This window comes from Pseudoalteromonas aurantia 208, from assembly GCF_014858725.1.
Classification (GTDB): Bacteria; Pseudomonadota; Gammaproteobacteria; order Enterobacterales; family Alteromonadaceae; genus Pseudoalteromonas; species Pseudoalteromonas aurantia.
The window spans coordinates 2,191,254-2,589,228 of the sequence record NZ_AQGV01000012.1 but is presented as its reverse complement, the minus strand read 5'-3'; the positions used below and the strand labels follow the sequence as shown (position 1 = coordinate 2,589,228).

Sequence of the window (397,975 nt, the reverse complement as noted above, 5' to 3'; positions counted from 1 at the left end):
GAAGCGCAAAGAGTCGAAGCGCAAAGAGTCGAAGCGCAAAGAGCAGAAGCGCAAAGAGCAGAAGCGCAAAGAGCAGAAGCGCAAAGAGTCGAAGCTGAAAGACTCGAAGCTGAAAGACTCGAAGCTGAAAGAGTCGAAGCCGAAAGAGTCGAAGCTGAAAGAGTCGAAGCCGAAAGAGTCGAAGCTGAAAGAGTCGAAGCTGAAAGAGTCGAAGCTGAAAGAGTCGAAGCGCAAAGAGTCGAAGCTGAAAGAGTCGAAGCCGAAAGAGTCGAAGCTGAAAGAGTTGAAGCGCAAAGAGTCGAAGCGCAAAGAGTCGAAGCGCAAAGAGTCGAAGCGCAAAGAGTCGAAGCGCAAAGAGTCGAAGCGCAAAGAGTCGAAGCGCAAAGAGTCGAAGCGCAAAGAGTCGAAGCGCAAAGAGTCGAAGCGCAAAGAGTCGAAGCGCAAAGAGTCGAAGCGCAAAGAGTCGAAGCGCAAAGAGTCGAAGCGCAAAGAGTCGAAGCGCAAAGAGTCGAAGCGCAAAGAGTCGAAGCGCAAAGAGTCGAAGCGCAAAGAGTCGAAGCGCAAAGAGTCGAAGCGCAAAGAGTCGAAGCGCAAAGAGTCGAAGCGCAAAGAGTCGAAGCGCAAAGAGTCGAAGCGCAAAGAGTCGAAGCGCAAAGAGTCGAAGCGCAAAGAGTCGAAGCGCAAAGAGTCGAAGCGCAAAGAGTCGAAGCGCAAAGAGTCGAAGCGCAAAGAGTCGAAGCGCAAAGAGTCGAAGCGCAAAGAGTCGAAGCGCAAAGAGTCGAAGCGCAAAGAGTCGAAGCGCAAAGAGTCGAAGCGCAAAGAGTCGAAGCGCAAAGAGTCGAAGCGCAAAGAGTCGAAGCGCAAAGAGTCGAAGCGCAAAGAGTTGAAGCTGAAAGAGTTGAAGCTGAAAGAATTGAAGCTGAAAGACTCGAAGCGCAAAGAGCAGAAGCCGAAAGAGTCGAAGCGCAAAGAGTCGAAGCTGAAAGAGTCGAAGCTGAAAGAGTCGAAGCTGAAAGAGTCGAAGCTGAAAGAGTCGAAGCTGAAAGAGTCGAAGCTGAAAAAGCAGCAAATATAGAAAAGCCAAAAAAAGAAGGGTTTTTTGCTCGCTTGAAAAAAGGCCTCTTGAAAACCAAGGTAAATCTTGGATCAGGTATTGCGTCAATATTTAAAGGCAAGAAAATTGATGACGATTTATTTGAAGAGCTAGAGACACAGTTACTAACAGCTGACCTAGGGGTGGATACCACTATGAAGCTGATAGATAGTTTGACTGATGCAGCAGATCGAAAGCAGCTAAAAGATGGTGATGCTTTATATGAGCTGATGAAACAAGAAATGGCGGAAATGTTAAAAGAAGCAGAAAAGCCTCTTGATATCCCTAAAAATAAGAAACCGTTTGTTATATTAATGGTTGGTGTTAATGGTGTTGGTAAAACCACCACCATTGGTAAACTCGCTAAGCAATTTCAACAAGAAGGTAAGTCGGTGATGTTGGCCGCTGGTGATACGTTTAGAGCTGCGGCGGTAGAGCAATTACAAGTGTGGGGAGAGCGCAACGATATCCCTGTTATTGCACAGCACACAGGAGCCGATAGCGCTTCAGTGGTATTTGATGCTTTTCAAGCTGCACAAGCTCGTAATGTCGATGTATTAATAGCCGATACGGCAGGCCGTTTACAGAACAAAGATAACCTCATGCAAGAGCTTGAAAAAATAGCTCGAGTAATGAAAAAGTTAGATCCCGATGCACCACATGAAGTGATGCTAACAATTGACGCAGGAACGGGTCAAAACGCAATTAGTCAGGTTAATTTATTTAACCAAGCCGTCGGATTGACCGGGATTGCACTCACAAAATTAGACGGAACTGCAAAAGGGGGGGTTATTTTTGCAGTTGCAGACAAGTTTCAAGTGCCTATTCGTTACATTGGGGTTGGTGAAGGTATTGATGATTTGCGTACATTTAAAAGTGATGACTTTATTGATGCGCTATTTAGTCAAGAAGATTAAAAGATCTAGTGATCACGGGGAGCTTTTGCTCCCTTGTTTTGCTTTATAAAAACAATATAGAAAGCGAGCGAACCATGATTAAATTTGAGCAAGTCAGTAAAACCTACCCTGGTGGGCATCGCGCATTAGAAAAGGTGACATTTGAGCTAGCTCGCAATGAGCTGGCTTTTTTAACTGGCCACAGTGGAGCTGGCAAAAGTACATTACTCAAGTTGATAAGTGTTATGGAGCGACCTTCTGCAGGACATGTCTATATCAATGGGGTCGACTTAAATGTGATAAATAATCGGCAAATACCTTTTGTAAGGCGAGATATCGGCATCATCTTTCAAAATCATCGCCTGCTTGAGCGCTATAATGTATTTGACAATGTTGCTTTACCTTTGGTTATTGAAGGGATGCACCACAAACATATTGCAAAGCGTGTTCATGCCGCATTAGATAAAGTAGGTTTATTAGAAAAAATAAGGTGCCAGCCAAGTACTCTTTCCGGTGGTGAACAGCAACGAGTTGGTATTGCACGCGCGATTGTTAATTCCCCTCCACTTTTATTGGCTGATGAACCAACCGGAAATCTAGATCCAGAACTGTCTATGGAAATACTCCAGCTATTTGAAGATTTTAACCGTCACGGTACTGCTGTATTAATCGCAACACATGATTTGGGTTTAATTGCGAGAATGAAGTACCGTAGCTTAACGTTAGATCATGGGCGCTTGATGCAAGACCCTTTGGCACAGGAACGGTTATGAGTTTATTGTTCAAAAGTCGAGATAAGCAAAGTAATACACAAAAAAAATCTTGGTTATTAGAGATGTATTTTTTTGTATTAATGATTATTCGCCAAGGCGTGCATAGTTTAGGTGAAATGTGGCGTACGCCAATCGCTTCATTAATGACAATACTCGTTTTGGGTTTAAGTTTGACCTTGCCGGCGACCTTGTATGTGGTTGTAAAAAATGTGCAGCAGGTCAGCAGCGGCTTTAATGATGCTGCTGAAATTTCCTTATTTGTTAAAGAGTCAATGAATGAACAGCAAACGCAAACATTGGTTAAAAGGTTAGCACTATACCCAGAGATTGACAGTGTGAGTTATATCTCCAGCACACAAGCTTTAGAAGAGTTTAAGCGTGTATCTGGTTTTGGCCACGCGTTGGATTATTTAGAGAGTAATCCACTGCCTAACGTCGTGCTCGTAACACCCACTAGTCGCCACAGAAAGCCACAAGCTGCGCAAAAATTGTTGGATAAACTCGAAACAGAACGAGAAATCGAATTTGGCAAACTTGATATTGAGTGGCTTGAGCGACTCAATGCATTGCTGAGTTTGTTGAAAGAAAGTGTTTTTACTGTGGGTCTATTGTTACTGAGTGCAGTTATATTAATTATTGGTAATACTATCAGACTGTCAATTATGGATAAAAAGGAAGAGATCCAAGTATTAAAACTGGTGGGAGCGACGAATACGTTTATTCATACCCCATTTATTTGGACTGGCGTATGGTATGGTGTTATTGGAGGTTTGGTTGCCTTTATTTGTGTTGTACTAATGCTTTGGTGGTTAGAGTCCGCCGTAACGATGGTTGCAGGCGTATATCAAAGTAGCTATGTATTACAAGGGTTAGGAGGGCAAGAGTTACTGGTTTTACTGGGTTTAGCAATTACGTTGGGCTTTAGTGGTTCATTTATTGCCGTTGCTAAATATATTAAAGAAATAGAGCCTGACCGAGTTTAGAGTGCCATTAAAGCATGAATGGATAAAAGGTGGTTAGCGCTGTATTCGTCATTTAAAAGTCATAGTTTTGACTTATAGTGCATGAGAGGGCAAAGTTGCCCTGTTGTGAGTGTCTAGAAAATCTAATAATTTCAATGAGCTATATTTATATTTTTTTTAGGAAATAAAAAGCTTGCTTTTTAAATGAAAAACCTATTATATACACATTAGCACTCTCAAGGAGAGACTGCTAATTTGAACTAAGATACTTATCACCGAGGTGAAAAATGAGTAAAGATTTATACGCAATGGCATTAATGTCTGGACAGCAAAGTGCAAGCATGGAAGGTTACTTACAAACCGTAAGTACAATACCTATGTTAGATGCTGAGCAGGAAAAAGTGTTAGCAACTCGCCTTCAGCAAGAAGGGGATTTAGAAGCTGCAAAACATCTCATTGTGTCTCATTTACGATTCGTAGCGCATATTGCGAAAAGTTACTCGGGGTATGGCCTACCGCAGGCAGATCTCATTCAAGAAGGTAATATTGGCTTGATGAAAGCGGTAAAACGCTTTAACCCAGAAGTCGGGGTGCGTTTAGTCTCTTTTGCTGTGCACTGGATTAAGGCCGAAATACACGAATATGTGTTAAAGAACTGGCGTATTGTGAAAGTTGCAACAACAAAGGCGCAGCGTAAATTATTTTTCAATTTAAGAAAAAATAAAAAACGCCTAGGTTGGTTTAACCAAGATGAAGTGTCAACGGTTGCATCAGAGCTAGGTGTGAGTGAGAAAGAAGTTCGGGAAATGGAATCTCGTATGAGCGGTCAAGATATGGGATTTGATTTAACCAACGATGATAACGATGACGCTCCTGCTTCGAGCTTTTCTCCGGTACAGTATTTAACTGATTCTGCAAGTGATTTGGCGGAAGAAGTTGAGCAAGAACAGTGGAAAGAGCAGTCTCAAAATCGGTTGTTCTCAGCGCTTAAGACACTAGATGAACGCTCGCAAGACATTGTTAGCGCACGTTGGTTAGCGGATGAAAAGGCAACGCTGCAAGAGTTAGCTGAAAAATATAGTGTGTCTGCCGAGCGAGTTAGACAACTAGAAAAGTCTGCAATGAAAAAGCTACAAACCGCGATGAGCTGAGTATCAAGTTTGTAATAAACATAATGTATAAATACAGAAATGCCGCTTCCTAGCGGCATTTTGCTTTTATGTGCTTAGTAAAAATTTGAGCTTACAAGTGTTCGCTATTTTGATTATAATGCGTAGCAATATAAATGAGGAGCGCCTATTTTGTTAGTTTTATTGCGCATCATTGCGATGGCATTATTTATTATTTTAAGTGGTATTTTAGGGTTATTGATGTGTTTGGTGAGACCATTTCATCATAATAATGTTCATGTCATTGCTAGCTGGTTTGGGAAAATGTCATGTGTTATTGGTGTGAAGCTAGAAATAACACGTCATCCAGACAGTGAGCAAATAGGACCTGCTATATATGTTGCGAATCACCAAAATAACTATGATTTGTTTACATTGCCAGCAGCAGTACCGAGAAGTACAGTTAGTATGGGTAAAGAAAGTTTAAAGTGGATCCCATTTTTTGGCCAAATGTATTGGCTATCAGGCAATATTTTAATAAACCGAAGTAACCGTTCAAAGGCTATGGGGACTTTGGGTAAGTCAGCACAGAAGATTAAGCAACAAAGGCTTTCAGTGTGGATGTTTCCAGAAGGCACACGAAGCTATGGTCGTGGTCTACTGCCTTTTAAAACGGGCGCGTTTCATACTGCAATGAATGCAGATGTTCCTATTGTGCCAGTATGTATGAATACCACGCATAATTGTATTAAACTAAATCGCTGGGACAATGGTACAATATATATTGATATGTTAGCGCCGGTTTACCTTGATAAAGAAATCAGTGCTAGAGACCATGCTGGGGCAATTCAGGCATTAATGCAATCTAGAATTACCGAGCTTGATGCGAAAATGAGAGATAAAAATGGAAAATTGGCGCGAAATTAGCGAAGAAATTGTAGAGTCACTATTAGAGGATGGCTCATCAACCGATACTTTATATGAAGTTGAGCATCACTTTGTTTGCGAAGATTTTGATAAATTGGAAGCTGCTGCACTTGCTGCATTTAAGCTCGGCTATGACGTTGAAGAGCCTGCTGAATTAGAGTTAGAAGACGGTGGTAAGATTTGGGGCTTTGATGTTGTTGTGGAAGTTGAATTAGACGCCGATGTGATTATGGAAGATGTTGATAAATTGGCGGCGTTAGCGGTTGAACATAATATCGAATACGATGGTTGGGGAACGTACTTTCAAGAGTGATCAGTTTGAAGGCTAATTAAATACCAAAGAAAAGGAAGCGAGTGCTTCCTTTTTTTGTTTTAAATAGTGGTCACTGATGTTATGGGCTTGATTTTAATTTAGCAACTAAGCTAAGTAAAAATCATTAAATATGGTGTGAATGATAGACTTTTTATAGTAAAAAGTGCTATTAATCACTTTTACTATTCAATAGTGCATTAATCCTAATATGCGGGTAACGCTTCCAATTACAGAGCTTCTACCAGGTATGTTTGTTGACAGTGTCAATAAGCAGCGCAGTGATGCGGGTATTAAAATCAAATCACGTGGTATGGTTAGAGATCAAGCTATTATTGCGAAGCTATTGGCTGAAGGTGTTTTAGAGCTGAATATAGACTTTGCGCAAAGTGATATTGAGATCCCGGCGAAATACCAACCACAGCCGATAGAATCGTCCCCACCAGAGCCTATATCTAAACCACCAGAGCAGACTAAACTGGCTCAACCTTCGACAAAGAAAGTCAGTAAGGCGATAGCACCGCTAACATTAGAAAAAGAGTTTGAACGTGCAAGCCAGCATTTTGAAATGCATAACCGAAAAATTCAATCTTTATATGGTGATGTGACTGCGGGCGGGAAAGTCGACATTAGCTTGATAAGTGATGTAAGCAAAGAAATAGTTCAGTCTGTGTTGCGTAATAGCAATGCCATGGCAATATTAACTCGATTGAAAGATAAAGACGGTTATAACTGGCGTCATATGATCAATTGCACCATTTTAATTAGCGTGTTTGCAAAATACCTCGGGTTAAAAAATAGTGTTATTCAGCAGCTGGCGATGGGAGCGATGTTACATGATGTCGGTCATGCACGTTTACCACAAGGGCTAGTCAGTAAAGGTTCAAAACTTACCGAACTTGAGTATAAAGCGGTTAAAAAGCATGTGGTGCAATCGCTTGGGTTAATTAAAGGTGAAAAAGGGATCACACCGATTATGATGGATGTGATTATTAATCACCATGAACGTGTTGATGGCAGCGGTTATCCAAGAAGGCTTCGCGGAGATAAAGTGAGTAAAGCTGCGCGTATTATGGCCATTATTGACGTGTATGACGCGATGACATCTGATAGGCCTCATCAAATGAGTGAAGAGCCCGTTCATGCGCTTAGGTATCTATTAGCAAGTAAAGAACAGTTTGACGCAGAGCTTGTACAGCGATTCATCAAGTGTATGGGGGTTCACCCCGTCGGGACAATCGTTAAGCTGACAAATGAACGCTTGGCGTTAGTGTTAGAAGGTAATAAACAAGCACCAACCGCACCGAAAGTACGTGTTTTTTATAATACCAAACACATGCATCATATTACGGCAAAAGAATTGGATTTAAGTAATGCAGAACATGAGGTGAAAATTGTTGCGAGTGTGAGGCCTCTAGATTATCAAATTAATTTATCCCGCCTGTTAAAAGAGCATCTGTTGGTTTAGATTTACTGCAATGGCGTAGCTTCTGTTTGCGGGCTGACAATAAAGCGCCTGATAAGCAACTACTCATGAGAAGTAACCACACATAAGTCCCATCTTGCGTGTGAAAAGCAAAGCAGCAACATCCCAATGAAATAAGTGAAAATAATATCGAAGCTAACCAGTAATGATTGATTGGGTTATCACACTCACCAGCATGGTTACATGCACAATAGTTTGCCTTGCAAAAACTAAATACACTGGCGCCTGAAAATAATAGTGCCGCAACTACGAGTATTATCATTGTTATCATTATTTAGTTCTCCATACTGAATCAAGCCTGAGCAAGAGTATACAAAGTTAAGGTGATTCGTCAATACAAATAAGAATTAATATCAATTGTAGGTTTGGTTAGTAAGTCATCCGATCTGTTCCTATATTTCATTATTTGCTGTTAAGTTGTGCAATTGGAAGCTTAATTTCCGTTAGTTTGAAGATTTTTGTTTTGAATTTAGGTAGGGTGTAGCCGATTATTTAGATGTCGGTACATAACCGGGTTTACAGATGGGAATGAAAATGACGGGATTTAAGAAAACTTTATTAGCATCGAGTGTGATGCTGTTATCTGGGCAAACATTTGCTGCAGCGTTTCAGTTGGCGGAGCAAAGTGTATCGGGTCTTGGGCGTGCATATGCAGGTGAAGCTTCGGTGGCTGATGATGCGTCGGTCGTGGCACGTAATCCAGCATTGATGAGTCAGTTTAAAGGGTCAAAAGTGAGTGTGGCTGCAATGTACGTTAAACCTGATGTTAGCTTGTTAGGCACTTCGACTAATAATGGGTTGAGCCCATCTGTGCTTGATAGTGACAGCATTGCGCCAAGCGCGATCGTACCTGCCGCATTTTATACGACAGATCTAGGAAATGATTGGTATGTTGGTGTTGGCTCATACTCCCAGTTTGGGCTTGCGACCGAATTTGCAGCCGATTATGCACCTGGTCAGCTTGCTGGCGAAACCGAGATTGTTACGATTAACACCAAATTAAGCGTCGCTTATCAGCTTAATGATGCTCTGACAGTTGCATTGGGTTTAAACCATGTCTACGCAGATGCAAAAATTTTGCGTACCTTTGGTGCATCACCAACGGCGATACCTACTGCAACAGAGGCAGTTAATTTAGAAGGGGATGATCATGCGTATGGTTGGGATGTGGGTTTTAGTTATCAGTTAGACAAACACAATCGTTTTGGTGTGCATTATAGAAGTGAAACTGATGTGCGTTTTGAAGGAGAGTTTAGCAACCAGTTGCCAGCAGGTGCTCCGTTTTATGGTACGCAAGATCAGGCGCTGCCAGGCTTTGTTGAACTGACTTTACCCGCGATTGCTGAAGTGTCTGGTTCTCATCAAATTGATAAGCAAACGGCCTTACACTACAGTGTTGTATGGACTGGGTGGAGTAGTTTTAAAACCCTAGCGGCGCAAGTTGAGGGACGTGGCACCGTGTTTAGTAAAGATGAAAACTTCTCGAACTCACTGCGTTACGCTGTTGGTGGAGATTATCAATATAGCGAACATTTAAAGTTACGTGCCGGTATAGCTTATGATGAATCCCCTGCCGATCAGCATCATATGTCAATTTCTATTCCGGATACGGATAGAACCTGGTTTTCATTTGGTAGTGAATATCAATTAACAGCCAAGAGTAGTGTTGATATTGGGGTGAGTATACTACGGGGAAAAACACAGAACTTTGTAGAATCAGATAACCTAGGGCAACAGTGGGGTTTTGAATCAAAAGGGCACGCAACGGTCATAGGTGTTCAGTACAATATGCACTTTTAATTAGATTTTTTGTTAAAAAGAAAAGGGCAGTATTCACTGCCCTTTTTTATTGATGTTTATTAAATTGAGCGTGTTAGTCTCAGGTTTTATAAACTTTCAATTTTTGTTTTTTGCTCTAATAGTTTACTTTTAGCATCTGAAAATTCAGCGAGCTTTTCTTTCTCTTTCGCTAATACAGCTTCAGGTGCATTATTTACAAACTTCTCATTCGCCAGTTTCTTTTCCACTTGCGCTAGGCCTTTTTCGGCTTTTTCAAGCTGTTTTGCAATACGTGCAAGTTCCGCTTCAACATCGATAAGGCCAGCCATTGGGATTAATATCTCTAGGTTACCAACAAATGCAGTTGCACACGCAGGGGCATCATCTGTATTTTCAAGTACAGTAAACTCTTCAAGCTTCGCAAGCGCACTTAAGAATGCTTTGTTTTGCTCTAGGCGGCGTAAATCTTCAGCATCTACTTTGGCCAGTAGAACACTTAATGGTTTGTTTGGACTAATGTCCATTTCACCACGAATGTTACGAATAGCCAGAATAAACTGTTTCACCCACTCCAAATCAGACATTGCTTGCGCATCTACTTGGCTTGCGTCAAATTCAGGGAAGCTTTGTAGCATGATGGTATTTGCTTCAATACCGGCCAGTGGTGCAACACGTTTCCAGATAGTTTCTGTAATGTATGGCATGAGTGGGTGCATTAAGCGTAGTAAACCTTCCAAGACGGTGATCAGTGCATGGCGCGTACCACGTTGCTGTGCTTCATTCCCCTTAAATAAAACTGGTTTTGTGAGCTCTAAATACCAATCGCAGAATTGGTTCCACGTAAACTCATAAATGGTATTAGCTGCAAGGTCAAAACGGTAATTATCAAGGTGCTCAGTAAACGTTTGTACTGTATTTTGAAATTGACCCAAAATCCAGCGGTCGGCTAATGAATATTCTTTTTCACCACTACTAAAACCACAGTCTTGTTCTTCAGTGTTCATTAACACGTAGCGACTGGCATTCCATAACTTGTTACAGAAATTACGATAACCTTCTAAACGGTTCATATCCCAATTGATGTCACGGCCAGTCGATGCCATTGCCGCAAGGGTAAAGCGTAACGCATCAGTACCGTGTGGTTCGATACCATCAGCAAAGGTCTTACGGGTTGTTTTCTCAACTTTGGCAGCCACTTTTTCTTGCATTAAGTTGCTAGTACGTTTGGTTACAAGGCTTTCTAAGTCGATGCCATCGATCATATCGAGAGGGTCAAGTACATTCCCTTTAGATTTTGACATTTTATCGCCATTTTCATCGCGAATAAGGCCAGTGACATACACCGTTTTAAATGGGACTTGTGGTTTGCCATCGTCATCTTTAACAAAGTGCATAGTCATCATGATCATGCGGGCGACCCAGAAGAAAATAATATCAAAGCCAGTGACAAGTGTATCTGATGGATGGAATACTTTTAAATCATCCGTATTTTGTGGCCAGCCTTGGGTTGAGAACGTCCATAAGGCAGATGAGAACCACGTATCAAGTACGTCTTCATCTTGAGTTAGAGCGACGTCGTCAGCAATATTATTGTCACGGCGAACTTCTGCTTCATCACGACCAACAAACACATTACCTTCTGCATCGTACCAAGCTGGAATACGGTGTCCCCACCAAAGTTGTCGTGAAATGCACCAATCTTGTACGTCGTTCATCCAAGAGAAATACATATTCTCGTACTGTTTAGGGACAAATTGAATGTCACCATTTTTTACAGCATCTTTTGCCGGTTCAGCAAGGGGGGCTACGCGTACATACCATTGATCTGTAAGCAGAGGTTCAATCACAACCCCTGAACGGTCGCCGTAAGGGACCGTTAGGCTGTGGTCGTCAATTTTTTCAAGTAAGCCAGCTTCTTCAAACTCAGCAATAATCTGTTTACGAGCATCAAAGCGATCAAGACCTTGGAAACGCTCAGGAATTGGTGCATCTAGTTCAAGTTCTTTACCATCAAACGTATAGCCTTCACCTGCGGTTAATACGGCCGCATCTTTATTAAATACGTTGATCATAGGTAGTTGATGACGTTTACCGACTTCATTATCATTGAAATCATGAGCAGGTGTGATTTTTACACAACCAGTGCCTTTTTCCATATCAGCATGTTCGTCAGCAACAATGATAATGCGACGATTTACAATCGGAAGTAAAATTTCTTTTCCGATTAAGTTTTGGTAGCGTTCGTCATCTGGGTTAACTGCAACTCCGGTATCGCCAAGCATTGTTTCAGGACGGGTGGTTGCCACAACAATATAATCTTTCCCATCGTGTGTTTTAACACCATCAGCCAGTGGGTAACGTAAGTTCCACATATGACCTTGCTTGTCTTTGTTTTCAACTTCTAAATCAGAAATTGCAGTATGTAGTTTTGGATCCCAATTTACTAGGCGTTTACCACGGTAAATTAAATCTTCTTTATGCAAGCGAACGAAGACTTCTTTTACGGCTTCAGATAAGCCGTCATCCATCGTAAAACGCTCGCGCTCCCAATCAACTGAGGCGCCGAGACGACGAAGTTGTTTGGTGATTGTGCCACCTGATTGCTCTTTCCATTCCCAGATTTTGTTAATGAATTCGTCGCGCCCTAGGTCATGGCGCGTTTTCCCTTCTTCGGCTGCGAGTTTACGTTCAACAACCATTTGCGTTGCGATACCTGCGTGGTCTGTACCGACTTGCCATAAAGTATTATTGCCTTGCATACGCTTGTAACGCGTTAGGGTATCCATGATAGTGTCTTGGAATGCATGGCCCATATGCAGGCTACCCGTGACATTTGGAGGTGGGATCATAATTGAATATGCGTCACCCTTGCCAGATGGCTTAAAGTAGCCATTATCTTCCCAGTCTTGGTATAAAGACTGCTCTATATCTTGTGGATTATAGGTTTTATCCATTTCACAGAACCTTAATAAAATACTTTAGTTTTCAATTTCTTTGGTAGAAATATTGGCACCAAACTGACGTAAACTTTTAAATCGTTCACGAGCGGCTTGCTTGGCGGTTTGTTCAGCGGGTACAAAATCATACACCGTACTGAAGCGTCTAATAAAATTAGGTAGATGCGTCGCTAAATTGATCAATACCGCTCGTTTTCCTACGGGAGGTGTTTGACCTATTTCGACCGGAGCTCCGCCTTTTGGACCTTCACCTTGTAAATTGTGAGGCACAAAACTGTCGGGCTCAAAACACCACAAATGTTCATCAATAGCATGTGCATCATCAATCGAGTCGACATAAATAAATATGCGCTGCCCGGCACGGTACTGTTTGGCCGCCGTTCGAGCGGCTAGATCAAAATGAGCCGGGCATGTTGCTCCCAGCTCATTATCATGCTTTAACACATAAAACTGTGCATTGATGGTCATGGCGTTGGCTTAATCTTAGGCACTTGGTGATGTTTTTTATCATCAATTAGTGCGTTCAAAATAAAGCCGCATTTTGACACATAAAGCTTGCGCCATCAATCAAGCACAGAGGTTAATCCTGCTGTGCGTCACTCACTTCAATACGGTTTAGCAAGTATTGAGTCAACATTGGGACTGGGCGGCCTGTTGCCCCTTTATTCTTTCCACTTTTCCATGCTGTGCCAGCAATGTCTAAATGCGCCCAATTATACTTTTTAGTAAATTTAGATAAGAAACATGCTGCTGTGATGGTGCCGGCTGCACGACCTCCTAAATTAGTAAAATCAGCAAATGGGCTGTCAAGTTGGTCTTGATAATCATCCCATAATGGCAGTTGCCACGCTCTGTCGCCGCTTTGCTCGCCGGCCTTAAGTAAGTCGTGGGCAAGTGGGTTATGGCTTGATAATAAGCCTGTTGCATGCGCACCTAGGGCGACAATACAGGCACCGGTCAATGTGGCAACGTCGATCACAATTTCAGGCTCAAACTTTTCTACATATGTCAGCGCATCACACAGAACTAAACGCCCTTCGGCATCAGTATTGAGCACTTCAACGGTTTGTCCTGACATGGTGGTGAGTATATCGCCAGGACGATAAGCATTTGAGCTCGGCATGTTTTCACAGCCGGCAAGAATACCGATTACGTTTATCGGAAGTTGCATTTCTACCAGTGAGCGCATTAAACCGATAACGCCTGCGGCACCGCCCATATCGTATTTCATCTCATCCATCGCTTCGCCAGGCTTAAGTGAAATACCGCCTGAATCGAAGGTAAGGCCTTTACCAACAAATACTATTGGAGCTTGTTCTTTATTACCACCAGAGTAGTTGATGACTGACATAACTGATTCATTGACACTACCACGGCCAACAGCCAGATATGAATGCATACCTAACGCTTCCATTTCCTTTTCGCCAAGGAGCTCAACAGAGACATTGTCAAATTCTTCAAGTGCTTTTGCTTGCTCACCCAAATAGCGCGGATTACAGATATTTGGTGGCATGTTCGCGACGTCTTTACATAGTTTTGCACCAGAGGCAATCGCTAAACCATGTTCAATCGCGGTTTCGCCGATGGTGAGTTCTCGTCTAGTTGGCACATTGAATACAATTTTGCGTAACGGGCGACGTAAATCAGTCTTCTTACTTTTTAATTGGTTAAAAGTATATAGGCAGTCCTGTGTTGTCTCAACTGCTTGGCGTACTTTCCAATAGGTATCTCTGCCTTTGACATGTTGTTCAGTCAAAAAGCATACGGCTTCCATTGAGCCTGTGTCATTTAGAGTATTGATGGTTTTAGAGATAATTTGTTTATATTGCTTATCGTCTAATTCTCGCTCTTTTCCACAGCCGACTAATAGGACGCGCTCGCTGAGGACATTGGGTACATGATGTAATAATAATACTTGTCCCGGTTTACCTTCTAAATCACCACGGCGTAGTAAGTTTGAAATGTAGCCATCACTGATTTTATCCAGCTGCTCACCGATTGGAGATAAGCGGCGTGGTTCATATACGCCAACAACAATGCATGCACTGCGCTGCTTTTCGGGGCTACCACTTTTAACGCTAAATTCCATTACGACTCCTGAGTCTATTGTTATGTCTTTTTGAACTTTATATGTCTTCTGCAATCAATACCATAAAAGCAGTATTATCTCTCGTGCGTCGGTATAAAAATTACGTTTGATGACATATAATAAAGTGACTAAAATAACCAGTTTACTCAAAATTTCCTACTATTCCAGTGAAACAAGACGTTTATAGGGGCAGGCATTGCTAATATTTCGTTATTTAACTGCTGAGGTGCTGAAATCGCAAGTTGCGGTGTTCCTCACATTAATGACCATTTTTGTATCTCAAAAGTTTGTGAGAATTTTAGGGGATGCGTCAGAAGGGGGGTTACCCTCGCAAATGGTGGCTGCGTTTTTACTATTAAAATTACCACAATTGGCAGTGTATATTTTACCACTGAGTTTATTTCTTGGCATTATTTTAGCGTATAGCCGAGTGTATGCCGACAGTGAAATGACGGTGCTGCGGGCGTGTGGCGTCAGTGAGTGGTACGTTGTAAGGATTACGCTTATTTCAAGTGTGGTGTTTGCGTTATTTGCAGGTTCTGTGAGTTTATACTTGGCGCCATGGGCCAGTGAAAAAGAATATCAATTAAAAGAGCAAGCGGATGCTGAATCAGGCTTATCAGCATTGAGGGCTGGGCGTTTTCAGCAAACGGGTAATGAAAAAGCGGTTGTCTTTGTTCACAATATTATTGATCAAGGGCGGGAGTTGAATAAAGTTTTCGTTGCTCAAATGCCGGATAAAGACTCGAATCAAGCTGCACGAATAGTGTACGCTCAAAAAGGGCAAGTGATTGAGCAGGAATCTGGTGAACAGCAGTTGTTATTAGATCAAGGCAAACGCTATGAAACTGATGGTCTCAGTCAGGCGTTAAGTAAAACTGAATTTGCCAGTTACCAAGTGCAAATACGTGAACAAGAAATTGAACATCAACGCCGAAAATTGGAAGCGATTCCATCGTTAACATTGTTGGAAATGGGTACGCCAGCAGCATTGGCACAGTTTCAATTACGTTTATCGGTACCCATTTCAATTATATTGTTAACTTTAATGGCTGTGCCATTGAGTGTTGTAAACCCTCGCCAAGGCAAGTTCGCCAAATTAGTACCTGCAATTTGTTTATATTTAGGGTATTTCATACTATTAAATGCAGGTAAATTTCTGGTTGCTGAAGGGAAAATACCGGCTACGGTGGGCCTCTGGTGGATCCACTTAAGTGCACTATTTATAGGCACCTATTTAATTGTGAAAGGGCGTCCAATGGGAGTTTGGATTAGATCACTGTTTGCTAGTAAGGAGCAGACAGCATAATGAAAACTTTAGATTGGTATTTAGGGCGAAGCATATTACAGACTACCAGCTTTGCATTGCTGGTATTTGTTGGTATTAACACTTTAATTAAATATATAGAGCAATTGAGGTCGGTGGGTCGCGGCAGCTACGATATGACAACAGCATTACTGTACACACTATATAGTATGCCGTCAGATATTGTGGTTTTTTTCCCGATGGCTGCATTAATTGGTGGATTGATAGGGTTGGGCGCATTGGCATCGAGTAGTGAACTGGTAGTGATGCAAGCTGCCGGTATGTCACGATTGCAAATTATAGGGTCGGTAATGAAAACGGCTATTGTGTTGGCTTTATGCATGATGGCACTCGGTGAGTGGGGGGTTCCACAAGCAGAAAAGCAGGCCAAGCAGCTTAGAAATAATGCAATATACGGTGGTGAAGTATTTAATGCTCAAAAAGGCGTTTGGGCGAAAGATGGTAATAACTTTATTAGTATTGATAATATAGAGGCTTCTGGTGATCTTAAGAATGTAAGTATTTATCACTTTAATGACTCATTAGCACTGGAAAAAATAACACGCGTAGCACAAGCCTCCAGCGTACCTCAAGGTTGGCAATTTAATGGCATTGAAGAGGTGAGTATGGGGGAGTCTCAGATTCATACCGAGTATAAAGAATCTATGTTGTATACCTCAGAGTTAACATCTGAAAAATTAGACGTGGTATCTGTCGAGCCTGAATCATTATCGTTTAGTGGCTTATGGTCATATTTGTCTTACTTAAAACAAAATGAACAAGATACGAGTAGCTATGATTTAGCGCTTTGGCGCAAAATTATGCAGCCGCTTACTATAGCAGTGATGTTACTTGTGGCGTTATCGTTTATTTTTGGTCCATTACGTTCAGTGAGTATGGGAGCAAGAATTATTATGGGGGTTGTGACAGGGTTAATATTTCATTTGAGTAATGAAATATTTGGTCCAATCGTTATTGTTTATAATGTGCCGGCTATGCTTGGGGCAGCCATGCCTAGTATTATTTTTGTTTTAGTTGCTAGTTACTTATTACAACGAAAGCAGTAAAAAAGGCGCGAGGCGCCTTTTTTACTTAATCTAAGCTATTGTATACTTTTTTATTTTCTTCTTTACTTAAAAATATAACTTCAGTACCGCATAGGAAATCTTGTAATGCGCGCTTTTTCTTAAAGTCAATTAACACAAATAAGTTACCTAATCCTAATAGCGCTGTTAAGCTGCGTAACATTGCTGTTTTCCATGAAAGCAGATCTCCGTCCTGTGTTTGCACCTTTAGTCTCCATGCACGCATACCAATTGTTTGTCCACTTTTGGTCCAGAAGTAACTAAAAAACAATAGACTAACGAGTACGAGTAAGATTGCACGCAGGCTATAAAGTAGTGTTGAGTTTTGAATGAAGGCCGATACGTCTTCATGTTCTCCGAGTTGGAGTATGCCAGCCGAGATGAAGCTCTGTATAATGATTAAATAAACGATGGTCGTTAACATAGCAAATGCGATGACTACAAGGCCATCATACATTAACGACGCTAAACGACGACGAAGACCCGCTTTAGGGAAGTCTGACATGACAATACTCACAGTGTTATAGAGAAATAAAAACTAGTACTATTCTACACAAAGCGTTTACTAATGGCGAAGCCTATTGAAATTTGTAAACTGTTTATTGACTAGGTAAAAACAGGCGTAATAAGCATGTTCTTTCTGAGTGAATATTACACTATTTGTACATTTGTTAGTCTGTTGATATGAAATTGCAAAAAACAGCTTGCCGGGCTGAGTTATATTTGTATAATGCATGGCATAGAGACGAGGGCATACAAACAAAGCCTTAGCTCAAAGTGGTTTTTCTTTATTTTCTCTTGTTTTAGAAGATGAAAGAAAAATTATGCCAGTGTGATGGAATTGGTAGACATGACGGATTCAAAATCCGTTGCCTTCGGGCGTGGCGGTTCAAGTCCGCCCACTGGTACCACTTTTTATAGCCCGCTGATTTATCAGCGGGTTTTTTCTTGCCTGAAATTTGAAGTTTTTCACCAACTTCTAAAATTATCGCTTCTACAGTAATAATCATTATTAATCTAACACATTGACACCATGCGTCTTAATCCTCAAAGGTCAAATGATCTTTAAATTCACTTTTATCATAGTTTAGTATTTACGACACAGTCCCTTTTCTGAGCTAAACTTAGTGCAGTGATAGCAGCTAGGTGAATTGTGTGCAGTTAAGACATTCAGTGTTATTGTTTAAAGGGGCTGCGTTTATAAGTACTTTGGTTGTGTGTATTGTAAGTTGGTTTTTATACACAGAAGTAACGAATGGTATTAAACTTGAGAGAGCTCTTAGCGATTTTGAAGGTTCAATTAATCGCTTAATTGAACATCAAGAACGTTATGTGGTTGAAAGAGAAGTGCATTTGGCACAAGCCATAGCACCTTTATTTTTAAGTTATCAAGATCAATTTAATCACCTATTGACACTCATTCTTGACGAGCCCGAGCATGTGAATCAATTGAGTAAAATTGATGAAAAAATAAAAAAATTTCGCCATGTACTTGGTCTATTTGAACAGTCTCAAACTAAGCTCGGTTACAATGAAACTGAGGGGGTTTATGGGGAGTTTCGATACCATGCACATCGACTGCAATCTATTGCTACCCAAGAGTCGCTTCCTCAGTTGGAAATTTTAATTTTGGAATTAAGGCGTGCTGAGAAAGATTACTTACTGCGATTCAAACCACATTACCTAACGTTACATCAACAACACTTTGAGAGAGCTACAGAGTTGATAGAAGCATCATTTGCGAAACAAGCAGGGTTTTATTTACAGTATTTAGCGAAATATCAACACGGTTTTCTAGAATATGTTTCATTAATACAGCAACAAGGCTTAACCCATAAGCAGGGGCTAAGGGCCAAAATGTATGAAAATATTCAAGCAGTAAAAACCCATAGTAAGATTTTAAACGAAAGCTTATCTAAGATGCGCCATGATAATAAGCTATCTCTCGTTTTTAGTGCGCTTATAGGAATAATTTTAATCAGTATCGGATGTTTGATATTACTGAACTATCTCAATAATCGAGTCTCAAAACATATATTAAAAATCAACAAAGTATTACAACGGGTAACGAAAGATGAGGATTTTTCGCTAAGAGCAGATCTGTTTGGTGATGATGAAATTGCACAAATAGGTCACCAGTTAGATGGTTTGTTTGCCTTCATTGAAACACTACTATCTCGTTTAAGTGCGGCTCAGACTCGACTTATTGAGGAAGCTAAAATAGCAAGTTTGGGTAATATGGTTAGTGGCTTTGCCCATGAACTAAATACTCCATTGGGCATTGCAATTACAAGTCAATCCCACTTAAAGGAGCAAGTTCAAGTGATCAAAGCTGATTTAGAGTCAGGCCTATTACAAAAGCAGGCACTGACAAAGTTGATAACTGAAGCTGAATCGGCTTTATTTCTTCTAGAGAATAATCTATTAAGAACCGCTTCTTTAATCGATGATTTTAAAAAAGTCGCCGTACATCAACAATATGATAATCTCGACGAATTTAATTTGAAGACACTTGTAACAGGGGTGTTTGATTGTTATCAATCGGAGTTATTCCCAGAAGAGTATTCGGTTGAAGTCGAAATACCAGACAATTTGGTTTTGGATAGTTACCCAGCGACGTTTTGTCAAATTTTAAGTTATTGTATTAATAATAGTATTAGCCATGCCAAGGTGCCGAGTAGGCCGCTAACTATCCTTGTTTCAGCAATGGTAGTTAATGATTTTGTTCACGTGTATTTTAAAGATGATGGTAATGGTATTGATAAAGAGTTGATCTCAGTTATTTTTGAGCCATTTATTACCACTAAGCGACATGATGGAGGGACAGGGTTAGGGCTAAGTATTGTGTATAACCTAGTTACCCAAAAGCTAAAAGGAGAGGTGAAAATGCTAAGTCCAGATCACGGCGGCGCATGTTTACATATTATATTAGAAAATACCAAGTATCGTTACACAACGGATGAAGGTATTGCCAGCTGATCGTAAAATGGGTAATCTGGGCATTATTTATTCAGTGGTTAATTGATTGAGCAGGTTAGAAAAAATAGGTGGTTAGTGATCATGCCTATATTTTTGTGTCTACTTCATTTATTTTATGGTTTATTTCTAAGCGCTTCAATTGCGAGCCTGGCTGCTTTTGCGCAAAAAAAACCTTTAATAGGTAAATTCGTTCTTTCAATAAAACTTTCTAGCAAGTTCATTTGTACACTATGACTACACACAACCGCAATAAACAAACATCCATGCTCTAATGACCAGAGATATGAATCTCGAATAACCTTCATAACCTCCAAACAGCCTAGCGTTTCAGGATCAAGTTCTTCAATACGATACCATTGCTCATGTTGTGCGCTATTGACGGTTGTTTTCAGTTGTTCAAATGCTTCAGTTACGCCTTTCATATTAAAAGGGCCTGATACATTTAAGCACAGTATATCGTCTTGCCATGTATATTCTACAAAGCCGTGGATATGCATGATGCTACCTCATTACATTCGAGATTAATTTGATGTAGGGGTAAATAACACGACACCATGATTTGAGTCAAGACCCAGTTTGGTTGTGGCGTAAGACAGAGCGGGTATTTTTGTGTAGCTCTGTCTTAAGAGGTGTTAGTGTATTACTTTCCTTGATTTAAACTGGTTAATTTGTCCCCAATGGGTTTTGAGAAGTTATAACCGTCAAATTTGTCCCAGTTAATAGACCAAGTCATTACGCCGCCAAAGTTCGGGGCATTTTTAGCTGGTACAATGGTAGAGCAATTAATGCCTTTAACTAGGCAGTCTAATGCAGCAATAATGTTACCTATGGGGGCTTGTCCTGAGTTTGCAGATTGAGGACCAGATGGAAGACCAATCGCAACTTGGTCATCACGCAGTGGCGCAAAGCGTGTACCGTTGGCTAATTCAAACCCTTCAAGTAACATTTTAGCATGTGCAACCATCATATTAACGGAGCCTTCTGGTGCACTGCCAGGTTGATATGGATTTGGTAACCCGCCATTGTTGTACAGTTGTACATGAAGTAAATCCAATGTGTCGCGAAGTTCATTTATCAGTGGAATGTAAGCGCCCCATATACCGGTATATGCAACCATACCACCGTGAACATAGGGGTGCTCTGGTGCCATGGTAAGGACCATATCCCCGCCAATGTTTTGCTCAATTTCTTTTAATGCACGAGGTAACCTAGCTTGAATTTGCGTACCGTGCATGAGATTCGAACCACTTTCAAGATCAATGTCTAAGCCGTCAAATCCCCATTCATTGATAATCGCGGTAAGACTTGATACAAAGTTCACTTCATCACTGTCGGTATTTAATGTGATAGTACCTTCTGCACCTCCAAGGCTTAATACAAACACTTTTCCTTGTGCCTGAAGTGCTTGCATATCTTGTTTGAACTTCACAGGGTCAATTGCTGGGCAGTTAGAGTGAATGTCTTTTTCAAATAAGTTGAAATGAACCGTACCGTTTGAGTTACGATCATTGTCGGCAAATGCAATATCAATGATATCCCATGCAGGTGAGATTTGATCGAGTGGCAATGGACAGCCAGCTGGATTAACAAAGTTATGCCAGTAACCAATTAGCTTGTGCGTTTTAGCTATGGGCGTGTCAATCACTTTAACACTAATACCTTCACTAGTTGCTTGGTTTCCTAGATTATCTTGAGCAATGGCCGTAATGGTTTTATTACCTAAACTCGCTGGAGTGTATTGTGTAGAGTACGGAGCTGTGGTGTCAGTAGCGACCAAAACCCCATCTACCGCAAAGCGGACTTGTGTTACTTGTCCTACTAATGCAGATGCATCAGCGGTCAATTGCGTTGAACTACCTAAGGCTAGCTGGCTTCCTGCAACTGGGGAGGTAATTGAGCTGACGATTGGTTTGTCTGTTATGGTAACGACTTGAGAGTTCGTTGTTTGATTGCCTTCATCATCGGTCGCAGTCGCTTTAAGCTGGATGGCTCCCAATTGTTGAGGTACCCAATTAACCTGATATGGTGCTTGCGTTAAACTCGCGAGCAAACCATTACCAGCATAAATATCCACTTGACTGACTTGACCATCAGCATCAGATGCCGCCACTGCGATATCATAATTACGGCCTTTTAATAAGGTGCTGTTTGCCGCTGGTGAATTAAAGGTTATGATCGGTTTAATTGCACAAATACCTTGGTCTGTCCAAGCGTCAGTCCATGCTTGACCAACACCTGGTTCATAAGCCCATAGAGCGTCAGAGCTACACCAAGGCCCAATATCACAGCGATATTTGTTGTTATTGTGTGCTACCACATCGCCTGTACTATAATTGCCACTTGCTTGATAGTTTGGAATGTTTGCACATCCACCTGATCCTGGCTGTGATACCGAAATAGTGGCAATCGCAGATGCCGTGGCATTTTTATTATCTTTAACAATCGCTTTAATTTGTTGATTGCCTACGGTTGCATTCCAAAGTGTTTCATACGGCGCACTGTCATCTGTTGCAAGTAATGTATCATTGACCCAGAAAGTTACATTCGTTACTTGGCCATCGGAGTCGGCTGCGGAAGCTGCAATTTTCACTTGCTCACCTTGCCTATATTGTGCGTTATTGAGCGGTGCAGTTAATTCAATTGTCGGGCTGACATTGGGCATACCATCAGAGACTGTTAATGTTGCAGCTGTGCTGGTGGTATTTGCACCTACATTATCTGTGGCCACTGCGGTTACTTGATACTGTCCTGCTTGTGTCTGCCAGATAACTTGAAATGGCGCTTGTGTATCAATACCAGCTGATAGACCACTTACGAAAAACTCAACCTGTGTGACTGTACCATCAGGATCAGTTGCTTGCGCACTAAAAACAGCGCTGTCATTTATGGGTAAAGTTGAATCATCAGCGGGTGAGAGCAGGGTAACTTCTGGCGCTTGATTACCTCCACATGCCCCTAAATCTTGCCACACTGCATATGGGGTGGAATTGTCTGCTGGAGATTCAGCTTGTGTCCACCACTTGGCTTTATATGCGGTGTTATTTTGAGTGACAAAGTTGTCTGCGACATAGGTATTATTACTCGACCATGGTTCAATACCTTGGCAATCATAAGCAAATGAATAAAAGGGTAAGGAGCATAGCCCTATTACTGCACTATGTAGCACCTTGTTGGTGTTAAATTTCATCTTAATTTTCCTTTACAGTTGTGTTTTTTTTGCTCAAAAGCAAAGTTCAGCATATATGTAAGCTAAATGTTGATCAATTGTATTGTTGTAACCAAACTATCTATTTAGTCTAAAGAGGTTAATAAATATGGCAGAAAATAGGGGAATAGGTAGCGATCTGTTATACTTGATTTTCTTACAACAGCATCAAGATATTCAACAGCCTGTGTAAGTGCAGTCGGCTTAGCAGATGTCACATTTCTTTCATTTGTTAGGGCTTATGCCGCTGTGGTTTTCTTATCTATTTGTTGAAGATAAGCCCCAACACATGAGAGTTTAAATGACGTTTTCAGATTTGGGTTTGTCACCATCAATTGTTCAAAGTATTACAGATAAAGGCTATACAACACCAACAGCGATTCAAGCTAAAGGGATCCCTGCGGTTTTGTCAGGGCAAGATGTAATGGCTGCGGCACAAACAGGTACAGGTAAAACAGCTGCTTTTACGTTACCGCTTATCGAACAATTGTTAAAAGAAGACCGTCCACGTGCTAATCAAGCATTGGCGTTAGTGTTAGCTCCAACACGAGAGTTGGCTTTGCAAATAGCCGAAAACGTGGAAGCATATAGCCAAGGAACACGCTTACGTTCTGCGGTTGTATATGGTGGGGTGAAAATAAACCCTCAGATGATTCAATTGCGTAAAGGCGTGGATATTCTCATCGCTACGCCTGGGAGGTTACTTGATCTCTATAGCCAAAATGCTGTTAAGTTCAATCAATTACGTACATTGGTGCTGGATGAAGCCGATCGTATGCTTGATATGGGCTTTATTCATGATATTAAACGTATTATTAAGGTATTACCGAAAACGCGGCAGAACTTATTATTTTCAGCGACATTTTCAGATCCAATTCGTGAGTTAGCCAAAGGGCTGATTGTATCGCCAATTGAAATATCCGTGACACCAAAAAATGCAGCCTCGAAGACTGTGACTCAGTTTGCATATGCCGTAGATAAGCCCCAGAAAACTAGGCTATTGAGCCACCTAATTAGAACCAATAAATGGCAGCAAGTATTGGTGTTTTGTCGTACTAAGCATGGTGCAAACCGATTAGTCACGCAGTTAGAGCGAGATAAAATAACTGGAGCTGCAATTCATGGTAATAAATCTCAATCAGCACGCGTAAAAGCACTCAATGGGTTTAAAACAGGCGAAGTCAATGTGCTTGTGGCAACAGATATCGTCGCGCGCGGATTAGATATTGCAGAACTGCCTTATGTGGTTAATTATGACTTACCAAATATTTATGAGGATTATGTTCATCGTATAGGGCGTACTGGCCGAGCTGGAAGTGATGGTCAAGCAATTTCATTTGTAACGGCTGATGACGCTGCGGATCTGTATGGCATTGAACGTTTTATTGGCGCTTTGATCCCAAGAGCTGAAGAAGATGGCTTTTTACCGCAACACCCTGTTCCTGAAAAAGCATTGGATACACGCTCAGTGAAACCTAAAAAGGCAAAGAAACCGAAAACCCACAGTGATCAAGTTCAAGGGCAAAGTCCATCAAATAAAGCGAAGCAAGGACAAAGCAAGCATAAACCACGTGGAAATGGAGGAAGCTCAGCAAAGTCACACGTAAAAGCTGCAATTGATAATCCGACCAATGCCAAGCCTAAACGTCGACGTTTTTCGGCGCCCAAACCTAAGACGTCATAACCGCCAGTGAAACGTACTTAATATAGTGTGACGCAGCGATAAAATAAGGTGATTTAACTTGCTTATCATCATTATTCATTGATAGTAATAATAAACTACTTGATAAGGATAATGATGATTTATTATGTTTTGGCCAGCATAGGCCTTGTTCTGTTTATATATTCCATTAGTGTCCGGCAGCTTGCCAAGGCGGAAGTCACCGCCCCCATATTGTTTGTGTCATTTGGTGCATTACTCGCATTATTACTTCCTTATGAAGGCACTTCTACTCTGTTAGACGCCTCGATAGTTTTACCTATCGTTGAAGTTACATTGGCAGTGGTTCTTTTTAGTGACGCTGCAAAGACACGATTGCGTATACTTTATGAGTCCTATCAATTGCCGTTACGATTATTACTGATTGGGCTGCCTTTAACAGTGCTTTTTGGGGCTATATTTGCTTATTGGTTATTACCGATCACTTGGGTTGGAGCCACTTTACTGGCCGTGATCATTGCGCCTACCGATGCTGCTTTGTGTAAAGGATTTTTGATAGAAAAGCGGGTGCCAATAAGGTTAAGGGAAGCGACTAACGTAGAAAGTGGCTTAAATGATGGATTATGTGTACCGCTTTTTTTATTTATGTTGGGAATTTTTGTAAATTATGAGAGTGCCGAATTATCAACGCTATCTTGGTTGTTTTTCAGAGAGTTAAGCATAGCTTGTGTGATCGCAATCACGGTGACGTGGCTTTCAATTTTGCTTATAAAAAAGGCCAAGCATCACCATTTTTTTGCGACGACGACAAGTCCTTTTTTGTTTGTTGGTGTTGCATTACTTGTTTTTTCACTGGCACAAGCATTACATGGTAGTGGCTTTATTGCCGCTTTTGTAAGTGGTTTGCTATTTGACCGCTTTTATGATGACGAGGTGAAAGATCAATTGATTGAAGAGAGTGAGCATTTAGCCGATTTTGCGACATTATTAATATGGACGTTATTTGGTGTTGTATGCACTTCACTGTTGAGCAATGGGGTCAATGTTGATGCGATGGTGTTTGCTGTGTTAGCAATTTCAGTGGTCAGGGTACTTCCAGTAATGCTGAGCTTGCTGCACAGTGATACTACCATACATGAACGGCTCACGTTAGCGTGGTTTGGTCCTAAAGGGTTGGCAACGGTGGTTTTTACCCTAATGTTGTTATCAGTAATGACAGGAGAGGAAGGAGCACTAATTACTGAAGTCGCCATCTACAGTGTTTTACTGAGTATTTTCGTACACGGTATATCTACTCGGCCGGTTTCGTTGAGTTTTAAATGATTGGAGTAACTACTCAAAACGTCATGTAAATGAAATAAAAAAGTCATTATACGTCCCTAAAATGAGCATCGATTTTTAATTGCATAAAACTAATTTGCTCATACGTTACGGGAAGACCATGAAAAAGAAACTAATAACATTAGCAGTCTCTGCTGTTTTACTCACTGCATGCAACGATGATACTAAAACGGTTGAAGTGATCAAAGAAGTAGAAAAAGAGGTTATAAAAGAAGTTGCCCCCACACCAGTAACGTCAGTGAAAAATGTAATTTTAATGATTGGTGACGGCATGGGTGCACAGCAAGTTGGTTTACTGGAAGAGTATGCTCGCCGAGCGCCAAATTCGACTTATAACGCTCGTGGAAATCAAACGGCTTTATCCAAATTAGCAGACGCAGGGCACATGGGGCTTTCATTAAATGCTCCGCATGGGGAAAATGGCATGTTAGTGACAGACTCGGCATGTTCTGCGACACAATTGGCAACGGGTATGGCTGCTGGCTCTGAAATGATCGGTCTTGATGAGCAAGGTAACATTGTAGAAACTATTTTAGAAAAAGCGAAAAAAGCGGGTAAAGCAACAGGCTTGGTCTCAGATACACGTATTACTCATGCTACGCCAGCTGCATTTGCTGCGCACCAACCACATCGTTCTATGGAACCTGAGATTGCTGAACAACTCGTAAATACCGGTATGGTTGATGTCTTATTATCGGGCGGAGCACGAGTCTTTATTCCATCAGATATTAAAACAGATGAAGCAGATCAAAAAGTACTTGCTGATTTGGGGATGCCAGCGAGCGTATACAAAAAGTCGAAACGCAATGATGATAAAAATATTGTATTAGCTGCGAAAGAGCAATATGGGTACGCATTGGCTTTTGACAAAGCACAGTTGCAAAATAGTGATGCAGATAAGTTATTGGGCTTATTTGCAAATTCAGGTATGGATGATGGCATTGCATATAAAGCATGTCAGGCAAATAACAGTTGTACTCAGCCATCATTAAAAGAAATGACCGTTAAAGCATTGGATATTTTATCTAAAGATGAAGATGGATTTTTCTTAATGATTGAAGGTGGGCAAATAGATTGGGCTGGGCATGCAAACGATGCTGGCTGGATGCTTAATGAGCTTTTAAAGTTTGATGAAGCCGTTGAAGCTGTGCATGAGTGGGTCAAAGATCGTAATGACACATTAGTGGTGGTGACCGCAGATCATGAAACGGGGAGCTTTGGATTCAGTTATTCAAACGTCAATAAACCTGAACCGGTTTCCCTCCCAGGAGATGGTATGAATAATCGAGATTACAAGCCTAATTTTAATTTTGGATCTTTAAATATTCTGGATAATTTATACGAACAAAAAGGTACATTCTTCGATGTGATGGGAGCCGTTAATGCCGATACCGATTATAGTAATAGCACAGATGTACAGTGGCAAAAAGCCATAGAAGAATTGACACCATATACAGTCACATTAGAGCAAGCTGATAAAATTGATGAGTCGTATAAAGTAGGGGCTGATGATAAACCACTTCCTTATTTTAATGATTTTTCAGAGTTCTACGTATACGGTGGTGAAGATTTTACAGGTAAAATAGCGCGCGCAGTGGCGAGTCAGCAAAATGTTGTGTGGGGAACTGGTACGCATACAGCAGCACCAGTCCCTGTTTATGCTTTTGGTCCAGAAGGCGTCACTAAGCAGTTTTCTACTTTACAGCATCATGTTGATATTTCTAATAAAATGATGGCTGCGTTAGAACTTAAATAAAATATTAAAATAGTATTTTTTGAACGATTTTCTAGAAAATTAATAATTGTTTAATGTTTTCTGGTTATATTTAAACCTCATTTTATAGGGAGTTTTTATGAGGTTTAAATTTACATTTTTATTCTTGCTTTTATCTAGCCAAATTAATGCTAATAATAACGAATATATAATTGAGGGCGTTGATGAATTAGGTCAAGAAGTAAATCAGAAAATTAAAGTTGAAAATAAAAATGGAAAGATTTTATATCAAGGTGATATATTGGTTTCCGGTGTTAATATTAGAGATGTATTTGATATATCTCCTATGGCTATAGTAAAACCTAGCAATTATAGGTGGCGTAACGGAGATGATTCAATTGCTTATTTTCGATTTAACGGATTAGATTTTCGGCAGAGGCAGGCAGTATATCACGCAATGTCTGTTATTGAACGCTCTTCAGGAGTACGCTTCAAAGAGTCTCAATCAGAAAAGGATATCATCGAAATAGTTAAAAGCGGTGATAGTGAGTGCTATTCGCAAGTAGGTAAAGTAGGTGGGATACAAGAACTTGGGTTGGGTAATGGATGCTTTACAGGTAGTATTATCATCCATGAATTATTACATGCGCTAGGTTTTTGGCATGAGCAATCTCGCTCGGATAGAGACAACCACATTTTGATACATTGGGATAATATTCGAGAAGAAAAAAAGCATAACTTTAATAAACAAGTTGGTGGTAATCTTGGTAACTATGATTATAAGTCTATCATGCATTATTCGAACAATAGCTGGGCGATAGATAAAACCAAACCAACTATAACTGCGATAAGCGATCCCAACCTAATTTTAGGTAGCAATTCTTTAAGTAGTACAGATATTAGTACTTTACAGAATATGTATGGTGTTACGCCGAAGCTACGAGCAAGTTCCGGTCAATGTGGAGGAAACTACGATTTATATTGGAGTATGCCAAAACAAGGGGGTTACCATGAATATTATGCAGAAATTTACTTAGATAATGAATTCTATAGAGATAGTGACTTTAGATTCGGTGAGACATCAATAAAAATCTATTCTAATAGTAGTGTCAAAGTAAGATTATGTGAATCTGTTCAGGGATATTGTGGCACCTTTAGTAATACAGTGTACTTACCAAGAGATACATCAGATGATTGCGATAGAGGGCCAAGAGACTAACGTTCTTTTAGATATTTATTGAGTAACTTAATAAAACTATCTTTGGGCATGGGTTTAGCGTAATAAAACCCTTGCCCAAAATCACAGCCTGCTTGCAGTAACAATTGATGTTGAGTAGCTGTTTCAATCCCCTCTGCAATCACTTTTAAGCCCAATTGATGAGCCATCATTATCATCGCTTCACACAAAGCTAAATCGTCGGCACTGTTGGCAATTCCATCCACAAAGCGTTTGTCAATTTTAATGAAATCGGTATCCATCTGCTTCAAATAGGCGAGCGAGGAATAGCCAGTACCAAAGTCATCCAGCGCTAAAGCGAACCCTTGCTTAGTTAAAGCGGCTAGCCGCTGTTGGGTACGAGGCAGTGCATTCATCATTAGACCCTCGGTGATTTCAATAACGAACTGCTCAGCGGTTAACCCTTTGGCATTGAGTTGTTGATGCCAATTATTGAGGGTACTGTGCTTTGCCGTAAATTGAACCGGCGATACATTGATACTGAGCTGTACCTGATGACCTAATTGATTAAGGGTGCAGAGCGTCTCGCATGCACTATTGAATATAAACTCGCCCATACCGTGTATTAACTGAGTCTCTTCAGCCAAAGGAATAAATAGAGCTGGGCTGACGATTCCTTTATCGGGATGAAGCCAGCGGATCAGGGCTTCAGCTTTAACAATGGATTGGTCCGTCATTTTTACAATTGGTTGGTAATATAAAGCAAACTGCTGTTGAGCTAATGCGACCCGTAAATCTTTCAAAAGCGTCATTCGGTGCTCTGCTTGTTCACGCATTTGTGCATTGAAAAATGCAAATCCGTTTCGACCATGTTGTTTTGCTTCATACATAGCTTGATCAGCAGCTTTGAGTAGTAATTCACTGCTGTCACCATCACTGGGAGCATGTGCAATGCCAATACTTGCGCTAATATGGCACTGCTCATTGTCAATTTGAATACTGGGCTTTAGTTGAGCGAGTACGGCGTTTGCTAATTTAGTTAATGCGGTGGTGTGATTGGTGTTTGTGACCAATACAAATTCATCGCCGCCAATTCGAGAGATCAAACTACAAGAAGGTGTTAATGCTGTTAATCGGTTGGCAACCTCAGTTAATAATTTATCGCCGAAATAATGGCCTAGAGTGTCATTTATGTCTTTAAAGTGGTCCAAATCGAGTAAGAGTATTCCGACTTTTACTGCGGTATTTTCCAGTTGAATTTTTAAGTGTCGTTTTAGTTCTCTGCGGTTCGCAAGCTCGGTGAGTTGGTCAAAATGAGCTTGACGCCAGATTAATTCATCTTTGCGTTTGCGATCAGTAATATCTGTGAAAATAGCAACGCGACGATACGCTTCGTTATATTGATTATAGACGGTATTGATTGTTAACCACTCGGTGTAAAGCTCACCATCTTTACGGCGATTAATTATCTCGCCTTGCCAATATCCTTGCTCACATAATTGTTGCCACATTTGCGTATAAAAGTGTTTGTCATGCTTACCAGAACTTAAAATGCTGGTTGCTTTACCGAGGGCTTCTTCTCTTTTAAACCCTGTTACTTGGCTAAATGCTGGATTAGTGTCAAGAATAAAACCATTTGCATCAGTGATAACCATACACTCGCTGCTGTTATTATAAACAAGCGCAGCCAAGCTAATTGCTTCTTCGTGCTCTTTTCGCTGACTAATATCTCTTATCACTAAAATAGCCTGTTGGTGCTCACTTATGTGATTAATTCTGCACTCATAAATACGCTGTATGTTATCTGTATCTAAATGTGAAAACTCCAGTTGACTGTAAGGTTGCTCTTCTAATAACGCAAGTTGTGCCATGATGCGTTTAAAAACATGCTCGGGAAATATAACGTCAATTGAGGACGCTGATTTTGAAAATGGACCATGAGACATTAAAATTTCTCCGTCCTTATTTACTCGTAAGTAACTGTCTGGTAATGCAGTGAGCAAAGCGATTAATTCAGCATGTTTGTGAGTGAGTGCTTGCTCTGCATTGAGTCTTGTATGCGCCATGTGCTCAAATTGTTGTGTGATCACATAAAACTCAGGACTCGACTGTTTGTTTTCCCATTGAGCGATTTCACCTTTTGTTACTTGTGCTATCGCATCTTGAAGGGCTTTGAAAGGTTGTAGTAACACTCGGTTGAGTTGCCATTTAGCCTGCCAAATTATCAATAAAATAGCCAATATGAAGAGTATGAGTGTGGTTGCAACTTTACTGTTAGCTCGATTTACTGCATCTTCAAATGGCAGTGAAAAGTGGATATATAAGCTCGTTAAGGGTTTACTTTGCTCAAGAGGAAGCTGCAAATATATTCTGCTTTGGTCATTGCTATCTTTTAATACCTGTGCGGTATCCAAAGTGCTAGGCCAGAACTCTTTTAAAGGCCGGCCGAGTTGCGCTGGTTGAAACGGGTAGTGGGCAATAACATTATGTTGCGCATCACTTATCATAACCTCACTGTCAACGGGTAAAGAAAGCTTTGCAAGTGCATGACTCCACTTAGTGAGGGATTGAGCGACTACGATGGTGTGCCGAATATTATTATTTTCATCAATAACAGGTATCGCAAAGTTAACCGTGGCTTTGTTTAGTGATCTATCATGTTGAAATTGCCCGACAGCAAAACGTTTTGTTTTATTCGCATCTTGAAAGTATTTTCGGTCGCTGATATTGATTGGTTTTACGTTACTGACTATGGTGCATAATACATTCCCTTCTGGGGATACTATGCCAATATTTGCAATTCTTGAAGAGAGGGTTTGTGCATATCGTAAAATTGAAGGGCATTGCTCGGATATTGTGGTATTCAATTCTGGATGACGGGCGAGCTGGGAGAGTAGTGCTTTTGTTTCGCTAATGTCATTTTGTTGTACCGCGGCAATATGCTCCGCTAATAATATCGCTTTAAACTCACTTTGCTGTAGTATTTCTGAATGTTCTTCAAGTAATTGGGCTAAAATCACCAAAAGTCCAGGTACACAGATCACGATGAGTAATCGATAAAACCGGTACGGTATTGATAGATTTGAAATAATCATGCCTGTGAGTCATTTAATTGTGGTGTAATATAATACAAAGATTTAAGGAGGATGAGCAAATAAATCCGTATTAAGAATAGGGGAATATAGAATTTAATCTCTCTTTTGTGCTGTAACAGAGATTTGCAACCACACCAAATTTATTATTTTCAAGGTTTTATTATTTTGTAATTTTTTTGTTATCTGAAAACAATTTCTTATGCTTCCCACTTTTTCCCACCGAATTCATACACTTTCAGCAAAGCCGCATTTTTTCTGGGTTTTTAGCGCTTTACCAAAGAGCCTTTTGCTTGACAAAAACAGCTGTCAAGCCCTAAACTAACCTATCGTGGTAAAAAGTGGTTTTTAGTGGATCAAATTGGATCTTAGAGCAAAATAAAGGTCCACGGTAGGGGCAAGATGTTTAAAGGTGCGAGTTCACTGAGTTTGGACGATAAAGGCAGATTTGCGGTACCTACGAAGTATCGGCAAATGCTTATGTCCGAAGAACAGGGTTCACTTATTTGCACTATTGCTATCAATGAGCCTTGTTTGTGGCTGTATCCAATGAGTGAGTGGTATGAAATAGAAGCTCGCTTACAAAAACTTTCCAATATGAATCCTAGAGCGAGACGTTTACAACGTATGCTGCTGGGCCACGCAACTGAATATCAATTAGACAAAAATGGTCGGGTTTTGCTAGCGCCTTCTTTGCGGACGCACGCAGGGTTGAATAAAAAGGTCATGCTGGTAGGGCTATTAAACAAGTTTGAGATTTGGGATGAAGAACGATGGCATCAACAGATGCAACTTGATACTGATATTGAACGCAGTGGAGAGTTTGAGTCTAACTCCGAATTTGATAATTTTTCGCTGTAAGAATAAAAAGGCAAAATTTGAGCATGACAGCACAATTTCAACATGTATCAGTGTTAATGCAAGAAACTCTTGATGCACTCGCAATCGATCCAAATGGTACTTACATAGATGGTACATTCGGTCGAGGCGGACATTCAGGCCAAATATTGGCACGTTTGGGGGAACAAGGGTGCCTGCAAGCAATAGACCAAGATCCACAAGCGATTGCGGCTGCAGAGAAGTTTGCTAACGACCCCCGATTTGCGATTGCTCATACTCGGTTTTCAAATATAAATGATGTGGCTGAAAAAGCTGATTTACTGGGCAAAGTGGATGGAATTTTATTAGATATTGGAGTCTCATCTCCCCAATTAGATGATGCAGATCGAGGGTTTAGTTTTATGAAAGACGGGCCACTTGATATGAGAATGGATCCAACCTCGGGACGAAGCGCAGCACAGTGGTTAGCTGAAGCAGAACTTGAAGACATTACTTTTGTGATAAAAAAGTATGGTGAAGAGAAGTTTGGACGAAGAATTGCCCATAAAATTATTGAAACGCGTGATGAAACTCCAATTTTAACGACAAAGCAATTGGCAGACTTGGTGGATGAGGCGGTGCCGGTTAAAGATAAACATAAACATCCAGCTACGCGCACGTTCCAAGCTATCCGTATTTATATTAATAGTGAATTGGAAGAGATTCAAACGGCATTACAGGCGTCTCTTAATGTGCTCAAACCTGGCGGGAGACTGGTTGTGATTTCATTCCATTCACTAGAAGATCGTATCGTTAAACAATTTATTAAAAAGCAAAGTAAAGGAGAGGCTTTACCTAGAGGGTTACCTTTGACTGATGCTCAATTAAAACAAAATTTAACTTTAAAAGCGCTTGGTAAAGCAATTAAACCCAGTGCAGAAGAAATTAGTGAGAACCCAAGGTCTCGCAGTTCGGTACTAAGGGTGGCGCAAAAGCTGTAATGAGTAAAGTGGTAGATAGGCAGCCAAAACTTTTTTCTGAGATGCTTTTTAGCTTATTTTCGAACAAGCTAACTTTATTGCTGCTGCTATTAACTTTTGTATCGGCATTGGTTGTTGTGCAAGTAACACATTTTGCTAGGCAGCAATTAATAGATCAAGATGTTTTGTTGCAACAACGGGATGAGCTTGACCTACAATGGCGGTACTTGCTGGTTGAAGAAGAGTTTTACTCTCAACATGCTCGCATTGAAGAAATAGCTAAAACCCAGTTAAAAATGAAGCGGCCAACCAGTAAAGATGAACAAGTTGTGGTATTGCAATGATGAAGCCTAAAAATACATCCGTAAATTTGATAACTTGGCGCTTTGCGCTGGTATGTGTTGTTTTGGTTTTGGTGTTTATTACTTTAATGGCAAGAGCGGCTTATTTACAAGTAATAGAACCAGATAAAGCGCGAGCTGAAAATGCCAAACGTACGGTACGTGTTGAAAAACTCACCGTGCAGCGAGGTATGATTTTTGATCGTAATGGCAAAGAGTTAGCAGTCAGTGTACCTGTTGTGAGCGTTTATGCGGATCCATTAGCGTTAGATAAATCGATCGCAAAGAAAGTACTTAGAGCAGCACGTAAAAAAGGCGAAGACCATAAAGCGTTAGCACTTGATGAAGCCACCTTATCATTTAGAAAGCAGCAGTGGTATGAACAAGATTTACGCTGGCGAGAGCTGGCTGATGTACTTCAGATTGCGAATGATAAAGTCGACACACGTTTACGTGACAATACCAGCCGGCGTTTTGTGTACTTAAAACGTCAAGTGACCCCCGCAGTCGCCAATTATATTCGCCAACTTAAATTACCAGGCATTCATTTACTTGATGAATCAAAGCGCTTTTACCCGAGTGGTGAAGTTACAGCCCATATTTTAGGTTTTACCAATATTGATGGCGTTGGGATTGAAGGTGTAGAAAAGCTGTTTGAAAATGCATTAACGGGCGCGGAAGGGCAGCGTACTATTCGTAAAGATGCGCAAGGCCGAGAAGTGCAAGTTTTATCAGAAGAGCAACGCGTAGAGCCTGAAAGTATCGAGTTGAGTATTGATTTGCGAATTCAAGCAATTGCTTATAAAGCACTAAAGAGTGCAGTGCTTAGCTATAAGGCGACTTCAGGTTCTGCCATGGTTGTTGATGTAACAACGGGTGAAGTGCTTGCTATGGTTAATAGCCCAAGTTTTAATCCTAATGATATGCGAGATGCGGCTCCTTATAAGCGCAGAAACCGAGCAATAACCGATTTATTTGAGCCCGGTTCGACCTTAAAGCCATTGGCAATACTTGCGGGGCTCGATTATGGCGCGATAGCAATGGATGATACCGTAAATACATATCCAGGGTGGATGCGTTTAGGTGGCAGTCTTGTAAAAGATACGCGTAACCACGGTGAAATGTCATTAAGAGAGATCTTAAAAGTATCATCTAATATGGGGGTTGCAAAAATTAGTCAAATGTTACCTAAAGAATACTTAGTCGGATTATATCAAAAAGTAGGGTTTGGTCAGGATACGGGCACGTTGATGGTGGGCGAGAGTAGTGGACTGTTTTACCCAAATCGCCGTTGGTCTGATTTTGAAATTGCCACGTTAGCATACGGTTATGCGGTATCTGCAAGTACCGCACAAATTGCGCGTTTATACGCCACATTCGGTGCCGGAGGTGTTTCTCGCCCTTTAACCATATTGAAACAACAAAAGCCACAACAGGGGCAACGGGTATTTAAAGAAGAAGACGTAAAAGCCGTTGTTACAATGATGGAATCAGTATTTGAAAAAGGTGGCACGGCTGCCAATGTGACTGTTGATGGTTATCGAGCCGCGGGGAAAACAGGTACGTCTAAAAAAGCAGTCGCAGGTGGGTATGGTGATGAGTATGTTGGCTACTTCGCTGGTGTAGCGCCAGTAAGCGATCCTCGCTTGGCTGTTGTGGTGATGGTGAATGAGCCAGGAGACGACATTTATTACGGAGGCCAAACTTCAGGCCCTGCATTTGCTGAAATTATGTCGAACTCGCTACGTATTCTCAATGTCGCTCCAGATAAAGAGCGTGTGGCGTATGTGGCGGAGTTAAAAAATGATGCGTAATTTAACGACTGTGCTTAATAGTTTTTGTACTGAGGGGCCTCCAATTATGATTCGTGATTTGCGAATTGATAGCAGGGAGATCGATGCTGGCGATGCATTTATTGCGTTACGAGGCCATGAACAAAATGGTGAAGACTATATTGAAGCAGCACTACACCAGGGAGCGCATTGTGTTCTGGTTGATAGCAGTTGCGAAGTATTAAGGCATGATAAGCGGGTTGTTCGTATCACCGCACTCAAGGATAACATAGCTCAAATAGCCGCTGATTTTTACGATAAGCCCAGTGAACGCGTTAAATTAATTGGTGTAACTGGCACGAATGGAAAGTCTACGACGACCGCGATGATAGCCAGTTTAGCCCAATGCTGCGATGTGAAATCGGCTGTTATTGGTACTTTGGGTTATGGGGACATTGAATGTTTAACTCCACTTGCTAACACAACTCCATCCCATATTGACTTACAGCGGATTCTCGCCAAATTGAGTGAGAATAATAAGTTGGTTGCGATGGAGGTTTCTTCGCATGGATTGGCACAAAATAGGGTTGCTAGTAGCCATTTTGAAGTTGCTGTTTTTACCAATTTGTCTCGTGATCATTTAGATTATCATGGCTCGATGCAGGCGTATGCTGATGCGAAATTGACACTTTTTCAGCAATGCCAACCGAAAATATGTGTGATAAATGCGGATGATGCATTTGCTCAGCAGTGGTTGAAAGAACACGAATTCAAAAACTTAGTGGTGTTTGGAGAAAAGCCTAAATCACATATATTCTCTCATTATGTGTGGTTTGATGATGTTATTTACTCACAATTTGGTATACAAGCCACAATAACGTCCAGTTGGGGTTGTGGCGTTATAAAACTTCCGTTATTTGGGCTATTTAATTTATATAACCTCGTCGCGTCTTTGGCTGCACTGTTGGCTCAAGGTTATGACTTTGAAATGTTGCTTAATGCAGCATCTACATTACAGCCTATACCTGGACGGATGGAAGCGGTGTTTACTGAAGGTAAACCGACATGTGTAGTGGATTATGCCCATACACCAGATGCTTTAGCCTTGGCATTACAAGCGTTACAACAGCATGTACCTGGTAATGTGGTCTGCGTGTTTGGATGTGGTGGAGACAGAGATCGGGGCAAACGCGCTTTAATGGCAAAAGCCGCGGAACAATATGCTAATAAAGTCATTATTACCAGCGACAATCCGCGCAGTGAAAACCCCGAACAAATCATCGCAGATGTTAAGGCTGGGCTCAGTCAACCTCAGTATGCTTATTGCCAGTCAGACCGAGCATTAGCCATACGTTATGCGATAGAGCAATCCGCAAGTAGTAGCGTGGTGTTAATTGCAGGAAAAGGTCACGAAGATTACCAAATTATAGGAAAACAACGTTTTCCGTTTTGTGATAGACAATGGGCTAAAACAATTTTAAAAGGGGAAAGTGCGTGATCAAAGTGGATTTCACTTGGCTTGCTAATGTACTAAATGCCTCTTTCGATGGGGAAAACCGAGCTGTCGGTAATATAAACACAGACACAAGAACTATAACGAATAATGATGTATTTTTGGCGCTAAGAGGCCCTAATTTTGATGGGCACAAATTTGTTCGTCAAGCACAAGAAAAAGGTGCGATTGCAGTCATTGTTGATACATTAACTGAATGTGATATTCCTCAGTTTGTGGTCCAAGATACACGCTTGGCGTTGGGGGAGTTAGGCAAGGCTGTTATGAGTCAGGTTGCCCCAAAAACTATCGCAATTACAGGTAGTGTTGGTAAAACGACGGTAAAGGAAATGTGCGCGGCAGTGTTATCACGACGTGGTAATGTGCTAGCAACAGCGGGCAATTTCAATAATGATATTGGCGTACCGCTAACACTGTTGAGACTTAATGAGGCGCATGAATATGCCGTTATTGAACTCGGTGCAAACCACATTGGTGAAATCGCTTATACCACAGCATTAACGCAGCCCGATGTGGCTGTAGTCTGTAATGTTGCACCAGCACACATTGAAGGGTTTGGCTCCATCGAAGGTGTTGGCCAAGCTAAAGGCGAAATTTATTCGGGATTAAAATCACATGGTGTTGCGATCATTAACTGTGACAGTGAGTTCGCATCGATGTGGCAAGACTCCATTGCGGGTAAAGAACAAGTTCGTTTTTCATTATCGGAACAGCTTGATATTTGGGTTGAAGACGTAGCGCTTGATAATATGGCCCATGCTAGCTTTTTGCTGTGTTCGCCAACTGACAGAGTGTCAGTAACCTTACCATTACCAGGGGAGCATAATGTGATGAATGCAGTTATTTGTGCTGCATTAACTATGCAATTAGGAGCGAGCTTAAGCGATGTTGCTGAAGGTATTTCGCATATGAACGCACCAAAAGGGCGAGTTAACTTAATAAAAGTTCACGAGACATTAACCGTTATTGACGATACATATAATGCTAATGTGCGCTCAGTCAAAGCTGCTATTGATTTATTAACAAAAATGCCGGGGTATCACATTTTTGCTTTGGGAGATATGGGAGAGCTTGGTGAGCAATCCCGTGAATATCACGAAGAAGTAGGGGTGTATGCACAGCAAAAAGGTATAAATGAGTTATTGACTTTAGGGGTGTTAAGTCGTTATGCCAGCGATATTTTTGAAGATAATGGCAAACATTTCTCAACCCGAGAGCATTTATTACAAGCGGTAAAGCATAGTCTTGCTACACGGCAAGAGCATTGCACCGTGGTAGTGAAAGGATCGCGCAGTTCTCGTATGGAATTATTGGTAGCAGAATTAGTCGACAGTGGCCGTAAAACAGGCACTGATGGAGCATCAGTATGTTAGTTTGGTTAGCTGAATATTTAACGCAGTACTACAGTGGTTTTAATGTTTTTTCTTATTTAACTTTACGCGCGATACTAGGGATTTTAACGGCGTTATTTATTTCATTGTATTTTGGCCCTAAGTTAATTCGGGCATTACAACGGATGCAAATAGGGCAAACAGTTCGTGATGATGGACCTGAATCTCACTTATCTAAATCAGGTACTCCTACTATGGGCGGGTTGTTAATATTAGCCGCTATTTTTATTAGTACGTTAATGTGGGGAGATTTAGACAACAAATATGTGTGGGTGACGCTTTTTGTCGTGGGGAGTTTGGGGATTGTTGGCTTTGTAGATGATTATCGTAAGGTGATCCGAAAAGACAGCAAAGGGCTGATAGCTCGATGGAAATACTTTTGGCAATCAGTGATAGCTATTAGTGTGGCAAGTTTTATGTATTTCACCTCAAACTCAGCTGCTGAAACCGTACTGGTCGTGCCATTTTTAAAAGATGTCATGCCTCAATTAGGCTTATTTTATTTAGTGATGAGTTACTTTGTTATTGTGGGAACATCGAACGCGGTTAATTTAACCGACGGTTTAGATGGGTTAGCTATTGTGCCGACAATATTAGTCGCAGCTGCGCTAGCCATCATTGCTTATGTAACTGGTAACGTTAATTTTTCAAATTACCTCCATATTCCTCATATACCATTGGCATCAGAACTTGTTGTAGTGTGTACCGCTATTGTTGGAGCCGGTTTGGGCTTTTTATGGTTTAACACCTATCCTGCACAGGTGTTTATGGGCGATGTTGGTTCATTGGCCTTAGGTGGTGCTCTTGGGATTATAGCCATTTTAGTTCGTCAAGAATTAGTGTTGCTCATCATGGGCGGTGTATTTGTTATGGAGGCATTGTCGGTTATTTTACAAGTCGGCTCATATAAATTACGGGGACAGCGAATTTTTAGAATGGCACCAATTCATCATCATTACGAGCTTAAAGGTTGGCCTGAGCCTCGGGTGATTGTGCGGTTTTGGATTATCTCAATAATTTTAGTTTTAGCTGGCTTAGCAACTTTAAAGATTCGATAGATGCAATATTTAGATGAACTGAAAGACAAAAAAATAACAGTGCTTGGGCTCGGTGTTACTGGCCTGGGCATTGTGCGCTTTCTGTTGTCGCATCAAGTCACACCAAAAGTCGTTGATAGCCGTGCAGTCCCCCCTGGAGCTGATTGGTTAGCAGACAATGCACCTGAATGTGAAGCTGTATTTGGACCACTGGCAGAAGCAGGTTTATCTTATGCGGATATGGTGATAATTAGCCCTGGTATAGCTTTGTATGAAAGCAGTGTCGCGCATGCGATTGCTGCTGGTGTCGAAGTTATTGGTGATATTGAACTATTTGCTCGATTGAATAACACCCCTGTTGTCGCTGTGACTGGTTCAAATGGTAAGTCTACGGTTGTTAGTCTAGCGACTGAGGTATTTAAAGCAGCAGGCTTACACGTTGGCTTAGGTGGTAATATTGGTACGTCGGTTTTGGCTCTATTAGATACGACATATGATGTGGTTGTATTGGAGCTATCTAGCTTTCAACTGGAAACCACTGCTAGTTTAGAGTGTCGTTCGGCCATGATACTCAATGTGACTGAAGATCATATGGATAGGTACCCAAACTTTGCTGGGTATTGTGCGGCTAAACAGCGAATTTATAAGCATGTTGAGCATGTGGTATTTAATGCGGATGATGCTCTTACACTTTCAAATGACCATAAAGGCACCAGCGTTTCAATAGACGGTGGGGACTATAGTATTGCAACGGTTAATGGGGTCGCGCAATTTTCTGCTCACGGTAAAACCCTGTTACCTGTTAGCACATTAAATATGTTAGGTCGACATAATCAATTTAATGCACTTGCTGTATTGGCATTATTGGCACCGTTTAATTTATCAATGAACGCTTTTGCATCTGCTTTTAGTACATTTAAAGGGTTAGAACACCGCTGCCAGCTAGTGACGGAGTATAACGGTGTTCGCTATTTTAATGATTCAAAAGCAACTAATGTGGGCGCAACAGTCGCAGCTCTTGAAAGTTTGCATAATGAGCAAGGAAAGATTTTATTGATCCTAGGTGGAGATGCCAAAGGCGCCGACCTGCAACCTCTTATGGCACCGTTACAGAAGTACTGCAAAGCGATCTTTTGTTTTGGTAAAGATGGTGCGCAGTTTTTGAGGTTACATGAACAGGCGAACCTGGTCAGTGGTTTAGATGAAGCGGTTCATAAAGCGTCATCTATTGCAAGTGATGGCGATAGCATATTGCTGGCGCCAGCGTGTGCCAGTATTGATATGTATCCAAATTATATGGTGCGTGGCGAAGCATTTTGTAAACTCGTGATGGAGCTTGACGTATGAGCAGACTGTCACAACTCAAATTAGCTTTAACACCGCGTCAATCAGATGCTTTGTTTGATGTACCGTTGTTTTATAGCATGTTGTGTCTCATAGGTGTGGGCTTTGTTATGGTAACGAGTGCATCAATGCCAGTAGCAGAGCGGCTTTTCAATAATCCTTACCATATTAGTATTCGACATGGCGTGTTTTTGGGAATGGGACTCTTTCTATTCTGGGCTACAACTAGTGCACCAATGACGTGGTGGAAGCGTTGTAATCCATACTTATTATTACTTGGGTTGGGCTTATTGGTACTCGTCTTATTAGTAGGCCGGGAAGTGAATGGTTCTAAACGCTGGATCCCAGTTGGACCTGTTGGAGTACAAGCTGCTGAATTAGCTAAGCTCTTTTTTTTCAGTTATATAGCAGGTTACTTAGTCCGAAAAAAAGAAGAAGTACAAGAGAACTTAAAAGGGTTTGCAAAGCCAATAGCTGTTTTTGCTGTATATGCTTTTTTAATTTTAATGCAGCCAGACTTAGGTACCGTGGTCGTGATGTTTGTGACGACAGTTGGTTTACTTTTTTTAGCTGGCGCAAAATTATGGCAGTTTTTTGCATTGATATTAACTGGTGTTTTTTTAGTTGTTTTATTGATCATTTTTGAGCCTTATCGTATGGCAAGAGTCGTGGGGTTTTTAGAGCCATGGGATGATCCATTTGGCAAAGGCTACCAACTTGTTCAATCTTTAATGGCGTACGGGCAAGGTGGCTGGTTTGGTCAAGGGTTAGGAAATAGCGTACAAAAGTTACAATATTTACCTGAAGCACATAACGATTTCATTTTTGCAGTGATAGCAGAAGAGTTAGGGTTTATCGGCGTTGTTAGTATTATCCTACTGTTGGGTTGTCTTGTGTTTAGGGCATTATTGATTGGTCAGAAAGCCTTAAAGCATAACAAAGAATATGAAGGCTATTTTGCGCTAGCTATTGGAATTTGGTTTGCATTTCAAACCATGGTTAATATCGGAGCGAGTGCCGGTATTTTGCCAACAAAGGGGTTAACGTTACCATTTGTATCTTATGGAGGCTCTAGCTTACTAGTGATGGTGGTTGCTGCCGGTGTTTTGCAACGAGTGGACTTTGAAACGAAAATGTCGACTAAGCAAGCGACGTCCAGAGGAAATAAACGATGAGTAAACGCTTATTGGTGGTTGCTGGTGGCACAGGAGGTCATATATTCCCTGGTATTGCTGTTGCAAATGAACTCAAATCCCAAGGTTGGGAAGTCTCTTGGATAGGAACGGCGGATCGCATGGAATCTGAGGTAGTACCTAAACATGGAATTGACATTGATTTTATTCGTGTTCAAGGTTTGCGTGGCAATGGAGTTAAACGATTAATTAAAGCCCCATTTTTGGTGATAAAAGCAGTTCTTGATGCACGTAAGGTAATAAAAGCTCGCCGACCAGATGTGGTACTCGCGATGGGAGGATATGTAACGGGCCCTGTTGGTATTGCTGCTAGGTCTTTAGCTGTGCCATTGATAATTCATGAGCAAAATGCAGTTGCAGGGTTAAGTAACCGACTATTAGCAAAAATTGCTGATGTTGTGCTGAGTGCCTTTCCAAGTGCGTTTAAAACAGCGCATAGTAAAGTGGTAGGAAACCCAGTTAGGGCCTCAGTTTCGCAGTTACAACCAAAACAAACGGTGCAACAGATTAACTGTTTAGTTATGGGGGGCTCATTAGGTGCGAAAGTCTTAAACGATACTTTGCCTGATGTTTTTGCGAAGTTACAAACAAAAACTGAGCTGCCTTTATTGGTTAAACATCAAAGCGGGAAAGGTGAAAGTAGTACATTGCAGTATCGTTATGATAATGCGGGTGTTACGGCTGAAGCCGTCGATTTTATTGATGATATAGATAAGGCTTATGAGTGGGCTGACATTGTAATCTGCCGTTCTGGTGCGTTAACGGTGAGTGAGGTTGCTGCCGCGGGCAAGATGGCGCTGTTTATTCCTTACCCGCATGCGGTTGATGACCATCAAACTGCTAATGCAAACTATTTAGTTAAAGGTGAAGCTGCGCTGATTATGCCGCAGTCTCAATTTGAATCTGCAGCGATTATCAAGATGTTGTTACCATTTATTTTACAGCCTCATTTGATTACCGAAGTAGCTAAAAAAGCTAAAAATCTAGCTGAATTAGATGCTACGCGTTCAGTAGCCCAAGAGTGTGTGCAATTAAGTCGTTAGTTTATGAAGTGATAACATGATTAAAGAGTGTGTAGTGAAAGAATCAAGTAAACGCCGAGCTATGAGAAGAATTAACACCATTCATTTTATTGGAATTGGTGGTGCCGGTATGGGTGGAATAGCCGAAGTGCTTGCTTTTGAAGGTTATCGAATTACCGGCTCAGATATTGCTAATAACGCGATGACCGAGCGCTTAATTAAAGCAGGGGCCGAAGTTTTTATTGGCCATCATCAAAGTAATGTCAAGGATGCAGATGTTGTGGTTGTATCAACAGCAATTGATGTAACAAACCCAGAGATCGTGGCGGCTCAAGCGGCACGAATCCCTGTAGTTCGTAGAGCGGAAATGCTTGCTGAATTGATGCGTTTTCGCCATGGTATTGCTGTGGCTGGTACGCACGGAAAAACAACTACGACTAGTTTAATTGCCAGTATTTTTGCGCAAGCTCAGTTAGATCCCACATTTGTTATTGGTGGCTTGTTAAATAGTGCAGGAACTAATGCCAAACTAGGTAATAGTGATGTGCTCATTGCAGAAGCAGATGAAAGTGATGCGTCTTTTTTACATTTACAACCTATGGTATCGGTGATCACGAACGTTGAAGCTGATCATATGGATACATATGGCGGTGATTTTGAGAAGTTAAAAGATACCTATGTTGAGTTTATTCATAATTTGCCCTTTCATGGTTTAGCGGTCGTTTGCATTGATTCTGAGGTCGCTTATGAACTTATTCCGCGATTTGCTCGCCCAACAATTACATACGGTGAGTCTGAAATTGCTGATTACAAAATGGTGAATTTTACTCAAACTGTGAATAGTTGTGAGTTTACAGTAATGACGAAGCAAGGTGAGTGCATTGATGTCGTGCTAAATATGCCCGGCAAGCATAATGCACTAAACGCCACTGCGGCAATAGCTGTGGCAAAAGATCATGATATTGACAACGCGTTTATTTTGAAGGCATTAGCAGATTTTGAAGGTATAGGCCGACGTTTTCAGCATTATGGAGAATATGAGAATGAGCGCGGTAAAGTGATGCTAGTGGACGATTATGGACATCACCCATCGGAAGTTCAGGTTACAATTCAGGCTGCAAGAGCTGGGTGGAGTGATAAACGCTTGATCATGATATATCAGCCGCATAGGTTTTCCCGTACCAGAGATTTATATGAAGACTTTGTACGAGTACTTGCTGACGTTGACCAGCTGATCTTATTGGACGTTTATAGCGCAGGAGAAAGTCCTATTGTCGGCGCTGATAGTAAAAGTTTATGTCGAAGTTTACGTCAAAGGGGCGTAGAGCCTATTCATGTATCGGACCATAATGAACTGGCGGGTGTGCTGTCAGAAACTTTGGCTGATAATGACCTAGTTATTACGCAAGGTGCGGGTAATATTGGACAAATTGTTAAAAAGCTAGCGGCTACAAAGATGTCGATTAACATTTTAAAACAAGGTGATGCATGAAGCAGTTTGGTAAAGTAGCAGTTTTGCTGGGGGGAAGTTCAGCAGAGCGCGAAGTATCATTAATGTCAGGAAAAGCCGTTTTAAACGGATTGTTAGCTGCCGGGGTGGATGCAGTTGCCTTTGATCCAGCACAACGCAATATTTTAGAGCTGAAAGCACTGAAAATAGATAGGGTATTCATTGCACTTCACGGCCGGGGTGGTGAAGATGGTACAATTCAGGGGGCATTGGAGTTTATGTCTTTGCCGTATACTGGCAGTGGTGTGTTAGGTAGTGCGTTAGCGATGGATAAAGTGCGGAGTAAACACTTATTTAAAACAGCTCAGTTAAGTACGGCTGCATATACAGTAGTTAATGCTTCAGAAGGGTTTGATGCAAACGCAATTATAGCTGATTTTGGCAAAGTTATGGTTAAACCAAGTCATGAAGGATCAAGCATAGGAATGGCGCAAGCTAATACAGCACAGGAGCTGACGCAAGCTTTAACAGCCGCATTTGACTATGATGACGAAGTATTAGTCGAGCAATGGATCACTGGTCGGGAGTTTACCGTTGCGATGCTCGGGAATGACGCGTTACCCGTTATTGAAATGAAAACACCGCGTGGTTTCTATGATTACGAAGCTAAATATCAGGTAAATAGCACCGAGTATTATTGTCCTGCGAATATGAGTGATGCTCACAGGGCGCAGCTCCAAATTATGGCGAAGCATGCGTTTAAACTCGTCGGGGCTTCAAGCTGGGGACGAGTGGATGCTATGCAAGATGAAAATGGTCAGTTTTACCTATTGGAGGTCAATACGGTCCCCGGAATGACGGAAAAATCATTGGTTCCTATGGCTGCGAAAGCACAAGGTGTGAGTTTTGAGCAATTAGTTGTTCGCATTTTGGAGCAAACGCTTTAATATGCGTGCGTTTTTCAAAAAAGCTAAATCCTTAAATCAAAGATTGAATTGGTCTTTGCTTTTCGGCTTAGGTTTTTTCATGGTGGTAATTTTCGGTTTAATAAAAAGTATGTACTGGGTTAGTGATTGGTTAGTTGCACATAAAGATGCACAGTTTAGGCAACTTACTGTATTAGGGCAGCCCAATTATAGCAGTGAACATGACATCGTTACCGCGATTAGGCGCGTGGATTTAAGTAGTTACTTTGAGTTAGATATTGAAGCTGTACGGGAGTCCGTGTTGTCTTTGCCTTGGGTGGCAAGTGTGTCTGTTCGTAAGCAATGGCCGGATCAATTGCTGGTTTATGTGGTTGAGCATAAACCAGTGGCAATATGGAACAGTGATTTATTGCTGAATGAAAGTGGTGATGTTTTTCAGGCACCAAATGAAAGCTTAACAAGTATGTTGCCGCAACTATATGGGCCTGAGGGCAGTGAAACGGAAGCATGGCATACTTTTTTACAGTTAAAAGCCATGCTTGAAGTTAACCAATTCCACTTAGTCAGCCTTGCATTATCAGAGCGGTTTGCTTGGCAGCTGTGGTTAGAAAATGGCATTCGTCTAAATTTAGGTCGAGAAGAAAAAGCAAAACGAGTACAGCGCTTTATTGATGTTTACCCGAAAATGCACAAGCCGAATGGGGCTTTAATTGATGCTATTGATTTACGCTATGACACAGGGCTTGCGGTGAGCTGGAAATACCCGCTAATTGAAGAACAACAAAATAAGAGTAAAGCATGACGAAGTCAGCAGAAAGAAACTTAGTGATAGGGCTCGATGTTGGTACCTCTAAAGTAGTCGCAACAGTTGGAGAGATCACGGCAGATAATCAGCTCAGTATTGTGGGAGTGGGCAACCAAGTATCCCATGGTATGGATAAGGGTGGCGTGAATGATTTAAATTTAGTTTCTGAATCTATTCGCCGTGCTATAGATGAAGCCGAATTGATGGCTGATTGCCGAATAAGTTCTGTTTACTTAGGCATATCAGGCAAGCATATTCAATGCCAAAATGAAAGTGGTGTTGTTGCGATTAATAATTCTGAAGTAACAGACGATGATATTGCAAATGTCATTCATATAGCGCGATCAGTTCCAATTTCCGCAGAGCGGAAAATGTTACACTCTCTGCCACAAGAATATAGCATTGATATGCAAGAGGGAATAAAAAACCCTTTGGGTATGAGTGGTGTACGTATGGAAGCAAAAGCACACATTATTACGTGCTCTAATGACATGGCAAAGAATATTGAAAAATGTGTTGAGCGATGTGGCTTAAATGTTGACCAACTGACCTTTAGTGCACTGGCGTCATGTTATTCCGTGCTGACTGAAGATGAAAAAGAGCTCGGTGTGGCGGTTGTTGATATAGGTGGTGGTACGATGGATATCGCTATTTATCTTAATGGAGCTTTACGTCATTCGGCTGTTATCCCTGTTGCCGGTAATCAAGTTACGGGGGATATCGCTAAGATATTTCGAACCCCGATTTCCCATGCTGAATCTTTAAAAGTGCAATATGCATGTGCAAGTAGCCAAATGGCCAGTAGTGAAGAGACCATTGAAGTTCCTAGTGTTGGTGGAAGACCTGCGCGTTTAATGTCGCGACATACACTTTCTGAAGTTGTGGAGCCACGTTTTAGGGAGTTGTTAGAGTTAACACTGGAAGAGATACGTCGTTCGGGTTTTGAAGATCAAATAGCAGCGGGACTAGTTATCACGGGCGGGAGTGGTAAAATGGCGGGTGCGCTCGAAGTTGCTGAAGATATATGTCAAATGCCCGTAAGAGTTGGTAAACCTATTGGAATTACCGGATTAACAGATTATGTTAACGATCCTGCATATGCAACAGCTGTAGGTTTGTTACAATATGGCCGTACTTTGCAATCGATGAATGCACAGAAGTCGAAAGCTGAGTCGGATGGAAATTGGTGGAACCGAGTTACTAAATGGTTTCAAGGCGAGTTTTAAGCTCAAGTCGGAGAGTGAAAGATGTTTGATATAATGGAAGAACACAGCGAAGAAGCTGTTATTAAAGTAATAGGTGTCGGCGGTGGTGGTGGAAACGCCGTTGAGCATATGGTTAAACAGGAAATTGAGGGTGTACGTTTCGTTGCTGCAAATACGGATGCACAGGCATTGCGGAAGTCTTCAGCAGATATAACTGTTCAATTGGGTACGCAAATTACTTCAGGGTTAGGCGCAGGCGCAAACCCTGAAGTTGGTCGTAAGTCAGCTGAAGAAGACATTGAAACTATAAAAACAGCACTTGAAGGTGCTGATATGGTATTCATCGCTGCAGGTATGGGTGGTGGAACAGGTACTGGGGCAGCCCCTGTTGTTGCTCGTGTAGCGAAAGAGTTGGGTATTTTAACGGTTGCTGTAGTGACAAGACCCTTTGATCTTGAAGGTAAAAAGCGTATGGCGGCCGCTGATCAAGGTATTGGTGAGCTGTCAGAAATTGTTGACTCACTGATTACAATTCCAAACAATAAATTACTTAAAGTTTTAGGTAAAGGAACTACACTTTTAGACGCGTTTGCTAAGGCGAATGACGTACTCTATGGTGCAGTTCAAGGTATTGCTGAACTAATAACACGTTCTGGTTTGATCAATGTGGATTTTGCAGATGTAAGAACTGTTATGTCGGCAATGGGCACCGCGATGATGGGAACGGCTTCTGCATCTGGGCCAGATAGAGCACAAGAAGCGGCAGAAGCTGCAATTTCAAGCCCTTTATTAGAAGATGTAGATTTAACGGGTGCAAAAGGTATTTTGGTTAACATTACAGCTGGAATGGATATTACCATCGAAGAGTTCGAAATTGTTGGTAATCATGTAAAAGCATTAGCATCTGAAAACGCGACGGTTGTTGTTGGTGCCGTAATCGACCCTGATATGAGCGATGAATTACGCGTAACAGTGGTTGCTACAGGGCTTGGCGGTGAGCGTCGTCCTCAGTTTGGCATAGTTGATAATGGCTTTAAGAAAGCCGCTGGTGGTGATGTTGCCTCAGCATCAACAAATCAGCAATCCAGTGGAATGTTTGTTCCAAGCTTTACTCAATCAGAGGTTACATCTGAAAACACTGGAAATGTAACGAACTCAACATCGACAGTGAGTACAGCAGCGCAAGAGAGTCAGGCGGTAAGTAAAAGTGTTGAGCAAGACACAGACAAGGGTGATTATTTTGATATCCCTGCGTTTTTACGTAAACAGTCAGATTAAATTTGGTTGATAGTTAAACAATTGGCAGGTGGTCGTATCTGTGATACAATCCGCCGTCTAAGTGTTATTTGAAGTGGGCGAAGTTATGATTAAACAACGTACAATTGCTGAAGTTGTTAAAGCAACAGGTGTAGGACTTCATAAAGGTGAAAAGGTCACAATTACTCTCCGACCTGCGAGCGAGAATACCGGTGTGGTATTTCGTCGTGTAGATCTTGACCCTGTGGTAGATTTTGAGACTACGCCAGAAGCTGTTGGTGATACGCAATTGTGTACTTGTTTAACGAACAAAGATGGAATACGTCTTTCCACCACTGAGCATTTAATTGCAGCTGTTGCGGCACTGGGTATAGATAACCTAGTTGTAGAGCTTGATAGTTCAGAAGTGCCTATTATGGATGGTAGTGCATTACCATTCATTTATTTATTACAAAAGGGCGGTATTAAAGAGCAAAACGTCGCAAAGCGGTTCATTCGAATTAAAGAAAAAGTTCGTGTGGAAGATGGTGATAAGTGGGCTGAGATCACCCCTTACGATGGCTTTCATATTGATTTTGAAATCGCCTTTGATCACCCTGCGATAAATGACAGTCGTCAGCGCATCGGTTTAGATATTACCGCACAGAGTTTTACGGAAGAAATTAGTAGAGCCCGCACATTTGGTTTTATGAAAGATATTGAGTATATGCATGCTAATAACCTAGCGTTAGGCGGTAGTATGGATAATGCAGTGGTACTTGATGAATATAAAGTATTAAACCCGAGTGGTTTGCGCTATTCAGATGAGTTTGTTAAGCATAAGATATTAGACTGTGTGGGTGATATGTTCATGGCAGGGTATAATATTTTAGGTAAAATTACGTGTTATAAGTCAGGTCATGGTTTGAACAACAAACTTTTACGTGAAATTATGGCATCAGAAACTGCATGGGAATGGGCTACTTTCGAAGAACCAGTCAGCATGCCAGCGCCGGGTATGGAAATTACCACGGCTTGAAAATCGAAAAATTCTAAAAAATGACGCATATCGCGTCATTTTTTTTGTGCATGACTTGCTAATTTGAGCAGTTTGGCTTGTAAGCTAGATGGTGCATTGTTGGCTAGTTCGATGAGCTGTAAACCCGTTTGTTCACTCATAGATCTCCTTTTATGCGTTTCATCATTGATTGTTTTGTTTTCTTTTTTCGGGGTAAGTCTTTGCTGCGCTTCGGGGTTAGTTACTATTTTTACTTGCGCGCATTCGAACATTCCAGAAGCTCTAAACTGAGACAGAATATCCATTTTTAAAAAATTAAGCCGGGTGGCTAATGTTGCTGAAGCAGCTTCAATAACTAAAGTCCCGTCTCGGTAATTCCCTATGCGGCATTTCTTAATTAATACGGGGCCCACCGCTTTTTCTAGGCAACTCTGCCACTGTGACATGGCTTGTGATTTCTCTGAATAACTGACCATTTTATTGGACCACTTTCCCATAAGCTCATTAAGTTGTTTTGGGGCAAAACGGTTCTTAGCCATAGTTATTAGCTCATAATGTTCATTTAATCAACGTAAGTATAGCTGCGTCGAAAAAGTAAAAAAAGTTAAATCATCTAAATAGCTTGAATTATGCCTAAATATCACCATATATACAGTTAATCTCGATTATGTTTCAATTTGTTGCTACATTGGGTATTTGTTGCTAACAAAAATAGCAACATTAGTTTACGTGGCTCCGCTTTTTACCAGTAAAACTTCGCTGTTTTGACTTCAATGGTTTGCAGCTTCGCAGAGTCTGGTATGATAGGGGCAATAAATTGAATTAGGCACATTGCAAAAACAATTAAGCATTTGTTGCCCACAGGAAGCAGTGCGACCTCAGTACCCAATGACGAATAAGCATAGGTAAGGTCAGCCATCAATAGAGTGAAAACGGTTTTAACATGATAGCTAATATTTTTACCAAGATTTTTGGTAGTCGCAATGACCGCACTATTAAAAACTTAAGAAAGACGGTCACCTTAATCAATGCCTTAGAAGAGCAGTACGCAGCTCTAACTGATGAGCAACTAAAAGCGAAAACAGCAGAGTTCAGAGAGCGTTTTGAGCAAGGTACAAGCTTAGACGATATCTTACCTGAGGCCTTTGCGACAGTACGTGAAGCCTCAAAACGTGTTTACAACATGCGTCACTTCGATGTGCAGATGGTGGGTGGGATCGTGTTACACCAAGGCCGTATTTCTGAAATGCGCACCGGTGAAGGTAAAACATTAACAGCAACATTACCTGCATACTTAAATGGTTTAACAGGTAAAGGTGTTCACGTTATTACAGTGAATGACTATCTTGCAAAACGGGATGCAGAAACAAACCGTTCGTTATTTGAATTCCTAGGCCTAAGTGTTGGTTGCAACGTTCCGGGTATGATGCCTGAGCAAAAGAAGCAAGCCTATCGTGCTGATATTACTTATGGCACGAATAATGAGTTCGGTTTTGATTACTTACGTGACAATATGGCGTTTACCGTAGAAGAGCGAGTGCAACGTCCACTATATTATGCTGTCGTGGATGAGGTTGATTCAATTTTGATTGATGAAGCTCGTACACCACTTATAATTTCAGGTCCAGCAGAAGATAGTTCTGCGCTATACACTCAGATAAATAAGATCGTGCCATCGCTAATTCTTCAAGATAAAGAAGATGAAGAAGGTGTGGAAGGTGACGGTGATTTCACAATTGATGAAAAGTCAAAACAGGTTCACTTAACTGAACGTGGCCAAGTTAATGTTGAAGAGCTATTGCTTGAGCATAAACTAATTGAAGAAGGTGATTCACTCTACTCGGCAGCAAGTATCACCTTGTTAAGCCATGTTTATGCCGCCCTTCGAGCACATAAACTTTATCAAAAAGATGTTGATTATGTTGTTAAAGATAATGAAGTTATTATTGTTGATGAGCATACTGGTCGTACAATGGAAGGACGTCGTTGGTCTGAAGGGTTACACCAAGCGGTAGAGGCGAAAGAAGGTGTTCGTATTCAAAATGAGAATCAGACATTAGCATCAATTACCTTCCAAAATTACTTCAGAATATATGACAAGCTGGCAGGTATGACTGGTACAGCGGATACTGAAGCATTTGAGTTTCAATCAATTTATGGCTTAGATACTGTTGTTATTCCAACAAATAAACCAATGGTTCGTGATGACCGGGCAGACCTTGTTTATCTAACACAAGAAGAGAAGTTTGAAGCCATTCTTGAAGACATTAAAGACTGTCAGGAGCGTGGGCAGCCTGTTCTTGTTGGTACAGTGTCAATTGAAAGCTCAGAGTATTTATCGCATTTCTTGAGAAAAGAAAAAATAGAACATAATGTTCTTAATGCTAAATTCCATGCTCAAGAAGCCGATATTGTTGCTGATGCTGGTTTGCCTGGTAAAGTCACAATTGCTACAAATATGGCTGGTCGCGGTACAGATATTGTTTTGGGTGGTAATTGGCAAAGTGATTTAGAAAAACTTGACAACCCATCAGAAACACAGATTACAGAATTAAAAGCTCAGTGGAAAGTTACTCATGATGCGGTGTTAGCCGCAGGTGGTTTGCATATTATAGGTACTGAACGTCACGAATCACGTCGTATCGATAATCAACTACGAGGGCGCTCGGGTCGCCAAGGAGACGCGGGTTCTAGCCGTTTCTATTTGTCGATGGATGATGCGTTGATGCGTATTTTCGCCGGTGAGCGAATGACAAATATGATGCGTAAGTTAGGTATGCAACGCGGTGAGGCGATAGAACACCCGTGGGTAAACCGAGCTATTGAAAATGCTCAGCGTAAAGTTGAAGCGCGAAACTTTGATATCCGTAAACAGCTGCTTGAATATGATGATGTTGCTAATGACCAACGCCGAGTTGTTTATGAGCAGCGTAATGAGCTATTGGAAGAAGGCGATATATCGGAAACGATTAATGCGATCCGCAGTGATGTTTTAAACGGCACAATTGATCAATTTATTCCACCACAAAGCTTAGCTGAAATGTGGGATATTAAAGGGCTAGAAGATCGTATAAAGGGCGATTTCTTAATCGAGTTACCCATTGAAAAGTGGTTAGCTGACGATGAAAAGCTGTATGAAGAAAAGCTGCGCGATCGAATTAATGATGAAGTTGAAAATTCATATAAAGATAAAGAGCAAATGGTTGGTCCTGACGTACTGCGCCAATTTGAAAAAGCGATTATGCTACAAAGCCTTGATCAACATTGGAAAGATCACTTGGCAGCAATGGATCACCTCAGACAAGGTATTCACCTGCGAGGCTATGCTCAGAAGAACCCTAAGCAAGAGTATAAGCGTGAGTCATTTGAGTTATTTTCTGAAATGTTGGAAAATTTAAAAATTGATGTGGTGGGTATTCTTAGCAAAGTACAAGTACGTGCTGAGGAAGACGTTGAGAAAGTAGAAGAGCAGCATCGCCGCAGTGAGCAAATGCCAAAAGAATATCAACATGCTGAGGCTGAGCACGTTGGTGGTGATGTACCTGAGGGGGTATCGGTTGCAGCAAGAACTGACGTAAAAGTTGGTAGAAATGAAGCGTGCCCTTGTCAGTCTGGGAAAAAGTTTAAGCAATGTTGTGGCAAACTAAAGTAATAACATTGTAAATTTTGATTTTTTAAAAAGCGGCTTTAGAGTCGCTTTTTTGATCTGGAGAGATGTTGTGAGTAAAAAAGTGATTGAAGTCGCCGTTGGTGTGATTAAAACAGGCTCAAAGATATTTATCAGTAAGCGGCATGAATCTCAGCACCAAGGTGGTTTATGGGAGTTTCCTGGAGGAAAAGTAGAGGTAGGGGAAACGGTTTTTACAGCTTTGAAGCGAGAATTAAAAGAAGAAGTAAATATTGATGTATTAGGCTCTCGTGAGCTACAAATCATAGAGCATGATTATGGGGATAAATGTGTACGATTGATTGTTCATATAGTTGATAAATTTGCAGGAGAAGCTAAAGGCTTAGAAGCGCAGCTATGTCAGTGGGTTGAGATAACCTCATTAAATAATTATGCGTTTCCTGCAGCGAACCAAGCAATTATTGATAAATTACACACTGAAATGTCATAAAGTATGCCATTGTAAATATAGTCATGCTGTACTTCACGTGGCTTTTTTAAGATGATCATAACTGTTGCCACTATGGGAATGGGTAGCTTATTATAAAGCTAAACTCATATTGGAATACATTGATGAAAAATATATCTTTAGCAGCTTTAGGTGTTGCAATCTCCCTTGGTGTAGCTGGTTGTAGTGAGCCTCCCGCTGAAAGTAAGATGCAAGTAGATCCAATTGACTTGAATAAAAACAATAAATTAGAACTAAAGTCAGGTATTGAATTGAATAATATTGATACTTCAGTCCGCGCAGAAGATGACTTTTACTATCACGTCAATGGAAAATGGCTTGAGAAAACAGCAATTCCAGCGGATAAATCGAGTTATGGTTCTTTTACAGCTTTGTATGATGAATCACAAAAAGCTTTGCGTAAAGTATTGGATGATGCACTAAAAAATACCACAATGGCGGTAGGAAGTGATGAATATAAGCTTTCAGCTTTTTATGGGAGCTACATGGATGAAACAGCAAGAGAAGAGTTAGCTTTATCACCCTTGAAGGCATATTTAGAGCCAATAGACTCGCTGACTAGTCGTGCCGACTTACCTCGTGTCATGGCTTCTATGTTATTGAATGGTGGAACAACTCCCTTTGGCTGGTATGTAAATAATGATGCAAAAAACTCAAGTGAGTACGCATTGTATTTGTATCAAAGTGGTTTGGGGTTACCCGACCGAGATTTTTATTTAAAGGATACCGAGAAGTTTGTAAGTATACGCGCTGCATACAAGACATACATTCAGCAAGTTTTTATTCGATTGGGTTACCCTCAGCCTGAACAGGCTGCAGGTAATATTCTGGAGCTTGAAAGTCGTATAGCTGCGGTTCAGTGGTCTAGGGTGGAGAGTAGAGATGCAACTAAAACTTATAATAAATTGTCGATGGCTGATGCAAATAGACTCATTCCATCATTTGATTTAGAAAGCTATTTTGCTTCTGCAAATTTAAACGTGACAGACGTCGTCATAAATCAGCCATCTTACTTAGAAAATCTCGCGAAAGTCGTGGCTGATAGCCCATTAGAAACGTGGCAACACTATCTTACTTTTCACTTCGTAAATAATCATGCTGAGCTTTTGAACAAAGAAATGGTAAATCTTAAATTTAATTTCTTTGGTAAAATGTTACGAGGCGTACAAGAACAAGCACCAACCTGGAAGAAAGCAGTTGACTCTAGCAATGAAGTTTTAGGTGAATTGTTAGGTAAAATTTACGTTGAAACGTACTTTCCTCCAGAAGCTAAAGCACGGATGACCGAGTTAGTAAGTAACCTAATTAAAGGCTTTGATCAGGCCATTGATGACCTTGAATGGATGAGCCCTGAAACAAAAATTGCAGCAAAAGATAAACTAAGTAAGTTTACTCCTAAAATTGGCTACCCAGATAAATGGCGAGACTACTCGCAACTACGGATAAGTCCAGATGATCTATTAGGTAATTATGTTCGCTATACGCAATGGTCTTATAACGATATGGTCAATAAAATAGGAAAGCCAGTGGATCGCTCAGAGTGGTTCATGACACCACAAACAGTGAATGCTTATTATAATCCTGTAAATAATGAGATTGTTTTCCCCGCTGCAATATTGCAACCACCATTTTTTAATCTTGAGGCTGATGATGCGGTGAATTATGGAGCCATTGGCGCTGTAATTGGTCATGAGTTGGGTCATGGTTTCGATGATCAAGGGTCAAAGTATGATGGAGAAGGTAATTTACGTAACTGGTGGAGCGAATCGGACCTTACACAATTCGAGCAACGAGGGAGTAAGTTGGTTGCTCAGTATAACCAGTTTAGTCCTTTTGAAGATGCGCATGTAAATGGTGAACTTACCTTAGGTGAAAATATAGGTGACTTAGGGGGCTTAACGGTATCTTATAAAGCTTACTTACTTTCTTTAGCGGAAAGAAAAGCCCCTATCATTGATGGTTATACTGGCGAGCAGCGCTTTTTCATGGGGTGGGCACAAATTTGGCGTAGACAATATCGAGAGGAAGAGTTACGAAATAGGTTAATGACTGATTCTCACTCACCAAGTCATTATAGAGTAATTGGTGTGCTACCAAATATGCCTGAGTTTTATAAAGCCTTTAAGGTGAAAGAGGGCGATGGTATGTATATACGGTCGGCTGAACGCGTAAAAATTTGGTAAGATTTTAACTTTAATAAAATTTAATAATTATAGCCCACTGTTTTGTGGGTTTTTTTTTATATTTTTTCAAGAAGCCATACATCAGAGTAAATATTGATAGCGCTGTCATTTTTGATTTTATATGATGAGGTTATTGTTAATAGTGACTGAACACTTTACGCTCAAGCTTCTATATAGATAAATAGAGCCACAGGTGTTTACCAAGGAGCAAACCTATGACCTTTAAGCAACATTTGCTAGCAAGTTTACTGATCACGACACCCCTGTTCGCCAATGCAAATCTATCACAATCACAACTGAATGCGTTTACGCAGGACACCAAGCTTGTGTTTGCCGCAGAGGATAACTTTCATAATGGTGCCTCAAGTTTAATAGCCTCAATGACTTTGACAAATAATTCAAATATTGTTTTGGAAAAAGGCAAAGCTGATTGGCAAATCTACATCCACTCGGTACGTAAAATTCATACTAAGTCAGTTAATGGATTTACGATAGAGCATGTAAATGGTGATTTACATCGTTTTGTACCAAATAAAGATTTTGCAGGGCTGGCTATCGGTGAAAGTCTCACCGTTGAATTTGAAGCAGGTGCATGGATAGCAGCATATAGTGACTTTATGCCGCGTGCGTTTATGGTGTCAAAGCAACATACTCCAGCTATTTTTGCAAATACTGACACGGAAGATTTTAAGCAATACATTGCCCCATTTGAGCGGGAGAATCAGCTTAGGCGATATAATGATCCGATAGATAAAACGCAGCTAGCATCTGCTCAATTGCGTTATGAGCGTAATCTTTCTTCTGCGTCTATTTCAAAAGAAGCGGCATTGAAACGGATCATTCCAACACCACTAAAGGTTGATTTCAATCGTGGAACAGCGGTGTTAGATTCATCATGGCAAATACGTTTTGCTGGTCGTTTGACTTCAGAGGTAGCTGTTTTAAAAAGTGATTTAGCCAACTACGGCTTAGATTTACACAGTGCAGCAGATCACATTAAGGCATCAAATGTTCCTACTATCTATTTGAACGTAGATGAGAAGCTCGCAGAGGGAGCAGCTGAAAGTTATCGGTTAGAAATCGATGACGATAAAATTGAAATTATAGGCAGCGATAACGCAGGTGTATTTTATGGTATTCAAAGTTTGCTCGCGTTATTTCCAGCCAGTAGCAAAAATACCATTAAAGTTCCTAATGTTGAGATTGAAGATACCCCAAGGTTTGTATGGCGTGGTATGCATTATGACAATGCACGTAACTATCATGGCAAAGACGCATTATTTAAATTAGTGGAGCAAATGGCGCGTTATAAGCTGAATAAATTCCATTGGCATTTTTCAGATGATGAAGGTTGGCGAGTTGAAATTCCAGGCTTACCAGAGCTAACAGACATTGGGGCTCATCGCTGTTTTGATTTAGAAGAGCAACGTTGCTTATTAACTCAGTTGGGCACGGGGCCTTTTAAATCAGGCTCTGGAAATGGATTTTTATCTCGCAAAGACTTTGTCGAACTCATTAAGTTTGCAGATGCTCGACATATTCAAATTATTCCTGAAATTGAAGGCCCAGGCCACGCTCGCGCAGCGATCAAATCTATGGAAGCGAGGTATAATACGTTCAAAGCCAAAGGGAAGTTAGAGCAAGCTAAAGCGTACTTATTAACAGATCCAAAGGACGAGTCACAGTATATCACGGTGCAAAACTACACAGACAATTCATTTAATGTGTGTTTAGACTCTACGTATGCTTTTATCGAGAAGGTGACTTATGAGCTACAAAGTATGTATCGAGATGCGGGGACTCGATTAACGAATTTACATTTTGGTGGAGATGAAGTCGGTGCAGGTTCATGGACACAGTCTCCCGCTTGTGATGCTTTATTTATGGATGCGAATAACGGGATTGCAGGGCCAGCGGATTTAAAGCCATACTTTACTCAAAAGGTGGCTCATATATTAGCCAAACGCGGTATTTCTCCTGGCGCTTGGGAGGATGGATTAATGTATGACAAAGTAAATCCTTTTAAAAGAGATGAGTTCCCCAATGACATTTTTACTGCAAATGTGTGGGACAATATTTGGGAATGGGGGGTTGCAGATAGAGCATACCGGTTAGCCAATGATGGATATCAAGTGGTATTATCTCATGGTACACACTTGTATTTTGATCATCCATATGAAGCTCATCCAGAAGAGCGAGGTTATTATTGGGCAACACGTTTTATTGATACTAAAAAAGCGTTTAGTTATATGCCTGATGATGTATACGCCAATGCTGATTTTACGCGAACTCGAGAACCGATTGTAAATTTAGAAGCACTCGTTGGACGTGCCATGCCTAAGCTTGAAAAGCCAGAAAATATCTTAGGTATGCAAGGGCAAGTGTGGAGCGAAACCATTCGTACTGAAGAGCAGGTATTAGCGATGATTTTCCCGCGCATTTTATCTGTAGCAGAGCGCGCTTGGCATAAAGCTAAATGGGAAGGGGATGAAATTGCAATTAAACCTTTTTCAAACGATTGGCAAAGCTTTTCCACTGCATTGGCTATAAAGGAACTCCCTAAGTTGGTTGCGTCTGGTGTAAATGTGAATTTACCAGTACCAGGGGCAGTTAAAAAAGGAGCACTTGTTTATGCCAACAGCGCTTTCCCTTATTTAGATATCGAATATAGCTTAGACCGAGGACAAACTTGGCAGCTTTATTCAGATCCGATCAGTCATAATGACGGTCAAGTCGTTCAACTAAGGACGCGTGTAGGAGATAAAAATACGAGCCGTATCACAGAGTTAAAGTAATATTTTTGATATGTTTGCTAAAAAGGGACCGTAAGGTCCTTTTTTAGTAAATTAACTGGTTAAATTCTAGCTAGTCAAAAGTTAAATTTTAACGTAAAGTTAAATGTCAGCGCTGTCATTTTTGAGTGGTAGCCCTAACACTACATCAATACGCTTAAAAATGAGCGTGGATGTCTAATAATTATACAGAAGTTATTCTGAATTTAGTCCTAGATCTGTGCAATCTACAGATCTTTAGTATATTAATTAGCAACAAGAAGAAACTTATGGAAGCGACAGTGGAAATTGAAGATAATGTAAAGCAGAGTATCTGGCTCCCTATGGTGCTCGCTGGGTCGATGTTTTTTATTTTAGGGTGTATTACTTGGCTCAACGGGGCTATTACACCTTTTTTACAACAAATGCTTGAATTAACGCCGTTGCAAGCGTCGTTCATCATATCCTCGTTTTATATTGCCGTGACAGTCGCAGGAATACCTTCGGCTATGCTAATTAAGCGTGTTGGCTATAAGAATGGCATGGCATTAGGGTGTGTCGTGATGGCAGCATCTGCGTTAATGTATATTCCCGCTGCAAAAATGCAGATGATTGAGATATTTTTGTTTGCGCAGCTAATGATAGGTGTTGGTCAAACGATATTACAAACAGCGGTTAACCCGTACGTTGTTAAAATGGGGTCTGAAAAGTCAGCAGCGGTCCGTGTGTGTATTATGGGACTATTGAATAAGTCTGCGGGTGTGATTGTACCAATCATATTTGCAGCAGTCGTCGTCAGTGGTGTTGTAGAGCCTGGGTCACAATTATCACAAGAACAAAAAGATGCGATGGCGAATAGTTTAATTATGCCTTACATTGGGGTAGCTGGCCTTATTTTCTTGTTTGCTGTTTTCGCAAAAATCGCACCATTACCAGATCTGGTTTTTGAAGAGTCAGGTGGTAACGGTAAGGGTGAATTAAAAGAAGCATTGAGCCATCCTCATTTGGTACTTGGTGTTATTGGTATTGCATTGTATGTTGCCGTCGAGGTTATTGCAGCTGATACTATTGGTTCTTATGCATTACAGCTAGGCATAGCGGATTATTCCGTGATGACGTCTTACACTATGGCGTGTATGCTGATTGGCTATGCTATTGGTATTGCGTTGATCCCGCGTTTTATGTCTCAGCAAAACGCATTAGTGATGTCTGGTATTGCTGGTATCATTACAGTTTTAGCGGTTGTAATGGGTAGTAACGACTCATTTACGATATCTAACATTTTACTTGTTCCATTTGGTGGACCTCAATTACCAGATCCGCTATTGTGTATAGCATTACTTGGTTTTGCTAACGCCATGGTATGGCCTGCTATTTGGCCATTGGCATTAAATGGCCTCGGTCGCTTGACTGGCACTGCTTCGGGACTACTTATTATGGGTATTGCGGGCGGTGCGTTGGGGCCCTTACTGATTGGCCTTGGAAATGTAGCTGGCCTTGGTGCTCAAGGGGCGTATAGCTTAATGATACCAAGTTACTTATTTATTTTGTTCTATGCTCTGAAAGGTCACAAGATGACGAGCTGGAAGTAACCGAATTTCTATCTGTAAATAGAAATAATCCCGTGTGTAATGCCACCTTTAAGGTGGCATTTTTTTGTCTGTAATAAAGCTATGAGATTGCGATGTATTGTAAAGTAAGATATTTACTGAAAGGTATATTGAGATTATTGTAATCTATTTTAATTGAATGCAGTAAGCGTCACAGTTGAAATTGCATAAGTGTTGTGTTTTTGTTGCGTGCAGCTGTATCAATATTGTGAATGCATTTATTGTTGATTAGTAGGCATTGCACTTTGCTGTTGTTTATATTTGCTGTATTAAGTGTCACTTAACCTAGCTTATTTAGACCTGCTAGGCATAGCTAAACCTTTATTGCTAATTTGAGTGTAATAGCAGTGCTATAAATACTGGATTACCTCAATAGTAAACTGATTACAGCACCGTTATATCTCAAGGATCTGCAAGTCTCCATATAGGTGTGACAATATACGTATGAGAAATAGATTAGTAGAGAAGTTGGATATAAAATACTTTATTTAGAGAATGTTCTGGTGTTAATAGCAAAGTATCAAAATAAATGATATCTGAGTATTTAGAAATGTATACAATAAGAAAAGATGGGGCGACTGATGGGGCTCGAACCCACGACAACCGGAATCACAATCCAGGGCTCTACCAACTGAGCTACAGCCGCCACAACACACCTCGTTTGGTGTGGCGCGGATAATACATAATAATTCGCGTCTTGCAAAGTAAAAAATGCAATTTTTTCTAAAAAAGGAAAAAAGTAAAAAAGTCATCCCATACAGCAAATATTCATATAACCTATGTAAGATCCGACAAAACTATTATAAGCGCTCACTAGGAGGCTCTATGGAAACCATCATCAATTGGGTAAACGATAACTCAGATATGTTACTGCGTTATGGAATTCAAGTTATTCTGGCAGTTGTGATTCTGTTGTTAGGAATTAAGGTTGCTAAACTCTGTAGTGGATTGACCGAAAAAGCATTCTCAAAGCGAAAAATTGATAAAGCGGTTGGTGGGTTTGTTGCAAATATTATTTATGCACTTGTGTTTGCTGCAACGGTATTGATGGCGCTGTCACAAGTCGGTATTGAAACAACATCGTTCATCGCTATTCTCGGTGCAGCAGGTTTAGCTGTGGGTTTAGCCTTGCAGGGATCATTATCAAACTTTGCATCAGGCGTGTTGATTATTATGCTAAGGCCTTTCAAGTCGGGTGATTTCATTGAAGCAGGCGGTAAGTCAGGTAGCGTTGAGAAGATAGAGATATTTTCTACAGAGTTACGTACGCCTGATAACAAAGTTATTATTATGCCTAATTCGGCTATTATGTCTGGTGCAATCGTCAATTACTCAAGAGAGAAAACCCGCCGTATCGATTTGGTGATTGGTGTAAGTTATGACGCAGATTTAAAGCAAGCGAAGCAAGTATTACAAAATGTATTAGACAAAGAAACACGACTTTTAACAGATCCAGCTTACACCGTTGCCGTATCAGAACTAGCTGACTCAAGTGTTAATTTTGTCGTGAGACCTTGGGTAAACACATCCGATTATTGGCCAACTTACTTTAGTTTGGTAGAAAATATAAAGATTTCTCTTGATGAAGCCGGAATTGGTATTCCATTTCCTCAAATGGATGTCCACCTTCATAAAGACTCTTAACAGAAAGGTTATAAAAGTAATGAAAGTTAAATTGTTATCTATGTGTGTATGTGCTGTTGTGATGTCGAATGCCTATGCTGAGGATATAAAAAATGAACAAGCTTGGGAAGTGACCAGTGAAGTGGGTGCTATCATTACCAGTGGTAATACAGAAACAACGACTCTAAAAGGTAATTTGAAGGCAAAGCATCGGCTAGAAAATTGGCATAATGAATATAAAGTGAGTGGTATTTTCAAAGAAGATGAAATCGAAAATGACGATGGAAATAAAGTAAAAGAGCGTACTAACGAAAAGTATTCTTTATCGATGCAGGGGAATTATAAGCTCGATAGTGATAGCAGCCACTTGTTTGTGTTAGGTTCATATGTATCAGACTCTTTTGGCGCTTACCGCTCAGAATCAGTAATATCAGTTGGTTATGGTTTAAGGTTACTAGAGCGTGATGATATGGAATTGAGTTTTGAAGTGGGTCCAGGTATTAAGCGTTTTGAGTATCAAGATGACAGTACTGAATTAGACAATGGCACTCCATTGGCGGGTACTTCTGAAAACGAATTTATCGGCGTTGCAAAAATGGATTACAGTTGGCAGATTTCTGACAATGCCAAGTTCACACAGCTTTTTTCTGTCGAAACTGGTAGTACAAATACGAAGAGTACTTCAGAGTCTGCGTTGTTAACTAAAATTAACGGTTCTCTACAAATGAAAGTGGCTTACAACATCATAAACAACTCGGAAGTAGATGATGGAAAAGAAAGTACAGATACTGAAACGTCACTGACGTTAGTGTATAGCTTTTAGTTATTACAATTTTCAACAAAAATGGGGCTTTTAGTCCCATTTTTTTTATGTTGAAAATGCGATACAATACGCCGGTTAACTCACGCACTTAATTGATAAGGGTATATTTGTGAAGTTCAGTAAATTGGCTGTCATTGCGGCTTTATTATGTTTATTTTTCAGTGTGTTTATGGAAGGTGCTGTTGCAGCCTCCCCATCAGATCAGCAGATGGAGCAATTCAAAAAGCTTCCGAAAGCTCAACAAGAAGCGCTAGCAAAAAAATATGGGGTTGACTTACGTAGCTTAAAAGGAAATTCAACTACGAGTAATGAACCTGAACTTCCAAAAGAAACAATTCAACCGCGAATACTTGATGAGGGCGATGAGAATGAAGAGAAGTTCAAGCCTAAATTAGAAGAGTTAAAGCCTTTTGGTTACGAGTTGTTTGCGGGTAACCCAACCACATTTATGCCGACAGAGCTGGCAGCTATTCCGGACACATACCTAGTCGGAGTAGGTGATATAATCAAAATTAATTTTTATGGTAAAATGAATCAGGAATATGAACTTAAAATTGACCGTGAAGGGCGTTTATTAATACCTGAATTATCGCCGATAGGCGTTGTTGGGCTGCAATTTCAAGAGCTCAAAGAGTTAGTGAAAGCTAAAGTTTCCAAAGAAATGATTGGTGTGCAAGCATTCATTAGCATGGGTACGTTAAACCCAATGCGTATTATGATTGTTGGTGAAGCATATAAACCAGGAAGCTATACGGTCTCGCCATTAGCTACAGTTACACATGCATTGTTTGTTGCGGGTGGCGTAAATGAAACAGGGTCACTTAGAAGCATTCAAGTTAAACGCGCTGGAAAGTTAGTTACTAAATTTGATTTATATGATTTGCTGCTGTTCGGTGATAGTTCTAATGACGTAGTACTCAAGCCCGGAGATGTTGTATTTATTCCTCCAGCGGCGAAAAGAATCACAGTAAAGGGAGAGGTGAACAGGCAAGCTATTTTTGAGTTGAAAGAGACCGACTCTATCGACAGTGTGGTTGCTATGTCAGGAGGGTTTAAAGCGAGCGCGCAAACTTCAAAAGTGGCTGTTTCGCGTTATAACGGAGATGGAAAGCGCATTACGTTAAATTATGATTTTGCAAATAACACGAACTATAAGCCTCGTAACGGTGATGAAATTAAAGTTAATGCGACGTCAAGCCGATTACAAAACACTATAACACTTATTGGTGCTGTAACTAGCCCCGGTCACTATCAATGGCAACCAAATAAGACTGTTAGGGATGTATTTTCTAGCCCGAGAGAAGATTTACTTTCTCTTGCCGATTACTCCTATTCTTTAGTTGTTAGAGAAGCGAATTTAGAAGGGGACATAGAGGTTATTCAGTTTTCTTTGGAAGATGTTGTTATAAAAAAGAGGCATGATGTCGAGTTACGTAGTAATGACATTATCGTGGTTTTTAGCCGTTATGCCCTGATAGAAGATGAACAGTCATTGCTATCGGATTTAGCCTACAATGAGGAGCAGTTGAAACTGCGAGAAAATATCCGATTGTGGAAGAAATATGAGAAAGACGAGTTCTTGAACTATATTGGCTTACAGGTAGAAGAAGACCTAGAGGAAAAAGAATCAATTAACAGTATTGCTGCACTTTTTGAAGTCGATGATGAAATCAAAGATAATGAGCATGCTGTATTTAGTCGTCATAACTTATTGTCTCCGATTATTGCAAAATTGCAGAAACAATCATCTGCAACTGAACCGGCCAAATTGTTTGCCGTTAACGGCAAAGTGAAATTCCCTGGAGTTTATCCGCTCCCTAAATTAGCTAACTTTGAGAAAGTGATAAATGCTTCAGGTGGTTTATTAGAATCAGCTTATCTTGAAAATGTTGAATTAACCCGTATTGATTTTGAGGGCAGTGATAAAGTTCAACACTTACAATTTAATGCGATAGATGAATTAGAAGCGCCAACACATGAAATTGTCAGTAAAGATACAATTAATATTTTCCCAAAACCACATTGGCAAGAGCGGCTAGAAGTTGAAGTAATTGGAGAAGTTTTATTTCCAGGTACATATACAATTCGAAGAGGGGAAACATTAGAAAGCTTACTTGGTCGCGCTGGGGGGTTTAGTAAATTTGCCCATAAAAGTGGTGCTATATTCACTAGAGAGTCCATAAAATTAAAAGAAGCGTCACAAATACAAAAATTAACTCAAGATTTGAGAAGAGATATAGTGACGAACAGTTTCCAAAAAAGTTCCACAACGAGTGCTAACTTATCATATAGCGACATGGACAAAATCTTAAGAGACCTGTCAAAAGTTGAGGCGTTAGGACGGTTATTAATAGATTTAGATAATGCATCTACACAAACCTTACAATTAGAAGATGGAGATGCGCTATATGTTCCGCCTATGCAAGATTCAGTCAGTGTGATTGGTGAGGTGAATGTTGTTTCTACACATATTTATAATGCGAATAAAGATGTGAAAAGTTATTTAGCCGCAAGTGGTGGGTTAAAACAGAAGGCAGATGAAGACCGTATTTATGTTATTAAAGCGAATGGCTCAGTGGTCATCCCGCATGGTCATAATTCTTGGTTTGCAGTGAACAGTAAAAGTAACTTATTGTCCCCAGGGGATACCATTGTTGTTCCGTTAGATACCCAACATCTTGACAGCCTAACACTATGGAGCACCGCAACTCAGATTATCTACCAACTCGGCTTAGCGGCGGCGTCGCTTAATACATTAAGCAGTAAATAAGGCATTTTTGTGGAAATTAAAGAGTCGGATATTATTAAAAGTCATGAAATTGATTTGTCAGAAATCTTACGAGCGTTATATCAAGGTAAAATAATTATCATCCTTTGCTCGTTAGTTTTTTCCGTTAGTGGTGTTTATTACGCACTGTCTTTACCTAATATATACAAAGCCACTGTGTTGTTGTCTCCCGTTGAAGAAGCTCAAGGTGGGATGTTGAATGGGTTAAAGTCAGATTTAGGGGGCTTGGCATCTATAGCAGGAGTTAATTTAGGTGGGAGTGGTGGAAATAAATCAGCATTGGCGTTGCAAATTTTACAAAGCAGAGGCTTTTTAAATCAATTTGTTGATAAATATGATTTGAAGCCGATATTAATGGCAACGAATGGCTGGGAGCTTTCTGCTAATAAATTAATGTATAACTCTAACGTGTATGATATCAATACAGAGCAATGGATACGTGAAGTTAGTCCACCACGGAAGTCAGTGCCAGGTATTCAGGAAGTTTATGAACATATTTTATCTAAGAATTTGACGGTCGTTGAGGATAAGAAAAAAGATCTTGTGTGGCTTTCCATTACACATTTTTCTCCTGTAGTTGCGAAAGATTTAGTGGACAAATTAGTAATTGAAATTAATGCTCGCATGCAAGAAGATGACATAAAGCAAGCAACGACGAAAATCGACTACTTGAAAAAAACACTTAATGAAACATCAATAGCTGATATGCAGAAAATATTCTATCAATTAATAGAACAGCAAGAGCAGACAAAAATGTTGGCGCTAACACAATCTCAATATGTATTCAGAACGATTGACCCAGCTATACTCCCTGATATAAAAGACGGACCGAAACGAGCATTGATTTGTATTGGTTTTTCTTTATTTGGGTTTTTGTTGTCATTGATGATTGTTTTATTTAGGCATTTTGTTATTTATAAAAAGCCTTAAAACAAAACTGTTATTAAGTGTTATCGGCAATTTTTTTTATGCTGTAAATGCTATATAATGCCGCCGTTAATATTGACTAGTTGATAGGTTTATGTGGATCGTTATGGTTATCTTTTTTGCTTTTGTAGCTTCTTACTGCTCTATTTTTATGATAAAACCTGTGGCAGAGAAAGTAGGCCTGGTGGACACTCCATGTAATAGAAAGCGTCATGTTGGATCTATTCCACTCATCGGGGGGGTTTCGATCTTTCTTGCAGTGTTAGTTTCCATCATTGTATTTTTGCCTATGGAACGCCGTTTAGTTGTTTATCTTGTATGCGCTGCAGCGATCGTCTTGCTAGGAGTAATTGATGATTACCGCCAGTTAGGTGTAAAAGTTCGTTTATGTGTTCAGTCAGTAGTTGCGTTATTGATGATGTGGGGATCAGATACTTATATCAATAATTTAGGTAATGTATTTGGTTTTGGTGGTATTGAACTGGGTGTTTGGGGAATTCCATTCACTGTTGTGGCTGTAATTGCTGCGATAAATGCATTTAATATGATCGATGGTATTGATGGTTTAGCGGGCGCCATGAGTATTATCACATTTGCTGCTATTTTGGTTTTGATGATGGTTAATGGTGGTGAGCTGAGTGTGTTACCACTGATTATTATAGCCACAATAGTACCTTATTTAGCGTTTAACCTAGGTGTGTTGGGTCACAAAAATAGAAAGATATTTATGGGCGATGCTGGGTCAATGTTTATCGGGCTAAGTGTCATTTGGCTACTAATGATAGCAACCCAATCTAGTACAAGTAATGCGTTTAGCCCTGTCACGGCCTTATGGGTAATCTCAATACCTTTGATGGATATGATGGCCATAATTATTCGGCGCATAAAGAAACGACAATCTCCTTTTATGGCCGATAGAGATCATTTACATCATGTTTTTATGCGTATCGGTTTTAGTTCACGAAAGGCACTGGCCAGTATTAGTTTTTTTGCGATAATTTTTGCTGCTATTGGTGTTTTAGGGGAACTAATAGGTGTACCTGAGTATCTGATGTTAATACTATTTGTCGTTGTGTTTATTAGTTATTCGGCATGTATTCAACACGCATGGAAAGTTGCACGGTTTCTTAGGAAATATATTTTTAAAAAGCAGGCTGTTAGGGTTAAAAAGTATGAATAATAAGAAAAGTATCTATGGTGGGCGCCAGTCGGGTTTTACCATGATGGAATTGTTAATTGTTATTGTTATTTTAGGTTTATTAGCATCGCTGGTTGCTCCTAAGTTTTTTGATAAGTTGGGTACCGCTGAGAGAGGAGTTGCAGGAACTCAAATGGTCGCATTTGAGACTGCACTTGATACTTATAGACTAGATGTTGGGAAATACCCAGACACGCTTTCTCAATTACGGCAAGACGATCATGTCCGCTGGGATGGTCCATATTTACCAAAGAATATTCCATTAGATCCATGGGGAAATGAATATAGTTACTCAAAACCAGGTAATGACGGGAACCCATACACATTGCGTTCATTTGGCGCGGATGGAAAAGTAGGTGGTACAGACAGTAATGCAGATATTGTTCACCTATGAATACCATAGAAAGCTTACTTATTGACTCATTTAATATTGCTTCATCTGAACTTAGTAAAGCAAAGGAATACCAAAAGAAGTATGGTGGTAAAGTAGAGCAAATATTGGTTAATATGGGGGCTTTACCTGATGACCAAGTTATTCATTTACAGTCAAAGTACTTAGAGCTACCAATATTAGATATCGAGCAATTTTTAGATTCCGAGCTGGTTGATTGTTCACAAGTTGAGATTAATTTATGGCATGCTAATAGGTGTGTTGTGTTACTCAGCTCAGAAAAAGAATTGACGGTGGCATGTGTTGAACCGTTAAACTCAGACTTTAATCATTGGGTATTTTCCACAGGCAAAACGGTTAATTGCTATTTAGCATCCGATTACGATGTAAAACAGCTATTAGCGAGATATAACCGCGATGAAATCAGTGATACTCACGCTAACTTAACTGGTGATGAAGAAGAGAAACTTAGAGAGTTAGCCTCCGAAGCTCCTACGGTAAATTTACTTAATTCACTTATATCTAAAGCATTGAGACAAGGTGCTTCAGATATGCATTTGGAACCATTTGATAGCTTTTATCGGGTAAGGTACAGAATTGATGGTGTTTTGCATGAAGTCGAAAAGCTTCCAAAGAGTATGCAAATGCCACTTACAACCCGTCTTAAGATTCTTTCCGGTATGGATATTGCCGAAAAGCGCAGACCCCAAGATGGGAAGATCGAACTGAAAATCTCCAATCAGGAAGTTGATATAAGGGTATCGGCATTACCCCTTAATGATGGAGAGTCGATTGTAATGCGTTTTCTTAGAAAAGATAACGTGAAGTATGAGCTGTCTGTATTGGGGTTATCAGCAGATATAGAGCAGCAAATCAGGCAAGATATAAAAACAACTGCAGGAGTTGTTTTATTAACAGGGCCAACGGGATCCGGTAAAACAACGACTTTATACACATTCTTAAATGCGCTTAATAATAATGATGTAAAAATTATAACCCTAGAAGATCCAGTTGAATATCAACTCAGCGGAGTCAATCAAGTTCAAGTGCAAAGTGATATAGGTTTCGACTTTGCTGCGGGTTTGCGTTCAATCGTTAGACAAGATCCTGATGTAATAATGCTTGGTGAGATTCGAGATAAAGAAACAGCTCAAATTGCGTTACAATCAGCTTTAACAGGGCATTTAGTCTTTAGCACAGTACATACCAATGACGCTGCGAGTGCCTATACTCGATTACTTGATTTAGGTGTTGAAGAGTTTCTGCTTAATGCCGCTTTAGTCTCCATTGTGGCACAGAGGTTAGCGCGAAAGATATGCTCAAATTGCAGCGAGCCTGTAGAAAACCAGCCTGAGTTGATACAGCAATATGGACTTGACGAGTTTTGTCAAAAGTTTGAAATTGAGCAGTTGAATTTGAGGCATGGCAAAGGGTGTGAAAAATGTTCACATACAGGCTATAAAGGACGAATGGCTGTGACCGAATATTTAGCTTGTGATAACGAAATAAAAGCATTACCTAAAGATGCGAACTTTATTGGTTTAGCAAAAGCACATAATGCGAGTTTGCAGCGTCGAACGTTAATAGAGGATGGGCTATTTAAAGCAGTGCAAGGGTTAACCACATTGGAAGAAGTTATGAGAGTAGCTGGTTAATGCCAAATTATACTTACAAGGCTTATGATAAAACAGGTGGTAAAGTCGAAGGGATGATCGAAGCGCTGACATCAAATGAAGCGTTGATGCAGCTGGAGCAAGAAGGGCTATTGTCATTTGAGTTAAAAGAAGAAAAGAAGTCAATCGCGCTGTTTAGCTCTAGAAGTGTTTCATTGGCGGATCTAGAATTTTTAACCGCTGAGCTTAGTCTTTTGTTAGAGTCCGGTGTTAAGATTGATAAAGGGCTAGATATAATAAGAAAAACAAAAGCTAAAGCAGCCCTTTCTGATTTACTAAATGATATAAGTAAACAAATTAAAGCTGGGGTCAGTTTGTCTACGGCGTTTAAGTCACATCCGGATGCTTTTGATAATTTATATTGTAATTTAATTGAATTGGGTGAAGCTTCAGGTAACCTGTCAGAAGTTTTTTCTGATCTGGCAAAAGATTTAAAATTTAAAAGAAGCTTACGTAGTAAAATTATAGGCTCATTGACTTACCCTGCTGTTATTTTTTCTGTTTGTCTTCTCAGTATTTTTTTCATATTTAACTTCATTATACCCAAAATGGCTACAATGTTTAATGAAGCAGAAAACTTACCCTGGTATACACAAATGATGCTGTCTATAAGTGAGTGGATGGTTCAATACCAATCCTTTCTGTTTATCGGTGTGGTGCTGTTCATTGTAAGTATCGTCGGGTTATTAAAAAATGAGCGCTTTTCAAATGGGTTAGAGCGCTTATATCTTAAGCTACCTCTGGTTTCGTTTATGGTACTAGCAGTGGAACGTATTCGCTTTAATAGTGGTTTAGCTATGATGTTACGCTCTGGTGTAGCGATTGACTCTGCTTTAAAACTTTCTACCGGAAACATTAAAAACCATGTACTTCGACATCAGTTAGAAGTTGCACAACAAAAAATTAGTCGGGGTAGTTTGTTGAGCCCCGCACTTAAGCAAACCGATCTTTACCCTGATTTCTTTGTGTCACTACTGGAGGTTGGTGAAGAGTCAGGTAATTTGGAGCGAGTGTTTAGTGAAATATCCTCACGCTCAAGGCAAGATTTTGAGGATTGGACGCAAAAAATAACAACGTTAATTGAACCTTTAATGATTTTGTTCATGGGAGGGTTTGTTGGTGGCGTTGTTGTTGTAATGTTGATGAGCATGGTTTCATTAAATGATATTGGCATGTAAGTTAAGATGCAAAAGAGTCTAGGCTACACACTAATAGAAATAATGATCGTAATGACGGTTGTCTCATTATTGATAGGCTTTGTGGGCCCATTTACTATTGATGCAATCGAAAGAACAGAGCGAAAGTCAGAGACGCTTCAGTTTAAAAGCCTCTTAAAGAAAGCTGGGTATGATGCATATATTCGTCAAATTGAATTGATTGTCACACTCACAGGAAGCAGTATCACCGTTGCAAGCCCTAATAATGAGACTCGGCTTTACCAGCATACGTTTGAGCACTTAAACTTTCCTGCGCAATCTCTGTATATTAATTCTAATGGTTTTATTTCCCCTGATAATGTCGATTTACAGTCTGGTGAAAAACAAGTGAAGGTTGAGTTAGGTGAGGCGGTCAATGGGGTTCATGAGGTGAGCAATGAGGAACCTTAAGCCGGTATCTAAAGGCTTTACGCTTATAGAGGTGCTTGTGGCGAGTATGATTTTGTTTGCAACCATTGCCTCAATAAGCTTATTGTACAGTGGCAGCCTGGTAGCTAGCGAAAAATCCAACCGTCATATAGAAATTAGCAATATATTACCCATTGCAATTAAACAGATTCGATATAATGTTAGGTCAAGGACGCAGGGGAATATTACTGATTTATCGGGGAAAAACTACTTCTGGGGCGTAGAAGTAAATTGGCAGGCAGTGAGAGTAAGCTATAAGCCCCCACCACCTCTCTATAGCTTTGATTTGGGAAAACATGAAAAGCAAAATAATAAGTACTTTTTGTGGAATATAACGGCTGTGTTCAAACTTGATAATTATTCTCGAGAATATCAATTTAAAGAAGTCAGTTGGAATGAAAATTAAACCCCAAGGTTTTACTTTAATTGAGCTGCTAATCGCCATTAGTATTTTGTCAGGTATTTTGTTGGTTGGTAACTATAGTTATCAGCTGTTGGCACAAAGGTGGCAAAATGAAATTGGTCAATTTAATAGCAATAGACACTTTGGGCGTCAGTTGACATTATTTGAAAATACGTTGACAGGTATTCAGCCTTTTATTGTGGTTAATGAGGCTCAGGGAAGGAAACCGGGTTTTATATTTGAAGGCAGCGAGACTTCACTATTGAGTATTTCTAAAGTCGGGCTAATGCAACAAAGTTACCCTGAAATATTTAAACTCTCGGTTGAAAAGCAAAGCAATGGGTTATTACAACTAGTATACCAAAGTAAGTCGACAGAGGCATTTTTGCTTAAGTTTACCGAACAGGAAATTAGATTTGACAAAGAGTATGTAATATTTCGGGACTTGAGCGATATCAAGTTTAACTATTTAGGTTGGGATAGCATCTTACAAAAATCGGAAGAAAGACCGCGTGGTAAGTCTGCGAGTTGGCGCAGCTCATACTCGGGAATTGACACACAACAGTTACCTGAAGAGATCGCGGTATTAATGAAAAAAGAAGGTAAGGATCTGTTATTTACAATCGCGTTAGATAAAAATACATTGCGTTACCTAACGCCGTATTTGGATAACTCTCAGTGAAATATCGGGGTATCGCACTGATCCAGGTGCTGGTTTTGTGTGCAATACTCAGTACATTTGCACTTTATGTATCAAAAAGTACTCGTGACCAAGTTGAGATGGCATCGTGGGCTAATGACAAAGCGCAAGCAGAGTTACTATTACATAGTGGATATAGCGAATTGCTCTTTACATTGTTTACCTATGAGCGAGCTCGGCTTAGTGTAAGTGATGGTGGCAATGCTATTACAGCTCAGTGGAATTTCTTTGATCACCCTTTTCAACTGTCTGAAAATATAACAGTGAAAATTCAAGATTTGGCTGGAAAAATTGGACTTCATTATTTAGATTCATCCAGATTAGAGCGGCTATTGCTTGCACAGGGGATTAGTTACCAGCGAGTTAGCTTAATTATAGCGCGCTTGTTAGACTGGCAGGATATTGATAATATCCCTCGTCCTAATGGCTTTGAGGGTAATGGCGTAATAAATGTTAGAAATGGGTATATCACTGACCTGACAGATTTAGAAATGCTCATTGACTTAACGCCTATAGAAAAGGCAGTTTTGTATCGTAATTTGACTATCTATTACAACGGTTCTTTTAACCCGCTAACGGCAAGTAAAGAGTTACTTATTGCAGAGGTTGGCGAGGCAAGTACACAACAATTATTAGAATTACGATTAAGGCGAGATATCTCCCCCTTAGAGTATAGAAAAATTACAGGAACGAAAATTGATATTGACACACACCTTTACCCAAGCACCTCATTAAAAATTGAGTTAACCGCAAACGTAGGGCAATCCACAGTAACTAAGAGTTATATTATTAGTTTAAAGAGGTATGTCAAAGAACGCTTAGAGCCAATAAATACACTTTTTGAAAAAGGTTAAGTAGTGTGATTTCAAGAATTAAACTTTTTATCAAAGAAAAAATTGCATCTCATGTGCATTATTTTAATGGGCGCTTATACAAATTTAAAGTCGATAATGTTGGGAACGTAGTACTTGAACCCGCAGAATCCACTAAAGTAAAACTGCTGATTGTATCGCCTGATTTTGTTTTAAGTGAGTTACAGTCATATCCAATAGTGAATAAAAAAGAACTGAAAGGGCTCCTTGCATTAAAAAAAATGCCGTCTGATCACTACATGATCAATAGCATTACAAAAAAAGGTGCTGAAGTAACGCACTACCGCTTTCAAGCGGGTGTGCCTGAAGCTTGGTTTATGTTGCCAGAGCTTTTGATGTTAGATAAGTTTGTGGATGAAGACAGCATTTTGACTGTTGAACACAAAAAAGACAGCCACTACTTTTACCTGACTAAGCTGGCTAAGCGACTTTATTATGCACCAAAGGTTGGTTTGATCAATTCGGTCGAGCGGTTTCAAGTAGCAATAGGGACTAGTGCTCCTAATGAACGGTCTTTATCATGGAGCAACAAAGCCAACGCAATATTACCATGTGTTAACCTTGAGCTTGTGAAATGGTTGATTTTATTTACCCCAAAACAAAAAGCTTTTAATTTAAAGGCCTTGCTTCAAAACGCCTTACTGCCTATTAGTTTAGTATTGGTGGTGTATATGTCCGTTGTATCAGGGATGTTATTATTTCAAGAACATTCTTTGAAACAACAATTAAGCCAGCAATCTGGCACAATAAAAAATACCTTTGCACTTCAAAGTGAGCTAAATGAGCAAGTAGAGCTTTATGGTTCATTAAAATCATTTGTCGAACAGCGATACTCGATAGATAATTTATGGGAAGTTATGGCGCCATTTTTTGCAACGCTTGATGTTGATAGCATTAATCTCAACGGCAAGAGGTTTACCTTCAGAGCTGAGGCTAAGAGTGCGACACAAACACTTGAAAAGTTTAGTGCGTTGGCATTTGTAAGCGATGCAAAGTTTGATACACCTATCTCTAAGTCTCGCACGGGAGAGAGGTTTACAATCAGCTTTGTGCTTAGAGAAGGAAATAACGAAGAGGTACAAGTGCCATGAATGAATTACAAAAGCACAAATTACCTTTGTTATTTATTGCCTTACTGGTATTAATTAAGTTTGTATTGTTACCTTGGTATAGCTGGCAAGAGAGCTTATATGCAAGCAATACACTACTGGCAAATAAAGTCACAAAGTCAGCTTTATTATTAGATAATGAGTCTCCACTCGAAGAGTCAAGACAGCTTTATAATGACGCTATTAATCGCATCAAAACACATTTCTTCCAAGAGTCTACAAGTGAGAAATTAAAGTTAGAATTACAAAAAAAATTAGAATTGCTATTAAAAGAGCGGACGTTGAGTAGCAATAGTATAGGCTGGCAAAATTCTTATACTTTTCCAAACTCGCAAATAACTAAACATCAGTTGTCTTTACATTTTAGTGGTGATACGCAAAATGCGGTGGCATTCTTTTTAGATTTAGCCCAACTTCCTCAGGTATTGGAGTATGAAGCGTTTAACTTTAATTTAATGCGTCAGCGAGCAGGTGGTCTTGGCCGAGTCAGTGTATCAGTTCGAATTGCATTTTTTGAATTTAAGGAGCGTTCACAGTGATAAATTGGCGTTCACCCGTTGTTGTTTTGAGCGTTTCTGTCATGTCTTTGCTGTGTGTTATCGATGGCGTGTTAAGATTTTCGCATGAAGGCAAACAACAACATTTTAAAATGATTAGTGAGCCTGATCTGAATTACCGAGCTAGCGCTATTAGTGACGCGCACCGTCAGGCGGTTTATGCAAAGTATGATGCATATCTTGAAAGTGAAGCTGTCGAAGAAACTGATACAGTGAAATCGCTAAGTCAAGAAGAGCAAAGCGCGCAATCTGGGGTATTACAAGAGGTTTTTGTCGATGATAAGCGACTTACTTTAAAAGCGGTTATTAATAGGCAGGTTGCATCTCACCAACAAGTTTCCTTGTTAATAAACGTGCTAGATTTAAAAAATAATAATGAGGAAATTTTTAGGTTCAATGAATCGGATAAAATTTTTGGATATATCTGGACTTATATATCTAATACTCAAATTGAAATAAAAAAAGGTGATTCTCAGCAAAAGGTCGTGTTGACCATGTATAAGCCTGCGAATCGTGAAAAAGGTAAATAATTGTGCAGATGAAACTACATAACCGAACATTATTAATGAGTAGTGCGTTGACACTATTTTTAGTGGGATGTTCGAGTACTCAAAAAATTGACAGCAATTTTGAATCACCTTCGTCTTACCTTCGGAATACTTCTGAGCAGGTTGATGTGGTGAACGCTGAGCTTATCGCGACTGAAAGTCCAGAAGAAGAGCACGCTGTAAAGTATAAGTATATACCGCCTTTTAAGTTGAACCAGACGAACCTGAAGACAGCTGAGGATATTTTACACTCATTTGATGCTTCAAATTCTCTGACAATTTCGGCGGACGAATTACCTTTAGCTGACTATTTACATCAAGTTATGGGAGAGCAGCTCAAGGTTAGTTATGTTATTGATGATGACGTTAAACAAAGTAGCAACCCTGTCACGTTAAATTTGCAAGAAAAAATTAGCTCAAGAAAGCTATTTACGCTAACAGAAAAACTGTTATCAGAGCGTAATTACGTTATTCGCTACAATGATGGCATTTACTACATTCATAAAAAAGAAGAAGGACAGTCTAAAAACCTAGTTTATGGTTATGGGAAAAAGCCACAAGATGTGCCACAAACATCTTTAGATGTATACCAAATTGTGCCGTTTGATTATGGTTTGCAAGCTTCTTTGGCCAATACGTTACGTGTTTTAATGGGGATCAGTGCACAAGCGGATGTACCGCGAGGTGTAATGACCATACAAGGAAAAAGGCAAGACATTCTAAGGGCGTTGGACCTCATTGCATTAATGGATAGGCCTTCATTGTACGAAAGAGAGGTTGGTGCGTACAAGAGCTCTTTCATTGATACAAAGTCAGCGGTGAGTAAGCTGAAAGACTTATTGGCTGAAGAAGGGATTGTTATTTCAACAAATGGTTCAGGGCGAGGGCGTTCAACCTTATCTGTTGTCGAAATTGAAAATCAAGGTGTATTAATCTTTTTTGCCACCCAACAAACGACGCTTGATAGGGCTATGTTTTGGTTGAGCCAAATAGATAAACCACTGCAAACAACAGAAATGCAGTACTTTTTATATCAGCCGCAATTTAGCCGAGCGGCAGATTTAGGGGTGAGTTTAGAGGCCTTAATTGGCTCCGATAGTGGTCGTAGTAGCGCGACCAGTATTGCCAATGAGAATACAGCAAACAGTCAACCTAGCGGTGTTGGAACGGTCAGAAGTGCATCATCAGATGGCTTGAAAATGGTCGTTGATGAACGCTCTAATACGATTATTTTTCACACCTCAGGAGAGCGCTATCAGCAAATAGTGCCGTTGATAAAAAAACTCGACGTCTTACCAAAACAAATAATGCTGGAAGTGATCATTGCTGAAGTAACATTGACAGACGAGTTTAAAAAGGGCGTCGAGTTTGCGCTTAATAATGGCAATTACGGACTTGGCACTTCAGGCGCATTTATGGGTGAAGGATTTGGCGGGTTGTCGTATTTGGTCAATGGCGCAGATGGCAATATTCAAGCGAACTTATTTAAGTCGAATAGTTTGGTCAATATACTTTCAAGACCAACCTTGGTGGTTCGTGATGGCGTTGCCGCATCTATCAGTGTCGGTACCGATATTCCGATTGTGGGTAAAACAACGTCAGATCCGTTAGGCACTGATAAGCAAACCACCGAAGTTGAGTATCGAAAAACAGGTGTTGAGCTTGGCGTAACACCAACAGTAAATGCTCAGGGGGTTGTGCTCATGGCGATTAATCAAAAAATATCTAACCAGGTTGAAGTCGGGACCACCAGCGCAATTAACCCAAGTGTATTTGAGCGAACGATTAATACCGAAGTCGTTGCTGAAAGTGGCCAAACCATCATATTGGGAGGATTGATTAGTGATAATCGAACCAAGAAGGAAACTAAGGTGCCAATTTTGGGTGATTTGCCAATTTTAGGACACCTTTTCCGCGCGAACACTGACAGTGGAGATAAAACCGAGCTCGTGGTGTTGGTGACTCCCAGAGTGATCCATAATCAAAGTGAGTGGTCGGGATTAAAGCAACAATTTCAAAAAAGTCTTGAAAACTTAAGTTTTAACGAAAGCGAAAACTAACCGTGTTTTTCACTAAACTTTACTTATATAATCATTGAATTATTTAAGTAATCGAATTAGAATCGATGTGTTTAGTGTTCGCTTGAAAGCTAATCAGCAATCACTAGACAAATCTAGATAAATGGTTGTTTAATGAACGGTTAGGTGCTTGGCAGGGTTGACTTTAGTAGTATGCTCTGCTTAAACTTGACTTGTTTGGTTGTTACTTAGGTGACGGCCTAAGTAAAAAAACAATGAAAAAAGACCGAAATAGAAATCTATTTCAGTTTCATGAAACTTGGAGAATGGAAAACATGTTTAAGAAAACTCTACTAGCGCTAGCTGTAGCGGGTACTTCACTAACTGCAACAGCAGGTATTTTATCTGTTGATGTTAAAGAAGCGGGCGCAACGGCTGCCGGTACAACTATTGGTGCTCTAGCAGCTGTAAATGGTTGTGCGACTGCAGCAACTACTTTAAGTGTGACTGCCGTAACTGGTGCATTCACTCCTAATAATGCTGCAGTAAACGATACAATTACTATCACAGGCGCTGATGGTGCGAATACTACTGCTAGCTCAGTAACATACACTGGTACAGACGCATGTACAGTAGTAATTAAAGATGAACTAGTATCTTCTTCAACAGCTAAGTACTCTGCTGAATCAGCAGCGGCTAAAGGTGTTGTACTTTCAGCAACTCAAATTGCAGGTATCGGTGGTTTCACAGCAGAAGATACAATTACGTTCACTGTAACTGGTGGTACAGTTAATGCTCAATCGAGCTTAGGTGCGACACTTAAAAGCTACGGCCCAGATGGTAATATCGCAACTGATGGTGACCGTTTAGGTACATTTACTCTGTTGGGTGTAGTAGGTAACACAATTTTGTTCACTGTTGATACTGGTTACAATGGTAAAGCAAATGAATTCCTACGTTTAGAGGGTGTTAATGTAACGCCATCTGCTGGTGCAACTGAAATTTCAGTGTCTTCTGAAGTTCAAAATACAGCAAACGTTAAGTATGATGTAACACCTGCTGCTAAACTTGCAAACCTTGCAAAGCAGTACAGCGCAAAAGTACATGTTAAAGGTGACGGTATTGTTGACGTTCAACAGCAACGTTTCCAGTTTGCTGCTAACACATCAGACTCTGCAAACACGTTCCTTGCGACTGATGATTCATTAACGCAAGACACATTTGTTGTTGAAACATCTGAAGATACAACGCTTGGTAACCTAACGCCAAAGTCAGGTACAATCTTAGTTAAAGGTAACTTCTCTTGGTTGTCTGATTACGCAGGTACTGACGGTAAGCTTTCTGCAGCAGAAATTGCATCTGCAATAGACCATAAACCATTTGACAGCATCAACACTGCTGCGCCAATTGGTCAGCATAACGTAGCTGGTGATGATACAACTGATCAAACAAAGTATGCACTTAACACTGCAATGACTGAGTTAACGATTCCACTTAACAGCACTGGTGCAGATACCGACCTTGATAAGTACCACCAGATTTCATTCAAAGTGAAGGGTGCTTCTGCTACTCCAGCTGCAACTGTAGCGCTTGCTGAAACGACTTATACAGCAAGCATCAACCTTATCAATGATAAAACTGCTGATGCAACAACGGCTGATACAGCACTTAACGTTGTAACTGATGCAGCGGTTGCTGAGTGGACTCTAAACGGTTCAGTTGTAAACGTTCCTTACATCCCATTCGGTCCTAACACACAGCCTATCATCCGTCACACAAACAAAGGTGTTCAAACAGGTGATATCTCTGTACGTTATATGGTTGAAGGTAGTGCAGGTAACACTGAAACTAACACTTGGAAGTCTCTAGGTGTGGTTATTGAGAATGCTAAGCCAGGTGTACGTAACCTACTTGACGTTATCACTCAGAAGCTAACTGCTGAACTAGGTAAAGACCAGTTCAAAGTTGCACTTGAAATCACAACTAATGTACCAAAAGAAGACGTAACGGTATTCGCTGCTGCTAAAATCACAGCTGAAGGTCAAGACCGTCTAACTATCGGTGCTTTCTCTAGCAAGTAATTTTTAATTACACAGCTATAAAAAAGCGAGCTTATGCTCGCTTTTTTTATATCAATACGTTTATAGTAATGTCATCGCTAGGCGATGTTTTTTCATGTATATATATTCGCTAAGAATAATGTCATCACTTTGAAGAGGCTTAAAGTGTAACTCTTTATATTGACAAGAAGCTATTTAAAACGAGTGACACAAATCTACAATCAAACCCACAGCTAGCCACAAGTTAACGAGCTATTTTCACGGCGCTTAAAATAGTGAAGAGTATTCCAGAAGAAATTGCGAGAAAGCGATAGCGTTAATTTATTACAAGGTGAGTGAATACGCTCTAATCGCGTTTTAATCTTTAAGCGAGTGTTTACTTATAGATTAGGGCACGCGAAAATAGCATTAAAAGGTTCTCTATTTTTGACATTAAAATACCTGTACTTTTAACAAGAAAAGATACACATTTATCAGCCGTATTCATTACTTACTTTATTTAAATTACTTTTTTTGTTGCGAACGTATTGTTCTGTAGGTTCTTATAAAATTTTTCTTGATCAATCATCAAAGTGATAGTTAAATTCTTTGATATCTTTTTCATAAAATTGTTCCACAAAATGGCGTGTTTCACGGGTGTAATAAGCTTGAAAAGGTTTTGCTGTATCTCGGTTGAATAGCTTGCTGATTAGGCTGCTGTTTTTGGTTTTATTCCGATACGGAAGAGCAATGGATTTACCGAATACTTTCTTTGCTACTATATTAAAGTCGTGTTGGATATTTTCGAATTTCCCAATGAAATCAACTTGGCAGGTGCCAGCGCCGTAAATAAAGTCAACTTGTGGCATAAGATGTCGATGAATACCATTGTGCTGTTTATAATCATCATGCTGGCACTTAGGAAGAAAGTTGAGCACAAACTGATCAAAGCTCATTTTAGGCTGTTTGTAATTATATTCAGAAACTAGCCGACTCCAAGGGTTACGAACGAATGAAAACTTAAAGTATGTATCGTAATCACGTTGAGTTATGTAGTTTAAATTCAAGTATTCATCGCTAGTAAGGTGCGCCAAGCGAGGCGGGCCTTTTTTTGGGTCGGAATTCTTTTTTAAGAGTAAACACTCTCTATCTTCCCAGCTTAGCTGTAATTCTGACAGAAAAGCGCTTTCAATACTTTGCCCTGCGACTTTGGGGATATGGATAAAAAGACATTTATGTTGATGTGAAATCATGTTTAATATTTAAAACTCTTGTTTTTACGTATAAATAACTGAAGGTGTTTTGCAGGGTCATTGCTGAAGCTGTGGTAATTGCAGCCCCCAGTGGCCCATATTGAGTTACAAGCACAGCCCCTATAATAACAGTTAATAGGCCGGAAAGTATCGAAATGTTACGATGAATACGTTCATTTCCACTCATTGCTAAGAGTGTAATTGCGGGCCCTGTTATTAAATTAACCGATTGGCCGATAAGAATAATACAGAGCCATTCATAGCCTTCTCTAAAGTGTTCACCAAACAAGGCAAGAATATGTGAGCCAATACCATAACACAGTATATTCATTACTATTGCGATAATAATGAGTACACGCTGTGATTGTTCAAAGTGCTTTTGTAGCAAGGTATGCTGGTTGTTGTTATTAAAAGCGGCAAATTTTGGGGCTAGCACACTATTGAGTGCAAAGAGAAAAATACTTGGAAGAGCGGCTAATTTAATGACAATAATAAAAACCCCAAGTTGTTGCAAATTTGCATGCAGACTTAGTAACAGACTGCCACTTTGTTGGATCACTAAAAAGACAATCGCAGCAACCCAAAATGATAATGTACTATGGGTAAACTCAGTGTATTTACTTACTGGCAATTGCTTATATTGGCTCGGTAGCTTTCTAGCTATAAAGCACAAACTTAAAAAAGCACTCATGCCTAACGAGATAGTGAGGATGGTAAACGTTTCGTGTATTGAACTCACTTTAAATAGTAATAAATATAAGGTCGCGATAGTGAGGCTTACGAAACCGTTGAAGCTTGCGAATAGAGATGCATGTTTTAGCCCTTTTAGAATACCAGCATTAATGGTAGTGACCGATGTTGCAAAGCAGCACAGTAGGAGGAAGTGACTATAAAGATCAAGAAACACAAGGTTATTAGTTAAATGTGGAAATAGGCCAATCCCATATACGAGCATTTGTATTAGAAATAAAATACCCAATAAGGTAATGATGTAACACACAAGTACAAAGTATCTAATATTATAGAGGTTGCAATTGATCGCACAAAGCTTAACGAAAGCTTGATCTATGCCGAACTTGGATAGTGTGACGATAGCTAAGAGAGTGAGTTGATAAAGTGCCACCATACCAAAGTCAGAGCTTGTGAGCTGTTGAGTAAGTAACCAATTGAAAACAAAGCCTAGCAAAGCGGTGAAAATCTTAATTAATAAAGGTGCACTCGCATTTTTTATCAGTGATTTATAAGACAATTTTTTTATACTCTTTGATAAGCTGTTCAGCAATGGCTTTTTTACCAAACTTTTGAGTGATGAACATGTGCTTTTGATCTGCAGACATAGCATTGTTATTAGGATCGCTAAGCAGAAACATCATCGTTCTCGCTAAGGCTTGTGAGGAGTTTGATTTACAGATAAGCTCCCCGCAATGCTCCAAACTTTCTTCAGGGCCTTGACAAGCGCTAGAGATAACTCGCAAGCCGCAAGAAATAGCTTCATGAACAGCGACTGAAAAAGTTTCGTATTTTGACCAGTTAATATAGCAATGTGACTCTTGCAGTAAGTTTGCTACGCGGGTTCTTGCAACTGAACCAAAAAATTGCACGTGATTAAGGGCCAGTGAGTGTGCTAGATTTTCAAGGGCTGGTTTATCAGGGCCATCACCTACAATAAATAATGCCGTTTCGGGGTGATCTTTTTGTACATCTGCGAAAGCATACAAAATCTTATTGATTTCTTTAATTGGTCGTAATTGAGCGACCGTAATGAACGTATACCTTGATTGAGAGAGTGGCACAGGTCTAAATAAGTGAGTGTCTATGACATTACCAATGACATGTGGTGGTTGGCTGAGAGCAAGCTTGTTATGCATTAAGAGTGAAAGTGACTTGGAGACAGCAAATATCTGCTGTGCATGAATGCTCGCTGCTTCTATTGCTTTAAGTTCCTTGGGCTTTATATTATCCAATAACAAAGCTGACGCATGCTCAGTAACCACATATTTAACATTAAATTGTTGTGCTATTTCGTATGCAGCTAACCCAGCTGCTCCGCCAGGCCCATACATAAAACTGTGCGCATGAATTAAATCTGGTTTACCGTGTTCAGCGACATATTGAGCATAGAGCTTTTTATAATTCCTAATATGTAGACGTAAATTGGTGTCATAACAAAAGGGAATACATAAGTATTTTTTTCTTTTAAGTGTTAAGCAACTGTATTTTTTATTATCGGTCTCAAAATACCTTGAGAAGCGTTTTATTGAAACAGGCTCAGAATATATAATGCCAATTTGACACCCTTGCTCTTGCAGTGCAGTGGCTTGCTCTTTGAAAAACGAACCGAGGGTTTTGTTCTGCGGTGTTTCATACCATGATGGAATAACGAGGATATGCATTTATAGTAAATTAATGGAAGGCCGTTACATGTAATCTGTTATCATACCACCAACCTTTAGAATACGCTTTATAAATTTCATGTTGAAAAAATACCTTTCCCGCATAAAGTTCCATTTACCATTCGCGCACTATCCGTACAAAAAATTCATGATTAAAAATAAATGCTTATTTGTTCATATACCGAAAAATGCGGGAAGCAGCGTACTCAAGTTTTTTGATGATAAGGGCTATCGGTGGCATGCTAAATGGTTTGATTTTTTCGAGTCAAACCCTGTATTCTTTGAATCTTTTCATAAATTTGCAATTGTACGAGAACCTGCACAACGGGTTTTTTCAGCATACAACTATATTATAAATGGCGGTAATCACTCTCCATCAGACTTAGAGCTCAAGGCTTATATTGAAAGTGGTTCCGAGAATTTTGAGCAGTTTGTGGAAAATGTTCTAGATCATGACTTTTTATTATTTCAGACACTGTTTCAGCCTCAGGTCTTTTATATTTATGATCGCCATTATAAATGTAGAGTTGATACTATTTTGTACTATGAGAATTTAGATAGTGAATGGTCGGCTTTTTCGAAATCTCAAAATTGGCATGCTCAACTGCCATGGGAAAATAAGGGGCGCATAACTAAAGTAGTTGATATCTCGGCTAGTGCACAAGCCAAGATAAAAACCTTGTATCAAAAAGATTATGAATTTTTAGGGTATCAATAATGCCAGAAAAACGGAGCGGCTCAATCATATTGTTAAGTAATGCATATTACCCAAATATAGGGGGGATAGAGAACTCACTCTATCACCTAGCTAAGTCTTATCAAAAAGATGGTTATCATGTGGACATTCTTGTTGGTGATATAAATCTAGTTAATGATCGGAGCCTTCCCTCATTTGAAGTCCTAGATGGTATTAATGTACATCGATTTGGAGTAAGGCAGCCATGGTGTCAGTTCCCTGTTTTGCGAAGTTTTGCACGTTACATTGATATGAAGAAGAAGCTTAAATCCTTGATTCATTGTGATACTTTAGGAATAGTTAGTCGTTATCATGATACTACTGTGGTAGCCAAAATTGTTTGTAGACTACCGGTAGTCTATTTAGTGCCTGGTGTTGTACAAGAACAAGATAAGCCAATCAATACATCGATTGATCGGGGATATTTTTCGTATATAAAAAAGCTTGGCCGTTTATATGTACATAGTATGGTTCAACAACTTGCGTTTCGCATAACGAATCATTTAATTGTATTCAGTGAAAATATGAAAAAGCAGGTTGAGCAATGCTTTAATCGAAAAAAACCTTTGATTGAAATTACTAAGCCTGGAGTTGATTGTGACCGTTTTTTTCCGATTGAAGAGCATGCCAAAGTTTGTTTGAAACAAACATTAAATATACCAGAATCGGGCCCAATACTGCTCGGTGTTGGGCGTTTGGTGACTGCGAAAGGGTTTCACCATCTAATCGCGGCATTACCTTATTGTCCACAAGCAACAGCCGTGATTATAGGCGATGGTCCTGAACGTAAAAGTTTAGAGTGTCTTGCTGTTCAGTTAGGGGTATCAGGGCGTGTTATTTTTAAAGGGGCTGTGGCGGAGCCAAATTTATACTATCAAGCTGCAGATGTATTTATGATGACATCATTGTATGAACCGCTGGGGCAAATTATATTAGAGGCGATTGCATCAGGTCTTCCTGTTATCGCTTTTTCAAAAAGTGCAGCGCCACACACAGCGACAGATGAATTGCTTTCGCCTAAAAACGGTGTTTTTGTTGACAGGCTTGATGGGCTTTCACTATCGAAAGCAATAAATAGCGTACTTGATAACCCTACTATTACAGAGCGGTTATCCAAACAAGGACGAACACTTGCGGTAGACTCATTCAATTGGGGGGCATTAGCGAAAATGCTATTAACCAAAATGGATAAAGCTAGAATAAATAGTTAGTACTTGATGTTACCTGTGTTGGCAAATAATGATTACAGGTACTCAATAGCATGATTCTTGGTTTTCTTTACTACCGTAAGTGACTCTGAACTGATCAGATTATAGCTTTGCGAAACAATTTTTATTTTAGATTGTGTTGCTGTTCCCGCTACTTTTAATGGTAGGCACGTGTGTGACTTAGATGAGGGGAGTGTGTTACACACTCTAGATTAGAAGTTGCTAAAGTAGAGTGTGAACCAAATATACTTTTTTGCTTGGCGTATAATAGTTGATCCCTTTCAACCTCAAAGCATTACCAGATGTATTGGTTAATGCTTGTATGGTGTGGTACTACTTCAAGTATCTAGCTTGATGCAGCAGGATTAAAATCGGTGTTTTATATAGATGATGGTGCAAAAGGTTTAATGGTTGTGTCACAACCAGCTTTACTCGAAGCGCTTGGGTTAGGTGCTCAAAAATAAAAGCGCGTTTGAGGGGGTTAAGAAATGCGATTATGTTCGCAGTTGGCCGACAGGCTGTATAGCATATAATAGTGAAATAATTCAGTTAGCAACAAATCATTATCTTGATACAAAACATAGCAGTTTAGCCCGATACGGGCATGGTAAAAGGGTTTTTAAGTATAACCTTGATGAAGTCCCGATAGCAATTTCTGATAATTATGTTGTTAACACTAATTTGGGTTTTTGGGAGGGTGTGTTGTTTTTCTGTAAATTCTTTTTAATCGCCCCAATTGCCGTTTGATTTTTATATCGCAATGCTCAATACGCTCTAATTACAGTGACAAATAATTACAACTGTGGAGCTATTAAACGGGTTTGAAATGCCTTATAATCGGCCTCTTGCAAATATCGTACGGTAAGAATTCTGTACGGAGTTATGTTAAAAATAAGAAGGGTGAGTTCTGTAGTGACTTGTAGAAAGTTGAAATGAAGATATCAGTAGTCATTCCTTTATTTAATAAGGCTAAATTTATATCCCGAGCCTTAGAGTCAATTTCAGCACAAGTAAAGAAGCCGTTGGAAATTATAGTCGTGAACGATGGGTCTACAGATGAAAGTGCCTCTATTGTTCGCAGTTTCTCTAAGTGCGATGTTAGGTTTATAAATCATGATAAAAACCTTGGTGTATCTTGTGCGCGTAATTCAGGGATTAGTGCCGCTTTGGGGGATTTTATCGCATTTCTAGATGCCGATGATTACTGGCAGCCCAACTTCCTCGAAGTAATTGAAGAACTGTATGAACAATACCCGAATGGAAAGGTTTTTTTTACTTCTTATCACTTTTATGATGGAAGAACTTTAACGCCAGCAAAGCATGCGCATTTACCGAGTGTAAAAGGTGAGGTCAAAAATTACTTTTTATCGTGTTGCAACGCTGATCTGCCCATTACAGCTTCTTCTGTTTGTATTGAAGCATCAATATTAAAGACAGTGGGTATGTTCCCTAAAGGGCTAATGCTCGGTGAGGACCAGACTGTTTGGGGGAAACTCGCATGTATTACCAAAATGTACTGCTCGGCTGATAAAGCTGCGGTTTATGACCTAAATGCTTCGAAGCCTTGTTCGTTAGAGCATGTTGAGCTATCACCTCATATTTATTATTTTGATTCACTAGCAAAAGATGACAGTACCCCTGAGCATCTGGTACCTAGTATCAATTATTTATTACATTTGTCGGTTATGAGCTATGTTCGAAAAAATTTGATGAATGGTAACAAAAGAACCGCATTAATTACGTTAAAGAGTAATCGATATCTTATTTGGGACAAATATCGTGTTATTGCTTTTTTACTTTTATTGCTTCCGAAGTCTTTAGTATCACGGTTTTTTCGATATGCACGAACTTTTAGATAAGATTAAACAAAGCCCAAACATTATTTCACAACTTGACGTTTCTCTAAAGGCTAGAAATATAGAGGCTGAGGTGATTACATTCGTAAATCCTTACTCTTACTTACTACTGCGAAACAGAGTTGATCTTGTAGCTGAACTTGATTCTGTTTATACAGATGCGATTTCGTCAGCTAAGTTATTTAGTGTTTTTTTTCGTAAGCCTATATCAAGAATTAGTTTTGATATGAGCTCTTTTGCTCGTGCTTTTTTAGAAAAGGCAAATGAAAACAGATTAAAAGTGTATTTTATTGGTTCTAAATCAGATGAAATAACGAAGACAATGGCTATTTTTAAAAAAAACTATCCAGAGATTGATATTGTGGGGTATGAACATGGCTATTTTGAGTCTGATGAGGCCGTTTTTAACCGTATAATCCAGTGTGAGGCTGAGTATGTGGTTTGTGGTTTAGGGACGCCTAAGCAGGAAGAGTTTGCTGTTAAGTTAAAAAGACAAAAAAGTAAAGTAAAGCAAATTTATACGTGTGGTGGGTTTTTACACCAAACTGCGAATAAGTTGTACTATTATCCTAAATTTATAGATCAATTACATTTGCGTTGGCTTTATCGTGTTTTTGATGACCCGTATGTCTTAAAAAGGCTAGTTATACAATACCCTCAGTTTTTCTGTGTTGTTTTGAAAGATTTATTTACAAAAATGAAGTAGGAGGAAGGTTTTATATGAAAATTCTAGTAACAGGCGGTGCTGGTTTTATTGGCTCGGCAGTAGTGAGAAGAATTATTGAACACTCAGACTATGAAGTAGTTAATGTAGATAAACTTACCTATGCTGGGAATTTAGATTCAATACAGTTAATTGCTGATGATCCTCGTTATATATTTGAGCAAGCTGATATATGTTCTTTGGAAGTAATGAATAGAGTTTTTGCGGAGCATCAGCCTGATGTAATCATGCATTTAGCGGCTGAAAGCCATGTTGATCGCTCTATCGATGGCCCAATGGATTTTATCCAAACTAATATTATTGGTACTTATACATTGCTAGAAGCTGCTCGTTTTTACTACAGCCAATTAGGTGAAGAAAAACAGCGCAATTTTAAATTTCATCATATTTCAACTGATGAAGTGTATGGAGATTTGGATGATACTAGGGCTCTATTTACAGAGGAAACGGCATATGACCCAAGCTCTCCATACTCAGCATCTAAAGCATCGAGTGACCATTTAGTCCGTGCATGGCATAGAACTTACGGGCTTCCAGTTGTAGTTACTAATTGCTCAAATAATTATGGGCCTTTTCACTTCCCTGAAAAACTTATCCCATTAATGATATTAAATGCGCTTGAAGGTAAGCAGCTACCTGTATACGGCGATGGTCAGCAAATTAGGGATTGGCTCTATGTTGAGGACCATGCGTCGGCTTTATTACAAGTCGCGACACAAGGAAAAATCGGCGAAACTTATAATATTGGTGGGCTGAACGAAAAAACGAACTTGGAAGTTGTGACACATATTTGTGAATTGTTGCAGGAACTAGAACCTAGTTTACCAAGTGGTATTTCACATTATAAAGAGCTCATAACTTTTGTTGAAGACCGGCCTGGGCATGATTTACGCTATGCAATTGATGCATCAAAATTGGAAAGAGAATTGGGTTGGGAGCCTACCGAAACATTTGAATCTGGGTTAAAGAAAACCGTGATATGGTTCCTTGAAAACAAGGAGTGGTGGTCTCGAGTTTTGGATGGTTCTTATCAATTAGAAAGGTTAGGGCAAAGTACAAAATGAAAGGTATAATTTTAGCAGGTGGTTCAGGAACAAGGCTATACCCTATAACTCAGGGGGTTTCTAAGCAATTACTTCCAATTTATGATAAACCAATGATATTTTATCCGTTGTCAGTTTTGATGCTCGCGGGAATTAAAGATATATTGGTAATCACTACCCCAGATGACGCAGCGGGTTTTGAGCGAATTCTATCAGATGGCAGCCAATTTGGTATAAACCTTACGTATGCTCAACAACCAACACCTGATGGTCTTGCGCAAGCTTTCATTATAGGTGAGGAGTTCATTGGTGATGACTCTGTATGCTTGGTTTTGGGTGACAACATATTTTATGGACAAGGGTTTACTCCGAAGCTTTTGAAGGCCGCAAGTCAGAGTAAAGGGGCAACAGTATTTGGTTATCAAGTTGGTGACCCTGAACGCTTTGGTGTCGTTGAGTTTGATGAAAGTTTTAAAGCGCTTTCAATTGAAGAAAAGCCACAACACCCAAAATCTAATTATGCAGTTACAGGGCTCTATTTTTATGATAATTCAGTGATTGATATAGCCAAGAATATTAAGCCTTCTAACCGTGGCGAATTAGAAATTACGTGCATTAATAACGAGTATTTGAAGCGTGATCTACTCAGTGTAGAGTTATTAGGACGAGGTTTTGCATGGCTTGATACAGGTACGCATGACAGCCTGTTAGAGGCAAGTCATTTTGTGCAAACACTTGAGCACCGGCAAGGGCTAAAAGTTGCTTGTCTTGAAGAAATAGCTTGGAAGCAGGGATGGTTAAGTGAAGATAAGCTACGACAAAGAGCTGAGCTAATGAAAAAAAATAGTTATGGTAAATATCTTAAAACTTTATTGGAAGTGGGCTGATTATGTTCGAGTTGTTTAACTTTGACCCAAAAGGTGATAGTCGAGGCTCTTTGATTTCACTTGAGGTTGGTAAGGAAATACCATTTGATATCAAGCGTATCTACTATATATATGCGACAAAAGCTGGAGAGTCAAGGGGCTTTCATGCGCACAAAGCGCTTAAGCAGGTCATTTTTACTGTGTCTGGTGCGTGTGACTTAGTCTTAGATAATGGCTCTGTTCGGCAAACTATAAAACTAGATTCTCCGGAAAAAGGTGTGTTAGTTGATGGTGTTGTATGGAGGGAGATGCATAATTTCACAAGCGATTGTGTATTAATGGTCTTGGCAAGTGAAGAGTACGATGAATCCGATTACCTTCGAGATTACGATGAATTTTTGCGCTGGATAAATTAATATGATTCACCCCCTTTCGGATGTAAAAACAGAGCATATTGGAGCCGGTACTACAATTTGGCAGTTTGCTGTTGTGTTCGATGGTGCTCAAATTGGTAGGAATGTCAATATTTGTGCGCATACCTTGGTGGAAAATGATGTGGTTATAGGCGATAACGTAACTATAAAATCTGGCGTGTATTTATGGAATGGGATACGAATTGAAGATGGTGTATTTATTGGCCCAAATGCTACATTTACCAATGATATGATGCCTCGTTCAAAAGAGTATCCAGAAAAATTCATGAATACAACCCTTAAAAAAGGTGCCTCAATAGGTGCCAACGCAACCATTTTACCAGGAGTTACCATTGGCGTTAATGCTATGGTTGGGGCTGGTTCAGTTGTTACTAAGTCAGTTCCTGATAATGCTGTCGTTATAGGTAACCCTGCGCGAGTTACACGTTATTTAAATAATAAATAAGTCAACTTTTCTTCAATAGTGAGTACCCCATGTCAATTCAAGTTCCATTTTTAAATTTACGAGCTATTAATGCTCAATATCAAAAAGAGCTAGAGAAAGCTGCACAACGTGTTATTCAATCTGGGTGGTATTTATGTGGCGCTGAGCTTGAGTCCTTTGAAGCAGAATTTGCAGCGTATTGTCAAACGCAATATTGCGTCGGAGTCGCAAACGGTTTAGATGCATTAACATTAACTTTGCAAGCTTGGCTTGAAATGGGGAAGTTAAGTAAAGGGGATGAGGTTTTAGTACCAGCAAATACCTACATTGCTTCTATTATGGCAATATCTAAAAATGGCTTGATTCCTATTTTGGTAGAACCAAACCCTGAAACGTTTAATATCGATGTCAATATGATGGCTGCTCATCTTACTAAACGGGTGAAAGCGGTAATGGTTGTGCACTTGTATGGTCAGATGAGTGATATGGAAGCTATTTGCGCATTTTCGAAGGAAAACCAACTACTAGTTATCGAGGATGCTGCACAATCTCACGGGGCAACAATAAATGGTAAGAAGGCTGGTAGTTTTGGAGAAGCCGCGGGCTTTAGTTTTTATCCAGGTAAAAATTTAGGTGCGCTAGGCGATGCTGGCGCAATAACCACGGATGATGCTGAGTTGGCTGAAGTATTAAGAGCGTTACGGAATTATGGATCACATGAACGCTATAAAAACCTTTATCTTGGATCGAACTCACGGCTTGATGAAATTCAGGCTGCATTCTTAAAAGTAAAGCTTACTTATCTCGATGATGAAATAGCAAGCCGTAGGTCAATTGCCCAGCGTTATTCAACGAAAATTAATAATCCTTTGGTAGTTTTACCTAAGGTTGAAAATGAAGAGTCTCATGTATGGCACTTGTTTGTAGTTCAATTGGAACACAGAAATGCGCTGCAAAGACATTTACAGGAACATGGCGTACAATGCTTGATCCATTACCCAATAGCCCCACATCATCAAGAAGCGTATTCCGAATTGAAAGGATTGAAATTGCCCGTTTCGGAGGCGTTACATAATACAGTTTTATCTTTGCCAATTGACCCGACGATGTCAGATTCACAGGTCGAACTTGTTGTAAAAGCAGTAAATAGTTTCACTTTATGAAGCTGTTCAGCGTTACCATATTAAGTGGGGTGTTAACTCTACTTAATATGTTGAAAGGGTTTGTAGTTTCTAAATTTGTTGCTTTATATGCAGGGCCTGAGGGGATGGCGTTAGTTGGCCAGCTACAAAGTTTTGTAAATGGCCTAAATGGGGTGATGAGTAATCAATTATCTCAAGGTGTATCTCGCTACACAGCGGAATATAAAGAGAACCCGGTTCAATATTGGCGCGCTACAATCACACTGATTTTTTTTACTTTTATAATAATTGCTCCACTTATTGCATTAAATTCAAAATATATTGCTGAGTTATTATTTGAAAATACAGCTCTTTATTGGGTGATTTTGGCGGTTCTTTTTATGCTACCGTTAAATGTAGCCAATTCATTATTACTTGCGGTGCTTAACGGCAGGGAAGAGCACGCAAAATATATTACCACATTGATGATCTCTACCGTGATTTCATGCCTAATCGCCGTATTGTTAGTTTATCTATATGGTCTATATGGAGGGTTAGTTGCTGTTGCGTTTAATAACGCTATCGCAGGAGTAGTCGTCATATTTAGGGTTTTCAAAGCGCCATGGTTTAGACTAAAAAACTGGGTCGGGTCGAGCAGTAGCGATGATGTGAAAGTTATGTCGAAGTACCTAGGTTTAGGTCTGGTTGGAGCGCTAACAGGCCCTATTTCTCTTATTTTAGTGAGGGATACTCTAGCCTCAAATACTTCTATTAATGCTGTAGGGCAATGGCAATTAGTATGGAATATATCAACAGCATATTTATCTATTTTAATAACTGCAATAGGAGTTTATTACTACCCTAAACTATCAAAGGCTACGAGTAAAAAAGTGCTTAAAAAGGCAACGGTACATGTGTTGGCACTTGTTGTCTCGTTAGCATTAATGGGTGGTAGTGTTATCTATATATTAAGAGAGTTTTTTATTTTATTACTAGCTACAGGTGAGTTTTTAGCCGCTAAAGTGTTATTTAAAGCTCAGATAATCGGCGATATTATTCGTATTATAAGCCATGTGGGTGCTTTATTAATGCTTGCGAAAGGCTACTTTAAAATGAATGCATTTTGTGAAGTATTTGCGAGCTTTGGCTTTGCATTTCTAACTATGTACTTTGTAGAGTTACGAGGCTTTGTTGGTGTCTCAGAAGCGTATGCTGTGACTTATTTTATCTATGCAGTAATTGTATGGGTCGTTTTCTTTAAGCATTTCAAAAAAATGGAGCCGTAATGCGAGGCACAAAAAACGCTGTTGTTTCTGTACTTATGCCTTGCTATAACGCAAGTGGTTTTTTAGAGAAGAGTATTAAATCTGTTATATCTCAAAGTTATGGAAATATTGAGTTACTTTGTGTAGATGATGGCTCTACTGATAACACTCTAGATATATTGAATTCACTCTCTTCTAAACATGAACAAATAAAAGTTTTTACTAAAGAGAATGGTGGTGCGTCGAGTGCCCGTAATTTGGCGCTTAAACATGCAAATGGAGATTATATTTGCATGGTAGATGCTGATGATGCACTAGTAAATGATGCAATTGAGTTATTATTGAAGGCTATTATTCAGGCAGACGCTGACGCTGGGTTATTTGATTTATATTATTGGGATGGTGATTTGAATGAGAATAAATTCAAACAGGTCCCAATAAAGGGCTCTGTAACTGGAGTTGATGCAACTGAATTGTCTTTAGATTGGAGTATTCATGGCGTCGCTATGTATCGAGCAGGCTTATTCTCAGATATTCGATACGATGAATCTAATTTGCATGGTGACGAGCTGACAACCAGAGAGTTGTTTTTACTATGTAAAAAAATCGCCTTTAGTTCAGCGAGGTACTTATACCGCCAACATGATGACTCATCAACAAAATCTTTTTCTATGGCTAGGTTTGGATTATTAGAAAACCAACTAAAGCTGAAGGAATTGCTTAGTAAGCAGGGCGTATATGAGCGAATGAAACCGCGTTTTTGTGCTCAGTTTATGCTTTGTGTTTGGTCTGCCTATATTCTTATGTATGAACATAAATCTCGAATGCAGCCAGAGCAAATTCAACAGGTTGAATGCTTAATACATGACTGCCTAAGCATTATAAAACAAATTTTTTCTAGCAAAGTATTATTTCTCCGCCCGATATATTTACGTTTGTTGACTTCAACAATTTTCTATAAAGGGCTGTTAAGGGCTGCGGCTACTCTTTTTATTTTAACCAAACGTATTATGAAGCGTTAATTGGAAGCTATTTTGAAATTTACGGTTATTATTCCTTTTTACAATCAACAACGGTTTGTGAGCGAGACAATTTCTAGTGTATTAGCTGCTATTCGTGATGAAGACGAGATTATTGCAATTGATGATTGTTCAGCGGATGCTACGTTTAGTATCTTACAAGAGTGCGCCAAAAATGAACCAAGGCTAGCAGTGTATAAAAATGATGTTAATTTACGTCAAGTTAAAACACTGAATCGAGCGGCCTCAATGGCATCGGGAAACATATTGGTTGTTTTAGGAGGTGATGATTTACTCGGTCATGGGTTTGTTGAGCAGTTAATCCCCCATTTTGATGAAGGGATTGACGTAGCTTTTTCACCCGTTTGTTTTTTCCATGATATCAGTGAGATTAATTATTCAGCGAGTTGCAGTCGGAGCAACGATACTTTGAGTTTTTATGATGCTTTATTTGGTTGGGGAAGTAAAGCTGGGGAAAAGTATAGCATTATTGGTTGTGCTATTAGAAAATCAACTTTTTTGGAGTTAGGTGGCTTTTCAGAAAATGTTGTAATTGAAGACCATGATTTCTTTTTAAAAGCAACTAAACACAAAAAATTGCTGCGTTTAATCGGCGGAAGGTATGCGTTTTACCGACAAGTACCGGGGAGTATATCAAGTAATATGCGGCGTATGATAAAGGAAGATTACAGGGTAATTAAAATGCATGCTCATGGTGCGACTAAATATTTAGCAATGAGTAAAAGGTTATTGATATTCCTAGCTGTGTTCATTAAGCGCCAATTGCGTGGAAAAAGAGGTGTATAATGGGAAAAAGTGTGTTGGTTGTCTCATTTATATCAAGTGTTCAAAATGGTGTAGGGCTATTGGCGGAGCAAATGAGAGAAGATGAAGATGTTCACTTTGAATTTTTCTCTAAATCACTCAAAAGTATTGTTGGAGATTTTTTTCGAATAATTCGAAAGGGAGCAAGATGCGACACAATAGTAATAAACTACGTGTTTTTATGTTTATTATTTGCACCCATATTTCGATTGCTGGGTAAAAATGTAGTATTTGTACCCCACGAAGGGGAACCGTTATTTCCAAACAGACTAAAGAGTGAGATTCACATTATTCGGCGTATTATCGCGTCTAAACGTTTAACCTCGGTGTGTGTACATTTAGCAAATAAAACACTTTGTTTATCAAAATTGCAAGCAAAAGCCTTGGGGACCTGCGATAAGGATATAATTCATTTTGGTACTCGCTTTCCTTTAATTTCTTCTAATGAAGATTCTAACTTATTTTTCTTTCCTAACAGGAAGCATGAAGAAATTAAAGGCTATGGTTTAATCAAGTCGTGTCATCACTTAATGATAAACCATGATGAAGGGGAGTTAAGTTATGATAAGATGGTTGAATTTTACACACAAGCGAAGGTCGTATTGATCCCTTCTATGATAGAAACATACTCTTATTGTATGGCCGAAGCAATGTTAGCCAATTGTATTGTAATTGTTACTAAGGATGTTGGCTTAGCATATGATTTAGAAGAGAGAATTGGAGGGGGTGAGCTAGAAAGTTACGGTATCTATATTGTAGATAAACCTGAGGATGTAGCTAAATTAGCCCTTAAGCATTATGAGTTGCTTATAACCCGACCATCTAGAACGAGAGAGCTAGCTTTAGAGCATGGTTTAGATGGAGTGTCAGCAATTAAGAAATTAGAAGCATTTAAAGATGATAAGAAATAACTATTTATTGTTTATTATCATAATGTCTGTAGCGAGTTTTATTTCTTATACGTACTATAACCCGTTACCAACAAATATGTTGTTTGAGCTTATGCTCTTAGTGAGTTTATTACTGCTTGCGAAAAAAATGCACGCGAGTGCTTGGCTAGTTGTTGCTGGTTGCTTTCTGTATATTACATACACATTCGCGATAGCATATTTTCACCTCGTGCATTTACAAGATTATTTACTTGCATATAAATCATTTATATACATGATGATATTAGCGTTTTTTTCAGGGAAGTGTTTATTTACAAAAAAGCAGGTTTTGACGCTTTTTAATGCTTTACTGTGGATTTTTTTATGTAAATATATAATTTGGTTGGTTTTTTCTGAAATAAAGAGACCTGGCGTTTTTGTTGAAAATAATTTTGAAATAATGACTATGTTATTTATTTCTTTGGCAGTTTGGTCACTTGAGAAAAAGCTTACTACTGTTCAATGGGTTTTATTAACACTCATTATTTTTATGTCAGGCTCCCGCTCTGGTGTTGTTTCGTATTTTGCAATGATTGCTTTATTGTCAATTCATTCATTTAACTTTAAAACATTTCTGAAGTTGTTTCCTATTGGCATGGTTGGTATTGGTGTTATCGCTGTACTTGTAAGTCGCTTATCAGGGGGAGATGTGAGCGCAATAGATCGTGTTGTTTTTGCTCAAGGCTTTCTATTTGCTATAGAAGATTGGGGTTGGTTAAATTTCTTGTTTGGCTCTACCCCACTTACTGCGTTACCAGAATCAGTATGTGACAGACTCGTTTTTTATGAGTCGCTCTTTAGTGCAAAAGACCCAAGTGTATGTTATTCAGTAATTTTACATTCGTATATAATGAGGCAAGTGTTTGATCACGGGGTTTTCGGTCTTTTTATTGTTTTTTTTATCATTAACCATTTAATGAAAATTAGTTTAGTGCCTTCAAGAGCAAGAAAGTGCGTGTTAGCTATCTTATTTCTAAATGGTATGTCGGTAAGCTCTATTAATAGTGTTTATGCAGTAGTTGGTTTGGTCGTGATTTTAACGACCTTTTACCCCCATAGGTATGCCTTTGAAAAAACACGTTTGACTTTACAGCGTAAAGCCGTATTAGATAGCCAATAATATTCATGGAAAGGATGGCAGGAAGTGATTAAAATTTCGGTTGCAGGAACGGGATATGTAGGGCTCTCAAATGCACTTTTGCTCGCACAGCATAATAGGGTTGTAGCTTGTGACATTGATGATAGAAAGATACAACTATTAAACGATAAACAGTCTCCGATAATAGATAATGAGATCAGTGCGTTTTTAGCCAGAGATGATATAAGTTTTGAGGCCACGACCAATAAGGCTGCTGCGTATCAAAACAGTGATTTTGTTATTATCTCTACACCAACTGATTACGACCCTGATACAAATTATTTTGATACGTCATCAGTAGAATCGGTACTCATTGATATAAAGAAAGTATCGCCAAATAGCGTAGTTATCATTAAATCAACAGTACCGGTAGGCTATACGGCAAGTTTACAACAACGTTTTCCTGACTTAAAAATTTACTTTTCGCCAGAATTTTTAAGAGAAGGAAGTGCATTGCATGATAATTTGTACCCTTCACGCATCATCGTTGGCGGTAAAACAAAACATGCTGAAAAGTTTGCACAACTTTTACTTCAAGGCGCAAAAAAACAAGATACTCCTATACTACTCACAGAGTCTACCGAAGCTGAAGCAATAAAGCTTTTTTCAAACACGTACTTAGCTATGAGGGTGGCTTACTTTAATGAGTTAGATAGCTATGCGGAAGCCCATAACTTAGATAGTAGGCAAATAATTGAAGGTGTCGGCTTAGATTCTCGGATCGGTAGTCATTACAATAATCCCTCTTTTGGATATGGTGGATATTGCCTTCCTAAAGATACTAAGCAACTTCTCGCTAATTATGAAAATGTACCGAATAATATGATAGGTGCAATCGTTGAAGCAAATACTACAAGAAAAGACTTCATCGCAAATTCTATTTTGTCTAAAGCGCCAAATATCGTTGGTATTTACCGACTAGTTATGAAATCTGGATCTGACAACTTTCGTGCATCAGCTATCCAAGGAATTATGAAGCGTTTGAAAATGAAGGGGATTACAGTCATCGTTTATGAGCCAACCTACAATGAAACACATTTTTTTAATTCAGAAGTTGTGGTCTCTTTAAATGAGCTTAAGGCACGCTGCGATATTATAGTGTCAAATAGGATGGTTGATGAGCTTATTGATGTGCAAGAAAAAGTATATACTCGGGATATATTTGGTAGTGATTGAGTTCATACCCACTGTCATTAGTCTGAAATAAGTCGTTTTATTATGCATCATGATGAAAAAATTCTACCAGTTATAATGGCGGGCGGCTCTGGTAAGCGATTGTGGCCATTATCTAGGGAAAACTATCCGAAGCAGTTTTTGTCGCTCGACAATAGCCAGAATTCAATGCTGCAACAAACTATATGCAGATTAAACGGCATTGCCCATGAACCGCCGCTAATTATATGCAATGAGGAACACCGCTTTATTGCAGCAGAGCAGCTGCGACAGTTGGATAAGACGTTGGGAGGGATTTTTTTAGAGCCTGAGGGACGTAATACAGCACCTGCAATTGCATTAGCCGCATTTCAAGCCATAAAAAATAGTCAGGATCCACTCCTTCTTATACTTGCTGCAGATCATGTTATTGGCGATATTGATGCGTTTCAGCATTCAGTTCAAGCTGGCGCTGAACATGCTGCAGTAGGAAAACTCGTGGTTTTCGGAGTTGATGCCAATACGCCAGAAACGGGATATGGATATATTAAAAGAGGTGTTCAATGTGGTAGTGGTTACATTGTAGAGCAATTTGTTGAAAAGCCGAGCAGAGAAGTCGCAGAGCAATACTTACTGTCTGGGGAATATTGCTGGAATAGTGGCATGTTTTTGTTTCGAGCTAGCCGTTACCTTGACGCTCTTAATGAATATAGACCGGATATCTTCTCAGCATGTAAAAAGGCCACGGAAGTACAAAAGCTAGACTTGGACTTTATCCGCATCGATAAAAACGCTTTTATGGCATGCCCTGATGAATCTATAGATTATGCAATTATGGAGCATACACCAGATGCCGTTATGGTACCAATGAATGCGAAATGGAATGATGTAGGCGGGTTTGAAGCGCTTTGGAAAATATCCGAAAAGGACAATGGTGGCAATGTATTTTCTGGTGATGTCTATCATGTAGACTGCGAAAACTCATTTATTCATACCGATAGTAAGCTTGTTGTGGCTGCCGGTGTTAAAGATCTAATAATTGTATCAACAAAAGACTCGATTCTGGTTACCAATAAATCTTGCGTTCAAGAGATCGGGTCGATTGTGCAAGCATTGAAAAAAAATGCAAGAGAAGAGGTTAAATACCACCGAGAAGTATATCGACCTTGGGGGAAGTATGATTCGATAGATAGTGGGGAATGCTTCCAAGTAAAGAGGATCACAGTAAAACCAGGAGCAAAGTTAAGTGTGCAAATGCACCATCATCGAGCTGAACATTGGGTTATTGTGTCAGGTACAGCAAAGGTTACAATTGATGGTAAAGAGCAATTAGTAACTGAAAACGAGTCAGTGTATATTCCAATTGCTGCAGTACACGCTTTAGAGAACCCAGGGAAAATCGACTTGGAAATAATAGAAGTGCAATCTGGGCGCTATTTAAAGGAAGATGATATTGTACGTTTTGAAGATCGTTATGGTCGAGTTTAATCTAAAGTGTTTACGGTAAATTTGCCATCATGTTATTTAGTGCTGTGGTTATTAAGCAAAGCGGAGTCTCGTTTGGCACAAGCGGTGTAAGAGGCTTAGTTGAAAAACTCACCAAAGATGTATGTGCCGCTTTTACGGTAAATTTTATCAATGTAATGCAAGCGTCTTTTGATTTTGATGAAGTTGCGATTGCAATTGATAACCGGCCAAGTAGCGTCAAAATGGCCCAAGCTTGCGCTGCGTCATTATCACAACTGAATATTAAAGTAATATACTTTGGTGTCGTTCCCACGCCAGCATTAGCATATAGCGCTATGTGTGATCGCATTCCAGCAATAATGGTTACAGGAAGTCATATTCCTTTTGATCGTAACGGCTTGAAGTTTTATCGTCCTGATGGGGAGATCACGAAAGACGATGAAGCCAGCATTTTAAATGCGAGTGTTGAATTCAAATCAGTGATCCTCCAAAATGAATTATTTATAAGTAAAGTTGCAGAAGAGCGCTACATAGAACGATATACTTCATTGTTTGATAAAAATATTTTTAAGGGATTGCGTGTTGGTGTTTATGAGCACTCAAGTGCTGGAAGGGATTTATATGCAAAAATATTCACTCAATTAAACGCTCACGTTATACCTCTAGGAAGAAGTGACGAATTTGTTCCAATTGATACTGAAGCTGTTTCGATTGAAGATAAGCAAAAGGCACAGCTGTGGGTTAATGAGTATCAACTTGATATGTTGTTTTCAACGGATGGTGATGGCGATAGACCTTTAGTTGCGGATGAAAAGGGTCATTGGTTTAGAGGTGATATATTGGGGCTATTATGCGCAAAAGCTCTAGGTATTGAAGTACTCGCAGTTCCTGTTAGTTGTAACAGTGCAATAGAGTTGAGCCAAGCTTTTAAACAAGTTGTTCGTACTAAAATTGGTTCACCATATGTAATAAGTGCATTTGCTTCCCATTGTTATACAAAAATAAAAGAGGGCATTGATGATAACAGTGTTCATGAATTAACGACAGTGCATTCTATTGCTGGTTTTGAAGCCAATGGCGGATTTTTACTCGGCTCTGATATTCGATTTAATGGCGCAAAGCTTAATGCATTGGTAACTCGTGATGCACTATTACCTGCTTTAATTGTTTTTGCTGATGTTGTGGCAAAGAAAGAGGCATTATCATTAAGTTTGAAAGAACTACCAGAGTGCTTCACTGACAGCGATCGTGTTCAGAATATTCCATCTGCTAAAAGTCAATTATTATTAGAAAAAGCAGAACAAACTCCTAGGGCATTGTTAAAACAGTTAGGGGTTAATTCGAAGGGGGGCATAGCGATTAGCAATATTGATGGTATAAAGATGACATTCGATGGGCTGTCCGTGCATCTTAGGTCTTCAGGTAATGCGCCGGAGTTACGGTGTTATGTGGAGAGTAGCTCAAGTGAGCATGCGACTGTTTTATTAAACACAATCATGTACAACTTAAAATTGGTATTGTCGAAGTAATCTTGTCGTTCGATGTGAATACAGTCAAGGTATGAAGGCGTATGTTACTGAATGTCCTTCTACGTTATTTTTAGCAAGAATACCCGTAAAGATTAAGCTGTGTATCATTAGGTTTTTGTAATTAATTTACGTCTTGTTACTTTACAAAGAGAAATTTAAAACTATAATGTGCGTTAAATATTATAGGTCCTTTTGGCAGGCTATGGATTGCTGTGATTCCTCATCTATTTATGACTGTAAATAGAACAGGAATATGCCCATTTAGGCAAGGTTGCTCTAAATTCCATATTTCTTCCATATTGTATTGTTTAAATTTACTGAATAAAGAATGGCCTGTAAGCTAAGGTTTTTTTAATGAGCTGTTAACAAGTAAGTGCGTTGTACTTGCGGTCTTACTGTGCTCGTGTTCTAATTCGGTAGATAACTGTCTTTAAAAAGCTATATGGAATAAAAATGGCTAAATGTTGTATTAAACTACTTTCATCACTCGCACTTATTTCTCTTTCTGGTTGTAATATTATTCCTGGTAGCCACTTTGAAGGGCTAAGTGGTGGGCAAGACTATAATAATGCCCAACAGGAATTAGAACATGTCAACGTTAAAATGATTGACTCCCACCTCATTCGTTCACAAAAAGCAAACTTACAACATAATGCATCTATTGCTCAAAAATCATCTCTGCAAAATGTTGATGTTACTAATTATGAGTATAAGTTAGGGGTTGGTGATGTTCTCAGTGTTGGCGTCTGGGATCACCCTGAGTTGACTATACCCGCAGCAGTGCAAAGAACTGCTGAATTTGATGGCTTCAGAGTGCAAGCTGATGGCAGCCTTAATTTTGCGTATGCGCCAGGCATTAAAGCTGCAGGCAAAACAGTTAGCCAAGTACGTCACGAGTTAATAACGCGTTTGAGTCGTGTAATTGAGGATCCACAAGTTGACGTAAAAGTTGTCGGCTTTAAAAGTCAGCGTACCTATGTAACTGGTGAAGTTAATAAACCAGGCGTATATGCAATTACAGAAACGCCGTTAACACTTATTGATGCGGTAAGTCAGGCTGGTGGTTTAACAGAAAATGCAGATTGGCAACACGTTAGCTTCACACGTGGTGATGTAACCGAAAATATCAAATTGAATGCGTTTTATTCTGCTGGTGATATCTCGCAAAACCGATTATTACAACATGGCGATATTATTCATATATCTCGTAACGATAAGCAAACTGTATTTGTACTAGGTGATGTGAAGCGTGCAGGTACGGTACAAGTTACTCGTTATGGCCTGAACTTAGCGCAAGCACTCAGTGAAACGGGCGGCTTAAATGAAACTACAGCCAATGCCAGAGGCGTGTTTGTATTACGAAAGCGTGACTTTGAGCGTGATGGTGTGTTAGCCGACGTGTATCAGCTAGATGCGAAAAGCATCGCGGCACTCGTAATGGCCGAACAATTTGAGTTGCAGCCCCGTGATATAATATATGTGACCAGTGCGCCACTTGCGCGTTGGAATCGTGTAATCAGTTTATTATTACCATCACTTTCAACGGTGGATGCGTTACAAGATATCGAAAACCAGTAAGGACATAGTATGTTTGATAGTATTTTAGTGGTTTGCGCTGGTAATATATGTCGCAGCCCTACTGCAGAGTATATTTTGAAGCATAAATTACAAGATAAGCTTATTAGAGTTTCTTCGGCAGGGTTAACCGCTCTTGAAGGAAAAGGTGCCGATGCAACAGCGATAGAGCTGGCGTCTTTACAAAGTATTGATATGTCTGAGCATAAAGGTAGACAATTAACTGCGTCTTTGATCGCTGAAAATGGGGTGATTTTAGTGATGGAGCAAAGGCACCTATCAGACTTGTGTAGTCGATACCCCCAAGCGAGAGGTAAAACATTTTTACTTGGTAAATGGTTAAACGATAAAGAAATTCCCGATCCGTATCGTCAGTCGCGAGAAGCGTTTGAACATGTATATGAATTAATTGATAGCGCCTGTGGCGCTTGGCAAAAGTATTTATAAGGAAAAGGTGCGTTTATGAATGCTCAGCCTAATTTTGTTACCAATCAACAAACAAAGCCAGTGAGAGAGCAAGCCACGCAAGATTCGCAAGAAATTGATTTAGTGGCCTTGTTTGGTGCATTGCTTGATAGAAAGCTTTTTATCGTTAGCGTTACTTCATTATTTATGCTGATTGGTGTTGCTTATGCACTTTTAAGTACACCGATTTATCAAGCAACAGCAATGATTCAAGTAGAAGAGAAAGGAGGTTCAGTGCCTGGCTTTGATGATATGTCAGGTATGTTCGAAAGCACCTCTGCAGCTGTAACTGAAATAGAGTTACTCAAATCACGCTCTATTATTGGCGAAGCGGTTGATTCGTTAAAGCTTGATGTTGCAATCAAATATAAATACTTCCCTATTATTGGTGGGAGGATGTTTCGCTCATTTTCACCAAGTGAACCAGGAGAATTAGCTCAGCCAAGCTTTGGCGGAGATAGTTATGCGTGGGGAGGAGAGCAATTAGAGATTTTTAGGTTTGATTTACCAGTTAATGCTGTTGGGCAGCAGTTTATACTTGTCGCAAAAGGAAACAATCATTTAGAGTTGCTTGATAGTAATGGAAAAGTAATTTTGAGTGGTGATGTTGGGGAAGAACTGACTAATGGAATGTTTTCACTTACAGTAAAATCTTTAGTAGCAAGGTCAGGCACTGAGTTTTATATTACTAAAAAAGACCGTTTAAACACGGTATTAGATTTACAGTCAGCAATCGGTGCCAGTGAAAAAGGGAAAGACTCTGGGATCGTAAATTTAAGTCTTCAGAATGAGGATTCAATTTATGCGGAACAGGTGCTTGATAAAGTTGCAAGCGTTTATGTTCGTAGAAATGTTGAAAGAAATAGCGCGGAGGCACAAAAGTCTCTTGAGTTTTTAAATGTACAGCTGCCGGAAGTTAAAAAACAACTTGAAGAAGCTGAACAGCTATTTAATGAATATCAAGTAAAGCGAGAATCAGTTGATATATCATTAGAAACTCAAGCTGTTTTAGAGCAAATTGTAAAGTTAGATACAAAGCTACAAGAGTTAGATTTAAAGCGGCTAGAGTTAGGGCGAAAATTTAAAAAAGAGCACCCGTCGTATAGTGGGGTGATGGAACAGATTAATGTTGTAAAAGCGCAGAAGCGTAAGTTAGCTGGTGAAGTGCAAGTTTTACCAGAAACTCAGCAAGAGTTACTGCGTTTAACTCGCGACGTTGAAGTAAATAATGAGATTTATACGCTGCTTCTAGCAAAAACCCAAGAGCTTGATATAGTGCGTGCAGGTACTGTAGGAAATGTAAGAATAATCGATTATGCTGAAGTAAACCGCTCAAAGCCGGTTAAGCCTCAAAAAGCACTGATTGTTGTTATTGCAACTATATTAGGGGGCATGCTTGCTGTAGCAATTGTGCTAATTCAAAAGGTAATGCATAAAGGCATTGAAGACCCAAGTGAAATAGAAGCTCTAGGATTACCGGTATATGCCAGTGTACCTTACTCAGAATATCAAGTTAAGTTGACAGGCTTTGCAAAAGCCCGCAAAGGAAAGGCTCAAAAAGCGAAGTCAATACTTGCTGTAGATAACCCAGCAGATTTATCAATTGAAGCTCTGCGAAGCCTAAGAACGAGTCTTCATTTTGCCATGATGGAAGCGAAAAACAATATTATTGCGATATCGGGGCCAAGTCCAGGTGTCGGAAAATCATTTATTTCGATAAATTTAGCAACAGTACTAGCGCAAAGTGAAAAAAAGGTATTGATTATAGATGCAGATATGCGTAAAGGGTATTTACAGACTCAATTCGGTATGAATTGGGATAATGGTTTAAGTGATTTTTTATCTGGCCGGTTGCAGTTAGAAGAAGTAGTTAAGCATAGTCAAGTTGCAAACTTGGACGTTATTACTAGAGGGCAGATCCCTCCAAACCCTTCTGAGCTATTAATGCATGAGAACTTTAGCAAACTTGTTGAGAAAGTAAGTAATAAGTACGATTTAGTTATTATAGATACCCCGCCAATTCTTGCTGTAACAGATCCTGCAATTGTAAGTGCTCACGCTGGTAGTACATTGCTGGTTACACGCTTTGGACAAAACCATATAAAAGAACTCGAATTAACACGCAATCGTTTTGAACAAAACGGCATAGACGTTAAAGGAGTTGTATTTAACGGGATTGTTAAAAAATCTAGCAATGCTTATGGTTATTATGGTTATTACAATTATGAATATAAATCAGAAAAATAATATGTTTTGAGAATATTAAAATGCAAGAATTATTGAAAGGGAAGAAGGTTGCAATTATTGGTCTTGGGTATGTTGGTCTACCGTTGGCTGTGGAGTTTGGTAAACAATACCAAACAATTGGTTTTGATATTAATCAGGATCGAGTGTCTGAATTGCTTGATGGGTACGACGCAACATTGGAAGTTAGCGCTGAAGAGTTAACACAAGCCACGAAGCTTGATTATTCGCATAACGTGAGCGATTTAAAAAGTTGTAATGTCTATATTGTGACAGTACCCACACCAATAGATGGTCACAAACAACCAGATTTATCACCGTTGATCAGTGCTAGTGAAATGTTAGGTACTGTCATAGGTCGTGGTGATGTTATTATTTACGAGTCGACTGTATATCCTGGAGCAACTGAAGAAGACTGCATACCGGTTGTAGAAAGGGTGTCAGGTTTGAAGTTCAATCAAGATTTCTTTGCAGGTTACTCACCAGAACGTATTAACCCAGGTGATAAAGAACACAGAGTAACGAATATATTAAAAGTTACGAGTGGTTCAACGCCTGATATTGCTGAATTGGTTGATCAGCTGTATAAATCAATTATCGAAGCAGGCACGCACAAAGCAAGTTCTATTAAAGTGGCAGAAGCAGCTAAAGTCATAGAAAATACACAGCGTGACGTGAATATCGCTTTAATTAATGAACTGTCTATTATCTTTAATTTGTTAGGGATAGACACATTAGAAGTATTAGAAGCGGCTGGTACAAAATGGAATTTCTTACCATTTCGCCCAGGTTTAGTTGGCGGGCATTGTATTGGTGTTGACCCTTATTACTTAACCCATAAAGCGCAAGAAGTTGGTTATCATCCAGAAATGATTTTGGCAGGCCGCCGTTTAAACGATGGAATGGGTCAGCATGTTGTTTCTCAATTAATCAAAAAAATGCTCAAGCAACGTATTCACGTCGAAGGAGCAAATGTTCTTGTAATGGGGTTAACCTTCAAAGAGAACTGTCCAGATTTACGTAATACTCGCGTAATTGACATTGTCGAAGAGCTTAAAGAATACAATATCAATGTAGATGTTATGGACCCTTGGTGTTCGACTGCTGAGGCAGAAAGCCAATACGGGCTGACGCTCAATACACAAGCAAAGCAAGATCATTATGACGCAATAATTTTGGCCGTTGGCCATAATGAATTTAAAGATCTTGGCGTTGATGAAATTAGAAAGTTGGGTAAAAAAGAACATGTATTATACGATTTAAAATATGTTTTACCTAAGCATGCAGTTGATATGCGGCTCTAACATCGCAAAAAATACTTGAGTTAGAAATAGGTTATTACAGCCTACTTTTGAGTAATTCTATTTATTTTATCTAAGAGTTTTATATGTCACGTTACGAAGAAGTCAAATCAGAACTGCAGAGTCACCCTAAAACTTGGCTTATAACCGGTGTTGCAGGGTTTATTGGTTCTAATTTATTAGAAACACTGTTAAAACTAAAGCAAAAGGTGGTCGGCCTAGATAATTTTTCAACGGGTCATCAGCATAATTTGGATGAAGTTAAAAGCTTGGTTTCAGAAGAGTTATGGGAAAACTTTTCATTTATTGAAGGAGATATCAGGGATTATTCAGCATGTACAAATGCTGTTAAAGGGGTTGATTACATTCTCCATCAAGCAGCGCTAGGTTCTGTTCCTCGCTCGATTGCAGATCCGATCACGACGAATGCGGCAAATATTACAGGCTTTTTAAATATGCTTAATGCAGCTAAAGACGAGTCTGTCACTAGCTTTACATATGCAGCTAGCAGTTCTACTTATGGTGACCACCCAGCACTACCTAAAGTGGAAGAGAATATAGGTAACCCGTTATCACCTTACGCGGTTACTAAATATGTAAATGAGCTTTATGCAAGTGTATTTGCCCGCACTTATGGGTTTAAGTCTATAGGACTTCGCTATTTTAATGTTTTTGGTAAACGTCAAGATCCAAACGGGGCATATGCTGCTGTTATTCCAAAATGGACCTCCGCAATGATAAAAGGCGAGGATGTTTTTATCAATGGAGATGGAGAAACAAGTCGAGATTTCTGCTTCATTGACAATGTGGTACAAATGAATATATTAGCAGCAACAGCAAAAAATGAAGCTAAGAATGAAATTTATAACGTTGCCGTCAGTGACAGAACAACACTAAATGACTTATATGAGGCCATCGTTGAGGGGTTATCAAAAAGTGAAGTACAAATAACGGCTAAACCAATATATAGAGAATTTAGAGCCGGTGATGTTAGACATTCTCAAGCCGATATATCCAAGGCTGTATCACTACTCAGTTATGAACATCCGGTTAATCTTAGGGATGGCATTCTATATGCTGTAGATTGGTATATTAATAGTATCGATAATGATTAATATTTTGTTCTTAGTGATTATGAGTTAAATCAAGATGTTTCAGAATATACTCAAAATGGTTTCTGGCAACTTAGTTGCGCAGGTAATCCAGTTTGTGTCACTTTTTTTTCTGGCTAGAATGTACTCCCCAGATGAATTCTCTGTTTTAGCGCTAGTACAATCGCTATCTACGTTTTTTGCTGTTTTTTTTTTACTACAGTTACATCACGTACTACCAATAACAAAGTGTTTTGAGGAAAAAAAAGCTCTTTTTTCTGTTTTAGTTTTTCAAACATTGATTGTGAGCTTTGTTTTTTTTAGTGTGTCATTATTAAGTTCTGGCAACATATTTCTCTTAGGTGTGTTATTGGGAGCCGTATTAGCGCTTTATAATACAAATATATCATTAATGACATCTTCTGGAGAATTTGGTCTTATATCAAAGATATATATAGCTAGAGCTGTTTTGATTTCCACTTTGCAATTTTCATTCTTCTTCTTAAGCTTTTTAGAGAGATTAGCAGTATCGGCAATTATTGCTGAGGTTATAGTCCAATTTCTATTTTTCAGAAATTATAAGCTTCTCAAGTTTGATGTGAAAATATTGAAGCTTAAGCTTATATCAGTTTATAAAACGAGATCCGATTTTTATATATATGGAAGCTTTCAAGAATTAATAGCTATTGCAGCATTTTTTATACCACTTTATTTAATTGAGTTTAGGTTTGGCTCTGAGGCATCTGGAAACTATGGTATGGCAAGTCGGCTTGTATGGGCTCCTGCTATTTTGGTTAGTTCCTCTGTTGCTCAAGTACTTTATGGAAAGCTCGGAGCTTTATCTGAAAAGGATGCGTATAATTATATTAAGAAAATAAAGTTTATACCTGTTTTTTTCCTTTTCATCCCTATTGGTATTGGTTCATTTTTTATGGAACCAATATATAAGCTTATATTGGGTGCTAATTGGGATCTGGCAGTTGAGATGTTCCCTTTAATTATATGTTGGGCGCTAATTTTTATGGTTGGTACGATTTATAGGGTTTGCTATCGAGTATTTTCGATTCAGAAAAAATTAGTGTACTTAGATTTCATATATATGTTGTTAGTTGGAGCCTCTTTTTTTGTTTATATGGAAGCTGGACCGGTAATGTCTCTTTGGTTTGTTGTACTAGCATGTGTGGTTTCAACTTCGATGGTGATTTCTGTTTTATTTTTAACTTTAAATAAGCGGTTTAGCTAATTCTATGAAGCTTTTAAATTTTAGTATCCCCTTTGGAGTATGGTAATGGCTAGAACAAGCTTTATAGTAAGTAAAAGTAGTTTCTATTTTTATGTGACTATGTTTTTCTTTTTACTCTTAGCTATTTTCTATAACTCATATTTAGTGGAGCCTGTACTTAACACATACAGTATCGACAATACAAACTCCCATATTGCTAATATTCATGATCATTTAGAATATAAGAATAGAATGCTACAACTTTCTAATTCAGAATTAAGTATCTATACATATTTTGATAATGTAACAGGTATTGCGTTGTTATATAGTTTTTTTCAAGATGTGTTTTATTGGATTTCTTTCGAAAGTGTAGTGTTGATTGTTAATTTTTTGTTTGTTTTGTTGCTGGGGGTTGAGTATCTCAAGATCATAAATATTTTAGGCTATGATAATAATGTTAAGTATTTATTTTTTTTGAATCTGTTTCTTTTGTATTCAGTTCAGTTGGCAGGTAAAGATGTTATTTATAGTTACTTCTTAATGCTGAACTTTAGATTTCTAGCTCAAGGGAAAATTCTCAAGTTCTATTTGAGTATTTTAATTTGTGCCGTTTTAGTAAGATTTCAAATTGTTCTTTTGGTTTTATTTTTACTGATTATGGAATATAAACGAATATCAGTATTATATCGAATCATTGTTTGTTATCTTTTTTCTTCGTTATTTGGGGTGTTAGCCTTTAAATATGTAATAGGCGAAGGGGCTGATTTGGGGGGGGGGATCTCTACATATGTTGCTTCTTTGAATGATAGGTATTATATAGGAAATTTTTTGCTTAACCCTATTCGATTCTTTCAGTATATAGTTGAACTAGTTAAAGCTCCTATAATGGCATTCCACCCTTACATTGATTATGTAGGCCTGACTTCGATGTTTTTTTTATTATATATATTAGCCAGAGCTCGTCGGTTGACACGATTGATTGATTTAAGCGATAATTTACCATCGCGATATTTATTTTGTATGGTGCTTCTATTGTTGGTTGTTCCTATAATAAATTTGCGATATTTTTTGATTTACACCCCATTTATAATTTTAGCTATAAATTACAGAATTGAGAATCATAATGAAAAAAATAGCTTTGTTAACAGACTATAGGGGACAGTTTTATTCTAGTATCCAAAAAAGCACAGCTGGAATGGATTTAGATAAAATTAAAAACAAGTTCTCTGAATATGGAATGTATATTGAAATTATACCTTTCCAGGATGTTGATTTCTCTCAAGATTGGTCCGAATATTACGTACTATATCAGTCTTCAGAAGACAGAGGGCTACTTTATAAAGGCTATATTTCCGATGTTTTAACAATGCTTGAAAAGTTGGGTGCAACTCTTATACCTAACTTTGAAGCATTTTATTGTCATGAAAACAAAGTTTATCAATCGTTACTTGGTAATAATATTGAACTTGAAGGTGTGAAGATACCTAAGAGTTCAGTGTATGGCACACTGGAATGCTTGGAAAACGATATTGAAAATATTCACTTTCCTATAGTCTTAAAGAGTGCTGAAGGTTGTCAAAGTAAAGGCGTAGCGCTTATTAAATCTCAAAAAGAGCTGCGAAGTACAGCTAAAAAATTGATGTCGACATTTAATTTTAAGGATGTACTTAGATATAAGTTGAAGAGCTTTTTTAAAGATGGCTACATTATGGAGTCATCTCACCGTAGCAAAGTGATTTTGCAGGAGTTTGTACCAGATCTTCCTGGGGATTATAAGGTACTAGTATATAAGAATAAAACATATGCACTAAAGCGTTTAAATCGTAAGAATGATTTTAGGGCAAGTGGTAGCGGGCGTTTTGAATTTAGTACTGATGTACCTGATGAGGTTTTACAAGCAGCAAATAACTTGGTTGAACACTTTAAATGTCCTTATATCTCAGTTGACCTTGCTTTTGATCCTAGAGGGAAAGAGGTCCACTTGATTGAGTTTCAATTTTTAATGTTTGGGACATATACGCTAGAAAAGTCACCTCATTACTTTGTAAAGGAAGATGCTAATTGGAAAGTAATTGAACAAAATTCAGTATTAGAACATGAATTAGTGGATAGTATTGTTGATTATATAAGCAAATATCATGGAGAAGTAGGCAAGTATCATGGAGAAGACTAATGTTCACTTTTTCTCTTTTGAGAATTTTAATGAGCCAGGCGCAGCTGTAAATCGACATATTGCACTTACTAAATATAGTAAGCGAGACAATACGAATAGCTTTCTTTATTCAGTATTACATAGTGCTGATACTAAAGGGAATGAGCAGCCGATTAACGCGGTTTTGCCAAGTAGTAATAAAATTTTAAAAATACTAAAGTCGATACTTTTTGCTATTTGTTCTTTGTTAACTATTCGAAAAAATTTATCCAAGGAAGACAAGAATATTGTTTTTTACCTAGGAACATCTGGTGTTTTTTTTGCGATATTCTATTTAATGGCAAAGATTTGCGGCTTTAAGCTATATCATGAACGAACAGAATTACCTTCACTTATGGTTGGAAAATCTTTCATTAAGAAAGTTGATTTTGGACTGTATCAGCTTTTTGTAAAAAAAGTAGATAGGTTGTTTGTAATTACTCAAGCTTTGAAACAACATTTTATTTCATGTGGAGTGAATGGTCAGAAAGTATCTATTTTGAATATGTTTGTTGATTTTTCTAGGTTTGATAAGCCAAAGAAAAGATCTGCCCCGTTATCGGAGCAGTGCTTTGTCATCACTTTTTGTGGTGATTTGACATCTTCTAAGGATAGCGTAAATATATTACTTGAGGCTGTGTCTGATCAAATATCAAGAGGCAAGAATATTCGCTTGAAACTAATTGGGGATAATAATACAAAATATTTCACAGATATTTTGCAGCCACTTATTCTTAAGCTAGGTATTGATAAGAATGTTGACTTAATTGGTCTCATACCCGCTTCTGATGTCCCAAAGCAGCTTACTGAATCTGATTTGTTAGCATTATCGCGAAATAACTCTGAACAGGCTAAGTATGGCTTTCCCACTAAGTTAGGTGAGTACTTGGCAACTGGAGTGCCGGTTATTGTTACTAAAACAGGTGAGATAGATGCTTTCCTTGTTGATGGTGATTCTGCATATCTTGTACAGCCAGGGTGTGTCTCAGCTCTGGCGCAAAGAATTTCAAGTGTGTTAGATGATTATTCGAAGGCCATTAATGTTGCCAATAATGGCGTCGATGTTGCTTTTAAATATTTTAATGCTGAATTGGTTGTTGAAGAAATATTCTCGGAGTGATTTATTTTGAAGAGCTATATATTGATTGCTGGGGACTTTGTACCTAATGATACTGGCAATTATAATGATACTGATAGCCTATATTGTAAGACTTTAACAGCCGAGATTAATGGCGCAGATCATTTTATTGTAAATTTGGAAGCACCAGTCACTAAAAGTTCAAAGTTAGTACATAAAAGTGGTCCAAACTTAAAGCTTGACAACCTAAGCGTTGGTGATTTGAATTCCTTTGGAATAACAGACGCAAAGCTTGCAAATAACCATATGATGGACTTTGGAATACAAGGGTTAAAAGATACCATAGAGTTCTGTGAGAAAAGTGCTATTCGGCACTGTGGAGCTGGGCTGAATCAAAACAGTGCAAAACGTGCTTTAGAGTTAAAACTTGAAGATAAAAGCGTTGCATTAATTAATATTTGCGAGAATGAGTTCGGAGCAGTTGATGGCGATGTGGGTGGTGTGAGTGGCTATGATCTGCCAAGCTTAATTCGACAGCTTAAACTTGCTAAATCCCAGTTTGACTTTGTTATTATAGCGTTTCATTGTGGTGTAGAGCATTTGGCTATACCAAGGCCTCGTTTAGTTAATGAATGTAGATTGTTGGCGGAATTAGGCGCAGATTTAATTGTTTGCCATCATACACATACGCCTAGTGCCTATGAAGTACATGATGGGTGTCAAATCTTTTATGGAATAGGGAACTTCTATTTCCCCGGTAATAAACATGACTTCAAGTGGAATCGTGGGTTATTGGTGAAGGTATCAATAACTGACGAAGGACGACTTGACGGGGAATTACTTTATACGAAACAAAGTAGTGAAAAGTATTGCGTTGAAATACTCAATACAATAGAGGAAAAAGAGTTGACGGGTTTCCTAGAAAAGCAGAATGAATGTTTGACATCTGTTGATGTTTTGAATGATAAATGGATGAAGTACTGTTCTGAGGTGGAGAATGAGTTTTTAACCCTCGTTTATTTTCCGTTCATTGCTTGGCCTATGAGAATATTGTCTAGATTCTCTTTATTCAAACGAATAGCATTTCCCTTGTTTAGGGTTGCAGTTAGGAAGAACTTAATAACTTGTGAATCGCATTATGAAGTTTTGCAATCTATTCACGCAAATTATTACAAGAAAAGACAAGCGTCAAAAAATGAAAAATAGCAAATATGTAATTGGAGTTGACGCATCGCGAAATCGATCAGGAGGAGCTCGAGCTCATTTGATTGGTGTTCTATCTGATTTAGACTTAGATGAACGAATTGCGGAAATCCACGTATGGACTTATCGAGAGCTTGCTGAAATGCTGCCTAAATATTCTTGGCTTACGATTCATTTGCCTGAAGAGTTGGAGAGGGGGATTTTCACGCAAGTCTTATGGCAAAGGAGATCTTTGCCGAAAGCGTTAAACAAGAATAATGTAGATATATTACTGTCAACGGATGCAGGTACTGTATGTCGATTTTATCCATCTGTTGTAATGAGCAGAGATATGCTGTCATTCGAAGATGGAGAAATGGGGCGTTACTTCCCTTCGAAGTCATGGTTGAGGCTTTTGTTACTGAAGTATATGCAGGTGTGGTCGTTAAAATCTGCGCAAGGCACAATTTTTCTGACACAATATGCGGAAAATGTTATTTCTAATTTTACTGGTAAGTTAACTAAACAAGCAGTGATACCTCATGGTATTAGCGAAATTTTTAGAAAAGCGCCAACAAAAGATATCAATATTGAAAACCCTCGATTTATTTATGTCTCTAATGCCGATAAATATAAGCATCAATGGCACGTAGTTGAAGCATTTTTTAAGTTTCGTGCTTTATCAGGCAAGAATGCCACGCTCACCTTAGTTGGCGCGAACAGTGGCCCATGTGCCCAGCAAGTAAATGAAGCAATTCAAAAGTTTGATGATGGAAGCTCAAGTGTCACGGTTTGTGATTTTTTGCCACACAATGAAATTCCTCTTTTACTCCATGAGCATGATATTTTTATTTTTGCGTCGAGCTGTGAAAATATGCCTAATACTCTTATAGAAGCGATGTCAGCGGGTTTACCAGTCATCTGCTCAGATAGAGGACCTATGCCGGAGGTGCTTACGGAAAATGGTGTGTATTTTGACCCAGAGGTTCCATCTTCAATTGTGGATGCAATGCTTGGTATTTGCTCTAGTGTCAATTTTGCAATCGAAAAAGCAACGGTTTCATATAACGAAGCTGCAAAATTTTCATGGAATAGATGCAGCAAAGAAACGTTCACATATATGTTATTAGTTCTCGAAAAGTTAAAACAATAGGTTTAAAGATGCTTTCTAAAGAATATCAGATTTGCACATGTTGTATTATGGACACTACGGATCCTAACATCACTTTTGACTCTCAAGGTAAATGTAACTATTGCAATAACTTTGACTCTACAATTAAACCTAACTGGGATAGCACTGTAAGTGATAATAGCCAATTGCTACAGTTAGCACAGTTAATTAAGGATGATGGGAAAGGCAAAGAGTTTGATTGTATTATAGGTCTTTCAGGTGGATTAGACAGTTCGTATACGGCATATGTAGCAAAAGAAATAATGGGTTTACGACCATTACTTGTACACGTTGATGCAGGTTGGAACACAGATCAGGCGGTTGGCAATATTGAAAAACTGGTTGATGGTCTAGACGTTGACTTATATACAGAAGTTGTTAATTGGGAAGAGATGCGAAGTCTACAAGTTGCATTTTTAAACTCAGGAATCCCTGACCAAGACCTAGTCCAAGATGCTGCTTTTTTTTCTGGCTTGTATAAGTTTGCGCGTCAGCATAAAGTAAAACATATTCTGACAGGCTCAAACTTTTCTACAGAGTGTTGTCGAGAGCCTGAAGAGTGGGGCGGATACCTTGGAATAGATAAAAGGTTGTTTGGCGATATTTGGAAAAAATTTGGCACTGGAAAACTTAGTTCATTTCCATTGACAGACATTCTTGTATATAAAGTTTTTTATCAAAAAGTATTGGGTATGAAAGTTCATCACCCATTGAACATGACGCCGTTCATGAAAAAGCAAGCAGAGGATGAGTTAGAGCTTAAATTTGGCTGGAAGCGTTTTAAGCATAAACACCATGAGTCCCGTTTTACTCGCTTTTATGAAGACTTTTGGTTACCTAAACGGTTTGGATACGAAAAACGAAGAGCGCACTTCTCAAGTTTAATTATGACTGAACAGATGACGCGTGAGGCGGCATTGACTCGAATTTCTAAACCAGAAATGGATGAACATTTCCACGAGCAAGAATTTGAATATATAGCGCATAAATTAGGCCTTAATGTGAATAGCCTAGATGCTATCTTGAAGCAACCAAAAAAGACCTACCGTGATTATAAGAATAAACGGTGGTTGATAATGCTTGGTGCTAATGCATTGCGATGGCTTGGTTTAGAAAAGAGGTACTTTCGTTGATAAGAGTTGTTGATTATGGCGTTGGGAACATTCAAGCTTTCCTTACTTTGTTTAAGCGGCTGGGGCTGGAAGCTAAGCGGGCAGTATCCCCTTTAGAATTGAGTGATGCAACCCATTTAATTCTTCCGGGAGTTGGTCACTTTGATCATGCTATGCAGAGCTTAAATGAATCAGGTATGCGGGCGGAGTTAGATAGGCTTGTGTGTAATGAAAAAATCCCCGTTATGGGCATTTGCGTTGGAATGCAAATGTTGGCAGATAGCTCTGAAGAAGGTGAGTTAAAAGGACTGGGGTGGATTCCAGGTAAAGTTAAGTCTTTTGCCAATAACCCGGTAACCGCAAAGTTACCTATGCCACATATGGGATGGAATAATTTAACGGTATCGCCAAATACATCCTTATTTTCTAAGGAGAGTGATTTAGAGCCACAATTTTACTTTTTACACTCTTATTATTTTGATGCGTCAGATAAACAGGATGTTGTTGCTGCTGCAAATTATGGAATGGACTTTGATGCGATTGTTTCTCGAGGCCATATTTATGGAGTTCAATGCCACCCAGAAAAAAGTCACCATTGGGGAGCGCAGCTTATTAAAAACTTTGTAGAGTACAATTAAATGCTAAGATCTCGAATTATCCCATGCTTGCTTATTCAAAATAAAGGGTTGGTAAAGACGCGGAACTTTAAAGAGCCAAAATATGTTGGTGATCCGTTGAATGCCGTAAAAATCTTTAATGAGAAAGAAGCTGATGAATTGATGGTTGTAGACATAGATGCATCACGAAATGAAAGAGAACCAGATTTTGATTTGGTTGAAAAGTTTGCAGCAGAATGTCGTATGCCTCTGTGTTATGGCGGGGGCGTAACAAGTGCCGCGCAAGCGTCAAAGTTAATTAGTTTAGGCGTTGAAAAGGTTGCTGTTAGTTCAGCTGCTATTTTGAACCCGACTCTATTAACTGAAATGGCTCAAGCTGTCGGAAAGCAGTCTGTGGTGGCTGTAATCGATATATGTAAGAAAAAAGGTTTTTTTTCTAGTGGGTATGAAGTTTGTATTTATAATGCTAGCCGCACAATTAAGCAAGATCCGATTGAGCTTGCGCGATCTTTACAAGATGCGGGAGCGGGGGAGATAGTATTTAATTTTGTTGACTTAGACGGCACTATGCAAGGCTATGATATTGAATATGCAAAGTCCCTAAAAGAAGTGTTGTGTGTGCCAGTTACTTTTTTGGGAGGAGCTGGTAGTTTAGAGCATATGGGATCACTGATGGAAGAGCTCGGAGTCGTAGGAGCAGCTGCTGGAAGCTTATTTGTATTTAAAGGTAAGTATAGAGCTGTTTTAATTAACTACCCTGAGTTAGAGAAGAAGTTACAGATATGTCAGCAAGCTTCAAAAGCTAGGCAAAATATCTAGTGGGCTAGAAATATGAAGTGACATTGTTACATTGCTCTACACGTGATGGGTTGTTTTGTAATACTATTGCATTTATAGGTTTGTAGAGTACTTAATTCTGTTAGAAAGAGGCTACATTGGTAGCTAATATTTTGTGATGTAATGGCTATTTATGTTAGATTATTTTTAATAGTAATTTTGAAATTAGCTTAGTTATTTTCCCTGGTATTATTCAGGTGTAAATAGATTTTAACTTGTATAACGTATTATAAACTAGAGAGAATAAATTTGTTTGATAATAAAATATTGTTGATAACGGGTGGCACAGGATCTTTTGGAAACGCCGTTCTTAAACGATTTATAAACACAGATATAAAAGAAATTCGAATTTTTTCACGAGATGAGAAAAAACAAGATGATATGAGAAAGGAGTATAATAACCCCAAAATAAAATTTTATATTGGTGATGTAAGGGATTACAATTCAATTCTTGCAGCAACGCGAGGTGTTGATTATATTTATCATGCTGCAGCATTGAAACAAGTACCATCTTGTGAATTTCATCCCATGCAAGCAGTTAACACTAATGTGCTTGGTACAGAAAATGTTTTAGAAGCAGCGATTGTTAATAACGTTTCTAGGGTTGTTTGTTTAAGTACTGATAAAGCAGTATACCCTATTAATGCAATGGGCATTTCAAAGGCGATGATGGAAAAAGTCATGGTTGCTAAAGCGCGTACTGTTGACTCGTCTAAAACAGTTATTTGTGGGACGCGTTATGGTAATGTAATGGCTTCACGTGGTTCTGTAATTCCACTTTTCGTTGACTTAATTCAAAACAATAAGCCGATAACAATTACAGACCCATCTATGACACGTTTTATGATGACGTTAGAAGATGCGGTCGATCTAGTACTTTATGCATTCGAACATGGTAATAGTGGTGATATCTTCGTGCAAAAAGCACCTGCTGCCACCATTGAAGTGCTTGCTAAAGCATTAACTGAATTGTTAGATAAGAAAGCACATCCAATAGATATAATAGGAACGCGTCACGGAGAAAAGTTATTTGAAGCTTTATTGAGCCGCGAAGAAATGGTTGCAGCTGAAGATATGGGGGATTACTACCGAGTCGCACCAGATAATCGTGACTTGAATTATGGTAAGTACGTTGAATCTGGAGATAAGCGAATCTCGGAAGTTGAAGATTATAACTCCCATAACACTGAGCGCTTAGATGTTGAAGGTATGAAGCAATTACTTCTTAAACTTAACTTTATGCGTACACTTGCAATTTGATTTAAGGGATTATTATGAATGTGCTTGTTACAGGTGCTGATGGCTTTGTTGGCAAAAACTTAATCATTAGCCTTAAGCGTAATAGCGATATTGAGATCGTTAGATATACAAGAAATAACACACTAGATGAATTAACGAGTTTTGTGGACTCAGCTGATTTTATTTTTCACTTGGCAGGTGTTAATCGGCCAGAGAGTGATAGTGAATTTAAACAAGGTAATGCTGATTTAACTTTTGAAATTTGCAATCGTGTTAAGGCAACTGGTAGAGATATACCTATCGTACTAAGTTCTTCTATTCAAGCTGAGCGAGATAATGCATATGGACAAAGCAAGCTTCTAGCTGAAACGCATCTGTTAAACTTGCATAATGAAACCGGAAATAAAGTTTACTTGTATCGCTTGCCTAATGTATTTGGTAAATGGTGTAAACCAAATTACAACTCGGTTGTCGCTACTTTCTGCAACAACATTGCCAATAACTTACCAATCCAAATTAATGATGAGAATGCGGAATTAGACTTAGTGCATATTGGCACAGTCGTTACTTCATTCTTGGATGTGCTTTTCTCTCAATACAAAGACAAAATTCATATAGATATCGAACCGATATATAAAGTTACATTGGGCGAGTTAGCTTCAAAAATTTACGATTATAAAAATAGCCGTGAATCTTTGATAACTGAACGAGTTGGCGATGGTTTTGAGCGTGTTTTGTATGCAACTTATATCAGCTATATAAAGCCGGATGATTTTGGCTATGAAGTTAAGCAGCATAAAGACCCCAGAGGGCGTTTTGTCGAGATGTTAAAAACAAAGGATTCAGGTCAGTTTTCTTTCTTTACAGCTCATCCAGGTATTACCCGAGGAGGGCATTACCATCATTGTAAAACTGAGAAGTTTTTAGTAATAAAAGGCAAAGCCCGCTTTGGTTTTAGGCATATAATTACGGACGAAATGTGTGAATTAATCACAACTGGTGACGAAGCTAAAATAGTTGAAACTGTACCTGGATGGTCTCACGACATTACAAATATTGGTGATGATGAACTAATTGTAATGTTATGGGCTAATGAAAATTTTGATCCAGAAACCCCAGATACTGTTGCGTACAAGGTATAATGAAAGTGAAAAAGTTGAAAGTAGTAAGTGTCGTAGGAACTAGACCTGAAATAATTCGTTTGTCGCGGGTATTAGCTAAGTTGGATCACTACTGTGAGCATATTATTGTTCATACGGGCCAGAATTACGATTTTGAATTAAATGAAGTTTTCTTTAATGATTTGGGTATAAGAAAACCTGATTACTTCCTTAATGCGGCAGGTAAAAATGCAGCGGAGACTATCGGTCAGGTAATTATTAAAGTAGATGAAGTGCTTGAAGAAGTAAATCCTGAGGCAATGTTAATTTTAGGTGATACTAATTCCTGTATTTCCGCAATACCAGCTAAACGTAGAAAAATTCCTATTTTTCATATGGAAGCGGGCAACCGTTGCTTTGATCAGCGCGTACCTGAAGAAACAAACCGACGTATAGTGGATCACACTGCGGATATTAATTTAACTTACAGTGCTATAGCGCGAGATTATCTACTCGCTGAAGGCTTACCGGCCGATCGTGTTATTAAAACGGGTAGTCCAATGTTTGAGGTCCTCAATTATTATATTGAGCAAATAGATTCCTCAGATGTATTAACTCGTTTAGGTTTACATAAAGGTGAATTTTTCGTAGTAAGCGCTCATCGTGAAGAGAATGTTGATTCTCCAAAGCAATTAGCAAAACTCGCGGAAACACTTAATACAATTGCTGAGCATTACAATTTACCGGTGATTGTTTCAACTCATCCACGAACTAGAAACCGAATTGAAGCGCAGGGCTTACACTTTCATAAGAATATTCAATTATTAAAACCTTTAGGTTTTCATGATTACAATCATTTACAGAAAAATGCAAAAGTCGTTTTATCTGATAGTGGTACGATTAATGAGGAGTCTTCAATTCTTAACTTTCCGGCACTCAATATGCGTGAAGCACATGAGAGACCTGAGGGAATGGAAGAAGCCTTTGTTATGATGGTAGGTTTAGGTGTTGAAAGAGTAATGCAAGCGCTCGAGGTTTTGAAAGAACAACCAACGGGTGAAGAACGCCTGTTAAGGCCTGTTTATGATTATAGTATGCCTAATGTTTCTGATAAAGTTGTGCGTATAATCCTTTCATATACTGATTACGTAAAGCGCGTTGTTTGGAAAGAGTACTAATGCATTTAGCTTTGGTTATCGATGACTATTTACCTGACAGTACCAGAGTTGGGGCTAAGATGTTTCATGAGTTAGCTGTGGAGTTAACTCATTTGGGCCATAATGTAACGGTTATAACACCTGGTTTTGAACAGAAGCATGCCTTTCGTGAAACTCAATTAGATAAAGTCAAAATTTGGAACTTTAGATCGAGTCCCATTAAAGATATTGGAAAAATACAGCGAGCAATTAATGAAACAGTTTTGTCTCACAGAGCTTGGTCAGCGATAAAACATCGGATAAAGGGAGATACATTTGATGGGGTCGTCTATTACTCGCCAAGTATTTTTTTTGGTGGTTTAGTTTCTAAAATTAAACAGCGTTGTGCTTGTCGCTCATATTTAATTTTAAGAGATTTCTTCCCGCAATGGGCCATAGATTCTGGTTTGATTAATGCGGGTTCAATGATTGAGAGGTACTTTAGGTATTTTGAGAAAAGAAACTATAGTGCAGCCAATGTTATTGGAGTTATGTCCCAGAAAAACTTGGAAGTATTTGGCAAGCAATCTCCATGTTATTCCGGTAAGTCTGAAATCCTGAGAAATTGGGCGTCATTAAAACCATCGGAAGAAGTTTACGACATACGCAAAAAGTTATCTCTTGAAAATCACATAATATTTTTTTACGGTGGCAATATTGGCCACGCCCAAGATATGGCTAATTTAATGCGCTTGGCAAAGGGTATGAATGACTACCAATTAGCACATTTTTTGTTTATAGGCCAAGGTGATGAAGTTGAACTGATAAAACAGTTAGCGGAGCAGTGGCAACTTAGCAATTTCACATTTCTTCCATCAGTTGGGCAAGATGCTTTTAAAAAAATCCTAGCTGAAATAGATATTGGGCTTTTTTCCCTTTCTAAGAAACACACGGCTCATAATTTTCCAGGCAAACTTTTAGGGTATATGGTTGAAGCAAAACCCATTCTTGGAAGTATAAACAAAGGGAACGATTTAAAAGAAGTGATTAACTCTAATTCTGCTGGTTATATTTTAGATAATGGAGAAGATCAGTCTCTGCTAAATAGTGCTATTAAGCTTTATGAGGATCAAGAAGAGCGAATGGAGTTAGGCCTTAATTCGCAAAAATTACTTGAAAATGAGTTTTCGGTAAGCTCAGCAGCGAATCTTATAGTGAAGGGATTAAGATCTTGAAATCATTTACAAGTAGTGATTGTGATACTTTGTTTGCGCAAGCAGAAAGCTCAGAAGTGATGAGAGCTCATAAACTACTGCATGATTCTCACGATGATAAAGTTCAGCGGTTATTAATAGCATTTGTTAAGGGCAGCTATGTCGCCCCTCATTATCATGAATTACCCCATCAATGGGAAATGTTTGTCGTAATGAGAGGGGAGCTGTTAATAAAAACATATAGCTACCTTGATGAGGTAAAAGTTGTATCTGAAACGATTGCTAGAGAGGGGGATATACTAGAGGTTCAACCACGTGAAGCCCATAGCGTTGAATGTATAAGTAACAGAGCTTTACTATTAGAAATAAAGGAAGGACCGTTTCAGGATAAGTATGCAAAAGTTATGCTCTAAACAGTAGAGTACTGGCGCTGTTATTGTAGAGTATCCTCAATGAGAGAGTAAAAAGGCATTTGATTTAAGTACACGTGATATTGTTGTTAATACAGAGTTTAATGATGATATAAGTCTGTATTGCAAGGTTAAATTTACTAATCATTGATTAAACTTAGTTTAGTAATAGTCAATATATGTCTACTTAATGGAAGCTGCACTATTTTAGTGCCTATAAGGAAGGCATAACGCCATTGATTTATGAGGAATTATTGATTGTAAGTCACCTTTTCATTTTATTTATTATGGACTAAAATAGTAGCCTATTCAATCTCGCTTATATTTTTTAATAAGGATGTGTAAATGTTAGTCGAGCTTATCTATGTTTTTTTCTTTTCGTTTACTACTTTGTTTGTAATGAGAAAAGTAGCCAAAAGAATAGGGTTGGTTGATAAACCAAATGAACGAAAACAACACTTAGGAGTAGTACCTTTAGCCGGAGGGATTTCTGTATGTATATCTGTTTCATATTTTCTGTACCAAAAAGCGGGCGGATCGCCTCAATTATACATACTGCTTATTAGTTTAATGTTCCTTACGTTATTGGGGGCACTTGATGATAAGTATGATTTGAGTGTTAAACTTAGATTAGCCTTACAAACATGCGTTGCGGTAGCTATGATGCACTTTACAGATTACCGACTTGTTTCATTGGGCGATCCATTTGGGTTAGGCTCAATTGACTTACCATTGTTAGGGTATGGAATGACAGTTTTTGCTGTGATCGCGGCAATAAATGCGTTTAATATGGTGGATGGAATTGATGGTTTACTTGGTGGATTGTCAATCGTTACGTTTGCGAGTTTAGCTCTACTAGGTGTTATTTTTGGTGATATGCTCACGACTTCCACATGCTTAATTTTTATCTGTGCGATTATCCCTTATGTTTGTATGAACCTTGGCTTACTAGGCAGAAAAAGAAAGGTGTTTATGGGAGATGCAGGTAGCATGATGATTGGTTTTGCTGTTGTGTGGCTGTTACTTTCTGTAAGCCAAGTTACGGCTGAGGTAAGTCAGTCAATTCGGCCTGTTACTGCTCTTTGGCTTATCGCTATTCCTTTGATGGACATGGCTGCGATTATGATTAGAAGAATAAAGCGGGGAGACTCGCCTTTTAAACCCGATCGAGAACATTTGCACCATATTTTTCAAAAGCTAGGGTTCACATCAACACGAACGCTAGTCATTATTGTATTAGTATCGACTTCGTTTGCATTAGTTGGGGTTTTGGGAGAGGTTTTCAATATTCCAGAACCGCTTATGTTTTATAGTTTTGTCGCTTTATTTGGGCTATATCACTTCGCTCTTTCTAATGTGTATTTCTTATGTGGGTTATTCAATAGTATATTTGGTACTAACCTCTCCATAGAAAGCGCTAAGTAATTTTTGAGATAAACGCGAGTGTATTATTGTACATTGTTGTGTGAATTAATTTATCAAATCTCAAGTGATTAGAATGATTTTATTTTAGATTGCTAGTATTAATGTAGATTAAAACCCACTGCTTTTATGAAAAACAGTGGGTTTTTTTATTCATTATTTATGCGTTTTGTACGCTTCTCTTAATCGAGGTAAATGATGCTGAATGTAGCTTTCAGACAAACGACTCTGATTAAATAGCTCGGTTTCAATTGATGTATCATTAAATGGCAGTTGAGCTAACCCAAAAGCCACAGTGTTAGCGTCGTTTCCAACTCTTGTTTGTATACGCTCTCTCCAGTTACTCTTACCTTTAAGAACACCGTATGGGGTTGTATAGTCTTTACGAGGGGTTAAAGGAACTGTTAAGCCTACCCCGACAAAGCGACCAGTGGTATCTAGGTAGTAAATGTCTAAAGAGGTGTCACCAAACCAAAATTTACTGGTGAGTTTATAGCCGCTATCTTTGTTGAAAAATTTACCAACGCTTGCAGATAAGCTGATGTCATATTCAGATAAGTTGTATTGGTAACTGGTATTGTAAACTGTTTTGTCACCATCATAGTCTTGATAGTCAAAATAGCCTAATTGCGCACTAACTTGATGTCGGCCATCTTCGCTCATCCACATACTTTGATGTTTAAAACCTAAATAGTCTGTAAAGTCATAATAGTAGCCAATTTGTGTTTGATTATAGATATTGAACGACAACTGCCAATTTTGTTTATAGGTTAAACTGGTAAGGCCATCTTTATGCCTAAATCGTGTAAAAGGCTTGTTATCTTTGAAATCATCGGAAGTGGCAACACCTTGTGTGCCTGTCGCGACGAAAGAACCGCCTTGCCAAACTGGCACCTCTAGTTGTGCTTTTAAAGCGAGGGAATAATCAAGTACGCCAAGCTCAGTAGCAACGCCTTTAACAATATCAGGGCTTAATGTGAGACGTGGTTTGTAATACGGGCTATTAGTCGAGCCAAAGTTAACCCAAGTTAACCCACCATGTTGTATATTTACACGGTTGGTGATCGCCAAGTTAGGTGCACTACCAGATTGTATAAAATCTCTGTATTCATCTAATTGACCTGATATTTGGATTTGCGGCACTTCAAGTTTTTGTAGCACCAAATTGAAGTCCATACCTGGGTAGTTAAAGTGCGCTTGTAAGCGACCTAATATTAAGCCAATAGCATCCAGTTCATTTTGGTTGAAGACATGGTTTTCAATAATGATGTGTACACTTGATAGGCTATAACCAACATGGATGTTTTCGAACCCATCAGCAAGTAATGCTGCTTTAAAGGCCATGGCTGTTTGTTCTAACTCTGAATCTGTGGCATTGTGTGTCACTACTTTTGATTTTAGTAGTGAGGGCTTACCTTTGCTAACTGTGTTGTCAGCTTGTTGAGAGCGCTGACTTGTGAGTGCAGCGGCATTTACTTTTGGGGTGTTTGAGTCAGAAGTGATGCTCACCATTTGCGGTGCTGGTTTCACAGGTCTATAACTTTTATGCTCAGATTTATTGAGTTGGTATTTAAGGTTTACCCCAAAATAAATGTCGTCTTCACTTTGCTTATGGTCATAATAGTTTGCAGCCAAACTGATGGCTAAATTATTACTTAACCATTTTTTAGGTACGTGCACTTTAACCCCTGAGCTTGCGGCTTCACCATCATGTTCGGCTGTAATACTTAGCCAATCAGTCGCATGCCACTGTACACCTGCAAATGCCCCGTCTAATCGATTTGTTAAATTATCAGTTGAGCCAGCACCCAAAGTTAAATCGAAATCACCTAAACGTTTTGTGGCTACTGCGTAGTAAGCTTTATAGTTGTTTGCCGCGCCGCCAATATCTTGCGCACCAATGGCAAGCGAAAACCACTCATGGGGAACAAACGGTAGCTGATATTTGGCATTGAATGATAAGTCACGAATTTGCTTATTGTCTTTTGCAGTTTCGTGAAAAAGGTTATCGTGAATACTCACACTGGCAATTTTACCACCGACCTCTAGACCCTTAAACACACCCGCGTTAATAGTAAAATTATGCCCATCAACGATATCTTGCCTAAATTCAAGTTGGTTATTATATTGTGTATGTAAACTGCCAAAATCAGCAGTATAGGCATTAGGAATATTAATTAACCCAGTGTAGCCATAAAAAGATTGATTATCTGTTATTGCAGCCATCGCTGGGGAGCTTGCTATAAAGCAAGACCATATCATGGTGTTGGTTTTTTTGCGCATGAGTCAACCGTATTGTTGTGTTATTCCGTGTCGCAACAACTCAAAAAAGAGTTTATATGCGTTAAAATATGATTGTATCGAGGTTAATTAAAAATACCAATGGGTTGCGGCTAAAGATGTGTAAATTAAGAGGTAAAATTAAAAGTATTAGCTGAAATTTATGACTTATGACAAATGTTTATCATATTAGTATTGTAAAGTACGATCTAGCGTCACACATCGCCATTATTCTGTTGGAACTTTGAGCTTCATATGCTACATTTGTAACGCTAAAAGTTAAAACCTGTTGCTTGTATAAGCTTTAGGTATAACTTAATTTGGCGGAAGTTCAGGGAGTGAAAGAAGTCCCTGTTTAACTTTATTAAATTTTAATGTCTAAATTGCCATTAACTGCTGCTATGCATATAGTAGTAGTTGAATTTAATGTATTGTTAACAGCGCACTTAAAAGTAGTTGTTAATTTTGAAAGGAACACAAGGATCAACCATGTTTGCTAATAAAAAATCACTTCTCGCTCTATCTGTTGCTTCTGCACTAACCCTTACTGGTTGTTTTAGTGACGACGATAATAATGTGGTTGTAGAACCACCGGTAACACCTACAGACCCTGTTGTTGTCGCGCCAACAGCGCCTGCTGAATTAGGTCTCGTTGTTAATGCAAATGTTGTTGATGCAGTAACAACGAATGTTGTAAATGCGAAAATTTCATTTTTAGAAAATGGCCTAGAAGCAACTAACATTGTGGATGCTAATGGTAATCAATTGAAAGTTGTGGATGCGGCTAACGGTAATGTTGTATTTACTAAAAAAGCAGACTCTGAAATCACAGAGGTTACACTGAGTGTTACTGCTGACGGCTATATTGGCAAAAGCTTTATTGTTGATTTAACGGCTGCAGAGGGTGTGTCATCTATAGCTGCACAACTGGCATTAACATTGGCGAATGGACCTGGTGTTAAAACTGTCGTTGAAACTGTTGGTGCTGTTGGCGGTTCTACTTCAACTGAAGTAAAAGCTGAATCAACGGGTAAAACAGGTGCTGGAGCAAGTATCCCAGCTGGCACTCAATTATTAGATGCTGCTGGAAATGCAATCTCAGGCGAGCTGTCATTAAATGTAAGTGGGGCTGATAGCTCTTCTAGTGCAGCGGCTGCGATTGTTCCTGCAGGCTTAAATGCTGCGGACGCTGCAAGCACCGCTAAATCTGCGGGTGTAGCAAATATTATTATGGCTGATGCCAACGGGAATAAAGTAAAAAGCTTTGGTGACAGTGAGATTACAGTAACTATGGCAATCCCTGCTGACACTATGCAAAATGGTGCTGCAATTCAAACTGGTGATACGCTTAAGTTGAAGTCTCATAATGAAGACACCGGTGTATGGGCTGATGAAACAAATGTTGTTACCATTGGTGCACTTGATGCTGATTCAAACACCTTCACTGGTACATTCCAAACTAACCACTTAACGTTCTTTACATCAACAGTAGACATTACACCATGTACTTCAGATATCTCTCTAAACGTGTCAGGTGATGCTGTTCCAGCAGGTGGACTATATGTTCAGTTTGCGTCAAGTGATGCATCTGCAAATAGCTTCATAGCTGCGGGTTCAACGGCAACCACATTAATCTCGGCAGAGAAGGCTAAGCGTTTTGGTATATCAGCAGAGGCCAAAGCGTCAGTGTCAATCGTTGATGTTAATGGTACTGAATGGTTTAATTCAAATGGCGAAGTAGATGTGTGTGGTGCTGTTACAGCAACACTTGTAAACCCTGTTGCGCAGCCAGTTAGCGAAAACTTTACTGTGACAGCTACATGTAGTGACGGCACAACAGTAGATATGAGTAATGCTGTTGTGACGTATGGCTTAGCTGGTAAAGCGCAATCTGTAGCAGCAAGTGCTGGTAATGGCACATTTGCATTGGCGAATATGGTTCCAGCCACTACTGCTACGTATACTGTGGCGGTTGATGCTCGTATACCTCTTGACAATGGTACAACTATGGCAACAGGTCCAATCACAGTTACTCCTGATGGAACTGCAGAATCGCTTCCGTTAACAGCTGATTGCGGTGACTTAACAGGTGCTAACTAATTTAATTGGTTAATATCTTAGATAAAAAAGCCGCTTTTTAGCGGCTTTTTTGTGCGTGTTTATTTGTATATGCTTAGTAATATGAGCTTAGTGATACGCACTTATTTATACGTGTTCTTTATATTTATTTGGTTGCATTGCCATATGACAGGGAAAAGGGGGTCCTGTTTTTTGTGGGCATGTAAGCCACAAAAGGTAATATGGTGTCACTGAGAGAGAGGTTTGGAAAGAGGTTGTCTTTTTATGGCATATCAGTGGTGTCGGGCTAAAAATCGCTGCCAATGTACGTTGTTATTAATCACCCGAATAGGGGCGACGACTTGCTTTAAGGTCGCTAATGACGGCGTTGTTAACACCTCATCTTTTAACCCCAATAAATAATAAAAAGCCGATTTATTGGCTCTTTGTAGCGCTGCAATCCGTATCTGTTGTTCAAAGTTGAGTCTTAAGCTGCTGATTGCGGTTTTTTGGCCTTGTTGATCAATGGAAGGCAAGTCACACTTTTGTAAATAGCCTAACCGTTCACCTTCACCAGAAAACCATATTCTGACCTTTTCACTATAACGACCCGACTTACTGGGTAAGTCATACAGTAACCGAGCGTGTTGTTCATCGGTTACATGTTTGATGTAATCTTCAAGGCCAGCTTGCCACAAGGCGGTATGAATGGGAATGAGTCGGTGGCGAATTTTCCCGTGTGTGGTAAAGCTAAAGCAATGTACGCCGTCTTTTTTAATGATATCAGATAGGTTAAGACTGCCAATCTCATCGCTATAAGCACCTGTATAGTAAGCAATTAATGGTAGCCAAAAATGCCAATGTTTAGGTTGTTCGCGTTTTTGTCTTTCATCAGCGTAAATATAACCATTAAAAAGCGTGTGTAGTTCCATAGCTGAAAATGCTCGGCGGCCTAAATGCGACTTCATGTAAACTATTTACCTACTTAATACCTAAGTCGCTAGTTTATATTGTATTTGTACGCTGGAAAAGAGGCTTGGCAAATATGCAGGCAACTTTACATGGCAATTGGCGGCTTAGTTAACTAGCCTTTACTTACATGTACTGATAATAGCAGCCCAACGAAGTTACTTGGCGTAAGTAATACCGAGGTGTGAAGACATGCAGTTTTAAGGGAGATAGTGTATACTGCCGCTCCTAATTTATGCGCTGTTATGATTGGCTTATGGTATGTTTGCCTCGTAATATGATCGCGGTTTAATATCGTTTCTGAATGGGGTTGTCGATGAGCCAAATGAATCAAGTCAAAAGCAATGATCACTTAATAACACAATCAGGTGATTTTAGACGCTTTTCCGTGGCACCTATGTTGGATTGGTTTGATTAGTGCGTTTTTATTGGTCTATACTTTGATTGGGGTTCCTATTGGGGGCTCGTTGAATTTAAGGGTTCCTGCTTAATGCTGTATATAGGGCATTAATTACCTAGAAGGTAACATGTATCTATTATAGTCTATATATTCACAAGTAACGGTATACACCCGTTTACGGACAGGTGTAGATGGTTGTTCATGGTAATTGGTGGTAGTTGGTGGTAATTCGCGTTGATTTTTTAGGCTTAACCGTTTAAAATTGCGCCATAACTTAACAGTTAACTTAACAGTTAACTTAACAATTAACTTAACAATTAACTTAACAATTAATGAAGCTACGTATCAGAAAGCAAATAATGTTTATTGATACCTCTGAAATGCTGCCAATAGGCCATTTTATTAGCGAAGGAAGACGAATGAGTAATACTGATAATAGCCCAACCACTCAAAAGCAGTTTGTGACGTTTGAGTATCTCTTGGGATTTGTATTTCTGGCAACTGTCGGAATTTCTGCATATTCGTGGAATAACCGTGTCAATACGGTAGATAAAAAATTTCAACAAGTGGAAGATAGATTTGAAAAAATAGATTCTAAGTTGGACGCTTTAATTTTATCCGTTAATACAGTTAAGAATACAATGGCAACTAAGGATGATTTAATAAAATTATCTAGTCGAGTTACTGATGCAGAAAAAGAAATTGCTCGTGTGGATTTTCGTTTAGGGCATTTAGAAAAGTCTAATTAGTAAAATTTACGCAGAGTATATAAAAAGCACCTTAAGGTGCTTTTTTTGTTTTTTGAAATCAGAAATTTTGAAGGGTTTAATATTTTATCTCACTTTGTTGTTGTTTTATTGCTTTTAAGTTAACATTGACGTAACAAAATGCTTTAGGTATTTAAACGAAGGGATTATTATGAACGTGCTAGAAAAAAATGAGTTGTTAAAAGTTGTCGGTGGTATTGGTGGTGGTGGTGATGGTGTTGAGCCGCCGAAGGCGAGAGCTAGCTACCCAGCTATTACAGCTAAAAAGATGCCATAGTAAGGATAATTAATGACGACTAATGGAATGCTTGCCTATGCAGGTAGCATAATAATTTACCTTCAGTTTATCGTTTTTTTTACGTTTATTATTTTGAGTTATGAAAATGCAAAGGTGTTGTTGTTTGGCGGAAGTAAGGATATATCGAGCGAACACGATGCATTTATTCATAGCTGTTTTCTATCAGTGCTGACCGTTGTCGTCTTTCATTTTACTACATCATCAATTAGAGAGTTAATTCTTACGATAGATATGAATATGGAAAGGTTGGAACTTAGGCAGTTTTTCTATTTCATGATGTTTGTACTGGAGTTCGCGGCGATATTGTGTTTGTTCTTTTTGCACAGGCTTCGAAAATGCAAATTCTCAATCATAGCGAAAATGGTGGTTTCACTCGCTGTGATTTTATGTATGAATTTTGTCATACAATATTATTATCGCGCGTTAAACGATGTTGAGTCTTATACCCCGATATTTAAAACTGTAACAGTAGCTGTAAATATCTTAACTTTAATTTGTATTGGTCTAGTGCCTTTGGCAAATTTAAAAAAGCTTAGACTAGGAAGTTGAAATGGAAAATAGCTATGTTTTGTTTGTTGCTATGCTGATTATGTTGTGTGTTTGTTTGCTTGTCCTTTTATCTGTGTTTAGTGTCGAGCGCGATGATGTTGAGAGTCATGTTGGTAGTGGCCATGACTTGGCGTTTGGGATTGGAAAGGCGATAGTTGAACTGAGCCCTGCATTAGCATATAGAGAACTGAAAGATGAATTACACCCAAGAGCAGTGGATTACTACGAACGTAGCCAAGGTCATAATGTAACAGTTGTTGATATTCCAGAGAAACCAAAATTAAAAGTTGTTAAATAATAAAAAGGCTGCATATGCAGCCTTTTTGTTACCCTGTTTTGCTCTTTTTGTAAGAGCCATAATGGCCTTCTATAATTGGTTCTAGGTCTTTTAAAAGTAGCTTGCCGCAAGCATCTAAATCTATTTTGTCTGTATTGATTTCTATCCAATCCAAGTAACCAAACATTTGCATTGATTTAACTGTCTCATTGATAAAGGCTTGCTCGTATTCTTCTTTACCAGTGATGTGCTTGAAATGTGCATTGACAGAACTTAGCTCTGCGTCAACGGTAAATTCTTCACCAGTTATTAGCCAATGGCAGTGGGGCTTTAGTTCTTTTTTACTAAATACCTTTTGTATGACATTTAATGTTGGCTCACGGTCCCCTGACTCGTATTTGCGATATGAAGGCACAGGGATGTCCAAAAATTCTGCAAATTCAATTTGTGATTTATCAAAGTGAACGCGGATTTTTTTCAATCGATGTGAAAATTCAGTTGACATATAACCCAATCCGATCAATTATTCATTTATTAACCCAAAGCGATTCAAAGTAACTCATTTGGGTTTTTTTGAATTATTTTAATTTTAACTTCCCACTAGATTAGCATACGAGTGATCTAATTGGGAGTCAGAGTGATTAAAGATGGAGTTTTTAATGAACATTCAATTTGCTTTATTAGCTCGTTTCAATTCGCCAACAGTCCAATTGAGAGAGATATCACAAGAGTTTTTTGGAATAAGTCCAAAAACAGCCCAGCAAAAAGCTAAAACAGCACAGTTGCCAGTTCCTGCATTCAAGTTGATTGAGTCTGAGCGCTCACCAACGTTAGTTAATGTTTCTGATTTAGCCGAGTGGATTGAAAAGCGCTCGAAAGAAGCGCGCACAGAGTGGCAACAGGTAAACGGGTGATTTATGAGTCAATATATCGTTCAAACAAAGGCACCAATAACTGATCCAAAGCACTGGGAAAATCAGCACGCAAAAATCAAAGCGCTGCAAGAAAAGTTCTTTCCAAAGAAACCAAAGCGCCCAGTTCGCGCAAATCAGATCAGTGAATACACCGATCTATCAGCGCTTCAAAGCGCGAGCATTCTGGCAAGAAGGGGCGTGATATGAACCGAGCAGAATTTGTAAACGACACAGCACAAATGAACGCGTTTTATCACAACCGCGACATGCCTAATGATGCCGATTATGCAGAAGCCGAAATTATCACACAGCAACACGAGCAAGCGCGCCGTGACTCGGGTTTGCTTATCAACTGGATGGCGGCACCGGTTAATAATTGTTTTGGAGAGTTGAACGAATGAGAACGTTAGAAGAAATTATTGATAACCGTATCGAAGCGCTAGAGTTTTATTTAGATTCCTGCATCAAAGAGAGTAGAACAATAAGCAGGAAAGAATGGGATTTCATCAGAAATGATATTGTATTTTTTGAAGATATTTGTTGGAGGAAAGCCAAGGAGCTATCGGCTAAACTTTGTGCGGTAAAAGTAGCGGAGAGCGGTAATGGTTAACATATCCGAATCAGAACTTTTAACCGCAATACAAAGCGCCGAATCTGGCGCTTTTTTTCGTGATGAAATTCCGGCAACCAATGCGGAAGAGTCGATCATGTGGCTTGAGCATATCGAGTCTCAATATAAACGCAAACCAACCCGCGAAGCGGCCGCACAAGGTGCGGAAAAAGCTAGGCTTGTCATAAGGCGCAAAAGTCAGACACGCGAAATACTCAAGCCAGAAACATCAAATGCTGAAAGCCTACGGCATGAGAAAGCCACGAAACTAGGTTCTATGTTCACAGGTGCAGCTTTAAAACTATCGCCTGAGAAACGCGCTGAATACCTCGGTATTTCTGAAAATGAATGTGTTGATCTGGAAACGGGCGAAGTACGTCAGAAATTTGTGTCGGAAGTCGACAAAAATCATTTTGTTTCGCCAGTGTACTCGCTTAGTTGTACGCACGATAAGGCTTTGCCATCGAATAAAAAACCAAAAATCGTAAAGGCAAACTACCAAACAACTCGCACGCATTTTCAGTCACGTAACTGGTGTGGTGGTTTTCGTGTTGTATGTACGCAAATGACCCGCCCAAGTGATGCGCCAGAGTCAAACACTGGTGATCGAGTAACAACAGAACTTACAAGTCGAGCGCGTGGCAAAATTATTGAAAGCGGTTTGTACATGGCTGCGGTGAAAGGCGGATTTACTGCATTTACAACTGTAACTTTGGATGAAAAGGCCCGCTGGAGAATGGACAATAACCATTATCGTAAAGTTGCTAAACGCAAGGCGGGTGTGAAGTTAGGTGCAATTTACACTGAAACAGGGGAGTTGTTACATGACGAAGTGATCACCTCTGCTGATTTTACCGCCGTTGTTTTTGAACGCTCAACAATAGGCCAAGAGTTAAGCCCATTTTTAGATAACGTTGGGAAAATGCATAAACGTGGGTGGGTAGCAACGGGCAAGATTTCTTATACGCCAAAAGCTAAAAAGTACCCTTGGGGAAAAATTGAATGTGTAGGTCTTTCTGATCGGCTTTATCCGTGGGGAAAAGTCTCATCAGTTGGCGCAATCGGCCGTGTTCATAGTGATTTAATGCACAACAACGAGCGCATATACCCTTGGGGTGTTGTTGAATGTATTGAACAATGTGAAGCACGTGCAATCACTAACGATGATATGGAAGTGACAAAAATTGAATGTGAGCAAGATAAGAATAAAAAGCCCGTATTTGATTATGTTTGGGTTGCCGAAGCCCCTTCTAAAATTCATGAAACTCGCGAGTACCCTTGGGGAAAAGTTGAGAGTGTCGGGCATCAAAATTATCACGCCCATTTGTTAATTCGCTGGAATGTTGAAGAAGTATTTTTTCACGAATGGGCGGCAAGAATTGAAAAGCACTGGGGCCAAGGTTTTGTTCATATAGAACGTATACGCACAGCTGAAGCAGCCGCAGAGTATTTACTAAAAGCAGTTGGTTACATGACGAAAAGTGATCAGGGCGAAATTCGCGGTAACCGTTACAACATTTCTAAATATGCACGCGCTGAGAAGTGGGAGAACTGCGCAACGCATGAAAGCCAGCATATGTATGGAATTATTCAAGAGCATATCGAAGGTCTAGAAGCAAAACGCAAGCGAAAAGCCAAAGCTGAACAGCATCTAAAAACCACCATTGCATTTAATGAGCGTATAAGCGCTGTGAATAAAAAAAAACCTACACGCAAACGAGAGCAATTGATCGAGAAGTTAAAGCAGCAATTGCACTCTATGACTGAGAACGTAAAAAACCTTGCAGATGAATTACACGGTAACTACGCAATTGGCGGTGTTGCCAAATTTTCCAACGCTGTTGAGTTTAAAAAGTTCTTAGACTTTGCGATTGGTGTTCGGGGCTGGAAGTTGAAAACAGTGTTCAGTAATGAATGTGACCAGCAATACATAAGCGAGCAACGGCGTGATGAAAACAAGGTAAATGACTATTTAGTGAAAGCACAAACGATGGTGAATGATTCGATTGATCAGGTCGCAAACTTTTATAGCAGATATGAACCAGTCGATGAATATTTTTAATTAAAAAGTAAGGGGGTCTCATGCTGATGCAGGAGCGAGTTATACAGATGCAACAGAAAATTGCAGAAGCAAAAGCAACATCAAAGTTGAAAGCCGCGAAGAAAACGCAGCTTGCAGAGAGCGCGCTTGATGATGCCGTTATTTTGCTTTGTGAAATGGCGCGCAGAATTAAACAACTTGAGTTGAAAGCCGAGGTTGATTTAATCGCAGCGCAAAGGGGGTAGTAATGGCGAAATCACCGAACAATGAGCTAGGTGTTATTGAGTGCGAAGGGTGCGGGACGTTCGCTTCAATACGAAGAAGAGCGAACGGAAAGCAGTTACTTTACCTGCATTGTAAAAACTGCGGACTTGACCAACGCAGCGGAGCGAAATTGCAAGCGAAATGGGCGAAAGCAATTTCTACAGAAACGCAGCAATCACAAGCTATACAGAGCGAACCGCAAGAAGTTTTAAATCATAACCCAGCACATGACGAGTGGGCACCAAGAGCAGAGCAAATCAATAGCGAAATAGGAGCGATATTAGATGACACTGACAAACGAATTGCCAGCGGAATTACAGAAGACAGCGATAGTGCAAGCAATGGAGGGTCTGGAGTATGGGGGTGGCTCGGACTCGCAGTCGTTGGAGCAATCGCAATCGCAACAGGGGCACGATTACAGTCATCTTGATAGCTTTACAAAAGTGAGCGATGTGAGTGTTGCGGATGACATTACAGAATCAGAAGAAATGACAAGCGAAGACGTGAGCGCATTGGCTTGCTATGGCGTGTCGTCTGCTGCTGATTTTGTTGAATCAATGATTGAAGCGCCCGTCACTATTGATAATGACACGCGTGAATTAATAGCTGAAAAAGCGGCCCCTGTTGTCGCGAAATATTGCAAGGGCGGGATGCCATCTTGGATGGTGAAATGGAAAGAAGAAATTGAATTAGGGTTGGTGCTCGGTACTGCTGCGCTCTCTGTTTATAAACAAATTAAAGCACATGAGAAAGTAGAGCAAAATCAAAGCGAAAATACCGAGGTGGTAGCGAATGGCAATTAATAAAGATAATGAGCTTAAAGCACGTCATACGTGCTATTTGGCGGGAACGGGGGGCGGAAAAACAGCCGCTGTTAATTTGCTTAAGCTAGTTGGTGATCAGGTCGCGATATTTGATTTGTACGGTGATTATCGTTTCGATGGTCGCAAAAAGTCGCACTTCAACGGCTTGGGGGGTCGTGCCGTTTACCATTACACAAATCGAAAAGGCTTTGCCACTGCATTTGTTGATGCGTGGCGCTCTGGTAAAAAGTTCGTTGTTGCCTATTCGCCAGAGTTCCCCAAGTCACTGCAAGGGGCAAAGTTGAAAGCGGCAAAGCAAGCGGAACTTTATTGGTTCGGTCATCTTATTTGGGAAGCGGCGGACGGCAATAGAGAGTTAAATGTTGTTATCGAAGAGCTGGCAAAGCTTGTTGAGACTGCGGGAAAAGATGATTCAATTATCGGTGAATTGGCAACTGGCGGTAGAAAGTTTGGCTTGGTATTGCATACGGTTTTCCAGCGTTCGCAAGAAGTGCCAAAAACGATTTGGAACAATTCACCACGAAAAGTGCTCGGCGCTCAAGAGTCACAAGCCGATGCAAAGCGAATATCAATAGAATTAGATGCAGATATTGATGATGTGTATTTGATAAGTCAGTTAAACAGCAAGTACGAAGATGAGCGGCTGTATTATCTTGTCAAAAGCAAAGGGGGGATCGGGAATATCGAACCAAAAGTAATACATTTGAAATCTGGAAAAACTGAAAATCTCACATTTGAGCAATTTAGAGCAGCTTAAAAACAGAAAAAAGAGCGAAAATTTCGCTCTTTTCGCTATGTGCATAGCGAAAACCATTTTACTCAATAGCGAAACGTCTGATTAATTACTTAGCGATTTTTAACGCAAAGGTAATTTAATCGCATGAATAAAACAGTAATCACATCAGTTGCAACAACGCTTGTAATTCTCACAGCGCTTAGCAATGTACGCGCTTTACGTTCAATTAAACGCATCATCATTAAGTAAGGGGCTGCATCATGTTTGATATTTCAAAATTAAATAAAGTGACTGGTGTCATTAAAGGTGGTACTGCTTCAATCGCTTTGCCAGTTAATTCAACTTACGAAAAACTACATTTTAAAATTGCAGGTTGCACGCCAGCAGATTTGCAGAATATTCGACTCGACTTAAATGGTGACATGCTGTGTGAGTACGAATCTCTGCAAAATATTGTTGATGAAAATAGCTATTTTGAACGAGACCAAGTGACAGGCCTAATCACATGGCACTTTGCGCGACCAGAGGTGAAAAGCCCAATTAACTCTGATTTATCAGTACAGCGATTTTTTGCGTTAGGCACAGCGGGTTTATCTACGGTGCAAATTAAGTTCGATATCGACAGAAATGCAAAAAACCCAGCCGATGAGAGTGAAGCGCTAGATATTTCTGTGTTTACAGAAAAGGATATTGGGTCGGTGCCAGGTTGGCTTTATAAGCGCCGTTCGTTTCGCTATTCGTTTAGTCAGGGTATCAATGAGGTGTCTGACATACCAAAGCCGATTGGCGCATTTATTTCAATGATTGAGATTAAAAAGGAAGGGGTTAAAAGCTCTGAGTTTTTAGTTGATAACGTGAAGTGGCGCGAGCATATACCGAAAGACTTACATAATCATATTTTGAAGCAGCGAGGGCGCACGCCTATTGATGGCGTGCACGCAATTGATTTAGCGATGTCTGGTGATGTGTTTAGCGCACTTAAAATTACTGAAAATATATTTGATATGCGCTTACGTATTGATTGTGAATCAGCGGGTTCGGCTGAGGTTATCGTGCATTATTTCGCTGATTACGCTTCAACGTCATTTTAAGGGGGTTGTATGTCAGGATATGCAGAAGGTCCACCGACCCAGCAAACGCATGGGTGGCAGTCGTCAGTTGGGGGTTTTCTTGGGGATGCTCTGGCAGCGTGGGGGCAAGTTGAGAAAGTTAAAGCAATTCGTAATTCGGCGGGGGCGCAGCAAGCAGATAAGAAAAACACGGTTGAGCTGGATAACGGCGCGGCGGTTGTTGTTGATGCACCGAAAGCAACCGCTAACGCCACAAGCAATGAAACAATGATTTTTGGTGTGCCACAAAAGACAGTTCTAATGGGCTTTGGTGGGCTACTGGTTCTAGGTGTTGTACTAAAGGTGATGAAATGAGTGGAAAGAATTTGAAGGCGTTTGCTTACGGTGTCGCAATCGCGGCAATGGGTGCCATTGTTGCTGAGGTTGGGCGCGATATGTATCGCAAATTTCGTGCTAATAAAGTGACCGCGGGATGATAGGGGCATTGTTTGGGGGCGCTGGCCCCGCAATGTCAGCAATGCCAAATCTTGGGGGGCTTGGTGGTTTAGGGCCCATTAATGGCTCATCATCAGCAGCAACGGGCGACCAGAAACAAAGTATTGGTTTTAATGCTCAAGGCGTGAGCTTTGGCAGTGATAGTAACAATACGCTGTTAATTGTGGGTGTCGTTGTTGTTGCTGCTTTATTTTTGTTGAAAAAATAGGGGGTTGAATGGGGTTATTTAGCTCTAAGTCGCGAAGTACGAGCAATCAGACGACTAACAACACAAGCACTAATTTCGGCATTCATGGCGATAATAACGGCTATATCACAAACGGCGATGGCAATACGTACAACATAAGTCAAACGGACTTTGGTCTAGTTAGTGCGCTCGAATCGATTGGCGGTAATCTCGCAGATAGCCAAATCGCTGGCTTTGGATTTGCAACCGATGCTGTAACTGGGGCGCAAGACATGGCGCTCGATATGACGACAGGGGCGTTTGATTATGCGTCTGATGTTAATCGAGACAGCTTAGACTTTGGTCGCGATGCACTGGGGGAAGTGTCGGGGATTGCGGGTGATAGCCTTAACTTTGGCCGCGATGCGCTCGACGGTATGTCGAGTTTGACGAATAACAGTCTTGATTTTGGTCGCGATGCGCTCGACGGGATGTCGAGTTTGACAAGTGATAGCTTGGGGTTCGGGCGTGATGCAATGCTTGAGTTTAGCGACTTTGGTCGTGATGCAATGTCAGGCATGTCGGGATTAGCAAGTGACAGTATTGACGCGCAAAGTTCGCTTGCAACAGATGCGATTGCATCAAATTCTGAGCTTGCTGATTCATTAATGACATACACGTCTGATGCAAATAGTCGCTTGACTGACCTAGCAACATATTCAATTGATGCAGCGGACAATTCAAATGCACGTATGTCTGATGTTGCTGTGTATTCAATGAATAACTCTAGTGATTTAGCGCAGTCCCTTGGTGCGCAAGTGATTGACGCAACGCAAGACGCATACGCAGAACTTGGGGACCGTTCGGCGCTTGCAACTAAGCAGGCGTTACAGTTTGCAAATGATATGAGCCGCAGCGATGGACAGCAGCTTGCTATCAGTACTAACAAGACGATGATGTACATCGTATTAGGCATGGTTGGTTTGGGTATAGCTGCAATTGCAGTAACGAGGAATTAATAATGCTTAAAGAGAAGAAGCTTGAACCGCACATTGTCAATGATATCTATGACGTGGGTCGCTATATAAAAGTGCTGAGCTGTGAGCGTCAATTTCGCTTGATAGTATCATCGCAGGGCAAAAAAGTACTTGATACTGATGTGTATGCGGGGTTTGAACTTGCGCCGCACGTGCAGTTTGACAAAGTGCAACTGATATCTGAATTTGGACAAGATGTCACAATGTGGGTGAGTAGCGTTAAGCTTGATTATAATCCATTGTCTCGCAAGCCATCTCGTAGTTCGTCCCATGTAATTGAGCACTTTGGCGCGTCACAACAGTTAACGGGCTTTGACAGTGCGCAAGATTCATTGCGTATTGTCAATTACGACGATGATTTTTATGTGGGTGGCGATGGTGTAACAAGCGATAGCGGGATTTTGTATCGCGCCGGTGATATTTATCATCATACAAGTGCTGCACCTGTTCATGCTTACATCAACAAGCGGCCGACGTACATTGCGAAAACTCAAAGCACAACACTGTCAAATAGCGTCAAGTTTAACGATGTTGACTATGATTTTGCGCATGTAAGCGTTAGTAATTATCAGGTGACGACAGCGCACGCAATATACTTCATTGCGACTGGTATTGACTTCTTCAATGATAAAACAGCGTTTCGCGTATCAAATAAAGTGCAAAATTTAACGTCCAAGTCATCATCAAGCGCACAGCGCTATGCTGTTGATGTGATTGTCACAAACTTTGAACGTGATGAAGTTGCAGTACTGTATCAAAACGGCGTCATTGAGACGTATTCAGCGGGTGTGATGGTTTCTGAAATAACAACGTTCGCTGTAAATCATGTCACAGACAGGCAGCTGCTGGGTTTCGATGGCCGGGACTTTTATATTTATTTGACCTCTGGCGGCATTAACATTTTTAAAATGACAGATACGTCAGCGCCACATTTCACGCTGTCGTATGGTGTTAACAAGTTCTTTTATGATGAAGTCGCAAACAAAATGTTGGGTTTGACGAGTGCGGGTGAAGTTGTTGATTTAACAGATGCGAGCGGCTCTGTCACTGTAAAGAAATACGCATTAGCATTGACTGATACAAGTCCGTTTGTCGGTTCGAACTATCATCGCTTTGTGACGAATGCGCAGTATTTTTGTGTCGTATCTAACACAAGAGCAATGATTTTTAATCGTGAAAAAGCAACATTCAAAACGGTTGAAGGGTACTCGTCATTATTGCTCTCGGGAGAAGAAATCTGGGCTGTAAAAGATGGCTTGCAATATGTTAGCAGTGACGGCGGTGTTTCGTTCGCACTGACTGGTGAAACAATCACTGATGCAATTGCTAATGCAGCGTTTATTAATGGTTCTTTGCTCTTGATGCCATATGCAAAAATTGACGGTGAGACTCGGCCGATTGTACACGCTGCGCAAGTCTCAACGGATATTGCAAAGTCAAAGTTTAGAGTGCTAAGAGAGTCGTATTAATGAAACTCACTTACGCACACTTATTAATTGCTGTCGTAGCACTGGGGGCTATTTTTATGACAACAAAGCAAAAGGCAAAGGGCTTGCGTAACAATAACCCGCTCAATATCGAGCGTGGTGAAAATTGGCAAGGCGCAGTCGGTGATGATGGTCGCTTTGTCATCTTTGAAACTGCAAAGCATGGGTTGCGTGCTGCGGGGCGCATCTTGCGTACTTACTCAAATGAGTACGGTATTAAGTCGATTAATACAATCATTGCAAGATGGGCCCCGCCAAGCGAGAACGACACTGAAAATTACATACAGTTCGTATCGCAAAAAACAGGGATTGAGCCATCAAAACAACTTGCACCCAATGATTACGCGCCAGTCGTCGCGGCAATGATACACATGGAAAATGGGTCGCAGCCATACGACATGCAGCTAATTAAAGAGGGTGTCGAGTGGGGGTTATATGGGTAACTTTATCAGTAAAAATGTGAGTCTGTTTTTGACTGTTGCAGCGCTTGCTTATGCGTACAAGTACATTGATAACAAGTCAAAAGCAATCACAAAGCCGATGGGTGATGCGCTCGCTAAAATCATGATGGCATACAACGGTAATTTCGAGATTAAACGAGAGTGGTCAGGTTTTGTGTTAAAAGCATCAAAACTTAACGATAGGCATGAAGTGATTAACATGCGCTGGTATGAAGCAATGGAAAAGCTGAATGACAACAATCATGTGCTACTCGATGAGATATTTGATAACTACCGACTTAAACCGAAATACATACCGCTGATTGACGGTGAAGTGTCACCAGCCAGCATTGCAACAATTAACAAGAGGTGAGCAAGTGGATATTAGTCAAGATACAGTACTGACGATTATTGCTAACGCTATATTCTTGTATGGCGCTGTCACGACAAATAAAACGGATATTAAGTGGCTTAAGGAGGCGGTCAAAGAGATAAAAGCGCAGATAAAATAACAGTAAATCAAAGCCGCTCTCTAAAGCGGTTTTTTACATCACAAAGAGTTGGTTATAACGTTATTGTCACTGGGAGATAGAGGTTTTACTGGTTGAGAGGTGGTTTTGATATCTTGCCACATTAGAAGCTGTGTTCTAATATTCCCTAAGTAAATGTTGTTTTTTGTGTTGACAATGGTGTAAAGTCCTTCGTAATAACTTCATGTGTTAAAAACACAATAAAAACCGATTTGTTAGCTGTAATAACAGAGTCTCTGGGATGAAATGACTTCAATATCTAAAAACATTACTACAAGTATGACAAAGATTTCAGGGGAGCACCCTTGGTATATGTATGTAGCTATTTCTGCTATTTCTGGGATCGTTGGAATTACAGCAATTATTTTACGATATATGAATAAAAAACATCAGCAGGAGATTGATGAAAGGAAGCATATTCGTCACTTTAAACTAAAGCTGATGGAGAAACGTATAACAGTCACGTCTAAGCGAGCTCGAGAGCACAGCGTTAGTCAGGAGGTGGATGATGGTATTAAATGATTTGATTTTGTATATAGGGTTAGCCTTTTTTATAAGCGCATACATTGTACTAGTCACATTTCTCGCATTGAAAAAAAGAGAGAAAGTGGCTGATGAAATTGATAGGTACTTAGGCTCGAATGAAAACCCAGAAGCTTTTAAACAAGCGGTTTTTATGTCTTTTGATAATACACAGCATAGCTTCTTTTTTGTGCGAGTGTTGTTTTCTCGGATTAAAAGGCTCATTACAGGAAATAGAAAAAGTGTGCACTTTGAAAAAGTTAAAAAAGTGGAAATGACAAGTAGCAAAGAACAAATTAGCGAGTTCTCTAATATGATGTTTAATTGTGTTGTGCTAAGTATTTGTAGGTCTCCACTTTCTTCGTTCTTAGTTATAATAATCATGTTACTTTGGTTCATAGCTAAATCGATTGTTAATGATATAAAGCCAGATGCCATCAAAAGTGGGTTGGTTGAAGTTACAAATGTTTTAAAAGCACATAATTGAATTGGTAAATTACTCTAAGTACTTATCATGCAATTTATGTGGGAATAGTTGCGTATAAACTTGCCACAAAACATTTAAATTACGGTGGCCAGTTACTTGGGCGACCTCTTCAATTGAATAGCCTTTTTCAAACAATCGACTTGCGCCTTCTCTGCGTAAGTCGTGATATCTCAAGTCTTCAATACCTAAGTCATTTCTAACGCGCTGAAATCCAGCGGTCACACTGCGTGGGTTAAATGGAAATATGCGATCATCTACATTCGGTTGCCTGTTCGCAATATCAAATGAGCCGCCAAGCAAAGGCACGATCATGTGGTTGCCTTCTTTCTTCCGTGGATCTTTTCGGTCACGCACTATCACAGTTTTGTGCGCGTCGTTCAAATCAGCCCATGTGATCTTACAAACTTCACCAACACGCATACATGTTAATATCGAAAAATCCAGAATATCTAAATAGGGAATCTGTGCCATACCGCTTTTACGGTTTTCGATACGTGTTTCTAAGCCGTTTCGCAACTTGTCTAGTTCTGATTCAGTGGGGCGGCGTGTTCGTCTCTGACTTTTGCCGACGAGCCCCATCTTTATTAGCACCGGTACTGCATCTTCGAAAATTTTATAATTCGCGTCTATGTTCCACACTGGATAAGCTTCTTTCATGACTGAGCGTAAATAAGCAACATCATGATAAATTGTTGCTGGGCCCGCGCCTGCGTCGCGTCGGTTTGTGCAATGCTCGATTAAATCACTTACTTTTAACTCGTTCGATGTTACTTTTGCTATGTCGCAATCAATCAGCATTTTAATAACATACTGCTTTGTTCTGCCAGTGCGTTCCCATAAATCGTGATTTTCAAAATACATGTTTAGCAGGGTTCCAAGCGTGACCGTGTTTTTAATCTCGGTCACCCTCGACGCTTCTAGTTCACCAACACGTTTTTTACCCCAGCTCTCAGCAAGTTGATTTTTTCTGAAAGTTTTACTTTCATTGTGTATAATCTTGCCTTTCGATTTTTCGCGAACAATGCACTTATAGCGCGGTTCGCCAGCAGAAGTTTTGCGTTTTTCGATGGTGAAAGAAGCCATTTTATAGTCCCGTAAAAAATATTTTTGTCCTACTTATGTAGGGTGACACTAGGGTGACTGTATATCGAAATTCATAGTTATTCAAGTACACTCGGAGCAATTCAGCAGTCATGGTAAATGTAGATAAAACAAGTGCAAACCCTTTAAATACAGGCGATACAGCGTTTAGACGCTTCTCCGTGGCACCTATGCTGGATTGGACTGACAAACATTGCCGCACTTTCCACCGAAAGTTAAGTAAACATGCGGTACTATATACCGAAATGATCACAACGGGTGCGATTTTGTTTGGCAAGGGCGATTACTTGGCATTTGGTGCACATGAAATGCCAGTGGCGCTTCAGCTTGGTGGGTCTGACCCGAAAGCGCTGGCAGAATGCGCCAAGCGTGCAGGTGAATACGGTTACAATGAAATTAATCTAAATGTGGGCTGTCCATCAGACCGAGTTCAAAACGGCCGATTTGGCGCGTGTTTAATGGCTGAACCTCAGCTGGTTGCAGAATGTGTGGCTGCTATGAAAGCAGAGGTAGATATACCGGTAACGGTAAAAACACGTATTGGTATTGATGAGCAAGATTCTTATGCATTTTTAACTGCGCTTATCGATGCATCGAAACAAGCTGGGTGTGATGATTTTATTATTCATGCACGTAAAGCGTGGTTGAAAGGGTTGAGTCCCAAAGAAAATCGAGAGGTGCCACCGCTTGATTATCCACGTGTATATCAGCTGAAACAAGATTTTCCAGAGTTACATATTAGTATAAATGGTGGCGTTAAAACATTGGAAGACTGTCAAAAACACTTGGTGCATCTTGATGGTGTGATGATTGGTCGAGAAGCGTATAGCAACCCGTATATGCTGAGCCAAGTTGATGCACTTTTATATGGCGAACCCGCTTTTACACTAAGTCGGCACGATGTTGTACGAAGTATGTATGATTATTTTGAAGCCCAAATGACGCAAGGGGCTAATTTTTGGCACATTGCGCGTCATATGCTGGGTATTTTTCAAAGTCAGCCTGGAGGCCGCGCGTTTAGGCGTCATTTGTCTGAAAATGGCCATAAACAAGGGGCGGATATCCGCGTGATGGAAAAAGCGCTGGAATGCGTGCCTGAGTAATTACTAGGCTACATTTATTTAATACAGCCATGCACTTCAATTGTGTGGCTTTTTAGTTTAAAACACCATTTTTTAGTCAAAATCATCAATTCTCTCTTCTCATTGTTTTCTTTTTTTAATGTTAACTTACTGATTTTTAGTTTCTTTTTATCTTTGGCATAAAGATTGGAATGTATTGTTTATACATTATGTCAGTATTTTATTTACGCCAATGCAAAGGAGCCGACCATGGCCTTAATTAATCGAATTGAAGATATTATTAAATCAGAAGTGTCTGCGTTTTTAGATAAAGCTGAAGATCCACAGAAAATGACATCTCACATTAAAACCGAGTTACGAGATGCCTTGGCTGAGTGTCGAGCTATGGCAGCGACCATTATTTGTGAACAAAAGGCACTCACACGGCAAATTGAAACAAAACAAAAGCAAGCTGATGATTGGCAGCAAAAAGCCGAGCACGCATTAACTAAAGCACGGGATGATTTAGCAAAAGCAGCGCTAAATCATAAACATACATTGATTGGACAGGTTGATGAACTACAGCCTCAGCAATTAAAGCTAGCTCAAGCGCTTGAACAGTTAAATGCTGATGCAGACCGCTTAATAACTAAAATTAATGCGTTAAGTCATACCGAACAACAGTTGTTGCGACGTGAGCGTGTGGTATCAGCACAAGTACGAGTGAGACAAGTGCTCGCATCAGATAATGTTGACAATGTATTGGCTAGGTTTGAGTATTTAGAGCGTAAAGTTGAGCGGATTGAATCTGAAGTAGAAAGCTATGATGTTGGTCAACAGAGTACACAAGCACAATTTGATGCGTTAGATAAAGAGGAAAAGTTGAGCAGTGAATTGGCGTTATTAAAACAGCAAATAGCGGCACGTACATCTCAGGTTAGCGCTTAATCAAAGCCCGTTTTTTTGCAAGTCAGTACATAGCAATAAAGCAACAACATCAGTTATTTTGGAGTTATTATGTATACACAATCTAAATCGAATTTTAAACAGCAGTGTTTTCGTCATATAAAAAATAAGAAGTTGGGCGGTGTGTGTGCTGGGCTTGCAGAGCGGTTTAATATGCCGCGTTGGCTGACCCGGGTTGTCGTCTTGTTTTTATTCTTAAAGTTTCCGTTATTAACCCTGATTGCCTACGGTGTTGCTTATTATACACTGCCAACAAAGAGCCATTAAGGAGGGCGCCATGAAAACTGTTTTCTTAATTCTGATTGCACTTTTTCTTTATTCAACGATTTCATGGCTAAACGCGCCACTTGCATGGCTGAGTATCTCAAATTTTATGGGTGAACTGAGCTGGGTTGGTATGGAGTTAGCGGGGTTGCTTGTTGGGGTTGTCGCGGTTATCGCTTTGTTTGCGCTGGTAAGTATCGGTGTGGTTGGCCTTGGTTTAGTGTTACTTGTTGGAGGTATACTGGCTTTATTATTTAATTCTGTGGTTATTGCGATCCCGCTATTGATGCTGGTGGGAGTCGGTTGGTTACTAAGTGAGGGGGTGTCGACATGATTTTACACGCTATCATAGGCTAATTAGCACGAAATAGCTGACTTCATGGTATGATTTGAACCGTGGCTGTTTTATTTAAGGAAAGCATATGATTGCTAAGTATATTATGTTGAGTTCGAGTTTATTTTTTACAACGTTCGCTTTTTCTAATCAAAATCATGAGCATGTATCTGCTGGTGCACAAAAGCATCATCACAGTGAGGCGTATGTATCGATTGATGATGCAAAAATACGGGCTTTTCTTCCTGCTGCAAAATCAACTGCAGCCTACTTTACTTTAGAGAATAAGAGAGATACCAAACTGACCTTGGTTAAGGCAACCATTTCAGGCCTTGGTCGCGTAGAGATCCATGAGCATGTGCACCACAATGGTATGATGAAAATGCAGCAAGTAGACAAACTTGTTATCAAAGCAAAAACGCAAGTGAAATTTCAACCTGGAGGTTATCATTTAATGGCTTTTGAGCCAAAATCAGCGTTAACGACAGGTGAAAAACGCAAATTGACATTACACTTTGCAAATGGCGAACAAGTCTTTACACAAATACACGTTGTTTCTTTAAAAGACTCATTCAAAAAAGTTAAAAACGCACACCATCATCATGAGGAGTGATCATGCAGCAACATTTAAATAAAGTAATAGCAGGCTTCATTACCCTGTTGTTCGGTGGCTATATACTTGCTATTTATTGGAGTTCTGAGCCAGCGTTGTTTGATGTTATCGCTGCAGCTGAGCAGCAATCACAGCAAGGAACACAGCAGCGAGTGGTTGGCTATGTGACGGCAAATACATTGGTTGAAGTGAGCACGACGTTGTTAGACAAGCCCGGTGGGTATTTGTCGAATGATGTGCTGCCGCCAAGTGTGTTTATGGATAATATGCCAGCATGGGAGTACGGCGCACTGGAAATGGTACGTGATTTGGCCTTGTCTATGCGCAAAGACTTTAGTCGTTCTCAGTCTCAATCTACAGAGCATTTGGCACTTAAAAAAGCCCAACCTCAGTTCAATATTAGTTCTACAGCGTGGGCTTGGCCGAGCGCTGAAGGCGAATACCGAGTAGGTATTGAGCATTTAGTGGCGTATCGCGATCAGATTGCTGATCCGAATAACCGAGACAGTCAGTTTTATGCCAGAGCCGATAATTTACGAGGGTGGTTAAAAGAGGCTGAAAAGCGTTTAGGGAGCTTAAGTCAGCGATTGAGTGCCAGTGTTGGCCAAGATAGAGTAAATACAGACTTAGCGGGGGACAGCGCAGCTCATCAAGCAACCTATGCACCGAGTAGTACCCAAGTTAAAACGTCTTGGTGGAAAATTGATGATGTATTTTACGAATCGCGTGGCGCGAGTTGGGCGTTGTTACATTTTTTAAAAGCCGTTGAACACGATTTTGCTGATGTATTGGAAAAGAAAAATGCTCGAGTGAGTTTACAGCAGATCATTCGTGAATTGGAGGCGACCCAAGAAACCGTGTGGAGCCCGATGATCTTAAATGGCAGTGGTTTCGGCTTTGTGGCGAATCATTCATTGGTGATGGCAAACTATATTTCGCGCGCGAATGCAGCACTGATAGAGTTAAGTGAGTTGTTGGCTCAGGGATAAGCTAGTTTCGCTGTGTTATTTGTTTTTTTTTAATTGTTTGTGTTAACTTTAATGGTGCGGCTGTTTGATAGCCGTATTATTAATACTTAAATGGAATAGTATTTATATAAGGAATATTACAATGAAATTCCCCCTAAATATAGGCGCGTTATGTGCCGTTTTGGCAGTATTACCCAGCGCAGCGTACACCGTAAAAAATGATAAATCTAGCTACTTTATGTCGCAAGGTAAAGAAGTGCGTTTGAGTATTGTGACTAAAAATTTTGGACGAGATATTAGCCGTATTGCCTTTGGTGTAGAGTGCACCAACGAATGCCATTCTAGCGCGTTTACTTATCAACTCATGGAAGACTACGTACGAGCCACGTTAAATGATGAGCTTTATTCTTATTATTATGTTGAGGATGATGACGCCTGTCACCCACAGTCTGAAAGTTGTATGCCGAAAGAGTTACAGGAGGGAGATCGGGCTTTTTCCCTTAGTTTGATGAAAAAAAACGGTCTAAATGGTAATCAGGCCTCAGATGAAGTGATAAGTACAACCGCTCAAGAGATAATTACGCAATTAAAAGAGCCAAGTAAGCTCCCACCATTTTTTATGATCAGTGAAATGCATAGCCTCTCTAGCGAGCAAGTCATACCGAAGCAAGTATGTCGCTTTAATGGGTTGCATTGTGAACCGAGTTCAATTTGGCAGTTTGTTTATAATGGCAATGATCAGGTAACGGTTAATTATTCTGTCGACAAATCAAGTTTACCCTCAATTGAGGACGAGTATGCTTTACAGGAGTTCTTAGCAGTAATGGGGTACCAATGTATGGCGACTTATAAAGGAAAATTACCTCACCTTAGCGGCCAAAAGGAGTGCTATTACCGGCCTTAAGCCATCGTAATGTTATGTAAAAAGGCGCGTATAGTGCCTTTTTTATGAAGGTTATGAAGTAGTGCCGTATTAAGTAGTAGCGTATTAAGTAGTACCGTGCTTGTGGTTAACTTAAAGGCGTGATATTTGGCTTTAACGCCTTACAATAAACTACAAAAAATACTCTTAATTCTCTCATATCTTCATATTTTTTCTGTATAGTTAGCGTAAGTTTGGAATAATTATGGCACGCTTCAATTCATGGCTGAAATAGCTGATATTGAACTTAGTGAACTCTTAGCGCAAGGATCAAAAATGAAAAAGTACTGTTTAGTCGCTGCTTTGTCTATGGCAAGCTTAGCACCTGTAGCACAAGCGGATACACTGCTTGGTTTATATTTAGGAGCTGAAGGTTGGCAGGCCGATAGCTCGGGCAGTTATCAGGAAAAAGGTAATGCACAAACATTTGATTTTGAAGATGAAACTTTTACAAGTTTTTATGCTGCGTTGGAACATCCGGTTCCACTGGTCCCTAATATAAAGCTCAGGTACACAGAGCTTGAGCTGAATGGCTCGGCAACGCTTACAGAAACCTTTGAGTTTAATGGCAAGAACTATACCGTTGGTACTCAGGCTAATACCATAACTGACTTAAACCATATCGATTACACTTTGTATTATGAATTGTTTGATAATGACTTAGTGTCATTTGACTTTGGTGTTAACTTTAAGCAGTTTGATGGCTCAATTAAATTGACCGGTACAGCCGACGGACAGTCAGTGACTGAAAGTAAAGACTTCTCTGGTGTGGTCCCTTTGGGCTACGCGCGGGCAGAAGTTGGACTACCAATGACTGGGCTGAGCTTATTTGCTGAAGGAAGCATGCTTGCCATTGACGATAGTAAGATCAGAGATTATCAAGTGGGTATTGCGTGGGAGTTTATTGATAATTTAGCGGTAGATGTCGCTGTACGTGCGGGATATCGTTCAATGAAACTTGAACTTGATGATGTTGATGACATTAGTACAGATATTGAATCATCAGGGCCATTCGCTGGTATTCAGCTGCATTTCTAAGCAATCTTATCTTTAAGGTATTGTGAAAAACCCTGAGTGTTCAGGGTTTTTTTATGTCCATTGACACTCAAACTCTTCACTGAATATGTGCTCTAGCTGGTTTTTATATTGCTTATTGATGGGCATGGTGATCAGTTTTTTAAGTTCATCACCAGTTTGTGTTAACTTGTAATAGCTGAGTACAAGTTCGTTGCTTTTGGGGGTTAATATGAGTTTTTTTCCTTGAAAAGACAGCGTAAATGGGGTTTCGGGCTTTAGGTTTGATGATTCTATTTCTTTTCTATAAAGTAAACCAATATCCATTAAAGTCAGAATATTAGGAAAGCTTAACCCCGCTTTACTTAAATTAATCGACTCCTTATTACCTTTTTTCAGCAAGTCAAAAAATGATGGTTTTTTGTAATAGCCAATCAAAATTAAGTAGCTGTCTTCTTTTTCTAAATAGCCGCAAAGTGGCGCACACTTTTGTAGCGCAGTGGCTTCTCTTTGCGTCATCAGTTTCAATGTTTGCAAGCTTTTTATTGAAAAAGTACCAGGCGAGACAGTTTCACCAACGAGAATTTTGGCCCACAGTTTTTGCATGGCTTGGTTCGCAATGTCCTCAGCTAATCCGATAAAGTGTTCTAACCAGTCAGGGTCGGGCCGGCCTCGGCTTGTGACATCGGGGCACAGTGCTAATGCTTGACCCATAATGGTTTCGATATTTAACTGTCTTTGAATTTTACTCAGCTGTTGACGCTTTAACGCGCGTTTCAGCGGACTTTGATTACTTTGCACAACGTAATCAATTTGCGTTTTTCCTTTAGCACTATAACTATCATCAGAGCCACTATGATTGCCCCTAAAAGGTTTTTTAATCATGGTGATCCCAAGTTTTTCTTCGATTAATAATGCCAGACTGGATTTAACTTGTGCATTTTTTACGGTCATGGGTTTGCCTGTAATTTTAACTGTGAGTTTAGGTTGTTTGTAGCTGAGATAATCATTTGTTTTAAAAAGAATTCACAGTAAAGTGCCATATACCCTCCGAGTATGCTCGAATGAATGGTTCCGTTCAAGTACCATTCAATTTTTGTACTAGACCCTGTAGGCGTAATGATGAGTTTTCCGTATCCTGTGTGCTCGTCATTAATGAGCACAGAAAACGCTATTCGGTTTGTGGTTTGCTTTACAATGGTTATTTCTAAATAGCCAATGGTATGTTCAAGTTTTATATGTGCGCCTATACCTGTACTAGGAATAGATATTTTAGGAGACGTTAACCCTGAGTAGGTATGCCAAGCCATGATTTCAGGCCAATTTTTTAGGTCTAACAACAAGTTAACATCTGAAGTGTTTTGAGTTTGAATTGTTCTGCTTTGAGTAACTTGATATTGATGTGGCAGTATTAGTCCAAAGATTATGGCTAATAGCACAACAGATAGCAGTGCTTTCACAGCAGATATGAATAGTTTAATAATTAACTCCTAGCTTTATTTATCAACTTACTTCACGCAAGTGTTTGAACATCGTCTATAATATTTCTTGGGTGTTAATAAATTCTGAACGTGGTAGTAAAAATGTACCACATTTCGTAGTATGGTAAACAAGCGATTAAGCGCAAAGCTTTAACTTTAAAGCGGTAAGTGAGTTGAAGGATAGAGAATGGCGTCTGAGCAAGATGATTTTTTGTTTTTAGATCATGATGAAGATACGCACGAACAGGTGACAACCAGTGACTTTTGGGATGTACTTGTTGTAGATGACGATCCTGAAATTCATTCAGTGACGAAATTGGCTCTCTCTGGAGTTGAATTTTGGGGCCGTGCACTTCGTTTTCATCATGCTTATTCAGGAACTGAGGCTATTGATGCTTTAGTACATAATCCTGAAATATGCATTCTGTTACTTGATGTAGTAATGGAAAGTGATGATGCGGGACTTACCGTAGTTAGACGTGTGCGCGATGAGTTACAAAATCATAATGTTCGTATTATTTTGAGAACGGGACAACCAGGATATGCGCCTGAAGAGCAAGTGATCCGTGAATACGATATTAATGACTATAAAATGAAAACAGAGCTTACTCGCAGCAAACTTGTCACTTCTTTAATGACAGCGATCCGTTCCTATCAACAAATCTGTGAGCTGGAGGCACAAAGCACAGCATTAACTCGTATTCTTGAAGCGTCTCATGCCATTTTAGGGCATAGCGATATGAAAACGTTTGGTTTAGCTGTGGTTATGCAGTTAGCTAAAATATTGGACAGTGAGCCCAATGGTATTGTCAGTGGTAATCATGGAGATGATAAACGCATTGTGGTGCTCGGTGGTACATCGGATTATCAAGCTTTTTTTGGTCAAGGGTTAGAGCAGCTAGACAATGGCAGAGTTATTATGCAGGTTCAGAACTGTTTTGACTTTGCCAAGCATCAACAAACAGAGCACGATATTACGGTGTTGCTGCAAGGAAAAAACCGCCGTGCAGCAGTCTATCTAGAGCTCGATGTTAAACCAAATGCAGCGCAGCTGCAGTTTATGGAAATCTTTCTGGCGAATGTGAGCGTTGGTTTAGATAACATAAAATTATTCAATGAGTTACGAGACGTAGCTTATAAAGATCCTTTAACAAAATTACCAAATCGAAGTAGTTTTTCTCAACAAGTTGAACGTTATTATATCGAAGATAGTACGACACCGTCGGCAGTAACGAGTGAACTGCTTTTTGTTATTATTGATATAGCGCAATTCTCAGATATTAATAATGGTTTAGGGCAAGAAGTCGGTAATCAGTTGCTATTAGCAGTGATGCAGCGGTTACAGCAAGAGTTTATCGATGCGGAGCTTATCGCAAGAATTGGTGCCGATGTTTTTGGTTTGCTACTACCTAAAAGCAGCTTTGATGAGCAACATTTTATTGAAGCGTTAATGATCCCCTATCAAGTTAACGAGCATATTTTAACGATGCATTTTCATGTAGGGATTTGCGAGCAAAGTGATTTCAGTAAACTGGGTATCGATACTTTAAAGCTTGCGTATATTGCGTTGAATCAAGCGAAACAAGGTAAAAAGTTTATCGACTGGTATTCACCAGATTTAGAAGAGAAAATGGCGTGGCGGTTAGGACTCATCCGACAATTGCGACAAGATTTCGAACAAGGCAAACTGGAAGTGTGGTATCAGCCACAATTATCTCTTGATACATTAGCGGTAATAGGGTGCGAAGCTTTGTTACGCTGGCCTTCAGGTAATGGCCGCTATATTTCACCGGCTATCTTTGTACCACTTGCAGAAGATGCCGGGTTAATTGTGGATATTGGTCAGTGGGTTTTAGAGCAAGCCTGTCAACAGCAAAAGCAGCTTGTGAGTGTTGGGCTAGATATCAGTGTTGCAGTGAACGTGTCGGTCCCACAGTTTAAAGTTGCAAATTATGCTCAAGGTGTAAAGAACACATTATTGGCACATCAAGTTGATCCAAAAAAGATAGAGTTAGAGGTTACTGAAAGTGTGGTTATGGACGAAATCGGGGTTGTTATTGACACTTTGCAAGAGCTTCAAGAGTTTGGTGTTGAAGTCGCAATTGACGATTTTGGTACTGGGTTTTCATCATTAAGCTACTTACAGAAGTTGCCTTTGGCACGATTGAAAATTGACCGTGCATTCATTAAAGATATTCCAGACAATGACAGCGGTGCAATTGCAGACCTGGTGGTTTCATTAGGGCGTCACTTAGGGCTAAAAACGATAGCTGAAGGGGTTGAGACGCAAGCTCAAGCAGACTTACTCAAACAATTAGGGTGCGATGAAGTGCAAGGCTTTATGTATGCTAAGCCAATGCCGAGCCACGAACTCATGGACTTTTTGAAAAACTATAAACCTTAACCGTAATAAAGTGACGTATCAAAAGGCGTATGTTGCTTGTTCCTATAGCGCATTTGTTTATCCTGTTCGTTGGAATATTCTATAGTATGAGCATGCAGATAATTAAGTTATAATTCGACTCTTTTTTCCTGCAGGTACCACTATGAGCGCACTCAAAGCAGAACGATCGTTATTTTCTTACCCAAAATATTGGGCTGAGTGTTATGGCGTAGCCCCATTCCTACCGACGACACGTCAAGAAATGGATGAATTAGGTTGGGATAGCTGTGATATCGTACTTGTAACGGGCGATGCTTATGTTGACCACCCTAGTTTTGGTATGGCGGTTATTGGTCGAGTATTAGAGGCTCAAGGGTTTCGGGTGGGTATTATTGCCCAGCCAGATTGGTCAAGCAAAGATGCATTTATGACCTTGGGTCAGCCAAACCTATTTTTTGGGGTAACGGCCGGTAATATGGACTCAATGATCAATCGTTATACCGCTGAAAAGCGTATGCGCCATGATGATGCTTATACACCAGGTAATGTAGGGGGAATGCGTCCCGATAGAGCTGTTGTTGTTTATAGTCAGCGTTGCAGAGAAGCATATAAAGAAGTGCCTTTGATCATTGGCGGTATTGAAGCCAGCCTTCGTCGAATAGCACATTATGATTACTGGCAGGAAAAAGTACGCAGAAGTATTATCTTTGATGCAAAAGCAGATATTCTAATTTATGGCAATGCAGAACGGCCTCTGGTTGAAGTTGCACATCGTATTGCCAAAGGGGATCCGGTAGCCTCCATTCAAAATATTCGTGGTACAGCAGTGATCCGTAAGGAGCCCTTGCCACAATGGAGAGGAAGTGACTCTACCGCGATTGATAAAGTGGGTAAAATAGACCCTATCCCAAATCCTTATGGTGCGGATGATGTGGGATGTAGTAAATCAGAGTTTGCCAAAGCAGGTGTAAATCTAGCAGAAGAAGCAGCAAAACCGATAACAGTTCAGCCACCAAGATTAAAGCCTTGGGAAAAAGTGTATGTAAAATTACCTGCTTTCGAACAAGTTAGTGTTAACAAACCTCTGTATGCACATGCATCTCGCATTTTACACCAAGAAACGAACCCCGGTTGTGCTAGAGCGTTGTTTCAACGCCACGGTAATCGATCTGTATGGGTAAACCCGCCTGCATTCCCTTTAGAAACCGAAGAAATGGATATGGTGTTTGGCCTGCCATATCAACGTATACCACATCCGAGTTATGGAGATGCGAAAATTCCAGCGTATGACATGATAAAAACATCAGTCAATATTATGCGTGGGTGCTTTGGTGGCTGTAGCTTTTGTTCTATCACCGAACATGAAGGGCGTATTATTCAAAGTCGCTCTGAAGAGTCTATTATTGAAGAAATAGAGCAGATCAGAGATAAAGTACCTGGATTTACAGGGGTGATATCTGATCTTGGCGGTCCGACGGCAAATATGTATAAATTGCGCTGTAAAAGTAAGAAAGCAGAAAGTACATGTCGCAGGTTGTCTTGCGTCTACCCTGACATATGTAAGCATATGGATACTGATCACACGCCTACAATTGATTTATATCGAAAAGCCAGAGATGTGGAAGGGATTAAAAAAATCCTCATTGCATCAGGGGTTCGTTATGATTTAGCGATTGAAGACCCAAGATATGTTAAAGAGCTCGTGAGTCATCATGTGGGGGGCTATTTGAAAATTGCGCCAGAGCATACAGAGCAAGGGCCGTTATCTAAGATGATGAAGCCTGGTATGGGAACATATGACAAGTTTAAAGCGTTATTTGACAAGTACTCAAAAGAAGCGGGCAAAAAACAATATTTGATCCCTTATTTTATTTCAGCTCACCCAGGTACCACTGATGAAGATATGGTAAATATGGCGCTGTGGTTAAAAAGTAATGATTTCAAACTTGATCAAGTACAAAATTTTTATCCATCTCCTATGGCAAATGCAACCACGATTTATCACACCGAAATGAATTCATTACGGAATATTAAAAATAATAAGGAATCAGTTGCTGTGCCTAAAGGTGCTCGGCAGCGTCGTTTACATAAAGCGATATTACGTTACCATGATGCATCAGGCTGGCCTATGATCCGTGAAGCACTGCGTAAAATGGGTAAAGCAAACTTAATTGGTAAAGGGCCTAATTGTCTCGTCCCTGAAGAAGGGCGCAATGAAAAAGCAGCCTCTAATAAAAGGGGATCTCGTCCAGCTTTAACAAGGCACAGTGGGTTCAGCCAGTTTAAGAAAGCGAATACCAAGCCAAAAGTGACAAGTAATAGACAAAGAAATAATGCAAGATAATAGGCATTATTTCCATAAAAAACCTCGCTAATGCGAGGTTTTTGATCTTTTGGTAAGTGGTACTTAATTATTCAGTGCTAATTGCAGCTCTCTATGACGCTGTAGCTGAGCCAATCGTGTTTTTGCAGCGGGTTTAAACTTAGCTAACTCATTTTTTGGTAAAGATTGAGATTTTGGTAGTTTTACTGTTTTTGGATTCTTATGTACGCCATTCACCAGAAACTCGTAGTGTAGATGCGCACCAGTAACACGGCCTGTTGCACCAACGGTCCCAATCTTTTGACCTTGCTTAACTTTTTGACCACTACGTACGTGTCGTTTATTTAAATGTAGATATTTGGTGACGTACTTACTGCCATGTTGAATGAATATGTAATTGCCATTGAGGTGATTGCGGCCTGACTTTATGACCTTACCGTCACCAGACGAGACGACAGGGGTACCTGTTCTCGCTGCATAATCAATTCCCCTATGTGCAGAACGTTTTCCTGTGACTGGGTGAAGGCGACGAGGGTTAAAGCTCGAGCTGATATACTTAAAGTTGACAGGGGCGCGTAAAAAAGCTTTTCGCATACTGCGTCCCTGTGCGGTATAAAAGTTATCATCTGTGTGGCGAATTGCGGTATAGCGCTCGCCTTGATTAATGAACTCAGCGGCGATTATTTTTCCATTGCCTATTTCTTCACCATCAACAAAGTGGGACTCGTACACGATGGAGAATTGATCACCTTTACGAATATCATTTGCAAAGTCCACATCCCAGCCGAAAATATCGGCAAAGTTCATTATTTGGCGTTCGCTTAATCCCGCAGCAATACCAGCGGTCCAAAAGCTAGATGATATAGCACCACCCGCTGACTTTTCTACCGTCTCAATTTCCTTGCTTTGTATGGCTGTATCATAACGGCCCTCAGAATTGCGAGTGACGAGCAAAGTATCTGTTTTTGATAATATGTACTTAAGCTGAGCGAGGTTGCCTTCAGGACTGGTTGCAAAGCTTAACACTTCCCCTGGGTGGATTTTTTTAAGTTTTCGTGTTTCAGCATTGGTGTTAACTAAGCTGTGCAGGGTTTTTGCTGAAAAGCCTGCCCGTTTAAATATTGTTGCTAAACTGTCACCCGATTTAACTGCGTGATCTTCAAAATCAAATATAACCTGTGACTCAGCATTTTCTGTCGTCACTGAATTTAATTCAGTTAACTGCTCTGGTGATTCACTGACTTTAATCGGCAATTCATAGCGCTTGCCAATTTCGAGTGCTTTTTTATCATGATCTTTGGATGCGGTTGCTTTTTCTGATGGGATCAGAGCAATAATAGCCATTGCCGATGCAACGCCCAGAATTAGCAGTTTGTGTTTTTTAGGGAGCTTGTGCACCACGTTAACCATAAAGCGCCTTTTCTGATGTCAAGAAATATTATAGATATTATTGCAGGATATACGCAATAAAGCGCTAATACCAGTATTTTGTGCATTTAAACTGATCTCAATATAGGCTAGAATCGACAGATAAACTGAAATTTTTGGAGCGATGAATGGTGGACTTAGATACTGCATTTGCAGAGATAAAGCGCGGTGCAGAGGAAATCCTGATTGAGGACGAATTAAAAGAAAGACTCAAGTCAGGTAAAAAGTTAAAGATCAAGGCAGGTTTTGACCCAACAGCCCCTGATTTGCATTTAGGCCACACTGTTCTAATCAATAAGTTAAAGACCTTTCAGGACTTAGGTCATGAGGTGATTTTCTTAATTGGTGATTTTACAGGGATGATAGGTGATCCAACCGGCAAAAATGTAACACGAAAGCCATTGACTCGTGATGATGTGCTAGCCAATGCAGAAACCTATAAAGAGCAAGTATTTAAAATATTAGATCCTGCAAAAACGACAGTTGCGTTTAACTCTACTTGGATGGAACAATTGGGCAGTGCAGGCATGATTAAGCTTGCAGCTAGCCAAACTGTTGCTCGTATGCTTGAGCGTGATGATTTTAAAAAGCGTTATGCTAATGGTCAATCAATTGCAATCCATGAGTTTCTATACCCTCTAGTACAAGGTTGGGATTCGGTTGCATTGAAAGCTGATGTTGAATTAGGTGGAACAGATCAGCGTTTTAATTTGCTGATGGGCCGAGAGCTGCAAAAATCAGAAGGGCAAAAGCCACAAACGGTACTAATGATGCCGTTATTAGAAGGGACCGATGGCGTTCAAAAAATGTCTAAGTCTTTAGGTAATTATATCGGGATCACCGATGCACCAACGGAAATGTTTGGTAAGGTGATGTCTATTTCAGACGATTTGATGTGGCGTTACTATGAATTATTAAGTGCCTTATCACTTGAAGAAATAGCGAGCTTGAAAGAAGAGGTTACGAATGGTCGTAATCCACGAGACATCAAAATCGAATTTGCAAAGGAAATGATTGCACGTTTTCACAGTGAAGAGGATGCACAAGCAGCGCATCAAGATTTTATTCAGCGCTTTCAAAAAAATGCGCTACCAGATGATATTCCAGAACTGACCATTGAAATTGCAGACGCCACAACGTTTATTACCGCTTTGTTGAAAGAAGCTGGTTTAGTTGCAAGTACTTCTGAAGCCATGCGTATGATTAAACAAGGTGCGGTTAAGCTAAATGGTGAAGAAAAAGTGACGGATACCAAGTTAGTTATTGAAAAAGGCAGTACGGCTATTTATCAGGTCGGCAAACGTAAATTTGCTAAAATAACCGTAAGCTAAATAGCGAGTCCCTTCGTTTAGGGTAAAGTAAAAATGGTCAGCAATGCTGGCCATTTTTGTTTGTGTGTTTTGCAATTCATGTGTCAGCTAAGTATGGATTTGTCAGCCAGAATGATTGCGTTAAGGGTAGTTAACTAGAGTTTGATACACTATCCAAAATAGGGTTAATACTAACGCACTAAATAGGCGAACGCGGTTCAATAAGGTAAGCAACTGTATTAAGTCATCAGGCTCAGGTGGTCTATCACTGCCAATACGCATTTTATTAAACCGTTTGGCTTGGTACATACAAGGACCGCCTAGTTGGGTGTGTAGATTTGCTGCAAAGAAGCATAAAATCCAACCTGAGTTTTGTTGGTAAAAAAAGCGTGCGTAATGCTTTAAGTAATGGCGAACTTTTTTATAATTGAGACTGAGTGAGATCAAGAATACAAACCCACGAATAGGAAACCACTCTATAACTGTAATAATGGTATTTAGTGGCTTCATATAATGTATGTTGGGGGCAAGGTGCGCTCGCCATGCGTGATTACAGAGCAGCAGTAGTTTGTATATGAGAGCCAGCACAGGCCCACCAAGTAAATAGAATATAACCATTACGTAGTAATGTCTGATGGTCCGTAACGCAGTACTATCAATGCAAGCTTTAGCAACTCCCATGCTGGAAAGGTTTGCCACATCCCGTGCAACGATAGTGGCCAAAAGTTGCCTTGCTGTGGCTTTTTGGCCCTGCTTTAATAAAGTTGCAATGCGTTTAGTACGATTTGTTGTTTGAGTGTCAAGACACAAATACAGTGCGACACCTCCTAACCATTGAGGATGAAATGCAAGTACGCTTATACCGACGGATAAAAGTAAAAATACAAGAATTGGAAGACAGCAAGCCAGTGTGCCTGATAAGTATTGATGTGCTTTGTTGTTTGATGGTTGGTAGACGCGTTCAGCAATACCTTTAAAAACCAATTCTAAAAGAGTAAATGGGTGATAGTTATAGTGCATAGGAAACAGATGTGCACATGCTATAGCCATCACAAAAATAAGCAAGCCCTGCTGGGCCTGCAGTAGCTCGAGTATCACGCTAAAGGGTTACGGTTGTTAGTTGCTCAAGCAGTTCGTTAACCAGCTTTGATGAGTTAATAGAAGCAACTTCCAAGTATTCTTCAAAGGACTGTGGCGACTCTTTTCCTGCAATATCAGATAATGAGCGTATCACAACAAAAGGAGTATGCAGGACGTGACAGGCTTGGGCAATGGCTGCTCCTTCCATCTCAACCGCGAGCATAGTAGGGAAATCTGTACGGGCTTGTTCAATGCGTGTCGGTTCACACATAAATGAATCACCAGTACAGATCAAACCAATCATAGTTTGTGTATTGGACAAGGTTGCAACACTTTTTTGAGCTGCTTCAATTAAAGCTGGGTGTGCCGCAAAGCCAGCAGGCATCTGGGGTACTTGACCAATCTCATAACCAAACGCTGTAACATCAACATCGTGGTGACGTACTTCGCTTGATATAACCACATCACCGACATTCAATGAAGGCTCAAAGCCACCTGCTGAGCCGGTGTTAATAATACAGTCCGGTTCGAAATTATCGATGAGTAAAGTTGTTGCAACGGTTGCAGCAACTTTCCCAATGCCCGACTGAACTAGCGTCACGGTATGACCAGAAAGTTCGCCAGTATAAAATGTAAAGCCACCTTTGCTGGTTTGTGTTTTGTTGGCAATAGCATCTCGCAATATGGCTACTTCCGGCTCCATGGCACCAATAATACCTATTTTCATGATTTAGTTCCTAAACAAAGTTATTGAATATTATACCTAAGGTTGGCTTAAATGCGAGTTTGTAGAATATGCCTTTGCACAGCAGAAAATAGCAGGAGGTTACCTGCTATTTTATTCTAAGTGTTAAATTTCTGCTAAATTAGTTGAATGGGCTTTTGCTTGTGAAGGCGACATAACCGCAGGTTTCTCGACTCGAGATCGTGACTTTTTAGGGGGTTGTGGGGTTTTACCTAGTTTAAATAAAATGGCGTTGCGTACTTCACTTGCTTTGTACCCGGCTTTAACTTTCATACGAATATGGGGGATATTGGCAGATTCAAGAGCACCATTGACGAACCAATCTCGTTGCGCTTTGTGCCCACCTTTATTACTGTTGTTAACTAGATCAACGGCAGCGACAATATTCAATGTTTCTTTATCGACAAGTACGTAATCGAGTTGTTTGTTTTTTGCTTTTGTGAGGGCTGATCTGCGAGCTTTTTTTGATAAGCCGGGTTTACATTCAATTAAGTCAATGAGCTTTACCCGGCTCACAATTTTGAATTTATCACCAACAGCGCGCTCTAATAAAGTAAGAAATGATGCTTCAACGGTACTAAAAACAGATTCTTTACGGCTAAACGGATAGGGGTTGCCACCGGCATCACTATATTTTGCCGCAACAATCGACGCAACAACAACCAAAGCTAAAATAGATAATAAAGCGAATTCCATAGAACACTCCACAACAACAATTTGACACTTAATGTCATTAAGCAAATGCTGTGCCGAGTTGTAGAGTGGTTCTAGTTTATTTTCAGATTGGCTACGATTAAGCTTTGTAGCCTTGATCTATGCCTTTGACTGCGTAGGCAACCGCATCGTGCGCATGCAGTGATTCATAATGGTTAATTTTCACAAAAAAATCTTGGTAGTTGGTCTGGTTGAACAGCGCTTTAAGTTTTCTGGCCGCGTCTTCGCAAAACATGAGATTTTGACCGTTTAAACGTGCAAACTCTTGCTCGTCTTCACGCTTTACGGCTGCTTGGACTGGGGTCTTTAGTTCATTTTCAACTTGATTTATGAGGGTCAATATATCGAATTCTTCGCAATCGGATGCTAGTAAAACCTTTATATTGGCGATACTTCTTTGTGAGTGAGGTGTAGCAAGAACCCCTTCAGTGGTACCTAACCATGCATGTACTTGCTTAGTATCAACGGTTTGTTGTTGAAACTTGTCTGCAAAAGCATTTTGAATTAGCTGTCTAGCTAATGCTGCTGAACACGGGCAAGTGGATGAATAAGTAACGTCAACACCGAGTTCAATACGCGCAACACCATCGTTGAGTGTTGCGGTTACTGTCACGGGGTAACTTTTCCAACCTTGCTTTTGACTTAATAATGACTGACGGCGTAACGGTAATTCGAAGTGAATTGAGACTTTAGCCGCATTGCTTAAATCTTGGTGACTTGAGATAAAGCTATCAAGAACTTGTGTGAGCGTTTTAGGTGTAAGACTTTGTTCACACGATAACGTGTCTAAAGCCAAAAACAGCCGTGACATATGAATGCCTTTAGCATCTTCTTTTTGTAAGTTTACAAATGCATCGGCTTTTGCTGTAACATGCGTATCGCTTAGACCTTTACTGGCAAAAAGTAGTGGTAGTTCGATATTGCCCATGCCTACCCAGTCTAGCTTGCCTGTTTGCAAAGCGTCGGCTGAATGTGCGATGTCTGGCATTGTTGTTTGCATGTATACCCTCATTGTCACGACAATTAAAGTCGCGCATATTACACTAAAACTTGACCATTTGCCTATGAATGTAAAAGAAATGGTATCGATAAAGTGTCATTTCGTGCAGTTGGCTATACAGTATAGAAACAAACGATACGAATAACAGGGATAATTAGCTTCTTATTAGTGCTTAGGTATAATGGGCAGGTTAATAGGGTAAGTGGTAACTATGATTGAATCTTCTTTTGGCCCGTGGGGCCGTGTATTGGTAAGCCTTCTCAATAAGTTTGGTGATAAAGCAGCTGGATTGTTTTGCTATGCATTTTTGTTGCTCGTATCCCTTATTTTATCTTGCATGTTCTATTACATTGCATTGGGTGAAATAATCATTGTTGATGTGTTAGCCGTACTATTTTTTGCAGGTGTAACGTCCCCAGTACTGATTTCGATAACCATTTATGCAATGCGGCAGCTGGAAGCATCGAAAATTTATTTAGAATCTGCCACTCAGCAAGAAAAGCTATTAAACCAAACACTCAAAGACAATATTAATCGTTTAAATAATGAAGTTGATGAGAGAAAAATGGCATTGCACGCAAAGCATCGTGCAATCGAAGAGCTGCGTAAAGAAATAGCTGAACGTAAGAAAACGCAGCAAGAGCTTGCACAGCAAAGTATGCTTTTACGCTCAATAGTCGACTCTTCTCCGGATTTGTTTTATTACCGAGACCAACATGGCATATTCGCTGGATGTAATAAGATGTTTGAACTGGTTATTGGCAAAAGTAGTGGAGAATTAATTGGTCAGTCGGTTGAGAGCATTTACCCTCAGGATTACTTACCAGAGGTACTTCGTACTGATACTGAAGTTGCGACAACACAACAACCCATGACCTTAGATGTAGAGTATCCGGTTGATGGTGAAAGTCGTTGGTTCGAAATGCGAAAACTACCTTTTATTAATGATAAAGGGGAATACATCGGATTACTTGCGTTTGGCCGCGATATTACAAGCCGTAAAGAAGCTGAGCAAGCATTGGAAACCGCTTATAAAGACAAGGGTAAATTTATTGCAACCTTAAGCCATGAATTAAGAACCCCACTGAATGGTATTGTTGGTCTTACTCGTATGATGCTGGACTCCGAGCTTACCCAGCAGCAGAAAAGTTGGTGTAATACTATTTTTTCTAGTGCGGAAACACTTGGCAATATTTTTAATGACATCATTGATTTGGATAAAATTGACAGAGAGCAGCTTGATATTGCAACCGACAGTATTAATGTCTCTGATTTTATTAATGACGTGGTCAATTTTACCGGTCTTATAGCGGATCAAAAAGGTTTAGAGTTTTTAATTCATCGCACAGGGATTTTGGACATTTACGCATTGTTAGATCCAACTCGTTTAAGGCAAGTATTATGGAATTTGATTAATAATGCGGTGAAGTTCACTCATCGAGGCAGTGTGACATTAGAGTTTAAAAGAGAGAACCGAGAGTCGGGTCAGTGGTTATCATTTAGTGTTATCGATACTGGAATGGGCATACCTAGTGATCAACAAGCGCGTATCTTTGACATGTATTATAAAGCGCCAGATACAACTGGTGCGAATGCGATTGGATCGGGGATTGGTCTGGCAGTAACAAAAGCGCTGGTTAGCGCTATGAACGGACAAATACATGTTAGCAGTATCGAGGGGCAGGGCAGTCGATTTGATGTTGAAATACCACTGACACTCTGCAGTGCACCTAAGGTGCAAAGCTATGCAGGTAGAAGCCTATATATTTTGCTGGTGGAAGATGTGCCATTAAATGCTGAAATAGCAACTAATTTATTAGAGCAGCGCGGGCATGAAGTGATCTGGGCTGAAACGGGTGAAGATGCTTTATCGCTGGTCGCAACAGAAGATGAACTTGATTTAATTCTACTGGATATGCAACTCCCAGATATTAATGGTGATGTAGTAGCAAGGGAAGTGAGAGCAGATAGTCACTATGATAACTTGCCAATTGTTGCCCTGACCGCAAATGTGCGAAGTGCAGAGCAGGAGTTGCAAGGGATTAGTATTCAAGGCGCATTGGCGAAGCCAATTAATACAACACGTTTAGATAAAATGTTGGCAGAGTTATTTGGAATTGACTCAAATAAAGCGCATACAGGAGGCGACGAACAGTCAGTGATAGTGCTCAATAGTGAAGACTACTGTTTGCTTGATGTAGAAACGATCATCGACTTTGTCTCCTCTATGGGTGTTAAGCCTTTTAAGCGCAGTAGTGATTTATTTGAAACGTTAAACCCTAAATATTGTGAAGAGTTACGCAGTGCATTAAGTGCTGGTGATATTGAAGAGTATAGTTCGGTTGCTCATAAGCTTAAAGGAGCCGCAGGCTCTGTGGGTTTACAGGAAGTGCAGTTACATGCCAAAGTAATGGAACTCGATGCAGATAACGTTGGGGCTGACAAGTTAAGTCAGTGGGTTGTTGAACTCGAAGAGAAAATAAAAGACGGTCAAGCATCGTTAAAAGACGCAATTAGCGTACTCGGTTCTAATAAAGAGAGTTAGTGTTTCTTTAGCAGGTTCGTATGTAGCAATAAGAATAAATAAAGGGGCTAAATAAGCCCCTTTATATAAGTGCAAAACAGCCAGTATAATTAACCGTCAATTTTACCGATAAAACGATAACCTTCACCATGAATAGTGCTGATCAGTTCGCTGGTATTGCTGTCACTTTCAAAGTGCTTACGTATACGACGTATCGTTACATCAACGGTACGGTCATTCGCACGAAGTTCGCGACCTGTCATGTGCTTAATTAATTGCTCACGGCTAAAAATTCTACCCGGTGAATCTAGCATTAAACGAAGTGCTCGATACTCACCTTTAGGCAAGCGCTTTGCTTCTCCCGCAGGAGACGTTAAGCAACGACTATTTTCATCTAATTCCCAACCATTAAACGTGATCACACCATTACTCTCGATGGCTGACTCTTCACCTGCTGAACCAGTTCTAGAGATCAAGTTACGAGCACGAATAGTTAACTCTCGTGGGTTAAATGGTTTTGTGATGTAATCATCAGCACCAATTTCCAGCCCAAGGATGCGATCAACATCGTTATCGCGACCAGTTAGGAAAATTAAGCCGATATTTCTTTTTTGGCGTAGTTCACGCGCTAAGATTAAGCCGTTTTTACCTGGAAGATTGATGTCCATAACAACAAGATTGACGTCGTCATGCGTTGTCAGTTTGTCATGCATGTCATCGCCATCAATGGCTTCAATTACTTTGTAACCTTCTGCTTCAAATAAACTAACGAGGTTCAGGCGAGTTACGTCTTCATCCTCTACAATCAGAATGACTGGCGTTTGCATTATAAATTAACCTTTTCGGAATATATTATTTACATGTTATTCGGTGCTATCTAATAAAACCGAATATTTACGATTATAGGAGTATATCCAATTGTTAACAAGTAAAATCAGTTGGGATGAAACTTAGAAACTGCAAGTAATCTAGATAACACAGTAAAATTATGCTGTGTAACCTGTTGCTTATTTATATACAGTCGGATTTTACTCCCTTCTTGGACCAATGAAGCGACACCACCATCTTCTAGAAACTCTATGTTATCTCCAACCAAAACCATATTTAAAGAGGTTGTATCGGTCCAAGTAGACAGTATATCATTTTCATTCGTTTCATCAATGTATGTGATATCACACTGTTGAGAAAGTTCCATTATATTTGAACTATTTGCTATTTTAATAACTTCGATTGGCCGTTTTCTTATTTTTAGTTTTTTATTTTTAGCTAAAATAGCACCAGGTCCGGTATTTATTTGATAAAAACAAAAGCGAGTCGATATTTTTGTTTGTTGATTAGGGAACTCAATAAATTTAGCCATTTGATATAAAAAAGCAGAACGTACCTCATTTGGGCTTTTTGCACAGGCAGGATATGCAAAAAGTACCAGTATAATAAATATACTTCGCATTACCCTATCTCTACCAAAGGCAATGTAATGATGAATCGAGTGCCGTTGTCATATGCTTCATCTAACGCGATATTACCATTTAAAGCTTGCGTCACTAAGTTATAGACTAAATGCATACCAAGGCCGCTGCCCCCTTCACCTCTTTTCGTGGTGACAAAGGGGTCAAAAATTCGTTTACGAATGGAAACGGGTACTCCACCGCCATTGTCAGTATAAATAATGGAAAGCTGTCCACTAGTCCGTGTAATATTTATATGAATTATGTTGTTTTCGATGCTTTTAAAAGCGTGGAGCAACGAATTAGATATGAGTTGCTCGAAGACCTGTTGTAAAGGGCCTGCTTTACTACTAACGGTTAAGTCTGTGGAGCATTGAACATCTATAACTGGGTTTTTGGTTACAATATCAGCTTTCATTGCTGTCATAATATTGTTCAGTAAGCTGGTTACGTTTACATCAGAGCTGAGCTCTAGATCTTGGCTAACTGCAACGCGTTTAAAGCTAGAGATAAGATCGGCAGCTCGATTTAAGTTTCTATAGATTAAATCAAGGTTTTCTATACCATCACCAATGAATCGCTCGAGCTGCTTGGATGTTAAACTTTTTTGTTCGAACGCTGTTTTTATATCAGATAACTTGTCGCGTAATAGAGTAGAGCCTGTAACACCTAAACCGATAGGGGTATTTACTTCGTGAGCAACGCCCGCAACCATTTGTCCAAGCGAGGCCATTTTCTCGTTTTCAACAATTTGATTCTGGTATTGGTGCATTCTTTCGAGGGTATTGAGAAGTTCTTGATTTGCTTCTCTTAACGCGATAGTTCGCTGATTTACTTTTTCTTCTAGGCTTTGATTGAGTTGTTTTATTTCTTGTTTATCAGCTTTATGGCGCTCTAATTGGTTTTGAGTTCGCGCTAGCATAACGTTTAAATTGGTGGCGAGTGTATTAACTTCTTCTATATTACTTCGCTCTGCACGTGCATTGTAATTATGGTTTTTGGAAACATCTTGTAATAATAGAGACAGTCCCTCTATTGGGGTTGCGATGCGTTTTTGTATCCCTCTAGCAACTAATAACACTAACAATAAAACAAACAAAGTTAACATTATATCAACGAGTATTTTTGTATTAATATACTTATTTAACCTTTCCAACCCTCCTCGAATATAAACATAGCCTTCTATTTTCCCTTCATAAACAACAGGCTTAACAAGTTCAATATAATCTGCTGTTATTCTAGGGACTTTTAAGTCTTCTACACTATTTACTTTTAATGGAACAGGGGGGGTTTTGCTGGCGTTATAACTCGTGAAAAAAACGGGTTTATTGGTAACATCGTCAATGTCATAAATATGAATATTTTTTACTAGTTCAACTTTATTGAAAGATTTTAAGCGCTTTTCTTCTGTTTTTCTATCTTCGAATATCAAGGTGATTTGCGCATTAAAAGCGATGATTTCTGCAATCATATCAAGCTTATTGATAACCAGTTGCTTTTGTTCTTTGACATCAAGGTAGGTAGAGATTGAAATTGATAACGATAAACATAACGCAGTGACTAACATCACAGCGCTGACTAGGACTTTTCTTATACTTGTTTTTGGTGTCTGCTTAGCCATTAAGGACCTTTATTCAGCGTTTGAAAAACTTGATCCAAATGTGTCGATATGAATACATAACGCTTATCAATTGTGCTGTAGGTATTAGCTGTATTTGGAACACATACAACATCAATATTTGATTCAATGATTGTAAACTATTCACAAGTGTAGCAAAGAGAATGGATAAAATAACAATAAAATCCCTGATTATTCGTGTTATTTTATCCAGTAGAGTGAGAAGTCAGCCAGTCTGATTAGTTTTTATTAGCCTCATAGACAGTGAATTTGGTATTTTTTGCTAAGGTAGAAAAAGAACCAAATTGTTGTTCGAGTATAGAGGTGTACTTTAAGAAGTTATTGGCAACAATCTGTATTTTCCCTTTCGACTTTAAAAACCCTCGACTATCGCTTAAAAAGCGGTCGGCAATCCCGTAGTCAGTTGCGATGCCCGTATGAAATGGTGGGTTGCTAATTACTAAGTTGAATTGCCCCGTTACATCCATCAGGCCGTCACTGAGAATCAATTTTGCTGATAGGCCATTTACCTTTAATGTATGCTCGGTAGCATACAATGCAAGTGCATTTACATCTAAACAGTTAAGCGTGAGAGCAGCTTGCTTCATACCCATAAATGTCGCTATCAATCCAGCACCACAACCAAAGTCTAAAATTGCTCCTTTGTATGGCACATCAATATTCTCGAGTAAAAGTTTAGTCCCTACGTCAAGCTTTCCGTGATTGAATACGCCAGGCACGCTGACAGCGGTAAACTCTAATTCACCTACTTGTACTTGAAATTCAGACTGGTATTGTGCGATATCAAATTTAGGCAATAGGTGAAGGTCAGAGAATTCATACAAAACACAATGTTTTGCACTATCTAGTTTACAAAATAGTTCAGCATGCGGTTTGAGTTGCTTTTCTACTGATTTCACGCCACCTTTATTGTGCCCAACGACGAGCAATCGAGTTTTGCTGGTTGCAATCGCCCTAATATTATCGAGCATCATCATCGCTTCAGGTTTTGATTTTGGATAAAAGTAGATGATGAGGTCTAAATCGTCTATCGCAGGTAAACTATGGTCAACCGAACTTAAAACCCCTGAGTACTGCTCAGCAGCTTGATGATCTGCAATGTTATAACTAAATGCGTGAACATCTCCGTTTGGATTTAACTGCTTTAATTGTGATAAAAACCCGTCTCTATTGGCATTTATAACTAAAACCTTGTTTGCGTGCAATTCTTCTTCATTGCGCATTAACAATAAACTAGGGTTTGATAATTGGCTCATAAGATCTCTTAAGTTAGAAAGGGCATATGCCCTTAATTGCAGCGTTTAAACATTAAATCCCAAACACCATGTCCGAGGCGATGGCCGCGTTGCTCAAATTTAGTCAGAGGACGATTGTCTGGGCGGGGCATATAATCAGATGTTTCTGATAGATTGTCATAGCCGGGGGCCGCGTTCATGATTTCAAGCATATGCTCGGCATAGTTTTCCCAGTCAGTCGCCATGTGAAATACCCCACCGATTTTTAATTTACCACGCAGGCTTTCAACAAACTCCAGTTGCACAATACGGCGCTTATGGTGGCGTTTTTTATGCCAAGGGTCTGGGAAAAATAGTTGCATCGTGCTCAAGCTCGCATCTTTAATACAGTCTGCTAGTACTTCTACCGCGTCATGCTCAAATACACGTAAGTTGGTAATTCCAGCTTCGTCGGCTTCCATAAGACATGCCCCTACGCCAGGTTTATGCACTTCAATACCAATAAAGTTTAGATGAGGTGCATTCTTAGCCATCTCAACCAATGATTTACCCATACCAAAGCCAATTTCCAGCACCACATCGTTATCATTGCCAAAGACTTCTGATAAATTTAGTAAACCTTGGCTGTGCTCGAGGCCCATGGTTGGCCAGCATTTTTCAATGGCCGCCGCTTGGCCTTTGGTTAAGCGACCTTCGCGCTTTACAAAGCTGCGTATTCTGCGGATATATTTGCCTTCTTGCTGAGCTTGCTCAAGCCTAGTTTTACTCGAATCGTTCATAGTCATTCTGCACAGTGAAAAGTGGGCGCATATTATCCCTGTTCGGCGCGATAAGTACAATAGCTTGACTGTTTTTAAAAGCCCCTTACACTGGCGGCCAAGTAGAATTAGTAAAGTGCACCGTCAATGCAAGTATCAAATAGTCAGGCTAAATGGTTTGCTGACCAAGTTGTTAGCTGGTATCACCTTCATGGTAGAAAAACATTGCCGTGGCAATTAGAAAAAACGCCCTACAAAGTATGGGTGTCAGAAGTGATGCTGCAACAAACTCAAGTTGTGACTGTTATTCCTTATTTTAATCGCTTTATGGCGCGGTTTCCGAGTATCATTGATTTAGCAGATGCACCAGAAGATGAAGTGCTACATCACTGGACAGGTTTAGGGTATTACGCGAGAGCGAGGAATTTACATAAAACGGCGAAAATTGTACGTGATGACTATCAAGGCCAATTTCCTCACACAATGGAGCAAGTCGTTGCTTTACCAGGTATAGGTCGTTCTACCGCAGGCGCAATTTTATCATTAGCATTGGGGCAACATCATCCTATTTTAGATGGTAATGTAAAGCGGGTTTTAGCGCGGTTTTTTATGGTAGAAGGGTGGTATGGCGTTAAGAATGTAGAAAATGCCTTGTGGGCATTGACGGAAAAAATAACCCCACAAAGTAATGTGACTGAGTTTAATCAAGCTATGATGGATCTCGGGGCGAGTGTGTGTTCTAGAGCTAACTTTGATTGTCAGGCTTGCCCATTAGTGACTGACTGCCTTGCGCACCAACATAACCAAGTAAAAGCTTTTCCTAATTCAAAACCAAAAAAGGATAAACCCAAAAAATCTGCATATCATTTAATTATAAAGGCAGAAAATAAACTGTTGATGGAAAAAAGGCCGAGTTCGGGCATATGGGGTGGGTTATTTGGTTTTTTTGAATTTGAAACATTGGAGCGAGTTGAGCTATTTTCAGCGCAACAGGGCGTTGAGGGGAAGGTTCAATCTTTAGCACCTTTTGTGCACGTCTTTACTCATTTTGAGCTTACTATTAATCCAATAATTCTGCATTTAGATAGCATACCTGACTGTGTACACGAACAGCCATTGCTATGGTATGACTTAAATGATCCAGCCCAAGTTGGTTTAGCGGCACCGACTAAAAAGTTAGTTAAAGTCATAAGCGCAATGAGTTAAACTATAAGTATCTTCCTTAAGTAGGTAATAAGTTATGGCTCGTACTGTATTTTGTCAAAAATTACAAAAAGACGCACCTGGATTAGATTTCCAGTTTTACCCGGGTGAATTAGGTGAAAAAATATTTAATAACATCTCAAAAGAAGTGTGGCAGCAATGGCAGCATAAACAGACTATGTTGATCAATGAAAAACACTTAAATATGATGGACCCAGCACATCGAGAGTTACTTGAAGAGCAGATGGTTGGTTTTTTATTCGAGAATAAAGAAGTGGAAATTGAGGGTTATCGCCCTCCAGAGCAAAAGTAAGTACGGTGATACTCTAAATCGTTTTAAAAAAGCCGCACTGCGGCTTTCTTGTTACGTAGAAGTTGTTTGGGTTAGTGATCTCTTGAGACTGATATTTCGGCTAACCCAATTAATGCTTGCTTATACGGCGAATCAGGCAGAATCTTGAGCATTTGAATGGCTTTATTAGCTTCAATCCTCGCTTTATCCATAGCAAATTCTAGGGCATTCGTTTCTGTTAGAGTGATTAGTATATCATCTAAATATTCTAACCCGTTGCCGTGCTCTATAGCATTACGTATTTGTGTAATTTGTTCAGCTTTTCCATGCTGCATAGCATATATAAGAGGTAGAGTCGGCTTCCCTTCAGCAAGGTCATCACCTAAGTTCTTGCCCATTTGCTCAGCATTTGCACTGTAATCCAATACATCATCAACAAGTTGGAACGCTGTGCCTAAATGCATTCCATAATATTTGAGAGCGTTTTGCACATCGGTTGATTGCTCAAGTACAACTGCAGGGAGTAGCGTTGCAGCTTCAAATAATTTTGCCGTTTTACTATATATAACCTGCATATAGCTTTCTTCTGTGGTGTCTGGGTCATTACAATTCATTAATTGCAACACTTCCCCTTCAGCGATTACATTTGTCGCATCAGCTAAAATTTGCATCACTTGCATATTTTGTAAGCCAACCATCAATTGAAACGACCGAGTGTATATAAAGTCGCCTACCAATACACTGGCTGCATTACCAAATTCCGCGTTTGCGGTTGGTTCACCTCGACGTAATGCTGATTCGTCAACTACGTCATCGTGCAATAATGTAGCAGTGTGAATAAATTCAACGATAGTTGCTAAAGTGACGTGCTTTTCACCTTGATGACCAAGCGCTTTAGCAGCCAGTAATGTCAACATGGGTCTTATTCTTTTTCCACCACTGTTAACAATATACAGACCAAGCTGGTTAACTAATGCAACGTCAGATTGCATTTGTGCGTGTATTAATTCATTGACGTTAAGCATATCGGTTTCGATTAACGCCTGGATAGCCTTAATATCCATCTTACTCCAAGCCAGGTTAAATAGATAAACGAGGCGAGTGTACTACAAAATTCCATTTAGCTCGATATTTTGTCAAAGAACAATAAAAAAAAACCTCTTAGCAGGCCATGCTGTTGAAAATACGTTCAAATACCGTTGTTTTTTTGAGTTATAGAAGGTTGTCGTAAAAGAAGAAAAAAGCGCTTTGGTTTATGGCTTTTTTTGGATAGACTAGCAGAAAATAATGATTCGCTCTCTTAGCCGCTATTTTTTATTCAGTTTATAGAAAAATGGGCTTGCACGTAGGTTCGCATTAGCGTAAACTTCGCGCCCTATTGAAGAATATTAAGTTGCGTCGATTTGAGGGCGCACAAGCGGAGTTAATTATGTACGCGGTTTTCCAAAGTGGTGGTAAACAGCACCGTGTGACTGAAGGTCAAACGATTCGTCTAGAAAAATTAGACGTTGAGACTGGTGCAGCAGTTGAATTTGATTCAGTACTTTTAGTTGCTGATGGTGAGAAAATCGAGATCGGTGCACCGTTCGTAAACGGTGGCAAAGTGACAGCTGAGGTTGTTTCACACGGTCGCGGTGAGAAGATTAAGGTCGTTAAATTTAGACGTCGTAAGCATTCTCGTAAGCAGATGGGCCATCGTCAATGGTTCACTGAAGTTAAAATCACTGGCATTAGCGCTTAATTTAGAGGTACAGAAAGATGGCACATAAGAAGGCAGCTGGTAGTACTCGTAACGGTCGCGATTCAGAAAGTAAACGCTTAGGTGTTAAACGTTTTGGTGGCGAATCAGTTTTAGCGGGTAACATCATCGTACGTCAACGTGGTACTCGTTTCCACGCTGGTTCTAACGCAGGTATCGGTAAAGACCATACAATTTTTGCAAAAGCAGACGGTAAAGTTGTTTTTGAACAAAAAGGTCCATTAAACCGTAAATACGTTAGCATCGTTGCTGAGTAATCGGTAAAGATTAAAAAAAACCCCGCTACGGCGGGGTTTTTTGTTTTTATAGAACCTCCTAACGAAGTGATATGCAGTGGCAAAGTGAAGCAAACTGCAATAATGACTAAAGATTTTGTCTTATTAGTATTATACTTCGGGAATCAGAACCCCCCAGTCAAAAGAGAGTAACCATGAAGTTTGTCGATGAAGTTGAAATTCGCGCAGAAGCGGGCGATGGCGGTAGTGGCATTGTGTCATTTCGTCGTGAGAAATACGTCCCTGATGGCGGCCCTGATGGCGGTGATGGTGGTGATGGTGCAAGTGTATACTTACTAGCAGATGAAAACTGGAATACATTGGTTGATTACCAATTTGAACGTTTTCACCGTGCGGAGCGTGGAACGAATGGACAGTCACGTAATTGTACGGGTAAAAAGGGTGTTGACCTTTACCTGAAAGTACCAGTAGGTACGCGTGTAAGCGATGTTGATACGGAAGAGTCACTTGGTGATTTAACACAGCATGGGCAAAAATTACTTGTTGCAAAAGGGGGCTTTCATGGATTGGGGAATGCGCGCTTTAAGTCAAGTGTAAACCGTGCACCTAGACAGAAGACGTTAGGTACTAAAGGTGAAGTTCGTAACTTAAAATTAGAATTACTACTACTCGCTGATGTTGGTTTGCTTGGCCTACCTAATGCTGGTAAGTCGACATTTATTCGCAGCGTTTCAGCAGCAAAACCTAAAGTGGCAGATTACCCATTTACTACCTTGATCCCAAATTTAGGTGTTGTTCGCCCTGAGGCAAGTAAGTCGTTCGTAATCGCTGACATCCCAGGTCTTATTGAAGGTGCGTCGGATGGTGCAGGCTTAGGTATTCGCTTTTTGAAGCATTTAGAGCGCTGTCGTGTACTTTTACATATTATCGATGTGATGCCTGTTGATGGCACCGATCCAGTAGATAATGCATTCTCAATTATTAATGAGTTACACCAATATAGCCCTAAACTAGCAGAAAAGCCTCGCTGGTTAGTATTGAATAAAATAGATCTATTGCCCGAGGACGAAGCTGAGGCCATTTGTGAACGTATTGCACAAGAGCTTGATGCAGAGCAGGTGTATCAGGTCTCAGCTATTAATAAATTAAATACCCAGCCATTATGCTACGACATTATGACATTGCTAGACAGCATGCCTAAAGACAAGTTTGAGGTAGAGCAAGAGCAAGAAGAGGTCGAGTTTAAGTGGGACACCTATCATCGTAAAGCAGCTCAAGAAGCACAAGACGATGATGACTGGGATGATGATTGGGATGAAGATGACTACGATGTAGAAGTTGTCTACGAACGATAATCTAAGATGGTAATATTAAAAAAGGGCTGTAAGCCCTTTTTTAATACTTAATAAGTATAGGAGTGAATGTGATAATTTCAATGATTGCAGCAATGGCGGATAATCGAGTGATTGGACAAGGTAATAAAATGCCTTGGCACCTACCGGCAGACTTACAACACTTCAAACGAGTTACGTTGAACAAACCAGTCATTATGGGCCGGAAGACTTTTGAGTCTATAGGACGCCCTCTTCCCAATAGACGGAATATAATTATTAGTCGTAATCTAGATTATGATGCGCAAGGAACGGAGGTTGTTACATCTGCTGACGCTGCACTTGCGTTGGTTGAGGGGGAGGCAGAGGTTATGATAATAGGAGGGGGCTTGGTATATGAACAGTTCCTTCCTTTATGTGAACGACTTTATTTGACTTTCATTGACTTAACGGTTGAAGGAGATACCTGCTTTCCTGATTATGAGAAGGTAGGGGAATGGCAGGTGATGGAAACGCAACATAATGAAGCGGATGATAAAAATATATATAGTCATAAATTCGTAACCTTACAGAAAAAATTATGAGTTTGTTGCTAACAATTATATAGATTGCTACAATTATATAAGTATTGGGGTACGAATAAAGTATTATTGAAGGGTCTAAAATGAAATTAACTACCGTGCTAGTGTCAGCTTCTTTATGTGCTGCGTCTTTGTCTTTTAGTCAAAATGCACATGCAGATGCACAGCTTGCAGCATCTTTGTGTGAATATGTTGCCGCTGATGACAAAGGGCGTTTACGTAAAAAGCTAAAAAGCTCACGAGTGAAAATTCGTAATATCTACGATGCGATTCAATGTAATGGTAATAACTTGTTACGCCATGCAATTGCGAGCAATGCTGCAGGTGCAGGTGAATACATAGTTAAAAATTTACCGAAAAGTGCGCTAGTTGATGGTGCTGATATCTCATGGGCTGAAGGTAATGGTCACAGTGGTTCGCCACTTATCGCTGTTATTAAAGCGCGTGCAGGCCTATAAATTATTAAACGCGGATTTTGTGTTTATGTAAGATAGGTTGAAAACCTTGGAAGTATCCAAGGTTTTTTTTGACTAAGGTAGTTCCCTTTTTTAAAACTTAGTCGCTATTAATAATTGCATCCAGATGTTGTACATCATACTACTAGCGGCTACGTGTAAGCTATAAAAGGATTTTGGGTTTACTACTTACTTGTTTTTTTTACTGCTGCTACGATAGAGACCTCAACGAGTAACTCAGGTCTGGCCATTGCAGCTTGCACACATGCTCTAGCTGGTGCGTGCCCTTGAGGTACCCACGAGTCCCATACGGCGTTCATTTCTTTAAAATATGTCATGTCACTAATATACACGGTAGCGCTGAGTAAGTGGTATTTGTCACTATTAGCTTCAGTGAGTAATATATCTACTTTGTCTAACATGGTTTGTGTTTGTTCTGTTATCCCTTTGGTTGCATCACTACATACTTGGCCACATAGATAAATTGTATTGTTATGGATGACAGTCCGACTCATTCTTTGATTGGTTTGTTTGCGCTCAATATTCATTCAAGATCCTAACAGTAATAGTTACTCTAATTATAAACAGGTAACTAGCCGATATGTATCCAAATTATATAGTCTTTTTACGTATATATAATGGATAAGTACTATGACTGAGGCCGAAGTATCCTGTCCTATTTTGATGTACACTGGAGGTGAAAATGTTACACCATTATAAATAGTGAGCTAAACAGGGATTATGATTAAGACTAAAGACGCTACAGAGACTGTATTAATAATTTCACTTATTATCGCAATGTTGTTATGGGGGACAAGTTGGGTTTCTGGGAAAATTATTGCTGATATGGCGCCGACCAAAGTAACAACATTTTACCGCCTGGCGATAGCTACTTTGAGTATGCTACCAATATTGTTTGTTGTGCGCAGGTTTAAATTTGTGACGCTAAAGTTTTCTCGTAACGCTTTGCTGTGGTCGTTACCTGCAGGGGCATTACTTGCTGGATACAATCAATTATTTTTTCTCGGACTCCATAATGGCTTACCTGGTAAGGGTGGCATGCTTGTGACGACGATAAACCCGTTATTTACGTTTTTATTAACGAGTCTTGTATTTCAACAGAAGCTAAAAGTAGTACAAGGTATGGGCCTAACATTTGGGCTAATTGGTGGGTTGTTTATGATTGAAATATGGAGTTTCAACTTAGATCAATTACTTGCATCAGGTAACCTTTACTTTATTCTCGCGGCTTTCACGTGGGCCATTTTAACAATTATTAGTCAAATAGGCGGCCGATACGCCGATTTCCTACTGTTTAGTACGTTTATGTATGGGTTCGCGAGCTTAATCAGTTATGGATTTGCGTATAGCTACTCACCACTGAAGTCGATGGTAATATATTCTTTAGAGTACTGGTTACATATGGCTTTTTTATCAACTGTCGTGGTAAGTGTTGCTACGAGTATTTTTTTCTTGGCGACACAGCAGCTAGGCTCTAGTCGTTCAAGCTCTTTTATTTTTGTCGTACCTACTTCAGCGATGGGGTTGTCTGCGTTGTATTTTGGTGAAACATTGTCTGCACCAGTAGCTTGTGGTGGCGTGTTGGCTATTTCGGCTGTTTATTTACTGAATTTTAATAAAGAAAAAGCGAGCAGTAATTGATTGCTGGCAAGGGGGACGTTGTTTACTTGTGCTTTAAAGGTGCTCCAAACAGTGTTTTTATTATGTTTCGTACATTTTTTTGTTTTTTTAAATTATTAAAAAGTATGCCCCATGGTGTAAAAATAACGTCTAAAAATGACATCGAGTAGTGATGTTCATTAACACCAAATACGAGTACCTCATTAGGGTTATGAGTTTGAAAGGTACCGAATAGTTTATCCCAAATAATAAGTACTCCTGCGTAGTTCTTATCAATACAATGTGGATTCGTTGCATGGTGAATACAATGGTGGTGGGGGGTATTAAAAATGCTCCCAACGTATTTTAATTCAGGCCCTAGTTCGGTATGAATAAAAAATTGAAAAGCTAAGTTCAATGCAACTAAACTGAAAACGAATTGTGGCGGGTAACCAATTAAGATCAATGGTATCCAGAACAGCCACATCCCTGTTAGAGGATAAAATAAGCTTTGCCTTAAAGCGGTTGAAAAATTCATGTGGAGTGAGCTGTGGTGGACAACGTGTGCACTCCACAACCAAGCACATTGATGGCTAGCTCGATGAAACCAATAATAAAGAAAATCTTGTAATACAAAGGCTGGGAGTACCGCTAAAAATGAGACTTCAAATGAAAATAAAGAAAAGTTTAAGTGTAGCCAGATTAATACTGGCATAAGCAATATCATGACAAGCATATCTACTATTTGATGCGACAGAGCCAAAGAAACATTTAAACATAGCTCTTTGAGTGAATATTTATTTTTGAGCTTTAACCGCTCTAGCATAATCGCAGTTATAAACAGTGGACTAAGAAGTATGAGTATGTATTCAACTTTCATTGAGTACGCTCCACAAGCGTTTACCAGCCCGTTTGAAGTCGTAATATAGCACAACTTTTAATAACCACGAGGGTAGCCAGGTATTGCTGGTTCCTGAAATCTTATAGTGCAAAAAATGTTGCGTATTTGAATTGGTGTAATTAATTTCACCGAGGTGCAGCTTAATTGGACCGTTACCTTCTATCTGATAAGTTAGGGACGTATCTGAAAGTTGAATAACACGCTCTGTAAATTGATGTCCTCGCATTGAAACAAGCCGACGCTCTGTCTGTTCTTTGTTGTCGAGAGCTGTAATTTGGGCGCGAAAAATATGACTTAAAAACTGACAATCAGTCAGCTGATAAAAGTTGAATTCACCTTCTTTAGGTAGCTCTATGATTATATCAAGTAAAGTCATTTGCGTTCTTTCTACAATAAAGTCAAAGCTAGCATATTGTATTTAAGGTGGGCATACTTGACTGAAGAAGCCATTAATTTGTCATTAGGCGCCAAAGTGTCAGATGTTAGTCAAGAATATTGTAAAGTCGTTGCGCACTATTTACCTGAACGGTATTGCGATTGTAGGCGCATTCCTATGGCTGCTTATTTACAAGCAATCGATACAGCCGTAAAAATACAAGGTGATAGTTTATGGGGGTTTAATACCGGAAAAGCGATTACGAGTGCAGAGTATGGCTTATTGGGGTATTTGGTAGAAACCAGTGATACCGTCGGATGCGCAATAGATTGGCTACTGCAATTTGACAAAACGGTTGCTAATATTGGTGATATACAATTCACGGTTTGCGATAGCAGTGCAACACTGGTGTGGCGACCTTACTTTCATAACCGTCATGCAGTACTGAGAAACATGACTGCATGGGTTGCAACAGTTAGACGGATATCAGGGCAAGCCTTAACACCGAGTGAAATGCATTTTAGTGATGCGTTTACGCATGAACAGCTGCGTTTGATGGAAGTGTGGTTTAATTGTCCAGTTAAAGATAAGCAAACATCGAATAGAATTGAATTCCCAGTTTCATTGTTAGCTGTGAAATTAATCACCCGTAATGAGGTAATACAAGCTCATTTATTAAAATCGATAAACGAGTTTGCTAGCGGTGGCTGTGCTGGTGAGCATCAATGGTTCTCTCAACTACAACTTGTTTTACATAGTTGTGATTTACATACTCTCACGTTAAGCGTATTAGCCCAACACTTGAACGTGTCGACACGGACTTTACAACGAAAACTAACAGCACAAAAACTGAGTTTTAGCCAACTAAAAGATAAAGAACGGTTACGGCGGTTTGGGCAATTTGGGTATGTTATGCGAAAACAGGAATTAAGTGATTTGTTGGGTTATAAAGAGCAGGCGTCATTAAATCGAGCGGTGCGGCGTTGGTATGGGATGTCGCCAAGTGCATACTTAAATGAGACTAAAAATCAGATATAAAAAACGCGGTGTATGGTACACCGCGTTTTTCAGTAGTATATTTCGGGCTAGATTATAACCCAGCGGCAGCTCGCAGAGCATTTGCTTTGTCAGTTGCTTCCCATGGGAACTCTTCACGACCAAAGTGGCCATATGCCGCTGTTGGTTGATAAATAGGGCGTTCAAGGTCAAGCATCGTTAACAGTCCGTATGGACGCAGATCAAAGTGTTCACGAACAAGTTCAACTAAGCGAGATTCTTCGAGTTTACCGGTGCCGAAAGTTTCAATACTGATAGAGGTTGGTTCAGCAACACCAATGGCATAAGAAACTTGCAGCTCACATTTATCAGCCAAGCCAGCCGCTACAATGTTTTTAGCAACATAACGAGCGGCATAAGCAGCTGAACGGTCAACCTTTGATGGATCTTTACCAGAGAAAGCACCACCACCATGGCGCGCCATACCACCATATGTATCTACGATGATTTTACGGCCAGTTAAACCACAGTCACCCATAGGACCACCGATCACGAAACGGCCAGTAGGATTGATGAAAAACTTAGTTGCTTTAGAAATAAGCTCAGCAGGCAATACTGGTTTGATAATTGTTTCCATTACTGCTTCAACTAAATCAGTTTGCGAAACAGTATCACAATGCTGAGTTGAAAGAACAACAGCGTCAATACCAACGGCTTTGCCATTTTCGTATGCGAATGTCACTTGAGATTTTGCATCAGGGCGTAACCAGCTAAGCTCACCGCTTTTACGTACTTGCGCTTGACGTTGTACAAGGCGGTGAGAATAAGTAATTGGGGCGGGCATGAGTACGTCAGTTTCATTACATGCGTAACCGAACATTAGACCTTGGTCACCTGCACCTTGCTCTTCAGCTCGTGCACGGTCTACACCTTGGTTGATGTCAGGAGACTGTTTACCAATTGTGTTTAAGATGGCACATGAATCAGCGTCAAACCCCATATCTGAGTGAGTATAACCAATATCACGAACGGTCTTACGTGTTAGTTCTTCAATGTCTACCCATGCGCTAGTAGTGACTTCACCACCAACCATGACCATACCGGTTTTGACGTAAGTCTCACACGCCACACGTGCTTTTGGGTCTTGCTCAAGAATTGCATCAAGTACCGCATCGGAAATTTGATCGGCGATTTTATCCGGATGGCCTTCAGACACAGACTCAGAAGTAAATAAATGTTTTGCCATTGTATGTATGCTCACAAATATGCGCTTCACAAACAACAGGGATAGCGCAGGAAATAAAAATGTATACTCACTATTCTAACCAAAACAAGCAGCTCTGCATAGTTTTTTTACGCCTAGACGTCTAAATAGCTTCTCTAAAAAGAATGTGAATATAAAATTCATCTTGTACCTGTTTTTTCTAAGAAATGTCGTTGCAGTCAACCATTGAAATGAGTAAGAATGGGGTACTTAACAATTATACCCGCGAATTTTAAGGTAGGAGAATTCATGCCATCTCGCAAAGAACTAGCAAATGCAATCCGCGCCCTGTCAATGGACGCAGTTCAACAGGCCAAATCTGGTCACCCCGGTGCCCCTATGGGTATGGCGGATATCGCCGAGGTACTTTGGCGCGATTATTTAAAACATAATCCAAACAACCCTGAATGGGCTGATCGTGACCGTTTTGTACTGTCAAATGGTCATGGTTCAATGCTCATTTATTCTTTGCTACATTTAAGTGGTTATGATCTATCAATTGATGATTTAAAGAATTTCCGTCAGATGCATTCGAAAACACCGGGTCACCCAGAGTATGGTTATGCGCCAGGTATTGAAACAACGACGGGGCCATTAGGCCAAGGTATTACTAATGCTGTAGGTATGGCGATTGCCGAGAAGTCATTGGCAGCACAGTTTAACCGTGATGAACACGATATTGTTAACCACTTCACTTACGCATTTTTAGGTGATGGCTGCTTGATGGAAGGTATTTCACATGAAGCTTGTTCACTTGCTGGTACGTTAGGGCTGGGTAAACTTGTCGCTTTTTGGGATGACAATGGCATCTCAATTGATGGGGAAGTGGAAGGCTGGTTCAGTGATGACACTCCAAAACGCTTTGAAGCCTATGGCTGGCATGTTATTGCTGATGTTGATGGGCATGATAGTGATGCCATTAAAGCCGCAATCGACGCCGCGCGAGCTGAAACAGGTAAACCAACATTAATTTGTTGTAAAACGATTATTGGTTACGGCTCACCAAACAAATCAGGCAGCCATGACTGTCACGGTGCTCCACTTGGTGACGAAGAAATCAAAGCGGCACGTGAGTTTCTTGGTTGGCAACATGGTGCATTTGAAGTACCTGATGATGTATATGCAAAATGGGATGCATCTGCGCGCGGTCAGCAAGCCCAGAGCCATTGGCTGATTAAATTTACTGAGTATCAAATTGAATACCCAGAATTAGCGGCGGAATTTGAACGTAGAATGAAAGGTGAGTTGCCGCAAAGTTGGACTGAACAGTCAGAAGCTTATATTGCACAACTTCAAGCGAACCCAGCAAACCCAGCAACTCGTAAAGCATCGCAAAATGCGTTAAATACTTATGGTCCTTTGTTACCAGAGTTTATGGGTGGCTCAGCAGATTTAGCCGGATCAAACTTAACTATTTGGGATGGCTCAAAAGGATTGACTGCTGAGGACGCTTCAGGTAACTACATTTATTATGGCGTACGTGAGTTTGGGATGTCGGCTATTATGAATGGTATCGTGCTTCATAAAGGTTTTATTCCATACGGTGCTACGTTCTTAATGTTTATGGAGTATGCACGCAATGCTGTTCGTATGGCTGCACTCATGAAGCAACCGAGTATTTTTGTTTATACGCATGATTCGATTGGTCTTGGTGAAGATGGACCGACGCATCAACCTGTAGAGCAAATTGCAAGTATGCGTTTGACTCCTAACCTTGTTAACTGGCGTCCGTGTGACCAAGTTGAATCAGCCGTATCTTGGCAACAAGCCGTTGAGCGTAAAGATGGTCCTACGTCATTGATATTTACTCGACAAGGTTTACAACAGCAAAGTAGGGATGAAGCGCAAGTGCAAGCCATTAAGCAAGGCGGCTATGTATTAAGCTGTGATGGTAATCCGGAGCTAATCATTATTGCGACGGGTTCTGAAGTGCAGTTGGCAGTTGATTCAGCTCGTGCGTTACGTTTAACAGGAAAAAAGGTGCGCGTAGTATCTATGCCATCAACGGATGTATTCGATGCCCAGTCAGCTGAATACAAAGAAAGCGTTTTGCCTGCTGCCGTAACACGTCGTGTTGCAGTAGAAGCGGGAATAGCTGACTACTGGTACAAATATGTTGGTTTAAACGGTGTTGTTATTGGCATGACAACATTTGGTGAATCAGCACCTGCTAGTGAACTATTTGAACACTTTGGTTTCACTGTAGACAACATAGTTACCAAAGCTGAATCATTATTCTTAGCTTAAGATGTGACAAGTATTGAGGTAAATTGACACTTACTTCATATTAAAACGCCTGATGAGTTTTCATTGGGCGTTTTGTATTTTACTCCCGTATGTGGCATCGTGGAGTGCCTTAGTTGGAGCTACTATCGTTTGGATCTCCTACCTTAATAAGATACTTTTTTCGTTAGATAGTGCTACTAGCGACTATTGTATCTGTCGCTCATTGAGTGCAGTAGCAAATGAAGCTTATTAATGTATCGATATATAGAGGGGGGACTAAGTAACCTGATTAAAATGAGCGGGCAAACAAACCTCGTTTGACTTTGGAGGAGGTCGGCCAATTCATGCTAAAGGTGATATAGACTCGTCGGCTTTGCGTATTCGATTGAATATTACAGCTACAATTGCAGTGCAGCTTATTCACTCGAGACAGCACAACGTCAGACAAAATACTACTCAGCAGATGCTCGCTGCATTCTATTTAACTCCCCTTTTACAGCATGACACTCTTATATGAATGTTGGACGCAAGCGTGCTTACATATCAGTTGGTGCTGCCATTTACTGCTCCTCGATGATAGCGAGGGAGGTATTTGAGTATTATAAATAAGTGAGAAATGAATCAAGTTATCTAGCATTAAGTTGGCCACTAAAAAAACCTGCAATAGCAGGTTTTTTAGTGTTTTTATCTTTAAAAATAGACGTTTAATACTATGTTTTATCTATATTCATTAAACTTTAAATTGGTCTACTGACAAGCGGAGCTCTTCAGCAAGCTTGGCTACTTCAGTACTTGAAATAGAAGTTTGATTTGCCCCTTCCGCAGTTTGTTCAGCAATCGATACGATAGACTCGAGTCGCTCACTGATTTCCTGTGAAACTTGTTGTTGTTCATTGGCAGCAGTGGAAATCTCTTCGCTCACATCATGCGCTTGAGATACGGCCTGAGTGATACTGTTCAATGCTTCATTTGCCAAATCACTTTTATCCACACATGATTCAGCTTGTTGTTTACCCTTTGACATAGCTGTTACAGCTTCTTCAGCCCCTGCTTGTAAGGACTCAATCATTGATTGTATCTCTTGAGTCGACTCTTGTGTTTTACTTGCAAGAGAGCGGACTTCATCAGCAACAACAGCAAACCCTCGGCGCTGTTCCCCAGCCCTGGCTGCTTCAATGGCCGCATTTAGTGCTAATAAATTGGTTTGTTCCGCAATGCCGCGGATCACATCTAGAATGCCTCCAATTGAAGCACTATCTTGATGCAATTTGTTGATAACTCTGGAAGCTTCGTCAACTTCTTTCGCTAACTGTTCAATAGTATGTTTATTATCGTGAGAAATACCCTTAACACGCTCAGCTTCTTTATCAGCATTTTTGATTTCAAGTAATGCTTGATTAGCACTGTTACTTACGCCGTGAGATGTACTACTCATTTCTGTTGTAGCGGTAGCTGCTTGTTCAACTTGTGCTTGCTGGTTTCGAATTGCTTGACTTGATTCTGTGGTAATCATTGAAGTTTGTTCTGAGGCCGCAGCTAACTGTGTCGAGCGTGACACAATTCCGGTTATTAACTCCCTCAAACTACTAATTAACGCATTACAGCTGCGAGAAAGATCACCAAATTCATCTTTAGCGCTATCATCTAGTCGTTGTGTCATATCGCCGCGGGCAACGATAGTCAGAACACGGTTGACTTCAGCAAGAGGTTTGGTGATCAAGTTAACTGTGACGAAAGCGACAACAATAGCGATAATCGTCGCAATTACCATCCCAACCCATGTCCACAAGTTTGCTGCACTGACATCTTCGCTAACACCTTTTTGTAGATTAAATGCCACTTTACTCGCTTCATTGAGTAATTGATCAAGTTGCTCTAACGCCGCCTTGGTAGCTTGTTCAGCTTCTGCTAATTCACTTCTTGTCATACTGGTGGCATTTATCAAGCGTTTTTTGTTAGCTGAAAGACTATTTGACCCTGAGGCTTCGGCTTTTAACGTACTAAAGTAAGACTCCAAGTCTGAAAATAAGCTGTCATCAATTGCAATAACTGTTGGTTTCATTAGCTCTATGTTTCTTTGCAACTCTTCGAGCAAGTAATCTTGGTCTTTTTTGACAATATCTAGGGTATTTAAATTATCAACGGTGAGCATATCAGCACTATTTGTCACCAAAGCAGAAAAGTTATTTTCCATACTATTGGCTGCTTGATATGCTCGGTTGCTAGATTCTTTTAATCCGTCTAAATCAATAATATCAAGTACTGCTGTTGTTGCATCTTCTGCATTGAGCTCAATATCTTCCAATTGCGATGCGGTAGTTCTCTTTAGCTGTAACTCGAGGGCTTTGTCACGAAGTAGATTGTTAACCGATTTCAGGAAATCAGAGTATGAGTTGCCAACACTTTGAGAGTTGCGCGCTAAGCTTTGGTTACTACTGACAATATCTTGTAGTTGCGCATAAGTTTTATCGAATACAACTTGTCGTTCATTAAACTGTGCCTTAAGCGCATTTAATTCTGCAGGTGTTTGCGCATAAAAGCTACCTTGCGCGACCTTGCTCATTAATGAAAACTCAACTTGCAGCTCTGAACTTTTATTTAGAGCCGGAAGAGATAAGCTATTCACTTGTTGTGTAGAGCTATCTATGTTTGCAATCCTTAGCAAAGAGTTTCCACCTATCATTAGGAGTAGTGAGGTGATAAGAATAAAACCACCCCAAATTCGTTGGCTTACAGTCAAGTTCATACAATTTCCATCAATTTTACTAGCAGGATTGAGTACTTATCGGTTTTATTGCGGATAAGTTAAGTATTTTATAGCAGATGTGACTAAAAAATTCAGTAAAAAGGGGCGAGAATAGATTATTTGCTTAAATATTGTTCGTTAGTTGCAATATTCAGCATACTCATCGGTCCACCCCAGACACATCCAGTATCCAACGCAATCATGTTTTTCATGTTAGTGACGCCTTTAAGCGCTGCCCAGTGACCAAATATAAAGGATGTTTTTGACTTTTTAAAGCGTTTGCAGTCAAACCATGGAACTAATGTTGGGCAATCATTAGTACCACCTTTATTTAGTAAGTCTAGCTCACCTTGAGTAGATAGATATCGCATTCGTGTAAACGTATTCACGATTGCTGTGAATCGAGCGTGCTTAGAGAGCATACTTAATTCGCCTACAGGATGCTTTGCATACATATTTAGGTAGTATTCATTGGCATCTTTTCCGCGATAACATTGCTCCACAAAATGTGCATACTTTAGCGCATCTTGAATTGACCAAGTCGGATGAATGCCGGCATGAGAAATGAATGAGTTATAATTTGGTAGGTGGACGGCAATAGGTTGAGCGCGCAATAAGTCTAAATATTGGGGAAGTTTAGGGCTATCAAAAACCGCTTGTAGTTTATCTTTTGGACTCGGCGAGCGATTTAACGTCGTACAAGCGAGCAAGTGCAGGTCATGATTACCTAATGTAATAGTGATTGCATCACGGTGGTGATATAAAAATTCTAAACAAGCAAGAGAATCAGGACCTCTTGCTACAACATCTCCAACGAGATAAAGGTGATCTTTACTCGGATTAAAAGCCACCATATCCAATAATCGAGAAAGAGGCGCAAAGCACCCTTGTAAATCACCTACTGCGTATAATGCCATAAGATATCAATGTAACGCTGTTAAACAGGTCAGTCTAAACACAGGAATGGGAGCTTCAAATTCAGTCCCAAATTCATTACGCATTAAGTAATGCCCTTGCATTGTTCCTAGAGGCGTATCAAGGACAGCACCACTGGTATATTTATAACTGTCGCCAGGGGCAATAGATGGTTTCTCTCCGATAACGCCTTCACCATCGATTTCAGACTCTTTACCATTAGCATCGGTTATAAGCCAGTGGCGGCTCTCAAGTTTCGCACTGCACAAGCTATGGTTTTTAATGGTAACCGTATAGGCGAATACATACTTATTTTTTTCAGGTTGTGATTGAGCTTCCACATAAAAGGTTTCAACAGAAACCTTTATGGGAGAGCCTAGATTACTGCTTATTGTCATAAATCCAGTTTGCTATATCAATAAATTGAGAAAGGGACAGGTTTTCTGCACGTTTAGTCGCATCAATACCAATTTCAGCCATTTCGTCACTTGTTAACAAGTTTGATAGACTGTTTCTTAATGTTTTTCGACGTTGGTTAAACGCTTCTAAACATACCGTGTTTAGAATTTTTGTACTTTTTGCAGATCTTTGCTCTGGTTTCTTAGGTATTAGACGGATCACCGCAGAGTCAACCTTTGGCGCGGGTTTGAAACACTCTGGTGGTACATCTATAACAGGCATTGCATGACAGTAGTATTGTGTCATAACACTCAATCGGCCAAAAGCTTTAGAGTCAGGGCTTGCAACCATGCGCTTTACAACTTCTTTTTGAAGCATGAAGTGCATGTGCTCCACATGGTCCGCAAATTCAAATAAATGAAAAAGTAAAGGAGTTGAAACGTTGTATGGTAAATTACCAAATATTTTCAGTTTTTCACCATCTTGAATAAGCGAAGAAAAATCAAACTTCATAGCATCGCCTTGGTGGACTGTTAGCTTGTCACTCATAAATGGATGTTTTATGAGACGCTCAGCCAAATCCTTATCAAGTTCAACAACGGTAAGTTTGTCACTTAATTCCACCACAGGCTCAGTAATAGCACCAAGGCCTGGACCAATTTCGACTAAGTTGTCTGTTGGCTTAGGGTCAATGGCAGTTACTATTTTGTCGATGATCATGTCATCGTTTAAAAAGTTTTGGCCAAAACGTTTTCGGGCACGATGCCCTAAATGTACTTTATCAGTCATTAATTCTGTGCTTTTTTATGGGCGAGCTTAATTGCTTCGCGGATAGCTAAATCAAAACTACCTACCTCAATGTTACCTGTAGCGGCTAAATCTAACGCGGTACCATGGTCAACAGAGGTTCTTATAAAGGGTAGTCCAAGGGTAATATTAACCGAATTACCAAATCCTTTATATTTTAACACAGGTAAGCCTTGATCGTGATACATTGCAAGCACAGCGTCGGCATTATCTAAATATTTTGCTTGAAATAAGGTATCAGCAGGCAGTGGTCCTATGAGGTTCATCCCTTGTGTATTTAATTCTTTGAGGGCTGGAGTAATCGTCTCTATTTCCTCTCGCCCTAAATGACCATCTTCACCAGCATGCGGGTTTAAACCACAAACTAAGACTCGTGGATTATTAATACCAAACTTACTTTTGAGATCATCGTGTAAGATATTGATAACTTTAGTCAGTCGTTCTGTCGTAACAGCTCTCGATACATATGCTAGAGGTATGTGGGTGGTGACTAACGCAACTCTAAGGCCCTCAGTTGCCAGCATCATTACCACATCGGAAGTATTGGATTGCAATGCGAAATATTCAGTATGGCCACTAAAAGAAATGCCTGCACGGTTAATAATGCCTTTATGAACAGGTCCTGTAACCACCGCATCAAATGTACCATCCATATTTTTTTCAGATGCAACCTTTAATGTTTCCAGTACATAATTACCATTTTTTTCATCAAGGACACCCGCTTGTACATTACAGCCTTTTTCTACTTGTAAATAATACAAACAGCCTGCTGGTGCAGGCTGTGCCTCGTCATTCGCATCGAATGGCAGCAATGTGATAGGGATGCCTAGCTCAATCGCGCGCTTTTCAATAATAGTACGATCGACGACGGCAATAATTTGCGCGGACCATACTTTTTGAGCTAGTTTAATAACCAGATCGGGTCCAATACCTGCAGGTTCCCCTGGTGTAATTGCAATTCTGAGGCACATATTTATATCCATTTTATTCTGTAGGGAATACATCAATATGTGCTTGTTCCCGAATTTCACGCTGCCACTTAAAGCTTTCTTCTTTGAACTTCCTGTTAAATAGTAGCCCGTGAGCGCGGCTTAGTTTCGCTTGGTCTGTTTTGTCAGCTGTACGTGTATCCAACAATTGAACTATGTGCCAACCAAATGTACTTCTAAATGGTTCACTGATCTCATTTTTATTTAATGAAAGAAGGGTGTTTTTAAATGCGGGTACGTAAGTTGTTGGATCTGTCCAATCATATTCACCACCTTTGAGTGCCGAACCTGGATCTTCTGAATGCTCTTTTGCTAGCTCTGCAAAGTCAGCCTCACCTGCGCGAAGCTTAGTCGCAAAATCAGAAAGCATATCACGGGCTTTTTCTTCACTGAGGATAATCGAAGGCTTAATGAGAATATGACGTGAGCGTACTTCGGTTGTTTCTACAACTTCACGCCCGCGAATATCTTGTACTTTTAGAATGTGGAAACCGGCACCAGAGCGAACGGGCCCAACGATGGCATCTTTTTTCTGGCCTTTAATTGCCTCTGCGAATAACGATGGCATTTCATTAATGCTCATCCAGCCTAATTGTCCGCCTTCAAGCGCTTTTGGACCACTTGAAGAAGCGATTGCAATACGCTTAAACTCTTTACCGTCGTTTAAAAACTCCATTACGTTATCAGCACGTTCACGCGCATCTTGAATCTCTTCTGGGGAAGCTTTATTTGGAATTTTAACAAGAATATGACCAACGTCGTACTCTTCAGGGTTTCCTGTTTGTTGCTCTAGAATTTTTTGTAAATTAGCAACTTCTTGTGTACTAATATAAATGCGTCGGTCGACATTTGCTCGGCGAACTTGACCAATGGTGATTTCTTTTCGAAGCTCCTCTCTGTAAGCTTGGAAGCTTTCTCCACTGGCTTCTACTGAGCGTCTGAGATCAGCTATAGTCACATTTTGATCCTTAGCGATATTTGATATCGTTTGATCCAGTTGAGAGTCTGAGATCTCCATACCCATGCGCTCAGCAAGTTGTAGCATTAAGGATTGGTCGACTAGTCGGTCAATAGCTTGTACTCGAAGCGTTTTATCGGAGGGTAATTCCGTACTCTGCTGCTTAGCTTGCTCTTTAACCCGAGCAATAATTTGATTGACCTCACTTTGTAATATGACACCTTCGTTTACAGTGGCAACAATCTTATCCATCTGAACACGTTGAGCCAGTGTTGTGTGACTTATACTGATACCCAATAGGGTAACTAACAATAACTTTTTAAAATTCATAGTATTCTAATATTTATTAATTATTTAAAAAATAAGGTCGACGGTAGCCGAAGATACCTTGTTGTAATCGCTGACTTACAGCATTATTTGATTTGCCACCCAATCCATTTAATACAAAATTAAACCCAATGCTGGTGTCGAATTGTGCATCATCATGTGTAATCGTTTGGTTTAAATCTGTTTCTATGTGCCTTCCACCCGTTATTTGAATAGCCCAACAGCAACTTTCGTATTGTATACCGGCGAAGACTTCGACACTCCGAGAGGCATTTAAGTCTCGGTGATAGCTTGCTATAAATTGCCAATTATCATTGATTGGTAGGCTGCTAAACAGACCAACTTGATCAATTTCATATCCTGAGACACTATTTGCATAACGATGGTTCAATTGTACTAGCTTATTATTGTCTCCTCGGTAGTCTAGTGTCGTATGAGACTGAATTAGCTTTTTAGAGTCTGCGTCATATTGTATTCCAGCCGAGAAATACCAACGACGATGCCAATGTACCATGGTTTCCGCTGCAAACAATGCATTGTAATTGGTTTCTGAATTATTGGCTTGTTCAGTAGGCTTTACATCGTCACTGAGGTAAATTATTTGGCCGATACTGAAATTGAATCTTTCTGTGTTTTTAGTATCAAAAAGGCGTGTTGTGGCACCTAGAGTAAATTGGTTCGCTTGTGCTATCCTATCAACACCTGAGAATCGTTGTTCACGAAATAAGCCCGCAAAGTCATCTTGCATTTTGGTTGTATCAAAAAGACCTATGCTGTCTTGCTCTCTTTTTGGTGTGTACAAATATTGAATTTGCGGTTCTAAAGTTTGCGTGCCACCTTCGCTAAAAAATAGCGTGTCTCTTTCCAAATTCAGCTGTGCATGCATTCTTAATTTTGGCATAGTTCGAGTAACAGAATCTTCATACGGTGTATTGTGTAAATCACCATGCTGCTCGTATCGTGTATGTAATAAGCTAGATTCAGCTAAGAAAGACCATGCGTACTCTTCAAATGATAGGCTAACTTTTGGTTCTAAGTGCAACCGAGAAGCTTCTGCTATTGTTAGTTCGTCATTCCGAAAATGACTGAACTCACCCAATATAGATAGTTGCAAGTTGTGCCACTGAAAAGGTACTCTGTTTTTCCAAGTTATTTGTGGTAAAGCAGCGTATGACTCTGTGTGGTCGCCTAGTACTTCGAAGCTTTGTAATTTTATATCAGTGATCCAGTCATCGCCGAGGTAGCTGATGATACCAGTACGATAAAGTTGAGTATCGGTTTCGTTGGCGTATTTTGAGCCTAAATCGGTTAGATATGCATCATCACTGACATTGGTAATGTCAATATTTAGGCGCCATTGATCGGTTAAGTAACTCTGTTGCTGCCAATGGACTAAATAACGGCTTTCTAGCTGCGGGTCTGCATCGTCTTTATCTATATACTCAACACCTAAAAGGCCTTGATGTTGTTTGGTTAGGTACCTAAATTCAGAAGTAACTTGGAGCCCTTTGTTTGACATATACCTAGGAGTGAAGGTCGCATCATAATTGGGTGCTATATTCCAATAGTAGGGGGTTGCCATTTCAAACCCGTATCGACCAGAACTGGTCAAAGTCGGAGTTAGTAGGCCAGACTTTCGTCGTTCATCTATGGGAAATGTGAAATAGGGAATATAGATGATAGGTGTATCAAGAATCTTCAAAACTGCGTTGTAAGACTCCCCCCATCCATTGTGCTTAGATAATGTGATAGTACTTGCTTCGATTTGCCAAAAAGGGGCTTCGACTGGGCAAGTGGTAAAAGTTGAATTATATAAGCTAATTTCAGATTCTGATGCATATAGCTTCTCAGCACCACCACGACCAATTTGTTGTGTTAATTGATAGTCAGCGCCGAGTAAGCTGATATCATTATTATTTAAATCTGCGTATAAACCGGTGCTATTAACGAGAGTAAAAGCATCTTGATAGACAAGTGGACCTGTTGCATTGAGCAAACCTCGTTCTTTGTCGATTAAGGCGGAGCTTGCTGATAGACGCATTTTATGGGTGTTGACATCGACGTTACCTGAAAACTCAGCACTAGCTGTGCCTTGCATTTCAACGTCATCTGCCTGAATATCTATGGCATTGGAAGGCAAAGATTTAAGAGGTTGCCAGTTTGTCGGTTGAAAGTACTGACTGCACTGCATCGGTGTCGAGTTTGATATTGCTAACGCTGGTGCGCTACTGAGTGTCAGTGCGACGACCCCCCAAGTTTTACTCATTTATTAACCTTGTTGGCCTAGTATAATTATCTAAGCAAGACATAATAAAGTAAAACTCAGTTAAATACAGTAATTAAGAATGGAATTTTGTGACAAATAATAAAGAAAGACAAACCTATATCGAGCAGTTTCTAGTTGGGTTTTTTAATGGTGAAGCATATCGCTGTGAAGTTGTAACCGCAGATGCGAGTTTTCGTCGCTATTTAAGGGTATATCATGGTAAGAAAAGCTACATTTTGATGGACTCAGAGCCCAATAAAGTGGATAACCAGCCGTTTGTAGATCTTAATGCAAATTTTGCCCTCGCAGGCATAAAAGTACCTCAAATTTTAGCACAAAATATGCCGCATGGCATATTACTGCTAGAAGACTTAGGTGCAGAGCATTTGGCTGATCATATCAGTGGTCCGAGTAGGTTGAAGCACTATATGGCCATTTTAGATATTTTACCATCAATAGCGACAGTCACTAAATCAACGTCTATGAAACCGTATGATGATGGTTTTATAACTCAAGAGTTGGAAATATTTGAAAATTGGTTATTAAATTCTTGGCTTGACTATGAACTCAATGGCACTGTTAAAGAGCGATGGCAAGAAATGAAACTGTCATTGGTAAATAGCATAGTAGAGCAGCCAAAAGCCACTATGCATCGTGATTTTCACAGTCGTAATATTATGCGATATGATCATCAATGGGCTGTGATAGATTACCAAGATGCTGTTCAAGGGCCTATAACATATGATGCTGTATCCTTATTGCGAGATTGTTATTTTAAGTTACCAGCAGATGACTTTTTAATACTTCAGAAATACAGTTATAAAACACTGAAAAAAGCACAGCTATTGGGAGAAATGACATATCTCGAATATCAGTATTATTTTGATTTAACTGGGTTGCAACGGCATTTGAAAGCCGCTGGTATTTTTGCCCGGTTATTATTAAGAGATAATAAAGCGGGCTATTTGGACAATATAGTACCTACATTACAGTATGTTGTAGAAGTAGCTAAGCGATATGACAATTATCAATGGCTTGCAACTTGGTTAGTGAGTGAGATAATACCTTTAATTAACAGTCAGCTGAATAAGTTTAAATGAAAGCAATGATCCTCGCAGCCGGACGTGGCAAACGAATGATGCCATTGACAGAAAGTACGCCAAAACCAATGTTGCAAGTCAATGGGCGACCTTTACTGACTTATCATATCAATAGGTTAAAACTCGCAGGCATTAGTGATATTGTCATTAATTTAGCGTGGTGTGGCGAGGTAATCGAACAGTATTATGGAGATGGAAGTGAGTTTGGGGTCAAGATCACTTATTGCTATGAACCCGCTGGAGGCTTGGAAACAGCTGGTGGCATTATAAATGCGTTGCCTTTGCTAACGGAGAGTGAGGAGGCATTTATTGTTGTGAATGGCGATGTTTTCACTGATTATGATGTGGCTACTTTAACACAATTACAGCTATACGCAGGGGAAGCGCATATTGTGTTGGTAGAAAACCCAGAACATAATCTAGATGGGGATTTCTGTTTGACAAATCAAATAATAAATACTCAAAAGTACACCTTTTCAGGTATTGGTTTATATACGCGTGACTTCTTCTCATCCTTGTCGGTAGGTGTTCTTCCTTTAGGTCCATTGTTGAGACGAAATATTGAGACCGGTCGAGTTTCAACGGAGTTATATTTGGGTCTATGGTCGGATATTGGCACTCCGCAGCGGTTAATGGAAATAAATAAAAATCAGGAGCAAAACAGTGTGGGGTAAATTATTAGGGGTTTGTTTCGGGTTTATGTTTGGTCGTTGGCTAGGCGCTATATTCGGTTTCTGGCTTGGGCATATGTTCGATAAAAGTTTAAAGCAGGACTTTGATAAAGTGGGCGGGTTTCAAGGATTTTTTAAAGGTGATGATTTACACCAGCGTCAAGCATTGTTTTTTTCAAGTTGCTTTGCCGTAATGGGCCATATTGCGAAATCGAATGGGCGAGTGAGCGAAACCCACATTAAAGCTGCAACATTATTTATGGACGAAATGGGACTGCACGGGGAAGATCGTCAAGAAGCCCAAAATGCATTTAGGTATGGCAAAGGTAATGATTTTGAATTAAAAGGCGCGGTTAACGATTTTAAAGAGGTTTTTTCTCGTCGTTACGATTTGCTGCAGCTTTTTTTAGAGATTCAAATTCAAATGGCGTTTTCAGATGGTCATTTAGCGCCTCAGGAAGTGCAATTATTGCAAAAGGTGAGTCAATTACTCGGTATTTCGAATACGCACTTTCGCTTTATTTTGAAACGTTATCAAGCCGAATTTAAGTTTCGAGAACAACGCGCGCAACAAGGCGATTATCAAAGACAAAAAGGCTCTCAAACAGCTCAGCAGTCAGAAAGCATTACTCGAATGCAAGCATTGGCTGTTTTAGGATTAACTGAACAAGCGACAGATAAAGACGTAAAACGCGCTTATCGAAAATTGATGTCGCAACATCATCCAGATAAGCTGGTATCCCAAGGGTTGCCTCAACATATGATGGAAGTCGCTAAAAAGAAAAGTCAAGATATTCAAGCTGCTTACGAGTTTTTAAAGCACCCATCCTAGTGTTAGATAAAACAAGCAGCATAGGTGGTCATAATTGACGAAGAAAACCATCAACTTCTTTTCTCAGCCGTTGATGTTGCCTGGTTTCTGTCGTTAATCCAAAGAGCTGGCGCTGTCGGTAGTCAAATTTACTATTGCGTTTTACCCACCTTATTCTTTCGGGCATGCTGCGAGTGACAGTAGGGTTATCATTGGTATAAAAGATATCAAGTAAAGGAGGGCTGATCACAGATAGGTTTGCAGGTAAATGACGCTGCCTGCTGCTATTTGGTAGCTGTGCACTAATGGCCACAAAAGCGTCGAGTTTTATGTTGGGTAAATCAGCAAGATATTCACTAAACACGCCAGCGCTAGTACCTTGTGCAATGACGACAAGCTGCTCTTTCTCTAACATCGTTAATTGCGAATATAGTGCTTTGAAAATGTCTATGAGTTGTGTTTTATAGTCGTCTAGTGAATTCTCGGGGACTCGCTCAGCCAGAAGTTTAGCGGGTTTTTGCATTTTTTTGTCAGTGTTTTCTTCGTTGGCTGTTTCTGTATTACTGGAATTATTTGTGTCATCTTTTGGTAGTGTATCATTAAATGTAATATCTGGAATTTGTATGGCGTAGGTATCAAACCCGTCATCGGTTAACGCGTGGTGGAGGTAATTGAATCCATTATATGAAAGGGGAGGGTGGCCAATATCAGGAATCAAAATGACAATGCCACGTTTGGTTGATGCCATATATGGAGAATAAATAGCAAAACTATTCCCTTTTGATGTTTCAATTTCAATCAATGCATTTTCGTCGATAAATTTCGTTAAATCTCGCTTTTCTACCTCTTGCTTTGCCTCTGGCATGACAAAGTCTGCTGATGAGGCGCTTCTGCATAGTACTAGTGCACATATTAATAAGAAAAGGTTTATAATTCGCTGAGACATAATACTTCGTAGCTGCTAGGGTTTGATAAGTTATCGGCATAAGTACGTTATTATTTAGCAGAACACACGAAAAAATAATAATGTACATTGTTGTATATCGATTTATTCTGTGTTTCCATAAGCGGTCCTGTTGCAGGGTATATAGGCAAGATAGTCATTATATCTGTATTGTTGAGAGAGTATTTTTATGTTGTCTGGCCGTATGAAGCCTTTAAAAATCAACTACAGGCAAGAGTTATTCATTCTTTTTGTTGTCAATATTCTTTGCTTTTTCATTTTTTCAAGTTATGACACATTAGAGTGGCTTTATCACTTTTCAAGGTCCCATGAAGATTTAGAGTTAGACGAGTTTATTCCCTTATGCTTTTCACTGACAGTAACCTTCGCCTTATTTTCTTATCGGCGTTGGAAAGAAGCACAATTGTTTTATGTCGAGATTGAATACCTGTCATTTCATGATAGCTTGACAGGCTTATTAAATCGCAGAGGGGCGCAGTTAAAAATGGCGCATATGCCACAAATCTACACTGAAGCCGCTGTTGTATTTATCGATTTTGATAATTTTAAACAGATCAATCAATTGTATGGTTATGAAGTGGGGGATGAAATACTAAAGCAAGTTGGTAATGCGTTAATGCGTCATTATAACCACGCAGTACTCGCGCGTTGGGCCGGTGAGGAGTTATTAATTATTGCTCCATGTATTAGCCGTCAAATGCTCCCAAGCTTTGCTGATGAAGTTTATCGATGTATCACTAAAAGCGTTGCTCTTTCGGCCTATTCAGTCTCCGTAAGTATGGGGGTAGTATGGGGAGATGCTCAGTCTGATAGTCAGCATTTACTTACGTTGGTTGATGAAGCGTTACTGCAAGCTAAGCGCCGTGGCGGTGCTCAAGTTAATGTCTTCGATCATTAATGAGTCGCTCACCTAAAAGTTTGACACATAATTACGTATAGCTTCGCTGTTCGTCGTGCCATAATCAGGATAAGATCTAATTATAACAGTATTTTTCTGAGTTACACTTGCATTTCATTTTATACGGAGAGTTCGTCAGTGACAAAACGGTCTGATTCTAAACGAGACTATATTTTTTTATTTTTAAAAGGCGCAGGCATGGGGGCAGCTGATGTTGTGCCAGGAGTGTCGGGTGGGACTGTAGCATTTATTACTGGGATCTATGCTCGATTTTTAAGTGCGATAAAAAGTGTAAATTTCGAAGCCATCGCATTATTGAGACGGCATGGCGTTAAAGCAAGCTGGGACTATATTGATGGTAGTTTCTTGGTAGCTGTTTTTGCTGGTTTAATAACCAGCGCTGTATCTTTGGCTAAAGTGATTACTTACTTGCTATCAAATCACCAATTGCTAGTGTGGTCATTCTTTTTTGGCTTGATTTTGGCCTCTTTTATATTTATAGCTAAGCAAGTTAAACGATGGCAGTTAGGTACTATTGTGAGCTGTATTACAGGGGCTATTATTGCTGTGATTATCACATCACTGGCTCCTACCGAAGCAGAGCCACATTGGTGGCTTTATTTTATTGCTGGCGCTATTGCTATTTGTGCCATGATTTTACCTGGAATTTCAGGTAGCTTTATTTTGTTACTATTGGGAATGTATGGTCACGTATTATCAGCCATTACTCATCAAGAAATATCACTAATCGCGCTATTTATGATGGGCTGTGTTGTTGGTTTAATATTGTTTTCTCGAGTTCTTTCTTGGTTACTCGCATCATACCAAGAGGTAACGTTTGCGTTATTGGCCGGATTCTTACTGGGGTCCTTAAACTTGTTATGGCCATGGAAGATGGTGGTCTCAACGTATATCAGCTCAAGTGGTGTTGAAAAACCCTTAAACCAACAGAATATATCTCCACTTGATTACGCAAATTTGGTGGGGCAGGAGCCGCAGACATGGTTATGTGTTGGTTTGGCTATATTGGGCTTAATACTTATTTTAGGTATCGAGAAATTGACTGCCAAATAATGCATTTTTGAGCCCATCCTAATGGGCTCTGACAAACCCCTACCATTAAACGCAATATTCCTCATGAATTCGATAATAAACCAGTAAATTTAGACTTGTGTACAATTGGCACGATTAAAATCTATGCTATCTTCTGAGCTTTAAAATTTAACATTTTTTCAATATAAAATTTAATAGGTATATAAATGAGGATTTGGGGATTAAAGCTTGGGATGATACTGGCTACCATGTTTGGGGTGTCTAATACCGCGTGGGCTGGTGCAGAGAAACTTGATTTAACTACATCAAATGTAGGGATGCTATGTATAGGCATTTTCATTGCTGCGTACACGTTAGTCATGCTTGAAGAAAAATTACACTTACGTAAGTCGAAGCCCGTATTAGTTGCTGCTGGCCTCATCTGGATTTTAATAGGTGGATTTTATGTTAACCATGGCTCCCCCCATATAACTGAAGAAGCTTTTCGCCATAATTTATTAGAATTTGCAGAGTTGATGCTCTTTTTACTCGTTGCGATGACTTATATCAATGCACTGGAAGAGCGTAAGGTTTTTGATTCTCTCCGAGCGTGGATGATTAGAAAAGGCTTTAGCTATAAAAACTTGTTTTGGATTTCAGGGTTTTTAGCATTTTTTATTTCTCCTATCGCAGACAACTTAACAACAGCGCTATTGATGTGTGCCGTGGTCATGAAGGTGGCGGAAGGGGACAAGCGGTTTATTAATTTAAGCTGTATAAATATAGTGATAGCGGCAAACGCTGGTGGCGCATTCAGCCCGTTTGGAGATATTACAACATTGATGGTTTGGCAAGCGGGTTTAGTTCATTTTAATGAGTTTTTAGTATTGTTTTTCCCATCTCTTGTTAACTATTTGGTACCCGCCGCAATTATGAGTTTTTATGTTGAAGATAAGCAGCCTAGTGCCGTCTACGAAGAAGTCGAGCTAAAGCGAGGGGCATTGCGGATCTTAACGTTGTTTTTACTAACAGTTGCAACCGCGGTTGCATGTCATACCTTTATACATTTGCCGCCTGTATTGGGCATGATGATGGGGCTAGGGTACTTACAATTTTTTGGCTATTTTTTAAGGGTGACTTTGCCTGGTTCTTTAGCTCGTAAAAGAGCTCAGGCAGAGCAAAGCGGAGACAAAGAACGATTAGCAAAATTAGGCAGTGTTGTACCATTTGATGTGTTCAGTAAAGTATCTAGAGCTGAATGGGACACGTTGTTATTCTTTTATGGCATTGTGATGTGTGTTGGAGGTTTAGGGTTCTTAGGTTATTTAAGCCTTATGTCAGAATTACTCTATGGAGGGTGGTCTGCGACATCGGCGAATGTATTTTTAGGGGTCATATCATCTGTTATTGATAATATTCCTGTTATGTTTGCTGTATTGTCGATGCAGCCTGAGATGTCGCATGGGCAATGGCTACTCATTACATTAACCGCAGGTGTTGGCGGGAGCTTACTGTCAATTGGCTCAGCAGCAGGAGTGGCATTAATGGGACAGGCTCGAGGCTACTATACCTTTTTTGGGCATTTAAAATGGGCTCCAGTTATCGCACTCGGTTATATCGCAAGTATTGCAATGCATTTGTGGCTTAATGCAGAACTTTTCTAATACGCAATTGAACATGGGCTTTGAGGGCCCATCTTTGACTTTTTTATACACGCCAATACTTGATAGCAGTAATACGCAGAACTTGCATCGGCTCTATGTGATTGTTGTGTCACAAATAAAGAACAACGTTCATTTTTACATCGCTTCTTTTAAAAATAGTTATGATTTGAAATAAAAAAGTCATTTTTACGGTTAATACTCAAGACACTTATAAAATAAATAGGTTGTTTCAAATGATCTATTTGCCTTCGCATAAGCGTATTTTTGTCGCTAGTTAAGAATAGTGAGTAGGAGAGTATGGAGATTGCCAATTCAAAGATGCAGATACTTCAGGATTATGAGTGCGCTATAAATCATGCGCCAACCGTTCAATTAACAAGTGAGATAGAGGTAACGCCTCAGCACTTCTTAAAGTATCATCATACACTAGACAGTGTGCAGACATTATTGTCTGAGGTAACCTTTGATCCAAGTTATCGTTTAGTCGCGAGTGAAAATAATGGGCAGCTACAAATACAAGTAGCAATGCTCAGCAGCGATAATTATCAAAAAAAGAGTAAAAAGTTACTATTCGGGCGCAGTTGGCCAGTGGAGGTGAACCTTCCTACATCTGAGCTATTACAAACCGCATTCTTGGCTTTATATGTTGCGAGAGAGCATGAGATCAGAGAGCGTTTAACTTTACAGTGTGACGGCGCAACGACCACGCCTTTGAATAACCACCAAGATATGCCTTTAATTACGCAAGCTGCTTACTTGCTGCGCGACACCGCATCCTCTTTAACCGAGGATAAAGTCAAAGAAACTCTAAAAACACTTCACTTTTTAGGGCGGTCTTTCACCCTTGAAAGTTATATGGCAGTGGATGCTGAAAAAGTATTGATAGTGCTATCTTTGTCTGGGAGTGATGATGAATTACCTGAATTTAATGCATGTCAACTATATTTGGTCACATCAAAGCAAGATGCAAATCAGTTTTATTATGACGTAATGGATGGCTTATTAAAAATTTCCAAGAAATATATAACGGAGCACTTTAAATTTAAAGGCGTAGCACGATTCAGTCATTGTCACGATGTGCTTAAACTTGCTAAATTAAATAGGCATGTCAGAGATCCAAAGTTACTGGCTTTGTGTGAACAAACGAGTATTCATGCAGCTCAGCTGAATTATGAAGTTGATTCGACGAGAATGCCGAATGGGTGTGAGCAGCAGATGGAAAATTTTCTAAGGGATAATGGAAATATCGAAATCGCCAATCGACATTTATATACATTTTAAAGAATGAGAAAATGGCCCTCGCAATAGCTGCGAGGGAAACCACGACGTTATCAAAAACTGCTCTAAGATTGAACCATCTTTAATAACGCTTCTTTCTGAGCTGTTGGTAAATTGTCAACTACAATGTCATATGACGTATCAATCATACGACATATTTCAACTTCAGGAACTGAACCATCAAGTATAATGGTATTCCAAAGCCGCTTATTCATATGATAACCCGGTACAATTGACGGATATTGATCTCGAAGTAATAGTGCTTCGTCGGGATCACATTTTAAGTTTAACCACCAAACAGGCTCCCCGCTTTCATTTACCTGCCCTTCTTTCCCTTCCGAGAGTGTTGCAAACATCTTATGTTGTACTTTGTAGACATCGACATCTTGCGCAAACGGCTGGGTAATAAATGTTGCAGGCTTGTCCTGCAAGTATTTATGTACGCTCTTTTGATCCATAGCTCGTGTCCTTGAAGTAACTAATTATTTAAAACTACATGGTTTAATTTTAGCAGCTATTGTGAGAATACTGTAATTCAGTATCAGTAAAAACTATCAGATAGTTTAGACCAAAATATACTAAAGCAAATAAATGTCTTCTATCTAGCTCATTGAATTTAAATTATTTCAATGAAAGGCTAGGCCTTTGTCAGCTAGATTCAATGGCGAATATCATTTATCTACTATTCCTATTACTAAATTTAATCTCGATGCGCCAAAGCTTTCATTACAGGCCACTTAGCACTTTTTAGCCGCTAAAATGGAGAAATACCTCTTCTCCAACCACAACATTATTATCAACTAGATTTGAAAATTCTTACAGAAAAGCAATTACTTTAACATTTTCAATATGTTAAGTTTGAAGCTGCTTCAAATGTGTAATCGTTCCCAATTAATTGAATGGCTATTAAATTAAATAATGCCATATTTTGCAACAATTAAAGTTTTTTTGTACAAAAAAAATACCTAAGGTACACTTCGGACCTCTTTCACTCAGGACGCTAATATGTTGCTTTTTATCATCTCTCTTTTAGGGGCGGGTGCATTGTTTATTGAAACGACTCGTATGGGAATGCCTATAAGGCGGTGGGTGGTTATCGGGGCAATAATAGGTCCATTGGCATGGTGTTTACTACGAGTGCACTATAGAAGAGCTTTTATGCGTTCACAAGATAGTACTATTTGTCAGTGGCTGCCGTGAGCGCTAATTAACAACTTTTAAATTGGGCTGCTCTTTTCTTTGTCGTTGTTTTTGTCCTCGTAAGAATTCGCTGAACTCTTCTGGAGATAAAGGTTTGGAATAGTAGTATCCTTGTATGGTTTGGCAGTTCAGTTCTTCCAATAGCACTAACTGCTCAGCTTGTTCGACGCCTTCTGCGACGACATGAAGGTCTAAGTTATGTGCAATGGTGACTATTGAATCTACCATATTACGGCCTCTATCAGTGTTCATATCGTCGACAAATGCTTTGTCCACTTTTAGGGTATTGAGCGGAAATTGCTTTAAATATGCCAAAGAGGAATAGCCAGTACCAAAATCATCGATGGCGAGGTGAATACCTCTGGCACTTAATGAACGCATAATCGCAATAGCTTCTTGAGGGTCATCCATAACGGTGCCTTCCGTTATCTCAAGTTCAAGGAAATAGGAAGGAAGTTGATTTTTTTGCAAGATGACATCAATACGAGTTGTTAAGTCAGGTAAACTGAATTGTTTTGCGGATAAATTTACAGCAACGCGACCATTGAATAAATCTTGGTCAATCCAGTTTTTGACATCCTTACACGCTTTATCCAAAACCACTTCACCAATTTCTATGATTTGTCCTGTTTCTTCAGCGATAGGTATGAAAACGCCAGGGCTAATAATGCCTTTTTTTGGTGTGATAAAACGTACCAGAGCTTCCATGCCAACCAATTCACCTGTTTTTATATCCATTTTTGGTTGGTAGTAAACTACAAAATGATCTTCTTTTAAGCCATAACGCATTAAGTTTTCAATTTGCAACCGCTTGACTGCCTGCTCATTCATTGAGTCATTGAAAAATAAATAGTGGTTACCTTTTTGTTTCGCATGATACATCGCTGTGTCTGCATTTTTCAGCAATATCTCTGGCGTTGATCCATCTTCTGGAAATAGAACGATACCGACAGAGGAAGTGATCACGAGTTCGTGATTGGCCATTTTAAAGGGCGTAGCAATGGCTGCTAAAAACTGCTTTGCTGTGCGGGTGATTGTATGAATATCATTGGTGCCAGACATTACTAAGGCGAATTCATCCCCACCAAGTCGATAAAATATATCCTGTTGGCGCGCGAGTTTGTTTAAACGCATCGCTAATTTGGCTAATAGACTATCTCCTAGCTGATGCCCTAGGGAATCATTGATTTTTTTGAAGTTGTCTAAATCAAATACCAATAAAGCATGATGTGTACCTTGCTGGGCTAGTTTTTTTAGATTGGTAAAAAATAGATTCCGGTTAGGGAGCCCTGTCGTTCGGTCTCGGTTGGATAAATTATGTAGTTGAGACTCAGCTTTTTTTCGCTCTGTTAGATCAGAAAAAACCACAACATAATTGGTTATTTGGCTATGGCTATTTTTGATTTCATCAATTGTGATTTCAATTGGTAATAAAATGTCTTTATGATTGCGCAGTTTAATTTCTTCTTGCCAGTGCTCAGTATCTTTTAAGCATGTCTTGATTTCACTGATATATCTATTGTCATACCCAGATAATGAGAATGCTCGTCCAAGGTATTGAGCCCTGACACCGCCAAAAAGTTTTAAATAGCTGGGGTTAAGGTCGACCAAGTTAAAATTTCGGTCATAGATAGCAATTGCATCAGTGAGAGATTCAACGCATTTTGCAAAAAGGTTCAGGCGTTCTTCGGTACTTTTTAAGTGACTAATATCACGGACTGTACCTGTCATCCTGAGGGGGTTTAGATTACCATCTTTTTCTATTATTTTCCCTCTGTCAAGTACCCAGTGATAATGGTCTAGGCTGTCTTTTATTCGGTAGCTAGCCTCAAAAAAAGCGGTCTTCTCGGCGAAATGCTGTTTTAATAGCCGGTCGACCACAGTAATATCTTGGGGATGAATACGATTAGCATTGGGTATAAATTCTCCAGCTTCGCTTTTGTGCATCATGTATTTGTCATTAATGCGTATTATTTCACCTGTTGCTATATTCCAATCCCAAAGAGTATCTCCACTGCCTTCGACAGTACTTTTTAAGCGGTGCTCTGACAGTGACAGTGTGGTATGTGCACGCTGTAATTTTTTATTGTACAAATACTGCAAAATGATAACCAAAAGGAAGACAGCAGAAATTCCTACCAGAAGAGGGCTAAAGGCATAGGCTTGTTCATCGAAGTTTAATGCAAAAACCGAGCTACTATACACGGTACTTAACAGCATCATGACTACGGATATTTTTGTTATTGGCTTTATCATAGATGCATAATCAGTCATTACCCTCCTAATCTAATAGAAGCGTGCTGTAGAGTCAAAAATATCGTATCAACTGTCGCGAGTTATTTCATTAAGTTCAATTACACATCAAGCGTATTTTTGGATGTTCAGCAGAGAAAATGCGCAGTACAAAATCTGTAAACGCTTGTTTGGTTAAATTATCAAGCTCAGTTATTAGCTTTTTCTGCATACTAAAGCTGTGATCGTCATTGGTTATCGCAACCCAAAACCGCTGTGCTCTTAATCTTAAGTTTTTATCTTTTTCTGCAACTTGTAGTCGTAATGCCGCTTTTGCATTTAGCCATTGTTCATGACTCATGTCTGCAATATTTGTTGTAAACGCTTGAATAAATTCATCATGGTGTTGAATTAGAGCATTAGATGCGTTGTTAGGTGATTGGATGTAAAATGCAACTCCTGCACGGGTGTTAAATGGTGCATAACCCGATCCCACGAGATAACCCAATTGTAACTCAGTTCGTAATTTGTCAAAGTATTCTTGGTTTATGATCTGATTCATAAGCATTAACGTGACTTTCTCACTTATTTCACTACTTTGAGCTTGAATATATTCAACCATGGCGTGATCGGAATCAGGTTTATTTATTTTTAGTGTTTGCGGTTTTTCAAGTACGTTTAATGGTCTTTTCAAGTCCTCAAGAATTTCACTATTTGAGAATAGCCCTCGAACTTTTTTTTGTAGGGATAAAGCATGCTCTTTTTGCCAGTTGCCATGTAAAAAAGCTTTGATGTAGATAGATTCGAAAAATTGTTGGCGAAAGCGCCTGAACTCGTTAAAGCATGTGCCTTTTAACGCTTTGGCTAACGCGATTGGGTCAGGGTTCCATGGCATAAGTTGAGCACCTAATAAACCAAATAACTCACTTACAGGTTTGTTGTGATTATGGTTTTTCCAATGACGGATCAATTGTTTTTTATATTCAGCAAAGCGAGTAGCGCTAATTGGTTGCTCTAAAATGGCGGTTAACAACTCCAATGCCAATGTACTTTGGTTGCCAGACAATCCAGCTGTGTGTAGAGTCAAACCTCCTTGGTGAGAGCTGATATGGTAATTTAAGCCAGCTAATTCAGCTGGGTAGAATTGCTCAGCCATACTATCCATGAGTAAATCAGCAAATAACCTCGTAAGCGCCATACTCTTTACATTCGCAACTGCAATGGGGGAATCAATTTCAATATAAAAGTGACCTTTTGTAACACGAAAGGTGACATCTTGCTTGAACCAGAATGAGAAGCCAGGTTTGTCTTTTAGTAGCTCAGGTATATTGTTAGCAGGTTGAATATCATAGAGCGTATTCTCAACCTGTAAATATGGATTTACTTTTGGCAACATCATCTCAGGAAGTGCAATGTCAATGTCAGTTAATGCATTTAGCCAGTCAGAAGACAGTATTTCGACACTATAAGGAGTGTTATACCATTTGGCGGTGTTTTTTGCCGTGATATTTGGATGGATCAAAACCATGCGCATATTGTGAGGGACAAGGAAATGACAAAGTTGTTCAAAAATATGATGATTAAAGTCTGTCATAATGTAGTCACCATATAGGTAGTCTTGTGGCTCATAGTGATGCATGTTGACACTGATACTACTCACCCAGTCCAGTAGCCGACTGGGCTCTTGATTGTCAAAAGCAATATCAAGTAGTGTCTTTTTATCATGATATAAAACGGGCAAGTCGTTTAATTGTGATTTAATCAAGGCAATATATTCAAAGGTCATTTCTACGATGTCTTCATAGTAGCCAATGCCTTCATCGGTTAATGCAAAGCTTATATTAAAGTCTTTAAAGTTACTGCCACTGACTCCACCACCAGCTGAAAGTGCGTTGATCCACCCCTGTGCTTTTAAAATTGAATATAAAGAGCCTTCTCCTTCATATCCAATAAGGTGTGCCAAAAAGCTCATACTTTTGTGTTTATAGAGACCTTCAATGCAAGGCATCGCAAAGCTAATAATGAGCTTTTGCATGTGCTTTTTTGGGGTTATTTGTAACAGTAAGCCTAGATCTTGTGTTCGGTATAGTGGTGTAGATATGGTCGGCTTTTTGATACCGTTCCCTACGATAGGACTAAATAAATTAGTAGCCCACTGTTCGAGCTCATCTAAAGGTTGGGGGCCGACTATGACGAGCGTCATCCACTGAGCTTGATAGTTAAGTTCAAAAAAATTGCGAACTTCTTCTGCAATACATACTGCTCTGTTCGCCAATGTATCTTCATTGCCGACGGAAAACTTTGTAAATGGGTGCTTTGGATTCGATGTTTCTTTATGTACTTGATAAATTCTTCGACCATCATCTTTGATTTTCATTTTGAACTCGGCATCTATGGCATTACGTTCATTTTCTGTTTGAGAAGCGTCTAGTAAAGGAGAGATAAAGAATCCACTGAATAATTTGAGCGCTTGGTATAAATGCTGTTGATGACAATCGAAAAAATAACTACTGTGCTCAGTGCCGGTCCAAGCATTACTTTGTCCGCCTGCTTGGCTAATAAATTGTGAAAAGTGGCCTGGCTCAGGATATTCAACGGTTCCAAGAAATAGCATGTGTTCAAGGAAGTGTGCCATGCCTTGGCGGTCGCTTGGATCATCAAAGTGACCTGTATTTACTGTGAGTGCAGCAGCAGCCTTATCACTTGTTGCGTCGTTCGCAAGGAGTACTTTTAGACCATTGTTTAATGTCAGGCTTTCATAGGTACGATTATCATTGCTGCTTATTTTCAAGTTGGCGCCGCCGATGTAAGAGTTAATACAGTTCAAACATAAGTGTTTGAACGCGAATTCATTTCATGTTTATCTAATGTTTGTTTTAATATAGCGAACAAATGAGGTATTTAGCTACTGCGACGGTAGACAAATTTTTATTGACGATACTCAGGAGTGTTATGAAAACAATATTGATAATGCGTCACGGGGAAGCTGTACCAATGCAAGCCATGGATGAACAGCGAGCATTAACTCAAAGAGGGGTAGCACAAGCTCATGAGATGGGCTGGTGGTTAAAAACTCACTATTCGCCTGATGCTCTATTAGTAAGTCCTTATATACGAGCCCAGCAAACTGCTGAATGTGTCTTAACATTAAATCAAGTTGGCTTTAATGAAACCTGCAAAGATGTGATACCAAGTGGAGATGCGGCGTTTGCAATCGATTATTTAGAAACACTGATAAGTTTACACCCGCAGTACAATACTTGGTTAATCGTGGCGCACATGCCAATTGTGAGCTACCTCGTGGATCAGCTTTGCCCTGGAAAAATGCCAATTTTTAACACGGCGGCTGTTGCTGTAATAGATTATGATGAGCAAGCACACAAGGGGTGCTTACTTAAAGTTCAATCACCATTAAAATAATATGCATAAGCGGACAGGTGTCCGCATTGTTATTTATATCTAAATGCTAAGCTGCTCATATTCCCTGATCGTTTATTATCAAAACAGGGAATGCTTCCTCATGAGTAAAATTTCCTTCGAATTCAACATAGCCAAAATTGTTCCTAATACCTAGAAAATATGAATTCACAACCATATTAGCGCGCTTTTTAGTAAGGACATATGTCCTGCTTTTGTGGGTTTTTGTTGCTAAATGTTGTAAACGTCTGAATTCGTGTGGCGATAATTGCAAAAAAAGTTCAATATTATTGATGTAATTTACAGCAAACATATAAATTGCTGCTATAATTGTGCTCGTCGCATTCAGCCTCATAAAACCGCTTTGCACTCTCGGACTTGAGGTCCGCGTTTATCGTTAAAACGCGAAAAATTGAATGCACCACGCCACCGTGATACGGCGCCCATACATACCGTTGAACAATAAGAGTGCATATTTAAAGGTTAAAACCCAACATGAAAGCAATGAAAAGATCTACGTTAGCTACCCTGATTAATGCAACGTTGTTCTCTGCTGTAGCAGGTACTTCATTTTCTACTATCGCAGCGGAAGAAGCTTCACAAGCGAAAGGTAATCAATTAGAAGTCATACAAATCACTGCGCGTAAGCGTGTTGAAAATGCACAAGAAGTGCCTGTATCTGTTTCTGCCTTACAAGGCGATAACTTGGATGCATACAGCTCTGCGGGTATGGATATTCGTTTTATGAATGCAAAGATCCCGAGTTTATCGGTTGAATCTTCATTTGGTCGTACATTCCCACGCTTTTATGTTCGTGGCTTAGGAAATACTGACTTCGATCTGAATGCATCACAGCCTGTGTCTTTGGTTGTGGATGAAGTTGTGCAAGAAAACCCTATTTTAAAAGGTTTCCCTGTTTTTGATATCGAACGTGTAGAGGTATTGAGGGGCCCGCAAGGCACTTTGTTTGGTCGTAATACACCAGCTGGCCTTGTTAAGTTTGATTCAGTGAAGCCAAGTCAAGAATTTGATGCCTATGGTGCTTTGTCTTATGGCAGTAAGGGCTCTACCGATTTTGAAGGCGCATTTGGTACGGGCTTAACAGACCGTATTTCAACTCGCGTATCGGTTTTGTGGCAAGATAAAGAAGATTATATCGATGTTAAAGCGCCTGGGTTTGAAAAAGAAAACTCTTTAGGTGGCTACAGTGAGAAAGCGGCTCGCGTGCAATTCTTGTATGAAGGTGACGATTTTACTGGTTTGCTTAACTATCATGTACGTGACTTAGATGGTCGCCCGATAGCGTTTCGTGCCAACTTAATTGAAAAAGGCTCGAATAACATTAATCCACTTTACGATAATGATGTGGTTTATCATGATGCAGCTTCTCGTTCTACACAAGAAGTTGACACACAAGGTCTTAGTTTAAAGCTTGAGTGGGACTTAAAAGAGCATACAGTAACGTCTATTACAGCATGGGAAAGTGCAGAGATTTATTCTAGAGCAGATGTTGATGGTGGTTACGGTAATGCATTTGCACCGTCAATGGGACCAGGTGTTATTCCATTTTCATCAGAAACTGCAGATGTTATCCCTGATCACGATCAACTTACTCAAGAGTTACGTTTATCAAGTAATTTCTCTGGTGATGTGAACTATCAAGTTGGCGTGTTCTTATTTGACGAAGAGTTGACCATTGAAAGTTATAGCTTTGATACAGGGGCATATGATGCCGCTAACCGCAATTATGGATTACAAAATGGTTATGCAGTGCAAAACCAAGATACGTCTGCGTGGGCCGTGTTTGGTTCTGTAGATTACACGTTTACGGATAAGTTAAAGGTCACAGCAGGCCTTCGTTATTCTGACGATGAAAAAGAATTTTATGCTAAGCGTACTAAAACACCGGTACCATTCACAGGTGCTGCCGATTTTAAAGAAGGTCGTGCAAATCCAAGTGATAGCCACGTAAGCTGGGACTTAAGTGCGGCATATAAGTACAGTGATGACATTAATTTGTTTGCACGTATTGCCAATGGTTTTAGAGCGCCAAGTGTTCAGGGCCGTATTTTATTTGGTGACGAAGTGACAGTGGCTGAGTCTGAAACGATTAACTCGATTGAGGCTGGTATAAAGTCAGATGTATTAGATGGTCAAGGGCGTGTGAACGCCACTGTATTTTACTTCCAAATGAATGATCAGCAGTTAACGGCTGTTGGTGGTGGGGCTAACTTTAACCGCTTAATCAATGCCGATAAAACCACAGGCTATGGCTTCGAGCTTGATACTGAATGGGTGCTAACGGATGAATTAAATGCGACATTTAACTTGAGCTATAATAACACTGAGTTAAATGATAATGATTTAGCTGTAGCGGTTTGTAATCAATGTACAGTGACAGATCCGACTTATATGGTGCAAGGTCCTAATGGTCCTGAGCCTCGTGCAATTCTAGATGGTAATAGTTTACCACATGCACCTGAGTGGATTACGAATGCAACCTTACGTTATTCAAAAGAGTTAGAAGGCGGTGAATTCTTCGTATACGGTGATGTTTCGTATCGTAGTGAAATTAACTTTTTCTTATATGAATCGGTAGAGTTTAAAGGCGATGCTTTGTTTGAAACCGGTGTTCGTGCAGGATATGCATGGGCCGAAGGTGATAATGAGTATGAAGCATCGGTATTCGTTCGTAACTTATTCGATGAGCAAACAGTGATTGGTGGTGTTGATTTTAATAACAATACCGGCATGTTGAATGAAGAGCGTTTTGTGGGTGCTGAGTTTAAAGTGCGCTTTTTTTAAGTTCACTGATGTAATTTAGTACTATATGATTAGTAAAAAAGCCCGCACTTCAGCGGGTTTTTTATTATCCGTAATGAAAAAGTGATACAGAGCTGATAAAGTCACGGATATCGCAATATAGAGAGAAAGAGTATGGCTGGTTTTTGGAATTATCGGGTTATTTTTTGTGATTCAACAAAAGATGAACCTGCGTTATATCAAATTCACGAAGTTGAATATAACGTCAATGGTAAAGTAAGTAATTGGTCAGAAACGGGAGCTGCACCGTTTGGACGCTCATTGGTTGAATTACAAGACGATGCAGAGCGATTAAAATCCGCATTTGATAAGCCTGTGCTTAAAGTTGCGCGTAAAGAGCGAGGCTATGAGCTGGTGGAAGTTGAAACGGGAAACCCGGCAAGTGCAGAACCGCCAGCAGGGCTGGCTCAATAGTGTAAAGTGACGATTATCAAGTGGAGTAAGGAGCATATATGGATATTAAAGTAATATTATTTGATTTTGATGGCACTTTGGTTGATTCGGAGGCGTTGCATTATCATAGCTGGATGAAGGTTCTTGCACCATTTGATATAAATTACAGCGAGTTAGAATTTTGTCGTGAATTTTCAGGAGTCCCTACATTAAATAGTGCGGAAGTTTTGAAGAAAAGGCACTGTTTAGCGCCAAGTAGTACATTTCTTGCTGAGCAAAAAAATCGTCTATTTGTTGAGACGGCTGATGAAATAAAGCCAACATTAATGGCCTATGCTGAAGAGGTACTAAAGTTGGCCAGTAACAAGTTTCAATTGGCTTTGGTGACGGGCAGCACTCGCTCAGAAGCTTTACCCGTACTTGAACATTATGATTTACTAAAGTATTTTAACGCCATTGTTTGCAAAGATGATATTAGTTACCCAAAACCACACCCAGAGCCATATCTGTATGCATTAACCTTAACTGAGCAATTGGCGAAACAGGCAATCGCAATAGAGGATACAAGTACAGGGCTTTCTTCAGCTTATGCAGCGCAGTTACGTACCATAGTCGTGCCAAATAAACATTCTCAAGCGCAGAAATTCGATAAAGCAACCTATGTAGAAAAGGATTTATTCAAAGCCTGGCAGCGTATTGAGCTTTTAACTGCTATATAAAATACACTACACTTCAATTTTATTCTCATAAAGTGCAAGGAGCCTAACATGAGTATTAAAAGGATCTTATGGGTTGTTTTATTTCTATCCTTTTCGAGTTTTTCAGCCAGTGAATTACCCACCTCAGTACAGTTGGCAAAGCGTTACCAAGCTGAACTACCGGTTAGCTTTTACCATATAAGTGAAAAGTATGATGGTGTAAGAGCGATTTGGGATGGGAAACAGCTCAAAACACGTGGTGGTAATATTATTTATGCACCACGATGGTTTACTAATCAACTTCCTGAGCGTTGGCTGGATGGTGAGCTTTGGGCTGGTTACAATAATTTTGCTTATGTAAGCTCACTGGTACGCCGTAGAGTTCCTAATAACGAAAATTGGCGCCAAATTACATACATGGTTTTTGATGCACCAAATATAGAACAGCCATTTAGTCAGCGGTATCAAACGTATAGTGATCTAATAGACAACATTAAACAGCATCATGTAAAAGCAGTGATACAGCATCGATTTGAAATCCACAGTGAATTAGAGCGTTTTTTTAATAAAGTGATTCGTAATGGAGGGGAGGGGGTGATGCTGCATTTGAGCAGTGCTAAGCACAGCCAGGGCCGTAGTGGTAATTTACTAAAGTATAAACCTTATCAAGATGCCGAAGCCAAAGTAATCGCGCATTTGCCAGGTAAGGGCCGCTATAAAGGGAAAACAGGCGCACTGTTGGTCCAAACTGATTCAGGTATTGAGTTTAAAATAGGCTCAGGGTTGAGCGATAATGAAAGAGCACACCCTCCAAAAATAGGCACTATTGTGACCTTTCGTCATCAAGGTTTTACTAAGTATGGTAAACCGCGATTTGCTGTTTTTATAAGGCCAAAAACGACATTTTAATCAGCATATAAGTGTGTTACTCTGCGCGACCTTTTTGTGTTGTGAGATTGTTATGATAGTTGGTTTTGATTACGGTAGTTCAAATTGTGCGATGGGTATAATGGCCAATCATGATGTTAAATTGGTGAACTTAGAATCAAATCGGACATACTTGCCATCGACTTTATATGCACAACACAATGCATTGGTTATTGACTACGTTGCAAAGCAATTGCAACAACGCAGTGTTAGTGAGGCTGAGCAGTATTGTTTAGAGCGCGCAAATACTTTACGTTCGGTGCCTGCTATTCGACGTGATCTAGGTTTAACCCAAGCAGAATCGGGTTTGGCTATTGGCTCTGCAGCGATTACTGAGTATATTGATTTTCCTGAAGAGGGTTATTTTGTTAAGTCGCCGAAATCATTCTTTGGTGCGGTTGGATTAAAAGCACAGCAAATTGCATTTTTCGAAGATATTGCTACCGCGATGATAATGCAAATTAAACACCGTGCGGAGCAACAGTTAGGCTATGTTCTGACGCATACAGTGATAGGTCGGCCTGTTAATTTTCAAGCCATCGGTGGAGAGCAAAGCAACCAACAAGCGACGGCTATTTTGACGACCGCAGCAAAGCGCGCCGGTTTTTGTGAGGTTGACTTTTTGTTTGAACCTTTGGCCGCTGGTATCGATTATGAAACCTCTCTGACTGAAGATAAAAAAGTATTGGTCGTGGATATTGGCGGCGGGACGAGTGATTGTTCATTTGTCCAAATGGGACCAAGCTACCGAGGGAAAAGTATTCGTGATCAGGACTTTTTGTCACACAGTGGAAAACGTATTGGCGGCAATGATTTAGATATAGCACTGTCTTATCATACATTAATGCCATTGTGTGGGCTTGGAAGTACGCTTAGATCAGGCTTACCTATGCCTAACCAACCTTTTTGGCAAGCATGTAAAATTAATGATTTACACTTGCAAACTGACTTCTATAGCAACGTTAATGCGCGCTCTTTAGAAGCGATGCTTCGAGATGTATCGGAGCCGGACAAGCTGGCTCGATTAGTGTCAGTACAACAGCAAAAGCTGGGACATCAAATTGTTAGGCAAGGAGAGCTGGGGAAAATAGCGTTGTCTGAAACGGAACACTTTGAGGCAAACTTAAGTTTTATAGAGCGTGCACTTAGTCAAAAGATATCGGTTAATGAGTTAGCGGAATCGATTGATGATAGTTTATTGCAGATTTGTACGCTTGCAAAACAAGCAATTCGTGATGCAAATACTCAACCTGATGTAATCTACTTAACTGGCGGCAGTGCACAGTCACCTCTTTTGAAAGCGAAGCTTCAACAAGCATTGGGCAATATTCCTATGCTTAATGGTGATAACTTTGGCAGCGTTACAGCGGGCTTAACTAAGTGGGCGGAGCAAATATACCGCTAATCAAGTTTTTGCTCTTGTTATCGTTTGTATTGCTCGTGCAATATAAGCGATAGCACCTTGCAGACTTTTATGAAGCAATTAAAATATGTCTTTGTTTTATTCTTTTTTATTTATGCAATTCGAAATCGTCTCGATTACAGCAATAAATTAATGGCTAACGCGATAAAAATGCCCCCTGATACTCTATCAATCCATAGTGGTGCATTAGGGTGGCGACGAAAGTAGCTCGCAATCTTGTCACCACCATAAATGTAAGCACAGTCAATCGGAAATGCCAAGATGGGGTAGAGCAACCCAAAGATAGCCAATTGTAGTGTTGTGGATGATAATGTAGGGTCAACAAACTGCGGGATGAAGGCAATAAAAAATAGTGCAACTTTGGGGTTGAGCACCTCAGTCATCATTGCTTGCAAGAATACATTCTTTGGCTTTTTAGTACTGACATGGGGCTTCTCGCTGGTGTTATCTGTCTTGAGAAATGAATCTTTAATTGTCATAAAACCTAAATAGCATAGATAGGCTGCACCTAAATATTGCACTGTGGCGTACGCGAAAGGCGATGCTTTTAAAACTGCTGATAGTCCTATCACTGCAAATAATGTATGTATTACTCCACCCATGGCAAAGCCCAAAGCACTTTGCATTCCTGCAGCCCGCCCATTTGTAAATGTTTGCGCCATGAGAAAAGCATTTGATGGGCCGGGGGCGATTGCGATAACGGAACTTGCAACGATAAATGAAATAAGGAAGTCAGGATTTAACATAAGCGTATCTTATTATTGTTATTACATCATAGTATAAATATCTAGAGGCGAAAATGCAGCTGCTAATTAGATAAAGACAAAAGCGGGCATGGTGCCCGCTCATAATTAGGTTGGGTTGGGACTGATCTGAGTGAGTGCAAGTGAAGTTGCGTTGAAACGCCCACATATACATATCTGTCTGACGCAATTAAACAATACAACTATGACAATAATATGAATTATGTACTATTGTGGTGCACTTTTTCTTTTAGTTTGCTCGTTAGGATGAGTAAAAAAGGTGCTGCTATTAATAAGTGCAATGCTAACTGGACTGGAGCATCAAGTAGCAATTGCTGTGAACTAAATGCTAATACGCCCGCCCCACTCATTTGCATAACACCTATCAATGCGGAGGCGGTGCCTGCTTGTTTGGGAAAGCCCGAGAGCGCTTTACCTGCTGCCGCGCCAAGGGTGAATGCAAAACCAATGGAGGCAATATACATTGGGATCATGATTGCACCAGGGTGACGGATGTGCTGCAAGCCTAACATCAGTAAAGCGCCTATAATAAATAAACTCAACCCGGTGAACAGGGCACCTCGACTGTTTCGTTTTATAAAGTGGGGGGCAATAAAGCTGACGACAATACTTATGATGGCATTAATCGTAAACCAGAATGTAAAAGTACTGACCGTGCCATTTAACTCGTTCATTATCCAGCCAGGAGTGGTGGTGACAAACACTAACATTGCCGCCATTCCAATCATTGTAAGTGCTGAGTTAAACATGAATTCAGTACTTTTTAGCATGGGGAAAAAGCGTCTAAAATCAAGGAGGTGACCTTCGTAAATAGTACTTTTTGGTTTGGTTTCTTTAAAGAGCATTAATGTTAATAATAAGCCTAAAACAGCAAAACCACTCAAGAAGATAAAATTACTGCGCCAACCAAATTCCACAGTAAGCCAAGCGCCAAGTAGAGGAGCAAAAGCAGGGATGAAGCAGACAATTCCGTTGAGGTATGTGAGCATCTGTCCAGCACCTTTGTGGCCAAAACTGTCTCTGACTATTGCGAATGCAGCAACGAATGTGGCACATGCTCCTAGTCCTTGCAGTGCTCTAGCAACCATGATGCCTACCCAGTTGGGAGAGAAAACAGCCAAAATTGCGCCTAGCGTAAAAAGCAGTATGCCTGCAGTGGCAATTGGCTTTCTGCCAAATTTATCGGCAAGTGGTCCAGCAATAAGTTGACCGAGCCCAACCGTTAACATGTATATACTAACCGTTTGTTGTATCTGGCTTTCAGCCACATCAAGGCCTTGTTGCATCGCGACAAATGCGGGCAAATAAATATCTATTCCCAACGGACAAAAAATAACAAGTAGAGCAAGGATGAATATTAGAGATTTACTGGTGGACTGTTTCATTACTACATCTTTTGGTTGAGATCCCTGATGGGCGCTATTGTAATCATCATGAAAAAAAAGAACAGGACATAACACCGATCTGAAAAAATATTTTATTCGATTATATTGGTAGTGAATGTTTTATCATCTGGTCTGATGTGTTAGGTTTGATGAATTAATACAACGGGGATCATAAAATGACAACTCCACTTCTCAAAATATATAAAAAAATGAAATGGCTACCTTTTGGTAATTGGTTGTTTAGCAAAGCAGTGTGTAGAAAAGCGCCTTATTTTGGATCAATAAAGCCGACTATAACACAGTTAGAGCCAGGGGTATGTATGGCTACCATCCCTAAACGCAAAGCGGTGTTTAATCATATTGGCACCATTCATGCGATTGCACAGTGTAACCTTGCCGAATTGTGTGCAGGGGTGATGGTGGATGCAACAGTACCGTACAAGACCCATCGTTGGATCCCTAAAGGAATGACGGTGCAGTATCTAAAAAAAGCTGAAACAGATATTAGTGCGGAGGCTAAAATAACACTACCGAGACAGTGGCTGGATAAAGAGGATTTAATTGTACCTGTAGAGGTTTTTGATGCGCATGGAACAAAGGTATTCCATGCGGATATAAATATGTATGTTACCAAGCGCTAGCTATTGTGCATTTGAGTGTTCTGAAATAGGGGTGATGTTGGTCACCTCTGTTTTATGTGCAAGCTTACCTTCAATTAATGCACCAGCCTCTATACTAAGCGTATCGTGAAGCACATCACCATGCACTCTAGCTGACTCTTCTAGCATGACTTGGTCTGCATTTATGCAGCCATCCACAGTTCCCTTTATAAGTACTTGATGTGCTTTTATATTACCTTCAATAACCCCATGCTGGCCAACAATGAGTATATTAACCATAAGATCACCGGTTACCTTACCATCAATTTGGAGTTCCCCCTCGCAGGTAATATTGCCTTCTACATGGGTGTTTGGAGATATTAGAGCTGGAATACCTGAGGCTGTCTCAAGTTGTTTTTTCTTAATTTTACTGAACACGATTAATTACCTTGGCAAGCTTAACAGGGTTGATCTGCTTATTATTTTGCAGTACTTCATAGTGTAGATGAGTACTTGTACTGCGTCCAGTGCTGCCCATAAGTGCAATTGTGTCAGCTTTGTTGACCGGTTGTCCCTTTTTCACTTTGATAGTATGTAAATGACCGAAGCGTGTCGTGATGCCATTTGGGTGCTGTATCTCAATAAATTTACCATAGCCACCATTATTACCCGCTCTCAAAACGACGCCAGCAGCGGGGGCGATAATGGCTGTTTTATGCCAGCCTGCCAAATCAACGCCTTTATGAAATGCTCGCCTGCCAGTCATTGGGTCTTTTCGAAAGCCAAATGGACTTGATATATAGTAGTCATCTTTAGCGACTGGCATTTCAGATGGTAACTGCGTGATGAGTTGCTGTAACTCGCTGAGCAAAACGAGTTTATCGATTGTATCAATATAATGACTTGGGAGTTGCTCAAGTGGTAATTTATGATAAGGACCACCTTGGGCGGCATTATCACGATCATGATAAGCGATACCAGCTTCATCTAATAAGTTATTAATTGTATGTGTTCTTGTGTCGATTGTTTGGTTTAAGGAAGTGATGAAGTGCTCTTGCAACCAGTGTATTTGCGTGCTATTTCTTTGAAACTGAGCTTGTGGTGAGACTTCCGGCTGCGTGGGCTCTTCACTTAGTTTAGGTGGTAACGCTTCAATTAAACTCTGTAGCGCGAGTTGTTTTTCAGTTAACTCATTCAATTTACTTTGCTGTAAATTAAGCTGACTTTCTAATTGCAGCCTCTCTTTTTGCCATTGTTGTTGCTTGGTTTCATTGGATAAATTGAGCGTAGCAATGGTCGTTTTTTGTTCAAAAAAAGCACTGCTTACTATTGCTAGCCATACCGTCATCGCAGTAAGTATGATGACTATCGTGAATTGTAACCAGCTAGACAGCGTAACCATTCCCACTTCGCCGTTTTGGCGAAGCAACAATTGGCGCTTCTGAAATAACAGGTTAAATAGGCGATTGATATAATTTAGCATACACATATAAATTTATAATTAACGCTTCACTTTAACAATTTCTATACAAAAATCCAGTTTAAACATTCAAAAAAAGGCGTGCTTATGCACACCTTTGATTTATATGAATTTTTGGAACTGACTATTTTGCTGGTAGGATTGTGCCTTCAACAGAGCCAAATCCAATGCGATTAAAGCCTTCAGCTTCACACCAGCCACGCATGATCACGGTATCACCATCTTCTAAGAACTTACGCTCTTCACCATTGGTAAGCGTGATACTTTCTTTGCCACCACGAGATAGCTCAAGTAATGAGCCGGCTTCTTCGTGATCTGGACCTGATTGAGTACCTGAGCCAAGCATATCGCCAGGTAAAAAGTTACAACCATTCACTGTGTGATGAGTCACCATTTGTGCAACTGTCCAATAGCTATGCTTGAAACTAGATTCAGATACCTTACTTGGCGTATGGTTATCAGCACGCATCTTTTGTGTTTCAATAGACACATCCATTTGAATATCAAAAGAGCCTGACTCGCGGTTTTGCGTTGACTCTAAATACTCAAGTGGCTGCGGATCATTTTCATCACGTGTCCACTGCGTACGATAAGGTGCCAGTGCTTCAGTCGTTACTATCCAAGGAGAGACCGTTGATGCGAAGTTTTTCGCTAAGAATGGACCAAGCGGTTGATATTCCCAAGCTTGTAAATCACGTGCTGACCAGTCATTAAATAAACAGAAACCAAATACATGGTTCTCGGCATTTTCTATTGCAATATGATCGCCAAGTTCGTTGCCTTTACCAAGGTAAATACCAAGTTCTAGTTCGTAGTCTAAACGCTTACATGGTCCAAAAGATGGCATATCTGCGTCTGGCGCTTTAGTTTGGCCTTTCGGACGTGGGAACGCTTGGCCAGATACACCTATTGATGATGAGCGACCGTGGTAACCGATTGGTACCCATTTGTAGTTAGGTAAAAGCGGATTGTCAGGTCTAAATAAGCTACCAACCGCTGTTGCGTGATAAATTGATGTATAAAAGTCTGTGTAATCTCCAATATGACATGGCATTGAATACTCAACGTCAGATTGTGAAACCAGTGCGGATTCAAGCGCACTTTGATGCTCAGACCCTTCACGTAATGCACGAGAAAGTGCAAGACGAAGTGCAGACCAATATGATTGGCCCATACCCATGAATTCATTTAATGCTGCGGCATTTGCAGCCGTCACAGCCGAGTGAGCTTCGCCTGAGAAAATACCGGCTTCAGCAACAACTGCCAAATCTAACACTTGATCACCAATGGCGACGCCGCCACGAAATTCTTCGTTGCTGTTTGTACGGCGAAATACGGCAAAAGGTAAATTTTGAATTGGGAAATCAGTACCAGCTAAGTTGGCGCTTGCTACCCAGCTCATTAAGCTATTATCGTGCGTTTCGTTAATAAAAGACATTATCTTTCCTGTTTAACTATCATTGAGACTATTTTGCCTCAACTTAAATAGAAAAGCAGCCTACTTAAAGTATAAGTAAGCTGCTTAGACACTTATTTTTATCAGCGGCGTTAAAGTACGCCGCGACGCTCTTGATCTCGTTCAATTGATTCGAATAGAGCTTGGAAATTACCCTCACCAAAACCACCGTCATCAACACGTTGGATCATTTCGATGAAGATTGGGCCAAATAGGTTCTTTGAGAAAATTTGTAGTAAGTAACAGTTCTCACTTTGGCTATCTACAAGAATTTGATGCTCACGAATTTTATCTTTATCTTCTTTTACCCAAGGAACACGGTCAAAAATGGTATCGTAGTATTCAGGGATGATGTCTAATGTTGCAATGGTTGATTGATCAAGTTGGTCAAGTGAACCTACAAGGTCATCGGTTAAGAATGCTAGGTGTTGTACACCTGGACCATTGTACTCATTTAAATACTCATCAATTTGGTTATTATCGTTGCCTTTCCCTTCGTTGATAGGAATAGAGAAAGTACCACAAGGCGATTTAAGTGCATATGAGATCAGTGCCGTCTTTTGACCTTTGATGTCGAAATAACGCACTTCAGTAAAGCCGAATACGTCTTTATAAAAGTTAGCCCATGTTTCCATCGTGCCTTTATAAACATTGTTAGTAAGGTGATCTATACGGATGAATCCTTTATCTTTAACAATGCGCTGTTCTTCTAAATCAACAAAATCGTTGTTGTAGATAGAACCTTTGTCTCCAAATACGTCGATAAAGTAAATCAGGCTGTCACCAATACCGTAAATTGCAGGGTAAGGTAAGTTTTTGTGTGTTGAATCTGTAGCTGGCTTTGCGCCACGCTCAACAGCCACTTCAAATGCTTTTTGTGCGTCTTCTACTCTCCAGCCCATTGAGCATATCGCTGGACCATGACTTTTTGCAAACTCAGCAGAGAAACCTTCACGTTCGTTATTCAATAAAAAGTGAATGTCGTTTTGGTTGTAGTAAGTGATATCTTTATCTTTAAAAGATTTAAGCTTTGAAAAGCCAAAATCAGTAAAGACTTTGTCCATATAATCTGCATCAGGTGTTGCGTATTCTGTAAACTCAATACCAACTAACTTTAGAGGGTTACTTACTTCACTCATTGTCTTACTCCAGCAATTAAGCACATTAGATTGCTTGTTTAGATGTGTTTCTCATTAACTGAATAATTCACCAAAATGAGACAAAGGGAAAGGTTTAGGGTAGATTTCACAAAGTCGTGATTTGTAAATTTACTTGCACAATGAGTCGATAAAGACGCTTGCATGCTGACAGCAATACACGTGGTAATTTTCTAAGCGGATATTCTCCGGTATTAATCGTGGAGGGAATACTTTTTATATGTAATTTTTATATTTTACTTATTGTAATGTAAAGCATTTTTTATTTTTTCTGGATTCTACATTTGAAAAGCAATAAGTGGATATAGGGTGAAGGATGCAGTGTTCTTTGTCTTTAGAGTGTAAACCAGTGTATACAGATGTGGCTTTAGGGGCATGTATGAATGAAAAAAAACCACGCTTTATCGGCGTGGTTTTTTTGTAAAACGAATTAAAACTAAGATTTAACCGCTGAGATTTCTAACTCTTCCGCTAAAATATGCTCTTGAGTGTGTGGCTCATGATGGCCTTCTGCGCCGTGCATCCAATCGACTAAGCGGTCGCTGAGCAAGTACATTGCTGCTGCAGACAATAAAGCCGTTGCGCCAAGGCCTATGAAGATGCCCATCGCGTTGTTCATAGCTTCTTGTCCTTCACCTAAGAATGAGCCAACAAAGCCTGCAATTTTATTTGCGATGGCAGTACATAAGAACCAAATACCCATTAGCAATGATGCTAAACGCAGAGGCGCTAATTTACTCACCATAGATAAACCAATCGGAGACAAGCATAGTTCACCTAAAGTATGGAATAGATAAAACAGTACTAACCACATCATACTGATCTGTAATGAACCTTCACCAGATCCTTCAGTGATTAATGCTAACATCATGGTAAGAAAGCCAAGGGCTAGGAAAACCAATGCAATCGCAAACTTAACAGGGGAGTTTGGTTCTCGCTTATCAAGCTTTAACCAAATCATCGCGACAATAGGTGCAAAGATAATGATGAAAAGTGAGTTTAGAGACTGAAACCAAGAAGCTGGGATTTCAAAGCCCATCAACATACGGTCAGTATAATCGTTGGCAAAAAGGTTCATCAAGCCGCCTGCTTGTTCAAAGCCCATCCAAAAGATGATACTAAATACACTCATTGTAAAAATAACCTTGATGCGGTCTTTCTCAACACTCGTTAATGGTTCTTTCGTGCCTGTTGCCGACTGTGATTGTGATAATTTAGCTGATGGAACAACGCCAATATCACCTAAATACTTTTTACTCAGTATAAGCTGCATAACCACTGAAATAACCATGCCGATACCAGCGGCAATGAAACCTGCTTGCCAGTTTATGACCGCTGCAACATAACCTGCAACAAGTGGCCCTAATGCACCACCTAAGTTGATACCCATATAGAAAATAGTAAATGCGCCATCACGACGTTTGTCGCCGTCATTATATAAATCACCGACCATAGTGGAAATATTTGGCTTGAATAAACCATTACCAATACACAGTAAGGCTAAACCAAGATAAAACACGTTAACTTCCATGCCAATGACTGCGCTGTGAGGAACCCCCATGATAAAATGGCCTAGCGCCATTAAAATACCACCTATGATAATAGCTTTACGCTGGCCTAATACGTTATCAGCTAACCAACCGCCAAACAGTGGGGTTAAATATACGGCCATGGTAAAAGTACCATATAGGCTAAGAGCGTCGGCATTTGACCAGCCAAACCCTCCGTCTTGGGTCATTGCAACAAGATATAAAACTAAAATGGCACGCATGCCATAATAACCAAAGCGTTCCCACATCTCTGTGCCGAACAGCAAGAATAAGCCTTTAGGATGTCCTAAAAACTCTCCTGCTTTAGGTAATGAACTCATATGTACTTCCTAATAAAATCAAATATGTTGTTAGGCCTTATAATAATCGTGACACATAAAAAATTATGTGTTTGAACGGGTGGCCAATGTTTTTGGTGTTTCTGCTAGTTATGACGAAATAACTGACTAACTATGCAAAAAGGGTGCGTTAGTATAACTAGCTGCTGCGTGTTGGGGAAGCCTAGAAGCGGCTTGTACCTTAAAAGAGGCAATAAAAAACCAGTCATTTGACTGGCTTTTTTAATAAAAAATGACCTATATACGATTAATTGCAATAATCGTCCACAAAAGTCAAATCATTAACGTGAGGAGCAGCATCCATTATATAGGTTGCGACAGCCGTTGCAGGGTTAACAGAGTATATTTTTGCATTTTCACCAGCTACTCGCCCTGAAATATACACAGTTCCATTGTCGCCAATGGCCAAACCTGATGCCCAATTGACGCCATGGTCCCCAATTTTGTCTAAACTCATGTCACCGTCATCTAGAGTATATAAAGACTTTCCTGTCAGTACATATAACGTATTATTGTCCGCAGAATAGGCGATATCACCATGCTTAAAATCATCTCCTGCAAATGTTAATTTACCTAAGACAGTTTTTGCGCCAGTTTGTAAATTAAAATCATACATGTATGTTTTACTTGTAGAACGCAATGACTGACCATCAGGCGTTATAGCAGAGCGGTAAATAGGATATGACGTCGCATCTGCGGCCTCAGTTTCAGCGTTACTTGCTAAGTCCAAAGTCCACACTTTAGACGCTTTAGTGTTACTGTCTTGCTGTTCCATGAAATACAGCACGCCATCTTTGCTCGCAATATTGGATGCTGTGTGAGATACCCCTGTTAATTTACTATATGTACCAGTATTTACATCGAAGAAGTAAACATATCCAACTTGCTCAGAACCAAAATCATTAATACCAAATAGGCCCGTTAAGCAGGCTCTATTTGCAATACCAGTTACTGAGACATTGTCAATAAAAGCACCATACGAGTCAGAGGTACCGGTGCCTGTAAACTTCAATTCAGTTGAAGCCCCAGCAGCTGTTACGCTGACAGAGATGTGTTGCCAGCCTCTTGAAGTGCCATTTAGGTTTGCCACTTCAGCACCATCCCAATATACCTTTGCTTGGTTGGTATCGCTGTTATTATCAACGCGAGGAGAATAATAAAAGCTTAAGGTGTAGGTTTGGTTAGCTTGAGTAGAAAGCGTTTGCTTTACACTGTAGTTGGCTGTTGAGTCTAGCTCTATGTATTGATTACCTTCTTGTGGCGTGATGATACCAAGTGTGTTTGTTTGAATTTCAAACTTAGCCCCATCTCTTTGCCAACCGGTCATGTTATCAAGTAGGGTCCATTTTTTAGAAACGACATCCTGTTCAAATGAGCCATTCGTCACTAAATTACTCGCAAAAGCGGTGTTAAGCGAAACAAGAGAAGCTAAGCTCAAAGTTAAAAAAGACAGTTTCATATAGAACTCCTAAAAATAAGAAACAATGGAAGCAGTTAAGCTCAATAGATAAATTTCTAATCTTATTGTCGTACTTTTTAGTGTCGCGGTCAATTAAACGACAAAAATACGCACGATGCTATTATTCCAAGTGATGGGAATAAAGTATTTATAATCCTTTTGGATTACTTTTCTTTTGGCAATGATAACCACCCAGGTTTTTGACTACGGTTTAGTTGTGCTAAAACTGTAATGGCCTTTTCCATTGTTATCCGTTGTTCAGCAATATCAATATAGACCTGTTGTGCGGTTTTTTTTCGTTTCACAGCAGCGCCAGCGTCTAAAAATGACTCGATAACTTGCAGTAGAAACATCGTTAATTTGGAGCGTTTCCTGGTTGAACGATTGGCAGTTATCAATTTACGTGATTTAGTGAGTCTGTCTTTTATATGTGTAATTTCTGCTTGGCTAAACTCATTTTGTGCATGAGCGAGTGCTGCTACATTCACTAAAGCGTTATCTAAATAATCAGTTTCTAAAATACTGAACCTGTCTTGTTGTGCAAATTGTGTGAGGAGTGAGCGAAACTCAGCTTGGCTTACTTGTTCGTTTAGCAGTTTTTGGCACACTTGATACGTCTTTTGATACTTTTGCCATGTGTAAACATAATTTAAGCCAGCACCTTTAATATTTTGCATGCCAACAATCAGTTGGTGCTGATGATCGCATGCGAGGTGACTGATTGTGGTTGTTAGAGCATCAGGGGTAACTTGTGCATCATCAATTAACAGACAGCGTTCCGTAAATATCTCAACTAAAGGTTTTAGCATTAAGGTGCTGAGCGAGTGTGATCCTTTGATTGTATCCAAAATTAACTGTATTTGAGTAAATTGCGTAAAACTTGTTGTGAGCAGTGCAGCTTGCTTGTCATTACCATCGAGACGTTTACTTAAGGCGATGTTTAAGGTGTTAACCTCTTTGATATCATCGACGCTTAAGGGATTGTCTACAAGAGAAACATTAGCTCGTTCTAACCATTCAGCGATGTTGAATGGTATTTTAAATTGCTTTATTAAGTGTTTAAGATCGTCAAAATCTTGATTGCTAATAATTCGTGCAATCCGTGTGTGCAATGCCTGCTCTAAATATGAATAAAAACCATCAACGTTGCTGCCAACCACGACGACAAAATCATAGCTTAAATCTTCAATCACAATTTGCGCGAAGACTTTTGAGCGCGCAACTCTATCATTGCGATTATTGATCAGTGCGATAGTTTGTATATGAGGCAAGTCCCCCATATCAAAAAGACCTAACCTGCGCCAATTTTCCAATGTAGCTAAACGCTCATTTGCCGACATGCTGTTAACAAAGGACTGCTTTATTTTACCAATCGGAGCGGCTTCAAAGTGTTGCAATACGCCAATGTCAGGCACTATACGCTCAGCAGTTTCCTTAAATACAAAGTCTTTTTCAATGCCAATATATTGTGCCATCTTCGCAACTAACGCGATGTTGTCTGGATGCTCATCATATGGGTAGAGAGCACGTATATCAGGTGTAATTTGAAACCCATCTCCCCAATGAACCTGAATTAAGGTTGTGTTATTTATGGTAGCGGCTTCATTGAGGATCGGCATCATGGTTTGTTCTGATGTAAATACTTGCGTATTTTTGCCAATAAAAGCAGACATTTCTCGCGCAACATCTATACCGGTCGGGCCTAGTATATCTTCATGGTCTGGGTAAGCATTGGTGATTGTGGCGAAGTTGTCTTGCATCCATCGGCGCAATATTTTTACGTATCGTGGTGTTAATCCCATACACTCCCATAGAAAGACATCGGCGTTGACTGATTTGGCAAACGAAAGCACATCACTTTGTTCCCAAATACTGGCTTTATCGAATGGTCTAAAAAGTGGTATTTCACATTGTTCGCCAGAGCTTTTGGAATAAATCATCATCGCTTCACAGCCCGTGGTTTTGGTGATCACTCGCAGTGCTAGAGCGCTGAACAGAGCCGCTTTAAGCCGCTCAGTTCCCGACTTCCCCCGAGTGCCCCAGCCGCCAATGCTGACTGGAATATGTTTACGGTTATGCATGATTTTTCGGCTAACATAAATGTGGCGACTCCAAAAATATCCCATAAAGCCAACAACAAAAAAAACCAATTGAGGCAGTGTATTTTGATAAATTGAATATAGGTACTCTTTAAAGCTGAGCCAAATATTAAGTATTGGCGCAGACACAGAGAGTCTTTCGAACAACTTTTTAATACTAGGCTCTACTGGGAAAGTTGCACTTTCAAGTGCCCCATAAGGCTTAAATTGTAAGATAAATCCCATAGAGTTTAATTGTTCTAAAAAACGGCGCTGCTCTAGTTCATTGCCTTTTCTAAGCTTGTCTAACGCTTTGAAGTTAATTGATATACGCCAATAAGCAGCAGTTCTTTTCCACAATGTTGTGGGTTTTGTGATCTCTAGAAATCCATCTGGTGTATAGCTTTTCACTGGGCTTGGCAGGTTATCTTGGCTTAAAATTGAAAGTAGGTAATCAAGTAAAGGCAGATGTGGACGAGTACTTAATTCGGATAAATGATATAGCGGTTCTCCAGGGACATTGGTTTCACTTATTTCTGCGACGGTGCAGCTCGGGACATGAAGTTGAGCATTGGGCTTTTTGGCTAATACATGGCTAAAGCTTTGTCGTTTATCTGTACTTGGGTGAAAAAATTCGTGCCAAATGCGCCATAACCTGCGACCCATTTTATAACCTACTTGAATGGACCAGGCTCCCTTATGTTGCTTACCATTAAACCCATGTTGCTGTTGTGCTCTAAAGCTGAGCGCTCTGCCTAGCGCTTGCTGCTCAGTATTTGCCGATAACTTTATAGTGTGAACTGAGGTTATTTGTGCATCTATATTTGCGACTAACGATTGTTGGTAAAAGCTAGCTAGTTGCTCTCTAGTACGTGAAATACACCGTTTTATAGCAATATCTTGAGTCGTTATTAAAGCGTTATTTAGCTGCTCAATAAATTGAATAAATACAGTATCAGGTTTATCACTATCTAATTGCATATTAAGCATAATACGCGCACTTTGCTCTAACGTAATGCGCTTGATGGCCACACTTTCTTGGCCATCAATCACTTTTTTCCAAATTTCATAAGATAATGCGGCATCACAAAAGCGGGTCGCAGATAGCTGTTTAATAATTGTAAATCGAACAGCGTCACAATTTTCTTCTATAAAGCGGCTTTGTAATATCGCTTTAGCCAATGAGTCAGAGAAGTTAGCAATTTGTTCAATGAGTGATTGACGGACCCTCGGATAAGGGTGATGACTACACTGTTCAATTAAACGTTCATCTTGAGTACTGAGGGTGCTTTGCCGACATAATATTTTTGGAATTGCACTTAATATAAACAGTTGATCATTGTTTTTCGGTTTATGGGGATAGCTATTGACGGATTCGTCTAACAACGCCCACATATGGCTGCGAATAAAGGTAGGTCGTTGGTGAATGAGTATTTCAAGGATATCTATGACAGCAAGATAAGGAGTATCTTGATTTTCTAGTTGCTCAATGAGCTTAGAGGTTAACTCTGAGTCAAGATCAGGGTCAGCATTGCACTCATGAATTAGCGCAACTTGATTAACTAAAGCCCGGATCATACCATGGCGAACATGTGCGTTAGGGCTTGCTTCTAACAGCCTCAAGAAAAAGGGTTGTAAATCTAGTTTTGCCCAAGTGTCCGTTAGTAATGCTTCATTATTTCTTAAGTACCGTTTGGTTATAGCACCTAATTTTGAGATCAGAAATTTAAGGCTTTGTTCAATGTCAGCTACTTGACTTTGATAGCGACCAATAACGGCTCCTTCGTCAAACCAACGTGAAAAAGCGGCTTTGTCGGCTTTTAATTGTTCTGAACTGGCGCCCAGTTCTTCTGCATAATTTAAAATATGTAGCTCTTTTTCAGCATCAAAATCGGCTTTTGCAAACCTTTCAATAAAGTTTTTATAACCCGCTTCAAGCCCTTGTAAATTAACATGTAATTGTTCTATTTTGTGGCGTAAAAATGCAATTGTTTGCAATTGTAGCCAGTCGATTTGTTGTTCAGCCTCTGGCTTGTGTTTGATTAACTCCCAGTTTGCAAGTTCATTAACCAAAGTTTGATATTTATGATGATATAAATTAAGCCAGAACTTCTCTGTATCGGCAAAAAGTAAGTTTTCTAAGTGTTGTTGTATTTTATCAGTGGCCATAAATATCTTGTTCAGCAAAATGAGAGAGCTGGAGTGATTGAAATAAAATTTCATCGTGTGCAAAAGGGGTAAAGCCGGTATTTTGTAAGTTGCCTAAATTAACTTCAAATCCAATTGCATGTTCATTATTAAACCAATCCTGTGTCCAGCTGAGTTTTACCCAACCAGCGGTATTGCTGCTAAAATCATACAATGTTTGCCAGCTTAATTGCGTTAAATATTGCCATGTATCGTTGGGCCTATTTTCATCTGCAAATTTATAAATGCTTTGCAGTTGTGCAGCAAAGATTTGGCCTTGATAATATTGTTGTGTGGTGGCGCTAAAGTAGACATTATCAAAAGAGTGCCAATTTTGGTTCGAGATACCGCCCATTCTAAAGCTGAGCTGGTTGTCTACCCAAGGTTGATATCGATATTCATATTCGGCTTGCCAGCCGGTCATATGATCTTGTCTATAAAACCCGAAAATACTAGGGTTAATTTTTAAGTCATCTAAATAGGTTTGTGTGTCTACACTGGTGTAATAGTAAAAGGGCTGCCACCACCATTGATGCCTATCACTTTTATCGTTTCGCCAACTTTCACCAACTCTAAAGCGTGCGAGTCCAGCATACTGACTTTGAGTGATATTACTACTATCTTGCCAGCGGTTAAATAGAGCAGTTTCGCTGAACCAGTGACTATTATCATCTTGCCAATTATGGACCGCATTCATTACATAGGTATCATAATTATGATTACTGAGTGAATAAGCAATTTCTAACCTATACCAATGCTGCTTATTATTATTGCGTAACCTAATACCAAAATCTAAATTATGATTGGCAGGTAGGGGCTCGTTTGTTTCAAATATACCTGAGCGACCATAACGCATAAACCCTTCCACATGCGTTAAATTACCATCCATTTTAAGCGTATTATGAATAAATTCGTTGGCCGTTGGCTGTTGTATCAATTGCGGCTGTACAATGGCTAATGGTGTGACCGGAGGGGAAACGGCTAGTGTATGTTTATTGGGCTTTAGCTGCCATGTAAATACACGGGCGAGTTGGGCATGGGTACTGGGTAACGTTAATGTTCCAGCAGGGTGAAAGACTACTTTTTCAGTGCGTTGCATCGCGTTAATTGTTTCTATTTTTAAGAGTTGATCTCTATTTAATTTCAGCGTTGTGGGCTGCTTTTGTGTCGCATAGTAAAACAGTTGTTTGGTGTCTAAATCTACGTCCTGCCAATAACCCTCTTTAAAGACTAACACACTGACATTGAGTAGTTGTGATACATAAGGGTTTACCCAGTTGAGCATGACTTGACTGTCTGAATGCTCGGTGTTGTTTAAAGCATACTCTACTGGACTGTTTGGTGTTACGGGCCATAGAACATGATTATCACCCGTTTCAATCAATATGTTGGCATATTGATTGGGTAACAGCTCTGTTGGAGCAAATGTAAATTTTAGTTTGATGGGGAGCGTTTGTAGTTCGCTCATATCTAGATATAAAGTGTGATGAGGACGAAGCAATACGCCATCCAGTTGAATGTTTTTACTAGAATGACGATTTACTTGCTCAGCCAAGCTTCGTTTTAAAATAGCATCTGTATCAATTAATTGGGTTCCCGCATAATTGCTATAATGTTTACTCGTTTGCCAATGCCCAAAATGTTTCACGCGGCTCATTAGGGTGGCAAGCTCTGTTGGTAAGGTTTCAATTGCTAACCGAGTAAACAACAAAATAAATTCATGTTCAAGGAGTGATTGAGATTCAAGCCGCCACAGAGCATTCGTTAAGAGAGTTTGCAACGAAAGGCTTGGGTCATTAATTAAGTCATCAAATGGACGAGAAAACAAAAAGGGCACATTGGCAGTTTTAGGAGGTAAAGTCCCCAAACTTTGCGGATGGAGTGTATTGATGCTCACAGAAGTCGGCATATCACTATGAATATACAACTGCTCACCTGCTTGCAAAGTGACAATACTCTCACTGGCAATAGATAACCTTGTGTTCAATGCCGGAATTTGGGCCGTTGAGGCAATATCTGAAAATATGGGGACAATCGACTGTGTTTTTTGTAAATCAAGATGTAGCCACTGTGTGCCGTTTGAATGCGATTCTTGCCAAGGCGCTCGCGCGCGCAGTTGTAATGTTAAATCTCTTTTTGCGGTTAAGGTTAGCCCTTTACCTTTGGAAATATTAAAGGCGCTATAATGGCTGGTTTCACCGAATATTGTGCTGCTGCCATAATGCGAAATTTGATAATATGGGGGCTCTTGTAAGTGCGCTTTCGACACGCTGCGATAATTACTGACTTGTAACGGTAAGGGATTCAGATGAAGAATATCTTGTTTGTCATGTACTAACCAAAGTGCGTCTAAGTACTTTTGTTGCGACAAAAGCAGCTGCTCAGCGATCGAAGGACATATTTTTAACGCCGTATAAAATACGGCACATAGCCCTTGAAGCTGAAAACTATTTTTGTTCCTCTTATATATTTCAATCAGTTGTGTCGCGGCAAAAAGTTTTAGTTTTTGATCTGATGACAGTAATAAGCCTTCTAAATAACTTTGTGCCAAGCGTTGTTGGTTTAAGCTCTCAAGCGCCTTTATTCTGAGCTGCCATGCATTTTTTTTCACTTCAAAATGTGGATTTGTAACCAAGTGTTTTAAAATTGGTAATGCTTCTAAGGGGTTGCTTTTTAATAGTTGTAGGGCATTACCTAATAGCTGGTGTGAGTGTACGATACTTAATTGCGGATCGAGGTTTGAGACTGTTTCTTGACTGTGATTTGTATAAGGGGTGAGTCCGTTTATGTAAGCGTCTGCGGTGCGTTGAATCTGAGTATTTATATGCGTATTAAGCGCTGGAAGTTTGTCTTTTAATTTGCCTTTTTGGACATATAACAGTTCGTTATTCGGCAAGGTTAGTAAGTCATCAACTTGCAGTGCTAATTCAATGCTATTTTGATGCTGAGTGCTAAATTCGACAGTGCCTACATCTTGGGGCAGCGGTACTGTAAGCTTAATAAAGTGCTGGCTGGCTTTTAATGCGATGGTAAAATTTTTGTGTGGAGCTTTCATGTTTAAGGTCGTATCGATAGGCGTACGAACGAATAGGGTAATGTAGCTGCGCACACGACTGAGGTGTGACCAATCAAAAGCGAGTTTACCTTTTAAGCGATGTACTAGGGCATCACGAGTAAGTGAACTTGTATAAAGGTGGTTTAGGACTTTACGTTGACCTTGAACTATAGATATTTCTTGTGTTTCAGAGTAACCAGGTTCATTGTTTGGTGTAGGGAAAACAAAGCGTTGAGTGCTTATCGTTTTCATTAAATCTTGATAGCGCCTTTTTTCAATAGGATTGGCTTTTGCAAAGTTGAAATACATAAAGTCATCAAATCGTTCATCAAGATAAATATGAGACAGTGTTGTATTTAGATTGTTTACCCAGTAAGGATTAAAATTCGCTTCTTGGTATTGTTGTGCTGCGTTTGAATCACGGATCCCTCGCTGCATTTGCTCCAGCTTAATAAGGGCAGGCCCATGGCTTTTGATTGTTAGATAGCTGTCTTTGGGGAGTGCGATATAGTCTGTATTCGCAGTACTCACTTTTTGTTGAATATATTCACTGGCCTGTGAATTACCTATGTTGAGTATGCTCACCGGTTGTTGATTGACATAAAGACTGATAGTGCCTCTTTTATCTAGGTTATGAAGGGTTTTCCTCACCGTCACCTTGAGCTTTTTTGCATGCGCAAAGTAGGTAGTTATTTGTTCTTTATCCTCCAAGTTGTAGTAAGTTTCATGATCTTGAGCAAGCGTAAGCCGCGTGGTTTTCAGAGGTAATTTCAGACTGCGACGAAATGGAGAGCGATGATGATGATATTGCCCTAACCATATCTCATAGCGCTGACTTTGAGTGGAGGTGTTGGTAAATTTGATAAATTGATTGCCCTGCATTGCCGGTAGCTGACAGCGCTCGTTGCGACAAGTCAGCGAGGAGGCGTTGATTTTACGCATTGCTAATACGCTAGACCCTTGCCAAAGGTCTATAGCATTTAATAATTGAGCTGGTACTTCTAGCCAATTACCCTCAGGTACAAATACAGTTTGGCTATAGTTTTCTGCAAGTCGTAAATATTGAGTTGGCATAGTTAAAGAGTTTGGTTTATTTTCGTCTAACCAAAAAGGCGCATTATACAGCGGTGTCTGTGCCGCATATGCTGGAAAAACCCAAAGGAAAATAAGGAAGCTTAAAGAGTACGGCTTAAACATGAGGTAAACTTTCTTAATAGAGGTTGATCTTGGCGTAAACGTACGCGTGTGACTTTGCTTAATTCAATATGCATGAATGAACGAGGTTTTAACCCGAGTTTATGTACTATATTTTTTGTACCGCCTAACTCTTTAACAGACGTTCCGTATAAATACGCGATAAACCCAATGCTTGTGAAGCAAGTAGTGAGTTGTTGACCAGTCAAGTCGGACGTTTTTCCTTGGCTCACAATGATATCTGCATGTTTTGCTATTTTTGAACGCCTTTTTTTGTTGCTAAAACCATGAATTTGGAAGATACGTGCGCTGGGGTTGTGAGTTTGATATGCAACTAATGCCGCATTATGAATATTGTATGGCCGTTTTGAAAAATCCATTGGATATTTATCGGGACTGTCGACGTAGCGTTGATGAGAATTACTTAGCATAACCTGACAAAGGTGAGTGTAGATATGTTTACCGATCATCAGCGTGCCCGTATCATAAAATTGATGCGGAACAGACACGACACAGCGTTGATTAATCGGGTTAAAATAAACGTGTCCACCGCCCTCTTTCGTGGATGTAGCCAGTAATGCAGATTGCGATTCAACTTGTTGAAATTGCCATGGTGCAATGGCCGTAGGAACTTTAAACCATACAACCATATCGTTGTATAATGGTTGAGAGTAATTACTCAACGCACACTGCGAAAATATTATGCAGATTAGATAGAGCGTCAATTTGCTAATTGGCTTCATATAACCACCATTTTGCTTGTTTTTGTTGTTCTGATGTTTCTTCTAGTACACTAACCCAAACATCTTGATCGGTCTTTATCGTAAATTTCTTTAATAATTCTATATCGTTATTAATCGGTATTGTTATTGAAGGATAGCTGAAAAGTGATGTTTGAGCAGGGTGAAGTAAAAATGCTTTATTCTCATTCGCCTTGACGAGGGCATAACGTTTTTTCGAAATTGTGTACTCGTCGGTGAGCTTTTTAGAAAAATGCCCATGTAAATGGGTATCAACGGATAAAGGTGTGTCTTGCTCATTATCTGAATAGAGTTTGATTACAATCGAATCAGGTCTTTTATCAAAGCTTAACTCAAGTGATTGACCTGCTTTTAATTTAAATAAGCGCTGTTTTGCCCAGCTCCGATTAGAACCTAGATTGGTATAAAAGTGTGAACGCTTCGATTGTATCCTTAGAGGGGCATCATCAGGTAAGTCATTTAGTGCATATTCAGTATAAAACGGGGCACTTGATGATAACTCTACGACACGTGATTTAGCGAGTAATATCGGGTCGTTAGGCACTGTAATTTCTGACAGGTTTTTTAGTGGCCTAAAATTAAAGTCTTTAGGGGGATCAATAGGATCGAAGTACTTTGGTTCGGTTTTAATTAACGCTGTATTTGAGCGAGGTAAGATATCGATTAGATTTCGACCATAATGAAAGGTTTGCTTAACCTCAATTTCAGGGGGAGGCTCAAAGAGTCTAACATTCAACATCTTTTGTTGTTCAGTAAAGGTAAAGTCATTCTGCGCTTGTTGAGAAAACCACGCATCTATTTCTGTAAATTCAGGTAAATCGACTTGGCATAGAGCTTCGCATAATACCGTTTGGTAATGAAAGTGAGCTTGTCTCGCTTGCATTTTTGCACTAATTGTTTCTTTACTACTTATCGATAAAAACGCAGCATTGCTTGGAAGGCGCAGGTAAAACCTTTCTGAATCTGTGGTTACGCTTCTGAGTGTGTCGGGAGTGATGATGCGGTCAAACAGTGCTTGCTGTCCTTGCAATTTGACTTGATGAGTTTCGATAAGTTGTTTCTGAGTGTTAAATAAGGAAACAGATATGAGAGCGCCTTGTGCCCCTCTAAATTGAAAATTTATATCACTATTTGGCGCGACTCGATAGTTGGCAGATAAACTCTCATCAATACCGTAATAATAACTGTGCAATGGTGAGATCGGGGTTGTATCAGCTAAAAACCAACTAGATTGTGCCATTGTTTTGGACTGAATGACGATAAGACCTGGTTGAGTATTAAGTAATTGATAGGTATTAGGGCTTTCTAATTTTTCCAGTGTTAATTTTTTAGGCTTTTCTCGTTGTTTAAGGTCGTACCAGGTTATGTTGATATCTGCGATGTTTCCCTTGATATTTGCAGTAATATCGCCCCCTTCATAAACTCGAAATGAAGCCGATAAGTCTTGAACGGTATAGAAACCGTCAAGATCCAATTGTTGCGCACCAAAATCATATGTCAAAACATGATAAGGGAGAGTTTCATATAAAGTATCGGCTTTGAAATCAATATCAGGTACACCTTGTGGCGCAAGCTTTAGCCAATCAAATGTCACTGCATTATGAATTTCTCGAGTGGTAATCGCATTGGCGCCAATGGTGTGGTAAGCAATTGTACGTTCGCGCCATTCTACCGGGAGCTTTAACCAAGCGCTATTTATGTCATCTGTATCTGTTGGTGTTTTTGCATGTATGCGAACGACCACGCCTTTGAGGCTAGAATCTTCAGGTATTACCCGCAATGCAATCCGACTTGCATTGGTGAGCTGCTCACTATTTATATAAAAAGATTGTCCAGAAGACACTGATAATGCTGCTTTATTCTCAATAATTTGTTTAACTTGTTGTTGGTCGGCGTCCAGAGCCAACTTCGAAGCGTGATGATACACTTTTTGCATCAGCTGGTTATTGTCTTGGTCAAGTAATGTGTATTCTATGGCATAATTAATAGGCTTATCAAACTCGACCTGTTGAGCAAAAATTGCATTCGATAGAATTCGCAAGTTATATGTTCTCGATGGAGAGAAGTTATAAACAAGGGCTTTATCTGAATGTAGCCAATGTACATTCGACCGAGTTTCTTTATCTGAACGTTGCGCCATAGGCTCTGCTGATTGTAGCCAAAAGTAAAAGCGTACCCCAAACCAGAAAACAATGATAAGCAATACTAACCAAAATGTTATTTTCAACAGCCACTTAATATAATACATGCTGGCCCCTTCTTATCGCGGCTTCATATACATGGCGGTCTATTAGCTTGTTTCGGGTTGGTAAGTATAGGGCAATCAAGGTACTCCCGTTTTTAATGGCCAATGCGAGCTCATATTCCGGATCAAGTTTGACAGCTTGTAAAGTACAACGTTTTCCGGCTTTGCAATAGTCAGTGAGTAAAGGTAAGTGTTGAGATATTGCATATTCATCAGTGATGTGGCGCAGCTTTTCAATATTGGCTTTATCTACACTAGCCCAGTCATTTGGTGCGAGCGTCGATAGCATTAAACTGGGTAAGTATGCGACATCTGAAATTGCCAATAATCGTTGCAACAGTGCTTGTTCAGATATAGAAAAGTGTTTTTTAAAATCGGAGGCTAACCATAATGTAGCGAGTTCACTATTTGGGGCAAATAACTGATAACCAGTTTGTGGTGATGTGCCGAGCTCTAAACCCCTTGTTGCAGTTTGACCTTGTACTATTTGATGCTCAACACCTAGTTTTGTTAACGCTAACCGTAAATCCCTTAATACCGTGCTTTGGAATGTGTGCGGGTGCGTAAATTGAAATGCAATTGCACTGGGTCTTATATGTGACGGTGCACTATGACTGCGAATTTGCAAGTTCATGATATTTTTATCGTGATCATGACGCAACACACTTTGATGTACTATGTTAAAAAGTGACTTCACATTTGCAGGGGTCATTACATTAGAAAAAGGGCTTGCGTACGGGTGCGCACCTGCAATAGATAGTACTTTACCTTGAATGTGTGTAAATAATTGTGCTGAAAATTTTAAAGTATTACTTTCGAATAAAGGCCTCGGCACTTGAATATTGAGTGATTTTGCTGGGTTTAGGTTGATAAAGAAAATACCTTGACCCTTTTCATAAAACTGCTGTTTAGGAATGGGGGCTATCATGATGTAACGGCCTTGCTCTGACATCATGAGTGTTAGTTCGTAACCCACCATTTGTGCGATATTGTTAATTTGATTGAGCCTGTTTTGGATATTGGCATTAATCGTTTGATTATTTAAACCATCTACTAAAATGTATAGGGGACGGAGTATCTCAAACTCCCATAGTGCCGCTTCATTATCTGACAATAATGCAAAGTGCTCACTGCCTTTTGCACTAATATGTGGGATGTAATGTTCAATTGAATTTTCTACTGAATCAGTCAAATATGTGATTGGAGCTTGATTAATTTGGCCGTCGGCGAGTGCCACTTTTGACATCAAGGAGGTGTAATTTGCGGTGTCTAAAAAGGTTTCTAAAAACTGACCTGAAAACTCTCCCCCTGGTAGGCTAAATGAGCTTGCTAAACCAAACGAACTATTTTTGCAATTAAGCAGTTCTCTTAATTCTTTTTGGCTAATTGCATTCGGTAGTTGATTATAAGCCCACAGTTGACACTGATGTATAAATGGACTGTTGTTTAAGATACTTTGGCTACGCGTGTTTATTTCTCGTACTTGTAGGATTTGTTCAGCTGACAGTGCATTAATGAACGCAAGGTAGTACTTACTTTGTTGGCTAGATGAACTGGCACTCAAAGATTGTGTTAGTTGCGTGCCAAAGAGTAAAGCGCCGCTATTTAAATGTGATAATAATAACCCTGCGGCATCACTTGCTAAGCGCTCAGATGAGGGGTGTGGTACTGTGATCAGTAGTTCAGAAGTTGGTTGCTTTGTTAATATAAATAAACCACGCAGAGAAAGCTTTCTTGCATCTTGAATATAAATATAGTGTTCGTCTTGGCGTAGCAAAAAATCTAGTTTCATTAACATAGCACGGGCTTCATCAAAGAGTTGCGTATTTTGCCTGTCTCGATTTAACAACCTAACAGCGGACTGAAATTGTTGTAATTGTTGCCCCTGTTGATATTGGCTAATCTCAATCTGATTTTTTTTATCCGTATATAAATAGCTTTTGTACTCACTGATCATATGAGTCAGGCCACTCACGGCTTGATGTGTCTGAAGCTCTTTTATATGTGCTGAGCCAAATATGGATGGTACAAACATGATCACAAAGCCAATCGCGATGGCGATAAAACCGCCAACAACAGAGGTTTGAAATGTGGCTCTGATCACCAATCCAAGCGCATTTTTTTGATAAATTTTTAATGCGAGTAAAGTTGAGAGCATATAACCGAATGCAAAAGTGTCGGTGACTTTTAAACTTGGATAATATTGAACAACGACGTAATTCAATAAGAGCTTATACACAAAACCAATATTAAAGAAAAATAGTAGGAGTCGAGCGCCTTCGAAATTAGCGTGACGTAGTCTAGTAAAGTGCAATAACCCACTGCCAATAATAAGAATTACAGCGGTTTCTGCAAATGATGTGAGTAATTTACTTGGCTGCATTAATTGTAAAGCGAGCAATGCAGGGAGCATGATGCCATTAAACTCCCAGCCGTATTTAATATTTGCACGAGATGCGATAAACGCGGTGATGACCAAGATAATGTACGCTTTCGGCGCCGCTATAATTGATGCTGCAACGGCTTCATACATAATAGCAAGATTAGCAATACTAAAGTTGCTGTAGGGCATTAAGATAAAACGGACAATGACATAGGTGAGTAACAGCTGGATTAGCGTCACTTTTGCACCGTATCTGAACCCTCCATTCCACATGACATTCGCGGTAAGAGCAATAATAACGAGCCCTAAGCTATATAATTGGGCTGCATAATCAAAGGTAATGTCCCATAAAGAGAACAGCGACGCGATAGAGGGCCAGAATAAGGTGTCCATGGTGACCCTTACTAAAATGCTGATCAAAATTATGGCGAAGAACCTATCTCTGCCAAACATTTCAGCAAACCCAAATCGTTCCATCATAGTTTTGGCTGATAATTTCATCACAATGTAAACAATCACCGCCTCAATTAAAATAACAGTGGCAGAGGTGGGACTTACAATAAAGAGTGGAACTAAATACCCAGGGACAACGAGTCCCGTTAAGGGGAATCCAAAGCGTAAATTGAGAAAGCAAACAACCCCAATGCCTACCCAAACCGTAGTAATAACAGATTGACCCAGGCCGCCCCCATTCGGGAATATATTTAATAACCAGTCCATTAATCAGATATCCACTCAGACTGCTTTTGAATTTCTTGCTGTTGGGTCAAAGTGGATAATTGTGATAATAACAAGCTGGGATCATCTAGATGTGCGACGAGATCTGAAATATTTATAAATTCGAACAAGATCCCACCGACCTCAAATGGGTCACCCGCGCTATTTTTCACCTCAGAAGCCCCAATGGTACGCACAGAAAGAATGTAAACTTGATCATCGAAAGTCACTGGCTGGTACAACTCACCTCTATGAAGTGTTAAATAACGTAACTTACCCTTAGCTACATCATGTTCGAGCTGGCCCACCTTAGCGAGTAAATCTAAAGCTGTCATGTCAAAAATTGATAAACTCTGCTGTCGGGCGAGGGTTTCTAATGCTTGGTTGGTTTGGATAACTTGCCCAAATAAATTAAATAAAACGGTTGCAGAGCCAACTTGATTAAACACGTGTTCAAGTGTGGATAGTTTCTGTTCCATTTCATTGATTGAGAGCTTTATTTTTTGGCTTAGAGGTTTTTCTAAATTTAATGTTAATGCCCGTGTGAGCACACTATTATTGGCACTGTCTTGGGCGCTAAAAATACGATAGTGAAATAATAACTCACCTATTTGGTTAGCAAAGCGGTTTACATTTTTTAAAAAAGCCGCTTCATTAAAATGTTCATCGGTGCGAACGGTCATCGCCCAAAACCCTCTGATATCCCCCGCGTACATAAGAGAGACAATATATTGTGTTTCATCGTCGGTGATATTATCAAAAAATGGCCGTGTAATGCTTACCGCACCAAACTGCTTAATGGCGTCAGAATAGGGGGGACGTTCATAGTCTCGCCGCATTTCATGAATATTTGAGAGCTGGCAGTTAACGGCACGAATTTCGTAAAGTCGATGATCTCCTTCTTGGCGAGCAAGAAATATGCTTCTATCTAAGTCGAGTTGTTGCTTAACGAGTTCAATAATTGCATCCCAAGGATTACTTTGTTCAACAAAAGATTTAGGCAGGTAGCGTCCTAACATACGTTGCTGGATATTGTTAATAATGCGTTGTAAGTCGTCTTCCTCTACCCATTTCTTAGCAAAGAACATCCACACTAATGTTAAAACAGTATAGGTAGTGAGTTGTCCCGCGGGAATTAAAGTATGCCAATAAATGAGTATAAAATATGCACTTATAAACCAGAGTAGGCAAAGACCAAAAGCAATTATCAGGTTTATATTGATACTAAACTTTTGATAAAGCACCATTAATACTAAAACAATAATGACTTGCACAGTTAACGACGGCCAACCATCAAATGTAGCCACTAAACTATTTGTATCTATATTGTGTGCAATGTAGGCATATAAATAGGCGGCATCATGAAATGAGTCGACCTTTGGTGCTTTTAATCTCATTCCATAACCGTGAGTTCGTTGTGTTAATACGATTATTTTATTGTTTAATTGAGATTCTAAAATATCGCCAGATAATACGCGATTGCTATCGAATTTTGGTAGGGCGTGTGGTTGTAATGAAAAATTAATCAGTGCGGTATCAGGTAATTGTTTTTTAGGGAAAATGAGGTTCCAAATGTTATCACATGATTCAGTTGGTAAATTCTTAAAAATGATCGTGTAACCAGCCCAACTTTCAATGGGCGATAAGCATTGATTAGTCTGTGCATGAGGGTATAGTACCGTACTAGCGTGTCCGGTCGAGGTGCTGAAAATAAGGTCTGAAAATACAATGACAGCTTTTGGTGACCCAGCATCTATAATGTGGAGTAGCGCATTATGCTGTCTTTGAAGGTCGCCACTTTCAATGACAACGACGTCTGTATTTTGCTCAGATTGCACTACACTGAGTAAGTGATATATAGGCGCATTTATTTTCTCGATCGTACCACTTAACTCTAAGGCAAGCATGCACCCCACCAAGCTTAACATGAGCCAGAATGTTTTTTGGCGCCGAATGATAAAGTACTGCTGCTTTATCGACATATTACTCCTTGCGCAGAGCCGCTAAAAACTGCGAAAAGAAAGTGTTAATGTGAGTGCCTCATCAGTATTGACTCTAAGAAAATCAAGGCCATGCATTTTACTAGTTTGCCATTGAGATTCGTTAAATTGCAAGGGCCTTTGCCATGAAATCAACGCAATTTCATCTAATTGTAGAGTTGCATTACCGTCAGTGGGAGGAGCGTGCGTTAATGCTAAATTAACACCTCTAGCTGGCAGATTTTCAGGACCCATAACTTGACTATCATCAGGGAGTTCAAAATGATGGACGAACGGTGTCCAATCATAACTTGATGCAGTCATAAGAGGGACTCTATTGAATGAAAATTCGAACCCATCTTCCGCTGTCGTTACAGTTAATTCAGCATTAAAGTCGCCTGCATTGTCACCTTTAGCATAGCCAAAAAGTGTAAATTCGTGGTATGCATCGGAAACACTTTCCGATGGGGTGATAGGCATAGTGCGAATTGTTTGTCTAAATGGTAACCGCAAAGGGGTATTGTCGAATTGTGTTCTTGTAAGGCACATACCTTGGCGATGTCTATATACACCTGTTATACAAGGTATTGCATCTTCATCACTGTGTTCCCAGCGAGATACTTCACCAAACTCATCATCGTTATCCCAGTCTTCAAAGTCACCGAATATCATCAAATCTCTGCCGAGTGTGAATTGAGCACTGTTATTTTTGTCAGCAGTAATTTGCGCTAAAAATGCGTTGCTTGGCGCGAAAGCTCTTAAATCTACAATTTGTGTTCCAGCCGCAACGGTGATTGTTTTTGTAGTTGTTATCGGTGGAGTATTCAGGCCTTGAAAAGTGACTAAGGCATAGCCTGATTTAGGAATAACAGTCACGTTATCGTCTGAAAACTCCGCGAGCCGTCGTGATAAATAATCACTCAAAAAGCCATTTACTAACCGAGGTTGGTAGTCTTCAATATAAATTGGATATGCTTTAGCGCGCTGTATTTTGTGTTCAGCAGCATTATCAATGGTTACAGATACAGCCACACCTAACAAAGTCTCCAAGCGGTTTTGGTCGAATATTAAGTTGCCTAAACCTAAAATCGCGGGTGTCGAGTCATAAACAGCGAAGCCTTGGGCAACGTGAGGGTGGTGTGCAATAGCCAAATCAATAGAGCGTCGAGCTGCGAATTCGAAGCGGTTAGTTATGTACTGTGTCGGAGAGAAAGAGTACTCATCGCCACCATGCATTTGTACTATTGCAAAGTCATGATTTGATGCGACATCAGTGAGCGCATTGTTTAACTCTAAATCGTTGGTTAAATCGGCTGCCCCTCCCTTATTTTCTTGTGCGATATAGTTTATAGGATTGGCGTTACCGGTAATTGATGTCGCAGATACCAAGCCTAAATTAATGCCATTCACTCGAGTTGTAAGTGGGCGGTAAGCTTGAGTCGCATTTATGCCCGCACCACTATGGAGAAAACCCGCATCATTCACGTATTTTAACGTATCTATTAGGCCAGGTTCTAAATAGTCGTACACATGATTATTACCCAGTGCAACATAATCAACGCCTATATCTTTTAAACTATTTAATGTATCAGGGAGAGAGAAAAACGAAAATTCTTTGGTGGGGTGGACACTGCTTGGGTTTGATAATACAGGCGACTCTAAGTTTATTGAGCTAAAATCTGCAGTTGCAAACAAAGGTTTGATAAATTTAGTAATGTTTGTGGCACTGGTTGCCGCAGTTTCATTTTGAATGAGTGCTTGTGCAACATTAGGCACATTGTTGGTCATGGTCACTAAACTGGGGTCCATGAACCTGCGGCCGAACATAGTATCACCACCAAATAACAGTGTAGCCTGCTGTGATGTTTGCGCGATTAAATTAATGGTTGTTGATGTGGTTGATAATAAACGCATATTAGAAATATGTGGCGCATACCCAAGTTTATTTACAACAAGGGTATAGTTTCCGAGTTTTATATTTGTAACTTCTGCTAGGCCTACATTGTCGGTATTTAACACCTTACCTGCAAAAGTGACGAGTGCATTAGCAAGAGGTTGCCCTGAGTGATTAAGTACTTTTAGTGACATATTTGCGGTTTTGTCACTTTGTTGGTTTTGTTGTTGTTGTTCTTGTTGCTGCTGTTCTGTTTCTGGTGCATCGTAAGCATCTTCTACAGAGCAACCTAAAAGTAAGAGTGTAGTACACAGCGCAATTAATACATCTCTAATTGAAAACCATACTTTTTTTCTATGCATATAGCCTCGGACCTAAAAATAAAACATTATTAATACATAAATCCATCCTTTAGTATTGTAATTTAATTATTGTCATAACAACAGACTGTTTAAATATTTATTCAGATGAAATGAATGGCTGTGTGGTGATAGCTGTACAATTTGAATGTTAATTAAGAGTATAGACCTTATTGTGCAAAATAGTTTACATTTTTCTAGTCCAGTGACTATTCTTAGAGTATGATCGCGCTAAATTGATAACACCCCTTTTTGAGGAACGAATGCGTCTTGAAATTCATTGTGCAGACCGTATCGGTATTGCTCAGGAAATACTCAATATATTAGTCAATTACCAAGTTGATTTGAAAGGTATTGAAGTGGATTCTGTTAATTGCAGAATGTACGTTAGCTTTCCACCGATTGAATTTGAACAGTTTCAAAAGATTATGCCTGAGATTCGCCTTATTGATGGGGTCGAAGACGTGAGAACGACGGCTTTTTTACCATCGGAACGTGAACATAATGAGTTAAACACTTTGCTCAGTGCATTGCCTGATGGGGTCATTTCAATTGATGCGAAAGGCTGGGTGAGGCATTGTAATGATGCGGCGAGTAAAGATATTAACCTCCCAGATTCAGATATTATTGGTGAAAACATCAATAATTTATTGAAAGGGTTTAATTTTACTCGATGGCTAGAAGGGAAAGAAGTATTAGGTCAAACAACGCGAGTCGAGGTTGGTGGTGAGGATTATATTGCTGATATATTACCGATCGCAGTGCCTCAAGGTCCAGAAGGGGATGTGTTAGCTGGTGCGGTAATTAATATTAAGTCACAAAGCCGATTAGGGCAGCAAGTGAGTGCGTTTAGGCGATACGGACAAGAAAGTTTTGCGACTATCCATAATCATAGTACCGCGATGCGACGGGTTGTACGCGAAGCGCGAAAAATGGCGCAGCTGGAAGCGCCAATATTAATTACGGGTGAAACAGGGACAGGTAAAGAGCTACTGGCAAGAGCATGTCACTATGCGTCAAATCGATCGCTCAAGCCGTTTATAGCACTTTCTTGTGCTTCGTTGCCTGATGATGTTGCTGAGTCTGAGCTATTCGGTTATGCCGGATATGAAGATAATGCTGCTCCGAAACGAGGTGTACTTGAACAAGCTGATGGCGGCACTGTATTTTTGGATGAAGTGGGGGAAATGTCTCGCCAATTACAGACCAAGTTACTACGCTTTTTGCAAGACGGTACATTTAGAAAAGTCGGGGATGAAAACGAAGTTAAAGTCAATGTTAGGATTGTAGCGGCTACACAAAAAGATTTGCCAGCGATGGTACAAGAGGGGAGTTTTCGAGAAGACCTGTATTATCGAATCAATGTACTGACTTTGGAGATCGCGCCGTTACGAGACCGAAAGGCAGATGTTGGCCCGCTAGCAGAGCACTTTATTCAAAAGTACGCGCAGCAGAATGGCCAAGTTGCTCCTTTACTAGACAGTGATTGCCTCGAGTTTCTAGAACAGTACCCTTGGCCTGGAAATATACGCCAATTAGAAAACTCTATCTATCGAGCTGTGTCGTTACTCGATGATAAGCAATTGCGTGTTGAGCATATGCAACTACCGACCTTCACTCATGATTTAGGGTATCTTGAATCAGACTTTGAAGGGTCGTTAGAGCAGGCAGTAAAACGCTTTGAAGCAACGTTATTACGTAAGCTTTATCCCGCATATCCGAGTTCTCGACAACTAGCGAAAAGGTTAGGCCTGAGCCATACGGCGGTTGCGAATAAACTAAGAGAATATGGCATTAACAGAAAAACAGTGAAGGTGTAGGTAACAGCCTACACACTTTCAAATCAGGTGTTATTTAGTCCCCATATTCTTAATAACACCTTCTAGCTTGATATACTTGATGCCATTATCTTCAAAAATTACATCGATACTAATGTTATTTCGCGCAAAAAAGTAGTCAATACCATTGAGTGTAAGTACATAACTGCCTTTAACATCACTGCTAAAGTCTCCTTTACGCAGCGACAATTTGTTTTTACCTAATGTCCAGCTGAATTCATCGATAAAGCCTTTGTAAAATTCTTGGATCCACACATTACTTTCATCTTTGCTGAGTGTAATTGCGATGGAATATGACTCTGGGATTTCAGACATATTGTAACGTTTTGGGCCAATACGAAATTTTTTAATATCGCTTTCCCAACCAAAACCAAAATAAAATCCCTTTGATGCACCGCCAGAAAAGCGCAGTTCACCAGGTCCTTTAAAATCAAAATCTGCATAGCTGAAAGGTGAAAAAGCAAATAACGCAGCTGACAGTAAGATCTTAAATTTACGCATGTTTTCCCCTATGATCAAATCGTTATAACACTGTACTAAGCCTAGTTTAGTGTTTCATTCGGATCAAGTAATACTTGTGAGTGTAAGCGGCTATGATAGAATGAAGTGCCATGCAAACTGGTAAGACCATTTTATGAATCTGTATTTTCGACTATTATTACTTTTCTTAAAAATCAAGAATAATAAATTAACTCAGCCTTTATTAGATCCAGTTGATATTGATTTTAAAGTGATGCCAAGTGATTGTGATATCAATTTACACCTCACCAATTCACGATATCTTGCTTTTATGGATTTAGCCCGAACTTGGATGACAGAGAAAATGGGGCTATTCAGTGAAGTAATGAAACGTCGCTGGTTTCCTATTGTTAATGCTACAGCGATAACTTATATACGAGATATTAAGCCATTTCAAAAGTTTACCGTCACCACAAAACTAGTAAGCTGGGACCATAAATACTTTTATATAGAACAAAAGTTTCATTCGGAGCGAGGGCTACATGCAATTGCATTTGTGCGAGGCGTTTTTCGTCATAAGCATGGTATTGTTCCGATAGAAGAAATGTTAGAGGTAGCGGGCTACAAAGGAGATACACCAGAAATGCCTGTAGAAATTATGCACTGGAAAGCGATGCTAGAGGCGAAGAAAAGCAGCAATTTAGCAAAATAAAAGGCCATTAAACATGGCCTTGATGATTGAGAAAAGTACTGGTTGAAACGATTCTAGAACTTATACTTAATGCCAAGCATGGCGACAACGGGGTCAATCTCAACATCTGACGTGAGCGCTTTTTTACCATCAGCGTACACGGTAGCGTCAGTGTCGATATCCATTTTTGATAGCATTGCGTGGATGCCCCACTTATCATTGAGTTGGTAATTGAAGCCCGCTTGTACGGCAAAACCGAAAGAGTTATCTAAATCGACTTTTACATCATTTGTTCCCAATGTCGCTTTTAATGCGGCTGTTGGCTCTTCATCAAAAAAGACTGTGTAGTTAACGCCAACCCCAATGAATGGTCGAAACTTCGCACCGGCATCTAAAAAGTGGTACTGGGCTAACAAAGTAGGAGGAAGTTGCTTTACTTTCGCGATTTCGGCACCTTGTAATCCACCCGCGCCATTTACCGTATGTGAAAAGGGGGTGGCTGCAATGAGTTCAAATACGATATTGTCTGAATATTGATAGTCAAACGTAATACCCAGTTGTGTATCTGAGTCAGCAACTAAACCAAGCGCTTTGTTTTGGTCAATTGCAGAAGCTGTACTGGTAGGGTTTACATTAATAGCACCTACATTCACGCTTAGTTTAGCTTGAGCAAATGGGGTTGCAACCAAGCATGTTGATAGTAGTACTGCGCTAAATTTTTTCATTTTCATCTCCTGAATCTCTGCAAGGTAATTTGCTTTGTTGGCCCCATGTTATAGCGTTATTTTTTTATAAAATTGTTCTAGATCAAATTTTAAATTGTGTTCTTTCAGAAGTTTCTGAAAGTTTGATTTGGATTAAGTTTTGCAAATAATTAAGCGTCGATGGCCTACATTGATTTTTTGCATTACCTTCGTAAGTGACCTAAAAGCGACATAATTACGCCATTAAAGTGCAATAATTAGGCGCTGTAATAGGTAGGGTCTTTTCGCTATTTTGAGTATTGTCATGGCTCAGCAAACCGTTTTACAAAGCTCGGCACAGGATATGCTTGTTACAAGGTTGCAAACACTGATACAGGCTCCGTCAATTACACCTAATGATGCAGGCACTATTGACTGGCTTGCCAATGAGTTGCAATTGCTTGGGTTTGAAATTGATGCTTTAACATCGCAGCATGGCGTTAAAAACTTGATAGCAAAGCGATGTTTTGGGGCTGGGCCTGTTATGGCTTTTTCAGGGCATGTTGATGTGGTGCCTGCGAAGAGCGTAGGATGGATTGTCGATCCGTTTCAAGGTGAAGTTGTGAATGACAGTGTATATGGACGCGGTGCGGCAGATATGAAAGGTGGAATTGCCGCTATGCTCTGTGCGACAGAGAGGTTATGTCAGCATCATGAACATGCTATTGGTACCTTTTATTGGCTCATAACGTCTGATGAGGAAGGGGAAGCTGAGCATGGTTCAAAATATATTGCGGCGCACTTACAACAACACAATGTTCAATTAAATGGGTGTTTGGTGGGGGAGCCGACTTCGGATAAGCACGTTGGTGATACGATTAAGAATGGGCGCAGGGGTGCATTATCAGCACGAGTGCTAGTGTCGGGGATCGCAGGCCATGTGGCTTACCCTGAAAATACGGTGAATGCAGCACATATTGCAGGTGATATTGTATCTGCATTGGCGAACTTAACATGGTGGAAAGATGCTGCAGGTTCAAAAACCCATTTGCAAGTAACAGGCATATCAGTACCAAATATTATTGATAACCTCGTGCCGAGTGAATGTGAGGTTACATTTAATATTAGATATAGTCATGCTTATGATAGTAAACAGATACAATCGCTCGTGCTATCAGCCCTTAGTAAGTGGAATGCAAATATTTCTGTGAAGTGGGAACGACCATGCGAGCCTTATTACACGGGTAATAAAGGGCAAGGGTGTTTTTTATCAATGGTAGAAAGCGCGGTAGCGAGTGTGACTGCACAGTACCCGGCATTAAGCACTGCTGGTGGAACATCGGATGGGCGGTTTTTTTCCAGCGACTTTACCCAAGTCGTTGAGTGTGGGGTTCGAAATCATACAATTCATCAAACTAATGAGCATGTGCCAATTGCTGATTTGAAACAGGTAGAAAAAATTTACAGAGGAGTGCTCGCACGATTCTTCATTGGCTCAAATAGCGCAATATAAAAAATTGAAGTGGGGCCTTGAAAAAGCATTTGCCGACCATAGATAGGATTATGAAGGTGGCTCATGTAGGACCTTCATATTAATTTAATATTTTTTATATTTTTATTACGTTATTTTTGGTTCTTTAAGAAGAAAAGTAACGTTTATCGCTTATTTAGAGGATAGCATTATGCGTACCGTAGATTTATCTCCACTATACCGTTCATTCATTGGTTTTGATCATTTAGCATCTTTAATGGATGCCGCTGCACGTACCGATAAGCAGCCGAGCTTTCCGCCTTATAATATTGAGGCGCTTGATCAAGATAAATATCAAATTACGATGGCAGTAGCAGGCTTTTCAGAGCAAGAGCTTAATATTGAGTCTGAAAACAATACCTTAAAAGTAGCTGGTGTTAAGGCTGATAAAGTGAGCCAAGCCGAGCGTAAATTTATTCATCAAGGCATTGCCGAGCGTAATTTTGAGCGGAAGTTCCAATTAGGAGATCATGTTAAAGTGATCGCAGCTCAGTTAGATAACGGTTTGCTTGTAATTGATTTAGAAAGAGAGGTTCCTGAAGCGTTAAAACCTCAGAAGATAGCAATCAGAAAAAGTAAATTGATTGAAAGTAATTAGTTACTCGTCAAACGATAACTTGGTCAGGTTGGCCAAGTTTCAACTCACAATATTAAGTAATGTTAAGCCAGCTTTTATACTTTGAGCTGGCATTTTTTTGTGTGGACATTGGCTTAATGATGCATCGCACAGTTCAAAACCCAATAGCTCAACAGTCTACAACTTCTTACACAATGGCGGATACTTCAGCGCTAAATTAACGTAAGATAGCCAAGGAATAGTGGTAAAACACAGGAATTTTTGGGTTATATGCAATTAAAACGCTGGCACGTATGGACTGTACCAAGTTTAATTATACTTTTCAGTTTATTTTGGTATAAAAACTTTTTAGTACGTTATGCTGTAAACGCTTATGGGTTACCTGCATCTTTTTCGGTTACGTGTTTGTCTTGGTCAATGAATAGTTTGAGCGAGTTAAAAGTTGAAAAGTTATGTATAAAAAATGATGAGTATATAGTAACTATATTTAATGCCATCGTCTCTCGAGAGATAGCTCTGATTGGAAAGCTAGATGTTCAACACAAAAAAAGTCAGGATGCAACATCACAAAATGTTACCGCAACCCCACTGCAGATACCACTCATTGCACAGCGGCCAAGAATAAGTATCAACGAGCTCACAGTTGCGACTGAATATTTGTCAAAGCCAATATCTATAGGTCTCTATGAACATCAATTGAATGTGTTTAGGTTAGAGAGCGACCTAAAAGGGGAGGTGGCAATAAATGCAGACGCTGTAACTGTCAGATTGCACCTAGATAGCCCATTGATTTATCGAAATACACCAAAACAAATCAAACATCTAAAAGGACAGATCTCTTTTATTTATACCGGGTTATCTGTACAGGCAACAGCGGATATAAATGTAGAAAGCGCTTTTACACAGGCACAGTGCGAGGTAGGAGCTACTGTATTCGGTCAGCTTTTTCTTGATTTTGATGTTGCTACAGCATCAGCCGATCTTGATCTAAGTAAATTACAGACTGAAGCGGTTGGTACAACGTGCATAGATAGTTTACCAGAAACATATGCGAATTATGTCAAGCCTCTATTAGCGCATCCATGGGACATCTCAATTCCAAAAATAGCAAGAGGGACAACAGATACGATAGCCATTTCAAAAATAACGGCCAATAACAATCTAACGGATGAGGTCGCAATGACTGATATGGAGTTTGATATTAATAAAGCGCAGCTTACTTTTGACTGGCATTGGGTACATAGTTCGAACACGTTAGGTACATTTATACATCGCGCACAAGTCGGAGTAGATGAGCATCAGTTTACTTCACAGAATAATTTGGCGTTTCAAACGTCGGAATTGGATGTTCATGGAGTAAATTTGCATGCTGGAGTAGGCGATATCGAGTTTTCAGTCAATGGAAATATTACAGCTAGTGCCAACTTTGACGTGTCGGGCAAAGGGGTTGTACAGGCCCAGATGCTCAGATATGAAAGTACACAATTTAATGACGTAAGAGCGGCTATTGAATTTGACGCGCATAGGGGAAATGTTACAGAAATAGATGCCAATATTGAACTAAATACTGACTCGGTTAATTATGAACAGTTGGTGTTATTTGATATATCAGCCAAGGCTAATGTGGCACTGGATAAGTTGCAAAATGTGGTATTGCGTTCAGAGTCATCCGTTGGAAAAATACAACACGCGGATCTACAAATAAAAGGGGTCGAACAGCAGCTTTTTGTTAATGCCAAACTTGATACTAGCGAAAGCCACGCAAAATTTCGTTTACAGACAGCCATCGATGCGATAAAAACGCCCTCGATGAAAATTGGGGCCATTGATATTGCGAGCCAAGGAGATTTTAATCGAAGTTTATCTCTAGAGCATATTATAAGCTATGCAGAGCAAGAGTTACTGCTAGAGCATCAGTTAACCCCTCAAGGTCATCCATTCACCCTGACAATAGCACAGCAGCCGGTTGTAAACTTACAGCCTCTACTGACACAAGTTATGCCTCAATTACAGGTAACTCAAGGTACTTTTAATGGTAAAGTCGACGGCGATTTAGCATTGCAAAAGGCTGATTTTCGAGGACAACTAAAAGATGTTTCGGTGCTGTATGATAGTCACTTTATTGATGGTGTTGATACCACTTTTTCGGGAAGCCTGAGTTCAGGAGATATTAAGATTGAAAATTCTAAACTGAACATTGAGCAAATACGAACAGGCGCAGTGTTATCAAATATTACGGCTGATTATTGGGTTGATGGACAGCAAGCAACGATTGCAAAGCTGCGCGCTAACGTCTTTAACGGACAGGTGTATTTACCCCAGTTACACGTTTTTTCTGAACAGCAAACATTAGCGCTGTCGTTGCTTGATCTTGACTTGGGTATGGTTGCTGAAGCAGGCCGAGATGCGGGAATAGCGCTATCTGGTAGAGTTTCGGGCAAGTTACCTATCTTTATTAATGGTAATGCCATTAGCATTGAAAATGGCACACTCTATAATGTAGACACGGGACAATTGGTCGTTGAAGACAATGCATCGGTGAACGCCCTGAAAGCTCAACAACCAAGTTTAACCACCGTCATAGGGTTACTGGATAACTTAACGGTTAATACATTGACCAGCGACGTAAATCTCAACGCAGACGGGTGGTTGACATTAGGGGTAAAGATTGTGGGTGAAAATGAAGAGCAAGCTCAACCTGTTAATTTTAATTATACCCATACGGAGAATATTTTTACCCTGTTTAAAGCGCTACGGTTAAGTGATGAAATAACCCAACGTGTTGAACAGGCCCTCACTAAATAGGAGTAAGTTAAATGAAATGGATGATACCCATATTGAGTATTTTACTGTTGTTGGCATGTACTCATAAAGTGCAAGTTGAAACGAAAGAGCCGATCACGATCAATTTGAATGTCAAAGTTGACCATGAGATACGCGTAAAAGTAGATAAAGAGTTGGACGATTTGTTTAGCGATGACAGCGAATTATTCTAAAGGAGAATGAAATGAAAATAATTAAATTAGCATTGGTAGTTATTGCATTTAGCATGACTTTTTCTGCACTAGCACTCACGCTGACTAACGCCAAGTCGCAAGGCTTAGTCGGGGAAACGGAAAATGGATATTTGGCGTTGGTAACAAGCAACCCACAAGCACAGGCTTTAATTAAGTCAGTTAATGCAAAAAGAAAAAGTAAATATGCACAATTGGCAAAGAAAAACAATTTAAGTTTATCGCAAGTAGAGACTTTAGCTGGCCAGAAAGCAGTTGCAAAAACAGCCTCAGGTCACTTTATTAAAGTAAATGGTCAGTGGATAAAGAAGTAACTTTGTGTGGCGACACAACCAAAAAATATTCCCATACTTTTTTGGTTGTGTACGTTCGTAACCGCCCGTTTAAGTACGATATCAGTTCCTGTTTAAGCTCTTTTTTGTAATACTCTGCTTATGCTTTTCAATTGAAATATGGTGTCATGCAGTACAACATTAATGGCTTATACGTAGATTTAGTGAAGGGAGTTGTGATTGATGGAGTTGAGTGCGCAACGATTCGTAGTAAGACATTACAAGTATTAGTGAAGTTAATTGCAAACCGAGAGCGTATTGTTACCAAGCAGGAGTTGCTAGAGGATATTTGGCATGATGTCATTGTGCAAGAGCAAGTACTGGCGCAATCTATCAAAGAACTTCGAGATTTATTTGGAAGCGACACCATAAAAACCTTCCCTCGCAATGGTTATCAATGGATTGCTGATTTAGAAGTATCCTCGGTAAAGAATAAAAATAATCAAGATAAAAAAAAGATGATATGGGTAAGCGCGATATGTGTCGTTAGTTTGCTGGTATTGACGTTGGTAAATACTCTCTCTTCAAAGAGATTGAGTATTGCATTTTTGCCTGTTGATAATGCGATGCAAGATACAGAGCATAATTGGGTGTCAGTGCAAGGTCTGGAATACTTAAGCCAGCGGTTATCTCAGTCGAGTGAACTTGATGTTATTGACAGCGGCCATATTTTATATGCTTTAGAGCGGTTAGATGTTAATCAACGGCAACGATTCGACGGTGCGAATGTTTATCCTTTGCGTGCTAAATTAGAAGCTGACTTATTGGTGAAAACACGTTTAACGGGGTTCCCTGAAGATTATCAATTACATTACTTTATCTATTCTGAGCATAATGCTGAACGAGGTGTGGTTAACGCTAGAACGGTTAACCGAGGATTTGAACTATTAGTTGAGTTAATCGCAAAGCGCTTTGATTCCTATCAGCCGAGCAACTTTCAACTTAATAAAAATGTGTTTAGTAATGAAGCCTTCGCAAGGGGCGTAGAGTTATATTTACAAAATCAGTTTGAGCAAGCAAGTGCACTATTTGCAAGCGCATTACAAAGCAATCATGAGTTGTTAGCCGCAAGGCGATATCTTGCCGCTAGTTATGCAAATACCGCACGTCAAAGCGAAGCAATCACGCTATTGGAAGAAAATATTGTACTGGCAAGTAAACAGCAAAATAGAGAATTGATCAGGGCTCACTTACTGATCGGTTATTTGAAAATTAACTGGCCGACATCAGACAATCGAACAAATGAATTAAGAGAGGCCTCAGAGCACATTGCTCAAGCAAAGAAATTGGCAGAACAACAGCAAGATAAACTATTTATTGCTTATTCGTATGAAGAACTTGGGAAAATAAAACGCTTACAAGGCCGATATACACAGGCGATTAGATTGCTGACCTTAGCATTGGCTTATCATCGTGAATTTAATAGTAGCTATGGACAAACCGCTGCACTCATTGAGTTAGCTAAGGTAGCTTCTGAACAATTTGACGTTGATGAAAGTGAGCATTATTTAGAGGAAGCACTACTTATTGCGCAGAAAAGTCATGCTCAAGCGAACTTGGTTTGGGTTTATTTAGCCAAAGCAGATATTGCTCGTAGCCAGTTAAATAAAGTAAAGGCATTGCGGTATGCAAATAAGGCCAAAGAAGTCGCGCAGCAAAGTGATAGCCAGCTGCTGATCAGCCGTGTTGAAGCATGGTTTAACCATGCTTCAGTATATAGTGTTAACTAATCAGGTGACTATACGCACTATAGGCTACAGTAGTCTTTTTGCTTAGGAGACCACTCAGGCACACTGTCATATTGTTCAATACGATTGTTTCTAAATGAAGATATTTGCTGTGTTACTTGATGTGTTGATAGTAGGGTGTCTTTTGCAAAGTAGACCCAATCCACGTCTTGGTAGTATTGACGCATAACTGGATTTTGTACCAGTTGCTCTTGGATAAACCACAAATTGAAATTGATAGACATAGGTACCTCAGGAAATACTTCAGGTCCGTGAGTGGCGAATAACCGACCATTTATGAAGTAGCGTAATGTATTATCTGCCACATGTAGCACGAGTGTGTTCCAACCTTGCAGACTGCGTATACTTGCGTCATGCTGGTTTACTTTTGTCCATGGTGTCAGTTGAAATGTTTCCCATGACGTTGCAAATAAAGCATGGTTCCCTTCTCCCCAGCCCCCATTAGCTAAATATTCAAAGTCCATTTCACTGTAGTTTTTATCCATAGGCGCTACGAGTGGACTAATTGCATAAAAGGTCTCTACTATGCCATCTCCATCTGGCCCATATTGTGGTATGTCGTTAAAGTATACTCGGGCAGCATAGGTACCTTCTCGATATTTTCGCTTGTGACAAACCTGAGTTTGACGGGTATTTACGGATGTACCGTCTGTTTTTGAGGTTAGCCTCATTATAAAGTTAGTATGATCCAAAGGGTGTGGATGGAAGGTGACACCTTCTTTCCACCATGTCGCACCTTTAACACCAGGGTGGCCTTTTTCGGTTCTAACCATCCAACCATTTTCTTTCGCTTGGGTAAAATTGGCGTAATTAAAGTCGTCGAACATTACGTGTGAATATGATTGCTCAACACCCAGTACGTGAGAGAGAGGCGCTAAGCATAGAATGCTAATAAACATCATTTTTCTGTGCATGACTGAATACCTTGTGGTCAATATTGTTTTCGGGTTTTCAGTTGTAGTTATGTTTGTTATGGGTTGCGAATTAAATTACATTAAATTTACATTTTTTAGGAATTAAAATTTTTTAAATATATGTATATTAATGTTTTTATTTTAGGTCTTTTTGATTTAGGTGTTATTTACACATAAGGAAAGCGCACACTCAAAAGGAAAACATTTTGATTAGGTAGGTGCATTACCAGAAAAATGACTATTGAAGTGAGTGTGGGGAAGCGCGAGAAGTTGCTCTGATAATGTTGATGGTTGGTATGATGGAACTTAGAAGAAAAATGAGTAAGGTACACCTAAGTAAACCTTACTCATTGGGCTAGTAACTTTAATTGTGGAATAGTGAGTGCTATGCGCTTGGCACCATTTGTACTTCAACTTCTTGACCCGTTTTTAATCGCTCAGCACCTCGAACAGCTACATTATCACCGATGGATAATGAACCTTGGCTGATAGGCGTGATGGCAACAAGCGTGCCTTGCCCTTTGCCAACAGTCACTGGGATTTTATGCGCGGTGTTTTTATCATCAATTTTAACTATGTGTACGCCTTCTTTACGTAAAATAAGGGCATCTCTATTGATTAACCAAGTTGTACTGTTAGTTTTGAGGGGGACTGAAACGTCGACTAGTTGGCCGGCAGCCCACAGTTGTGCTGTGTTTCGTGTGAGCGTTGCGCGAACTTCAAATGACTGTGAACGAGGATCGGTTGTTGGAATTATACTGGTAATGATAGCCGTGCTGGCCTGTGGGTTATCTAAGTTACCTGCTGTAAAAGGCAGTGATTCGCCTTTCTTTATATAGCTAAGGTACTTAACAGGGATGTACATTCTAATTTCTAAATTGGTAATATCTGTTAGTTGAAGTAACTCATCGGCACGATTAATATCTTTTCCAGAACGCATATAGCGGGCACTGATCACGCCAGAAAATGGCGCAACCAATGTCGCTCGATGTAATTTATCTGCAATGACTTTTAATGCAATGTTCGCAAGTGCAATATCTGACTGAGCTAAATCATGTTTATTTTGAACTAAATCAACTTGGCTTGCAGCTGCACTACTAGACTGAGCGAGCTTTTTGAGGCGGCTGAGCTCTTGTTTATGGAATCGCAAGTTGATTTTCGCTCGGGTCAACATTTCTTGCTGCCTAGCTTGTTCAAACTCTAATGGGAGCGTATCTATTCTGGCGAGCACCTCGCCTTTTTGAACAGTTGTTCCTGGTTCAATTACATGTGTAACTAGACCATCAATACCGGCCGTTAATTTAACATCTTGTTTGCCATGCAAAGTGCCATGAAGTGCAAGTTGACTGGTTAATGGCGCCTGTTTAATACTTTCGACTGCGACAGGAACGGCAGCATAAACACCATTGCACATCATTCCTGCGGCTAAGAGGACGAACTTACTAAAACATGTCAGTTTTAACACTACTTTTTGGTACATAACGCGTCCCTTTATTGATTCGCAACGAGATTAACAATTGAAGCTTTGTTTTTAATAATGTGTGTTTCTTTTGGTTTCTTTTGCTGGCCAAGTAATAATAAACTGGGCATTAATATCAAGGTGAATAAGGCACTAATAGCCATTCCACCGACAATAACAGTGGCGAGACCTCGATAAATTTCAGATCCGACACCAGGCACAAGCATCAAAGGCAGCATGCCAAACAAGCTGGTCAATGTACTTAAATAGACCGGTCTGGCTCTGAGTAATATAGCTTGTCGAACTGCGTCTTTACGTACTATGCCTTGCTGTTCTGCAGTACGGGTTTGGTCTACAAGCAAAATGGCGTTGTTGACGACTAACCCAAGCAAGATAATAAAGCCTATCATAGTGAGTAGGTCTAGGGACTGGAAAGTAAATAGGTTCAGTATATATAACGCAAGCACACCACCTGCAATCGCAAGAGGCATCACCAAAAGTACCAATAAGCTGTCTTTTGCAGATTTAAACAATGCAGTCATTAGTAAAAAGAGGATGAATAGTGCCAACATAAAGTTGAGAGTCATCTCTTCGATAGCTGAGTTCATCTTCTGTGCATTGCCAGCCAATATGACACTGGTATTTTTTGGAATATTTGCTCTGACTGTCGGCATAACCTTCTCAGCTAAAATACTTTGGGCTTCTTGCAAACTCATATTTTCTGGAGGAGTAACAACAACCGACACGGTACGCTTACCGTTAACTCTTCGCAGTTGACTCGGGCCGACAGTACGCTCTATAACTGCTAATTCACCTAAAGTTTGTATTCCTGAGGAAGGAGTTACGATTGGTAGTGCTTTCAGTTCCTCGGGGGTTGACCATGGATGAGCTCTCAAAATAACGTTCATACGCTCATTCCCGTTGAAGTATTCATTAATGAATAGTCCCCCCGTAAATGCCTGCACAGCTTGAGCGACATCATTTCGAGTAAGTCCAGCTTGCGTTATTCTACGATCATTGGGGTGTAGCCTAAGCTCAGGCTCTGCCATATCAAGGCTTGGTTGAGGTTGCGCTGTTGCATTTGGAAATGCCTCTTTTACGGTTTCTAAAGTGACTCTTGCACCCGCTATGAGTTCATCCATATTAGGGCCTGTTAAATCTATATTGATAGCTCGGCCATCACCGCCATTGGAGACACTGATCATTGAACCTCGAAATAGAAATACTTGGGTATCAGGCAGATCATGAAATATCTCTTTTTTGGCAACCTCCATTAACTCTTCAACACGTGTGGGGTCATCGGAATAGATGAATCCACCGGCATTGGCTCCAAAAATATAAAAGTTGTAATCTTTTATTTTGGGGAGTTTTTCGCCATCATGGTAAGGCTTAATACGTTGCTTGACCCGCTTTGCTAACTCTTCTTCCATAAAGCCGATATTGCCACCAGGCGGTGTATTCAAAGAATAAAAGAAGCCATCGGTTGGTGCGCGTGGCATAAAATCTGTTTGTGGCAATAAAGTGAAAGTAATGAACATTGAACCACCGAGTAACCCAGCCACCCAAGCAATTTGTTTTGTTTTCGTATTGGTTATTGTTGTAATAAAGGCGGTTAAATTGTGCCAATATTTCTTATATGGATCGGCGGTTGGCGTTTTATCTGGCCAAAAGTGATTCGCAATTGGGATCAGAGTCAATGCGCAGACCAATGATGTAATGACCGCAATTGACAGTGTTAGGGCAAGATCTGAGAAAAGCTGACCTTCGATACCAGCCATAAACATGATGGGTAAAAAAATAGCCACGCTTGTCGCTGTCGAGGCAAATAAGGCACCAGCGACTTGTGTGGCACCAATCAGAGCAGATTTCTTTTGGTGTTTACTGTCACTCGATAGACGTGAGATGTTTTCTTGGACAATAATTGCAGCGTCAAGCACTAACCCGACAGCGAAAGCTAAGCCTGCAAGTGAGATCACATTGAGGCTACGTTCGAAAAGATGAAGGGTGAAGAAGGCAACCATTAACGACACAGGAATAGTTGCAGCGATTATAAGTGTGGTTTTTATACCTCTAAAAAAGAGCCACAATATCCCGCAAGCAAGCAAAACCCCTAACCCTAGATTACTTTTGACCAGCGCTAAGGCGTTACGTATATGTACTGAAGAATCAAAACTAAGCTCAATAGCTAGGCCTGCTTCTTTTAATACTCCGCTGTTCAATTCACTTATTGCTTGGTTGATTTCATCAAGTACAGCCACTGTGTTTGCGTCATTATTTCTTGAAACAGTGATGTAATAAGCTGGTTTTCCATTTCTTAATGTCATTGAACGTCTGTCTGTAACGGTATCTTCAACAGTCGCTATGTCTTTTAGGTAAATTGCTCGGTCATCTGAATAGCCAACGCGCATCTGGCTAAGCGTATCGACATTGTATTTACCTGTAAATCGTACTGTATATTGCCGTCTCCCAACATCGGCGATGCCGCCTGAGGTATCTGTGGATGTTGAAATAGTGCGTCGAATAGAGGCTAAATCAATCCCTAGAGAAGCGGCTTTGTATGGATCAAATGTCACTCGTAGCTCACGAGCGCGTTCACTGGCCATGTTTACATGTGATATGCCTGGAATTCGCGCTAATCTTGGCTCAATAAAATCTTCAATTTGTTTTTGGTATTGCGCCATATCGAGTGTTTCAGAGTCATAATTTAGGGGAACCACGAGTAAACTTGCTGCTGTTGGCCCACCAGAGCCTGGTCCACCACCGCCACCCGCTGTTACAACTGGATCAATCGCATCTAACGGGAGTGGAGGTACCTGATTGAGACTCGTTAGTACGTCTAGCATTGCTTGTTGCATATTGGCATCGACAGCAAAGGTCAGAGTAATTGTGCCATTACCTTGATTGATTTGTGTATTAACTTCTAATGCTCCCGGGGTGTTCTTCACTGCGTTTTCAATTGGCTCTATGATCATGGACTCAATCTCTTCGGGTGCTGCTTGTCGCCAGCCAGAAAAGATAGAGATTTGAGGTTGCACAATCTCAGGAGTGAGTTGTAGAGGGAGTTTAAAAATACTGATAGTACCGAATAGTATAATTAGTACCAGTATCACTAATACACTCGCTGGGTTTTTTAGCGAACTGCGTGTTAAGTTCATAGCCATTTCCATTTCTCGACGACAGGGGAAGTATTAAACAAAACAAGGCGGCTTGCTAGTGTGAAAATAAGCAAGTAGCAGAGAATACGTTATCCATCGTAATTTATAGTTGCTCTAGCCCACATACGTTACGCTTTGTAACAATTTAATCGTCTTATCTGTTGTGCTTTTATTGTAATTAAAGCATTTAAAGTCATGCAGGTAATCAAATGTAATCTAATGATTATAAAATGTTTGGTAACTCGAAATCTAGTGGTCCTCTTTTTAAAATATAAAGAGGAGCAAGAGAAGGTATTTTCTAGTTTAACATTACCTTGTACCCTTAGGCTTAACTGACGTTAAAGTACTAATAAAGGAATAGTTATGTTTATTGCATTAAAGTGGGATCATCAAATTGGCGCACATTTTGTTTCATGGTTAGTTGTTGAGTGTTCATCTGTCACTGAAAAGTTTGGGTTACCTCAAGCTTTGCCGCCTAGGAGAGACGTGGCTTATTTTGTTGATGCCAAAACCGCTGAGCAAGATGCAAAAGCGTTTGCTATTTATAAGAATAGTGCGAAAGGGGAAGGAAAGCAGGATTATCACTATTCAGCTTATTTATCGGCACACCATGGTTACAGTCATTATGAGTGGGATCATTCGTATTTCTCAGGGTTCATTAAGCATGCAGTACTGTATTGGGAGGATGGTACACATATAAAACCTAGCCCTGTAAGAGATGATGTTGCTTATTTTATATGCCCAGATAATTCAGAATTAGACAGCCGATTTTTTGCTCAATATAAAGTAAGGCAGTACTCGATAGAGGAGATGGCGCCCCCTCTTTGAAGTTTAATTTAAGTCTGATTGCGCAAAATCGGGATAGTGTGCGGGTTTAAACTTATTTAAGTTAGTTAGAAAGCGACTATCTTTAATGGGCAGCGTTGCTGAGCCATAGTCAAAACGATTTAATCTTTCCCTAAAGGCTGCATTATTGAGACCATCGCTTTGTATTTCATACCAGCTTACAATAGTGGGTGTAACAAATCGGTTATATTCATTTTCTGCATACTCGGTGCTTTTCGCAAAACGCAATGCATGTGTGAGTATTCCGTCTTTATGATAGACGATTTTTAGGTGACCGTTTTCAAAAGGCAATTCACTTGCTATTTTTGTAACGAGTTTGCCATGTGCACTATAGCTACCATGCGTTACAATAGAGTCATGTGTCCATATAGCCGCATACTCCCAATCATGGCGATGGCCACCACCGAAAAACGGAAAAATTTGGTCTTTTTTGAAGTACAGGGCGTAAAAGTGGCCGCAAAACTTCCCGTTGACAGTTTCATGACAAGCGTATCGATGGAAGGTATTTGACGTGTTAAGAAATGATAGCGCTCGGCAGTTTGTGCCGAGTCCTTGAGAGGTTTTTAGGCCAGTATTTTGAATCCCTTCGTTGCTTATTCCAGAGCTAGGTAAGCAACCGTCAGTGTCAAAATCAAAAACGGGCTCGGTATTATTGATAACATAGTCTTCAGGAAGAGCCTCTGCTAGAGCTACGAAGTCGTTTGCAATTGAGATTGGGCTTATAAGAAAGGCTAAAGGGAATAAAAAAAACATATTCGTTAAGGTATGTGGTTTTAGTAGTGTTGTCATTTTATATACTCGTAAAATGACGATTATAATCTCGCTTTATTACAGCAAGATAAAATCTATATTATTGCCAACCATTACTTTGTTGAAGTATTTTTTAGTTTGTTCTGGTAATCAGCTTTGACCAGTTCAAGTGCAGCAAGTACTTCAGTTTCAGGTAAATCATGTTGCTCTAACAACATAATTAAATCGATGGCAAGTTTTATATGTGAGGGGGCTGATTCTAGTGAGCTGCTCATTCTGGCGTAGCTCTTTTTTTGGCAACTTGGCTCATTGCGACATCGATAGCGATATTGACACGCTTTTCCATTTGAATTCGTTCATGCTGAGGTAAATAAAATGCCATGTCAACATCGTAGCGTATATAACGCGCTGGGAGTTGATTTAGAATTGTACAACAAAAGTCAGCCATCACTTCATCGTTATACTGTGTACTCAGACCTCGTTCAATCAGCAGGTCTAGCATAATTTTTTCATAATAATTATGCACGTCGTCATGTAGTTTCATTATGTTTTCCTACTGTAATTGATATAGATAAGTTTATACTAAAATAAGGTGCTTATCGACCTAGACAATAAAAACCTAGGTAACAAAGTGTAGAGCAGAGATGGGGAACTGATTTGATGAATTTAGCGGTTTTGTTGTTTTTCTGCAAACTGGATTTTTTCTTCGGTCGCTGAAATTGCTTTTCGACATCGCCCAAGCCTGCCGTGCAATGTCAAAATTTCTTGATTCAGTGCGCTTGATTGCGCGCTTGTTGCATTATTTAACTGGACTTTGCGCAATTCAATCATTTCTACAAGTCTGCGTTCGAACTCATGGTTTTGAGAGAGCTCTTGATACAAGTCATGAGAGCTTTGTACAATTTTTTTTACTGCACTACGGTAAACTTTCTTTTTCTTTGGATAGGAGATTTTATTTTCTTTAGCCCATACTGATGTTGATTTTAATACCTTTAATATCGCTTCAATTTGTGTAGTCACTTTACGCAGTGCAAAAGCATAAACGTGCCTTTTTTCTGCGGGGGGAAGGTGTTCAACCACCGATTTTATTTCATTGACATAGTCGATTAGTTGTAGGCTTTTTGTGGTAAATACAGTGCGGTCAAATAAACTCGGCTGCGATTGAATATAGCGATTCTTTGCAAACCATTTGGCATTATCGAATTGCTGAGCTTGTATCGCTAAATGCTCAATTTGGTTATGTAATCTCTGTAATGCTGTGTTCATGATAAATAGGCTTCAACAATGAGCTTAGCTGCAAGGATTATCACTATGGTATTGAAAAGTGGCTTTATCAGTTTGCTGCCAAACTTAATCGCTGAATGCGCGCCTATCCATGCGCCAAGCATAAGAAACATTCCCATAGTGACACCGAGTATAAAGTTGACGTGTCCAAGTGCGACAAATGTAATGAGCGAAATAAAATTAGATACGAAGTTCATTGAACGGGCTAAGCCACAATTGAGCAATAAACTCATTTTATAAAGAAGGCTATTAGAAGCCGTCCAAAAAGTGCCGGCTCCGGGCCCTGCCAAGCCATCGAAAAAGCCTAACGATAAACCTTGGAGCCATTGCTTGATTTTTAACACATTACTTTTTACTGGTAGCGTGTGTGCTTCGGTTGGGCTCAATTTACCAAACAAACTATAGCAGGCAACTATGATGATGATAATGGGTAATAACTTATTTAAAAAGTCAGTACTTAATTTATCAACTAACAAGGTACCAAGTATTGACCCAATGGCAGTTGCAAGCACAGAGGCAGCCCAAAATCGAGGGTTAAATAATTGTTTTTTATAATAGGTTACGCTTGCAGTGATGGAGCCAAAACTGGCTGCTAGTTTATTGGTTCCTAGCGTTAAGTGAGGCGGCAGCCCTGCAGTGAGTAATGCCGGAACGGTCAGCATTCCACCGCCGCCAGCAACAGCATCAATAAACCCAGCGGCAAGGGCAACCAGACATAATAACCCCCATGTCATTGGGTCTAGGGCAAGTTCAAACATGATTAATCAATTTGTCTCTTAAATGGTGGGAGAGTATCTAACATGGCTTTACCATATCGCTTAGAGACTAAACGCCTATCGAGCACTGTGATACGGCCAAAGTCCGATTCTTTTCGAAGCAGTCTACCACAGCTTTGTACTAATTTCTTGGCTGCATCGGGAACCGTAATGGTTAGGAATGGATTCCCGCCATTGCTTTGGACAAATTCGGCTTGAGCCTCCTCAATTGGGGAGGTAGGTACTGCGAATGGGATCTTAGTTATAACTAAATTTTCTAAATATTTACCAGGGAGATCGAGTCCTTCGGATAAACTTTGGGTGCCAAATAAAATGCTGCCTTTGCCGGCATCAATTCTTTGTCGGTGCGTTTTCAACAAACTGTCTCTAGACTGCTCCCCTTGAACAAGGACTTGCCAATTATTAGCCCGTATAAGTTTCACGACATGGTCCATTTGCCAGTACGAAGCAAACAATACAAGGTTGGCTTTTGTGTTGTCGAGGTATGTAGGGAGTATATCAGCCAAGTAGTCACTAAATGCTTTGTCAGTAGGTTCTTTGGTTGTTGCCGGTAAATGAAGGGTTGCCTGTTTGGGATAATCAAACGGAGATGTAGCACGAATATATTTTACGCCAGGCTCGTTACGTAACCCACTTTCTTTCGCGAAGTGATCAAATGTACCAAGTGCACTGAGTGTTGCGGAGCAAAGTATGGCACCGGCACATTCTTGCCAAAGTTTATCTTTTAAGTAGTACCCAACTTCAATAGGGCAATCACACAGTAAGTGGTCATGGTGATGTTTGTATTCTAGCCGTTTAATCCAGCGTGCATGCGGTACACTTTCTCCTTTACTTGCATAACTAAACCAAAGTTTATTTAACTGCTCTAAACGATTTATATAAAGACCGCTCTCAGCGAGTAAAGGGTCAGCTAAGTAAGGTTTAACATCTCCATCACTGACATCTACAGTCAGTGCATCGTGCATTTTAGATAGCGAACGAAGCGCATCTAAAGTGGCATCACTAATATCTTTGGCTTTACTGGTTAATGACTCGGGGACTACGCCATGCTCAAATCGAAAAGTATCATCGTCATTATAGGTAAAGTCAGCATTATCTAAGATATCTCGGACTGAACGTAAATCTTTATTGGCATCATTTGCGGCATCATTGAGTTTAAAATTTTGTCCTATTGCTTTTTGGGACACGATAACATTGGCCATTTTACCACTGAATTTAAGCAGTTTATCTAGCCAGTCAATTGTGCCTTTAATTGTTGCAGCTGCAGAAGAGAAATCTCGGGTAATGTGTGGTAAGTGGTGTGCTTCATCAATAACGTAAAATGACTCAGCAGGTTCAGGTAAGATCTTTCCACCTCCGAGTTCCAAATCGGCAAGCAATAATGCATGATTAACTATTAACACATTCATTTGCGCCATTTTTTGCCGAGCAAGATGAAATGGACACAGATGGTGAGATTTCATCTGTCGCTGGCAGGCGTGTTTATCGCACGCAATCAAGTTCCACACTTTATCCGGTATAGTGTCAGCCCAACTATCTCTATCTCCTTGCCACTGTTTATTTTGATATGCCTTTTGAAGGTCATGTAAACATCGCTGTTCCATGTCCGAAAGTGGGGAAGAGAGCGTCGGCACTATAGACATTTGCACTGTATCTTCACTGAGTGCAGCATTGAGTTTTTGAACACATACATATCGTTGTCGACCTTTTACAAGGTCAAACTTAAACTCGAGGCCCGAGTGTTCTTTGAAAAAAGGTAACTCTTTGTCGATTAATTGTTCTTGCAACGCGACTGTAGCCGTAGAAATGATCAAAGTCTTTTTCTTGGCAAGCGCAAGTGGCAATGCACCTAAGCAATAAGCGAGCGATTTTCCCGTCCCTGTACCAGCTTCAATGACGCAGATTCTTTGCGTTTTATGATATTCACCGGCGAGTGTTTTAGCAACTTCAGCAACTAGGTAGTTTTGACTCGAACGAGGTCGATAACCGTCTAAGTTGTCGGCTATGTGTTTATGGGTTTGCCGAATCGTTTTTTTCAAAGCGTCTGAAAGCATGTTAATCGCCTAAATTCATATATATGTATATAATTACAGTATCGAGAGCTATTTTAGATGGGGAACTGGTTTGACACAAGCGGTCTACCCGGGATTTATATTATCACGCCAACAGGTTAATCATAAAGGTCAACTTAATCTGTGCTTTTGGCTGAAAACTGAACAAGGCGTGTTTAGAGCCATAGTTGAAGCACAAACTCCGGTGTTTTTTATTCGCCAAAGTGAAGTTGAAAAAGTCACACACATTTTACAAGCTCGAAAAATACATACAGATATCCGGGATGTGAAGTTAAAGCATTTTGATGGCGAAGTGGTCTGTGCGTGTTATTTCACGACGGCCAAGAGGCTGTTTGATGCGAAACGCGTGTTAAAAGGCCAGTGTGCGTTATATGAGGATGATATCCGGCATCACGACCGCTATTTAATGGAACGATTTATTAAAGGTGGTGTGTGGGTTACTGGCAATTATGTTCAAAAGCTAGGATATGTGCAAATAAATGACGCTCGGTTAAAAGCGTATCCAGACTACACACCTCAATTGTCAGTGCTGTCGTTGGACATTGAATGTAGCGGTGAAGGAATATTGTTTTCCGTAGGGCTAGCAAGCAGTGAAACTCAGTGCGTTATTATGATCGGAGCGCCTCAAGAGGGTGATGAATACATCATTTGGGTCGCTGATGAGATTGAGCTGCTATACACCTTAATGTCAAAAATAAAAGAGCTAGACCCAGATGTATTCATTGGCTGGAATGTCATTGAGTTTGATTTCGTGGTGCTTGCAGAAAGAGCGCTAGCGCTGGGTATTGATTTGATATTAGGAAGAGATGATGAAGCTATTTATGTGTATCGAGGTAATTATGTTCGAATACTCATCAGCGGAAGAGTGGTCATTGATGGTATTGATACTTTAAAAAATGCAACGTATCACTTTGAAAGCTTCAGCCTCGCTAATGTCTCTAAGCATGTACTTGGAAAAAGTAAGCTATTAGAGCAAGATAATCGGCTAGAAGAGATTATTCGCCAATTCAATGAAGATAAGCTGAGCTTAGCTGCCTATAACCTGCAAGATTGCCAATTAGTACTGGCCATTTTTAGTAAATTGAAGTTGTTAGATTTTGCAATTGCTCGTACGAGATTAACCGGGCTGGAATTAGAACGTATGGGGGGATCTGTTGCGGCATTTACCAATTTGTACTTACCGCTGCTACATCGCAGTGGTTATATCGCGCCAAATTTGGGGGAACACGGACTGAGTTTTGACAGCCCTGGTGGGTATGTTATGGAATCTAACCCTGGCTTATATCGTAATGTTATTGTACTTGATTATAAGAGCTTATACCCATCTATCATTCGCACATTTTTAGTTGACCCGTTAGCACTTATTACTGGGTTAAGAGCGCCTGCTGATGCTATTACAGGTTTTAATGGCGGTGTCTTTTCACGAGTTCATCATCATCTCCCCGAGCTCGTTGCTCGGCTTCTACACGCTCGCCAGGAAGCTAAGTTAACCTCAGACCCCATGTTGTCGCAAGCGATAAAAATAATTATGAATAGTTTATATGGCGTATTGGGCTCGACAGGTTGTCGGTTTTATGACCCGAGACTTTCAAGCTCAATTACTTTGCGAGGACATGAAATTATGATGCAAACAAAGGCTTGGATAGAAGCTGAGGGTTATGAAGTTATTTATGGAGATACAGATTCTACATTTGTCTGCCTTCCAGAAAGTTGGAATGTCAAAAAGTGCAATGATACTGGCTTAATACTGATGAATTTAATTAATGAACGCTGGAGAGAATATTGTGATGTGACGTTGCAGCTTCAGAGTTATTTAGAAATTGAATTTGAGACGCATTATAGTCCGTTTTTCTTACCCACAATACGTGGGGATAAAAAGGGGTCAAAAAAGCGTTACGTGGGACAAGTATTGGATAAAGGACATCACAAATTGGTGTTTAAGGGCATGGAGTCAGTGAGAAGCGATTGGACTAAAATTGCGAGAAACTATCAGGAAGAATTATTCGAGGCGTTATTTAGAGAACAAGATTTGTTTGAAATAACGGAACAATACATAAATAACATCCGTCAGGGTAAAGTGGATGGTTTATTGTTATATTCGAAACGGTTGGGGCGGGAGGTTGAAATGTACACAAAAAATGTCCCTCCACACGTAAAGGCAGCTCGAAATCATATGATGAAAAACCCTTCAATAAAGTATCGAAAAGGCCAGCTGGTGGCCTATACCATTACATTTGATGGACCTCGTGTAGATGCGGTTCGAAGTGAGATTGATTACGAACATTATATAGAAAAGCAGATTTTTCCCATTTTGACGATGTTACCTAACTATGAAAATGTTTTTTTTAAGTTAACGGGGCAGAAGGGTTTTTCTTTTTAATATCATTGGTTTGTTACGTGAAAGTTGATTTATTGTTTGTTTTGGGTAATTGACATTAATTCAATAATTAGTGTTGACGCTTACGTCACTGCTTGTTTAATATTCATGGTGAATGTTGCTTTTGTGCAATTAAATATAGAGGCTTAAGCCCGAAAAATTACAAGCTACTAACAAGTGGTCCTGGGAGATACAAATGTTAAATCAAAAAGTTTCAAAAGCGGTGCGTTTAGCTATCGCATTTGGCGCTGCGTCAACAGCTGCTTTTTCAGCAAATACGTTTGCTGCGGAAGGTGATGAACAAGTTGAACGTATTGAAGTTACCGGTTCAGCAATCAAACGTACAGATTTAGAAGGTGCGTTACCAATTGATGTTATCAGCGCAGCTGATATTGCAAAAACAGGTGTTACAAGTGTACCTGACCTTATCGCAACGTTACCTTCAATGCAGGGTTTCACTACCGCAGGTGAATCTGTAGGTGGTGGTGGTGGTATTCAAACTGCTTCACTAAGAAACATTGGTGCAGAGTATACGCTAGTACTTTTAAATGGCCGTCGTATGCCTTCTGCTGACTCAGGTGGCACTATCAACCTGAATAACATCCCTTTAGCTGCTGTAAAGCGTGTTGAAATTCTAAAAGATGGCGCATCAGCACTATACGGTTCAGATGCAATCGCGGGTGTTGTTAACTTCATTCTTAAAGATGACGTACAAGATACGACAGTAAGTGCGCGTTTTGATAAGCCTAAAGACACATCAAGCTCAAGCATTTCATTAACAACGGGTTTTGGTGATCTAAGCTCAGATGGTTTCAATATCTTGGCGTCAGTAAGCTATGAAGAGCAAGATAACCTTCAATCAATTGACCGTGATTTTGCTAAAACAGGTTTCATCAACTTTGAACATGGTGGCCAGAATTACCTAGCAGCCGCAGGTTCTGTAAATGCAATCCCTGGTAATGCTTATGTAACTTATAACACGCGTGATGCAGATGGTAACTTTGTTTATCAAAAGGATGCTGATACGGGTGAGTTCCTTCTTGATGCAGACGGCAACAAGAAAAACGTTACAGCGACGCATTCTTTCAACCCGTATGCAACTAAAAATGGTGGCACATGTCATGAAACAAGTGCGCCATCTGGTACTGCTTGTCAGTTTGACTACACAAGTACGTTACAAATTCAGCCAGAGACTGAGCGTACTAGCTTCTTCTTAAGTGGTGTTGCAGAAATTAACGACACAACGGAAGCTTACTCTTCATTGTCATACACTGATTTCTCATTGACATCGCGTATTGCACCATACCCTACAGGTACATTTACACTACCGACAGATTCAAGTGTTGTACAAGCAAATGTAATTCCTCACCTTCCAGCTAATGTATTAGCTGACATGACACGTGTTGCAGCGCGCTGGCGTACACTGCCAGGTGGCAACCGTACAGATGAAAGAAATACGAAAACAAGTCATTTTGTTGCAGGTTTACGTGGTGAGATCAACGAATGGTCATACGATGTTGCTGTAACTGCAGGTGATTCTAAGCAAGAAAACACACGTCTTACAGGTTACCCGTTAACTGAACCTTTCATGGCGCTTGTAACTTCAGGTGCAGTTGATATCTTTGATGCGCCAGAGAACCTATCTGATGAACAGCGCAAAATGGTAGCAGATACAATGTTCAGTGGCCTTTGGGAGACAACTGATACATCAATGCTAGCGGTTGAAGGTAAGCTATCAGGTGCAATTGCAGACCTAGATGCAGGTACTGTTTATTTAGGTGTTGGTTTTGATTACCGTCAATCAGAGTACTCTCTAACGAATGGTAAAGGACAAAACGACGAGATCGTATTGTTTGAGTCAGCGGGTACTGAATTTGATTTAGACCGTGATGGTTACGGTGCATTTGCTGAGATTATTGTTCCAGTACTTGAGAACTTAGAAGTAACAGGTTCACTCCGTTACGACAACATTGGTGGTGTAACTGACTCACTACGTACTGGTAACACAAGCGTAAGTGATGACGTAAATGATACGACGTATAAGATCAGTGCATCTTACCGTCCTACAGATGAGTTACTACTTCGTGCATCATACGGTACAGGCTTCAAAGCACCAACAATGCGTCAAATTGGTGCACCTCGTCTAGAGTTTGGTGTAACAGCAACAGCGTATGACTGTAATGCACTTCTAGGTGCAACAAATCACCCACTTAAGCAGTTCTGTAACCCTGAGAAAATTCAGTATGACGTATACCGTGAAGGTAATGCGAACCTTTCTCCAGAAGAGTCAGAGCAATACTCAGTAGGTTTTGTATGGGCTGGTGATTCAGGCACAAGTTTCGGTGTTGATTACTGGAATATTGAAATGACAAACCAAGTTCGTCGTTTAGAACCAAACCAAATCTGGTTTGATTCTGCAACGTACGCAGATAAGTTTGTAACTAAGATTGATAATGGTACCGGTGATACTGTACTTGCCATTATTCGTTCAGCACAAAACGTTGGTAAATCAAATACATCAGGTATTGATTGGCATTTCGACCTAACAAATGAGTTATCATTTGGTACATTGAAAACGTCTATCCAAGGTACTTACCTAATTGAAGATGAGAGCCTAAAAGTTGGTACAACTGATGAGTGGGATACTAGCCTTGGCCAAGTAGGTCCAGATGAGCAAGTTGCTTTCCGTAATATCATTAGTGTTAACAATACTTTGACGCATGGCGACTTTACACACAGCTTGAACATTCGTTCACGCAGCGGGTATAGAGATGCGGCTGTAGGTGTTGCATTCCGAGTTTCAGAAGCAGATGACGTAACAAAAACTGTTGACGGCAACCTTATCCAGAAGCAAGTACCAGTATATACATTGTTTGACTACCGTTTAGGTTATGCTTATGGTGACAATGCAAACTTTACATTTGGTATTAAGAACTTATTTGATAAAGAGCCACCTTTAACATTCAATGGTTCAGCTGGTCACCAAGTAGGTTACGATCCACGTTATGCTGATGCATATGGACGTACTTTCTATGTTCAAGCTGATTACACGTTCTAATCATTCGTTAATTATTTAATTAGCTATTTGTATAAAAGCCTCACGAAAGTGAGGCTTTTTTTATGCCTGTTTACTGAAATTCAATTTTACAACTTATTTTTTTACATGTTTTTTGTCGATAATTTAAATTATTGAAATTTATTTCAAATCCCGAATTTTGCATTTTTAAGTTTTTACTTAACTACTTGTTATCTTTTTTTTATCTGTGTGATTTTATTTAAGTTCCTGTTTTTAATGCCCACGTTCCTTTTTTAATCTGCTTTCTGCTGTTTTTTAATTTACGTTATTATCCCGATATTTGGGATTGTTGGCTTGTGCGTGGTATAACTCAAAGCTAATTAAGTGTTGACCTACGCTTTTTTCAAGGATTAGTATGTCACGCAGTTGTGAAATCGGTACTTTTGAATTGAAATTGAATCGAAATTTTCAACATACAAATAAAAATTATATAGATCAGTAGTTTACATATTTGCTGATCCCAGGGAGAAATAACACATGTTAAACAACAAAGTTTCAAAAGCTGTTCGCTTAGCGTTCGCATTTGGTGCAGCTTCAACAGTTGCCTTTTCAGCAAATACATTTGCTGCAGAAGAAGATAAAGTTGAACGTATAGAAGTAACAGGTTCTAGTATTAAAGGTACAGACCTTGCTGGCGCACTTCCAATTGATGTGATCAGTGCTGAAGATATCAAAAATACTGGTGTAACAAGCGTTCCAGATTTGGTTGCTCAGATTCCTTCAATGCAAGGATTTACAACACCTGTTTCTTCTGTTGGTGGTGGTGGTGCAGGTATTGCAACAGCTTCATTACGTGGTCTTGGTGATCAATATACACTAGTACTTTTAAATGGCCGTCGTCTTGCGCCATCAGGTTCTGGTAGCTCAGTTAACCTTAACAACATCCCGCTAGCAGCGGTTGAGCGTGTTGAAGTACTAACAGATGGTGCTTCTGCACTTTACGGTTCTGATGCAATTGCTGGTGTAATTAACTTCATCCTTAAATCAGAGCAAGATGGCACTACAGTTGCTTTTCGTACTGACCAACCTAAAGATGGTGCAGAGTCGTACAACCTAAGTGTAACAACAGGTTACGGTGATTTTGACAGAGATGGTTTCAGTATTGTTGCATCTTTAAGCCACGATACAACGGATTCATTACGTTCTGCTGACCGTGAGTTTGCTAAAACAGGTTTCTTAGAATTTGAACACAATGGTAACCAATATTACGATATCAATGGTTCTTCAAACTCAATTCCAGGTAATGCTTTCTTAACATTTGAAGATGGTACTACTACAGCATTTACACCATTTGCACGCGCAAACAATGGTTGTGATGTGAATACTGCCTTTGCACCTGGCGATACATTTTGTTCGTTCGACTTTACAAGTCAGTTAGAAATTTTCCCAGAAAATGAACGTACAGCACTAATGCTTCAAACAGATATTGCAGTAACTGATGATATCAAAGCATTTGGTACGTTTAACTACACAGACTTCTCATTGACAAGTCGTGTTGCTCCAATGCCTACTGGTAACATCCGTATTGCTTTAGATAGTGTTTTATTCGAAAGACACATTGTACCTAATCTTACAGCTGAACAGGCTGCTAATGTTACTGAATTCCGTGGCAGATGGCGTGGTCTTCCTGGCGGTAACCGTACAGACGAAAATAACACTAAATCTTTCAACGCCATTGTTGGTTTTGAAGGCGTAATGTTTGACGATATTGATTTCAATACAGCCGTTGTTTACTCGAAATCTGAGCGTTCAGATACACGTTTAAATGGTTACTATAACGAAAAGTTTGCTGACTTTGTTGGCGCTGGTCGTATTGATATCTTCAAGTCATACGAAGATTTCATGCAAGATTCTGACAGCCTAGCTGCGTTAGAAGAAGCTCAGTACCGTGAAAAAGATGATGATACAACAACAGAGTCTTTATCATTTGACTTCCGCGCATCTCAGGCTGTATTTGAACTACCTGCAGGTGATGTATATGCAGGTTACGGTGTTGATTACCGTACAAACACATATAAATCAATCCGTAGTGCTGCGAATGTGTCAGACAGACGTTTTGGTGACGGCGGCGGTGATTTCGATTATGAGTTAGAAAGATCAACTTATGGTGCGTTTGTTGAGTTCCAAATCCCAGCAACTGATGACTTAAGCTTCAATGTTGCTGCTCGTTATGACTCAATTGGTGCAGTATCAGATAAGCTTTCAGGTGCTGGCGATGTTAACACTGAAGAGAATGACACAACTTACAAAGTAAGTTTCCGTTACCAAGCAACTGATGATCTTGTTGTTCGTGGTTCTGTAGGAACAGGTTTCCGTGCTGCGACATTGATTCAGATTGCTGAGCCTCTATCATCATTTGGTGTAACAAGTAATAACTACACCTGTCCATTGCCTAGCTCTGATTCACGTGCAGCATTCTGTCCTCCAGGTTCACTGCAGTATCAACGCTTTAACTTAGGTAGTAGTTCACTATCTCCTGAGACATCTGATCAAAGCTCAATTGGTTTTGTATACTCTCCATCTACAGACTTCTCATTTGAGGTAGATTACTGGTCAGTAGAGATTACAGATCAAGTACAACGTCCAGACCAAGATTATATGTTTGCTAACCCAGGATTGTTTGACGAGCGCTTTATTGTTGCTGCAGACCGTTCAGATGCGACAAACCAATTACTGAGTGTTGTAACTGCGCCAATTAACATTGGTAAAAACAAGACATCAGGTTATGACTGGAAGTTTGTAGTTAACAATGATCTGTCATTCGGTGAGTTAAAGACTATGGTTCAAGGTACTTACATAGACCAGTCTGAATATACTCTTGCAGGTGTATTCCCATACGAGTGGACAAGCAGCTTAGGTCGTTATGGTACTGACCAAGATGTTGTTTTCAGAAACATCATCAATGTAACAAACTCACTAACTCATGGTGACTTTGGCCATACTCTACGCTTCAAGTATAAGTCAGGCTGGAAAGATGCTCCTGCTAACGTAGGTACGGGTACTATTGCTAACCCTGGTATCGAGACATTCTACGATAGCACGGGTACTGAACAAACTCGTTTTGCAACGACGTCAGTTCAGTTTAGAATCCCTTCTCACATGACTGTTGACTATAAAGTTGAGTATAAAGGTGTTGAGAACATGAACATTGCTGTTGGTGTGAACAACTTACTAGACAAAGCTCCACCAATGTCACTGGCAGATCCTGAAGGTCACTTAGTTGGCTATGAAGGTCGTTACTATGATCAGTTCCTTCGTACTTATTATGTAAGTGTAGATTACACATTCTAATAATAAATACGTAAGAAAAAGCCACTCTTTGAGTGGCTTTTTTATTTTATAAACCGCTCTAAACCCCAACCTTTATATTTATAACGTTTTATATTAATAACCTCTCAATTTCGTTATTTATAATGACTCATTTTATTGATTTGCTTTTTGGTGTTTGCTAGTGTGGACGTGAGTGGTAATTAAAAATTACAAAGTGAATTTGCACATATTGATTATAAAAAATAAGGAAATGAAATTATGAGAAACTGTATTCTTCCCTCGCTACTAATCGCTTTGCTAAGTGGTTGTCAAACGAATGACGCACTGGTGGCAAAAAATGATGATGGTTATCGTTGTGAGCAAGTCAAGTCGATAGGCAGTAGTATACCCCAAAAACGCTGCTCAACTAGAGCTGAGAGGGAACTGATAAAAGCTGATTCAAAAGAGTCTTTACGCAACCATCAAAAGGCAGGTGTATTTACTGGAAATACTGATTTTTAAAAAGAACGTTAGCAATGAAAGTTAAGTACTTACTTACCTAACTTGAACTGTCTTACTTGCTTTCTTATAACATATAGAAAATCCGCTCCACGTAGGTAACTCCCAACGTTTAGGTAAGTCTTTCCTTTTCCCAAGCTTATAATGTAATGTTATTCGCTTGGCGTTAAAATGATATTCAACACCCATAACTAAGTCATTCAACTGAACTATAAGTGGGTGTTTTTCAATAAAGGGTGATATTACCCAAGAGTCTATTTCGTGATAGGCTAAGTCTGCTGGTTCAATTAATTCCAAATCTTGCTGTTCATTTACTCCTAGGCTTTCTAGTTTATTGTAAATATATATATCAGGGAGAGGCAAATCTTCAATTATGTTATTGGCTTGGTTATATAGTATATGGTACTTAATGGCATTTTTTATATTTTGTCCGATGGGGGAGAATAAAGTGTCATTTAATATAAGTTCACAACATGCATTAAGCAGAGCGGGTCCTTGCGGTATTAACTTCTTCTCACTAATTTGCACACCAGAATAAGAGTATATTGAATTAACCATGATAATATCATCGATTAACTCTGCATGACTTAAAGTATGTTCCCCTAAATTTAATTTATTGATTAATGTAGTTGAAAAGGGCGCATTGAGTGTGGCGAGAGTCATGGCTTGCTTAGTACCTTTTCCTGCTAATGCGTAAGTATTGAGCACGAGCATAGCGTGACATTGCGCACTGATACGAGAATCTTTTGCTGGTATAACTTCAATAGTACCATTGCCAAATGCACCCCGTCGGTTTTGGCGCTTTATGTAAACTGAGTTCGGTTTAGCGTAAGCGATAGCTTCAACTAAATCACTGTGATTGAAACTTGCTGCATATTTTAGTTCAGGCAAGTCAAATGCACTACGAAGCAACTCGCTAAATTGGATGGCTTCACGCAGTGCATCACACTCAATAATAAGGTCGGTTACTTGGCCTCTTACTACTCCAATCGCCAGTTCTAAGTCACACGCATTTGGGAGCTGCAGATTCAATGATTCAATTAACGTTTGTTGCCTTGGAAGTTGGTAAACCTTAGCAGGAACAGTGAGCAGTGCTGCAATATCAATCATGGCTTGTTTAAGTGAGTTATTTGGCATTGAATTGATAAGGTATGCCAGCTCTATATCGATAGGTAGAGGGTATAACCTCTTACCTAAGTCAGTTGCCTTGCCTTGCAGATCAATAGCACCTATCGAAGTTAATATTGCTACCGATGCCTGTTTTGATTTAAGTGGCAGTGCTTCGATAAACTCTAATGAATCAATACCATGACTAGAACAAGATGCCGCTAATACGAGTTCAGTTAGGTTTTCTCGCAGTATTTCAGGCGGAGTGGATGAAATCAAAGGTGCATACTCCCCGTATAATCGTATACACAGGCCTTGCTGCGTGCGTCCCGCACGTCCTAAACGTTGTTTGGCAGAATCTTTGCTAATTGTATCTAAGGCCAGTACTGTCTTTTCTGCACGAAGATGAGTACGTCGTTCTAGGCCAGAATCAATAACACAGCTTATATTGGGTATGGTCAACGATGTTTCAGCAACATTTGTGGAAAAAATAATCCGTTGCTCGGTTTGCGTTTTTAACGCAAGTTCTTGTTGTTGCTTAGCGCACCCCCCATATAAGCTGACGACGAGCTTATTCAATTTTTTTGCAGCGGCAGCGGCAGCCTGTATTTCGGCTTTACCAGGTAGAAACACTAGAATATCGCCTTGCGTTTGCTTTAATGCATAGCTACATGCATCAACTGTACGTTCGCTAAGTTGGTCTTTTGAGGGCATTTCGTTGCTATTTGAAGTAAAGAAAACTTCTTCTACCGGATACATGATACCGTCACTGTGTAGCAGCTTTGCATCAAGATAGTCGGTTAATTTTTTTGTGTTGAGTGTAGCTGAAGTGATTATCAGGCGATGTTTTTTATGTTGCTTGAGTAAAGCAAGCATCAAATCTATATCCCAACGACGTTCATGGAATTCGTCTAACATAACGACACTAAATTGACTCAGTTTGTCCTCAAAAAACCACCTGAGAGCAACCCCTGGCGTAACAAATACCACGTCTGATTGTTCATTGAAATGTGTTTCAAATCGAATGGCATAGCCTATTTTAGAGCCAAGTGGTTGGCCACTTTTTAGAGCTAAATACTCAGCTAGTGAGGTGCAAGCAATTCTCCTTGGCTCAATGACAAGGACCTTACCGATGTTGCTTGCCCAAATCGGTAGACAAGTTGATTTACCAGATCCAGTTGCTGCACTGACAATCACATCACAGTGTGTAATTGTAGAAAGAAAATCGGTTTTTATCTTATCAATTGGGAGTGTGTGCATCGAGTTCCTGGAGACGTGTCGTCATTTAGAGTGACGCAATTTTATCAAATTCATATTGAAAACACTGCATGTCGTACCAATTTAGTTTTAAAAGGTGAATAAGTAATCAATATGATAATCAATAGTGTGTTATTACTGGCATTGGTGGCGTTTGTTTTGGTTTATTGGCGTTGGGATGAAGTACAAGGCTATGTTTGGAAAAGAAAATATCAACAGCAAAGTTTGTCTGAACAAGATAAAGCAACCTTACTAAAGTATATGTCAATTTATCGCAATATGACCGATAAGGAGCGACATGCTTTGGAGTGTCATATTGTGTGGTTTTTAGGTGAAAAGCGCATCCTTGGTCGCGATGGGCTTAAAATTAATCGCGCAATGGAAGTAATTGTGGCAGCAGATGCATGCTTATTAGTACTTAATAAACCATGGCCATTATATCCCAACGTGAAAGAGGTACTTTTATATCCAAGCAGTTATTATGTGCCACAAACCAGTAAAGATGGCGCAGGGCTAGTAAATTATCATACATCTGTGAGGCAAGGCGAATCTTGGCCTGGAGGTACACTTGTTTTAAGTTGGCATGATGTACTTGAAGGCAATAGATTACCGGGAGATGGACATAATTTGGTTTTCCATGAGTTTGCACATCAGCTCGATCAGCAAACGGGATATACCAATGGCACACCTGAGTTGTCCAAGGGTCAAGATTACAAAGTGTGGGGAAAGGTGTTTCAACGTGCTTATAGTAATTTAAAAAGCCATGTGGCGTATCAGATGCCTCATGTCATACATAGCTATGGTGCCACGAATGAAGCAGAGTTCTTTGCGGTGCTAACCGAAACATTTATCGAAAAGCCCCATGAATTGAGAAGTTATGATCCAGAGCTTTATGGGTTACTGCATCAGTATTATCAATTTAACCCAAGCAACTGGGTTTAGTGAGCGTTAATTTCAGTCATTGATGGCATTTTTCTGGAAATTTACAGGTTATTTTGTTGGTATAGTCACAACAATATAACCAGAGTAAAAAAGTAATGAAGAAGTACTTACTAAGTGCCCTCGCATTGAGTGTATCTATAGCAACAACAGCACAAGAACAAGAAAAATCTGAAAAGTGGCAAGTCGATACACCGCCAGGACAGTTTATTGATGCCAACATATCGGTTGATCAAGGTACTTGGATGAATATCGATGTGAGCCCGGATGGCAAATCCTTGGTATTTGATTTACTTGGCGATATTTATATTATGCCGATGTCTGGGGGCCAAGCTAAACAATTAACCAGTGATATTGGGTGGCAGATGCAACCACGCTTTAGCCCAGATGGACAGTCTATTGCCTTTACCTCAGACCAAGGGGGGGGAGACAATATTTGGGTGATGAATATTGATGGCTCAGAACAAACTGCGGTAACAAATGAAACTTTTCGGTTGTTAAATAGCCCTACTTGGAGTCCTGATGGGGATTTTATTGCAGCTCGTAAACACTTTACAGGGACTCGCTCCTTAGGTGCAGGAGAAGTGTGGCTGTATCACAAAGCTGGTGGCCAAGGTGTGCCGTTAACGACACGTGAAAATGACCAAAAGGATTTGGGGGAGCCTGCGTTTTCACCTGACGGAAGATATGTGTATTTTTCACAAGATGCGACTCCTGGTAAAACGTTTCATTACTCAAAAGATTCAGTTGCTGGTATATATAAAATCAAACGCTTAGATCGAGAAAGTGGAGAGATAGAAGTTATTTTATCCGGTATGGGCGGCGCGATTAGGCCTACGCCATCACCAGATGGAAAACATTTGGCGTATGTTAAACGAGATGACTTTCAATCTAGCTTATATCTCTATAATTTAGAATCAGGGAAAGAAACTAAGCTCTATGGCAATTTAGAGCGAGATATGCAAGAAACTTGGGCTATTCATGGTGTTTACCCGACCATAGCGTGGACTCCTGATAATGAGGGGTTAGTTTTTTGGGCTGGTGGCAAACTTCATGAATTGGATGTAGAGAGTAAAAAGTCTCATGAAATTGCTTTCTCTGTAACCACAACTAAAAAAATTCAAAAAGCATTACGCTTTGCACAGAACATCGATCAAACCGAGTTTGATATTAAAATGCTCCGTAACGTGCAGGTTTCACCCAATGGAGAAACGGCTATTTTCGAAGCGCTAGGACATATTTATAAGCGTGATTTATCTTCAGGGAAAGTGAAACGACTTACTCGTCAAAATGATCATTTTGAACTGTTTCCACAATTCTCTAGAGATGGTAAAAAAATTGTTTATGTGACTTGGGATGACCAAAAGCAAGGTAGTATTCGAGTCGTATCTGCAAGAAATGGCAAAGGGAAAACTATCACGTCACAAAAAGGGAAATACGTCGAGCCAACGTTTAGCCCTGATGGTAAAACAATCGTCTACCGAAAAGTTTCTGGAAGCAGCTTATTGGCCCATGAGTGGTCATTAAAAGCGGGTATTTATCGGGTGTCGAGTAAAGGTGGAGATGCAGAGCTTATTTCAGAAGAAGGTTTTCAACCACAGTTTGGAGCGAATAATAATCGTATTTTCTTAATGAATGAAGCGCCCAAACCACAGTTACTGGCAGTAGACCTTGACTCGAAAAAAGCCAAAGTACTGTATAATTCCAATCATGCGACTGAGTTTAGAGTATCGCCAAATGGGAAGTATTTGGCATTTGCAGAACGGTTCAAAGTGTTTGTTACACCATTTGTAGAAAGTGGTAAGCCAATTACTATTTCACCATCAGATAAACAGTTTCCAGTTGAGCAGCTGTCACAACGTGCCGGTGAAAACATCAGTTGGAGCACCGCGAGTGACACATTATATTGGAGTTTAGGGCCTGAGCTGTACCACGCAAGCTTGGATGGCATGTTTGACATTAATAAAGCTAAAGATGCCGATTTCAAAGTTAAAAGTGGTGTGTCGATAGGATTTAAGCATGACATGGCTGAACCGAGTGGGTTCACTGCATTAGTCGGGGCTACGATTGTTACCATGGAAGGTGATAAAGTGATCCATAATGGCGTAATACTGACAGACGGTAAGCATATCAAAGCCGTGGGGAGCACTGAACAGGTCAAGATCCCTAAAGAAGCAAACATTGTAGATGTATCAGGTCAAACTATTATACCGGGGATTGTTGATGCACACGCCCATACATCACAAGGCAGTAGTGAAATTATCCCAGAGCAAAACTGGCGCAATTTAGCGGGGTTGTCTTTGGGTGTTACAACAATTCATGACCCTTCGAATGATACAACGGAAGTTTTTGCCGCCAGTGAATTACAAAAAGCGGGTAAAATAATTGGGCCTCGGATTTTTTCAACCGGGACGATATTATATGGCGCGAATGTGGCGGGCTATACTTCACATATTGATTCATATGAAGATGCGAAGTTTCATCTAGAACGCTTGCAAAAGGTCGGCGCGTTTTCTGTGAAATCATACAATCAACCGCGTCGCGAGCAACGTCAACAAGTTGTCGAAGCGGGTCGAGAATTAGGTATGATGGTGGTGCCTGAAGGCGGCTCGTTACTGCAACATAACTTAACAATGGTTGTAGATGGCCATACTGGTGTTGAGCATTCAATTCCTGTGGCGAATATTTATGATGATATTGAGCAGTTATGGGCACAAAGTGATGTGGGTTATACGCCGACGTTAGGTGTCGCATATGGGGGTATTTGGGGGGAAAACTACTGGTATGATAAAACGGACGTATGGAATCACCCTAGATTAAGTAAATTCGTACCTAAGAATCAACTGTTGCCACGCTCTATGCGCCGTATGAAGTCACCAGATCATCATTATAATCACTTTAATAATGCACGTGTCGCGAAAGAACTGCAAGATCTTGGCATTTTAGTTAATCTTGGCGCACATGGTCAACGAGAAGGGTTAGCTGCTCATTGGGAGATTTGGATGTTTGCACAAGGTGGAATGTCGTCTTTAGAAGCACTACGAGCAGCCACGCTTGACCCAGCTAAATATGTGGGGTTAGATAAACATATCGGCTCGATAGAAGTCGGAAAACTGGCTGATTTAGTGGTGATCAATGGTGATCCTTTAAACAACATACGAGATACAGACAAAGTGTCTTATACTATGATCAATGGCCGTTTATTCGATGCTGCAACAATGCAAGAAGTTGGGAAAAAGCCCAGAGCGAAGCTATATTTTGAGGAATAATTAAGCCGTTTATTTTGGGCCCTGCATTAATGCGGGGCTTTTTGATGCAACGGTTTTAAGACTATTTGTTGAATTTATACATTCAGTAAACGTTGTGTAACCTTAGATTTAGGTTGGGCAAATATACTGGCTGTGTTTCCATACTCTACAACCTTACCGCGGCTTAGCACCAGTAATTGGTCGCTCATATGTTTCACTAAACTCAAGTGATGTGTAATTAAGATGAAGCTGAGCCCGGACTCTTTTTGCAACTGTAATAACAAATTGACCGTTTGTGCTCTTACTGATGGATCTAATGATGACAAGGCTTCATCTAGTACAACGACTTTTGGGTCTAAAATTAATGCTCGGGCAAGTGCGACACGCTGTAATTGTCCGCCACTGAACATGTGAGGGTAGTATTCATAATGTTCGCTCAGTAGACCAACGCGACTTAAAGTAATTTTGATCTTTTTGTTGCGTTGTAAAGATGTTAAGCCAGTGTTGTATTTCAAGCAATCATCTAACATATCACCGATGGTAATACCGGGGTTCAATGAACGCGTCGGATCCTGAAAGATCATTCTAATATGGCGACACTGGTTTTGTCTTACACCGTCATCTTCAATGGTTTTACCATCGAGTAATATTTGCCCGCAATCAGCATGATCTGCGCCAGCTAATAATTTCGCTAAGGTACTTTTTCCAGAGCCCGTCTCGCCAATGATCGCCAAAGTTTCACCTGGCCCAACCGCAAATGAGATTTCTCTTAAAACCTGAATATGTTTGCGCTTGAAAATACCCGCGCGGCTTCTAAATGACTTACTGAGCGCTTGTACTTTTAAGACTGGTTGCATTTTTGCTTGTCCTTAAAAAGTGGAAAATGGCAAGCGTATGCGTGACCGTGACTTTTATTTTGTAAAGGTGTCACAACACACTGCTTTTGCGCTTGAGGACAACGCGGTCCCAGTCGGCAACCAATAGGCAAATGTTGCAACGGTGGGATTGTGCCTTTGAGTGCATAGAAAGGTTCTTTATGCGCTAATCCTTGGGCATAATCGGGTAGGCTCTTAACCAGAGCTTGTGTGTAAGGGTGCAGTGGTTCATAAAAAACTTTTTGCGTTGGTCCAGCTTCGACCATTTGTCCGCAATACAGCACATGCATGGCATGAGACCAATGGGTGATCTCTTCTAATTCATGAGAGATCATTAATATCGACATATTCTTTAACTGATTCAGGCTTTTTAATAACCGAAATATTTGTGCGCGCGTGGTGCTTTCTAATGCCGTGGTTGGCTCATCAGCAATCAGTAGCTTAGGGTTTCTAGCAATAGCCATGGCTATCATTACTTTTTGGCATACACCTTCTGAAAGCTCGTGGGGGTAGCTGCTAGCGACTTTGACGTGTTCGCGGATCCCGACTTTATGCAGCAGCGCTTTCACTTTTTCTTTGCGCTCTGAATTACGGCTGAAAAATCCTTTTTTAAATGTTTTTTCAGGTAAAGACTCGGCAACTTGTTCAAATATTTTAGCTGTAGGGTCTAAGCTGCGGCTTGGTTCTTGGTAAATCATCGCCATATCTTTGCTGACAATTTTCCGGCGTTTTTCTGCACTTAAGCGCATTAAGTCAACACCCTGCCAATGCATGCGATCTGCGGTGACGGTCCAACGAGAATTGAGTACGCCAACAATCGCTTTGGCAATGAGGCTTTTCCCTGACCCAGACTCGCCCACTAATGCATGTACTTCACCTTCTTTTAGGCTTAAGTTTACTTTATCAACGGCGCGAATAACGCCATCTTCAGTACGAAGCTCGATGGTTAAGTTTCTTATATCCAGTAGTTGCATTAGTCAGCCTTACGCTCTTTTAATACCTGTCTTAATCCATCACCAACTAAGTTTGTGGATAGTACGGCAATGAATAACAGTACACCAGGTAAACCCACAGTCCATGGTGCCAAATAAATTAGGCCTAAATTTTCAGCCAAAATTGCGCCCCATTCAGTGGTTGGAGGCTGAGCGCCTAACTTTAAAAACCCCAAGGCTGCAATATCTAAAATAGCAGTGGATAGTGCCATAGTAAAAATTACGACAATATGTTCGTAAATATTTGGCAGCACGCCACGGACTAATAGTTGCCACCGAGACGCACCGTCAAGTCGAAATGCACTGATGTAATCTTTATTTAATTCATCGACGACGAGGTTTCGGATGGAGTGGACATATTGTGGGAGCAGTGCAAAAATAATTGCCCAAACAGTATTAAGTAAGCCTGGGCCCAAAATAGCGATAATAATTATCGCCAGCAACAGTGATGGAATAGATAATGTAATATCTAATAAATGGTTTAGCACGCTCGAGCGAAATCCGTGGCTTATTCCCGCTAAAGTCCCGAGTAATACTCCAACCAATGTGGTGATGAGGGCTGCGATTATAGACAAACCAAAAGTGAATGTAGCCCCATTCATTAAACGAGATAACACATCTCGGCCTAAATCATCTGTGCCTAAAATAAATCTAACATCCCCTAAGTCATGCCAAGAAGGGGGCAGAAGTAGTGCATCGCTATGTTGTTGATTAATGCCATAAGGCGCGATAAATGGTGCTGTCAGCGCGAGTAAGGTAAGAGCAATAAACACCCATAGAGCGACCAATGCAGGGTGGTTGCTTTTAAATTTTCGCCATAATCTGGACAGCGGTGAACGGTTTGATTCTTCGCTAAAAAGGCTAAACTTTGCCATATGCTTGATTCCGTGACAAAGGGTCAAAAAGAGTATGACTAAATTCAGCGAGCATATTTGCTAAAATAACGAACATAGACACAGCTAAAAGGCCGCCTTGAATAGCTGGATAGTCGCGTTGGTATATACTATCAATCAGCCAACGTCCGATCCCAGGCCAAGAAAAAATGACTTCAGTGACCATAGCTAAGGTGATCAATGTACTAAATTGTAGTCCGATTTGTTTGATAACGGGAAGTAGTGCGTTTCTAAGCGCATGATGTAAAATGAGTTGACGTCGATTGAGCCCTTTTGCACGGGCTGTTTTTATATAGTTTTGTTCTAATACTTGCAACATTGAATCGCGCGTAAAGCGCACGAGTACGGTGGTAGGGTACATTGCTAACACAATGGTGGGCAGCGCGAGGTGCCTTAATGCATCAAAAAAGGCGAGTCCATGATAGGGGAAGCCTTGAATGATAATATCCACCAGGATGAAGTTGCTAACGGGCTGTATTTCATATAATAAGCCGATTCTGCCTGACATGGGAAATAGCCCTAATCCAAGACAAAAAACCATGATCAACAATAACGCAAGCCAGAATATGGGAATGGAAAAGCCCATCAAAGTGAGAGAGTTTATAACGCGGTCAGGCCACCTTCGATGGTATGCTGAAGCGATTATTCCAGCGGGAATACCGAGTAATACTGCGACACATAAAGCGTAGACACACAGCTCTAACGTTGCTGGAAAAAGTCGCGTAACATGCTCAAATACATTTAACCCTGATGACAGTGATATACCCCAATCTCCCGTTGCAATGCGTGCTAAAAATGCCCCATATTGCACCAACAGACTTTCATCAATGCGATACTTTTCGACCAGAGCCTGTGTCTGGGTGTAATTGGTATTTACTTGACCACTAAAGTTAGTCAGTACATCGCCTGGAAACAAATAATTAAGAGAAAAGGTAAAAATTGTCAAAGTGACAACCATAAACAGCAGCAAGCTTAGTCTTCGTAATAGATATTCAATTAACATTATTTACGCCTTACTCGACCAAGTGAAATACCACCAAAGGGTCTAAGAGTAACGCCCGTTATGTCATTGCTAGTGGCTTGAAATCGAACGCCATGTGCAATGGGGATCAATGGAAGTTGTTCTATCAGCATTTGTTGCGCTTTATGGTAGAAAGTTTTGCGTAACTTAATATCAGTTGTGTCTAAAGCTTGTGTTAGGAGTAAATCAAACTCTGGGTGACACCAATTAGCAGGGTTTTTTCCACTAAAAGTAGCGGTGCAACTTAACAGTGGACTAAAGAAGTTATCGGGGTCGGGAGTGTCAGCCGCCCAGCCGAGCAGGACACTGTCATGCTCATGATTGCCAATACGTTCAATAAAGGTATTCCATTCATATTCAACGATCTTTGCCGAAATACTAATATTCTTTAGGTCACTCTGTATTAGCTCGGCCATTTTTCGTGCGTTCGGATTGTAAATTCGTGAGACTGGCATGGCCCACAGCGTCATATCGAAGCCATTTTCATAACCTGCTTCTTTGAGGTACTTTCTTGCCAATGTGGGATTGTACTGGGGCATATTTTCTTGTGCTTTAAAAGCCCATGAAGAGGGCGGCAAGTGGGAACGAGCTAAAATACCGTTACCATAAAAAACTGCTTGCATTATTTTATCGAAATCAACTGAGTGCGCGAGTGCTTTACGCACGAGTAAGTTATCAAACGGAGGTCGCTCAGTATTAAATGCCCAATAGCCAATATTAAGATTGGCCGCTTTATCAACCCGGATGTCTTCTCTGGCATTGAGCACACTTAATTGTGTTGCACTTGGGTGGGCGGTAATATCACACTCTTTGGTCAACATTTTTGCAATGCGGCTGGTACCATTGGTGGTGATATCAAACACAAGTTGTTGCATGGGTACACTGTGTTTCCAATATTTTTCATTACGGTGATAACGCACCAGGTTATCGCGCAAAAAGTTTTTATATTTATATGGACCTGTCCCGATGGGAAAATGGTCGAAAGCGGGTTTATTTTCTTGAGCGATAAGCTGCTGAGCATACTCTTGCGATAAAATAACGGCAAAATCGGTAGCAATATTAGATAGAAAGCTACTTTCCGCGTTAAATAACTCAAATCTTACAGTATGCTCGTCTACTTTGATGACTTGGCGTATTAGTTGATCGGTTCCTACGCTTTGAAAGTAAGGGTATTCAGCGTCTCCGACGAAATGGTACGGGTTATACACATCAAATAGACGGCTAAAAGAAAATACCACGTCATCTGCGGTTAAAGGTCTTGAAGGTTGGAAGTAATCAGTACTATGAAATTCAACGCCTTGGCGTAATTTAAAGGTAATGGCTTTACCTTCATCACTGACTACCCAACTGGTGGCTAATTCAGGTTGAAATTCGGCCGTTTCAGGATCAATACTGATCAGGGTGTCGTACAACTGGCTTGCAATCAGGTCAATAGTCGAGCCTGTTGTTGTGACCTGAGGATTAAAAGACACAGGGTTGGCTTCAGCGCAATAAACTAGGCCCTGAGATTTTTCGTTTGTTAACTGTGGGCTCGCATCAACACAGCCAAGTAAATAGATACATATCGCACCTAGTACTATATTCCGCACGCCTTACGCCTCTTGTTTTTGACCTGACTCTAACAGGTTGTATTTTTTCAAATAACCACGTAGTTGATGATACGTTAATCCGAGCATTTGTGCAGTTTTCTTTTGATTAAATTGACTGTGTTCTAGCGCTTGTTGTAATAATTCAATTTCAAACTCATTCGACAGCTCTTTTAGATCACATGGGAATGCTACATTTTGCTTGGGTGCCATATTTGTAAGGGGAGACGTAGTAGGTTCTTTTATTGCAGCGTGCTCGGCAATAGGCGCACTAATAGTAGGAGCTTTCACACGTTGTGTTGGTCTAAAAGGGCTTTCAAACGGGTTGAGGATAATTTCGTGTACTGGCAGTTGTTCGCTGCCATGCCTATATAGGCTACGTTCAACCGTATTTTTGAGCTCTCGGATATTGCCGGGCCAGTCATAGCTCATTAGCGCATCAGTTGCTTTGCGAGTAAAGCCACTAAATAATGACCAGTTTAAGTCTCTAGCCATATTGATGGCAAACTGCTCGGCCAAGAGCATGATATCTTCTTGGCGTGCGCGTAACGGAGGTAAAGTGATCACGTCAAATGCTAAGCGGTCGAGTAGATCATGCCTAAATTCGCCATTGTCAGCGAGTGAAGGTAAGTCTTCATTGGTTGCACAGACCAAGCGTGTATCGACTTTGACTGTACTTTTGCCGCCGACACGCTCAAATTCGCCGTATTCAATGACACGTAGGAGTTTCTCTTGCACCATTGCGGATGTATTGGCGAGTTCATCAAGAAAAAGAGTGCCACCGTTTGCTCGTTCAAACCGCCCTTCATGACGCTTGCTTGCGCCAGTAAACGCGCCACTTTCGTGGCCGAATAGTTCACTCTCTAATAAATTTTCATTTAACGCTGCGCAATTTAGCTTAACGTAATTTTGCTCCCACCTTTCAGAAAGGAAGTGTAGCCGAGCGGCGATGAGCTCTTTACCTGTGCCTCGCTCACCAATAATTAACACCGGCTTCTCTAGAGGGGCCAGTTGTGACACCTTATCTAACACAGTTAAAAAGCTGTCTGATTGACCGAGTAAATTGTCTTGTTGGCGAAATTGGCTCATATTGGCTAACTCTTAGTTATTTTTGCTAAGTGTTAGTGTATTTGATAATTACTGCGAACTAAAGTTTTTTCTGATATGATTTAATTTATTGATATTTATAAGCTTTTATTTTTAAAAAAGTTGGCAAGTTAATTGATACTAGTAATGTAAGCAACTTAAATTTAGAAACTAAAGAGGTAAAGATTATGGGAATTTTCTCACGTTTTGCAGATATCGTTAACTCTAATATCAATGCTATTTTAGATAAAGCTGAAGACCCTGAAAAAATGGTTCGTCTTATTATCCAAGAAATGGAAGATACGTTGGTTGAAGTGCGTTCAACTTCAGCTAAAACGTTAGCAGAGAAGAAAGAATTAACACGTCGTGTTGGGCAGTTAAATGAAGAAGTTGAACAGTGGCAAAGTAAAGCTGAATTGGCGCTCACTAAGGGTAGAGAAGATTTAGCTCGCTCAGCTTTACTGGAAAAGCAGAAGTCTGCTGATGCGGCTGCAAGTGTTCAAAATGAGTTAGAGCACGTTGAGTCACATATAGAGAAACTGCAACAAGAAGTGGCGACGTTACAAGATAAACTGGCTGATGCTAAAACACGTCAAAAAGCCATTGTACTTCGTCAACGCTCAGCTGAGTCTCGTTTAGAAGTGAAAAAAGCGCTAGATAGTTCGAAAGTAGAAGATGCTTTAAATCGTTTCGAGCGTTACGAGTCTAAAATTGATGGTCTAGAGTCACAAGTTGAGTCGTATGACTTAGGGAAAAAGAACCTGGCTGACGAGATTGCTGATTTGCAAAAAAACGAACAAGTTGATGATGAGTTAGCTGAACTTAAGAAAAAACTTGCTGGTAAATAATTGAAATAAAACGCATCGACTGACCAAGCTGTCGGTGCGAATAACATAGAACAAATAAGTCGCAGGAGTATCGAGTTATGGATCTTGAAGTATTAGTAGCACCAATTATTATTTTTATGCTGGTAGTGGCGCCATTATGGCTTGTACTTCACTATCGCAGTAAGAAACAGGTGAGTCAGGGGTTAAGCGAGCATGAACATCGCCAGTTGCTTGAACTTGCAAGTAAAGCTGAAAAGATGGCTGAGCGTGTGGAAACACTAGAAGCAATCCTTGATCAAGAGGCGCCCGAGTGGAGACGTAAAATATGAGCAACATAAAGCGAGAACTTTATAGAGATCCAAAACGAGGAAAGCTGGCAGGCGTTTGTGCGGGGCTCAGTGATTACTTTAACATGGAGTTATGGTTAGTACGCATCTTGTTCATTACTGCTGTGTTGCTATCCGGTGGCCCATTATTTGTTGTTGTATACATTGCGTGTTGGTTCATTTTAGATAAAAAAAGTGATTATGTGACGACCCCTTCAACACATAAAGATGCAGACCCAATTGCAGTCAAATTTAAAGTTTGGCAAAAAGGAGAGCCACCAAGGCAGGCATTATTTGATCTAAAAGAGCGATTAAATCGTTTAGACGATCGAGTTCAATGCATGGAAACATACGTTACCTCTAGCGAATTTACGGTCAGTCGAGAAATTAATAAGTTATAGTTTATCGCACGTGATGTGGCGTTTAATACGCCACGGCTTACTTTGGTTCTGTAACTACGTTGTTCAGGAGTAACACTTAATTTATGAACACCAGACGCTTCAGTAAAGATACTTTTGAGAAACTTAAAAATAAAGCACAAAAAACCCTGCATAGAAGTTTAGATCAACACATTAAGTTAGCTGTCACTGGATTTAGTGGAAGTGGAAAAACGGCATTTATCACGGCATTGATAAAACATTTAACAACCCAAGCAGACAAGCAAAACCTGCCTTTTTTCGATGTTGCTAGAGAGCAAAGACTGATTGCCGTTAAGGCGATTCCGCAACGTGCGTTAGATATTCCCACATTTGATTATAACTGCGCAGTGAACTCTTTATTGGCAAACCCACCTAGCTGGCCTTCCTCTACTCAGCGTATTAACACATTGACACTTGCATTGAAGTTTGAAACACGTAACGCGCTTAAGCAGCACCTTTCACCTATAAGTACGGTTTATCTTGAGTTAATTGATTACCCTGGAGAATGGTTGGTTGATTTACCGATGTTAAATCAAGATTATCAAACTTGGAGTAAGGAGGTGCTGACATTATTAAAGCAACCTCAATATATTGATTATGCAAAAGAGTTTTTAACGGCTGTGGACACTTTCGATAGTGATGCTGTTGTCGATGAAACGATATTGAAAAAACTGTCTGAGCAATATCAAAGGCTACTTTTAAGTTTGAAACAGCACACAAAGGTTGCACAGTTACAACCAGGAAGAATGCTCATTCCCGGCGATTTGGCGGGCGCGCCGATACTGTTGTTTTTTCCATGTGATGGGGTAATGACAGTGAGTGGTGAGACTCAGTATATGCATTTGGAAGCGCGTTTTAATGCATACAAGCAGCAGGTTATTGGCCCTTTTTATAAGCAGCACTTTTGCCAATTCGATAGGCAAATAGTGTTAGTTGATATATTAAGTGCTTTAGCTGATGGCCCAGATACTTTGCGAGAGCAAGAGCAGGCATTACGGAACATTGTGGATGTTTTTGATTATGGAAAATCAAATATGTTGAAACGACTGTTCTACCCAAAAATTGACAAAGTTTTATTTGCGGCGAATAAGTGTGACCATGTCAGCTATGAGCAGCAACCACAGCTCGCGAAATTGTTGCATAGTATGGTCCATGAGAAAAGTAATGACTTACGCTTTGCGGGGGTAGAAATAGACACAATGGCTGTTTCTGCAGTACAAAGTACGCAGCAAACTCAAGTTGTTGAATCAGGGAAAACCCTTAATTGTATTGTGGGAAAGCCAATTGATGAGCCCCACCAAATTACATTTTTGCCACCTCAACCTCCCACTCACTGTTTGAGCAAAGAGCAGTGGCCTGAGCAGGGTTTTGATTTTCTTTCTTTTGCCCCTTTGCCTGCAAAGTGTGGAAACTTAAGCCATGTTCGTTTAGATCATGTACTGCAATTTTTACTCGGAGATAAGTTACGATGACTGAGCAAAACGAGTTGCGTGCAGGGCGGCGCATTAAAATAGATAAGGTGCAGCAGCCAGAGCAATTGAAGGATGACTCACTGCTCGCGGGTAAGCGTATTGTACAAGCCACATCAGTAGAGATAACACAAGTTGATGAAGCCGAATCAGCGTTAGATCAAACACTCAAGCCTAAATCGTCAGGAATGAGTATTAAGCGATTGCTGTTTATCGGTTTAATGATTTTGATTGTTATTGAAAGTGTTTACAGCATTGTGGACGCAATTCAACGTTCATGGTTTTTAGGCGGTGTGTACATAGTCGTTTTGCTGCTAGCTTTAATCGTTGTGTTGCGCTTTACAATTGGAGAGTATCGCGCACTGCGATTACTCTCGAATCGCACCAGTACACAAAGTGATGCTTTAAGGCTTTTAAACAGCACTCAAATTGGAGAAGCGCAACAATGGTTAGCGCCGCTACTGACTTTACATACACCCGATGAAGTCCTTGAGTTTAAAGCAAGTATTAAGTCACACCATACTGATAAAGAGGTGTTACAGCTTTATCAAAATACATTACTGAAAAGCCAAGATGAACAAGCTAAAGCGTTAATTAATACACATGCGACGACAAGTGCAATGCTGGTAGCGTTAAGTCCAATGGCATTGTTAGATATGTTGGCGGTATTGTGGCGCGGAGTTCATTTAGTTGAAAAGCTGAGTCAGCATTACGGTATTCCGTTAGGTTATAGAAGTCGGATCACTTTGTATAGATTGTTACTTAAGCAAATGGTTTTTGCTGGCGCTGCGGAGCTTGTCTCGGATTTGGCGTCGACAAGTCTTGGAGCTGAGTTATTGACGAAATTGTCGGCTCGCGCAGCACAAGGCTTAAGTGCAGGGGTATTTACAGCTCGGTTAGGGTACAAGGCTATGGAAATATGCCGGCCACTGCCACAACTAGAGCAGAAACCAAGGCTATTAAAGTCGACAATAGAAACAGTATTTACAACGCTGTTAAGTAAGGGAGACAATAAGCCTGCTAGCAAAGAGTGACAACAATTGTATACAAACTGTAGAAGTTAATCTTGCTCAGCTAGCCATCTTACCATCTGGCGTGCTTGTGAATTTTTATTCACTGATTTATTTATTAGGTAAATAAATTCAAGAATAACAACTTAACAGGCAATTTTATGAAGAAGTATCATGACAACACGCAATGTATTCATGGACCAACCCACTTTGACGACCCACATGGTGCATTGACGGCACCTTTGTATCAAACATCAACCTTCAAATTCAAAGATGCAGCACAGGGAGCTGCTCGTTTTGCTGGGGAAGAGGCCGGTTACATTTACACGCGTTTAGGTAACCCAACTACGACAGAGCTAGAGCAAAAAGTAGCAGCACTAGAAGGTATGGAAAGTGCCGCAGCAACGGCGACCGGAATGGGCGCGGTATCGGCATCAGTTTTGAGCTTTTTAGAGCATGGAGATCATCTCATTGCGTCAAATGCGTTATACGGTTGTAGTTTTGCTCTTTTTTCGCATATGTTACCTAAGTTTGGTATTGACGTTACGTTTGTCGACATGACAGATGAAGCGCAGTTACAGGCCGCGATTCAGCCAAATAGTAAGATGTTGTTTGCAGAAACGCCAATTAATCCAAATATGACAGTACTAGATTTAGCGATGATAGGGCAATTTGCTAAGCAGCATAATTTAATCAGCGTTATTGATAATACATTCTTGACCCCATTGTTACAAAAGCCTAAAGACTTCGGTATTGATATTGTCATTCACAGTGCAACAAAATATTTGAATGGGCATGGAGATGTTGTCGCTGGTGTGGTGTGTGGTTCGCAAGAACATATAGAAGTGATTAAGTTGACGGTACTCAAAGATATTGGCGCAACAATCAGTCCACATGACGCATGGCTGATTAACCGTGGTCTGAAAACACTGGCTGTCCGTATGGCACGCCACTGTGAAAGCGCGCAAAAAGTGGCTGAATTTCTTGAGAAGCATAATAAAGTGAGCCAAGTATTTTATCCTGGATTGCCCTCTCATCCTGGGTATAAGTATTTAGGCGAACAAATGAAAGGGGCTGGTGGCGTTATTGCTTTTGAAATAGTAGGTTCTTTAGCGGATGGAGAATCATTTATCAATGCCACAGAGCTTTGCACGTTAGCTGTAAGTTTAGGTGATCCTGAAACATTAATTCAGCACCCAGCATCTATGACGCATTCACCTTACACCCCAGAAGAACGACAAGCAGCGGGTATTTCGGATGGTTTGATCCGTATATCGATTGGCTTGGAGGATGTAGAAGATATTATTGCTGATCTCGAACTCGCTTTTAATGCTTTTTAGTGTAAACATAAATTTACTATAAGTGTTTGTTTGTGGCTTTATATTAAGTGCTGTATTTATTTGTATACGGCTGTGTAATTAATTCATTACAAAATACACATATCTAGCAATGGCGTTATACGCCGTTGCTATTAAACTTTTGCTTACTTTTACATAGTATCGTTGTCACAAGTTAAAGCGCGGTCTTAGATGGCCGTGATAGGTAACAATGAAGGTTTCTATGGCTAAATCGAGCAAATATACCTCTAAGCAACCCGATGAAAATGGTGTGATTGCATGGAGTGACGAAGAGAATAAAATTTGGTCTGAACTAGTAGCACGTCAGCTGCAATGCATCGAAGGCAAAGCCTGTGATGAATACATGGACGGACTAAAAAAAATAAACCTACCACATGATCGTATTCCACAATTGTCAGAACTTAACGAAGTGTTAGGTCAAGAGACTGGCTGGCAAGTTGCGCCAGTACCTGCGCTCATTGATTTTGATGAATTCTTCCGTTTGCTTGCAAATAAGCAGTTTCCAGTTGCAACGTTTATACGTTCACGAGAAGAGTTTGATTATTTACAAGAACCCGATGTGTTCCATGAAATTTTTGGTCATTGTGCAATGTTAACTAACCCCGCATTTGCCGAGTTCACACATAAATATGGTCAGTTGGGTTACGCAGCAGAAAAGAAAGATCGTGGGTATTTAGCGCGGTTATATTGGTTTACCGTTGAGTTTGGGCTAATGCAAACGAAAGATGGCCTACGTATATATGGTGGTGGGGTGCTATCAAGCCCAGGTGAAACACAATATGTTTACTCTGGTACGCCAGAAATTCAACCCCTGGATGTGAGTGATGTGTTACGTACGCCGTATCGCATTGATATAATGCAGCCAATCTATTACACGATTAATTCTATCAATGATCTGTTTGATATTTCACAGATGGATATTATGTCATTGGTTGCCAAGGCAAAAGAGTTAGGCTTATTTGAGCCAAAATTTCCACCGAAACAAAAACTAGCAAGTTGAGGATTTTAAATGTCTGATTTAAGTGCACAAAAATGTGAAGCGTGTCGTGCTGATGCGCCTAGAGTGTCAGATGAAGAGTTAGCAGTATTAATAAAGCAGATCCCTGATTGGGTACCTGAAGTACGTGATGGGATCATGCAGTTAGAGAGAGTTTTTAAGTTTAAAAACTTCAAACTCGCATTAGAATTTACGAATAAGGTTGGCGCAATGGCCGAAGATGAAGGTCATCACCCTGGCTTATTGACTGAGTGGGGCAAAGTGACCGTCACTTGGTGGAGCCATTCTATAAAAGGGTTACACAAAAATGATTTTGTGTGTGCTGCGAAAACAGATGATGTATTTGCCGCATTATAATTTTTGAATAATCCATCTCTTAGGTTATTTTAAAAAGCGCTATGTGAAGTATTCAAATAAAGAAATACTTCATCAAGCGCTTTTTTTTGGCTTATGCCAGACGAGCGGTTGATCAGTCGTCTATTGAGCGTAATAGTGCATTAATCCCGACTTTTTCACGCGTTTGTTGGTCTACTTTCTTAACGATGATTGCTGCATATAAGCTATGGGAACCATCTTTACTCGGTAGAGAGCCTGGAACTACAACGGCGCCTGCTGGTACGCGTCCGTAATGCACTTCGCCTGTTTCACGGTCATAAATGCGGGTACTTTGAGAAATGTATACACCCATTGAAATGACCGCACCTTCTTCAACAATCACACCTTCAACGATTTCTGAACGTGCACCAATGAAACAGTTGTCTTCAATGATCGTTGGATTTGCTTGTAAAGGTTCTAATACCCCGCCGATGCCAACGCCGCCAGATAGATGTACATTTTTACCTATTTGCGCACATGAGCCAACAGTAGCCCATGTATCGACCATAGTGCCTTCATCGATATACGCGCCAATATTGACATATGAAGGCATGAGTACCACATTTTTTCCTACAAAGCTGCCTTGACGAGCTACTGCGTTTGGTACAACACGCATGCCACCTTGGCGAAATTGCTCGGGGGTATAATCGCTGAACTTTAACGGTACTTTGTCGTAGAATTGATTCACACCGTCATTCATAGGTTGGTTGTCACGAATTCTAAATGACAACAATACGGCTTTTTTTAACCACTGGTGAACAACCCACTCACCACTTACTTTTTCAGCAACTCTTGCTGCGCCTGAATCCAATAAGCCCAAAGATTGGATTATTGCGTTGTACACTTCTTCTGAAACTTGGCTTGGTGAGATCCCGTCTCTTTGCTCCCAAGCTTGCTCAATAATGCTCTTTAAATCAGACATAGTTTCCTCTTTACTCTGTTTCTGCATTTAATTTTTTCATCAAGTCACGATGTAATGCTGCTTTGTGCTCTTCTGCAAGAGCTTGATAGTCTGCGTTTGATATTACAAAGAAATCTTCGGCTCGTTCCCCTACCGTTGTAATTCTTGCCGCGTGAATATGTAATGAATTAGCTTGAAAAACCTCAGCTATTTTTGTCAGTAGGCCAGGTATATCTATGGCCTGAATTTCAATGAGATTACGGTTTACTCGGGCGTGGGGGCGTACAATGACTTTTGGTTTAATATTAAAGTCTTTGAATCGATGAGAACGGTTCTTTTTAGTCCGAATTTTTTTCTTTGGATCTTTTAATATTGCTTCTAAGCCACGACGTATAGAGTTCGCACGGCTCACGCTCATAGGGTCACCACTGACTTCTAATATAACAAAATTGTACACGACAGAATTATCTTTGGTCGTCATGACCTGAGCGTGTTGTATTTGTGCTTTCTTAGAGCCAATAACGGTAAGTAATTTTGCAAATAAATTGGCATTGTATGGACTGTAAACAAAAACCTGTGTACCACCATGCATCGCTTTTTCACCTACCACAACACAAGATGCATTTAGATCGTTGGTTTTTAGTAAATGCTCACTGTGCCAAGAGATTTGTTGTTCACTGAAGGCGGTAAAATAGTTTGCTTTAAATCGAGACCAAATAAGGTCTATTTTTTCTTCCTCATATTCTAAATTAATGAGTCTTTGTTTTGCTTGTTTCTTTTTATCTCGAATCTGATCCCGCATATCCATTGGGTTTTCAAGACCTAGCCTTAGAGCGTGCTGAGAGTGTAAATAAAGCTCACGGAGTAAGGTGTTTTTCCAATCATTCCAGAGGTTATCATTGGTTGCGCGAATATCAGCAACTGTTAAGCAATATAAGTAATCGAGCTGGCGCTCATTTTTTACAATTGAAGCAAACTCAGCAATCACATCAGGGTCATTAATATCTTTGCGTTGTGCCGTTACAGACATTAATAGGTGGTTGGCAACTAACCAAGATACTAATCGCGCATCTGAGTTGGTGAAACCGTGCACTTTGCAAAAAGCGAGTGCATCAACAGCGCCAAGTTCAGAGTGGTCTCCACCACGTCCTTTAGCAATGTCATGAAAAATTGCTGCCAAGTAAAGTAATTCAGGCTTGTCCATCCGCGTGATAATTTCGTTGCAAATAGGGAATTCTTTTTTACGGTCTTTTTCAGTGTAAAGGTAGATATTATTGATGAGTTTATGGGTATGTTCATCAACGGTATAGGCATGGAATAAGTCAAACTGCATTTGGCCAAAAATATTACGCCATTGTGGTAAATAGGCTGCAATTAGACCATGCTTATGCATCAAAGTGAATGCTCTTCCCATGCCGTTAGGGTGTTTAATTAAACGTAAGAAAGCATCTCGGCATCCCGCATAGTCTTGTAGGTCACCCAGCAATCTGCGGCGTACTTGACGCATTGTTCTAATGGTACTTGGTTCGATACTTGTGATTTCAGGGTGGTCTGCAATATGTTCAAATAATACAAAGAGTTGTTCCCTACGGAAAAAAACAGAGGGATTTTTTACCCCTATTTTATTTCCGATTCGTTCGAAATTTTCATCAAGGGAGACAGCTGTACGCTCCAATTGATCCGGTAAAATACTCTGTTCAAAATACGACAATAGCATTTGGTTCATTTCACGAACGCGGCTCATGATCCTGAACAACCGCTTCATCATACGCTCAACCGATGCTTTCCCCTCAGAGCCAAAACCAAGAATTTCAGCAGCATGGGGTTGATAATCAAAAAGCAGCCTATTTTCACTTCGACCTGCTGCTAAATGCAGCGCAAAACGAATGTTCCATAAATTTTCTAAGCACTCAAGAAGCTCTTGATATTCTTCGTGTGTTAAATAACCATGATTAATTAACTCTTCAAGAGTTTCGGCGTGAAAGTGTTTTTTAGCAACCCAGAAAATGGTTTGTACATCTCTCAATCCGCCAGGGTTTTCTTTAATATTTGGCTCTAGGTTGTAAGCCGTACCGTGGCACTTTCTGTGTCGAACTTTTTGCTCATCAACTTTTGCGAGAAAGAAATCAGCAGATTGCCAAATAGGGGTCTCCACAATGTGGCTTCTGAGTCTTTCAAATTCAACATGATTACCACAGATCAGACGGCTTTCGAGTAGACTCGTAGTGAAGTGTACATCTTGTTTTTTTTGGTCAAGCACCTGTTCGTGCGTGCGTACACTGTGGCCAATTTCTAGATTTAGATCCCAAAGTAGGGTGACAAACTGTTCAAGTGCAGAGGTCATAGTTGCATTTGGAGTGTCATTAACAAGCAATAAAAAATCAATATCAGAGTAAGGGTGTAATTCCCCTCGACCATAGCCGCCGACGGCAATGAGGGCTAACTCAGGATAACGAGCTAAGCCAGTATCATTGAATAACTTTATCAGCAGTCTATCAATAAATTCTGCGCGAGAGTTGATCAGGTTACGAACTGGTTGTTTCGAAAACTCATTGCTAAGCCACTTATAAAAGTAAGCAGCACAATCTTTTAAGTCACACAGTTGCTCTGCATTATCGAGCAGTGTTTTTACTTTATTAGGCAATGCCACATCAGGCTCCCTGCATCTTATTCTTGGTGGGTGCTAAGGGTTAAATTGATCTGAATAGTCTATTCAAGCTCAATACCATCGCAAAGGTATTGAGCTTAGCTTACTGACTTGAGCACAAAGGGCAACGCTTGATTGCCATTTTTTGCTTTGTTTTTAGCTTCGTGAGCAAAGCACCGACAGAGCTTTACTCAGCGAAGGTTTTACAGCGAAGCATTTATTATTGTGCTGGATGTTCAATAATTTTGTCGATCGTATCATCGTTGCGGTGAGTTAAGATCTCAACACCATTGTCAGTGACAAGTAGTGTGTGTTCCCACTGAGCTGAAAGGCTTCGGTCTTTCGTTACAACCGTCCAATTGTCTTTTAGTACTTTACATTGACGCTTACCCGCATTAACCATAGGCTCAATGGTTAAACACATCCCTGCTTTTAATGTTTCACCAGTGCCCGCTTTACCGTAATGCATGACTTGCGGTTCTTCGTGGAACTCGGCGCCAATACCATGACCGCAATATTCGCGAACGATTGAGTAATTAAAGCCTTCCGCGTATTTTTGAATTGCAGCACCTAGGTCACCCAAACGCACGCCAGGTTTTACCATTTTGATCGCGAGATACAAACTCTCTTGTGTGATTTCAGCAAGGCGTTTACCTTGGATGTTTGGGGTGCCTACATGAAACATTTTCGATGTGTCGCCATGGTAACCATCTTTGATAACGGTAATATCGATATTGACACTGTCACCGTCTTTCAGCGCTTTGTCATTTGGGATACCATGACAAATTACGTGATTAACAGACGTACAAATTGATTTTGGGAAACCATGATAATTAAGTGGAGCAGGAATGCCTTGTTGCTCGTTAATGATGTAATCATGACAAATTGTATTTAGCTCGTCTGTTGTGACCCCAGGCTTCACAAAAGGCTCTATCATTTCTAGTACTTCTGCGGCTAAACGCCCAGCAATACGCATCTTTTCGATCTCATCAGGGGTTTTAATCACTGCACTCATTCAGACTCCAAGTCGGTTATTTTAAGTTTATTTCAACGCACAATTTTTATACTGATTGTTGAGTTCTGTTATTTTATATGGTATAAAGCGCGCCGTCTTTTTACAAATTTATCTTAGAGATGTTTGTATTTAAGGCAACCACAATTTTATTTTAACACACACACATATCGACACATACACTTGGGTGCATGTCTTAGTAAAATACTGAACATGTTGGTGCTATGGGATATGTGGAGGCTTAACCCTAACTAACTTAGAGGAAATTAAAATGGCAAACGTTTCAATGCGCGATATGCTTCAAGCTGGTGTTCACTTCGGTCACCAAGCACGTTACTGGAACCCAAAGATGAAGCCTTTCATCTTCGGCGCTCGTAACCGTGTACATATCATCAACCTTGAAAAAACTGTACCAATGTTCAACGATGCACTTAAGTTCTTACAGAACGCTGCTTCTAACAAAGGTAAAATTCTTTTCGTAGGTACTAAGCGCGCTGCAAGCGAAGCAGTTAAAGAGTCAGCTCTTCAAAGTGAGCAGTTCTACGTAAATCACCGTTGGTTAGGTGGTATGTTGACTAACTGGAAAACAGTTCGTCAATCAATCAAGCGTCTTAAAGACCTTGAAACTCAAAGCCAAGACGGTACTTTCGAGAAGCTAACTAAAAAAGAAGCGTTAATGCTTACTCGTGAAATGGAAAAGCTTGAAAAGAGCCTTGGCGGTATCAAAGATATGGGCGGTCTTCCAGACGCTATCTTCGTTATCGATGCAGATCACGAGCACATTGCAATTCGCGAAGCTAACAACCTAGGTATTCCAGTAGTATCAGTAGTTGATACTAACTCGAACCCAGATGGTGTTGATTTCATCATCCCAGGTAACGACGATGCAATCCGTGCTATCCAGCTTTACACTGGCGCTGTTGCAACTGCTATCACTGAAGGCCGTGAAAGCAATATCGTTGCTCAAGCAGAGAACGACGATTTCGTTGAAGCTGAGTAATTAGCTGTCATCAAGTCTTCATCAATTCGTGATGAAGACTTGATATTCTTGAAGAGCGGTCATCCCGCTTCCCTAAACATATTCAGATCTGAGGATATACTAATGGCTGTAACTGCTGCCCTAGTTAAAGAATTACGCGAGCGTACTGGCGCTGGCATGATGGATTGTAAAAAAGCGCTAACTGAAACTGCTGGTGACATTGAACTAGCAATTGAAAACATGCGTAAGAGCGGTGCTGCAAAGGCTGCTAAGAAAGCAGGTAACATTGCTGCTGAAGGCACAATCCTTATCAAAGAAGGCGCAGGTTTCGCTGCACTTCTAGAAGTTAACTGTCAAACAGACTTCGTTGCTAAAGATGAGAGCTTCCTTGCGTTCGCTAACTCTGTACTAGACGTTGCTGCAACTTCTAAAGTTGCTGTTGCTGAGCTTCAAGCACAGTTTGAAGAAGCACGTGTTGCATTAGTGGCTAAAATCGGTGAAAACATCAACGTTCGTCGCGTTGAGTACATCGACGGTGCAAGCCTTTCTACATACCGTCACGGTGAGCGTATCGGTGTTGTTGTTGCTGGTGAAGCTGATGCGGAAACGCTTAAGCACGTAGCGATGCATGTTGCTGCATCTAAGCCTGAGTACGTAAACCCTGAAGACGTACCTGCAGACGTAGTTGAAAAAGAAAAAGCGGTTCAAATAGACATCGCGATGAACGAAGGCAAGCCTGCTGAAATCGCTGAGAAAATGGTTGTTGGTCGTATGAAGAAGTTCACTGGTGAGATTTCTCTTACTGGTCAAGCGTTCATCATGGAACCTAAAAAATCTGTTGGCGATATCCTTAAAGAAAAAGGCGCAACAGTATCTAACTTCGTACGTTTAGAAGTTGGCGAAGGTATCGAGAAGAAAGAAGAAGATTTCGCTGCTGAAGTTGCTGCTCAAATCGCAGCTGCAAAAGGCGAGTAATCTCTCTTTTCTCAGCAAAAAAAGCAATGAGGCCATAATGGCGGATTTGCTTTTGCTTCAACGCTGAAAATTCTTTAAAATAACCGCGCATTTATGACTTTCATAAGCGCGGTTATTTTTTATCTCACTTTTACAAATGGCCCGGAAACTATGACTATCAATCGAAAACCTGTTTTTAGACGCGTTCTTCTCAAACTAAGCGGTGAAGCTTTAATGGGAGATGAAGGCTTTGGCATTGATCCAAAAGTATTGGATCGTATGGCACAAGAAATAAAAGAATTAGTAGAGCTCGACGTAGAAGTGGGTTTGGTTATCGGGGGCGGTAACTTCTTACGAGGTGGTTCATTAGCCGAAGCGGGTATGAACCGCGTAGTAGGCGACCACATGGGTATGCTTGCAACCGTGATGAACGGTTTGGCTATGCGTGATGCACTGCACCGTGCGTTTGTAAACTGTCGTTTAATGTCGGCAATTCCACTGAACGGCGTATGTGACGCGTACAACTGGGCTGAAGCAATTAGCTTGTTAAAGTCTGGCCGAGTTGTTATTTTCTCAGCGGGTACGGGTAATCCATTTTTCACAACTGATTCAGCTGCATGTCTACGAGGTATTGAAATTGAAGCCGATACTGTGATTAAAGCGACAAAAGTTGATGGCGTATTTAGTGATGACCCAGTTAAGAACCCAGATGCAACCTTGTATCGTCATTTGACGTACAATGAGATCATTGATCAAGAATTAAAGGTGATGGACTTAGCGGCATTTACGCTAGCACGTGACCATAATATGCCTTTAAGCGTATTTAACATGAATAAACCTGGCGCGTTAAAACGTGTCATTATGGGCGAAGAAGAGGGCACTCTTATCTCTTCAGCACCTTCTGAATAATCAAACAAGACTAGGATTGAATTGTGATTAACGATATTAAAAAAGACGCGCAAGAGCGCATGCAAAAAAGTGTGGCAGCCCTAGCTAGCCAACTTTCTAAAATTCGTACAGGCCGTGCACACCCTGCATTGCTAGACGGCATCATGGTTTCATATTACGGTGCAGATACACCACTAAACCAAGTTGCAAACGTCTCAACAGAAGACTCTCGTACATTGACGATTAGTGTATTTGATAAGTCTTTGGCTCAGGCTGTTGAAAAAGCAATTATGTCATCTGATTTGGGCTTAAACCCTATGTCTGCAGGCACGATTATTCGCGTACCATTACCTCCGCTAACTGAAGAGCGCCGTAAAGACTTAATCAAAATAGTACGTGGTGAAGTAGAAGGCGGTCGTGTTGCTATCCGTAATATTCGCCGTGATGCCAATGGCGATATTAAGTCTTTATTAAAAGATAAAGACATTTCTGAAGATGAAGCACGTCAAGCTGAAGATGAAGTTCAGAAGTTGACAGACAAGTTTGTTAAGGAAATGGATACACAATTGAGCGCAAAAGAAGCTGAGTTGATGGAAATCTAAGCAGTTCGAAATTATTAGTTTTGCAACGCTGTCTAGGGTATACTAGGCGGCGTTTTTTTTTATAGAAATCGGGATTTATGAGTTTAAGCGCTGACACAATTTCGCAGCAATCTTTGCCAAAACACGTCGCTATTATTATGGATGGTAACGGACGATGGGCGCAATCTCGCAATCGCCCACGTACATATGGCCATAAAAAGGGCGTTGATGCGGTTCGTACGGCAGTACAGTTTTGTTCGAAACTTAACATTGAGTCTCTCACTTTATTCGCATTTAGTAGCGAGAACTGGCGTCGGCCAGAAGATGAAGTCAGTACACTGATGGAATTATTTCTATTTGTGTTAACTAAAGAAGTAAAAAAGCTTCATAAAAATAATGTTAAATTGAATGTTATTGGTGAAATTTCTCGTTTTCCGAACTCGTTACAAGAACGAGTTGCAGTAGCACATGCGTTAACTGAGAATAATACCGGCCTGCAGCTAAATATTGCTGCAAATTATGGTGGTCGTTGGGATATTACCCAAGCGGCACAAAAACTTGCTATTGAGGCTAGTGAAGGAAAAATTCAGCCAAGTGATATCACGGAAGAAGCAATAACTAACCATCTTTCTATGGCACATCAAAGTGAATTAGACTTATTAATACGAACTGGTGGTGATTGTCGTATTAGTAATTTTTTGCTTTGGCAAGCAGCGTATGCTGAACTTTATTTCACAGATACACTTTGGCCTGACTTTAATGAAGAGGCGTTTGCAGAGGCCATTGCATGTTATGTATCTAGAGAGCGACGCTTTGGCTGCACAGGCGATCAAATAAAAGAATTACTCGCAGTGTCAAAAGTAACAAGTTAAAGGTAATTAATTTGCTTAAACAACGTATTATAACTTCAGTGGTTCTAGCGCCGCTGGCTTTGCTTTTGGTTTTTTATACACCATTAGCTTTATTTAGTTTTATCGCAGCAGCTATCGTACTGCTAGGTGCTTGGGAGTGGTCTGCTTTTATGGGGCTCGGGAGAGTGCGTCAGCGTCTGTCAGTTGTTGCATTGATGGGCATCATCATTTCCATATTGCATACCCATTGGCCGATAGAGTCCTTATGGCAACAGGGTAAGTTAGTTGCCGATGCAAATTATATATTTACCCTGGCTTTTGCCTGGTGGCTGGTCGCAACGTTTTTGGTTTTTAAGTACCCTTCAATGAGCAGAGCGTGGAATGAGGGCATAATTATGCGTGCCATTGCAGGCATATTAACGCTCATTCCGCTTTGGTTAGCGCTTAATGTGATGCGCAGTGCAGAGTATGAACAGTCTCAACAATATGGGTCAACTCTCATAATGGTGGTACTCGGTATTGTATGGAGTGCGGATATCGGTGCATACTTTGCGGGTAAAAACTTCGGTAAGCGCAAATTAATGCCCAAAGTGAGCCCCAATAAAACCATTGAAGGTTTGCTTGGCGGGGTTGTAACTTCTGTGATATTTGTTTTGCTTTTTTGTTATTTTGCAGAAGTTGAATCACACCAATGGCTATTATATTCAGGGCTCACAATCGGTGTCGCGCTATTTTCTGCGATTGGAGATTTGCTCGAGAGCATGTTTAAGCGCGAAGCTGGTTTAAAAGATTCAGGATCTATTTTACCTGGGCATGGTGGCATACTCGACCGAATAGATAGTTTGACTGCGGCAGCGCCCATCTTCGCTTTATGTTACGCTTGGATTGTTACTCTATGAGTATGAAAAACAATGTTGTAATACTGGGAGCGACAGGCTCGATCGGACTTTCTACAATTGATGTTATTGAAAGAAATAAAGATGAGTATACGATTTTTGCATTAGCCGCAGGTACAAATGTGGCTAAAATGACGTCATTGTGTGTTACACACCATCCCCAGTATGCAGTGATGCACTGTGAAAGAGCGGCTAAGCAGCTTAAAGATGCTTTAAAACATACCTCGGTTAAAGTTTTGAGCGGCACTCAAGCTATGTGTGATGTGGCTGCCCATAACAATGTAAATACAGTTATGTCAGCAATTGTTGGTGCAGCTGGGTTGTTACCGACGCTTGCAGCCGTTGAAGCTGGTAAAAAGGTGTTGTTAGCAAATAAAGAGTCGCTAGTGATGTCTGGCCAGTTATTTATGGACAAAGTAGCACGACACGGTGCCACTTTATTGCCTATAGATAGTGAGCACAATGCAATTTATCAATGTTTGCCACAGGCGTTTCAACGCAATACTGATTTAGGTATACACCATCAAGGGATCAGTAAAATTTTGCTAACTGGGTCAGGTGGTCCGTTTTTGACGCGAGACTTAGCCACACTCCCGAGTGTGACAGTGAGTGAAGCTGTTGCACATCCAAACTGGTCTATGGGCCAAAAAATCTCAGTAGATTCAGCAACAATGATGAATAAAGGACTTGAGTTTATTGAAGCCAAGTGGCTTTTTAATTGTACAGCTGAAGATATCGAAGTGGTCATTCATCCGCAAAGTATGATCCATTCTATGGTGCAATATAAAGATGGCTCTGTCATCGCTCAGATGGGCCAACCTGATATGAGAACCCCCATAGCTTACGGTTTGGCTTATCCAGAACGGATTGATGCAGGTGTACAGCCTCTTGATTTTTCTAGCATAGCAAACTTTACCTTCACAAAACCAGATTTTGAGCGCTATCCAAACTTGGCATTGGCAATGGATGCGTGTAAGTCCGGGCAGGCCGCAACGACAACGATTAATGCTGCAAATGAAATTGCTGTCGCTGCGTTTTTGGCTCAGCAGATCGGCTTTTGTGATATCTATAGAGTAAATGCTGAGGTGCTTGCTAAATCGACATTAACCTCATTAAATTCGGTACAGGAAATTATGGCTCAGGATGCTCAAGCTAGGTTACTGGCAAAACAATGTATTAGTGAATTGAGATAATTATGTTTGAATTTTTCTGGAACTTAGGCTCATTTATTTTAGCATTGGGTATTTTAGTAACCGTGCATGAGTATGGTCATTTTTGGGTTGCACGCAAAGCCGGTGTGGAGGTTTTGCGCTTTTCAATTGGCTTTGGAAAACCATTATTCAAATGGCATGACAAGTTAGGTACTGAGTATGTTATTGCTTTGATACCGCTTGGCGGTTACGTCAAAATGCTTGATGCACGAGTTGATACTGTACCTGCTGATAAGCAGCATTTGGCTTTCGATAGTAAGCCTGTTTTATCTAAGATAGCCATCGTTTCAGCAGGCCCCATTGCAAACTTTTTATTCGCTATTTTTGCGCTTGCCGTGATGTATATGATTGGGGTGCAGAATGTAAAACCGGTTGTTGGCGGGGTTGCAGAACATAGTCGGGCAGCAACGGCAAACTTTCTACCTGGCGACCATATTTTGCAGTTGGGTGATAAGGCAGTCTCTTCATGGCAAGAGGTTACTTTTGGCTTAATGAGTCATTTAGGTGAACAAGAAGTACAGGTTAAAGTACAAGACGCAGAGAATAAAATTCAGTTACGAACGATTGCGCTTAATGGCTGGAAGCTTGATAAACAAGACGAAGCTCCACTTCAGTCTATTGGTATTGAGCCTTTTAGACCTGCATTAACATTAACTTTAGGCCATATTCAAACTGGTTCGGCAGCGGATAAAGCAGGTCTTAAAGTGGGTGATACGATTGTATCGATTAATGAAATTGACGTCGTTGATTGGCAGTCCTTAGTTGATAAAATAAAAGTCTCGGCCAAACAACCTTTGCGTTTTTCTATTCGTCGAGCAAGTAATGTGCAATTGCTTACGGTTATTCCTGAAGCGAAACAGATGAGCGATGGACGCTCTATCGGGTACTTAGGAGTTGTGCCTCAGTTAGAAAAGTGGCCTAACGGATATATTGAAACTAGACAGTACGGTCCTTTGGATAGTATGGTGCTGGGCATAAAAAAGACGTATGAGCTTATCAGTCTGAGTTTTGATATGATTGGCAACTTAATCACAGGTCAAGTATCAGTAAAAAACTTAAGCGGGCCTGTCGGAATTGCCGTTGGCGCTGGAAATAGCGTGAGCTATGGCATAGTTGCCTTTTTGAGCTTTTTAGCTTTGATTAGTGTTAATTTAGGTGTTTTTAACTTATTACCTCTACCAGTCTTGGATGGTGGGCACTTAATGTATTACATAATTGAACTAATCCGTAAAAAACCAGTCTCTGAAAAGACACAAGAGTTAGGGTTTAAGGTTGGTGCCTTGTTATTAATCGCTCTAACATGTTTTGCTTTATTAAATGATGTATCGAGACTGTAGCTCGAATTGGTGTATACAACACCCGTCACAGCGTTATGACGCTAATTGTTGTAAAGGATAAAGATAATAAAATGCCTATAAAAAAACATCTCGCAGTTACCAGTTTACTGGGCGCAAGTTTTGCCGCACTTGGGCAAAATACCTTTATCGTAGAAGACTTAAAGGTTGAAGGGCTACAGCGCGTAGCTTTGGGAGCAGCACTTACGCATATTCCAATTAATGTTGGTGATTCTGTAGATGACTACACGATTTCACGTACCATAAAAGCGCTCTATAAGTCGGGTCACTTTGATGACATCGCTGCATTACGTGATGGTAACCAGGTTATTTTCAAAGTTCGTGAAAGACCCACGATTGCTTCAATTGAGTTTGATGGAAACAAAGACATCAAAGACGAGCAGTTAAATGAAAGCCTAGAAGGTCAGGATATTCGAGCGGGTGAGCCTTTAGATAAAACAGTATTAGACAATATTGAAAAAGGGCTTATCGAGTTCTTTCATAGTATTGGTAAATACAATGCGAAACTTGAAGTCAACATTGTTGATTTACCTCGAAACCGTGTGCGATTAATGCTTGAATTTGACGAAGGTGATGCAGCCTCTGTTCGACAAATCAATCTGGTAGGTAATGAGTTATTTTCTGATGAAGAGTTGTTAAAGCTTGCCGATTCTCAACAAGATTTACCTTGGTGGAAATTCATGTCGAATGACCGCTATCAAAAGCAAACGATTGAAGGCGATTTAGAAAAAATCCGTAGCTATTATTTAGACCGAGGGTATTTTCGTTTTAATATTGACTCAACACAAGTATCGGTAAGTCCAGAGCGTGAGTCAGTCTATGTTACGGCTAATTTGACTGAGGGTGAAAAGTATTCAGTTAAAAGTTTTGACTTCATCGGTGATTTATTGGGAAGAGAAGAGCTGATTAAAAGTGTGATCCCATTACGCGCTGGTGAGCTTTATAATGGTTCAATCGTTACCTCATCTGAAGAGTTTATTAAAAGCTATCTAGCACGGTTTGGTTATGCCAATGCTGAAGTTCGTACCATTCCAGAAGTTGATGATGAGAATAAAGAAGTGAAACTCACTTTATCGGTTAATCCCGGTAAACGTGTATATGTTCGCCGTATCATGGTCAATGGTAACCAGGTGACCGCTGATGAAGTGGTACGTCGAGAAATGACGCAACTTGAAGGAGCATGGTTGTCCAATCAAAGTCTTGAACGTTCTAAGTTACAAATACAGCGCTTACCTTATATGGAAAGTGTTGAATTTGAAGTTAAACCAATTACAGGAATTGACGACCAAGTTGACGTAGACTTTGATGTAAAAGAGCAACCTGCAGGTAGTTTTCAGGCCGGTGTTGCATATGGCTCATATGCAGGAATGCAATTTAATGTCGGTGTCAGTGAATCCAACTTTTTAGGTACGGGTAACCAAGTTGCTTTTAATGTGAGTACAGCAAAAGGTTCTGACCGATATAGTGTGTCGTATACAAACCCGTATTTTACCCCAGATGGTGTATCTCAAGGCAGTAGTATTTTCTTTAGTAATTACGATGCGAGTAAATTCAGTTTAGTTGAGTACAAGTCACGTAGTTATGGTTTAGGTACGAGCTTTGGTTTCCCTATTGACGCAGTAAATAGAATTAACTTTGGTGGCCGTTGGATTGAAGAGTCATTATCAGATATTGCTGATTATGAGCAAACACGTATTTTACGTTTGAGTTTCCTTGATCCCGAAAACCCTGAAGCTGATTTTGACTTCACTAAGTACGAGCTGAGTTTAGGTTGGTCTCGAGTGACAGTTAACCGTGGTATGTTCCCTACCGATGGTTCACGTCAAACGTTGAAGTTGACAGCAACAACACCGAATTCAGATCTGAATTATTTTAAATTGAATTATGATTCACGTTTCTATTGGCCAATAAGTAACGATCATCGCTGGGTATTTTCAGCGAGAGCGGCCCTTGGTTACGGTAACGGTTATGGCGAAACGAATGGCTTTGAACAGATTCTACCTTTCCAAGAATTCTTTCGCATAACAGAAATGGAGTTGCGTGGATTTGATAGAAATACAATTTTACCGCAAGCGATTCAACGCATTCCAACATCGATCCCTGGCTCGATATTACCAGATGGTACATCGACGGGCAGTATTGGCGGAAACCCTGAATTTGATAGACTTCAATTTGGTGGCCGTATCGGTGGTAATGCAAAAGCAATTGCAGGCGCGGAATTGATAGTACCAACACCGTTCTTAGATGAAGATAACACCAACTCAGTAAGAACGAGCTTATTTATTGATGCTGCGAATGTTTGGGATACAGAATTTGATGTAGATAGATACCTACATTTGCCAGAAGATCAATATAAAAAATTGTCTGATTATTCAGACCCAACAAGATTTAGGGTTTCAGCGGGTTTATCTATTCAATGGATTTCACCAATGGGGCCAATGTTGATTAGTTTTGCTCATCCGTTAAGAAAAGAAGAAGACGATGAAACGAAAACAATCAGCTTTAATATCAGTAATACATTCTAAGGAGTAAATTTGTGAACAAACTATTTAAAACGACAGCAATGGCTTTAATGGCCACACTAATGATGGGTACGTCTGCGAGTGCATTAGCACATAAAGTAGGTATTGTTGATATGCAACAAGTCTATAAGCAGATCCCACAGATGGCTAAAATAGAGCAGCAGTTACTCACAGAGTTTGCAGAGCGCCGTCAAGAACTTGAGAAAATTCAAGGTGATATTCGTTTTGAAGCCGAAAAGTTTAAGCGTGAAAGTGCCACGATGAGTGACGAGCAAAAGGCAACACTGCGTGACAAGATTCAAGGCATGCAAAAAGTATTGACTGAAAAAGGTCGTCCATTAGAGCAAGAGATTAAAACGCGTCAAAGCGAAGAGCTTGCTAAAGTACAAGACGTTATCATCAAAACGATTCAAAGCGTTGCCAAAAAAGGAAAGTTTGACGAAGTAAGAGTAAAAGATACCACTATCTACTTTAATCCTGATAAAGTAACAGACCTTTCTAGCAAAATTGTTGATGCGGTAAGCAAAAAATAATGACCAAACAGTTTACTTTGGGTCAACTAGCGACGCATTTAGGTGCGTCACTAGTCGGTGATAGTGATTATCAGATTGATAAAATCGCGACATTACAAAAAGCCGGCCCAACAAACATCGCTTTTTTAGCGAATAAGAAATACCGTAACCAACTGGCTGACACAAATGCTGGTGCGGTTATTGTGTCTGAAGATGATGCAGAGTATTTTTCTGGCAATAAGATTGTTGTAAAAAATGCTTATACTGCATACGCTTACTTGGCACAAATGATGGACACTACTCCTGCGTCTGCATCAAATATCCATTCATCAGCCGTTATTCATGGCAGTGTGAATTTAAGCCAAGATGTGAGTATCGGTGCGAATGCAGTGATTGAAGCCGGATCTGTCATAGGCAAGAATGTTCAAATTGGTCCAGGATGTTTTGTCGGCCAAAATACAGTCATTGGTGATAACACTAAATTGTGGGCCAATGTGACGGTTTATCATGATGTTACCATAGGTGATAATTGTTTATTTCAATCTGGCTGTGTAATCGGTAGTGACGGTTTTGGTTACGCGAATGAGGCTGGTAAGTGGATAAAAATTCCTCAAGTCGGCGCTGTGAATATTGGTAATAACGTAGAAGTTGGCGCGAATACCGTTATTGACCGTGGCGCATTAGATGATACGATCATTCATGACAATGTTATTTTGGATAATTTAATTCAAATTGCACACAACGTTGAAATTGGAGAAGGGACAGCTATTGCAGGTGCAACGGTTGTAGCAGGAAGCGTGACAATCGGTAAGCATTGTCAAATCGCGGGCTTGGTTGGGATCAATGGACATATTGATATTTGCGATGGCGCTATCATTACAGGTATGACAATGATTACTAAAGCCATTACTAATTCAGGTGTTTATTCATCTGGAATACCGCACTCAACGAATAAAGAATGGCGTCGAAATATTGCCCATTTTCGTAATTTATCAGAGTTCAAGCAGCGTTTAAAGTCGTTAGAAACACTGACTGAGCACTTAAAAAACATTGATGAATAAAAAGGATGCTACTTTGGCAAACGAATTAAACAGCTTTGATACACAAGAAATTTTAAAGCTATTACCTCATCGTTACCCAATGTTATTGGTTGATAAAGTTATTGACTACAAAGCGGGTGAATATCTACATGCGATCAAAAATGTAACAGTGAACGAGCCTATTTTCACTGGTCATTTTCCTGGACAACCTATTTTCCCCGGTGTGATGATTTTAGAAGCAATGGCACAAGCCACTGGTTTACTCGGGTTTAAAACGGTGGAAAATCGCAGCGAGAGTGAACTATACTTATTTGCAGCGATCGATAATGCACGTTTTAAGCAACCAGTATTACCTGGTGATACCATGCATTTGCATATCGATTTTGTAAAAGAGCGCCGTAACATTTGGAAGTTTCACGGTGAAGCAAAAGTAGACGGCAAAGTAGTATGCAGTGCCGAGCTAATGTGCGCGAGAAGAGAGTTATAATAGTGATCCATCCTACTGCGATTATTGAATCGGGTGCGAAATTAGGCAACAACGTAACCATTGGTCCATATAGTTACGTTGGTCATGATGTCGAACTGGGTGATAATTGTATCATCGAGTCGCATGTTGTTATTAAGGGACCTTCAACCATTGGCTCAGGCAATCATATTTTCCAGTTTGCGTCAGTAGGTGAAGCTTGCCAAGACAAAAAGTATAAGGATGAGCCGACACAGCTCATTATTGGAGACAATAATGTGATCCGTGAGTGTGCGACAATCCATCGGGGTACAATTCAAGATCAAGGTATTACGCGAATTGGTAGCAATAACTTATTTATGGCATATACGCATGTTGCGCATGATGCAGTAATAGGCAGTAATGTTATCTTTGCTAATGGCGCTAGTGTGGCAGGACATGTTCATGTCGGTGACTGGGTTATTCTTGCGGGCAATACTGGGGTTCATCAATTTTGTAAAATTGGCGCCCATGCATTTATCGGTATGTACTCAGGTGTTAACAAAGATGTGCCTCCATTCGTAACCACAACAGGTACGCCGGCAAAACCTGCGGCTATTAATACCGAAGGTATGAAACGTCGGGGTTTTGATAGTGATGAAGTGATGGCGGTGCGTCGTGCATACAAAGCTTTTTACCGCAAAGGTTATACCCTTGAAGAAGCAGTACTGTCACTTGAAGAAGATGCAAAGCAGTTTCCAGCGGTACAACAGATGATCGATTTTCTAGATACATCAGATCGCGGTATTATTCGTTAAATCGGCCGTGATAAAACGTTATTGATGAACGCCATACAGATTAATTTGTATGGCGTTTTTATTTATACAAACTCAGATAATAGACATGATAAATAAAAATAAATTAACCATAGGTATTGTAGCGGGCGAATTGTCGGGCGATATATTGGGCGCAGGCCTTATTCATGCTTTAAAGCAACATTATCCTCATGCAGAGTTTGTGGGTATTGCAGGACCTAAAATGCAGCAAGCGGGCTGTAAAACACTGTTTGATATGGAAGAACTGGCAGTCATGGGATTGGTTGAAGTGTTAGGGCGCCTACCTCGTCTGTTAAAAATACGCAAACAGCTTATTCAGCATTTTATTGATAATCCGCCTGATGTTTATATTGGTATTGATGCACCGGACTTCAATTTACGAGTCGAAAAGCCACTTAAAAAAGCGGGTATAAAAACAGTACAATATGTGAGCCCTTCCGTATGGGCATGGCGCCAAAAGCGCATTTTTACGATAGCAGAAGCAACTAATTTGGTTTTATCATTACTGCCATTTGAAAAGGCATTCTACGACAAACATGATGTACCGTGTACGTTCGTAGGACATACACTTGCTGACGAAATTCCACTTAAAGTGAATGCCAGCGCAGCCAGAGCTAAGTTAGGCCTCGCTGAAGATGACTTAGTGTTAGCACTTCTTCCAGGCAGCAGAGGCTCTGAGGTTGGCTTATTAAGCAGTACGTATTTGGAAACAGCCAAACTACTTAAAGATAAACTGCCAGAGTTAAAAGTAGTGGTACCGCTTGTCAACGCGAAAAGAAAAGCACAATTTGAATCTGTGTTAGCAGAGGTTGCGCCAAACTTACGACCTTTGTTATTAGAAGGGCAATCAAGCGAAGCAATGTCGGCTGCTAATGCTGTGTTATTGGCGTCAGGCACGGCAACACTTGAAGCCATGCTATATAAAAAACCAATGGTAGTAGGGTACAAGTTTAAACCATCAAGTTACTGGATATTTAAGCACTTTTTTACATTTAATATAAAGTACTTCTCTTTGCCAAATTTATTGGCTGATGCACCATTGGTACCAGAGTTTTTACAGCAAGAATGTAATGCTGACGCGTTAGTTGATGCATTGTTACCAATGCTCAGGGGTGAGAGTGAAGCGCTCGTTGCACGCTTCTATGAGATACATGAGAATATTAGGCTAGATGCAAGTAAACAGGCTGCAAAAGCCGTAGCGGAGTTAATAGATGCAAGTTGAACGTCCAGATGTACAATTTATTGCCGGCGTAGATGAAGTTGGTCGAGGCCCCCTGGTTGGCGATGTTGTGACCGCTGCTGTGATCTTAGATCCGAATAAACCTATTGATGGCTTAGCTGACTCAAAGAAGTTATCAGAGAAAAAACGCATTGCATTGGCGGAAGAAATTAAAGAAAAAGCGCTGTGCTATTATGTTGCGCGTGCGTCAGTGGCAGAGATTGATGAGCTTAATATTTTACATGCCACCATGCTTGCGATGAGTCGTGCTGTTGAAGGGTTAGCGATTCAGCCAGATTTTGTTTTTATTGATGGTAACCGTTTACCAAAATTAACAATGGCTGCTCAGAGCGTGGTAAAAGGAGATAGTTTAGTGGCGGAAATCAGCGCTGCATCTATTTTGGCAAAGGTCACCCGCGACAATGAAATGTTGGAGTTAGACGCTGAATTTCCTGAATTTGGCTTTGCTGCACATAAAGGGTATCCAACAAAGGCACATTTTGCAGCGCTTGAAGCGCATGGCATAACACCGCATCATAGAACAACCTTTAAGCCTGTTCAGCGTATTATTGCAGGTAAGGAATAACGATGGCAGTACCTGATTTTGTGCATTTAAGAGTTCATAGTGACTTTTCAATGGTTGATGGTTTGGCAAAAACGAAGCCTATTGTTGCAAGAGCGCAAGAGTTAGAGTTGCCTGCGATTGCGATTACGGACCAAATGAACTTTTGTGGTTTAGTACGGTTTTATGGCACAACGCACGGCGCAGGTATTAAACCCATTGTTGGTGCTGATATTTGGCTTAAGAGCGACCAGTTTCCCGATGAACCGTCACGCTTAGTGGTGTTAGCCAAAGACAATACTGGATACAAAAACCTCACCTTATTAATATCTGAAGCATACCAACGGGGCCACGTATTTCACCGTCCTGTTGTTGATAAGCAATGGTTGGCTGCACATAAAGAAGGATTGATTTTACTCTCCGCAGGTAAAGATGGCGATGTAGGCAAAGCGCTCCTAAAAGGTAACCCACAACTCGTAGATGAAACGGTGCAATTTTATGAAGAACATTTTGCTGATAATTTCTATCTAGAACTCATTCGTACAGGTAGAGCCGATGAAGAAACCTATTTGCATGCGGCTGTGGAGCTTGCAACTACGCGAGGGTTACCTGTTGTAGCGACGAATGAAGTGGTGTTTCTTCATGAAGCTGACTTTGATGCTCATGAGATTCGTGTGGCGATATTTGACGGTTATACACTGGAAGATAAACGCAGGCCTAAACGTTTTTCTAAAGAGCAGTATTTAAAAACAGCAGAGCAAATGCAGGCGTTGTTTAGTGATATTCCTGAGGCATTGCAAAATACCGTTGAAATAGCAAAACGATGTAACGTCACCGTTCAGCTGGGGACTTATTTCCTCCCAGATTATCCAACTGGGGAGCTCAAAATTGACGATTTCTTGGTTAAGGTCTCCCGAGATGGCTTAGAAGAACGGTTACTGTTTTTATTTCCTGATGAACAGGACAGACAATCAAAGCGCGTTGAGTATGATGAACGACTGCAATTAGAGTTAGACGTTATAAACCAGATGGGGTTTCCGGGTTACTTTTTAATTGTAATGGAATTTATTCAATGGAGTAAAGATAACAATATTCCAGTAGGACCTGGACGCGGGTCTGGTGCAGGCTCGCTGGTTGCTTATGCCTTGAAGATCACCGATTTGGACCCACTTGAGTTCGATCTACTTTTTGAACGGTTCTTGAACCCAGAACGTGTATCAATGCCGGATTTCGATGTCGACTTTTGCATGGACCGCCGAGATGAAGTCATTGATCACGTTGCCATGTTGTATGGCCGAGATGCGGTGTCTCAGATCATCACGTTTGGTACTATGGCCGCAAAAGCGGTAATACGTGATGTAGGTAGGGTACTTGGCCATCCGTATGGTTTTGTTGACCGGATATCTAAATTGGTACCTGGTGACCCTGGTATGACCCTTGCGAAAGCATTTGATGTAGAACCCCGCTTACCTGAAGTATATGACAGCGATGAGGAAGTAAAAGATCTCATTGATATGTGCCGAATTTTAGAAGGCTGTACACGAAATGCAGGGAAACACGCCGGTGGTGTGGTTATATCTCCGACGACAATAACCGACTTTGCCGCGTTGTACTGTGATGATGAAGGGAAGTTTCCCGTTACTCAATTTGATAAGAACGATGTAGAAACTGCTGGGTTGGTTAAATTTGATTTCTTAGGCTTGAGAACACTGACGATTTTGCAGTGGGCGCTCGATATGGCCAATGAACGTCTTACCCGAGAAGGCAAAGAGCATGTAGATATTGCTGCTATTCCATTGGATGACCGTAAGAGTTTTGAGCTGCTGTTACGCGCTGAAACAACCGCGGTGTTCCAGTTAGAATCTCGCGGTATGAAAGACTTGGTTCGACGCTTGAAACCTGACTGCTTTGAAGACATGATTGCACTGGTTGCGCTGTTCCGACCCGGTCCACTTCAGTCGGGCATGGTAGATAACTTTATTGACCGAAAGCATGGCCGTGAAGAGCTTTCTTATCCCGACGTACAGTGGCAGCATGAGAGCTTAAAGCCTATTCTCGAGCCGACCTATGGCATTATCTTGTACCAAGAACAAGTAATGCAAATCGCCCAGGTGTTGGCTGGTTACACGCTTGGTGGGGCCGATATGTTACGCCGCGCGATGGGTAAGAAAAAACCAGAAGAAATGGCCAAGCAGCGTTCAACATTTGAAGAAGGCTCAGTCAATAACGGTGTAGATGGTGAGTTGGCGATGAAAATCTTCGACTTGGTTGAGAAGTTTGCAGGTTATGGCTTTAACAAATCTCACTCGGCCGCTTACGCACTTGTGTCTTATCAAACATTGTGGATGAAAACGCATTTTCCTGCTGAGTTCATGGCTGCGGTTATGTCAGCAGACATGGATAACACCGAAAAGATAGTTATTTTGGTTGATGAATGTGAAAACATGAAGTTGACCTTGTTACCACCTGATGTAAATGCTGGTGAATATAAATTTACTGTAAATTTAAAAGGTGAGATCGTCTATGGTATTGGTGCTATTAAAGGCGTTGGTGAAGCGCCAGTAGACACCATCTTGGAGTGTCGAGCACAAGGTGGTGAATTCAAAGATCTATTCGATTTTTGCGCACGTGTCGATTTAAAGCGGTTAAATAAACGTGTACTAGAAAAGCTGATTTATGCCGGTGCATTGGATAAATTAGGGCCAGATGGCACACAAGCAGGAAGAGCAACGTTACTTGCTAGCGTAAAAGATGCCATGAAGTCTGCGGAGCAACACCATAAAGCAGAAGCGATTGGTCAGTCTGACTTATTTGGATTGTTGGCTGTAGAACCGGAAGAAGTTGAGCAAGCCTTTGTACTGGCAAGGCCTCTGACTGACAATGAGTGGTTAGATGGGGAAAAAGAAACGTTAGGGCTTTACTTAACGGGTCATCCTATAAACCAATATCGACGAGAATTGAGGCACTATACATCGGGTAAATTAGTTGATTTGCAGCCAACGAATAGAGATGTGCAGTCAACAGCTGCTGGTTTAGTGATTAATGCGCGTACGTTAATAAATAAAAAAGGGAATCGCTGGGGGTTAATAACTTTAGATGACAAAAGTGCCCGAATTGATGTACGCTTATTCCCTGAACAGTTTGAAACATACCAAGAATTGCTGCAAATTAACCAAATCTTGGTAATATCTGGACAGGTCAGCTTTGATAACTTCTCTGGTGGCATTACAATGACTGCCAGAGATGTCTGTACCATAGCTCAAGCACGTGAAAAACGTATTAGAGCAATTAAAATGACGCTAAATATGGTGCAAATAGACGAAAACTTCTTCGATAAATTGCGAAAAGTGTTAGAACCTTATAAATTTGGTACATGTCCAATAAAAGTTATGTACCAGCGTCCAGATGCGTTAGCAGAGCTAACGCTTGGGACCGAATGGTGTGTGACGCCTACAGATGACCTAATAACTCGGTTGTCGCAAATGGCGGCGCAAGAAATAGAACTAGAATTTTAATTAATAGGTAGTTTAGAGCATGAGTCTCAATTATCTTGACTTTGAGCTTCCAATTGCAGAATTGGAAGCAAAAATTAAAGAATTACAAAATGTTAGCCGTTCAGGTAGTTTAGATCTGAGCTTAGAAGATGAAATTTCTCGACTGAAAGAGAAGAATGTTGAGCAAACAGAAAAAATCTTTTCTGGTTTAGGTGCTTGGCAAGTTTCTCAATTGGCACGTCATCCTCTTCGTCCTTATACTCGAGATTACATTGAACGTATTTTCACTGAATTTGATGAATTTGCTGGCGACAGAACATTCGCGAATGACCCTGCTATTTTAGGCGGTGTTGCACGCTTTGAAGGTCAGCCGGTCATGATCATTGGTCAACAGAAAGGGCGTGATACAGCTGAGAAGATTAAGCGTAACTTTGGTATGCCCAAGCCAGAAGGATACCGTAAAGCCTTACGTTTAATGGAAATGGCTGAGCGCTTTAAAATGCCAATTATTACCTTCATTGACACCCCAGGCGCTTATCCTGGCGTGGGTGCTGAAGAACGTGGTCAAAGTGAAGCAATTGCCCGTAATTTAAAAGTTATGGCTGCATTGAAAGTACCGACTATTTGTACCGTTATTGGTGAGGGTGGTTCTGGTGGCGCTTTAGCAATTGGTGTAGGTGACAGAGTCAATATGTTGCAATACAGCACTTACTCGGTTATTTCTCCAGAAGGGTGTGCTTCAATTCTTTGGAAAAGTGCAGATAAAGCCCCACTAGCTGCAGAAGCTATGGGTGTATCAGCTACGCGCGTTAAAGAATTAGATCTCATCAATAGTATTGTAGATGAGCCTCTAGGTGGTGCGCATCGTGATTATGATGTGATGGCGAAAAACTTGAAAGCGCAGTTAAAACGCGACCTGACAGATCTTCAGGCATTAAGTACAGAAGAAATGTTGGAGCAACGTTATAACAGGCTAATGTCTTTCGGTTATTGCTAAGTAAGATGAATTAGCGTAAAAAGCCGCAATAGCGGCTTTTTTGCGTTCTATATTATGAAATCGAGTTTTTTATTTAAGCAGTTTAATACTGCGCTACATCAGCTAAACCCAACGCGGCAAACATTATGTGTTGCTTTATCGGGTGGCGTTGATTCAGTTGTATTGCTGCATCTATGTGTGGCTTTAAGAGACACAACAAATGTGGACATAGAAGCGGTTTATGTTCACCATGGTTTATCAGTCTATGCTGACGATTGGCTACACTTTTGCGACAGGCTATGCAAACAGTTACAAGTGCCATTTAAGTATGAATATGTTGATGTTGAACATAAAGCTCGGCACAGTGTTGAAGCGCAGGCACGTGATGTACGCTATAAAGCATTGCATAATCAGGCATCTGATGATGCACTTATCGTATTGGGTCAGCATGGCGATGATCAACTTGAAACCTTTCTATTACGATTAAAGCGAGGGTCTGGTTTACTTGGGTTAGGAGCGATGCGAGCGCGTACTCAGCTACCCAATGGACGCGAGTGTATCCGACCTTTACTACATGTAAGTCGTGATGACATAGAAGCATTTGCTGAGCACTATGCACTCTCTCATATTGAGGATGAATCAAATAAGCATGATCACTTTGATAGAAATTTCTTGCGTAACCAAATAATTCCCCAATTAAAAACGCGTTTTTCAGGTTTGTTACCTAGTGCGTTGAGAAGCATTCAACTATTGCAGCAACAGCAGCAACTTATTGATGAAATCACGCAAGATGATTTAGCCCTTAGTATCTGTAATCAAAGAGAGTCGCGATGTGTTGATTTAGCAAAATTAGCGGACCTTTCACCGTTAAGGCAAAAGAACGTCGTTAGAGCGTGGTTAGCACTGCATAATGTGGCAATGCCGTCATTGGTGCAGCTTGAACAGATTCTAGTACAAAGCCTAACGAGTAAAATAGATGCGCAATTAAGTATTGATTTAAAGTTGGGTTCAATCAAACGTTACAGAGGCCTGCTGTACTGGGTCGTCACCCAAGATAAGCCAATTGAAAAAAGCAATGTCGGCCTAGATACTGTGATGTTTGAAACAGGCTATGTTTTATGCGTAAAGCAAGGAAGAGGGATTCGAGCGCCGCGCACTGATGAAGTTGTGTCGATTAGGTTTGGGTGTTTAAACGATAAAATAAAACCGCAATTTAAACCCGGACGAAACACGGTTAAGCATTGGTTGAAAGATGCCAAAGTGCCGACTTGGCAGCGTGCATTGGTGCCACTGATTTATTATAACGATGTGCTGGTACAAGTGGTTGGGTATTATTTTAACCACGATCACGTAACGCAAGAGTGTGGAATTTATTGGGAAGAACGCAGTGATAGATAATCTGAAGATTGGCGCTTCATTGGCTAAGCAATCCCCTTGGGCATTATTGCTCACTGGGCTTATTTTTTTGATGTTATTCCTTAATCAAGCAATGAATATCAACAATGTCATTTATGCTGTATTGCTCGGTCAATTGACCAGTGTGACCCTGTTGGCTTATTGGCATGGTAAAGGGGGTATCTTTTTTATTATGGCCGTATTGGCGCCTTTGGTACTGATCATCGTCACTGAACTTCCGACATTTATAGCGTTAGCATGGGTGATAAATGGCTTCTTTTTTGGTATGGCATTGCTGTTATTTTTCTATCATATGTACGTCAGTAAACTGAATAAATAATAGGTAAGTGAGTGAGAAAAGGCTCAGCTAGGGGGGCTGAGCCTGTGATTATCAAACTGCGCGAGCGCAGTTTCGTCCCGCCGCTTTTGCTTTGTATAAACCTTTATCTGCTCGTGAAAATATTACGTTTTCACAATCATGGCTTGCAGCCAGTGTAAATCCAATACTGGTTGTTACACCAAAATTTGCTAATAGACCACACCGTTGCACGGTTGCCATAATACGCTCTGCGATTAATTTATTAGTAGGAAATTCAGGGTCATCAATTAACACCGCAAATTCATCCCCACCAAATCGATACACGCTGTCAGTTGCTCTAATTGACTGTTTTAGAATATTGGCAAATTCAATGAGTACATCATCACCAGCTTTGTGCCCATGTACATCATTGACTGCTTTAAAGTTATCTAAATCTAATATCATTAAACTAAAACTACGGTGGTGGCGCCGGCTACGCTCTAACTTTTGTGCAAGATTGTCATTAAATTGACTACGGTTGTTAAGCCCTGTTAATGAATCTTTAGTTGCTAGCTGTAAAACTCGGCTGTACATCAGTGCATTGCGAAGAGGATAAAGTAGTGCACTGTGTAAATGACGTAATTTGTTCTGAATACTGCTGCTTAATTGATACTGGCAAAAATAAACGAGTTGCCCTAAGTGCTCACCATTAAGCTCAAGATCAAAAGTATAAGGTGTATATTGATTGTCACTATCTTTCATTTGCGCCACGCCTAAGGAGGAGTGGAACTGTAGGCCAGATAATTTAATAATACGTTTTGCATAGTCGGCAAACAAGGTGAGCTGCTCATCGAGCTGTAATGTTGTTTGTAACTGTTCAACTAAGCGATGAGTAGGCTCTGGCTGACTCGTGAATTGCTCGTTACTGAACGGCAAATAGTCGCCACGCGTGGGCATTCGCTGAGTCAAAATATGGACATTCTCCATTTATAATTCCCCTAAATACAATGATGGGAAATATAAAGCTAAATTCGTGCCATAAATTTAAACTGGCTGAAAAACAGCTGCTTGCTATAGTTAATGAAAGCTTGTTCATTTAATTAGCAACTTTTTGACGCTCAGGAGGCTGTTTGCAGACTATATTTGCCGAAGTGTTTGCGCTATTACTTGCCGCTGTAATTTTAGTGTGGTTGTTTAAACGCGTTGGTTTACCTGCAATCTTAGCCTATTTAGTGACAGGTATTCTTGCTGGCAGCCATGGTATTGGCTGGATGACGATTAGCTATGAAATGCACTTTATAGCTGAACTTGGCATCGTGTTTTTATTATTTAGTCTTGGGTTAGAGTTTTCAGTTCCTAGATTAATGGCAATGCGTCATTTGGTGTTCGGGTTAGGTAGTTTACAGGTTGTATTGACCACGTTATTAGGTACTGCACTATTGTGGTTTTTGCAATTCAATTGGCTTGAAGCATTTGTTATTGCAAGCTTAGTCGCGCTCTCGTCAACGGCAGTTGTTGTAAAGTTATTGAAAGAATCCGGTTCACTTAATTTACGCAGTGGCCAGCTCGCAATTGGTGTGTTGCTGTTTCAAGATATTGCCGTAGTTCCGTTGCTTATTGCTTTTCCTTTAATTGCGCAATCAGACAATCAAGTACTCGTCGGCGCTTTGAGTCTTGCATTGGCCAAAGGCGCACTAGTATGTGTGTTTTTATGGGCTGTAGGTAAGTGGTTACTACCTAAAATATTCAATGAAGTAGCGTTAGTTAGAACTGATGAGCTATTTGTGCTAACCACATTGGTTGTCGCATTGTGTGCGGGTGGATTAACTTACTTGTTTGGTTTATCGATGGCATTAGGCGCTTTTTTAGCTGGAATGATGTTAGGTGAAAGTCAATATCGACATCAATTAGAAGCTGAGATACGACCGTTTCGCGATATCTTGATGGGGTTATTCTTTGTCACCGTCGGTATGCAGCTTGATATACCTTATGTTGTGTCTTCATTTTTATACATTGTACTTGCATTAGGCGCATTGCTATTTTTTAAGCTGTTGATCATTATGGTTTCTGCGCAATTGATGGGAGAGCGTAAAAAAGATGCTATTGCAACCGGTATTTTATTATGGCAAATGGGCGAGTTTGGTTTTGTACTGGTGGCGCTTGCCAGCAAACATCAACTGTTGGATGCCAATATTGCCTCCTTCTTAATTGCTTTAGGGGTGCTTTCAATGGCGTTGACGCCATACTTAATTGAACAAACTGAGCGCATTCTCAGTTGGTTTAAATTAGACAAGGAGCGCTTCTCAGGTGACTTTCATCATGGCTTAGGAGTCGACGCGTTAAATGATCATGTTGTGATCCTTGGCTACGGGCGAGTAGGGCAAACGATCACCCGGTTTTTGAAGCCTGAAGCCATTCCTTATGTGGCAATAGAGCGCAATCCAATACTGGTGCAAGAAGCGCAAACAGCGGGCGAACCCGTATTGTTTGGCCACGCAGGACAAAAAGCCATATTGGAGTCGGCGGGTGTAGATAAAGCACGGTTGTTGATCATTACTTGTGGTGATTTTGAGCAATGTCAAAAGCTCATAGATTCAGTAAAACAAGCCGCACCTGAGGTAAAGATTTTAGTACGCATGAGAGACGACATTCATTTAGAAGCGTTAAAGCAGCTAGGGGTGACTGAAGTGGTACCTGAAGCGCTAGAAGCAAGCTTAATGCTGGTATCGCATGTGTTGTATATGTCGGGTGTGCCGATGCGCCGGATTTTAAAGCGGGTAAGCAAAGAGCGACAAAATAGGTATGAGTACTTGCATGGTTTTTTTGCGGGTGACAGTGCTGACTTATCAGAGCACTCGACCGATAGGCTTGAGTACCTTCATGCTATCGCTTTACCTGAATCGGCCTATGCTGTGAATAAAACCATTAAAGAGTTGGCTTTGGATAAGCAAAGAGTTGTGATCACCGCATTGCGTCGCAATGGTGAAGAGATAGACTCGCCCGTTGAGGAAACAATGTTATTGGTTAACGATATTTTATTGTTAAAAGGCAAACCAAGACGAGTTGAACGGGCAGAGCAATATTTACTCGAGGGCTTGGCATAAGTGCACTTTATTTTTTATCTAAGTGTAAAAATGCTCTGATCTCGTCAAGCTGAGCCATACCATCGTTAAAACCGATTTCCATTAGCTTCTGTGTATAGGCTTTTTCAAATAATAAATAACTGGATAAACTTGATTGAGAATGCCTTTTTATACCAATTCCACGCAATAGTAGTTTTATTGCCATAGGCATATCATCATAGTACTCTGAAGCTAACGTAGTAAAGTTTTCAGACGGGTTGACTAATAGCGTAGACACTTGTTTTAACTCCTTATGTTTATCTCGTGCTGGTAGTAACCCCACGGTACGATTAACCCGTTCAAGCCGTTCTAAATCAGACTGTAATGTGTCGCTGAAAACACTATCAAGTAAATGCCCAGCAACGGTAGACATACCAGGGAAATGCGGCTCGTAGCCCAGAGGTTGATGCGGCTTTGGCTGTTCAACACCAATAATGAATATTTTTTCTGCACCTAAATGAATCGATGGACTTAGTGGTGAAAGCTGGTGGATTGATCCATCGCCGTAATAATGATGCTTTACTCGAACACTGGGAAACAGCATAGGAATAGCACTGGATGCCATGAGCAAATCAAGCGTAATATTATCAGCAACTCCTTCTCGTTTTGAGCGTTGCCATGGTTGAACATTATTTGCTTGATAAAATGCCACTGATTTTCCGGTAGAATAGCTAGATACGGTGATGGACACCGCTTCTAAATAATGTCTATGTAAGTTTCGGTCAATACGAGATAAATCTAATACCTCACTGAGCAGCGTACGTAGCGGGGTGTTATCGAGTAAGCTGGCTGGAGGCAAGTTTAAAAATTCAGCTTTAAAGCTGCGCATGATATTAGAGAATATTCTGCCGTAAACGCCACTAAAATTACTCTTATAAACCATGTGCGTATGAAAGTTCTTCCAAACCCACTCTATTTTACGCACGGCCAAATGCATACATGAAGCATAACAGGCTAAAGCGGCAGAATTGATGGCTCCTGCTGACGTGCCATTGATGATTTGAAAAGGTAATGGCGCTGTGCGAGGCATACTTTGCGCGAGCGCTTTTAGTACGCCGACCTGGTATGCAGCTCGGGCGCCGCCTCCGGTGAGTAACAGAGCAACCTTTGGTTTATCTGAATTGCGTTGCTTTATACTCATAAATCCCCTTTAATAGAATGAACTTTTTGGTACAAACGTCGTCAGTAATGTATGGCTGTACTCTTGCAAGTAAAGTTTGTTACCTTTACTTTATGTTTTTATTTTAAAATATTCAAAGAATATTGTTTTTAAACCAATTAATGGAGCTGCTATGTCAGAACATTCCTCCCCATCAAAGCCTTCTCAAAGCCAAATGTTGCTTGCGGCGATTGCTGCTATGGCCCTTATTGTGGTGGCGGTTTTTGTATTATCGATGAAAAAAGATAATCCGAAGGAAAATAAAAAGTTTGAGCAAGATGTTGTAGTACCCGCAGCACAAGTCCCACAGCTGAATACGGCAGGGTTAAAACCGGAGCAAGCAGAGTCCAGTGCAGAGCAAGCAGTGAATGCGTCAAATAGTGAAAACACGGCATCTCAACAGCAAGCGAATACCACGATTAATACGCAGCCGAGCCTAGTGCAGCCAGAGCCGGTTGCAAAAGTTAACATTGCAGCGCCAGCGCCTTTGAAGCTGGACGATAGCGATAACGCGGTACGCAATCGTATTGCAGAATACATGGCAGAAAAGTCGGTTGAGTTGTTTGTATCAGATGACATGATCAGACGCATGGTGGTATTTGTTGATAATACCGCCAAAGGGACCATAGCGAAAAAGCACATGCCAGTAAATCGCCCAGCAGAGGCATTTATGGCGTTAGAAGACGATATCATAGTGACAGACCCTAATAGTTATGAGCGTTATACCCCATATGCCACCATGTTTGCTAATCTAAGTACTGCACAAATTGTCCGCTTATATCAGCAATTTCAACCCCTTATTGTAGAAGCCTACGAAGAGATTGGTTACGAAGGTGATGAATTTAACGGTGTGCTGGTACAAGCCATTGAAGAGCTATTAGACACCCCAGTGCCTGAAACGACCTTACCCTTGATCAAAAACTCAGTAACTTATCGCTATGCGTATCCTGAATGGGAGCAGTTAAGTGATGTACAAAAGCAGTTTTTACGTATGGGGCCAAATAATATGAAAAAGGTAAAACAACGTTTAGTGACCTTGCAAAAGCAGTTAGCTGAGTAAATTACTACGACCAATTGTTTGATGTTTAAGCAGTTGGTCGTAATTAATGAGTTTTTCCTTGTAACTGATAACAATTCTAGAGATAATTACCCCGCGCCCAACAAGGCCCACTATGGTGGTCTTATTGGTCCTCTCGCAACAATAGCATGTGAACCTGGTCAGGCCCGGAAGGGAGCAGCCACAGCGTGTGACTTGTGTGCCGAGATGTGGCTGGTAAGACTACCACCCAATCTCCTCTTTTTGTTGTTTGAAGTATAAGTCTGCAAATTTGTAGTGTAACCCCGCATAAAAATTGAAATATAACCCTGCAAGATTAATTAAAAGTCTGAGAGTTTTTTTATTTCTATAACTCTTCACACCTACTTTTATTAGACAATCAAATCAATTCTGTGAAGACAACATGCATATCATTGGCTAACTCTAAAAATACTAGGAAGGGATGATCTTTAATAAGGTTTTAAGACCTCTGCTATCAAACTAGTTCATGCTGATGCGTGTGGGCTACCAACCAACCCTGATGCAGCTCGACGACGAAGAGCAGCTTAAGCTTGGCAATGTGATGGTCAATGCCATGCTAAATGCCACAAAAGAGCAAGACAAAAGCAAAGCCATGACAATGCTTTCAACTTACCTTGATATTGAAGCTTACTTAAAAGATGCAGGCCTACTTGAGCAAGGTGTACAAGCGATTTAAAGTAATACAGGCATTAGCATTAGAACATTAGCAAACATGGCAACGATTGAGCGGCAGTCAAAAGAACAAGGCGGCCCATCAACGTAAGTCGTTTCTGCCCCAAAAAGTGTTTAGGCAAATGCCTCAAAAGAGTGATCAACGGTCATTACAAAATTATTTTTCAGCACTGATTTTATGTCCAGTTGCTTTGTGTTTGCCCTATATTCAAAAAAACGAGCCGTTTGGTCGTTTTTATCCTTTTTTTAATTTCTAAAATGATTAAAAGTATATCTTTAGCAACAAGTTAGTTGTTACATTTGAAATGAAACAGTTATTAATAAGGATCTATTTAGTGGGTATATGTCAATTAACAGGAAAAGAAGGAAAATATGTTAAATCTCATATCATTCCTAAGTCTTTAACTAGGCCTAAGAAATCAGGGAATAAGTTCCTTCAACCAGACGTAAAAGCCCCACAGAAACGTTTTATCAAGCGTGCTGATAGTTGGTATGATAAATCAATTGTAATTAGAGAAGGTGAAGATTTTTTATCCGATATTGATTCTCATGCGATAGATGAACTCAGAGCGCAAGGCTTACTTTGGTCAAGTGATAAAGTGAGGATGCAAGCAACTCATTCAAAAAATGAGCTAACCGTTGTGAGCTTTAGTGAACCGAGAAAAATCAGAAAGTACTTTTTAAGTTTGTTATGGCGAGCTGCGGTTTCAACCTTACCTGAACTTGAAGACATAATATTAAACAGAAACCAAAAAGAACAATTAAGACAAATTATTATAGGGGAAAGCGAAGACGATCTGAGTTTATTTCCTACTACTTTAATTCAATTAACAACAGAGGGGCCGGCACATAATTTTGCTCCCATCAAACTAAAAGTACATGATAGAGAAGTCTATCGATTCTATATGAATGGTTTGATTGCGCATATCTATCTCCATAATACAAACATGCCTGTTCTAATGAATCCAGTTCCGTATGACCATCCAATTTTTGTTGGGTCAGAGCGAACTTTAGTTTCTCAAGTTAAAACTGAACATTCTTTTCAGTTAAATAACTTGAAAAGGGGCATTTCTGAGTTAAGAGGTGCCAACTGTGAAGGTTCTGTCCAAGCCTTAGTTAACAAAGTAATCTAGCTATTATCAATAGTGACTTTTAATAAGGAGGTCACTATGAAACAAGAACTAAATCAAAATGCGACTGGGGTGAAACGTCCTCTCAAACTTGAAGAAATTTGGCGTATTCGTACTCGAATTGAAATTCAAAATAACTTAATGCAATTAGCGTTACTTAACTTGGCTATAGACAGTAAACTAAGGTCATGTGATTTATTGTCTTTAAAGGTTCGAGATGTCGCTACCCAAGATCAAGTTTTTGAGAGAGTTCAATGGACGCAGAAGAAAACAGGAATTGAAGTTCAATTTGAAATAACACCAAGAACGCAACAGAGCATTAGTCGTTGGGTTCAAAATGTTGCTTTGCAACCTAGTGATTATTTGTTTCGGAGCGTTCGTCGTGTTAATCAACCAATAAGCTATTCATATTACAGATCTATCATAAGGAGTTGGGCTGAGCAGTTAGGACTTGATTCTGATTTATACGGCACACATTCAATGCGGCGAACTAAAGCAACTCTGGTTTATGCGCGGACTAAAAATATAAGAGCTGTTCAATTGTTACTTGGTCATACCAAAATAGATAACACAATTAGATATCTCGGAATTGAGATTGAAGATGCAATTAAGATATCCAGAGAAACAGATTGTTAATTTATCAAAGGCGGCATTTTTAAGCTGTCTTTGCCCCAAAACGTGTTTAGGCGAATGCCTCAAAAAATAGCGGCCATTAGAAAATTATTTTTAAAACACTGCTCTTATGCCCAGTTGCTTTGTGTTTCTCCTATAGTCAAGAAAACGACTCATTGGGTCGTTTTTATCCTTTCCATAATTTCTACAATGATTAAAAATATATCTTTAGCAACAAGTTAGTTATTGTGATAGAACTGGTACAATGATAAAAATGACCCGTGGCTCGGTAGAAAAACGACCCAATGGGTCGATATTAAATTGTTAGGCGTGTTTAGAAATTCCCACATTAAAAGGAAAACCAGAAATGTCAGAAGTAGTATTAAAAGTTTCACATCACCCTAGTGGTAATAGAACTCTTACAGAGAGCACAGATGGGAGCATTCCAGTCGATTGCCAAGGAGATCTTTTCACAAACAGTGACAACGGTACTTTCTATCGAGCTGTTGCACAAAAAATTGCCAGCTTGCATGCCGACGGGCACTCAGTCACATACCAAGATACAACGGCGTAATTTGGTTGTTATTAACCTTATAAATCAGGTATATCTACCATCGCCTAACAAGTCAAAGCACGCGGACATGGTAAAGCTGTCACCTTTTTTGTTCCAAAAAAGTCGCCAACTTCACCATGCCGGTGTTTGAGGCGTTAGCTATCACAAGGAATCACGGTGAAACTTTTCCACTTTCTTTCTGAAGAATACGCATTGAAAGCATTAAAAGACCAAAGGTTAAAGGTTTCTCGTTTCTCTGATTTCAACGACCCATTTGAACTGACTTCTATGACATTGGATGATAAGTTTAATAGGACTGTGATAAATGAAAACAAGAAAAAAATTGATAACTTATTTCGAGTTCTTTGTTGCAGCGCTAGTTGGAATAGCCCGCTCTTATGGGGGCATTATGGCGATAAACATAAAGGTGTTGCGCTCGAGTTAGAAGTACCTAGCGAAGCGGCTGAAGCTATTCGCTATCGAGAAAGTAGAGAAAATGTAGATTTAGAAAAGTTGTTTTCACAAAAAGATAATGAAGCTAAACGTAAGTTCTTTGAATTATGCACTACTAAGTACATTGAATGGAGCTATGAAGATGAATATCGGGTTCATTTAATGGATGATGAATTCTATCACGATAGCGGTCATGACTTTTTCGACCTTGAGGGGCAGATAGTAATTAAAGGGATTATTATTGGCGCAATGAATAAAACTTTAACTAAATCTGATATTCAACAAGCGTTGCCTTTGGGGCATGAAATTTCAGTAACAACTTCAAGAGTAGCGTTTAAGTCTTTTAATATTGTTAAGAGAAAAGACAAACCTACCTATTTGGTAAAAGGTGAAAGCTAACAAGTTACTCAAAAGGACGCAAAACGCTTGGCTTGCGCTCCTTCGTCGCTAATTTTAGCCAAGCATTTATGCGCCCATTAGTAAGGCGTTATATTTCAAGGATGGTTTGTGCGTAAGTATCTATATTTGACAGAAGTAGAATGGGTTGATGCGTGGGTTAAGGGAGGTTCAATTCCAATTTCTCTTGCAAGCTCATACCTTTCAGAAGACCGAGCCGGAATATTTACTCCTGATGAAAACTTAATCCATGAATCCGCAGTGTCTATTCCTAGCCTAAGACAGCATGGAATTAGTATTGAAGGCTCAAGAAATATAACTATAAAAAACTTTACAAGTAATGGTATTAAACAACCAGATATCATCAATGCAAGTTATTACAAAGACGATGGTCTTATTCTTTCATTTTGCAATAGCTTTAGTGAAGACATAGCTAAAAAAATGGATAAAAAAGCCTGTGTAGAAATCATCAATATTGAAAAACTACGTCAGAATATTGATAGACAACTTGGTTGTAAAGGTATCATGGATTCTTGTAGGTATACCTCAGATCATAACCGTAATCACTTTTTAAAATCTAGCGAAGATTCATGGCAAAATGAGTTTAGAATATTTTGGAAAACGACTAGAGATAAATGGGTTAAAATACCAGCGAACTCAGCTAAGTTGGTTAAAGTGTTCGATTGAAATATAAAAAGAAAATCAACAAGGACACGTAACAGTTGGCTATGTTTCGCTTCGCTGCACAATTTTAGCCAACTATTACTTAGCCTGTTATTTAGGCGTTAACGATCTTTATCAAATTAGTACGAGGAATATAATGGTAATAACTCCAAGAGTCGCATGTGATACATGCGAAACTAAACATTTGCTCAAAGTAACGCTTGGTCGTGAAGATAGCCAAAATCACACATTTCCATGCACTGAGTGCGAAGAGGAAATGCAGTTTGGTTTAGAGAACATGCATTCCGTTACTGATGTTAGATATAAATATGGTAAAAACTGTGTCGAAGCTGATTTTGAGTATGCAGACGCTATACAAGTTCACCTGAATCCAGATTTTGGGGTTGGGAATAAAGTTGTTGAAGCTGGAGATATTTTTAGGGCTACTCTTTCAAATGTGCTGGAGATGGGGCGAATGCGAGAGGAACTGGATAAGCAAGAAAGCAATGGTATCATTGCTCATCGAGCAACTTACGAAAATTACAACAGTGAGATAATGCGTTTTTATCTTAAGGTTTGGTCTTTGCTTAATAAAGGAAAGGTAGAGCTAGCTGACAGCTACATTTTGAAAAATGTGAAAGTGTTTGAAGAACAAACTGGAATGGGTGAAGACTACTATAAAGAAAAGTTTCTTAAGTATGTTATTGGTGCTTATGGCTTAGAAATTTATCAAAACTTGCAATCAGCTCAGGCGCAAGCTGGTGATCTAACAGCCTTAATTGAATTCAGTAAAACTCAATCGGTAAATGTATTTGATATACTGGAAGAATTCATTGATTCTTTTGGTGAATTTTCGCAAGTGTTTACGTATCTCAATAGAGGTATTGAAATTTCAGGACGTGTTAAAGTCTCTTCCACAAACTTTAATCGAACGAAAAAATATTACAGCTCAGCTTATGAAGCTCTAGCGAAGCTTTTATTTATTCCAGCAGGTCTGAATAACTCAATTGTACGAGGTAATCCTCACACGTTTGAACGAATTGATTCTTTAAGTAAGTATGTCAATAACGGAAACGGAGATAAGTTGAGGTGCTTAACAGGAAACGCTGAACTACTAAAATTGTCTGAGTGCTATGATAATCACCTGCGAAATGCTTCATTTCATAACAATATGGTGTATAGCTCCAAAAAATCTAAAATCTCGTATACAAAGAACAATGGTGATTCAGTTAGCTGCGATTACAAAGAATATTTGACTATGTGCATTAAGGTTACAGAAGCGCTTGCTGCATTATACCTGTTCAGTTTAGCTGACTTAAGAGATAGTTAAAAAGCCTTTAAGACTGACTCGCAAACGCGTGCCGAACTCGCTAATGCTCAAACATAGCACACGTTCACTCATAGCTTAAGGCGGCGTTACGAATGACAGTTGTTGGACACAACTGTCCTTCGTCTCTAATACGTTTCTGTCCAAAAACGAGTTTACTGGCCGTCTACTTCTCGCTCTTAACTGCCTGTCAGGTGGAGTCTTAACCAATCTACCAGAAATGTATTTTTGATATGTTATTAGTTACTAAATTTGTGTACTTCCCTGGCTTTGCTAGATACAGATAAGAGTACCTGTATCTAGGTGATGATTCTTGCCAATACTCCGTTACGCCATATTTGTTTATTGTTGTCTGGCGTGCGCTAACCTTTCCAGATAGTGCTTATCAACGTGATAGACAGTGGCTGTTTGAGACGCATTAATTAGCACTCTCTCAGTGGATGAGCCATCTTTGTCGACCTTATAAATATCATAAATTCCAAATACGTTCTGTGATGTAAAAAAGACTTTAGAACCGTCAGGAGACCAGGCAGGGTCACCATCTCTAATTCGGTTTCTAGTAAGCCGTGTTTGGTTGGAGCCATCGACGTTCATCACATAAACCTCTTGGTTACCATCTCGATTTGAAAGGTAAGCGATTTGGGTGCCATCAGGCGAGATCTTTGGGTTGAAGTTATCTGTATCATCATTGGTAAGTTGGATCACGTTACTACCATCGATATTGGCAATGCTTATTTGCGCTGCAGCCGTTTTAGAAAAGCGGCCTTTAGAATGAAAGAGTAGTCGTCCATCGGGCATATACTCAGGAGCGCCTCCCTCTAATCCTTTTATCTGGTGTTGTTCGGTGCCGTCTGAGTTCATCAGCCAAATCCCTTCTTGCATGTCGCCGTTTTTATCAGTGTACTCTCGGCCGAATACAATGGTTTTCCCATCAGAAGAAAAAGCAGGGCCGTAGTCCCAAGCGTTTTTTAAATTGGTTAAACGGCGCATGTTGGTGCCATCGATATCAGCGGTGTGAATAGACCAAGTTTTTCGTTTGTCGTATTTACCATAAAAAGCAATTTGCTTACCTGTAGGCGAAACCGCAGGGTAGCCGCCTGCGTTATTAGGCACATCAATAATTTTTATACGTTTCTTCCCTTGTTCATCGCTCAAATAAATTGATTTATTATCACCTTCTTTGAACCCATAAATAATGGAAAAAGGTTGGGAAGTCACTTTTTCATTCGTTTGACATCCAGTCGTTACGCTAAGAAAGCAGATAGAAAACAGTAGACATTTTATTCCTGAAATTTTTTTAGATGACATAGAGCACCGTCTTTATTTTAATGAAAAATTTAGGGAAATTATAAAGATATTAAAGAGGTAAACATGACGTTTTACTGATTTTTCACTGATTCTTGACGCTATAGTATTTATAGAGGGTATTGAGTAACGGAGCGACTGTAGAATATCTGATCCATGATTTATTGGAGCAAGCATCTAGTTTTCGGGTAATTGAATTGACATCATACTTGAAGAAAGAGCGCCTGCTAAAAGACTCTGCGTTAATAGCATATGATGCTGATATATTTGAGCTAAATAGTACAATGAAGCAAGCGGTTTGACCCGCATTATTTAGCGAATTATACACTTTCTTGTATTCGGCCACTAACCGTCACATCTATTTTAGAAACGTGGAAATAAAAGGTTGAACCAAGTCAAGGCTGGCACTTTAACTCGGTTCAATCTTGTATTAGTTCAAATCACTTAATTACAGTTTTTCACCCATTTCCAAACTGCCCATGTAGACGAGTTATCTGCCGGAGACTGAGCTTGTGTCCACCATTTCGCTTCATAAACGCTGCCATTTTGAGACGCTTGGTCGCCTTTGAGGTAAACACTTGAACTATCCCATACGGCAACATTACAGTTGCTATCCGAAATGACGACTGAACTTGATTTAGTCGATTGTTCACCTTGTGCATCGGTCACTGTGAGTGTGACAGGGTAAGTACCTGCAGCAACGTAGGCATGAGATGGGTTTTGCATTTGGCTGCTATTGCCATCACCAAACGCCCATAAATACTCGATAACGCCTGAGTCATCTGTTGAAGCATCGGTAAAGTTTACTGCTAGACCATTAGTTGAATATGTGAAGTCCGCTACAGGCGCTTGGTTACCAGTTGCGGTGACTGTCACCTCAACTACGGCACTGTCTTGCGCGTTGCCGTTGTCTGTCACAACCAGCGAGACGTTATATGTCCCGGCTTGCTGATAGGTATGTGTGACTAAACCAGCAGTCGTACTTGTTGTACCATCGCCAAAATCCCACGCAGTCGTGACAATATTACCGTCAGAGTCAGATGACATGCTTGAATCAAAGCTGCATGTTAATTGCGAACACTGTGTCGTAATCTGAGCAACTGGCGGGTTATTGCCTGAGTTACCATTATCTCCTACTGGTAACACGCCACCAAAATGGGTGGCTACTTTTGGCCAAATTAACTCAATGCGTGTGCCGCGGTTTAATTTAGTTGTACACTGCGTGCTATTACCATAATGGTGTAGGGCAATAACATCGTTGTTTTTTGCCGACAGTACAGGTGAGCCTGAAGAGCCCCCGATGGTGTCACATTTATAACCCATGTCTGTATCGCTACCACGACCCGCTGTGACGGTTTGGTCAATCTGACACAGCCCATTTGCGTTTAAGTCACTTTCAATTGCCAACTCTTTCGGGTTACCCGCACCATGCTGCGGGATATAGATACGCTCGCCTTGATTTTGTGCATTTGCATCTAGCCCAAAGTGGCCAAACTGTTTAATTTTTTCAAACTCTTGCACAGTAAATAAGGTGTAATCTAGCGCATAATCGGTAGCCAAAAGCTGGTCGCCGTTTACTTTCACTGTGCTATTGGTTGTGCCAGTACCACAGCCTGTGCGCTGGTAATTAAACCACACTTCAACATTTTTGGTATCTGCTGCTCTACTAAAGCAGTGATTGTTGGTAAACATATGGTTATCGGCACCAACACGCCACGCAGTACACAGGCTACGACCACCGATAAGCAAGCGCGCAACTGGGCGGCTACGTTCATATTCAACCGGGTGAGACTCTTCCCAACAGGCAACGTCTTGACGCTCATTAACACCGCAAGTCGAGTTAGGCTGAATATCACCACTTTCAAAAATAGCGGCTCTTTCAGCTAATTCAAAATCAGAGAAGCCGGCATAGAAATCTTGTATTTCAACACCATGACTTTCGCCCCATTGTACTGAGCTAGGTGAAACTAGCGTTACTTTAACTGTGTCTGATGACACCGACATAGATGCTTTGACATCGCTGTCATTGTGATCATAACGATAGCTTTCTGTACCTTCTAAATTACTGACTTCAATGTATGCGCCTTCAGGTAACGACAACTGCGCAAAGTTTATTTTAATAAACTGTGCATCAGGGTGATTAATAATATGCTCTTTAACATCTTGGGTGGTGATCCCAGCGTGCCCCGCATTAAGCGATAGCTGATGAGAAACAATTTTAGCGATGTCTGTTTTTTGCGCTGAAGCGTCTAATACACCAGCAAAAGTAGCTGATGACAAAAGCAATGCACATACTGGAAGTACGGCCTTGCGAACTTTACACGGTATCATAGATATTATCCTTTAATTTTAGTTGTTGTGTTTTTGAACAAAACACAGTGAATGTATGTTAATTAAAGGTTTCATTCAAGTGTTTTAAATGTATCAAAGAAAGTGGGGTAGAATTTTTATTATCAGGAGTAAGTGACTTAGTGCTTTATTTTTGGAAGTTTTATTTAGATCAAGATCACGTTAATGCTACAGCAAGGTATATAGCGTTTTATGAGGTGGTGTATTAGACAGGCAAGAAAACACGCCCTTGTTAACTCCTGACACGAAACAGTCGAAATTCAATTCAATGGCTAATATGAAGCATATTATTACTCTGATCGAAGTCGGGGGTAATTAATATGACAGTAATTACAAAGCAATTTAATACACCTCATTTAATATCTGCTTTTGGAAGTTTCTTAATGATATTTTAAACACCAGAATATTCTGAAGCAGAAGCGTATGGCATGCTATGTTTTTGTGTTACTGAGATACGAGAGAACGCAAAACGACTCGGTAGCAACTATGTTGGTAGTTATGTTAGCGACATGAAGGATGAGCTCTTGTTTGCTTTTGAGCAAGATGAATAGTTTTGGCATTGGCTAAACCCTCTAGCAGTTGTCACTTATGATTTTGATTGGGGGGCAAATGATCGTGATTGAAATGTGGGAAATGACTTATCCAACAGCTTATAATGACATAGACGACAGCGGTGAAACCTGTCAATTATGAAATGTTGAAACTATTGATGAGAAAGAGTGTATGGGGGATTATTTTCAGGTGAAATACCGCCAAATTATACTGAACCAAGCTCAGGTTATTTCCCTCATTTTGAACAGCAGAAAAGTCAGCGTTAATTTCATTAGTCTATGAGTTCCAAATTTTTTCTTTATAAAAACTAAGAAAAGGGTATTTGTTAACATGCTTGGAGTTAACGGTCACAGTATTGATGGTATATGTTCAACTATATAAACTATTCAATATCTATTATTAATTGCCTGATAGTTAAACATACTTTTTATTTTCCTAAGCAGTCATGTATAAGCCATTGCGGTATTAAGTCATTAAGATACGAATGCGATAATTTTATTCATATGTTTATCACTTTTTGACAGACTATAATTGACGCTTCTAAGTTTCATTGATGTAGCGCTTTTGTAGATTACTCTGCGACTGCTTCGTCCATCAGTTCAATCGCAACAATTTCAGAACGGTTCATGGTGAGTTTGTAACGTTCTAGTTGCGTACTGTGATCGGTTGAAAACCGTAGCACAAGGTTAATTTGGTAGCGCCGTTCTACCGACTTTTTAGATACCTTTTGGCCTTCTAAGGTATATAGCTTTCCAGCACCTTTCTTCAGGTAGCGAACAAATGAAGCCATGTTGAAGGTAATACGTTGCTGCACTTCATCGTAACCGGGCAAGAATTCACTGACATGAACCTGATCTTTAGTACAGAAATGCATTAAATGTGCAGCCTGCTTATTTTGCTGCCGGCGTTGTTTAAATAATTTATTAACCTCAGGTGGTAGGTCTTTTTTGCGAATGTGCTCGAGCCAAATGGTTTGTGTGCAGACGATATCGTCACTCACGGAGTTTTTAAATTTATTACGCCATTTGGGGCGACCTCGCTGTATTAAGCGCCATGCCCATTGGGTTAAATCTTCTTTGAATGTTTCTCTGAGTCCATAAATTACACCTAGTAGCGCGATGAGGGCAACGGTAACCTCTTGAAAATTAGAGCGCGCGTTAAGCACAATAAACATCACAAATGCCATGATCACGCCGGTTACGAGTCCTTTTACTAATCGCTTTAAGTTTAACGTTAAGTCAGTGGTTTGTTTATTAAACACCACCCCATATTCAATCAGTCGTTCGAGTAGCTTCATTTTATTGGTGATGCGGTTTGGGTCGTCCAATGTCACTTGTGAGTTGTAGGTTTGTTCAGTTCTGTATTGGCTTTCTTGCTGACAAAAATCAATTAACGTGGCACGTTCTTCGCTAAACTCACTTGATTTAGGGCCTCTGGAGAGTAACTTTAAAAATGTTTGTTCGGTATGCCAGCTGAGGTAGTTGTCAGCATTTTGAAAATATGATTTGAGCTTGTTGTCGGGCGGGGTATAGCGCCTTAAACTTTTCAGTAAGCGGTCTGTTTGTTCAACTAACATAGCCACGGCAGGGAAAAATTCATCAGGCTCTTTAAGCTGTAGTGTGGCTTTCACATCGGCGTCTAGTGCGATTCTGAGCTGGTAGCAAAATAAGTTTAAGTTGAGCCGATAACCGGTTTTTTCTCGCTTGGTTTGGCTGATAAAGCGACTATGAACCAATGGTAAATGTAATTGCTCAGAGTAGTAGGCACTATGAGATTTAATGTTGGCATTGAAGAAGTCGACTTCATTGAGTGTATTTGTATTGATCCCCATATCGGTTGGAATTGAAAAATACAGGTCGAGTTGATTGGTTTCTTTGGGCAGAAGTTGATAGTTGATCTTGAAGGATAAGTTCTCATCTTGACTTAGCTTTGCTCTACTCACTCTTAATTACAGCCTCCTGAGTTAATGTCTTTTTTAGTTTAGCACAAATGCTTGAGTTACATTGGTTTATGTTAAACCATATTGTTTAGCTTGAATCAAATTGACGACTAACACATATAAAATATCGCCTTACTGAGTGACTTTTTATTGCCCAGATGTATTTTTCTCTTGTGTTGTTACTAGGGTGAACTATTTCGAGCACTTTCATTGAGTCATTGTGGCTTCAGCATAGATTACTTGCGCTTTTTTAAATTATCCACTATATCTGTATAGTGTTGTATGAAAATTGTACATCTTAAGCTCGCTACTATTAACTATGGATGGTTATATGTTCACACCTCAGCAAAGTCGAAAGTCAGGGCAAACTTTTGTTAGTGGTTTAATCTTATTGACCATTTTTTGGGTGATTTTGTATGTTGTATCTCACTCTATGTCGGATGAACAGCTTAACTTCACTAAGATCAATTTGAGTGAATCTTACCGTCTCTCTCCACAAGGAGAATTCTTTCTTTATGATACCGTCGCGATTAATTGGGCAATGGGAGAAGCGAATGCATCGCCGATACTAAAACGTTTAAATGAGAGAACGAATCAAATAAGACTTTTGATGGAGAACCTTAGATTAAGCTCAGACCAATTAGCGAAAAGCTTAGGCCAGGAAAGTGACATAACTGCACTTTCAAAAAACAACCCAGTTACAGTTATTGATGATGCACTGGCTCATTCTCTGTGCGACCAAAAAAAGATTAGGTGTGCTGTTTGGGACCAGGCAAAAAGCAGTTTGCAACGTTTATCTGAAGAGCTAGCTTCGATAAAAAGCTTTGAAGAATCTAACAACATTATGAATAAATTATTAATTACGTTGTCTGATTTACAACAAAAAACCTATGCCCAACATTTAGATGCAAATGCACTTAGACTCAGTAATGCCCGTTCATTTTTTTGGTCAAGCCCAGCAGGTAGCTCAATTGAGATTATATTTTTTGCCGTATTTGGTGTACTAGCTAACTTGTTAGTGACTTCTGCTGAGTATTTACGCCACAACAACTTTAGGCCAAGTGAACGCTGGGTTGCTTACACCAAACTAGTTTATGGCCCGATTTTAGCGTGGATATTAGTGACGGCAATTGCTGTTGGCTGGTTTGATTTAGGTGAGTATGAAGTTGGTGTATATAGTCTACCGCTACTTGCCTTTATTCTTGGCTTTTATTCGCGAAAAACCGTTGCGTTATTTGATAAGTTCGGTAAAAAGTTACTCGGAGAAGCGGGTAAATCTATCGAAAAAGGGCCTGCCCACATTGCTGCTAGGCGACGAGCAAGTTTTGAGCAATATTTACATTCATTACATCCTCGAGACTGTTACCAAATAAAGCAAGCTGCTTTTGATATCCATAAGGATATTGTTAAAACCATTGTATTTGAAAAGGAAGCAAATAAATGAAACCTTCACTGCTTGTTTTTATGTTGATTGCGCTTTGTCTAAATGGTTGTATGAATACCTCACAAACAACACAAGAAGTTGCGAGCACCGTTATTGATACAGCCGAAAGTTTGCATATCAGGCATATTCAAACAATTGACGCTTATATTAAGTCATTAGAAGCCGCTAAGAGTGATACTGAACGCTTACTCAATGCAATACAAGGCGATCGAAAAAAGATAGTAAAGCTCAAAAAACAGATCATGTCTATGAGAGCAGAAATCTTAATTGGTAAGGCGTTACAGTCATATCACAACCAAGCACAAGAAGATATATTTAGTAAACTTGACCAACAGATTGAAGCTAACTTCTGGCCAGAAATCGTTGCACAGCACGCTGTATATCGAGATCGGGCCGATGCTTTTGGTGAAGAGATAAAGGCCCATCCTTGCAATAATCGAGATAGCGGTTGTACCAGTATTTCAGCTACTAATTTCAATATGATACAAACGAAATATCGAGATAGCAGTGTTGCTGCTGAATATATTTTGCATCTTGGCTACGAACAAGAGACGCTGATATGGCAAAACGCCATTGAGTCATATCAGAAACAAACAAAAATGATTGAAGCGGAAGTATTTCGGTTTTTAGCAAAGCAACCCAACGAACTTAATATCTCAGTTACGACCTTGGCTAATGAGTTAACGCAGGTCGACAATAAATTTGCTCAGACCATTACGCAGTTAAAACGTGAAAAAGCGCAAATAGAGCAGCACTGGGCCTCAACGAAAGGTGCCATGCAATTGTTACAAAAAGAGATTTCTAAACCGGCTGTGTGGAAGTTGATTTTAAAGGGAGCCTCTACACAAACCAAAGGTATTTTGGCCGGTTATAGTAGCAATATTAACCAAGCGGTCAGCGGCATATTTGGCAGTGACATTGGCAAGATTATGGGTGATAGATACCAAAAGAAAGTTATGGAAATAGCTGGTAGCGGTTTTGAAAAGTTAGAATTAGTCATAAATAAGACGATCGATAAAGCCACCAGTAAAGTCACAAAAAGTGTTGATGAATTTAGTCATTCAGGTCAAAATTAGATAAAAGAAGGAGTTACACATGCCTAGCTTTCGGCCACCAGATATTGATCCTGCATTAACTCAAGAAGCTCAAGAGGTTGTTAATGAAGCTTCTACCAAAATTGAAAACTGGCTAGTTGAAGCGTTTGGTAAACTTGAAAAGGATTTTGATAATAGTCTTGATGTTATTCAACAAAAACTAGATGTTGAAAAAAAAGCATTTATTGAGGAGGAAATGCGTCAAGCCAAGCAGTTTCAACAACAGCTTGAACAATTAAAGGCGGCAGCACGTTATCTTACCCCTATGGATCCTGACCAACATGATGTTATTGAAAAACTAAATAAACTCGTTGAGCAGGCAGATCGAGATTTAAATACACGTGAACAAAGGTGGACAAGCTTTGGTAGCAAAGCTGTATCTATAGCGCACTCAGGAGTAAAAACGCTGCTTAAAGGAGCTATTTAAGGGCTAATGTATGTTGAAACTTGATGATGGCTTTAATCGTGGCAGAGTAGAATTTAGAGATGAAGTTCGACATTTGCAGCGTGTTTTAAGACTAATAGGTATTCGCTTGGAAGCAGATGGGTACTTTGGTGTTAGCACACAAGATGCGATAAAGAAGTTGCAGCAAGAAAACGCATTGATTGCATCGGGTGAAGTAGATAATAACACCTGGCTGGTGATTGAAAATAAACTCGTTGGAGATCTTAAATCAGATGTAACCGAGCTAGAAGCACCTTCAGCAACTGTCATTAACTTGTTGCAGTCATTTCGAGGTGATTTGGCTTGGATACATACTCGTGAAGGGCATGCAGGAAAAGCTTACTGGCCAGGCGGCCACTCAGGGGTTACATTAGATCCGGGATTTGATTTAGGGCAACAAAGTAAAGATGAATTTCTTAAACACTACACTCATATTTTGAACCAAACGCAATTAAACGCATGTATAGATTGTATAGGCTTAACAGGTCGAGAAGCGAAAAGTCATTTAAATAAGGCTAAAAATCTGATTGATATTCGTATTAGTAAAGGCCAAGCATTGCAAATACTGCCAGTAATTATTGACCCTTACTGGGTCGCTATTGGCAAGAGGTTTCCGCATTTGTTGCACGCAACCACTCCGGATAGTGTGCAAACAGCATTATTGTCTTTAGCCTTTAATCGGGGGGCTCATAATCGAGGACTAGATATTTTGAATACACCAATAGCGCAAGGAAACTGGAATGAGTGCGCTAATTTTATTGGGAGTATGCAGCAAAACCACCAATTAGAAGGGATCCGTAGGCGTCGCCGTATGGAAGCTGCATTAGTTCAACCGTCGAGGTAAACAATATTGTTTGTTACATCATACCAATTTTAAAAGGTTAGGGGTGGCCTAAGCCTTTTAAAACAGTATTTATTGCAAATGTAAACTGATATGCCAGTACTTAGCCTTCACTGTTACTCTAAAGTATGCCGGTTATGCTAAATTCTTGTTATTTAGTGTGAACGCTGTTTTTCAAACTTTAGGGTGATGAAGGTTGTTTAACCATTCGAAAGTCAAGGAACTTTGTGTTAGATGATTCATCAACTGTCATAAAAAATGCATAGCTGCCTTTCACGACTCTTGAAATAGACTTAGCTACCCAAGGGCCGTCTGGCCAAGTTTGTCCATAGTCTATCTTTACGTGGAATTTACTGATCTTTACTAAAGACTCAGGTTTAAACGCCTGTTTCGAATATGTTTTCAATGACACAAAGCGCAGTGATTGTTTAGAAACTGTTAGTTCAGACGTTAACGCTGACGTCAACCGTGCGTTGACTTTATTGTTGTCTACTTGCTCCACTGTGTCGTCAATATCTGCGCTGACCATAGTAGGAATATGGAATATCCACGTCGTTTCGGTTTCATTAATAAGTGCGGGGTTATCTGGAAATCTAGCAGGGTTAATTAATAAACTGCTTTCCCAGTTTAGCCCAGTTTGTGCTTCACGCTGTGTCGAGTTATCCAATAGTGTAATATGTTCTTCTCCACTTGAGGTTAAACTCAGTAACTTTGCAGTGGATTTTGATTCCCCTGTTGGCTCCTCGTGAACTTCTACAAATGAAATAGACTTGCCTGCCAGCAGCAATGCTCGATCAGACTCAATTTTAAGTACTGCCTGTTGGTAAGCCAATTGTGCGGCAGTCGTCGCTATACTTAAGTTTTTATGATCAGCAGCCATAATGGGCATAACGGCCAATGATAAAATTAATAATATTTTATATAGTGTCATATTTAATCTCTGCGTCTATTTTCTCAGTAGTCGTTTTGTTCTGTTACATGCAGCTGACTGGCTTTAATGTAAAGCAAACCAGGTAATGTTGAGAGTAGTAAAAAAATCACAATGATCACAATATACCCAGTAAAACTAGGGCTTTGGAATTCATTCGTGTTCGGTACTAGATAGTTGTTAATGGTGCCAGCGCAATTGATAATGGTGTGCACGATAATGGCAGGCCATAGTGACTGTGTGAAGTACACTAGCCCAGCAAAACCGATGCCGATCAAAGTCGCAAATATGACTTGTGCGCCAACGTCTATCATAGGCATATGGTATAGGTTACCAAGGTGCGCTAAACCAAACACGATGGCTTGGAACACAGCGGCAAGGAGTACGCCTTTCTTGGTCGCTCCCCAAGCTTTAAGTAATATGTAAAAACACATACCACGCATGAGAACTTCTTCGAAAAACCCAGTTGCAAAATTTGAAAAGAGCCAGGCAATTAGCACCTGCGTTGAAAGTTGTACTTCAGCCCAATTTGCACTTGTCATACTTAAAAGTGCAATGAGTAGTAGTGGGGTGGTACAAAGAAGCCACTTAGGGTGCCAAGATGAGTATGGTGAAGTGACCCCGACGCTTTTAGTCCAACCAAATTGTTTTAGCATACTAAGTATGGCAGCAGAACTGACCGTAATGAGTATTAATCTTGGCCAATTAAATAATGGAGCTGGGGTTGGCTCGAATACTTTGACAACAAATAATGCGCCGACAAACAAGCACGTCATGATGATGGTGACCATTGCAGGGTATATATGCATATATTTTTTAAGTTTGTTCAATTGTAAATTCACAGGTTGCGTTGATTTGGCGCTACAATATCGTAAATAGCGTAGTATCGCGTATTATAAAACTCTATAAGTTTCTATAATTTCATACTTAACAGTTACTTACTGTTTTTTTGAAAGGGAGACCCATGATGTTTTATATGACCTAAACAATAAAAATTGAATTGAGAACAAGCATGTTAAGCTATTTTCAGGTTGGTGAGTGGTTATTTTATCCCCATAAAAATGAAATTCATTGTAAAGAAGAAGTGTTTAAAATCAGGCCTAAAACAGCCGAAGTATTTAAGGTATTACTGCAAGCTAATGGTGAGATAGTCAGTAAACATGATTTACTGCAACAAGTCTGGAATGACGTAATAGTTGAGGAGCATGTTGTTTTTCAGTCTATGACTGAATTGCGTAAAGTTTTTAAGGGCACATCAACGATAAAAACACACCCACGCAAAGGGTACTCCATATCGGAAACTATCACTGAAATTGATATGCACAGTGGACATGAAGAGTCAGCTTTTAGCATAAGATCGCGTTTTAAATTAGACGACCACAAAAAGTTTTATTACTTAGCTCCCCTGATTGTTTGTTTATGTTTGTTGCTTTTCTTAGCTGTAAAGTACAGCACGGAAAATCACGTTGCGAAACAGGGTTCTGTCATGGTATTACCGGTCACGAACAGAATTGAAGACTCCGAACATATGTGGGTTAAATATGGCGGTATGGATCTGTTGATTAAATACTTACAACCTCAGTTAGATGCACCAGTATTACCTACTGAAGAGGTACTTGATACATTAAAACGTGCTGATGTTAACCAAGAAGAATTTGATGAAGTAACGGTTTCAAGGTTATTTGAAGTATCAGGTGCAGAGGTTATTGTTGTGCAAGCTATGTCTGGGTACAGCGGAGATTATCAGCTTGTGTATAGTATTTATAAGAAGGGGAGTATCACGCGAGGTGCGTTATTTGCCGATAATACCAACCAACTGTACTCCGATTTATATTCACTGATACTTCATTCTATGGGGGTGACCGAGATTAGTGAGATTCAAACGTATCAGCACAACTTTGCAAATGAGATGCTTGCGACCGCGATAGGTGAGATGCAATCCGATAGTTTTACAACCGCAGTGACTATGCTTCAAGCTGTGCTTGTCACTGAACCTGAGAATCTCTTAGCATGTAGAATGCTAGTAAAGTCATTAGTTTATTTAAATAAATATGAAGAAGCCAAGCAAGCAGCCAAACGAGGGATTGAGTATGCGATTAAAAATGGTGATACAAAAAATTTAGGCAGACTCTTGTTTTGGCAAGCATTAAGCACGACTCAGCAAAGGCAGTTCGATGAGGCTTTAGCGATTTTGTATCAAGTTAAAATTAAAAGTGAACAAACCAATGACTTATTGTATTTAGCGAATACATATAGAGTGATTGGTAAAATACATCTTAATAAGAAAAAATTTAGCCAAGCAAGAGAGGCTATCTTTGAGGCATTAAGGTTTTATCAAACCATTCAAGAGCCGTATGGGCAATCGAGTATGCATATTGATTTGGGGGAACTGGCATTAGCTGAACAAGATTGGCAAGCAGCCATGTCATCGTTTAATACCGCGTTGGCCCTTGCAACTAAAAGTAACATAAGTCAGCTTGTTGCTATGTCAAATGAATGGATAGCGAAAACTAATGAGGCAAGAAATGACACAATAAACTAAATTGAGAGTGATTTAGGTTGTTACCTATTCTGGGACTTAGCTGGGAGTTTGTTCCTTTTTCATTTTTTGTATCTGAAAATAGCCAGCGCTTTTTTGATGCGTTTGAAATGAATAAAGAAGGTCATCATTACGTAAAGTGTTTATGAATGGGTCTCAAATTGCCACTGTGACATAGCGAGATAAGCACGCTTTAAACCATTTACGTTAAAGCTATTTAACCTCAGGTTTGGGTAAGGGTTTTGGAATAGACAATGTTTTGAAAACAAACTTACGTACAGTCCAATGATGATATTTTGTTTAATATCAAGGCGCTTTTATGCAGTCATAGCGGGCTATTACAAATGAAAGCAACGCCGAGAGTGAGAAAAATAGCTTTATTGGGCAAATTCGCTTATCCAGAGCTGAGGTTACTTAGGAAGAAGTTGATTTAAGGGCGTGCATTTAAGGATATGCATTTAAGTCATGTGTATTTCAGGTAAGTTGGCTGTCCCACATTAGACAATGGCTCAAAGGCAAGTATTGTTTAATGTGGTACTTCCTAACCTAATTCATAGCGTTACGATCCCTTTTTGAAGCATTCATAGCAAAATCAAATACTAATCAAGCAAGTGCCAAGCGAGTTGTTTAATAACTCGTGGTTCAGTGCAAGTTCACCAGCTAGCCTAAAAGCTTTATAAAATTTAATATCTTAAGGATAGAAATAGTTTACGATATAAACTAATCTAAGATTACTTGCGTTTCATTTTTCATGTGATGAATTACGGCGGCTTCAAAAACTTCTTATGAATAAACAGTTCACTTTAATCCGCATCATCGTATTGCTTACAACAATAGCTTCAACGTATTGTTTTGGCCAAATCCCCATGCTTGCGAATGAATATTCTGTGAAAAAGCTCACCGCAGAAGATGGCTTTGTGTCCTCAGAAATTTATTCGATTATTCAAGATCAACAGGGGTTACTGTGGTTTGGAACCGCAGAAAATGGGGTGATGCGATATGATGGACGTAAAGTCACCCTGTTTGAGTTTGATAGTACCAGTACTAATGGATTGTCACACAATGATGCTGGCAACTTAATGCAAGATAGACATGGTAATGTATGGGTTGGTACCTGGGGCGGCGGTGCAAATCGATATGATCCACAAACGGGGCAGTTTGAGAATTTTTTGCATGATCCGAAACGCCCAGAGTCATTATCTGCAAACCGGATCCAGTCACTGTATCATGACTTAGATGATTCAATTTGGTTAGGTTCTTATGATAAAGGGTTAAATCGATACCTGGGTAACAACCAGTTTGAGCACATCGTCAAAGCCCAGCAAGGAAATTTAGGCTTGTCACATAATCGAGTCTGGGATATTGAAAATAATGACGTACATAGCTTATGGGTCGCCACAAGTTATGGTTTAAACTTGTATAATAAGACAACGCAAACCTTTCACTACTTCTTCCCGAATCCAGATAACAATACGCCCACAGGCGCTAATGAAATAAGACATATATTAAAAGCATCAAATGGGAAACTTTATGTGGGTACACAAAAAGGCCCTTTTATTTTTGAACCGGCGGTAGGCCAGTTTACACAACTTGGTGTTGTGGGTGAAAGCCATTTAGGTCAAGTAAATTCAATGATTGAAGATCATGAAGGGCACATTTGGTTTGTGACGAGTAAAGGTGTGTTTAGGTTGTCACATTTGAGCCAGAAAATAGAACAGCTTGATCTTGAGCACAATAGTGGCCTACGCGTGATTTTTGAAGATAATTCGAAAACAATTTGGATCACAAATGAAGTACATGGGATATATAAACTGGTACCACATCGAAAGTTTAAATCTATTAATAGCCCAGAACTTGTTGCACCTAATGGCATTATAACGGATGACAATGGTGATTTGTTGATAGTGACGTCATCATCTGAATTATTTAAATGGCATACTTCAACACAAAAGTTAGAACCACTTGCTTCTTCAATTTTTCATGCGCTTAATGGCTTTGACGAAAATCGATTATTAGAGCGACCAGTCTTATACCTCAGTGATGCCCACACATTATGGGTAGCGCAAGATGAAGGGTTAGCTAAATTTGATTTAGCAACGAAACACATAGAGTTATTAACGTACCCTGATACTGAGCCGCATCATGAAGAGTTTCGAGAAATACGGGCATTGAATGTTGATAAACACGGTAAACTTTGGATCGGTACCTATAAGAATGGTGTTTACACTTATGATATTAAGAATAAGAAATTTAGTCACTTAGATGAAAAGCTTGGCCTGTCACATCCGGAAGTTTTGGAGATATACAAAGATAACGCACACAATATGTGGGTTGGTACCGGTGAAGGTGTCAATTTGTGGCTCGAAGAGCGTCATCGTTTCCAGTCTTTCATAACTAACAAGTACAAATCAGATAGTTTATTGGGCAGTATTGTCCAAGATATACATCAATCACGAGATGGTAATATATGGATTGCCACACAAAAAGGGCTGAATTTATATCAACCACAATCGCAGAGTTTTACCCATATAAGCACGGAGCATGGGCTACCAACCACATTAATTCGGGCCATCGCTGATGATAAAGAAGGTAATTTGTGGTTAACCACGAATAAAGGTGTTTCTAAGTACGCGCCGCTGACTGGTGATGTGGACAATTTCGACAGCCAAAATGGTTTACTCGGATTAAACTATTACCCTAGTAGTTTAATTAAGGGTAAAGATAATACGCTATTTACGAGTAGTCAGAGGGGAATAGAATACTTTAGTACCTTACCCCTTGAGTTGAGTGAAAGTGAGCCTAACTTGATTTTAACGGGTTTTAGTAAAATGGGGCAGTCAGCAAAGCTTGGCATGCCATACTCTTATGTAACTGACATTGAAATATCTTATCTAGATTATATTTTCTCTTTTGAGTTCTCTGTGCTCGACTTTATTTCTCCTAGTAAAAATCAATACGCTTATAAATTGGTTGGGTATGATGATAATTGGATTGAAATAGGCAATAGAAATACGGCTTCATTCACAAACTTAGATGGTGGCTCGTATCAATTTCAGGTTAAAGCAACAAACAGTAATGGCAAGTGGGGAGAAAATATTCTCTCTATTAACTTGTATGTGTCACCGCCGCCATGGCTAACGTGGTGGGCATACTGTTTATATGCACTGATACTTGCGTCAATTATTTTTGTAGTTATTTACATGCGGACCCGCTTGCAAAAAGCGGAAATTATTCGACAGAAACAGTTTGTTGTGCAACTCGAAGAGCAAGTATCAGAAAAGACGGCATCACTCGAAACACAAGCGCGCGACTTGGCCGATGCGCTACAAGAAGCGGAAGCTGCGACACAGCTAAAATCAGAGTTTTTAGCCAATATGAGCCATGAGATCAGAACACCCATGAATGGTGTTTTGGGTATGCTAGACATTTTAAAGAATACTGAATTGACCTCAGAGCAAGCCCATTCGGTCAATATAGCCAGTGCAAGTGCACACTCCTTATTGACTTTAATAAATGATATTTTGGACTTTTCAAAAATCGAAGCAGATAAACTTGAATTAGAATACATCGATTTCGATTTAAGAAAACTGATTGAACAGCTATCGGAATCAATTGCTTTGCCCGCTCAAAAAAAAGGGGTGGAGATCATCCTAGATTTAGTCGATATCCATACGCAACACGTTAATTCTGATCCCGGTCGTATAAGGCAAATTCTCACTAACATATTAAGCAATGCGATTAAGTTTACCGAGCAAGGAGACGTTACCATTAGTGCGCAGCTTGAAGCCACGAATGATGCGGATCAATATGTATTTAAATGCCTTATTCGAGATACTGGAATAGGGATCCCCAAAGCGAAAATTTCCGCGTTATTTGATTCTTTTAGTCAGGTTGATACATCTACAACAAGAAAATATGGTGGCACGGGGCTCGGACTCAGTATCACAAAAAGGCTGTGTCAATTGCTCAGTGGAGATGTGACGGCATCAAGTGAAGAGGGGCTAGGGAGCTGCTTTACCATAACATGCTTGGTGAACAAAAGTACTGTTGAAGGGAAAGAAACCCCATCGTATGAGCACCTAAACCTAAACCTACTTATTGTTGATGGAAATGCCTCTAGCATTGATGCGCTTCGCAAACAGTATGAGCTGTGGGGAGTGAAAGTGTTTCAAGCAATGACTGCAACCGATGCCATACACATGTGTAATAAACATTCTATATCTAATGATTTGGCTAAATTCGATACTGTGCTTTTCAATAACAACTTGCCTGACATGACGGGTGAATTGTTGGTGAAAGCGCTTAAAAAAGAGGAAAAGTACGCGAATTTAAAGCTGGTAATGATGACTCAGTTAGGTGAGCAGTATGATACCAAAGAGATAGAGAAAAGTGGGGTGAGTAGTGTCTTTTCAAAACCAGCTACAGCTTTTGATTTACTTAATACCTTAGCGATTACCAATGAAGAGATCAAAGCTACTTTATCTGATGGGCACCAGAGCACACAACAAGCAACTCATGATGAGTTGACTATCAGTGATAATGAATGGGTTAAGCGGACTCACGTACTGTTAGTCGAAGATAATAAGGTTAACCAGCTTGTTGCATTAAGAGTGTTAAGTAATATGGGATTAATAGCCGATGTGGCTGAGAATGGGGCGGAGGCATTAAGTAAACTCAAGGAGTCAAATAATACTCGCCCTTATACCGTCATTTTGATGGATTGCCAAATGCCTGAAATGGATGGCTATGAAGCGACAAAGCATATCAGAGAAGGGCAAACGGGTCGTTATTATATGTCTATTCCAATCATTGCTATGACCGCAAACGCCATGCAAGGAGATAAGCAAAAGTGCTTAGACGCCGGTATGGACGACTATATAACGAAACCAATAGATGCGAGCAATGTTTTGCAAGTCGTACAGCATTGGGCCAATCAGGTTTAAGCAGTGACAACCTCCCGTTTATTTATGAGAGTTTATACCTAGTTAAATCGTTTGGCGTCTCACATTTAATGAGGGGAAAGCCATCGTGTCACTTTATAGCAATTCACTTTTTTAAGTTCAATTAAACGCTAGCGAACACATTCTTCTTAGTCATTAATGTATTGATTTGGATCTAAAATGGGTATTTAAGAAATGAAAACGAGGCTTTTTTGTAGCTAAAATGTAATTTATTTTGAGGTGGACGGTCTAGTACGGTAATAAAGTCAAATAAGGAATGTTGAAATGTTACAGATTTTTATTGAAATTACTCGTAACTTTTATGTATTAACCCTATTGTTAGGCTGTTTACTTTGCTTTTTGCTATTAACAAATAAGTCTAAAACTCAAGCGTGCAGCTTATTAAGTGTGTGGATTCTAGTTTTTACTTTAGAACTTGTACAAGTTGCATTAATTTTTTTTAATGTTGTTCAATATAAGTCATACCTCACTTTTGACCCATTTTATGGCCCTTTGTTTTACTTGTATGCTAGATCTTTAATTCACAATACGCGGCTGTCTCATAACGACATATTTCATTTATTACCTATTTCAGCGTCTTACTTATTTATGTTTACATGGCCATTTTGTTTTGGTGTTGTGTGCGCTTTGGGCTACTCAGTGTATACGCTGATACATCTTAAACAGCCGATGTTTACGCAAGAGACTCGCAAAAACTTAATTTGGTTGCGTCGCTTGAGCCAATATCAATTGAGTACTTGGGTTATTGTTTTTGCTATGTTGTGTATCGATAATGTGTTTCCGGTGCCTTTGAGCAAATGGGTATCACTTGCCAGTTATATACCTATGAGCGTAGGCCTGTTTATTCTCACTTACCTTAACTTAACGAAACCTAATACAGTGCAACGCTTATCTTCGTTGGAGGATATAAGCAGCCCTCAAAACAAGTTCAAATGTGCGGAGCACGTCGATTTAGTGAAAAAATTAACTTATGCGATGCAATCTGAAAAGTTGTTTTTGAATCCTCAATTGAGCCTTTCAGAGCTGGCTGAGCATATTAAAATTAATAACACCGATGTATCTGCAACGCTTAATATATGCTTACAAATGAGCTTTTATGATTTTGTTAACCAATACCGCATTGATGAAGCTAAGCGGCTGTTATGTAAAAGCAGGTGTAAAATTTTGGCCGTTGCATATGACGCAGGGTTTAATAGTAAATCTAATTTCAACCGCTTATTCAAAGCGCATACGGGTGTCACGCCCAGTCAATATCGTAAACACAGTTGTGCTATTGAAAGTCCGCAGTTTGCTAATTAAAAGTACCGTTTAAGCCATACTATCTTGTATGGCTTAAACGCACTTTTAGGAGGCTCGTTATTTACTGATTAGAGAAGAAATTAGCCCCTGCTCGATAGTCGTGCTTGCCTGTAGTACTGCGCTTTAGGCCGCCAGCGACAGTGGATAGTTCACCGTTTGCTTCGTTATCTCGGCCACCAAGTACTACTGCGGCACGGGCTGTGGCTTTGTTCTGTGAGCCACCAACAACCACTGCAAGTTCACCGGAGGTTTCATTAAATTGGCCACCGCTAATAGCCGAAGCGCGCGCTTTTGCGGTATTGTGACGACCTCCAACAATACTGGCTAAATGCGCTTCGACATTATGAGATTCTCCGGCAGAAATACTGCCCCAGCTCACGCCTGCGGCAATGGTATTACCTGCGCCACCAAAAATGGTGCTGTAGTCACCATGTGCTTCATGGTAAGAACCCGACAGCACTGTTGAAGCAATCCCATTGACTTGATTGAAGACACCTGCGACAACGGCAGAGCGGTTTGTTACTCGGTTATTCGCGCCTGCTATAATGGCACCCGTTGACTGGTAACTATGGCCATCTCCAATAACTAAGTTATGAGAGCCTGTATGAGAGTATGCAGGGATGCCAGTGGAGGTATTAATAACGTTATAGCCAAGAATTAGGTTACCTAGTCCATTGGCTGAACTTGTGCCATCAGACTTTTGGTGTGTTTTATTACTGCCATTGGCTAAATGCAAGTTACACCCATTGATCACAAGCGTGTTATCTACTTTGGTCATACATTGTAAAATTGCGCGTAACGCGTGCTCGCTTTGTATAGGGTCATGGCCATGGTCATGTGAGTTAGCCATTACACTGCCAGCTGTGATGCCGAGGCCAATAAGTACTGCGATTTTATGTAGGTTGAACATAGTATTTTCCTTAAATTTTATTTGTTTCGTTGCATTACTTTTCAGAAAAGAAATAACCGGCTTGATAGTTATCTCGGCCATGAACTGCGCGTTTTAGACCACCACCAATGGTCGATGTGAAGCCATTAGCTTGGTTCGCTTCTCCACCTAAGATAGCACTGAGTTCGCCTGTTGCTTTATTGTTTATCCCACCAGTAATGCTAGAGCTTGGCCCAGTTGTGCTGTTTAATGTACCGCCTAAAATGACCGAGCTTTGTCCGGTTGCGATGTTTTGCTCACCTCCGAGTACCATTGAGAAGAAATTACTCGCTGTATTTCGTTTACCGCCAGCTATGACGGCAAAGTTATGCAGGTCTGGCGTGTGGTTTTCTTGGCCAGCTAAAATGACAGAGAAGAGGCCTTCTGCGGTATTTGATTCTCCTCCCCAAACGGCGCTGTGAAAGCCTTTAGCTGAGTTGAACCGGCCTGCGACAGTCACTGATTCTGCAAGTGCGTTGTTGCTATCGCCTGCGACAACTGAACCAACAGATGTGTATTGGTGAAAATCACCAACGACGAGGTTATGAGAGCCGGTTTTTTGCGCGTAAGGGCTATCAGCTCGGTTATAACCTAAAATGACATTGCCTTTACTATTTGTTTCATTGTTGCCATGTAAGCCGTTGACAACTTGCACATCACAGCCTGTAACGACCAATGTGTTATGCACTCGGTCTAAGCATGAAAGAATGTCTATCAGGGCTGTTTGCTCTGCTTCTGTAAGGGCGGCATTGGCGGCCATTGAACTGGTTGACAGTGTAATAACAGCCGCTAATTTTGATAATGTAGTCATGGATATTTTCCTTTAATGTGGTCAGTGACGGTGTTTAGTTTTTTGCGTTAAAATGGCCAGCTCTGAATTCTTGCCATTCTGTGGTTTGTCTGTCAGCACCACCTGCGATGGTAGACTGAAATCCATCAGCTGCATTGTTTTGCCCGCCCAGTACAACAGCTGCTTCTGCTGACGCTGAGTTAAATCGACCACCGGCAATCACCACTTGCTGCTTGGTAATAACATTGTCTTCACCGCCTAGGATATTGGCTTGTAATGCATTGACCACCTTATTGCGAACACCCCCAGAGATAGTACTGTATTGACCTCTTACCTCATTATGGTTGCCACCTAGTATCACCATATGCGCAGAGCTAAAATCAGAAATTGTATTATTATTCCCGCCAGCAATGCCGCTTAGTGCGCCTTTAACGACGTTACCTAGACCGCCTGCGATGGTGCTTCGCTGGTAATGAGCGTGATCGATTGTGCCCGACGCACCAGTGGCAAAACTTGAGTCGCTTGAAACGAAATTGTTTCTGCCAGCGATAAAAGAGCCGTTACCTGTATAAGTATGGCCGTGTCCTAAAATGAGGTTATGTGAACCGCTAGCCTGCGGTGATGGGGCTGAAGGGGCCGTTGCGCCATTGTTATACCCGATAATGAGGTTACCTGTACCGTTACCGGTATTGGTATCACCAGAACCATTTACAATTTGCAAGTTACAGCCATGTATATGGATGGTGTCATTGGATTGCGACATACACCCTAAAATTGCATCTAATTTGCTTTGCTGATCGGGTGTTAAATGATCTGCACTGGCATTAAGTGATGCAAAAGCAAGTCCTGCAAAAACTGTATATTTAGTAAACTTAGTCATATCTATTATTCCTGTCGTTCCTTTAGAAAGTACTCATCAATTATGCTTATTCGCTCAGTTAATGAGGCCATGTTGTATCGATGTGAAAACGTATTCTCGTTAACACCGGAATAAATTTAACGAAAAGATAAAGCATTGACGCCCAAATAAATTGGATAAGACCCTTTAATTTAATAGACTTTCAATGTATTGATTTTATTTATTATATTTTTTCATTACGGAGAGGTTAAAGTAGGTAAGACTTTACTTGAGACGTTTTTGGATTTTATTTAGCAAAAAAAGTGGAGTAGGTTTGAGTATGTTGACCTGTTAACGTTGCAAATGAAATCATCAGTGATGAAATAGTGGGGTAGTGGAGACTTTTTAAATATTGTCCCATCTTAAATACGCAAAGGGCGCGAAGTTTGTTAGCTTTGTGTCAATACGAGTAAGCCAATATCATAGAATGCGGTTGAATCGAAGGCCCTATAGTTACAACACAGGCTATAGTGACTGAGGGCTACTCTATGATTTGGAAGCTGAGAATACAGCACCTGAGTTGTACGAATCACTGCAAGTCGTAAATATTTTAATTGAGGTTGCTTTGCCAAGCATTAAATACTTTGTCATTGCTATTACGTGCAGTGTTGCCGTGTGCTGCACTGGGTCGTCGTGGTCAGTGGCTATGTTTGATCCCCCTTGATATCCGGTCATTGCCACTGCCAGGTGGTATGGCGTCACTTGAGTTGCCGTCAAAAGTTAAATCATGACAGCCGCCGGTTTGAATGGTGTTTTTGCCATTTGTACCGTATACCGTCATATTTGAGCGCTTGCCCGCTAATAGGCTGAAAGATAAATATTTCATATGTTGATTTGATAGTGTTTCTTCAATTGTCATGGCACTTCTATTAATACCGTCAGAGCATAAGCTCCAAAACATTGCGTGAGAATGTGAGCTAATACACATTAAGGTTAAAGTTGACATAGTGAGCGAATGTTTATCTAGCATGCTTATTATATTTATGATGGATTGAATACGAGTGTAAGGTAAGGCGTAACTGTGCAAGCAATATCTATATCAATACATATTGGTAATATCGAAAACACATGGACATTATCGGTTTGGGGTAATAATATCCTCGACCGCCAAAACGAGCTGTGTGACATTTGGTGTAACCGACGCCTCTATTGATATTTTCAGAGTTTTGAGTATGGCTTAGAGATTTAATTTCCAAGTTATGATTGGATTATTGTGATGTTGGCTGGCAGCTTGTTAAGAGCAATTTAAATGATAAGGCTTTGTTTTTTTATTGAATACTTTCTATTTTCAAAGGGGGGGCTATGGCGTATTTGTTATCAAATCTGGATAGTACTAAGCTGTATTTAAAAGCATTTCACTGTATAGGCCGGCTGCATCAGTCAGTTGATAGCTGTGTAGATCATCCTGAGATATCAAGAATGCATGCGATTATTGAATGGCTTGATGAAAAGTGGTGGATTCGAGATGTGAGTAAGAATGGCGTATGGATAAATGATCTCAAGATTAACTCTAAGCAACCACAGCAATTGCAACTCAATGATACAGTCTGTTTAGCCAATGTTTCCGGCGCGACGTTTAAGGTCGCAAATTTAAGCAGCCCACAGGATGTTTTAATTCCGTTTTACGATGAAATTGAGCAAACGAATACAGTAGATGAAGAGTTGTTTTTACACCAATATCATCTATTACCGTCACAAGAGAGCCCCGATGTTGTTATTTATTATGATAATGTCGCTAAGCAATGGTGGTGTGAAAATATTGCTGATATGCAAAGTCGGCCAATCAGGGATGGTGAGCAGCTCAACATTGGTAGTACGAGTTGGCAATTGTTGCAAATAGTTAATAGGAGCACCGAAGAGACAGTTGATATAAGTGATGAGTCAGGGAAAAGTTTGAGTTTTGTTTTTCAAATAAGCCAAGATGAAGAAATGACAGAACTCAAAGTATACTGTGATGAAGAGGTTATTGATTTGGATGTTCGCAGTCACCATTATTTATCAGCTTTACTTGTAAGGTATAAGGCGGATATGGAGAAAAAAGGCATTTTACAAGGATGGGTGTCAATTGAAAGGTTATCGAGAGATCTCGGCATGGGTGAGAATCATGTCAATATCCAAATCCATCGAGCTCGAAAACAATTTGCTGATGCAGTGTCTTGTTTAGGCATAGAAGTACCTTTATTTATCGAAAGAAAAAAAGGGCATGTACGATTTTTTTCAGATAGATTTAAAATATTTAAAGGCAGTAAATTGGAGTTCAGTACTGATAGCCTCAAGCATTTATCATTGTAATATATATGAATTGAATTTTTACGGTAAATAATAGAAGTACTACGATCAGTCATGATTTGTGATGGTTTAACAAACACAGATAAATAAATGAGGGCTATTACCTTCGCTCATGGGAAAGGTATTTTAAAGGCGGCTAAGAGACTGACTCACTTGAGTGAGTCTCTTTTTAATTAGATTATAGACTCTTGGCATATTCCTTCACTAAAAAGTCTGTATAGGCAATATCACCACGGTAACGGGATAGGTGTGTGGTGTCTCTGAACATATCAGGTGTGACCGCGTTAATATCTTGATGATTTTTGATTGTAATACCAGTAGCCTGTTCTATTTGCTGAATTGCTTGAACTAAGCGTTGTTTGCCTGCTGCTGAATAAGTAATATAACGACTGTTTTTTGGCAGCATGACCACCTCAACAGTATTTGAAAAACGCTGAAAGTTTTTCACAATGTTAATAAAGCTTGTAATTAAGCGCGGCTCAAAATGCATGTCTTCAATGTCAGTGGTACGAATACGACTGAGCCGGTCATTTTTCATCTGGGCGTCAGTTTGTGTAACTGCATAATACTTATCAAATACTTCAAGAGTGTGGGCTGCACGCTCTTCAGGAATAGTGCCAGCGCCTTGCCAGGGGTAATACCACTCTTCACCTTGGTAATTAGGATATTCTTTCTTAAATAATGTATTTAACTCACGACCTAATTTGCGACGTTCTAGGGTAACTTTCTCATTATCTTGAAAAACATCTCTTCTAAATGGTGGAAATATTTCTCGCGCATAGTAGCTGGTGATCATCTCAGCAGAGACATGATTACGAATATACTTAATGTTGTATAAATGCACCCCACGAGTTAGATCCTCACGTAATATGCGCCATAGCTCATCATTGTTGGCCAGCATTGTAATGTAGGAGTCAACAGTAAATTGAGCTCGCTCCCATCGAGTAGTCGTAGCTTGAAAGGGGTTAAACTCAATGAGTGCCAGTTTTAATTGCCTATTTTTAGTGACAAATTGTTCAGCAATACGTCTTGAAAGTAAATCTTGGTAATAGGGGTTTAAGCCGCCAAAGCCAAAATTAAAAGAAGTGATGTTTTTCCCCATATTTTTTAAATCACGGTCAAACTTTCGGGGCGAGAAGCCAGCTCTTACCATAGAGGAGCCATAAAACATAACGAGATCATTTGGCTCGGCAATAATGTTTGGAAGGGCTGCTTTTGCCTGTAATACTCGGCCTAAAATTCCTTGTTGATTTGCGCCGTTAGCATCCAGTAATACGCGTACTAACCCCATAGCTGTTACCATAACTAACGTGATAGCTAAGGTTATTTTCATAAAAACACGTCGGCTTTGTACGGGTGTGCCGATGTTTGAGTTATCTTGATCAGAATTGGAAGTAGATAAATTCATTACTCGGTTCTCCTATTAATAAACACAGGGCTTGACCCACAATGATAACAAACCAAAATAGCCCGTTCTTGTTCTCTAATTTGTTAGCTGATTTAATAACATAGTGGTCCATAACATGAACCAGTAAAACCCATACCGCGGTTAGTGCGAAAATAAGCCACGCATGTGCGCCAAGTTCCGTTGCACTACCGATGGTGTGTAAATTACCAATAATGGTGACGGCACTGTGCATATCAGGCGCCCTAAAAAATACCCAACCAAGTAGAATTAAGTAAAAAGTGACGGCCCATTTAACCAAACGAGTCGTTAACCGATTACTGTGATTAAAGCGAGTGAATAAAGGTTGGCTGGCTAAGTAATGGGTTAAGGTAATAATTGCGCCATGAAATGCGCCCCATGCCAAGAAAGTCCACGCTGCTCCATGCCATAAACCACCAAGCAACATGGTGATAAATATATTGCGAGTGCGTTGGTTATATCGGTTACCACCCAGAGAAATATATAAGTAATCTTTGAGCCAACTTGATAACGAAATATGCCAGCGTCGCCAAAAATCCACAGGCGAAAGGGCAAAGTAAGGCACCCTAAAATTAAGGGGGATGTTAAAACCGAGTAAGATGGCAAGGCCAATTGCCATATCGGTATAGCCTGAGAAGTCACCGTAAATCTGCCCCGCAAAGGCAAGTACTCCGGTCCACATCTCTAGTGTGCTTAAAGATTCCTGGGCAGCAAATGCTTTGTCTGCGGGGATTGCGAGAATGTCAGCCCCAGTTTTTTTAATTAAGCCAACAGTGATGAGCAAAAAACCATGCTTTGCTTCGTCCCATTTGGGCAGAGAAATTTTGTGCATTTGTGGCAAGATATGCTTAGCTCTGAGGATTGGACCTGCAACGAGTTGTGGAAAAAATGATAAAGCAGCGATGAACTCAACTAAGCCTTTACGCGGTTTTAAGTCCCCTCGATACACATCAATAGTGTAACTTAAGCTTTGGAAAGTATAGAAAGAAATACCAACAGGGAGCACCCATGACAGTGTTTCCAATGATGCGTTGTAGCCAATACTGGATAAGAGTGCAGCGACAGATTCGATGGCAAAATCAGCATATTTGAAGACCGCTAAAATGCCCAAATTAATGGTCACTGAAAGCATTAGCCAGCGTTTTTTATTTTTTTTGTCAAGCGAATTAGCCATAGCTTGGGCAATGAAGTAGTCGGCAATACCGCTACCAACGAGCAAAGGGATGAAGCTATAATTCCATGCGCCGTAAAAAACTAAACTGCTAATAAGAAGACAATAAAGTTTGGGGGTTTGTTTTAAAAACACAAAGCCATAAAATAAGATGAAAATACAAAAAAACCAGAAAAATAACGGAGTGTTAAAAATCATACAGACCTCCATTTTGTTGCATCTGGTTAAGACTATTTAAGAGGAAATACATACGAGTCTCTTTTTTTAGAGACGAGTCTGCTGAACCCAAGCATAAGTTAGGAAAAGAATTCTCGTCTTTAGGTTTAATTGGGTGCTAAGTCAGCTCAGTATTTGAGTGACATACTGGGTATATGCTAATGGTAAAATAACGTCTCTCGTTATTTGATGGCACCTTGGTCAATCAGGTAATCAGTGATCTTTTGATCACGAGACATATTCAATGGGCTTCGGATTTTATTCCCATCGGACATACCCGTATTAACGGATAAGTTCACATCGGCACCTTGGCTAACGAGTAAGCGAGTCATTTCAAAAAAACCTCTTCGAGTGGCATTAATTAAAGGCGTTTCGTCGCGTCGTACAACGGCATTGATATTTGCACCGTTATCAATTAAGAGTTGAGCAAGATGAAGGTTGTTGGTCATCGCTGCATTAATGAGAGGGTTGCCGTCGCCATTTGATGATTGATCTACGTTGGCACCTAATTTAATTAATGCTTGCACCATTGCTTCATTGTTTTGCTTCACGGCAATAATGAGTGCCGTACCATCACCAATCGCAGGAATGTTAATATCAACGCCTTGATTTTGTAGGTGTTGAATTTGTGTAATATCGTTGCGCATAACGGCCGCAATTAATTGCTCACCTTCGGTCGGGGGCAGCAATGAATAATGTAAGGCGTTTTGTCGCGTATCACTAATACTCACCTGCGGGACAAATGCTTGTGATACCTTAATGGTTGATGCTGATACAACAAAGCAAACCGCTAAAATACTGATGATGTTAGGTATCTTCATTTTTTTACTTTGAAGTACAGCAGTAACACGGTTGTTGAGTTCTTTTTTTTGGTTAAATAATCCCATAGCTAATACGCTCCTGTTTTGGGTTATCATTAATTTTGCGCAATCAATCAGAGATTGTGCATATTGTTTGTTGTTATTGAGTTGCTTTACCGCACGTAAATCACACGCTAGCTCTCGGTCAATGTGAATGCGATTGTTTAATATGCGAATGACAGGACTCCACCAAAAAGCGATGGCAATAAACTCTTGAAGATAGTTAAACCATATATCATTACGTTGAATATGTGCTAGCTCATGTAAAATGATAGGGGTGAGCTGCTCAGTTGATAATTGAGTCACAATGTTTTTAGGGATAATGATTTTTGGCTTTATTAAGCCCACAACCATAGGTGAAGCAGCTTGTTTTGAGCTGTAGAGTTTAACCCGCGTGTTGGTGATTAAGTTACACACGTGAGCATGTTCGGTGCCTTGACATGTTTTGAGCAATCGACGCGTGCGTATAAAAGACTGTAATACCGAAACGCTGCGCCATATACATCCCACTAGCCACACACAGACCAATAACGTTAGTATCGTACTGAATTGAAAGACAATCTCACTGGGCATATGCCACAGTGATTGATGAGTACTTGTTGGCACCGTGACGTCGTAATTGTGTAAAAGAGTGATAGGGTTAGGGTCTGCATTTATGGTTGAGTGTTCATCGATAATTTTGTTGTCAAATAATGAGCTGGTGGACAGTAAAGTAATAGGCACAATGGTGGAAGTAATAAAAGCACTCATTAATACCCAACTGCGCATTTCTGCGCTAGAGCGCAATACTTTATTTAGTATGAATAAAATGCAGATTAACACGCTACCAATGATAACGTGGTGCAACGCTAACGTGGTTAATAGAGTATATTGCGCTATCATCTGAAAGTCCTTTGATTAGCTGTAAATTGAACGAAAAGCGGATTAATCGTCGGCGCGATCAATATGTTTTTGTAACTCGGCCAAATCATCTAATTCGATATCAGTTTCCTGTATTAAATGCTGAGCGAGTACTTCAGGCGAGCCCCCAAAAAACTTGTTTAACAAGGATGTCAGAGCACCCTTCCTTGCTTCTTTTTGAGTAATTTTAGGTGTATAGATAAATGCCTTTCCTTCTTTTCGAAAGTCGACATAACCTTTGTCTGCTAAGATTTTACACATGGTTTGTACAGTCGTATAAGCGGTTGCTTTTTCTTCACTGAGTGCTGCAGTGATTTCACGTACTGAGGCTTGCTCTTTGTGCCACAGAATTTCCATGATGCTTTGCTCACTGTCGGTAAGCTGGGTTGATTTTTTGCGGGCCATTTTGTTTCCTACTAATTAATTAGTTTTAAGTACTATAGCGATAGCCTAAAAGATTATCAACTAATTAATTAGTTTTTATCTTAAGAAGAAAAAGATGAAGGGCTGAAGAAGAGATTTTTAACAATGTGTAATAAGCGCTCAGTAGGAGTGAGATAAAAGACGATTTAGGTACAATAAACCCATACTGGTGTAAGCCAATATGAGTTTATGAAAGTGACATTAACACTATTTACTATAAGGTTTGGAAGGACGTTGAATACATTAAAGCTTATAGAATAACGGAGTGTTATTTTCTGCGCTTATGGCTCGATGTGGTTTTTGAGTGGCTCTTACGGCCTGAAAATTTACCATTGCGGCGAGGCGTAGGGTCAGCTTCGAAATTACCATATTCATCATCGTCATATTTGACGACGGTGGCTTTTTTAGTGGGTGCAAACCCAGGAATAACTTCTTGGCTAAATGTTCGATTAATCATACGTTCAATGGCGAGTAGTTGTTTTGTTTCACTGGTACTCACCAATGAAATCGCGAGCCCTTTGGTGCCCGCACGACCAGTACGGCCGATACGATGTACATAGTCTTCAGCAATATCAGGGACCTCAAAATTAATGACGCAAGGAAGTTGGTCAATATCAATGCCACGAGAGGCAATATCGGTCGCGACTAGGGCTTTAATTTTACCGCTTTTAAACCCCTGTAATGCATGAGTTCGAGCATGTTGTGTTCTATTTGCATGAATAGATGCGGCGGGAATGTTCGCATGTTCTAATTGCGAGACTAACTCATCAGCGCCTTTTTTGGTGCGACTAAAAACTAAGACTTGACGCCAGTTGTTCGTTTTTATCAGGTGGATCAGTATTTCACTTTTTCGTGCTTTATCGACAGGGTGTACCTTTTGCCGAATTGTATCTATGGTGCTATTTACAACACTTACTTCAATAAGTTGGGGGTCATTTAACATGCTACTAGCGAGTGTTTTGATTTCTTGTGAAAAGGTGGCGGAAAACATCAGAGTTTGCCGCTTTTTTGGCAATAAAGAAACAATGTGCGAAATGTCTTCAATGAACCCTAAATCTAACATACGGTCAGCTTCATCTAATACCAATACTTCGAGTTGTGCAAAATTAATGGCTTTTTGGTTGTATAAATCAATCAAACGGCCAGGTGTGGCAACAAGGATGTCTAACCCAGCTTGAAGAGCAGCCATTTGAGGTTCAATCCTGACCCCACCAAATACCGCTGTAGAACGCAAATTCATGTGGCTACTGTAATTCTCGACACTATTGGCGACTTGTGCGGCAAGCTCACGGGTTGGGGTAATGATCAACGCACGGACATGATTTGCTTGCACTGGGGAGCCATCAGATAAGCGTTGTATAACGGGTAACGTGAATCCAGCGGTTTTCCCCGTGCCAGTTTGTGCTACTGCCATAACGTCACTCAAATTAAGTACTGCAGGAATTGCTTTTTGTTGTATTGGTGACGGGGTTGTATAGCCTTGTGCAGAAATAGCTGTGAGCAACTCGGTGCACAAGCCTAAAGAGCTAAATGACATAGCGATAAATTCCTTGAACTGAGTAAGGTGTCAGTTGGTTAGTAGAGTAACAATGGATACAAGAAGCAAAGCGGGTGTGGAGCCTCCTCGAAATAAACGTGAGAAGCATACGACCAAGTTACCCTTTTGACATTTTTGTTATGCTAAATGACCTTAAAATTAAGCGTAAATCTTTTGTGCTTTGCACAGAACTTGTGACGAAGTATCAGCGTTATGATAGCGGACCATAACGTATTCCAACAGCCATTTTTAGTAACTTACAAACTAGCAACACCTGTTTTTGCTTATTGCGTTACGGCTGATGGGCAAAGTGCACTTGTATGACTGATAAAAATGAATGCTCTAGCCTGCAATTAAGTACTCACATCTATATGTCTTCAAAATACAGCAAGTGGTCTAAATAATAAATTATTCAACAATGTCCCTATATCGATCTTTATATTATTTCGATACTTAAATTGGTTTGTTTTACACATTAATGCTTATTATGGCTTTAATTTGCTGGGTTATTGGCTTTTACTATTTTTTACCTAGGAAAAAAGGATGTTATGGTGAAAAAATTCTTACTTTATTATGTTGAATTTATTAATTAAATAAAAACAGTGTTATTTTTTTGTTTGTTTTATGTTTATTTTTATTTTTTTATCTGTCAGGATTTTATTGCACCTCATTTAGGGAGCATGTGGATTGTCTCTGAAGTTTGTAGTAGCGATTATTACTATTTGTTCGGAGGGGTGTAATTAACATATATCTAACAATCACAATAAGGATAAATCATGAATAAATGGAAACTTACGCCTATCGCGCTGAGCCTGCTAACAGGTACCGTGTTTTCTGCTCAAGCAGCGGAGTTTTATAGCAATGCTGAAGGAACTAAGGCGATTGAACAGAGTTATATTGTTGTTTATAAAGTGCCACAAGTGGTTATTAACAGTGATAAACAAGCAAAGTCAGAATTTACAGCCAAAGTTACCGATAGACTCAGCGCTGAAATAGGCGTTGAAGTCCAACGCGAATATTCAGCAAGTTTATCTGGTGTGTCAGTTATCGCCAATCCAGACCAATTAGTTAAATTGCTAGCCCACCCTGATGTTGATTTTGTAGAGCAAAATGCGGTTGTTTCTGTACAGCCAATTAAGTCAGATTTTTCGATGTTACAAAATAACCCTGTTTGGGGTTTAGATCGTATTGACCAAAGAGCTTTACCATTAAATAACAAATATGAAGCGCCAAACCAAGGTTCAGGTGTGACCGCATATGTTATCGATACTGGTATATTGAATAGTCATGCTGAATTTGGTGGTCGTGCCAGCAGTGGGTATGACTTCGTTGATAATGATGGTAATGCATCTGATTGTAATGGTCATGGAACGCACGTTGCTGGCACAATCGGTGGCTCTGTTTATGGTGTGGCAAAAAATGTAAACCTAGTTGGCGTTCGAGTGTTGAATTGTCAAGGCTCAGGTACTTATGCAGGTGTTATTGCAGGTATTGATTGGGTTGCTAACAATGCCAATGGACCGTCTGTCGCTAATATGAGTTTGGGCGGTGGTAAATCGCAAGCTGTTAATAACGCTGTAACGAGTGCTGTTAATAAAGGGATTGCATTTGTTGTTGCTGCGGGAAATGAAAACTCTGATGCCTGTGGGCGTTCCCCTGCAAGCACACCAGTGGCAATCACGGTTGCATCTTCTACTTCGAGTGACCGTCGTTCAGGGTTCTCAAACTATGGTAAGTGTATTGACGTATTTGGGCCTGGATCTTCGATAAAATCGGCTTGGATAGGATCAAACAGCGCAACCCGTACAATTAGTGGTACATCAATGGCTGCACCGCATGTAGCTGGTGTTGCTGCTTTGCAGTTAGCTAATGACCCTTCATTAAGTCCAGCTCAAATAGACAACGCTTTGTCTTCTGGTGCAACGCCAAATGTGATCGGTGACGTAAAAGGTTCACCTAACAAGTTGGTATACGCCAAGCTAGATGGTGATGATGGCGGCTTGGTTAAAGTTATTAGTGGCGCTAAAAATGAAGATAAAGTATTCACTTATGATGTTCCGGCCGGTACATCACGGTTAAATGTCACTCTGTCTGGCGGTACGGGTGATGCAGATTTATATCTAAAGCATGGTATTGCGCCTTGGCCGCTAGATAACGACTGCGCATCAGAAAACCCAGATACTTCAAACGAATCATGTGTAATTAGTAACCCTAAAGCGGGCACATGGTATATATCCGCATATGGTTACTCTGCGTTTAACAACGTAACTCTTAAAGTAAATCATCAATAAAATTAGTTAATAGTTAAAAAGGAACTGAACATGAAAGTACTATCTTTATTTTTTGCTGCAATAGTGAGTTTGTTTGCATTCAATGCGAGTGCAACGATGGATTTAGCTACATACTCTAACCGTGCTCAAGTTGATGCGGGTGTAGCTGGGCGTTGTGTATATCAACCAATTTCTCAAAGCGAGTGTCACATGAGAATTAATTGGGCTGTAGATAATGGCAAGATCTCTCGTCGCGCTGCTGATTGGGGTAAAGCAAATGGCTTCTATCCAATCATTGACTTTTTCAGCCAAAATATTGCAGCAGTATGTAAGTGTGGTTGCTTTGAGCAAGATACACTTATTCGTGTATTGAAGGATGGCTCAATTCAAGATATTCGTGCAAAAGAGCTAGATAACTCATTTGGCCTTGTCGCGTTATCAGGCGAAGCGACATTAAACGACTTAGGTACTGACTCGTTTGAAATGAAAACTCGTACTAAGGGCCCTGAAACTCCAGCTTTATATGTATTTACATTTGAAGATGGTAACGAGCTAAAAGTTACTCAGCACCACGGTATGTTGTTAGGTGACGGTACTATGATTTCTGCAAAAAATGTTAAAGCTGGCCAAACGATGCTAAATGCACAGGGAACTGAGCTTGAAGTAACATCAATCACTCGTGAGTTCACTAAGCATGATGTTTACAACTTTGAGACAAATGGCGACGCTAAAACAAGCCACATCATTGTTGCAAATGGCATGTTTGTGGGTGACCTTACATGGCAAAATCAGCTTCATGCTGACCTTGGTAAAGTAATTATTCGCAAGTAACCTTCTAAAGGTAAAGGGAGCGCAGGCTTCCTTTACCTTACGTTACATTTCTCTGGAGGTTTAAGATGGGTACAAAAAGGATCGTTCTATCGACAGCATCAATTATAGTGTTCGTTGGAGCTGCTCTTTACTATATGGTCGATGTTGAGCATAGTGGATTAAGTAAAAAAAATGATAATGTGGTACAGCCTTTAATAACAACGAATACAGCCAAGCTTGAGCAAATTGGCGCAAAGATTAGCGACAAAATCGATTCTGAAAAGCCTTTACCAAAAAGTGGTGAAGTTAATACAAAAGAGCGTATGTTAGTTGCTTTCGAGCGTATGCAAATGTCTGTTGGAAAATTTAATTCATCTGCTTTTATGAAAGCTGAATTACAAGAGTTATTAAAAGATTCTGATACTGTCGACATTGCAAAAAACACTTTACTTAATTTAGAAAGCGCGAGGCAGAACTTTGGGGAAGAGCAAGCTTTAGCACGAGTTTATTCAATCAAGCTGCTTGAGGAGTTGGCAAATCAGGGTGAACCGTACCAATTGTATGATACCACAGTTAAGCTGGCTGAAGTACTTGACCAGCAAGCCTTAGATAACCAAGCGTTTCTGAAACGCCAAGATTTAGACTTAGAAGAGTTGGTGCATGCTTCAATTAATACGTTTGAAGAATCACAGGTACTTGAACATCCTGAAACAGTGATGACTGAGCTCGGCTACAGTGATGAGCAACATGATCGGGTACGGAAGATATATGCAAATATTTTTGGCTCAGTTTTTCTAAGAAACTCTAGTATTGATGAGTCTATCGCGCGCGTACAAGCATTATTTAACAAACAAGGATCTAGTAATGGTTAAGTTATCAATAGTGAGTGCATTGATGTTCGGCACTTCTTCACTGCCAGCTCTTTCATTTTCTCATCCAACTAAAGTATTCAGTGATGAGTATGTAACTCAAACAGTTGACTGGATATCGCAAGAAGGTATTCAATGTGAGCAAAGTGCGCATACCATGTGTGATACTACCCATGTTGAATTCAATGATGGTGCGCATGACCCAGCACGCGTTGATAGTCGTCAAACGGTATTAGTCTTGGACTCAGGCATGGATTTGGCAAGTGTCTTAAGGTATCGTAGTCGGATCAAGGCACATTATAGTTATGATGTGTCATCACAGACATTTGTTGAGAGTAATCCAAGTGTTGCTATCTCCAAGTTGGGTAAGAAGTTATTGACTGAGTTAGATCAATTTCAATACACAGACTTTAATACTCAACAGCAGAAGCCTGGTTTTTTGGCTTCAGCATGGTTAAGAGATTTAGCACTCGCATATGGTGCTGCGGCGCCTGCGGATACAGCGGATCATGTGACCGGAGTGACGCATTTTAGTCATGGCTCTAAAGTGCTTGGTTATTTGGCTCAGCATAATCCTAAAGCGGAATTTGTATTAATTGATACAGCGAGCTTTTTACCGCTTTTGCAGCATAAATCACTGGTGTGTGATAAAGATCATGATGCGCTTTCATCTTATATGCAAACTGCTGCAAGCTCGTTACGAACAGACGTGATAGATGAACATGGTGTTGAGTATGTAAACTATTCTGGCGGTTTTACACGTTCACATGTGCAACAGGCGTGGCTGCGAAATGAGTGTTCAGGTAATTTGTCAGACTCTCGTGCGCAAAAATTGTTGGAGTCTTTGAAGCCGGTTTATCAAACTTTATTTGAGTCACCAAATACGCTGGGGATTCAATCAGGAAAAAGGGACGCGAGCAATAATGCTGACGCATTAGATGTTATCGAATATGTGAATAGAATTCGAGTTCAGCCTTATACAACAGAAACCTTCGATACTAATGTTTCTGTGTATGGCGACTCTGGTTGGCAACATGTGTTCGATAAATTTAAAAGTGAATTCGATGGCAATCAAAGCATAGATATGTACGTCAACTTCGGTTATGGTCGTGTTAATTTTTTTCAGCGAAATCAAACGCCTAAAATGACTTCTGATATGTTTGGCATGCAGTATGCTCCTGACTGGGCTTTATTGTCTTCGTCTTGGGCCGCGCCTGTTGTTACTTCACATGCAATCAATACACAAAGTAAAGTTTATGAGGTCAATCCTCATGCCGTATTTTCACCTAATTTGCTGAAAAATCAATTGATTTCATACAATTGTTATAACTATGGTGGTTATTACTCTTGGAGTTTGTACCAATTTATTCGAAACGGTTCGAACCAATGCAGAATTCAAGACCCCCTTAAGCATCGCTCAGATGAATTGAACCGGCTGGGATATTTAGCCCAGTAACAATAAATAACAATTGTTATATTTTATTATTTCAGATGTTAATATATATTATTCGTAGCTGATCATTTTCAGTTACGAATAATTCATGAAAATTAGTCTATCACTGAGTGAACTTAATGTGGAAGGAGTCCTATGATAAAGTTACAACTTAGAACAGCTGCAATCGCCCTCGGTGCAGCCTCAAGTATTTTCCTTTTTGGGTGCGGTTCGTCATCTGATAATGAACTCCCACAGCCCCCTGTAGCAGAGCTGCCCGATCCAGTAGTACCACCAACAGATCCTGTCGTACCACCAACAGATCCTGTCGTACCGCCACCAGAGCCACCACCGGAACCGATAGATCCGATGGTTTCTTTACAGGCACTTAAAACTCAAAGTGAAGGTTATATTTCAGATAAAAAGCAATGGTTTAGTGATGAAGCGGTTGATTGTAATGTAAATATCACTGAACAACATGAGCTGTGTACGGTTGAAAGTATATCTTTTTCTAATGGCAGCTTTGATGAAGTACGAACGGATAATAAGCAAACGATTATGGTATTGGATGCAGGGATGGAGTTTCAAGCTATTTTGCGTTATCGCAGTCGAATTAAAGCCTACCTTAAGTATGATGTGCAAAATAAGGCGTTTATTGAAAGCAATCCTAGTATTAAAGTGACTAAAGTGGGTCAACAGTTGATGTCACAACTAGATACCTTTACTTTTGAGGACCCCAATCAAAATGGCGCGATGGTTCCGGGCTTTATACCTGCTAAATGGTTAGAGGAACTTGCGAAGGTTTATACAGAAAAGGTACCTAGTGACATCTTTGATCCCGATACCAATATGATATATGCGACACATGGGACTATGGTGCTAGGGTATTTGGCGGAGCATATTCCTAAAGCTGAATTTGTGTTAGTTGACACTGCGAGCTTTTTACCATTTCTGCAGCACAGTGATTTAATGTGCAATAAAGATAGCAATGCATTGCTGTCGTATATGCAAAGTGCAGCGGATTCTCTTAAAGCAAATGCGATTGATAAGTATGGTGTTAATTTTGTAAACTTCTCAGGCGGTTACACACAAGATCATGTAACGAATGCCTTTAATAATAAGTGTGAAGGTACGTTGCAAAGTGGTGAAGCAACCTCTTTATTATTGGCGGTTAAACCTGTATACGATGTGATGTTTAGCTCAACGGATGTGTTGGGTATTCAAGCTGGAATAAGAGGGGTTGATGAAGCGAGTAGCGTGTTAGATACGGTCGCTTATGATAACCGTGTCAGAGTCGCTTCTTACACAACAGTGGAGCAAGACTCCCCATTGGACAATGATGGAAAAGTTCAGTGGCGGGACGTTTTTAATAACTTTAAACAACACTTTGATGGGCATGAGCATATAGACTTGTATATAAATTTTGGAATTAAAGGGTTTAACTCTGATGTGACCAATAGCACTCCTAAAATGATATCTGATGTTTTTGGTATGCGTTATGCGTCAGAGTGGGAACTTCACTCCTCTTGGGCAGCGCCGGTAGCGACCTCTTATGCTGTGTATCAACAGAGTAAACTCATATCAGAAGATGAGCAGTGGCAATTTCAACCGAGTGATATTATTCGGAATATGGTCCCACTAGCATGTATGAAAAAAGATGATGATGTGGCGGATGTTTTGAACTTTATTCGAGATAACGGGGCATGTCGTATCCAAGATCCACTCAAATTTAAAGGAGATGAGTTAAACCGTCTTGGGTTCTTCTCTCTCCCTCAATAACTTTTAAGTCGAGAGGCTTTGGTGTAAAGCTCTCGACTGCGTTGTTTGATCCCTACTACAAAAAATGTCGTTCTAACTTAGCGGCTACAAGCCGCTTTGCATTGACTAAAATCACACTGATTAACATACCAATCACAATCCACCACATTGGTGTTTGACCATGTCGGCTGAATGGGGAAATACCGCTAATGAGTTTAACATCTACTTTTAACACATCATCGGTAAATTGTGGCAAAGAGGTTTGAATTTTTGATATTGGGTCAAATACACCGGTAATTCCATTGTTGGTGACGCGTATTAATGGACGTTGTAGTTCTAGTGCGCGCATTCTCGCAATCTGCATATGCTGATGGGGTCCGTGGGAGTCGCCGAACCATGCATCATTACTGACAGTGAATAGTAAATCAGACTCTTCTGTAAAATTGTCTCGCACTAATTCACTAAACGCGATTTCATAGCAAATAGCCGGTAGGATATTCAGCCCATTAGCAATAAGGTTTGTTTGTACGCGTTCACCACGGTTAAAAGATGACATTGCCAAATTAAATAAAGGGGCTAACGGTCGCAATAGCTCTTCAAAAGGAACAAACTCTCCGATAGGTAGTAATTGGTGTTTTTGATATCGGTTTGGGTGCAGGTATTGGTAATGCCCAGTTTGATCATTGTTATTCTTTTTACCTAATACTATAAGGGTGTTGTATACGGTTTTAGTGTTAAATTGGTAGTCAGGAATACCCGTAATAACCGCGGTATTATTAAAAGCAGCAGCTTTGTCTAGCCCTTCTAAAAAAGGGTATGCGATGTCTTCTATTTCAGGAATCGCAGCTTCAGGCCAAACTACTAAATCAGTGTTTTGCCAATGAACGCGCGTTATATCGCGATACTTTGACATAGTCGGCCAAAATTGTTCAGGCTCCCAACGCAGGCTTTGCTGAATATTACCTTGTACTAACAGCGTTGTAATAGTTTTGTGATTGTACGAAGGTGATTGTACAAAGTGGCTAAGCAAAAATAGCAAGGAAACGGCGATTACAGTAAAGGTAGATAATAAATATTGCCGAGCAGTGACGAGCGCATATAAACAAGCGCCGAGCAATACGCACATTAGCGTTAAGCCCATTTCGCCAATAAGGGGGGCAAGGCGATTAAACGGGCTGTCTGTTAATGTGTAGCCAAAGCTGAGCCATGGAAAACCAGTTAGTAGCTTGCCCCTAAAAAATTCGAAAATAGCAAAACCACTAATGAGTAAAAATACGCGTTGCCATGGTGCTCGGCTAAACTTATGTGCACATAAAAACGCAAGTGTTGGAAACAATGCTAAATATCCACACAATAGCGCCATAAGTAATAGTGAAACTGGCAAGGGTAGCCCACCAAACTGTGAAATAGAGACATGCACCCAGCTTATCCCTGCAGCAAACCAGCCAAAGCTAAAAATAAAACCATATTTAGCTGCTTGTTTTGAGTATTGAACATCAGTGCAATAACAGGCAATAGCTATGGCTACAAAAACGAGAGGCCAGAGGTTAAATGGCGCATAAGCAAAGGTCAGCGATAGGCCTGCAAAGAATGCAAGCCATGCGCGTAAATCTTTAGAAAGGGTAACGAGTTTATTCAGTTTCTTGTTCAACATGCTCGGTCTTGGGTACGCTGACCTGTAGTTGAATAATACGACGATTATCAGAATTAGTGACTTTAAATTGCAAGCCGTCTATATCAATTGTTTCACCCCTACTTGGCATATGGCCAAAAGCATGGAGAATAATCCCGCCAATCGTATCAGCTTCTTGAGTATCATAACCCGTTTTGAAGAACTCATTAAATTCATCAAGGGGTGTTAGCGCTTGCACCATATATACATGCTTTGATAATTGACGAATATCTTGTTGTTCTTCGTCATCATCATGCTCATCTTCGATTTCGCCAACAATAATTTCAAGAATATCTTCGATAGTAACTAAGCCTGATACACCACCGTATTCATCAATAACTATGGCCATATGATAGCGCTTTTGACGGAACTCATTGAGTAACGTGTCAACGCGTTTACTCTCGGGTACGACAATCGCTGGGCGCAAATATTCTCGAATACCAGGCAAGGCTGCATCTTTATTTAAGATCAGAGGTAATAAATCTTTAGCCAGCAATATACCTTCTACATGATCTTTATCTTCACAGATCACAGGAAAGCGTGAGTGCGATGATTCAACCATACTTGGTAATTGCTGCTCTAACGACTCATCTACATCGAGCGTGATCATTTGTGAGCGCGGGATCATGATATCGCGAACTTTTAGTTCTGAGACACCTAATACACCTTCCATCATATCTTTTGTTTCAGGATCGATTAAATCACGTTCCTGAGCATCAGCTATGACTTCTACCAACTCTTCTTTGTTTTGGGGTTCCCCTTGCAGCATCTGAGTGATGCGTCCCAACCAGGTTTTGCTAGAAGAACCCTGGCTACTATGCGAGTTATCGTCGCTCATTACTATGTCTTACTCCATCGTTTAAATATCATCGCGATAGGGGTCTGAAATCCCTATCTCGGCTAGAAATTCTTTTTCAAGGCTTTCCATTTCTATCGCGTCTTGTTCATTTATATGGTCAAACCCTAATAAATGCAAGCACCCGTGGATCACCATGTGTGCAAAATGTTCGTGGAAAGGCTTTTCTTGTTCAATAGATTCACGCTTAACCACGTGAGGGCAAATAATTAAATCGCCAATAAGTGGTAATTCTATACCAGGAGGAGCTTCAAAAGGAAACGATAATACATTCGTTGGTTTATCTTTACCTCGGTATTGGCTATTGAGCTCTTGGCTTTGTGTTTCGTCAGCGATTAAAATGGTTAACTCTGGGCTCTCGTGATAAGGCTGTAGTGCCTTACTCGCCCATAGTTCAAACTGCTCGTGAGAGGGTAAATTCTCGAACTCACAGGCAATTTGTAAATCTAATTCAATGCTCATAGTAACTCTTAGTCCGACTTTGCTGCGTTATGACGCGCTAATTCTTTTGCGGCTTTTTCTTTACGCTCAGCTTCTTCTTTTTTCTCATAGGCTTCGACAATACGAGCGACCACAGGGTGCCTAACAACATCGTGGGATTTGAAAAAGTTAAATGATATTTCGTCAACATCCCCCAATACGTCGATTGCATGACGTAGTCCTGAACGCGCACCTCTGGGTAAATCTATTTGTGTAATATCACCTGTGATCACCGCCTTGGAATTAAAGCCAATGCGGGTTAAGAACATTTTCATTTGCTCAGCAGTGGTGTTTTGACTCTCGTCCAAAATAATAAATGCATCGTTAAGTGTTCGACCACGCATATAGGCTAAAGGTGCCACTTCAATGACATTTTTTTCAATTAAGCGTTCGACCTTTTCAAAACCGAGCATTTCAAACAAGGCATCATAAAGCGGGCGTAGATATGGGTCTATTTTTTGCGTTAAATCGCCAGGCAAAAAGCCGAGTTTTTCACCTGCTTCAACCGCTGGGCGTGTTAATAAGATACGACGAATTTCTTGGCGTTCTAAGGCATCAACGGCTGCGGCCACAGCCAAATAGGTTTTACCGGTACCAGCAGGGCCAACACCAAAACAAATGTCGTGCATTAAGATATTAGCAACATACTGACTTTGGTTTTGATTACGAGGCTTAATGACACCACGGCGAGTTTTTATGTAAACTTCTTTGTCCCATACGCTTGGCGAGTCTTGTTCTAAACACTTTGACTCAGTAATTGCTAAATGAACATTATCGGGTTCAATCTCTTTGATTTCACCGCGAACAGGGGCGGTATCAACATAAAGTGTCTTTAAAATATCCATAGCTGCTTTAACTTGGACAGCTTGACCTGTGACTTTGAACCAATTGTCACGGTGAGTCACTTCGACACCGATACGGCGTTCAATTTGTTTTACATTCTCGTCGAAAGGTCCGCACAAAGAAGAAAGGCGTGCGTTGTCAGATGGCTCTAGATAAAACTCAATATTTTTTGTTGGACTACTCAAAATTGCTTCCTGTAATAATTACGCCAGCATATGCTGGCGTAATTTAAATTAGCGTTATGGTGTAAAAGTCGCTACACCTAGCTCATCGGCTTCTGGTTCAGCGGGTGCGCGATTTAAAATTGATGATGGCGCTACCTCTTTACGTAAGTTCATTTCAGCCTCGGTACGAATTAAATCACCACGTAATGAGTTTGGTAGTGCCTCTGTAATACGTACATCAACAAACTGACCGATCACTGAGTGCGGGCCTTCAAAGTTTACTACGCGATTATTTTCAGTACGACCACGTAACTCCATTGGATTTTTCTTTGATGGACCTTCAACTAAAATACGTTGCTCAGTATCAAACATTTTACGACTAATGTCTTGTGACATTTGGTTGATACGGTTTTGCAAAATGTAAAGACGCTCTTTTTTCTCTTGCTCTGTGACATCATCAGGCAAGTCAGCTGCAGGCGTGCCGGGGCGTGCTGAGTAGATAAAGCTGAAGCTCATATCGAAGCCAATGCTGTTGATCAGGTTCATTGTTGCTTCAAAGTCTGCGGTAGATTCGCCTGGGAAGCCAATGATGAAGTCAGACGACATACTCAAGTTAGGGCGCACTTTACGTAATTTACGAATTGTTGATTTGTACTCGAGTGCAGTATGACCACGTTTCATTAAGTTCAATACACGGTCTGAACCGCTTTGTACGGGCAAGTGTAAGTGATCAACTAGCTCTGGTACGTCTTCGTATGCGTCGATAATGTCAGGCGTAAACTCAACAGGATGAGATGTGGTATAGCGAATACGGTCAATACCATCAATGGCTGCCACATAACGCAGAAGATCTGAGAAATAACAGATTTCACCATCGTGTGTTTCACCACGATAAGCGTTTACGTTTTGCCCAAGTAGATTTACTTCACGCACGTTTTGCTCTGCTAGCTGAGCCACTTCTAGTAAGACGTCATCTAACGGACGACTGACTTCTTCACCACGTGTGTATGGTACAACACAGAAGGTACAATATTTAGAACAGCCTTCCATAATCGAAACAAATGCAGAAGGGCCCTCAGCTTTAGGCTCAGGTAAACGGTCAAACTTCTCGATTTCAGGGAATGAAATATCAACCACAGAACCTTGTTTGTTTTGGACTTGTTTTATCATTTCAGGTAAACGATGCAATGTTTGCGGACCGAAAACGATATCAACAAAGGGGGCACGCTTACGAATTGTATCGCCTTCTTGTGAGGCAACACAGCCACCGACACCAATAACCAAATCAGGGTTATCGTCTTTTAGCAGTTTCCAGCGACCCAGCTGATGAAATACTTTCTCTTGTGCCTTTTCACGAATTGAACAGGTATTGAGTAAGATGACATCCGCTTGCTCTGCTTCTTCGGTATATTGATAGCCATTAGTGGCATCTAGCAGATCTGCCATTTTCTGGGAGTCATATTCATTCATCTGACAACCCCAGGTTTTAATATGCAATTTTTTACTCATTGAAATATTGCCTCGTATTCAATTCGGACTTCAGCACATAGCGCGCAATTTGACGTTTGCAAAGCGATCAGTGTTTCGTAACCACAAAGCTTAAAGGACGCGTATTTTATATGACCTAGCGTAACTAGCCAAGTATAGTTTTTAACTTTAGAAACTGGGATCAAACATAAGCGTATTTCCTGCATTACAAACGGACAAAACTGCATAAGTTACGATACAATTTAAAGGCATTCATTTGATTAAGGCAAAAGGCATGAAAAACAAGGTGGTGATTGTTGGTGGCGGCATGGTTGGCGCAGCTGCAGCGGTAAAACTAGCAATGCAAGGTGCAGATGTGACTGTTTTAGAACATCAGCTCATAACTCCTGAAAATGTGCTTAGTAGCGATAAGGTTGATATTCGCATCTCTGCCATTAATCGTTTCTCAGAAGCGTTACTCGATGAACTCGGGGCCATGCCGGTATTGCGTCAGAGTAGGATTGCGCTTTATCAACAACTTGAAGCATATGAACAACCCTCAAATCGACTCTTATTTGATAGTGCTGATATGGCAGAGAGTCACTTAGGTCACTTAATTGAAAATAGTTTAGTACAAGCTAGTTTATGGCATCAATTCGAAAAGTGGGGTATTAGCGTCGAGCAAGTAGCCAGTCAGCCAACAGAGGTTGAGTATGGTGTAGAGGATGTGGTTTTGCACTATGCTGATAAGAGTTACGCCGCTGACCTATTAATTGCGGCCGATGGCGGGCGCTCTCAAGTACGTCAATTAGCCGATATAGGGACTACGGGTTGGCAGTATCAACAAAGTTGTATGGGAATATTAATAAAGTTAGATGCTGAGCAACAAATAAAAACATGGCAACAATTCAAGCCATCAGGCCCCATTGCGTTTTTACCTATGCAAGCACCTTATGCAAATTTAATTTGGTATCAAGACAGTGACACATTAGCCACGTTGGCAAAAATGAGCAACGCTCAACTTAAAGCGCAAATTCAGGCGTATTTCTTTGAGTTACCAGGTGACTTCAGTGTCTGTGAAAAAGCGGTGTTTCCGCTGACTCGCCAACATGCCAATAGTTATAGTAGAGGGCGAGTGGTGCTAATCGGTGATGCAGCGCATACAATTAATCCGTTGGCAGGGCAGGGAGTTAACTTAGGGTTTAAAGATGTCGCCGCGTTAGCTGATTGTTTGGCGGATCAGCCTGATTTAGGTGCGTTTACTTTATTAAAAGCGTATGAAAAAGCACGACGAAAAGATAATTTAGCAATGATGAGCATGATGGATGCCTGTTACTTTGGCTTTTCTAATGAGTTAGCACCTTTGAAATTATTACGAAACAGTGCTTTAAGGTTGGCAAATAATGCAGGGCCTTTGAAGGCGCAAGTATTAAAACATGCGATGGGTGGTGTTTTTTAACATAGTTTTTTCGTAATAATGTGTCGAATGAATCAACAGCGGGCTTCGGTTCGTTTTTTAAGGGTAAGAAAATTTATGGGTAAGAAAACAATACTGTTTTTTGAGTAATGATAAAAATGGAAAATTAATAATGTAAGGAAAGGTAGTTATATATAAGAGGTGTATATTAATGTTTATCGAGAAGGAGGTTAACTTTAGGAAGTATAAGTGGTGCGGAGGGAGAGACTTGAACTCTCACACCCTAAGATACTGGAACCTAAATCCAGCGCGTCTACCAATTCCGCCACCCCCGCAGGTGAGTAGTTAAGCTACTAGCTATGCGACTGTAAATGCACTTTCATCAATAATGAGAAAGTGGCTGGAATACCAGGATTTGAACCTGGGAATGGCAGGATCAAAACCTGCTGCCTTACCGCTTGGCGATATTCCAACAATAATTACTTTCAATTCAAACGTTGAACCAGTGAATTTAATCTAGGGAAGAATAGAGAGTATCAAAACCTCTGTTTCTGTCCTTACCGCTTGGCGATATTCCAACAATAATTACTTTCTAACTTTTACATCTGAAAGATGGTGCGGAGGGAGAGACTTGAACTCTCACACCCTAAGATACTGGAACCTAAATCCAGCGCGTCTACCAATTCCGCCACCCCCGCAGGGTTTGTAGTTGAGCTACAAGCTTTAATTATATAAACACTTTCATTGGTGGGGAAAGTGGCTGGAATACCAGGATTTGAACCTGGGAATGGCAGGATCAAAACCTGCTGCCTTACCGCTTGGCGATATTCCAACAATAATTACTTTCAATTCAATCGTTGAACCAGTGATTTTAGTCTGGGGACGAGGAGAAGTATCAAAACCTCTGTTTCAGTCCTTACCGCTTAGCGATATTCCAACAATAATTACTTTCAATTCAATCGTTGAACCAGTGATTTTAGTCTGGGGACGAGGAGAAGTATCAAAACCTCTGTTTCAGTCCTTACCGCTTAGCGATATTCCAACAATAATTACTTTCAATTCAAACGTTGAACCAGTGAATTTAATCTAGGGAAGAATAGAGAGTGGCAGGATCAAAACCTGCTGCCTTACCGCTTGGCGATATTCCAACAATAATTACTTTCAATTCAATCGTTGAACCAGTGATTTTAGTCTGGGGACGAGGAGAAGTATCAAAACCTCTGTTTCAGTCCTTACCGCTTAGCGATATTCCAACAATAATTACTTTTTAATTTTACATCAAGAAGATGGTGCGGAGGGAGAGACTTGAACTCTCACACCCTAAGATACTGGAACCTAAATCCAGCGCGTCTACCAATTCCGCCACCCCCGCAGGGTTTGTAGTTAAGCTACAAGCTGCTAATTATATAAACACTTTCATTGGTAGAGAAAGTGGCTGGAATACCAGGATTTGAACCTGGGAATGGCAGGATCAAAACCTGCTGCCTTACCGCTTGGCGATATTCCAACAATTAGCTTTCTAGTTTTACATCTAAATAAAGATGGTGCGGAGGGAGAGACTTGAACTCTCACACCCTAAGATACTGGAACCTAAATCCAGCGCGTCTACCAATTCCGCCACCCCCGCACAGAGGGTAAGTAAATGGTGGCTATGCCCTGATTTGAACAGGGGACCCCATCATTATGAGTGATGTGCTCTAACCAGCTGAGCTACATAGCCATTGGCTGGAATACCAGGATTTGAACCTGGGAATGGCAGGATCAAAACCTGCTGCCTTACCGCTTGGCGATATTCCAACAATCATTACTTTCAATTCAAACGTCGAACCAGTGAATTTAATCTGGGGAAGAATAGAGAGTATCAAAACCTCTGTTTCTTTCCTTACCGCTTGGCGATATTCCAACAATTACTTATCTGATAAGTTTACTTCTTATCGAGAAGTTGGTGCGGAGGGAGAGACTTGAACTCTCACACCCTAAGATACTGGAACCTAAATCCAGCGCGTCTACCAATTCCGCCACCCCCGCATAAAGCGTCAGCAATTTATAATGAGATTTTGGTAGTAAAAAGATTGGTGGCTATGCCCTGATTTGAACAGGGGACCCCATCATTATGAGTGATGTGCTCTAACCAGCTGAGCTACATAGCCATGTCTTTTTATATCTCACCGTTGCTGGTGCGGGGCGTATTATGCTGATATGGTCTAAAGTCGTCAACACCTTTTTTGCAAAAAATCGCTACCAGAGGTTTGTTTGCAGATTAAATAAACGAATTAGCCCAATAAACACAAGTGACAGAAGAGATTTTATACAAAAAGTGTGTGTATATCTATATTTGGCAGAAAAATTCTGTGGTGGCTGTTTACAAGGAAAGTCATCAATATTGGTGTATTGGTAAAATAGTGTGCACAAAGTAATCAAGCTGCTTAACGTTGCTGGTTAGACTGTTATAAGCGTTGCTTGTTTTTACGCGCCTTTCTATCGAATTTCTTAATGCGCGTTGCAGTTGTATTGTGTTATTGGTCACCCGAGCGGTCTAAATTAGGTGTTATTCACGTGAAAAAATAATGCTTATTGAAAAAGTAACGCCATGAAGAAGTTTTGCAGAGCTACTGAGGTGTTGGTTGATAGTGCTATCTGATGATTCATGTAACTGAGATGGTTAGGTGTGCTATCGAACTGGGGGGGCAGTATAAGTATAGTGTTGCTGTATTGCGATTAAAAAGCAAAAAGGGCCATAGTTGGCCCTTTATAGTAATATTCAATGCTTAATTAAACATTGAATAAGAAGTTTAAGACATCGCCATCTTTAACGATGTAATCTTTACCTTCTTGACGCATTTTACCTGCATCTTTAGAGCCACTTTCACCGCGAAACTCAATGTAGTCATCAAATGCGATGGTTTGAGCACGGATAAAGCCTCGCTCAAAGTCAGTGTGAATTTTACCAGCGGCTTGTGGTGCTGTTGCCCCAACAGGAATGGTCCAAGCACGGACTTCTTTTACACCTGCAGTAAAGTAAGTTTGCAACTTAAGAAGTTCATAGCCACCACGGATCACAAGGTTAAGCCCAGGTTCTTCTAGACCAAGATCTTCCATAAATTCGCGTTTGTCATCTTCTTCTAGTTCAGAAAGCTCAGACTCAATTGCCGCACATACCGGAATAACGACTGCGTCTTCTGCTGCTGCTATTTCACGAACTTTATCTAAGAATGGGTTATTTTCAAAACCATCTTCAGTCACATTGGCAATATACATGGTTGGTTTAATTGTTAGGAAGTTAATGCTTTTTATTGCATCTTTTTCTTCTTTGGTTAGCTCTAATGAGCGTAACGTTAAACCTTCATCAAGATGTGCTTTTACTTTGACTAAAACATCATTTTGATATTTTGCGTCTTTATCGCCACCTTTGGCTTTTTTTGCATTACGCTGGGCTGCGCGATCAGCCGCATCCATATCAGCAAGTACTAGCTCGGTATTGATCACGTCAATATCGTCAGCTGGGTCAATGGTACCTGATACGTGAACGATATTTTCATCTTCAAAACAACGGACAACATGGCCTATTGCATCTGTTTCACGAATATTAGCTAAGAATTGGTTACCTAAGCCTTCACCTTTTGATGCGCCTTTAACCAGTCCTGCAATATCTACAAACTCCATTGAAGTTGGGATAATACGCTGTGGATTAACAATTTCAGCAAGTTGGTCTAAACGAGCGTCAGGCACTGGTACTACACCAGTGTTTGGCTCGATTGTACAAAATGGAAAGTTAGCGGCTTCAATGCCGGCTTTGGTTAATGCATTAAATAAGGTTGATTTACCTACATTAGGTAAACCGACAATGCCACATTTAAAACCCATAGTTTTGAACCTTTATGTTACTCAAAAAACCGTAATAACGCATCGTTATTTACGGCTTAAATGAATGTAGTCTGTTTTGTGCTTTTAGCACACCATCTTTCGCTAATATTTCCATACAACGTACTGCTTCATCAACGGCTGCATCAATGACTTCTTGGTCTGCTTGAGGTGCTTTTCCTAGCACCCAGCCAGTCACTTTATCTCTGTGACCTGGGTGACCAATACCAACACGAAGTCGCATAAAGTCTTTATTATTCGCCATTTTAGCAATAATGTCTTTTAATCCATTGTGCCCACCATGTCCGCCGCCTTTTTTTAATTTAGCAACGCCAGGCTCTAAATCCATCTCATCATGTGCGACGAGAATATTCTCGACAGGAATTTTATAAAAATTCGCTAAGCTACTGACTGATTTGCCACTTAAGTTCATAAAAGTAGTGGGGATTAAAAGCTTAAATTCTTGATTATTGATGAGTACTTTACCTGTTAAGCCGTGGTGTTTGGCATCAGGTTTTAGTTGGCAATTATAGCGTCTGGCAAGTTCTTCGATGAACCATGCGCCAGCATTGTGACGTGTGTTTTGATATTCGGGGCCTGGATTAGCCAGGCCCACTAGCATTTGAATATTATTCAAGGTGCTGACACCTTTGAATTATTCAGCAGCTTCTTCAGCTTCTTCAGAAGCAGCGCCTTTAGGAGCGTTTAGAGTTACAACCGCTTGGTCGTGACCTTCGCCCTTAGCAAGCTCAACTGAAGTAACACCAGCTGGAAGAGTTACGTCTGAAAGGTGAAGAGTAACACCTACTTCTAGTGCAGCTACATCGATTTCGATGAACTCAGGTAGTGCAGCTGGAAGACATGTGATTTCAATTTCGGTTACTTGGTGTGCTACTGTGTTTCCACCTTTAGTTGCTACATCTTCGTTTAGGAAGTGTACAGGTACTTTAGTGTGGATTTTGTGAGAAGCATCAACACGTTGGAAATCCATGTGCATTACTTTAGGCTTAAATGGGTGACGTTGAATGTCTTTAAGAATTGCTTCAACAGACTCACCAGCGATGTTTAGCGTAAGGATGTGGCTGTAGAAACCTTCATCTTCTTGTGCTTTGATCACTTTGTTGTGCTCAAGAGTAAGCGCTAGCGCTTCTTTATCTGCACCGTAAAGGATCGCTGGAACTTTGTCTGCATGACGTAGACGGCGGCTCGCACCCGTACCTAGGTCAGCACGTACTTCGGCATTCAATGTGTATAATTCGTTAGACATGATGTCTCCAAAAATAATTTGATTAATGTTTTAAGGTACTCGCGACCAAGTACCTCAACTACCTAAAAAAGGCGCGCTACTATACCATTGGCATAACGTAATTAAAACTATAGATACAAAAAAAGCACCCTTAAGGTGCTTTTTGTTCTCTAATAGACGATGTCACATTATTTATTAATGCTGGAACATGGCAGAGATAGACTCTTCATTGCTGATACGGCGAATTGTTTCGGCCAGCATATCTGCAAGAGTAAGTACTTTAATGTTATCTAGACTACGTAATTCTTCAGACAGAGGAATTGAATCTGTCACGATAACTTCATCGATGACTGAGTTACGTAAATTTTCAGCTGCTGCACCAGATAATACCGGGTGTGTCGCATAAGCAAATACACGCTTGGCGCCGTGCTCTTTTAATGCTTCTGCGGCTTTACATAAAGTACCGCCGGTATCAATCATGTCGTCGACGATAATACAATCACGGCCAGCAACGTCACCAATAATGTGCATAACTTGTGATACGTTCGCTTGTGGACGACGTTTATCAATAATTGCAAGGTCAGTGTCGTTTAATAACTTGGCGATTGCTCGAGCACGAACAACACCACCGATATCAGGTGATACAACTACAACATCATCGAACTCACGTTCTTTCATGTCATCGAGTAAAACAGGGCTACCGAAAACGTTATCGACAGGTACGTCAAAGAATCCTTGGATTTGTTCTGCGTGAAGATCAGCCGTTAATACACGGTCTACACCAACACTTGATAGGAAATCTGCAACGACCTTAGCAGTAATTGGTACACGGGCTGAACGTACACGACGGTCTTGACGGGCATACCCAAAGTAAGGGATTACAGCTGTAATACGACCTGCAGAGGCACGACGCAAAGCATCGACCATAACGATAAGTTCCATAAGGTTATCGTTAGTAGGGGCACAAGTTGACTGGATAATGAAAACATCCGATCCGCGTACGTTTTCATTGATTTGAACACTGATTTCGCCGTCGCTAAAACGACCAACTACAGCATCACCTAATTCAATGAATAAACGTTTTGCAACTTTTTGAGCTAACTCAGGTGTTGCGTTACCAGCGAAGAGCTTCATGTCAGGCACGGTAGGGTTCCTCAGGCACTGAATTTTTGGACTAACATGCAATGACAGAGTCAAAACAGGTTAACTTAAACAATATACTTCTACTATTTTAACCAGTTTTCTAACTGCGTATGAGCAGGAGAAATCGTGGTGTTCGGGGCTACAAACCCATGCCAGCATGACGGTAATGAATTGAGCACACGCTGTGCGGCTATTTGTGAATCAAGTTCAACAAAGCAGCACGCCCCTGTTCCCGTCATTCTGGACGGGCCGTATTTTAGCAACCAGAGCAGGGTCTTTTCAACCTCACAATTGAGCTTTTTGACTAAAGCTTCACAATCGTTGCTTGTATCGGCCAGTTTCCAATCCTCAGATAGCTTAGGAGTATTGCGCGGTAATTCAGGATGAGTAAATATTTCAGCGGTACTAATATGTACATTTGGGAAAACGACACAATACCATTTTTTTGGTAAGTTTATGCTTGTTAATTCTTCACCAACCCCTTGTGCTATCGCGGTTTTACCATGAATGAATACCGGCACATCCGCGCCTAAATTGAGTCCTATTTTTGCCAATTCCGCAATGCTTAAGTCACATTGCCAGAGGTAGTTTAAAGTTAATAAAGTGGTTGCTGCATCGGAAGAGCCACCACCTACACCACCACCCATAGGTAATTTTTTAATTAATTTAATATTAATTCCTAAAGGGGTGTTTTTGTAAGGTTGTAACGCTAAAGCCGCTTTATAGATTAAATTATCCTGTTGTGGAATGTCGCTTATATCACCACAAAGTATGATCTCTTTTTCATTTATTAATGTGAAAGTTAATTCATCACCAAAGTCTAAAAATGTAAATAAGGTTTCCAGCTCGTGATAACCATCAGCACGCTGATGGTTGATGTGTAAAAAGAGATTAAGTTTTGCTGGAGCGATAATTGAAACGGGTGTCATATTAAAATTGCCATTTGTTTAACTGAATTTTTATACTGAGATTTTTATGTGTCAATATCATCCGAGAAGGCAGCCACATTTGACGATGTAAACTATATTTTTGATATTTTGCGTGCCACACTTGGCCTTGTGGATCGACCCAAGTGGTCGATACTAGTCGTTGTTGAGTATCGTATTCATTTGCATCACTCTCAACGGTGGCAGAGAGCCAAAGAGGGGCTTGGCTCATTGGTAATGTAAAACCGCTTAGGCGTTTTATTAAAGCGCTGCTATTGTCGTCTAGGTATGTTTTTCCATCATAAATGAGTTCACTATGGTTTTGATGCTCTATGAGTTCAAGCAAGCGAGTACCAATAAAGCTGGTGAGAATGAGATGTTGTTTAGCGTTGTCGAATTGCCAGTTAAAATTGGCGGATTGGCGTTCTTTTGGGCTAATAAAAGCCAGCTTTCCTTGAACTTGCCATACTGAATGTTCCTCAAATAGGTTTGAATGCAGGGTATTTTCTGTGTTAATTGGTGATATTTTTTGCGCACATCCGCTGATAAATAAAAAAAACATGAGCAAAATCAAATGAAATTGTGTCAAATGAAGTTCCTTACTTTCCATATTCGATTGAATTTTGGTAAAATTGCCCGCTTTGAAGCAGGGCTCGGGCAATACTGGCATCTATGACCATCATCGCACTTGGTATAAATCACAAAACCGCATCGGTTGAATTACGCGAAAAAGTCGCGTTTTCGCCTGAGCAACTATCAGATGCACTAACGCAACTTGCGCAAAGTGCGCAATTTAAAGAGTCTGTCATTGTCTCGACCTGTAATCGCACCGAGCTCTATTGTAGCCTTGAGAGTGAAAATTCCCAAGCGCTTCTCAGCTGGTTGGCATCCTTTCATAATATCAATGAAGCTCAACTGAGTGATAATATTTATATTCACCATAATAATGATGCCATTAATCATTTAATGCGAGTTGCTTGTGGACTGGATTCTTTGGTGTTAGGTGAACCACAGATCTTGGGGCAAATTAAACAAGCTTATAATACTGCTAAGCATCATAATGGCATTCGCCCAACTTTCGAACGGCTTTTTCAAAAAACCTTTTCAGTCGCTAAACAAGTAAGAACAGAGACTGAAATAGGGGCCAGTGCAGTATCCGTTGCTTATGCCGCGGTGAATTTGGCGAAACATATATACGGCAAACTAGATAAAACGCGAGTGCTTTTGATTGGCGCGGGTGAAACCATTGAATTGGTTGCAAAACATTTGTACCAACATCATCCCAAGTCAATAACGGTGGCAAATAGAACCATTGAACGCGCGCAGGGGTTGGCTGAAGACATTGAAGGAAATGTGATTTCTTTGGCCCAGTTGCCAGAAGAGCTGCATAAGTCAGATATCGTTATTAGCTCAACAGCGAGTACTTTACCCATTATAGGCAAAGGGGTTGTAGAGCAAGCTTTAAAGCAACGACGTCACAAACCCATGCTACTCATTGATATTGCTGTGCCAAGAGATATTGAGAGTCAGGTTGGGGAATTGGATGCCGCATATTTGTATTCAGTGGATGACTTGCAAACCATTGTCAGTGAAAACATGGCAAGTAGAGAGCAAGCTGCACGTCAAGCACAAAAAATAATAGAAGATAAAACGCGGGAATTTATTCAATGGCAGCGTTCTTTGCAGTCAGTTGATGTAATTCGTGAATATCGCAAAAATGCGCAAGAGGTAAAAAATGAACTGGTTGATAAAGCACTCAATCAGTTACAATCAGGTAAGTCATCAGAAAAAGTCTTGCTGGAATTGGCCAATAAGCTTACCAATCGCTTAACGCATGCGCCAACACGCGCAATTCAAGAGGCGGCTAAGCTGGGTGATATAGAGCAGTTGGCACAACTGAAACAAACATTAGGAATTGAGCAGGAATAATAAGTTAATGAAAGAGTCTGTATATCGTAAGCTAGAGACCTTAACTGAGCGCTATGAAGAAGTACAAGCGATGTTGAGTGATCCCAGTATTATTAGTGATCAAAATCGTTTTCGAGCATTGTCAAAAGAATATTCTGAGTTAGAAGGTGTTGTTAAAACATTTGGTTCGTATCAGCAAGCACAAGAAGATGTGTCAACAGCTGAAGAGATGTTAAAAGATTCGGATCCAGATATGCGAGAAATGGCGCAAGAAGAATATAAAGAGGCGAAAGCATCTATTATTCAGCTTGAAGATGATCTACAAGTGTTAATGTTGCCAAAAGATCCTAAAGATAATAACAACGTGTTTTTGGAAGTGCGTGCTGGTACAGGGGGCGATGAAGCGGCTATTTTTGCGGGAGATCTATTCCGTATGTACAGTCGTTATGCTGAAACGCAAAAGTGGAAAATAGAAATAATCAGCGTTAATGAAGGTGAGCACGGCGGGTACCGTGAGGTGATTGCCAATATTAGTGGCGATGGCGTTTATGGTAAATTAAAGTTTGAATCAGGGGCGCATCGTGTACAGCGCGTTCCAGAAACTGAATCTCAAGGTCGAGTTCATACATCTGCATGTACTGTTGCAGTTATGGCCGAGGTGCCAGAAGCGGAAGCGATTCAAATAAATAGTGCAGACCTAAAAGTGGACACATTCCGTGCCTCTGGTGCTGGTGGTCAGCATGTCAATAAAACTGACTCTGCAATACGGATCACCCACCTTCCAACCGGTGTTGTTGTTGAATGTCAAGATGAGCGTTCTCAGCATAAAAACCGTGCTAAAGCTATGTCAGTCTTAGGAGCGCGTTTACAACAAGCTGAAGATGAAAAACGTCAAGCAGCTGAAGCATCAGAGCGCCGTAATTTAGTTGGAAGCGGAGACCGTTCTGAGCGAATAAGAACGTATAATTATCCTCAGGGCCGTATTACCGATCATCGAATTAACCTGACACTGTATCGTTTGAATGAAATAATAGCCGGAGAATTAGGTGCCATCGTTGATCCTCTATTGCTAGAACATCAAGCTGATTTGCTTGCAGCAATGGGTGATGAATAACTGTGAGTTGCTATACCGTAGCCCAAGCGATAGCTTGGGCCACCTCGGAATTTGCTGATTTATCAGATACCGCTAAGCTCGATGCCGAAGTATTGCTACTCCATATACTTGCAAAACCACGAAGTTATTTATTTGCATGGCCTGACGCACAATTGGTAGGTGTGCAATACAATGAGTTTAAAAAATCTGTGGCGCGACGAGTAAAAGGGGAACCAGTTGCACATATTATTGGTGAGAGGGAGTTTTGGAGCTTACCATTAAACGTGAACAGCAGTACTTTGATCCCTCGACCAGATACCGAAACTTTAGTGGAGTATGTATTAAGCCTCACATTCGCTGAAGATGCACAAGTACTTGATTTAGGCACTGGTACGGGGGCAATAGCGCTAGCGTTGGCTTCGGAGATGCCAGCTTGGCAGATCACCGCGGTTGATTTTTCTAATGATGCTGTTGCATTAGCGCAAAGCAATAAACGTAAATTAGCAATTAAAAATGTTACTATTATGCAAAGCGATTGGTATCAGTCTGTCGCTGGACAGCACTTCGATTTAATTGTTAGTAACCCACCCTACATAGAAGCAGACGATATACACCTGACGCAAGGTGATGTACGTTTTGAGCCTTTATCCGCACTGGTTGCGTTAGATGAAGGAATGTCTGACATAAAAAATATCATTGATAAAGGCCGCGATCACTTAAAACCAGGTGGCGTTTTATTAATTGAACATGGTTACCAGCAAGCTATTAAATTGCAGCAGTATTTTGCACAAATGGCGTATACCAATATACTTACTATAAAAGATATGTCAGGCTGTGATCGTGTTACTTTAGCGACTTGGCCTAAGTAAGAATTTACCCCTATAACAGCAGTGCGTTTAAAGGATGCAAGCAATGGATGATTTTTTGTTTTCAGATGAGCCAAATGAAGTGGTTGAACAAGAAGCCAGTGGCACTTGGAAAGTCATAATTGTTGATGATGAACCTGAAGTACATGCAGTTACTAAATTGGCATTGAGTGACTTTGAATTTCAGAAAAAGCGGTTAGAATTTCTCAGCGCGTATTCTGGTGAAGAAGCGCGCAAAGTGATAATTGATCATCCAGATGCAGCCATTGTTTTACTCGACGTTGTCATGGAAACTGATGATGCAGGGTTGCAGGTGGCGAAGTATATTCGCGAAACAGCAAAAAATAATCACATTCGAATTATATTAAGAACAGGCCAACCAGGGCAGGCACCTGAACGGCAAGTTATTGTAAATTATGATATCAATGATTATAAATCAAAAACTGAATTAACCGCGCAAAAACTATTTACAGTGGTGATGTCGAGCTTACGTTCATACCGCGATATTTTAGCAATAGATCAATCTCGGCAAGGGTTAGAAAAAATTATTTGTGCGTCGAGGGATATTTTTGCAACACATTCAATAGAGCATTTCATCAAAGGGGTAATGCAACAGCTTACATCTTTGTTGGGAACCGTTGACGAGGCTATTTATGCCACATCATTGGTTGCAAGTAACGAACCTTATCAAAAGAATGATCAACTGATTGTTTTTACCGGTCGTGGGGAATTTGAAGAGTCTGAAGGTAAGCCAATTTCTGAAGTACTTAAACCAGAGCAGTTAGCGGCGTGTAATGAGGCATTGCAGCAAAAAGGTATTATTTATAAAGATAATTATCTCTTTGCTTATTGCTCAAGTGAGTATAACCATAGCTCTATGTTATTTATCTCAGGGATCCCTGAGTTTTTAACAGGTACACAAAAACACTTAATCAAAATCTTTACGCAAAATGTACAGTTGGCTTATGAGAATGTGCAGTTGCAGGCTGAAATAGAAGATACACAACAGGAGCTGGTTTATCGACTCAGTGAAGCTCTAGAGTTGCGCTCTACAGAAACGGGTAATCATGTCAAGCGCGTGGCATATATTTGTTATGCGTTAGCACAAGCGTATGGATTAAGTAGCCGAGAAGCGGAGTTGGTGAGAATGGCCTCTCCTTTACATGACGTTGGTAAAGTGGGTATACCGGATGCAATCTTAAATAAACCAGCCAAACTGGGTGATGATGAATGGAAGGTTATGCAAACCCATACGGATAAAGGTTTTCAGATCTTAAAAGACTCTCGTCGTGAGATTGTAAATACAGGCGCAATTATTGCCAGAGATCATCACGAAAAATGGGATGGCACTGGATATCCTTTAGGAAAGAAAGGGGAAGACATACACGTATTTGGTCGTATTGTTGCACTGGCAGACGTTTATGATGCATTACGACATAAGCGTTGTTATAAAGCGCCCTGGGAGGCAGAGCAGGTTGTTGAAGAAATAAATAAACAAAAAGGGCTACATTTTGACCCGAAATTGGTTGATGCATTTAATGAAATCATCGGAGATCTAGAAGCGATTTTAGTACGCTTCCCTGATTAAACACATATAACAACGAGAAATTATGGAATATATTGCCCTAAAGCATACACATGTCATGTTTGCTGTTTTAAGTATCTTATTGTTTTTTACGCGTGCGTTTTCACGATTGAGAACCGGTAAACTCGCCGCACATAAAGGCGTTTTTATTGCGAGCCATAGTATAGATACACTATTGCTCGTATCCGCGGTTGTATTAGCTGTATTTGCTAGTTTAAATCCGGTCAACCAGCCTTGGTTAATGGAAAAAATTATTTTAGTTGTGGTATATATAGCTGCGGGTATTGTAAGTGCAAAGGCTAAAACTAAACGAGTTCAAGTGAGTACTTTATTAATCGCAGTTTGTGCATTACTTGCTGTTGGCTATTTAGCCGGTTCAAAATCAAGCTTTATATTGTAACCCTTTGATGCATAAATGATCGTATATTGTTTATGCATACTCTTATATTTCAACAAATAACAACAATCAACCCCTTACTATGATGTGTACTGTACTGGCGGTAATTTCCATGCTTGGGTCTTTTCTAAAAAGTGGTAAACTAGCCGTTCGATTAAAAAAAATAATGAGAACACTCGGTAGTTATGACTGATACTTGGTTTGAAGAGCGCGAAAGAGCACAAGATTATATATCGCAACAAACACTATTACGCTGTATTGGTGCTGAATCGCATTGGGATGCGCAAGCTGTACTGGAACATAGCTATTGCCAATTAGCCGAATTAGAGTTGCAGGTTGATCAAATCAGTCATAAAGTGCCTGATTTACATCAACGCTTGAGTGCGATACTTGATGCTTTTTATACACAGTGGCTTTTTTGTGGTAGTGAACAAAATGCACCAGAGCATCAGCTGAATAGTGTGTGTTATGTATTAAAAATGCGCAGTGGTTCACCAACAGCTTTGTCTATTGTGCTTTGCCACCTTTTAGAGCGCGCTGGATTAGCTGCAAATTTAGCGATGGAGCAAGGTGAGGTAATGGTCCACGTCGGCTTTAGCTATGATGAAGGATATATTGTTGAACCCTGTAGTGGTCAACAAACTTGGTATATAGTACCTGAAAATGAGAAGGAAAAGCAGGACGAACCACTGGAAATAGTCACAGGTGATGAAGCTTTTAAACTGTATTTAGCGCAGCAAAAATGGGCGTTTATTGCTGCGGATAAGTTTGGTCACGCATTAAGTTGTGTAGAGCTACTCATGGGCATGCTAGGGGATGATCCTTACGAACGAAGAGATCGAGGATACTTACTGAACCAGATTAACTGCCCTAAGATGGCCAAAGAAGACTTACAGTATTTTGTTGATGAATGTCCAGATGATCCAACAATTGATATTATTGAGCATCAAATATCTGAACTCGCAGATCATAATCATGTATTGCATTAAATAAAAATAAAAATAAAAATAAAAACGTGAGAGGGTACAATGCAGGAAAGCAGCGCTTTAGTCACAAATAATGCCGTTATTTTGGGTTTGATCTCAATAATATTAGGATTCGTTTTCTACACATCAAACCTAAAAGAGGGTATGTGGGCCAAATTTTATAAGTATGTTCCCGCTTTATTAATGTGCTATTTTTTACCCTCATTACTAAATACGTTTGGTATCGTTGATGGCAACAATAATGATGTTTATAGTGTTGCTAAGTACTTTCTATTACCCGCCTGTCTTGTTTTACTCACTCTCAGTATCGATCTTAAAGCGGTATCCGAACTTGGAAAAAAAGCCGTTATTATGTTTTTGACCGGCACGGTTGGCGTAGTAATCGGTGGGCCTATTGCACTATTAATTACGTCCGCTGCGATGCCTGAGTTATTGGGAGGGGCTGGTCCTGAAGCTGTATGGAGAGGAATGGCAGCGCTTGCAGGGAGCTGGATCGGTGGTGGTGCAAATATGGTCGCCATGAAAGAAATTTATGGGGCTGGTGGAGAGATATTTACTATCATGGTCACGGTTGACATTGTGGTAGCAAACTTGTGGATGGCGGCATTACTTTATATTGCTGGGCGACATAAAGAAATTGATGCGCGTTCAGGTGCGGATACTTCATCAATTGATAGGCTTATCGATAAAGTTCAAAAGTTTGAGCAAGAGCATGCACGAAAGCCTGAATTAAAAGATTTGATGCTACTTATTGCATTTGCGTTTGGTGCCACTGGATTAGCGCATTTTGCAGCCGATTTATTGGTCCCATTTTTTGTGGAGCACTACCCAGAACTTAAAAAGTTTTCTCTACATAGTAAATTGTTTTGGGTTATTGTTTTAGTGACCACAATAGGTTTAGCATTATCGTTTACGAAGGCACGCAATTATGAAGCTGTGGGGGCATCTAAAATTGGCTCCAGCTTTTTGTACATCTTGGTTGCGACCATCGGTTTACATATGGATATTACTAAAATTGTTGAAGCGCCAAAATATGTCGTGATTGGTTTGATCTGGATGGCTGTACACATCGGTTTATTGTTTCTTGTCGCTAAGATTATTAAAGCACCTATTTTTTATGTGGCGGTGGGAAGTAAAGCGAATATAGGTGGGGCAGCATCTGCGCCAGTTGTTGCGTCGGCTTTTCACCCAGCCTTGGCACCAGTTGGAGTTTTATTAGCGGTACTTGGCTATGCACTAGGTACCTATATGGCTTGGTTGTGCGGGCAATTATTACGCATAATAGGCAGTTAAGTTGGAAAGAGTATGAATACGCAATTAATTAAGGTCGCCAATGTTGAAGTGGCGAATGACAAACCGTTTGTATTGTTTGGTGGTATGAATGTGCTAGAGTCTCGCGACTTAGCGATGACCATCGCAGAACACTATGCTGAAGTGACAACGAAGTTAAATATTCCTTATGTGTTTAAGGCGTCTTTTGATAAAGCGAACCGTTCTTCAATTAACTCATATCGAGGGCCTGGAATGGACGAAGGGCTTAAAATATTTGAAGAAATTAAGCGAACTTTCAATGTACCTCTAATCACAGATGTTCATGAACCTCATCAGGCTGCACCTGTGGCAGAAGTTGTCGATATCATCCAATTACCAGCGTTTTTAGCGCGTCAAACTGATTTGGTTGTGTCTATGGCTAAAACTGACGCGGTTATTAATGTGAAAAAGCCGCAGTTCTTAGCACCCCGTGAAATGCGTCATATCATTACCAAGCTAAATGAGGCAGGCAACGATAAAATTATTTTGTGTGAGCGTGGCAGTAGCTTTGGTTACAATAACTTAGTTGTCGATATGCTAGGTATGGATGACATGAAGCATATGGCGCCTGTTATTTTTGATGCAACTCATGCATTACAGCGCCCAGGTGGGCGTGAGGATTCAGCTGATGGTCGCAGAACTCAAGCCGCAGAGCTTGCTCGCAGTGGCATGGCTTTGGGTTTAGCTGGATTGTTTATTGAAGCACACCCAAACCCAAATGAGGCAAAGTGTGATGGACCATGTGCATTACCATTAGCAAAACTTGAAGGGTATTTGAAGCAGATGAAAGCAGTTGATGAGTTGGTGAAAAGCTTCCCTGCTTTAGATACAAGCGCAGCTGATTTATAATAATAATCATGGCAGCTCTATGAGCTGCTTTTTAACGAAGGCATCGCATTCATGTCGAGACGACTTCCCCCACTAAATGCTCTTAAGGCCTTTGAAGCTGCGGCAAGACACTTGAGTTTCACTAAAGCAGCAGAAGAGTTATTTGTTACGCAGGCCGCTGTAAGCCATCAAATTAAAATATTAGAAGAGCACTTAGGTTTAAAGTTATTTTTAAGAAAAAACCGCTCCTTGTTATTAACAGAAGAAGGTCAAGGCTATTTTCTGGATATTAAGGAAATATTTTCTCAGCTTATAGACTCAACAGAAAAACTGCTTGCGCGAGGGGCTAAAGGCTCGATTACAGTGAGTTTAACACCAAGTTTCGCTATTCAATGGTTAGTACCTAGATTAAGTCAGTTTAATGAATTACACCCTGAAATAGATGTACGGATTAAGGCTCAAGATCATGATGAAAACTCACTAACTGATGATGTAGATGTCGCAATATATTATGGTCGAGGTCATTGGAGTGGTGTGCAAACTCATAAATTACATACTGAATACTTAGTGCCTTTGTGTAGTCCATTGCTGCTAAGTGGTCCAAAACCTTTAGATCAAGCGAGTGATTTAGAGCATCATACGTTATTACACGATATGACTCGACGAGCTTGGAAGGCGTGGACGAAAACGGCGGGTGTCCGTAATGTTCAAGTAAATCAAGGCCCGATATTTAGTCATTCATCTATGGTATTGCAAGCAGCCATACATGGACAAGGTGTGGCGCTGGGCAACAGTGTGCTGGCTAAGCCTGATTTAGATGCTGGACGGCTAATTATTCCTTTTAGCCATAGTCTTGAAAGTAAGAATGCGTACTATTTAGTTCTCAGAGAATCCCAAGCGGAGCTTGGGAAAATTGTATCATTTAAAGACTGGATGTTGAGTATGGTTGAGCAGGAACAAATATAACGATGATTGAGTGGTTTAAATCGCAGCAACCAGCAATAGCGCAGCTTATTTTTGCACACGGAGCGGGTGCGGGCTCCGATTCCGAGTTTATGCAAACGATGGCCAAGCACTTGTGCGCGCATCATATTCAGGTTGGGCTATTTAACTTTGAATATATGCAATTGGCAAAACAATTGGAAAAGCGTCGACCACCTGACAGGGCACCTAAGCTACTAGCCTACTATGAAAAGGTTCTGACGCATATAACGCCGGGTATACCTTTGTTCCTTGGTGGTAAGTCAATGGGCGGGCGTATGGCATCCATGTTGGCGGTACAAACAGCACAACCAGTGCGAGGTGTAATAGCGATGGGTTACCCATTTCACCCACCTGGAAAGCCAGAAAAATTAAGGACTGAGCATTTTACGCAAATAGAATGCCCGTTTCTAATTTTGCAGGGGGAGAGAGACACATTTGGTACGCATGAAGAAGTACAAGCGATGGGACTTGTGGAGCCTATTCAATTATGCTGGTTTGCAGATGGCGATCATTCTTTAAAGCCTCGTAAAAAAAGTGGATTCAGTGAAGAGTCACATTTATTGAAAGCGGCTAAAGAGACTGCCGATTTTATTAAAGGAGTGATCCATGATTAAATTATATTTGCTGGCTGGTGGTATTTTCTGTCTGCTGTCAGTCGCATTGGGTGCATTTGCAGCGCATGGCTTGAAACACTATTTGAGCGAATACTCAATTGGCGTTTTTAAAACAGCGGCAGAGTATCAAATGACTCATGGTTTGGCACTGATTGCGGTTGCTATGCTGCTTCGGTGGGGGGTGAGTGTGTCTACAGCAGGTTGGTTCTTTATAGTAGGTATAGTATTATTCAGTGGAAGTTTATACTTACTATCGATAACAGGCTTGAAATGGCTAGGGCCAATAACCCCAATAGGTGGGTTGTGTTTTTTGGCTGGTTGGTCTGTATTGATTTATAAAATCGCGAAACATTCATTTTAAAAGAGAGCACAAATGTCAAGTGTCGTTATTTATTGCCGCAGTGGGTTTGAAAGTGATGCCGCTGCAGAAATTAACCATCATGCCGCATTGCAAGCTGTCGCCGGATATGTAAAAGCGAAGCCGAATACAGGTTATGTTATTTTTGAATGTTTTGACCCCCAACAAGCAGAGCTACTTGTAAAAAAAGTAGACTTCAAAAGTTTAGTCTTTGCTCGTCAATGGTTTGCCGGTGTGTTGCTGAATAATATGCCAGTTGAAGACCGTGTTAGTGAGATTAAAGCCGTTGTGGGCGATTTTCCGCTTTGTGGTGATTTACGAGTTGAAACTCCAGACACAAATAGTGGTAAAGAACTTTCCAAATTCTGCAAGAAATTCTCAACACCATTAGCCAAGAGTTTAGAAAAGCAAAATAAACTAACACGTGATCACAAACCAACAAAGCCAGTGTTACATGTATTGTTTTTAAGCAATGATACTGCGTATGTAGGTTATTCGTTTAGCTCGAATAACTCGCCATTTTTTATGGGGATACCACGTTTGCGTATGCCAAGTGATGCACCAAGCCGATCAACATTAAAGCTAGATGAGGCATTTAATGTGTTTATTGGCAAAAGTGAGAGCGAAGGGCGAGTTGAGCCTGGAATGCGCGCGGTTGATTTAGGCGCTTGCCCTGGTGGGTGGACGTACCAATTAGTACGTAGAGGCATGTTTGTTACTGCAATTGATAATGGACCAATGAATGATGCATTAATGGAGTCTGGCCAAGTTAAGCATTACACAGTTGATGGTTTCAAATACCTGCCGGAAAAGAAAAATGTGACTTGGTTAGTATGCGATATGATAGAAAAACCGCTTAAAGTCGCTAACTTGATGTTAGATTGGATAGTCAATGGGTATGCAAAAGAGTTGATATTTAACCTTAAATTACCCATGAAAAAGCGTTTTGACACTGTGTATGAATGCTTAACGCTTATTCATGAAGAGCTGGCTGAGTACGGCGTTGATTATCGTTTACAAGCAAAGCACTTGTATCATGATCGAGAAGAAATAACCGTTCATATTCAAGTAAAGAAGCTATCCAAATAAGTTTGGTGATGAACTCACTCAGAACATAACGGCGACAGCGATACTGTTATGTTCTGACATATATACGTCTACTGGCTTTGTTTTATACCCATACAACTTGCGTAGTAAGTTGTCGTTGCTGGCCAATCACTGAAGACGCCAATTACCCCCACTTGCTGCGCGAGCACATCAAGTAGTATCAGCGCATCATCATCGCTGTTTATCGCATCTTTGATAGATTGATAGTACCAACCACCGCCATGTTCAAGCGACGCCGAACGCTCTAATGTCCATGTGATTATTTTTAATCCGGCTTGCTTAGCAGCGATAGCGTAATCAGAAGGAACAATTTGGTTGTTATTATCCAGTGTTACGAGCACCCATAATGGTGGAGCGATGATTTTTACCCCTTCATCAACAAGCTGAGTCATGCTTGGTTGCCAGGTTTGTGCATTAAGTGGGTTGAAGCCAGCGCTATTATAGCGGTCATCTAAAAATACAGCTTGCTGTGCAAATTCAGGTTCATGCTCTAGCCAGTATTTTACATCATCTAAATTGAATGATTGCGGAAAGACTCGGCTGGCGGGTACATCTGCAGCATGATACTCATCTAACATTTTTTGGGCATACATTTGTTGGGTCATGCCATTGAATGGCATTGCAACACTTGCTGACTTAAGTTCAGGTGTCATTTTCACATTTAAAGACTTAAATAACTCAATACTTTCTCTGTGGGTTAATAAGGTCCCTTGAGTTGCATATAAATCAGTACGCCAATTTGCAGTGCCATTGAGGTAGTCATTGATCGTTGTTGCTTGGCTATTTGCACTATCCATTTTAGCTGAAAGTTGTTTGAACTCAGACAGAGTGATATCTGACGTACAGCACATTGCAGAAGCAAGACTCTGAGTGGTAGGATCTGCGGGTGTAAACGGTTGAGTGCACTTTTCAGCAAGTTCAGGGATAGTAAGAATATTGGTCGTCGTATGCAAATCACATTGAGAGTGACGACACACCAGAGCCTTATCTTTGGTAAATGTAACGTCACACTCTAAAATACCAGCTCCCATTTTGGCTGCTGCGATGTAAGACTCTTTAGTATGTTCAGGAAATTGCAAAGGTGCACCACGGTGGCCGATAGAAAAATCGGTTTTATAAAATGGTCCATTACTACATGCATCAAGCTTACTTTTTAGTACTCCGCTAGAAAGCTGGTTTACTAAAAATTGTGGCCGGGCTCCAACTTGGACATTATTTATTATTGTTGTGGGTTTATTATTATTTTCGATGTGCGGAGTACTTACAGTCACTTTCTCAGTGCTAATAATATCGTTATCACTGGCACAGCCCGCGAGTACGATGGTAGATACTGCGAATATCATTCTAATAGGCATTGTTGTCACTCTTTGATAATTTATGCAAATAAATTATAGGTTTAAAGTGACAAGTTGATGAGGGATAGATGACAATTGAACTGACATCATACCGATGCCAGTTTAAGGCTGTGTTAACGATAATTAACTCGATAATTATCAACCCATAATCGTGTTGCCCCACACACAGCGACAGGCATGACAATTAAGTTGATAAATGGAATAGAAGTTAAAATAAAAACGGCAAAACCAAACCCGTATGAAAGACCCTGTTTGCTTTTTAAGTCAGCTTTCATTTGTTTAAAATGGATTTTGTGATTATCGAAAGGGTAATCGTTGTATTGTACGTTGTACATCCAACAGGTAAATAATATCCATAAAATCTGGCCAAAAATAGGCAGAATCCACAGGAGAATAAAAAAGCCGAGGGCACGTGGTACATAGTAACAAAGTTTGGTCCACTCGCGCGCGAACATTCGTGGAACATCTTTAAATGTATCCGCTAGGTTGTCATCATTGACTGGCTGTCCAGTCAAATGTAATTCAACCTTTTCACTCAATAAACCGTTAAAGGGGGCCGCAATAAAATTAGTAATAACAGTAAATATCATGGAGTAGCTGAACAATATGACTAATATTGCAATAGGCCACATGAGCCAC

General features: G+C 40.2%; 338 protein-coding genes, 13 tRNA genes and 1 other RNA gene (1 of these 352 running past the window's edge). 231 read left to right on the top strand and 121 right to left on the bottom strand.

The annotated features are described in order from the left end of the window. The 7 genes from ftsY to PAUR_RS15075 form a co-directional block, all read left to right on the top strand. On the top strand, positions 1–2,010 hold a 2,010-nt coding region (gene ftsY / locus PAUR_RS15105), incomplete at its 5' end, for a signal recognition particle-docking protein FtsY (RefSeq protein WP_192508497.1). Between the two features lie 74 nt (positions 2,011–2,084). Then, positions 2,085–2,762 (top strand): cell division ATP-binding protein FtsE, encoded by a 678-nt coding sequence (gene ftsE / locus PAUR_RS15100; protein ID WP_192508496.1) that lies wholly within the window; start codon positions 2,085–2,087, stop codon positions 2,760–2,762. Next, on the top strand, positions 2,759–3,745 hold the full coding sequence (gene ftsX / locus PAUR_RS15095) for a permease-like cell division protein FtsX (protein WP_192508495.1): 987 nt from the start codon (positions 2,759–2,761) through the stop codon (positions 3,743–3,745). Before ftsE ends, ftsX begins: the two co-directional genes overlap by 4 nt. Positions 3,746–4,011: 266 nt before the next feature. Beyond that, the gene (gene rpoH / locus PAUR_RS15090) at positions 4,012–4,875 is read left to right on the top strand and encodes an RNA polymerase sigma factor RpoH (RefSeq protein WP_192508494.1); all 864 of its coding nucleotides are present in this window, start codon (positions 4,012–4,014) and stop codon (positions 4,873–4,875) included. Between the two features lie 177 nt (positions 4,876–5,052). Continuing rightward, complete coding sequence (locus PAUR_RS15085) at positions 5,053–5,760, top strand: 1-acylglycerol-3-phosphate O-acyltransferase (protein WP_404821700.1); 708 nt, start codon at positions 5,053–5,055, stop codon at positions 5,758–5,760. Then, complete coding sequence (gene rraB, locus PAUR_RS15080; RefSeq protein ID WP_192508492.1) at positions 5,738–6,073, top strand: ribonuclease E inhibitor RraB; 336 nt, start codon at positions 5,738–5,740, stop codon at positions 6,071–6,073. The genes PAUR_RS15085 and rraB overlap by 23 nt, the downstream gene beginning before the upstream one ends. 208 nt (positions 6,074–6,281) lie before the next feature. Then, positions 6,282–7,538 (top strand): HD-GYP domain-containing protein, encoded by a 1,257-nt coding sequence (locus PAUR_RS15075; protein WP_192508491.1) that lies wholly within the window; start codon positions 6,282–6,284, stop codon positions 7,536–7,538. On the opposite strand, the gene PAUR_RS23620 is transcribed toward PAUR_RS15075, so the two are convergent. Beyond that, positions 7,498–7,827 carry a hypothetical protein gene (locus PAUR_RS23620; protein ID WP_225738364.1) on the bottom strand — a complete coding sequence of 110 codons (330 nt, stop codon included), beginning with the start codon at positions 7,825–7,827 and terminating at the stop codon, positions 7,498–7,500. The genes PAUR_RS15075 and PAUR_RS23620 overlap by 41 nt on opposite strands. 263 nt (positions 7,828–8,090) lie before the next feature. Here PAUR_RS23620 and PAUR_RS15070 point away from each other — a divergent pair, with 263 nt between their 5' ends. Then, positions 8,091–9,356: an outer membrane protein transport protein gene (locus PAUR_RS15070; protein ID WP_192508490.1), complete on the top strand. Its 1,266-nt coding sequence runs from the start codon at positions 8,091–8,093 to the stop codon at positions 9,354–9,356. An 86-nt stretch (positions 9,357–9,442) separates the two neighbouring features. On the opposite strand, the gene PAUR_RS15065 is transcribed toward PAUR_RS15070, so the two are convergent. The 3 genes from PAUR_RS15065 to pepA all read right to left on the bottom strand — a co-directional run bounded on the left by PAUR_RS15065 (position 9,443) and on the right by pepA (position 14,381). Continuing rightward, a complete protein-coding gene (locus PAUR_RS15065) occupies positions 9,443–12,289 on the bottom strand; it encodes a valine--tRNA ligase (protein ID WP_192508489.1) in 2,847 nt (948 codons plus the stop codon). Positions 12,290–12,313: 24 nt separating this feature from the next. Beyond that, complete coding sequence (locus tag PAUR_RS15060) at positions 12,314–12,760, bottom strand: DNA polymerase III subunit chi (protein ID WP_192508488.1); 447 nt, start codon at positions 12,758–12,760, stop codon at positions 12,314–12,316. A 112-nt stretch (positions 12,761–12,872) separates the two neighbouring features. Beyond that, positions 12,873–14,381, bottom strand: a complete 1,509-nt coding sequence (gene pepA, locus PAUR_RS15055; protein ID WP_192508487.1) for a leucyl aminopeptidase — start codon at positions 14,379–14,381, stop codon at positions 12,873–12,875. Positions 14,382–14,577: 196 nt separating this feature from the next. Here pepA and lptF point away from each other — a divergent pair, with 196 nt between their 5' ends. Next, the gene (lptF, locus tag PAUR_RS15050; protein WP_192508486.1) at positions 14,578–15,690 is read left to right on the top strand and encodes an LPS export ABC transporter permease LptF; all 1,113 of its coding nucleotides are present in this window, start codon (positions 14,578–14,580) and stop codon (positions 15,688–15,690) included. Further along, the gene (gene lptG, locus PAUR_RS15045) at positions 15,687–16,754 is read left to right on the top strand and encodes an LPS export ABC transporter permease LptG (RefSeq protein ID WP_192508599.1); all 1,068 of its coding nucleotides are present in this window, start codon (positions 15,687–15,689) and stop codon (positions 16,752–16,754) included. The genes lptF and lptG overlap by 4 nt, the downstream gene beginning before the upstream one ends. 25 nt (positions 16,755–16,779) lie before the next feature. On the opposite strand, the gene PAUR_RS15040 is transcribed toward lptG, so the two are convergent. Continuing rightward, a complete protein-coding gene (locus PAUR_RS15040) occupies positions 16,780–17,277 on the bottom strand; it encodes an RDD family protein (protein WP_192508485.1) in 498 nt (165 codons plus the stop codon). Positions 17,278–17,598: 321 nt separating this feature from the next. Between PAUR_RS15040 and PAUR_RS15035 the strand changes: the two genes are divergently transcribed. Together PAUR_RS15035 and PAUR_RS15030 are read left to right on the top strand one after the other, a co-directional pair. Next, positions 17,599–17,683, top strand: a tRNA-Leu gene (locus PAUR_RS15035). Between the two features lie 244 nt (positions 17,684–17,927). Continuing rightward, a complete protein-coding gene (locus tag PAUR_RS15030) occupies positions 17,928–19,751 on the top strand; it encodes an ATP-binding protein (protein ID WP_192508484.1) in 1,824 nt (607 codons plus the stop codon). Positions 19,752–19,864: 113 nt separating this feature from the next. Here the strand turns inward: PAUR_RS15030 and PAUR_RS15025 are convergent, their stop codons facing one another. Together PAUR_RS15025 and PAUR_RS15020 are read right to left on the bottom strand one after the other, a co-directional pair. After that, positions 19,865–20,248, bottom strand: a complete 384-nt coding sequence (locus PAUR_RS15025; protein WP_192508483.1) for a hypothetical protein — start codon at positions 20,246–20,248, stop codon at positions 19,865–19,867. A gap of 143 nt (positions 20,249–20,391) precedes the next feature. Continuing rightward, positions 20,392–22,938, bottom strand: coding sequence for an Ig-like domain-containing protein (locus tag PAUR_RS15020; protein WP_192508482.1), 2,547 nt, complete (start codon positions 22,936–22,938; stop codon positions 20,392–20,394). A gap of 319 nt (positions 22,939–23,257) precedes the next feature. Here PAUR_RS15020 and PAUR_RS15015 point away from each other — a divergent pair, with 319 nt between their 5' ends. The 4 genes from PAUR_RS15015 to PAUR_RS15000 all read left to right on the top strand — a co-directional run bounded on the left by PAUR_RS15015 (position 23,258) and on the right by PAUR_RS15000 (position 28,890). Then, positions 23,258–24,640, top strand: coding sequence for a DEAD/DEAH box helicase (locus PAUR_RS15015; protein WP_192508481.1), 1,383 nt, complete (start codon positions 23,258–23,260; stop codon positions 24,638–24,640). A gap of 114 nt (positions 24,641–24,754) precedes the next feature. Further along, the gene (locus PAUR_RS15010; protein WP_192508598.1) at positions 24,755–25,939 is read left to right on the top strand and encodes a cation:proton antiporter; all 1,185 of its coding nucleotides are present in this window, start codon (positions 24,755–24,757) and stop codon (positions 25,937–25,939) included. 118 nt (positions 25,940–26,057) lie between these two features. Further along, positions 26,058–27,713 (top strand): alkaline phosphatase, encoded by a 1,656-nt coding sequence (locus tag PAUR_RS15005; RefSeq protein ID WP_192508480.1) that lies wholly within the window; start codon positions 26,058–26,060, stop codon positions 27,711–27,713. Between the two features lie 97 nt (positions 27,714–27,810). After that, entirely contained in the window at positions 27,811–28,890 is a 1,080-nt protein-coding gene (locus PAUR_RS15000) for a M12 family metallopeptidase (protein ID WP_192508479.1), read from the top strand. Here the strand turns inward: PAUR_RS15000 and PAUR_RS14995 are convergent. Beyond that, positions 28,887–31,943, bottom strand: a complete 3,057-nt coding sequence (locus PAUR_RS14995; RefSeq protein WP_192508478.1) for a bifunctional diguanylate cyclase/phosphodiesterase — start codon at positions 31,941–31,943, stop codon at positions 28,887–28,889. The two genes, PAUR_RS15000 and PAUR_RS14995, sit on opposite strands and share 4 nt — an antisense overlap. Before the next feature lie 399 nt (positions 31,944–32,342). Here PAUR_RS14995 and mraZ point away from each other — a divergent pair, with 399 nt between their 5' ends. The 16 genes from mraZ to lpxC all read left to right on the top strand — a co-directional run bounded on the left by mraZ (position 32,343) and on the right by lpxC (position 50,013). Beyond that, on the top strand, positions 32,343–32,801 hold the full coding sequence (mraZ, locus tag PAUR_RS14990; protein WP_192508477.1) for a division/cell wall cluster transcriptional repressor MraZ: 459 nt from the start codon (positions 32,343–32,345) through the stop codon (positions 32,799–32,801). A gap of 23 nt (positions 32,802–32,824) precedes the next feature. Then, positions 32,825–33,760, top strand: coding sequence for a 16S rRNA (cytosine(1402)-N(4))-methyltransferase RsmH (gene rsmH, locus PAUR_RS14985; protein WP_192508476.1), 936 nt, complete (start codon positions 32,825–32,827; stop codon positions 33,758–33,760). After that, positions 33,760–34,083 carry a cell division protein FtsL gene (gene ftsL / locus PAUR_RS14980; protein ID WP_192508475.1) on the top strand — a complete coding sequence of 108 codons (324 nt, stop codon included), beginning with the start codon at positions 33,760–33,762 and terminating at the stop codon, positions 34,081–34,083. Before rsmH ends, ftsL begins: the two co-directional genes overlap by 1 nt. Next, positions 34,080–35,894 (top strand): penicillin-binding transpeptidase domain-containing protein, encoded by a 1,815-nt coding sequence (locus PAUR_RS14975; protein ID WP_192508474.1) that lies wholly within the window; start codon positions 34,080–34,082, stop codon positions 35,892–35,894. The genes ftsL and PAUR_RS14975 overlap by 4 nt, the downstream gene beginning before the upstream one ends. Beyond that, positions 35,887–37,350: a UDP-N-acetylmuramoyl-L-alanyl-D-glutamate--2,6-diaminopimelate ligase gene (locus tag PAUR_RS14970; RefSeq protein ID WP_192508597.1), complete on the top strand. Its 1,464-nt coding sequence runs from the start codon at positions 35,887–35,889 to the stop codon at positions 37,348–37,350. Before PAUR_RS14975 ends, PAUR_RS14970 begins: the two co-directional genes overlap by 8 nt. Beyond that, on the top strand, positions 37,347–38,738 hold the full coding sequence (locus tag PAUR_RS14965) for a UDP-N-acetylmuramoyl-tripeptide--D-alanyl-D-alanine ligase (RefSeq protein ID WP_192508473.1): 1,392 nt from the start codon (positions 37,347–37,349) through the stop codon (positions 38,736–38,738). The genes PAUR_RS14970 and PAUR_RS14965 overlap by 4 nt, the downstream gene beginning before the upstream one ends. Further along, the gene (gene mraY, locus PAUR_RS14960; protein ID WP_192508472.1) at positions 38,732–39,814 is read left to right on the top strand and encodes a phospho-N-acetylmuramoyl-pentapeptide-transferase; all 1,083 of its coding nucleotides are present in this window, start codon (positions 38,732–38,734) and stop codon (positions 39,812–39,814) included. The genes PAUR_RS14965 and mraY overlap by 7 nt, the downstream gene beginning before the upstream one ends. After that, complete coding sequence (gene murD, locus PAUR_RS14955; protein ID WP_192508471.1) at positions 39,815–41,140, top strand: UDP-N-acetylmuramoyl-L-alanine--D-glutamate ligase; 1,326 nt, start codon at positions 39,815–39,817, stop codon at positions 41,138–41,140. Then, positions 41,137–42,312 carry a cell division protein FtsW gene (gene ftsW, locus PAUR_RS14950; RefSeq protein WP_192508470.1) on the top strand — a complete coding sequence of 392 codons (1,176 nt, stop codon included), beginning with the start codon at positions 41,137–41,139 and terminating at the stop codon, positions 42,310–42,312. Before murD ends, ftsW begins: the two co-directional genes overlap by 4 nt. Next, the gene (gene murG, locus PAUR_RS14945) at positions 42,309–43,373 is read left to right on the top strand and encodes an undecaprenyldiphospho-muramoylpentapeptide beta-N-acetylglucosaminyltransferase (RefSeq protein WP_192508469.1); all 1,065 of its coding nucleotides are present in this window, start codon (positions 42,309–42,311) and stop codon (positions 43,371–43,373) included. Before ftsW ends, murG begins: the two co-directional genes overlap by 4 nt. A gap of 16 nt (positions 43,374–43,389) precedes the next feature. Beyond that, on the top strand, positions 43,390–44,844 hold the full coding sequence (gene murC, locus PAUR_RS14940) for a UDP-N-acetylmuramate--L-alanine ligase (RefSeq protein ID WP_192508468.1): 1,455 nt from the start codon (positions 43,390–43,392) through the stop codon (positions 44,842–44,844). Beyond that, complete coding sequence (locus tag PAUR_RS14935) at positions 44,841–45,749, top strand: D-alanine--D-alanine ligase (RefSeq protein WP_192508467.1); 909 nt, start codon at positions 44,841–44,843, stop codon at positions 45,747–45,749. Before murC ends, PAUR_RS14935 begins: the two co-directional genes overlap by 4 nt. Position 45,750: 1 nt before the next feature. Then, positions 45,751–46,530 (top strand): cell division protein FtsQ/DivIB, encoded by a 780-nt coding sequence (locus PAUR_RS14930; RefSeq protein WP_192508466.1) that lies wholly within the window; start codon positions 45,751–45,753, stop codon positions 46,528–46,530. Continuing rightward, a complete protein-coding gene (ftsA, locus tag PAUR_RS14925) occupies positions 46,527–47,759 on the top strand; it encodes a cell division protein FtsA (protein WP_192508465.1) in 1,233 nt (410 codons plus the stop codon). The genes PAUR_RS14930 and ftsA overlap by 4 nt, the downstream gene beginning before the upstream one ends. Positions 47,760–47,780: 21 nt before the next feature. Further along, entirely contained in the window at positions 47,781–49,016 is a 1,236-nt protein-coding gene (gene ftsZ, locus PAUR_RS14920; RefSeq protein ID WP_192508464.1) for a cell division protein FtsZ, read from the top strand. Between the two features lie 85 nt (positions 49,017–49,101). Then, entirely contained in the window at positions 49,102–50,013 is a 912-nt protein-coding gene (gene lpxC, locus PAUR_RS14915; RefSeq protein WP_192508463.1) for a UDP-3-O-acyl-N-acetylglucosamine deacetylase, read from the top strand. Positions 50,014–50,048: 35 nt separating this feature from the next. On the opposite strand, the gene PAUR_RS14910 is transcribed toward lpxC, so the two are convergent. Continuing rightward, a complete protein-coding gene (locus PAUR_RS14910) occupies positions 50,049–50,531 on the bottom strand; it encodes a DciA family protein (protein ID WP_192508462.1) in 483 nt (160 codons plus the stop codon). A 404-nt stretch (positions 50,532–50,935) separates the two neighbouring features. Between PAUR_RS14910 and secA the strand changes: the two genes are divergently transcribed. The 5 genes from secA to nagP all read left to right on the top strand — a co-directional run bounded on the left by secA (position 50,936) and on the right by nagP (position 60,674). Then, the gene (gene secA, locus PAUR_RS14905) at positions 50,936–53,644 is read left to right on the top strand and encodes a preprotein translocase subunit SecA (protein WP_192508461.1); all 2,709 of its coding nucleotides are present in this window, start codon (positions 50,936–50,938) and stop codon (positions 53,642–53,644) included. Between the two features lie 67 nt (positions 53,645–53,711). After that, positions 53,712–54,110: an 8-oxo-dGTP diphosphatase MutT gene (gene mutT / locus PAUR_RS14900; RefSeq protein WP_192508460.1), complete on the top strand. Its 399-nt coding sequence runs from the start codon at positions 53,712–53,714 to the stop codon at positions 54,108–54,110. Between the two features lie 122 nt (positions 54,111–54,232). After that, complete coding sequence (locus PAUR_RS14895; protein ID WP_192508459.1) at positions 54,233–56,311, top strand: M13 family metallopeptidase; 2,079 nt, start codon at positions 54,233–54,235, stop codon at positions 56,309–56,311. Between the two features lie 215 nt (positions 56,312–56,526). After that, complete coding sequence (locus PAUR_RS14890) at positions 56,527–59,106, top strand: family 20 glycosylhydrolase (protein WP_192508458.1); 2,580 nt, start codon at positions 56,527–56,529, stop codon at positions 59,104–59,106. 266 nt (positions 59,107–59,372) lie between these two features. Next, a complete protein-coding gene (gene nagP / locus PAUR_RS14885; RefSeq protein ID WP_192508457.1) occupies positions 59,373–60,674 on the top strand; it encodes an N-acetylglucosamine MFS transporter NagP in 1,302 nt (433 codons plus the stop codon). A 588-nt stretch (positions 60,675–61,262) separates the two neighbouring features. On the opposite strand, the gene PAUR_RS14880 is transcribed toward nagP, so the two are convergent. After that, a tRNA-His gene (locus PAUR_RS14880) sits at positions 61,263–61,338 on the bottom strand. Positions 61,339–61,517: 179 nt separating this feature from the next. Between PAUR_RS14880 and PAUR_RS14875 the strand changes: the two genes are divergently transcribed. From PAUR_RS14875 to PAUR_RS14795, 17 genes are all read left to right on the top strand, one after another. After that, on the top strand, positions 61,518–62,336 hold the full coding sequence (locus PAUR_RS14875) for a mechanosensitive ion channel family protein (protein WP_192508456.1): 819 nt from the start codon (positions 61,518–61,520) through the stop codon (positions 62,334–62,336). A gap of 19 nt (positions 62,337–62,355) precedes the next feature. Continuing rightward, a complete protein-coding gene (locus tag PAUR_RS14870) occupies positions 62,356–63,138 on the top strand; it encodes a DUF481 domain-containing protein (protein WP_192508455.1) in 783 nt (260 codons plus the stop codon). 169 nt (positions 63,139–63,307) lie between these two features. Beyond that, positions 63,308–65,908, top strand: coding sequence for an SLBB domain-containing protein (locus PAUR_RS14865; RefSeq protein WP_192508596.1), 2,601 nt, complete (start codon positions 63,308–63,310; stop codon positions 65,906–65,908). Positions 65,909–65,917: 9 nt separating this feature from the next. Further along, positions 65,918–66,856, top strand: coding sequence for a Wzz/FepE/Etk N-terminal domain-containing protein (locus tag PAUR_RS14860; RefSeq protein WP_192508454.1), 939 nt, complete (start codon positions 65,918–65,920; stop codon positions 66,854–66,856). Positions 66,857–66,947: 91 nt separating this feature from the next. Then, entirely contained in the window at positions 66,948–68,033 is a 1,086-nt protein-coding gene (gene wecA / locus PAUR_RS14855) for a UDP-N-acetylglucosamine--undecaprenyl-phosphate N-acetylglucosaminephosphotransferase (RefSeq protein WP_192508453.1), read from the top strand. Next, positions 68,026–68,445: a type II secretion system major pseudopilin GspG gene (gene gspG, locus PAUR_RS14850; RefSeq protein ID WP_192508452.1), complete on the top strand. Its 420-nt coding sequence runs from the start codon at positions 68,026–68,028 to the stop codon at positions 68,443–68,445. The genes wecA (PAUR_RS14855) and gspG overlap by 8 nt, the downstream gene beginning before the upstream one ends. Continuing rightward, positions 68,442–70,097, top strand: coding sequence for a GspE/PulE family protein (locus tag PAUR_RS14845; protein ID WP_192508451.1), 1,656 nt, complete (start codon positions 68,442–68,444; stop codon positions 70,095–70,097). The genes gspG and PAUR_RS14845 overlap by 4 nt, the downstream gene beginning before the upstream one ends. After that, the gene (locus tag PAUR_RS14840) at positions 70,097–71,293 is read left to right on the top strand and encodes a type II secretion system F family protein (RefSeq protein WP_192508450.1); all 1,197 of its coding nucleotides are present in this window, start codon (positions 70,097–70,099) and stop codon (positions 71,291–71,293) included. The genes PAUR_RS14845 and PAUR_RS14840 overlap by 1 nt, the downstream gene beginning before the upstream one ends. Positions 71,294–71,299: 6 nt before the next feature. After that, complete coding sequence (locus PAUR_RS14835; RefSeq protein ID WP_192508449.1) at positions 71,300–71,722, top strand: pilus assembly FimT family protein; 423 nt, start codon at positions 71,300–71,302, stop codon at positions 71,720–71,722. Continuing rightward, a complete protein-coding gene (locus tag PAUR_RS14830; protein WP_192508448.1) occupies positions 71,709–72,146 on the top strand; it encodes a PulJ/GspJ family protein in 438 nt (145 codons plus the stop codon). Before PAUR_RS14835 ends, PAUR_RS14830 begins: the two co-directional genes overlap by 14 nt. Continuing rightward, entirely contained in the window at positions 72,136–72,825 is a 690-nt protein-coding gene (locus PAUR_RS14825; protein ID WP_192508447.1) for a PulJ/GspJ family protein, read from the top strand. Before PAUR_RS14830 ends, PAUR_RS14825 begins: the two co-directional genes overlap by 11 nt. Beyond that, positions 72,822–73,697: a type II secretion system protein GspK gene (locus PAUR_RS14820; protein WP_192508446.1), complete on the top strand. Its 876-nt coding sequence runs from the start codon at positions 72,822–72,824 to the stop codon at positions 73,695–73,697. The genes PAUR_RS14825 and PAUR_RS14820 overlap by 4 nt, the downstream gene beginning before the upstream one ends. A 5-nt stretch (positions 73,698–73,702) precedes the next feature. Beyond that, on the top strand, positions 73,703–74,806 hold the full coding sequence (locus PAUR_RS14815) for a hypothetical protein (protein ID WP_192508445.1): 1,104 nt from the start codon (positions 73,703–73,705) through the stop codon (positions 74,804–74,806). After that, positions 74,803–75,363 carry a hypothetical protein gene (locus PAUR_RS14810; RefSeq protein WP_192508444.1) on the top strand — a complete coding sequence of 187 codons (561 nt, stop codon included), beginning with the start codon at positions 74,803–74,805 and terminating at the stop codon, positions 75,361–75,363. Before PAUR_RS14815 ends, PAUR_RS14810 begins: the two co-directional genes overlap by 4 nt. After that, positions 75,360–75,911, top strand: a complete 552-nt coding sequence (locus PAUR_RS14805) for a hypothetical protein (protein ID WP_192508443.1) — start codon at positions 75,360–75,362, stop codon at positions 75,909–75,911. Before PAUR_RS14810 ends, PAUR_RS14805 begins: the two co-directional genes overlap by 4 nt. Positions 75,912–75,919: 8 nt before the next feature. Further along, complete coding sequence (locus PAUR_RS14800; RefSeq protein ID WP_192508595.1) at positions 75,920–77,989, top strand: secretin N-terminal domain-containing protein; 2,070 nt, start codon at positions 75,920–75,922, stop codon at positions 77,987–77,989. A 293-nt stretch (positions 77,990–78,282) separates the two neighbouring features. Beyond that, positions 78,283–80,028: a hypothetical protein gene (locus PAUR_RS14795; protein ID WP_192508442.1), complete on the top strand. Its 1,746-nt coding sequence runs from the start codon at positions 78,283–78,285 to the stop codon at positions 80,026–80,028. A gap of 539 nt (positions 80,029–80,567) precedes the next feature. Here PAUR_RS14795 and PAUR_RS14790 read toward each other — a convergent pair. Genes PAUR_RS14790 through PAUR_RS14780 form a run of 3 tightly spaced genes read right to left on the bottom strand, consistent with a single transcriptional unit; the run spans position 80,568 to position 83,632 of the window. Next, positions 80,568–81,239: a sulfotransferase family protein gene (locus PAUR_RS14790; protein WP_192508441.1), complete on the bottom strand. Its 672-nt coding sequence runs from the start codon at positions 81,237–81,239 to the stop codon at positions 80,568–80,570. Then, positions 81,220–82,488, bottom strand: coding sequence for a lipopolysaccharide biosynthesis protein (locus tag PAUR_RS14785; RefSeq protein WP_192508440.1), 1,269 nt, complete (start codon positions 82,486–82,488; stop codon positions 81,220–81,222). The genes PAUR_RS14790 and PAUR_RS14785 overlap by 20 nt, the downstream gene beginning before the upstream one ends. Further along, the gene (locus PAUR_RS14780) at positions 82,478–83,632 is read right to left on the bottom strand and encodes a glycosyltransferase (protein WP_192508439.1); all 1,155 of its coding nucleotides are present in this window, start codon (positions 83,630–83,632) and stop codon (positions 82,478–82,480) included. The genes PAUR_RS14785 and PAUR_RS14780 overlap by 11 nt, the downstream gene beginning before the upstream one ends. A 148-nt stretch (positions 83,633–83,780) precedes the next feature. Between PAUR_RS14780 and PAUR_RS14775 the strand changes: the two genes are divergently transcribed. From PAUR_RS14775 to wecA (PAUR_RS14595), 37 genes are all read left to right on the top strand, one after another. Next, positions 83,781–84,350: a sulfotransferase family 2 domain-containing protein gene (locus PAUR_RS14775; RefSeq protein WP_192508438.1), complete on the top strand. Its 570-nt coding sequence runs from the start codon at positions 83,781–83,783 to the stop codon at positions 84,348–84,350. Then, a complete protein-coding gene (locus tag PAUR_RS14770; protein WP_192508437.1) occupies positions 84,350–85,579 on the top strand; it encodes a glycosyltransferase family 4 protein in 1,230 nt (409 codons plus the stop codon). Before PAUR_RS14775 ends, PAUR_RS14770 begins: the two co-directional genes overlap by 1 nt. A 929-nt stretch (positions 85,580–86,508) precedes the next feature. Then, entirely contained in the window at positions 86,509–87,435 is a 927-nt protein-coding gene (locus PAUR_RS14765; protein ID WP_192508436.1) for a glycosyltransferase family 2 protein, read from the top strand. Next, entirely contained in the window at positions 87,416–88,138 is a 723-nt protein-coding gene (locus PAUR_RS14760) for a WecB/TagA/CpsF family glycosyltransferase (RefSeq protein WP_192508435.1), read from the top strand. The genes PAUR_RS14765 and PAUR_RS14760 overlap by 20 nt, the downstream gene beginning before the upstream one ends. A gap of 14 nt (positions 88,139–88,152) precedes the next feature. Next, the gene (rfbB, locus tag PAUR_RS14755; RefSeq protein WP_192508434.1) at positions 88,153–89,220 is read left to right on the top strand and encodes a dTDP-glucose 4,6-dehydratase; all 1,068 of its coding nucleotides are present in this window, start codon (positions 88,153–88,155) and stop codon (positions 89,218–89,220) included. Next, positions 89,217–90,086 (top strand): glucose-1-phosphate thymidylyltransferase RfbA, encoded by an 870-nt coding sequence (gene rfbA, locus PAUR_RS14750; RefSeq protein ID WP_192508433.1) that lies wholly within the window; start codon positions 89,217–89,219, stop codon positions 90,084–90,086. The genes rfbB and rfbA overlap by 4 nt, the downstream gene beginning before the upstream one ends. A gap of 2 nt (positions 90,087–90,088) precedes the next feature. Continuing rightward, on the top strand, positions 90,089–90,481 hold the full coding sequence (locus PAUR_RS14745; protein WP_192508432.1) for a sugar 3,4-ketoisomerase: 393 nt from the start codon (positions 90,089–90,091) through the stop codon (positions 90,479–90,481). 1 nt (position 90,482) lies between these two features. Beyond that, positions 90,483–90,944, top strand: a complete 462-nt coding sequence (locus PAUR_RS14740) for an acyltransferase (RefSeq protein ID WP_192508431.1) — start codon at positions 90,483–90,485, stop codon at positions 90,942–90,944. A gap of 29 nt (positions 90,945–90,973) precedes the next feature. Then, a complete protein-coding gene (locus PAUR_RS14735; RefSeq protein WP_192508430.1) occupies positions 90,974–92,086 on the top strand; it encodes a DegT/DnrJ/EryC1/StrS family aminotransferase in 1,113 nt (370 codons plus the stop codon). Further along, the gene (locus PAUR_RS14730) at positions 92,083–93,330 is read left to right on the top strand and encodes an O-antigen translocase (protein WP_192508429.1); all 1,248 of its coding nucleotides are present in this window, start codon (positions 92,083–92,085) and stop codon (positions 93,328–93,330) included. The genes PAUR_RS14735 and PAUR_RS14730 overlap by 4 nt, the downstream gene beginning before the upstream one ends. Then, complete coding sequence (locus PAUR_RS14725) at positions 93,330–94,331, top strand: glycosyltransferase family 2 protein (protein ID WP_192508428.1); 1,002 nt, start codon at positions 93,330–93,332, stop codon at positions 94,329–94,331. Before PAUR_RS14730 ends, PAUR_RS14725 begins: the two co-directional genes overlap by 1 nt. A 12-nt stretch (positions 94,332–94,343) precedes the next feature. Continuing rightward, positions 94,344–95,135, top strand: coding sequence for a glycosyltransferase family 2 protein (locus PAUR_RS14720; RefSeq protein WP_192508427.1), 792 nt, complete (start codon positions 94,344–94,346; stop codon positions 95,133–95,135). Then, a complete protein-coding gene (locus PAUR_RS14715) occupies positions 95,135–96,064 on the top strand; it encodes a glycosyltransferase family protein (RefSeq protein WP_192508426.1) in 930 nt (309 codons plus the stop codon). Before PAUR_RS14720 ends, PAUR_RS14715 begins: the two co-directional genes overlap by 1 nt. After that, positions 96,051–97,202, top strand: a complete 1,152-nt coding sequence (locus PAUR_RS23615) for a hypothetical protein (RefSeq protein WP_225738362.1) — start codon at positions 96,051–96,053, stop codon at positions 97,200–97,202. The genes PAUR_RS14715 and PAUR_RS23615 overlap by 14 nt, the downstream gene beginning before the upstream one ends. 27 nt (positions 97,203–97,229) lie before the next feature. Further along, positions 97,230–98,396, top strand: a complete 1,167-nt coding sequence (locus PAUR_RS14705; RefSeq protein WP_192508594.1) for a nucleotide sugar dehydrogenase — start codon at positions 97,230–97,232, stop codon at positions 98,394–98,396. A 42-nt stretch (positions 98,397–98,438) separates the two neighbouring features. Continuing rightward, positions 98,439–99,860, top strand: a complete 1,422-nt coding sequence (locus tag PAUR_RS14700; RefSeq protein WP_192508424.1) for a mannose-1-phosphate guanylyltransferase/mannose-6-phosphate isomerase — start codon at positions 98,439–98,441, stop codon at positions 99,858–99,860. 29 nt (positions 99,861–99,889) lie between these two features. Beyond that, positions 99,890–101,368, top strand: a complete 1,479-nt coding sequence (locus PAUR_RS14695; RefSeq protein WP_192508423.1) for a phosphomannomutase — start codon at positions 99,890–99,892, stop codon at positions 101,366–101,368. Between the two features lie 453 nt (positions 101,369–101,821). Continuing rightward, a complete protein-coding gene (locus PAUR_RS14690) occupies positions 101,822–102,946 on the top strand; it encodes a polysaccharide export protein (RefSeq protein ID WP_192508422.1) in 1,125 nt (374 codons plus the stop codon). Between the two features lie 9 nt (positions 102,947–102,955). Beyond that, the gene (locus PAUR_RS14685; RefSeq protein WP_192508421.1) at positions 102,956–103,390 is read left to right on the top strand and encodes a low molecular weight protein-tyrosine-phosphatase; all 435 of its coding nucleotides are present in this window, start codon (positions 102,956–102,958) and stop codon (positions 103,388–103,390) included. 15 nt (positions 103,391–103,405) lie between these two features. After that, positions 103,406–105,655, top strand: a complete 2,250-nt coding sequence (locus PAUR_RS14680) for a polysaccharide biosynthesis tyrosine autokinase (protein ID WP_192508420.1) — start codon at positions 103,406–103,408, stop codon at positions 105,653–105,655. A gap of 20 nt (positions 105,656–105,675) precedes the next feature. Next, positions 105,676–106,956 (top strand): Vi polysaccharide biosynthesis UDP-N-acetylglucosamine C-6 dehydrogenase TviB, encoded by a 1,281-nt coding sequence (tviB, locus tag PAUR_RS14675; protein WP_192508419.1) that lies wholly within the window; start codon positions 105,676–105,678, stop codon positions 106,954–106,956. Positions 106,957–107,039: 83 nt separating this feature from the next. Continuing rightward, a complete protein-coding gene (locus PAUR_RS14670) occupies positions 107,040–108,068 on the top strand; it encodes an NAD-dependent epimerase/dehydratase family protein (protein WP_192508418.1) in 1,029 nt (342 codons plus the stop codon). A 94-nt stretch (positions 108,069–108,162) separates the two neighbouring features. Continuing rightward, positions 108,163–109,287: a polysaccharide biosynthesis protein gene (locus PAUR_RS14665; RefSeq protein ID WP_192508417.1), complete on the top strand. Its 1,125-nt coding sequence runs from the start codon at positions 108,163–108,165 to the stop codon at positions 109,285–109,287. Positions 109,288–109,332: 45 nt separating this feature from the next. Next, entirely contained in the window at positions 109,333–110,421 is a 1,089-nt protein-coding gene (locus PAUR_RS14660; protein WP_192508416.1) for a hypothetical protein, read from the top strand. Beyond that, positions 110,390–111,439, top strand: coding sequence for an ATP-grasp domain-containing protein (locus tag PAUR_RS14655; protein WP_192508415.1), 1,050 nt, complete (start codon positions 110,390–110,392; stop codon positions 111,437–111,439). The genes PAUR_RS14660 and PAUR_RS14655 overlap by 32 nt, the downstream gene beginning before the upstream one ends. Then, a complete protein-coding gene (locus tag PAUR_RS14650; RefSeq protein WP_192508414.1) occupies positions 111,426–112,577 on the top strand; it encodes a glycosyltransferase in 1,152 nt (383 codons plus the stop codon). Before PAUR_RS14655 ends, PAUR_RS14650 begins: the two co-directional genes overlap by 14 nt. A 6-nt stretch (positions 112,578–112,583) precedes the next feature. Continuing rightward, on the top strand, positions 112,584–113,741 hold the full coding sequence (locus PAUR_RS14645; RefSeq protein ID WP_192508413.1) for a CapA family protein: 1,158 nt from the start codon (positions 112,584–112,586) through the stop codon (positions 113,739–113,741). Further along, positions 113,731–114,870, top strand: a complete 1,140-nt coding sequence (locus PAUR_RS14640) for a glycosyltransferase family 4 protein (protein WP_192508412.1) — start codon at positions 113,731–113,733, stop codon at positions 114,868–114,870. Before PAUR_RS14645 ends, PAUR_RS14640 begins: the two co-directional genes overlap by 11 nt. Positions 114,871–114,878: 8 nt before the next feature. Next, entirely contained in the window at positions 114,879–116,021 is a 1,143-nt protein-coding gene (locus PAUR_RS14635) for an N-acetyl sugar amidotransferase (RefSeq protein ID WP_192508411.1), read from the top strand. Beyond that, positions 115,988–116,638 carry an imidazole glycerol phosphate synthase subunit HisH gene (gene hisH / locus PAUR_RS14630; protein ID WP_225738361.1) on the top strand — a complete coding sequence of 217 codons (651 nt, stop codon included), beginning with the start codon at positions 115,988–115,990 and terminating at the stop codon, positions 116,636–116,638. Before PAUR_RS14635 ends, hisH begins: the two co-directional genes overlap by 34 nt. Further along, on the top strand, positions 116,639–117,436 hold the full coding sequence (locus PAUR_RS14625; protein WP_192508410.1) for an AglZ/HisF2 family acetamidino modification protein: 798 nt from the start codon (positions 116,639–116,641) through the stop codon (positions 117,434–117,436). A 267-nt stretch (positions 117,437–117,703) separates the two neighbouring features. Continuing rightward, entirely contained in the window at positions 117,704–118,714 is a 1,011-nt protein-coding gene (locus PAUR_RS14620; RefSeq protein WP_192508409.1) for a polysaccharide biosynthesis protein, read from the top strand. A 14-nt stretch (positions 118,715–118,728) separates the two neighbouring features. Beyond that, positions 118,729–119,835 carry a UDP-2-acetamido-2,6-beta-L-arabino-hexul-4-ose reductase gene (gene wbjC, locus PAUR_RS14615; RefSeq protein WP_192508408.1) on the top strand — a complete coding sequence of 369 codons (1,107 nt, stop codon included), beginning with the start codon at positions 118,729–118,731 and terminating at the stop codon, positions 119,833–119,835. Between the two features lie 5 nt (positions 119,836–119,840). Continuing rightward, positions 119,841–120,971, top strand: coding sequence for a non-hydrolyzing UDP-N-acetylglucosamine 2-epimerase (gene wecB / locus PAUR_RS14610; protein ID WP_192508407.1), 1,131 nt, complete (start codon positions 119,841–119,843; stop codon positions 120,969–120,971). Continuing rightward, positions 120,971–122,164: a glycosyltransferase family 4 protein gene (locus PAUR_RS14605; protein ID WP_192508406.1), complete on the top strand. Its 1,194-nt coding sequence runs from the start codon at positions 120,971–120,973 to the stop codon at positions 122,162–122,164. Before wecB ends, PAUR_RS14605 begins: the two co-directional genes overlap by 1 nt. Further along, entirely contained in the window at positions 122,161–122,556 is a 396-nt protein-coding gene (locus PAUR_RS14600; protein WP_192508405.1) for a WbuC family cupin fold metalloprotein, read from the top strand. The genes PAUR_RS14605 and PAUR_RS14600 overlap by 4 nt, the downstream gene beginning before the upstream one ends. A 342-nt stretch (positions 122,557–122,898) precedes the next feature. Then, entirely contained in the window at positions 122,899–123,978 is a 1,080-nt protein-coding gene (wecA, locus tag PAUR_RS14595) for a UDP-N-acetylglucosamine--undecaprenyl-phosphate N-acetylglucosaminephosphotransferase (protein ID WP_192508404.1), read from the top strand. Positions 123,979–124,131: 153 nt separating this feature from the next. Here wecA (PAUR_RS14595) and PAUR_RS14590 read toward each other — a convergent pair whose 3' ends face one another. Then, complete coding sequence (locus PAUR_RS14590; protein ID WP_225738359.1) at positions 124,132–126,258, bottom strand: YjbH domain-containing protein; 2,127 nt, start codon at positions 126,256–126,258, stop codon at positions 124,132–124,134. Positions 126,259–126,744: 486 nt separating this feature from the next. On the opposite strand from PAUR_RS14590, the gene PAUR_RS14585 reads away from it, so the two are divergent. Further along, a complete protein-coding gene (locus PAUR_RS14585; protein WP_192508403.1) occupies positions 126,745–128,355 on the top strand; it encodes a hypothetical protein in 1,611 nt (536 codons plus the stop codon). A 251-nt stretch (positions 128,356–128,606) separates the two neighbouring features. On the opposite strand, the gene PAUR_RS14580 is transcribed toward PAUR_RS14585, so the two are convergent. After that, positions 128,607–129,281: a site-specific integrase gene (locus PAUR_RS14580; RefSeq protein ID WP_192508402.1), complete on the bottom strand. Its 675-nt coding sequence runs from the start codon at positions 129,279–129,281 to the stop codon at positions 128,607–128,609. Between the two features lie 820 nt (positions 129,282–130,101). On the opposite strand from PAUR_RS14580, the gene PAUR_RS14575 reads away from it, so the two are divergent. The 3 genes from PAUR_RS14575 (at position 130,102) to PAUR_RS14570 (ending at position 131,594) form a co-directional block, all read left to right on the top strand. After that, the gene (locus tag PAUR_RS14575; RefSeq protein ID WP_192508401.1) at positions 130,102–130,431 is read left to right on the top strand and encodes a hypothetical protein; all 330 of its coding nucleotides are present in this window, start codon (positions 130,102–130,104) and stop codon (positions 130,429–130,431) included. Positions 130,432–130,600: 169 nt separating this feature from the next. Then, positions 130,601–130,726 carry a hypothetical protein gene (locus tag PAUR_RS23805; protein WP_263973690.1) on the top strand — a complete coding sequence of 42 codons (126 nt, stop codon included), beginning with the start codon at positions 130,601–130,603 and terminating at the stop codon, positions 130,724–130,726. 571 nt (positions 130,727–131,297) lie between these two features. Continuing rightward, positions 131,298–131,594, top strand: coding sequence for a hypothetical protein (locus PAUR_RS14570; protein WP_192508400.1), 297 nt, complete (start codon positions 131,298–131,300; stop codon positions 131,592–131,594). Positions 131,595–131,622: 28 nt separating this feature from the next. Here the strand turns inward: PAUR_RS14570 and PAUR_RS14565 are convergent, their stop codons facing one another. Beyond that, positions 131,623–132,078, bottom strand: coding sequence for a helix-turn-helix domain-containing protein (locus tag PAUR_RS14565; RefSeq protein ID WP_192508399.1), 456 nt, complete (start codon positions 132,076–132,078; stop codon positions 131,623–131,625). Positions 132,079–132,232: 154 nt separating this feature from the next. Here PAUR_RS14565 and PAUR_RS14560 point away from each other — a divergent pair, with 154 nt between their 5' ends. The 20 genes from PAUR_RS14560 to PAUR_RS14475 all read left to right on the top strand — a co-directional run bounded on the left by PAUR_RS14560 (position 132,233) and on the right by PAUR_RS14475 (position 143,196). Next, positions 132,233–132,487 (top strand): pyocin activator PrtN family protein, encoded by a 255-nt coding sequence (locus PAUR_RS14560; RefSeq protein WP_192508398.1) that lies wholly within the window; start codon positions 132,233–132,235, stop codon positions 132,485–132,487. A 3-nt stretch (positions 132,488–132,490) separates the two neighbouring features. Beyond that, the gene (locus PAUR_RS14555) at positions 132,491–132,694 is read left to right on the top strand and encodes a hypothetical protein (RefSeq protein ID WP_192508397.1); all 204 of its coding nucleotides are present in this window, start codon (positions 132,491–132,493) and stop codon (positions 132,692–132,694) included. Beyond that, positions 132,691–132,888 carry a hypothetical protein gene (locus PAUR_RS14550; RefSeq protein WP_192508396.1) on the top strand — a complete coding sequence of 66 codons (198 nt, stop codon included), beginning with the start codon at positions 132,691–132,693 and terminating at the stop codon, positions 132,886–132,888. Before PAUR_RS14555 ends, PAUR_RS14550 begins: the two co-directional genes overlap by 4 nt. Continuing rightward, on the top strand, positions 132,885–133,097 hold the full coding sequence (locus PAUR_RS14545) for a hypothetical protein (protein ID WP_192508395.1): 213 nt from the start codon (positions 132,885–132,887) through the stop codon (positions 133,095–133,097). Before PAUR_RS14550 ends, PAUR_RS14545 begins: the two co-directional genes overlap by 4 nt. Next, positions 133,090–135,159, top strand: coding sequence for a hypothetical protein (locus tag PAUR_RS14540; RefSeq protein ID WP_192508394.1), 2,070 nt, complete (start codon positions 133,090–133,092; stop codon positions 135,157–135,159). Before PAUR_RS14545 ends, PAUR_RS14540 begins: the two co-directional genes overlap by 8 nt. Positions 135,160–135,179: 20 nt before the next feature. Continuing rightward, positions 135,180–135,383, top strand: coding sequence for a hypothetical protein (locus tag PAUR_RS14535; RefSeq protein ID WP_225738358.1), 204 nt, complete (start codon positions 135,180–135,182; stop codon positions 135,381–135,383). 2 nt (positions 135,384–135,385) lie between these two features. Next, on the top strand, positions 135,386–135,832 hold the full coding sequence (locus PAUR_RS14530) for a hypothetical protein (protein ID WP_192508392.1): 447 nt from the start codon (positions 135,386–135,388) through the stop codon (positions 135,830–135,832). Positions 135,833–135,854: 22 nt separating this feature from the next. Next, a complete protein-coding gene (locus PAUR_RS14525; RefSeq protein ID WP_192508391.1) occupies positions 135,855–136,205 on the top strand; it encodes a hypothetical protein in 351 nt (116 codons plus the stop codon). Continuing rightward, positions 136,195–136,983, top strand: a complete 789-nt coding sequence (locus PAUR_RS14520) for a type IV secretory system conjugative DNA transfer family protein (RefSeq protein WP_192508390.1) — start codon at positions 136,195–136,197, stop codon at positions 136,981–136,983. The genes PAUR_RS14525 and PAUR_RS14520 overlap by 11 nt, the downstream gene beginning before the upstream one ends. 239 nt (positions 136,984–137,222) lie before the next feature. Then, positions 137,223–138,053 carry a major capsid protein P2 gene (locus PAUR_RS14515; protein ID WP_192508389.1) on the top strand — a complete coding sequence of 277 codons (831 nt, stop codon included), beginning with the start codon at positions 137,223–137,225 and terminating at the stop codon, positions 138,051–138,053. 9 nt (positions 138,054–138,062) lie between these two features. After that, positions 138,063–138,386, top strand: a complete 324-nt coding sequence (locus PAUR_RS14510; RefSeq protein WP_192508388.1) for a hypothetical protein — start codon at positions 138,063–138,065, stop codon at positions 138,384–138,386. Continuing rightward, positions 138,383–138,508, top strand: coding sequence for a hypothetical protein (locus PAUR_RS23800; protein WP_263973689.1), 126 nt, complete (start codon positions 138,383–138,385; stop codon positions 138,506–138,508). Before PAUR_RS14510 ends, PAUR_RS23800 begins: the two co-directional genes overlap by 4 nt. Then, positions 138,505–138,735, top strand: coding sequence for a hypothetical protein (locus PAUR_RS14505; RefSeq protein ID WP_192508387.1), 231 nt, complete (start codon positions 138,505–138,507; stop codon positions 138,733–138,735). Before PAUR_RS23800 ends, PAUR_RS14505 begins: the two co-directional genes overlap by 4 nt. Before the next feature lie 8 nt (positions 138,736–138,743). Then, positions 138,744–139,712: a hypothetical protein gene (locus tag PAUR_RS14500; RefSeq protein ID WP_192508386.1), complete on the top strand. Its 969-nt coding sequence runs from the start codon at positions 138,744–138,746 to the stop codon at positions 139,710–139,712. Between the two features lie 2 nt (positions 139,713–139,714). Continuing rightward, entirely contained in the window at positions 139,715–141,199 is a 1,485-nt protein-coding gene (locus PAUR_RS14495) for a hypothetical protein (RefSeq protein ID WP_192508385.1), read from the top strand. Then, complete coding sequence (locus PAUR_RS14490; protein WP_225738357.1) at positions 141,199–141,660, top strand: virion protein; 462 nt, start codon at positions 141,199–141,201, stop codon at positions 141,658–141,660. The genes PAUR_RS14495 and PAUR_RS14490 overlap by 1 nt, the downstream gene beginning before the upstream one ends. Then, positions 141,653–142,030: a hypothetical protein gene (locus PAUR_RS14485; protein ID WP_192508384.1), complete on the top strand. Its 378-nt coding sequence runs from the start codon at positions 141,653–141,655 to the stop codon at positions 142,028–142,030. The genes PAUR_RS14490 and PAUR_RS14485 overlap by 8 nt, the downstream gene beginning before the upstream one ends. A 4-nt stretch (positions 142,031–142,034) precedes the next feature. Next, on the top strand, positions 142,035–142,169 hold the full coding sequence (locus tag PAUR_RS23795) for a hypothetical protein (protein ID WP_263973688.1): 135 nt from the start codon (positions 142,035–142,037) through the stop codon (positions 142,167–142,169). A gap of 264 nt (positions 142,170–142,433) precedes the next feature. Continuing rightward, on the top strand, positions 142,434–142,709 hold the full coding sequence (locus tag PAUR_RS14480) for a hypothetical protein (RefSeq protein ID WP_192508383.1): 276 nt from the start codon (positions 142,434–142,436) through the stop codon (positions 142,707–142,709). 85 nt (positions 142,710–142,794) lie between these two features. After that, on the top strand, positions 142,795–143,196 hold the full coding sequence (locus tag PAUR_RS14475) for a hypothetical protein (protein ID WP_192508382.1): 402 nt from the start codon (positions 142,795–142,797) through the stop codon (positions 143,194–143,196). Positions 143,197–143,205: 9 nt separating this feature from the next. On the opposite strand, the gene PAUR_RS14470 is transcribed toward PAUR_RS14475, so the two are convergent. Continuing rightward, positions 143,206–144,279, bottom strand: a complete 1,074-nt coding sequence (locus PAUR_RS14470) for a site-specific integrase (RefSeq protein ID WP_192508381.1) — start codon at positions 144,277–144,279, stop codon at positions 143,206–143,208. Between the two features lie 110 nt (positions 144,280–144,389). Here PAUR_RS14470 and dusA point away from each other — a divergent pair, with 110 nt between their 5' ends. From dusA to PAUR_RS14430, 8 genes are all read left to right on the top strand, one after another. Beyond that, entirely contained in the window at positions 144,390–145,400 is a 1,011-nt protein-coding gene (gene dusA / locus PAUR_RS14465) for a tRNA dihydrouridine(20/20a) synthase DusA (protein WP_192508380.1), read from the top strand. Between the two features lie 228 nt (positions 145,401–145,628). Continuing rightward, on the top strand, positions 145,629–146,306 hold the full coding sequence (locus PAUR_RS14460; protein ID WP_192508379.1) for a PspA/IM30 family protein: 678 nt from the start codon (positions 145,629–145,631) through the stop codon (positions 146,304–146,306). 69 nt (positions 146,307–146,375) lie between these two features. Next, on the top strand, positions 146,376–146,591 hold the full coding sequence (locus tag PAUR_RS14455; protein ID WP_192508378.1) for a PspC domain-containing protein: 216 nt from the start codon (positions 146,376–146,378) through the stop codon (positions 146,589–146,591). Positions 146,592–146,601: 10 nt separating this feature from the next. After that, positions 146,602–146,922: a hypothetical protein gene (locus PAUR_RS14450; RefSeq protein ID WP_192508377.1), complete on the top strand. Its 321-nt coding sequence runs from the start codon at positions 146,602–146,604 to the stop codon at positions 146,920–146,922. Positions 146,923–147,010: 88 nt separating this feature from the next. Next, entirely contained in the window at positions 147,011–147,535 is a 525-nt protein-coding gene (locus PAUR_RS14445) for a copper chaperone PCu(A)C (protein ID WP_192508376.1), read from the top strand. Positions 147,536–147,537: 2 nt separating this feature from the next. Then, complete coding sequence (locus PAUR_RS14440; protein ID WP_192508375.1) at positions 147,538–148,524, top strand: DUF2333 family protein; 987 nt, start codon at positions 147,538–147,540, stop codon at positions 148,522–148,524. A 121-nt stretch (positions 148,525–148,645) separates the two neighbouring features. Beyond that, positions 148,646–149,407: a hypothetical protein gene (locus PAUR_RS14435; protein WP_192508374.1), complete on the top strand. Its 762-nt coding sequence runs from the start codon at positions 148,646–148,648 to the stop codon at positions 149,405–149,407. Between the two features lie 294 nt (positions 149,408–149,701). Beyond that, the gene (locus PAUR_RS14430) at positions 149,702–150,463 is read left to right on the top strand and encodes a TIGR04219 family outer membrane beta-barrel protein (protein WP_192508590.1); all 762 of its coding nucleotides are present in this window, start codon (positions 149,702–149,704) and stop codon (positions 150,461–150,463) included. Positions 150,464–150,514: 51 nt separating this feature from the next. Here the strand turns inward: PAUR_RS14430 and PAUR_RS14425 are convergent, their stop codons facing one another. After that, on the bottom strand, positions 150,515–151,393 hold the full coding sequence (locus tag PAUR_RS14425) for a TIGR03899 family protein (RefSeq protein WP_192508373.1): 879 nt from the start codon (positions 151,391–151,393) through the stop codon (positions 150,515–150,517). After that, positions 151,390–151,899 (bottom strand): SRPBCC family protein, encoded by a 510-nt coding sequence (locus PAUR_RS14420; RefSeq protein WP_192508372.1) that lies wholly within the window; start codon positions 151,897–151,899, stop codon positions 151,390–151,392. Before PAUR_RS14420 ends, PAUR_RS14425 begins: the two co-directional genes overlap by 4 nt. Positions 151,900–152,107: 208 nt before the next feature. Between PAUR_RS14420 and PAUR_RS14415 the strand changes: the two genes are divergently transcribed. After that, positions 152,108–154,324 carry a bifunctional diguanylate cyclase/phosphodiesterase gene (locus tag PAUR_RS14415; RefSeq protein WP_192508371.1) on the top strand — a complete coding sequence of 739 codons (2,217 nt, stop codon included), beginning with the start codon at positions 152,108–152,110 and terminating at the stop codon, positions 154,322–154,324. 142 nt (positions 154,325–154,466) lie between these two features. After that, positions 154,467–156,647 (top strand): YgiQ family radical SAM protein, encoded by a 2,181-nt coding sequence (locus PAUR_RS14410; RefSeq protein ID WP_192508370.1) that lies wholly within the window; start codon positions 154,467–154,469, stop codon positions 156,645–156,647. A gap of 63 nt (positions 156,648–156,710) precedes the next feature. On the opposite strand, the gene PAUR_RS14405 is transcribed toward PAUR_RS14410, so the two are convergent. Next, positions 156,711–158,036: a peptidoglycan DD-metalloendopeptidase family protein gene (locus PAUR_RS14405; protein ID WP_192508369.1), complete on the bottom strand. Its 1,326-nt coding sequence runs from the start codon at positions 158,034–158,036 to the stop codon at positions 156,711–156,713. A gap of 149 nt (positions 158,037–158,185) precedes the next feature. On the opposite strand from PAUR_RS14405, the gene tyrS reads away from it, so the two are divergent. Continuing rightward, positions 158,186–159,385, top strand: coding sequence for a tyrosine--tRNA ligase (gene tyrS, locus PAUR_RS14400; protein ID WP_192508589.1), 1,200 nt, complete (start codon positions 158,186–158,188; stop codon positions 159,383–159,385). Positions 159,386–159,505: 120 nt separating this feature from the next. Here the strand turns inward: tyrS and PAUR_RS14395 are convergent, their stop codons facing one another. The 4 genes from PAUR_RS14395 to folE2 form a co-directional block, all read right to left on the bottom strand. Continuing rightward, entirely contained in the window at positions 159,506–160,414 is a 909-nt protein-coding gene (locus tag PAUR_RS14395; protein ID WP_225738450.1) for a cobalamin biosynthesis protein CobD/CbiB, read from the bottom strand. A 49-nt stretch (positions 160,415–160,463) separates the two neighbouring features. Beyond that, positions 160,464–161,171, bottom strand: a complete 708-nt coding sequence (gene mtnN, locus PAUR_RS14390) for a 5'-methylthioadenosine/S-adenosylhomocysteine nucleosidase (protein ID WP_192508368.1) — start codon at positions 161,169–161,171, stop codon at positions 160,464–160,466. A 123-nt stretch (positions 161,172–161,294) separates the two neighbouring features. Continuing rightward, positions 161,295–161,885 carry a DUF2726 domain-containing protein gene (locus PAUR_RS14385; protein ID WP_192508367.1) on the bottom strand — a complete coding sequence of 197 codons (591 nt, stop codon included), beginning with the start codon at positions 161,883–161,885 and terminating at the stop codon, positions 161,295–161,297. Between the two features lie 97 nt (positions 161,886–161,982). Then, the gene (folE2, locus tag PAUR_RS14380) at positions 161,983–162,903 is read right to left on the bottom strand and encodes a GTP cyclohydrolase FolE2 (RefSeq protein WP_192508366.1); all 921 of its coding nucleotides are present in this window, start codon (positions 162,901–162,903) and stop codon (positions 161,983–161,985) included. Positions 162,904–163,114: 211 nt separating this feature from the next. Here folE2 and arcB point away from each other — a divergent pair, with 211 nt between their 5' ends. Further along, positions 163,115–165,448 carry an aerobic respiration two-component sensor histidine kinase ArcB gene (arcB, locus tag PAUR_RS14375; RefSeq protein WP_192508365.1) on the top strand — a complete coding sequence of 778 codons (2,334 nt, stop codon included), beginning with the start codon at positions 163,115–163,117 and terminating at the stop codon, positions 165,446–165,448. 89 nt (positions 165,449–165,537) lie between these two features. Here arcB and arcA read toward each other — a convergent pair whose 3' ends face one another. The 5 genes from arcA to trmB all read right to left on the bottom strand — a co-directional run bounded on the left by arcA (position 165,538) and on the right by trmB (position 170,528). Continuing rightward, entirely contained in the window at positions 165,538–166,254 is a 717-nt protein-coding gene (arcA, locus tag PAUR_RS14370; protein ID WP_192508364.1) for a two-component system response regulator ArcA, read from the bottom strand. 107 nt (positions 166,255–166,361) lie between these two features. Then, the gene (locus PAUR_RS14365) at positions 166,362–166,877 is read right to left on the bottom strand and encodes a YfiR family protein (RefSeq protein WP_192508363.1); all 516 of its coding nucleotides are present in this window, start codon (positions 166,875–166,877) and stop codon (positions 166,362–166,364) included. Continuing rightward, positions 166,877–168,496 carry a sensor histidine kinase gene (locus PAUR_RS14360; RefSeq protein ID WP_192508362.1) on the bottom strand — a complete coding sequence of 540 codons (1,620 nt, stop codon included), beginning with the start codon at positions 168,494–168,496 and terminating at the stop codon, positions 166,877–166,879. Before PAUR_RS14360 ends, PAUR_RS14365 begins: the two co-directional genes overlap by 1 nt. A 236-nt stretch (positions 168,497–168,732) precedes the next feature. Continuing rightward, complete coding sequence (locus PAUR_RS14355; RefSeq protein ID WP_192508361.1) at positions 168,733–169,770, bottom strand: methyltransferase; 1,038 nt, start codon at positions 169,768–169,770, stop codon at positions 168,733–168,735. Positions 169,771–169,802: 32 nt separating this feature from the next. Continuing rightward, positions 169,803–170,528 (bottom strand): tRNA (guanosine(46)-N7)-methyltransferase TrmB, encoded by a 726-nt coding sequence (gene trmB / locus PAUR_RS14350; protein ID WP_192508360.1) that lies wholly within the window; start codon positions 170,526–170,528, stop codon positions 169,803–169,805. 126 nt (positions 170,529–170,654) lie between these two features. Here trmB and mutY point away from each other — a divergent pair, with 126 nt between their 5' ends. Further along, a complete protein-coding gene (gene mutY / locus PAUR_RS14345) occupies positions 170,655–171,713 on the top strand; it encodes an A/G-specific adenine glycosylase (RefSeq protein ID WP_192508359.1) in 1,059 nt (352 codons plus the stop codon). Positions 171,714–171,747: 34 nt separating this feature from the next. Further along, on the top strand, positions 171,748–172,023 hold the full coding sequence (locus PAUR_RS14340) for an oxidative damage protection protein (RefSeq protein WP_010361512.1): 276 nt from the start codon (positions 171,748–171,750) through the stop codon (positions 172,021–172,023). 71 nt (positions 172,024–172,094) lie between these two features. Here PAUR_RS14340 and ispB read toward each other — a convergent pair whose 3' ends face one another. After that, entirely contained in the window at positions 172,095–173,066 is a 972-nt protein-coding gene (gene ispB, locus PAUR_RS14335; protein WP_192508358.1) for an octaprenyl diphosphate synthase, read from the bottom strand. A gap of 365 nt (positions 173,067–173,431) precedes the next feature. Between ispB and rplU the strand changes: the two genes are divergently transcribed. The 5 genes from rplU (at position 173,432) to PAUR_RS14310 (ending at position 176,367) form a co-directional block, all read left to right on the top strand. After that, positions 173,432–173,743, top strand: coding sequence for a 50S ribosomal protein L21 (gene rplU / locus PAUR_RS14330; protein ID WP_010361515.1), 312 nt, complete (start codon positions 173,432–173,434; stop codon positions 173,741–173,743). A 17-nt stretch (positions 173,744–173,760) separates the two neighbouring features. Next, positions 173,761–174,018, top strand: coding sequence for a 50S ribosomal protein L27 (gene rpmA / locus PAUR_RS14325; RefSeq protein ID WP_010361516.1), 258 nt, complete (start codon positions 173,761–173,763; stop codon positions 174,016–174,018). Between the two features lie 173 nt (positions 174,019–174,191). After that, positions 174,192–175,352, top strand: a complete 1,161-nt coding sequence (gene cgtA, locus PAUR_RS14320) for an Obg family GTPase CgtA (RefSeq protein ID WP_192508357.1) — start codon at positions 174,192–174,194, stop codon at positions 175,350–175,352. Positions 175,353–175,420: 68 nt separating this feature from the next. Further along, a complete protein-coding gene (folA, locus tag PAUR_RS14315) occupies positions 175,421–175,912 on the top strand; it encodes a type 3 dihydrofolate reductase (protein ID WP_318782612.1) in 492 nt (163 codons plus the stop codon). Positions 175,913–175,992: 80 nt separating this feature from the next. Further along, on the top strand, positions 175,993–176,367 hold the full coding sequence (locus tag PAUR_RS14310; RefSeq protein ID WP_192508356.1) for a DUF3718 domain-containing protein: 375 nt from the start codon (positions 175,993–175,995) through the stop codon (positions 176,365–176,367). 182 nt (positions 176,368–176,549) lie between these two features. Here PAUR_RS14310 and PAUR_RS14305 read toward each other — a convergent pair whose 3' ends face one another. Beyond that, positions 176,550–176,912 carry a RidA family protein gene (locus PAUR_RS14305; RefSeq protein ID WP_192508355.1) on the bottom strand — a complete coding sequence of 121 codons (363 nt, stop codon included), beginning with the start codon at positions 176,910–176,912 and terminating at the stop codon, positions 176,550–176,552. A gap of 193 nt (positions 176,913–177,105) precedes the next feature. Here PAUR_RS14305 and PAUR_RS14300 point away from each other — a divergent pair, with 193 nt between their 5' ends. Next, a complete protein-coding gene (locus PAUR_RS14300) occupies positions 177,106–178,026 on the top strand; it encodes a DMT family transporter (RefSeq protein ID WP_192508354.1) in 921 nt (306 codons plus the stop codon). A 22-nt stretch (positions 178,027–178,048) separates the two neighbouring features. On the opposite strand, the gene PAUR_RS14295 is transcribed toward PAUR_RS14300, so the two are convergent. Together PAUR_RS14295 and PAUR_RS14290 are read right to left on the bottom strand one after the other, a co-directional pair. Next, positions 178,049–178,864: a sterol desaturase family protein gene (locus tag PAUR_RS14295; protein WP_192508353.1), complete on the bottom strand. Its 816-nt coding sequence runs from the start codon at positions 178,862–178,864 to the stop codon at positions 178,049–178,051. Next, positions 178,854–179,261 (bottom strand): hypothetical protein, encoded by a 408-nt coding sequence (locus tag PAUR_RS14290; RefSeq protein WP_192508352.1) that lies wholly within the window; start codon positions 179,259–179,261, stop codon positions 178,854–178,856. Before PAUR_RS14290 ends, PAUR_RS14295 begins: the two co-directional genes overlap by 11 nt. Before the next feature lie 57 nt (positions 179,262–179,318). Between PAUR_RS14290 and PAUR_RS14285 the strand changes: the two genes are divergently transcribed. After that, the gene (locus tag PAUR_RS14285) at positions 179,319–180,299 is read left to right on the top strand and encodes an AraC family transcriptional regulator (RefSeq protein WP_192508351.1); all 981 of its coding nucleotides are present in this window, start codon (positions 179,319–179,321) and stop codon (positions 180,297–180,299) included. Between the two features lie 52 nt (positions 180,300–180,351). Here PAUR_RS14285 and metK read toward each other — a convergent pair whose 3' ends face one another. Next, positions 180,352–181,503 (bottom strand): methionine adenosyltransferase, encoded by a 1,152-nt coding sequence (metK, locus tag PAUR_RS14280; RefSeq protein ID WP_192508350.1) that lies wholly within the window; start codon positions 181,501–181,503, stop codon positions 180,352–180,354. Positions 181,504–181,770: 267 nt separating this feature from the next. Between metK and tkt the strand changes: the two genes are divergently transcribed. Further along, positions 181,771–183,768, top strand: coding sequence for a transketolase (gene tkt, locus PAUR_RS14275; RefSeq protein WP_192508349.1), 1,998 nt, complete (start codon positions 181,771–181,773; stop codon positions 183,766–183,768). Positions 183,769–184,477: 709 nt separating this feature from the next. Here tkt and PAUR_RS14270 read toward each other — a convergent pair. From PAUR_RS14270 to lptD, 7 genes are all read right to left on the bottom strand, one after another. After that, complete coding sequence (locus tag PAUR_RS14270; protein WP_192508348.1) at positions 184,478–186,493, bottom strand: methyl-accepting chemotaxis protein; 2,016 nt, start codon at positions 186,491–186,493, stop codon at positions 184,478–184,480. A gap of 116 nt (positions 186,494–186,609) precedes the next feature. Further along, a complete protein-coding gene (locus tag PAUR_RS14265) occupies positions 186,610–187,410 on the bottom strand; it encodes a symmetrical bis(5'-nucleosyl)-tetraphosphatase (protein ID WP_192508347.1) in 801 nt (266 codons plus the stop codon). Positions 187,411–187,416: 6 nt separating this feature from the next. Next, a complete protein-coding gene (gene apaG / locus PAUR_RS14260) occupies positions 187,417–187,806 on the bottom strand; it encodes a Co2+/Mg2+ efflux protein ApaG (protein ID WP_192508346.1) in 390 nt (129 codons plus the stop codon). After that, entirely contained in the window at positions 187,790–188,596 is an 807-nt protein-coding gene (gene rsmA / locus PAUR_RS14255) for a 16S rRNA (adenine(1518)-N(6)/adenine(1519)-N(6))-dimethyltransferase RsmA (RefSeq protein ID WP_192508345.1), read from the bottom strand. Before rsmA ends, apaG begins: the two co-directional genes overlap by 17 nt. Then, positions 188,596–189,585, bottom strand: coding sequence for a 4-hydroxythreonine-4-phosphate dehydrogenase PdxA (gene pdxA, locus PAUR_RS14250; protein ID WP_192508344.1), 990 nt, complete (start codon positions 189,583–189,585; stop codon positions 188,596–188,598). The genes rsmA and pdxA overlap by 1 nt, the downstream gene beginning before the upstream one ends. Before the next feature lie 13 nt (positions 189,586–189,598). Continuing rightward, on the bottom strand, positions 189,599–190,891 hold the full coding sequence (surA, locus tag PAUR_RS14245; RefSeq protein ID WP_192508343.1) for a peptidylprolyl isomerase SurA: 1,293 nt from the start codon (positions 190,889–190,891) through the stop codon (positions 189,599–189,601). Positions 190,892–190,907: 16 nt separating this feature from the next. Continuing rightward, positions 190,908–193,154 carry an LPS assembly protein LptD gene (lptD, locus tag PAUR_RS14240; protein ID WP_192508342.1) on the bottom strand — a complete coding sequence of 749 codons (2,247 nt, stop codon included), beginning with the start codon at positions 193,152–193,154 and terminating at the stop codon, positions 190,908–190,910. Between the two features lie 89 nt (positions 193,155–193,243). On the opposite strand from lptD, the gene PAUR_RS14235 reads away from it, so the two are divergent. Genes PAUR_RS14235 through djlA form a run of 3 tightly spaced genes read left to right on the top strand, consistent with a single transcriptional unit; the run spans position 193,244 to position 195,757 of the window. Next, complete coding sequence (locus PAUR_RS14235) at positions 193,244–194,254, top strand: aminoglycoside phosphotransferase family protein (RefSeq protein ID WP_192508341.1); 1,011 nt, start codon at positions 193,244–193,246, stop codon at positions 194,252–194,254. Further along, positions 194,251–194,928, top strand: a complete 678-nt coding sequence (gene murU / locus PAUR_RS14230; protein WP_192508340.1) for an N-acetylmuramate alpha-1-phosphate uridylyltransferase MurU — start codon at positions 194,251–194,253, stop codon at positions 194,926–194,928. Before PAUR_RS14235 ends, murU begins: the two co-directional genes overlap by 4 nt. Then, positions 194,918–195,757 (top strand): co-chaperone DjlA, encoded by an 840-nt coding sequence (djlA, locus tag PAUR_RS14225; protein ID WP_192508339.1) that lies wholly within the window; start codon positions 194,918–194,920, stop codon positions 195,755–195,757. Before murU ends, djlA begins: the two co-directional genes overlap by 11 nt. Before the next feature lie 28 nt (positions 195,758–195,785). On the opposite strand, the gene PAUR_RS14220 is transcribed toward djlA, so the two are convergent. Beyond that, complete coding sequence (locus PAUR_RS14220) at positions 195,786–196,601, bottom strand: DUF3530 family protein (RefSeq protein WP_192508338.1); 816 nt, start codon at positions 196,599–196,601, stop codon at positions 195,786–195,788. Between the two features lie 268 nt (positions 196,602–196,869). Here PAUR_RS14220 and PAUR_RS14215 point away from each other — a divergent pair, with 268 nt between their 5' ends. From PAUR_RS14215 to PAUR_RS14200, 4 genes are all read left to right on the top strand, one after another. After that, positions 196,870–197,598: a GGDEF domain-containing protein gene (locus PAUR_RS14215; protein WP_192508337.1), complete on the top strand. Its 729-nt coding sequence runs from the start codon at positions 196,870–196,872 to the stop codon at positions 197,596–197,598. Between the two features lie 198 nt (positions 197,599–197,796). Further along, complete coding sequence (locus PAUR_RS14210; RefSeq protein ID WP_192508586.1) at positions 197,797–198,672, top strand: DUF368 domain-containing protein; 876 nt, start codon at positions 197,797–197,799, stop codon at positions 198,670–198,672. Between the two features lie 212 nt (positions 198,673–198,884). Continuing rightward, the gene (gene nhaD, locus PAUR_RS14205; protein ID WP_192508585.1) at positions 198,885–200,294 is read left to right on the top strand and encodes a sodium:proton antiporter NhaD; all 1,410 of its coding nucleotides are present in this window, start codon (positions 198,885–198,887) and stop codon (positions 200,292–200,294) included. A gap of 297 nt (positions 200,295–200,591) precedes the next feature. Beyond that, positions 200,592–201,575, top strand: a complete 984-nt coding sequence (locus PAUR_RS14200; protein WP_192508336.1) for a hypothetical protein — start codon at positions 200,592–200,594, stop codon at positions 201,573–201,575. A 62-nt stretch (positions 201,576–201,637) separates the two neighbouring features. Here the strand turns inward: PAUR_RS14200 and PAUR_RS14195 are convergent, their stop codons facing one another. After that, positions 201,638–202,030 carry an MmcQ/YjbR family DNA-binding protein gene (locus PAUR_RS14195; protein WP_192508335.1) on the bottom strand — a complete coding sequence of 131 codons (393 nt, stop codon included), beginning with the start codon at positions 202,028–202,030 and terminating at the stop codon, positions 201,638–201,640. Between the two features lie 547 nt (positions 202,031–202,577). Here PAUR_RS14195 and PAUR_RS14190 point away from each other — a divergent pair. Further along, positions 202,578–202,772: a hypothetical protein gene (locus tag PAUR_RS14190; RefSeq protein WP_192508334.1), complete on the top strand. Its 195-nt coding sequence runs from the start codon at positions 202,578–202,580 to the stop codon at positions 202,770–202,772. Between the two features lie 3 nt (positions 202,773–202,775). Here PAUR_RS14190 and PAUR_RS14185 read toward each other — a convergent pair whose 3' ends face one another. Both PAUR_RS14185 and PAUR_RS14180 read right to left on the bottom strand, forming a co-directional pair. Continuing rightward, the gene (locus PAUR_RS14185; protein WP_192508584.1) at positions 202,776–205,028 is read right to left on the bottom strand and encodes a putative bifunctional diguanylate cyclase/phosphodiesterase; all 2,253 of its coding nucleotides are present in this window, start codon (positions 205,026–205,028) and stop codon (positions 202,776–202,778) included. Between the two features lie 94 nt (positions 205,029–205,122). Then, positions 205,123–207,795, bottom strand: a complete 2,673-nt coding sequence (locus tag PAUR_RS14180; protein ID WP_192508333.1) for an insulinase family protein — start codon at positions 207,793–207,795, stop codon at positions 205,123–205,125. A gap of 161 nt (positions 207,796–207,956) precedes the next feature. Between PAUR_RS14180 and sixA the strand changes: the two genes are divergently transcribed. The 6 genes from sixA to yegD all read left to right on the top strand — a co-directional run bounded on the left by sixA (position 207,957) and on the right by yegD (position 214,667). Continuing rightward, a complete protein-coding gene (gene sixA, locus PAUR_RS14175; RefSeq protein WP_192508332.1) occupies positions 207,957–208,424 on the top strand; it encodes a phosphohistidine phosphatase SixA in 468 nt (155 codons plus the stop codon). 492 nt (positions 208,425–208,916) lie between these two features. Further along, a complete protein-coding gene (locus PAUR_RS14170) occupies positions 208,917–211,226 on the top strand; it encodes a TonB-dependent receptor (protein WP_192508331.1) in 2,310 nt (769 codons plus the stop codon). A gap of 132 nt (positions 211,227–211,358) precedes the next feature. Continuing rightward, positions 211,359–211,658, top strand: a complete 300-nt coding sequence (locus PAUR_RS14165; RefSeq protein WP_192508330.1) for a hypothetical protein — start codon at positions 211,359–211,361, stop codon at positions 211,656–211,658. A 38-nt stretch (positions 211,659–211,696) separates the two neighbouring features. Then, positions 211,697–212,356 (top strand): HAD family hydrolase, encoded by a 660-nt coding sequence (locus tag PAUR_RS14160; RefSeq protein WP_192508329.1) that lies wholly within the window; start codon positions 211,697–211,699, stop codon positions 212,354–212,356. Between the two features lie 48 nt (positions 212,357–212,404). Further along, on the top strand, positions 212,405–213,244 hold the full coding sequence (locus tag PAUR_RS14155) for a DNA ligase (protein WP_192508328.1): 840 nt from the start codon (positions 212,405–212,407) through the stop codon (positions 213,242–213,244). Positions 213,245–213,296: 52 nt separating this feature from the next. Further along, positions 213,297–214,667, top strand: a complete 1,371-nt coding sequence (gene yegD, locus PAUR_RS14150; RefSeq protein WP_192508327.1) for a molecular chaperone — start codon at positions 213,297–213,299, stop codon at positions 214,665–214,667. A 134-nt stretch (positions 214,668–214,801) separates the two neighbouring features. On the opposite strand, the gene PAUR_RS14145 is transcribed toward yegD, so the two are convergent. Next, positions 214,802–215,431, bottom strand: a complete 630-nt coding sequence (locus PAUR_RS14145) for a LysE family translocator (protein ID WP_192508326.1) — start codon at positions 215,429–215,431, stop codon at positions 214,802–214,804. Positions 215,432–215,649: 218 nt separating this feature from the next. Beyond that, positions 215,650–216,834 (bottom strand): multidrug effflux MFS transporter, encoded by a 1,185-nt coding sequence (locus PAUR_RS14140; protein ID WP_192508325.1) that lies wholly within the window; start codon positions 216,832–216,834, stop codon positions 215,650–215,652. A gap of 176 nt (positions 216,835–217,010) precedes the next feature. On the opposite strand from PAUR_RS14140, the gene PAUR_RS14135 reads away from it, so the two are divergent. Beyond that, entirely contained in the window at positions 217,011–217,475 is a 465-nt protein-coding gene (locus PAUR_RS14135) for a hotdog fold domain-containing protein (protein ID WP_192508324.1), read from the top strand. Here the strand turns inward: PAUR_RS14135 and PAUR_RS14130 are convergent, their stop codons facing one another. The 13 genes from PAUR_RS14130 to PAUR_RS14070 form a co-directional block, all read right to left on the bottom strand. Next, entirely contained in the window at positions 217,476–217,871 is a 396-nt protein-coding gene (locus tag PAUR_RS14130) for a bactofilin family protein (protein ID WP_192508323.1), read from the bottom strand. Then, entirely contained in the window at positions 217,861–218,835 is a 975-nt protein-coding gene (locus PAUR_RS14125; protein ID WP_192508322.1) for a M23 family metallopeptidase, read from the bottom strand. The genes PAUR_RS14130 and PAUR_RS14125 overlap by 11 nt, the downstream gene beginning before the upstream one ends. 202 nt (positions 218,836–219,037) lie before the next feature. After that, positions 219,038–220,351: a fumarylacetoacetase gene (fahA, locus tag PAUR_RS14120; RefSeq protein WP_192508321.1), complete on the bottom strand. Its 1,314-nt coding sequence runs from the start codon at positions 220,349–220,351 to the stop codon at positions 219,038–219,040. A gap of 110 nt (positions 220,352–220,461) precedes the next feature. Further along, positions 220,462–221,508, bottom strand: coding sequence for a 4-hydroxyphenylpyruvate dioxygenase (hppD, locus tag PAUR_RS14115; protein WP_192508320.1), 1,047 nt, complete (start codon positions 221,506–221,508; stop codon positions 220,462–220,464). Between the two features lie 454 nt (positions 221,509–221,962). Then, positions 221,963–223,396, bottom strand: coding sequence for a peptide MFS transporter (locus tag PAUR_RS14110; protein ID WP_192508319.1), 1,434 nt, complete (start codon positions 223,394–223,396; stop codon positions 221,963–221,965). A gap of 265 nt (positions 223,397–223,661) precedes the next feature. Beyond that, positions 223,662–224,873: a DUF642 domain-containing protein gene (locus PAUR_RS14105; RefSeq protein ID WP_192508318.1), complete on the bottom strand. Its 1,212-nt coding sequence runs from the start codon at positions 224,871–224,873 to the stop codon at positions 223,662–223,664. 164 nt (positions 224,874–225,037) lie between these two features. Then, a complete protein-coding gene (locus PAUR_RS14100) occupies positions 225,038–229,120 on the bottom strand; it encodes a poly-gamma-glutamate synthase PgsB (protein ID WP_192508317.1) in 4,083 nt (1,360 codons plus the stop codon). Beyond that, entirely contained in the window at positions 229,110–233,390 is a 4,281-nt protein-coding gene (locus PAUR_RS14095) for a hypothetical protein (RefSeq protein WP_192508316.1), read from the bottom strand. The genes PAUR_RS14100 and PAUR_RS14095 overlap by 11 nt, the downstream gene beginning before the upstream one ends. Beyond that, entirely contained in the window at positions 233,369–234,130 is a 762-nt protein-coding gene (locus tag PAUR_RS14090; RefSeq protein ID WP_192508315.1) for a hypothetical protein, read from the bottom strand. Before PAUR_RS14090 ends, PAUR_RS14095 begins: the two co-directional genes overlap by 22 nt. After that, positions 234,117–236,396 carry a hypothetical protein gene (locus PAUR_RS14085; RefSeq protein WP_192508314.1) on the bottom strand — a complete coding sequence of 760 codons (2,280 nt, stop codon included), beginning with the start codon at positions 236,394–236,396 and terminating at the stop codon, positions 234,117–234,119. Before PAUR_RS14085 ends, PAUR_RS14090 begins: the two co-directional genes overlap by 14 nt. Then, positions 236,383–239,496, bottom strand: a complete 3,114-nt coding sequence (locus PAUR_RS14080; protein ID WP_192508313.1) for a poly-gamma-glutamate biosynthesis protein PgsC/CapC — start codon at positions 239,494–239,496, stop codon at positions 236,383–236,385. The genes PAUR_RS14085 and PAUR_RS14080 overlap by 14 nt, the downstream gene beginning before the upstream one ends. Beyond that, positions 239,496–241,475 (bottom strand): hypothetical protein, encoded by a 1,980-nt coding sequence (locus tag PAUR_RS14075; RefSeq protein WP_192508312.1) that lies wholly within the window; start codon positions 241,473–241,475, stop codon positions 239,496–239,498. The genes PAUR_RS14080 and PAUR_RS14075 overlap by 1 nt, the downstream gene beginning before the upstream one ends. A gap of 21 nt (positions 241,476–241,496) precedes the next feature. Beyond that, on the bottom strand, positions 241,497–243,728 hold the full coding sequence (locus tag PAUR_RS14070) for a CapA family protein (protein WP_192508311.1): 2,232 nt from the start codon (positions 243,726–243,728) through the stop codon (positions 241,497–241,499). Positions 243,729–243,988: 260 nt separating this feature from the next. Between PAUR_RS14070 and tyrR the strand changes: the two genes are divergently transcribed. Continuing rightward, positions 243,989–245,545 (top strand): transcriptional regulator TyrR, encoded by a 1,557-nt coding sequence (gene tyrR, locus PAUR_RS14065; protein WP_192508310.1) that lies wholly within the window; start codon positions 243,989–243,991, stop codon positions 245,543–245,545. 30 nt (positions 245,546–245,575) lie between these two features. Here the strand turns inward: tyrR and PAUR_RS14060 are convergent, their stop codons facing one another. Continuing rightward, the gene (locus PAUR_RS14060; RefSeq protein ID WP_192508309.1) at positions 245,576–246,064 is read right to left on the bottom strand and encodes a hypothetical protein; all 489 of its coding nucleotides are present in this window, start codon (positions 246,062–246,064) and stop codon (positions 245,576–245,578) included. 133 nt (positions 246,065–246,197) lie between these two features. Between PAUR_RS14060 and PAUR_RS14055 the strand changes: the two genes are divergently transcribed. Then, the gene (locus PAUR_RS14055) at positions 246,198–246,734 is read left to right on the top strand and encodes a thioesterase family protein (RefSeq protein WP_192508308.1); all 537 of its coding nucleotides are present in this window, start codon (positions 246,198–246,200) and stop codon (positions 246,732–246,734) included. 53 nt (positions 246,735–246,787) lie between these two features. Here the strand turns inward: PAUR_RS14055 and PAUR_RS14050 are convergent, their stop codons facing one another. Continuing rightward, the gene (locus PAUR_RS14050; protein ID WP_192508307.1) at positions 246,788–247,438 is read right to left on the bottom strand and encodes an OmpW/AlkL family protein; all 651 of its coding nucleotides are present in this window, start codon (positions 247,436–247,438) and stop codon (positions 246,788–246,790) included. 283 nt (positions 247,439–247,721) lie between these two features. On the opposite strand from PAUR_RS14050, the gene dapE reads away from it, so the two are divergent. From dapE to PAUR_RS14020, 6 genes are all read left to right on the top strand, one after another. Next, complete coding sequence (dapE, locus tag PAUR_RS14045) at positions 247,722–248,909, top strand: succinyl-diaminopimelate desuccinylase (RefSeq protein ID WP_192508306.1); 1,188 nt, start codon at positions 247,722–247,724, stop codon at positions 248,907–248,909. A gap of 169 nt (positions 248,910–249,078) precedes the next feature. Next, on the top strand, positions 249,079–249,525 hold the full coding sequence (locus PAUR_RS14040; protein ID WP_192508305.1) for an Hsp20 family protein: 447 nt from the start codon (positions 249,079–249,081) through the stop codon (positions 249,523–249,525). 249 nt (positions 249,526–249,774) lie between these two features. Next, on the top strand, positions 249,775–252,309 hold the full coding sequence (locus PAUR_RS14035) for an intermembrane phospholipid transport protein YdbH family protein (protein WP_192508304.1): 2,535 nt from the start codon (positions 249,775–249,777) through the stop codon (positions 252,307–252,309). Between the two features lie 11 nt (positions 252,310–252,320). Next, entirely contained in the window at positions 252,321–252,500 is a 180-nt protein-coding gene (locus PAUR_RS14030) for a YnbE family lipoprotein (protein ID WP_192508303.1), read from the top strand. A gap of 11 nt (positions 252,501–252,511) precedes the next feature. After that, on the top strand, positions 252,512–252,832 hold the full coding sequence (locus PAUR_RS14025) for a YdbL family protein (RefSeq protein ID WP_192508302.1): 321 nt from the start codon (positions 252,512–252,514) through the stop codon (positions 252,830–252,832). Between the two features lie 146 nt (positions 252,833–252,978). Beyond that, positions 252,979–254,580, top strand: coding sequence for a winged helix-turn-helix domain-containing protein (locus PAUR_RS14020; protein WP_192508301.1), 1,602 nt, complete (start codon positions 252,979–252,981; stop codon positions 254,578–254,580). Between the two features lie 17 nt (positions 254,581–254,597). Here PAUR_RS14020 and PAUR_RS14015 read toward each other — a convergent pair whose 3' ends face one another. From PAUR_RS14015 to PAUR_RS14005, 3 genes are all read right to left on the bottom strand, one after another. Continuing rightward, positions 254,598–255,512, bottom strand: a complete 915-nt coding sequence (locus tag PAUR_RS14015; RefSeq protein WP_225738355.1) for a glycoside hydrolase family 16 protein — start codon at positions 255,510–255,512, stop codon at positions 254,598–254,600. 385 nt (positions 255,513–255,897) lie between these two features. Beyond that, the gene (locus PAUR_RS14010) at positions 255,898–256,992 is read right to left on the bottom strand and encodes an efflux RND transporter periplasmic adaptor subunit (RefSeq protein ID WP_192508300.1); all 1,095 of its coding nucleotides are present in this window, start codon (positions 256,990–256,992) and stop codon (positions 255,898–255,900) included. An 11-nt stretch (positions 256,993–257,003) separates the two neighbouring features. After that, on the bottom strand, positions 257,004–260,126 hold the full coding sequence (locus tag PAUR_RS14005; RefSeq protein WP_192508299.1) for an efflux RND transporter permease subunit: 3,123 nt from the start codon (positions 260,124–260,126) through the stop codon (positions 257,004–257,006). Positions 260,127–260,489: 363 nt separating this feature from the next. Here PAUR_RS14005 and PAUR_RS14000 point away from each other — a divergent pair, with 363 nt between their 5' ends. After that, the gene (locus tag PAUR_RS14000) at positions 260,490–260,954 is read left to right on the top strand and encodes a hypothetical protein (RefSeq protein ID WP_192508298.1); all 465 of its coding nucleotides are present in this window, start codon (positions 260,490–260,492) and stop codon (positions 260,952–260,954) included. A gap of 3 nt (positions 260,955–260,957) precedes the next feature. Here the strand turns inward: PAUR_RS14000 and PAUR_RS13995 are convergent, their stop codons facing one another. From PAUR_RS13995 to dinG, 6 genes are all read right to left on the bottom strand, one after another. Beyond that, positions 260,958–261,761 (bottom strand): NPP1 family protein, encoded by an 804-nt coding sequence (locus PAUR_RS13995; protein WP_192508297.1) that lies wholly within the window; start codon positions 261,759–261,761, stop codon positions 260,958–260,960. Between the two features lie 74 nt (positions 261,762–261,835). After that, complete coding sequence (locus PAUR_RS13990) at positions 261,836–261,997, bottom strand: DUF2496 domain-containing protein (RefSeq protein ID WP_192508296.1); 162 nt, start codon at positions 261,995–261,997, stop codon at positions 261,836–261,838. Continuing rightward, a complete protein-coding gene (locus PAUR_RS13985; protein WP_192508295.1) occupies positions 261,994–262,266 on the bottom strand; it encodes a late competence development ComFB family protein in 273 nt (90 codons plus the stop codon). Before PAUR_RS13985 ends, PAUR_RS13990 begins: the two co-directional genes overlap by 4 nt. Positions 262,267–262,388: 122 nt before the next feature. Beyond that, a complete protein-coding gene (locus tag PAUR_RS13980) occupies positions 262,389–262,991 on the bottom strand; it encodes a primosomal replication protein (protein ID WP_192508583.1) in 603 nt (200 codons plus the stop codon). Continuing rightward, complete coding sequence (locus PAUR_RS13975; RefSeq protein WP_192508294.1) at positions 262,985–263,764, bottom strand: TSUP family transporter; 780 nt, start codon at positions 263,762–263,764, stop codon at positions 262,985–262,987. The genes PAUR_RS13980 and PAUR_RS13975 overlap by 7 nt, the downstream gene beginning before the upstream one ends. 2 nt (positions 263,765–263,766) lie before the next feature. Continuing rightward, on the bottom strand, positions 263,767–265,836 hold the full coding sequence (gene dinG / locus PAUR_RS13970) for an ATP-dependent DNA helicase DinG (protein WP_192508293.1): 2,070 nt from the start codon (positions 265,834–265,836) through the stop codon (positions 263,767–263,769). Positions 265,837–265,906: 70 nt separating this feature from the next. Here dinG and PAUR_RS13965 point away from each other — a divergent pair, with 70 nt between their 5' ends. The 4 genes from PAUR_RS13965 to PAUR_RS13950 all read left to right on the top strand — a co-directional run bounded on the left by PAUR_RS13965 (position 265,907) and on the right by PAUR_RS13950 (position 275,078). Then, entirely contained in the window at positions 265,907–268,234 is a 2,328-nt protein-coding gene (locus tag PAUR_RS13965) for a DNA polymerase II (protein ID WP_192508292.1), read from the top strand. A 193-nt stretch (positions 268,235–268,427) separates the two neighbouring features. Then, on the top strand, positions 268,428–271,289 hold the full coding sequence (locus PAUR_RS13960; protein ID WP_192508291.1) for a TonB-dependent receptor: 2,862 nt from the start codon (positions 268,428–268,430) through the stop codon (positions 271,287–271,289). A gap of 495 nt (positions 271,290–271,784) precedes the next feature. Then, on the top strand, positions 271,785–274,598 hold the full coding sequence (locus PAUR_RS13955) for a TonB-dependent receptor (RefSeq protein WP_192508290.1): 2,814 nt from the start codon (positions 271,785–271,787) through the stop codon (positions 274,596–274,598). A gap of 237 nt (positions 274,599–274,835) precedes the next feature. Then, entirely contained in the window at positions 274,836–275,078 is a 243-nt protein-coding gene (locus PAUR_RS13950) for a hypothetical protein (RefSeq protein ID WP_192508289.1), read from the top strand. 33 nt (positions 275,079–275,111) lie between these two features. Here PAUR_RS13950 and PAUR_RS13945 read toward each other — a convergent pair whose 3' ends face one another. Then, the gene (locus PAUR_RS13945; protein WP_192508288.1) at positions 275,112–277,442 is read right to left on the bottom strand and encodes a DEAD/DEAH box helicase; all 2,331 of its coding nucleotides are present in this window, start codon (positions 277,440–277,442) and stop codon (positions 275,112–275,114) included. Positions 277,443–277,556: 114 nt separating this feature from the next. Between PAUR_RS13945 and PAUR_RS13940 the strand changes: the two genes are divergently transcribed. Together PAUR_RS13940 and PAUR_RS13935 are read left to right on the top strand one after the other, a co-directional pair. Then, the gene (locus PAUR_RS13940) at positions 277,557–278,381 is read left to right on the top strand and encodes a M90 family metallopeptidase (protein WP_192508582.1); all 825 of its coding nucleotides are present in this window, start codon (positions 277,557–277,559) and stop codon (positions 278,379–278,381) included. Between the two features lie 95 nt (positions 278,382–278,476). Further along, positions 278,477–281,647 carry an amidohydrolase family protein gene (locus PAUR_RS13935; protein ID WP_192508287.1) on the top strand — a complete coding sequence of 1,057 codons (3,171 nt, stop codon included), beginning with the start codon at positions 278,477–278,479 and terminating at the stop codon, positions 281,645–281,647. Between the two features lie 74 nt (positions 281,648–281,721). On the opposite strand, the gene PAUR_RS13930 is transcribed toward PAUR_RS13935, so the two are convergent. From PAUR_RS13930 to pspF, 6 genes are read right to left on the bottom strand one after another with little or no spacing between them, the layout of a single operon-like run. Next, complete coding sequence (locus PAUR_RS13930; RefSeq protein WP_192508286.1) at positions 281,722–282,483, bottom strand: ATP-binding cassette domain-containing protein; 762 nt, start codon at positions 282,481–282,483, stop codon at positions 281,722–281,724. After that, a complete protein-coding gene (locus PAUR_RS13925; protein ID WP_192508285.1) occupies positions 282,468–283,475 on the bottom strand; it encodes a peptide ABC transporter ATP-binding protein in 1,008 nt (335 codons plus the stop codon). Before PAUR_RS13925 ends, PAUR_RS13930 begins: the two co-directional genes overlap by 16 nt. Beyond that, positions 283,475–284,368 carry an ABC transporter permease subunit gene (locus tag PAUR_RS13920; protein ID WP_192508284.1) on the bottom strand — a complete coding sequence of 298 codons (894 nt, stop codon included), beginning with the start codon at positions 284,366–284,368 and terminating at the stop codon, positions 283,475–283,477. The genes PAUR_RS13925 and PAUR_RS13920 overlap by 1 nt, the downstream gene beginning before the upstream one ends. Further along, complete coding sequence (locus PAUR_RS13915; protein ID WP_192508283.1) at positions 284,355–285,389, bottom strand: ABC transporter permease; 1,035 nt, start codon at positions 285,387–285,389, stop codon at positions 284,355–284,357. Before PAUR_RS13915 ends, PAUR_RS13920 begins: the two co-directional genes overlap by 14 nt. Continuing rightward, complete coding sequence (locus PAUR_RS13910) at positions 285,389–286,996, bottom strand: ABC transporter substrate-binding protein (RefSeq protein WP_192508282.1); 1,608 nt, start codon at positions 286,994–286,996, stop codon at positions 285,389–285,391. The genes PAUR_RS13915 and PAUR_RS13910 overlap by 1 nt, the downstream gene beginning before the upstream one ends. A 3-nt stretch (positions 286,997–286,999) precedes the next feature. Next, a complete protein-coding gene (gene pspF, locus PAUR_RS13905) occupies positions 287,000–288,082 on the bottom strand; it encodes a phage shock protein operon transcriptional activator (protein ID WP_192508281.1) in 1,083 nt (360 codons plus the stop codon). 185 nt (positions 288,083–288,267) lie between these two features. Here pspF and pspA point away from each other — a divergent pair, with 185 nt between their 5' ends. From pspA to PAUR_RS13865, 8 genes are all read left to right on the top strand, one after another. Continuing rightward, on the top strand, positions 288,268–288,927 hold the full coding sequence (gene pspA / locus PAUR_RS13900; protein ID WP_192508280.1) for a phage shock protein PspA: 660 nt from the start codon (positions 288,268–288,270) through the stop codon (positions 288,925–288,927). A 77-nt stretch (positions 288,928–289,004) separates the two neighbouring features. Next, complete coding sequence (gene pspB, locus PAUR_RS13895) at positions 289,005–289,235, top strand: envelope stress response membrane protein PspB (RefSeq protein WP_192508279.1); 231 nt, start codon at positions 289,005–289,007, stop codon at positions 289,233–289,235. Beyond that, complete coding sequence (pspC, locus tag PAUR_RS13890) at positions 289,232–289,633, top strand: envelope stress response membrane protein PspC (RefSeq protein WP_192508278.1); 402 nt, start codon at positions 289,232–289,234, stop codon at positions 289,631–289,633. Before pspB ends, pspC begins: the two co-directional genes overlap by 4 nt. Positions 289,634–289,716: 83 nt before the next feature. After that, the gene (locus PAUR_RS13885) at positions 289,717–291,123 is read left to right on the top strand and encodes a YcjX family GTP-binding protein (RefSeq protein ID WP_192508277.1); all 1,407 of its coding nucleotides are present in this window, start codon (positions 289,717–289,719) and stop codon (positions 291,121–291,123) included. Further along, positions 291,120–292,154: a TIGR01620 family protein gene (locus tag PAUR_RS13880; RefSeq protein WP_192508276.1), complete on the top strand. Its 1,035-nt coding sequence runs from the start codon at positions 291,120–291,122 to the stop codon at positions 292,152–292,154. The genes PAUR_RS13885 and PAUR_RS13880 overlap by 4 nt, the downstream gene beginning before the upstream one ends. A 137-nt stretch (positions 292,155–292,291) precedes the next feature. Continuing rightward, complete coding sequence (megL, locus tag PAUR_RS13875) at positions 292,292–293,470, top strand: methionine gamma-lyase (RefSeq protein WP_192508275.1); 1,179 nt, start codon at positions 292,292–292,294, stop codon at positions 293,468–293,470. 220 nt (positions 293,471–293,690) lie between these two features. Continuing rightward, the gene (gene phhA / locus PAUR_RS13870) at positions 293,691–294,488 is read left to right on the top strand and encodes a phenylalanine 4-monooxygenase (RefSeq protein WP_192508274.1); all 798 of its coding nucleotides are present in this window, start codon (positions 293,691–293,693) and stop codon (positions 294,486–294,488) included. Between the two features lie 9 nt (positions 294,489–294,497). Continuing rightward, a complete protein-coding gene (locus PAUR_RS13865; protein WP_192508273.1) occupies positions 294,498–294,842 on the top strand; it encodes a 4a-hydroxytetrahydrobiopterin dehydratase in 345 nt (114 codons plus the stop codon). A 112-nt stretch (positions 294,843–294,954) separates the two neighbouring features. On the opposite strand, the gene dapD is transcribed toward PAUR_RS13865, so the two are convergent. From dapD to map, 3 genes are all read right to left on the bottom strand, one after another. Beyond that, positions 294,955–295,782 (bottom strand): 2,3,4,5-tetrahydropyridine-2,6-dicarboxylate N-succinyltransferase, encoded by an 828-nt coding sequence (gene dapD / locus PAUR_RS13860; RefSeq protein ID WP_192508272.1) that lies wholly within the window; start codon positions 295,780–295,782, stop codon positions 294,955–294,957. A gap of 10 nt (positions 295,783–295,792) precedes the next feature. Then, positions 295,793–298,411 (bottom strand): [protein-PII] uridylyltransferase, encoded by a 2,619-nt coding sequence (gene glnD, locus PAUR_RS13855; protein ID WP_192508271.1) that lies wholly within the window; start codon positions 298,409–298,411, stop codon positions 295,793–295,795. 217 nt (positions 298,412–298,628) lie between these two features. Beyond that, entirely contained in the window at positions 298,629–299,423 is a 795-nt protein-coding gene (map, locus tag PAUR_RS13850; protein WP_192508270.1) for a type I methionyl aminopeptidase, read from the bottom strand. A gap of 268 nt (positions 299,424–299,691) precedes the next feature. On the opposite strand from map, the gene rpsB reads away from it, so the two are divergent. The 19 genes from rpsB (at position 299,692) to PAUR_RS13755 (ending at position 320,473) form a co-directional block, all read left to right on the top strand. Beyond that, positions 299,692–300,420 carry a 30S ribosomal protein S2 gene (gene rpsB / locus PAUR_RS13845; protein WP_010361623.1) on the top strand — a complete coding sequence of 243 codons (729 nt, stop codon included), beginning with the start codon at positions 299,692–299,694 and terminating at the stop codon, positions 300,418–300,420. A gap of 102 nt (positions 300,421–300,522) precedes the next feature. Beyond that, positions 300,523–301,374 carry a translation elongation factor Ts gene (gene tsf / locus PAUR_RS13840; RefSeq protein ID WP_010361624.1) on the top strand — a complete coding sequence of 284 codons (852 nt, stop codon included), beginning with the start codon at positions 300,523–300,525 and terminating at the stop codon, positions 301,372–301,374. 150 nt (positions 301,375–301,524) lie between these two features. Then, positions 301,525–302,262, top strand: coding sequence for a UMP kinase (gene pyrH, locus PAUR_RS13835; protein ID WP_119862042.1), 738 nt, complete (start codon positions 301,525–301,527; stop codon positions 302,260–302,262). Positions 302,263–302,285: 23 nt separating this feature from the next. Next, the gene (gene frr / locus PAUR_RS13830; protein WP_010361626.1) at positions 302,286–302,843 is read left to right on the top strand and encodes a ribosome recycling factor; all 558 of its coding nucleotides are present in this window, start codon (positions 302,286–302,288) and stop codon (positions 302,841–302,843) included. 77 nt (positions 302,844–302,920) lie between these two features. Further along, entirely contained in the window at positions 302,921–303,694 is a 774-nt protein-coding gene (locus PAUR_RS13825) for an isoprenyl transferase (protein WP_192508269.1), read from the top strand. An 11-nt stretch (positions 303,695–303,705) separates the two neighbouring features. Next, a complete protein-coding gene (locus PAUR_RS13820; RefSeq protein WP_192508268.1) occupies positions 303,706–304,572 on the top strand; it encodes a phosphatidate cytidylyltransferase in 867 nt (288 codons plus the stop codon). Then, positions 304,569–305,762 carry a 1-deoxy-D-xylulose-5-phosphate reductoisomerase gene (gene ispC / locus PAUR_RS13815; protein ID WP_192508267.1) on the top strand — a complete coding sequence of 398 codons (1,194 nt, stop codon included), beginning with the start codon at positions 304,569–304,571 and terminating at the stop codon, positions 305,760–305,762. Before PAUR_RS13820 ends, ispC begins: the two co-directional genes overlap by 4 nt. Positions 305,763–305,764: 2 nt before the next feature. After that, positions 305,765–307,117 (top strand): sigma E protease regulator RseP, encoded by a 1,353-nt coding sequence (gene rseP / locus PAUR_RS13810; RefSeq protein WP_192508266.1) that lies wholly within the window; start codon positions 305,765–305,767, stop codon positions 307,115–307,117. 71 nt (positions 307,118–307,188) lie between these two features. Beyond that, positions 307,189–309,660: an outer membrane protein assembly factor BamA gene (gene bamA / locus PAUR_RS13805; protein WP_192508265.1), complete on the top strand. Its 2,472-nt coding sequence runs from the start codon at positions 307,189–307,191 to the stop codon at positions 309,658–309,660. An 11-nt stretch (positions 309,661–309,671) separates the two neighbouring features. Continuing rightward, positions 309,672–310,190 (top strand): OmpH family outer membrane protein, encoded by a 519-nt coding sequence (locus PAUR_RS13800; RefSeq protein WP_192508264.1) that lies wholly within the window; start codon positions 309,672–309,674, stop codon positions 310,188–310,190. Then, positions 310,190–311,230, top strand: a complete 1,041-nt coding sequence (gene lpxD, locus PAUR_RS13795; RefSeq protein ID WP_192508263.1) for a UDP-3-O-(3-hydroxymyristoyl)glucosamine N-acyltransferase — start codon at positions 310,190–310,192, stop codon at positions 311,228–311,230. The genes PAUR_RS13800 and lpxD overlap by 1 nt, the downstream gene beginning before the upstream one ends. Positions 311,231–311,243: 13 nt before the next feature. Then, on the top strand, positions 311,244–311,696 hold the full coding sequence (gene fabZ / locus PAUR_RS13790; RefSeq protein WP_192508262.1) for a 3-hydroxyacyl-ACP dehydratase FabZ: 453 nt from the start codon (positions 311,244–311,246) through the stop codon (positions 311,694–311,696). A 2-nt stretch (positions 311,697–311,698) separates the two neighbouring features. Further along, positions 311,699–312,469 (top strand): acyl-ACP--UDP-N-acetylglucosamine O-acyltransferase, encoded by a 771-nt coding sequence (gene lpxA / locus PAUR_RS13785; RefSeq protein ID WP_192508261.1) that lies wholly within the window; start codon positions 311,699–311,701, stop codon positions 312,467–312,469. Between the two features lie 49 nt (positions 312,470–312,518). Then, on the top strand, positions 312,519–313,709 hold the full coding sequence (lpxB, locus tag PAUR_RS13780) for a lipid-A-disaccharide synthase (RefSeq protein ID WP_404821688.1): 1,191 nt from the start codon (positions 312,519–312,521) through the stop codon (positions 313,707–313,709). Continuing rightward, positions 313,699–314,292, top strand: a complete 594-nt coding sequence (rnhB, locus tag PAUR_RS13775) for a ribonuclease HII (protein ID WP_192508260.1) — start codon at positions 313,699–313,701, stop codon at positions 314,290–314,292. Before lpxB ends, rnhB begins: the two co-directional genes overlap by 11 nt. Positions 314,293–314,294: 2 nt before the next feature. After that, positions 314,295–317,783 carry a DNA polymerase III subunit alpha gene (gene dnaE, locus PAUR_RS13770; RefSeq protein WP_192508259.1) on the top strand — a complete coding sequence of 1,163 codons (3,489 nt, stop codon included), beginning with the start codon at positions 314,295–314,297 and terminating at the stop codon, positions 317,781–317,783. Positions 317,784–317,802: 19 nt separating this feature from the next. Beyond that, a complete protein-coding gene (gene accA / locus PAUR_RS13765; RefSeq protein WP_192508258.1) occupies positions 317,803–318,759 on the top strand; it encodes an acetyl-CoA carboxylase carboxyl transferase subunit alpha in 957 nt (318 codons plus the stop codon). A 54-nt stretch (positions 318,760–318,813) separates the two neighbouring features. Beyond that, positions 318,814–320,136 (top strand): tRNA lysidine(34) synthetase TilS, encoded by a 1,323-nt coding sequence (gene tilS, locus PAUR_RS13760; RefSeq protein ID WP_192508257.1) that lies wholly within the window; start codon positions 318,814–318,816, stop codon positions 320,134–320,136. Then, entirely contained in the window at positions 320,126–320,473 is a 348-nt protein-coding gene (locus PAUR_RS13755; RefSeq protein WP_192508256.1) for a hypothetical protein, read from the top strand. Before tilS ends, PAUR_RS13755 begins: the two co-directional genes overlap by 11 nt. A gap of 51 nt (positions 320,474–320,524) precedes the next feature. Here the strand turns inward: PAUR_RS13755 and PAUR_RS13750 are convergent, their stop codons facing one another. Beyond that, positions 320,525–321,418, bottom strand: coding sequence for a GGDEF domain-containing protein (locus PAUR_RS13750; RefSeq protein WP_192508255.1), 894 nt, complete (start codon positions 321,416–321,418; stop codon positions 320,525–320,527). 143 nt (positions 321,419–321,561) lie between these two features. On the opposite strand from PAUR_RS13750, the gene PAUR_RS13745 reads away from it, so the two are divergent. Further along, positions 321,562–323,535, top strand: a complete 1,974-nt coding sequence (locus PAUR_RS13745; protein WP_192508254.1) for a monovalent cation:proton antiporter family protein — start codon at positions 321,562–321,564, stop codon at positions 323,533–323,535. Positions 323,536–323,542: 7 nt separating this feature from the next. On the opposite strand, the gene PAUR_RS13740 is transcribed toward PAUR_RS13745, so the two are convergent. Then, positions 323,543–324,694 (bottom strand): patatin-like phospholipase family protein, encoded by a 1,152-nt coding sequence (locus PAUR_RS13740; protein ID WP_192508253.1) that lies wholly within the window; start codon positions 324,692–324,694, stop codon positions 323,543–323,545. Positions 324,695–324,845: 151 nt separating this feature from the next. Here PAUR_RS13740 and PAUR_RS13735 point away from each other — a divergent pair, with 151 nt between their 5' ends. The 9 genes from PAUR_RS13735 (at position 324,846) to PAUR_RS13695 (ending at position 331,599) form a co-directional block, all read left to right on the top strand. Continuing rightward, the gene (locus PAUR_RS13735) at positions 324,846–325,772 is read left to right on the top strand and encodes a DUF3014 domain-containing protein (RefSeq protein WP_192508252.1); all 927 of its coding nucleotides are present in this window, start codon (positions 324,846–324,848) and stop codon (positions 325,770–325,772) included. A 122-nt stretch (positions 325,773–325,894) separates the two neighbouring features. Then, positions 325,895–325,991, top strand: an RNA gene (ffs, locus tag PAUR_RS13730) — signal recognition particle sRNA small type. A 265-nt stretch (positions 325,992–326,256) separates the two neighbouring features. After that, the gene (locus PAUR_RS13725; RefSeq protein ID WP_192508251.1) at positions 326,257–326,466 is read left to right on the top strand and encodes a hypothetical protein; all 210 of its coding nucleotides are present in this window, start codon (positions 326,257–326,259) and stop codon (positions 326,464–326,466) included. 301 nt (positions 326,467–326,767) lie between these two features. Then, the gene (locus PAUR_RS13720) at positions 326,768–327,595 is read left to right on the top strand and encodes a hypothetical protein (protein WP_192508250.1); all 828 of its coding nucleotides are present in this window, start codon (positions 326,768–326,770) and stop codon (positions 327,593–327,595) included. A 36-nt stretch (positions 327,596–327,631) separates the two neighbouring features. Continuing rightward, entirely contained in the window at positions 327,632–328,228 is a 597-nt protein-coding gene (locus tag PAUR_RS13715; RefSeq protein ID WP_192508249.1) for a tyrosine-type recombinase/integrase, read from the top strand. Between the two features lie 343 nt (positions 328,229–328,571). Further along, a complete protein-coding gene (locus tag PAUR_RS13710; RefSeq protein WP_192508248.1) occupies positions 328,572–328,778 on the top strand; it encodes a hypothetical protein in 207 nt (68 codons plus the stop codon). A 156-nt stretch (positions 328,779–328,934) separates the two neighbouring features. Then, positions 328,935–329,609, top strand: coding sequence for a DUF2971 domain-containing protein (locus PAUR_RS13705; RefSeq protein ID WP_192508247.1), 675 nt, complete (start codon positions 328,935–328,937; stop codon positions 329,607–329,609). A 108-nt stretch (positions 329,610–329,717) separates the two neighbouring features. Continuing rightward, positions 329,718–330,293, top strand: a complete 576-nt coding sequence (locus tag PAUR_RS13700; RefSeq protein ID WP_192508246.1) for a hypothetical protein — start codon at positions 329,718–329,720, stop codon at positions 330,291–330,293. Between the two features lie 133 nt (positions 330,294–330,426). After that, positions 330,427–331,599: a hypothetical protein gene (locus tag PAUR_RS13695; RefSeq protein WP_192508245.1), complete on the top strand. Its 1,173-nt coding sequence runs from the start codon at positions 330,427–330,429 to the stop codon at positions 331,597–331,599. Positions 331,600–331,938: 339 nt separating this feature from the next. On the opposite strand, the gene PAUR_RS13690 is transcribed toward PAUR_RS13695, so the two are convergent. Then, positions 331,939–332,904, bottom strand: a complete 966-nt coding sequence (locus PAUR_RS13690) for a TolB family protein (RefSeq protein ID WP_192508244.1) — start codon at positions 332,902–332,904, stop codon at positions 331,939–331,941. A gap of 119 nt (positions 332,905–333,023) precedes the next feature. Here PAUR_RS13690 and PAUR_RS13685 point away from each other — a divergent pair, with 119 nt between their 5' ends. Beyond that, on the top strand, positions 333,024–333,203 hold the full coding sequence (locus PAUR_RS13685; RefSeq protein ID WP_192508243.1) for a hypothetical protein: 180 nt from the start codon (positions 333,024–333,026) through the stop codon (positions 333,201–333,203). A 142-nt stretch (positions 333,204–333,345) separates the two neighbouring features. On the opposite strand, the gene PAUR_RS13680 is transcribed toward PAUR_RS13685, so the two are convergent. Further along, positions 333,346–335,232, bottom strand: a complete 1,887-nt coding sequence (locus PAUR_RS13680; protein WP_192508242.1) for a PKD domain-containing protein — start codon at positions 335,230–335,232, stop codon at positions 333,346–333,348. 1,141 nt (positions 335,233–336,373) lie between these two features. Next, positions 336,374–337,744, bottom strand: a complete 1,371-nt coding sequence (locus PAUR_RS13675; protein WP_192508241.1) for a hypothetical protein — start codon at positions 337,742–337,744, stop codon at positions 336,374–336,376. A 328-nt stretch (positions 337,745–338,072) separates the two neighbouring features. Between PAUR_RS13675 and PAUR_RS13670 the strand changes: the two genes are divergently transcribed. From PAUR_RS13670 to PAUR_RS13655, 4 genes are read left to right on the top strand one after another with little or no spacing between them, the layout of a single operon-like run. Beyond that, positions 338,073–339,185: a hypothetical protein gene (locus PAUR_RS13670; protein ID WP_192508240.1), complete on the top strand. Its 1,113-nt coding sequence runs from the start codon at positions 338,073–338,075 to the stop codon at positions 339,183–339,185. Continuing rightward, positions 339,182–340,261, top strand: a complete 1,080-nt coding sequence (locus tag PAUR_RS13665; protein ID WP_192508239.1) for a hypothetical protein — start codon at positions 339,182–339,184, stop codon at positions 340,259–340,261. Before PAUR_RS13670 ends, PAUR_RS13665 begins: the two co-directional genes overlap by 4 nt. A gap of 19 nt (positions 340,262–340,280) precedes the next feature. Beyond that, positions 340,281–340,706 carry a capsule biosynthesis GfcC family protein gene (locus PAUR_RS13660; protein WP_192508238.1) on the top strand — a complete coding sequence of 142 codons (426 nt, stop codon included), beginning with the start codon at positions 340,281–340,283 and terminating at the stop codon, positions 340,704–340,706. Between the two features lie 10 nt (positions 340,707–340,716). Next, positions 340,717–341,568, top strand: coding sequence for a pesticin C-terminus-like muramidase (locus PAUR_RS13655; protein WP_192508237.1), 852 nt, complete (start codon positions 340,717–340,719; stop codon positions 341,566–341,568). Between the two features lie 178 nt (positions 341,569–341,746). On the opposite strand, the gene PAUR_RS13650 is transcribed toward PAUR_RS13655, so the two are convergent. Both PAUR_RS13650 and PAUR_RS13645 read right to left on the bottom strand, forming a co-directional pair. Further along, on the bottom strand, positions 341,747–342,496 hold the full coding sequence (locus PAUR_RS13650) for a hypothetical protein (RefSeq protein ID WP_192508236.1): 750 nt from the start codon (positions 342,494–342,496) through the stop codon (positions 341,747–341,749). 23 nt (positions 342,497–342,519) lie between these two features. Beyond that, positions 342,520–343,323, bottom strand: a complete 804-nt coding sequence (locus PAUR_RS13645) for a CPBP family intramembrane glutamic endopeptidase (protein ID WP_192508235.1) — start codon at positions 343,321–343,323, stop codon at positions 342,520–342,522. Positions 343,324–343,505: 182 nt separating this feature from the next. Here PAUR_RS13645 and PAUR_RS13640 point away from each other — a divergent pair, with 182 nt between their 5' ends. The 3 genes from PAUR_RS13640 to PAUR_RS13630 all read left to right on the top strand — a co-directional run bounded on the left by PAUR_RS13640 (position 343,506) and on the right by PAUR_RS13630 (position 351,292). Then, positions 343,506–345,035: a winged helix-turn-helix domain-containing protein gene (locus tag PAUR_RS13640; RefSeq protein WP_192508234.1), complete on the top strand. Its 1,530-nt coding sequence runs from the start codon at positions 343,506–343,508 to the stop codon at positions 345,033–345,035. A 782-nt stretch (positions 345,036–345,817) separates the two neighbouring features. Next, entirely contained in the window at positions 345,818–349,975 is a 4,158-nt protein-coding gene (locus PAUR_RS13635) for a hybrid sensor histidine kinase/response regulator (RefSeq protein ID WP_192508233.1), read from the top strand. A 282-nt stretch (positions 349,976–350,257) separates the two neighbouring features. Beyond that, on the top strand, positions 350,258–351,292 hold the full coding sequence (locus tag PAUR_RS13630; RefSeq protein ID WP_192508232.1) for a helix-turn-helix domain-containing protein: 1,035 nt from the start codon (positions 350,258–350,260) through the stop codon (positions 351,290–351,292). 61 nt (positions 351,293–351,353) lie between these two features. Here PAUR_RS13630 and PAUR_RS13625 read toward each other — a convergent pair whose 3' ends face one another. The 4 genes from PAUR_RS13625 to PAUR_RS13610 all read right to left on the bottom strand — a co-directional run bounded on the left by PAUR_RS13625 (position 351,354) and on the right by PAUR_RS13610 (position 354,767). Then, a complete protein-coding gene (locus PAUR_RS13625) occupies positions 351,354–352,202 on the bottom strand; it encodes a hypothetical protein (RefSeq protein ID WP_192508231.1) in 849 nt (282 codons plus the stop codon). A 34-nt stretch (positions 352,203–352,236) separates the two neighbouring features. Continuing rightward, complete coding sequence (locus PAUR_RS13620; protein ID WP_192508230.1) at positions 352,237–353,031, bottom strand: hypothetical protein; 795 nt, start codon at positions 353,029–353,031, stop codon at positions 352,237–352,239. Positions 353,032–353,065: 34 nt separating this feature from the next. After that, the gene (locus PAUR_RS13615) at positions 353,066–353,890 is read right to left on the bottom strand and encodes a hypothetical protein (protein WP_192508229.1); all 825 of its coding nucleotides are present in this window, start codon (positions 353,888–353,890) and stop codon (positions 353,066–353,068) included. 655 nt (positions 353,891–354,545) lie between these two features. Further along, a complete protein-coding gene (locus tag PAUR_RS13610; RefSeq protein ID WP_192508228.1) occupies positions 354,546–354,767 on the bottom strand; it encodes a hypothetical protein in 222 nt (73 codons plus the stop codon). Between the two features lie 443 nt (positions 354,768–355,210). Between PAUR_RS13610 and PAUR_RS13605 the strand changes: the two genes are divergently transcribed. Beyond that, positions 355,211–356,200, top strand: a complete 990-nt coding sequence (locus PAUR_RS13605) for an FHA domain-containing protein (protein ID WP_192508227.1) — start codon at positions 355,211–355,213, stop codon at positions 356,198–356,200. A gap of 175 nt (positions 356,201–356,375) precedes the next feature. Here the strand turns inward: PAUR_RS13605 and PAUR_RS13600 are convergent, their stop codons facing one another. The 5 genes from PAUR_RS13600 to PAUR_RS13580 form a co-directional block, all read right to left on the bottom strand. Then, positions 356,376–357,605, bottom strand: a complete 1,230-nt coding sequence (locus PAUR_RS13600) for a hypothetical protein (RefSeq protein WP_192508226.1) — start codon at positions 357,603–357,605, stop codon at positions 356,376–356,378. Beyond that, positions 357,580–358,992, bottom strand: coding sequence for an MBOAT family O-acyltransferase (locus PAUR_RS13595; protein ID WP_192508225.1), 1,413 nt, complete (start codon positions 358,990–358,992; stop codon positions 357,580–357,582). The genes PAUR_RS13600 and PAUR_RS13595 overlap by 26 nt, the downstream gene beginning before the upstream one ends. Positions 358,993–359,192: 200 nt before the next feature. Next, positions 359,193–360,752: a M56 family metallopeptidase gene (locus PAUR_RS13590; protein WP_192508224.1), complete on the bottom strand. Its 1,560-nt coding sequence runs from the start codon at positions 360,750–360,752 to the stop codon at positions 359,193–359,195. A gap of 42 nt (positions 360,753–360,794) precedes the next feature. After that, on the bottom strand, positions 360,795–361,175 hold the full coding sequence (locus PAUR_RS13585; protein ID WP_192508223.1) for a BlaI/MecI/CopY family transcriptional regulator: 381 nt from the start codon (positions 361,173–361,175) through the stop codon (positions 360,795–360,797). 286 nt (positions 361,176–361,461) lie between these two features. Further along, the gene (locus tag PAUR_RS13580; protein WP_192508222.1) at positions 361,462–362,730 is read right to left on the bottom strand and encodes a DEAD/DEAH box helicase; all 1,269 of its coding nucleotides are present in this window, start codon (positions 362,728–362,730) and stop codon (positions 361,462–361,464) included. Between the two features lie 776 nt (positions 362,731–363,506). Between PAUR_RS13580 and PAUR_RS13575 the strand changes: the two genes are divergently transcribed. The 5 genes from PAUR_RS13575 to PAUR_RS13555 all read left to right on the top strand — a co-directional run bounded on the left by PAUR_RS13575 (position 363,507) and on the right by PAUR_RS13555 (position 369,890). Continuing rightward, entirely contained in the window at positions 363,507–365,021 is a 1,515-nt protein-coding gene (locus PAUR_RS13575) for a S8 family peptidase (RefSeq protein ID WP_192508221.1), read from the top strand. A 30-nt stretch (positions 365,022–365,051) separates the two neighbouring features. Further along, positions 365,052–365,831 (top strand): Hint domain-containing protein, encoded by a 780-nt coding sequence (locus tag PAUR_RS13570; RefSeq protein WP_192508220.1) that lies wholly within the window; start codon positions 365,052–365,054, stop codon positions 365,829–365,831. A gap of 65 nt (positions 365,832–365,896) precedes the next feature. Further along, positions 365,897–366,682: a hypothetical protein gene (locus PAUR_RS13565; protein ID WP_192508219.1), complete on the top strand. Its 786-nt coding sequence runs from the start codon at positions 365,897–365,899 to the stop codon at positions 366,680–366,682. Continuing rightward, positions 366,675–368,135, top strand: a complete 1,461-nt coding sequence (locus PAUR_RS13560) for a hypothetical protein (RefSeq protein WP_192508218.1) — start codon at positions 366,675–366,677, stop codon at positions 368,133–368,135. The genes PAUR_RS13565 and PAUR_RS13560 overlap by 8 nt, the downstream gene beginning before the upstream one ends. A gap of 132 nt (positions 368,136–368,267) precedes the next feature. Continuing rightward, on the top strand, positions 368,268–369,890 hold the full coding sequence (locus PAUR_RS13555) for a hypothetical protein (protein WP_192508217.1): 1,623 nt from the start codon (positions 368,268–368,270) through the stop codon (positions 369,888–369,890). Positions 369,891–369,945: 55 nt separating this feature from the next. Here the strand turns inward: PAUR_RS13555 and lnt are convergent, their stop codons facing one another. The 5 genes from lnt to miaB are packed head-to-tail and all read right to left on the bottom strand — an operon-like array spanning position 369,946 to position 375,393. Then, on the bottom strand, positions 369,946–371,523 hold the full coding sequence (gene lnt, locus PAUR_RS13550) for an apolipoprotein N-acyltransferase (RefSeq protein WP_192508216.1): 1,578 nt from the start codon (positions 371,521–371,523) through the stop codon (positions 369,946–369,948). Beyond that, on the bottom strand, positions 371,501–372,379 hold the full coding sequence (gene corC, locus PAUR_RS13545) for a CNNM family magnesium/cobalt transport protein CorC (protein WP_192508215.1): 879 nt from the start codon (positions 372,377–372,379) through the stop codon (positions 371,501–371,503). The genes lnt and corC overlap by 23 nt, the downstream gene beginning before the upstream one ends. Positions 372,380–372,400: 21 nt before the next feature. Continuing rightward, positions 372,401–372,859 carry an rRNA maturation RNase YbeY gene (gene ybeY / locus PAUR_RS13540; protein ID WP_192508214.1) on the bottom strand — a complete coding sequence of 153 codons (459 nt, stop codon included), beginning with the start codon at positions 372,857–372,859 and terminating at the stop codon, positions 372,401–372,403. An 8-nt stretch (positions 372,860–372,867) separates the two neighbouring features. Beyond that, entirely contained in the window at positions 372,868–373,905 is a 1,038-nt protein-coding gene (locus PAUR_RS13535; RefSeq protein ID WP_192508213.1) for a PhoH family protein, read from the bottom strand. A gap of 54 nt (positions 373,906–373,959) precedes the next feature. Beyond that, the gene (miaB, locus tag PAUR_RS13530) at positions 373,960–375,393 is read right to left on the bottom strand and encodes a tRNA (N6-isopentenyl adenosine(37)-C2)-methylthiotransferase MiaB (protein WP_192508212.1); all 1,434 of its coding nucleotides are present in this window, start codon (positions 375,391–375,393) and stop codon (positions 373,960–373,962) included. 253 nt (positions 375,394–375,646) lie between these two features. Between miaB and PAUR_RS13525 the strand changes: the two genes are divergently transcribed. Beyond that, positions 375,647–376,810: an FAD-dependent oxidoreductase gene (locus PAUR_RS13525; RefSeq protein WP_192508211.1), complete on the top strand. Its 1,164-nt coding sequence runs from the start codon at positions 375,647–375,649 to the stop codon at positions 376,808–376,810. 208 nt (positions 376,811–377,018) lie between these two features. On the opposite strand, the gene PAUR_RS13520 is transcribed toward PAUR_RS13525, so the two are convergent. From PAUR_RS13520 to lolB, 17 genes are all read right to left on the bottom strand, one after another. Beyond that, positions 377,019–377,103, bottom strand: a tRNA-Leu gene (locus PAUR_RS13520). Positions 377,104–377,165: 62 nt separating this feature from the next. Further along, positions 377,166–377,240: transfer RNA gene (locus PAUR_RS13515), tRNA-Gln, on the bottom strand. A 141-nt stretch (positions 377,241–377,381) separates the two neighbouring features. Beyond that, positions 377,382–377,466: transfer RNA gene (locus PAUR_RS13510), tRNA-Leu, on the bottom strand. 59 nt (positions 377,467–377,525) lie between these two features. Next, positions 377,526–377,600 (bottom strand) — tRNA-Gln (locus tag PAUR_RS13505). Between the two features lie 455 nt (positions 377,601–378,055). Then, a tRNA-Leu gene (locus PAUR_RS13500) sits at positions 378,056–378,140 on the bottom strand. 60 nt (positions 378,141–378,200) lie between these two features. Then, positions 378,201–378,275: transfer RNA gene (locus PAUR_RS13495), tRNA-Gln, on the bottom strand. 35 nt (positions 378,276–378,310) lie between these two features. Continuing rightward, positions 378,311–378,395: transfer RNA gene (locus PAUR_RS13490), tRNA-Leu, on the bottom strand. Positions 378,396–378,411: 16 nt separating this feature from the next. Next, a tRNA-Met gene (locus PAUR_RS13485) sits at positions 378,412–378,488 on the bottom strand. A 2-nt stretch (positions 378,489–378,490) separates the two neighbouring features. Beyond that, positions 378,491–378,565 (bottom strand) — tRNA-Gln (locus PAUR_RS13480). A 146-nt stretch (positions 378,566–378,711) separates the two neighbouring features. Continuing rightward, a tRNA-Leu gene (locus tag PAUR_RS13475) sits at positions 378,712–378,796 on the bottom strand. 45 nt (positions 378,797–378,841) lie between these two features. After that, positions 378,842–378,918 (bottom strand) — tRNA-Met (locus PAUR_RS13470). 622 nt (positions 378,919–379,540) lie between these two features. Beyond that, positions 379,541–380,632 carry a redox-regulated ATPase YchF gene (ychF, locus tag PAUR_RS13465; protein ID WP_192508210.1) on the bottom strand — a complete coding sequence of 364 codons (1,092 nt, stop codon included), beginning with the start codon at positions 380,630–380,632 and terminating at the stop codon, positions 379,541–379,543. Positions 380,633–380,681: 49 nt separating this feature from the next. Then, positions 380,682–381,266 carry an aminoacyl-tRNA hydrolase gene (gene pth / locus PAUR_RS13460; RefSeq protein WP_010361698.1) on the bottom strand — a complete coding sequence of 195 codons (585 nt, stop codon included), beginning with the start codon at positions 381,264–381,266 and terminating at the stop codon, positions 380,682–380,684. A gap of 18 nt (positions 381,267–381,284) precedes the next feature. After that, positions 381,285–381,896 (bottom strand): 50S ribosomal protein L25/general stress protein Ctc, encoded by a 612-nt coding sequence (locus PAUR_RS13455; protein WP_192508209.1) that lies wholly within the window; start codon positions 381,894–381,896, stop codon positions 381,285–381,287. Positions 381,897–382,070: 174 nt separating this feature from the next. Continuing rightward, positions 382,071–383,018, bottom strand: coding sequence for a ribose-phosphate pyrophosphokinase (locus PAUR_RS13450; protein WP_192508208.1), 948 nt, complete (start codon positions 383,016–383,018; stop codon positions 382,071–382,073). Between the two features lie 83 nt (positions 383,019–383,101). Next, on the bottom strand, positions 383,102–383,947 hold the full coding sequence (gene ispE, locus PAUR_RS13445) for a 4-(cytidine 5'-diphospho)-2-C-methyl-D-erythritol kinase (RefSeq protein WP_192508207.1): 846 nt from the start codon (positions 383,945–383,947) through the stop codon (positions 383,102–383,104). Between the two features lies 1 nt (position 383,948). After that, entirely contained in the window at positions 383,949–384,533 is a 585-nt protein-coding gene (lolB, locus tag PAUR_RS13440) for a lipoprotein insertase outer membrane protein LolB (RefSeq protein WP_225738351.1), read from the bottom strand. A gap of 83 nt (positions 384,534–384,616) precedes the next feature. On the opposite strand from lolB, the gene hemA reads away from it, so the two are divergent. The 12 genes from hemA (at position 384,617) to rlmM (ending at position 395,963) form a co-directional block, all read left to right on the top strand. Continuing rightward, complete coding sequence (hemA, locus tag PAUR_RS13435; protein ID WP_192508206.1) at positions 384,617–385,873, top strand: glutamyl-tRNA reductase; 1,257 nt, start codon at positions 384,617–384,619, stop codon at positions 385,871–385,873. Positions 385,874–385,880: 7 nt separating this feature from the next. Beyond that, a complete protein-coding gene (gene prfA / locus PAUR_RS13430; protein WP_192508205.1) occupies positions 385,881–386,966 on the top strand; it encodes a peptide chain release factor 1 in 1,086 nt (361 codons plus the stop codon). A gap of 2 nt (positions 386,967–386,968) precedes the next feature. Next, positions 386,969–387,814 carry a peptide chain release factor N(5)-glutamine methyltransferase gene (gene prmC / locus PAUR_RS13425; RefSeq protein ID WP_192508204.1) on the top strand — a complete coding sequence of 282 codons (846 nt, stop codon included), beginning with the start codon at positions 386,969–386,971 and terminating at the stop codon, positions 387,812–387,814. A 43-nt stretch (positions 387,815–387,857) separates the two neighbouring features. Further along, positions 387,858–389,399 (top strand): DUF3369 domain-containing protein, encoded by a 1,542-nt coding sequence (locus tag PAUR_RS13420; RefSeq protein WP_192508203.1) that lies wholly within the window; start codon positions 387,858–387,860, stop codon positions 389,397–389,399. Between the two features lie 22 nt (positions 389,400–389,421). Continuing rightward, complete coding sequence (locus PAUR_RS13415) at positions 389,422–389,796, top strand: SirB2 family protein (RefSeq protein ID WP_192508202.1); 375 nt, start codon at positions 389,422–389,424, stop codon at positions 389,794–389,796. Positions 389,797–389,978: 182 nt separating this feature from the next. After that, positions 389,979–390,782 carry a tetratricopeptide repeat protein gene (locus PAUR_RS13410; RefSeq protein WP_192508201.1) on the top strand — a complete coding sequence of 268 codons (804 nt, stop codon included), beginning with the start codon at positions 389,979–389,981 and terminating at the stop codon, positions 390,780–390,782. Between the two features lie 39 nt (positions 390,783–390,821). Then, positions 390,822–392,072: a DUF819 family protein gene (locus PAUR_RS13405; protein ID WP_192508200.1), complete on the top strand. Its 1,251-nt coding sequence runs from the start codon at positions 390,822–390,824 to the stop codon at positions 392,070–392,072. Between the two features lie 12 nt (positions 392,073–392,084). Then, positions 392,085–392,939: a 3-deoxy-8-phosphooctulonate synthase gene (gene kdsA / locus PAUR_RS13400; RefSeq protein ID WP_192508199.1), complete on the top strand. Its 855-nt coding sequence runs from the start codon at positions 392,085–392,087 to the stop codon at positions 392,937–392,939. A 51-nt stretch (positions 392,940–392,990) separates the two neighbouring features. Continuing rightward, positions 392,991–393,884: a transcriptional regulator GcvA gene (locus PAUR_RS13395; RefSeq protein ID WP_192508198.1), complete on the top strand. Its 894-nt coding sequence runs from the start codon at positions 392,991–392,993 to the stop codon at positions 393,882–393,884. 2 nt (positions 393,885–393,886) lie between these two features. After that, positions 393,887–394,516 (top strand): alpha/beta family hydrolase, encoded by a 630-nt coding sequence (locus tag PAUR_RS13390; RefSeq protein ID WP_192508197.1) that lies wholly within the window; start codon positions 393,887–393,889, stop codon positions 394,514–394,516. Then, entirely contained in the window at positions 394,509–394,877 is a 369-nt protein-coding gene (locus PAUR_RS13385) for a DUF423 domain-containing protein (RefSeq protein WP_192508196.1), read from the top strand. The genes PAUR_RS13390 and PAUR_RS13385 overlap by 8 nt, the downstream gene beginning before the upstream one ends. 12 nt (positions 394,878–394,889) lie before the next feature. Next, positions 394,890–395,963, top strand: a complete 1,074-nt coding sequence (rlmM, locus tag PAUR_RS13380) for a 23S rRNA (cytidine(2498)-2'-O)-methyltransferase RlmM (RefSeq protein ID WP_192508195.1) — start codon at positions 394,890–394,892, stop codon at positions 395,961–395,963. Positions 395,964–396,031: 68 nt separating this feature from the next. Here rlmM and PAUR_RS13375 read toward each other — a convergent pair whose 3' ends face one another. Further along, complete coding sequence (locus tag PAUR_RS13375) at positions 396,032–397,336, bottom strand: glycerophosphodiester phosphodiesterase family protein (protein ID WP_192508194.1); 1,305 nt, start codon at positions 397,334–397,336, stop codon at positions 396,032–396,034. Between the two features lie 113 nt (positions 397,337–397,449). Beyond that, positions 397,450–397,975 carry the 3' portion of a sulfate transporter CysZ gene (cysZ, locus tag PAUR_RS13370; RefSeq protein ID WP_192508193.1) on the bottom strand. The gene runs 200 nt beyond the window's last position, so only the last 526 of its 726 coding nucleotides appear in the window; its start codon lies beyond the right edge, outside the window; it ends in the stop codon at positions 397,450–397,452.

Bases quoted from the DNA above. Each gene is read 5' to 3' on its own strand.
- PAUR_RS15085 (WP_404821700.1), top strand. From the start codon at position 5,053: ATGGCATTATTTATTATTTTAAGTGGTATTTTAGGGTTATTGATGTGT.
- PAUR_RS14535 (WP_225738358.1), top strand. From the start codon at position 135,180: ATGCTGATGCAGGAGCGAGTTATACAGATGCAACAGAAAATTGCAGAA.
- PAUR_RS23800 (WP_263973689.1), top strand. From the start codon at position 138,383: ATGAGTGGAAAGAATTTGAAGGCGTTTGCTTACGGTGTCGCAATCGCG.
- PAUR_RS14095 (WP_192508316.1), bottom strand. From the start codon at position 233,390: ATGTTTAAGCCGTACTCTTTAAGCTTCCTTATTTTCCTTTGGGTTTTT.
- PAUR_RS14480 (WP_192508383.1), top strand. From the start codon at position 142,434: ATGACTTCAATATCTAAAAACATTACTACAAGTATGACAAAGATTTCA.
- PAUR_RS14425 (WP_192508373.1), bottom strand. From the start codon at position 151,393: ATGACCGTAAAAAATGCACAAGTTAAATCCAGTCTGGCATTATTAATC.
- miaB (WP_192508212.1), bottom strand. From the start codon at position 375,393: ATGAGTAAAAAATTGCATATTAAAACCTGGGGTTGTCAGATGAATGAA.
- hisH (WP_225738361.1), top strand. From the start codon at position 115,988: ATGGCTTGGTTTAGAAAAGAGGTACTTTCGTTGATAAGAGTTGTTGAT.
- PAUR_RS13720 (WP_192508250.1), top strand. From the start codon at position 326,768: ATGAAACAGTTATTAATAAGGATCTATTTAGTGGGTATATGTCAATTA.
- PAUR_RS14510 (WP_192508388.1), top strand. From the start codon at position 138,063: ATGTCAGGATATGCAGAAGGTCCACCGACCCAGCAAACGCATGGGTGG.
- rraB (WP_192508492.1), top strand. From the start codon at position 5,738: ATGGAAAATTGGCGCGAAATTAGCGAAGAAATTGTAGAGTCACTATTA.
- surA (WP_192508343.1), bottom strand. From the start codon at position 190,891: ATGAATTTTAAAAAGTTATTGTTAGTTACCCTATTGGGTATCAGTATA.
- PAUR_RS14580 (WP_192508402.1), bottom strand. From the start codon at position 129,281: ATGAAGTCGCATTTAGGCCGCCGAGCATTTTCAGCTATGGAACTACAC.
- tkt (WP_192508349.1), top strand. From the start codon at position 181,771: ATGCCATCTCGCAAAGAACTAGCAAATGCAATCCGCGCCCTGTCAATG.
- tsf (WP_010361624.1), top strand. From the start codon at position 300,523: ATGGCTGTAACTGCTGCCCTAGTTAAAGAATTACGCGAGCGTACTGGC.
- PAUR_RS13670 (WP_192508240.1), top strand. From the start codon at position 338,073: ATGTTCACACCTCAGCAAAGTCGAAAGTCAGGGCAAACTTTTGTTAGT.
- PAUR_RS14005 (WP_192508299.1), bottom strand. From the start codon at position 260,126: ATGAACTTAACACGCAGTTCGCTAAAAAACCCAGCGAGTGTATTAGTG.
- cgtA (WP_192508357.1), top strand. From the start codon at position 174,192: ATGAAGTTTGTCGATGAAGTTGAAATTCGCGCAGAAGCGGGCGATGGC.
- PAUR_RS14565 (WP_192508399.1), bottom strand. From the start codon at position 132,078: ATGTCAACTGAATTTTCACATCGATTGAAAAAAATCCGCGTTCACTTT.
- PAUR_RS13375 (WP_192508194.1), bottom strand. From the start codon at position 397,336: ATGCCTATTAGAATGATATTCGCAGTATCTACCATCGTACTCGCGGGC.
- PAUR_RS15075 (WP_192508491.1), top strand. From the start codon at position 6,282: ATGCGGGTAACGCTTCCAATTACAGAGCTTCTACCAGGTATGTTTGTT.
- PAUR_RS13955 (WP_192508290.1), top strand. From the start codon at position 271,785: ATGTTAAACAACAAAGTTTCAAAAGCTGTTCGCTTAGCGTTCGCATTT.
- ftsA (WP_192508465.1), top strand. From the start codon at position 46,527: ATGACGAAGTCAGCAGAAAGAAACTTAGTGATAGGGCTCGATGTTGGT.
- PAUR_RS13455 (WP_192508209.1), bottom strand. From the start codon at position 381,896: ATGTCTAACGAATTATACACATTGAATGCCGAAGTACGTGCTGACCTA.
- PAUR_RS14195 (WP_192508335.1), bottom strand. From the start codon at position 202,030: ATGGATCAAAAGAGCGTACATAAATACTTGCAGGACAAGCCTGCAACA.
- PAUR_RS14570 (WP_192508400.1), top strand. From the start codon at position 131,298: ATGGAAAATAGCTATGTTTTGTTTGTTGCTATGCTGATTATGTTGTGT.
- wecA (WP_192508453.1), top strand. From the start codon at position 66,948: ATGTGGATCGTTATGGTTATCTTTTTTGCTTTTGTAGCTTCTTACTGC.
- PAUR_RS14590 (WP_225738359.1), bottom strand. From the start codon at position 126,258: ATGCGCAAAAAAACCAACACCATGATATGGTCTTGCTTTATAGCAAGC.
- PAUR_RS14640 (WP_192508412.1), top strand. From the start codon at position 113,731: ATGAAAAATAGCAAATATGTAATTGGAGTTGACGCATCGCGAAATCGA.
- PAUR_RS13630 (WP_192508232.1), top strand. From the start codon at position 350,258: ATGTTACAGATTTTTATTGAAATTACTCGTAACTTTTATGTATTAACC.
- wbjC (WP_192508408.1), top strand. From the start codon at position 118,729: ATGAATGTGCTTGTTACAGGTGCTGATGGCTTTGTTGGCAAAAACTTA.
- ispC (WP_192508267.1), top strand. From the start codon at position 304,569: ATGAGTATGAAAAACAATGTTGTAATACTGGGAGCGACAGGCTCGATC.
- rseP (WP_192508266.1), top strand. From the start codon at position 305,765: ATGTTTGAATTTTTCTGGAACTTAGGCTCATTTATTTTAGCATTGGGT.
- PAUR_RS13690 (WP_192508244.1), bottom strand. From the start codon at position 332,904: ATGTCATCTAAAAAAATTTCAGGAATAAAATGTCTACTGTTTTCTATC.
- PAUR_RS13650 (WP_192508236.1), bottom strand. From the start codon at position 342,496: ATGACACTATATAAAATATTATTAATTTTATCATTGGCCGTTATGCCC.
- PAUR_RS14405 (WP_192508369.1), bottom strand. From the start codon at position 158,036: ATGGTTAACGTGGTGCACAAGCTCCCTAAAAAACACAAACTGCTAATT.
- PAUR_RS14875 (WP_192508456.1), top strand. From the start codon at position 61,518: ATGGAAACCATCATCAATTGGGTAAACGATAACTCAGATATGTTACTG.
- PAUR_RS13680 (WP_192508242.1), bottom strand. From the start codon at position 335,232: ATGATACCGTGTAAAGTTCGCAAGGCCGTACTTCCAGTATGTGCATTG.
- PAUR_RS14185 (WP_192508584.1), bottom strand. From the start codon at position 205,028: ATGATAAAGCCAATAACAAAAATATCCGTAGTCATGATGCTGTTAAGT.
- PAUR_RS14930 (WP_192508466.1), top strand. From the start codon at position 45,751: ATGCGTGCGTTTTTCAAAAAAGCTAAATCCTTAAATCAAAGATTGAAT.
- PAUR_RS14765 (WP_192508436.1), top strand. From the start codon at position 86,509: ATGAAGATATCAGTAGTCATTCCTTTATTTAATAAGGCTAAATTTATA.
- ftsW (WP_192508470.1), top strand. From the start codon at position 41,137: ATGAGCAGACTGTCACAACTCAAATTAGCTTTAACACCGCGTCAATCA.
- PAUR_RS14515 (WP_192508389.1), top strand. From the start codon at position 137,223: ATGTTTGATATTTCAAAATTAAATAAAGTGACTGGTGTCATTAAAGGT.
- PAUR_RS14450 (WP_192508377.1), top strand. From the start codon at position 146,602: ATGAAAACTGTTTTCTTAATTCTGATTGCACTTTTTCTTTATTCAACG.
- PAUR_RS14355 (WP_192508361.1), bottom strand. From the start codon at position 169,770: ATGAGCCAATTATCAAACCCTAGTTTATTGTTAATGCGCAATGAAGAA.
- rpmA (WP_010361516.1), top strand. From the start codon at position 173,761: ATGGCACATAAGAAGGCAGCTGGTAGTACTCGTAACGGTCGCGATTCA.
- PAUR_RS13885 (WP_192508277.1), top strand. From the start codon at position 289,717: ATGAACACCAGACGCTTCAGTAAAGATACTTTTGAGAAACTTAAAAAT.
- mtnN (WP_192508368.1), bottom strand. From the start codon at position 161,171: ATGAAAATAGGTATTATTGGTGCCATGGAGCCGGAAGTAGCCATATTG.
- murC (WP_192508468.1), top strand. From the start codon at position 43,390: ATGATTAAAGAGTGTGTAGTGAAAGAATCAAGTAAACGCCGAGCTATG.
- PAUR_RS13880 (WP_192508276.1), top strand. From the start codon at position 291,120: ATGACTGAGCAAAACGAGTTGCGTGCAGGGCGGCGCATTAAAATAGAT.
- PAUR_RS14220 (WP_192508338.1), bottom strand. From the start codon at position 196,601: ATGCCAGAGGCAAAGCAAGAGGTAGAAAAGCGAGATTTAACGAAATTT.
- PAUR_RS13590 (WP_192508224.1), bottom strand. From the start codon at position 360,752: ATGATAGCGCAATATACTCTATTAACCACGTTAGCGTTGCACCACGTT.
- bamA (WP_192508265.1), top strand. From the start codon at position 307,189: ATGCCTATAAAAAAACATCTCGCAGTTACCAGTTTACTGGGCGCAAGT.
- PAUR_RS13390 (WP_192508197.1), top strand. From the start codon at position 393,887: ATGATTGAGTGGTTTAAATCGCAGCAACCAGCAATAGCGCAGCTTATT.
- arcB (WP_192508365.1), top strand. From the start codon at position 163,115: ATGATTGAATCTTCTTTTGGCCCGTGGGGCCGTGTATTGGTAAGCCTT.
- PAUR_RS14560 (WP_192508398.1), top strand. From the start codon at position 132,233: ATGAACATTCAATTTGCTTTATTAGCTCGTTTCAATTCGCCAACAGTC.
- tviB (WP_192508419.1), top strand. From the start codon at position 105,676: ATGCAAGAATTATTGAAAGGGAAGAAGGTTGCAATTATTGGTCTTGGG.
- PAUR_RS14730 (WP_192508429.1), top strand. From the start codon at position 92,083: ATGAAGCTGTTCAGCGTTACCATATTAAGTGGGGTGTTAACTCTACTT.
- PAUR_RS13740 (WP_192508253.1), bottom strand. From the start codon at position 324,694: ATGAGTATAAAGCAACGCAATTCAGATAAACCAAAGGTTGCTCTGTTA.
- ybeY (WP_192508214.1), bottom strand. From the start codon at position 372,859: ATGAGCATTGAATTAGATTTACAAATTGCCTGTGAGTTCGAGAATTTA.
- PAUR_RS14690 (WP_192508422.1), top strand. From the start codon at position 101,822: ATGGCTAAATGTTGTATTAAACTACTTTCATCACTCGCACTTATTTCT.
- PAUR_RS13405 (WP_192508200.1), top strand. From the start codon at position 390,822: ATGCAGGAAAGCAGCGCTTTAGTCACAAATAATGCCGTTATTTTGGGT.
- PAUR_RS14020 (WP_192508301.1), top strand. From the start codon at position 252,979: ATGCAGTACAACATTAATGGCTTATACGTAGATTTAGTGAAGGGAGTT.
- PAUR_RS14520 (WP_192508390.1), top strand. From the start codon at position 136,195: ATGGCAATTAATAAAGATAATGAGCTTAAAGCACGTCATACGTGCTAT.
- PAUR_RS14470 (WP_192508381.1), bottom strand. From the start codon at position 144,279: ATGGCTTCTTTCACCATCGAAAAACGCAAAACTTCTGCTGGCGAACCG.
- PAUR_RS13385 (WP_192508196.1), top strand. From the start codon at position 394,509: ATGATTAAATTATATTTGCTGGCTGGTGGTATTTTCTGTCTGCTGTCA.
- secA (WP_192508461.1), top strand. From the start codon at position 50,936: ATGATAGCTAATATTTTTACCAAGATTTTTGGTAGTCGCAATGACCGC.
- murU (WP_192508340.1), top strand. From the start codon at position 194,251: ATGAAAGCAATGATCCTCGCAGCCGGACGTGGCAAACGAATGATGCCA.
- PAUR_RS13825 (WP_192508269.1), top strand. From the start codon at position 302,921: ATGAGTTTAAGCGCTGACACAATTTCGCAGCAATCTTTGCCAAAACAC.
- wecA (WP_192508404.1), top strand. From the start codon at position 122,899: ATGTTAGTCGAGCTTATCTATGTTTTTTTCTTTTCGTTTACTACTTTG.
- nagP (WP_192508457.1), top strand. From the start codon at position 59,373: ATGGAAGCGACAGTGGAAATTGAAGATAATGTAAAGCAGAGTATCTGG.
- PAUR_RS14655 (WP_192508415.1), top strand. From the start codon at position 110,390: ATGAAAAAAATAGCTTTGTTAACAGACTATAGGGGACAGTTTTATTCT.
- PAUR_RS14500 (WP_192508386.1), top strand. From the start codon at position 138,744: ATGGGGTTATTTAGCTCTAAGTCGCGAAGTACGAGCAATCAGACGACT.
- lptD (WP_192508342.1), bottom strand. From the start codon at position 193,154: ATGAGTAAAACTTGGGGGGTCGTCGCACTGACACTCAGTAGCGCACCA.
- PAUR_RS14110 (WP_192508319.1), bottom strand. From the start codon at position 223,396: ATGAGTTCATTACCTAAAGCAGGAGAGTTTTTAGGACATCCTAAAGGC.
- PAUR_RS13560 (WP_192508218.1), top strand. From the start codon at position 366,675: ATGGTTAAGTTATCAATAGTGAGTGCATTGATGTTCGGCACTTCTTCA.
- PAUR_RS14680 (WP_192508420.1), top strand. From the start codon at position 103,406: ATGAATGCTCAGCCTAATTTTGTTACCAATCAACAAACAAAGCCAGTG.
- PAUR_RS14780 (WP_192508439.1), bottom strand. From the start codon at position 83,632: ATGCATATCCTCGTTATTCCATCATGGTATGAAACACCGCAGAACAAA.
- pyrH (WP_119862042.1), top strand. From the start codon at position 301,525: ATGACTATCAATCGAAAACCTGTTTTTAGACGCGTTCTTCTCAAACTA.
- murG (WP_192508469.1), top strand. From the start codon at position 42,309: ATGAGTAAACGCTTATTGGTGGTTGCTGGTGGCACAGGAGGTCATATA.
- PAUR_RS14270 (WP_192508348.1), bottom strand. From the start codon at position 186,493: ATGAACTTGACTGTAAGCCAACGAATTTGGGGTGGTTTTATTCTTATC.
- PAUR_RS14845 (WP_192508451.1), top strand. From the start codon at position 68,442: ATGAATACCATAGAAAGCTTACTTATTGACTCATTTAATATTGCTTCA.
- sixA (WP_192508332.1), top strand. From the start codon at position 207,957: ATGAAAACAATATTGATAATGCGTCACGGGGAAGCTGTACCAATGCAA.
- PAUR_RS14490 (WP_225738357.1), top strand. From the start codon at position 141,199: ATGAAACTCACTTACGCACACTTATTAATTGCTGTCGTAGCACTGGGG.
- PAUR_RS14530 (WP_192508392.1), top strand. From the start codon at position 135,386: ATGGCGAAATCACCGAACAATGAGCTAGGTGTTATTGAGTGCGAAGGG.
- PAUR_RS14025 (WP_192508302.1), top strand. From the start codon at position 252,512: ATGAAAATAATTAAATTAGCATTGGTAGTTATTGCATTTAGCATGACT.
- PAUR_RS14440 (WP_192508375.1), top strand. From the start codon at position 147,538: ATGCAGCAACATTTAAATAAAGTAATAGCAGGCTTCATTACCCTGTTG.
- PAUR_RS13750 (WP_192508255.1), bottom strand. From the start codon at position 321,418: ATGGAGAATGTCCATATTTTGACTCAGCGAATGCCCACGCGTGGCGAC.
- PAUR_RS14030 (WP_192508303.1), top strand. From the start codon at position 252,321: ATGAAATGGATGATACCCATATTGAGTATTTTACTGTTGTTGGCATGT.
- PAUR_RS14660 (WP_192508416.1), top strand. From the start codon at position 109,333: ATGGCTAGAACAAGCTTTATAGTAAGTAAAAGTAGTTTCTATTTTTAT.
- PAUR_RS13715 (WP_192508249.1), top strand. From the start codon at position 327,632: ATGAAACAAGAACTAAATCAAAATGCGACTGGGGTGAAACGTCCTCTC.
- phhA (WP_192508274.1), top strand. From the start codon at position 293,691: ATGGCTAAATCGAGCAAATATACCTCTAAGCAACCCGATGAAAATGGT.
- PAUR_RS13595 (WP_192508225.1), bottom strand. From the start codon at position 358,992: ATGATTTTTAACACTCCGTTATTTTTCTGGTTTTTTTGTATTTTCATC.
- PAUR_RS13605 (WP_192508227.1), top strand. From the start codon at position 355,211: ATGGCGTATTTGTTATCAAATCTGGATAGTACTAAGCTGTATTTAAAA.
- PAUR_RS14695 (WP_192508423.1), top strand. From the start codon at position 99,890: ATGTTATTTAGTGCTGTGGTTATTAAGCAAAGCGGAGTCTCGTTTGGC.
- PAUR_RS15065 (WP_192508489.1), bottom strand. From the start codon at position 12,289: ATGGATAAAACCTATAATCCACAAGATATAGAGCAGTCTTTATACCAA.
- PAUR_RS23620 (WP_225738364.1), bottom strand. From the start codon at position 7,827: ATGATAACAATGATAATACTCGTAGTTGCGGCACTATTATTTTCAGGC.
- PAUR_RS15025 (WP_192508483.1), bottom strand. From the start codon at position 20,248: ATGCATATCCACGGCTTTGTAGAATATACATGGCAAGACGATATACTG.
- hemA (WP_192508206.1), top strand. From the start codon at position 384,617: ATGACCATCATCGCACTTGGTATAAATCACAAAACCGCATCGGTTGAA.
- pspA (WP_192508280.1), top strand. From the start codon at position 288,268: ATGGGAATTTTCTCACGTTTTGCAGATATCGTTAACTCTAATATCAAT.
- ftsZ (WP_192508464.1), top strand. From the start codon at position 47,781: ATGTTTGATATAATGGAAGAACACAGCGAAGAAGCTGTTATTAAAGTA.
- PAUR_RS15005 (WP_192508480.1), top strand. From the start codon at position 26,058: ATGAAAAAGAAACTAATAACATTAGCAGTCTCTGCTGTTTTACTCACT.
- rpoH (WP_192508494.1), top strand. From the start codon at position 4,012: ATGAGTAAAGATTTATACGCAATGGCATTAATGTCTGGACAGCAAAGT.
- PAUR_RS14890 (WP_192508458.1), top strand. From the start codon at position 56,527: ATGACCTTTAAGCAACATTTGCTAGCAAGTTTACTGATCACGACACCC.
- PAUR_RS14505 (WP_192508387.1), top strand. From the start codon at position 138,505: ATGATAGGGGCATTGTTTGGGGGCGCTGGCCCCGCAATGTCAGCAATG.
- PAUR_RS13925 (WP_192508285.1), bottom strand. From the start codon at position 283,475: ATGCAACTACTGGATATAAGAAACTTAACCATCGAGCTTCGTACTGAA.
- PAUR_RS13610 (WP_192508228.1), bottom strand. From the start codon at position 354,767: ATGACAATTGAAGAAACACTATCAAATCAACATATGAAATATTTATCT.
- PAUR_RS14795 (WP_192508442.1), top strand. From the start codon at position 78,283: ATGTTTAAGAAAACTCTACTAGCGCTAGCTGTAGCGGGTACTTCACTA.
- dapE (WP_192508306.1), top strand. From the start codon at position 247,722: ATGGCTCAGCAAACCGTTTTACAAAGCTCGGCACAGGATATGCTTGTT.
- PAUR_RS14060 (WP_192508309.1), bottom strand. From the start codon at position 246,064: ATGCGTAAATTTAAGATCTTACTGTCAGCTGCGTTATTTGCTTTTTCA.
- ftsX (WP_192508495.1), top strand. From the start codon at position 2,759: ATGAGTTTATTGTTCAAAAGTCGAGATAAGCAAAGTAATACACAAAAA.
- ftsL (WP_192508475.1), top strand. From the start codon at position 33,760: ATGAGTAAAGTGGTAGATAGGCAGCCAAAACTTTTTTCTGAGATGCTT.
- PAUR_RS14215 (WP_192508337.1), top strand. From the start codon at position 196,870: ATGTTGTCTGGCCGTATGAAGCCTTTAAAAATCAACTACAGGCAAGAG.
- PAUR_RS14725 (WP_192508428.1), top strand. From the start codon at position 93,330: ATGCGAGGCACAAAAAACGCTGTTGTTTCTGTACTTATGCCTTGCTAT.
- PAUR_RS13930 (WP_192508286.1), bottom strand. From the start codon at position 282,483: ATGCAACCAGTCTTAAAAGTACAAGCGCTCAGTAAGTCATTTAGAAGC.
- PAUR_RS13635 (WP_192508233.1), top strand. From the start codon at position 345,818: ATGAATAAACAGTTCACTTTAATCCGCATCATCGTATTGCTTACAACA.
- PAUR_RS13625 (WP_192508231.1), bottom strand. From the start codon at position 352,202: ATGTTCAACCTACATAAAATCGCAGTACTTATTGGCCTCGGCATCACA.
- PAUR_RS14080 (WP_192508313.1), bottom strand. From the start codon at position 239,496: ATGGACTGGTTATTAAATATATTCCCGAATGGGGGCGGCCTGGGTCAA.
- PAUR_RS23805 (WP_263973690.1), top strand. From the start codon at position 130,601: ATGAACGTGCTAGAAAAAAATGAGTTGTTAAAAGTTGTCGGTGGTATT.
- PAUR_RS13660 (WP_192508238.1), top strand. From the start codon at position 340,281: ATGCCTAGCTTTCGGCCACCAGATATTGATCCTGCATTAACTCAAGAA.
- PAUR_RS15020 (WP_192508482.1), bottom strand. From the start codon at position 22,938: ATGAAATTTAACACCAACAAGGTGCTACATAGTGCAGTAATAGGGCTA.
- PAUR_RS14435 (WP_192508374.1), top strand. From the start codon at position 148,646: ATGAAATTCCCCCTAAATATAGGCGCGTTATGTGCCGTTTTGGCAGTA.
- PAUR_RS14265 (WP_192508347.1), bottom strand. From the start codon at position 187,410: ATGGCATTATACGCAGTAGGTGATTTACAAGGGTGCTTTGCGCCTCTT.
- PAUR_RS14365 (WP_192508363.1), bottom strand. From the start codon at position 166,877: ATGCGAAGTATATTTATTATACTGGTACTTTTTGCATATCCTGCCTGT.
- PAUR_RS14190 (WP_192508334.1), top strand. From the start codon at position 202,578: ATGTTGCTTTTTATCATCTCTCTTTTAGGGGCGGGTGCATTGTTTATT.
- PAUR_RS13420 (WP_192508203.1), top strand. From the start codon at position 387,858: ATGGATGATTTTTTGTTTTCAGATGAGCCAAATGAAGTGGTTGAACAA.
- PAUR_RS14155 (WP_192508328.1), top strand. From the start codon at position 212,405: ATGAGTATTAAAAGGATCTTATGGGTTGTTTTATTTCTATCCTTTTCG.
- PAUR_RS14835 (WP_192508449.1), top strand. From the start codon at position 71,300: ATGCAAAAGAGTCTAGGCTACACACTAATAGAAATAATGATCGTAATG.
- PAUR_RS13565 (WP_192508219.1), top strand. From the start codon at position 365,897: ATGGGTACAAAAAGGATCGTTCTATCGACAGCATCAATTATAGTGTTC.
- pspB (WP_192508279.1), top strand. From the start codon at position 289,005: ATGGATCTTGAAGTATTAGTAGCACCAATTATTATTTTTATGCTGGTA.
- megL (WP_192508275.1), top strand. From the start codon at position 292,292: ATGAAGAAGTATCATGACAACACGCAATGTATTCATGGACCAACCCAC.
- PAUR_RS13570 (WP_192508220.1), top strand. From the start codon at position 365,052: ATGAAAGTACTATCTTTATTTTTTGCTGCAATAGTGAGTTTGTTTGCA.
- PAUR_RS14040 (WP_192508305.1), top strand. From the start codon at position 249,079: ATGCGTACCGTAGATTTATCTCCACTATACCGTTCATTCATTGGTTTT.
- PAUR_RS14415 (WP_192508371.1), top strand. From the start codon at position 152,108: ATGGCGTCTGAGCAAGATGATTTTTTGTTTTTAGATCATGATGAAGAT.
- PAUR_RS13990 (WP_192508296.1), bottom strand. From the start codon at position 261,997: ATGAGCAGCTCACTAGAATCAGCCCCCTCACATATAAAACTTGCCATC.
- ispB (WP_192508358.1), bottom strand. From the start codon at position 173,066: ATGGATATTAAGGCTATCCAGGCGTTAATCGAAACCGATATGCTTAAC.
- PAUR_RS14670 (WP_192508418.1), top strand. From the start codon at position 107,040: ATGTCACGTTACGAAGAAGTCAAATCAGAACTGCAGAGTCACCCTAAA.
- lnt (WP_192508216.1), bottom strand. From the start codon at position 371,523: ATGTTGAACAAGAAACTGAATAAACTCGTTACCCTTTCTAAAGATTTA.
- pspC (WP_192508278.1), top strand. From the start codon at position 289,232: ATGAGCAACATAAAGCGAGAACTTTATAGAGATCCAAAACGAGGAAAG.
- PAUR_RS13575 (WP_192508221.1), top strand. From the start codon at position 363,507: ATGAATAAATGGAAACTTACGCCTATCGCGCTGAGCCTGCTAACAGGT.
- PAUR_RS13640 (WP_192508234.1), top strand. From the start codon at position 343,506: ATGTTAAGCTATTTTCAGGTTGGTGAGTGGTTATTTTATCCCCATAAA.
- rsmH (WP_192508476.1), top strand. From the start codon at position 32,825: ATGACAGCACAATTTCAACATGTATCAGTGTTAATGCAAGAAACTCTT.
- PAUR_RS14160 (WP_192508329.1), top strand. From the start codon at position 211,697: ATGGATATTAAAGTAATATTATTTGATTTTGATGGCACTTTGGTTGAT.
- accA (WP_192508258.1), top strand. From the start codon at position 317,803: ATGAGTCTCAATTATCTTGACTTTGAGCTTCCAATTGCAGAATTGGAA.
- PAUR_RS13555 (WP_192508217.1), top strand. From the start codon at position 368,268: ATGATAAAGTTACAACTTAGAACAGCTGCAATCGCCCTCGGTGCAGCC.
- PAUR_RS14145 (WP_192508326.1), bottom strand. From the start codon at position 215,431: ATGTTAAATCCTGACTTCCTTATTTCATTTATCGTTGCAAGTTCCGTT.
- PAUR_RS14700 (WP_192508424.1), top strand. From the start codon at position 98,439: ATGCATCATGATGAAAAAATTCTACCAGTTATAATGGCGGGCGGCTCT.
- fahA (WP_192508321.1), bottom strand. From the start codon at position 220,351: ATGTCTTTTATTAACGAAACGCACGATAATAGCTTAATGAGCTGGGTA.
- PAUR_RS13525 (WP_192508211.1), top strand. From the start codon at position 375,647: ATGAAAAACAAGGTGGTGATTGTTGGTGGCGGCATGGTTGGCGCAGCT.
- PAUR_RS14555 (WP_192508397.1), top strand. From the start codon at position 132,491: ATGAGTCAATATATCGTTCAAACAAAGGCACCAATAACTGATCCAAAG.
- PAUR_RS13585 (WP_192508223.1), bottom strand. From the start codon at position 361,175: ATGGCCCGCAAAAAATCAACCCAGCTTACCGACAGTGAGCAAAGCATC.
- PAUR_RS14200 (WP_192508336.1), top strand. From the start codon at position 200,592: ATGGAGATTGCCAATTCAAAGATGCAGATACTTCAGGATTATGAGTGC.
- PAUR_RS13665 (WP_192508239.1), top strand. From the start codon at position 339,182: ATGAAACCTTCACTGCTTGTTTTTATGTTGATTGCGCTTTGTCTAAAT.
- PAUR_RS14210 (WP_192508586.1), top strand. From the start codon at position 197,797: ATGGGGGCAGCTGATGTTGTGCCAGGAGTGTCGGGTGGGACTGTAGCA.
- PAUR_RS13865 (WP_192508273.1), top strand. From the start codon at position 294,498: ATGTCTGATTTAAGTGCACAAAAATGTGAAGCGTGTCGTGCTGATGCG.
- PAUR_RS15010 (WP_192508598.1), top strand. From the start codon at position 24,755: ATGATTTATTATGTTTTGGCCAGCATAGGCCTTGTTCTGTTTATATAT.
- PAUR_RS13950 (WP_192508289.1), top strand. From the start codon at position 274,836: ATGAGAAACTGTATTCTTCCCTCGCTACTAATCGCTTTGCTAAGTGGT.
- PAUR_RS13920 (WP_192508284.1), bottom strand. From the start codon at position 284,368: ATGGCAAAGTTTAGCCTTTTTAGCGAAGAATCAAACCGTTCACCGCTG.
- PAUR_RS14050 (WP_192508307.1), bottom strand. From the start codon at position 247,438: ATGAAAAAATTTAGCGCAGTACTACTATCAACATGCTTGGTTGCAACC.
- PAUR_RS14825 (WP_192508447.1), top strand. From the start codon at position 72,136: ATGAAAATTAAACCCCAAGGTTTTACTTTAATTGAGCTGCTAATCGCC.
- PAUR_RS14760 (WP_192508435.1), top strand. From the start codon at position 87,416: ATGCACGAACTTTTAGATAAGATTAAACAAAGCCCAAACATTATTTCA.
- PAUR_RS14035 (WP_192508304.1), top strand. From the start codon at position 249,775: ATGCAATTAAAACGCTGGCACGTATGGACTGTACCAAGTTTAATTATA.
- PAUR_RS13615 (WP_192508229.1), bottom strand. From the start codon at position 353,890: ATGACTAAGTTTACTAAATATACAGTTTTTGCAGGACTTGCTTTTGCA.
- PAUR_RS14685 (WP_192508421.1), top strand. From the start codon at position 102,956: ATGTTTGATAGTATTTTAGTGGTTTGCGCTGGTAATATATGTCGCAGC.
- PAUR_RS14495 (WP_192508385.1), top strand. From the start codon at position 139,715: ATGCTTAAAGAGAAGAAGCTTGAACCGCACATTGTCAATGATATCTAT.
- lpxC (WP_192508463.1), top strand. From the start codon at position 49,102: ATGATTAAACAACGTACAATTGCTGAAGTTGTTAAAGCAACAGGTGTA.
- pepA (WP_192508487.1), bottom strand. From the start codon at position 14,381: ATGGAATTTAGCGTTAAAAGTGGTAGCCCCGAAAAGCAGCGCAGTGCA.
- PAUR_RS14430 (WP_192508590.1), top strand. From the start codon at position 149,702: ATGAAAAAGTACTGTTTAGTCGCTGCTTTGTCTATGGCAAGCTTAGCA.
- PAUR_RS14935 (WP_192508467.1), top strand. From the start codon at position 44,841: ATGAAGCAGTTTGGTAAAGTAGCAGTTTTGCTGGGGGGAAGTTCAGCA.
- PAUR_RS13695 (WP_192508245.1), top strand. From the start codon at position 330,427: ATGGTAATAACTCCAAGAGTCGCATGTGATACATGCGAAACTAAACAT.
- PAUR_RS14635 (WP_192508411.1), top strand. From the start codon at position 114,879: ATGCTTTCTAAAGAATATCAGATTTGCACATGTTGTATTATGGACACT.
- rlmM (WP_192508195.1), top strand. From the start codon at position 394,890: ATGTCAAGTGTCGTTATTTATTGCCGCAGTGGGTTTGAAAGTGATGCC.
- PAUR_RS14550 (WP_192508396.1), top strand. From the start codon at position 132,691: ATGAACCGAGCAGAATTTGTAAACGACACAGCACAAATGAACGCGTTT.
- PAUR_RS13960 (WP_192508291.1), top strand. From the start codon at position 268,428: ATGTTAAATCAAAAAGTTTCAAAAGCGGTGCGTTTAGCTATCGCATTT.
- PAUR_RS14385 (WP_192508367.1), bottom strand. From the start codon at position 161,885: ATGGAATTCGCTTTATTATCTATTTTAGCTTTGGTTGTTGTTGCGTCG.
- PAUR_RS13935 (WP_192508287.1), top strand. From the start codon at position 278,477: ATGAAGAAGTACTTACTAAGTGCCCTCGCATTGAGTGTATCTATAGCA.
- PAUR_RS14910 (WP_192508462.1), bottom strand. From the start codon at position 50,531: ATGGCTAAGAACCGTTTTGCCCCAAAACAACTTAATGAGCTTATGGGA.
- PAUR_RS14070 (WP_192508311.1), bottom strand. From the start codon at position 243,728: ATGCATAGAAAAAAAGTATGGTTTTCAATTAGAGATGTATTAATTGCG.
- PAUR_RS14650 (WP_192508414.1), top strand. From the start codon at position 111,426: ATGGAGAAGACTAATGTTCACTTTTTCTCTTTTGAGAATTTTAATGAG.
- PAUR_RS14105 (WP_192508318.1), bottom strand. From the start codon at position 224,873: ATGAAACTGTCTTTTTTAACTTTGAGCTTAGCTTCTCTTGTTTCGCTT.
- corC (WP_192508215.1), bottom strand. From the start codon at position 372,379: ATGAGCGACGATAACTCGCATAGTAGCCAGGGTTCTTCTAGCAAAACC.
- arcA (WP_192508364.1), bottom strand. From the start codon at position 166,254: ATGCAAACGCCAGTCATTCTGATTGTAGAGGATGAAGACGTAACTCGC.
- PAUR_RS14715 (WP_192508426.1), top strand. From the start codon at position 95,135: ATGGGAAAAAGTGTGTTGGTTGTCTCATTTATATCAAGTGTTCAAAAT.
- rfbB (WP_192508434.1), top strand. From the start codon at position 88,153: ATGAAAATTCTAGTAACAGGCGGTGCTGGTTTTATTGGCTCGGCAGTA.
- PAUR_RS14485 (WP_192508384.1), top strand. From the start codon at position 141,653: ATGGGTAACTTTATCAGTAAAAATGTGAGTCTGTTTTTGACTGTTGCA.
- PAUR_RS14305 (WP_192508355.1), bottom strand. From the start codon at position 176,912: ATGAATATTGAGCGCAAACAAACCAATCAAAGAATGAGTCGGACTGTC.
- PAUR_RS14290 (WP_192508352.1), bottom strand. From the start codon at position 179,261: ATGACTTTACTTGATATAATCATAGAGCTACCTAAAGAAGGTGAATTC.
- PAUR_RS13735 (WP_192508252.1), top strand. From the start codon at position 324,846: ATGTCAGAACATTCCTCCCCATCAAAGCCTTCTCAAAGCCAAATGTTG.
- kdsA (WP_192508199.1), top strand. From the start codon at position 392,085: ATGAATACGCAATTAATTAAGGTCGCCAATGTTGAAGTGGCGAATGAC.
- PAUR_RS14085 (WP_192508314.1), bottom strand. From the start codon at position 236,396: ATGTATTATATTAAGTGGCTGTTGAAAATAACATTTTGGTTAGTATTG.
- yegD (WP_192508327.1), top strand. From the start codon at position 213,297: ATGATAGTTGGTTTTGATTACGGTAGTTCAAATTGTGCGATGGGTATA.
- PAUR_RS14545 (WP_192508395.1), top strand. From the start codon at position 132,885: ATGAGAACGTTAGAAGAAATTATTGATAACCGTATCGAAGCGCTAGAG.
- PAUR_RS13580 (WP_192508222.1), bottom strand. From the start codon at position 362,730: ATGTCATTTAGCTCTTTAGGCTTGTGCACCGAGTTGCTCACAGCTATT.
- PAUR_RS14865 (WP_192508596.1), top strand. From the start codon at position 63,308: ATGGAAGGTGCTGTTGCAGCCTCCCCATCAGATCAGCAGATGGAGCAA.
- trmB (WP_192508360.1), bottom strand. From the start codon at position 170,528: ATGAACGATTCGAGTAAAACTAGGCTTGAGCAAGCTCAGCAAGAAGGC.
- PAUR_RS14740 (WP_192508431.1), top strand. From the start codon at position 90,483: ATGATTCACCCCCTTTCGGATGTAAAAACAGAGCATATTGGAGCCGGT.
- PAUR_RS15040 (WP_192508485.1), bottom strand. From the start codon at position 17,277: ATGTCAGACTTCCCTAAAGCGGGTCTTCGTCGTCGTTTAGCGTCGTTA.
- pdxA (WP_192508344.1), bottom strand. From the start codon at position 189,585: ATGTGCCTCAGAATTGCAATTACACCAGGGGAACCTGCAGGTATTGGA.
- PAUR_RS14010 (WP_192508300.1), bottom strand. From the start codon at position 256,992: ATGTACCAAAAAGTAGTGTTAAAACTGACATGTTTTAGTAAGTTCGTC.
- PAUR_RS13725 (WP_192508251.1), top strand. From the start codon at position 326,257: ATGCTGATGCGTGTGGGCTACCAACCAACCCTGATGCAGCTCGACGAC.
- PAUR_RS15060 (WP_192508488.1), bottom strand. From the start codon at position 12,760: ATGACCATCAATGCACAGTTTTATGTGTTAAAGCATGATAATGAGCTG.
- PAUR_RS13600 (WP_192508226.1), bottom strand. From the start codon at position 357,605: ATGAATTTATCTACTTCCAATTCTGATCAAGATAACTCAAACATCGGC.
- PAUR_RS14770 (WP_192508437.1), top strand. From the start codon at position 84,350: ATGCCAGAAAAACGGAGCGGCTCAATCATATTGTTAAGTAATGCATAT.
- PAUR_RS14625 (WP_192508410.1), top strand. From the start codon at position 116,639: ATGCTAAGATCTCGAATTATCCCATGCTTGCTTATTCAAAATAAAGGG.
- nhaD (WP_192508585.1), top strand. From the start codon at position 198,885: ATGATACTGGCTACCATGTTTGGGGTGTCTAATACCGCGTGGGCTGGT.
- PAUR_RS14410 (WP_192508370.1), top strand. From the start codon at position 154,467: ATGAGCGCACTCAAAGCAGAACGATCGTTATTTTCTTACCCAAAATAT.
- PAUR_RS14810 (WP_192508444.1), top strand. From the start codon at position 74,803: ATGAATGAATTACAAAAGCACAAATTACCTTTGTTATTTATTGCCTTA.
- PAUR_RS14000 (WP_192508298.1), top strand. From the start codon at position 260,490: ATGTTTATTGCATTAAAGTGGGATCATCAAATTGGCGCACATTTTGTT.
- PAUR_RS14995 (WP_192508478.1), bottom strand. From the start codon at position 31,943: ATGATTATTTCAAATCTATCAATACCGTACCGGTTTTATCGATTACTC.
- mutY (WP_192508359.1), top strand. From the start codon at position 170,655: ATGCAAGTATCAAATAGTCAGGCTAAATGGTTTGCTGACCAAGTTGTT.
- PAUR_RS13655 (WP_192508237.1), top strand. From the start codon at position 340,717: ATGTTGAAACTTGATGATGGCTTTAATCGTGGCAGAGTAGAATTTAGA.
- PAUR_RS14300 (WP_192508354.1), top strand. From the start codon at position 177,106: ATGATTAAGACTAAAGACGCTACAGAGACTGTATTAATAATTTCACTT.
- PAUR_RS14745 (WP_192508432.1), top strand. From the start codon at position 90,089: ATGTTCGAGTTGTTTAACTTTGACCCAAAAGGTGATAGTCGAGGCTCT.
- hppD (WP_192508320.1), bottom strand. From the start codon at position 221,508: ATGAGTGAAGTAAGTAACCCTCTAAAGTTAGTTGGTATTGAGTTTACA.
- folE2 (WP_192508366.1), bottom strand. From the start codon at position 162,903: ATGCAAACAACAATGCCAGACATCGCACATTCAGCCGACGCTTTGCAA.
- dapD (WP_192508272.1), bottom strand. From the start codon at position 295,782: ATGTCTGATTTAAAGAGCATTATTGAGCAAGCTTGGGAGCAAAGAGAC.
- PAUR_RS14165 (WP_192508330.1), top strand. From the start codon at position 211,359: ATGGCTGGTTTTTGGAATTATCGGGTTATTTTTTGTGATTCAACAAAA.
- rpsB (WP_010361623.1), top strand. From the start codon at position 299,692: ATGGCAAACGTTTCAATGCGCGATATGCTTCAAGCTGGTGTTCACTTC.
- ispE (WP_192508207.1), bottom strand. From the start codon at position 383,947: ATGACACCCGTTTCAATTATCGCTCCAGCAAAACTTAATCTCTTTTTA.
- PAUR_RS15000 (WP_192508479.1), top strand. From the start codon at position 27,811: ATGAGGTTTAAATTTACATTTTTATTCTTGCTTTTATCTAGCCAAATT.
- PAUR_RS14445 (WP_192508376.1), top strand. From the start codon at position 147,011: ATGATTGCTAAGTATATTATGTTGAGTTCGAGTTTATTTTTTACAACG.
- prfA (WP_192508205.1), top strand. From the start codon at position 385,881: ATGAAAGAGTCTGTATATCGTAAGCTAGAGACCTTAACTGAGCGCTAT.
- PAUR_RS14170 (WP_192508331.1), top strand. From the start codon at position 208,917: ATGAAAGCAATGAAAAGATCTACGTTAGCTACCCTGATTAATGCAACG.
- PAUR_RS23615 (WP_225738362.1), top strand. From the start codon at position 96,051: ATGATAAGAAATAACTATTTATTGTTTATTATCATAATGTCTGTAGCG.
- PAUR_RS14575 (WP_192508401.1), top strand. From the start codon at position 130,102: ATGAGTAATACTGATAATAGCCCAACCACTCAAAAGCAGTTTGTGACG.
- PAUR_RS14540 (WP_192508394.1), top strand. From the start codon at position 133,090: ATGGTTAACATATCCGAATCAGAACTTTTAACCGCAATACAAAGCGCC.
- rplU (WP_010361515.1), top strand. From the start codon at position 173,432: ATGTACGCGGTTTTCCAAAGTGGTGGTAAACAGCACCGTGTGACTGAA.
- mraZ (WP_192508477.1), top strand. From the start codon at position 32,343: ATGTTTAAAGGTGCGAGTTCACTGAGTTTGGACGATAAAGGCAGATTT.
- PAUR_RS14310 (WP_192508356.1), top strand. From the start codon at position 175,993: ATGAAATTAACTACCGTGCTAGTGTCAGCTTCTTTATGTGCTGCGTCT.
- PAUR_RS14090 (WP_192508315.1), bottom strand. From the start codon at position 234,130: ATGAAGCCAATTAGCAAATTGACGCTCTATCTAATCTGCATAATATTT.
- PAUR_RS14340 (WP_010361512.1), top strand. From the start codon at position 171,748: ATGGCTCGTACTGTATTTTGTCAAAAATTACAAAAAGACGCACCTGGA.
- PAUR_RS13415 (WP_192508202.1), top strand. From the start codon at position 389,422: ATGGAATATATTGCCCTAAAGCATACACATGTCATGTTTGCTGTTTTA.
- PAUR_RS14015 (WP_225738355.1), bottom strand. From the start codon at position 255,512: ATGCACAGAAAAATGATGTTTATTAGCATTCTATGCTTAGCGCCTCTC.
- PAUR_RS13915 (WP_192508283.1), bottom strand. From the start codon at position 285,389: ATGTTAATTGAATATCTATTACGAAGACTAAGCTTGCTGCTGTTTATG.
- tilS (WP_192508257.1), top strand. From the start codon at position 318,814: ATGAAATCGAGTTTTTTATTTAAGCAGTTTAATACTGCGCTACATCAG.
- PAUR_RS14800 (WP_192508595.1), top strand. From the start codon at position 75,920: ATGAAACTACATAACCGAACATTATTAATGAGTAGTGCGTTGACACTA.
- PAUR_RS14870 (WP_192508455.1), top strand. From the start codon at position 62,356: ATGAAAGTTAAATTGTTATCTATGTGTGTATGTGCTGTTGTGATGTCG.
- metK (WP_192508350.1), bottom strand. From the start codon at position 181,503: ATGGCAAAACATTTATTTACTTCTGAGTCTGTGTCTGAAGGCCATCCG.
- PAUR_RS14125 (WP_192508322.1), bottom strand. From the start codon at position 218,835: ATGGTTACGCTGTCTAGCTGGTTACAATTCACGATAGTCATCATACTT.
- PAUR_RS14790 (WP_192508441.1), bottom strand. From the start codon at position 81,239: ATGATTTCACATCAACATAAATGTCTTTTTATCCATATCCCCAAAGTC.
- rfbA (WP_192508433.1), top strand. From the start codon at position 89,217: ATGAAAGGTATAATTTTAGCAGGTGGTTCAGGAACAAGGCTATACCCT.
- PAUR_RS15070 (WP_192508490.1), top strand. From the start codon at position 8,091: ATGACGGGATTTAAGAAAACTTTATTAGCATCGAGTGTGATGCTGTTA.
- PAUR_RS14460 (WP_192508379.1), top strand. From the start codon at position 145,629: ATGGCCTTAATTAATCGAATTGAAGATATTATTAAATCAGAAGTGTCT.
- murD (WP_192508471.1), top strand. From the start codon at position 39,815: ATGCAATATTTAGATGAACTGAAAGACAAAAAAATAACAGTGCTTGGG.
- PAUR_RS14975 (WP_192508474.1), top strand. From the start codon at position 34,080: ATGATGAAGCCTAAAAATACATCCGTAAATTTGATAACTTGGCGCTTT.
- PAUR_RS14135 (WP_192508324.1), top strand. From the start codon at position 217,011: ATGACAACTCCACTTCTCAAAATATATAAAAAAATGAAATGGCTACCT.
- PAUR_RS14455 (WP_192508378.1), top strand. From the start codon at position 146,376: ATGTATACACAATCTAAATCGAATTTTAAACAGCAGTGTTTTCGTCAT.
- PAUR_RS14970 (WP_192508597.1), top strand. From the start codon at position 35,887: ATGCGTAATTTAACGACTGTGCTTAATAGTTTTTGTACTGAGGGGCCT.
- lpxD (WP_192508263.1), top strand. From the start codon at position 310,190: ATGACCAAACAGTTTACTTTGGGTCAACTAGCGACGCATTTAGGTGCG.
- PAUR_RS14605 (WP_192508406.1), top strand. From the start codon at position 120,971: ATGCATTTAGCTTTGGTTATCGATGACTATTTACCTGACAGTACCAGA.
- PAUR_RS14585 (WP_192508403.1), top strand. From the start codon at position 126,745: ATGTTTGCTAATAAAAAATCACTTCTCGCTCTATCTGTTGCTTCTGCA.
- lpxB (WP_404821688.1), top strand. From the start codon at position 312,519: ATGGCGTTTTTATTTATACAAACTCAGATAATAGACATGATAAATAAA.
- gspG (WP_192508452.1), top strand. From the start codon at position 68,026: ATGAATAATAAGAAAAGTATCTATGGTGGGCGCCAGTCGGGTTTTACC.
- PAUR_RS14775 (WP_192508438.1), top strand. From the start codon at position 83,781: ATGATTAAAAATAAATGCTTATTTGTTCATATACCGAAAAATGCGGGA.
- PAUR_RS14895 (WP_192508459.1), top strand. From the start codon at position 54,233: ATGAAAAATATATCTTTAGCAGCTTTAGGTGTTGCAATCTCCCTTGGT.
- mraY (WP_192508472.1), top strand. From the start codon at position 38,732: ATGTTAGTTTGGTTAGCTGAATATTTAACGCAGTACTACAGTGGTTTT.
- PAUR_RS14100 (WP_192508317.1), bottom strand. From the start codon at position 229,120: ATGGCCACTGATAAAATACAACAACACTTAGAAAACTTACTTTTTGCC.
- PAUR_RS13710 (WP_192508248.1), top strand. From the start codon at position 328,572: ATGTCAGAAGTAGTATTAAAAGTTTCACATCACCCTAGTGGTAATAGA.
- map (WP_192508270.1), bottom strand. From the start codon at position 299,423: ATGAGTGCAGTGATTAAAACCCCTGATGAGATCGAAAAGATGCGTATT.
- dusA (WP_192508380.1), top strand. From the start codon at position 144,390: ATGGTAAATGTAGATAAAACAAGTGCAAACCCTTTAAATACAGGCGAT.
- PAUR_RS13410 (WP_192508201.1), top strand. From the start codon at position 389,979: ATGACTGATACTTGGTTTGAAGAGCGCGAAAGAGCACAAGATTATATA.
- PAUR_RS14395 (WP_225738450.1), bottom strand. From the start codon at position 160,414: ATGGCTATAGCATGTGCACATCTGTTTCCTATGCACTATAACTATCAC.
- PAUR_RS13945 (WP_192508288.1), bottom strand. From the start codon at position 277,442: ATGCACACACTCCCAATTGATAAGATAAAAACCGATTTTCTTTCTACA.
- pspF (WP_192508281.1), bottom strand. From the start codon at position 288,082: ATGAGCCAATTTCGCCAACAAGACAATTTACTCGGTCAATCAGACAGC.
- tyrR (WP_192508310.1), top strand. From the start codon at position 243,989: ATGCGTCTTGAAATTCATTGTGCAGACCGTATCGGTATTGCTCAGGAA.
- PAUR_RS14830 (WP_192508448.1), top strand. From the start codon at position 71,709: ATGAGGAACCTTAAGCCGGTATCTAAAGGCTTTACGCTTATAGAGGTG.
- PAUR_RS14295 (WP_192508353.1), bottom strand. From the start codon at position 178,864: ATGAAAGTTGAATACATACTCATACTTCTTAGTCCACTGTTTATAACT.
- PAUR_RS13395 (WP_192508198.1), top strand. From the start codon at position 392,991: ATGTCGAGACGACTTCCCCCACTAAATGCTCTTAAGGCCTTTGAAGCT.
- PAUR_RS13995 (WP_192508297.1), bottom strand. From the start codon at position 261,761: ATGACAACACTACTAAAACCACATACCTTAACGAATATGTTTTTTTTA.
- ychF (WP_192508210.1), bottom strand. From the start codon at position 380,632: ATGGGTTTTAAATGTGGCATTGTCGGTTTACCTAATGTAGGTAAATCA.
- PAUR_RS14840 (WP_192508450.1), top strand. From the start codon at position 70,097: ATGCCAAATTATACTTACAAGGCTTATGATAAAACAGGTGGTAAAGTC.
- PAUR_RS14055 (WP_192508308.1), top strand. From the start codon at position 246,198: ATGAATCTGTATTTTCGACTATTATTACTTTTCTTAAAAATCAAGAAT.
- PAUR_RS14140 (WP_192508325.1), bottom strand. From the start codon at position 216,834: ATGAAACAGTCCACCAGTAAATCTCTAATATTCATCCTTGCTCTACTT.
- PAUR_RS15015 (WP_192508481.1), top strand. From the start codon at position 23,258: ATGACGTTTTCAGATTTGGGTTTGTCACCATCAATTGTTCAAAGTATT.
- dinG (WP_192508293.1), bottom strand. From the start codon at position 265,836: ATGCTTTCAGACGCTTTGAAAAAAACGATTCGGCAAACCCATAAACAC.
- apaG (WP_192508346.1), bottom strand. From the start codon at position 187,806: ATGACAATAAGCAGTAATCTAGGCTCTCCCATAAAGGTTTCTGTTGAA.
- PAUR_RS13975 (WP_192508294.1), bottom strand. From the start codon at position 263,764: ATGTTTGAACTTGCCCTAGACCCAATGACATGGGGGTTATTATGTCTG.
- rsmA (WP_192508345.1), bottom strand. From the start codon at position 188,596: ATGACTGATAAAGTACATTTAGGGCATCGTGCCCGAAAACGTTTTGGC.
- PAUR_RS14360 (WP_192508362.1), bottom strand. From the start codon at position 168,496: ATGGCTAAGCAGACACCAAAAACAAGTATAAGAAAAGTCCTAGTCAGC.
- PAUR_RS13620 (WP_192508230.1), bottom strand. From the start codon at position 353,031: ATGACTACATTATCAAAATTAGCGGCTGTTATTACACTGTCAACCAGT.
- ftsE (WP_192508496.1), top strand. From the start codon at position 2,085: ATGATTAAATTTGAGCAAGTCAGTAAAACCTACCCTGGTGGGCATCGC.
- PAUR_RS13985 (WP_192508295.1), bottom strand. From the start codon at position 262,266: ATGAAACTACATGACGACGTGCATAATTATTATGAAAAAATTATGCTA.
- PAUR_RS14735 (WP_192508430.1), top strand. From the start codon at position 90,974: ATGTCAATTCAAGTTCCATTTTTAAATTTACGAGCTATTAATGCTCAA.
- dnaE (WP_192508259.1), top strand. From the start codon at position 314,295: ATGGCAGTACCTGATTTTGTGCATTTAAGAGTTCATAGTGACTTTTCA.
- PAUR_RS14075 (WP_192508312.1), bottom strand. From the start codon at position 241,475: ATGTCGATAAAGCAGCAGTACTTTATCATTCGGCGCCAAAAAACATTC.
- rnhB (WP_192508260.1), top strand. From the start codon at position 313,699: ATGCAAGTTGAACGTCCAGATGTACAATTTATTGCCGGCGTAGATGAA.